Annotated in this window: 511 protein-coding genes, 7 tRNA genes, 1 other RNA gene and 2 pseudogenes (2 of these 521 cut by a window edge); 277 read left to right on the top strand and 244 right to left on the bottom strand. The window is 60.7% G+C overall.

The features are described from left to right. The 7 genes from LJF34_RS02405 to LJF34_RS02435 all read left to right on the top strand — a co-directional run. Nucleotides 1–314, top strand: partial view of a hypothetical protein gene (locus LJF34_RS02405; RefSeq protein ID WP_231183033.1) — the 3' end only. It extends 1057 nt beyond the left edge of the window; only the last 314 of its 1371 coding nucleotides appear in the window; its start codon lies off the left edge, out of view; it ends in the stop codon at nucleotides 312–314. Continuing rightward, the gene (locus tag LJF34_RS02410; protein WP_231183034.1) at nucleotides 311–580 is read left to right on the top strand and encodes a C2H2-type zinc finger protein; all 270 of its coding nucleotides are present in this window, start codon (nucleotides 311–313) and stop codon (nucleotides 578–580) included. Before LJF34_RS02405 ends, LJF34_RS02410 begins: the two co-directional genes overlap by 4 nt. A 64-nt stretch (nucleotides 581–644) precedes the next feature. Then, nucleotides 645–1130 (top strand): GNAT family N-acetyltransferase, encoded by a 486-nt coding sequence (locus LJF34_RS02415; RefSeq protein WP_231183035.1) that lies wholly within the window; start codon nucleotides 645–647, stop codon nucleotides 1128–1130. Nucleotides 1131–1199: 69 nt separating this feature from the next. Continuing rightward, nucleotides 1200–1574, top strand: coding sequence for a DUF555 domain-containing protein (locus LJF34_RS02420; RefSeq protein WP_231183036.1), 375 nt, complete (start codon nucleotides 1200–1202; stop codon nucleotides 1572–1574). 44 nt (nucleotides 1575–1618) lie between these two features. Further along, nucleotides 1619–2158: a CBS domain-containing protein gene (locus LJF34_RS02425; RefSeq protein ID WP_231183037.1), complete on the top strand. Its 540-nt coding sequence runs from the start codon at nucleotides 1619–1621 to the stop codon at nucleotides 2156–2158. A gap of 115 nt (nucleotides 2159–2273) precedes the next feature. Next, nucleotides 2274–3425: a low temperature requirement protein A gene (locus LJF34_RS02430; RefSeq protein ID WP_231183038.1), complete on the top strand. Its 1152-nt coding sequence runs from the start codon at nucleotides 2274–2276 to the stop codon at nucleotides 3423–3425. Nucleotides 3426–3481: 56 nt separating this feature from the next. Next, a complete protein-coding gene (locus tag LJF34_RS02435) occupies nucleotides 3482–3976 on the top strand; it encodes a GNAT family N-acetyltransferase (RefSeq protein WP_231183039.1) in 495 nt (164 codons plus the stop codon). A 20-nt stretch (nucleotides 3977–3996) separates the two neighbouring features. Here LJF34_RS02435 and LJF34_RS02440 read toward each other — a convergent pair whose 3' ends face one another. From LJF34_RS02440 to LJF34_RS02475, 8 genes are all read right to left on the bottom strand, one after another. Continuing rightward, the gene (locus tag LJF34_RS02440; RefSeq protein WP_231183040.1) at nucleotides 3997–4413 is read right to left on the bottom strand and encodes a hypothetical protein; all 417 of its coding nucleotides are present in this window, start codon (nucleotides 4411–4413) and stop codon (nucleotides 3997–3999) included. A gap of 53 nt (nucleotides 4414–4466) precedes the next feature. Continuing rightward, a complete protein-coding gene (locus LJF34_RS02445) occupies nucleotides 4467–4907 on the bottom strand; it encodes a cytidine deaminase (RefSeq protein WP_231183041.1) in 441 nt (146 codons plus the stop codon). Nucleotides 4908–4960: 53 nt separating this feature from the next. Next, a complete protein-coding gene (gene purM, locus LJF34_RS02450; protein ID WP_231183042.1) occupies nucleotides 4961–5935 on the bottom strand; it encodes a phosphoribosylformylglycinamidine cyclo-ligase in 975 nt (324 codons plus the stop codon). Nucleotides 5936–6994: 1059 nt separating this feature from the next. Then, nucleotides 6995–7612: a metalloprotease gene (locus LJF34_RS02455; protein ID WP_231183043.1), complete on the bottom strand. Its 618-nt coding sequence runs from the start codon at nucleotides 7610–7612 to the stop codon at nucleotides 6995–6997. Next, entirely contained in the window at nucleotides 7609–9327 is a 1719-nt protein-coding gene (locus tag LJF34_RS02460) for a TraB/GumN family protein (RefSeq protein WP_231183044.1), read from the bottom strand. Before LJF34_RS02460 ends, LJF34_RS02455 begins: the two co-directional genes overlap by 4 nt. Before the next feature lie 78 nt (nucleotides 9328–9405). Beyond that, entirely contained in the window at nucleotides 9406–9705 is a 300-nt protein-coding gene (locus tag LJF34_RS02465; protein WP_231183045.1) for a HalOD1 output domain-containing protein, read from the bottom strand. Between the two features lie 84 nt (nucleotides 9706–9789). Next, nucleotides 9790–10125: an ArsR family transcriptional regulator gene (locus tag LJF34_RS02470; RefSeq protein WP_231183046.1), complete on the bottom strand. Its 336-nt coding sequence runs from the start codon at nucleotides 10123–10125 to the stop codon at nucleotides 9790–9792. 46 nt (nucleotides 10126–10171) lie between these two features. Next, nucleotides 10172–11779: a bacterio-opsin activator domain-containing protein gene (locus LJF34_RS02475; protein ID WP_231183047.1), complete on the bottom strand. Its 1608-nt coding sequence runs from the start codon at nucleotides 11777–11779 to the stop codon at nucleotides 10172–10174. An 84-nt stretch (nucleotides 11780–11863) separates the two neighbouring features. On the opposite strand from LJF34_RS02475, the gene LJF34_RS02480 reads away from it, so the two are divergent. Next, nucleotides 11864–12343, top strand: a complete 480-nt coding sequence (locus LJF34_RS02480) for an acyl-CoA thioesterase (protein ID WP_231183048.1) — start codon at nucleotides 11864–11866, stop codon at nucleotides 12341–12343. Between the two features lie 37 nt (nucleotides 12344–12380). Here the strand turns inward: LJF34_RS02480 and LJF34_RS02485 are convergent, their stop codons facing one another. Next, nucleotides 12381–13499, bottom strand: coding sequence for a DUF4397 domain-containing protein (locus LJF34_RS02485; protein ID WP_231183049.1), 1119 nt, complete (start codon nucleotides 13497–13499; stop codon nucleotides 12381–12383). A 236-nt stretch (nucleotides 13500–13735) separates the two neighbouring features. On the opposite strand from LJF34_RS02485, the gene LJF34_RS02490 reads away from it, so the two are divergent. Further along, entirely contained in the window at nucleotides 13736–14194 is a 459-nt protein-coding gene (locus LJF34_RS02490) for a hypothetical protein (protein ID WP_231183050.1), read from the top strand. Here LJF34_RS02490 and LJF34_RS02495 read toward each other — a convergent pair. After that, a complete protein-coding gene (locus LJF34_RS02495; RefSeq protein ID WP_231183051.1) occupies nucleotides 14191–14577 on the bottom strand; it encodes a hotdog domain-containing protein in 387 nt (128 codons plus the stop codon). The genes LJF34_RS02490 and LJF34_RS02495 overlap by 4 nt on opposite strands. A gap of 110 nt (nucleotides 14578–14687) precedes the next feature. Between LJF34_RS02495 and LJF34_RS02500 the strand changes: the two genes are divergently transcribed. Next, nucleotides 14688–16322 carry a rhomboid family intramembrane serine protease gene (locus LJF34_RS02500; RefSeq protein WP_231183052.1) on the top strand — a complete coding sequence of 545 codons (1635 nt, stop codon included), beginning with the start codon at nucleotides 14688–14690 and terminating at the stop codon, nucleotides 16320–16322. Here the strand turns inward: LJF34_RS02500 and LJF34_RS02505 are convergent. Both LJF34_RS02505 and LJF34_RS02510 read right to left on the bottom strand, forming a co-directional pair. Next, a complete protein-coding gene (locus LJF34_RS02505) occupies nucleotides 16319–16939 on the bottom strand; it encodes an METTL5 family protein (protein ID WP_231183053.1) in 621 nt (206 codons plus the stop codon). The genes LJF34_RS02500 and LJF34_RS02505 overlap by 4 nt on opposite strands. A 63-nt stretch (nucleotides 16940–17002) precedes the next feature. Next, a complete protein-coding gene (locus LJF34_RS02510) occupies nucleotides 17003–17395 on the bottom strand; it encodes a hypothetical protein (protein WP_231183054.1) in 393 nt (130 codons plus the stop codon). A gap of 125 nt (nucleotides 17396–17520) precedes the next feature. Here LJF34_RS02510 and LJF34_RS02515 point away from each other — a divergent pair, with 125 nt between their 5' ends. Further along, nucleotides 17521–18477 carry a hypothetical protein gene (locus tag LJF34_RS02515; RefSeq protein WP_231183055.1) on the top strand — a complete coding sequence of 319 codons (957 nt, stop codon included), beginning with the start codon at nucleotides 17521–17523 and terminating at the stop codon, nucleotides 18475–18477. Nucleotides 18478–18563: 86 nt separating this feature from the next. Next, on the top strand, nucleotides 18564–19472 hold the full coding sequence (locus LJF34_RS02520; RefSeq protein ID WP_231183056.1) for a DUF726 domain-containing protein: 909 nt from the start codon (nucleotides 18564–18566) through the stop codon (nucleotides 19470–19472). A 112-nt stretch (nucleotides 19473–19584) separates the two neighbouring features. Here the strand turns inward: LJF34_RS02520 and dph2 are convergent, their stop codons facing one another. Next, nucleotides 19585–20622 carry a diphthamide biosynthesis enzyme Dph2 gene (gene dph2, locus LJF34_RS02525; RefSeq protein ID WP_231183057.1) on the bottom strand — a complete coding sequence of 346 codons (1038 nt, stop codon included), beginning with the start codon at nucleotides 20620–20622 and terminating at the stop codon, nucleotides 19585–19587. Nucleotides 20623–20733: 111 nt separating this feature from the next. Between dph2 and LJF34_RS02530 the strand changes: the two genes are divergently transcribed. Continuing rightward, nucleotides 20734–21132: a YlbF family regulator gene (locus LJF34_RS02530; RefSeq protein WP_231183058.1), complete on the top strand. Its 399-nt coding sequence runs from the start codon at nucleotides 20734–20736 to the stop codon at nucleotides 21130–21132. Between the two features lie 62 nt (nucleotides 21133–21194). Here the strand turns inward: LJF34_RS02530 and LJF34_RS02535 are convergent, their stop codons facing one another. The 3 genes and pseudogenes from LJF34_RS02535 to LJF34_RS02545 form a co-directional block, all read right to left on the bottom strand. Then, nucleotides 21195–21683 carry a TspO/MBR family protein gene (locus LJF34_RS02535; RefSeq protein WP_231183059.1) on the bottom strand — a complete coding sequence of 163 codons (489 nt, stop codon included), beginning with the start codon at nucleotides 21681–21683 and terminating at the stop codon, nucleotides 21195–21197. A gap of 55 nt (nucleotides 21684–21738) precedes the next feature. Further along, nucleotides 21739–22062 (bottom strand): EthD family reductase, encoded by a 324-nt coding sequence (locus LJF34_RS02540; protein WP_231185031.1) that lies wholly within the window; start codon nucleotides 22060–22062, stop codon nucleotides 21739–21741. Between the two features lie 60 nt (nucleotides 22063–22122). After that, nucleotides 22123–22512, bottom strand: a pseudogene (locus tag LJF34_RS02545) (YbhB/YbcL family Raf kinase inhibitor-like protein); the annotation flags it as partial. Nucleotides 22513–22716: 204 nt separating this feature from the next. Here LJF34_RS02545 and LJF34_RS02550 point away from each other — a divergent pair. The 4 genes from LJF34_RS02550 to LJF34_RS02565 all read left to right on the top strand — a co-directional run bounded on the left by LJF34_RS02550 (nucleotide 22717) and on the right by LJF34_RS02565 (nucleotide 25682). Beyond that, entirely contained in the window at nucleotides 22717–22881 is a 165-nt protein-coding gene (locus LJF34_RS02550; protein WP_231183060.1) for an HEWD family protein, read from the top strand. A 5-nt stretch (nucleotides 22882–22886) separates the two neighbouring features. After that, nucleotides 22887–23027 (top strand): hypothetical protein, encoded by a 141-nt coding sequence (locus tag LJF34_RS02555; protein WP_231183061.1) that lies wholly within the window; start codon nucleotides 22887–22889, stop codon nucleotides 23025–23027. Between the two features lie 104 nt (nucleotides 23028–23131). Beyond that, entirely contained in the window at nucleotides 23132–24091 is a 960-nt protein-coding gene (locus LJF34_RS02560; RefSeq protein ID WP_231183062.1) for an alpha/beta fold hydrolase, read from the top strand. Nucleotides 24092–24179: 88 nt separating this feature from the next. After that, nucleotides 24180–25682 (top strand): hypothetical protein, encoded by a 1503-nt coding sequence (locus LJF34_RS02565; protein WP_231183063.1) that lies wholly within the window; start codon nucleotides 24180–24182, stop codon nucleotides 25680–25682. Here LJF34_RS02565 and psmB read toward each other — a convergent pair. Further along, on the bottom strand, nucleotides 25679–26401 hold the full coding sequence (psmB, locus tag LJF34_RS02570) for an archaeal proteasome endopeptidase complex subunit beta (RefSeq protein WP_303646674.1): 723 nt from the start codon (nucleotides 26399–26401) through the stop codon (nucleotides 25679–25681). The two genes, LJF34_RS02565 and psmB, sit on opposite strands and share 4 nt — an antisense overlap. A 136-nt stretch (nucleotides 26402–26537) precedes the next feature. After that, on the bottom strand, nucleotides 26538–26711 hold the full coding sequence (locus LJF34_RS02575) for a hypothetical protein (RefSeq protein WP_231183065.1): 174 nt from the start codon (nucleotides 26709–26711) through the stop codon (nucleotides 26538–26540). A 199-nt stretch (nucleotides 26712–26910) separates the two neighbouring features. Here LJF34_RS02575 and LJF34_RS02580 point away from each other — a divergent pair, with 199 nt between their 5' ends. From LJF34_RS02580 to LJF34_RS02590, 3 genes are all read left to right on the top strand, one after another. After that, nucleotides 26911–27663 carry a helix-turn-helix domain-containing protein gene (locus LJF34_RS02580; protein WP_231183066.1) on the top strand — a complete coding sequence of 251 codons (753 nt, stop codon included), beginning with the start codon at nucleotides 26911–26913 and terminating at the stop codon, nucleotides 27661–27663. Nucleotides 27664–27768: 105 nt separating this feature from the next. Further along, nucleotides 27769–28047, top strand: coding sequence for a HalOD1 output domain-containing protein (locus LJF34_RS02585; RefSeq protein WP_231183067.1), 279 nt, complete (start codon nucleotides 27769–27771; stop codon nucleotides 28045–28047). Between the two features lie 59 nt (nucleotides 28048–28106). Then, the gene (locus LJF34_RS02590; protein ID WP_231183068.1) at nucleotides 28107–28349 is read left to right on the top strand and encodes a hypothetical protein; all 243 of its coding nucleotides are present in this window, start codon (nucleotides 28107–28109) and stop codon (nucleotides 28347–28349) included. A gap of 7 nt (nucleotides 28350–28356) precedes the next feature. On the opposite strand, the gene LJF34_RS02595 is transcribed toward LJF34_RS02590, so the two are convergent. Further along, nucleotides 28357–30075 carry an adenine deaminase C-terminal domain-containing protein gene (locus LJF34_RS02595; protein WP_231183069.1) on the bottom strand — a complete coding sequence of 573 codons (1719 nt, stop codon included), beginning with the start codon at nucleotides 30073–30075 and terminating at the stop codon, nucleotides 28357–28359. Continuing rightward, a complete protein-coding gene (locus LJF34_RS02600) occupies nucleotides 30072–31025 on the bottom strand; it encodes an MBL fold metallo-hydrolase (protein ID WP_231183070.1) in 954 nt (317 codons plus the stop codon). Before LJF34_RS02600 ends, LJF34_RS02595 begins: the two co-directional genes overlap by 4 nt. A 112-nt stretch (nucleotides 31026–31137) precedes the next feature. Between LJF34_RS02600 and LJF34_RS02605 the strand changes: the two genes are divergently transcribed. Beyond that, complete coding sequence (locus tag LJF34_RS02605; RefSeq protein WP_231183071.1) at nucleotides 31138–31383, top strand: hypothetical protein; 246 nt, start codon at nucleotides 31138–31140, stop codon at nucleotides 31381–31383. Here LJF34_RS02605 and LJF34_RS02610 read toward each other — a convergent pair. Beyond that, nucleotides 31380–32681 carry a hypothetical protein gene (locus tag LJF34_RS02610; protein ID WP_231183072.1) on the bottom strand — a complete coding sequence of 434 codons (1302 nt, stop codon included), beginning with the start codon at nucleotides 32679–32681 and terminating at the stop codon, nucleotides 31380–31382. The genes LJF34_RS02605 and LJF34_RS02610 overlap by 4 nt on opposite strands. Nucleotides 32682–32777: 96 nt before the next feature. On the opposite strand from LJF34_RS02610, the gene LJF34_RS02615 reads away from it, so the two are divergent. The 4 genes from LJF34_RS02615 to LJF34_RS02630 all read left to right on the top strand — a co-directional run bounded on the left by LJF34_RS02615 (nucleotide 32778) and on the right by LJF34_RS02630 (nucleotide 35724). After that, nucleotides 32778–32852 (top strand) — tRNA-Val (locus LJF34_RS02615). A 67-nt stretch (nucleotides 32853–32919) separates the two neighbouring features. Then, nucleotides 32920–33189, top strand: coding sequence for a hypothetical protein (locus tag LJF34_RS02620; protein WP_231183073.1), 270 nt, complete (start codon nucleotides 32920–32922; stop codon nucleotides 33187–33189). Nucleotides 33190–33298: 109 nt separating this feature from the next. Next, on the top strand, nucleotides 33299–33748 hold the full coding sequence (locus LJF34_RS02625; protein ID WP_231183074.1) for a hypothetical protein: 450 nt from the start codon (nucleotides 33299–33301) through the stop codon (nucleotides 33746–33748). Further along, nucleotides 33745–35724, top strand: coding sequence for a hypothetical protein (locus LJF34_RS02630; protein ID WP_231183075.1), 1980 nt, complete (start codon nucleotides 33745–33747; stop codon nucleotides 35722–35724). The genes LJF34_RS02625 and LJF34_RS02630 overlap by 4 nt, the downstream gene beginning before the upstream one ends. Nucleotides 35725–36105: 381 nt before the next feature. Here the strand turns inward: LJF34_RS02630 and LJF34_RS02635 are convergent, their stop codons facing one another. The 4 genes from LJF34_RS02635 to LJF34_RS02650 all read right to left on the bottom strand — a co-directional run bounded on the left by LJF34_RS02635 (nucleotide 36106) and on the right by LJF34_RS02650 (nucleotide 38025). After that, a complete protein-coding gene (locus LJF34_RS02635) occupies nucleotides 36106–36666 on the bottom strand; it encodes a hypothetical protein (protein ID WP_231183076.1) in 561 nt (186 codons plus the stop codon). Continuing rightward, complete coding sequence (locus LJF34_RS02640; protein WP_231183077.1) at nucleotides 36659–36859, bottom strand: AbrB/MazE/SpoVT family DNA-binding domain-containing protein; 201 nt, start codon at nucleotides 36857–36859, stop codon at nucleotides 36659–36661. Before LJF34_RS02640 ends, LJF34_RS02635 begins: the two co-directional genes overlap by 8 nt. A 481-nt stretch (nucleotides 36860–37340) precedes the next feature. After that, nucleotides 37341–37547, bottom strand: a complete 207-nt coding sequence (locus tag LJF34_RS02645) for a hypothetical protein (RefSeq protein ID WP_231183078.1) — start codon at nucleotides 37545–37547, stop codon at nucleotides 37341–37343. A 151-nt stretch (nucleotides 37548–37698) separates the two neighbouring features. Next, a complete protein-coding gene (locus LJF34_RS02650) occupies nucleotides 37699–38025 on the bottom strand; it encodes a hypothetical protein (RefSeq protein WP_231183079.1) in 327 nt (108 codons plus the stop codon). A 325-nt stretch (nucleotides 38026–38350) separates the two neighbouring features. Between LJF34_RS02650 and LJF34_RS02655 the strand changes: the two genes are divergently transcribed. Further along, nucleotides 38351–39229: a DUF4238 domain-containing protein gene (locus LJF34_RS02655; RefSeq protein WP_231183080.1), complete on the top strand. Its 879-nt coding sequence runs from the start codon at nucleotides 38351–38353 to the stop codon at nucleotides 39227–39229. A gap of 291 nt (nucleotides 39230–39520) precedes the next feature. Here LJF34_RS02655 and LJF34_RS02660 read toward each other — a convergent pair whose 3' ends face one another. Together LJF34_RS02660 and LJF34_RS02665 are read right to left on the bottom strand one after the other, a co-directional pair. Then, nucleotides 39521–40303, bottom strand: coding sequence for a hypothetical protein (locus LJF34_RS02660; RefSeq protein ID WP_231183081.1), 783 nt, complete (start codon nucleotides 40301–40303; stop codon nucleotides 39521–39523). Nucleotides 40304–40613: 310 nt separating this feature from the next. Beyond that, on the bottom strand, nucleotides 40614–41186 hold the full coding sequence (locus LJF34_RS02665) for a hypothetical protein (RefSeq protein WP_231183082.1): 573 nt from the start codon (nucleotides 41184–41186) through the stop codon (nucleotides 40614–40616). A gap of 144 nt (nucleotides 41187–41330) precedes the next feature. Here LJF34_RS02665 and LJF34_RS02670 point away from each other — a divergent pair, with 144 nt between their 5' ends. After that, complete coding sequence (locus LJF34_RS02670; RefSeq protein ID WP_231183083.1) at nucleotides 41331–41945, top strand: hypothetical protein; 615 nt, start codon at nucleotides 41331–41333, stop codon at nucleotides 41943–41945. Nucleotides 41946–42086: 141 nt separating this feature from the next. Here LJF34_RS02670 and LJF34_RS02675 read toward each other — a convergent pair whose 3' ends face one another. Further along, nucleotides 42087–44174, bottom strand: a complete 2088-nt coding sequence (locus tag LJF34_RS02675) for an AAA family ATPase (RefSeq protein ID WP_231183084.1) — start codon at nucleotides 44172–44174, stop codon at nucleotides 42087–42089. Between the two features lie 83 nt (nucleotides 44175–44257). Next, nucleotides 44258–45196 carry a TIGR02391 family protein gene (locus LJF34_RS02680; protein ID WP_231183085.1) on the bottom strand — a complete coding sequence of 313 codons (939 nt, stop codon included), beginning with the start codon at nucleotides 45194–45196 and terminating at the stop codon, nucleotides 44258–44260. A 150-nt stretch (nucleotides 45197–45346) separates the two neighbouring features. Here LJF34_RS02680 and LJF34_RS02685 point away from each other — a divergent pair, with 150 nt between their 5' ends. After that, nucleotides 45347–45814 carry a hypothetical protein gene (locus tag LJF34_RS02685; protein WP_231183086.1) on the top strand — a complete coding sequence of 156 codons (468 nt, stop codon included), beginning with the start codon at nucleotides 45347–45349 and terminating at the stop codon, nucleotides 45812–45814. A gap of 15 nt (nucleotides 45815–45829) precedes the next feature. On the opposite strand, the gene LJF34_RS02690 is transcribed toward LJF34_RS02685, so the two are convergent. From LJF34_RS02690 to LJF34_RS02705, 4 genes are all read right to left on the bottom strand, one after another. Beyond that, the gene (locus LJF34_RS02690) at nucleotides 45830–46759 is read right to left on the bottom strand and encodes a hypothetical protein (RefSeq protein ID WP_231183087.1); all 930 of its coding nucleotides are present in this window, start codon (nucleotides 46757–46759) and stop codon (nucleotides 45830–45832) included. 12 nt (nucleotides 46760–46771) lie between these two features. Continuing rightward, entirely contained in the window at nucleotides 46772–47854 is a 1083-nt protein-coding gene (locus LJF34_RS02695) for a hypothetical protein (RefSeq protein WP_231183088.1), read from the bottom strand. Between the two features lie 402 nt (nucleotides 47855–48256). Beyond that, nucleotides 48257–48643: a hypothetical protein gene (locus LJF34_RS02700; RefSeq protein WP_231183089.1), complete on the bottom strand. Its 387-nt coding sequence runs from the start codon at nucleotides 48641–48643 to the stop codon at nucleotides 48257–48259. 128 nt (nucleotides 48644–48771) lie between these two features. Beyond that, nucleotides 48772–49026: a winged helix-turn-helix domain-containing protein gene (locus LJF34_RS02705; RefSeq protein WP_231183090.1), complete on the bottom strand. Its 255-nt coding sequence runs from the start codon at nucleotides 49024–49026 to the stop codon at nucleotides 48772–48774. 1158 nt (nucleotides 49027–50184) lie between these two features. On the opposite strand from LJF34_RS02705, the gene LJF34_RS29220 reads away from it, so the two are divergent. From LJF34_RS29220 to LJF34_RS02750, 9 genes are all read left to right on the top strand, one after another. Next, the gene (locus LJF34_RS29220) at nucleotides 50185–50478 is read left to right on the top strand and encodes a helix-turn-helix transcriptional regulator (RefSeq protein WP_342765868.1); all 294 of its coding nucleotides are present in this window, start codon (nucleotides 50185–50187) and stop codon (nucleotides 50476–50478) included. Then, nucleotides 50478–50648, top strand: a complete 171-nt coding sequence (locus LJF34_RS02715; RefSeq protein WP_231183092.1) for a hypothetical protein — start codon at nucleotides 50478–50480, stop codon at nucleotides 50646–50648. Before LJF34_RS29220 ends, LJF34_RS02715 begins: the two co-directional genes overlap by 1 nt. After that, entirely contained in the window at nucleotides 50645–51109 is a 465-nt protein-coding gene (locus tag LJF34_RS02720; RefSeq protein ID WP_231183093.1) for a hypothetical protein, read from the top strand. The genes LJF34_RS02715 and LJF34_RS02720 overlap by 4 nt, the downstream gene beginning before the upstream one ends. Next, nucleotides 51106–51708, top strand: coding sequence for a J domain-containing protein (locus LJF34_RS02725; RefSeq protein ID WP_231183094.1), 603 nt, complete (start codon nucleotides 51106–51108; stop codon nucleotides 51706–51708). Before LJF34_RS02720 ends, LJF34_RS02725 begins: the two co-directional genes overlap by 4 nt. Then, nucleotides 51705–52742: a tyrosine-type recombinase/integrase gene (locus LJF34_RS02730; protein ID WP_231183095.1), complete on the top strand. Its 1038-nt coding sequence runs from the start codon at nucleotides 51705–51707 to the stop codon at nucleotides 52740–52742. The genes LJF34_RS02725 and LJF34_RS02730 overlap by 4 nt, the downstream gene beginning before the upstream one ends. Next, a complete protein-coding gene (locus tag LJF34_RS02735; RefSeq protein ID WP_231183096.1) occupies nucleotides 52739–53023 on the top strand; it encodes a hypothetical protein in 285 nt (94 codons plus the stop codon). The genes LJF34_RS02730 and LJF34_RS02735 overlap by 4 nt, the downstream gene beginning before the upstream one ends. Before the next feature lie 46 nt (nucleotides 53024–53069). Beyond that, on the top strand, nucleotides 53070–53336 hold the full coding sequence (locus tag LJF34_RS02740) for an AbrB/MazE/SpoVT family DNA-binding domain-containing protein (protein ID WP_231183097.1): 267 nt from the start codon (nucleotides 53070–53072) through the stop codon (nucleotides 53334–53336). A 3-nt stretch (nucleotides 53337–53339) separates the two neighbouring features. Beyond that, nucleotides 53340–53741, top strand: a complete 402-nt coding sequence (locus tag LJF34_RS02745) for a PIN domain-containing protein (RefSeq protein ID WP_231183098.1) — start codon at nucleotides 53340–53342, stop codon at nucleotides 53739–53741. Between the two features lie 457 nt (nucleotides 53742–54198). Continuing rightward, a complete protein-coding gene (locus LJF34_RS02750; protein WP_231183099.1) occupies nucleotides 54199–54348 on the top strand; it encodes a hypothetical protein in 150 nt (49 codons plus the stop codon). 615 nt (nucleotides 54349–54963) lie between these two features. On the opposite strand, the gene LJF34_RS02755 is transcribed toward LJF34_RS02750, so the two are convergent. Then, nucleotides 54964–55767, bottom strand: coding sequence for an alpha/beta hydrolase (locus LJF34_RS02755; RefSeq protein ID WP_255665583.1), 804 nt, complete (start codon nucleotides 55765–55767; stop codon nucleotides 54964–54966). A gap of 561 nt (nucleotides 55768–56328) precedes the next feature. Continuing rightward, nucleotides 56329–56970 (bottom strand): helix-turn-helix domain-containing protein, encoded by a 642-nt coding sequence (locus LJF34_RS02760; protein WP_231183101.1) that lies wholly within the window; start codon nucleotides 56968–56970, stop codon nucleotides 56329–56331. Between the two features lie 198 nt (nucleotides 56971–57168). Between LJF34_RS02760 and LJF34_RS02765 the strand changes: the two genes are divergently transcribed. From LJF34_RS02765 to moaC, 4 genes are all read left to right on the top strand, one after another. After that, a complete protein-coding gene (locus LJF34_RS02765; protein ID WP_231183102.1) occupies nucleotides 57169–57927 on the top strand; it encodes a class I SAM-dependent methyltransferase in 759 nt (252 codons plus the stop codon). A gap of 3 nt (nucleotides 57928–57930) precedes the next feature. Beyond that, nucleotides 57931–58158, top strand: a complete 228-nt coding sequence (locus tag LJF34_RS02770; protein ID WP_231183103.1) for a hypothetical protein — start codon at nucleotides 57931–57933, stop codon at nucleotides 58156–58158. Between the two features lie 101 nt (nucleotides 58159–58259). Continuing rightward, on the top strand, nucleotides 58260–59699 hold the full coding sequence (locus LJF34_RS02775) for an NAD(P)H-hydrate epimerase (RefSeq protein ID WP_231183104.1): 1440 nt from the start codon (nucleotides 58260–58262) through the stop codon (nucleotides 59697–59699). 58 nt (nucleotides 59700–59757) lie between these two features. Next, the gene (gene moaC / locus LJF34_RS02780; RefSeq protein ID WP_231185033.1) at nucleotides 59758–60243 is read left to right on the top strand and encodes a cyclic pyranopterin monophosphate synthase MoaC; all 486 of its coding nucleotides are present in this window, start codon (nucleotides 59758–59760) and stop codon (nucleotides 60241–60243) included. Here the strand turns inward: moaC and LJF34_RS02785 are convergent. Further along, nucleotides 60233–60607: a helix-turn-helix domain-containing protein gene (locus LJF34_RS02785; protein WP_231183105.1), complete on the bottom strand. Its 375-nt coding sequence runs from the start codon at nucleotides 60605–60607 to the stop codon at nucleotides 60233–60235. The two genes, moaC and LJF34_RS02785, sit on opposite strands and share 11 nt — an antisense overlap. 281 nt (nucleotides 60608–60888) lie before the next feature. Between LJF34_RS02785 and LJF34_RS02790 the strand changes: the two genes are divergently transcribed. Further along, a complete protein-coding gene (locus tag LJF34_RS02790) occupies nucleotides 60889–61053 on the top strand; it encodes a hypothetical protein (protein WP_231183106.1) in 165 nt (54 codons plus the stop codon). Here LJF34_RS02790 and hflX read toward each other — a convergent pair. Genes hflX through LJF34_RS28825 form a run of 3 tightly spaced genes read right to left on the bottom strand, consistent with a single transcriptional unit; the run spans nucleotide 61050 to nucleotide 62831 of the window. After that, on the bottom strand, nucleotides 61050–62345 hold the full coding sequence (hflX, locus tag LJF34_RS02795; RefSeq protein WP_231183107.1) for a GTPase HflX: 1296 nt from the start codon (nucleotides 62343–62345) through the stop codon (nucleotides 61050–61052). The two genes, LJF34_RS02790 and hflX, sit on opposite strands and share 4 nt — an antisense overlap. Beyond that, nucleotides 62342–62707 carry a DUF2209 family protein gene (locus LJF34_RS02800; protein ID WP_231183108.1) on the bottom strand — a complete coding sequence of 122 codons (366 nt, stop codon included), beginning with the start codon at nucleotides 62705–62707 and terminating at the stop codon, nucleotides 62342–62344. The genes hflX and LJF34_RS02800 overlap by 4 nt, the downstream gene beginning before the upstream one ends. Nucleotide 62708: 1 nt before the next feature. Further along, the gene (locus LJF34_RS28825) at nucleotides 62709–62831 is read right to left on the bottom strand and encodes a hypothetical protein (protein WP_255665584.1); all 123 of its coding nucleotides are present in this window, start codon (nucleotides 62829–62831) and stop codon (nucleotides 62709–62711) included. Between the two features lie 54 nt (nucleotides 62832–62885). Between LJF34_RS28825 and LJF34_RS02805 the strand changes: the two genes are divergently transcribed. From LJF34_RS02805 to LJF34_RS02820, 4 genes are all read left to right on the top strand, one after another. Beyond that, nucleotides 62886–64064 (top strand): thiolase domain-containing protein, encoded by a 1179-nt coding sequence (locus LJF34_RS02805; RefSeq protein ID WP_231183109.1) that lies wholly within the window; start codon nucleotides 62886–62888, stop codon nucleotides 64062–64064. Further along, on the top strand, nucleotides 64061–65521 hold the full coding sequence (locus LJF34_RS02810; RefSeq protein ID WP_231183110.1) for a zinc ribbon domain-containing protein: 1461 nt from the start codon (nucleotides 64061–64063) through the stop codon (nucleotides 65519–65521). Before LJF34_RS02805 ends, LJF34_RS02810 begins: the two co-directional genes overlap by 4 nt. 512 nt (nucleotides 65522–66033) lie before the next feature. Continuing rightward, entirely contained in the window at nucleotides 66034–66969 is a 936-nt protein-coding gene (locus tag LJF34_RS02815) for a 3-hydroxyacyl-CoA dehydrogenase family protein (RefSeq protein ID WP_231183111.1), read from the top strand. After that, complete coding sequence (locus tag LJF34_RS02820; RefSeq protein ID WP_231183112.1) at nucleotides 66966–67790, top strand: enoyl-CoA hydratase-related protein; 825 nt, start codon at nucleotides 66966–66968, stop codon at nucleotides 67788–67790. The genes LJF34_RS02815 and LJF34_RS02820 overlap by 4 nt, the downstream gene beginning before the upstream one ends. Here the strand turns inward: LJF34_RS02820 and LJF34_RS02825 are convergent. Next, entirely contained in the window at nucleotides 67787–68575 is a 789-nt protein-coding gene (locus tag LJF34_RS02825) for an HTH domain-containing protein (protein ID WP_231183113.1), read from the bottom strand. The genes LJF34_RS02820 and LJF34_RS02825 overlap by 4 nt on opposite strands. Nucleotides 68576–68807: 232 nt before the next feature. On the opposite strand from LJF34_RS02825, the gene LJF34_RS02830 reads away from it, so the two are divergent. Next, entirely contained in the window at nucleotides 68808–69158 is a 351-nt protein-coding gene (locus tag LJF34_RS02830; protein WP_231183114.1) for a hypothetical protein, read from the top strand. 233 nt (nucleotides 69159–69391) lie between these two features. Then, nucleotides 69392–70231, top strand: coding sequence for an MBL fold metallo-hydrolase (locus LJF34_RS02835; RefSeq protein ID WP_231183115.1), 840 nt, complete (start codon nucleotides 69392–69394; stop codon nucleotides 70229–70231). A gap of 90 nt (nucleotides 70232–70321) precedes the next feature. On the opposite strand, the gene LJF34_RS02840 is transcribed toward LJF34_RS02835, so the two are convergent. Beyond that, entirely contained in the window at nucleotides 70322–70621 is a 300-nt protein-coding gene (locus LJF34_RS02840; RefSeq protein ID WP_231183116.1) for a hypothetical protein, read from the bottom strand. 243 nt (nucleotides 70622–70864) lie between these two features. Between LJF34_RS02840 and LJF34_RS02845 the strand changes: the two genes are divergently transcribed. Further along, nucleotides 70865–72085: an inorganic phosphate transporter gene (locus tag LJF34_RS02845; RefSeq protein ID WP_231183117.1), complete on the top strand. Its 1221-nt coding sequence runs from the start codon at nucleotides 70865–70867 to the stop codon at nucleotides 72083–72085. A 10-nt stretch (nucleotides 72086–72095) separates the two neighbouring features. Here LJF34_RS02845 and LJF34_RS02850 read toward each other — a convergent pair whose 3' ends face one another. Together LJF34_RS02850 and trxB are read right to left on the bottom strand one after the other, a co-directional pair. Next, nucleotides 72096–72425 carry a hypothetical protein gene (locus LJF34_RS02850; protein WP_231183118.1) on the bottom strand — a complete coding sequence of 110 codons (330 nt, stop codon included), beginning with the start codon at nucleotides 72423–72425 and terminating at the stop codon, nucleotides 72096–72098. 71 nt (nucleotides 72426–72496) lie between these two features. Continuing rightward, nucleotides 72497–73825 (bottom strand): thioredoxin-disulfide reductase, encoded by a 1329-nt coding sequence (gene trxB, locus LJF34_RS02855; protein ID WP_231183119.1) that lies wholly within the window; start codon nucleotides 73823–73825, stop codon nucleotides 72497–72499. Between the two features lie 113 nt (nucleotides 73826–73938). Between trxB and LJF34_RS02860 the strand changes: the two genes are divergently transcribed. From LJF34_RS02860 to LJF34_RS02880, 5 genes are all read left to right on the top strand, one after another. Continuing rightward, a complete protein-coding gene (locus tag LJF34_RS02860) occupies nucleotides 73939–74223 on the top strand; it encodes a DUF357 domain-containing protein (protein ID WP_231183120.1) in 285 nt (94 codons plus the stop codon). Nucleotides 74224–74284: 61 nt separating this feature from the next. After that, nucleotides 74285–74560 carry a winged helix-turn-helix domain-containing protein gene (locus LJF34_RS02865; RefSeq protein WP_231185034.1) on the top strand — a complete coding sequence of 92 codons (276 nt, stop codon included), beginning with the start codon at nucleotides 74285–74287 and terminating at the stop codon, nucleotides 74558–74560. Nucleotides 74561–74618: 58 nt separating this feature from the next. After that, nucleotides 74619–74924, top strand: a complete 306-nt coding sequence (locus LJF34_RS02870; protein ID WP_231183121.1) for a hypothetical protein — start codon at nucleotides 74619–74621, stop codon at nucleotides 74922–74924. Nucleotides 74925–75068: 144 nt separating this feature from the next. Then, the gene (locus LJF34_RS02875) at nucleotides 75069–75350 is read left to right on the top strand and encodes a winged helix-turn-helix domain-containing protein (RefSeq protein ID WP_231183122.1); all 282 of its coding nucleotides are present in this window, start codon (nucleotides 75069–75071) and stop codon (nucleotides 75348–75350) included. 166 nt (nucleotides 75351–75516) lie between these two features. Next, a complete protein-coding gene (locus tag LJF34_RS02880; RefSeq protein WP_231183123.1) occupies nucleotides 75517–76245 on the top strand; it encodes a ferritin-like domain-containing protein in 729 nt (242 codons plus the stop codon). Nucleotides 76246–76272: 27 nt separating this feature from the next. Here the strand turns inward: LJF34_RS02880 and LJF34_RS28830 are convergent, their stop codons facing one another. The 3 genes from LJF34_RS28830 to LJF34_RS02890 form a co-directional block, all read right to left on the bottom strand. Then, the gene (locus LJF34_RS28830; protein ID WP_255665586.1) at nucleotides 76273–76407 is read right to left on the bottom strand and encodes a hypothetical protein; all 135 of its coding nucleotides are present in this window, start codon (nucleotides 76405–76407) and stop codon (nucleotides 76273–76275) included. Continuing rightward, on the bottom strand, nucleotides 76404–76673 hold the full coding sequence (locus tag LJF34_RS02885; RefSeq protein ID WP_231183124.1) for a hypothetical protein: 270 nt from the start codon (nucleotides 76671–76673) through the stop codon (nucleotides 76404–76406). The genes LJF34_RS28830 and LJF34_RS02885 overlap by 4 nt, the downstream gene beginning before the upstream one ends. 78 nt (nucleotides 76674–76751) lie before the next feature. Further along, nucleotides 76752–77954: a putative manganese transporter gene (locus LJF34_RS02890; protein WP_231183125.1), complete on the bottom strand. Its 1203-nt coding sequence runs from the start codon at nucleotides 77952–77954 to the stop codon at nucleotides 76752–76754. 180 nt (nucleotides 77955–78134) lie between these two features. Here LJF34_RS02890 and LJF34_RS02895 point away from each other — a divergent pair, with 180 nt between their 5' ends. The 4 genes from LJF34_RS02895 to LJF34_RS02910 all read left to right on the top strand — a co-directional run bounded on the left by LJF34_RS02895 (nucleotide 78135) and on the right by LJF34_RS02910 (nucleotide 79860). Continuing rightward, the gene (locus LJF34_RS02895) at nucleotides 78135–78329 is read left to right on the top strand and encodes a cold-shock protein (protein WP_066145339.1); all 195 of its coding nucleotides are present in this window, start codon (nucleotides 78135–78137) and stop codon (nucleotides 78327–78329) included. A gap of 91 nt (nucleotides 78330–78420) precedes the next feature. Continuing rightward, the gene (locus tag LJF34_RS02900) at nucleotides 78421–78600 is read left to right on the top strand and encodes a hypothetical protein (RefSeq protein ID WP_231183126.1); all 180 of its coding nucleotides are present in this window, start codon (nucleotides 78421–78423) and stop codon (nucleotides 78598–78600) included. A gap of 217 nt (nucleotides 78601–78817) precedes the next feature. After that, nucleotides 78818–79054 carry a UPF0058 family protein gene (locus tag LJF34_RS02905; protein ID WP_231183127.1) on the top strand — a complete coding sequence of 79 codons (237 nt, stop codon included), beginning with the start codon at nucleotides 78818–78820 and terminating at the stop codon, nucleotides 79052–79054. A gap of 206 nt (nucleotides 79055–79260) precedes the next feature. Continuing rightward, nucleotides 79261–79860 carry an archaellin/type IV pilin N-terminal domain-containing protein gene (locus LJF34_RS02910; RefSeq protein WP_231183128.1) on the top strand — a complete coding sequence of 200 codons (600 nt, stop codon included), beginning with the start codon at nucleotides 79261–79263 and terminating at the stop codon, nucleotides 79858–79860. 29 nt (nucleotides 79861–79889) lie between these two features. Here the strand turns inward: LJF34_RS02910 and LJF34_RS02915 are convergent, their stop codons facing one another. The 4 genes from LJF34_RS02915 to LJF34_RS02930 form a co-directional block, all read right to left on the bottom strand. Next, nucleotides 79890–80690 (bottom strand): carbon-nitrogen family hydrolase, encoded by an 801-nt coding sequence (locus tag LJF34_RS02915; protein ID WP_231183129.1) that lies wholly within the window; start codon nucleotides 80688–80690, stop codon nucleotides 79890–79892. After that, the gene (locus tag LJF34_RS02920) at nucleotides 80687–81118 is read right to left on the bottom strand and encodes an SRPBCC family protein (RefSeq protein WP_231183130.1); all 432 of its coding nucleotides are present in this window, start codon (nucleotides 81116–81118) and stop codon (nucleotides 80687–80689) included. The genes LJF34_RS02915 and LJF34_RS02920 overlap by 4 nt, the downstream gene beginning before the upstream one ends. A 38-nt stretch (nucleotides 81119–81156) precedes the next feature. Next, nucleotides 81157–81381: a hypothetical protein gene (locus LJF34_RS02925; RefSeq protein ID WP_007977383.1), complete on the bottom strand. Its 225-nt coding sequence runs from the start codon at nucleotides 81379–81381 to the stop codon at nucleotides 81157–81159. A gap of 67 nt (nucleotides 81382–81448) precedes the next feature. Beyond that, on the bottom strand, nucleotides 81449–81637 hold the full coding sequence (locus tag LJF34_RS02930; RefSeq protein WP_231183131.1) for a hypothetical protein: 189 nt from the start codon (nucleotides 81635–81637) through the stop codon (nucleotides 81449–81451). Between the two features lie 109 nt (nucleotides 81638–81746). Here LJF34_RS02930 and LJF34_RS02935 point away from each other — a divergent pair, with 109 nt between their 5' ends. Further along, nucleotides 81747–82949 (top strand): LEA type 2 family protein, encoded by a 1203-nt coding sequence (locus LJF34_RS02935; protein ID WP_231183132.1) that lies wholly within the window; start codon nucleotides 81747–81749, stop codon nucleotides 82947–82949. Between the two features lie 143 nt (nucleotides 82950–83092). Further along, entirely contained in the window at nucleotides 83093–83503 is a 411-nt protein-coding gene (locus tag LJF34_RS02940; RefSeq protein ID WP_231183133.1) for a hypothetical protein, read from the top strand. A 69-nt stretch (nucleotides 83504–83572) separates the two neighbouring features. Here LJF34_RS02940 and aspS read toward each other — a convergent pair whose 3' ends face one another. From aspS to tfe, 7 genes are all read right to left on the bottom strand, one after another. Further along, on the bottom strand, nucleotides 83573–84883 hold the full coding sequence (aspS, locus tag LJF34_RS02945; RefSeq protein ID WP_231183134.1) for an aspartate--tRNA(Asn) ligase: 1311 nt from the start codon (nucleotides 84881–84883) through the stop codon (nucleotides 83573–83575). Between the two features lie 104 nt (nucleotides 84884–84987). Then, nucleotides 84988–86016 (bottom strand): phosphate uptake regulator PhoU, encoded by a 1029-nt coding sequence (locus tag LJF34_RS02950; protein WP_231183135.1) that lies wholly within the window; start codon nucleotides 86014–86016, stop codon nucleotides 84988–84990. Nucleotides 86017–86069: 53 nt separating this feature from the next. Further along, a complete protein-coding gene (locus LJF34_RS02955; RefSeq protein ID WP_231183136.1) occupies nucleotides 86070–87134 on the bottom strand; it encodes an ATP-NAD kinase family protein in 1065 nt (354 codons plus the stop codon). A 228-nt stretch (nucleotides 87135–87362) separates the two neighbouring features. Continuing rightward, nucleotides 87363–88061 carry a molybdopterin-binding protein gene (locus LJF34_RS02960; protein ID WP_231183137.1) on the bottom strand — a complete coding sequence of 233 codons (699 nt, stop codon included), beginning with the start codon at nucleotides 88059–88061 and terminating at the stop codon, nucleotides 87363–87365. Nucleotides 88062–88095: 34 nt separating this feature from the next. After that, on the bottom strand, nucleotides 88096–88863 hold the full coding sequence (locus LJF34_RS02965; RefSeq protein WP_231183138.1) for a DUF5803 family protein: 768 nt from the start codon (nucleotides 88861–88863) through the stop codon (nucleotides 88096–88098). Continuing rightward, complete coding sequence (locus LJF34_RS02970) at nucleotides 88860–89531, bottom strand: DUF2110 family protein (RefSeq protein WP_231183139.1); 672 nt, start codon at nucleotides 89529–89531, stop codon at nucleotides 88860–88862. Before LJF34_RS02970 ends, LJF34_RS02965 begins: the two co-directional genes overlap by 4 nt. Continuing rightward, complete coding sequence (tfe, locus tag LJF34_RS02975; RefSeq protein WP_231183140.1) at nucleotides 89531–90058, bottom strand: transcription factor E; 528 nt, start codon at nucleotides 90056–90058, stop codon at nucleotides 89531–89533. The genes LJF34_RS02970 and tfe overlap by 1 nt, the downstream gene beginning before the upstream one ends. Nucleotides 90059–90261: 203 nt before the next feature. On the opposite strand from tfe, the gene LJF34_RS02980 reads away from it, so the two are divergent. Next, nucleotides 90262–90582 carry an FUN14 domain-containing protein gene (locus tag LJF34_RS02980; RefSeq protein ID WP_231183141.1) on the top strand — a complete coding sequence of 107 codons (321 nt, stop codon included), beginning with the start codon at nucleotides 90262–90264 and terminating at the stop codon, nucleotides 90580–90582. 1 nt (nucleotide 90583) lies between these two features. Here the strand turns inward: LJF34_RS02980 and gvpO (LJF34_RS29160) are convergent, their stop codons facing one another. After that, nucleotides 90584–91075: a gas vesicle protein GvpO, halophile-type gene (gene gvpO, locus LJF34_RS29160; protein ID WP_303646667.1), complete on the bottom strand. Its 492-nt coding sequence runs from the start codon at nucleotides 91073–91075 to the stop codon at nucleotides 90584–90586. A gap of 17 nt (nucleotides 91076–91092) precedes the next feature. Beyond that, the gene (gvpA, locus tag LJF34_RS02990) at nucleotides 91093–91356 is read right to left on the bottom strand and encodes a gas vesicle structural protein GvpA (RefSeq protein ID WP_231183142.1); all 264 of its coding nucleotides are present in this window, start codon (nucleotides 91354–91356) and stop codon (nucleotides 91093–91095) included. A gap of 198 nt (nucleotides 91357–91554) precedes the next feature. On the opposite strand from gvpA, the gene gvpO (LJF34_RS02995) reads away from it, so the two are divergent. The 11 genes from gvpO (LJF34_RS02995) (at nucleotide 91555) to LJF34_RS03045 (ending at nucleotide 96906) form a co-directional block, all read left to right on the top strand. Beyond that, nucleotides 91555–91998: a gas vesicle protein GvpO gene (gene gvpO / locus LJF34_RS02995; protein ID WP_231183143.1), complete on the top strand. Its 444-nt coding sequence runs from the start codon at nucleotides 91555–91557 to the stop codon at nucleotides 91996–91998. A gap of 12 nt (nucleotides 91999–92010) precedes the next feature. Then, a complete protein-coding gene (locus LJF34_RS03000) occupies nucleotides 92011–92649 on the top strand; it encodes a hypothetical protein (RefSeq protein WP_231183144.1) in 639 nt (212 codons plus the stop codon). Between the two features lie 163 nt (nucleotides 92650–92812). After that, nucleotides 92813–93439 carry a GvpL/GvpF family gas vesicle protein gene (locus tag LJF34_RS03005; RefSeq protein ID WP_231183145.1) on the top strand — a complete coding sequence of 209 codons (627 nt, stop codon included), beginning with the start codon at nucleotides 92813–92815 and terminating at the stop codon, nucleotides 93437–93439. Next, nucleotides 93436–93690, top strand: coding sequence for a gas vesicle protein GvpG (gene gvpG, locus LJF34_RS03010; protein ID WP_231183146.1), 255 nt, complete (start codon nucleotides 93436–93438; stop codon nucleotides 93688–93690). The genes LJF34_RS03005 and gvpG overlap by 4 nt, the downstream gene beginning before the upstream one ends. After that, the gene (gvpH, locus tag LJF34_RS03015) at nucleotides 93690–94112 is read left to right on the top strand and encodes a gas vesicle protein GvpH (RefSeq protein ID WP_231183147.1); all 423 of its coding nucleotides are present in this window, start codon (nucleotides 93690–93692) and stop codon (nucleotides 94110–94112) included. Before gvpG ends, gvpH begins: the two co-directional genes overlap by 1 nt. Next, on the top strand, nucleotides 94105–94866 hold the full coding sequence (locus LJF34_RS03020) for a hypothetical protein (protein WP_231183148.1): 762 nt from the start codon (nucleotides 94105–94107) through the stop codon (nucleotides 94864–94866). The genes gvpH and LJF34_RS03020 overlap by 8 nt, the downstream gene beginning before the upstream one ends. Continuing rightward, nucleotides 94859–95275 (top strand): gas vesicle protein, encoded by a 417-nt coding sequence (locus tag LJF34_RS03025; RefSeq protein ID WP_231183149.1) that lies wholly within the window; start codon nucleotides 94859–94861, stop codon nucleotides 95273–95275. Before LJF34_RS03020 ends, LJF34_RS03025 begins: the two co-directional genes overlap by 8 nt. Further along, entirely contained in the window at nucleotides 95262–95579 is a 318-nt protein-coding gene (locus LJF34_RS03030) for a gas vesicle protein K (protein ID WP_231183150.1), read from the top strand. Before LJF34_RS03025 ends, LJF34_RS03030 begins: the two co-directional genes overlap by 14 nt. Further along, the gene (gvpL, locus tag LJF34_RS03035) at nucleotides 95572–96357 is read left to right on the top strand and encodes a gas vesicle protein GvpL (protein ID WP_231183151.1); all 786 of its coding nucleotides are present in this window, start codon (nucleotides 95572–95574) and stop codon (nucleotides 96355–96357) included. The genes LJF34_RS03030 and gvpL overlap by 8 nt, the downstream gene beginning before the upstream one ends. Next, nucleotides 96354–96602: a gas vesicle protein gene (locus LJF34_RS03040; protein WP_231183152.1), complete on the top strand. Its 249-nt coding sequence runs from the start codon at nucleotides 96354–96356 to the stop codon at nucleotides 96600–96602. Before gvpL ends, LJF34_RS03040 begins: the two co-directional genes overlap by 4 nt. A 64-nt stretch (nucleotides 96603–96666) precedes the next feature. Then, complete coding sequence (locus LJF34_RS03045; protein ID WP_231183153.1) at nucleotides 96667–96906, top strand: PRC-barrel domain containing protein; 240 nt, start codon at nucleotides 96667–96669, stop codon at nucleotides 96904–96906. A 16-nt stretch (nucleotides 96907–96922) separates the two neighbouring features. Here the strand turns inward: LJF34_RS03045 and LJF34_RS03050 are convergent, their stop codons facing one another. From LJF34_RS03050 to LJF34_RS03065, 4 genes are all read right to left on the bottom strand, one after another. Beyond that, complete coding sequence (locus LJF34_RS03050; RefSeq protein WP_231183154.1) at nucleotides 96923–98020, bottom strand: AI-2E family transporter; 1098 nt, start codon at nucleotides 98018–98020, stop codon at nucleotides 96923–96925. A gap of 81 nt (nucleotides 98021–98101) precedes the next feature. Next, nucleotides 98102–98827, bottom strand: a complete 726-nt coding sequence (locus LJF34_RS03055; RefSeq protein ID WP_231183155.1) for a ribosome assembly factor SBDS — start codon at nucleotides 98825–98827, stop codon at nucleotides 98102–98104. A gap of 54 nt (nucleotides 98828–98881) precedes the next feature. Further along, entirely contained in the window at nucleotides 98882–99640 is a 759-nt protein-coding gene (gene psmA, locus LJF34_RS03060; RefSeq protein ID WP_231183156.1) for an archaeal proteasome endopeptidase complex subunit alpha, read from the bottom strand. 4 nt (nucleotides 99641–99644) lie between these two features. Next, the gene (locus tag LJF34_RS03065) at nucleotides 99645–100124 is read right to left on the bottom strand and encodes an Rpp14/Pop5 family protein (protein WP_231183157.1); all 480 of its coding nucleotides are present in this window, start codon (nucleotides 100122–100124) and stop codon (nucleotides 99645–99647) included. 238 nt (nucleotides 100125–100362) lie between these two features. On the opposite strand from LJF34_RS03065, the gene LJF34_RS03070 reads away from it, so the two are divergent. Continuing rightward, nucleotides 100363–100572, top strand: a complete 210-nt coding sequence (locus LJF34_RS03070; RefSeq protein ID WP_231183158.1) for a hypothetical protein — start codon at nucleotides 100363–100365, stop codon at nucleotides 100570–100572. Between the two features lie 179 nt (nucleotides 100573–100751). Here the strand turns inward: LJF34_RS03070 and LJF34_RS03075 are convergent, their stop codons facing one another. Both LJF34_RS03075 and LJF34_RS03080 read right to left on the bottom strand, forming a co-directional pair. Next, nucleotides 100752–101357, bottom strand: a complete 606-nt coding sequence (locus LJF34_RS03075; RefSeq protein WP_231183159.1) for a class I SAM-dependent methyltransferase — start codon at nucleotides 101355–101357, stop codon at nucleotides 100752–100754. Beyond that, a complete protein-coding gene (locus tag LJF34_RS03080; RefSeq protein WP_231183160.1) occupies nucleotides 101341–102045 on the bottom strand; it encodes an RNase P subunit p30 family protein in 705 nt (234 codons plus the stop codon). The genes LJF34_RS03075 and LJF34_RS03080 overlap by 17 nt, the downstream gene beginning before the upstream one ends. 170 nt (nucleotides 102046–102215) lie before the next feature. Here LJF34_RS03080 and LJF34_RS03085 point away from each other — a divergent pair, with 170 nt between their 5' ends. Further along, a complete protein-coding gene (locus LJF34_RS03085; protein WP_231183161.1) occupies nucleotides 102216–103289 on the top strand; it encodes a phytoene/squalene synthase family protein in 1074 nt (357 codons plus the stop codon). A 60-nt stretch (nucleotides 103290–103349) separates the two neighbouring features. Here LJF34_RS03085 and LJF34_RS03090 read toward each other — a convergent pair whose 3' ends face one another. Beyond that, entirely contained in the window at nucleotides 103350–104207 is an 858-nt protein-coding gene (locus LJF34_RS03090; RefSeq protein ID WP_231183162.1) for a 3-hydroxyacyl-CoA dehydrogenase NAD-binding domain-containing protein, read from the bottom strand. Between the two features lie 138 nt (nucleotides 104208–104345). Between LJF34_RS03090 and LJF34_RS03095 the strand changes: the two genes are divergently transcribed. The 3 genes from LJF34_RS03095 to LJF34_RS03105 all read left to right on the top strand — a co-directional run bounded on the left by LJF34_RS03095 (nucleotide 104346) and on the right by LJF34_RS03105 (nucleotide 106722). Next, a complete protein-coding gene (locus tag LJF34_RS03095) occupies nucleotides 104346–104924 on the top strand; it encodes a helix-hairpin-helix domain-containing protein (RefSeq protein ID WP_231183163.1) in 579 nt (192 codons plus the stop codon). 119 nt (nucleotides 104925–105043) lie between these two features. Further along, nucleotides 105044–105832 (top strand): class I fructose-bisphosphate aldolase, encoded by a 789-nt coding sequence (locus LJF34_RS03100; protein ID WP_231183164.1) that lies wholly within the window; start codon nucleotides 105044–105046, stop codon nucleotides 105830–105832. A gap of 2 nt (nucleotides 105833–105834) precedes the next feature. Next, on the top strand, nucleotides 105835–106722 hold the full coding sequence (locus LJF34_RS03105) for a class 1 fructose-bisphosphatase (protein ID WP_231183165.1): 888 nt from the start codon (nucleotides 105835–105837) through the stop codon (nucleotides 106720–106722). A gap of 64 nt (nucleotides 106723–106786) precedes the next feature. Here LJF34_RS03105 and LJF34_RS03110 read toward each other — a convergent pair whose 3' ends face one another. Further along, the gene (locus tag LJF34_RS03110) at nucleotides 106787–109195 is read right to left on the bottom strand and encodes a hypothetical protein (protein ID WP_231183166.1); all 2409 of its coding nucleotides are present in this window, start codon (nucleotides 109193–109195) and stop codon (nucleotides 106787–106789) included. Nucleotides 109196–109509: 314 nt separating this feature from the next. Between LJF34_RS03110 and LJF34_RS03115 the strand changes: the two genes are divergently transcribed. From LJF34_RS03115 to LJF34_RS03125, 3 genes are all read left to right on the top strand, one after another. After that, nucleotides 109510–109932, top strand: coding sequence for a hypothetical protein (locus LJF34_RS03115; RefSeq protein WP_231183167.1), 423 nt, complete (start codon nucleotides 109510–109512; stop codon nucleotides 109930–109932). Between the two features lie 156 nt (nucleotides 109933–110088). Further along, a complete protein-coding gene (locus tag LJF34_RS03120) occupies nucleotides 110089–111792 on the top strand; it encodes an acyl-CoA carboxylase subunit beta (protein WP_231183168.1) in 1704 nt (567 codons plus the stop codon). Nucleotides 111793–111905: 113 nt separating this feature from the next. Continuing rightward, nucleotides 111906–112250 (top strand): DUF5658 family protein, encoded by a 345-nt coding sequence (locus tag LJF34_RS03125; RefSeq protein WP_231183169.1) that lies wholly within the window; start codon nucleotides 111906–111908, stop codon nucleotides 112248–112250. On the opposite strand, the gene LJF34_RS03130 is transcribed toward LJF34_RS03125, so the two are convergent. Further along, nucleotides 112247–112702 (bottom strand): MaoC family dehydratase, encoded by a 456-nt coding sequence (locus tag LJF34_RS03130; RefSeq protein WP_231183170.1) that lies wholly within the window; start codon nucleotides 112700–112702, stop codon nucleotides 112247–112249. The two genes, LJF34_RS03125 and LJF34_RS03130, sit on opposite strands and share 4 nt — an antisense overlap. 165 nt (nucleotides 112703–112867) lie before the next feature. Here LJF34_RS03130 and LJF34_RS03135 point away from each other — a divergent pair, with 165 nt between their 5' ends. Both LJF34_RS03135 and gdhB read left to right on the top strand, forming a co-directional pair. After that, nucleotides 112868–114067: a PQQ-binding-like beta-propeller repeat protein gene (locus tag LJF34_RS03135; RefSeq protein WP_231183171.1), complete on the top strand. Its 1200-nt coding sequence runs from the start codon at nucleotides 112868–112870 to the stop codon at nucleotides 114065–114067. A gap of 284 nt (nucleotides 114068–114351) precedes the next feature. Then, nucleotides 114352–115626 (top strand): glutamate dehydrogenase GdhB, encoded by a 1275-nt coding sequence (gene gdhB, locus LJF34_RS03140; RefSeq protein ID WP_231183172.1) that lies wholly within the window; start codon nucleotides 114352–114354, stop codon nucleotides 115624–115626. A gap of 128 nt (nucleotides 115627–115754) precedes the next feature. Here the strand turns inward: gdhB and LJF34_RS03145 are convergent, their stop codons facing one another. Together LJF34_RS03145 and LJF34_RS03150 are read right to left on the bottom strand one after the other, a co-directional pair. Beyond that, nucleotides 115755–115940, bottom strand: coding sequence for a hypothetical protein (locus tag LJF34_RS03145; protein ID WP_231183173.1), 186 nt, complete (start codon nucleotides 115938–115940; stop codon nucleotides 115755–115757). Continuing rightward, entirely contained in the window at nucleotides 115937–116161 is a 225-nt protein-coding gene (locus LJF34_RS03150) for a hypothetical protein (RefSeq protein WP_231183174.1), read from the bottom strand. Before LJF34_RS03150 ends, LJF34_RS03145 begins: the two co-directional genes overlap by 4 nt. Nucleotides 116162–116266: 105 nt before the next feature. Between LJF34_RS03150 and LJF34_RS03155 the strand changes: the two genes are divergently transcribed. From LJF34_RS03155 to LJF34_RS03180, 6 genes are all read left to right on the top strand, one after another. Beyond that, a complete protein-coding gene (locus tag LJF34_RS03155) occupies nucleotides 116267–117112 on the top strand; it encodes a CoA ester lyase (RefSeq protein WP_231183175.1) in 846 nt (281 codons plus the stop codon). Nucleotides 117113–117196: 84 nt separating this feature from the next. Continuing rightward, on the top strand, nucleotides 117197–118453 hold the full coding sequence (locus tag LJF34_RS03160) for a Glu/Leu/Phe/Val dehydrogenase (RefSeq protein WP_231183176.1): 1257 nt from the start codon (nucleotides 117197–117199) through the stop codon (nucleotides 118451–118453). Nucleotides 118454–118587: 134 nt separating this feature from the next. Further along, the gene (locus LJF34_RS03165) at nucleotides 118588–119241 is read left to right on the top strand and encodes an HAD family hydrolase (protein WP_231183177.1); all 654 of its coding nucleotides are present in this window, start codon (nucleotides 118588–118590) and stop codon (nucleotides 119239–119241) included. 69 nt (nucleotides 119242–119310) lie between these two features. Next, nucleotides 119311–119982 carry a metal-dependent transcriptional regulator gene (locus LJF34_RS03170; RefSeq protein WP_231183178.1) on the top strand — a complete coding sequence of 224 codons (672 nt, stop codon included), beginning with the start codon at nucleotides 119311–119313 and terminating at the stop codon, nucleotides 119980–119982. Between the two features lies 1 nt (nucleotide 119983). Further along, on the top strand, nucleotides 119984–120697 hold the full coding sequence (locus LJF34_RS03175; protein ID WP_231183179.1) for a TMEM165/GDT1 family protein: 714 nt from the start codon (nucleotides 119984–119986) through the stop codon (nucleotides 120695–120697). Nucleotides 120698–120736: 39 nt separating this feature from the next. After that, a complete protein-coding gene (locus LJF34_RS03180) occupies nucleotides 120737–121393 on the top strand; it encodes a LysE family translocator (protein WP_231183180.1) in 657 nt (218 codons plus the stop codon). Between the two features lie 14 nt (nucleotides 121394–121407). Here the strand turns inward: LJF34_RS03180 and LJF34_RS03185 are convergent, their stop codons facing one another. Then, entirely contained in the window at nucleotides 121408–122115 is a 708-nt protein-coding gene (locus LJF34_RS03185; protein ID WP_231183181.1) for an HD domain-containing protein, read from the bottom strand. Between the two features lie 110 nt (nucleotides 122116–122225). Between LJF34_RS03185 and LJF34_RS03190 the strand changes: the two genes are divergently transcribed. Continuing rightward, entirely contained in the window at nucleotides 122226–122930 is a 705-nt protein-coding gene (locus LJF34_RS03190) for an alanyl-tRNA editing protein (RefSeq protein WP_231183182.1), read from the top strand. A 38-nt stretch (nucleotides 122931–122968) separates the two neighbouring features. Here LJF34_RS03190 and LJF34_RS03195 read toward each other — a convergent pair whose 3' ends face one another. Beyond that, nucleotides 122969–123994 carry a metallophosphoesterase gene (locus LJF34_RS03195; RefSeq protein WP_231183183.1) on the bottom strand — a complete coding sequence of 342 codons (1026 nt, stop codon included), beginning with the start codon at nucleotides 123992–123994 and terminating at the stop codon, nucleotides 122969–122971. A gap of 166 nt (nucleotides 123995–124160) precedes the next feature. On the opposite strand from LJF34_RS03195, the gene LJF34_RS03200 reads away from it, so the two are divergent. Then, the gene (locus tag LJF34_RS03200) at nucleotides 124161–124589 is read left to right on the top strand and encodes a hypothetical protein (protein WP_231183184.1); all 429 of its coding nucleotides are present in this window, start codon (nucleotides 124161–124163) and stop codon (nucleotides 124587–124589) included. A gap of 30 nt (nucleotides 124590–124619) precedes the next feature. Here the strand turns inward: LJF34_RS03200 and LJF34_RS03205 are convergent, their stop codons facing one another. Beyond that, a complete protein-coding gene (locus tag LJF34_RS03205; RefSeq protein ID WP_231183185.1) occupies nucleotides 124620–124835 on the bottom strand; it encodes a hypothetical protein in 216 nt (71 codons plus the stop codon). A 438-nt stretch (nucleotides 124836–125273) separates the two neighbouring features. Between LJF34_RS03205 and LJF34_RS03210 the strand changes: the two genes are divergently transcribed. The 5 genes from LJF34_RS03210 (at nucleotide 125274) to LJF34_RS03230 (ending at nucleotide 128881) form a co-directional block, all read left to right on the top strand. Then, the gene (locus tag LJF34_RS03210; protein WP_231183186.1) at nucleotides 125274–125921 is read left to right on the top strand and encodes a PEGA domain-containing protein; all 648 of its coding nucleotides are present in this window, start codon (nucleotides 125274–125276) and stop codon (nucleotides 125919–125921) included. A 202-nt stretch (nucleotides 125922–126123) separates the two neighbouring features. Beyond that, a complete protein-coding gene (locus LJF34_RS03215) occupies nucleotides 126124–127308 on the top strand; it encodes an outer membrane lipoprotein-sorting protein (protein ID WP_231183187.1) in 1185 nt (394 codons plus the stop codon). Nucleotides 127309–127608: 300 nt separating this feature from the next. Beyond that, complete coding sequence (locus tag LJF34_RS03220; RefSeq protein ID WP_231183188.1) at nucleotides 127609–127980, top strand: helix-turn-helix domain-containing protein; 372 nt, start codon at nucleotides 127609–127611, stop codon at nucleotides 127978–127980. 1 nt (nucleotide 127981) lies between these two features. After that, nucleotides 127982–128293, top strand: coding sequence for a hypothetical protein (locus tag LJF34_RS03225; RefSeq protein WP_231183189.1), 312 nt, complete (start codon nucleotides 127982–127984; stop codon nucleotides 128291–128293). A 375-nt stretch (nucleotides 128294–128668) separates the two neighbouring features. Continuing rightward, nucleotides 128669–128881, top strand: coding sequence for a hypothetical protein (locus tag LJF34_RS03230; RefSeq protein WP_231183190.1), 213 nt, complete (start codon nucleotides 128669–128671; stop codon nucleotides 128879–128881). A 213-nt stretch (nucleotides 128882–129094) separates the two neighbouring features. Here the strand turns inward: LJF34_RS03230 and LJF34_RS03235 are convergent, their stop codons facing one another. Beyond that, a complete protein-coding gene (locus LJF34_RS03235) occupies nucleotides 129095–129412 on the bottom strand; it encodes a hypothetical protein (RefSeq protein ID WP_231183191.1) in 318 nt (105 codons plus the stop codon). A gap of 117 nt (nucleotides 129413–129529) precedes the next feature. Here LJF34_RS03235 and LJF34_RS03240 point away from each other — a divergent pair, with 117 nt between their 5' ends. Then, nucleotides 129530–129892, top strand: a complete 363-nt coding sequence (locus LJF34_RS03240) for a winged helix-turn-helix domain-containing protein (RefSeq protein ID WP_231183192.1) — start codon at nucleotides 129530–129532, stop codon at nucleotides 129890–129892. A 126-nt stretch (nucleotides 129893–130018) separates the two neighbouring features. Here the strand turns inward: LJF34_RS03240 and LJF34_RS03245 are convergent. The 7 genes from LJF34_RS03245 to LJF34_RS03275 form a co-directional block, all read right to left on the bottom strand. Then, nucleotides 130019–130120 (bottom strand) — tRNA-Gln (locus LJF34_RS03245). A 346-nt stretch (nucleotides 130121–130466) separates the two neighbouring features. Next, a complete protein-coding gene (locus LJF34_RS03250) occupies nucleotides 130467–130895 on the bottom strand; it encodes a metal-dependent transcriptional regulator (protein WP_231183193.1) in 429 nt (142 codons plus the stop codon). Beyond that, complete coding sequence (locus LJF34_RS03255) at nucleotides 130892–131392, bottom strand: ferritin-like domain-containing protein (protein WP_231183194.1); 501 nt, start codon at nucleotides 131390–131392, stop codon at nucleotides 130892–130894. The genes LJF34_RS03250 and LJF34_RS03255 overlap by 4 nt, the downstream gene beginning before the upstream one ends. A gap of 90 nt (nucleotides 131393–131482) precedes the next feature. Continuing rightward, nucleotides 131483–132691, bottom strand: coding sequence for a Fe-S cluster assembly protein SufD (gene sufD, locus LJF34_RS03260; RefSeq protein WP_231183195.1), 1209 nt, complete (start codon nucleotides 132689–132691; stop codon nucleotides 131483–131485). Next, nucleotides 132688–134118 (bottom strand): Fe-S cluster assembly protein SufB, encoded by a 1431-nt coding sequence (gene sufB / locus LJF34_RS03265; RefSeq protein ID WP_231183196.1) that lies wholly within the window; start codon nucleotides 134116–134118, stop codon nucleotides 132688–132690. The genes sufD and sufB overlap by 4 nt, the downstream gene beginning before the upstream one ends. 9 nt (nucleotides 134119–134127) lie before the next feature. Then, nucleotides 134128–135033 (bottom strand): ABC transporter ATP-binding protein, encoded by a 906-nt coding sequence (locus LJF34_RS03270; RefSeq protein ID WP_231183197.1) that lies wholly within the window; start codon nucleotides 135031–135033, stop codon nucleotides 134128–134130. 160 nt (nucleotides 135034–135193) lie between these two features. Beyond that, nucleotides 135194–137875: a DNA-directed DNA polymerase gene (locus LJF34_RS03275; RefSeq protein ID WP_231183198.1), complete on the bottom strand. Its 2682-nt coding sequence runs from the start codon at nucleotides 137873–137875 to the stop codon at nucleotides 135194–135196. A 108-nt stretch (nucleotides 137876–137983) separates the two neighbouring features. On the opposite strand from LJF34_RS03275, the gene LJF34_RS03280 reads away from it, so the two are divergent. The 3 genes from LJF34_RS03280 to LJF34_RS03290 are packed head-to-tail and all read left to right on the top strand — an operon-like array spanning nucleotide 137984 to nucleotide 139012. Then, complete coding sequence (locus LJF34_RS03280; protein ID WP_231183199.1) at nucleotides 137984–138169, top strand: hypothetical protein; 186 nt, start codon at nucleotides 137984–137986, stop codon at nucleotides 138167–138169. A gap of 47 nt (nucleotides 138170–138216) precedes the next feature. After that, the gene (locus LJF34_RS03285) at nucleotides 138217–138552 is read left to right on the top strand and encodes a hypothetical protein (RefSeq protein WP_231183200.1); all 336 of its coding nucleotides are present in this window, start codon (nucleotides 138217–138219) and stop codon (nucleotides 138550–138552) included. A gap of 25 nt (nucleotides 138553–138577) precedes the next feature. Continuing rightward, entirely contained in the window at nucleotides 138578–139012 is a 435-nt protein-coding gene (locus LJF34_RS03290; RefSeq protein WP_231183201.1) for a hypothetical protein, read from the top strand. Here LJF34_RS03290 and rad50 read toward each other — a convergent pair. Continuing rightward, entirely contained in the window at nucleotides 138989–141655 is a 2667-nt protein-coding gene (rad50, locus tag LJF34_RS03295; protein ID WP_231183202.1) for a DNA double-strand break repair ATPase Rad50, read from the bottom strand. The two genes, LJF34_RS03290 and rad50, sit on opposite strands and share 24 nt — an antisense overlap. Next, nucleotides 141652–143109 carry a DNA double-strand break repair protein Mre11 gene (gene mre11 / locus LJF34_RS03300; RefSeq protein WP_231183203.1) on the bottom strand — a complete coding sequence of 486 codons (1458 nt, stop codon included), beginning with the start codon at nucleotides 143107–143109 and terminating at the stop codon, nucleotides 141652–141654. Before mre11 ends, rad50 begins: the two co-directional genes overlap by 4 nt. 61 nt (nucleotides 143110–143170) lie before the next feature. Here mre11 and LJF34_RS03305 point away from each other — a divergent pair, with 61 nt between their 5' ends. Together LJF34_RS03305 and LJF34_RS28840 are read left to right on the top strand one after the other, a co-directional pair. Further along, complete coding sequence (locus LJF34_RS03305; RefSeq protein WP_231183204.1) at nucleotides 143171–144733, top strand: succinic semialdehyde dehydrogenase; 1563 nt, start codon at nucleotides 143171–143173, stop codon at nucleotides 144731–144733. Beyond that, complete coding sequence (locus tag LJF34_RS28840) at nucleotides 144734–144862, top strand: hypothetical protein (protein WP_255665596.1); 129 nt, start codon at nucleotides 144734–144736, stop codon at nucleotides 144860–144862. Nucleotides 144863–145099: 237 nt separating this feature from the next. On the opposite strand, the gene LJF34_RS03310 is transcribed toward LJF34_RS28840, so the two are convergent. Further along, the gene (locus LJF34_RS03310) at nucleotides 145100–145372 is read right to left on the bottom strand and encodes a helix-turn-helix domain-containing protein (RefSeq protein ID WP_231183205.1); all 273 of its coding nucleotides are present in this window, start codon (nucleotides 145370–145372) and stop codon (nucleotides 145100–145102) included. A gap of 143 nt (nucleotides 145373–145515) precedes the next feature. Here LJF34_RS03310 and LJF34_RS03315 point away from each other — a divergent pair, with 143 nt between their 5' ends. Next, the gene (locus tag LJF34_RS03315; protein ID WP_231183206.1) at nucleotides 145516–146733 is read left to right on the top strand and encodes a proteasome-activating nucleotidase; all 1218 of its coding nucleotides are present in this window, start codon (nucleotides 145516–145518) and stop codon (nucleotides 146731–146733) included. A gap of 171 nt (nucleotides 146734–146904) precedes the next feature. On the opposite strand, the gene LJF34_RS03320 is transcribed toward LJF34_RS03315, so the two are convergent. Together LJF34_RS03320 and LJF34_RS03325 are read right to left on the bottom strand one after the other, a co-directional pair. Further along, nucleotides 146905–147042, bottom strand: a complete 138-nt coding sequence (locus tag LJF34_RS03320; protein ID WP_231183207.1) for a hypothetical protein — start codon at nucleotides 147040–147042, stop codon at nucleotides 146905–146907. Between the two features lie 48 nt (nucleotides 147043–147090). Continuing rightward, nucleotides 147091–147288 (bottom strand): DUF5800 family protein, encoded by a 198-nt coding sequence (locus LJF34_RS03325; RefSeq protein ID WP_066146401.1) that lies wholly within the window; start codon nucleotides 147286–147288, stop codon nucleotides 147091–147093. 189 nt (nucleotides 147289–147477) lie between these two features. Here LJF34_RS03325 and LJF34_RS03330 point away from each other — a divergent pair, with 189 nt between their 5' ends. From LJF34_RS03330 to LJF34_RS03350, 5 genes are all read left to right on the top strand, one after another. After that, on the top strand, nucleotides 147478–148431 hold the full coding sequence (locus tag LJF34_RS03330; RefSeq protein WP_231183208.1) for a polymer-forming cytoskeletal protein: 954 nt from the start codon (nucleotides 147478–147480) through the stop codon (nucleotides 148429–148431). A gap of 170 nt (nucleotides 148432–148601) precedes the next feature. Beyond that, nucleotides 148602–149450, top strand: a complete 849-nt coding sequence (locus tag LJF34_RS03335) for an electron transfer flavoprotein subunit beta/FixA family protein (RefSeq protein WP_231183209.1) — start codon at nucleotides 148602–148604, stop codon at nucleotides 149448–149450. A gap of 2 nt (nucleotides 149451–149452) precedes the next feature. Then, the gene (locus LJF34_RS03340; RefSeq protein WP_231183210.1) at nucleotides 149453–150913 is read left to right on the top strand and encodes an electron transfer flavoprotein subunit alpha/FixB family protein; all 1461 of its coding nucleotides are present in this window, start codon (nucleotides 149453–149455) and stop codon (nucleotides 150911–150913) included. A gap of 3 nt (nucleotides 150914–150916) precedes the next feature. Further along, entirely contained in the window at nucleotides 150917–152590 is a 1674-nt protein-coding gene (locus LJF34_RS03345; protein ID WP_231183211.1) for an FAD-dependent monooxygenase, read from the top strand. Further along, the gene (locus LJF34_RS03350) at nucleotides 152587–152955 is read left to right on the top strand and encodes a hypothetical protein (RefSeq protein WP_231183212.1); all 369 of its coding nucleotides are present in this window, start codon (nucleotides 152587–152589) and stop codon (nucleotides 152953–152955) included. Before LJF34_RS03345 ends, LJF34_RS03350 begins: the two co-directional genes overlap by 4 nt. A gap of 8 nt (nucleotides 152956–152963) precedes the next feature. Here the strand turns inward: LJF34_RS03350 and LJF34_RS03355 are convergent, their stop codons facing one another. Further along, nucleotides 152964–153359, bottom strand: a complete 396-nt coding sequence (locus LJF34_RS03355) for a DUF2267 domain-containing protein (RefSeq protein ID WP_231183213.1) — start codon at nucleotides 153357–153359, stop codon at nucleotides 152964–152966. Between the two features lie 147 nt (nucleotides 153360–153506). On the opposite strand from LJF34_RS03355, the gene LJF34_RS03360 reads away from it, so the two are divergent. Continuing rightward, nucleotides 153507–154238, top strand: a complete 732-nt coding sequence (locus LJF34_RS03360) for a bifunctional helix-turn-helix transcriptional regulator/GNAT family N-acetyltransferase (RefSeq protein WP_231183214.1) — start codon at nucleotides 153507–153509, stop codon at nucleotides 154236–154238. A gap of 117 nt (nucleotides 154239–154355) precedes the next feature. On the opposite strand, the gene LJF34_RS03365 is transcribed toward LJF34_RS03360, so the two are convergent. Next, nucleotides 154356–154598: a hypothetical protein gene (locus LJF34_RS03365; protein WP_231183215.1), complete on the bottom strand. Its 243-nt coding sequence runs from the start codon at nucleotides 154596–154598 to the stop codon at nucleotides 154356–154358. Between the two features lie 410 nt (nucleotides 154599–155008). Between LJF34_RS03365 and LJF34_RS03370 the strand changes: the two genes are divergently transcribed. Continuing rightward, entirely contained in the window at nucleotides 155009–155983 is a 975-nt protein-coding gene (locus LJF34_RS03370; RefSeq protein WP_231183216.1) for a deoxyhypusine synthase, read from the top strand. A gap of 19 nt (nucleotides 155984–156002) precedes the next feature. On the opposite strand, the gene LJF34_RS29225 is transcribed toward LJF34_RS03370, so the two are convergent. Then, entirely contained in the window at nucleotides 156003–156491 is a 489-nt protein-coding gene (locus tag LJF34_RS29225) for a dodecin family protein (protein WP_231183217.1), read from the bottom strand. Between the two features lie 323 nt (nucleotides 156492–156814). Between LJF34_RS29225 and LJF34_RS03380 the strand changes: the two genes are divergently transcribed. Both LJF34_RS03380 and LJF34_RS03385 read left to right on the top strand, forming a co-directional pair. Next, complete coding sequence (locus tag LJF34_RS03380) at nucleotides 156815–157996, top strand: redox-regulated ATPase YchF (RefSeq protein ID WP_231183218.1); 1182 nt, start codon at nucleotides 156815–156817, stop codon at nucleotides 157994–157996. Between the two features lie 132 nt (nucleotides 157997–158128). After that, the gene (locus LJF34_RS03385) at nucleotides 158129–158731 is read left to right on the top strand and encodes an NUDIX hydrolase N-terminal domain-containing protein (RefSeq protein ID WP_231183219.1); all 603 of its coding nucleotides are present in this window, start codon (nucleotides 158129–158131) and stop codon (nucleotides 158729–158731) included. Between the two features lie 6 nt (nucleotides 158732–158737). Here the strand turns inward: LJF34_RS03385 and LJF34_RS03390 are convergent, their stop codons facing one another. Together LJF34_RS03390 and LJF34_RS03395 are read right to left on the bottom strand one after the other, a co-directional pair. Next, entirely contained in the window at nucleotides 158738–159376 is a 639-nt protein-coding gene (locus tag LJF34_RS03390; RefSeq protein WP_231183220.1) for a type 1 glutamine amidotransferase, read from the bottom strand. A 40-nt stretch (nucleotides 159377–159416) separates the two neighbouring features. Further along, nucleotides 159417–160298 (bottom strand): alpha/beta hydrolase, encoded by an 882-nt coding sequence (locus LJF34_RS03395; RefSeq protein WP_231183221.1) that lies wholly within the window; start codon nucleotides 160296–160298, stop codon nucleotides 159417–159419. A gap of 45 nt (nucleotides 160299–160343) precedes the next feature. Between LJF34_RS03395 and LJF34_RS03400 the strand changes: the two genes are divergently transcribed. Further along, on the top strand, nucleotides 160344–160721 hold the full coding sequence (locus tag LJF34_RS03400) for a hypothetical protein (protein ID WP_231183222.1): 378 nt from the start codon (nucleotides 160344–160346) through the stop codon (nucleotides 160719–160721). A 41-nt stretch (nucleotides 160722–160762) separates the two neighbouring features. Here LJF34_RS03400 and LJF34_RS03405 read toward each other — a convergent pair whose 3' ends face one another. Genes LJF34_RS03405 through LJF34_RS03425 form a run of 5 tightly spaced genes read right to left on the bottom strand, consistent with a single transcriptional unit; the run spans nucleotide 160763 to nucleotide 163974 of the window. After that, nucleotides 160763–161194, bottom strand: a complete 432-nt coding sequence (locus LJF34_RS03405; RefSeq protein ID WP_231183223.1) for an NUDIX domain-containing protein — start codon at nucleotides 161192–161194, stop codon at nucleotides 160763–160765. Between the two features lie 58 nt (nucleotides 161195–161252). Then, a complete protein-coding gene (locus tag LJF34_RS03410) occupies nucleotides 161253–161687 on the bottom strand; it encodes a RidA family protein (protein ID WP_231183224.1) in 435 nt (144 codons plus the stop codon). Nucleotides 161688–161747: 60 nt separating this feature from the next. Further along, nucleotides 161748–162599 (bottom strand): UbiA family prenyltransferase, encoded by an 852-nt coding sequence (locus LJF34_RS03415; protein WP_231183225.1) that lies wholly within the window; start codon nucleotides 162597–162599, stop codon nucleotides 161748–161750. Between the two features lie 59 nt (nucleotides 162600–162658). Beyond that, nucleotides 162659–163780 carry a pyridoxal phosphate-dependent aminotransferase gene (locus LJF34_RS03420; protein ID WP_231183226.1) on the bottom strand — a complete coding sequence of 374 codons (1122 nt, stop codon included), beginning with the start codon at nucleotides 163778–163780 and terminating at the stop codon, nucleotides 162659–162661. 44 nt (nucleotides 163781–163824) lie between these two features. Next, nucleotides 163825–163974 (bottom strand): hypothetical protein, encoded by a 150-nt coding sequence (locus LJF34_RS03425; RefSeq protein WP_231183227.1) that lies wholly within the window; start codon nucleotides 163972–163974, stop codon nucleotides 163825–163827. 181 nt (nucleotides 163975–164155) lie between these two features. On the opposite strand from LJF34_RS03425, the gene LJF34_RS03430 reads away from it, so the two are divergent. Further along, entirely contained in the window at nucleotides 164156–164902 is a 747-nt protein-coding gene (locus LJF34_RS03430) for a M23 family metallopeptidase (RefSeq protein WP_231183228.1), read from the top strand. A gap of 99 nt (nucleotides 164903–165001) precedes the next feature. Here LJF34_RS03430 and LJF34_RS03435 read toward each other — a convergent pair whose 3' ends face one another. Beyond that, complete coding sequence (locus LJF34_RS03435; protein ID WP_231183229.1) at nucleotides 165002–165178, bottom strand: hypothetical protein; 177 nt, start codon at nucleotides 165176–165178, stop codon at nucleotides 165002–165004. 337 nt (nucleotides 165179–165515) lie between these two features. Beyond that, complete coding sequence (locus tag LJF34_RS03440) at nucleotides 165516–166262, bottom strand: proteasome assembly chaperone family protein (protein ID WP_231183230.1); 747 nt, start codon at nucleotides 166260–166262, stop codon at nucleotides 165516–165518. Nucleotides 166263–166356: 94 nt separating this feature from the next. On the opposite strand from LJF34_RS03440, the gene LJF34_RS03445 reads away from it, so the two are divergent. Together LJF34_RS03445 and LJF34_RS03450 are read left to right on the top strand one after the other, a co-directional pair. Continuing rightward, on the top strand, nucleotides 166357–167262 hold the full coding sequence (locus LJF34_RS03445; RefSeq protein ID WP_231183231.1) for an RsmB/NOP family class I SAM-dependent RNA methyltransferase: 906 nt from the start codon (nucleotides 166357–166359) through the stop codon (nucleotides 167260–167262). Continuing rightward, complete coding sequence (locus LJF34_RS03450) at nucleotides 167259–167789, top strand: hypothetical protein (protein WP_231183232.1); 531 nt, start codon at nucleotides 167259–167261, stop codon at nucleotides 167787–167789. The genes LJF34_RS03445 and LJF34_RS03450 overlap by 4 nt, the downstream gene beginning before the upstream one ends. A 14-nt stretch (nucleotides 167790–167803) precedes the next feature. On the opposite strand, the gene LJF34_RS03455 is transcribed toward LJF34_RS03450, so the two are convergent. Next, a complete protein-coding gene (locus LJF34_RS03455) occupies nucleotides 167804–169315 on the bottom strand; it encodes a DUF790 family protein (RefSeq protein WP_231183233.1) in 1512 nt (503 codons plus the stop codon). A 78-nt stretch (nucleotides 169316–169393) separates the two neighbouring features. Between LJF34_RS03455 and LJF34_RS03460 the strand changes: the two genes are divergently transcribed. Continuing rightward, the gene (locus tag LJF34_RS03460) at nucleotides 169394–169780 is read left to right on the top strand and encodes a hypothetical protein (RefSeq protein ID WP_231183234.1); all 387 of its coding nucleotides are present in this window, start codon (nucleotides 169394–169396) and stop codon (nucleotides 169778–169780) included. A 26-nt stretch (nucleotides 169781–169806) separates the two neighbouring features. Here LJF34_RS03460 and LJF34_RS03465 read toward each other — a convergent pair whose 3' ends face one another. The 3 genes from LJF34_RS03465 to LJF34_RS03475 form a co-directional block, all read right to left on the bottom strand. Next, nucleotides 169807–170328: a hypothetical protein gene (locus LJF34_RS03465; RefSeq protein WP_231183235.1), complete on the bottom strand. Its 522-nt coding sequence runs from the start codon at nucleotides 170326–170328 to the stop codon at nucleotides 169807–169809. Between the two features lie 253 nt (nucleotides 170329–170581). Beyond that, the gene (locus LJF34_RS03470; protein ID WP_231183236.1) at nucleotides 170582–171919 is read right to left on the bottom strand and encodes a DEAD/DEAH box helicase family protein; all 1338 of its coding nucleotides are present in this window, start codon (nucleotides 171917–171919) and stop codon (nucleotides 170582–170584) included. A 23-nt stretch (nucleotides 171920–171942) separates the two neighbouring features. After that, on the bottom strand, nucleotides 171943–172701 hold the full coding sequence (locus tag LJF34_RS03475) for a DUF2797 domain-containing protein (protein WP_231183237.1): 759 nt from the start codon (nucleotides 172699–172701) through the stop codon (nucleotides 171943–171945). Between the two features lie 160 nt (nucleotides 172702–172861). Between LJF34_RS03475 and LJF34_RS03480 the strand changes: the two genes are divergently transcribed. From LJF34_RS03480 to LJF34_RS03500, 5 genes are all read left to right on the top strand, one after another. Beyond that, nucleotides 172862–173089: a hypothetical protein gene (locus tag LJF34_RS03480; protein WP_231183238.1), complete on the top strand. Its 228-nt coding sequence runs from the start codon at nucleotides 172862–172864 to the stop codon at nucleotides 173087–173089. A gap of 295 nt (nucleotides 173090–173384) precedes the next feature. Continuing rightward, nucleotides 173385–174575, top strand: a complete 1191-nt coding sequence (locus LJF34_RS03485; protein ID WP_231183239.1) for a S8 family peptidase — start codon at nucleotides 173385–173387, stop codon at nucleotides 174573–174575. A gap of 152 nt (nucleotides 174576–174727) precedes the next feature. Further along, the gene (locus LJF34_RS03490; RefSeq protein ID WP_231183240.1) at nucleotides 174728–175864 is read left to right on the top strand and encodes a S8 family peptidase; all 1137 of its coding nucleotides are present in this window, start codon (nucleotides 174728–174730) and stop codon (nucleotides 175862–175864) included. A gap of 100 nt (nucleotides 175865–175964) precedes the next feature. After that, the gene (locus LJF34_RS03495; protein WP_231183241.1) at nucleotides 175965–177116 is read left to right on the top strand and encodes a S8 family peptidase; all 1152 of its coding nucleotides are present in this window, start codon (nucleotides 175965–175967) and stop codon (nucleotides 177114–177116) included. 52 nt (nucleotides 177117–177168) lie between these two features. Beyond that, a complete protein-coding gene (locus LJF34_RS03500; RefSeq protein WP_231183242.1) occupies nucleotides 177169–177498 on the top strand; it encodes a BsuPI-related putative proteinase inhibitor in 330 nt (109 codons plus the stop codon). A 12-nt stretch (nucleotides 177499–177510) separates the two neighbouring features. On the opposite strand, the gene LJF34_RS03505 is transcribed toward LJF34_RS03500, so the two are convergent. Continuing rightward, nucleotides 177511–178443: an NAD-dependent epimerase/dehydratase family protein gene (locus LJF34_RS03505; RefSeq protein WP_231183244.1), complete on the bottom strand. Its 933-nt coding sequence runs from the start codon at nucleotides 178441–178443 to the stop codon at nucleotides 177511–177513. A 148-nt stretch (nucleotides 178444–178591) separates the two neighbouring features. Here LJF34_RS03505 and LJF34_RS03510 point away from each other — a divergent pair, with 148 nt between their 5' ends. The 4 genes from LJF34_RS03510 (at nucleotide 178592) to LJF34_RS03525 (ending at nucleotide 181810) form a co-directional block, all read left to right on the top strand. Beyond that, nucleotides 178592–180160, top strand: a complete 1569-nt coding sequence (locus LJF34_RS03510; protein ID WP_231183246.1) for a Na+/H+ antiporter NhaC family protein — start codon at nucleotides 178592–178594, stop codon at nucleotides 180158–180160. A 41-nt stretch (nucleotides 180161–180201) separates the two neighbouring features. After that, on the top strand, nucleotides 180202–180747 hold the full coding sequence (locus tag LJF34_RS03515) for a tRNA (cytidine(56)-2'-O)-methyltransferase (RefSeq protein ID WP_231183248.1): 546 nt from the start codon (nucleotides 180202–180204) through the stop codon (nucleotides 180745–180747). 185 nt (nucleotides 180748–180932) lie between these two features. Continuing rightward, nucleotides 180933–181103 carry a hypothetical protein gene (locus LJF34_RS03520; RefSeq protein ID WP_231183250.1) on the top strand — a complete coding sequence of 57 codons (171 nt, stop codon included), beginning with the start codon at nucleotides 180933–180935 and terminating at the stop codon, nucleotides 181101–181103. A gap of 146 nt (nucleotides 181104–181249) precedes the next feature. Continuing rightward, the gene (locus tag LJF34_RS03525; RefSeq protein ID WP_231183252.1) at nucleotides 181250–181810 is read left to right on the top strand and encodes a metal-dependent hydrolase; all 561 of its coding nucleotides are present in this window, start codon (nucleotides 181250–181252) and stop codon (nucleotides 181808–181810) included. 129 nt (nucleotides 181811–181939) lie between these two features. On the opposite strand, the gene LJF34_RS03530 is transcribed toward LJF34_RS03525, so the two are convergent. After that, nucleotides 181940–182437 (bottom strand): twin-arginine translocation signal domain-containing protein, encoded by a 498-nt coding sequence (locus tag LJF34_RS03530; RefSeq protein WP_231183254.1) that lies wholly within the window; start codon nucleotides 182435–182437, stop codon nucleotides 181940–181942. Between the two features lie 368 nt (nucleotides 182438–182805). Continuing rightward, nucleotides 182806–183588: a heme-copper oxidase subunit III gene (locus tag LJF34_RS03535; protein WP_231183256.1), complete on the bottom strand. Its 783-nt coding sequence runs from the start codon at nucleotides 183586–183588 to the stop codon at nucleotides 182806–182808. 333 nt (nucleotides 183589–183921) lie between these two features. Between LJF34_RS03535 and LJF34_RS03540 the strand changes: the two genes are divergently transcribed. The 4 genes from LJF34_RS03540 (at nucleotide 183922) to LJF34_RS03555 (ending at nucleotide 189289) form a co-directional block, all read left to right on the top strand. Continuing rightward, entirely contained in the window at nucleotides 183922–184842 is a 921-nt protein-coding gene (locus LJF34_RS03540; RefSeq protein ID WP_231183258.1) for a 2Fe-2S iron-sulfur cluster-binding protein, read from the top strand. Then, a complete protein-coding gene (gene fdhF / locus LJF34_RS03545; protein WP_231183259.1) occupies nucleotides 184835–187177 on the top strand; it encodes a formate dehydrogenase subunit alpha in 2343 nt (780 codons plus the stop codon). The genes LJF34_RS03540 and fdhF overlap by 8 nt, the downstream gene beginning before the upstream one ends. A gap of 136 nt (nucleotides 187178–187313) precedes the next feature. After that, a complete protein-coding gene (locus LJF34_RS03550) occupies nucleotides 187314–187583 on the top strand; it encodes a hypothetical protein (protein WP_231183260.1) in 270 nt (89 codons plus the stop codon). After that, nucleotides 187580–189289, top strand: a complete 1710-nt coding sequence (locus LJF34_RS03555) for a molybdopterin-dependent oxidoreductase (protein ID WP_231183261.1) — start codon at nucleotides 187580–187582, stop codon at nucleotides 189287–189289. The genes LJF34_RS03550 and LJF34_RS03555 overlap by 4 nt, the downstream gene beginning before the upstream one ends. Nucleotides 189290–189397: 108 nt before the next feature. Here the strand turns inward: LJF34_RS03555 and LJF34_RS03560 are convergent, their stop codons facing one another. Further along, nucleotides 189398–189718: a hypothetical protein gene (locus LJF34_RS03560; protein ID WP_231183262.1), complete on the bottom strand. Its 321-nt coding sequence runs from the start codon at nucleotides 189716–189718 to the stop codon at nucleotides 189398–189400. 90 nt (nucleotides 189719–189808) lie between these two features. After that, entirely contained in the window at nucleotides 189809–190369 is a 561-nt protein-coding gene (locus LJF34_RS03565) for a GNAT family protein (RefSeq protein ID WP_231183263.1), read from the bottom strand. Nucleotides 190370–190564: 195 nt separating this feature from the next. Between LJF34_RS03565 and LJF34_RS28850 the strand changes: the two genes are divergently transcribed. The 7 genes from LJF34_RS28850 (at nucleotide 190565) to LJF34_RS03595 (ending at nucleotide 194469) form a co-directional block, all read left to right on the top strand. After that, the gene (locus tag LJF34_RS28850; RefSeq protein WP_255665633.1) at nucleotides 190565–190696 is read left to right on the top strand and encodes a hypothetical protein; all 132 of its coding nucleotides are present in this window, start codon (nucleotides 190565–190567) and stop codon (nucleotides 190694–190696) included. Continuing rightward, nucleotides 190690–191745, top strand: coding sequence for a putative sulfate exporter family transporter (locus LJF34_RS03570; protein ID WP_231183264.1), 1056 nt, complete (start codon nucleotides 190690–190692; stop codon nucleotides 191743–191745). The genes LJF34_RS28850 and LJF34_RS03570 overlap by 7 nt, the downstream gene beginning before the upstream one ends. A 54-nt stretch (nucleotides 191746–191799) precedes the next feature. Further along, nucleotides 191800–192537, top strand: a complete 738-nt coding sequence (locus tag LJF34_RS03575; RefSeq protein ID WP_231183265.1) for a helix-turn-helix domain-containing protein — start codon at nucleotides 191800–191802, stop codon at nucleotides 192535–192537. 51 nt (nucleotides 192538–192588) lie between these two features. Beyond that, nucleotides 192589–193464, top strand: coding sequence for a sulfurtransferase (locus LJF34_RS03580; RefSeq protein WP_231183266.1), 876 nt, complete (start codon nucleotides 192589–192591; stop codon nucleotides 193462–193464). A 76-nt stretch (nucleotides 193465–193540) separates the two neighbouring features. Then, a complete protein-coding gene (locus tag LJF34_RS03585) occupies nucleotides 193541–194101 on the top strand; it encodes a hypothetical protein (RefSeq protein WP_231185068.1) in 561 nt (186 codons plus the stop codon). Next, complete coding sequence (locus tag LJF34_RS29230) at nucleotides 194032–194193, top strand: helix-turn-helix domain-containing protein (protein ID WP_231185036.1); 162 nt, start codon at nucleotides 194032–194034, stop codon at nucleotides 194191–194193. Before LJF34_RS03585 ends, LJF34_RS29230 begins: the two co-directional genes overlap by 70 nt. A gap of 93 nt (nucleotides 194194–194286) precedes the next feature. Continuing rightward, the gene (locus tag LJF34_RS03595; protein ID WP_231183268.1) at nucleotides 194287–194469 is read left to right on the top strand and encodes a hypothetical protein; all 183 of its coding nucleotides are present in this window, start codon (nucleotides 194287–194289) and stop codon (nucleotides 194467–194469) included. 331 nt (nucleotides 194470–194800) lie between these two features. Here the strand turns inward: LJF34_RS03595 and LJF34_RS03600 are convergent, their stop codons facing one another. The 4 genes from LJF34_RS03600 to LJF34_RS03615 form a co-directional block, all read right to left on the bottom strand. Next, the gene (locus tag LJF34_RS03600; protein WP_231183270.1) at nucleotides 194801–195859 is read right to left on the bottom strand and encodes a tyrosine-type recombinase/integrase; all 1059 of its coding nucleotides are present in this window, start codon (nucleotides 195857–195859) and stop codon (nucleotides 194801–194803) included. Next, nucleotides 195846–196241 (bottom strand): DUF5805 domain-containing protein, encoded by a 396-nt coding sequence (locus LJF34_RS03605; RefSeq protein WP_231183271.1) that lies wholly within the window; start codon nucleotides 196239–196241, stop codon nucleotides 195846–195848. The genes LJF34_RS03600 and LJF34_RS03605 overlap by 14 nt, the downstream gene beginning before the upstream one ends. A gap of 676 nt (nucleotides 196242–196917) precedes the next feature. Next, nucleotides 196918–197445: an HAD-IA family hydrolase gene (locus LJF34_RS03610; RefSeq protein WP_231183273.1), complete on the bottom strand. Its 528-nt coding sequence runs from the start codon at nucleotides 197443–197445 to the stop codon at nucleotides 196918–196920. Nucleotides 197446–197535: 90 nt separating this feature from the next. Then, nucleotides 197536–197820: a winged helix-turn-helix domain-containing protein gene (locus LJF34_RS03615; RefSeq protein ID WP_231183275.1), complete on the bottom strand. Its 285-nt coding sequence runs from the start codon at nucleotides 197818–197820 to the stop codon at nucleotides 197536–197538. 96 nt (nucleotides 197821–197916) lie between these two features. Here LJF34_RS03615 and LJF34_RS03620 point away from each other — a divergent pair, with 96 nt between their 5' ends. Then, the gene (locus tag LJF34_RS03620; protein ID WP_231183277.1) at nucleotides 197917–198219 is read left to right on the top strand and encodes an amphi-Trp domain-containing protein; all 303 of its coding nucleotides are present in this window, start codon (nucleotides 197917–197919) and stop codon (nucleotides 198217–198219) included. A 161-nt stretch (nucleotides 198220–198380) separates the two neighbouring features. Here the strand turns inward: LJF34_RS03620 and LJF34_RS03625 are convergent, their stop codons facing one another. From LJF34_RS03625 to LJF34_RS03635, 3 genes are all read right to left on the bottom strand, one after another. Beyond that, nucleotides 198381–199703 carry an ABC transporter substrate-binding protein gene (locus LJF34_RS03625; protein WP_231183279.1) on the bottom strand — a complete coding sequence of 441 codons (1323 nt, stop codon included), beginning with the start codon at nucleotides 199701–199703 and terminating at the stop codon, nucleotides 198381–198383. Between the two features lie 70 nt (nucleotides 199704–199773). Then, nucleotides 199774–201396 carry an ABC transporter permease subunit gene (locus tag LJF34_RS03630; protein WP_231183281.1) on the bottom strand — a complete coding sequence of 541 codons (1623 nt, stop codon included), beginning with the start codon at nucleotides 201394–201396 and terminating at the stop codon, nucleotides 199774–199776. Between the two features lie 4 nt (nucleotides 201397–201400). After that, complete coding sequence (locus LJF34_RS03635; RefSeq protein ID WP_231183283.1) at nucleotides 201401–202462, bottom strand: ABC transporter substrate-binding protein; 1062 nt, start codon at nucleotides 202460–202462, stop codon at nucleotides 201401–201403. A 359-nt stretch (nucleotides 202463–202821) separates the two neighbouring features. On the opposite strand from LJF34_RS03635, the gene LJF34_RS03640 reads away from it, so the two are divergent. The 3 genes from LJF34_RS03640 to LJF34_RS03650 are packed head-to-tail and all read left to right on the top strand — an operon-like array spanning nucleotide 202822 to nucleotide 206747. Next, nucleotides 202822–203730 carry a hypothetical protein gene (locus LJF34_RS03640; RefSeq protein ID WP_231183285.1) on the top strand — a complete coding sequence of 303 codons (909 nt, stop codon included), beginning with the start codon at nucleotides 202822–202824 and terminating at the stop codon, nucleotides 203728–203730. Continuing rightward, nucleotides 203727–205436, top strand: a complete 1710-nt coding sequence (locus LJF34_RS03645; protein WP_231183287.1) for a PQQ-binding-like beta-propeller repeat protein — start codon at nucleotides 203727–203729, stop codon at nucleotides 205434–205436. Before LJF34_RS03640 ends, LJF34_RS03645 begins: the two co-directional genes overlap by 4 nt. A gap of 6 nt (nucleotides 205437–205442) precedes the next feature. After that, nucleotides 205443–206747 carry a plastocyanin/azurin family copper-binding protein gene (locus tag LJF34_RS03650; protein ID WP_231183289.1) on the top strand — a complete coding sequence of 435 codons (1305 nt, stop codon included), beginning with the start codon at nucleotides 205443–205445 and terminating at the stop codon, nucleotides 206745–206747. Between the two features lie 33 nt (nucleotides 206748–206780). Here the strand turns inward: LJF34_RS03650 and LJF34_RS03655 are convergent, their stop codons facing one another. From LJF34_RS03655 to LJF34_RS03665, 3 genes are all read right to left on the bottom strand, one after another. Further along, the gene (locus LJF34_RS03655) at nucleotides 206781–207563 is read right to left on the bottom strand and encodes a hypothetical protein (RefSeq protein ID WP_231183291.1); all 783 of its coding nucleotides are present in this window, start codon (nucleotides 207561–207563) and stop codon (nucleotides 206781–206783) included. A gap of 2 nt (nucleotides 207564–207565) precedes the next feature. Next, the gene (locus LJF34_RS03660; RefSeq protein ID WP_231183293.1) at nucleotides 207566–207985 is read right to left on the bottom strand and encodes a heme-binding protein; all 420 of its coding nucleotides are present in this window, start codon (nucleotides 207983–207985) and stop codon (nucleotides 207566–207568) included. Nucleotides 207986–208084: 99 nt separating this feature from the next. Continuing rightward, a complete protein-coding gene (locus LJF34_RS03665; protein WP_231183294.1) occupies nucleotides 208085–208996 on the bottom strand; it encodes an alpha/beta hydrolase in 912 nt (303 codons plus the stop codon). Nucleotides 208997–209049: 53 nt separating this feature from the next. Between LJF34_RS03665 and LJF34_RS03670 the strand changes: the two genes are divergently transcribed. The 3 genes from LJF34_RS03670 to LJF34_RS03680 all read left to right on the top strand — a co-directional run bounded on the left by LJF34_RS03670 (nucleotide 209050) and on the right by LJF34_RS03680 (nucleotide 211641). Further along, entirely contained in the window at nucleotides 209050–209586 is a 537-nt protein-coding gene (locus tag LJF34_RS03670) for an NUDIX domain-containing protein (protein WP_231183295.1), read from the top strand. Nucleotides 209587–209689: 103 nt separating this feature from the next. Next, nucleotides 209690–210940, top strand: coding sequence for a kynureninase (kynU, locus tag LJF34_RS03675; protein WP_231183296.1), 1251 nt, complete (start codon nucleotides 209690–209692; stop codon nucleotides 210938–210940). A gap of 38 nt (nucleotides 210941–210978) precedes the next feature. Then, a complete protein-coding gene (locus LJF34_RS03680) occupies nucleotides 210979–211641 on the top strand; it encodes a helix-turn-helix domain-containing protein (protein WP_231183297.1) in 663 nt (220 codons plus the stop codon). Here LJF34_RS03680 and LJF34_RS29235 read toward each other — a convergent pair whose 3' ends face one another. From LJF34_RS29235 to LJF34_RS03720, 8 genes are all read right to left on the bottom strand, one after another. After that, nucleotides 211642–211932, bottom strand: coding sequence for a hypothetical protein (locus LJF34_RS29235; RefSeq protein ID WP_342765856.1), 291 nt, complete (start codon nucleotides 211930–211932; stop codon nucleotides 211642–211644). After that, nucleotides 211929–212150 (bottom strand): hypothetical protein, encoded by a 222-nt coding sequence (locus LJF34_RS03690; protein WP_231183298.1) that lies wholly within the window; start codon nucleotides 212148–212150, stop codon nucleotides 211929–211931. The genes LJF34_RS29235 and LJF34_RS03690 overlap by 4 nt, the downstream gene beginning before the upstream one ends. Before the next feature lie 140 nt (nucleotides 212151–212290). Next, nucleotides 212291–213844: an AAA family ATPase gene (locus LJF34_RS03695; protein WP_231183299.1), complete on the bottom strand. Its 1554-nt coding sequence runs from the start codon at nucleotides 213842–213844 to the stop codon at nucleotides 212291–212293. 176 nt (nucleotides 213845–214020) lie between these two features. Then, complete coding sequence (locus tag LJF34_RS03700) at nucleotides 214021–214869, bottom strand: VOC family protein (RefSeq protein ID WP_231183300.1); 849 nt, start codon at nucleotides 214867–214869, stop codon at nucleotides 214021–214023. A 55-nt stretch (nucleotides 214870–214924) separates the two neighbouring features. Beyond that, nucleotides 214925–215575 carry a winged helix-turn-helix transcriptional regulator gene (locus LJF34_RS03705; protein ID WP_231183301.1) on the bottom strand — a complete coding sequence of 217 codons (651 nt, stop codon included), beginning with the start codon at nucleotides 215573–215575 and terminating at the stop codon, nucleotides 214925–214927. Between the two features lie 45 nt (nucleotides 215576–215620). Continuing rightward, complete coding sequence (locus tag LJF34_RS03710; RefSeq protein ID WP_231183303.1) at nucleotides 215621–216691, bottom strand: glutamate--cysteine ligase; 1071 nt, start codon at nucleotides 216689–216691, stop codon at nucleotides 215621–215623. Nucleotides 216692–216736: 45 nt separating this feature from the next. Further along, entirely contained in the window at nucleotides 216737–217372 is a 636-nt protein-coding gene (locus tag LJF34_RS03715; protein ID WP_231183305.1) for a fibrillarin-like rRNA/tRNA 2'-O-methyltransferase, read from the bottom strand. Next, nucleotides 217369–218229 carry an NOP5/NOP56 family protein gene (locus LJF34_RS03720; protein WP_231183307.1) on the bottom strand — a complete coding sequence of 287 codons (861 nt, stop codon included), beginning with the start codon at nucleotides 218227–218229 and terminating at the stop codon, nucleotides 217369–217371. The genes LJF34_RS03715 and LJF34_RS03720 overlap by 4 nt, the downstream gene beginning before the upstream one ends. Before the next feature lie 179 nt (nucleotides 218230–218408). On the opposite strand from LJF34_RS03720, the gene LJF34_RS03725 reads away from it, so the two are divergent. Together LJF34_RS03725 and LJF34_RS03730 are read left to right on the top strand one after the other, a co-directional pair. Beyond that, entirely contained in the window at nucleotides 218409–219179 is a 771-nt protein-coding gene (locus tag LJF34_RS03725; protein ID WP_231183309.1) for a class I SAM-dependent methyltransferase, read from the top strand. After that, on the top strand, nucleotides 219179–219568 hold the full coding sequence (locus LJF34_RS03730; protein ID WP_231183311.1) for a methylated-DNA--[protein]-cysteine S-methyltransferase: 390 nt from the start codon (nucleotides 219179–219181) through the stop codon (nucleotides 219566–219568). Before LJF34_RS03725 ends, LJF34_RS03730 begins: the two co-directional genes overlap by 1 nt. On the opposite strand, the gene LJF34_RS03735 is transcribed toward LJF34_RS03730, so the two are convergent. The 6 genes from LJF34_RS03735 to paaA form a co-directional block, all read right to left on the bottom strand. After that, a complete protein-coding gene (locus LJF34_RS03735) occupies nucleotides 219569–219781 on the bottom strand; it encodes a DUF2196 domain-containing protein (protein WP_231183313.1) in 213 nt (70 codons plus the stop codon). It lies immediately after the preceding gene. A gap of 164 nt (nucleotides 219782–219945) precedes the next feature. Then, nucleotides 219946–220113, bottom strand: coding sequence for a 1,2-phenylacetyl-CoA epoxidase subunit PaaE (gene paaE / locus LJF34_RS03740; RefSeq protein ID WP_231183315.1), 168 nt, complete (start codon nucleotides 220111–220113; stop codon nucleotides 219946–219948). Further along, nucleotides 220110–220577: a 1,2-phenylacetyl-CoA epoxidase subunit PaaD gene (gene paaD / locus LJF34_RS03745; RefSeq protein WP_231183317.1), complete on the bottom strand. Its 468-nt coding sequence runs from the start codon at nucleotides 220575–220577 to the stop codon at nucleotides 220110–220112. Before paaD ends, paaE begins: the two co-directional genes overlap by 4 nt. Continuing rightward, entirely contained in the window at nucleotides 220570–221415 is an 846-nt protein-coding gene (gene paaC, locus LJF34_RS03750) for a 1,2-phenylacetyl-CoA epoxidase subunit PaaC (protein ID WP_231183319.1), read from the bottom strand. The genes paaD and paaC overlap by 8 nt, the downstream gene beginning before the upstream one ends. Then, on the bottom strand, nucleotides 221415–221735 hold the full coding sequence (paaB, locus tag LJF34_RS03755) for a 1,2-phenylacetyl-CoA epoxidase subunit PaaB (RefSeq protein ID WP_231183321.1): 321 nt from the start codon (nucleotides 221733–221735) through the stop codon (nucleotides 221415–221417). The genes paaC and paaB overlap by 1 nt, the downstream gene beginning before the upstream one ends. Nucleotide 221736: 1 nt before the next feature. Continuing rightward, nucleotides 221737–222678 carry a 1,2-phenylacetyl-CoA epoxidase subunit PaaA gene (gene paaA, locus LJF34_RS03760; RefSeq protein WP_231183323.1) on the bottom strand — a complete coding sequence of 314 codons (942 nt, stop codon included), beginning with the start codon at nucleotides 222676–222678 and terminating at the stop codon, nucleotides 221737–221739. Nucleotides 222679–222762: 84 nt separating this feature from the next. Between paaA and LJF34_RS03765 the strand changes: the two genes are divergently transcribed. Together LJF34_RS03765 and LJF34_RS03770 are read left to right on the top strand one after the other, a co-directional pair. Continuing rightward, on the top strand, nucleotides 222763–223404 hold the full coding sequence (locus LJF34_RS03765) for a helix-turn-helix domain-containing protein (protein ID WP_231183325.1): 642 nt from the start codon (nucleotides 222763–222765) through the stop codon (nucleotides 223402–223404). Nucleotides 223405–223539: 135 nt separating this feature from the next. Continuing rightward, the gene (locus tag LJF34_RS03770; RefSeq protein WP_231183327.1) at nucleotides 223540–223737 is read left to right on the top strand and encodes a hypothetical protein; all 198 of its coding nucleotides are present in this window, start codon (nucleotides 223540–223542) and stop codon (nucleotides 223735–223737) included. Nucleotides 223738–223992: 255 nt separating this feature from the next. On the opposite strand, the gene LJF34_RS03775 is transcribed toward LJF34_RS03770, so the two are convergent. From LJF34_RS03775 to LJF34_RS03785, 3 genes are all read right to left on the bottom strand, one after another. Next, entirely contained in the window at nucleotides 223993–224610 is a 618-nt protein-coding gene (locus LJF34_RS03775) for a molybdenum cofactor guanylyltransferase (RefSeq protein ID WP_231183329.1), read from the bottom strand. Nucleotides 224611–224713: 103 nt separating this feature from the next. Next, the gene (locus LJF34_RS03780; protein ID WP_231183330.1) at nucleotides 224714–226267 is read right to left on the bottom strand and encodes an NADH-ubiquinone oxidoreductase-F iron-sulfur binding region domain-containing protein; all 1554 of its coding nucleotides are present in this window, start codon (nucleotides 226265–226267) and stop codon (nucleotides 224714–224716) included. A gap of 129 nt (nucleotides 226268–226396) precedes the next feature. Then, the gene (locus LJF34_RS03785) at nucleotides 226397–226780 is read right to left on the bottom strand and encodes a PaaI family thioesterase (protein WP_069450666.1); all 384 of its coding nucleotides are present in this window, start codon (nucleotides 226778–226780) and stop codon (nucleotides 226397–226399) included. 54 nt (nucleotides 226781–226834) lie between these two features. Here LJF34_RS03785 and LJF34_RS03790 point away from each other — a divergent pair, with 54 nt between their 5' ends. After that, nucleotides 226835–227599, top strand: a complete 765-nt coding sequence (locus LJF34_RS03790; protein ID WP_231183332.1) for an enoyl-CoA hydratase/isomerase family protein — start codon at nucleotides 226835–226837, stop codon at nucleotides 227597–227599. Between the two features lie 425 nt (nucleotides 227600–228024). Here LJF34_RS03790 and LJF34_RS03795 read toward each other — a convergent pair whose 3' ends face one another. Next, complete coding sequence (locus LJF34_RS03795) at nucleotides 228025–229170, bottom strand: hypothetical protein (protein WP_231183334.1); 1146 nt, start codon at nucleotides 229168–229170, stop codon at nucleotides 228025–228027. A 274-nt stretch (nucleotides 229171–229444) separates the two neighbouring features. Beyond that, nucleotides 229445–229882, bottom strand: coding sequence for a hypothetical protein (locus LJF34_RS03800; RefSeq protein WP_231183336.1), 438 nt, complete (start codon nucleotides 229880–229882; stop codon nucleotides 229445–229447). Nucleotides 229883–229926: 44 nt separating this feature from the next. Here LJF34_RS03800 and LJF34_RS03805 point away from each other — a divergent pair, with 44 nt between their 5' ends. After that, the gene (locus LJF34_RS03805; protein ID WP_231183338.1) at nucleotides 229927–230088 is read left to right on the top strand and encodes a hypothetical protein; all 162 of its coding nucleotides are present in this window, start codon (nucleotides 229927–229929) and stop codon (nucleotides 230086–230088) included. Nucleotides 230089–230128: 40 nt separating this feature from the next. Here the strand turns inward: LJF34_RS03805 and LJF34_RS03810 are convergent, their stop codons facing one another. Further along, the gene (locus LJF34_RS03810) at nucleotides 230129–232819 is read right to left on the bottom strand and encodes a PEP/pyruvate-binding domain-containing protein (RefSeq protein WP_231183340.1); all 2691 of its coding nucleotides are present in this window, start codon (nucleotides 232817–232819) and stop codon (nucleotides 230129–230131) included. 159 nt (nucleotides 232820–232978) lie between these two features. On the opposite strand from LJF34_RS03810, the gene LJF34_RS03815 reads away from it, so the two are divergent. Next, on the top strand, nucleotides 232979–233647 hold the full coding sequence (locus tag LJF34_RS03815; RefSeq protein WP_231183342.1) for a helix-turn-helix domain-containing protein: 669 nt from the start codon (nucleotides 232979–232981) through the stop codon (nucleotides 233645–233647). 108 nt (nucleotides 233648–233755) lie between these two features. On the opposite strand, the gene sod is transcribed toward LJF34_RS03815, so the two are convergent. After that, nucleotides 233756–234358, bottom strand: a complete 603-nt coding sequence (gene sod / locus LJF34_RS03820; RefSeq protein ID WP_231183344.1) for a superoxide dismutase — start codon at nucleotides 234356–234358, stop codon at nucleotides 233756–233758. Between the two features lie 188 nt (nucleotides 234359–234546). On the opposite strand from sod, the gene LJF34_RS03825 reads away from it, so the two are divergent. The 4 genes from LJF34_RS03825 to LJF34_RS03840 all read left to right on the top strand — a co-directional run bounded on the left by LJF34_RS03825 (nucleotide 234547) and on the right by LJF34_RS03840 (nucleotide 236796). Next, the gene (locus tag LJF34_RS03825; protein ID WP_231183346.1) at nucleotides 234547–235533 is read left to right on the top strand and encodes an alpha/beta hydrolase; all 987 of its coding nucleotides are present in this window, start codon (nucleotides 234547–234549) and stop codon (nucleotides 235531–235533) included. 6 nt (nucleotides 235534–235539) lie between these two features. Further along, nucleotides 235540–235701, top strand: coding sequence for a hypothetical protein (locus tag LJF34_RS03830; protein ID WP_231183348.1), 162 nt, complete (start codon nucleotides 235540–235542; stop codon nucleotides 235699–235701). Nucleotides 235702–235720: 19 nt separating this feature from the next. After that, a complete protein-coding gene (locus LJF34_RS03835) occupies nucleotides 235721–236395 on the top strand; it encodes a hypothetical protein (RefSeq protein WP_231183350.1) in 675 nt (224 codons plus the stop codon). 113 nt (nucleotides 236396–236508) lie between these two features. Further along, complete coding sequence (locus tag LJF34_RS03840) at nucleotides 236509–236796, top strand: hypothetical protein (RefSeq protein WP_231183351.1); 288 nt, start codon at nucleotides 236509–236511, stop codon at nucleotides 236794–236796. Between the two features lie 50 nt (nucleotides 236797–236846). On the opposite strand, the gene LJF34_RS03845 is transcribed toward LJF34_RS03840, so the two are convergent. From LJF34_RS03845 to LJF34_RS03865, 5 genes are all read right to left on the bottom strand, one after another. Continuing rightward, nucleotides 236847–238208 (bottom strand): dihydrolipoyl dehydrogenase, encoded by a 1362-nt coding sequence (locus LJF34_RS03845; protein WP_231183353.1) that lies wholly within the window; start codon nucleotides 238206–238208, stop codon nucleotides 236847–236849. Between the two features lie 61 nt (nucleotides 238209–238269). Further along, nucleotides 238270–238692: a twin-arginine translocation signal domain-containing protein gene (locus LJF34_RS03850; RefSeq protein WP_231183355.1), complete on the bottom strand. Its 423-nt coding sequence runs from the start codon at nucleotides 238690–238692 to the stop codon at nucleotides 238270–238272. Next, nucleotides 238689–239717, bottom strand: coding sequence for a hypothetical protein (locus LJF34_RS03855; protein ID WP_231183357.1), 1029 nt, complete (start codon nucleotides 239715–239717; stop codon nucleotides 238689–238691). The genes LJF34_RS03850 and LJF34_RS03855 overlap by 4 nt, the downstream gene beginning before the upstream one ends. Beyond that, nucleotides 239710–239925 carry a DUF4177 domain-containing protein gene (locus tag LJF34_RS03860; protein ID WP_231183359.1) on the bottom strand — a complete coding sequence of 72 codons (216 nt, stop codon included), beginning with the start codon at nucleotides 239923–239925 and terminating at the stop codon, nucleotides 239710–239712. The genes LJF34_RS03855 and LJF34_RS03860 overlap by 8 nt, the downstream gene beginning before the upstream one ends. A gap of 68 nt (nucleotides 239926–239993) precedes the next feature. After that, the gene (locus LJF34_RS03865) at nucleotides 239994–240866 is read right to left on the bottom strand and encodes an amidohydrolase family protein (RefSeq protein WP_231183361.1); all 873 of its coding nucleotides are present in this window, start codon (nucleotides 240864–240866) and stop codon (nucleotides 239994–239996) included. Nucleotides 240867–241009: 143 nt separating this feature from the next. Here LJF34_RS03865 and LJF34_RS03870 point away from each other — a divergent pair, with 143 nt between their 5' ends. Then, a complete protein-coding gene (locus LJF34_RS03870; RefSeq protein WP_231183363.1) occupies nucleotides 241010–243025 on the top strand; it encodes a hypothetical protein in 2016 nt (671 codons plus the stop codon). Nucleotides 243026–243044: 19 nt separating this feature from the next. Here LJF34_RS03870 and LJF34_RS03875 read toward each other — a convergent pair whose 3' ends face one another. The 3 genes from LJF34_RS03875 to LJF34_RS03885 form a co-directional block, all read right to left on the bottom strand. Next, entirely contained in the window at nucleotides 243045–244241 is a 1197-nt protein-coding gene (locus tag LJF34_RS03875) for an SLC13 family permease (RefSeq protein ID WP_231183365.1), read from the bottom strand. Nucleotides 244242–244326: 85 nt separating this feature from the next. Beyond that, nucleotides 244327–244890 (bottom strand): hypothetical protein, encoded by a 564-nt coding sequence (locus tag LJF34_RS03880; protein ID WP_231183368.1) that lies wholly within the window; start codon nucleotides 244888–244890, stop codon nucleotides 244327–244329. Nucleotides 244891–244941: 51 nt separating this feature from the next. Continuing rightward, nucleotides 244942–245403: a MaoC/PaaZ C-terminal domain-containing protein gene (locus tag LJF34_RS03885; protein ID WP_231183370.1), complete on the bottom strand. Its 462-nt coding sequence runs from the start codon at nucleotides 245401–245403 to the stop codon at nucleotides 244942–244944. 51 nt (nucleotides 245404–245454) lie between these two features. Between LJF34_RS03885 and LJF34_RS03890 the strand changes: the two genes are divergently transcribed. Together LJF34_RS03890 and LJF34_RS03895 are read left to right on the top strand one after the other, a co-directional pair. Beyond that, nucleotides 245455–245892 (top strand): hotdog fold thioesterase, encoded by a 438-nt coding sequence (locus LJF34_RS03890; RefSeq protein ID WP_231183372.1) that lies wholly within the window; start codon nucleotides 245455–245457, stop codon nucleotides 245890–245892. A gap of 281 nt (nucleotides 245893–246173) precedes the next feature. Continuing rightward, entirely contained in the window at nucleotides 246174–247076 is a 903-nt protein-coding gene (locus LJF34_RS03895; RefSeq protein ID WP_231183374.1) for a universal stress protein, read from the top strand. Nucleotides 247077–247104: 28 nt separating this feature from the next. Here the strand turns inward: LJF34_RS03895 and paaK are convergent, their stop codons facing one another. Then, entirely contained in the window at nucleotides 247105–248391 is a 1287-nt protein-coding gene (gene paaK, locus LJF34_RS03900; RefSeq protein WP_231183376.1) for a phenylacetate--CoA ligase PaaK, read from the bottom strand. Nucleotides 248392–248497: 106 nt separating this feature from the next. Here paaK and LJF34_RS03905 point away from each other — a divergent pair, with 106 nt between their 5' ends. Next, nucleotides 248498–248914, top strand: a complete 417-nt coding sequence (locus LJF34_RS03905; protein ID WP_231183378.1) for a hypothetical protein — start codon at nucleotides 248498–248500, stop codon at nucleotides 248912–248914. 161 nt (nucleotides 248915–249075) lie between these two features. Here LJF34_RS03905 and yciH read toward each other — a convergent pair whose 3' ends face one another. Continuing rightward, nucleotides 249076–249381, bottom strand: a complete 306-nt coding sequence (yciH, locus tag LJF34_RS03910; protein ID WP_231183379.1) for a stress response translation initiation inhibitor YciH — start codon at nucleotides 249379–249381, stop codon at nucleotides 249076–249078. Nucleotides 249382–249439: 58 nt separating this feature from the next. Between yciH and LJF34_RS03915 the strand changes: the two genes are divergently transcribed. Genes LJF34_RS03915 through LJF34_RS03925 form a run of 3 tightly spaced genes read left to right on the top strand, consistent with a single transcriptional unit; the run spans nucleotide 249440 to nucleotide 251351 of the window. Further along, complete coding sequence (locus tag LJF34_RS03915) at nucleotides 249440–249772, top strand: hypothetical protein (protein WP_231183380.1); 333 nt, start codon at nucleotides 249440–249442, stop codon at nucleotides 249770–249772. Between the two features lie 53 nt (nucleotides 249773–249825). Further along, nucleotides 249826–250977, top strand: a complete 1152-nt coding sequence (locus LJF34_RS03920; protein WP_231183381.1) for a thiolase family protein — start codon at nucleotides 249826–249828, stop codon at nucleotides 250975–250977. After that, nucleotides 250974–251351 (top strand): OB-fold domain-containing protein, encoded by a 378-nt coding sequence (locus LJF34_RS03925; RefSeq protein ID WP_231183382.1) that lies wholly within the window; start codon nucleotides 250974–250976, stop codon nucleotides 251349–251351. Before LJF34_RS03920 ends, LJF34_RS03925 begins: the two co-directional genes overlap by 4 nt. A gap of 64 nt (nucleotides 251352–251415) precedes the next feature. Here LJF34_RS03925 and LJF34_RS03930 read toward each other — a convergent pair whose 3' ends face one another. From LJF34_RS03930 to LJF34_RS03945, 4 genes are all read right to left on the bottom strand, one after another. Further along, nucleotides 251416–252111: a hypothetical protein gene (locus tag LJF34_RS03930; RefSeq protein WP_231183383.1), complete on the bottom strand. Its 696-nt coding sequence runs from the start codon at nucleotides 252109–252111 to the stop codon at nucleotides 251416–251418. 67 nt (nucleotides 252112–252178) lie between these two features. After that, on the bottom strand, nucleotides 252179–253357 hold the full coding sequence (locus LJF34_RS03935) for a GNAT family N-acetyltransferase (RefSeq protein WP_231183384.1): 1179 nt from the start codon (nucleotides 253355–253357) through the stop codon (nucleotides 252179–252181). A gap of 129 nt (nucleotides 253358–253486) precedes the next feature. Next, complete coding sequence (locus tag LJF34_RS03940) at nucleotides 253487–254269, bottom strand: SDR family oxidoreductase (RefSeq protein ID WP_231183386.1); 783 nt, start codon at nucleotides 254267–254269, stop codon at nucleotides 253487–253489. Nucleotides 254270–254377: 108 nt separating this feature from the next. Further along, entirely contained in the window at nucleotides 254378–254824 is a 447-nt protein-coding gene (locus LJF34_RS03945) for a universal stress protein (RefSeq protein ID WP_231183388.1), read from the bottom strand. 138 nt (nucleotides 254825–254962) lie between these two features. On the opposite strand from LJF34_RS03945, the gene LJF34_RS03950 reads away from it, so the two are divergent. The 3 genes from LJF34_RS03950 to LJF34_RS03960 all read left to right on the top strand — a co-directional run bounded on the left by LJF34_RS03950 (nucleotide 254963) and on the right by LJF34_RS03960 (nucleotide 257681). After that, the gene (locus LJF34_RS03950) at nucleotides 254963–256390 is read left to right on the top strand and encodes an SLC13 family permease (RefSeq protein WP_231183390.1); all 1428 of its coding nucleotides are present in this window, start codon (nucleotides 254963–254965) and stop codon (nucleotides 256388–256390) included. Between the two features lie 191 nt (nucleotides 256391–256581). Beyond that, nucleotides 256582–256758 (top strand): hypothetical protein, encoded by a 177-nt coding sequence (locus tag LJF34_RS03955; RefSeq protein ID WP_231183392.1) that lies wholly within the window; start codon nucleotides 256582–256584, stop codon nucleotides 256756–256758. Between the two features lie 155 nt (nucleotides 256759–256913). Further along, entirely contained in the window at nucleotides 256914–257681 is a 768-nt protein-coding gene (locus LJF34_RS03960; protein WP_231183394.1) for an MOSC N-terminal beta barrel domain-containing protein, read from the top strand. A 126-nt stretch (nucleotides 257682–257807) separates the two neighbouring features. On the opposite strand, the gene LJF34_RS03965 is transcribed toward LJF34_RS03960, so the two are convergent. From LJF34_RS03965 to LJF34_RS04005, 9 genes are all read right to left on the bottom strand, one after another. Next, nucleotides 257808–260447 carry an MMPL family transporter gene (locus LJF34_RS03965; protein WP_231183396.1) on the bottom strand — a complete coding sequence of 880 codons (2640 nt, stop codon included), beginning with the start codon at nucleotides 260445–260447 and terminating at the stop codon, nucleotides 257808–257810. A gap of 185 nt (nucleotides 260448–260632) precedes the next feature. Further along, nucleotides 260633–260908 (bottom strand): hypothetical protein, encoded by a 276-nt coding sequence (locus tag LJF34_RS03970; RefSeq protein ID WP_231185038.1) that lies wholly within the window; start codon nucleotides 260906–260908, stop codon nucleotides 260633–260635. Then, on the bottom strand, nucleotides 260908–261363 hold the full coding sequence (locus LJF34_RS03975; RefSeq protein WP_231183398.1) for a helix-turn-helix domain-containing protein: 456 nt from the start codon (nucleotides 261361–261363) through the stop codon (nucleotides 260908–260910). Before LJF34_RS03975 ends, LJF34_RS03970 begins: the two co-directional genes overlap by 1 nt. Before the next feature lie 226 nt (nucleotides 261364–261589). Next, nucleotides 261590–262324 carry an amino acid ABC transporter ATP-binding protein gene (locus tag LJF34_RS03980; RefSeq protein WP_231183400.1) on the bottom strand — a complete coding sequence of 245 codons (735 nt, stop codon included), beginning with the start codon at nucleotides 262322–262324 and terminating at the stop codon, nucleotides 261590–261592. Next, on the bottom strand, nucleotides 262321–263139 hold the full coding sequence (locus tag LJF34_RS03985; RefSeq protein ID WP_231183402.1) for an amino acid ABC transporter permease: 819 nt from the start codon (nucleotides 263137–263139) through the stop codon (nucleotides 262321–262323). The genes LJF34_RS03980 and LJF34_RS03985 overlap by 4 nt, the downstream gene beginning before the upstream one ends. Nucleotides 263140–263184: 45 nt before the next feature. Continuing rightward, nucleotides 263185–264066, bottom strand: coding sequence for a basic amino acid ABC transporter substrate-binding protein (locus tag LJF34_RS03990; protein WP_231183404.1), 882 nt, complete (start codon nucleotides 264064–264066; stop codon nucleotides 263185–263187). A gap of 282 nt (nucleotides 264067–264348) precedes the next feature. Then, nucleotides 264349–265077 carry a dolichyl-phosphate beta-glucosyltransferase gene (locus tag LJF34_RS03995; protein ID WP_342765857.1) on the bottom strand — a complete coding sequence of 243 codons (729 nt, stop codon included), beginning with the start codon at nucleotides 265075–265077 and terminating at the stop codon, nucleotides 264349–264351. Then, the gene (locus tag LJF34_RS04000; protein ID WP_231183406.1) at nucleotides 265074–266117 is read right to left on the bottom strand and encodes a lysylphosphatidylglycerol synthase transmembrane domain-containing protein; all 1044 of its coding nucleotides are present in this window, start codon (nucleotides 266115–266117) and stop codon (nucleotides 265074–265076) included. The genes LJF34_RS03995 and LJF34_RS04000 overlap by 4 nt, the downstream gene beginning before the upstream one ends. After that, entirely contained in the window at nucleotides 266117–268279 is a 2163-nt protein-coding gene (locus LJF34_RS04005; RefSeq protein WP_231183407.1) for a glycosyltransferase family 39 protein, read from the bottom strand. The genes LJF34_RS04000 and LJF34_RS04005 overlap by 1 nt, the downstream gene beginning before the upstream one ends. Before the next feature lie 600 nt (nucleotides 268280–268879). Here LJF34_RS04005 and LJF34_RS04010 point away from each other — a divergent pair. Continuing rightward, nucleotides 268880–269170 (top strand): winged helix-turn-helix domain-containing protein, encoded by a 291-nt coding sequence (locus tag LJF34_RS04010; RefSeq protein WP_231183408.1) that lies wholly within the window; start codon nucleotides 268880–268882, stop codon nucleotides 269168–269170. Next, nucleotides 269163–269582 carry a hypothetical protein gene (locus tag LJF34_RS04015; RefSeq protein WP_231183409.1) on the top strand — a complete coding sequence of 140 codons (420 nt, stop codon included), beginning with the start codon at nucleotides 269163–269165 and terminating at the stop codon, nucleotides 269580–269582. Before LJF34_RS04010 ends, LJF34_RS04015 begins: the two co-directional genes overlap by 8 nt. Nucleotides 269583–269733: 151 nt before the next feature. Here LJF34_RS04015 and LJF34_RS04020 read toward each other — a convergent pair whose 3' ends face one another. Beyond that, on the bottom strand, nucleotides 269734–269991 hold the full coding sequence (locus LJF34_RS04020) for a hypothetical protein (RefSeq protein WP_231183410.1): 258 nt from the start codon (nucleotides 269989–269991) through the stop codon (nucleotides 269734–269736). A 221-nt stretch (nucleotides 269992–270212) separates the two neighbouring features. Between LJF34_RS04020 and LJF34_RS04025 the strand changes: the two genes are divergently transcribed. Both LJF34_RS04025 and LJF34_RS04030 read left to right on the top strand, forming a co-directional pair. Next, entirely contained in the window at nucleotides 270213–271439 is a 1227-nt protein-coding gene (locus LJF34_RS04025) for a cytochrome P450 (protein WP_231183411.1), read from the top strand. A gap of 56 nt (nucleotides 271440–271495) precedes the next feature. Beyond that, the gene (locus LJF34_RS04030; RefSeq protein ID WP_231183412.1) at nucleotides 271496–271999 is read left to right on the top strand and encodes a hypothetical protein; all 504 of its coding nucleotides are present in this window, start codon (nucleotides 271496–271498) and stop codon (nucleotides 271997–271999) included. A 35-nt stretch (nucleotides 272000–272034) separates the two neighbouring features. On the opposite strand, the gene LJF34_RS04035 is transcribed toward LJF34_RS04030, so the two are convergent. Next, entirely contained in the window at nucleotides 272035–272631 is a 597-nt protein-coding gene (locus tag LJF34_RS04035; protein ID WP_231183414.1) for a nitroreductase/quinone reductase family protein, read from the bottom strand. Between the two features lie 135 nt (nucleotides 272632–272766). Next, entirely contained in the window at nucleotides 272767–273858 is a 1092-nt protein-coding gene (locus LJF34_RS04040; protein WP_231183416.1) for an NADH:flavin oxidoreductase/NADH oxidase, read from the bottom strand. 216 nt (nucleotides 273859–274074) lie between these two features. Between LJF34_RS04040 and LJF34_RS04045 the strand changes: the two genes are divergently transcribed. Next, nucleotides 274075–275505, top strand: coding sequence for an aldehyde dehydrogenase family protein (locus LJF34_RS04045; protein WP_231183418.1), 1431 nt, complete (start codon nucleotides 274075–274077; stop codon nucleotides 275503–275505). A gap of 586 nt (nucleotides 275506–276091) precedes the next feature. Here the strand turns inward: LJF34_RS04045 and LJF34_RS04050 are convergent. Continuing rightward, a complete protein-coding gene (locus tag LJF34_RS04050; protein ID WP_231183420.1) occupies nucleotides 276092–276394 on the bottom strand; it encodes a hypothetical protein in 303 nt (100 codons plus the stop codon). Between the two features lie 935 nt (nucleotides 276395–277329). On the opposite strand from LJF34_RS04050, the gene LJF34_RS04055 reads away from it, so the two are divergent. Then, nucleotides 277330–278544 (top strand): orc1/cdc6 family replication initiation protein, encoded by a 1215-nt coding sequence (locus LJF34_RS04055; RefSeq protein WP_231183422.1) that lies wholly within the window; start codon nucleotides 277330–277332, stop codon nucleotides 278542–278544. Between the two features lie 25 nt (nucleotides 278545–278569). On the opposite strand, the gene LJF34_RS04060 is transcribed toward LJF34_RS04055, so the two are convergent. Further along, on the bottom strand, nucleotides 278570–279898 hold the full coding sequence (locus LJF34_RS04060; protein WP_231183424.1) for an APC family permease: 1329 nt from the start codon (nucleotides 279896–279898) through the stop codon (nucleotides 278570–278572). Nucleotides 279899–280167: 269 nt separating this feature from the next. Between LJF34_RS04060 and LJF34_RS04065 the strand changes: the two genes are divergently transcribed. From LJF34_RS04065 to LJF34_RS04085, 5 genes are all read left to right on the top strand, one after another. After that, nucleotides 280168–280863, top strand: coding sequence for a hypothetical protein (locus LJF34_RS04065; RefSeq protein ID WP_231183426.1), 696 nt, complete (start codon nucleotides 280168–280170; stop codon nucleotides 280861–280863). A 74-nt stretch (nucleotides 280864–280937) separates the two neighbouring features. Next, entirely contained in the window at nucleotides 280938–281708 is a 771-nt protein-coding gene (locus tag LJF34_RS04070) for a sugar phosphate isomerase/epimerase family protein (protein WP_231183428.1), read from the top strand. 70 nt (nucleotides 281709–281778) lie between these two features. Beyond that, nucleotides 281779–282735: a carbohydrate kinase gene (locus LJF34_RS04075; RefSeq protein ID WP_231183430.1), complete on the top strand. Its 957-nt coding sequence runs from the start codon at nucleotides 281779–281781 to the stop codon at nucleotides 282733–282735. Nucleotides 282736–282807: 72 nt separating this feature from the next. Then, a complete protein-coding gene (locus LJF34_RS04080; RefSeq protein WP_231183431.1) occupies nucleotides 282808–284367 on the top strand; it encodes a solute carrier family 23 protein in 1560 nt (519 codons plus the stop codon). A gap of 87 nt (nucleotides 284368–284454) precedes the next feature. Continuing rightward, nucleotides 284455–284730: a hypothetical protein gene (locus LJF34_RS04085; RefSeq protein WP_231183432.1), complete on the top strand. Its 276-nt coding sequence runs from the start codon at nucleotides 284455–284457 to the stop codon at nucleotides 284728–284730. Here LJF34_RS04085 and LJF34_RS04090 read toward each other — a convergent pair. Next, nucleotides 284723–285097, bottom strand: coding sequence for a secondary thiamine-phosphate synthase enzyme YjbQ (locus tag LJF34_RS04090; protein ID WP_231183433.1), 375 nt, complete (start codon nucleotides 285095–285097; stop codon nucleotides 284723–284725). The two genes, LJF34_RS04085 and LJF34_RS04090, sit on opposite strands and share 8 nt — an antisense overlap. Nucleotides 285098–285304: 207 nt before the next feature. On the opposite strand from LJF34_RS04090, the gene LJF34_RS04095 reads away from it, so the two are divergent. From LJF34_RS04095 to LJF34_RS04130, 8 genes are all read left to right on the top strand, one after another. After that, the gene (locus LJF34_RS04095; RefSeq protein WP_231183434.1) at nucleotides 285305–286516 is read left to right on the top strand and encodes an ABC transporter substrate-binding protein; all 1212 of its coding nucleotides are present in this window, start codon (nucleotides 285305–285307) and stop codon (nucleotides 286514–286516) included. After that, nucleotides 286516–288945, top strand: coding sequence for a methyl-accepting chemotaxis protein (locus tag LJF34_RS04100; protein WP_231183435.1), 2430 nt, complete (start codon nucleotides 286516–286518; stop codon nucleotides 288943–288945). Before LJF34_RS04095 ends, LJF34_RS04100 begins: the two co-directional genes overlap by 1 nt. Nucleotides 288946–289011: 66 nt before the next feature. Continuing rightward, nucleotides 289012–289488 carry a YbaK/EbsC family protein gene (locus LJF34_RS04105; protein WP_231183436.1) on the top strand — a complete coding sequence of 159 codons (477 nt, stop codon included), beginning with the start codon at nucleotides 289012–289014 and terminating at the stop codon, nucleotides 289486–289488. 76 nt (nucleotides 289489–289564) lie between these two features. Beyond that, nucleotides 289565–289993, top strand: a complete 429-nt coding sequence (locus LJF34_RS04110; protein WP_231183437.1) for a DUF4149 domain-containing protein — start codon at nucleotides 289565–289567, stop codon at nucleotides 289991–289993. Next, complete coding sequence (locus tag LJF34_RS04115) at nucleotides 289990–290430, top strand: GIY-YIG nuclease family protein (RefSeq protein ID WP_231183438.1); 441 nt, start codon at nucleotides 289990–289992, stop codon at nucleotides 290428–290430. The genes LJF34_RS04110 and LJF34_RS04115 overlap by 4 nt, the downstream gene beginning before the upstream one ends. Nucleotides 290431–290463: 33 nt before the next feature. Continuing rightward, nucleotides 290464–292566 carry an acetate--CoA ligase gene (locus LJF34_RS04120; protein WP_231183440.1) on the top strand — a complete coding sequence of 701 codons (2103 nt, stop codon included), beginning with the start codon at nucleotides 290464–290466 and terminating at the stop codon, nucleotides 292564–292566. Further along, nucleotides 292563–293669 (top strand): phosphotransacetylase family protein, encoded by a 1107-nt coding sequence (locus LJF34_RS04125; protein WP_231183442.1) that lies wholly within the window; start codon nucleotides 292563–292565, stop codon nucleotides 293667–293669. The genes LJF34_RS04120 and LJF34_RS04125 overlap by 4 nt, the downstream gene beginning before the upstream one ends. A gap of 15 nt (nucleotides 293670–293684) precedes the next feature. Next, nucleotides 293685–294959, top strand: coding sequence for an FAD-dependent oxidoreductase (locus LJF34_RS04130; RefSeq protein WP_231183444.1), 1275 nt, complete (start codon nucleotides 293685–293687; stop codon nucleotides 294957–294959). A 350-nt stretch (nucleotides 294960–295309) separates the two neighbouring features. On the opposite strand, the gene LJF34_RS04135 is transcribed toward LJF34_RS04130, so the two are convergent. Both LJF34_RS04135 and LJF34_RS04140 read right to left on the bottom strand, forming a co-directional pair. Further along, nucleotides 295310–295615, bottom strand: a complete 306-nt coding sequence (locus LJF34_RS04135; RefSeq protein WP_231183446.1) for a hypothetical protein — start codon at nucleotides 295613–295615, stop codon at nucleotides 295310–295312. A gap of 229 nt (nucleotides 295616–295844) precedes the next feature. Further along, nucleotides 295845–296879, bottom strand: a complete 1035-nt coding sequence (locus tag LJF34_RS04140; RefSeq protein WP_231183447.1) for an NAD(P)-dependent alcohol dehydrogenase — start codon at nucleotides 296877–296879, stop codon at nucleotides 295845–295847. Nucleotides 296880–296966: 87 nt separating this feature from the next. Between LJF34_RS04140 and thiC the strand changes: the two genes are divergently transcribed. After that, nucleotides 296967–298406, top strand: a complete 1440-nt coding sequence (gene thiC, locus LJF34_RS04145) for a phosphomethylpyrimidine synthase ThiC (protein WP_231183448.1) — start codon at nucleotides 296967–296969, stop codon at nucleotides 298404–298406. A 23-nt stretch (nucleotides 298407–298429) separates the two neighbouring features. Here thiC and LJF34_RS04150 read toward each other — a convergent pair whose 3' ends face one another. Beyond that, nucleotides 298430–299380 carry a phytoene/squalene synthase family protein gene (locus tag LJF34_RS04150; protein WP_231183449.1) on the bottom strand — a complete coding sequence of 317 codons (951 nt, stop codon included), beginning with the start codon at nucleotides 299378–299380 and terminating at the stop codon, nucleotides 298430–298432. A 171-nt stretch (nucleotides 299381–299551) separates the two neighbouring features. On the opposite strand from LJF34_RS04150, the gene LJF34_RS04155 reads away from it, so the two are divergent. Then, entirely contained in the window at nucleotides 299552–300262 is a 711-nt protein-coding gene (locus LJF34_RS04155) for a rhodanese-like domain-containing protein (RefSeq protein WP_231183450.1), read from the top strand. Between the two features lie 78 nt (nucleotides 300263–300340). Beyond that, on the top strand, nucleotides 300341–300550 hold the full coding sequence (locus tag LJF34_RS04160) for a hypothetical protein (protein WP_231183451.1): 210 nt from the start codon (nucleotides 300341–300343) through the stop codon (nucleotides 300548–300550). 7 nt (nucleotides 300551–300557) lie between these two features. Here LJF34_RS04160 and LJF34_RS04165 read toward each other — a convergent pair whose 3' ends face one another. Continuing rightward, complete coding sequence (locus tag LJF34_RS04165) at nucleotides 300558–301646, bottom strand: hemolysin family protein (RefSeq protein WP_231183452.1); 1089 nt, start codon at nucleotides 301644–301646, stop codon at nucleotides 300558–300560. A 343-nt stretch (nucleotides 301647–301989) separates the two neighbouring features. On the opposite strand from LJF34_RS04165, the gene LJF34_RS04170 reads away from it, so the two are divergent. From LJF34_RS04170 to LJF34_RS04185, 4 genes are read left to right on the top strand one after another with little or no spacing between them, the layout of a single operon-like run. Then, nucleotides 301990–305031 (top strand): MMPL family transporter, encoded by a 3042-nt coding sequence (locus LJF34_RS04170; RefSeq protein WP_231183453.1) that lies wholly within the window; start codon nucleotides 301990–301992, stop codon nucleotides 305029–305031. Between the two features lies 1 nt (nucleotide 305032). Further along, nucleotides 305033–305770: a TrmB family transcriptional regulator gene (locus LJF34_RS04175; protein WP_231183455.1), complete on the top strand. Its 738-nt coding sequence runs from the start codon at nucleotides 305033–305035 to the stop codon at nucleotides 305768–305770. A gap of 38 nt (nucleotides 305771–305808) precedes the next feature. Then, nucleotides 305809–306219 (top strand): hypothetical protein, encoded by a 411-nt coding sequence (locus LJF34_RS04180; protein ID WP_231183457.1) that lies wholly within the window; start codon nucleotides 305809–305811, stop codon nucleotides 306217–306219. 30 nt (nucleotides 306220–306249) lie between these two features. Next, a complete protein-coding gene (locus tag LJF34_RS04185; protein WP_231183459.1) occupies nucleotides 306250–307320 on the top strand; it encodes a hypothetical protein in 1071 nt (356 codons plus the stop codon). On the opposite strand, the gene LJF34_RS04190 is transcribed toward LJF34_RS04185, so the two are convergent. The 3 genes from LJF34_RS04190 to LJF34_RS04200 form a co-directional block, all read right to left on the bottom strand. Then, entirely contained in the window at nucleotides 307317–307763 is a 447-nt protein-coding gene (locus LJF34_RS04190; RefSeq protein ID WP_231183461.1) for a hypothetical protein, read from the bottom strand. The two genes, LJF34_RS04185 and LJF34_RS04190, sit on opposite strands and share 4 nt — an antisense overlap. 49 nt (nucleotides 307764–307812) lie before the next feature. Continuing rightward, nucleotides 307813–310131: a DEAD/DEAH box helicase gene (locus LJF34_RS04195; RefSeq protein ID WP_231183462.1), complete on the bottom strand. Its 2319-nt coding sequence runs from the start codon at nucleotides 310129–310131 to the stop codon at nucleotides 307813–307815. Between the two features lie 69 nt (nucleotides 310132–310200). Continuing rightward, nucleotides 310201–310542 carry a hypothetical protein gene (locus LJF34_RS04200; RefSeq protein WP_231183463.1) on the bottom strand — a complete coding sequence of 114 codons (342 nt, stop codon included), beginning with the start codon at nucleotides 310540–310542 and terminating at the stop codon, nucleotides 310201–310203. 289 nt (nucleotides 310543–310831) lie between these two features. Between LJF34_RS04200 and LJF34_RS04205 the strand changes: the two genes are divergently transcribed. Beyond that, nucleotides 310832–311782, top strand: coding sequence for a HalOD1 output domain-containing protein (locus tag LJF34_RS04205; RefSeq protein ID WP_231183464.1), 951 nt, complete (start codon nucleotides 310832–310834; stop codon nucleotides 311780–311782). Nucleotides 311783–311866: 84 nt separating this feature from the next. Continuing rightward, complete coding sequence (locus LJF34_RS04210; protein WP_231183465.1) at nucleotides 311867–313939, top strand: hypothetical protein; 2073 nt, start codon at nucleotides 311867–311869, stop codon at nucleotides 313937–313939. Nucleotides 313940–313948: 9 nt separating this feature from the next. Here the strand turns inward: LJF34_RS04210 and LJF34_RS28855 are convergent, their stop codons facing one another. Beyond that, complete coding sequence (locus tag LJF34_RS28855) at nucleotides 313949–314083, bottom strand: hypothetical protein (protein WP_255665650.1); 135 nt, start codon at nucleotides 314081–314083, stop codon at nucleotides 313949–313951. 436 nt (nucleotides 314084–314519) lie between these two features. On the opposite strand from LJF34_RS28855, the gene dps reads away from it, so the two are divergent. The 5 genes from dps (at nucleotide 314520) to LJF34_RS04235 (ending at nucleotide 317567) form a co-directional block, all read left to right on the top strand. Further along, a complete protein-coding gene (gene dps / locus LJF34_RS04215) occupies nucleotides 314520–315146 on the top strand; it encodes a DNA protection during starvation protein (RefSeq protein ID WP_231183466.1) in 627 nt (208 codons plus the stop codon). A gap of 47 nt (nucleotides 315147–315193) precedes the next feature. Then, a complete protein-coding gene (locus tag LJF34_RS04220) occupies nucleotides 315194–315556 on the top strand; it encodes a 2Fe-2S iron-sulfur cluster-binding protein (RefSeq protein WP_231183467.1) in 363 nt (120 codons plus the stop codon). 59 nt (nucleotides 315557–315615) lie between these two features. Next, nucleotides 315616–316050: a DUF393 domain-containing protein gene (locus LJF34_RS04225; RefSeq protein WP_231183468.1), complete on the top strand. Its 435-nt coding sequence runs from the start codon at nucleotides 315616–315618 to the stop codon at nucleotides 316048–316050. A gap of 62 nt (nucleotides 316051–316112) precedes the next feature. Next, nucleotides 316113–317243, top strand: coding sequence for a pyridoxal phosphate-dependent aminotransferase (locus LJF34_RS04230; protein WP_231183469.1), 1131 nt, complete (start codon nucleotides 316113–316115; stop codon nucleotides 317241–317243). A 27-nt stretch (nucleotides 317244–317270) separates the two neighbouring features. Next, nucleotides 317271–317567 carry a PRC-barrel domain-containing protein gene (locus LJF34_RS04235; protein WP_231183471.1) on the top strand — a complete coding sequence of 99 codons (297 nt, stop codon included), beginning with the start codon at nucleotides 317271–317273 and terminating at the stop codon, nucleotides 317565–317567. Here LJF34_RS04235 and LJF34_RS04240 read toward each other — a convergent pair. After that, nucleotides 317564–319009, bottom strand: a complete 1446-nt coding sequence (locus tag LJF34_RS04240; RefSeq protein ID WP_231183473.1) for a DHH family phosphoesterase — start codon at nucleotides 319007–319009, stop codon at nucleotides 317564–317566. The genes LJF34_RS04235 and LJF34_RS04240 overlap by 4 nt on opposite strands. Nucleotides 319010–319380: 371 nt before the next feature. On the opposite strand from LJF34_RS04240, the gene LJF34_RS04245 reads away from it, so the two are divergent. Beyond that, nucleotides 319381–319454 (top strand) — tRNA-Lys (locus LJF34_RS04245). 622 nt (nucleotides 319455–320076) lie between these two features. Here the strand turns inward: LJF34_RS04245 and LJF34_RS04250 are convergent. Both LJF34_RS04250 and guaB read right to left on the bottom strand, forming a co-directional pair. Next, nucleotides 320077–320745: a DNA methyltransferase gene (locus tag LJF34_RS04250; protein WP_231183475.1), complete on the bottom strand. Its 669-nt coding sequence runs from the start codon at nucleotides 320743–320745 to the stop codon at nucleotides 320077–320079. 51 nt (nucleotides 320746–320796) lie between these two features. Beyond that, complete coding sequence (guaB, locus tag LJF34_RS04255; RefSeq protein ID WP_231183477.1) at nucleotides 320797–322290, bottom strand: IMP dehydrogenase; 1494 nt, start codon at nucleotides 322288–322290, stop codon at nucleotides 320797–320799. Between the two features lie 464 nt (nucleotides 322291–322754). Here guaB and LJF34_RS04260 point away from each other — a divergent pair, with 464 nt between their 5' ends. From LJF34_RS04260 to LJF34_RS04295, 8 genes are all read left to right on the top strand, one after another. After that, nucleotides 322755–323681 carry a DUF5794 domain-containing protein gene (locus LJF34_RS04260; RefSeq protein ID WP_231183479.1) on the top strand — a complete coding sequence of 309 codons (927 nt, stop codon included), beginning with the start codon at nucleotides 322755–322757 and terminating at the stop codon, nucleotides 323679–323681. A gap of 61 nt (nucleotides 323682–323742) precedes the next feature. Continuing rightward, on the top strand, nucleotides 323743–323967 hold the full coding sequence (locus LJF34_RS04265; RefSeq protein WP_231183481.1) for a DUF5795 family protein: 225 nt from the start codon (nucleotides 323743–323745) through the stop codon (nucleotides 323965–323967). Nucleotides 323968–324010: 43 nt separating this feature from the next. Then, a tRNA-Trp gene (locus LJF34_RS04270) sits at nucleotides 324011–324185 on the top strand. 358 nt (nucleotides 324186–324543) lie between these two features. Further along, on the top strand, nucleotides 324544–325299 hold the full coding sequence (locus tag LJF34_RS04275) for a DUF4326 domain-containing protein (RefSeq protein WP_231183482.1): 756 nt from the start codon (nucleotides 324544–324546) through the stop codon (nucleotides 325297–325299). Beyond that, on the top strand, nucleotides 325296–325766 hold the full coding sequence (locus LJF34_RS04280; protein WP_231183483.1) for a hypothetical protein: 471 nt from the start codon (nucleotides 325296–325298) through the stop codon (nucleotides 325764–325766). The genes LJF34_RS04275 and LJF34_RS04280 overlap by 4 nt, the downstream gene beginning before the upstream one ends. Next, nucleotides 325763–327430, top strand: coding sequence for a winged helix-turn-helix domain-containing protein (locus LJF34_RS04285; protein ID WP_231183484.1), 1668 nt, complete (start codon nucleotides 325763–325765; stop codon nucleotides 327428–327430). The genes LJF34_RS04280 and LJF34_RS04285 overlap by 4 nt, the downstream gene beginning before the upstream one ends. A gap of 613 nt (nucleotides 327431–328043) precedes the next feature. Continuing rightward, a complete protein-coding gene (locus LJF34_RS04290; protein WP_231183485.1) occupies nucleotides 328044–328328 on the top strand; it encodes a DUF6516 family protein in 285 nt (94 codons plus the stop codon). Nucleotides 328329–328352: 24 nt separating this feature from the next. Next, the gene (locus tag LJF34_RS04295) at nucleotides 328353–328721 is read left to right on the top strand and encodes a hypothetical protein (RefSeq protein ID WP_231183486.1); all 369 of its coding nucleotides are present in this window, start codon (nucleotides 328353–328355) and stop codon (nucleotides 328719–328721) included. A 126-nt stretch (nucleotides 328722–328847) separates the two neighbouring features. Here the strand turns inward: LJF34_RS04295 and LJF34_RS04300 are convergent, their stop codons facing one another. Then, nucleotides 328848–329144: a hypothetical protein gene (locus LJF34_RS04300; RefSeq protein WP_231183487.1), complete on the bottom strand. Its 297-nt coding sequence runs from the start codon at nucleotides 329142–329144 to the stop codon at nucleotides 328848–328850. Further along, nucleotides 329141–330379 (bottom strand): hypothetical protein, encoded by a 1239-nt coding sequence (locus LJF34_RS04305; protein ID WP_231183488.1) that lies wholly within the window; start codon nucleotides 330377–330379, stop codon nucleotides 329141–329143. Before LJF34_RS04305 ends, LJF34_RS04300 begins: the two co-directional genes overlap by 4 nt. A gap of 903 nt (nucleotides 330380–331282) precedes the next feature. On the opposite strand from LJF34_RS04305, the gene LJF34_RS04310 reads away from it, so the two are divergent. Further along, on the top strand, nucleotides 331283–331543 hold the full coding sequence (locus LJF34_RS04310; RefSeq protein ID WP_231183490.1) for a hypothetical protein: 261 nt from the start codon (nucleotides 331283–331285) through the stop codon (nucleotides 331541–331543). 355 nt (nucleotides 331544–331898) lie between these two features. On the opposite strand, the gene LJF34_RS04315 is transcribed toward LJF34_RS04310, so the two are convergent. The 10 genes from LJF34_RS04315 to LJF34_RS04360 form a co-directional block, all read right to left on the bottom strand. Continuing rightward, nucleotides 331899–333062, bottom strand: coding sequence for an ATP-binding protein (locus LJF34_RS04315; protein ID WP_231183492.1), 1164 nt, complete (start codon nucleotides 333060–333062; stop codon nucleotides 331899–331901). Beyond that, entirely contained in the window at nucleotides 333059–333961 is a 903-nt protein-coding gene (locus LJF34_RS04320) for a hypothetical protein (protein WP_231183493.1), read from the bottom strand. Before LJF34_RS04320 ends, LJF34_RS04315 begins: the two co-directional genes overlap by 4 nt. Next, nucleotides 333954–335609, bottom strand: coding sequence for a hypothetical protein (locus tag LJF34_RS04325; RefSeq protein ID WP_231183495.1), 1656 nt, complete (start codon nucleotides 335607–335609; stop codon nucleotides 333954–333956). The genes LJF34_RS04320 and LJF34_RS04325 overlap by 8 nt, the downstream gene beginning before the upstream one ends. After that, nucleotides 335610–336035: a hypothetical protein gene (locus LJF34_RS04330; RefSeq protein ID WP_231183497.1), complete on the bottom strand. Its 426-nt coding sequence runs from the start codon at nucleotides 336033–336035 to the stop codon at nucleotides 335610–335612. Next, nucleotides 336032–336475 (bottom strand): hypothetical protein, encoded by a 444-nt coding sequence (locus tag LJF34_RS04335; RefSeq protein ID WP_231183499.1) that lies wholly within the window; start codon nucleotides 336473–336475, stop codon nucleotides 336032–336034. Before LJF34_RS04335 ends, LJF34_RS04330 begins: the two co-directional genes overlap by 4 nt. 97 nt (nucleotides 336476–336572) lie before the next feature. Continuing rightward, nucleotides 336573–336875 (bottom strand): hypothetical protein, encoded by a 303-nt coding sequence (locus tag LJF34_RS04340; protein ID WP_231183500.1) that lies wholly within the window; start codon nucleotides 336873–336875, stop codon nucleotides 336573–336575. Beyond that, nucleotides 336875–337363 carry a hypothetical protein gene (locus tag LJF34_RS04345; RefSeq protein WP_231183502.1) on the bottom strand — a complete coding sequence of 163 codons (489 nt, stop codon included), beginning with the start codon at nucleotides 337361–337363 and terminating at the stop codon, nucleotides 336875–336877. The genes LJF34_RS04340 and LJF34_RS04345 overlap by 1 nt, the downstream gene beginning before the upstream one ends. Further along, on the bottom strand, nucleotides 337356–337709 hold the full coding sequence (locus tag LJF34_RS04350; protein WP_231183504.1) for a hypothetical protein: 354 nt from the start codon (nucleotides 337707–337709) through the stop codon (nucleotides 337356–337358). Before LJF34_RS04350 ends, LJF34_RS04345 begins: the two co-directional genes overlap by 8 nt. Nucleotides 337710–337769: 60 nt before the next feature. Then, nucleotides 337770–338198 carry a hypothetical protein gene (locus tag LJF34_RS04355; RefSeq protein WP_231183506.1) on the bottom strand — a complete coding sequence of 143 codons (429 nt, stop codon included), beginning with the start codon at nucleotides 338196–338198 and terminating at the stop codon, nucleotides 337770–337772. Between the two features lies 1 nt (nucleotide 338199). Further along, nucleotides 338200–339570: a hypothetical protein gene (locus LJF34_RS04360; protein WP_231183508.1), complete on the bottom strand. Its 1371-nt coding sequence runs from the start codon at nucleotides 339568–339570 to the stop codon at nucleotides 338200–338202. A 299-nt stretch (nucleotides 339571–339869) separates the two neighbouring features. Between LJF34_RS04360 and LJF34_RS04365 the strand changes: the two genes are divergently transcribed. Continuing rightward, nucleotides 339870–340049, top strand: coding sequence for an AbrB/MazE/SpoVT family DNA-binding domain-containing protein (locus LJF34_RS04365; protein WP_231183510.1), 180 nt, complete (start codon nucleotides 339870–339872; stop codon nucleotides 340047–340049). A gap of 56 nt (nucleotides 340050–340105) precedes the next feature. Here LJF34_RS04365 and LJF34_RS04370 read toward each other — a convergent pair whose 3' ends face one another. Then, entirely contained in the window at nucleotides 340106–340402 is a 297-nt protein-coding gene (locus LJF34_RS04370; protein WP_231183512.1) for a hypothetical protein, read from the bottom strand. Between the two features lie 486 nt (nucleotides 340403–340888). Between LJF34_RS04370 and LJF34_RS04375 the strand changes: the two genes are divergently transcribed. Further along, nucleotides 340889–342484 (top strand): twin-arginine translocation signal domain-containing protein, encoded by a 1596-nt coding sequence (locus LJF34_RS04375; RefSeq protein ID WP_231183514.1) that lies wholly within the window; start codon nucleotides 340889–340891, stop codon nucleotides 342482–342484. 102 nt (nucleotides 342485–342586) lie between these two features. Here the strand turns inward: LJF34_RS04375 and LJF34_RS04380 are convergent, their stop codons facing one another. Beyond that, entirely contained in the window at nucleotides 342587–342880 is a 294-nt protein-coding gene (locus LJF34_RS04380) for a hypothetical protein (protein ID WP_231183516.1), read from the bottom strand. A 327-nt stretch (nucleotides 342881–343207) separates the two neighbouring features. On the opposite strand from LJF34_RS04380, the gene LJF34_RS04385 reads away from it, so the two are divergent. From LJF34_RS04385 to LJF34_RS04410, 6 genes are all read left to right on the top strand, one after another. Next, nucleotides 343208–343417, top strand: a complete 210-nt coding sequence (locus tag LJF34_RS04385; RefSeq protein WP_231183518.1) for a hypothetical protein — start codon at nucleotides 343208–343210, stop codon at nucleotides 343415–343417. A gap of 155 nt (nucleotides 343418–343572) precedes the next feature. Next, nucleotides 343573–344355, top strand: coding sequence for a DNA adenine methylase (locus tag LJF34_RS04390; protein WP_231183520.1), 783 nt, complete (start codon nucleotides 343573–343575; stop codon nucleotides 344353–344355). A 208-nt stretch (nucleotides 344356–344563) separates the two neighbouring features. Continuing rightward, on the top strand, nucleotides 344564–344971 hold the full coding sequence (locus LJF34_RS04395) for a histone-like protein (protein ID WP_231183522.1): 408 nt from the start codon (nucleotides 344564–344566) through the stop codon (nucleotides 344969–344971). Continuing rightward, entirely contained in the window at nucleotides 344964–345662 is a 699-nt protein-coding gene (locus tag LJF34_RS04400; protein WP_231183523.1) for a hypothetical protein, read from the top strand. The genes LJF34_RS04395 and LJF34_RS04400 overlap by 8 nt, the downstream gene beginning before the upstream one ends. Further along, on the top strand, nucleotides 345655–346497 hold the full coding sequence (locus LJF34_RS04405; RefSeq protein WP_231183524.1) for a hypothetical protein: 843 nt from the start codon (nucleotides 345655–345657) through the stop codon (nucleotides 346495–346497). Before LJF34_RS04400 ends, LJF34_RS04405 begins: the two co-directional genes overlap by 8 nt. Continuing rightward, nucleotides 346481–347710: a hypothetical protein gene (locus tag LJF34_RS04410; protein ID WP_231183525.1), complete on the top strand. Its 1230-nt coding sequence runs from the start codon at nucleotides 346481–346483 to the stop codon at nucleotides 347708–347710. The genes LJF34_RS04405 and LJF34_RS04410 overlap by 17 nt, the downstream gene beginning before the upstream one ends. Nucleotides 347711–347927: 217 nt before the next feature. Here LJF34_RS04410 and LJF34_RS04415 read toward each other — a convergent pair whose 3' ends face one another. Continuing rightward, complete coding sequence (locus LJF34_RS04415) at nucleotides 347928–348266, bottom strand: hypothetical protein (protein ID WP_231183526.1); 339 nt, start codon at nucleotides 348264–348266, stop codon at nucleotides 347928–347930. Between the two features lie 8 nt (nucleotides 348267–348274). Continuing rightward, entirely contained in the window at nucleotides 348275–348946 is a 672-nt protein-coding gene (locus LJF34_RS04420) for a hypothetical protein (RefSeq protein WP_231183527.1), read from the bottom strand. Nucleotides 348947–349051: 105 nt separating this feature from the next. On the opposite strand from LJF34_RS04420, the gene LJF34_RS04425 reads away from it, so the two are divergent. Both LJF34_RS04425 and LJF34_RS04430 read left to right on the top strand, forming a co-directional pair. Then, nucleotides 349052–349717: a hypothetical protein gene (locus LJF34_RS04425; RefSeq protein ID WP_231183528.1), complete on the top strand. Its 666-nt coding sequence runs from the start codon at nucleotides 349052–349054 to the stop codon at nucleotides 349715–349717. Between the two features lie 369 nt (nucleotides 349718–350086). Continuing rightward, nucleotides 350087–350800 carry a hypothetical protein gene (locus LJF34_RS04430; protein WP_231183529.1) on the top strand — a complete coding sequence of 238 codons (714 nt, stop codon included), beginning with the start codon at nucleotides 350087–350089 and terminating at the stop codon, nucleotides 350798–350800. 468 nt (nucleotides 350801–351268) lie between these two features. On the opposite strand, the gene LJF34_RS04435 is transcribed toward LJF34_RS04430, so the two are convergent. Then, complete coding sequence (locus LJF34_RS04435; RefSeq protein WP_231183530.1) at nucleotides 351269–352018, bottom strand: hypothetical protein; 750 nt, start codon at nucleotides 352016–352018, stop codon at nucleotides 351269–351271. Further along, nucleotides 352015–352557: a hypothetical protein gene (locus tag LJF34_RS04440; RefSeq protein ID WP_231183532.1), complete on the bottom strand. Its 543-nt coding sequence runs from the start codon at nucleotides 352555–352557 to the stop codon at nucleotides 352015–352017. The genes LJF34_RS04435 and LJF34_RS04440 overlap by 4 nt, the downstream gene beginning before the upstream one ends. Before the next feature lie 339 nt (nucleotides 352558–352896). Here LJF34_RS04440 and LJF34_RS04445 point away from each other — a divergent pair, with 339 nt between their 5' ends. After that, complete coding sequence (locus tag LJF34_RS04445) at nucleotides 352897–353073, top strand: hypothetical protein (protein ID WP_231183533.1); 177 nt, start codon at nucleotides 352897–352899, stop codon at nucleotides 353071–353073. On the opposite strand, the gene LJF34_RS04450 is transcribed toward LJF34_RS04445, so the two are convergent. Continuing rightward, the gene (locus LJF34_RS04450) at nucleotides 353060–353266 is read right to left on the bottom strand and encodes a hypothetical protein (protein ID WP_231183535.1); all 207 of its coding nucleotides are present in this window, start codon (nucleotides 353264–353266) and stop codon (nucleotides 353060–353062) included. The genes LJF34_RS04445 and LJF34_RS04450 overlap by 14 nt on opposite strands. Before the next feature lie 203 nt (nucleotides 353267–353469). Between LJF34_RS04450 and LJF34_RS04455 the strand changes: the two genes are divergently transcribed. Both LJF34_RS04455 and LJF34_RS04460 read left to right on the top strand, forming a co-directional pair. Further along, nucleotides 353470–354258: a hypothetical protein gene (locus tag LJF34_RS04455; RefSeq protein WP_231183537.1), complete on the top strand. Its 789-nt coding sequence runs from the start codon at nucleotides 353470–353472 to the stop codon at nucleotides 354256–354258. Nucleotides 354259–354523: 265 nt separating this feature from the next. Next, nucleotides 354524–355321 carry a hypothetical protein gene (locus tag LJF34_RS04460; RefSeq protein ID WP_231183539.1) on the top strand — a complete coding sequence of 266 codons (798 nt, stop codon included), beginning with the start codon at nucleotides 354524–354526 and terminating at the stop codon, nucleotides 355319–355321. A gap of 127 nt (nucleotides 355322–355448) precedes the next feature. On the opposite strand, the gene LJF34_RS04465 is transcribed toward LJF34_RS04460, so the two are convergent. Both LJF34_RS04465 and LJF34_RS04470 read right to left on the bottom strand, forming a co-directional pair. Beyond that, nucleotides 355449–356414 (bottom strand): hypothetical protein, encoded by a 966-nt coding sequence (locus LJF34_RS04465; protein ID WP_231183541.1) that lies wholly within the window; start codon nucleotides 356412–356414, stop codon nucleotides 355449–355451. A gap of 97 nt (nucleotides 356415–356511) precedes the next feature. Next, complete coding sequence (locus LJF34_RS04470; protein ID WP_231183543.1) at nucleotides 356512–356751, bottom strand: MarR family transcriptional regulator; 240 nt, start codon at nucleotides 356749–356751, stop codon at nucleotides 356512–356514. A gap of 583 nt (nucleotides 356752–357334) precedes the next feature. On the opposite strand from LJF34_RS04470, the gene LJF34_RS04475 reads away from it, so the two are divergent. The 5 genes from LJF34_RS04475 to LJF34_RS04495 all read left to right on the top strand — a co-directional run bounded on the left by LJF34_RS04475 (nucleotide 357335) and on the right by LJF34_RS04495 (nucleotide 360409). Then, nucleotides 357335–357679, top strand: coding sequence for a helix-turn-helix transcriptional regulator (locus LJF34_RS04475; RefSeq protein WP_231183545.1), 345 nt, complete (start codon nucleotides 357335–357337; stop codon nucleotides 357677–357679). Then, nucleotides 357676–358140 (top strand): hypothetical protein, encoded by a 465-nt coding sequence (locus LJF34_RS04480; protein ID WP_231183547.1) that lies wholly within the window; start codon nucleotides 357676–357678, stop codon nucleotides 358138–358140. Before LJF34_RS04475 ends, LJF34_RS04480 begins: the two co-directional genes overlap by 4 nt. Beyond that, nucleotides 358137–358733 (top strand): J domain-containing protein, encoded by a 597-nt coding sequence (locus LJF34_RS04485; RefSeq protein ID WP_231183548.1) that lies wholly within the window; start codon nucleotides 358137–358139, stop codon nucleotides 358731–358733. Before LJF34_RS04480 ends, LJF34_RS04485 begins: the two co-directional genes overlap by 4 nt. After that, entirely contained in the window at nucleotides 358726–359778 is a 1053-nt protein-coding gene (locus LJF34_RS04490) for a site-specific integrase (protein WP_231183550.1), read from the top strand. Before LJF34_RS04485 ends, LJF34_RS04490 begins: the two co-directional genes overlap by 8 nt. A 451-nt stretch (nucleotides 359779–360229) precedes the next feature. Continuing rightward, entirely contained in the window at nucleotides 360230–360409 is a 180-nt protein-coding gene (locus LJF34_RS04495; RefSeq protein WP_231183552.1) for an AbrB/MazE/SpoVT family DNA-binding domain-containing protein, read from the top strand. 62 nt (nucleotides 360410–360471) lie between these two features. Here the strand turns inward: LJF34_RS04495 and LJF34_RS04500 are convergent, their stop codons facing one another. Both LJF34_RS04500 and LJF34_RS04505 read right to left on the bottom strand, forming a co-directional pair. Next, nucleotides 360472–360879 carry a hypothetical protein gene (locus LJF34_RS04500; RefSeq protein ID WP_231185039.1) on the bottom strand — a complete coding sequence of 136 codons (408 nt, stop codon included), beginning with the start codon at nucleotides 360877–360879 and terminating at the stop codon, nucleotides 360472–360474. A gap of 60 nt (nucleotides 360880–360939) precedes the next feature. Beyond that, nucleotides 360940–361194: pseudogene (locus LJF34_RS04505) on the bottom strand (DUF6516 family protein); the annotation flags it as partial. A 314-nt stretch (nucleotides 361195–361508) separates the two neighbouring features. Between LJF34_RS04505 and LJF34_RS04510 the strand changes: the two are divergent. Beyond that, nucleotides 361509–361790 (top strand): hypothetical protein, encoded by a 282-nt coding sequence (locus tag LJF34_RS04510; RefSeq protein WP_231183554.1) that lies wholly within the window; start codon nucleotides 361509–361511, stop codon nucleotides 361788–361790. A gap of 66 nt (nucleotides 361791–361856) precedes the next feature. On the opposite strand, the gene LJF34_RS04515 is transcribed toward LJF34_RS04510, so the two are convergent. Both LJF34_RS04515 and LJF34_RS04520 read right to left on the bottom strand, forming a co-directional pair. Then, the gene (locus tag LJF34_RS04515; RefSeq protein WP_231183556.1) at nucleotides 361857–362276 is read right to left on the bottom strand and encodes a hypothetical protein; all 420 of its coding nucleotides are present in this window, start codon (nucleotides 362274–362276) and stop codon (nucleotides 361857–361859) included. 31 nt (nucleotides 362277–362307) lie between these two features. Next, complete coding sequence (locus tag LJF34_RS04520; protein WP_231183558.1) at nucleotides 362308–363321, bottom strand: hypothetical protein; 1014 nt, start codon at nucleotides 363319–363321, stop codon at nucleotides 362308–362310. Nucleotides 363322–363965: 644 nt separating this feature from the next. Between LJF34_RS04520 and LJF34_RS04525 the strand changes: the two genes are divergently transcribed. Together LJF34_RS04525 and LJF34_RS04530 are read left to right on the top strand one after the other, a co-directional pair. Then, complete coding sequence (locus LJF34_RS04525; RefSeq protein ID WP_231183560.1) at nucleotides 363966–364307, top strand: hypothetical protein; 342 nt, start codon at nucleotides 363966–363968, stop codon at nucleotides 364305–364307. 281 nt (nucleotides 364308–364588) lie between these two features. Further along, a complete protein-coding gene (locus LJF34_RS04530) occupies nucleotides 364589–365926 on the top strand; it encodes a hypothetical protein (RefSeq protein ID WP_231183562.1) in 1338 nt (445 codons plus the stop codon). Nucleotides 365927–365990: 64 nt separating this feature from the next. Here LJF34_RS04530 and LJF34_RS04535 read toward each other — a convergent pair whose 3' ends face one another. The 3 genes from LJF34_RS04535 to LJF34_RS04545 all read right to left on the bottom strand — a co-directional run bounded on the left by LJF34_RS04535 (nucleotide 365991) and on the right by LJF34_RS04545 (nucleotide 367585). Continuing rightward, a complete protein-coding gene (locus LJF34_RS04535; RefSeq protein ID WP_231183564.1) occupies nucleotides 365991–366560 on the bottom strand; it encodes a metal-dependent hydrolase in 570 nt (189 codons plus the stop codon). A 243-nt stretch (nucleotides 366561–366803) separates the two neighbouring features. Continuing rightward, complete coding sequence (locus LJF34_RS04540; protein ID WP_231183565.1) at nucleotides 366804–367115, bottom strand: HalOD1 output domain-containing protein; 312 nt, start codon at nucleotides 367113–367115, stop codon at nucleotides 366804–366806. Nucleotides 367116–367270: 155 nt separating this feature from the next. Then, on the bottom strand, nucleotides 367271–367585 hold the full coding sequence (locus tag LJF34_RS04545; protein WP_231183566.1) for a HalOD1 output domain-containing protein: 315 nt from the start codon (nucleotides 367583–367585) through the stop codon (nucleotides 367271–367273). A 176-nt stretch (nucleotides 367586–367761) separates the two neighbouring features. On the opposite strand from LJF34_RS04545, the gene LJF34_RS04550 reads away from it, so the two are divergent. Both LJF34_RS04550 and LJF34_RS04555 read left to right on the top strand, forming a co-directional pair. Beyond that, complete coding sequence (locus LJF34_RS04550) at nucleotides 367762–369174, top strand: DNA polymerase IV (RefSeq protein ID WP_231183567.1); 1413 nt, start codon at nucleotides 367762–367764, stop codon at nucleotides 369172–369174. A 72-nt stretch (nucleotides 369175–369246) separates the two neighbouring features. After that, on the top strand, nucleotides 369247–369531 hold the full coding sequence (locus tag LJF34_RS04555) for a hypothetical protein (protein ID WP_231183568.1): 285 nt from the start codon (nucleotides 369247–369249) through the stop codon (nucleotides 369529–369531). Nucleotides 369532–369541: 10 nt separating this feature from the next. Here LJF34_RS04555 and tpiA read toward each other — a convergent pair whose 3' ends face one another. Beyond that, a complete protein-coding gene (tpiA, locus tag LJF34_RS04560) occupies nucleotides 369542–370186 on the bottom strand; it encodes a triose-phosphate isomerase (protein ID WP_231183569.1) in 645 nt (214 codons plus the stop codon). A 213-nt stretch (nucleotides 370187–370399) separates the two neighbouring features. On the opposite strand from tpiA, the gene LJF34_RS04565 reads away from it, so the two are divergent. Next, entirely contained in the window at nucleotides 370400–371389 is a 990-nt protein-coding gene (locus LJF34_RS04565; protein ID WP_231183570.1) for a DUF4349 domain-containing protein, read from the top strand. Nucleotides 371390–371484: 95 nt separating this feature from the next. Here LJF34_RS04565 and LJF34_RS04570 read toward each other — a convergent pair whose 3' ends face one another. Together LJF34_RS04570 and LJF34_RS04575 are read right to left on the bottom strand one after the other, a co-directional pair. Beyond that, nucleotides 371485–372438 (bottom strand): TIGR03557 family F420-dependent LLM class oxidoreductase, encoded by a 954-nt coding sequence (locus tag LJF34_RS04570; protein ID WP_231183571.1) that lies wholly within the window; start codon nucleotides 372436–372438, stop codon nucleotides 371485–371487. 96 nt (nucleotides 372439–372534) lie between these two features. Next, nucleotides 372535–373089: a hypothetical protein gene (locus tag LJF34_RS04575; RefSeq protein ID WP_231183573.1), complete on the bottom strand. Its 555-nt coding sequence runs from the start codon at nucleotides 373087–373089 to the stop codon at nucleotides 372535–372537. An 89-nt stretch (nucleotides 373090–373178) separates the two neighbouring features. On the opposite strand from LJF34_RS04575, the gene LJF34_RS04580 reads away from it, so the two are divergent. The 4 genes from LJF34_RS04580 to LJF34_RS04595 are packed head-to-tail and all read left to right on the top strand — an operon-like array spanning nucleotide 373179 to nucleotide 376035. Continuing rightward, nucleotides 373179–374348, top strand: coding sequence for an aminotransferase class I/II-fold pyridoxal phosphate-dependent enzyme (locus tag LJF34_RS04580; RefSeq protein ID WP_231183574.1), 1170 nt, complete (start codon nucleotides 373179–373181; stop codon nucleotides 374346–374348). Then, nucleotides 374345–374863, top strand: coding sequence for an AAA family ATPase (locus LJF34_RS04585; protein WP_231183575.1), 519 nt, complete (start codon nucleotides 374345–374347; stop codon nucleotides 374861–374863). The genes LJF34_RS04580 and LJF34_RS04585 overlap by 4 nt, the downstream gene beginning before the upstream one ends. After that, the gene (locus tag LJF34_RS04590) at nucleotides 374863–375465 is read left to right on the top strand and encodes a CDP-alcohol phosphatidyltransferase family protein (protein WP_231183576.1); all 603 of its coding nucleotides are present in this window, start codon (nucleotides 374863–374865) and stop codon (nucleotides 375463–375465) included. The genes LJF34_RS04585 and LJF34_RS04590 overlap by 1 nt, the downstream gene beginning before the upstream one ends. A gap of 42 nt (nucleotides 375466–375507) precedes the next feature. Further along, nucleotides 375508–376035, top strand: coding sequence for a multiprotein bridging factor aMBF1 (locus LJF34_RS04595; RefSeq protein ID WP_231183577.1), 528 nt, complete (start codon nucleotides 375508–375510; stop codon nucleotides 376033–376035). Nucleotides 376036–376188: 153 nt separating this feature from the next. Here LJF34_RS04595 and LJF34_RS04600 read toward each other — a convergent pair whose 3' ends face one another. The 3 genes from LJF34_RS04600 to LJF34_RS04610 all read right to left on the bottom strand — a co-directional run bounded on the left by LJF34_RS04600 (nucleotide 376189) and on the right by LJF34_RS04610 (nucleotide 378843). Beyond that, nucleotides 376189–376623: a hypothetical protein gene (locus tag LJF34_RS04600; RefSeq protein ID WP_231183578.1), complete on the bottom strand. Its 435-nt coding sequence runs from the start codon at nucleotides 376621–376623 to the stop codon at nucleotides 376189–376191. A 53-nt stretch (nucleotides 376624–376676) separates the two neighbouring features. Beyond that, nucleotides 376677–377417: an ATP-NAD kinase gene (locus tag LJF34_RS04605; protein WP_231183579.1), complete on the bottom strand. Its 741-nt coding sequence runs from the start codon at nucleotides 377415–377417 to the stop codon at nucleotides 376677–376679. A gap of 115 nt (nucleotides 377418–377532) precedes the next feature. Then, on the bottom strand, nucleotides 377533–378843 hold the full coding sequence (locus LJF34_RS04610) for a M28 family metallopeptidase (RefSeq protein WP_231183580.1): 1311 nt from the start codon (nucleotides 378841–378843) through the stop codon (nucleotides 377533–377535). A gap of 211 nt (nucleotides 378844–379054) precedes the next feature. Here LJF34_RS04610 and pdhA point away from each other — a divergent pair, with 211 nt between their 5' ends. Then, nucleotides 379055–380116, top strand: coding sequence for a pyruvate dehydrogenase (acetyl-transferring) E1 component subunit alpha (pdhA, locus tag LJF34_RS04615; protein WP_231183581.1), 1062 nt, complete (start codon nucleotides 379055–379057; stop codon nucleotides 380114–380116). Between the two features lie 98 nt (nucleotides 380117–380214). Next, nucleotides 380215–380448: a hypothetical protein gene (locus tag LJF34_RS04620; RefSeq protein WP_231183583.1), complete on the top strand. Its 234-nt coding sequence runs from the start codon at nucleotides 380215–380217 to the stop codon at nucleotides 380446–380448. Here LJF34_RS04620 and LJF34_RS04625 read toward each other — a convergent pair whose 3' ends face one another. Continuing rightward, a complete protein-coding gene (locus LJF34_RS04625; RefSeq protein WP_231183585.1) occupies nucleotides 380449–380706 on the bottom strand; it encodes an MTH865 family protein in 258 nt (85 codons plus the stop codon). It abuts the gene before it with no gap. A 112-nt stretch (nucleotides 380707–380818) separates the two neighbouring features. On the opposite strand from LJF34_RS04625, the gene LJF34_RS04630 reads away from it, so the two are divergent. Together LJF34_RS04630 and LJF34_RS04635 are read left to right on the top strand one after the other, a co-directional pair. Continuing rightward, a complete protein-coding gene (locus LJF34_RS04630; RefSeq protein WP_231183587.1) occupies nucleotides 380819–381868 on the top strand; it encodes a M42 family metallopeptidase in 1050 nt (349 codons plus the stop codon). A 575-nt stretch (nucleotides 381869–382443) separates the two neighbouring features. Beyond that, nucleotides 382444–383043 (top strand): plastocyanin/azurin family copper-binding protein, encoded by a 600-nt coding sequence (locus LJF34_RS04635; protein WP_231183589.1) that lies wholly within the window; start codon nucleotides 382444–382446, stop codon nucleotides 383041–383043. A 1-nt stretch (nucleotide 383044) separates the two neighbouring features. Here the strand turns inward: LJF34_RS04635 and LJF34_RS04640 are convergent, their stop codons facing one another. Together LJF34_RS04640 and LJF34_RS04645 are read right to left on the bottom strand one after the other, a co-directional pair. Further along, a complete protein-coding gene (locus tag LJF34_RS04640) occupies nucleotides 383045–383602 on the bottom strand; it encodes an NAD(P)/FAD-dependent oxidoreductase (RefSeq protein ID WP_231183591.1) in 558 nt (185 codons plus the stop codon). Between the two features lie 34 nt (nucleotides 383603–383636). Continuing rightward, a complete protein-coding gene (locus LJF34_RS04645) occupies nucleotides 383637–384113 on the bottom strand; it encodes an SRPBCC family protein (RefSeq protein ID WP_231183593.1) in 477 nt (158 codons plus the stop codon). An 86-nt stretch (nucleotides 384114–384199) separates the two neighbouring features. Between LJF34_RS04645 and LJF34_RS04650 the strand changes: the two genes are divergently transcribed. Continuing rightward, nucleotides 384200–384793: an arsinothricin resistance N-acetyltransferase ArsN1 family B gene (locus tag LJF34_RS04650; protein WP_231183595.1), complete on the top strand. Its 594-nt coding sequence runs from the start codon at nucleotides 384200–384202 to the stop codon at nucleotides 384791–384793. On the opposite strand, the gene lrpA1 is transcribed toward LJF34_RS04650, so the two are convergent. The 3 genes from lrpA1 to LJF34_RS04665 all read right to left on the bottom strand — a co-directional run bounded on the left by lrpA1 (nucleotide 384786) and on the right by LJF34_RS04665 (nucleotide 388146). Further along, a complete protein-coding gene (gene lrpA1 / locus LJF34_RS04655; protein WP_231183596.1) occupies nucleotides 384786–385214 on the bottom strand; it encodes an HTH-type transcriptional regulator LrpA1 in 429 nt (142 codons plus the stop codon). The genes LJF34_RS04650 and lrpA1 overlap by 8 nt on opposite strands. 104 nt (nucleotides 385215–385318) lie before the next feature. Beyond that, nucleotides 385319–386254 (bottom strand): thiamine pyrophosphate-dependent enzyme, encoded by a 936-nt coding sequence (locus LJF34_RS04660; RefSeq protein ID WP_231183597.1) that lies wholly within the window; start codon nucleotides 386252–386254, stop codon nucleotides 385319–385321. A gap of 2 nt (nucleotides 386255–386256) precedes the next feature. Beyond that, nucleotides 386257–388146 carry a 2-oxoacid:acceptor oxidoreductase subunit alpha gene (locus LJF34_RS04665; RefSeq protein ID WP_231183598.1) on the bottom strand — a complete coding sequence of 630 codons (1890 nt, stop codon included), beginning with the start codon at nucleotides 388144–388146 and terminating at the stop codon, nucleotides 386257–386259. A gap of 292 nt (nucleotides 388147–388438) precedes the next feature. Between LJF34_RS04665 and LJF34_RS04670 the strand changes: the two genes are divergently transcribed. Beyond that, on the top strand, nucleotides 388439–391819 hold the full coding sequence (locus LJF34_RS04670; protein ID WP_231183599.1) for a PKD domain-containing protein: 3381 nt from the start codon (nucleotides 388439–388441) through the stop codon (nucleotides 391817–391819). A gap of 222 nt (nucleotides 391820–392041) precedes the next feature. Beyond that, nucleotides 392042–392803, top strand: coding sequence for a hypothetical protein (locus LJF34_RS04675; protein ID WP_231183600.1), 762 nt, complete (start codon nucleotides 392042–392044; stop codon nucleotides 392801–392803). 30 nt (nucleotides 392804–392833) lie between these two features. Here LJF34_RS04675 and LJF34_RS04680 read toward each other — a convergent pair whose 3' ends face one another. Next, nucleotides 392834–393052: a hypothetical protein gene (locus LJF34_RS04680; RefSeq protein ID WP_231183601.1), complete on the bottom strand. Its 219-nt coding sequence runs from the start codon at nucleotides 393050–393052 to the stop codon at nucleotides 392834–392836. A 3-nt stretch (nucleotides 393053–393055) separates the two neighbouring features. Beyond that, nucleotides 393056–394096: an Mrp/NBP35 family ATP-binding protein gene (locus LJF34_RS04685; RefSeq protein WP_231183602.1), complete on the bottom strand. Its 1041-nt coding sequence runs from the start codon at nucleotides 394094–394096 to the stop codon at nucleotides 393056–393058. Between the two features lie 172 nt (nucleotides 394097–394268). On the opposite strand from LJF34_RS04685, the gene moaA reads away from it, so the two are divergent. The 16 genes from moaA to rpsB all read left to right on the top strand — a co-directional run bounded on the left by moaA (nucleotide 394269) and on the right by rpsB (nucleotide 402632). Then, entirely contained in the window at nucleotides 394269–395228 is a 960-nt protein-coding gene (gene moaA, locus LJF34_RS04690; RefSeq protein WP_231183603.1) for a GTP 3',8-cyclase MoaA, read from the top strand. A 130-nt stretch (nucleotides 395229–395358) separates the two neighbouring features. Continuing rightward, nucleotides 395359–396135, top strand: a complete 777-nt coding sequence (locus LJF34_RS04695; RefSeq protein ID WP_231183605.1) for a succinylglutamate desuccinylase/aspartoacylase family protein — start codon at nucleotides 395359–395361, stop codon at nucleotides 396133–396135. After that, entirely contained in the window at nucleotides 396132–396425 is a 294-nt protein-coding gene (locus LJF34_RS04700) for a hypothetical protein (RefSeq protein WP_231183606.1), read from the top strand. Before LJF34_RS04695 ends, LJF34_RS04700 begins: the two co-directional genes overlap by 4 nt. 82 nt (nucleotides 396426–396507) lie before the next feature. After that, a tRNA-Ser gene (locus LJF34_RS04705) sits at nucleotides 396508–396592 on the top strand. Nucleotides 396593–396608: 16 nt separating this feature from the next. Continuing rightward, nucleotides 396609–397115, top strand: coding sequence for a 30S ribosomal protein S13 (locus LJF34_RS04710; protein WP_231183607.1), 507 nt, complete (start codon nucleotides 396609–396611; stop codon nucleotides 397113–397115). Beyond that, entirely contained in the window at nucleotides 397115–397636 is a 522-nt protein-coding gene (locus LJF34_RS04715) for a 30S ribosomal protein S4 (protein ID WP_231183608.1), read from the top strand. The genes LJF34_RS04710 and LJF34_RS04715 overlap by 1 nt, the downstream gene beginning before the upstream one ends. Further along, nucleotides 397633–398019, top strand: a complete 387-nt coding sequence (locus LJF34_RS04720) for a 30S ribosomal protein S11 (RefSeq protein ID WP_007978883.1) — start codon at nucleotides 397633–397635, stop codon at nucleotides 398017–398019. The genes LJF34_RS04715 and LJF34_RS04720 overlap by 4 nt, the downstream gene beginning before the upstream one ends. A 3-nt stretch (nucleotides 398020–398022) precedes the next feature. Continuing rightward, nucleotides 398023–398769, top strand: coding sequence for a DNA-directed RNA polymerase subunit D (locus tag LJF34_RS04725; RefSeq protein ID WP_231183609.1), 747 nt, complete (start codon nucleotides 398023–398025; stop codon nucleotides 398767–398769). Nucleotides 398770–398961: 192 nt separating this feature from the next. Further along, nucleotides 398962–399046, top strand: a tRNA-Leu gene (locus tag LJF34_RS04730). 30 nt (nucleotides 399047–399076) lie between these two features. Next, complete coding sequence (locus LJF34_RS04735) at nucleotides 399077–399430, top strand: 50S ribosomal protein L18e (RefSeq protein ID WP_231183610.1); 354 nt, start codon at nucleotides 399077–399079, stop codon at nucleotides 399428–399430. Next, nucleotides 399427–399864, top strand: coding sequence for a 50S ribosomal protein L13 (locus LJF34_RS04740; protein ID WP_231183611.1), 438 nt, complete (start codon nucleotides 399427–399429; stop codon nucleotides 399862–399864). The genes LJF34_RS04735 and LJF34_RS04740 overlap by 4 nt, the downstream gene beginning before the upstream one ends. Beyond that, nucleotides 399858–400253 (top strand): 30S ribosomal protein S9, encoded by a 396-nt coding sequence (locus LJF34_RS04745; protein ID WP_231183612.1) that lies wholly within the window; start codon nucleotides 399858–399860, stop codon nucleotides 400251–400253. The genes LJF34_RS04740 and LJF34_RS04745 overlap by 7 nt, the downstream gene beginning before the upstream one ends. 12 nt (nucleotides 400254–400265) lie before the next feature. Further along, complete coding sequence (locus tag LJF34_RS04750; protein WP_231183614.1) at nucleotides 400266–400466, top strand: DNA-directed RNA polymerase subunit N; 201 nt, start codon at nucleotides 400266–400268, stop codon at nucleotides 400464–400466. Next, a complete protein-coding gene (locus LJF34_RS04755; RefSeq protein ID WP_231183616.1) occupies nucleotides 400466–400648 on the top strand; it encodes a DNA-directed RNA polymerase subunit K in 183 nt (60 codons plus the stop codon). Before LJF34_RS04750 ends, LJF34_RS04755 begins: the two co-directional genes overlap by 1 nt. Next, nucleotides 400645–401856: a phosphopyruvate hydratase gene (gene eno, locus LJF34_RS04760; protein ID WP_231183618.1), complete on the top strand. Its 1212-nt coding sequence runs from the start codon at nucleotides 400645–400647 to the stop codon at nucleotides 401854–401856. Before LJF34_RS04755 ends, eno begins: the two co-directional genes overlap by 4 nt. Beyond that, entirely contained in the window at nucleotides 401853–402632 is a 780-nt protein-coding gene (rpsB, locus tag LJF34_RS04765; RefSeq protein WP_231183620.1) for a 30S ribosomal protein S2, read from the top strand. The genes eno and rpsB overlap by 4 nt, the downstream gene beginning before the upstream one ends. Nucleotides 402633–402754: 122 nt before the next feature. Here rpsB and LJF34_RS04770 read toward each other — a convergent pair whose 3' ends face one another. Beyond that, a complete protein-coding gene (locus LJF34_RS04770; RefSeq protein WP_231183621.1) occupies nucleotides 402755–403549 on the bottom strand; it encodes a methyl-accepting chemotaxis protein in 795 nt (264 codons plus the stop codon). Between the two features lie 4 nt (nucleotides 403550–403553). Between LJF34_RS04770 and mvk the strand changes: the two genes are divergently transcribed. Together mvk and LJF34_RS04780 are read left to right on the top strand one after the other, a co-directional pair. Further along, nucleotides 403554–404537: a mevalonate kinase gene (gene mvk / locus LJF34_RS04775; protein WP_231183622.1), complete on the top strand. Its 984-nt coding sequence runs from the start codon at nucleotides 403554–403556 to the stop codon at nucleotides 404535–404537. Next, the gene (locus LJF34_RS04780) at nucleotides 404534–405274 is read left to right on the top strand and encodes an isopentenyl phosphate kinase (RefSeq protein WP_231183623.1); all 741 of its coding nucleotides are present in this window, start codon (nucleotides 404534–404536) and stop codon (nucleotides 405272–405274) included. The genes mvk and LJF34_RS04780 overlap by 4 nt, the downstream gene beginning before the upstream one ends. A 65-nt stretch (nucleotides 405275–405339) precedes the next feature. Here the strand turns inward: LJF34_RS04780 and LJF34_RS04785 are convergent, their stop codons facing one another. From LJF34_RS04785 to LJF34_RS04820, 8 genes are all read right to left on the bottom strand, one after another. Beyond that, nucleotides 405340–405594 (bottom strand): hypothetical protein, encoded by a 255-nt coding sequence (locus tag LJF34_RS04785; protein ID WP_231183624.1) that lies wholly within the window; start codon nucleotides 405592–405594, stop codon nucleotides 405340–405342. Continuing rightward, nucleotides 405587–405958 (bottom strand): hypothetical protein, encoded by a 372-nt coding sequence (locus LJF34_RS04790; RefSeq protein ID WP_231183625.1) that lies wholly within the window; start codon nucleotides 405956–405958, stop codon nucleotides 405587–405589. Before LJF34_RS04790 ends, LJF34_RS04785 begins: the two co-directional genes overlap by 8 nt. A gap of 22 nt (nucleotides 405959–405980) precedes the next feature. After that, nucleotides 405981–406745, bottom strand: coding sequence for a cytochrome bc complex cytochrome b subunit (locus LJF34_RS04795; RefSeq protein ID WP_231183626.1), 765 nt, complete (start codon nucleotides 406743–406745; stop codon nucleotides 405981–405983). Between the two features lie 4 nt (nucleotides 406746–406749). Next, complete coding sequence (locus tag LJF34_RS04800; RefSeq protein WP_231183627.1) at nucleotides 406750–407544, bottom strand: cytochrome bc complex cytochrome b subunit; 795 nt, start codon at nucleotides 407542–407544, stop codon at nucleotides 406750–406752. Nucleotide 407545: 1 nt separating this feature from the next. Beyond that, nucleotides 407546–408388 (bottom strand): Rieske 2Fe-2S domain-containing protein, encoded by an 843-nt coding sequence (locus LJF34_RS04805; RefSeq protein ID WP_231183628.1) that lies wholly within the window; start codon nucleotides 408386–408388, stop codon nucleotides 407546–407548. A 3-nt stretch (nucleotides 408389–408391) separates the two neighbouring features. Next, nucleotides 408392–408778 (bottom strand): hypothetical protein, encoded by a 387-nt coding sequence (locus LJF34_RS04810; RefSeq protein WP_231183630.1) that lies wholly within the window; start codon nucleotides 408776–408778, stop codon nucleotides 408392–408394. Beyond that, entirely contained in the window at nucleotides 408779–409477 is a 699-nt protein-coding gene (locus LJF34_RS04815; protein ID WP_231183632.1) for a plastocyanin/azurin family copper-binding protein, read from the bottom strand. Between the two features lie 88 nt (nucleotides 409478–409565). After that, nucleotides 409566–410351, bottom strand: coding sequence for a hypothetical protein (locus LJF34_RS04820; protein ID WP_231183634.1), 786 nt, complete (start codon nucleotides 410349–410351; stop codon nucleotides 409566–409568). A 90-nt stretch (nucleotides 410352–410441) separates the two neighbouring features. Here LJF34_RS04820 and LJF34_RS04825 point away from each other — a divergent pair, with 90 nt between their 5' ends. Further along, entirely contained in the window at nucleotides 410442–410930 is a 489-nt protein-coding gene (locus LJF34_RS04825; protein ID WP_231183635.1) for a hypothetical protein, read from the top strand. Nucleotides 410931–410944: 14 nt separating this feature from the next. Here the strand turns inward: LJF34_RS04825 and nth are convergent, their stop codons facing one another. Next, on the bottom strand, nucleotides 410945–411631 hold the full coding sequence (gene nth / locus LJF34_RS04830; protein WP_231183636.1) for an endonuclease III: 687 nt from the start codon (nucleotides 411629–411631) through the stop codon (nucleotides 410945–410947). Nucleotides 411632–411739: 108 nt separating this feature from the next. On the opposite strand from nth, the gene LJF34_RS04835 reads away from it, so the two are divergent. The 3 genes from LJF34_RS04835 to LJF34_RS04845 all read left to right on the top strand — a co-directional run bounded on the left by LJF34_RS04835 (nucleotide 411740) and on the right by LJF34_RS04845 (nucleotide 414164). Further along, nucleotides 411740–411937: a hypothetical protein gene (locus tag LJF34_RS04835; protein WP_231183637.1), complete on the top strand. Its 198-nt coding sequence runs from the start codon at nucleotides 411740–411742 to the stop codon at nucleotides 411935–411937. Between the two features lie 78 nt (nucleotides 411938–412015). Beyond that, nucleotides 412016–412990 (top strand): phosphomevalonate decarboxylase MvaD, encoded by a 975-nt coding sequence (gene mvaD, locus LJF34_RS04840; RefSeq protein WP_231183638.1) that lies wholly within the window; start codon nucleotides 412016–412018, stop codon nucleotides 412988–412990. Nucleotides 412991–413051: 61 nt separating this feature from the next. Further along, nucleotides 413052–414164, top strand: coding sequence for an FAD-dependent oxidoreductase (locus LJF34_RS04845; protein WP_231183639.1), 1113 nt, complete (start codon nucleotides 413052–413054; stop codon nucleotides 414162–414164). Here the strand turns inward: LJF34_RS04845 and LJF34_RS04850 are convergent. Next, the gene (locus LJF34_RS04850) at nucleotides 414161–414517 is read right to left on the bottom strand and encodes a hypothetical protein (RefSeq protein ID WP_231183640.1); all 357 of its coding nucleotides are present in this window, start codon (nucleotides 414515–414517) and stop codon (nucleotides 414161–414163) included. The two genes, LJF34_RS04845 and LJF34_RS04850, sit on opposite strands and share 4 nt — an antisense overlap. Before the next feature lie 130 nt (nucleotides 414518–414647). Here LJF34_RS04850 and LJF34_RS04855 point away from each other — a divergent pair, with 130 nt between their 5' ends. After that, complete coding sequence (locus LJF34_RS04855; protein ID WP_231183641.1) at nucleotides 414648–414869, top strand: hypothetical protein; 222 nt, start codon at nucleotides 414648–414650, stop codon at nucleotides 414867–414869. Between the two features lie 73 nt (nucleotides 414870–414942). On the opposite strand, the gene LJF34_RS04860 is transcribed toward LJF34_RS04855, so the two are convergent. Further along, nucleotides 414943–415296 (bottom strand): hypothetical protein, encoded by a 354-nt coding sequence (locus tag LJF34_RS04860; protein ID WP_231183642.1) that lies wholly within the window; start codon nucleotides 415294–415296, stop codon nucleotides 414943–414945. 440 nt (nucleotides 415297–415736) lie between these two features. On the opposite strand from LJF34_RS04860, the gene LJF34_RS04865 reads away from it, so the two are divergent. The 4 genes from LJF34_RS04865 to LJF34_RS04880 all read left to right on the top strand — a co-directional run bounded on the left by LJF34_RS04865 (nucleotide 415737) and on the right by LJF34_RS04880 (nucleotide 421498). Beyond that, nucleotides 415737–417650: an asparagine synthase-related protein gene (locus LJF34_RS04865; RefSeq protein WP_231183644.1), complete on the top strand. Its 1914-nt coding sequence runs from the start codon at nucleotides 415737–415739 to the stop codon at nucleotides 417648–417650. Then, nucleotides 417651–419327: an alkaline phosphatase family protein gene (locus tag LJF34_RS04870; protein ID WP_231183646.1), complete on the top strand. Its 1677-nt coding sequence runs from the start codon at nucleotides 417651–417653 to the stop codon at nucleotides 419325–419327. A 4-nt stretch (nucleotides 419328–419331) separates the two neighbouring features. Beyond that, entirely contained in the window at nucleotides 419332–420351 is a 1020-nt protein-coding gene (locus LJF34_RS04875) for a GNAT family N-acetyltransferase (protein ID WP_231183648.1), read from the top strand. A gap of 73 nt (nucleotides 420352–420424) precedes the next feature. Then, a complete protein-coding gene (locus LJF34_RS04880; protein ID WP_231183650.1) occupies nucleotides 420425–421498 on the top strand; it encodes a hypothetical protein in 1074 nt (357 codons plus the stop codon). A gap of 6 nt (nucleotides 421499–421504) precedes the next feature. Here the strand turns inward: LJF34_RS04880 and LJF34_RS04885 are convergent, their stop codons facing one another. From LJF34_RS04885 to LJF34_RS04905, 5 genes are all read right to left on the bottom strand, one after another. Then, nucleotides 421505–422608, bottom strand: a complete 1104-nt coding sequence (locus LJF34_RS04885) for a M23 family metallopeptidase (RefSeq protein ID WP_231183652.1) — start codon at nucleotides 422606–422608, stop codon at nucleotides 421505–421507. 68 nt (nucleotides 422609–422676) lie between these two features. Continuing rightward, the gene (locus LJF34_RS04890; protein WP_231183654.1) at nucleotides 422677–423546 is read right to left on the bottom strand and encodes a winged helix-turn-helix domain-containing protein; all 870 of its coding nucleotides are present in this window, start codon (nucleotides 423544–423546) and stop codon (nucleotides 422677–422679) included. A gap of 51 nt (nucleotides 423547–423597) precedes the next feature. Then, entirely contained in the window at nucleotides 423598–424014 is a 417-nt protein-coding gene (locus LJF34_RS04895) for an ester cyclase (protein ID WP_231183655.1), read from the bottom strand. A gap of 73 nt (nucleotides 424015–424087) precedes the next feature. Then, nucleotides 424088–424933 (bottom strand): 3-keto-5-aminohexanoate cleavage protein, encoded by an 846-nt coding sequence (locus LJF34_RS04900; RefSeq protein ID WP_231183656.1) that lies wholly within the window; start codon nucleotides 424931–424933, stop codon nucleotides 424088–424090. After that, complete coding sequence (locus LJF34_RS04905; protein WP_231183657.1) at nucleotides 424930–425151, bottom strand: hypothetical protein; 222 nt, start codon at nucleotides 425149–425151, stop codon at nucleotides 424930–424932. Before LJF34_RS04905 ends, LJF34_RS04900 begins: the two co-directional genes overlap by 4 nt. Nucleotides 425152–425345: 194 nt before the next feature. Between LJF34_RS04905 and LJF34_RS04910 the strand changes: the two genes are divergently transcribed. Further along, nucleotides 425346–426029, top strand: coding sequence for a lamin tail domain-containing protein (locus tag LJF34_RS04910; protein ID WP_231183658.1), 684 nt, complete (start codon nucleotides 425346–425348; stop codon nucleotides 426027–426029). A gap of 137 nt (nucleotides 426030–426166) precedes the next feature. Next, entirely contained in the window at nucleotides 426167–426760 is a 594-nt protein-coding gene (locus tag LJF34_RS04915; RefSeq protein ID WP_231183659.1) for a peroxidase-related enzyme, read from the top strand. A 63-nt stretch (nucleotides 426761–426823) separates the two neighbouring features. Here the strand turns inward: LJF34_RS04915 and LJF34_RS04920 are convergent, their stop codons facing one another. Both LJF34_RS04920 and LJF34_RS04925 read right to left on the bottom strand, forming a co-directional pair. Beyond that, a complete protein-coding gene (locus LJF34_RS04920) occupies nucleotides 426824–427843 on the bottom strand; it encodes a trypsin-like peptidase domain-containing protein (protein ID WP_231183660.1) in 1020 nt (339 codons plus the stop codon). 682 nt (nucleotides 427844–428525) lie between these two features. Beyond that, nucleotides 428526–428600 (bottom strand) — tRNA-Arg (locus LJF34_RS04925). A 101-nt stretch (nucleotides 428601–428701) separates the two neighbouring features. Between LJF34_RS04925 and LJF34_RS04930 the strand changes: the two genes are divergently transcribed. From LJF34_RS04930 to LJF34_RS04940, 3 genes are all read left to right on the top strand, one after another. Beyond that, nucleotides 428702–429583: a geranylgeranylglycerol-phosphate geranylgeranyltransferase gene (locus LJF34_RS04930; RefSeq protein WP_231183662.1), complete on the top strand. Its 882-nt coding sequence runs from the start codon at nucleotides 428702–428704 to the stop codon at nucleotides 429581–429583. Between the two features lie 158 nt (nucleotides 429584–429741). Then, nucleotides 429742–430377: a recombinase RecA gene (locus tag LJF34_RS04935; RefSeq protein ID WP_231183664.1), complete on the top strand. Its 636-nt coding sequence runs from the start codon at nucleotides 429742–429744 to the stop codon at nucleotides 430375–430377. A gap of 68 nt (nucleotides 430378–430445) precedes the next feature. Next, a complete protein-coding gene (locus LJF34_RS04940) occupies nucleotides 430446–430868 on the top strand; it encodes a CoA-binding protein (RefSeq protein ID WP_231183665.1) in 423 nt (140 codons plus the stop codon). A gap of 30 nt (nucleotides 430869–430898) precedes the next feature. On the opposite strand, the gene LJF34_RS04945 is transcribed toward LJF34_RS04940, so the two are convergent. The 4 genes from LJF34_RS04945 to LJF34_RS04960 all read right to left on the bottom strand — a co-directional run bounded on the left by LJF34_RS04945 (nucleotide 430899) and on the right by LJF34_RS04960 (nucleotide 435208). Beyond that, nucleotides 430899–432959 carry an alkaline phosphatase PhoX gene (locus LJF34_RS04945; protein WP_231183666.1) on the bottom strand — a complete coding sequence of 687 codons (2061 nt, stop codon included), beginning with the start codon at nucleotides 432957–432959 and terminating at the stop codon, nucleotides 430899–430901. 330 nt (nucleotides 432960–433289) lie between these two features. Next, a complete protein-coding gene (locus tag LJF34_RS04950) occupies nucleotides 433290–433709 on the bottom strand; it encodes a hypothetical protein (RefSeq protein WP_231183667.1) in 420 nt (139 codons plus the stop codon). Between the two features lie 164 nt (nucleotides 433710–433873). Next, nucleotides 433874–434854 (bottom strand): PLP-dependent cysteine synthase family protein, encoded by a 981-nt coding sequence (locus LJF34_RS04955; protein ID WP_231183668.1) that lies wholly within the window; start codon nucleotides 434852–434854, stop codon nucleotides 433874–433876. Nucleotides 434855–434911: 57 nt separating this feature from the next. Further along, nucleotides 434912–435208 (bottom strand): DUF5798 family protein, encoded by a 297-nt coding sequence (locus tag LJF34_RS04960; RefSeq protein WP_231183669.1) that lies wholly within the window; start codon nucleotides 435206–435208, stop codon nucleotides 434912–434914. Between the two features lie 81 nt (nucleotides 435209–435289). Here LJF34_RS04960 and LJF34_RS04965 point away from each other — a divergent pair, with 81 nt between their 5' ends. From LJF34_RS04965 to ffs, 3 genes are all read left to right on the top strand, one after another. Continuing rightward, on the top strand, nucleotides 435290–435688 hold the full coding sequence (locus LJF34_RS04965) for a hypothetical protein (protein ID WP_231183670.1): 399 nt from the start codon (nucleotides 435290–435292) through the stop codon (nucleotides 435686–435688). Between the two features lie 154 nt (nucleotides 435689–435842). Beyond that, complete coding sequence (locus tag LJF34_RS04970) at nucleotides 435843–436103, top strand: DUF5658 family protein (RefSeq protein WP_231183671.1); 261 nt, start codon at nucleotides 435843–435845, stop codon at nucleotides 436101–436103. A 73-nt stretch (nucleotides 436104–436176) separates the two neighbouring features. Then, nucleotides 436177–436488, top strand: an RNA gene (ffs, locus tag LJF34_RS04975) — signal recognition particle sRNA. Nucleotides 436489–436561: 73 nt separating this feature from the next. Here ffs and LJF34_RS04980 read toward each other — a convergent pair. Further along, nucleotides 436562–437041, bottom strand: the 3' portion of a protein-coding gene (locus tag LJF34_RS04980; RefSeq protein ID WP_231183672.1) for a succinylglutamate desuccinylase/aspartoacylase family protein. Its footprint extends 423 nt past the window's final position; the window shows 480 of its 903 coding nt (coding positions 424–903); its start codon lies off the right edge, out of view; it ends in the stop codon at nucleotides 436562–436564.

The following is a 437041-nucleotide window of genomic DNA, read 5'->3' on the forward strand; positions in this document are numbered from 1 at the left end:
TCGGCTACCACCTCGCTCACTACGTGAGCTACTTCCTCTCGCTCTCGCCGACCCTGCTGGGCGTGCTGTCGAGTCCGCTCGATCCGCCGCAGGCCGTCTATATCGTCCTACCGGCGTGGTTCGGCGGCCTCAACATGGCGTTCGTCCTGCTCGGCCACCTCCTCGCGGTTTGGGTGGCCCACGCCACGGCGTACGACGTGTTTCCGAATCGAATGCAGGCGATACGGAGCCAGTACCCGCTCGTCGCGGTGATGATTCTGTACACGATGACCAGTCTGTGGATCGTTTCGCAACCGACACTCACACCACCATGACCACGACAGACTACAGCGTTCCGACCGGCGAATCGCCCCACGTGTGTGCCTACTGCGGCGACCCGTTCCGCGAGGAGGAGTACCTCGTACTCCACCACGGGTTGGAACACGGCGACGAACTTTCCGAGGACGAGGTCGCGGCCTTTTACGACGCCTACGAGGTGGAAACGGAGGAGCTGAAACACTTCCGTCTGAAGGCGCTCGGAATCCTCGTCCTGCTGTACTTCGGGTTCCTGTTCATCTACGCCATCATCGGCATCTCGTAGTTCCGCCGATGACTGGCTCCGCCCCGCCGATACGGTTAGGGCTTCCTCCGTCGTCTCGAACTCCATGCCCTCGATTCGTCACGCGACGGAAGCCGACGCCGAGCCGATTCTCGACCTTCGGTGTGCGGCCATCCGCGTGTTCGGCGTGGAGCGATACCACGAAGAGCAGGTCGAACGCTGGGCGGCACAACCGCTCGGGAGCGCACCCTACGTGGAGTCGATACGGAGCGAAACGGAATCCGTCCTCGTGGCCGAGGTGAGCGGCGAGCTCGCGGGGTTCGGCCGCGTCGAACCGGATACCGGCGTGGTCTCGGCGGTGTACGTCCATCCCGACCACGCACGGAACAGGGTCGGGTCGGAACTGCTTTCGCACCTCGAATCGCGGGCGAGGAACGCGGGAGTCGATTCGGTAACGCTTCACGCCTCCCTGAACGCAGTCCCGTTCTACGAGGCACGCGGGTACGAGCGGATTTCCACGGTAATACACGAAGTGACCGGCGGCGGCGAACTGGCGTGCGTGGAGATGGCGCGGAACATATCGGTCGCCTGAAAGCAGCAGAACGTCGATTTCCGGCCCGCAAACCAAAAGACACGAAACCCTCCGGTGTCTGGGTCGAGTATGAGCAATTACCTCGTTGCGATGGAGGCGGCATGGTTGGTACGCGATGTCGGCGATATCGACGATGCGATAGGCGTTGCGGTCAGCGAAGCCGGGAAACGGCTGAACCAGAAGAACATGGACTACGTCGAAGTCGAAGTGGGCGCGACGGGGTGTCCGGCCTGCGGCGAACCGTTCGACTCGGCGTTCATCGCGGCCCACACCGCGCTCGTCGGCCTCGTCCTCGAAATGAAGGTGTTCAACGCCGAGAACGAAGAGCACGCCCAACGTATCGCCAAGAGCGAAGTCGGCGGCGCACTTCGCGACGTGCCGCTCTCGATCGTCGAAACCATCGAGTTCGACGAGGACGAGGAGATCGACTTCGGCGAGGCCTGAACGGTCCGAACAATTTATACCATAACCGTTGGTAATTTCTACGTATGGAACTTCCGACACCCCAAGACCTTCGGGAACACCGAACCGACTTGGGACTCACACAGAGCGAACTCGCGGAGCGGGCGGGCGTCTCACAGCCGCTCATCGCCCGAATCGAGGGCGACGACGTGGATCCCAGGCTTTCGACGCTCCGGCGAATCGTGAACGCGTTGGAGGAATCGGAAGGTGACATCGTGCGTGCGGGTGACCTCCTGCACGAATCGGTCGTCAGCGTCGCACCCACCGATACCGTGAGCGAAGCGGTACAGAACATGCAGGATGCGGGCTACTCCCAACTGCCGGTCATCAAACAGGGCGTTCCCGTCGGCTCGATAAGCGAGAGCGACCTCGTTCACGTCAGCGAAGACGCCCGCGACGAGGCGGTTCGCGAGTTCATGGACGAGAGCTTCCCGACAGTCTCGAAGTCGGCGACGCTCAACGAGATCAGCAACCTTCTCGACCACTACAAGGCCGTGATGGTGACGGAGGAGGGCGAAACCATCGGCATCGTCACGGAAGCGGACATCGCGGCTCGGCTGTCGTAACCGATTCGGGGTGTCGGCCCGGATTTTCACCAGTCCATTGATGGGGGAGGACGACAATGTCTTCTCGAATAGCGATCGATATGCCGGACAGCAAGCCGAAACGTCGTGAGTCCGAATGAGCGTGACCGATTCGTTCCCCATGGACACGGGCGAGGAGGAGTCGGAAGTGACTCCGTTAGAACTGTTTTTCGATCTCGTGTTCGTGTTCGCCATCACCCAAATCACGCGGTTTCTCACCACGCATCTGACGTGGGCGGGTGTCGTGCGCGGCATCGCACTGCTCGCGGTAGTGTGGTGGGCGTGGGTCGGGTATTCGTGGCTGACGAACGCCATTCCGGCGGAGGAGGTCCTCTTCCAGCGCTCGGTCATCCTACTGGCGATGGCGGCCATGTTGGTGGTCGCACTGGCGATTCCGCGGGCGTTCACCGCCGACGCGGTCGTCTTCGCCGCCGCGTACTTCGTCGTTCGTGGGTTGCACGTCGTCCTCTATGGGCTCGCCACGCCGCCGGAAACGCGGGACGCGGTCCTCCGCCTCGCGCCGGGATTCCTCGGCGCACCCGTCCTCCTCATCGCCTCCGGGTTCGTGGGTGAGACGCTCCAGAGCGCGTTTTGGATCGCCGCGATCGCGCTGGATTACGGCGTCGCGCGGGTTCGCGGCGTCGAGGGGTTTCACGTTCAAGCGAGCCACTTCGTCGAGCGTCACAGACTCATCGTCATCATCGCCCTCGGGGAGTCGATCGTCGCCATCGGCGTCGGCATGGCCGGACTCCCCCTCGGGAACCGTCTCCTTCTCGGCGTCCTCGCCGGGTTCGTCCTCATCGCGACGCTGTGGTGGCTCTACTTCGATTACGTCACGCTCGCCGCCGAACGACGACTCGTCCGGGCGTCCGACCGCGAACGGTCGGTGCTGGCCCGCGACTCCTACAGTTACATCCACCTCCTCGTCATCGGCGGCATCATCTTCGTCGCGCTCGGCATCGAACAGACGGTAGCGCACGTCGGAACGGCGCTCGGCGTGATTCCCGCCGTCGCGCTGTGTGGCGGCGGAACGCTCTACCTCTGCGGTCACAACGCCTACCGGTTCCGCGACCACGGCACCATCAGCGTCGCGCGAGCCGTCGTGTCGATCATCGCGGTCCTGTTGATTCCGGTCGCCGTCGTCGTCCCGTCAGTCGTCGCGCTCTTACTCCTCACCGCGTTGTTCGTCGCGCTGGCCGGATACGAGACGGTTCGCTCCGAGGACCGGCGGGTCGTTCGGTCGGAATGACCGCTCAAATCACAATTTCACGACATCTTTTTCACGTGCCCCGTCGACATTCGTTCATGGGAATCGGGATTCGTCCGGCGAGGCCGAGCGACACGGAGGCGATACGACACGTCGCCGAGCGGGCGTGGCACTCGGCTCACGCACCGATCATCGGCACGGAGGCGACGAACGACTTCCTCGAACAGTACTACGACGCCGAGACCTTCCGCTCGCTCATCGAAATCGGAGAATCCATCCTCGACGTCGCCGTCGATGACGACGCGGGGGTCGTGGGATTCGTCGGTGCGAATCCCGTCGAAGGGTCCGCGACGTTCGATTTGGGTCGCATCTACGTCCTCCCCGGTCGGTGGCGCGAGGGAATCGGCGGACGACTGCTCTCCCACGTCGAGCGAACCGTCGAACGACGCGGCGGCGAGCGAATCCAACTCGGCGTCATGACCGAGAACGAACGCGCCGTCGAGTTCTACGAGTCGGCGGGCTACCGACGCGACGAGGAGTTCTACGACGAGCGGATCCACACGTCCGGATACCTGTACGTGAAGGAGTTGTAGAGAATTTTGGCGAGGTGGAATCAACAGATCGCGTAGGTGATGCCGACCGACCCGTCCTTCTGTATCTGTATGTGGATATTTCCGTAACACTCGTTCGTCTCGACCGTCGTACACTGCTTGTACCCCGTGTCGCTCGAACTGGCGTGGAGGAGTTGCGCACAGACGCGGAACGTCTCCACCTCGGTCCCCTCCGATCGTTCGAGATTGTACAGCGCGGCCGTGTCTCCCGGCCCGACCGGCCGAGTGACCGTGAAGACCGTTTCGTCCGTCACCTTTCGAACGACCCAGACGTGAATCGTTCGCTCCTCATCGTACCCGTTTTCGAGCCAGATGGTGTGGTCCGAGTCGAACGAACTCGTCTTGGACTCGAAAACGCACCCCGCAACGGCGAACGTGCCGACGGAGCCGAGCAGGGCGCGACGAGTCAGACCGGACATGGCGAGAACACCACGCCCTATTTAAATAAGTATTCTGGAACGATGAGTGTGAGCTACCAACTCCGCGTCGGAAGCAGGGCGAGGGCACCTGCCTTCCGGAGTTCACCGTCGTACGGGACGATAATTTCCACGTCGGTGCCATAGTCCGCGAGCAATTCCCGGCAAACGCCGCAGGCCGGGACGACCTCGAAATCACGGTCCTCGTCTGGAAGCGGATGGCGAACCGCGACCGATGTGATAAACTCGGTTTTACCGTCCGCGATGGCGCTCCCGAGTGCGACCGGTTCGGCACACATCGAGACGCGACCGACGTTCGCGGGCATGCTAACTCCGGTGTACACCTCCCCGGACTCGGTTCGGAGTGCAGCACCGACGATGTGCGCACCACCCCACTTTTCGGCGTCAAAGGCGGTTTCAGTGACCTCTTTGGCGCGTTCGATGAGTCGCTCGTCGGCGTCGGTCAACGGGTGAGTTTCGATAGAGATGTCGTCCACAACGATACTACCGAAGTGTGCCACATGTGCGTTCGGGTGGAAAATACCGAACGTTAGTCCAAACTCAATCCGCGAATTCCCACGCTGTCGCCCTCCTCGACGGCGCCGATAACCCGTCCGTCCGTTTCCGAGACGAGCGTTTCGGCATCGCCCTCGGGGAGCGCGACGACGAACCCGGTTCCCATGTTGAACGTGCGGTGCATCTCCTCGTCGGAGACGTTACCGCCGACCTGCACGAAGTCGAACACCGGTTGTGCGTCGAACGGGTCGTCGATTTCGTAGCGGTGGTCGCCCATCCGAAGGAGGTTCGTCCACCCGCCGCCCGTCACGTGCGCCGCGGCGTGCACGTCCCGCTGGCGGAGCGCGGGAAGCAGGTAGGTGTAGAGGCGCGTCGGTTCGAGGAGCGCCTCGCCGACGGTCCCCTCGCCGAGCGGAAAGTCGTCGTCGTAGTCGTGATCCTTCGTCGCGGCCTTGCGGGCCAGCGTGAGGCCGTTCGAGTGAATTCCGTTCGATTCGAAGCCGACGAGAACGTCGCCCACCTCGGCCTCGCCGGGGAAGATGGCGTCCTTCGGCGCGAGCCCGGCGCAGGCACCCGCGAGGTCCAGGCCGGAGATGACTTCCGGCATCACCGCGGTTTCGCCGCCGACGAGGGCGACGCCCGCCTCTTCCGCACCCGCCGCGAGTCCCTCGCCCACCTGTTCGGAGAACTCCTCGGTGGGTTCGTCCACGGCGAGGTAGTCCACGAATGCGACGGGTTCGACGCCGCTCGCCACGAGGTCGTTCGCGTTCATGGCGATGCAGTCGATGCCGACCGTCGAGTAGTCGCCGAGGGCCTCCGCGACGAGCAGTTTCGTCCCCACGCCGTCCGTCGCCAGCGCGAGATACTGGTCGCCGATATCGAGCAGTCCGGCGTAGTCTGTCGTGTTGTCGATGTCCGAAACCGCGCCGACGAGGGCCGCCGTCGCCGCTTCGCTCGCGTCGATGTCTACCCCCGCGTCGGAATACGTCAGTTCCTCTTCCTCAGTCATGGTGAAACGCGTGTTCCGGGTGAGTAAAGGTTTGCCCATCTCATGTTCGACCGCATATTCGGTTTCGATAAATTGGTCGCTACGAGTTGCAGTTGCGAATGACTGAATCGTAACGACCGGAAACTAGCCCTCGAAAGCCCCCACCCGCTCGCGGCACCGGAAGACGTTCCAGCTCACTTCGTTCGCGGGCATGCGACTTCCGTGCTCACACTCACTGCGTTCGCGTGAACCGCTCGGCGACATCTCGGCTCGACTCACTTCGTTCGTCTTCACCGAGAGGGGGTCGTCGAGACGACTAAAATGAACGCGGGCGAGTGGCCCCTTTCAGTCCCACCACATACCACCACATACCGCCACCGAACCGCAACAACCACTCCCTCCCCAACCGATTGCGTTTCTCGCTCACATTCGTTCGCTGCGATACTCATCCCTCGCGCGAACTGAGGCGAGACGGCTCGGACGTGAAGTCCTCGCCGTCCCGTCAGCACGCGGCATAGGAATTCGATTTCGATTACACACACGACGAACTAGCCGCGCGGCGCGTGCGCCAGCAACCCGAGGATTTCACATCCGAGGGCTGCTGGCAAGCGCGAGGGACGACTGAGCGAATGCGAAGGAGTCGGTTGGGGAGGATGTGGCGCGGTGGCGGTTGCTGTGCGCAAGCGGTCCGGGTGGGACTGAAAGGGGCCGTCCGCTCGGGCTTGCGTGGTTGCTGTGCGGGCCACTATTCTGGCCAAACGTGGCGGAGAGGCCAGAATATCCTGCACAGCGACCGCGAGCGGGTGGGGGCTTTCAACGACTGCTCCCCTGTAACTGCAATCGCAAAACAATCAAAGTCACTTCGTAGCGAGCGGGTAGGGGCTTTCGAAACCGCCTTCCTGACGATCTCATTTCTATCTCTCCCCGATTTAGCTGGAACTCGTAGCGACCGTGAGCATGATGAGGGCTTTCGAAGAGTGCTTCGCAGTAACCGATTCCAAAAAACCGCTCTCACGAAGCAGACGTGGTGGTCCGTTCCGAAAAAATTTCGAAACCGAAATATCGCGCGTTCGCTCGGTTTTACAGCACCAACAGCGCGTACAGCGCGAGCAGCACGCACGGGACGAGCGTGGCGAGGAAGACGGTCATGCTCCACTGTTGGACCTTCTTGCCGTCCAGCGGCCCCCACGGGAGCATGTTGAATCCGGCGAGGAGGAAGTTTATCTGCGCGCCGCGGTAGCCGATCTCCGTGACGATCGACGGCCCGACGAAGATGAGCGGGAAGAACAGGACGCCGAGGACGACGTTCGTCATCGGCCCCGCCAGCGCGATGAGGCCGTTTTCCCGCTCCGTGATCATCCCGCGGTGATACACCGCGCCGGGTGCCGCGAAGAGGAATCCGGCGAGTCCGCCGGCGATGGCCAACAGCAACATGCCGTAGTCGGCGCGGAACTCGGCGAGTTGCCCGAAGCGAATCGCCACCACCTTGTGGGCCAATTCGTGGAGGAGAAAGCCGATACCCGCCGTGAACAGCGAGACGACCAGTGCTCCGACGAACGTCGTGGACGAAAATCCCATGCCGGGTTGGAGGAGCGCCTCTCCAAATCCCGGTTGGAGAAAGAGCGTGAAGGCGAGGCCGAGTGCGGCCCACGCGACCAGCAGGTCGCGGAGTTCGCGCGTGCTGAACCGGATGTTCACGTCAGCGCACCCCAGATGACGTCGGCGCTGTTGTGTGCGCCCTCGACCATCAGCCGCGTGATTTCGCCGACGCCGCCCACCTGTGGACCGAGGAACGGCAGGACGACGAAGGGGAACAGGAACGTCGCTATCATGCTCCCGATGTTCGTCATGGCGACGACGGCGATGAGTCGGAACAGCGGCACGTCGAGCATTCGGGACATGATGTCGGCGAGGGGGAGTTCCTCGTCGCTCATGATGTCGTTGAGTTTGGCGATATCGCCGATGTTGACCTGTGTGTACTTGAGTTCCATGTAGCCGGCGAACCACCCGGGCGCGAGCAGCGGGTTGATGCTCGTCAGCCACGCGATTGCGCCGCCGACGATGGCGCTTATCCAGTGTGCTCCGGCGAGTTTCGCCAGTCCGAAGGCGAAGATGCCGTTGAACAGGAACCACGCCGCGAACACCTGAACGAGGAACGTGTTTCTGACCCCGGCCATCGCCAACAGGATGAAGAAGGCGAAGAAGGCCACCGTGATGAAGTAGCCGAACAGTTTGAAAAACGAGAATCGGCTCCCCTTCTCGGTGCCGACCAGCGACTCCATCGGCGGAAGCGTACTCGGGTCGTCGAGATATCCTTCGATACCCGCGCGGTGGCCCGCGCCGACGACGGCGATAACGCTGTGGCCCGCTTCCCGAAGCGAGACGAGTTTGTGTGCGATGAACGCGTCACGCTCGTCGATGAGGGCCTCCGCGCCGCCGGGGGAAAAGCGCCGGAACTCCTCCATCATCGCCGTGATGACGTCGCCGTCGGTGAGGTCTTCGATGTCGAACTCCTCGTCCAGTTCCTCCTCCTCTACCGTCCCGCTTCCGAGGAAGAACCCGCCGAGGACGCCGAGCACCATGCCGACGCCGACGCCGATGACGAGCGAGGAGAGGATTCGGAGTACGACCGCGCCGATTCCGGCGAGCGTCCCCGCGTCCACGACGCCGATGGCTCCCGTACCGGCCGCGAGGCCGACGGCGATTCCGAGTACCAAGCCGCCGCCGAGCGCGACGTCGATGCGCCTCGTCAGACCGCCCGAAAGCACGAGGCTTCCGAGGGCGAGTCCGGCGAAGGCACCGCCCGCGAGGCCGCCGACGAGTTGGAAGGTTCCGGCACCCGCGCCGAGGGTAAGCGTCGCGTTCAACCCGAGAAGCGGCGAGAGGAAGATGCCGAATATCATCGCGAAGAAGACGCCGAAGAGAGCGCCGAAGAGGAGTCCTATCGTGAGCGGGTCGGTCACGCCGATGGCGAGACTGCCCACCATCCGTAACTTCTCGCGAAGGCTCATCCGCGCCCAGAATCGCTGGATCGTCATCTGGATGTCGCGGTCTACCAGCGCGATGCCGCTCCCGTGTCGTTCGGCGGCGTCGATCGCGGCTTTCATGTCCGCACCGGGTTGGATGTCGAACTCCTCGCCCATGCGTGTCTGCACGTACGACAGCATCCAATACGCCAAAAACTGAAAGACGGTGTTGCCGTGAAGGAGGTCGGACGGGTCGAGGTCGTCCGCCACTTCCCCTTGCATCTGCCGGAAACGCCCCTCGTCGAGTTCGACGGCGACGATTTCCGGATTGTCCTCCTCGATGGCTTCTTCGACTCGCTCGACGCTCGTTTCCGAGACGTGAGCGGTTCCCACGACTCGTACGTCTCCCTCGCCGCCACCGGATGACGGCGGGTGCTGGTCGGTCATCAGTGACGTTACTCTCCCTCCATTTTTACCAGTATCGATGACACGGCAAAATTTCTACCCGTTCGACGTGGAATTGAACTAATCGGCCCGATGGACGAGAACGCGGCCGTGGCTCTTGACGACGACTTCGTGATCCTGATAGTTGAACGACACTTCTCCGGTGACGGAACGGAGTTGCCCGTCGCATCGGGGGCCGAAGATGGACTCGAGGGCATCGACGTCCACGACGTGATGAAGCGGGGGAAGTTCTTCGGGGGCCAAACCGCTCGCAGACGAAAGCGTCTCGACGATGGTCTGGACGAGCGTCATCTCGCCTCCCCACGAGTACTGCGCCGAGGCGACCGGTTCGGAGGTTCTCTGTATTATGGGGTCACTCATTACCCGGTGGTACGGTTCGAACTCACATGCGATTGTGCGTTCAATAGTTGAGTCTTTAAATAGGGCCGGGAGCGGGTGGAATTTCTATCGAACCGATGCTTCGACGACGTCGAACAATCCGTCGTATTCGTCGGGAATACTGCCAAATTCGACCGAATCGCGTTCGGGGTCCCACTCCACGCTGCCCGTGTTGGCGAGCATCGGGAGGTGGACGTGAACGAGTGCGGTTCGCAACCGGTCAGTTTCGCCGTCGAGTCGGTCGGCGAGCGTCGTCACCGAAAGGGGGTTCCCCTCGTCACGGAGGAGAACCAACACCTCTCGGCGAATCGGTTCCGAGAACACCTTGAACATCGCGTTCAAGGAGGGCGGCGCGGTATCGTCCCACCGGGAACCGTCTTCCGGGAGTGTCTCGATCGTCATACCGGAAACCAGCCACCGAAACGCATTGAGTGGGAGGGCTAAAGGATTAGTCCCGATCCGCTTCGTCGAAGATGGCGCTTAGGACCTTTCGCTCGGCGAGACGGAGGTGCTTGTGGAGCGTCGGCGGGGCGATATCGAGCGATTCGGCGAGTTCTTCGCCCGTACTCCCACGCGGCCAATCGTAGTACCCGGCACGGTACGCCGTCATGAGGACGGTTCGTTGGCGCTCGGTGAGTCGATCATCGAGCGTATCGCGGAACCCTACGCGCGTTTCGGTCGGTCGTTCGACGGTCTGCCGGGAGACGAGTTCCGCATCCTCGAACACTCCGGACATGGCGTTGGCGACTTCGCGAACGTTTCCCGTTTCCGGCATGTCGATGGTGACTCTGGCAACCCCGTCCTCCGCCACCGCAGAGCGGATGATACCGCCGTGGTTCGAGAGCGTCGAAAACGCCATCGGTTCGCTGTAGCGGATTTCGAGCAGACATTCGTCGTCCCGCTTGTTAATGGCACGGAGATGCGAGACGTCGAACTCCCGGCAGAATTCGAGGACTCGATCGGGGTCGCTTCCACGCGTCGAGACGTACAACAGAAACGACCCATCGGGATGGAGTATCGCGTCCTCGAATCGGGCCGTACAGCCGACTTTCTCGGTGAGCGCCGTGAACAGGTACTCCTCGTCCGTGAACTCGAACGTCAGTTCGATGGCTCGCTCCGAAACGAGCGCTTGCCGGGTCTTGACCGCCGACAACGCGTATCCGACCATCTCCCCGAGTTCGTCCAACACCTCACGCTCCGGGCCCTCGAACGCGAACGCGCGGTCGGCGTAGACGCCGAGGACGCCGTAGGTGGTGTCGTTGTACCGGAGCGGGACGAACGCCATCGACCAGTGACCGGAGTCGTCCGTCTGAACTCCCCAGTCCTCATCGTCGCGCTCTACGTCTTGAACGACCTCTACCGTCCGACCGCGAATCGCGGCCGTGCCCGGTCCCGCGGCGACGTCGAAATCCGCCGCTAACTGCGTCGCGTGTCCCTCGTCGATGCCTGCCCACGTCTCGATGGTCAACGCGTTCAACTCCCGGTCGAAACGCGCCAAAAGAACGAATCGGTAGGGGTCGGCATCGGCGAGTCGGTCGCAGACGGTTTGTTCTATCCCTTCCGTCGTGTTCGCGCGAACGACCGCGCGGTCGATGCTCCGAACGACGGCGTTGATGTGACGCAACTGTTCGAGTTCGTCGCGTTGTGCCCGTAACGCCGCGTCTCGTTCCTTTTTCCCCGTGATATCGCGGGCGACGCCGACCGTTCCGTCGAATCGTCCCTCCGACCGCACCACCGAAAATCGGAGTTCGCACGGAATTCGTTCCCCGGCCTTGCTTCGCACGAGGACCTCCATCGCTCGAATTCCGTCCGGGTCGTTCTTCAGCAAGTCCTGTATCTCGGCACCGATTCGCTCCATGTCGAGATCGTCGAGGATGAGCGAGGCGTGTGCGCCGAGGAGTTCCTCACGATCGTATCCGGTCCCCTCGACGATGGCGTCGTTGACCGCGACGAAGTGGCCCTCGGGGTCGAGTTGATAGGTTCCGTCCCCGATGGCGGAGATGACTTTTTCGGTGGCCAGCAGCCGAGAATCCTGCTTCGCCCGCTCCTCGCTCATGTGACACTAGCGGTCAGCGACGACGATAACTCTGGCGCGCGCGAACCGCGGCGAACTAAATATGCCGCCCGAGAAGGGACGAACATGGCAGAGACGGCGACGTTGATGGATTCGTACACCGAGATGACCGAACTGCTCCTCCCGAACGACACGAACAACCTCGACAGGGCGCTCGGAGGCGTCGTTCTCCACTGGATGGACATCTGCGGGGCCGTCGCGGCGATGCGGTTCTGTGGCAATCAGTGCGTCACCGCGTCGATGGACCACGTGGATTTCATCTCGCCCATCGACAGGGGAGAGGTCGCCGTCGTGGAGGCGTTCGTCTTCGAAACCGGACGGACGAGCATCGACGTGAAGGTGAACGTTCGCGCCGAGGACCCGAAGAAGGGCGACCAGCGCGAGACGACCACCTCGTTTTTCACCTTCGTCGCGTTGGACGAGAGCGGCAAGCCGACGCCCGTCCCGGACCTCGACTGTCCGGACGAAAATCAGCGAGCGCTCCGCGATTCGGCCCGCGAAGAACGTATCGAACAACTCCAAAACGTGGTAGACCGAATCGACTGAGCGAAAAAAGTCGTCGTTCGAAAGGTCGACTGTCCGTCTATTTGTTGGTGGTGGTCTGATTCGCCGTCGTTGTCGTCATACTTTGAGACGTGCTCGTCATCTCCGCGGCGGTGGTTTCGGCCATCGTCTCGTTCATCGCCGCCGTCGCCGTTTCCGTACTCGTCACGTTTGCGGACGTGCTCGTCGTGGAAGTCGGCGCTTCGGTGGTCGTCGCGTTCATCGACGTGGTGGTCGCACCCGTCGAAGTCGCGTTCGCCGTCGTCGTTTCGTTCGCCGCGCCCGTCGCGTTACCCGACGCCACGAAGTCGGTCACGAGGATGAGGTCGAGCGGCCTGTCGGGGCTTCCGGCCGGAACGCTGCTCTGGTTGGCGTATCCCGCCGCGAACGCCGAGTAGGCCGTGCGGTCGTTCAGCGACACGTCGAACGTCTTGAGAACTTCGCCGGAATCGTTCGCCGTCGCGGGACGGACTTCGAGCGTGTAGTCGCCCGCCGGAACCTGCTCGTACGCCGTCGCCTGTCGGAACGAGACGTTGTCGAACAGCGTGGTGTTGCTGCCAGCAACCGTCACGTCGACCGGCCCCGCGTCGGGCGAGACGTGGACGAGTCGCACCGAGGCGTTGCCCTGTTCGGGCGCGGTGAAGTTGTCCTCGTAGACGACCGGTTCGAAGGCGGTATCGCCGCTCCCCGAAATCAGACCGGTCGCGGCGACGGTGTAGTTCGTATCGGCGTCGAACGTCTCGTTACCCGAGAAGACGACGGTGCTCGGGTCGCCCGCGGCCGTGATCGAAACCTCGTGTTCGCCCGCCGGAAGGCTCTCGTAGTCGGTGACGTTTCCGTAGGACAGGTTCGAGACGACCGTCTCGTTGTCCACGAGGACATCGACCGGCGGCGCGTCGGGTGACATGTGCGCGATGCGAACCTGTGCATCACCCGTCTCGTTCGCGGTCGTCGTCTCGTTCGCCGCGGCGGTCGTCGTTTCAGTTGCCGCCGTCGTCTCGTTCGTCGCGGCGGTCGTTTCGTTCGTCGTAGTCGATGTCTCGTTCACCGCCGCGGTCGTCGTTTCCTCCATCGCGGTCGTTTCGTTTACCGCGGTCGTTTGAGCCGGTCCGTCGGCCATCACCCCCATTCCCGCAAATCCGACGCTGAGTGTAACCATCAGTACTACCAATCCGACTCCGAGTGTACGTGTTGTTCTCCTCATTCCGATGCCATCATCGGCAAGGGCGAGGATAAACCATTTACACCGTCCATCCGCGTAATGGCGGTTTTCGCGGGCGGTAACTCCCGTTTCTGGTGGAATCGTCATGTCGAAATCGGCACCTAATGCGGGCAGCGTTCCCCTGACGCCGACCCGAAGGAACGCTTATCCGGAACCCCGTTCTAACCGAGTTCATGGGACTCGACGTATCCGCTCCGGACCCCCCGACGCTTCAGCCGGAGGCGGACGTGCAGGAGTACGACGACGTGTCGGTTTCCGGTGAGAACGATTACCACCGCGAGGAACTGGAGGCGTTCCTCCACGAGGGCGCGTGGGAGGAGTCGTTCGACCGGTGGGCCGAGGACACCGGGTTGGACGAGCGCGAGTTCGAAACCGCGCTCGATTTGGACCTGTTCGCGGAGTTCGACTTCTTCTGGGACGACTTCGCGGACAGAGTCGGCTACCACGCGCCGGGCATCCCCGAGGACTGGAAGGTCAGGGACATCCACCCGGATATCGACTCGTGGAACGCCGTCTCGTCCATCAACGCGTCGCTGACCGAACTCGGACAGGTGGTCTGTGACGTGCTCGAATCGGAGTACGTCGACTGGGAGGCGGAGTTCGAAGCGCCCGACGATTTACCCGATTTCTAACGCGCCGACCCGCGGAAAATCACGCCGTCGATGTCGCCGGCGAGGACGACGTCGTCCGACTCGTTCGTACAGGAAAAGGAGACGACCATCTCGTGGCGTTCCGGGTGCGAATCGATCGCTTCGACCGTGGTTTTACAGGTTATCTCCTCGCCGACGTACACCGGTCGGCGGAACTCGAACGTCATCGTTCGCGCGACGAAATCCATGTCGCCGCCGATTTTCGTCGGGAGCGTCGCCGTCAGCAGTCCGTGAACCATGGGGGTTTCCTCCTCGACGTGGTGGCTTCCCCGGTCTCCCGAGAGCTCGGCGAACGTCGCGACGTCCTCGGTCGTGAACGTCCGCGAGAAGGTCCGCGTATCGCCCTCCGTCGGCGTGTCTGTCATGCCTATTCGTTCACACGAACCCACCTAATCCTTTCTCCGGGCGTGCAGCGCGAGGGGCGGAAAAATCGAGACGTGTTCGTTTTATGGTATCGCGGTTACACACTTCCCACATGGTGTCGCCGCTCGCTGGGTGGCCGATGCGACTCGGGATGTCGCTCGGCCTGTTGGTATCCGTACTCGTCGTCTGGAAATTGGACCGTCCGCGGGGACGGTGGGGGACGGCCCTCAGAAAACGACTGTTGTTCGGCGTACCGTGGGGGACGCTCGTTTGCGTTACGGGCGTCGTCGCGGTGTACCTGTTCGTGCAGGACGGATGGAATCACTGGTACAACCCCGTCACGGTGGCGTTCGCGTCGTGGTCGTATCTCTATCCGCTCGGCATGATTGCGGGTCCGTTCTCGCACGTCGGACCGAACCACCTGCTGGGCAATATGACCAGCACGCTCGCCGTCGCGCCGCTAGCGGAGTACTACTTCGGCCACTTCCCCCCTGACAGGGGTGAAACCTCGTTTTCATCGTGGCGGACGAACCCGTGGGTCAGGGCCTTCGTCCTGTTCCCGTTGGGCGTCGTCGTCATCGCGCTCTGTACGGGATTGTTCTCGTGGGGGCCGGTCATCGGCTTTTCCGGTGTCGTCTTCGCCTTCGTTGGGTTCGCCCTCGTTCGCTACCCGCTCGGAACGGTCATCGCCCTCTCGGCCCGGGACGTGATTCAAACGCTGTACGTGGCGTTTCAAAATCCACAGACGGTCGGTGAAGCGACGACGCACTTCTCGCGTCCCTGGTGGTTCGGCATCGCGGTGCAGGGTCACACGCTGGGCTTTTTCCTCGGCGTGGTCGCGGGCGTCTATCTCCTCCGAACGCGTGACGTTCGGTCGAGCGCCCTTCGGACGTGGGCGGGCGGGTTCATCGTCCTCGTCTCCTCGTCCCTGTGGGCACTGTGGTGGTATCGAGGACTGGAGAAGTTCGTCCTCTTTCGGGGCCTCGGCGTCGTGTTCGTCCTCGCGCTGGCGACGCTGGTCGCTCTCGCTGTTCGCACCACCGACGAACGCTCGTTTTCGCCGAGCGCGCGTCAAATCGGGTCAGTCATGCTGTTGATCCCGGTCGTCGCCATGGCCGGCGTCGCCGTTCCCGTCAATCTCACGTCCGTCCAACAGGGGGGTCCGAACGCGCTCTCCGGCGTCTCGGTCCGCGATTACACGGTGACGTACGCCGAGAACGTGCCGAATCAAAAGGTATCCGTCGTCGACGTGTCCGTCGGCGGCGAGACGACGCAGGTGAACACGAGCGGCGTCATCGTCGTCAACCCGAGCAGGGAGATATGGTCGCGGGAAGTCTCGAAGGGGCAACTCGCGTACTCGGGACGTGCGACGGTCAGGGTCGGCGGCGTCGGGTGGCAAAGGGCGGTGACGGTACGCCGTACCGGGTGGACCGTCACCGGCGGCGGAACGGCGTATCAGGTGTGGCTTCACCCGCCGGACGGGAAGTGGAAACACGCCTTCTCGTCGCCGCCGGCAACCGCGGGACCCGTCCTCGCCGGAAACAACGTCTCCGTCGTCCCCCGGACGGGCCAGTTCGTCCTCCGCCTCTCGCGGAACAATTCCACGGTCGGCGTCGCGCCGATGCCGACGAAGAATTCGACGGTGACGATAGACGGCGTGCAGTTCACCCGCGAGAGACGCCGAATTTTCGCCTCTGTCAATAAGACTCGGGTTCAGGTCGCCGCGAAGGAGCAGTACGGCAACTAACGCCACTCGATTCTGAAGACCTCGGCGTCGAGAACCGTCCGTTCCCGTCGCTGAAACTCGAACTGCCGCGAGAGCGGCAACTCCGCGCGGAACGCGTGTGTCACCTCACCGCCCTCGTCCGCGGTGAACGACTCGACGAACGCCATGCTTCCCTCGTTGTGAATCGAGTAGGACACGCCCGCTACCGCGGCGGTCGTTTCGAGAAACGCCCTATCCGCGTGTTCGTTACCCCGTTGTGCGCCGAACGGTGGGTTCATCAGGACGGTCACGGGGTCGTCCGGGCAGAGAGGGACGTCGGTTCCGTCGCCGAGAACCCAATCGATGGAGTGCGCCGGGTCGACTCGCCGCTCGTTTTCCGTCGCTTGCCGCAACGCCGCCGAATCGCGGTCGAGTCCGACGACGCGTGACGGAGCGCGCGTCGCCGCGCCGATGGCGAGCACGCCCGTCCCCGTCCCGAGGTCGAGGACGGTCTTCCCCCCGATGTCTCCGTGAATGTCGGCGAGGTGGACGAGATGCGCCGCGAGGTCCGCCGGTGTCGGGTACTGTTCCAACTCGACCCGCGGCTCCTCGAACTCGGCGACGGCGGAGAGTCGTCGTTCCAAGGCGCGTTTCCCCATGGTCGAAGAAACGCGATAGGGCGACGTAAGAAGCGGGGTTTGGATTCGACCAGGAAGCGAGCGTTACAGTGCCAGCGGCCCGTCCAGTTCGAGCGTGACGCCTTCGCGACGGGCGCGCTCCTCGAGTGCGGCGAGGGACGGGCGCACTTTGGACTCGTCTTCGACCGTGTCGAACTCGACGGTGACGGTTCCCGCGCCGATGAACGCGGCGGTTCGGATGTACTCGCGGATGCGGTCGGCCTCGTCCTGCGTGGCGAACGAGCAATCGGCGTCGAAGCAGGCATCGACCGTCACGCCGGCGGGGACGAAATCCTTCGCGGCGAGTTCGGTCTGTAGGTCGCGCAGGCCGTCGCGTGAGGACGGAAGCGCGGCCGCATCGAGCGTCACGGGGGTTTTGTCGGTGGGTCGGCAGCGTTCGATGGCGGTTTCGATCGTCGAGGGACGAGTTACGCTCATGGCTATCACACAATACCTACTAGGAATACAAAAAGGTTTGTGTATGTCCAGTAGTAATCTCGTATGGTCAAACGGCCGTTTCACTCATCTGAAAGTACTTACCGAGTGGGAGTAAACGCGACTTCATGGACCGCCGACGCGCCCTCGCGTGTGTCGGTTCCGCCATCTTCGCCGGGTGTCTCTCCGAGTCGACGCCGGGCGGGTCGGGACCGTCATCGGACACGACGAACGGAACGAAGACGACGACAGAGACGAAGACCAGTATCGCCAACACCGCCACCGGAACCGAAACGCCCTCGCCGACGCTCGAAATCCCGAGCGAAAACCACTGTCCGGCGTTCGGCGACTCGCAAGTCGTCTGTTCCGTGGACGCCGACGACGGGACGGCGTTGCGGATGGTGCCCTCGAAAACGAGCGCGTCCCTGCCGAAAGCGAACCTCTCGTTCACCCTCCGAAACGAGACGGGTGTGACCTTCACGACGAACTACTACGACTGGTCGGTGTGGAAACGGGTGGACGGCGAGTGGTTCCACATCGCACCGCAGGTCGTCCCCGAACCCGCGATGATGCTCGAATCCGGGGGCTCTCACACGTGGAACCTGACCGTCGACAACACGGACCTCGATGCCGCCGGTGTTGGGGCAGAAGGAACGGAAGACGTTACACTCGCGGGACTGGGGGGTGGCACCTACGCCTTTGGAATCCGCGGCTGGTTCCGAGGGCAGAGCTACGAGAACGGAATCGCCGCCGCCGCCCGCTTCGAACTGTCGGGCGACCCGCTCGAACTGACGCCGACATCAGACCTCGAAGTAGTGAGTCGAAACGGCGACGAAAAACACGTTCGAGTCGGTGACGAGAAACGGAGGACGATGGTCGCAACTCGGGTCGAAACCCCGTCGACGGACGCGAAGCGAATGATTCCCGAACAGGTCGTCCGTTCCCCGCTTCGGAACCTGCTGGCGTCGTTCGAACCCGGCATCCGCCGCGTCACTCTCGACATAGATCGGACTGCGATCTACGTATCGGACCCGCAGGTCATCGAATACGAGGGACAGGTGTACCGAATCGAGAACTCAAGCTGAAGGGTGACACCGGCGAACCGACCGGCCCGAGTAACTATAATCATCTTTTCAATAGAATTAAATCCGTCTACAGAGATTGTGAATTCATGTCGAACGGCACCGACAAAAACGACGAAACGACCCGAACGACCCGCCGAAGCGTGCTGAAAGGAACCGCCACCGCCGCGGTCGGAGTGGCAGGATTCACCGGGAGCGTCGCCGGGTTCGAGGGCGACGACGGGGACATCGTCGGACCGGCGGACTTCCCCCGTGCGACGACTCGCGGTCACTTCGACATCAACTGGTTATACCAAGAGGAGTTGACCGACGGGCACACGAAGTGGGATTACGGGACCGTCGGTGATATACCGGGCTACGGAAGCGCGAATCCCGAGGAGGTCGTCATCTCGGTCCACGGGTGGTTGGTCGGCCCGGACGACGCGCCCGACCACTTCGAGACGGTCAAGACCTCGCTCCGGAACAACGGCTACACCCATCCCGTCATCGGGTTCAGCTACGATTCGGACACGCGCGTGGATCAGTGGTGGCCCGCGACGGACATCGCGGAGCGAAACGGCGCGAAACTCGCCACCTTCATCACCGACTATCGCGCTCGAACCGGTGCCGACGTGCACCTCATCGGCCACTCGCTCGGCGGGCGGGTCGTCCCATCGACCATCAAAGCCCTCGATTCACTCGGCTACAGCGATTACGTCGCGTCCGCCAGCCTGCTCGGCGGGGCTGCGGACAACGATTCGGTGGCGGTGGACGGCGAGTACGGCCCCGCAATCGCCAACGTCGTCGGCGAGTTCGACAACTTCTGGAAGTCGGACGACGACGTGCTGAACTGGGCGTACTCGACGGGGGAGTTCGATTCGGCAGTCGGCGAGGAGGGTTGTGAGGGGACGCCGCCCGCGAACTACGAGGACCACAACGTCGATTACGTCCCCGACCACTTCTCGTACCACGAACCCGGCGACGGGTGTATGGCGGAGGTTGTTGGGGAGTTCTCCTGAGCGTAGCGAAGGAGGGCACGGAAGACGCGGTTTGTCTTCCGGAGTTTTCGTGAACGAAGTGAACGAAAGCAAGTCAGAGCCGGAGAGTAACCGCAGGAAACTACCGGGAGAATCACCACGTGCCGTGGAAGGTGTCGAATTCGAGCGAGTCGAGGGGCTCGTTGCCGACGGCGATTTCGTACTCGCCGGGGGTGAGCATCGGTTTGTGGAACCGCGGGCCGTCGTCGGTGGTGATACGCGGGCAACCCGTGTTGACGAATGCGTCCATGTCGAAGTTGCGCAGTCGGTCGGGCGTCACCTCGTCCATCGTGATGAGGTAGGCGTTCTCGTTGCCGTCGAGGATGTCCTGTGCGACGTCCCAGCGACCCTGGCCGATTTTGGTGCAGAAGATGACGCCCCACTTCTCGGCGTCCATCGCGCGGTGGACCGCACCGTAGCGCTGTTTGAGGAACTTTTCGGTGTCCGCCACGGTGACGACGTTGTTGACGGGGTCGGCGATGACGACGGTCTTGTCGGGGTGTTCCATCGCCAAGCCGAGCGGGTGGAACTTCCCGCCGCCGACGTAGAGCACTTGGTCTGCGTCGATGTCCGCCGAGGCGTAGTTACAGCCGAGCACTTGGCCTTCGTGGGTCAGTCGGTCGTCGCCGCGCCGGGTGTGAACGTCGAAGCCACGCTCTTCCAACCATCCGCGCATCTTCTCGAAGTGGTTCATGTGCTGGGCCGTGGTGACGAGGCCGACGTCGCCGACGTCGAGTTCCTCCAAGGACTGTTCCATGATGGGGAAGACGTCGACGTTGGAGAACAGCGGGACGTAGATGACCTTGTCCGTGTTCTTCATCGGCGAGTGGCCGAAGTGGACGAACACGTCGGTTCGTTTCATCAGGTAGGTGTCCAAGTCGCAGGCGCCGTAGCACGGTTGGCCGGACAGGAGAATCGTCACGTCGTCGGGGAGCAGTTCGCGCAAGTCGTCGGCCACCTGTGGGCCGCGGCGTTTGAGACCTTCGGGGAACTGCAGGCCGACCTTTTCGGCGTCACGCTCCTCGACCGCGTCGATGATGCGGTCGAGTTCGTAGTCCCACTCCCGGTCGTGTTTGAGAGCCATTCCGGTGTTTCGGAGGTCTCCCTCGCTGTACTCGCTCTGTTCGCTCATTACTCCCTCATTGCGGGCGAGAACTTTTAACCCCGGCGTTCTCGGTTTTCGCGACGCACGTCGGTTTCGGGAGTCGGCAGGCCTAAAGTCCTTCGACCCGAATCGGGATACATGAGCGTCGATACCACGACGGAGACCACGGAGCAGGAAGACATCGACCGGCTGGCGACCGAACTCGGCGAGGCCATCGCCGAGACGCCGCTGTATCAGCGATTCGAAGAGGCGAAAGCGGCCGTCGAGGCGGACGAGGATGCCCAAGAGCAGATCAAGGAGTTCGAACAGCTCCGACAGGAGTTCATGCTCGCGCGGCAGACCGGCGAGGCGACCCAAGATGACGTGGCGAAAGTCCAGAAGGCCCAACAGGACCTCCACACGCTCCCGGTCATGAAGGAGTACCTCGACGTGCAGGACGAACTCACGGCGCGACTGGAGGAACTGAACCGCGCCGTCTCCGACCCGCTCGCCGTCGACTTCGGCCAGCAGGCCGGCGGTTGCTGTCAGGACGAGTAATCCGAATCCGTACTCAGCCTCGATTTCTTCGCTCTTTCACATCGACGGCGGCGAGTAGCGACTCAGTTCAGCCGCCAGAGTTCGTAGTTCAACAGGGTGGCGAACCCGACCCAACAGAGGTACGGCACGAGGAGGAGTGCGGCCCGCCGGTCGATCCGCGCGAAAGCAACCATCGTAGCCACGATGGCGACGAGGAGGGCGAGGATGACCGCGAGGCCGCCCGCGGGCCAGCGCATGCCGAAGAAGACGAGCGTCCATCCCGCGTTCAGGAGGAGTTGAACCGCGAAAACCGCCAACGCGAACCGGTTATCCCTGCGTCGCCAGACGAGATACAGCGCGATACCCATCAACAGGTAGAGCGTCGTCCAGACGGGACCGAACACCCAACTCGGCGGCGTGAAGCCGGGCTTCTGGAGCGTGGTGTACCACGTCGCGACGTCGTTCGCGGTCAGGAACGACGGAATGATGCCCGCCAGCTCGCAGACGACGATGCTGACGAGCAGTGCGAGCACGTCGCGGAGCGAGAACGACGGACGCTGTGCTGTCTCCATGGGGTCGCTACCACACCGAAAAGCGAGTTCCTTTTGCCGAACTATGTTGGCTCGGCTAGTCGAGGTCGTCCATCTGCACCGTCTCGTCGAGGATCAGCGTCGGTCCCTGCTCCATGTCGATGAACTCGGCGGCGTCCGCCATGACCTCTTTTCCCTTCTCGGAGTCGAACGCGGCCTTCATGTCCGCGGTCGAGTCGAAGTACAGTTCGAGGACGCCGTCGTAGCCCGCCTTCTCGGGGTCCTTCGAGACGGAGGTGACGTACTTCTTCAGGCCGGGCAGTTCCTTCGCGTGCGAGGAGTGTTCTTCGAGCCAGTACTCCTCGAACTCCTCGTGGGTCGTGCCGTCCTTGCGCACCAGCAGATCGACCATCTTCATCATGGTACCCGACATCGGCGGCCCGACGACTTCGGTGTATCGACTGTCGGTCGCTGTCGGAGGTCAGTTCCGCCCGAACTCCGCCGTGAACCGCGCCCGTCCGAGTCGAACGCCGTCCATCGCGCCGAACAGTGCGCTTCGCTTCGCCCCGGCGTCGAGTTCGAGGTCGCGTTCGAGGACGTACAGCGTGAATCGGTAGGTGTGCGGTCCGTCGCCCGTCGGCGGACAGGGACCACGGTAGCCGATTCCGCCGAAGTCGTTGGTTCCCTGCCGTGCGCCGCCGAGGGACCCGACCGTCCTCTCCTGCGGGACGGCTTTCGGCACCGTCGTCGTTCCCGGCGGGAGGTTCCGCAGCAACCAGTGGGTGAACGTCCCGCTCGGCGCGTCCGGGTCGTCCACGACGATCGCGAGCGAGTCCGCCTCGTCCGGTACCGACGCGATTTCGAGCGGCGGCGAAACGTCCTGCCGCTACAGGTGAACCGGGTCGGAACGATTTCGCCCTCCCCGAACGCCCGTACACCCCGACAGTGCGATTCCTCCCCCACTCAGTGCCACGAGGAAGGTTCGTCTTCGGAGCATCACACGGGGGTTCGTGACGTGCGGTAAAATGCCCTGTTGCCGTCGGTTTAAGTGCCTGCACGTCCTTCCCTCGGTTCGATGACGCAACTCAACCTACCCGACCGGCGGCAGTGTGTCGCCTGCGGACGAGAGGACACGTGGGACGAGGAGACCCACAACTGGCGAATCGCCGACGAGGAGGGAAGACCCTTTTGCATCCACGAGTGGGACATCAACGGCACGCACAATCCGATTCGGAAGTGAACGAGATGGATCGACGGACGAACGACCGACAAACGGGGCCGTGGATGCTCGCCCTCGGCGTATTGGCCATCGGCGTCGGCGCGTTGGCGAACGAAGTCCGGAAACGACGGCGCGAACGGGGAACGGCGTCGGAAACGGACGCGTGAGACGTGTCCGACGGGCGAGATAGACGAGGTCGTGGTTTGGACACAGACATTGCTGCGGCAGCGTTCGCACAGGACTTATCCATACAGAGCCTGATATATCATCAATGCACACAAATTCCGACGACCTGCGTCGATGGTTCGCCGGTACCGAGGAAAACGAATTCGACAACCGCTTGGACCACCGCCTCGACATCCTCGAACGGCGGTCGGACGACAACCGCTGGCGTCACGAGTTGCGGAACGCGCACGTCCGTCAGTTCAGCCTGCTCGGACCGCCGGCTTCCGATTTCGATGTCGAACTCGAAATTCCGACGTACGCGTTTATTCCCACCACTGAAAGCGACCGTCCCCGCCCCGCAATCGTCCTCGCCCACGGCGGCATCCACGACAACTTCTCCACGGACTACGTGAGCGTCGTCCGGGAACTCATCGAACGGGGATACGTCGTCGTGGCTCCCGAATATCGAGGAAGCACCGGCTACGGCCGTGAACACTACGAGGCCATCGACTACGGCGGCGACGAGATCGCGGACACGCTCGCCGCCCGGAACTGGGTCGCGGACAGAAGCGACGTGGACGAGGACCGAATCGGCGTCGTCGGGTGGAGCCACGGCGGCTTACACGCTCTGCTCTCCATCTTTCGGTATCCCGACTCCTTTGCCACCGCCTACGCTGGCGCACCCGTCTCGGACCTGTTGGAGCGCTGGAAGTACAAGGGGGAGGGGTATCGACGGCTCTACACCGCGAGTTACCACCTCGGTACGTCGCCGGTCGCTGACCCCCAACTGTACCGCGAGCGCTCGCCCGCCCACCAAGCCGTCGCCACCGACGTTCCGCTTCGAATCCACGCGGCGACAAACGACGGAGACGTTCACCGCCGCGAAATCGAATCGCTCGTGGAATCCTTACGCGATGCGGGTGCCGACTTCGAGTACGAACTCTACGACGACGCCCCCGGCGGCCATCGCTTCGAACTCACCGAGTCCCGATTCGCCCGCGAGTCACGGGAAATCGTGTACGACTTCTTGGCGAACCATCTGTCGCCGCCGCAGTCCGAGCGGTGAGGTGGAAACCGGCGATACCCGACGAAAACACGCCATTGCTGACCGTGAAGCCCGTGGATTGAAGCATCTGGCACGCTCACCCCCTCGCATGACTTCCGACCTTGCGTCGCAGGTACGGGACGTGTTGACGGTCGACCGGGAGGAGTTTCAGAGCCATGTCGAGGAGGACGCAGAGGTCATCAAGCGGGAACTCGCGGACGGAACGTTCGACAATCCCCAATCCATCGTCGGATTCGAATACGAGTTCTACGCGGTGGACGCGGAGACCAAAGCGCTCTCGCGGGTTCCGCGACGACTCCTTTCGCTCATCGGGTTCGAGAAGGAACTCGGCCTCCACAACGCCGAGATGTCAACGAGTCCGCAACCGCTGAACGAACACGGGTTGGCCGCACAGGAGGAGGAAGTGAAAGCCAGACTTTCGGCGGCGGAGGAGCGGACGGGGGCGGAGGGAATGCGCCTCGTCAGTGACGGCCTGTGGACGATTCCACCGACGGGGGAAACGGCCACCCGATACCTCACCGACGGCGTCGATGACGACGGGGTTCAAATCGCGTCGAACATGAGCAACTCGGTACGCTATCACGCGATGGCGAACACGGGGGAGTCCATCGGGATGGAACTCGACGCACCAAACGTCACGTTGTCCGCGAATACCGTGATGCCGGAGAGCCTGATAACGTCCATTCAACCCCACTACCAGGTGCCCCACGCCCGCGACCTGCCGACCTACTTCCAGTACGCGGTTCGAATCGCGGCCCCGCTGTTGGCGCTCGGCGTCAACTCGCCGTTCTTCCCGCCGGACCTGTACGACGACGCTCCGGCGGCGGAGATAGTGGACGACGCGTGGATGGAAAACCGCATCCACGTCTTCGAGTCGGTGTTGAACGCCGTCGACCCCGGAAAGGTGCGGTTCCCCGAGGACGTCGAATCCGCGGAAGCGGCCATCGACGACGTCGTGGCGGACCGAACCATCGTCCCGATGCCCGTCTCGCGGTCGGACCGCTTCGACGACGAGTTCGCTCACTTCCGGTTGAAACACGGTACCTACTGGCGCTGGGTTCGCCCGGTGTTCGGCGGTGCGACGCGCGCCGACGCGAACGCCCGCATCGAGTTCCGGCCCATCGCCGCCCAACCGACGGTTCGGGACTCCATCGCGTTTCAGGCCGCGTTCGCAGGGTTGCTGGAGAGCACCTTCCGCCGGGAGCATCCGGTTCACCATCTCGATTGGGTGGTCGCGCGCGACAACTTCTACGCCGCCATGCACGACGGACTCGACGCCGAACTGTACTGGATCACGAACGACGGCAAGGAGACGACCGAAGCGGACGAACTGTTCGCCGACCTCTTCGCACACGCGAAGGACGGCCTCCAAGCGCGCGGATTATCCGACGAACAGGCCGCGAAGTATCTCTACCCGCTGCGGCAACGCGCACGCCACGGCGTGACGCCCGCCGACTGGAAGAAGCGTGAGGTGCGCGACCGACTGGAAGCGGGCGAGACGCTGGCTGATGCGATTACGGGCATGCAACACGCCTACATCGACCAGCAAAAGGAGACGTTGCTCGACGGCAGTTTTACCGACTGGAATTAGAGTACGTCGTCGAAGTCCTTGTGACCGGTGATATCGACGCCTTCCTCGGTGATTTCGGCGAGGAACACGCCGTTACCGCTGCCGGTGTCGCGCTCGACTGCGCTCTTGATACCGCGGGCCGCGACGGCTTTCGCTTCCTCGTTCGAGAGGCCTTCCTCGTAATCCTGTTCGAGGACGCCGTATGCGAGTTGCATCCCGCTGCCCGTGACGGTGTAGTCGTCGGCCATGACGCCACCGGCGGGGTCGAGGCTGTAGATGTGCGAGCCTTCCTCGTCGATACCGCCGAGGATGGGAGAGACCATGAAGAACGGGCCGCCGCGAAGCATGTTGCCCGCGAGCGTCGAGAGCGCCTGCATGCTCATCTGTTCGCCGCGTCGGGATTCATAGAGGTTGGATTCGATGCGCATCGTTCGGATGAACGACTGTGCGCCGCCGACGGACCCGGCCATCGTCAGGGCGGCCGTCGGGTGAATCTGTTCGACCTTCTGGACGTTCTTGTTGGAGACGAAGCGGCCGGCGAGGCTGGCACGCATGTCCGTCGCCATGACGACGCCGTCCGCGGTCGTCATGCCGATGGTCGTCGTTCCGGTTTTGTTGATGTTTTTCATGTCCTCCTGTGAGAACTCGTTGTCGGGGAGCGAGCCGATCTCCGGCTCGTACGGATTGGCGTCGTTACCGCTCAGGCGCTCCTTGTTACGCGAGAAGTCGGAACCGTGCATTGGGCTACGCATTACCCGGACGTAGTCCATCAGCACTGATAAAACCAACCCTTCCGGGGTGTGATGAGGTGAAGCCCTCGGAGCCGAACCTCGGGGTATTCACCGTGAGATTACGCAAAACGAGCGTCGGTCGGGGTTATTCTTTCTTCGTCTTCTCGTAGGACGCCCCCAGGGATTCCACGATGCGGTGTACGGGAAACGGTACTCCGGCCCGCCGGGCGACGAGGGCGACCGGAAGCAGGCAGATTCCGGCCAGAACGCTGAGCTGGTACAGGGCAAACAGTGTCGCGCGTCGTATCGGTGCGAACATTGCAACTTCACCCGAGCCTGTGACACCACCCTATATATCGTTTGTTGCTAGTTCGATTTCATAACAATCTATACCACCGGAATCAGGTCGACGCACTCTTGCGATTCAACCGAGGTTGTACACTGTACAATTCGAGGTGATTTCGACGGCGAGGATCCCCATGGTCACGGCATTCCAACGCCGTCAATACGCGTAAGTTATGCGCATCATCATCGTCTCGTGCGCGACGAATCCCGCAAAAACGGCCAAAAGGGTTGACGCACGGCACGCCCTATGGACCGTCGTGAACGTCGTCGTCGAACTTCGGCTCCCACCTGACGAGTTCGCCCTCGGGGAGTTGTTTCCCTATCGCTCCGATATCCGAATCGAGTTGGAGCGTCTCGTCCCGACGCGGGAGTGTTCGATGCCGTTTATCTGGGTCGCCACGGCCGACCCGTCGTTTCTCGCCGACGTCTCGCTCGAATCCGCTTCGGTCGATTCCATCGCGGTCCTGAGCGAAACTACAACCGGTGCGCTGTGTGAGATCCGCTGGTCCAGCGCCACCGATGGAATCCAAGGCATACTAACGGAACAGGACGTGACGGTTCTCGACGCCATCGGAAACAGCGACGGATGGCAGTTCCGAATTCGATTCCCGGACCACGATTCGACCACTCGGTTCCGGGAGGCGTGTGACGAGCGATCCATCTCGTACGAAGTCCGGCGAATCTATTCCGTGGACGAGTTCCCCTCGAAAGAGTACGGGCTGACCGCCGAACAACGGGAGGCCCTTTCGACCGCGTTCGCCTCCGGGTATTTTCACGTCCCTCGCAAAACGTCGCTCTCCGAACTCGCCGAAACCCTCGACATCTCGCCACAGGCCGCGTCCGGCCGCCTTCGACGAGGATTGGAACGGATGCTTGAGACCACTCTCTTCCCCCGGAACGAACCGACCGAATCATCCGAGGGGTAATAAACGCATGAACCACTAAACCCCAAACATTCCATCCATGGTACGCCTCTGACGAAGCAATGCCGGCCACAGCGCTTTTCGTTCGACCCTCGGGAGGGATATAACGTGGTTCGAGAGTCGAGCGATAATCAGACGATTCTTCACGAAACGAGTCACGAGGGAGGACCGTTAGCCGAGACGGTTATCGACGCCATCGCCGAAGTTACCGACAGCAGTTCGACCGAGATTGAACCGCTCTACGAGAGTATCGACCCCGATGCCCTCGAAGACCTGTTCGGCCGTCAGTCCGAACAGCGGGTCCCGAGGCGGGTCGAATTCGTCCACAAAGGGTTCGCAGTCGTCGTCTTTCGGACGGGACGGGTCGTGATTTACGAGGCGGGATAGTCGCCGTCTCGAATACGACGGGCCAGTACGCTTTTCGCCGTGTTCGGCGTACTAGCCCCATGCCTGATAACGAGTACGACGTGTACCTCGTGCCGACTGGCAAACGGGGTGGAGAACAGAACATCGTGTCCCCGGTCGAAGGTGACGACCTGGAGTTCTACGAAACGGGGGTTTGGCTGCGACGGAAAGGCGGGAGAAACTTCTTCCCGTACGAGCAGATTCGGACGATTCGAGAACACGGACAGGACGTAGAGAGCAGCAAAGTAGCGGGGGAAGAGAGCGGCGAGTCTGCGGGCGATTAGACGCGCGCTATTCGGGCGTCAACCCGACGATTTCACGCGAGAAGATGTCGGCGTAGCCCGAGAACGACAGTTTTAGCGAGGGGACGCCGGGGAAGGTCAGCGTCTGGATTCCGATCATCGGTCGCTCGACGTCCGTTCCGAGGCTTCGGAACGCGCTCTCAATGGCGGTGTACAGTTTCGCCGTCTCCTCGACTTCGAGGTCCGAACAGACGCCGGCGACTCGCGTCGGGAGTTCCGCGACCACGTCGCCGTCCCTGACGACTGCCCACCCGCCGCCCATCTCGTTGACGTGGGCGACGGCCTCCCTGAGGTCCTCGCCGCTTCCGAGCGCCAACACGCCGGGCGTCTCCCAGACGAGGCTGGTCGCGACCGCTCCCTCAAGCGGGCCGAAACCGGTGACGAACCCGGTGAATCCGGTTCCGTCGCCGTCAGGGTGTCGGTCGAGAAGGGTGGCTTTCAGCAGGCCCTCTTCCGGCGCGGCGACGAGTTCGCCGCCTTCGATCGGCGGGCGAACTCGCGTTTCACCCGAGATGAGACCCTCGCGGTACTCGATGGCGCGCACCGTTCCGTCGGTCGCGACGTCGGCCGGGACGCTGAATCCGGCCGGGTCGGTACTGACGTTCACGCTGTCGTAGAAGTGGCTCGGATACTCGTAGGAACGCGGCGCGACGGTCGTCTCGTGGTTGTTGTAGACGACTTCGCCGCCGTTGATGACCGTGGTGACGTTGACGGTTTCCAGGTCGTCGATGAGGAGGATGTCCGCGACGTTGCCCGGTGCGAGCGACCCGAGGTTCGGCAGGTCGAAGTGACGGGCCGGGTTGAGCGTCGCCATGCGAATCGCGTCGGCGGGCGCGATGCCCTCCTCGATGGCCCGGCGGACCACCACGTCCATGTATCCCTCGCCGATGAGTTCGCGGGGCCACATGCCGTCGGTCGAGAGGGAGATTTCGGCCGCGCCGATCTCCTCGTACGCTTCGCCGACCGCGGCCATGTCGTCGCGAATCGACCCACAGCGGCCGACGGCGTGGATGCCGCTTTCGACGCGTTCGATGATGTCCTCGCCGGTAATCGACTCGTGGTCGTCATCGACGATTGTGGCGAACGCTTGGAGTTTCTCGCCGGAACAGCCAGCGCCGTGGCCCGTGACCGTCTTCCCTTCGAGGTGGGCGCGTTCGTACAGTTCCTCGGTGGGCGAGTCGCGGCCGACGGCGTGAATCCAGTCGGTTTCGCCGACCCCGATGACTCGGGCGTCGCCAAGGAGGTTCGTGAGCGATTCGGCGTCACCACGCGCCGGTTCGAACGTGTCGACGAGCGGTTGGGGCGGGACCGTGGCGAACACCCGAATCGGGAGGTAGGAGGTCGCGGCGAGCAACTGCTCGACGCCCTCCGCGCCGAAGGCCGGGCCGAACCCGGAAACCTCGGTCACGACGGTCGTCGTGCCCCCTTCGAGGGCGTAGTGATAGGCGTTCTCGAACGTCTGGTGGAGGTCGATGTGGGTGTGGGCGTCGATGAACCCGGGCGTGACGACCCGGTCGCTGGCGTTGATGACGTTCGTCTCGTCTCCGATGGAATCGCTACCGTCCTCCGGCAGCGCCGCGACGCGATTGTTCTTGACCACGACGTCGCGCGCCTGAAACTCGCAGGGTTCCGGCATGAGGACGCGACCGTTCCGAATCACGAGGTCGGCGGGTTCGTCGCCGAGCGTGACTGGTTGCAGTTCGTTCATTGAGTTACTCCTTCGTACACGACGACGCCACCTTGTTCGTGTCGGTTCACTTCCTCGCGCGCTTCGAGGACGTCGAGGTGGCCGACGGCCTCGCTCATCCCGGGGAAGTACTCGGTCGCGGGTAGATCCTCGAACAGTTCGCACATCACGTCGAACGCCGTCGTCGGCCGGTCCACGAGCGCACGCACGTTTTCGGTACGCTCCTCGTGGGCGGCGAGGATTTCGTCGATTCGGGCCGACGGGTCCGTTATCTCCTCACGGTGGCCCGGAAGGAGGAGATCGAAGTCGCGGTCCCGCAGTTCGGCGAGCGAGCGGTTGAACGAGGGGAGGACGCGCGGGCGAGGGCCGCCCTCCTCGGTCGGCGGTTGGAGGAACGGGTTCGGCGTGATGTCGCCGAGAACGTGGTCCCCGACGATGGCTTTCGATTTTCCGTCGTCTTCGAACGTGAACAGGGTTTCACCGGAGGAGTGGCCCAGCACCGTCTCCGCCGTCAGTTCGACACCCTCGACGGTGACCGATTCGCCGTCGTCGAGTTCGATATCGGTTTCGACGTCGGGGGCGACCGAGAGGTAGGCTTCCGGCAGGTTGGTGACGGTTTGGGCGGTGGTCTCCGCCATTCCACAGCGGTCGAAGAAGTCGGAGAAGTACTCCTGTTCGTACGCCAATCGATCGCCGAAGTCGCGAACGATGTCGGCCGCTTCCGCGCTGGTGGCGACGCTGGCACCCGATTCACGGAGCCGTTTTGCCAATCCGAAGTGGTCGGGGTGGGGGTGCGTGATGAGAACTCGTTCGATGTCCGACGGGGCGAGGTCCCGTTCGTCCAACTCTTCGAACAGGGCAGTCCATGCCTCTTCGCTTCCCGGACCCGGGTCGACCAGCGTCCGCCCCGAAAGGTAGGCGTTCACCGGACCGATTTGAAACGGCGTCGGAATCGAAAGCCGCGTAAACATACAGTTTCCCTTTCTTTGCCCGCCGTAAAACCGTTTTTGAACCGACGTTCTCGTCGAATACCGACGGAACGATTATATCTGACCCGTGCGTAAGGACATAATTGGGAGAACGATGAACACCCACTTCAAAGACGCGTGGTACCACCTCCGACATGCCGGGAGTCATCTCGGACGTGGTGTCCGCGAGGAACTCCGACCCGCCGAGCGAAAAGCCCGCGAGATGACCGGGAGGGAGCGACCGCCCGAGCCGTCACGACGGGAGAAGATGCGCGATAACCTTCGAGACGTCGAACACAAAGCGAAGAAACGGTCACGGACCGCGATGCGGGACGCGAAAAAGCGGATGCGAATGAGTTAACCGTCGAAGCCGATACGCTCGCAATCTGCGAAATCGCAGTCCTCGACGCGCGGTACCGACGCATTCTTTCTGTCCACGTCCACACGGCCACGGAACGTCGAGTTCCGAAACGTCGCGTCATCGGCCTTGACGAGTACCGTCGTCCCGTCGGCATCGTGTGTCGCCGTCACGCCGTCGAAGACGATTCGCGCTCCGAGGACGTTGATGCCGTTGCGATTCTCGTCTCCGTTTCGGAACGCGAACCGGCAGTTTCGAAGTTCGGTCCCGTCGCGCCACAGTTCGACGGCGTAGTTGTGTTTCGACCCGTCGCCCGAATCCGCGAGTTCGACGCTCTCCAGTACGACCGGTCCGTCGCCGTCGTTGATCTTGACGGGTCGTGCGGACGAAGTACATTCGATTGTCATGTCGCGCACGCGTGCGGAGCGGCTGGAAACGCGGAGGCCGTCGTTGTCGCAGTTCGGCAGGCGGAGTTCGCCGCCGAAGACGCGGCAGTCGCCCTCCTGTAACCACAGTCCGCACCCGGTGTAGGTCGTCTCGCCCATCTCGATTCGCACGTCTCGGGCCTCGTCGCCGTCGCCCAACCGGAGGTTCGAGTTCCCGTTGTCCTTCCACAAGCCGCCCGTCACGAGACACGGTCCATCCCCTCCGGCGAGGTAGCCGCCGTTGTTCACCCAGCCCTCGACGTGACAGTCCCGAAACGCCAACTCGCCGCGGTGGTCGTCGGAGACGTTGACCCCGATGGGATGGCTGGTCTGGGATTCCGTGGGCGACTGGTCGGGATAGCTCTCGGGTTCGAAAGCGCACCCGTCCGGGAGCGAAACGGTCACTACGCCCGACCCCTCGGGGTGCGTGACCGCCGCGTAAATCGCACCGAGGGCCTTCTTCCCCGCGGAGGCACATTCGCCCTCGACGCTCACGTTCTCGATTCGCAAATCGTGGCTTGCCCGCGCCGAGACAGCCTGCGCGCCGACGCCGTCCGCCGTCATGTCGAACGTGAGGTTCCGAATCTCGACCCTCGTCGCCGAGGCGTCCGGCGACGCGCCCCATCCACCGCCGACGTCGAGGCCGTACTGCTGGTCGGGGTCGGTCACGACCAGCGTGGCGTGCGGGTCGCCGACCACCGCAATCGCCTCGCAGTCGTTGCGTTCGAACCGCCCGTCGAGGTGGTAGCGTCCCTCGGGTACCACGAACTTCACCCGCGCGCCCGGGTGAGCCGACAGGGCCTCGTTCAGCGGGATTTCGCCGTCCAGAACGTCCGGGTTCGTCTCGGCGACGTTCACCACGGTCCAGTCGGTCATGGTCAGGGGTCGGCATCGGTCGAACTTGGTCGTAGTGGCCGTCCGCCCTCGAAAGCAAGTCTTAAGTCCGGTGCAGGAAAACGATGAACTGCGTACGGGTCGGTAGTCTAGTCCGGTTATGACAGCTCCTTCACACGGAGCAGATCGGCAGTTCGAATCTGCCCCGACCCACTCCGTATATATACTTTTTCCAGCATCCGCTGACACTTAGCGGCCGGTTTAGGGGGTGCTGGTTCTGATGGCGGTTCAACTGCCAGACCCCAACAGTGACCGCCAAACGTGCGGCTATTGCGAGGCCCACGTTACCCAAGAGTTCCGGCGCGTGTACGGTACCGACGACGGTCGCGTCCTGCGATGTCCCGAGTGCGACACGTGGGCACGCATAATGCGCGGGTCCGCCTGCGGACTCGATGTCACCGAGCGGCTGGACCCACAGGAGTATCCGAGTCGGAAGGGCGGTGTCGAACTCCGAAAGAGACGCATCACCGACGGCGGTGAGAACGCGTGAGGGAGTTTGTCCGAGCCAGCGAACTCTACGACGTCGAGACCAAAGTCTCCCTCCGACATCCCGCGGAACAGGCGGGTACCGACGTGACAGGTGAGCAGGAGGGATAAGGATGGTCTCGCCTGCTCGCGACGAAACCCCCGAGTGGCAACGTCGTCTTAAAGGGAAACTGGACGAGAATCCCGCGCGGTTTCTCGATCACGACCTCGTCGAACACGGGAGCAATCACACCGACCACACACTTCAGCGGTTGGTCACCGCCCGCATTCGCGGTATCGGCACCATCGAGGTCGTCAACGCCTGGATAGCGGTCGAGCGGAAAATCGACTACGGGCCTCGCGAGGGAGTGATTTCGCTCCTCGAGGAGCGGAAAGCGTTCCTCGAGGAATACGGTGAGTTTGACCCGCCGAGTCGGACTGCCGAACAACTGCGTGAACGGGCTACCGAGCAGGCGAAGGAAGCACGACGTCTGAAAGATGGCGGTAAAGAAGACGTCGAGAAACCACTCTCGGCGTCACAGAAAATCCACCGTCTCCGAAGCGATGGAGGTGGATCGCGGTGAGCCGCGAGTTCCACCACGCGGGTGCGAATCGTGACGAAGTCACGATGGCCGACGTCCACGCCGAGAGCAACGACGTCGCCGACGACGCGGTTCTTTCGGGCGACTATGCGGTTGAGGACAACCGAACGCAAGACGCCGACAGCGACCCGGACAGCACCCCGACGAACGTCGTTTGCTGTCGCTACTGTGAGCAGGAATTTCGACGCGTCTACGACTACGACCAGCACGAATACACCTGCGAACCGCTCCAGCACGCTGTTCGACGAGAGCAGTCAGAGGGAAACGAGGACTCGGTCGGAGATCTCGATAAGACGTACCTCATCCGGTCGCAGTGGCATGAGTTCAAGGCGTACGTCAAATACGACGTTGGCCTCGGAATTTACTACGGTCTCAACAGTCTCCAGAAGGAACACGACTTCCGCGGTGATGGCGCGCTCACGGTCGAATTCGGCGTTCCCGACGACATCGCCGAAACGACTGGTCGCGAGCAGTGGGAACTCGAATTTTCCTTTTCGGATAGCAAGCTAAAACCGTGGCGTGATTCGTCGTTCCGAATCGAGAACGTTCGCGAATACACCGTGAAGATGCATCCTTCGGGTGTCGAGAACCATCGGGACGCGCTTCGCAAAGCCTCGTTCAACATCAGACCGCGTTGGCCGAATCTCGAATCGGAGGACGGCTACAGCGACCCGAGCAATCCGCACGGGTTGCTCGGCGTCGACGTGGAATACACAGGGTCGAACATCGACCCGCGAGTGTACCCGAAGTTGTTCTATCAGGCGATGGGAATTCTCCACGGTCAACAGGGAAAGAAGTGGTCGAGTCCGACGTATATCCCGTACGACGACGTCCACCCGGAGAACATTCACCACTCGTCGAACATCACCGATGGCGAGCTGTACGTTCGTCTCGATAAGGATCTGACCGGACCACTGTACGCCATCGACGGTCCAATTCATCGAATCTCGATGCTGCTCGCCGACGAACGCCGTGGTTACGCGAAGAGTATCCGCGACGATCGCGAGTGCGAGGGCTACTATCACGTCGCGACCATCGATCACGAACGAGCTGGCGAATTGCTCGGTGGTCACGTCCTCGGGAAGGAGTTCAAGCACTACCACGTCAGGAACCCGGACGCGGTCGAGGGCGACGGTACGCTTGAGCATCCGAAGTTCGGCGTCGCGCTTCAGAATTCGGTGACCGACCGGACGGTCTACTGGGACGATCTTCGACGAGTGGAGAAGGAACTCGACGAAGCGCTGTTGAATGTTCTCGACTGGACGGATATCCCGATTCGCCCCGACGGGCAGGTGTACGTCGAAGACGACGTCTTCGAGGTGACGGGAGAACGGCGGTTTCGCAATCTCGTTCCGAATCGGCTCCCGAGCATCCAGCAGGAGCAGCACGACGACGTGATGCGCGTCGTTCCGAACCTCGCCCCGACCGACGTCGAAATCACTGAAGAGTTGCTGACCGACGGCGGGCAGGTCGCGCCGAAAAATCTGGCCGAAGATCTGGGTCGACACATCGATACGGTGTACACGTCGCTGAAGCGACTCGGCTCAATCGTCGTTCACGAGTACGGTGACGTTCGTCTTCGGTCGAAGAACGTCGCCCAGGAGATACTGAAGTATCTCCGCGGGGCGAAAGAGTCATTTCAGGTGTCGATGTCGGAAGCTGCCGACCGACTCGTCCAAGCCGAGAAAGTCGCGGACAGCGACTCGGCGTTTGCACGATGGCGTGAGACGTACGGCGTCGAGTTCGACGGTCGCGAGGGCGAGCCCGACGAGCTGACGATGAAGTACACGCCAGAGTCGAAGGATGAAGTTCGACGAATCCTCAGAGCCGGTGCTCATCGCTGGAGTCAACTCACCGGAAAGGCGGTGCGTCAGTTCGCCTTTGAAGTGAAACCGGTGGTCGAGCTCGCTGACGGGGCGGTATTTGCGCCGCAGTACTGGGTACGAAGCTTCGGCTGACCGCCCGACGGTCGAGTGGCGACACTTCCGTTCGAACCGACTTATTCCATCTCCACTTTCATTACCTTAACCTGAATACAAGTAAACTTGTTTTAGACTGATAGTGAAACGAGCGAGTAGCGGGGGTGGTCAGCGACGACCCGCGACATTTCGAGGGGGACCCCCGCATTTCCGCTTAGAATGTGTGGCTAAAGAGCCACGGGCCTAAAGTACGTCTCGCGCTTTCGCGCTCGACACCGGAAACAAAGGACACCGCGGTTGGTCGCTCAGTTGGTCGTCGAACTGGGAAGAAGATGTTTTCTCGGTAGAATCCTACGCCGATACGCACGAAATACTCACGATTGCGCCTATGGACTTCGGTTATCGAATGAATCTCGCGGTTCACTCCGGGAGGTTCTCGAAGCAGTCGCCACAGGGACGATACTGGCCGCCGAGGACGGAGGGCTCGACTATTCGATACTCACCGCGCTGTCTACACAGCGGCCCGTCCGTCGTCGGGGCGTGCATGATCTTCGACGACCCACTGGTGATCATGACTTCATCGGTAAGCGACGTAATCGATGGAATCAACGGTGTGGCGATGGGCTCGAAGACGTCCTCGTCGGACTGCTCCCGCGATTCACGACTGTCGAAGGTGTCCTCCGTTGAAACGCGTGCTTCGACCGGACTATCCGGTTGTTGGGCGAGGTATTCCAAAATCCCCTGAAAGCAGGACCGGCAGGGTCGCAGACCGCTCAGTCGGACCGTGTCCGGATCTGCGACGTGCCACTCCAGATTGCGCTTTCCGGCACTACACGCGGGGCGTTTTGAGTCCTCCACAGTCAGGTCGAGGCGGTGGAATACCGAACTGGTCGGTCTCGCTACGACTTGTTCAGGGAACGCCGCTCGGACGTTTCGGAAGCGCGAGAGCAGTCCGTCGCTGGATGTGATGTCGCTACTCATACTGTGGTCGGAACTGTTCGGCGGGACGAATCAGAATTCCCTCGTCGCCCTGCTGAACGCTGAAGAGGAGTTCATCGCCCGATTCGATGTCGAAGGCTTCGACGAGGTCCTTCGGAATCGTCACCATGTTACAGCCATCGCCTTGCTGGACGGTGCGCGTATCCGCGTACATCAACGGCGCGCCTTTGCTCATGCGTCGTCCTCCCGTTTGCAATGTGGCTCCTCCGGATCGCAGTTGTAGAATCGACAACGAGCACAGTAGTCGAGCCCGCCGTTGTCTCGGAGACATACCGAACAACCGCACTCGCGTCGGCTGTGCGAGGACGTGGACTGACTCATTGCGTTTCACTCCTTTCGGTTCGGTTAGATGTCGGTGTCTCGTTTCTGGTTTCATCAGGTGTTTTCTCCATTGTCGAGAAAGCGAGAAACTGCGGTCGCTATAAAGGTACTCCTTGTTTCTATGGAGCGTTTCAGAAGTCGCCACTCGACGAATCCGAAATTGGATTCGTTATGCTTCGAATCTCGTGTACTGTCCGCGCGCCCGGGGGGACCCTACCGCGCCTATCCGACACGCGCGCGTGCGTAGTCGGCGGCAAATCGCCTCGAGCTTGAACCACGGCTCAGCTTGATTTTCGAAACCAGTTGACCCACTACATTCGTCTTAGACTACTCCACTATTTTGTGTTCTTCTGGTCGTCGATAGAAAGCAACTCATCGACCGATTCGACGTTGTTGATCGTTTCATAATCGGATGACTCCTGAAAGTTCACATGGCGATGATGCTGACCGATGACTAAAACAGAATCTTCGGTCAGTACAAACGTGATGACAATCCGTTTTCGAGTGGTCGTGTGACCGTCGTAGCGGTCTTCCTTTGTCACGAGGTGATATCGGTCTCGACTTGGATTATACCAGAGGATACCGTCTAGCGCTCGGAGGCGTTCACGAATGATTGTCTCCGTGAAGAGTCGAAATTCCTTCTCACGGGAGGCGTCCGTTAACTCGATTCGTGGTCGTTTTTCATTGGGCATTTCATGCCTCATTTCCGACGGCCCACGTCGTTTCGGCTTGAACTGGAACCTCTTCCGTGGAGATTATTTCTGCAATCTCCTCTGGAGTGAGTGAGCCGCGCTCTGTTGCGGCCGTCATCAGTTCTTCCAAGAGACCCATATTCGGTGAGACGGCGTTGTGACCACGCATTTCAGCGGCGTAGACGCAGGCTTGAAGCACGGCTTCACTCTTGTTCGCGTCGAAGACGTTGCAAACGGCCGCTACCTTTGACTTCCGGGCCTTGCCGGTGGTGAGATTAATGCGAAGCGAGTCGCCCATCGCAGCTGGTGTGTCAGTTTTCCGTGACATGAGAATGAACATGACCTCCACAGATGGAATGATTTTCGCTTACTCACTTACAATCATATATAAAGAGCGGTCGGTTTACCCCCGATCCAACTGCATGGGATCTGGTTTGCGAACGCAGTCACTGATCAAAATGAACATCGTTTCACGAAACCCGTCGTCTCGATGTTCATTTTCGAGAGAGCGGTTTTCGCGACGTATGACCCCTTGGAGGGTGAGTGAAGGAAGGTGGAAAGTTGAATTTGTGTATGTGTGAAATTTTCTGGGGAAACGTAAGTTGGGACAAAACTATACCTATTCACTGATTAGTCGATCTCGATTAAGGACAATGGTGAAAGAGAAGAAGAAACAGCATTTTGTCCCTCGATTCTATCTGAACACGTTCTCTAGGGATGAAGAGGACCCGTACTACCTGCACTGTTATGACAAACCGGAAGACAAGATTTTCCCCTCTAATACGAAGAAAATTGCACAGAGAGAGTATTTTTATGATCTGTCGGACAAGCAGTTCGTAGAGAACAAGTTCGCAGATTTCGAAGGGCATTTCTCCCAAGCTTATTACAGTCTACTTGATTCTGCAGATGTTAACAGCCTAACCAGTGATGAGAGAAAGACGATATCGCTTTTTCTGTCTCATCTACATATTCGCACTCAGAAGTTCCGTGAGATAGTCAGGCAAGCTTCCGAGCATACTTTGGAGACTGTTGACGCTGATGTGGAGGATGATCCTGGCCGGGAAGCTGTGGGGGCTGGTACTACTGATCGAGGGGCAAAAGAGTGGCAGCTTCAGTTAATGGCAAACGCGCTTGAAGACTTCGCAGAGGTTCTGGAAGGGATGAACTGGTTCCTGTTTGTGAATGAGACGGAGTACCCTCTGTGGACATCGGACCATCCTATCGCCATTTTCAACACGGTCAACCCTAACCCGGTCTCCGAGAGGGGTGTGAAGAATCGAGGAACGAGAATCCATGTCCCATTGAGCGCGGATCTACTGCTGGGGATGTACGACCCGAAAGAGTATTTTTTTCCCCTGGAACAGTCGGAATTGACCGAGAAGGGGCACGTCGAATATCAGAATAGGCTTCAGGTAGAACATTCTCACCGACAAGTATATTCTCCCGTTGAGGACTTCGAGTTTGCCAAAGATCTCATCAAAGAAAATCCGGGATATGCCGAAATAGACTACGACTTCCCAGACCCAGATTAATCGATGTATAGGTACGGGTTCACTATCTACCCTTCTCCAACGACTCCAAGGTCCCACCTCTAAGGAAATCAGGCAGTCTACGTCATTATTGTTCCACTCACAGTTGGTTTGTTCGTTCTCATGATGGCCGTGTTGATTTGGGGCGTACAGGTATTGTTTGGTGTTTCCGCTGTTTATTAGCGGGAAGAATACGTTATCGGTCTTTGTAGATATTAATTTAATAAAAATTTAAAATAAGTTTTGATAAGGAAGAATTTTTAATAATCATAGTCTATTGAAACAGGCTATATTTCAGACTACGGTTCTTCTATCAGATATCTCTACGTCGGACAAGTTGAAACTCAAATCATCAGCCGAAATTTTTGGTTCGCCGATGATTTGGAGTCTGATCGGGACCTGGCCTGCTTCTTTGAACACTTGTTCGAATTTTCTGCGTTTCTCTATCGGTTCTGCTTCCAGCATAAAGACCGGAAAAATATGTTTCTCACCAAGTAAATCGCCATACCGAATGTAGTAAAATAGCCGGATGATATCTACATCTTCAGTATGGAGTTCATCCATCCCGGTTCTAAAGCCACACCGGTGGATTTGCCCGGAGTTCAACTCAAATCCAATTGAAGGAAGTGCTTCAAATGCAATTCTTCCTTCTCCTGGTTTCAGCGATTGACCCATTCGGTTTCGGTCAGGATCATCCGATTTCCTTGTGAGTCTATTCCTCATGGTTCCCGGCGAAAAGTACTCGGTGTCTTCGAATACGGAGAGAGAAACTAATTCAATATCTGTTGCAACTCCATTTCCGAAATTTGAAAGTTGGAATATGATCTTCTCGTCTTCTGTCCAATAGTCCTCTACCTCAATGACTGAGCGGTGATCAGCTTCCATCAGCTTCTGTTGCTCCTTCTGTGTCTGATATTGTATCAAATAAAGGAGAACCAACAAAAGAGATAGCACACCAGACACCGCTCCTGAATTTGAATTCATGAAACTCCGGGACTTTGGAATATACAGGATTCCACCCACGAGAATAAGGACAAGAATGCCAAGTAGATACCCTCTATGAATCTTCCATTTCATCTCTACTACTTGTTCTCATAATAATATCTTAAAACCTGAGGCATTGATGGAGTACCAGTCTTTACCCTTTCCTGCACGGATTTCTCTTTGTGAAACACAAGTACCAATGCCGAAAGCGGATGGATCACGTTTGCCGTTCCAGACGAAACATCACATAGTGATTTGGCTATTCGCTGGAGTCGGGAACACAGCAATGGTCGGTACGAAGAAGCAGCGAATCGGGATCATGGAGGATTGGGGGTGAATAGGTAGAGATACAGGAAACACTTTAGAGACTGAGGAATCAGCTTGTGACATCATAGAAGATTTTCTATCTCTTTGAATACGCAGGATCTTTCTTCCAAAACTCTTCTTCATCCGTGTATTTGCAATTCACGCACTCCGTTTGCTCTCCAATGAGGAGATCATCAGCACTCCCTTCAATCTTGTCTCGACCTATCTCTTCTTGCTTTTGACGTATTGAAAAAGCTTCACCACATTTCGGACACACTGAGTTTCTACGAAGTCCGATATAGGCAAGGCCAACACCGAAGAGAATAACGCCTGCCATGAAATAATTCGGCACACTGAACGCTTCTGTTCCGAAATTTGGATACATCTCAGCAAAGTATCCCCAGCCAATAGCAAGTCCTCCTGATGCCGCGAAGAGACCAAATACGAGATCCAAGACGCGTGTAGAGACGTATTTGACCAAAAATTGGAATATACGAGCTGCACCATTGAATTGTTGGTTTCCTTGTGTATTATGGGGTTTCGGAACACGGTGTTCCTGCATAGGAGAATTAATGTTTACGTTACTACCATCTGAGGCGTTGATATCTCCAGTGCTAATTGCGTCACCATCTTCTGCGTGTGTTTTGTTCTCTTGTGTAGAGGAAGCCATTATACTCCACATACCCCACAAATCTTATTGAATCTATCGGACATTAATAACGAGATTTTCTCAAATTAGAAGTTCATCCCCCAGATACTATATAGACATTCAACGGAGTGTTCAATAACTTGGAATTTAAAGACATTAATAGAAATGGATCTGATAGAATTGGCTGAAAAGTATAAAGACGAGCTCGGAGTTCTTATAATGGCGACGTTGGTCAGTTATTTATTGGCTCGGGGGATACACGACAATTACAATCTATTTGAGTACGCCTTTGTGATTCTATTGTTTGGTGTTCTCCACGAAGCTTGGTCAAGTATCCAAACGGACGAAAGTATACGAGCCTTCATAGAGATAGTTGGACTTGATTCTCGGACTGGTCAACAATTCACTTTTCTATTATTCATTGGCTCTACGGTCTTTATGTCAATCATGATGCAGAGATGGGTAGAGGAAGTCTTTGGACCGCTCTCTGTAGTCCAGCTTTTGGGGTTAATTGTCGTTCTGAGCCGTGCCTACGTGAACGTCTATATTGAAGAAAACCTAGCAGCACTAATAGATGGAAACCGAGATACATACTCTGCTTACATGGCAGGATTTCTCGCGTTTATCATCTCTTGGCAGCTTCGTGAATACTACCCAGTCCAAACTTTCGAGCATATCTTGATCACAGTCTGGGCTTCAATTATCATTCCGTTATCTCTTTTCTATCACTCTCAAACCGTGGACAACCGGCTAGGTCTCGGCAGCGGAGAACCCAACTGAGGCTCAACGTTTCATTATCTGTCGTATAGACAATCGCACGCTTCCCGAGAAAGCCAGATCGCCCTCGGTAAGAAACTTTAGAACAAGTCTGGTAGCGCTGTTTTCCCAATCTGTCCCTCTTGCCATCGTCAGTCACTCTATCTAATCGTCTGCTGTGACTTCTTCTACCTCTTCGTCTGTCTCGTTCTCCTCCGAATCGTCAAGCGAGGCGTCAATAGCCACGAGGAGTTCTTCGAAACGATCCAGCGTTTCCTGCTCGAAGAGCTCCTTACCTTCGACCGCGGCTCGGTTGTCGATTGTGCGAGCGATTTCGGCTTTGTCGAGTACCCACCCGACGGGATTGCCTAACTCTTGTTTGAGTCGTCCGTCGAGCTGCTTAGCAATCTCGCCGTGTTCCGGTGTCGCTCGCTCTTGGAACTCGGACTCTTCGACTTCGCTGTGGACGTCGGCAGCGACCTCGCAGAGCAAGTCCGGCGAGAGAAGATCCTCGATGGTCGTATCGGCGTTGAAATCGACATAGGTTCCGGTGTGGAAGATTGCCGTGTCGAGCTCGCCTTTCTCCACGCCGTCCTGTAGCTTCCGCTGTGCTTTCTGTCCCGCCTCGTCGTCATCAAGGAGGACAGCTACGTTGTAGTCCTCCGATTCGACGATACGAGCGAGATAGTCCGCTCTCGATGCACCACCGCAGACGACGAAGTTCACGTTGTTGTCGAGGAGAGGCTCGTCGTCGCCTAGCACCTCGGACATCAGTTTGAGATACGTTCGGTCGTCGGGACCTTCGACGAGAACCGTGTTCTTGCTGGCGAACAGCGAATCCGCGAACGTCGCCCCGAGTGCAGTGCGGACAGCGGCGAGACTGTCGTGGTCGGGATCGTTGATCCCGTTCAGTCGAGTGACGACCGTCCCGATTCGCTCTTCGTCCTCGTCGAACGGTTCTTGTCGGCCGACGTCTTCTACAGGCTTTGGATCGCGGAGCTGGCGAACCGTTCGAACACTGTTGAGGTTATCCTTGTCGATCATGTACGGCGAATGGGTCCCGTAGAGGACTTGATTGTCCTCGCCAAGTTGCTTGAGTGCCTTCTTCAGATTCTTGTGCCCTTCGGGGTGAAGGTACGCGCCCGGATCGTCGAGGAGAATCACTGAGTTCGAGATTTCACCTTGCTCGCGGGCGACGAGGTGGCAGAAGAACGAGAGAAACCATCGGAATCCTTGGCTTCGGTCGGAGGGAAGTGTTCTGATTTCCCTTTCCCCATCGTTGGTTTCTTCGTAGATTCGGAGAGTCACATCACCATCATTCCGTCTGAGAACAAAACGGACGTTCGCCTGTTTCCAGTTGTCGTCAAATCGCTGTGTGATCGTGTCGTTCGCCTCGTCCATTCGATCATGAATCTCATGACCAGTGGCTGATTCGAGCGATTCGCTATCTAGATCAACTGCATCTAAGAGTTCCCAGTAAGGATCGCCTTTCTCAAGTTCGTCGAAAACTCCTTTTCCAGAGATTGGAACAATATTATCGAAGAGTTGGAAATTTGGTATGATCGCCAACTCGTCTGGAGCAACCTCGCGTACATCATCCGACCAAGTGATTCCTCGTGCCATTGCTCGAATCGTATTTAGCTTGGAATAAGGCGATGGCTCTGGCAAAAAGTGCTTTGATTTTCCAGATAGAATATCATTTATTCCACCTATCAAATCTGGAATATCGGATTTATCCCCACCAAATTGATTCAATACAGAGGATATTTCGTCAGAGAATGCGATACTCTTTTTATACATATTTTCTTCTATTTCCTTATAGAGTTTTGGAAGAGTATACATATGATCTAATTGAACATCTGCTTGTTCCAAATTATCCTCTAGTTGTGCAAGAGAATATCGAACTGTCCCATCTGCGTATCGAGTTAATGCTCTTTTTCTCTTGTTCTGCAATCCCGAATCTCTTAATTTGAATATTATTCTAGATACATCTTCAAATAATGGATTTGGGACACTTGATATGATTAATGAAACAATTGGAATCTCACTTTTCTTTGTAGAGGATGATGAACGATAATTGGAAATCTCCGCTTCGGTTAGCTCTTCACCGTCTTTGAATCGGGAAAGTGCTTCGAGGAAATTCGTCTTGCCTGCTTCGTTCGCTCCGACGAGCGTCGTAACGTCCTCGATATCGACCCACTTCGTGTCCAAAATGGACTTGTAATTCTGAACGCGAACTTGTTCAATCTTCATAGATTCTGGATAGAAGTAAACAACAACGAGACAGTCAAATAGGTGTCGGACATCAAACCACATACGCTGAACCTGCCGAGGGACTATACTCTCGAGATCAGGAAATCAACGAAGTACAGGATGCTCCGAGCGTCATCCTCACTAAAGCTGTCCAAGTGCTTAGAACCTTCTGGATCAGGAGTTCGGTGCGAGAGTGGATTTCTGAGCGCTTGCATCGCACCGGCATAGAGGAACATGACTCCCTGTTCTTCGTTTGCGTTTTCGCCGAATGCGAGCGACCCATCGTCACTGCTGAACGCTTGCATCATGAGGTCTTTTCCGTAGAGATCGGCGAGGTCTTCATCGCCATTCGCTCGAACTCTTTCCTCAAGTACCTTCAGACTCGTACTTGCAGCATCAGCGTATTCGCCTCTCTCAAACTTACTGATACAGCGAGTAGAGAGTTCGGAGTCCGTAAGTTCGAATGAACTCGTTCCTGATTCATCTCTAGCTGAATTCTCACCTTCTTCGAGTAGTTCTATGAGACGAGTTGCAAATCTCTGAACACTCTTTAGGTTGTTCCGATCTTGAGGCGTGCTTCCCTGCTCTACCTCACAATATGGGATAACCTGATTTTCTCCGCCGAAAGTTTCGATGATGATTCGGTCAAAGTGAGCCTCGAATAGGAGATGACCAGGATTGACCTCTGTAGAATCTTTATTATTTCGCCGATACCGGCAGAGAACACGAGTCGGTTGCAGAGTGAACGTTGACGTTTCACCTTTTGATTCCGGCTTTGGAGTAGTGAAGAACTTCATTAACTCGATCAACTGTTGCTCGCTCAATTCAGCGTAGATATATGAATGAGTAACGTGCCGATTCAGAATTTCGTCTTTCTCCTGTCGGTATCTGAATTCGATAGTCGGCTCACTCAGGTCCACCTCGATGCTCAGAGAGGTATTTGTGTATGGGCTATGCGAGAAATCTTGGTGACCCGGTATAAACCGCTCCGAAAAAGCGGTCAATTTTTTGGTTTCGTTCATGAGTAGATGAGCTACTGACGGAGTGATGTCTCTCAGTTGGAATAAACTCATTGCTAAGAGAGAAACACTACCGATTTTCCGGTAGTTGGTTTCGGTAGGATTCTTATTCTAAAGGGAGTTCATCGTCCCGGACTGACATCTCTGTTCGATATGATCGCTCAATCGAGCAGGGGCTTCTCCGCGCTCGACGGCGCGTTCGTTGGACTACTCATGGTCGCGCTCGCGGACTACCTCAGAACGGCGAGCGGGCGCGAGAGTTCGCTCCTGCCGACTGTCGGGGTGTTGTTCTGCATTGGGCTGGCGGGTGCGTTCTGGAGTGTGTTCCAGTACACGACGACACCGCTGGCGTTCGTGTTGGTTCTGGTTCCTGTCTGCTACGCGTCGTGGTTGCTTCGAGATGTTGTGGTGACCTACGAGCTTCGTGGCTCACTGCGGGCCGATGGCTGGCTTCATGGGCGTCCTCTCACGGTTGGTCTGCTCGTGTTTGGGGCGTTCGTGTCGGTTTGGCACGTGCAGGTGTTGTTGGCGTTTCCGCCGTTTGTTGGTGGAACGAATACGTTATCGCATTTTGTGGGGCTCGTAGAAGGTCTCGGTGTTGGATATTTTGTTCTTTTTTGAAGCCGGTATCATTGACTACTGGCTATCATCTGAGTCAGAATCAGAATTAGTACTCCATGCATCGTGGTCTAGTCGAGCCTGCGGGAGCTCTTCCATTACTCGCTCCACGTAATATTCTGTTCGACTTCCTACTGCTTGAATCGTCTTAGACACTACTTTCCATTCTTGCCCATTTGTCCCAGCTATTTTATCCAAATATTGGTCGAGGCCTGCCCTTCGTAGTTCGAGAAATGTCCGCTCTACACGGTCATATATTTCCTTTTGCTTGTCATCTCCTATCTTATCCCAATATGGATGGGCCCGATTTAGAATGTCGTCAATATCAAATTCCCCTTCTTGGACAGCAAGTGACACAACGCTACTGAAAACCGAAGAAACCATTGCCTCTTTATCTGCCTCATATATGTCAAACGGATAATGTCCTGTTGGAAGTGGTTCGTCTGGCTTGACGTTGATGGGGAACGCGTTCGAAGCAGTGATTTCTGTTATCGGATGACCTTCAAGATTCCAAATTGAAAGCCCGCTACCAGAGCTATTTTTGAAATGAATTAGAGCGATGTCGTCTGGAATTTCGATTTCTGAGAGATTTTTGAAAGAGGAAAGGAGAACCTCAGCAGAAAGGTCTTCAGCAGTGATGCTATTGACTAATCCTTGCAACGCGATGTTTTCCTCGTTTCCTTCAACACGAAGATAACGTCGTATTTGGTCAGATTTCACCCCGAGTGATTTGCATTCTATAAGTAGTGCGTGCTCTGCGTTTTCTGACGAGAGTATCAAATCTGGATTGATAATATCCTCTCCGTCCTCATCAAGAATATAGAACTCGTCCTCGATTATGGTACACTCGTAACCGACTTCTCCAAGTGTACCTGAAAACGTTGGTTCAAAGCCAGAGAGAGCAATCCAGAGATTAATTTGATGAGTATGTGGATCCAACTCACGCATCATTAATTACACTTACTCATCCATTCTACTTCTATCTTGATAAATTAGTTCAGCAGCAGGATCGTAATGTTGCTGGAGGTTGGTGAAGAGCCTTAGTGCAGTATTTCCGCACGCCCCATCATATAAATAAAGGCGTATCCACTGTGGGGCCATCTCGATGGCAATTTTATCACCATTGTGCATATCAACACCATCGACTTTGTAGGCAGATGGGCCAACTTGGCGTATATTACCCCACAGCCGAAACGGATTTTTCGCGTTTACTACATAAGAGAGGAACGTCTCTACGTCGTGGACTTCTCTGCTAAATTTGATCACGACTGGTGCGCCTTGTGCTGATGCACCATGTTCACGACTAGTTGCTCCAATAAGATGATTGGCTTCAATCGATTCCAACATCTGTGCATATTGGTCTTTGATTTGCTCAACAGTAGATATATGTAAATTGATTTTTGAACCACCTCTGGTCGTGAGCATCCCTTCATTTGTGACTCTCTCACGAACAAAATCATCTCTAATCTCACGACGGATTTGTATTCGGGAAAGAGCTAGAAATTGGTCTATTTCGTCAGTCTGCTTCAATATGTCGTAGAGATGCTTTGAGCTGCTCCCACTTCCGTCAATATTAAGATCTGAGAATTGGAGATTGTCTTCAATGAATTCTTCCGGAAAAACATCATCTGCTCCATAGCTGATTTTGACACCCTCATACTCGCCCATCTCACCTATGTTTTCTATCTGGCCTGTTGGGAGCCAAAGACGGTCGAGTCCAGCACCTTCTCCTGAGATTAACTCATGAGTCGCATCACTGAAGAAGTGAGAGTCACCTAATGAGTAAACAATCCAAAAACGCTCATCGTGTGAATCCAAGAATAACCAGCCTTTACCACTGTTTCTGGTAGCCCATTCGAACATATGGAGATCGCTCTCGATCTCATATACTTCTTCAATCTCTTCTTTTCCTACTACCTCCCTCGGGGAGATGTTACTCTCGATAATTGCGGTCTTAAGCATATTCTCACCAGGAGAGAGCTCAGTGTCCTCCAGTAGGTCAGAATGGTTTTTTTGTAGCCGGTCATTAAATATGCTCAACATATCCCTCCGGCTATGTATAGGTTGGGTAGTGGACATTTTATGTTCTCTCTTATTTTGCTTATCCCGCTATTCTAATCCCCACTGGTATTGGCTTGATATTGAGATTGCAGTGTTCATATTGACTAAAATAATTGTTGTGATTTACATCCACTGGTATCATATCGAACCCGCCATGCTCCATCAAAGTTTGAGGATTGATTTTGTCCATCACTATGGGCACCTCCCAATCAATATGAAATACTAGAGATTCCCATAGATAAGTCTCCGGTGTGAACCGGTAGTAGTGTGTATCTATTTTTCCAACCGCTCTTCCCCTATCCCTTTTGTATCAAATTACCCATTGAATTACCTGCTCTCTATCAGGATTTCATAGAGAAGATTTTGTGGTTGTTCAATCCTCAATCAGTCTAAAAGGCGTAAGAAGGGCTTCCAACCACCGATAACCGCCCCAAGAACATTCAATATAGCTCCAAAAAGCAACAAATAGAAGCCGTTTTTCCCACCTGAAACCAATAAATTCGCTCCGCCAAGTTCCAAGGGAAATCCGATGAGTGCAAATGGTCCAGAAATTGTTAGAGTGATGACTAATCCCGCAAGAGTAACCCAGTCAGGGAATGAATGAAACGAGAAAATGATCAAATCTGTTGATAATTGAGAACTACCACTGTTCTGATTAACAGTCTCAGATGTCGTCTCAAGAACTGTCGAAAATGCTTTAGAAAGGATTGGTAGTATTGCTCCAAAAATAGCTTCTCGCATCCGGTTCCCTACTCGACCATTAAAGATCATGAGCTAACTTCAACAGCTAAATGACAAAAAGATTTCTATGATTTGAAAATGTACATACTATTCCATGATACACTCGTTAGTAGAAGTGGATATAGTTTCGGCAATCCACGATACATCCCAATTCATAGCTACTCTTCCAGCTCATCCGCATCAAGGTCCCCAGCGAGATACTGCCGCCCTTTCTCGGTAATCGCGTAGTAGCCCTCTTTCTCTCGGACTTTCTTGACAAGACCGTGTTCTTGGAGCTTCTTCAGCCGTCGCGAGATTGTTGAGTAGGAAATACCGACACCCTCCCGATCAAGATTGATTTCTAGTCCCGTTGGTGGAAGGACCACGTCATGCTCATGGAGATACTCTAGGATAGAATCGTCATTTCCAGTCATCCAGTCCACTCGCGGGCGCATTCTACACTTAGCATCTCTAAACCAGTTTTTAACCGCTCTGGTAAGCGAAGAGACGAATGTATATAGAGTCACTTTGATACCATATACTGCAAGATTTATTACCCCTCCCTGATTTGGCAGAAAGTAGGAAGCAACTCGCGGACCCGTCACTACTGGGTCCAATATCGAAAGTAAGCGGACCGATGCTTGGGACATCGGGTCCGCGGTAGCTTCCAAAACCTTGCAGGAAGCCATGTACGAAGAAAACTCGCGGGGTCTTGAAAGCCCCGACTGTACGGACGAATCGACTGCCAACTGCCCCCGCTGCGACACGCCGATCCTCGCGCTCGTCACGCGCGGCCCATCCGCGCACATTCTTAGCCCGTGCGGCTGTCCGGTCGGCTCACTGACTGCGCGCGACCTCGCCTCAAACCAGTCAAAACCACGAGACGAAACGACGAATTCGACCGATGGCGATTCCACTTTCACTTTCACTCCGCTGTCGAAAACCCATTTAATAGGGGGTCCGAGTACACCCGAGTTGATGACAAAGACGACCAAGTCGCGAGGTGAGTACCAATGACGACGACGGTGCTCTCCATCGACGACCTTTGCGACCAACTACGCACGCTCGAAGAGAGAAAACGAGAACAGGGCGAAACGCCCGCTGTCTTAGTCGGTGAACTTGTCGGCGAGTTCGACGTGTTCGCCCCCGACGAATCACCGTTCGACACCATGCAGGTCGGAGACGGCGCGTTCTCGCCCGACACCTTCGCCGACTCGGACGGTACCGCCGCACTCCGCCGCGCGGACCCGGCGCTGCTCCACACCATCATCGTCGATGAATCCGACCTCTCGGACGGCGCGAAGGCCATCCTGAACGACGAAGAACCACCGAGCGAGGAGATTCCGCCGCTCACCCAGTACGACGACCTCATCGCGGACAACGACCTCGACGCCTGCGACATCTGCCACAAGCACCGCGGCGTCGAGGAAGCCGACGTCCAAAACGAGGAGACGGGCGAGCTGACGACCGCATGGCTCTGCCCCGAATGCTACGACCGGCTGGTCCGGTACAACCACGGCGATGCCGACGCGTTCGAGGACGTCGAGGCCGACGACCGACTCGCCACCGACGGCGGTTACGCCTTCAGCGACCTGCACGCGTTCAAGCGCGACATCCTCTACGCAGTTCGTGACCTCGAACAGGACGAACCCCCGAAGGGCCTCGCCATCAAGCGCGTGCTCGAACGCGACTACGAGACAGTTCACCACTCGCGGCTCTACCAGAATCTCAGCCAGCTCGTCACCTCCGGCCTGCTCGAACAGGGCCGGAAGAACGGTCGGACAAACGAGTACGAAACGACCAACGCTACGCGTCGCATGCTCGAAGCCAGCACGCGGCAACGGGCCGAACAACTCGGAATCGCGGCCACCGGAGGTGACGCCTGATGCACCTCGTCGCCTGCCAGTACGGCTGTGACGAACCGGGCTGCGATTTCGGCGGTGACGCGAAGAACGGCATGGGAATCGCCGCACAGCATCAGCAGAAGTACGGCCACTCGACGTGGGTCGACGCGATTTACCACCATCAATACGGCGCGGGAGGTGAGCAGGCGTGAGCGACCACGAAGAAGACGTCTCCGCGAATGACGTACCGAGAACGAAAGCCGAACTGACCCGGCGTGTCACCCACGACGGCGAACTGTTCGCGCGCCCTCAACGCTGGACGTATCCGGACGGTCGGGAAATTCACGTTCTCCCCGATCTGCATAGCAGCGGTATCACGGACATTCTCGTCGCCAAGCGAACCGAGAACGGTTCGACGACGCTCCTCGCAACGAGAAGCGAGATTCACGCCGAGGACGACATGACCTGCGAGCTCATCGATGTGGAAGAATCGTGGTTCGACGAACTCGTCAATGCTCCCTGCTCGTCGCTCCCGCACGAGATGCAGTCCGCACGCGACATGCTGCTCCACGTCGTCGATGATTGGAACGAGATACCGGACGCCGGGAAGGCCAACGCGTTGGGTCACATCATCGACGATCTGGAAGTGGCCCGGAGGGAGGCGGCAGAATGACCGGTCTCGACTGGCCTGCGACCCTCAAGCGAACTGACCCCGCGGAGCGAACGCGAAACAACCGCTACGCGGCATCGCTCCGGGACTCCATCGACGACCTCGAAACGGAACTCGGACGCGTCGGCGTGGACGACTGGCGGCTCTCGACCGCGGCCCAACACCAGAAGCGGAACCCGCGGTATCCCTACGCGAACGCCTCGCCGACGGATCCCGGCGCGGTCGTCCGGTGGACGATGGAGGGCGACCAGTACGCCGTCGCCTGCGACGCCTACTCGCGTCTCCGGGATAACGTCCGCACGCTGTACCTCTACCTGCGCGAGAAGCGAAAAATGGAACAGCGGCCCGTAGAGACCGGCGAGAGCGAGTTCGCCAACGCTCGCCTCCCGCCCGCCGACGAAGGGGCCACACAGGGCGCGGTAGTCGCTCGCCAGCCACCGCACGTTCTTTTGGACGTCGCGCCGGACGCTCCGGCCAACGTCGTGAAGGCGGCGGCCCGGCAGAAGCTGAAGGAGCACCACCCAGACCGCGGCGGAGATCGGGAGATGTTCAAGCGCGTTCAGGATGCGAAAGAGGCCATGCTCTCCGAGGGGGACCAATGAGCCGGAAGCGACGACCGAACCCCGAGGATCTATCGCCCCGCGAAGTCGTCAAACGGTACCTCAAACGCAGGCGGGCGGACGCGACCGACGCCAGCGTCGATTCGTGGGAGTACCGCCTCAAGCTCTTCGTCGAGTGGTGCGAGGGTATCGGCATCGAGCGCGTCGGCGAGCTCCAAGCGTTCGACATCGACGAGTACTACGACATCCGCAGCGGCAAAATCCGGCCATCGACCCTCGAAGCGGAGATGTGGACGCTCAAGAAGTTCGTCGAGTACCTCGAACAACTCGGCGCGGTCGAGAACCTGACCGACGCCGTTCGCATTCCCGACGTCGACGAAGATGACCGCTCCGACGAGACGCTCCTCGAGGAGTCACCGGCGCTCAAACTGATCGACCACTATCGGAACGACGACCGACTTCGAGCCACCCGTAGGCACGCGTTTCTCGAAATCGCGTGGCACACGGGCGCTCGAATGGGCGGCATTCGTGCGCTGGACCTTCGAGATGCGAACCTCGACGAGAACTACCTCGAATTCCAGCATCGTCCCGGAACGGACACGCCGCTGAAGAACAAGCGACGCGGCGAGCGTCCCGTTGCCATCCCAAGCGAGGTTTCGGACGTCCTTCGGGAGTACATCCACGGTGATCGCCACGACGTCTACGACGATCACAACCGCCAACCGCTGCTCGCGAGCATGCGGGGCCGACCCGGAACCGACACCATCCGAACGTGGTCGTACCTCGCGACGCTGCCGTGTTACTACTGTCCGTGTCCACACGGACGGGAACGGGACGAGTGCAAGATGACGGAGTTCGCACACTCGAGCAAGTGTCCGTCGAGTCGGTCGCCCCACCAGATTCGTACGGGCTCGATTACGTGGCAGCTGAACATCGGCATCCCTCCCGAGGTCGTTTCGGAGCGGGTCAACGCTGGCCTCGACGTCATCGAGCGCCACTACGACAAGGAATCGCCACTGGAACGCATGGAGCGTCGTCGCCGCCAGTACGTCGAACGAATGGGGGTTGACCTATGACGAAAACCGCCAGCAGTGAATCGTATCGCCCGATGGTAATTTTCTGCAGAAATTTAGTTAGTTTTAGCTCCACACTGCCCCGACCCATTTCTGACGACGCTACACGACGAGCGGAGCGAGGAGTCGGCACCGCCGCACTCCGCCGTGCGGACCCGACACTGCTCCACACCATCATCGTCGATGAATCCGACCTCTTTGACGGCGTGAAGGCCATCCTGAACGACGAAGAACCACCGAGCGACGAGGTTCCGCCGCTCACCGAGTACGGGAAGATTTCCTAAAACACGGGAAGGATTTACGTTCTACACGCCCAATAGTACGGTAACGATGTCGAAATCGACAGACGAACGCGGCCGCATCTACCTCCCGAAAGACGTCCGGGAACGGTTCGGCGAGCAGTACCGAATCGTCGAACTGCCGAGCCACGTTGCGCTCTTTCCGGTCGATGATGACCCGCTCAAGGGGTTGCGCGACGCCGTCGGCGACGCCTTTGACGATGTGGACGAAAGCGAGCTCAAGGAGGAAGCACGCGAGGCGATTGCCGAGGAAGTTCGTGAAGAAACCGAACAACGGTCACAGGAGCGGGCGGAGTAACGCGTGTACGTCGAAACCGACTTTCTCATCGCGCTCGTCAAGAACGACGACTGGTTGCAGGAACCCGCACTCCGTGAACTCGAGGAGCGTGATGACATCCACACGTCGATTCTCGCGTACGCCGAAGTGCTCGTGCTATTCTATGACCGAGACGACTCGGAGTACAAGATCGACGCGTCGCGAGCAATCGCAAACCTCCTCGAGCTCGTTCCAATCGTCCCAGAAACACACGAGGACGCGGTTCTTGCGGCAGCGACGTTTCTCGATGAATACGAAATGACTCCGTTTGACGCGCTCCACGCGGGCGTCATTGCAACCGGTGAAGAAACGGTGCTATCGACCGAACAGGACTACGACAAGGTCGGACTCGACCGAGTGCCGTTGGAACCTCACAAAGGCGAGTGACGACATAGAACCGTTACTACTCCTCAGTGTTTATCGCCGGAATCTTTAGCTACGAACGTGAGCGATCCCGACCGGCTCATTCCGAGAGGTTCTCGAAGCAGTCGCCACAGGGACGATACTGGCCGCCGAGGACGGAGGGCTCGACTACTCGATACTCACCGCGCTGTCTTCAAAGTGGGCCGTTCGTTGTCGGGGCGTGCATGATCTTCGACGAACCACTGGTGATCATGACTTCATCGGTAAGTGATGTGATTGATGGGATCAACGGTGTACCGATAGGCTCGAAGATGTCCTCATCGGACGGTTGTTGAATAGACGACCGCTATTCTACACCATCTATAATACCACTGCGCCACAAGAGTAATGCACAGGTAGTACAATATCCACATTCCACATCAAAATCCCAGACGGCATGGGCGATGACCTCGACAAATGCGTCGAAGAAACCGGTCAATACATGAATAAGAGTGAAGTGGTTCGTGATGCGATTCGGACGCTCTTCCGCGAACATCCCATCAAACTCTCGGAACAGACGCTCCGAGACATCGAAATTAGCGAACGACAAATCGAGGAAGGCGAAACCGTCTCATTGGGCGACTTGGAGTGACCACAGGTGACTGACGTCGAACTGTCGACACGCCCCAGAGTAGCTGACGAGTCTCGAAACGAATGTCCAAGACCGAATCAAGAAGAAACTCCGAGAAGCGACCGAATGGACGGAACACTGCGTTGACCCACTGACAAATTATCGTACTATAAACTTCGTGCCGGAGACTACTGGCCATCATCGACTGGAACAAAGACGACTATGTGTTGTATGTGCTGGCGGTCGGCCATCGGCGGAATGTGTACGACCGAAATTTATAGATCACAGTCGTTTCTTGATAACTAATCCGTACCGAAGGACTACCGCTTAGCGACTCGTGAGTAGTACACCACACTGACCCGTGCGAGAGTGTTTTCGTGGTTCATCTGGGGGTTGTAGAGCGCGAGAAACGACCCCGCGAGATTGCACACATCCATCGCGGCCGTCGTGTGCAAATCGAGCCGGTTACGAGTGACTTGGCACTGGTTCGATGAGACTGATTGAACGGATTTCGGAGTTATTTATATATGGTCACTGCTTCAGTTACCTGGTGAGAGTAGGTTTCCAAGAGATGTGTGCAGAAATATCGGCCTCGGTGATAGAATACGACAGGGCTGATTTCGACACAACACCTGTCTATTTGCTGAATTCCGCCAATTCTCGGTTGAGCTTTCCTTTTTCCTCGTAGAAGAGCGCGTGACCACTCTCCTCGAAGCGAACGAGCTCTGTGTTTTCGATCCCTTCCTGGAGCTTCTCTGCCGTCAGTTCAAACGGACAGGCTTCGTCGTGCACACCGTGACAGATGAGTGTCGGAACGGAGATGTCCGCGAGATCGGACCGAAGATCCATCTCGCCGACCGCTTCGATCGAATCGGCCATGGCCTGTGGCGACGATTCCATGCTCATATTCTGGAGCCAATCTTTCAGCACAGGACTCGGTGCGGAGTGAAACATCGAGTCGGCGAAATCACTACTGACCTTCGCTCGGTCCTCATAGCATCCCGCAGCAAGTCCCGTAAACGCTGCTCCATCGACGCCTTCCGGAAAGTCCGGTTTTTTGGCTAGAACAGGGCTCGCAGCACCAAGCAGCGCCAATTTTGCCACGTGGTCTTCGTTATGGCGGCTCATATACCGGGTGACGACCCCACCGCCCATCGAAAACCCTGCGAGTGTCACATCATCGACGTCGAGTTCGTCGAGAACCGCCTTCAGATCGTCAGCGAACATATCAAAGTCGTACTCGCTCCACGGTTTACTCGACTGTCCGTAGCCACGGAGGTCGATACCGATACATCGGATATCCTCCCTGGGGAGCCGAATGTACTGATATTCGAACATCCGGTGGCTCAGCGGCCACCCGTGAACGAACACGATTGGAGTACCCGATCCCCAGTCCTGAACGAACAATTCCACCCCTTCCTCAACTTCGATTCGAGTCATACTGACCAATGGTTGGTCGACCGACGTGTATATATGCGATTTGGAAATGTTTCAAACCAATTGCTTCCTTATTTCTTCCCAAATCGCATATTAAGGTAATTTCTCAAGTTTCGAGTTTGCTCCGTTGATGAGCCATGCTCGTGAACACGACCCGAGTTTCCTCGTATTCTCTGGTCACTGAAACATCGCTTGAAAAGACGTGTGGCGAGCGGTGTAATCGGCGCGGTCGAGGAAGTGATCGTAGACACGAGCGCCAGAATATGAACACGAGTTGGGACCAGTTCGTGTTCATATCAGGGCAAGCTCGATTCGCTACGCGAAACCACTGGGGGAATCTTGGGTGGTAGCTAAGTAAGTAGGAAGAAGTTTTCCGAGGGAAATATCATGTTCTAATTTCGTAAGAGGAGATATTCCGGAATTTTCGTTCTTTTTCTGAAATTCCCGACTGTACGGACCGAATCAACCGTTAACTGTCCCCCCACTGTGACGAACCTGTGCTATTAGTGAACGTAAAAATACACGATTCACCCACGGCGAAACGACTATTTCATCGACCGAGATTCAAACGAGTTCCATGATGACTTTGATCTCGATTTTCCGAAGGTGTTCACTGACCGTTCCTGCGGAAATTTCCGCTCGCTCTGCGAGGTCGCGGAGGGTCGCACGCCGCGGTATCTCGTAATAGCCCTCGTCGATCGCCAGTTCCAACAGTTCTCGCTGGCGGTCGGTCAACAGCGACGCGAGTTGGCGCATATCCGGGCGATACTCGCCCATGCCTTCGAGCGTAATCCGAATTCCGTCGGGGAGTTCCCCGATCGCCTCTCTGATCCCTTCATCCTCTCCGAGCATGGTCACTCGAAGATCACCCCGGTCGGTGTACTCCATCGGCCAGTCCACGACGATTTCGTACCGCCTGAAGATACCGAGGAGGTCGGTCATGAGGGAGTTCGCTCGAAAATGGAGGTAGACGAGTCCGTCCGATGCTGCCGACTGTTCGCACGTCAACACGTCGGGGTTCGCCTCCAGTACTTCCGTGGCCCGTTCGAAGTCACCGCGGAGTTGATACAGCCCGACGCCGGTTCCGTCGTCCAGGAGATTGATGTAGTGAATCGCTTCACCTTCCACTGCCGAATCGCCGTCGCACTCGCCGTTAGGACAGCGTTCATCGTCGACCTGCGGAATGACGAACGTGATATATCTCATACTATCGACCAGCGCTTCGCGTCCAGAGCGCTCAGAACGACTGAATTCGGTCGGTCCGTGAAGTACCGAGTTGCTCGGGCCGTCTCCGTCGCTGCCGGTAACGCGTCAGAGGGAGGATATGCCGCAGATGCATTTAAACCCACCTCAGATGTGCGGCGGTATTCGCATGCATCGGTGAGCCGTCCATATCATCGACGCATGCCGACCAGAAAAACTGAAACGGGAACCACGAACCGGACGGAACGGAAGTTATCGACTCCCGGTCGATCGATCGTCGCTGCACTCTCCGAGCGCTTCGACCTCGCCGAGCATCGGCGGTATCTCGCACGGAATCTCGAAGGAACAGTACTCGATCTCGGCGCGGGGAGCGGTGCGATGGTTCCGTACCTACAAACGGCAGTCCGGCGTGAGCCGTCTCTCGACCTGCATGCGATCGAACCGAATCCCGACAGGCGGAGGCAAGCAAAGCGTACGGCCAGCGCACACGATCTGGATATCAACGTACGGTCGGGACGGGCCGAATCCCTGCCCTACGCGGACGACTCGTTCGACGTGGTCATCGCCTCCGCGGTGTTCTGTACGGTACAGGACCCCTTTTTAGCCCTCGGGGAGGTCCACCGCGTTCTGAAGCCGGATGGCGAGTTCCGCTTTCTCGAACACGTCCGGTCCGACGGTCCCCGTGGCTACGTCCAAGACGCCGTGACACCACTCTGGAAACGGATCGACGACGGTTGTCATCTCGACCGTCGAACGGACGAGTGGATCGCGGCCGGTCCGTTCGCTATCGACGATATCGAAACGCTACGTCTCGGCGTTAGCCCGTCCAGACCCTTCGTGCGCGGAACTGCCACGCCGAACGGCCGAACGGAGACCGACGGCCGAGGCGGTAGGTGTGAGTCCGGCGCTTCGACCACACCGAAATCCGCAAGCGATGACAGGTTGCAGGAGTCGGGGTGAATCGTGAACGCGAAAGCGACCGCATCGACGATCTTCGGTGTCGTCGTCGCGCTTCTCGGGACGTTATGGCTCGTCCAAGGTCTCGGACTCGTTCATATCGGTCCCGTTTTGTGCGTCGCAAACTGCGAACCGATCACCGGGAAATCAACACAATGGACGGTTACTGGCATTATTTCCCTGTTCGTGGGACTCGTCATCGTCTGGGCGGGACTGAGACGCGGAAACCGATGATTCCTATCGCCCACCACTCGAACGATCCCCAACACGTCCGCCGAACTTCCTCCGCGCCCTAGCCCACAACGTTAACCCGGAATCCGACCGAACGCCCGTGTATGATAACCGCAGAGCGGATGGCCGCCGTGGACGAGAACGCGGAGTATCTCGGCGTTCCACGCAAGCAGTTGATGGAATCGAGCGGGAACGCCATCGCCAGACAGGTCCGTGAAATGGTCCCGCCGGGCGCGCGAATCTGCATCGTCGCCGGACGGGGGAACAACGGCGGCGACGCCTTCGTCGCCGCGCGGTTTCTGGACGGGTACGACGTCTCGGTTCGCCTGCTCGGGCGGGCCGAAACCATCGGCACCGACATCGCGCGGGAGAACTGGGACGCGCTTCGATGCGCCGAGTACGACACGGCGGAGGTGAAGGACTCGCGCGCGTTCGAACTGCCGGACTGTGACCTCGTGATCGACGCCATGCTCGGAACCGGCGTGACGGGGGCGCTTCGGGAACCCGCCGCGACGGCGGCGCGGGCGATAAACGACGCCGACGCCGCCGTCCTCGCCGTGGATGTTCCCTCGGGTGTGAACGCCGACACGGGAGAAGTCGGAGGCGATGAGGGCGACGGCGTGGCCGTCGAAGCCGATTCGGTCGTCACGTTTCACGACATGAAACCCGGTCTCGCCGACTACGACGGGGACGTGACCGTCGCCGACATCGGCATCCCCGCCGCCGCGGAGCGATTCGTTGGGCCGGGCGACCTTCGCAGCGTTCGCGGGAGCGTCGGGGGACGAGTGTTCGTCATCGGCGGGGGTCCGTTCACCGGCGCGCCCGCGCTTGCCGCGCAGTCGGCACTGCGAGCGGGTGCCGAACTCTCCTTCGTCTCCGCGCCGAAGGCCGTCTCGGGGGAGATTCAGGGCTACGCGGAGGATCTCATCGTCCAACCCTACGACGGCGACCGGTTGACGCCCGAACAGGTGGACGGATTGGTCGAGACGGCCGAGTCGTACGACGACACGGTCGTCATCGGTCCGGGGCTCGGCAACGCCGACGAGACCATCGACGCGACGACGGACTTCCTCGAATCGTTCGACGGGCGGGCGGTCGTCGACGCCGACGCGCTCCCGGCGATTCCCGACCTCGACACGGACGCGACGCTGGTCTGTACGCCGAACCGCAAGGAGTTGGCCGAGATGGGCGGCCCGGACGTGGACGACCTCCGCGGGGTGACGGACGAAATCGAAGCCCTGGCGAGCGACATCGGCCACGTCGTGTTGGCGAAGGGGGCGACCGACGTGATTTCGGACGGCGAACGGACGCGCGTCGTTCGGACGGGCAACACGGGAATGAAAGTGGGCGGCACGGGGGACCTGCTGGCCGGAATCGTGGCGGGGCTGTTCGGCACGACGGACGCCTTCGACGCCGCCTGCGTCGGGTCGTTCGTCAACGGACGCGCGGGCGACTTGGTGTACGACGAGCGATACGAGGGCCTCCTCGCATCCGACATGCTCGAAACGATTCCGGCCGCGATATGGGGTGACGACGATGCCTGAGAGGGGCGCGAACGACGACGGAACAGGGGCGGCAGACGACGAAAAATCGGGCGACACGATGGACGACGAGGGGTTGACCCACACGGACGAGTCCGGCGAGGTACAGATGGTGAACATCGGCGAAAAGCCGGACACGGCCCGCCGTGCGGTTGCCGGCGGTGAAATTCGGCTGCAACCCTCTACCATCGAGGCGATTCGGGCGAACGACCTGAAGAAGGGCGACGTGCTGGCAACCGCTCGAATCGGGGCGGTTCAGGCAGTGAAACACACGTGGGAGACGATTCCGATGTGCCACCAGATACCCATCACGAACGTCGATACCGACTTCGACGTTCGTGACGACCGGGTACTCCTGTCCGTCGCCGTCGAGACGACGGGCAAGACCGGGTGCGAGATGGAGGCCTTGGAGGGCGTCACGACGGGCTTGAACGTCGTTTGGGACATGGTGAAAGCGGTCGAAAAGGACGATGACGGCGGGTATCCCGACACCGCGATTCGAAACGTTCGAGTGGTCGAAAAGGAAAAGCGAGAGCTTACACGGTAGCCGAGTCCGGGTCCTCGGCGGGGGAGATGTACTCGATGCCCCAATCGCGCATCGAGAGGATGACGGGTTCGAGCGACTCGCCGGTCGATGTCAGCGAATACTCCACTCGAACCGGTTTGTCGCTCACGATTTCGCGGTTCACCAGTTGCTTTTCGCCCAAGTCGTCCAAACTGTCCGACAGAACCTTGCTCGAAATGCCGTCCACTTCCTCCTTGAGCGCGTTGAAGCCGAGCGGACCGCTCACGAGCAGTCGGTGTACGATGACGGGATGCCACTTCTTCCCGACGAGCGTCGCCGTGGCGGTGATGGGACACCACTCCTCGCCCGAACACCACATGGTCAGCCGTTCCGGTTTCTCCGTCATGGAACGGAGTAGGGTTTCCGGCGGTAAAAAGTTACGTCACGAAATCAACTTACCGATAGTAACCGTTTGACGGCTTTTTCGCAGGGAAAAAGCGCTTGTGTGAGCGTCGGATATAGATTCCTCTCACACAACGGTTTCACAGATAGAATGTACGAATAATCGAAAGGTTCTCGTTCGCCCGTCGCCTATCGAACGGTGAGGAATCATGGTATTGGGTAACACTTATCAATTAGGGGTTGCTACCCGATAGTGGAGAGAAAGCCGACAACCAACCGAATCGCATGACTACGAGCACGCACGAAGCAGACGACTCCCGACGAAACCGGGACGACGACCGATACGCCGAACTCGAAGTGCAGGACGACGCAGTCCTCATTTACGACCTGAAGAACCACACCGCGTGGATACGTTCGAACGGGGCGGTATCGTTATATTCGATGCTTTAAGCCGACGGTGCGGCAGTCAAGTCGCTCGCTTTCGACCGCGACTGCTGGATGATGGCTGGGCGTGCTTCGAACTCGACGACCACCTCGTCGTCGATGTATGTCACGTCCTCCACGCGGGCGTGGTCGTGTACCCACGAAACCACGCTCATCGTTTCGTCCGTCATCGGCATCACCAACCGTTCGAACTCCCACTCCGGCAGTTCGATATCGATACGCCGTTTCAGTTCCTCGACGTTCAGATCCTCCTCGCCGCTGATAGCGACCGGGTTCGGCGCGAGCGCCGATAGTGCCGTTCGCTTTTCCTCGAGTTCCTCGTCGCTCACGGCGTCGATTTTGTTCAACACCGTGACGATGGGCGCTTGATTGCGTTCGTACAGCGTGTCGTGGCACGTGACGAGTTTCTCTCGGATGTCGTCTATCGGTTCGCTCACGTCCACGACCAACAGGACGAGGTCGGCGTAGTACACAGCGTCCAGCGTCGATTTGAACGATTCCACGAGCCAGTGCGGCAGGTCGCTGATGAACCCGACGGTATCCGTCAACAGCACGTCCCGCCGCTCGATGTCGGCCTTCCGCGTCGTGGTCCCGAGCGTCGTGAACAGACGGTCTTCGGCCTCCGCCGTCGGGTCCAAATCGGGGTGCAACTCGTCGTTCGCGCCGATTTCCAACTCCTCCGCGAGGCGCTGGAGGAGCGTCGACTTCCCCGCGTTCGTGTACCCCGCGAGCGCCACGAGGTCGAACCCCGACTCGCGCCGCTTCTGTCGCCGGTCCGCCTCCTTGTCGGCGATGGCGTCGAGTTCGTCCTTGATGCGGCTTATCTGGTCTTTGATGTCCTGTTCGTGGCTCTCGTCGTACTCACCCAGACCCATGAACCCCGGCCGCTCGTCGCGCTTCGCGAGACTCGTCTTCGCCTCGACGCGCGGCAGTTCGTAGCGCAGTTCCGCCAGTTCGACCTGCAACTGTGCCTTCCGCGTTTGAGCGCGCTGGCCGAAGATTTCGAGAATCAGCCTGAATCGGTCGATGACCTTCGTCCCGTCGGGCAGTCGCTGGCCCAGGTTGTACGTCTGATACGGCCCGAGTTGGTTGTCGAAGACGACCACCCCGGCGTCCCGTTCCGTGACGGCGGCCGTCAACTCGGTGACTTTCCCCTCGCCGAACTGGAACGCGGCGTCTTCCTCTCTGGATTGTGTGACCGTCGCGGCGACGTCGTAGCCCGCGGCGCGAGCCAACTCGGTCAGTTCGTCCATCGAGGCTGTTCCGTCGTCTACCCGTTTTGCAAGTATCGCTTTCATAGGAGTAGTTTTCGGGCGGCGTACGCGGCGTGGTGTGCGGCCTGCACGGTTTCACGTTCGGCTATGCTCTCGACGTACTTAAAATCAGGTTCGAGATACTGTTCTACCATCCACACCGGTTCCTCGTAGAATTCTCCCCGCTCGGCGACTATCGGTTTCGCGGACGGATCCGGGAGGTCACAGACCGCGTCGGCGACAATCTCCGTCGTCGCCGAAAGCGTCGGTTCGTCGTGACTGATCGCGAACCCCATCCCCTCGACGCTGTGAAGTCGTGTCGTCCCGACCATCGCGTGGATGGCGGCGGCGACCATCAGGTATTCGCCCTCCTCCTCGTGGCGACCGCTGATGTCGATACCCACCACGTCAGCCGCGCCGGCCCTTCACCTTGATTCGTGCCGCGTTTCCGTGCACGTCCGCCCGTAAGCCGCCGAGGTTCTTGAATCTCCCGCCGAGATTCACCGTCGATTCGGCGGCGAAAATTCCCATCCATCGCGTGGGAGCGACGGCAGTTATTTCTCCCCGCGAACGCCAGTTCGAGACATGCGAGATGCGTATCTGGTCGGCGCGGCCCAGACGAATTTCGGGTCGTTCCCCGACGAAAGCTATCGATCGCTGTTCCGCACCGCCTTCGAGGCGGCCTGCGACAGCGTTCCGGCGGGCATCGATCCGGGCGACGTGGACGAGGCAGTCGTCGGCACGCTCGGCGTCGGCGGTCGTCAACTCGGTCTGTCCGGTCCGGCGGTGACGGAACACGTCGGACTCGACGGAATCCCGTGTACCCGCGTCGAGAACGCCTGCGCAGCGAGCGGCTACGCTGTGCGGCAGGCCGTGCAAGCCGTGAAAAGCGGCATGGCGGACGTCGTGCTCGCGGGCGGCGTCGAAGTCATGACCGACACGTCGAGCGACGCGACGAAGTACTGGCTCGGCGTCTCCGGGGAAACCGAGTGGGAGCGACTGTCGGGAACCACCTTCGCGGGCGTCTACGCCCAGATGGCCGACGCGCACATGGAGCGGTACGGGACGACGGTCGAGGACCTCTCCCGCGTGGCCGTGAAAAACCACGCCAACGGCGCGAAAAACCCGCACGCACACCTCGGGTTCGAATGCACCTTGGAGGACGCGACCAACGCCCAAGTCGTCGCGGACCCCCTCACGCTCTATCACTGCTGTCCGACGACCGACGGCGCGGCGTGCGCCGTCGTCGTGAGCGAGGACGTGGTGGACGAGTACACCGACGACCCCATCCGTATCGCGGGCGTCGGCGCGGCGAGCGATCGGGTCGGACTCTTCCAGCGCGACACCTACACCTCCGTTCCGGCGTCGCGCGAGGCCGCCCAGTCCGCCTACGAGATGGCCGGTGTGACGGCCGAGGATATCGACTTCGCCGAGGTGCACGACTGTTTCGCCATCGCGGAACTGCTGGCCTACGAGGACCTCGGCTTCTGTGAACCCGGTGAAGCGGGCGAATTCATCGCGTCCGGCGCGACGGAACTCGGCGGCGAGCACCCAGTCAACACATCCGGCGGCCTCAAGTCGAAGGGCCACCCCATCGGCGCGACCGGGGCCGGACAGATGGTCGAAGCGTACAAACAACTCTCCGGAGCCGCGGGCGAGCGACAGGTCGAAGGCGCGACGCGCGGCCTGACCCACAACGTCGGCGGAAGCGGCGGTGCCGCGGTCGTCCACGTGCTGGAGCGGGAATCGGAGGTGGAGACATGACGGGAGACGGACGGACGACGAGGGACGAACGCACGCCGAACATTGCCGCCGTCGGTGCCTACGCCCCGCGATTCCGAATTTCGGCCGAGGAGTTCACCGAGGCGTGGGGGCAGTTCCACGCCGCCGGAGTGAACGAAAAGGCGGTTCCCGACGCCGACGAGGACACACTGACGATGGCCTACGAGGCCGCAACGCGGGCGCTCGACGCCGCCGGAACTCCCGACGTTTCCTTCCTCGCGTTCGCTTCGACCACCCCGCCGATGGCGGAAGAGGACGTGACCGCCCGACTCGGCGGGATGTTCGACGTCCCGGACGACGCGACGCGACACGTCTTCACCGGAAGCACCCGCGCCGGAACGCGGGCGCTCGTCGCCGGACTCGCGGCGGGGCCGTGGGACGACGGCGTCGGAGTAGTCGTCGCCGCCGACTGCCCGCGCGGTGAACCCGACTCCGCCGAGGATCACGCGGCGGGTGCTGGCGCGGCGGCGTTCGTCCTCGCCGACGACGGTCCAGCGAGCATCGACGGACAGGCCGAGTACGCGACCGAACTCCCGGGCACGCGATTCCGAGAAACGGGCGATGCGAACGTCGAGGGATTGGGCGTCACGAGCTACGATAGGGAAGCGTTCTCCGAGACGCTCGCCGGAGCGGTCGGGGGACTCGAAGCGGACGTCGAGGCGGTGGACGCCGCGGCGGTACAAGCACCCAACGGAAAACTGCCTTACCGGGCCGCGGGCGCGCTCGGCGTCGGTATCGACGAGATTCGTGCGGGTGCGCTCGTCCACAAACTCGGCGATACGGGCGCGGCGAGCGTCCCGTTGAGCCTCGCGAAAGCCCTCGCGGACGGCCACGAGCGAATCCTCGCCGCCTCGTTCGGAAGCGGGGCGGGCGCGGACGCCCTTCTTGTCTCCCGAAACGACGACGTTCCCGTCTCGCTGGAACTCGACGGCGACGAACCGGTTTCCTACGCCGAGTATCTCCGACTGCGCGGCGACCTCACGTCCGGGCCGCCGAGCGGCGGCGGAGCCTACGTCAGCGTGCCGTCGTGGCGGCGCACACTCGATCAGCGCCACCGACTCCTCGCCGGGAGGTGTCCGGACTGCGGCGCGCTGAACTTCCCCCCGGAGGGCGCGTGTAACGGCTGTAACTCCTTGGTCGAGTACGAGACGGTGAAACTCACCGGCGAGGGAACCGTCGAATCCGTGACGACCATCTCGCAGGGCGGAGCACCGCCGGAGTTCGCGGAACAACAGGCCAAGTCGGGCGACTTCGACGTGGCAGTCGTCTCCCTTTCCGGGCCAGACGGCGGCGAGGCGAGCGTTCCCGCACAGGTGGCGGGTACCGAACCCGGAGCCCTCGAAATCGGCGACGCGGTAGCGACGACGATGCGCCGAATCTACACGCAGGAGGGCGTGACGAGGTATGGATTTAAAGTTCGTTCGTCGAACGAACTTTAAATCATGCCAGCGCAACGATCTGGAAGTGGTTCAAAATTCAGCCGTCGGCTGAATTTTGAAGAAAGTCGGAACTACGTTCCGACGGTAGTTCGAACTCCGCCGATTCCGGGATTGTGACGGTGTGAAACGCTCCACTATCTACGGAGAGTCGGACTCGGCCGATAGAATGAAATTCAAACGGGGAAACACGTCTCCACCCGCTTTAGTGTGATCCGCACTGATGTGTGGCTAGCGCTACGTTTGTCACACTACTGACTTCGGAATCCCGTTTCTGCATTCCAAGCGCTCGTTCTACTCGTCCGTTGCTTCGAAAGAAATGCTGTCTCGTGTACCCCTACCCGAGACAATTAACCGATTTCGCGGGCACGATAAAAGCTTTCTGTAAACGGTCGGAACGAGGATATGTTTTCGGATCTGTCCGGCGTCGAACCAAATCGGCCCACCGCTGCGACGTTCCGATTCGAGGACGGAGAAAAACGCTTTTCGTGCGTCCGCACGCGGTTTCTCACGAGATGAAGGTAGGCGTACTCGGAGCAGGGACGATGGGGCACGGAATCGCACAGGTGACGGCGATGGCCGGCCACGACGTGACCCTGCGCGACATCGAACGGGAGTTCGTGGAGAACGGTATCGAGAGCATCGAGGCAAACCTCCAAGGCGGCGTCGAGCGCGACAAGGTTTCGGAGGCCGAAAAGACGGAGACGCTCGACCGGATTTCCGGCACGACCGACCTCGAAACCGCCGTCGGCGACGCCGACGTGGTGGTCGAGGCGGTTCCCGAGAAGATGGAGATCAAGCGCAGCACGTTCGAGGACGTGGAGAAGTTCGTTTCGGACGACGCCATCATCGCGTCCAACACTTCCTCGCTCTCACTCACCGAAATCGCCAGCGCGCTGGAGGACCCCACGCGGGCGATCGGACTGCACTTTTTCAACCCGGTTCACATCATGAAGCTGGTCGAAATCGTGATTCCCGAGCAAGCCAGCCGCGAGACGGTCGATTTCGCGGCGGAGTTCGTGGAGGGAATCGACAAAGTGGGTGTCGAGGTCGACGACTCGCCCGGCTTCGCCTCCTCGCGCCTGGGCGTCGCGCTCGGCGTCGAAGCGATTCGCATGCTACAGGAGGGCGTGGCGAGTCCGAGGGACATCGATACGGCGATGGAACTCGGCTACAACCACCCGATGGGTCCCATCGAACTCGGCGACGTGGTCGGACTGGACGTCCGTCTCGGCATCCTCGAACACCTCCGCGAGGAACTCGGGGAGCGGTTCCGCCCGCCGCAGATTCTCCGCCAGAAGGTACGCGCCGGAAAACTGGGCAAGAAGACCGGCGAAGGGTTCTACGTGTGGGAGGACGGCGAAATTGTGGGGGTTTCGGGTGAAGACCGAACGGCCCGTGGGTCCTCCAGCGACGACGTTTCGAACGAGAACAGCGAGGTCCCTCGATGAGCGACGACGAGACGCCCGGCAGCCCCGAACAGGTTGCCTGTGGGTGCGAGACGGTCGATTTCGATGTCGAGAAGTACGTTGGAACGATTACGCTGAACCGCCCCGACGCCCGCAACGCGCTGAACGCGCAACTGCGCGCCGAACTGAAGGACGTTCTCGACGCCGTCGAGGCGTCCTCGGACGTGCGCGTCGTCGTCCTCACGGGCGCGCCGGAGGCGAAGGCGTTCGTCGCCGGGGCCGATGTGAAGGAACTCCGGGAACGCGACGCGCTCGAACAGCGCGAAGCGAGCAAGCGACCGCGCGTGTACGAGTACGTGGACGACCTCGAAAAACCCGTCATCGCGGCCATCAACGGCCACGCGCTCGGCGGGGGATGCGAACTCGCACAGGGTTGTGACGTGCGCATCGCACACGAACGCGCGAAACTCGGGCAACCCGAAATCAACCTCGGTATCATGCCCGGCGGCGGCGGCACGCAACGCCTGACCCGATTGGTCGGCGAAGGACAGGCCATGCGGTTGATTCTCTCGGGTGAAATCATCGACGCCGAGGAGGCTCGCGACATCGGCCTCGTGGACCAAGTGTGTTCGGACGACGAGTTCGAGGACCGCGTGTACGAACTCGCGGGGCGCATGGCGGACAAAAGCCCGACGGCTCTCGAACTGGCGAAGAAGGCCGTCAAAGCGAGCAGTCGGACGGACCTCGAATCCGGAATCGAGTACGAAGCCGAACTGTTCGCCCTGCTGTTCGCCTCGGCGGACAAAAACGAGGGAATCGATGCGTTCCTCGAAGACCGCGACCCCGAATGGCAGGATCGCTAAGGACGCTTGCCGACGAGGGTTGAGCGCTCGTGGTACGCGTCGAACACGTCTTTCCCCCACGCCACCGCGGCGGGGGTATCGTTCGTGATGAGACCGCGGAGTTCGCCGCGGTCGTCGTAGACGACGACGACGACGCTATCGCCGCCGCCTTCGGCGACGATGAGTCCGAACGGCAGCGTGTCGTCGGATTCCCGGATCGAAACGCGGTCCGATGCCAACGCCTCGTCCAACTGCTGGCCGTAGTCGGTGACGAGATATTCGACGACGGGTCGTTCGAGCACCAGTTCCGCCGTCATCCCGTCGACGGTCGCGCGGTCGTGAAACAGTTCGACGTATTGTGGGAGTGCGACGGGTGATATGCCGTGAACCCGGTCCGCGTTTTCGACCAACTCCTCGAAATACTGGAGGGGGTGGTTCGGCGCGTGTCGTTCGGCGAAGACGACTGTGGCGTCCTCGATGAGCGCGGTGGATAGCTCGGACTCGGCGGGGAGAATCGAGAGGAGGGTACTGGTCTGACGAACGTCCTCGGCGACGGTTCGGAACGAGCGGTACTCGGATTCGAGTATCCGACCGGCGAGGGTGAGTGCGAGACCGTCCTCGGTCCGTTCGACGAGCTCGTACTCCTGGAGTTCCCGAACCGCCTTATAAACCGTCGAACGGGACACGCCGAGCTCGTCGCCGAGACGACGTTTGGGTATCGGCCCCGACGAGAGGGCGGCCAGTAATCCGGAACGCTTGACGACCGTGGAAATCAGGGCGTCCGGATGGTCTCCGGCGTCAGTCATACGCTAGCTGTCAATCTCTCCTCGCTCCTTATAAAGGTGTTTTAAAAAACAGCAACAGTTATGTATGTTGTTTCGTCTTCGAGACGGCGTTCCCGTTTCGAACGGCGTTCGGTTAACTAAAGTAATAATGCCGTGGTTCGACGGTACTCGTGTTCGGACTTCGTTCGAACGTCCCGCTACGCAGAGGCCCGACACTTTCCGCCCTGCGCCGACCAACTGTCAGAGGAGAAATATGGTTTCCAATTCATCCCCTATCGACGACGCCGACGATACGTGCGTACCGTCGCCTTTCAAACTGTTTTCGCTCCTCGAACAGCAGCATCGACGTCTCGCCCTCCAGTACCTCCTCGACCACAACTGTCCGGTTTCGTTGGACGCGATCGTCATGTATCTCATCGAACACGAATCCGTCTCGGCGAACGACCGACGTCGGTTGTCCGTCGAACTCCATCACAACCACCTGCCGCGCCTCGCCGACTACGGGTGTCTCAGGTACGACGTCGAAACGAACACCGTAGAGCAGGTGTTCGACGACGGCACGTTACGAAGCCTCTTCGAACGTGCCACCGATTCGAACGCGTGAATGTGAGGTGCGGCGGTAGAGGCCGCACCCGTCAGAGACACATTGCAGTACCGACTGCCTGCTGTGACAGTGAAACACCGTCCGCAGGCGTTCTCGGAATGTGACTGGTTGGACATATGTCTTTGGTTAATAATTCAGTGTCGTCGATTAATCTTGTTTCGATTTGAACATATCATCGCTCTCACGGCGGAAACGAACGCAAGGTTTACGCGCGCTTGCCGAACAGTGTTCGTATGGCGACTCACAGCGACTGGGGAGACTGGCTTCCACGTGCGATCGAAGACGCGACGCCGGAAGGCATCTCGCTCTGGTATCTCGGCTGTAACGGGTTCGCGTTGAAAGGGAGCGACGGAACGACGCTGTTCATCGACCCCTACCTCGGAACCGGCGACCCGCCGCGAACCGTCCGCATGGTTCCCGTTCCGTTCGACCCGGACGACGTGACGCAAGCGGACGCGGTGTTGGCGACCCACGAACACTCCGACCACGTCGACGGGGAGAGTCAGGCGCCGATTCTCGAATCGACGGGCGCGTCGTTTTACGCACCCGACGACAGCCTCGCCGTCGCGTACGACGACCAGCGATGGTTGGACGGGTGGGACGTGTCGGACGACCAACTCGTGGAGATAGAAGAGGGGGACACCTTCGATGTCGGCGAGTTCACGATTCATGTCGAACCCGCCCACGACGCCGATGCGACACACCCCGTCTCGTACGTCATCGAACACGGGTCGACCACGTTCTTCCACGGCGGCGACACCAAACCCGGCGACGAACTCGACACCATCGGAGAAAAGTACGACATCGACCTCGGCGTGTTGGCCTTCGGGTCGGACGGGTGGATTCCCGACAAGGAGACCGGTGAGCCGAAGTACACGAAGTGGTACAGCGACGAGAACGAAATCGTCGACGCGGCGGATTCCCTGCAACTGGACTGCCTACTGCCGACCCACTGGGACATGTGGAAGGGGCTGACGGCGGACCCGACCGCGCTCTTCGACCACACGCGGAGTTACGACTACCCCGAATCGCTCGAAATCGTGGAGATCGGCGACCGGATCGACCTGCCGTAAGCCGCCTTCGTTTCGACGTATCGTTTTCGAAGCTATCGCTCTTCCCTGTAGCGTGCGACAAAAACGGCGAACCGTCGAGTTCTCTATCGGTCAGTGCGAGTGTCCGGTCGCCTGCTCGAACGTGATCCCGATTCGCTCCTCGAACAGTTCCCGTGCCTTCTCCTCGATGGCGGCGACGTCATCGCTGGGTTCGCCCTGCGTGTGGTGAACCGCCGCGTGGGCCTGCTGGACGAACGAGACGATCGCCATGTCGCCGACGACGGTCTCTCGGGACTCGTCCTCTTCGCGGAGGAGGTCGATGAGTCCCGGCGGAAGTTCGATTTCGTCGTTGTTTCCGTCCGGTCCTTCGATGGTGTACGTTTCCGTTTCGACCGAGTCGGTATCTACCATACCCCTCGTTTTGACGTGAAGCGTTAAGGGTCTGTGGATGCCGACTGCGGGCGACCTCGGGTTCAAATTTGTGTCCGTATCGGTACAATCCATTCGTAACTTTTGTCGAACCAATTCGCGGGAATTCGTACCAAAGGCCACTTAACGCTGTAATCGGTAGGCAGTAGCGATGAATTCGAGCGAGAGAAATCACTGTATCAGGTTAGTGAAAAAACTGGCCGCTGAACCCACCCAACAGCCATAATGGCATCACTCATTCTCGTGGTCGCCGTCGCACTGACGGCGTCGCTGTTCATGTCGTGGACGGTCGGCGCGAACAGCAACTCGGCCCCCGTCGCACCGGCGGTCGGAGCGAACGCACTGTCGGTTCTCCGCGCCGCGCTTTTGGTGGGCCTCGTCGCCGGACTCGGTGCCATCGTCCAAGGGGGAAGCATCTCCGAAACCATCGGCAAGGACCTCGTGACCGGCGTGACGATAACGCCCGTCGCCGCGGCGGCGGCCCTGTTGACGGCCGCGACGCTCATCACCATCGGGAACACGCGCGGCTATCCGATTCCCTCGGCGTTCGCCGTCACCGGCGCGATGGTCGGCGCTGGAATCTCCCTCGGCGGCGGATTCGCGACGGACGAGTACGTCAGAATCCTCGCCTTCTGGTTCACGATTCCGGTCGCGAACGCCATCATCGCTTACAGCGTCGCTCGGACGCTCAGAAGCGAGTCGATGCCGGAATCCATCGGTATTCCCCTGTTGGCCGGGTTGGTCGGCTACGCCGTCGCCAACATCCAACTGACGGTGACGCCGAAAGCGAACGGCGCGCCGGGGTCCATCGCCCGCGCGCTCTCGACCGATTGGCACCTGCTTCCGGACCACGTCTTCGGGAGCTACACCCTCGGGATGGTCGTCATCAGCGTCGTGGTCGGATTGCTCTCGGTTCTCGTCACTAGATGGGCGCTCGTGGACGACGAGGAGAAGGGAATCAACCGATTTCTGGTCGTCCTCGGCCTCATGGTCGTGTTCACGAGCGGCGGGACGCAGGTCGGACTGGCGACCGGACCGCTCGAATCGATCTTCGAAACCGACCTCCACCTGTCGGCGGTGTACCTCCTCGCGCTCGGCGGCCTCGGAATCCTCGTCGGCGCGTGGACCCGCGCACCGCGCCTGATTCAGGCCGTCTCGCAGGAGTACGCGTCCCTCGGACCGCGCCGGTCCATCGCCGCGCTCATCCCCGCGTTCCTCATCGCCCAACTCGCCATCGTTCTCGGAATTCCCATCTCGTTCAACAAGGTGATGATCTCGAGCATCGTCGGTGCCGGGTTGGTGGTCCGTTCCTCGGGGTCCGGCGGCGGCGTTTCGGCGTCGAAAGCGGGCTACACGCTCGGCGCGTGGGTGTTCTCGATGGTCGGTGCCGGATTCATCAGTTTCGGTCTGTATCGCGTGCTGGCGATGATTCCCGGATTCACGTAACCGGTTTCGATCAAGAGTGCAGTTGGTCGAGTATCTCCGCCTGTGCGGCCCTCGTTTTCATCTCCTCCCACGTCTCGAACGCCGTCGTCTCCGCGACGTAGCCGTCGAGGCGTTCCTTCGGGAGTTCGTCCATGGAACTCGCCTCGTCGATGTTCCACGGACTCTCCCGGTAGAAGGCGCGAAACGAATCGAACTGCGTGTGACCCCGCATGAACTCCTCCGAAAAGAACTCGTCCGAGTCGACCCTCGTTCCTGCCTGTAGTTCGAACACCCGTTCCTGCGCTTTTTCGAGTCGTCCCCGAAACGGATCCAATTCTGAAACGCGAAGGTCGAAGTCCATGCGGGTCACTACTCGCGTCGATACACTAAGCGCTGTGGCTGCACTGCCGCTCGAAAAACGGAATGCCCTCGTCAGTCGTCGGAGGCCGCCGCGCCCTCGTGGACGGCGCTCGCTTCGCCGAGTTCGGCCGTCTCCAGATAGTCGTCCGCGTCGAGGGCGGCCTTACAACCCATCCCGGCGGCGGTCACGGCCTGCTGGTAGTGGAAATCCACCACGTCGCCCGCACCGAAGATGCCGGGCACGTCCGTCTTCGTCTGGCCGCCTCCCTTGCCGCCTTCCGTCCGGATGTACCCTTCCTCGTCCAGTTCGACGGCCGTGTCTTCGAGGTAGCCCGTGTTCGGCGTGTGGCCGATGGCGAGGAACACCGCACCCACGTCGAAGTGAGACTCCTCGGTTTCGGGATCGTCGAGTTTCTGGGACGGTTTCCCTTTCGGGTTCGACACCAACGTGACGTGGTCCACGCCCTCCTCCGGCGAACCGCGAATCTCGGTCACCTCGGTGTTTTTCATGATCTCGATGTCGCCGTCATCGACCTTCTCCTGCAGGCGGTCCTGCCAGTAGTCCTCCGCGCGAAACTCCTCGCGGCGATGGACGAGGTACACCTTCTTCGCGAACTTCGTCAGGAAGGTGGCCTCCTCGAAGGCGGCGTCGCCGCCGCCGATGACGATCATCTCCTCGTCGCGGAAGAACGCGCCGTCGCAGGTCGCACAGGTCGAGACGCCGTAGCCCATCAGTTCGTCCTCGCCCGGAATCGACAGCGTTCGAGCGCTCGCGCCGCTGGCCGCGATGAGCGCGTCGGTCGTGTACACGTCGCCGTTCGTGAGTTCGACGCGGAACGGACGCGAGGTGTCGTCGACGTCCTCGATGATTCCCGTCTTCACCTCGGCACCGAATCGCTCGGCCTGTTCCTGCATGTCGTTGATGAGTTCCGGCCCGCTGATGCCGTCGGGGAATCCGGGGTAGTTCTCCACGTCCGTCGTCAGCGTCAACTGTCCGCCGGGTTCGTCGCCCTGAAGGACGAGCGGGTCGTTGTTCGACCGCGCGGAGTAGATGGCGGCGGTCAGTCCCGCGATTCCGCTCCCCGAGACGATGAGTTTACGATGTTCCACGTCCGTTTCCCCGCCGTCGGCGACGGCCAATCCCAACTTCTCGTCAAGTTTTCCGTCCCGTTCGAGCGCGCTGGTTTCGTCCCACCCGCCGACGAGTTCGTCGTCGACGAACACTTCCGGTGCCGTCTTGCGCCCGTCGGCGCGCTCGACCATCTCGTCGAACAGTTCCTCGTCGCCCGTTACGTTGTACGTCTCGTACTCTACTCCCTTCTCGTCGAGGAGGTCTTTTGCCTTCTCGCAATACGAACAGTTCTCCTTTGTATACATCTCGACGCGAGGCTCTTCGCTCATGGTGCAATATCACTCGTCGTCGTGTATTTACCTTGCGCTGTCTCCCGTGCTTTCCGGTTTCGCGGACGGGATGGCTCGAAGCGCTTACCTCCGCTCCGCCACGATTCGACCGTATGCCCGCAGATTTGATCGAGAAGACGAACCGCTACGAACGCCTGTTGTCCGAGGCCCTCGACGCCGCCGAAATCGCCGCGCCGACCGACACGCCGATGGGCGAGGCGGCGGTGGACTGTCGGGAGATGGCTCAGTCGTACTTGGACGACGGGCGGCACTTCAAGGAGGAGGACGACTTCGTCAACGCGCTCGCCTCGTTTTCCTACGGTCACGCGTGGCTCGACGCCGGGGCGCGCATCGGCGTGTTCGACGTTCCCCGCGAGGGACATCTGTTCACGGTATAGCCCGTTCGTTGAATCAGTAGGGCGATGCGCTTACGTGGGCGGGGTGTTTCGGTTGGGGGTGATGGAGGGCGTCCTCTGGTACGTGCTCACCGGCACCCGTGGCGGAGCCAACCGCGTTCGGTTGGTTCGAGCCATCGACGAGCGACCACGGAACGCCAACCAACTCGCCGAGGAGTTGGACCTCGATTACAAGACGGTTCGGCATCACCTCGACGTTCTCATGGACAACGGTATCGTCGAAAACAGCGGCGACGATTACGGTGCGGTGTACTTGTTGACCGACCGAACGCGGCGACACTGGGAAACGGTCGAAGAAATCATCGAACAGGTGGAATGAGTATGGCCGAATCTGGGAAAGCATATATGCGAGAGCGATTACAAAGGAGGTACGACGGATGGGAATCTGGATAGACGTCGCGCGGGTTTCCACGGCGCTCAACGTGGTGTTACTCCTCGGCTTGAGCTACGTCTGGCTCGACAACTACCGCCAGTTCCAGTCCAAGCACACGCTCGGTCTGTCGGTGTTCTCCGTCCTGCTGCTCGCACAGAACGCGCTGGCGTTCTACGTCTACTCGTGGGACAACGTGCTGTCCGTTTGGTTCGCAACCAAGGTTCCCGCCCCCGCGTGGAAAGCGATGCTCGCGCTTCACGTCCTCGAACTCCTCGCGCTGGTGTTTCTCACGTGGGTGACGTGGGACTGATTTTCCCGATTTCGACCGTTTCCTCTCGGACGAACTGACCGTTTATCCGCGTTTAGCCACTCCATAGCAAGGGTCGTGGCGTCCGTATCGAACGTCCGTGACAGCTCGAACGCGTCAGTCCCCACGTGAAGCGGAGTATTCGCAATGACCGAGAGCGGAAAGCTGTGGTACGTCCTCTCGGGCAGTCGCGGTGGCGCTCGACGGGCGTCCCTGCTGGCGGAACTCGCCGAGGAACCGCGCAACCCGAACCAGTTGGCGACCGACCTCGGAATCGACTACAGCACCGTCAGACACCACCTCGACGTCCTCGTCAAACACGAACTGATCGAAATCGAGACGGAGGAGTACGGGTCGAGGTACGCCCCGTCAGCGGAGACGGAACGGAACTGGGAGGAAGTGGAGCGGATCATTCGAACGGTGTCGTGACGAGGGTGAGTCCATCGAGCACGAAATCGCTCGCCGGCCAATACGCGTATCCACGGGGAACGGGGCTCGAAAACGGATTTCAGATGAATTTGGGTGACAGTCCGGAAAATTTTCTTTAAATGCTCTCCCCTCGGTGAAAGCGTGCGTCGAAGCGCACGTTCCAACCATGCCAGATGATAGCCAAGACGCGGTCGGAAACATCGGTGAAACGGCGCGGGAACAACTCACGTCACGACGTGGGTTCCTCGCGGGGTCGGCGGCCGTCGGGGCGGTGGGGCTGACCGGGGCAGGTATCAGCGTCGTCGGCGCGGAAGACGGTGACAGCGACAAAGGAGATGATGATTCCATGAGCAACGGAGATGGCACGAAAGACGAGACGACCGACGTAGACATCCTGAACTACGCGCTCACCCTCGAACACCTCGAAGCGACGTTTTACGCGAAGGGGTTGGAGGACTTCTCGGACGAGGACTTCGTGAACGCGGACCTCGGCTGCGGCGTCTGTGACGACATCCGTATGAAGATTCCCGACCAGGTGAAGGTCGTCGGCGAACACGAAGCGGCACACGTCGACCAACTCACGAAGGTCATCGAGCAACTCGGCGGCGACCCCGTCGAAGCGGCCGAATACGACTTCGGCTACGAGACGCCCGCCGAGTTCCTCGGCATCGCGAAGGCGCTCGAAAACACGGGCGTCGCCGCCTACGCGGGTGCGGCCCCGTCCATTCGGAACGGCGACCTCCTGTCGGCGGCGCTCTCGATTCACAGCGTCGAAGCGCGCCACGCGGCGTCGTTCAACGCGCTCAACGGCGTTTCGCCGTACCCGAACGCCTTCGACGAGGCGAAGTCGATGGAGGAAGTGAAGGAGATCGCCGGTCAGTTCATCGTTCAGTAACCGACACGAATCATTCGGTTTTCCCCTCTATTTTTCGGCGAGCGTCACGACCGAGACGTAGAGTGCAGTCACCAGCACGAGCAGTATCGACCCCCAGACGAGGACGGCGAACGCCGTCGATTCGACGGTCAACGGGACGACGGGGGGTGTCGCGGGCGTCATCGTCGCTCACCGCCGTCACTCACGCGGTCGTCCAGTCGGCTGATACGCGTCGAGAGGTCGCGTAAATCGTACGACTCGTCGGAGAGTTCGGCGGCGCAGAGCGCCACGCCCGTCGAGACGAGCGCCGCGGTGCCGAAGGCGGCGAGGAACGACGGCTCGGGGAGGAACCCGAGCCGAAGGAGTCCGCGAATCGTCGGCATGAACGCCGCGCCGAGCGTCAGACCGGAGAGGCTCGCCGCGAGCGCTTGCGTCGTGGAAACCGTCATCTCTGCCTCCGATTCGAACCCATTCTATTACCTAGTGGTACCACAAACTCATAAAAAGATTCTGAATCGCCGAGCGCTTCACCCGAGGACGCCGAACCCGGTCATCGGTCCGAAGAGGACGTGGAGCAGGACGCCGACGATGAGTGCGGGTACCGTCGTGTAGATGGACGCGACGATTGCGGCTTTCTTGTCGATGGCGATGAGGGGAAAGAGCGCGTCGCCGTCCTGACTGATGGCGTTCGCGGTGAGCGCGGAGAACGGAATAGCACCCTCGGCGTACACGCTGGCAAGCACGATTTGCGGACCACAACCGGGAATCAGTCCGACGACGGCCCCTGCAATCGGTGCGAGGAGGCCCGCCGCCGTGGCGAGCGCACCGACGTCGATGCCGAAGACGAGGATACCGTACTCGTAGAGGAGGTACGCGGCGAGCACCCAGACGGTGACGAAACTGGTCTCCATCGCGGCGTGCGTGAGCGTCGCGTAGCCGTCGGCGAACGATTCGGGGGCGCGTCCGACGTGTCCGTCGCCGAGGTAGTGTCGCCCGACGAAGTAGAGGTAGAACGAGAGTATCGTTCCCGTCACGCCGACGACGGTGAACGCCCCGGCGAAGGTGGGACTCAGCGCGAGCGGGACGTCCGGTGCACTCGCGAGGAGGTACATGACTCCCAAGACGAGCGCGGCGGCTGCGGAAACCCACCACACGGCGTGGACCGCGTGACTCAGCGGCGTCAAAACGGACGAGGTTCGTGCGGTTCCGGTTTCACACCCGGCCTCGTAATCGTGTGACGGGTTGCCGCCTGGGTTTCCCGGGCCGTCCGCGGCGAACCCGCCGTCGGTCGCGGTTCGTCCGAAGGACGCAACGGCACGGTCGATTCGGCCCACACCCATTCCGAAGCGGTCGATGGCGTAGCCGGATAGGATAGCCGTGACGAACGCGACGGCGTAGGCGTACAGCCCCGCTTTCGGGGCGAGGGCGAGGATGACGAACGCCGAATCACCGGCGGTTGCGATGAGCGTCGCGACGACGGTGCCGAAGCTGACCGTGCCGCGGACGTACAACGGCATCATCACGATCGCACCGCCACAGCCCGGAGTGAGTCCCATGAGCGCGCCGAACAGCGGTTGGAGACGCTCGTTTTCGGAGAGCCGTTCGACGAGCGCGCCGTTCGTTCGGTACTGGACGAGGCTGAAGAGGAGAACCGTAACCGCGACGAACGCGCTCACTTGCACGTAGCCGTCCCGCACGGATGCGAGGAGTATCTCTATTATCTCGTTCATGGTTACTACGCTTTCACGACCGTAAATACAGACGTTTTAGACATCTCTAAATCAGAGTTTAGTCTATAACCCCATATATCTTTGCTCTAGCTAATTGTTGGGGGTTGGGACGGTCACGCGTGGTACACGATAGCAATAGCCGTAATTTTTATGCCCGTCACCCCGTTCTGTCTACCTGCAATGGCGAAAGGTACGGTAACCTTCTTTAACGACACCGGCGGCTACGGTTTCATCGAAACTGACGACGCGGACGACGACGTGTTCTTCCACATGGAAGATGTCGGCGGCCCGGACTTAGAGGAGGGACAGGAAGTCGAATTCGACATCGAACAGGCGGACAAAGGACCACGAGCGACGAATCTCGAACGGCTCTGAACGGGTTTCGCTCGACGAACCACGCATAGCGGAAGCTCTATTCACAGGGGGACCAACAAGATTTTTCTCCTATCCGACCGATATAGGGGGTATGGTGGAAACCTATGTTCGGTTGCTCTGTCCAGAATGCGGAAAACACTGGGAATCCAGCCCTGACGAGTTGCCGGAACCTCGGCGACAGTTCCACTGCCCGAACTGTCATGCGACCCGACGAACATCGGAGTTCACCCGGACCGAGCGCGACCTCCAGACGCTCAAACAACTCCAGTAAGCTTCGATTATACTCGGTCAAAGGCCGGTTTCGAACGACAAGCCGCTTTTACTCAGCTTCCCGCTTTCCCCGTAGTCGAGGATACGCCGTTCGGGGAGTGGACGGTGCCGGAGTCATTTTCGATACCGTTCGGAAACCACCGAATCACTGACTATACGCCGTGCTAACGGGACTCAAGATAATAATATAACCCTGCAACCGTTACGTTCGTGTGCTTATGAAGAAGCAGGAGCTCATCCACCTTCACGGCCTGCTTGCGGAAGTTGGCAATCATTTCGAAGTACAGGACGGAAAACAGATTTCGCTGGACGATTACGACTCTCTCGGTGTACGACCGACGTCCATTCATAAATCAAAAACAGACCACAAAGCGGCTGTTTTTGCGCTGTCCGAGGCTATCACGTCCGGCATGCGTGCGACCGAACGCGAAGCGGTCGCACCCCAAGCAGACTAAGCGACGAAGTGCCGGTTCTCGACGATAATTGAACTTCTAGTGGCGACGCTTTCTTCCCTTCCGACGTTCCGGACGAAAAGTGAAAAATTCCCAACTGTGTGGGGTTATCAAACATGATAACAGTCTGTGGGTTATAATAGCTTCCTGGCCGTACTCGTCCAGTAGTGGACTGACAAATATCAAACAAAAACCGAAAGACAACAAACATGACTAGTAAAAAGATAGATATCTTTCGTTCGGAACGAGGTCAAGTCGGCATCGGGACGCTCATCGTGTTCATCGCGATGGTGCTGGTCGCGGCTATCGCGGCCGGTGTCCTCATCAACACGGCAGGCTTCCTTCAGTCGAAATCCGAGCGAACAGGAACGCAGAGTACAGCACAGGTCACAAATCGTGTCCACGTGATCAGCACGACCGGGAACGTGACGTACAACTCCTCGATGGATCAACACGTAGTTGATTACGTCAATCTCACAGTGATGAAAGGGTCCGGTTCGGGCGACATCAACCTTTCAACGGCGACGATCGAATGGCTCGGACCGGACGACGGACTGATTTTGGTGAACGGAAGCACGCCGGACAAGAAGAATTTCACCATCGAAGCGATTCGCGACAACGACGACACGCTTCCCGTCCTCGTCAATCGGGCCGACCGGTTCCGAATCGTCCTCAACACTGGAAAGATGACCGACGGCCTCCAGGAACGCCAGGAGTTCACCCTCAAGATCGTCACGAACGCCGGCGCGGTGACGTACCACCACAGCATTCCCGAAACGCTGTCGGACAGTCACGCAATCGCGCTATAACCACACCCCTTTGTCATTTTTTCGCCCGGCTAGCGCCGCCTATCGTGCCACGCGGGGAACTCCTCGCGGACCCGCGTTACCCGCTCCGGATCGATGTCCCGGATCACGATTTCCGGTTCGTCGCCCGTTCCAGCGAGCAACGTCCCCCACGGATCGTACACCGACGATCGCCCGAGGAGGGTCGCATCCTCGTACGACCCGGACCCGTTGATCGCCGCGACGAAACACTGGTTCTCGATCGCACGCGCTTGCGTGAGTATCCGCCAGTGTTCGACGCGCGGATACGGCCACGCGCTCGGGACGAGTACCAGCGTCGCGCCGGCCTCGGCGATGGAGCGATAGAGTTCAGGGAATCGAAGGTCGTAGCAGGTCGTCATCCCGACGGTCACGTCTTCGAACTCGGCGATGCCGAGCGATTCGCCGGGGACGAGCATCTCCGCTTCGGCCGACTCGTAGCCGAACAAGTGGTGTTTTCGATACACGGCCGCTCGGTTTCCATCACGGTCGAAAAAGACGGAGGTGTTGGCGAGGCCCTCCTCAGCGGGCGTCTCGTCCGTCGTCTCGGAGAGATCCTCCACGATGCTTCCCGCGAGGACGCCGATATCGTGTTCGTCCGCGAGGTCGGAGATGCGCGTGAGCGTCGGCCCGTGGAGCGGTTCCGCGTTTCGCTGATACGTCTCGAAGGCGAAGTAGCCGACGTTGAATATCTCGGGGAGTGCGACGAGGTCCGCACCGCGTTCCGCCGCCGATTCGATGGCCTCGGTCGCGCGACGAACGTTCTCCGCCACGTCACCCCCTTCGATGGCGATCTGTGCGAGCGCGAGTTTCACGAGACGACACCGACCTCTTCGCGCAGCGCGGACTCCAAGTTCGTCAGCTCCTCGTCGAGATGCTTTTTGAAGTAGCGTTCGATGCCCGGTACGCTTCCCTCGACGACGAACCGGTTGTGAAGTTTGCACCCGGCTTCCGTCTCCTCTATCTTGTGTTCCCCCGTGACGCGCATCGCCGAGGAGCGACCGACGAACTTCACGTATCGCGGTTCCTCGCGGGTCACGTCCTCGGTCTCGACCGGAATCGTTCTGTTCACGAACGGAATCGGAAGCTCGATGTGCCACGTCGCCTTTCTCCCGCCGGCCTCGGCATCGTAGTCCGCAACCACGCTGATAGCCTCGGCTCGGCGTTTTGGGTCGGCGATGAACTCCCACACTTCTTCCGGCGGAACCGGAAGGTCGAAGGTCCGCTCTACCCGGACAGTCATACGACTAGATTAGGCTGTAGCGGTAAAAAGCCAGCCACTTAACTCGGACTTACTTTCCACGTCGTCGAACGGGCGCGACCCCACTTCTCGATATCCACGTCTTCGGACTTTTCCGCCAATCGAGGGAGCCGAGACCCGACCTGCTTCGATGAGAGTCCGAGGTGCTTGGCGATGTTCTTTGCGCGGAAGTAGCGCTCACCACCTGCCACGCTCTCGCGCAGGAACTCGAGGATACGCTGCTCCTCGTTGCTGAACTCTGTCATCCTCAGCCCCACTACGCGCCTGACGGCCTTAACCATTATCCTCCGCCGAACAAGTGTCGATTGCGGATCAGTTCTGATAGAGGTGACTCGCCGCCACTGCGAGGACACCCGAAACTATCGCTGTTGCAAAGCCCCACGCGGCCGTTTCCGTTCCCGGTGTAACAAACATTACCGCTGCGCCGACGAATGCGAGGAGGACGAACAGCACGGAAAGTCCCATTCCCATATCCGTCGTCACCGTCTGTGTTCCTGCCATACGTTCCATTTTCTAGAGCGATGACTTAGTTCATTCTACTCACTACGATGGCCACCCCGTTACGCCGCCGATTCGGGAGCTTTTTGACCCCGCTCTCTAGGAACGGCGTATGGGTCTGGGAAACAGTAAGGTACTCTTACGTCTCGGAAAGCGAGGATTTCTCGTCATCGTACTCGTCGTCGCGCTCGTCGGTACAGGCGTCCTGTACGGCGTTCTAGGCGTTCCGAGCGTCGCGGGTGTCGACAACGAGTTTGCCAGCGTAACAGATCAAACGACTGGCATCGAAACCGCGCTCGTGGTCGACAACCCGAACCCCATCGGCATCAGCGCGGGCAACACGTCGGTGGAGTACACGGTCCGGATGAACGACGTGACGATGGCGAACGGGAGCAGGGGGAACCTCGCCCTCGGCAAGGGCAACACGACGCTTCGGTTCTCGACGCGGATGCGAAACGACAAGATACCCGAGTGGTGGGTAACACACATCCGTAACGGCGAGAAGACCACACTTCGGCTTCAATCGACGGTTCACTCCTCGCTGGTGGGCAGGTCGGTTCGCGTCCCGTACAGTCAGCCGATAGAGACGGACATCATCGGCGAGTTCAACTCCACGGAGACGCGCCCCGTGAACGCGAGCGTACCGCTCGTTTCCGACCCCGTTCTCTACGTGAACGAGACGAGCGCGAACTGGGGGGCCGTAACGAGCGAGGAGACGCCGATTCGGATGCGGATGCGAGTGTACAACCCGAAATCGACGGCGTACACGGTGAGCGAAATCGGATACGACATGACGATGAACGGGATCGCCGTCGGCAACGGAACGACCGACCGACCGTACACGATTCCCGGAAAATCGGAGAAGACGCTCCGGATGCGGACGATCATTCGGAACGACCGTCTCGACGACTGGTGGGTCAGTCACCTGGAAAACGGGCAGAAGACGGACCTGAAAATCTCGTTTTACGCGAACATCGAACTCCCGAACGGCGATACGATTCGCGTCCCGCTTCGGCAACTCACTTACGAAAAGCGAATAGAGACCCACATCTTCGAGAACGACTCGGCCGAAGGAGCGCTCGAAGCGACCGGAAACGCGTCGGCGGGTCCCGTCGGCGACGAAACGTCGACGCCGATGACGACCACCGCAGGGAAGACCGAGACGTCCGCGGCGGACGACGATACGACTACGGCGACCGCGACGAGTACCGACGCGGAATCCGCGACGACGACCGATTCGACCGCGACCGGCACGACCACGGACGACGGCGGTATACTCGGCGACGTCCTCGCCATCGGGAACCGCTTCGACTGACGTAGAAATCACCACCACCGATAGAGTTTTTATTCCAGCGCGAGCAGATGGGTGTATGACACGGAGTACTCACTCTCCTGGTCGAGTTCTTCTCCCGTGATGAGAATACCGTAACCGCAACGCGGGACGGTGAATCGATTCGAGTGGACATCGATGGCGAAACCTTCGAGCTATCGCGCGAAACCGCCACTGACCTGCAGGACGCGGTCGGCGACGCGCTGACTGAGCGCCGCGAGTTCTTCCGCACTGCGGGGACGTTCCGCGAGGACGGCAGCTACGAGGTCTCCCGGCGGAGCGCCGACTCCGCGGGCAACGCCAAGGTGTTCCGAACGTTCGACGCGATGGCCCGCCTTTTCGCTCGCCTCCCCGAGACGTTCACCGCGGAGGACGTGGGTCGGACCGGAATCACCGGGTCGCGTCGGCACCTGCTCGTCAGACACTTCGGGGAACACCCCGACTTCCCGTGCCGAATCTCCTCGCGGAACCCGCTGACCGCGGAGAAAGAGGAGGAAACGGCCGTCGCCATGGACAAAACGGAGGTCGGTGCCGACTGACGGCGACGGCGCGGTACGTCTCGAACGGTGTAAAATGCGCACGAAAAGCGGAAACGACGCGGGTCCCGTCTACGGCGTCACGCGGTCGGGGTCGCGCGGGAAGAGGATGGCTTCCTTGATGTTGTCCAGTTCGCCGACCTTCTGGACGAGTCGGTCGATTCCGAGACCGTAGCCACCGTGTGGCGGGATGCCGAACCGGAACGCTTCCAGATAGAAGTGGAAGTTCTCGGGGTCGGCCCCTTGTTCTTCCATGTACTCGCTCATCGTCTCGATGTCGTGTTCACGCTGCCCGCCCGAGGAGAGTTCCTGACCCTTGTAGATGAGGTCGAACTTCCGGGAGGCGATGTCGTCCGCTGGAACGTCCTGTTTGTAGTAGAACTTCTCGTCCGGGTAGCCGACGACGAAGAAGGCGGGATGGCCCTGTTCCTCGAAGTACTCGCCGAGCAGTTTCTCACCCTTCGTGTCGAGGTCGGTTTCGTCCTCCGGGACGTGGTCGAACTCGGCGGCGAGGATGTCACGGGCCTCCTCGAACGTGACGCGGGGGAACGGGTCGGTCGGGACGGTGAGTTCGACGCCCAGCGTCTCCAGTTCGTCCGCAGCGTTCTCGTTGACCCGTTCGAGCGTATGGCGAAGCGACTCCTCCTGAACGTCCATTACGTCGTGATGGTCGTCGATGTACGCCAACTCGACGTCGAACATCGAGATTTCGGAGACGTGACGGGAGGTGGCGAACGCTTCCGCGCGAAACGCGGTTCCGGTCTCGTAGATTTTGTCGAACCCGGCCGCCATGAGCATCTGCTTGTACAGTTGCGGGCTCTGGGAGAGGAACACTTCCTCGCCGTAGTAGACGACGGGGAACAGTTCCGCGCCGCCTTCCGCACCTTCCTGCGAGAGGAGGGGCGTATCGACGTTGCGGAATCCCTCGCCGTCGAACCACTCCTCCATCGCGTTGACGAGTTTCGAGCGGAGCGAGAACACCGCGTACGTTTCGGACGTGCGGAGGTCGATGCTCCGGTTGTCGAGTCGCGTCGAGAGGTCCGACTCGATGTCCTTCGCCACTTCCATCGGAAGCGGGGAGTCGGCCTCGCTGATGACCTCCAGCGCGGACGGCATGAGTTCGACGCCGCCGGGCGCTTGGTCGCTCGCCTTCACCGACCCGGTAATGCGCACGACGTCCTCCTTGCCGAGGTCGTTCGACGCCTCGAAGAGGTCCTCGTCGTCCCCCTCCTTGAACACGACCTGCGTCTGTCCTTCCCGGTCCCGGACGATGACGAAGGAGAGTCCACCGAGGTCCCGAATGTCGTGGACGTGTCCCGCAATCGATACCGTCTCGCTGTCCTGTTCTTCCGTGATGTCGTCAGAATACGTTCGCTCTATCATTATCTCGACTACGCTCTATCGTGTTCCCACCGAGTCTGTCGCGGATATTGATTCTTCCGACTACGGGTCGAAAATGGGAGAAATAATCGGGATAGTCGGGTGGATCAGTTGATGGTCGTGTGCTCGCTCTCCTCGTTGAGCGCCAGATTCGCCGCGATTTCAGCGTTTCGCATCGCGTACTGGGCGGTGTGTTGGAGACTGACGAGTACGTCACGGACTTCGAGAAGGTCGTCGTTCGACATCTCTGGCAGGTCGGACAGGATATCGGATTCCCGGTCGCCGAGTTCGTGGAACTTGTGTCTCACTTCGAGCGTCAGGTCGTAGTCCCGTTCAACGCCCGCCTGCACCGCCAACGCGGTCATCTCGTCCACTTGATCCGTGAATTCACGGATTCGACGCATGGTCGAACTATCGACTTCGAGCGAGTGTCCGTCCGCTTCGAGGACGATATCCGCGATGTCCTCCGCGTTGTCCGCCGTGAGTTCGAGGTTCTTCGCGATGGAACGGTAGCCGATGAGCGGGAAACCGCTGTCCAACCCGATGGCGCGGGCGATAGCGGGGTTTTCGTGTGCCGTGAAGATGAGGCGGAGGAGGAGGACGAAGATTTTGTTCGCCTGTCGTTCCCGGTTGAGTGCCCGCTGTGCGAGGTCCGGGTTCCCGTGGGCGAGCGCCTTCACGGCCTCGCCGCGCATGGTGCTGCCCGTGTTTTCCAACCGTTCGAGCAGGTTGTCCAAGTCGAAGTCCTCGGGGTCCACCGAGCATCGAATGGCGATGCTCTCCGGCGTCTCCTCGATGACGCCGAGACCCATCAACTGCGTCTCGGCGTTGTAGACGGCGTTGATGTGGCTGCTTTCGAGCGTCTCGTCGCTCACGACGTGAATGACGCGCCGTCCCAAAACGTACTGGGCGACGATGGCGCGTTCGACCGCGTCCGCGTCCAACTGCTCGGTGTGAATCGTCGCCTCCGACTCCTCGTCGTGGGCCGACTCGGGGAGGACGGTGAGCGTCCCCTTGCCGCTGATGCGAAGCGACACCTCGTCACCCTTCTCCACCCCATGTTGTTGTGCCCACTCCGCCGGGAGGGTCATCGCCAACGTCGATGGCCCTAATCGTTGTACCTTCCGTGTTTCCATATCCTTTCATCCGCGTCAGAAGCCTTAAACTTCACCGTATGCCACTAAATGCCTCACGATAGTTTCAACATTCTTCGTTCGAACCGTCCGACGCGTACTTTCCGCCATCCGCGGAGGGACTCGTCCACGTCCTCGTCCCCGGTGTCAGTTCGAAGCACGCCGATCCCGTCCAGTTTCGTCTTCGAGGCGACGATTTGCACGTCCGAGCGGCGAATCACATCCGGCGAAATCTGGTGGTTTCCCCGCCCGAAGACGAACCCCTGTCCGCCGATGGGCGAGACGACGATGACGTTCTCGTCGCCGAGTGCGGCGAGGAGTTCATCCTCGTTCGCGTCGCGGGCGACCACCTCCCCGTCGCGCCACACGTCCACCCCGAGCGGCGACCCGTCGAATCCCAACTCGGACTTGATGGCCCCGACGGTGCTTCCCGGCCCGAGAACGTAGGTGACGCCCGGTTTCACGTCGTCCGCGACGCCGGCCGCGAGGCTTTCGACGGTCCCGCCCCCGAGTTGCTTGCTCGACTGGAGCGACTCCGCTATCGGAACGCTGGCGATGGCTTTCAGTTCGGCACGCACCTCGCCCGCACGGTAGGCCTCCTCGTCGATGTCGTTCACCTCGCGCTCCTCCACGCGGTCGAACGACGCCGCGACCCGTCCCGCCGCCTTCGGCGTCACCGCGAACACCGAGGAGTAGATCTTCACCCCGGCGGGGACGCCGAGCATCGGGACGTCCTCCTCGGACTCGGCAATCGTCTCTGCCACGTCCACGGCGGTTCCGTCCCCGCCGACGAACAAAATCAGGTCGACCTCTTCTGCGACCAGTTTGCGAACGGCCTCGCGGGTGTCCGCCGCGCTCGTGTCCCCTTTTCCGGGTTCGCCGACGATTTCTGGGTCGAATCCCGTGGCGCGTGCCTCTTCTGCCCCCATCTCACCGCCGTAGGTCAACAGTTCGACGTCCGGCGACCGGTCATACAGCGCCGACAGGGCGTCCACGGCCCGCTCGGGTGCGCGTTGCTCCGCTCCGCGGTCCCGCGCCTCCGCTACTTTTCCGTCGGTACCCTTCAGGCCGACTCGCCCGCCCATCCCCGCGATTGGGTTGACGACCACGCCGATTCGCATGACCGGGTCTTGGCGTGCGCGGAGGAAAGGCGTGTGGGTATCGACAGGGTAGGTGACGTTATCCCATCAGACACCAGTCCACTGGGTGTAGTTCTCAAACCTTAAGAGAGAGCGCAGACAACCGCCGGGTATGACCCCACTCGAAACCGTTCCAGCAAACGCGGCAGGTATCGTCGTTCTCGTCGTCGGACTCGCGTTCACCGTGGCGTGGCTCGCCTACTTCTACCGTTAGGCGTCCTCGTCCGGCGCTTCGACCCGCTCGCCTAGCCATTCGACCGCCTCTCGGACGGTTTCCTCGTCCGTCCCCTCGATTTTGACGCGCACGTAATCTCCCGGATAGCTCCCGACTTTCACGTCGAACCGCTCGCGGAGCGTCTCGAATCGGTCGAGGAGCGCGCTCTCGGGTTCGCCTGCCGAAACGGTCCCCGTGTAGTACGGGTCGCCGTCGAACTCGTCGGCGATGCGGTCGAACATGGCGTGCATCTCGCTCGGCACGCCCGGCAGGACGTAGATGTCCTCGATTTCCGCGCCGGGGGCGACGCCCACCTCGTTCGGAAGCATGCGCGACCCCTTCGGGAGGTGGGTCGTCCCGCTCGTCAGGTCGGCGTGCGAGTAGTCCGAATGCTCCTCTATCCACTCGACGGCTTCCTCGTGTTCCTCGACGGGGACCCCGACGGCCGCCGCGATTCCCTCCATCGTCAAATCGTCGTGCGTCGGGCCGAGGCCGCCGGTGACGAGGACGGCGTCATACTCGGCGCGGGCCTCGTTCACGACGCGGGCGATGTCGGCTATTCGGTCCGGGACGACGAACACCCGTTCCACGGCCACACCTCGTTCGGTCAGTCGCTCGCCCAACCACGCGGCGTTCGTGTTGACGGTATCCCCGGAGAGAATCTCGTCTCCGACTGTTACCAGCGCAACGTTCATACGAACCCGTTGGCCGCGATAAAGAAAAGTACTCTCACATTCCGGGCGGCGGCCCGTCGCCCATGTCGTCGTCGGAGATGTCCATGTTCAGGCCCATCTCCTCCCGTTCGCGTTCGAGTTGCCGAATCTGGTAGCGGTAGTACGCCAACCCGATGACCCCGATGATGAGCGCCAGTCCCACGATGCCCGCGAATATCCACTTATCGCGGCCGAGGTAGTAGCGGACCGAGATGCCGTCCGACGATACCGGGGACGACCAGATTATGTGTTCCCGACCGTCTTCCATCGTCGTATCGTAGCTACCGGGTCGAACGTCGCTCAGCAGGAACGTATCGACGCGCATACCGCGGGGGATGGTGACCTCGTACGTCTTGTCCTTCAGGTAGGTCGGGACGTAGAACGTCTTCCCCTGTCTCGATGCCGTGTACGCGAGCGTTCCTTCCCCTTGTGGCGGCTTGATGATGGTCGATGACTTCGTCTTCTTCACCGTGATTTGGTCGGCCCCGACGACCGTTCCGTTGGGATACCGGAACTGCACGGCCGAAATATCGACGGGTGCCTCCTCGCCGAAGGACTCCTCTTGGTGGATTTCGAGGGTTCCCTTCTTGTTCAGTTCGTATATCGCCTGATACTGGTGGCTCGTGACGTTGTACGTCACGTTCTGTGACGTGTCCCAGTCGTACGTCGCGTTCTTCGAGAGTTGCTGTTGGCTGATTTCGCCCGGCCCGAACATCGAGGTACAACCGGCGCTGGCCGCGAGGAGGAAGAGCAGACCGATCGCGAGGGCGAACCGTTTCCTCATGGAATTACACAACGAATTTCCGCCGGGATGTAGCCGCCGATGCTGGCGAGCAGTCCCGGTGGATCGGTGTTCTCCGTGCAGACGATGCTCTGTTCCAACACGCCGAGTCGCTCGACGGTCACGATGTCCTGTGCGTGTCCGGCGCGGTTGACCGTTGCCCGGACCTCACCCCGCGTCGCGCTGTTGACGTTCACGCGGCCGTTTCCGCGCGTCCAGTCGAACAAGCGGTCGCGCTCGTCGTCCGAGAGGCGCGACGAACCGCCCTCGTCGTAGACGAACTCCATCGCCAAGTGCTGAACGAGACCGAACCGCTCGACCACCTGTTCCGGTTTGCCCGGACCGAGACCGAGTTCGGCCGCCGGAATCCGAACCTCCCGTCCGGCGTCGAGGACGAATCCGTCGTCGTCCCACGATTCGAGCGTTCCGACGTAGGGTTCGCCGTCCCGGAGAGTCGGCGTGATTTCGCCCCACTCCTCGGAGAGGAGGTTCCGGGCGATGACCTCGTCCTCGCCTTCGACCGTCACCGAGACGAAGTCGTCGTGACGGACGCCGATGTCGTATTCGACGTCGAGGTCGCCGAGCGTGTTGTGGATGAGCGATCGGAGGCCGTCGAGTGCGCGTCGTTTTGCGTCGCCACGGACGTACACTTTGGTTGCGAGAACGACCATTATGCACCGAGCGTCTCGACGTTGAGTTCGTCTTCGAGGCCGTCGATCCGGTCCTCCATGGATTCGACGAGCATCGAGTTTTCCATGGATTCGAGCGGGGACCCGCATTCGGGACATTCGAAACCGAAGTCCATCGCTTCGCCGAACTCGAAGCGAAGCGAGCAGATCTCACAGAGGTAAAACTCGTGGTTTCGTTCGTACTCTTGGCGCTGTTTCAGCGCGTCGAGCAGGCGATACATCTCGTCCTCCAAGTTCTCCGGTATCTTGTCGTACTCGAAGGTCCAGAGGTAGGTGAGCCAGCCCGAATCCTCGTCACGGAGGCGTCGATACGTCGCCAAGTCGTTCTCGTACAGGATGAACAGCGCCCGTCGAACGTCGTTGAGTTCGAGGTCGAGTTCTTCGGCGAGTTCCTCGTCGGTCACTTCGCCGTCCGGCGGCGCGGCGGCCACCGGCATTCCCTTCGGCCCGACCAGTTCGTGAAGATATTTCTGAATCACCGGGTCGCTTAACAGGTCCTCGAAAGCCATTGATATGTTATATCGGGTCGTTCATCTGTTTAAAACCATCGGGAGCGGGTTGCGGGATGTCGTTTCGTTGGAACTGTCCCGGAACAGTTGATTTCCTGTTACAACAGTCATGCCCGACGCGAGCCGCTCTTTCTATCGATTCCCCGCTTGGAATTGGGCGAAGACCACAAGAAACTTAACCTATCAGCGTTCTGAGTGTGACGATGCAAGTCGGGATAGACCCTCAACAACTCGGACTCCAACTGGGAAGCGGTGCCGTCATCGGCGGTATCATCGGGTTCGCCGCGAAGAAAATCGCGAAGCTCATCGCGGTCATCGTCGGCCTCGAACTCGCCCTGTTCAAGTTCCTCGAATCGCGCGGAATACTGTCGGTAGACTGGGAGAAACTCTCAGCCGGTATGCTGAAAACCGGTCAAGCGGCCGGAAACGGTACGCCGCCGTCGTGGATCACGACGCTCCTTTCGACGCTCTCGGTGAGCGCCGGATTCGTCGGCGGTTTCATGATCGGATTCCGAAAGGGATAGCTCACCACTCCTGACTGTCGCCCCGGCGGTAGCGCTCCCGGAGACGGTAGCCGGTTACGTCACCCGACTCGGAGAGCGAAATTTCGTACTGTCCGAGGATGTCCTGGGTGTCCGGAATCGCGCTCCGTTCTACCATTTCGACCACGACTTCCCAGCCGTCGCCGTCGTCCATTATTTCGATGATACCGTCGAGCGGATGCCCGACCAAATCGTCGGCGACGCTCTCGACGGTCTCACGGACGTCCATCACGTCGAATTCACCGTTCTCCGCGGGATTTTCTTCGTCGTCCTCTTGGTGTTCGGTTTCGTTTTCGCTCACGTTCTCCTCCTGACTACTCTCATCGTCGTTTTCCGAGTCGTTCCCGTCCTCGGGAGCATCGTCTATCGTCTCGTTATCCGGACCGTGCTGGTGGCAAAAACCGTCGTTCCGTGCCGGGCGGGAGCATCGCTCTCCGTCCTCCGTGAGCGCCCGGCACTGTTCTGCTTCGGACATGCTTTCTCAGTCGGTGCTTATGACGTACTGGCCTCGGGCGACGCGACTTCGACCTGCTCGAAGTCGACCTCGTCGTCCGAGGAGGCTCGTTCTAACTTCGCCATCTCCTTTGCGTAGTGGAGGAACGTGTCGACCGACGCGACTACGACGCGCGCCTCGACGGTCAGCACTTCGATACCCACGACGGAGATACGCGCCCATACGTCGATGACCACGCCTTTGTCGAGGATGCGGTCGAGTACGTCCGCGAGACTGGATGAGTTTGGGTCTGCTTGTACCATGGTTGTTCACGGGAACCGAATCCCTAGGATGGAAAGTGCAGGTGGACGATATTTCACGCTTAGGGCCGACACTGCAAGTTACTTTTAACCGGCAACGAATCGGCTAGCGGTTTTCGCCGGGAACGGCACCGAACCGGAAGCCGGGTTTGCAGGCACACGTATTATGGCACTCGGTCCCGATTCGCTTTCGGGGGAACGATGACCGAACAAACGAGCGGTTCCGAAACGGGCGAGTTAGACGACGTACTCGGTCGCCTATCTGCGGCGGTAGAAGGGCAGGAGGAGGACGGCTCGAGGGACGACGAAGGGTCGGAGGAATCGGTCGACGTAGATGAGATCACCGATTCGGAGGGCGAGATCGACCTCTACGATGCGAGGGACGTCGGACGAGCCGTCGCCGGGGACCTCATCGGGTCCCCGCTCGACAACGTCGTCGAAGTCGAGGAACAGGACGAAGACGGGTGGCGGGTCGTCGCCGAAGTCGTCGAGCGAAACTCGATTCCGGACACCCAGGACATCCTCGGACGGTACGTCATCAGCCTCGGACCGGATGGCTCCGTCCGAGGCTACGGCCGCGCCGGTCGATACCGACGCGGCCGCGTCGAAACGCAGAACGAGATCTTCGACGTCGAAGAGCGGTAACTGGGGGACGATATGACCGAAGAAGAATCAGGAACGGTACGAAAGCTGGTGGAACAGAACGTGGGCGAAGAACTGACAGCCGAGCAGTTGGTGGACGAACTCACCGAGATGAAAACGGAGAACGGGGAAACCGTCGGTCGGGACCTCGGTCGTCTCGTCGGCTGCGGGCTCGGAATGCTCGTCGGTCGGAAGGTCGGCGAGTCGCTCGGGAACCGTCTCGAAGCCCGATTGGAGGCCGAGCGAGAGGTCGAGGAAGGCGAGGAAACGGGCGACGAAGAGGGGGAGAAAACCCGCGAACAACTCGTCCGCGAACGGGTCCAAGACGCCTTCGAAGTGAGCAAGGAGGAGGCAAAGGAGATGATCGCCACTGCGAGCAGCATCGGTGGAGGCGAACACGAAGACGAGGATGAAGCGGAACAGTCCGCTGACGGCGGTGAAGACGAAAACGAGCAGTCGTCCGAAGACGAAGAATCCGAAAGCGAACAGTCGGAAAGCGAAACCGAAGACGAGTCGGAAGAGTCGGAAAGCGAGGCCGAAGACGAGGGGGAGACGGACTCCGAAATCGATCTCGACCAACTCTCGAACGAGGACCTCGAAGCGTTGGCGAACGACCTGATGGACGAACTGGACCAACGAAAAGCCGCACAGTGACGAAACTCCGACGTCTCTCGTGGAGTCGCCGGGGGGACGAGAAGAGTCGGAAACGACCACCGATACGCCGCTTTCGCGGCGTTTGCTTGCACTCTCCGCCACACGACTTATTAACGCACGTCACGTCGATTTCCAGTCGTAGGAGCACCGTCTCCATGAAACGATGAGTTCGAATCGATACGTCTACGGGGTCGTCGAAAAGAACGATTTCGAGTTCGACACGGACACCGTTGGTGACGCGGACGAGGTGTACACGGTAACGTACCGGTCGCTCTCCGCCGTCGTCTCGGATATCGACACGACGGACCCCGAACGAACCGACGAGGATAGCAAGACGCACGACGAGGTACTTCGGGAGGTCCTCGAACGCGACGACGTCGACGCCGTGGTTCCGATGCAGTTCGGCATGGCGTTCAAGGACAACAGAACCCTGAAGACCGTCCTCAGGAGCGCCCGCCGCGCGTTCACGAAGGCGCTCAACGAAGTGGAGGGCCACGTCGAACTCGGCGTCAAGATAGTGGCCGGTGAGGACGACGAACTGCCGCGCGAGGAGATTCGGGAGGACGTCGGCGAGCGACTGGCGGCCGTCGCCGAGAGCGAGACGGACGACGACCTGTTCAGCGACAGACTCGTCCTCAACCGGTCGTATCTCGTGGCGACCGAGGATCGCGAGACGTTCGCGGACGTGGTGGGGGAGATACGCGACGAGTACGACGAGGTGACCGTCCAGTTTACGGGACCGTGGGCACCGTACAACTTCGTGGACATCCACATCGGGGCCCAGCGATGATCATCGTCGACGACCTGCTGTTCAAACCGCTGGTGTCGATGGTGGACGTGCTTCACTCGCTGGCGGTGGAGGAGATGTACGACATCGCGGGCATACAGGACGAACTCAAGGAGACGCACATGCTGTACGAACTCGGAGAGTTGTCGGACGAGGAGTACGAGGAGCGAAAGACGACCCTCGAAACACGGCTCGACGTCGCGGAGACGGCCCACGAACGGCTGCGAAGCGGGAAAGTCGAGGTGAAACGATAATGGGACTCATCGAACGATTGGTCAGACTGGCGAACGAACTCTCGGACGACGACGCGAAGCGAACGTACGCCGGCGACCACGAGACGCCACGAAGCAGAATCAACTACGGGGTTTCCGTCGGCCCCATCGACTCGGGTCGACCGAAAGAACAACGGAGTCAATCGCGTCAACGTCGGCAGGAATACCTGACGAACACCCGGACGGAGGAGGATGAACTAGTCGTCACGGTCGACCTCCTCGGCGTTTCGAAGGAGGACATCGGGGTCACGTTCGACGCAGAAACGGGGACGGTCGAGATCCGGGACGGAGAGCGGCCGATAAAACGACTCGGACTCGAATGGGAGGATGCGACCGTCACGAACGCATCGTACAACAACCATGTGCTCGAACTACGCATCGAACGGGAGTTGCCGGATGAATAGTGACCGAGTCAAATCGTTCACGGAGGAGGTGCAATCGGGACTCGACGGACTCACGGAAGCGCTCGAATCGGCCGAGTCGTTCGATGACGTCTCGGGGGAAGCCGAGAAGCTCTGGAACGTGCTGGACGAGGGCGAGGACGTGCTCGACGAACTCGACCTCGCCGACGTTCCCAAGGTCGTCGACCTCTCCGAACTCCCCGACATCATCGAGTTGGAGGACACCCCCGATGCGGTGGACGAAGGCGACCCCGGCGAACTCATCGACGTTCGAAGCCTGATACGCGCCATCGAGTTCCGCGAACTGTGGTCGTCCACGGACGTCCGAAGCCTGTGGAACGAGAGCGACGAGTTCACCGACGCCCTCGAAGAAACCAGTATGGTCGCTTCGGACGAGGACGGGGACGACGGGGACGGCGACGGCGTGATGCGGAGCGACCTCAAAAACGAGGTGCAGTCCGAACTGTACGAGTCGAAGCTACAAGCTCAGCTACAGGAGAGCGTCGACGAGTTCCGCGATTCGCTCATGGACACCAGAAACGACCTGAAGGAGGTCAAGGAGGAAAACGAGTCGATGGGCGGTGCGGGACAACCGTCGTCCGACAACCCGTCGGCGTACTCCACGGCGGCGGGGTCGCGGTCGGACATGGGAGGTGTCGGCCGACACTCGACGATTCCGAAGAGCGGGTGGCACTCGTCGGGTGGCGGTTCCAAACGAATCTACGGCGACCGATTCGAGGAGGAAGAGGATGGGTGAAACCGGCCCCACCCGAAGTCAGTCCGACCTCGCCGAGATGTTGGAACTCCTCCTCGACAAGGGCGTCGTCATCAACGCCGACATCGTGGTGACGGTCGGCGAGACGGAACTCCTCGGCGTGAAACTCCGGGCCGCCCTCGCGTCGTTCGAGACGGCCGCACAGTACGGCTTGGAGTTCCCGGAGGGGACCGACATGAAGCGCGTCCAAGAGGCGGCCGGCGTCGAGGAACTCCCGGAGTCGGAAACCGTGGCCGTCGGCGTCGAAGCCGAAGAAGGGAACGAGGAAGAAGAATCCGAAGCGGAATCGGCCGACGACGAAGCGGCCGAGTCGGAGGCCGAGGAGGACGCCCAGACGGCGGAGGCCGAGGAGGACGCCCAGACGGCGGAGGCCGAACATGACGGCGATTGAAGTCGACGGCGACGACGCCGGAAAGGGACTCGTCGCCCTCGTCATCACGGTGGTCGAACTGCTCGTCGAGGCCATGGAGCGCGAGGCGATTCGACGGATGGAAAGCGGTAACCTGTCCCCCGACGAAATCGAGCGACTCGGGGCGCAATTGGCGGCCATCGAGGACGAGTTGGAGCGCCTGAAGGAGTCCGAGGGAATAGAGGAGGGCGTCGAAAACCTTCGCGGCGATTTGGACGACCTGATATCGGACGCGTTGGTCGATATGTCCGACCGCGAACCCGGCGTGGAGGGCTTCGATGGGTGACCCGACCTTCGAGGAGGGACGGTACCTCTACTGCGTCGTGGAAAACGAAGACGACGCGGAGCTAGCGGAGAACGGCATCGACGGTGAACCGATTTCCGTCCTCGTACGGAACGGCCTCGGTGCGGTCGTCCAACCCTGCGATTCGCCCTACGATTCCGACGACCTCGAAACGGTTCGCGAGTGGTTGGTGACCCATCAGTCGGTCATCGACGCCGCGGGGGAAGCGTTCGGGACCCCGCTTCCGTTCCGCTTCGATACGATTCTGAAGGGGGACGACGACGCGGTTCGCGAGTGGCTCGCGGACCAGTCGGAGATGCTCGACTCCCATTTGGACCAGTTGGCGGGCCACTGGGAGTACCGCGTCGGCGTGACGTGGGACGAAGAACGCGTTCGGGACGAACTGCGGGCCGAAGACGAGGAGTTGGCCGACCTCCGCGAACGGATCGACGACGCGAGCGAAGGAACCGCCTTCCTGCTGGAGAAACAGTACGACAATCGACTCCGCGACCTCAGGAAAGCGCGGAAGGACGAATTGACGACGCGCCTTCGGAACGAACTGGACCCGCTCGTTGCCGAATTCGACGTGGTCGATTCGAAGGGAGGCGTCCTCGAATCGAACGAAACCGAGGAGGTCGTACAGGTGTCGTTTCTCGCACACGAGGACCGCGAGGAGGAAATCGGGCGCGTATTGGACGACGTGGCGGCGGAACCGGGTATCGAAATCAGGTTTACGGGGCCGTGGCCGCCCTACTCGTTCGCACCGGAGTTGGACGCATGAAACCGACGAAGGACGACCACGCCGTCGTGGACCTGCTCGACGTGATTCTCAGGGACGGCGTCATCCTACAGGCGGACGTCATAATCACCATCGCGGACGTCCCGCTCGTCGGACTGAGCCTCAGGGCCGCCCTCGCAGGTATGTCCACGATGACCGACTACGGCTACTTCGAGGAGTGGGACGCCGCACAGCGGCAACTCGCTCGCGCGCCGGACGACCATCCGTTGCTTCCCAACGACGAGTAACCGATAAAGTCCCTGCATGGGCAACCACCGGCGGTACCCGTGGGACCGACGAGGTACGAACGCGATGGCAACAACACAGATCACGGAAGACGACGAGGGGAAGAAAGTCGTGGACGAATCGGGTGACGAGGTCGGTATCGTCTCGGACGTGGACCACGGCACCGCGCACATCGACCCGAACCCGGGCGTCACCGACAAGGTGAAATCGAAACTCGGGTGGGGAGACAGGGACGAGGACACCTACCCGCTCCAAGAGGAGATGGTTTCCTCCATCACCGACGACGAAATCCGACTGCAAGCGTAGTTCGCTTTCGACGAAGTCACTTTTCTTCCGGCGGATTCGACCCGATGGAGAGCGAGGAGGTCGGCGTGACGCGTTTTCCGTGCACCAAGTCGCCGAACACGATGCCGGCGAACTGCACGACGAGAACGAGGACCAACGGTCCGAGAAAGATGCCGTACCAGCCGAAGAGGACGCCGCCGAGGATGTAGGCGAACATCACCAACCCAGTGTGCGTCGTTCGGCCCGAAATGTAGGGCCTGATGACGGTCTGTGGCAGGAGATCCAACAACAGCAGCGAGACGACGAAGAAGGCCACCGGGAACCAGAGAAGCCGGGTTCGAACCTGGAGCGCCTGCCAGCCGAAGTATATCGTGAGCGGAACGTACACCAATTTTCCGACGACGAGGGGGACGAACGTCGCAAGCCCGGTCAACAGGGCGAAGACGGTGGGCAGTGGAAACGCCACTCCCGCGGGGGCGATTGCGGCGAACCCGTTGTACAGAATCGTCGCCGCCACGCCGACGAGCAGGATGGTGAGTACGTTTCCGAAGTACACGATTGAGAGGTCCTCGTCCACCGCCGAGAGGTAGGCCACGACGGCGCTCTCCTCGCCCATCTCGCCGCGGAACCACGACGCCAAGCGGTCCCCATCGCGGAGCGCAAAGAAAGCGAACGAAATGGAAAGGAACAGCGTGAGAAGGCTTCTGGAGAGGATTCCGAGCGATTTGAGCGCGGTCATGAACTCCCCCCACGCGGTTCCCAAGTCGGACCCGACGAGCCGTTGTGGATGCGAGAGCATCCCCGGAACGTCCGTCGAACCGGGAATCAACCGCGAGTAGTAGGCCTCGATGCCCGTTCCCGTGAACGCGCTGAGTTCCCGGACCCCGACGGCGACGGTGTAGCCGACGAGGAACAGCGCCGGAAGGGAGAGCAAAAACAGCGTGCCCGCCGCCGAGAGCGTCTTCGATTCGATCTGCCCGGCCACCCGCCGGTACACGGGGCGCGACCCGTAGTAGACGAACAACCCGAGGACGAGCGTGCCGACGAAGGCGTAGGCGACGAACGCGAGCGCCAACGCCAACGCGATTGCGAGTGCCCACCATCCCAGCCGTGACCGCCGTTCGGAACTCCCCATCGTCTTCGATACACGACCGGTCCCCAAAAGGATGTGTCCGTCGGACCGTCCGTACCTTCGAAAAAGCGACCGTAACGTTCGTTACCGCGTCTGAAGGTCGTCTTCGTCCTTGACGATACGGGTCTCCGCCTCGCCGCTCGTGTGCTCGTTCACGAGGTCGTAAAACTCGTTTTGCATCCCGGCGGGAAACGTCATGACGCCGACCCACGAGCCGTCGTTTTGCCACTCCTCGCGCTCCAAATCGCCGAACTGTCGAATCCGCGATTGTGCGCTTCCGGCGTAGTTCGCGGGCACCTGCACCGCGATCGTCACTTCCTCGAATCGAATCGGAATGACGGGGCGGAGGGCCTCGAGCGCGTCGTCCACCTGTTGGTCAACGGGTTCCATCGGGTCCACGGAAAAGCCCGCCTGTTCCAGCGCGTTTTCGATGCGCTCCGGCGGATGGGGCGCGTTGTCCATCTGCGGGTTGACCGCGTTGCGCGTGATGCGGTTGACCAACTGCTTGTGCTTTTGGTCCTGCATTTCCTTGCGCTGTTCGGCCGTTATCTGTATCTCCCCGCGCTCGATGACCTCGGGGATGATTTCGAGCGGGTCCGTCGTCTCGAAGACGTTCTCCAGATCTTCCTCGGCCGGTCTGTCCCCGCGGCTCGCGTTCTCGAACACGTCCTCGGCGGCGATGACGTCCTCGATGTCGCCGTCGAAGTCGCCGCGTTTCATGGCAAGCGCCGCGTCCGGGTCCACGAGTACCTCGAATCGAGCACCGTGCGATTCGAGACGCGCCGTCACCGCCTCGTCCAGTGATATCATACCCGATGGTAAACGCGCCCACCTAAAAGATGTTTCCCGAGAAAGGCGTCGAGATTACTCTTCCGGCTCTTCGTCGTCCTCGGATTCGAGGAGGTCGAGTTCGTCGAGGTATCCCTCCACCTCGTCGTCGTCGAGCATACGGAACTGTTCGGTTTCGACGTCGACGGTGGCGAGACCGACGCCGCCCGCCGAAAGCTGGTCGTCGTTGACCGTGCCGAGCGCGCTCAGGGCGAGGTCGATGCCGCCGTCCAAGTCCATCTCCTCGCTGTAGTTCGATTCGAGGTAATCCTGAATCTCGCCGCGGTCAGCACCGACCGCGAGCGCCTTCCACTCGTACGGCGTCCCGGACGGGTCCGTCTCGTAGAGGCGCGGTTCGCCCTTCTCGATGCCGCCGATGATGAGCGCGACGCCGAAGGGTCGTGCGCCGCCGACCTGCGTGTACTGTTGGATGTGGTCGGTGACTTCCTTCGTCAGCGTCTCGACGCCGATGGGTTCGCCGTAGCGCAATCGGTTGATCTGGGACTGGCGGCGCGCGAAGTCGATGAGTTGGCGGGCGTCGGCGACATGGCCCGCACTGGCGATACCGATGTGGTCGTCCGTCTTGTGGAGCTTTTCGACGCTGGTCTGCTCCATGAGCGGCGACCGCGTGTGTTTGTCCACCGCGAGGACGACGCCGCCTTCGGTTCGGACACCGATGCTGGCGCTACCTCGTTTGACGGCCTCTCGTGCGTATTCGACTTGATAGAGACGGCCGTCCGGGGAGAAGATGGTAATCCCGCGGTCGTACGCCTGCTGTTGGGCTTGTCCCTGCATAGTATCACTCGAAATCGAGTTCCGTCGCGCCTACGAACGAGTCATCGACCTGAATGTCGAATACGCCGTCACGGATGACGGCGGGACGATTTTCGTCCGCGAACACGACGCTTCTCTCGCCCAAAACTTCCCTTTGGCGACCTAAATACTTTTCTTCACAACCTCGCACCGTCCCGCTTACACCGCGGACGAACACGCCGACGGAATCGCCATCCACGTCGTCGATGCAGGCCAGCACCGCTCGGGCCTCGTCGGTGTGTCCCCGACGAACCCGAACCAGCGCCTCACCTGTCCCCTCCTCGAACTCGAAGGAAAACACCGTCAGGTCCGCGTCCGCGCTTCCGGCGTCCCCGAGGAAGTTCTGTGCCGCGAACCAGATACTTCGTTGGAACGACCGACGGTCGATGTCCGCGTCGGGCCACGTCTCGAGTCCGACCGCGAGATACCGCCAGTGGGGCCTGATGTGCTTCGGGAGGTGCTTCATTCGGAGCTCTGGTGTCGATTGGGTGGCGATGGGTTTGAATGGCTTGCTCTCGCGTCGGGAGGACGGGAAGCGGTTTGGCCGCTATTCGACGGACGAGCGCGTTCTTCTCGGATTTCGAAACACACCGAACCAATAGAATTAACTCCTCGCAATATGATATGTCGGACGAAGCAACAGGGCTTTCGCCGAAAGGCAGGTGTCAAAGCACCTACCCTGCTTGCTTCGAGGCTATCGAAGCATGTCCGACAACGAACCTTCTCAAGAAAAGAGTATCGCCATCAAACAGGTCGGCCTCCGCTTCCGCGGCATCGACGCAGACGACGTGGACAAGGAACTTCTCGGCGCGATTCACGCCGTGCTGGACGAGCAGGAGTTGCCCGTCAGCAGCATCCCCGTCGAACCGCGCAAGCCGTACGTTCCCCAGCAGTCGGGTCCGCATCGACCCTGAGCGGAACACGAACCGCTCGGGGATGACCGTTATTTTCGTGTCGTTCGCGGCTCGGAGCGGACACGATTGCGACGTGACGAGCGGACGGTATCGAAACTGCGGAACTTCGTCGGTATCGGCTGGATTCAGCTATTTCGACGGAGTTCGGCGATATCGGTCAGCCGAAACCGTCGACGTACTCACGCCCGTTCCGCGACCAGCACGCCGACTTGGTCGTGAACCCGCTCCACGGCGGTCAACGAGAACCCGTTGTCGGTCAGCACGTCGGCCAGATGTCCAACTGTGGACGGGTCGTCCACTTCCGGGCTGTAGAACGGTTCGTCGGGGTCGGGCAGGTCGAAGAACATCACGTCGCCGAGGACGAATTTCCGCGGGCCGAGTTCCGCAATGGCCTCGATTGCTTCGCGCTTTTCGTCATCGGAGAGGTGGTGCATGGCGAAGTTCGAGACGACGATGTCGATCTCCTCGTCCACGTTCGGGTCCCGGAACTTCCCTTCGCCGAACACGACGTTCTCGATGCCGTTCGCCTCTGCCTTCGTTCGCGCTTCGTCCATCATCCCCTCGCTGATGTCGCGACCGATGACGCGCTTCGCATGAGGGGCGAGCGCGAGGGCGATCGCGCCCGTTCCGGTCCCCAAATCGAGGACGGTATCGTCATCGTCCGGGTCAGCGTGGTCCACGACGAGCGAGACGCAGGCGCGGTACTCCTCGCTGTCCTGTGAATCGTCGTAGTCGCCCGCGATGTCGGAAAAGCGGTCGGCGTGTTCCTCAATCGTCTTCTTCATACCGCCCACGTTTCACGCCGGGGGCTATGAAATCGTCGGAGCGAATCGTTCGATTTCGCTCGGCGAGACGACCCCATTCCCGGAGTCCGTCCTCGATTTGCTCGGGGGAAAAGCCGATGACCTCGCCCACTGCTTTCAGTTCGCGCGGGCCTCGCAGGTGGAGGTGAGAGGAGGGGTCGCCGCTGACGACGAACGGCGCGTCGTACTGGACCACCAGTTCGCGGAGTTTACGGAGATCCTGTATCGCCTGCACCCGCGGGCCGCCGTCGGCGCGAAGGATACGCGACAGGTTGAACTCGACCCGGACGCCGTGTTCGGCGGCGGCCTTCGCCAGCACGTGATTGAAATCGCCGCGGCCGCGCATCGGGTGGGCCAACACGTCGATTCGTTCCTCCTCGACGGCGAAGCGATTGAGTTTGACCGTTCCCCCGTGAAACAGGAGTATCGTCGTCTTCGGGCGGAAGTTTCCGACGTGACCGCTCGCCTGCGAGGGGTTGTCCGCGCGGATTTCGAGGCCATCCACCACGTCCAGTCCGTAGGCGTCGCTGATTCGCTCCGCGTCGAAGTCGGCGCGGGAGTCGCCGTGGTTACGGACGACGATGCCGTCGTATCCGTAGTCGGCGGCGGTGGCGGCGAACCGTGCGACGGTGCCCTCCCCATCGGGAACGGCGTGAACGCCCTCGTACATTGCTCGTTTTCGGGTGTGCGGCCGCGAGACTTGGCGCTTGCGACTCGCGGTTCGGGCGACGGCGGTCCCGACCGGAGTCGGAACTGATTAGCCGTTCCAGTGACACCGGAGAGGTAAGCCCAAGCGGTTTTCCCGTCTCAACACCTAGGGCCGAAAGGTTCAGTAACAGAATGGACAGCCACCCACCGACCTCCCCGACCTCCGACGACCCCTCCGAGGATGACCTCGAATGGTGCCATCAGGCCGTTCAGGGAGTTTCCCGAACGTTTGCCATCACCATCGATCTCCTCGATGCGCCGATGGCCGATGCCATCTGCGTCGGATACCTCCTCTGTCGTGTCGCCGACACCATCGAGGATGCGGGCCACATTCCGCCCGCCGAACAAACGAGTCTCCTCTATCAGTACGACGCCGTCCTCGACCCGACCGATTCGACGACGATAGACGAGTTCCGGGAGGCGGTAGACCAGTGGATACCGGACGACGAGGGCGACGACGATGCCGACTGGTCCGTGGTCGCGAACGCACCTCGAATCGTCAAAACGTTCGACGCCTGTTCGCCGTCCGTCCGCGAGGCGATTCGACCGCCCGTCCGCGAACTCGTCGGCGGCATGGCGATGTTCGTCGAACGACACGCGGACGAGGGCGGCCTTCGAATCGGAACGCGGGCCGAACTGGAGGAGTACTGCTACTACGTCGCCGGAACCGTCGGCGAACTCATCACGAACCTCGTCTGTCGGGACGCGGACTCGGCGCAAGCGAACCGCCTCCGCGAAACGTCCGAGTCGTTCGCACTCCTCCTGCAACTCGTCAACGTCACCAAGGACGTGTACGTCGATTACCACGACGAGAACAACGTCTACCTCCCCGAGACATGGCTCGAAGACGCCGACGTACCACAGGACGACCTCTGTGATCCCGAACACAGCGACGACGTCGCGGACGTCGTCGCCCGAACAGCGGACCACGCCCACAGTTTCACCGACGACGCCCAAACGTATCTGGAGAGCATGCCGCGCGAACGCGGCAATCGCCTCGTCGCGTGGACGATTCCCTACCTCCTCGCCGTCGGCACGCTTCGTGAAGTGCGAAAACGGCCGGAAGACGCGCTTCGCCGCGCCGGAGTCAAGGTGTCCCGCGAGGAAGTCCACGCCCTCATCACCTCGCTCGCGGGCGGCGTCGAACGCGAAACACTGGGCGAGTTGCGGCGCACGATTTCTGAACGGCCGTTCCACCTGTCCTGATTTTCGGTTGGTCGCTGTTCTCGATTCGTCTACGATATCGGTACCGTCGACAGTCGTGGCTCAGTATTCGTAAAAGCCCCTACCGGTTTTCTTGCCGAGGTCGCCCGCGTCCACCTTGCGCTTCAACAGATAGGCGGGTTTGTATCGGTCGCCGAGTTCCTCGAACAGCGTCTGACTGGCGTCGAGACAGATGTCCAGTCCGATGTGGTCCGCGAGCGTGAGCGGACCCATGGGGACGTTCGTTCCGAGCGTCATTCCCTTGTCGATGTCCTCCTTGTCCGCGACGCCCTCGTCGTAGGCGCGGATGCCCTCGTTGATCCACGGCATGAGGATGCGGTTGGTGACGAATCCGGGTTTGTCGTCGGACTCCCACGTCTCCTTGCCGAGTTCCTCCGCGAGGTCGTGGGCGAGGGTGACGACGGCCTCGTCCGTCTTCTCGCCGACGACCAACTCGACGCCCTTCATGATGGGGACGGGGTTCATGAAGTGCAGGCCGACGATTTTCTCTTCGCGGTCGGTGACGCTGGCGATGGTCGTTATCGAGAGCGTGCTGGTGTTCGTGGCGAGGACGACGTCCTCGGGAAGCACGTCGTCCAACTCCGCGAAGATGTCCTGTTTGATGTCCATGTTCTCGACGGCGGCCTCGACGACGAAGTCACAGTCCGCGAGGTCGTCGAGTTTGGTCGTACCCGTAATATTCGAGAGCGCCTCGTCGGCCTCTTCCCGACTCATCTTGTCCTTTCCGACGAACCGGTCGAGACTGCTCTCGATGGTGTCGAACCCGTTTTCCACGAACTCCGTCTCGATGTCGCGCATGACCACGTCGAACCCGTTCGTCGCGGCGACTTGCGCGATGCCGCTGCCCATGGTGCCTGCCCCGATCACGCCGATGCTGTCGATGTCGGAAAGCGTCCGCATGGTGGCGACTGCTCCGGGAGCGGTTGTAAGGATAGCGGAACGCGAGCGGGAGGACAAAATCTGTTGACACAGTAACTATCCGGACAGGTCGGATGGCGAAACATTCAATATGAGTGAGTGGGAGAAAGAAACGAATCGGTGAGGGCAGTGAGGGAACACGAGACAGGCGAAGATGACGTGACCGAACCGACGGACGTGAAATACGTCGGACCAGCGACGGCGGCGGTTCTCGAAGGCGTGTCGTTCGGCGTCGAGGACATCCGGAACCGAACCGTCTCCTACGAGATGCTCCGCGGAGCGGGCGTCAATCCGGGCGTTGCGGGGCGTCTACGGCGCGAACACTCCCTTTCGTGGTCGTTCGAGTCGGGCAACGACCTCCGAGGACGGTCCACGCAGGTCCGCGGTCTTCGAGACGAAGAGCGCGCGTGGATCGCGGCCAGTTCCGGCGACTGGGAACGTGAGACACCCGAAACGGCCACGACCGACGGGAGCGGGGACGCGAAGGCGGAGGAAGCGGCGTGGCGCGACCGGAGCAGTCCCGACCCCGTGACCGACGTGCCGGAAATCGACGAGCGACTGGCCGAGGAACTCGCGGAGGCGGGTATCACCTCGGTTCGGAGTCTCGCCATCGCCAACCCGGAACGAGTCGCAGACTCGCTCGCGTTCGACCAAGATCGAGTTGTCGAATGGCGCGATTCCGCCCACGAACTGCTGTGAATTTACTACTATCGTAGTTTTCTATTCGCACAATAGAGCTATTGAGAAGGCTGAAATCAATCGTTTAGGTTCGGGCGCTACCAGTACACTCTTATATATCGTCGGCGCAGTTCGGAATGATGATTCCGCTGACTGACTCGCAAGTCACGCGAGACGGCAAAGCACTCATTCTCGCTCACGACCACGGGCTGGAACACGGACCGTCAGCCGACTTCGGCTCCGTTCCGGAGACGCTTGACCCCGAGAAGGTGTTCGAAACCGCGACCCACGACGCGGTCACGTGCCTCGCTGTCCAGAAAGGCCTCGCGGAGACGTACTACCCCTCCTACGAGGACGACGTGAACCTGCTCGCCAAACTCAACGGGACGAGCAACCTCTGGATGGGCGAACCGTACTCGCCCCAGAACTGGACGGTCGATTACGCCGCCGAACTCGGCGCGGACGCCGTCGGGTACACCGTTTACTCCGGTTCGAACCACGAGTGTAACATGTACGAGGACTTCCGCGACGTGCAGGAGCGGGCACACCGCGAATACGACATGCCCATCGTCATGTGGTCGTACCCGCGCGGACAGGGCCTCAAGAACGACACCAAGGAGAGCACCATCGCCTACGCGACCCGAATCGCGCTCGAAATCGGCGCTGACATGGCGAAGGTCAAATATCCCGGCTCCCGCGAATCCATGGAGTGGGCGGTCAAGTCCGCCGCGGACATGCCCGTCGTCATGAGCGGCGGTTCGAAGACCAGCGACTACGACTTCCTCTCCAGCGTCGAAGCCGTGATGGACGCCGGTGGTTCCGGACTCGCGGTCGGTCGCAACGTCTGGCAGCGCGACGACCCCGAGCGAATCCTCGACGCGCTCGAAAAGGTCATCTTCGAGGGCGCAACCGCCGACGAAGCGCTCTAACGATGGATACGGTTGAAAAAATCATCGCGACCGTCGCCGCCGCCGCGCCCGAAATCCGCGGCGGTCTCACCGGCCGCCGTCGGAAGGCGGACGAGGAGAACCCAAGCGGGGAAATCCAGATGGCGGCGGACGTGTGGGCCGACGAGCACCTCGAAGCCGAGTTGACCGCCATCGACGGGGTCGGCGAGTTCGCGAGCGAGGAACGGGAACACGTCGTCGAGTGTGGCGAGGGTCTGTCGGTCGCCGTCGACCCGCTCGACGGGTCGTCGAACCTCAAATCGAACAACTCGATGGGAACCGTCGTCGGCGTCTACGACGCGCCGCTCCCGGCGAAGGGAACCGACCTCGTCGCGGCGGCGTTCGTCCTCTTCGGCCCCATCACGACGATGATGGTCGCCCGCGACGGGTCGGTGACGGAGTACGTCGTGGAGGACACCGCGGTGCAAGGCACCGCGGAAGAGTCGAGCGGCGAAGCGCCGCGAGACGGCGAACGACGAGTCGTCACCGAGGACGTCTCGCTTCCGGACGACCCCACCGTCTACGGGTTCGGTGGCCGCGTTCCGGACTGGCCCGAGGCGTTCACGGCCTACGCACGCGAGGTCGAGAACGAACTCAAACTACGCTACGGCGGTTCGATGATCGGGGATGTGAATCAAGTACTGACCTACGGCGGCGTGTTCGCCTACCCCGGACTGGAATCGCGCCCGGAGGGAAAGCTCCGTCTCCAGTTCGAGGCCAACCCGATGGCGTACATCATCGAGTCCGCGGGCGGCCGGTCCTCCGACGGCGAGACGTCGATTCTCGACGTGACGCCCGAGGGGCTTCACCAGCGAGTGCCGCTGCACATCGGCAACGAGGACCTCATCGAGCGTCTCGAATCGACGCTATAGCGCTTCGGACCGTTCGTTTTTCTTTCGGGGTTGTGGACGGGTTTCCCGGCCGTTAGGCGACGGATCACGTTTCGAGCGACTGGTTCGTTCCTCCCGTCGTGGTTCCGGGAGTCGCCGGTGTCGTTTGCGGTCCGGCCGTCGTCGCAACCGTCGTGGGGCCAGCGGTCGCGGTCGGGCCGCCGACGGTCGTTTGTGGTACGGTGGTCTGGCTGGGACCGCCGACTTGGCGGATACACGCCTGCAGGTCGCTCTGCTGTGTCGTCGCGACTTGCTGGCCGTTCGAGTCGAATATCGTCGCGTTGACGAAGACGTACCCGTCGGCATCCAAGTCAGCGGTCGTGTTCGTCCACGACACCGTCCCGTTCGGCTGCTGTACGAAGTCCGCCGCCGAGACGTTCCGTGTCACCAGCACGCCCGACTGCGGGTTCGAGGCGTTCACCAACACCGCCTGCATCCGATAGTCGGCCGGTTGCGCCGCGTTCACCGTGATTCGCGTACAGGTCAGATTCACGCTCGCCGGTGCGATAGGTGGTCCGGTCGTCGCCGTCGTGGTGTTCGTCGTAGTTGTCGGCGGCGCAACGGTGGTCGTCGTCCCGTTCGGCGTCGTTGTCGTCGGAGTCGTCGTGGCGTTCGTCGCGGTGGTCGTAACCGGATTCGGTGTGGTGGTCGCCGGTGCGGTCGTTATGGTAGCTGGCGGTGCCGCGGTCGTCGGGTTCTGAGCGGTGGTCGACGGAGTCGATGTCGCCGGTTGCGTCGTCTGCGTCGGCTGTGCCGTCGGTTGCGCTCCGCCGCTCGCCTCGTTCTGGGCTACCGACCGAAGCGTTTCGGGCGGAACGGTCGTTCCCGGTTGTAACTCATCCGACGCCTGTGACGTCCCCGAGAGGGCTGCCTGTCGGATCTGATCCCCGTCGGTTACGCTTCCCGCGGTCGCTCCCTGCGTCGCGCCGGCGGCCGCGCCGAACGATATCGCCTGCACTTGCCGGACGGTCGCCTGCTGCACTTGCGTGATTCCGCCGAGCGCCGCCCCGCGCGAGGCCGCCTGCAACTGCGTCACCGACGCTTGCTGGCTCTGTGAGATAGCTCCACTCGATGCTCCCTGCGTTGCCGCCTGTACCTGTTTAACGGAGGCTTGCTGGCGTTGGCTCGCCACGACGCCACCCGCACACGCCCCTCGGGCGGCAGCCTGTACTTGCGTGACGCTCACCTGCTGACTCTGCGTGATGGCACCCGACGCCGCCCCGACGCAGGCCGACTGAATCTGTGTGATACGGACGGTCTGAACCTGCGTGATGCCTCCCTGTGACGCCCCTTTCGCGGCGGCTTGAATCTGTTCGACGTTCACGACCTGCTTCTGGACGGCTCCCTGCACCGCGCCCTGTGCCGACCCCTGTGCGACGACCTGAATCTGGACGATGTTCACGACTTGAATCTGCGTGACGCTCAACGCGCCGGCGGCCGCGCCGCGGCAGGCCGCCTGAATTTGCTTGACCGTCGCTTGCTGGACCTGCGTGAGTCCACCCGTCACGGCACCCTGTGCCGCCACCTGAATCTGCGTTACGGACACCTGCTGAACCTGCGAGACGGCACCCGCCGCGGCACCGCGACACGCCGCTTGCACCTGCTGGACGGTCGCCTGCTGAACTTGCGTGACGCCGCCGCGCGCCGCACCTATCGCGGCACCTTGCACCTGTTTCGCGTTCGCGCGCTGGGCTTGGACCGCGCCGCTCGCGGCCCCTTGCGTCGCGGCCTGTATCTGTTTCACCGAGACGCTCTGTCTCTGATCGAGTGCGCCGAACGCGGCCCCCTGTCCTGCCTCCTGAATCTGTGAGACGCTCGCTTGCTGGTTCTGCGTCGCGCCGGTTGCCGCGCCCTGTGCACCACCCTTCGCTGCGGCCTGCACCTGCGAGACGGTCGCTCGTTGGCTCCCGGCCGTCGCACCGTGTGCTGCGCCGAACGCGGCGGCCTGTATCTGCGTCACCGTGGCCCGCTGGACCTGCGTGGTCGCACCGGCGGTCGCACCCTGTGTCGCCGTCTGAATCTGCGTGACGTTCGCGTCCTGACTCTGGAGGAGGGTCCCGTGTGCCGCGCCGCGCGCCGCCGCCTGAATCTGCGTGACGTTCGCCTGCTGGTTCTGGGAGACGGACTGCACTGCACCCTGCACGGCGGCTTGACGCTGCTGTTGGGTGATCGTGACTCCTTGTCTCTGTGCCAACGACGCACCCTGCACGGCACCGAGCGTGGCGGCCCGTTCACGGGCCGACTGATTTGTCGCCGTCCGTTGGAGGAGAGCGCTGTTTCCCTCGCTCGCCGGTAACAGCGGAAGCGTGGCTGTCGATGCCGACGGTGCTGGCGGCGTGGCGGACGTTGCTGAAGCCGATTCGGGCGATTTCGAAAGCGAAACGACGCCGATGCTTGCGGTGCTGACGAGGAGTACGAGGAAGAGGGCGAGTGCGGCCCGTGCGAATCGAGTCATCGGATACGACTCACACGGCAATGGCGCACGTTAACTACGGGCATCGTTAATTCCGTTCTCCGAATCACCGGCCAATATCGGTCTTGATTGCCGAATCCGAAACCACCAATACCGGAAGTAGTGAAAGATAATCGACAGGGTAATACACGTTTCGAGCGACCGTGGCTGTTCGCACACGGACCCGAATATAATCGGTGTTCCATTTATACGAAATAAAACTCTTGGGGCCGATGATTTCACTTTCGTTGCCAGTTTTCTAGGTGTCTAGATTCACCCTTCTTTATCCATGCTGGTCAACTGCTGTTGAGCGTCGCATGAGCAACGAGTCACCATACCGTGATGACACGGGGAACCGCCCATCGGGACAACCCTCCCACGTACTTCGCGCCGAACCGGCAGTGAGCAGACCATCGTTCGATGACATCTTCGAACTGTTGTCGAACAAGCAACGGAGATACGCCATCCACTATCTCTCGACGACGGCGGACGGCGTAGCGACGCTTTCCGACCTCGTCGATCAGGTCGTCACGTGGGAGACCGAAACGTCGGCCGACGATGTTCCGGACGATTACCGACGGCGTGTCGAAGCATCGCTTCACCACACGCATCTCCCGAAACTCGCGGACGCGAACATCATCGATTACGATCCACGGAGCGAATCACTTCGGTACTGGGGTCAACCCGTTCTCGAAGAGTACGCGGAGCACGTCGCGGCGATGGAACTCCCCGACCAGTAGTCCGTCTCGATTCGTTCCGCACTGCTCTCCCCCCCGCAGACGTTTCTAACCCTCCCCCTCTCGTTTCCTTTTTCCGCCACTTCACCCACTCGCCGAGAAAATGTTGCCGCGATGGAAAGGGAAAACGGTTTGAAATCGCCTCACGGATTCACATTCATGAAAGTTCGTATCGGAACGGAGGCGACCGAGGAGGAAGCCTCGGCGATCGCCAGCGCGCTCGCAAAACACGTCGGAAGCGAGGTGGAGGTGTTCGTCGGCGACGCGGACGAACCGACGGCCACGTGGAGCGACCCCGGCGAACCGCCGGAAGACGACCTCGGACCGACGGAACGGGAAGAACTCCTCTGGGGGGAAATCGAGGACATCGAGTCGGGCGGGAAGGAAAAATACAAAGAACGCCTCTCGGAGAAGGGCAAACTGTTCGTCCGTGATAGACTCGACCTGTGGTTCGGAGAGGAAGGACTGAAGTTCGAGGACGGCCGGTTCGCCGAGTTCGACGCGGACGACCGACTGCCCGCCGACGGCCTCATTACCGGCGCGGCGGAGTTCGAGGACCGTGACCTACACTTCATGGCGAACGACTTCACCGTCAAAGCCGGAAGCATGGCCGCGAAGGGCGTCGAGAAGTTCCTCCGCATGCAACAGCGTGCGCTCCAGAACGGGAAACCCGTCCTCTACCTGATGGACTCCTCGGGTGGCCGCATCGACCAGCAGTCCGGGTTCTTCGCCAACCGTGAGGGCATCGGGAAGTACTACTACAACCACTCGATGCTCTCGGGACGCGTGCCACAGATTTGCGTCCTCTACGGGCCGTGCATCGCCGGGGCCGCCTACACCCCGGTCTTCGCGGACTTCACCATCATGGTCGAGGGAATGTCGGCGATGGCCATCGCCTCCCCGCGGATGGTACAGATGGTCACGGGCGAGGACATCAGCATGCAGGACCTCGGGGGCGCACACATGCACGCCGAACACTCGGGAAGCGCGGACCTCGTGGCCCGCGACGAGGAACACGCCCGCGAACTCGTCGCAGACCTCATCACGTACCTGCCCGATAAGGCACACGAGAAACCGCCGCGAAGCGAGCCGAAAGCGCCCGAACGGTCCCCGGAGGGCATCGACGGCGTCATCCCGAACAGTCCGAACCGGGCCTACGACATGACCGACCTGATAGAGCGCGTGGTCGATGCCGACTCCTACTTCGAACTCAGGCCGGACTTCGGCGGGGAAATCATCACCGCCTTCGCGCGAATCGACGGGCGACCCGTCGGTATCGTCGCCAACCAACCGGCACAGCGCTCCGGGGCCATCTTCCCGGACGCCGCCGAAAAGGCCGCCGAGTTCATCTGGAAGTGCGACGCGTTCGAGATTCCGCTCCTCTACCTCTGTGACACGCCGGGCTTCATGGCCGGGTCGCAGGTCGAGAAGGACGCGATTCTGGAGAAGGGGAAGAAGATGATTTACGCAACGTCCTCCTCCACCGTCCCGAAACTCTCCGTCGTCGTGCGGAAGGCCTACGGCGCGGGTATCTACGCCATGTCCGGTCCGGCCTACGACCCACAGAGTATCATCGCACTTCCGTCGGGTGAAATCGGTATCATGGGACCGGAGGCGGCCATCAACGCCGTCTACGCGAACAAGCTGAACGACATCGAAGACGAGGAGGAACGCGCTCAACGCGAGCGGGAACTCCGCGAGGAGTACCGCGAGGACATCGACGTCCACCGCATGGCGAGCGAGATGGTCATCGACGACATCGTTCCGCCGAGTACCCTCCGCGAGGAACTCGTCCAGCGATACGACTTCTACGCCGGTCTGGAGAAGGACCTGCCGGACAAGAAACACGGCACGATTCTGTAGAGGGACGGAGATCGGTCGATTTAGACCCCGTTTAAGCCGCATAATCCGGTTCATAATAAAGCCCCGTTCGGGTGTGCCTGCGGATGTACGTGGAATACCCCGCGCCAGCATCCATGAGTCACCAACCCCTTTCGTTTCGATATCAGCGCACGGATTGGCTCGATTTCGGTACCATCGAGCGACTGCTCTGGGCCGTCGTCCTTCTCGCGCTCGTGGGTGATTTGCTCACGACGTACGTCGGGTTGCGGGCGGGGCTCGTCGAATCGAATCCGGTCGCACGCCACGCGCTCGGCCGATTCGGCTTCCTCTCGCTGGTCGGACTGAAGGCGTTCGCGCTCGCCGTCGGATTCGTGGGCCGGACCCTCGTTCCGCGGGAGTACGCCGCGTTCGTTCCGGTCGGCCTCGCCGCCCCGTGGGTGTTCGCCGTCGTCGTCAACCTCTCGCTGTTCCTGCCTTAAGGTTTCTTCAACGAGAGAACCGTTCGCTCGAACTCACACACGAGCGTCTCGTCGTCGCCATCGACTGTGAAGACCTCGACCTTCATCGTGACGACGCCGCGTTCGCCGTCGCTCGTCTCGCGCTTGTCCGTGACCGTGGACTGGGCGCGAATCGTATCTCCGTGAAACACCGGTTCCGGGTGGGAGACGTCGTCGTAGGAGAGGTTGGCGACGATGGTTCCGTCCGTGGTGTCGGGAATCGACACCCCCACGGCGACGCTCATGGTGTACAGTCCGTTGACCAACCGCTCGCCGAACTGGGTGTCCGCCGCGAAGTCGGCGTCCAGATGGAGCGGCTGTTGATTCATCGTCATATCGCAGAACCGCTGATTGTCGCTTTCGCTGATGGTACGTCGCTTTTCGTGTTCGATGGTTTCACCGACCTCGAACTCCTCGTAATACAGCCCCGTCATGCGAACGTCTGCGTCGAGCGAGGGAAAAATCCTGTCGGTCTGGGGGCGATTGTTGCAACCGCTCCCAATCGTTGCGCGTTCGATAGCCCCCCGTAAGCAGCCCATAACAAAGAGGCTAGTATTCGAACGGGGTGATGCTCAGGCCAAAGTCAGGTCAGGACAAATATGAAAGAACGAAACACGCGACAGGCGAGGGAGAAGCGTCGTGAGGGAACGGAGCGGACACGAGGTGACGGTGTCGGTTCGAACACGACTGACGTGTTCGATCGAGCGGTGACGCCCGACGACGCCACGTTCATCGCCGACGGCGGTATCGATTCCGGGCCGAACGTCCGAATCGGTGCCCCCGAACCCGGCGTCGAAGGGGAACCGACCACCCTGACGATGCCAACGGGCGAGGGCAGACGTGCTCACGCACGGTGGTGCGCTCACGTCGGCGGGCCGGTCGAAACCGCCCCCATCATCAGGAATCGGTCGGTGTACGTCGGAACGGAGAACGGATTCGTCTGCAGCATCGACCGGTTGGACGGCGTCAGCAATTGGCTGTTTCAAGCACCGAACGCGGTCGGTTCGCCGGTTCCGGGTGCGGAGTTCACCTACGTCGGCGACCGGAGCGGAAACCTGTTCGCGCTGGACGGGGCGACGGGAACGCGGGAGTGGACCTTTCGAACCGATGCGGGCGTCGAGGAGTCGCCGATACTCCTCGGCGATTCGCTCTACGTCGCGGCGCGAAACGGACGGGTGTCCACGCTCGACGCCGAAACCGGGGCGGAAACGTCGTCGTTCAGAAGTCCGGCACGGGCGCTCACGTCGATGCAGATCGCCGGAGACACCCTCTATGCGACCGGCCTCGACGGCGGTCTGTTCGCCCACCGACTGTCCGACGGCGACGAACGATTCCGCTTTGCGCCCTCGCTCGCCATCGCGGGTACGCCCGCAGTCGTCGGCGATACGGTGTACGTCGGAACCGTGGACGGGGACCGAATCTACGCGCTCGACGCCGAAACGGGCGAGACGGAGTGGCGATACGAGGCCGACGCCGGGATTTGGTCGTCTCCCACTTTCGTCGGCGGGACCGTCTACGTCGGCTGTGCGAACGGGGACGTTCTAGCGCTCGACGCGGCGGACGGAACCGAACGCTGGCGCGTCGAAACCGGTGCGCACGTGTGGGGGTCGCTCGCCGTCACGGACGAACTGGTGTACGTCTGCAACGACGACGGACTGCTCGTCGCACTCGACCGCGCCGACGGCGGCGTCAGGTGGTATTTCCACGCACGGGATTCGCTGGTCGGGTCGCCGGCCGTCGGCAGCGACGCCGTTTACGTCGGTGACGTGGCCGGAACGGTGTACTCACTTCCCCTGTAATCCGCTCCTGAAGCGTCTCCCGGTCCTGCTTTCCTCTCTCCGTCCTTCTCCTCTTCACTTCCTTCGTCCTTTTCCGTTCCCTTCGTTTCCTCGTCTCTCCCTTCGCTCGGTTACTTTCGTCGCTCGCGCGGTCCACACCCGCCCTCTCGTTTCACCCTCCCGATGATCGTGTTCTTTCGCGACCGTCGTGCCGTGGTATTGCATGGCGACGCGGTGACGGATGGTAAGGTCTTTCTCGCGGCGCTCCCGACTAAACGGGCAAGCCTGTCGGAGGCGTCCACACCATGGCATCTACTGGGAAGCAGACCACGGACGAACCGGAAACGGCGGTAGAAACGGCACGACGACAACTCGAACGCGCCGCGGCGCACCTCGACGTCGACCCCGGCGTCATCGCGCGCCTGCAACACCCCGACCAAGTGCACCGCGTCTCGGTTCCGCTGAAGCGGGACGACGGCGACACGGAGATATTCACGGGCTACCGCGCACAGCACGACAGCGTGCGCGGGCCGTTCAAGGGCGGTATGCGCTACCACCCCGGCGTCACCGAGGAGGAGTGTATCGGTCTCTCGATGTGGATGACGTGGAAGTGCGCCGTCATGGACCTCCCGTTCGGGGGAGCGAAAGGCGGCATCGTCGTCAACCCGAAGGAACTCAGCAACGAGGAGAAAGAACGGCTCACCCGCCGGTTCGCCGAGGAACTGCGCGACTTCATCGGACCGATGCGCGACATTCCCGCCCCCGACATGGGAACCGACGCGCAGGCGATGGCGTGGTTCATGGACGCCTACTCGATGCAGGAGGGCGAAACCCAACCCGGCGTCGTCACCGGCAAACCGCCGGTCATCGGCGGTTCGTACGGCCGCGAGGAGTCGCCCGGTCGCTCGGTGGCCATCATCGCCCGCGAGGCGTGTGAGTACTACGATTACCCCCTCGAAGACACGTCGATAGCCATTCAAGGGTTCGGGAGCGTCGGCGCGAACGCGGCGCTCTCGCTTCACGAATGGGGCGCGAACATCGTCGCCGTCTCCGACGTGAACGGCGCGATTTACGACGAGGACGGCCTCGACATCGACCGCATTCCGACCCACGAGGAGAAGCCGGAAGCCGTCACGACGTTCGACGGCCACGACCCGATTCCCAACGAGGACCTCCTCGAACTCGACGTGGACGTCCTCATCCCCGCCGCAATCGGCAACGTCCTCACCAAGGCGAACGCCCGCGACGTGCAGGCGGACATCATCGTAGAGGGTGCGAACGGCCCGACGACGACCACCGCGGACGAGATATTCGAGAAGCGCGACATCCACGTCATCCCCGACATACTCGCCAACGCGGGCGGCGTCACGGTCTCGTACTTCGAATGGTTGCAGGACATCAACCGCCGTCAGTGGTCGCTCGAACGCGTCAACGAGGAACTCGAATCCGAGATGTTGAACGCGTGGGACAACGTGCGCAGCGAGGTCGAGGAGCGCGGCGTGACGTGGCGTGACGCCGCGTACATCGTCGGCCTCTCCCGCATCGCGAAAGCGCATCAGGCCCGGGGACTCTGGCCCTAACTCGGGTTCAGTGGTCGACCTGTGTGGAATACGGACGAAACGAACGAAACGGACGGTCCTTTTTCCTATCGAAAAGAGGCGTTCAACTGACGCGTGGATGGACAGCGATCATTCGAAAGCAGCGACGGTTACCTGTTGGACAGCCCCGCTCCGACTGCAACGCCGATTGCCATTCCGATTCCCACACCGAGCGCGATGTTGTCCAGTGCGACGCCGAGTGCGGCACCGAGAGCGACACCGAGACCGATACCCATTCCCATGTTGGAGTCCGAATCGGTTTCCGAGTCCGCGTCTACCTCTTTCGTTCGAGTCATGACGATACACTGGTCGAAGAGGTGATAAACCTATCTCGTCGGTGGCCGGACCCGACGCAGCGCACCGCTTCGACGACGAGTTTGGCGACTTCGAAGGCGACACCGATGCCGAACCCGAGCGGAACGTTTCCGATCGGGACGCCCACGGAGAGGGTGAGGCTCGCGACCAACAGGAGTGCGATCCCCAACTGCTTTCGTTCGATAGTTCCGACTTCCACCATACTACTATCCATATTTCGGATGGTATAACTATTCCGTCAGGAATGGGGAGACCATCCGGATACCCCTTCGGTGGCTTAAAATCGACACCACGCGTCGCCTCCTCTATGCCACGACGAAGCGTCATGTTCACGCCGGGCGACCGACCCGAGATGATGCGGAAGGCTCCCGGAGCGGGGGCCGACGTGATAGTGTTCGACTTGGAGGACGCCGTTTCTCCCGAGCGGAAGGGAGAGGCACGAACCGCGGTTCGTGAGGTACTCACGGATCCGGCGTTCGACCCGGATTGCGAGGTGTGCGTTCGCGTCAACCCGACGGGGATCGCGGCGGACGACGACCTCCGCGGAATCGCGGACGGCGCGAAAGCGGTCGATTGCGTCATGCTTCCGAAGACGGAGTCGGCTACCGACGCGGAAACGTTGGCCCGACTCCTCGACGAACACGACTGTCGGGCGCCTATCCTCGCACTGATCGAAACCGCGAGCGGCGTCCTCAACGCCGCCGAAATCGCCGCCGTGGACGAGACGGACGCGCTCGTGTTCGGGGCAGAAGACCTCTCCGCCGACATCGGGGCGACGCGGACGGACGAGGGGACGGAGGTCCTCTACGCGCGGGAACACGTCGTCATCGCGGCGAGCGCGGAGGGCGTGAACGCCATCGACACGGTGTACACCGATATCGGAGACACGGACGGATTGGCCGAGGAGACGGAGTTCGCGATTCGCCTCGGCTTCGACGGGAAGATGGCGATTCATCCCGCACAGGTAGCTCCCATCAACGAGGCGTTCACGCCCGACCCGGAACGGATCGAGTGGGCGGAGTCGGTACTCGAAGCCAAAGCGGAAGCCGACGAGGAGGGACGGGGGGTGTTCAGGGTCGACGGCGAGATGATAGATGCGCCGCTCATCGCGCAAGCCGAGCGGGTGATGGAGTACGCTCGCGCTGACAACTGACTCGTGCCATTATATCACATTTAGGGGTATTAGCTCATCCTTATTTCGTCATGCTTAACAGTGGGTGGGTGGCATTGACAGACGATGTCCGAACAAGCCAATCCGTTCGAGAGCTTACAGGAACAGATCGACGACGCGGCGGAGTATCTCGACGCGTCCCCCGATGTCCTCGAACGGCTCAAGCACCCCCAGCGGATACTCGAAACGAACCTCTCCGTCGAGATGGACGACGGTTCGATCGAGACGTTCAAAGCCTTCCGGTCGCAGTTCAACGGCGACCGCGGCCCGTACAAAGGAGGCATCCGCTACCACCCCAACGTCAGCCGCGATGAAGTGAAGGCCCTCTCAGGATGGATGGTGTACAAGACCGCCGTGGTGGACATCCCCTACGGCGGCGGGAAAGGCGGCATCATCATCGACCCCGACGAGTACAGCGAAGCGGAACTGGAGCGCGTCACGCGTTCGTTCGCGAAGGAACTCAGACCGTTCATCGGCGTGGACCAGGACATCCCCGCACCCGACGTCAACACGGGCCAGCGCGAGATGAACTGGATTAAGGACACCTACGAGAAGCTCGAAAACACCACCGAACCGGGCGTCATCACCGGCAAAGCGCTCGAAAGCGGCGGCAGCGAGGGTCGCGTCGAGGCGACGGGTCGCTCGACCATGCTCACCGCCCGCGAGGCGTTCGACTACCTCGGCAAGGAGATGGAGGGCGCGACCGTCGCCGTGCAGGGCTACGGGAACGCCGGATGGATTTCCGCGAAACTCCTCGAAAACCTCGGCGCGAAAATTGTCGCCGTGTCGGACTCCAGCGGCGGTATCTACAACTCCGACGGACTCCACGCCCGCGACGTGAAAGACCACAAAAACGAGACGGGAAGCGTCGTCGGCTACGCGGGTACAGAAGAGGAGATCAGCAACGAAGACCTCCTCACGCTGGATGTGGACCTCCTCGTTCCCGCCGCGCTCGAAAACGCGATCGACGGCGACCTCGCACGGGACGTGCAGGCCGACGTCATCGTCGAAGCCGCAAACGGGCCGCTCACGCCCGATGCGGACGACGTCCTCACGGAACGCGACGTGCACGTCTTCCCCGACATCCTCGCCAACGCGGGCGGCGTCACCGTCTCGTACTTCGAATGGGTACAGAACCGCCAGCGCTTCTACTGGTCCGAAGAGCGCGTCAACGAGGAACTCGAAGACATCGTCGTCTCCGCGTTCGACGACCTCACGAGCGCCTACGAGGAACACGACCTGCCGAGTTTCCGAACCGCGGCCTACGTCGTCTCCCTCCAGCGCGTCATCGACGCCTACACCGAGAGCGGCAACTGGCCCTGAACGCGGAACCGACCTCTCGCGAATTGGCTTTCGTACCCGGCAATCGTCTGTTCGAACGGTCGTTACGGGCGGAAAACCGCCGACCGAAATCGCCGACCGAAGCATACTTTTCACTCGAATCGACACCGTTACTAATGACGACTGCGGTTTATTTCGACCTCGACAACACCCTCCTCGAATACACCGAGCCGTTCGGCGAGATCGCTGCTCGGTCGTTTCCCGTAGAACCGACCGAAGAGATGCTGGTGACGTACTCGGATGCGGTGTTGGAAGGAATTACCGAACTGCGGGAGAAACCGTACGAACGCGCTTTCGCCGCGGTCTGCGAGAGGTACGAACTCGATGCGGACCCGGTTGCGCTGGCGACCACACACATCGAAAACGAGGCCGAAGCCACGCGCGTTCGCCCGTCCGTTCGGCGACTGATCGAAGCCGTCTCCGCTCGGTGTCCGACCGGCATCCTCACGAACGGGGACGGACGGGCACAGCGTCGGAAAATCGACGCACACGGCCTCGAATCCCTCGTGGACACCGTCATCATCTCGAACGAAGTCGGGGCACGGAAACCCGACCCCGCGATATTCGAGGAAGCGAAACGACGGCTCGACGCGGACGAGTTCATTTACATCGGCGACACGTTCGAGGAGGACATCGTCCCCGCTCGTGAACAGGGGTTCGGGACGGTGTACGTCGGCGACGAGGCCCGACCGGATGCCCCCGTTTCGGCCGTCGATATGACGGAACTCGCGGCCGTACTCCTCCCGTTGGTGGAGTCCGACCGACGATAGATTCGGTCGACGAACGGGCATAAGCACACGACAAATTGAAGGTTTAGAAGTGTCTAATTCCGACCAGTGATGCTAAGCGACGTGATGGAAGACTACTTGAAAGCCATCTATACGCTTCAGAAGGAGGATGGGGGGCCGGTTGCGACCTCCGAAATCGCGGAGTATCTCGGGGTGACGCCGCCCACGGTCACCAGCATGGTGGAGAAGCTAACGGATCGCGGACTTCTCGACCGCGAGAAGTACAAGGGCGTGGAACTCACGCCCGAGGGCGAGACGGTCGCCCTCGAAGTGCTTCGACACCATCGACTGCTCGAATCCTATCTGACCGAACACCTGGACTACTCGTGGAGCGAAGTCCACGAGGAGGCCGACCGTCTGGAACACCACATCAGCGAGGAGTTCGAACAACGCGTGGCCGACGCGCTCGGGAACCCCACGGTCGACCCGCACGGCGATCCCATCCCCGACGCGAGCCTCTCGCCCATCGACGATGACGACACGACGCGCCTGAGCGAACACGAGGAGGGACAGCGTGTCGTCGTCGCGCGCGTCAGTGACCGCGACGACGAGGAGTTGCGCTATCTGGCCGACGCGGGTATCACGCCCGGCACGGAGATGGAGATCGTGGACGTGGCCCCGTTCGGGATGGTGACGGTCGCGGTGAACGAGGGGGAACAGAGCCTTCCGGAAACCATCGCCCGGTCGATTCGCGTCCGGGCGGTCGTCGAAGAACTCGCGTGAGATGGTGGGAACAGCGACCCCGTTAGCGACCGGTCTACAGCACGTCATCCATCGGTACGAGGGCTACGGGCCGGTGGCGGCCGCGTTCCTCGCCAACCTCCTCGCCACGTTCGGGGACAAGGGACAGCTCGTCGTCGTCACGCTGGCTTCGCGCTACGACGCAAAGCGGGTGTTCGTCGGCGCGATGGCCGCGTTTACCCTCTGGAGTACCGTCGAAATCGCGTTCGGTCACGTCATCGTTTCCGTCCTGCCCGGAACCGTCATCACGGTCCTGACCGGCGGCCTGTTCGTCGTCTTCGGCCTCTGGACGCTACGGAGTGCAGTTTCGAAGTTCACCGAGGAGTCCGACGACCGACCGCTGTTGACCGCCGGTGGGATGGACGTGGGCGTGACCGGCACGGTGATTCCCGACGGTCTGCTGACCCGAATGGGGGCCTACGGCGGCGTCCTGACGACGTTCGTGTTCATCCTGTTCGCGGAGTTCGGGGACAAGACCCAACTGCTGACCATCAACCTCGCGACGACGTTTCCGAACTCGCCGCTCTCGATATTCGTCGGCGTCATCGCGGCGCTCGGACTCAGAACCGGCCTCGACGCCGTCATCGGCGAACGGTTCGAGCGCATTTTGCCGACGAAGTGGCTCGAACTCGTCGCCGCGTTCGTCTTCCTCGCCTTCGGCGCGCTGGTGTTCGCCGAGTGGCAGGGTTTCCTCTAACCGCGCTCTTTTACTCGTTCCGGGCAAAACGGACGGCAGATGCTTGAGGTTCTCGTCTCGGCGCTCGCGGGCGTCGTCCTCGGTCTCTCGCTCGCCGCGCCTCCCGGACCGATGAACGCCGTCATCGCCGAGGAGAGCGTTCTCCGCGGCTGGCGGTCGGGGTTCTTCGCCGGACTCGGTGCGATGACGGCGGACGCCTGTTTTTTCGTCCTCGCGCTCGCGGGCGTCGTCGCCATCGTCAGGGAAGCGCCGGCCGTGCGCGGCCTCATGGTCGGCGTCGGCGGCCTGTTGATGCTGTACTTCGCCTACGGAGCGGCACAGGATGCCACGTCGACGTTCACCGATGACACGGTGGACGAGGGGGCGAGAGGGTTCAGAAAGGCGTTCGCGCTCGCCATCACGAACCCGTATCAGATAATCTGGTGGCTCACCGCGGGCGTCGGCCTGCTCGACCCCGGAAAATTGGACGTCCTCTCCGGACTGCCGGGAAACCTCACGATCACGACCGGCGGGCCGATAATAATCGTCGGATTCTTCGCGGGAATCGCCTGCTGGATAACCGGTTTTCCGGCGGCGCTGTCGGCGGCCGGAAAGCGCGTCGATTCGTTCGCTCCCGCCGTCGCGTACGTGAGCGCGGGCGTCCTCGCGCTCGCCGGGATCTCCTTCGTCTACGACGCCGCGACGACGTTCCTATAATCTACATCCGTCGGTCAGCGTCCGCCGCCGCGCGGCGACCCCGACGGTTCGGCGTCCATCTCCGGGACCTCCTCTTCGAGCCATTCGCGGAACCATTTCACGCGTTTGAGCCGACGGTGGGCGATGTCCTGTGCCGTCTCGCTCTGGACGCGGGACGACGCGTCCTTTCCGCGTTGCAACACCCGGTCCACCATCTCTGCGGCGGCCATGTGCGTCCGCGCCTCGTAGCCCATCCGAAGCAACATCAGGGCGGTTCCGTTCGCACCGACCTTGTCCAGCATGTCCGCCTCGATGAGGCTCTGTGCCTCCTTCGAGAGGCGCGACAGGTCGCCCTGATACGAGTGGTCTTCGACGGCTTTGCACACTTGGTCCACGAACGATTCGGGGAACTCGCCGTGCGATTCCAGATACTCGCGGGCGACGCGCGCGCCCTCCTCGGCGTGGACTTCCTGGTCCGCGTCGAGTTTGGCGATATCGTGGAACAGCGCGGCGACGCGAGCGACGTCCACGTCGGCACCTTCCCGTTCCGCGATGGTCTCGGCGAGGTTCACGACGTTGAGAATGTGATTGAACCGGTAGTCGGCGGAGTGCCACGGGTACCACCGCATGCGTCCCCCGCTTTCCTCGTTCTTTACGCTTGCCGCGAGATACTCGTACACAAACGTCTTCATGTCCTCGAATTCCGATTCGGAGACGGGTGACCCCTTAATCTCGACACCCACAGAACTCCCTCCATTGTTCGGCGTTCGTACTCATTACTGATACAAACGCACGATTCGCTCTTTAGCGTTACGACGAGGTCATTAAGTGACGGGTGCTCTTCTCCCCGTGTATGACCGAGGCGCTGTATCTCGACGCGACGGACGAGCGGGAGTTCGAGGCCACGGTCGAACGCGTCGCGGGCGACCGCGTCGTACTCGACCGAACCCTGTTCTATCCCGAAGGCGGCGGCCAACCGTACGACACCGGGGTTCTCGAATTCGAGGACGAGACGTGGAACGTCACGGACGTGCAGAAGAAAGACACCGTCTACCACGCGCTCGACGGGACGCCGCCCGAGGAGGGAACGACCGTCACCGGACGAATCGACTGGGACCGACGCTACGCCCATATGCGATATCACACGGCCCAACACCTCCTCTCGGCGGTGCTGTTGGAGGAGTACGACGCGGAGACGACGGGCAATCAGTTGTACGCCGACCGCGCGCGAATCGACTGTGGCTACGAGCGGTTCACCGACGAGGAGTTCGGTCACATCGAGTCGGCCATGAACGACCGCATCGACGCGGGACTGGCGGTCAGTTGGTACGAGATGGACCGCGACAATGCCGAGTCCTCCCTCGATCCGGAACGGACCCGAATTCACCTCCTTCCCGAAAGCATCCGCGAAATCCGCATCGTGGAAATCGAGGGGACCGATAGAACCGCCTGTGCGGGTACCCACGTCGAACGAACCGACGAACTCGGCGAGTTCCGAATCACCGGCCGGGAGACGAAGGGAAGCGACGAGGAGCGCCTGAAGTTCGTTCTCGAATAAAGCCGAGCGGACGGAACGAGCGACCCGGACGATTCTCACTAGGCGGGTCGGTTCGGAACGAGTAATCGCTCGTCTTCGAGCGGGAAGGAGTCCATCCTGTCGAGCGTCATCTCCGCGAGCGCATCGCTCCGGGCGGAGTCCTTTTTCGCGTGCATGTACGCTTCCATCGTCCCCGCTTCGTCGGCCGTCGGAACGAATCGAACGGCGGTTCCGAGCGGCCCGGTTTCGAACAGGAGGTAGGCCTGCGGGAACGAACACAGCGACGGTGCGATCAGTTCGCGCACGCCCATCGTTTCCGCGACTGCGGGGACGTGCAGGTGGCCGGAGACGTGCAACGGAACGTCGTGACCGGAGAAAACGTCCGCCAGTTCCGTCGCGTTGCGCATCGGGAACGACGAGCGCCACGAGTGGGGGTCTTTTCCATCGGACTGTCCCGGAAGGTTGTGATGTGAGACAACGATTGGTGCGTCCGTCTTCGGAAGCGTTCGGTCGAGCCACGCGAGTTGGTCGTCGGAGATACGGCCATCGTGGCAGTCCGAAAGCGTTCCGTCGGGCGTCGAGGCGCTGTTCAGACCGATAACGTCCACACCGCCGACGCGCTCGTGAAACGGGAATCCATCCGGGGTGAACTCCGACTCGAACGACGAGAGCGGCGGCGTCTCGTGGCTGTCGAAGGACTTCGGAACGTCGTGGTTTCCGGGGACGGCGACGTACGGTACGTCGAGGTCGGCCAGAAGCGAGCGAACGGTTTCGAAGTCCTCGACCGAACCGTCCTCAGTAAGGTCGCCCGCGAACACGACCGCGTCCACGTCGCGGGTATTCGCGTCCGCGATCACGGTACGGAGTCGTTCACGGGTTCGGTGAAACACCTTCCACGTGCCACGTTTTTCGGTCGAAACGTGGGTGTCGGAGACGACGGCGATCGTCGTTCGTGTCTCGCTCCGCGGATGGGAGAACCGAGCGAAAAGGGGGCCCGCAGTGGCGTTCTCGGTCGGTGGTTCGCTGACGGCCTCGATGGGGCGGGACTCGTTCTGAAATTCCGCCGGTATCCCGTCTTCGATCATCACGTGTGTAAACTTCGGCAACGGCTATAAGTCTAACCACGGATGTATATATTTGATGCCATAGTCTATATAGTTCTCCCGGAACGGTGTTATTTCAGTCACGTCACGTCCAATACACGTGTCTGACTGACTTTCATTACGTCGCACGTCGAAACGATGGACGAGGATGAGTACGAGAAGCCTCCAAGGAATCGGAACAACAACGACGGCGACGGGTTCGTCGTCATTCTCCTATCTCAATAGGGGATTGCAACTAGTGGGACTGTTTTTCTTCATCAACGGCATTTACGTGGCGTTCTTTTCGTCGAGTATACTGACCACGTTCGGTTACTACTCGGTCGTTATCGCCGCCATTTGCGTAGTGCTGTCGCGACTGATTTCGCCCGACGATCCGCTCATCTCGCTCGAAACCCAACGAAAGATGAAGCGATTGGTGAGTCGTTCGGGATCAGCCCGCTCGCGTTCCCGCGGACGTCGAACGAACCGGAAATCGGGGTTCGACATTCGTCGGTACCGCCAGTCGGTCGCACGAGCGGTTCAGCGAATCGACGTGACCCGCTTCACCTCTCGCGGTAACGGCCGCGACCGCCTCTGATTTTTGTCGTTCTTACCCTCCTATCCGTTTTTATCGCCGAGAGCGGCCGTACAGCGTCGGCGTCCCGTTCTCCTGAAAATCCCCGTTGTCGTACACGCTGAGTTTGACGTAACCCCTCGTGAGCAACCTGTCGAGGGGCGGTAACCCACGTGGTCCGAAACGAAGCGACAGACATAACGATCCATCCTCCTCGAAGTGTGCATCCGTTACGGACATGTCGTACCGGCCTTCTTGCTCGTACTTCATGATGTCCTTCATCTGATAGTAGATATTACAAATGTGGCGGGATGGTATCTGTCTTGTTTCCATTCGTCATTTCATAAGACGATATAAACATACCGTCTCGCGGCGTAGTATGTTTTCTCCGTTTTACGTCACTGATACTAAATGCGGAACCTCGTGAAGCGATTCGAACGGTTTCGTCTGGATGACGTCCTGCCCTCGGAATGGTCCGATTTCTCGACGACAGGTTCTTCCACGGACGGGGTTATCACCGAATTCGGAGCGTTCTCGAATATATCGATGGATCTCGGAACGTCGGCAAAAATACCTCGTGGGCTCGACCATTCGTGGTAGTATTCCAGCGTTACCCTCAATGTGGAACGGCTTGATACGAGGAAATAGGGTCTTGAAACCGGCAAAAGATTATTTATGGTCTCTCGCGCCAACAGTAACGTACTACGTATGAATCGCCATCGATCCATCGCAGTCGTCCTCGTTCTCTCCGTTCTCCTCGCCGGTTGCGCCGGACTTGGTGGGACGGATACGACCACGACGACAACGACCACGGACGCACCCACGGCAACGAGCACGTCGGCAGCGACAACGACGTCGTCGAACGGTGGAACGACGACCACCACGGAGACGACTACGACGGCCGCTTCGACCACGGAGACCACTACCACGACAGTGGAATCTTGGTCGCCGCCGAAGTCCCCGAACACGCCGCTCGACGACAAGCGAAACGGCGGTAAAATGGGTCGCCTGAAGAAGGTCACGCTCGTGGACAAGGTCAAAGCCAAGAACGGAAACGGCTACTCCAACTTCAACGTCGAAGTCGTGGCCAACACCAGCCTGCCCAACGTCGACCCCGAACCGCTGGTGGACGGTGACCCGTACTTCCTCGTCCGGATCAACGGCAAGAACGTCGGGCGTACCGGCGTCCGCTTCCAGCACGACGAGGGAACCTACTCCGTCGAAATCGAGGAGGGTGCCTTCGAGCAGTTCAACGACGGCACGCTCAAAGTGACCGTCTACATGCTCGACGAGGACCACCAGCACGACGACATCTACGGCAAGTGGACCGGGACGATCACGTACAGTTCGAAGTGACGACGGTTGCCCGTCGATGTCGTGATACTCCGTCCATCATGCAGCAGTAAATTCCATCAAGTATATTAGTTTCCACTTATTATTTTGAGGATACATACCATCAATTCGGATATCGACTGCGAGTTAGATGTCGGGTGACTAGACACGTTTCCCCGCCGGTTTTCCGATACGCAATTAAACCTTCACTCAGCTTGCTACTAGTATGAGCCGTTCACGATTCCGATTCAACCGACGTACACTCGTTGTACTCTTACTTCTCGGCATCGTGCTTCCTGCGATCCTCTGGGCCGCGGGAGGTACGATAGGAGACGCGAGTCCCTCGGTCAATGCCAACGTGACCGAACGCTACCGCTCCATCGACGCGTTCACCGGAACGCAGTCGGTCACGATGCGAACCAACGGTACCGTCACGTCCCGAAACGTCGCCACCGTCACGCTCGTTCCGGGTACTAACCGGAAACGGATCCGCTTTCAGAACGCATCGGATCGGCGGTACGAACTACAGGTCTCGAACGGCTCGACGCTCTGGCTCCACGATATCGACCAAAACGCCGTGACCGCCGTCGAGTTGACGGGACCACCGACCGATTCGCAAACGGCCACCCGACTCCAACTGCTCGTCTCGGCCGCGGGGTTGACCGACGACGCGGGCCGGCCCAAATCCGTCGGTATATCGCCGTTACCCGTCTTGTCGCGACACACCGGCACCGCCCCACAAATGGACGCGAACCGTAGTTACGCCGTCGAGTTCGTCGAGACCGATACCGTCGGTGGGCGGGATGCGTACGTGCTCGATATTACCCCCACGACCAACCAGAGCGGAGCTCACTACAGACAACGGCTGTGGGTCGACTCCGAACGGTTCTATCCGCTACGCAAGCAGACGGCATGGACCGCCGATGGCACCCAGCGTTCGGTGACGACGACGTACACGAACATGACGTTCGACGTGCAAGTACCGGCGGACGCGTTCCGACCCGACATAGACGCCGACACGAAAGTACGGCGACCGGACACCCCTCGGACGGAGTGGTACCGAAGCAGAGCGGACCTGGAAGCACGGAGTTCGATTTCAGTGCCGAAACCGACCGTGCCGCCCGCGTTCGAACTGGTCTACGCCACACGAACGAACGGCCGTATCAACGGGGTTGGACTCCGCTACGCCGCCGACGGACGCGAACTCACGGTTGCGAAGTTCAACTACACCCTCGACATCGACTCCGACGAACGTGACGTGACGATCAACGGTCATCCGGCGACCATCGACCACGGACCGACCACGTCGCTCTCGTGGGACTGCAACGGCTACGGCTACACCGTCCGGGGAACCGGCGTCAAAATTGAGCGTTTAATCGAAGTCGGCCGTTCAGTGGTTTGTCCAGCCTGAAACCCCACGAATTTCTGGGTCAGAAACTCGCCCCCCTTTTATATTATCTAACGGTCCCTTCGTTAAAATGCGATGGGCTCCGATAAACTGACAACGTGCTCCCACACCGGAAGTATGGTGATGTGGCCTCTGACAGCACGGTGTCCCCCATCGCGTTCACCGCTGACGCAGCAGTCCCTCCACAGTAACGCTGTACAGCTTCGACAGCCCACATCATACTCCCGGAATCGGTCGCCGCAACCCCTCCGCGCTCAAAACCCATGAGCCTATTAATCCGACCGATAGTCATTCGACTGAAACGTGAGTGAGGATCCAGCACTGGGTGAGCTTCTCGACGTCCTCAGCGACGAGTACGCCCGGAAAATCCTCGCAGCAACGAGTATCAAACCAATGTCCGCAAAACAGCTTGCCGACGAATGCGAAATGTCCCAGCCGACGGTCTATCGCCGAGTGGAACGATTACAAGCGCACGGACTCCTCGAAGAGCAGACCAAGATTCGGACCAGCAACAACCACTACAGCGTTTATACGGCCACGCTGTCGGAAGTTTCTATCGAGTTGGACACCGGGTCCTTCGAGGCGGCCGTGACGCGCACCGACGACGAATCGTTCCCCGGAGAAGGTGAGAGCGACACCGCCGACCGCTTCAAAAAGATGTGGGAGGACCTCTGAAATGCCATCCATTGCCACCGTCATCGACTGGGTTATCGTCGTCCTCGCCCTCGGGTCCACCCTCGTCGGTGGCTACGTGGGATATCAGGCCTACCGCGGGTATCGCCGCCACGACAGTCGAACGATGCAAGCGCTCTCCATGGGCCTGTTTTTCCTCACGGCCGTCGCGTTCGGCATCGCCTTCGTTGGCTCGCTGCTCCTCCGCGAGGGCTACATCGGTTTGCAGTATCAACAACCGCTCACGCTCGTCACGCGACTGTTTCAGTTCCTCGGCGTTCTGCTCATCGCCTACTCGTTGCATTCGCGAGGGTAGTCCGCTCGCTTATCGTTTCTCCTCTTTTCTCGCTGCGCGGACATTCGGCTTATGCAGTATGACCTCCACCAAGGGAGACGTCGCTGTGTCTTGGGAGAATTTCCGATAGTCCCGGGCGGCGTTCGACATTCGATGTTCGCATCTTGAGCGTTGAGGGCACTGATTTCGACGTTTTGTCGCTTCTCGACCTGCCTGTTCGGATTATTGGTTTGAACCCATATCAAGCGGATCATGCTTCCCTCTCTGATTCACTACTTACCAGTCCGAGTCGGGGTTGTCTCATTACTTTTGACTCTCTCAACTCGAAACAGCACAGTACAGAATCGGCGATGGGCACTAGCCCGACATTCTTCGAACACGCAACTCGCCGAACGGATGGAGCGGGTCGAGGAGAAGCTAGACCATACGACCAACGTCCTCGAACGTATAGACACGTCGTTGAACGAGGAGGTGGATGATATCGAGTCACGGGTCGAGGAGATCGAGCCGTGGTCGGTTCGTTTTCGTTTCCTCTATCGTGGTGGGAAGTGTGTAGGCGGATTGCTGGCAGGTGGTGGAGTAGTTGGGAAAACAATCGGTATATTCTAGAGTAATCTGTTTGAAATTGTGTGAAAAGGATACCTTGCTAAGAACTCTCCAACTGTCGTGTGATTGGTAGTTGTTTGATGCAGGTTAGCTATCTAGCACGATTCTTCTAACTTTTAGATACCACAGCCACTTTTACCGTTCAGCGGATGTGCCAACAAAAAATCAGCGCCGATCGGGGCGACAGGCAGTCCGGACATCCAAACGGTCGCTGCGTCAATCCCAGTCGATTTCTTCCCACCCTTCGAAGTGTTTGATTCGGAGTTTCAATTCAAATTCGTCCCATCCACAGTTGTCATAGAGGAATTGGACCAGTGAACCGAATTCGCCGTTATCGAGCATGATTCCCCGGTTCCCGTGGTCGATAATAAATGATTGTCGTCGGACGATTTCGAGGGCTTTCTTCGCGTCACCACCTTTGTGCGGGGGATAAGACGCTTTATTGAGAACCACGTCAGCGGGAAGTGGTTTCCCATATCCGTGGTTAGTAACGAGGACACGAATAATAGAACAAACTAGTTCTGTGTCTTTCATGTAAATTACATGGGAGTAAGAGTTAATAAACATTGCTACTTTAAAGTAGTGATATGAATACTTTGAGCGGTGTCTAGTATGCCAATATTTATGTTCTAGCCTTACTTTGGTGTAGTTATGAGCAAACCAGGTATGGATGCTAAAACCGCGAATGACATGACCACAAAAGAGCAACGCCTAGCCTATCCGTCCGGCTGGTTGTATCTCTGTCAGCATGAGAGTGTTCACTTGATGCTTGATGCACTCCTCCAGGTTGATCCCAGAAAGGAGTTCAACAAGACTGAGTTAGCAGAATTCGCGGGTGTCAGTACCCAGAGTGTCCGACGGCACATAGGAAGACTTGTCGAGCTAGGTATTGTTGAGGAGACAGCTAACGGTCGCAGATACCACTATAATCTTGAGAGCAAGACTGGCCAGCTCGTGGCTGAATTGAATGCAGAGATCAACGCAATTGGTGCAGGTCGAGCGGATGAAGAATAGACAGGTGGTCTTCGATAACTGAACAATCCTATCTTCTTGCCGCACCGCGGACAGGTGCGACTCATGCAGCACCACCTCTGCGAGAGAAGCCACTATGTTTCGGGAGGACTAATGTAAAATTCCAGATAGTCCCGGGCGGATTCGAACCGCCGTCAATGGCTGTCTTCCGCGACTGGAACACCAGTCACGTCCAAAGGCCATTATGATTGGCCGCTACACCACGGGACTTCGCTCACTTCGTTCGTTCGTCCCGTGTACCTCGCAAATCCGATGGATTTGCTCACCACCACGGGACTGCTCATCCCGTGAGATTCACAGTTTCTTCGAAACTGCTCACCACCGGGAGCCGACAAGTCGGCTCCCGAGCCTCGCCTCACTTGGTTCGGCGAGACACCACGGGACTTTGTTCGTTTCACTCACGGAGTCCCGTGTACCTCGCAAATCCGATGGATTTGCTCACCACCCCGGGACTTCGTTCGCTTGCCCTCCCTTAGGAAGGCTACGTCGTCACGTAATTCGGGCGGCTACTTGAACGTAACGCAACTGTCTCGCCGGGAAATCCGATAGCCCCGAGTCAGTCCGCGTGTCCGTCCTCGACCAAGTACGTGCACATGTCCTCGTTGGCGTGGAAGCAATCGGGACACTGTGGCTCCCGGTCGATGATGGTGTCGAGTCGGGCCGCCACCGTCTCGTCGATGACGCTTTCGAGCTGTTTCGCCTCGGTCCGGAACTCGTCCACTTCGAGGACGTTGGCGAGGAAGCGCTCCAGGATACAGTAGGTCTGAAGGGCGTCGCTGGCACGCGTTTCCCCTTCCTCGGTGAGCGTCGCGCCGCGATACTTCTCGTGTTCGACCAACCCGCGCTCTTGGAGTTTACCGACCATCTCGTTGACGCTGGCTGGACTCACGCCGAGTTGATCCGCGAGGGCACCGGTTGCCGCCGGGCCGTCGTTGATGCGCTGGACGAGGTAAATCGCCTTCAGATATTGGTCTGCTGTGTTCATTTGCTGGCCTCCATCAGGTTCGCGACTTCTTCGACTCCCGTCGCCTCCTCCGCTCGAATCGAAGAAAGGGTTTCGAGCAGTCGGTCGTGGTTGACTCCGAACTCCGTCTCGCTCGCTTCGATGGCGACGATGAGGTCGTCGTAGAACTTATACGCCGTCTCCTCGCCGTGCAGTTGGTCGTAGAGCACGCCGTCGAAATCGTCGGGCGCGGTCTGGGCGTACTGCTCGCCCACCAGCAACTCTATCTCCTCGAACGGAATCGTTTCGGCATCGAGCTCGTCGATGAGCGATTCGAGACGTTTTCGGTGTTCTGCTGATTCCTCGCGCGCTTCTTCGAGCAGTTCGCGCACATCCTCGTGGAGCTCGTCCCGCTCCTCGGAGGGCAGGGTTTCGAAATGGCGCGCGGCCCGTGCTTCGACGACTTCTTCCAACACGACGCCGATCTGGAGCAAGCGCGCGAGTTGGCGGTCCGACGAGACGCGCTGACTCACACTCATGGCTGGGGAAAGGAGGTGGGGAAACTTAACACTCCCTGATGTGACCGCGCGAAAAAGACCGAAAGCGAGTTCGAGCGAAAAGGACCGTCGTCAGTAGTCGAGTCGTTCGACGATTTTCGCGTCGAGGTCCTCGCGGAGTTCCTCGACTTCGACTTCGTCCAAGACGGGGACGAAGAACCCTTCCACGAGCATGTTCTTCGCCAGCGAGTCCGGCACGCCGCGCGAGGTCATGTAGAACAGGTCCTCCTCGTCGACCTGTCCGACGGTCGCGGAGTGGCTGGCCTCGGTGTCGTGGTTGTTGATGATGAGCTTCGGCGAGGCGTCGGCTTCGCTCTGATCCGAGAGCATCAGCGTGTTCTCACGCTGGTAGGAACTCGTGTCCCATGCGTCCTTGCCGACGTCCTGCACACCCTCGTAGACGGAGCGCGCTTCGTCGTCGAGGACGCCGCGCGTCACGAGGTCGGCCGTCGTGTGCTCGTTCTTGTGCCAGACGCGAGCGGCGACGTCGAAGTGCTGGTCGTCGTGTCCGAAGAACGCGCCGACGGTCTTCGTCTCGGAGCCCTCGCCGTCGAGGGTCGTTTCGACGGAGGACTTGGTGAGACGCGACCCGATGTTCCCCTCGATCCAGTTGACGGACGCGTGGTCCGCGGCGGTGCCGCGTTTCAGCGTGTAGGTGTACGTCTCCTCGTCGACGTCCTGCAGGGAGCCGTACTGGACGTGGCTGTTCTCGCCGGCCGCGATTTCGACCAGACCGCTGTAGTAGCGCTCACCGTCCAGTTCCTCGCTCTCCTGGCGCTCCAGAATCGTCACCGAACTCGATTTCTCGGTGACGACGAGCGTGTAGTTGAAGAGCGACTGGCTCTGCATCGTCGTCCGAATCGTCACGTCCTCCGCGTCGACGCCCTCGGGGACGTAGACGAGCGTGCCGGACGTGAACAGCGCCGCCGAGAGCGCCGTCAGGTAGTTCTCCTGCGGGTCGATGACCGAGCCGAAGTACTCCTCGACGATCTCTTCGTGTTCGTCCAGCGCGTCGGACAGCGAGAGGACGGAGACGCCCTCGGGTTCGACGCGCTCTTTCTCCTCTGCCGCCGACAACGGGTCGACGAAGCTGTCGTAGTCGAGCGCGTCGAGGTTCGTCCAGTCGCGCCCCGGCGTGCGGATGACGTCGGGCATGTCGAGTTCCGAAAGCGCATCGAGCGCTTCGAGACGCGTTTCGAGCAGCCAGTCGGGTTCGTCGAGGTCGTCCGAGATTTCGCGGACGGTCTCCTCCGAGAGGGTGCTGTGAACCTGCGTGCTCATCCGAGACTGCCCTCCATTTCGAGTTCGATGAGGCGGTTGAGTTCGACCGCGTACTCGATGGGGAGTTCCTCGGTGATGGGTTCGATGAACCCGCTCACGATCATCTGTTTCGCGTCGTCGTCGTCGAGACCGCGGCTCTGGAGGTAGAAGACGTCCTCGTCGCCGATCTTCCCGACGGTCGCCTCGTGGGCGACGTTGACGCGGTTCTCGTTGATCTCCATGTACGGCATGGTGTCCGACGTGGACTCGTTGTCGAACATCAGCGCGTCACACTCGACGGACGTGGACGAGTCCACCGCGCCTTCGCTGATGTGGACGAGGCCGCGGTAGTTCGTGCGGCCGCCGTCCTTGCTGATGGACTTCGACTCGATGGTCGAGTTGGTGTTCGGCGCGTTGTGGTAGACCTTCGCGCCGGTGTCGATGTTCTGTCCCTCGCCCGCGAAGGCGATGGAAATCTGGTTCGCGGACGCGCCGCGACCCTTGAGGATCGAACACGGGTAGAGCATGGTGGATTTCGACCCCATGCTTCCCGAGACCCACTCCATGCGGCCACCGGCTTCGACGATGGCGCGCTTCGTGTTGAGGTTGTACGTGTTCTTCGACCAGTTCTGCACGGTCGAGTACTGCACGTGAGCGTCGTCGCCGACGAACACCTCGACGCCGCCGGAGTGGAGGTTGAACGCGGAGTATTTGGGAGCGGAACAGCCCTCGATGTAGTGGACTTCGCTGCCCTCTTCCGCGATGATGAGCGTGTGCTCGAACTGCCCCATCCCCTCGGAGTTCATGCGGAAGTACGCCTGCACCGGCATCTGCACGGTGACGTCCTCCGGGACGTAGACGAACGACCCGCCGGACCAGACCGCACCGTGGAGCGCCGCGAACTTGTTGTCGCTCGGCGGCACGCACTTCGTCATGAAGTACTCTCGGACGAGGTCCTCGTGCTCCTGGACCGCCTGGTCCATGTTGCAGAAGACGACGCCCTTTTCCTCCCACTGTTCCTGCATGTTCTGGTAGACGACTTCGGACTCGTACTGGGCACCGACGCCGGAGAGCGCGTTTCGCTCCGCCTCCGGGATACCGAGTTTGTCGAAGGTGTCCTTGATGTCGTCCGGGAGGTCGTCCCAGTCGTCCGCGCCGCCGCGTTTGTCCACGTCGGGGCGGATGTAGGGAACGATTTCCTCGACGTCCAGTCCCGAGAGGTCGGGCTGGCCGGGCCAGTCCGTCGGCATGGGCATGTTCTGGTAGTGTTCCAGTGCGCGGAGACGCCGCTGGAGCATCCATTCGGGTTCGTCCTTGTCCTCGCTGATGAGGCGGACGACCTCTTCGGTCAGCCCCTTGTCGGACTTGACCGCGGCCCGCTGTTCTTTCTTGAACTCGAACCGTTCTTCCGTATCTGTCTCTTTCAAGTGGTCCTGATCTGAACTCATACTAACACCTTATGCGGTCTCGTAGACCTGGTCGCGGACCCAGTCGTATCCCTTGTCTTCGAGTTCTTCGGCGAGTTCCGGGCCGCCTTCCTTGACGATTTCGCCGTCGAGCATGATGTGGACCGTGTCGGGTTCCACGTAGTCGAGGATACGCTGGTAGTGGGTAATCTGGAGGATGCCAGTTCCCTGCTCGTCGCGGAGCGCGTTGATTCCGTTCGATACGTCCTGCAGTCGGTCGATGTCCAGCCCGGAGTCGATCTCGTCCAGCACCGCGATGGACGGTTCGAGGATGGCGGCCTGCAACACTTCGTTCTGCTTCTTCTCACCGCCGGAGAACCCGGCGTTGAGGTAGCGCATCGCGAACTTCTCGTCCATGTCGAGAAGCTCCATCTTCTCCTTGAGGAGTTGCTGGAACTCGGCGACGCCGACTTCGCCCTCGTCCGCCGGGCCTTCCATCGGACTCGTGTCGTAGCCCGACTCTTCTTCCTCGTCCTCAGTTTCGTCCTCCTCACTGAAGAGGTCTTCGCGCTCTTCGAGCTTCGCGTTGAGCGCCGTGCGGAGGAAGTTGGACATCGTGACGCCCTCGATTTCGGCGGGGTACTGGAACGCGAGGAAGACGCCGAGCGCCGCGCGCTCGTTCGGTTCCAGTTCGAGGAGGTTCCACGTGCGCATGTCCTCGGGAATCTCGATGTCGCCGAACTCACCCTCTTCGAGGTGTAACAGTACCTCTCCCTCGGTGACTTCGTACGCGGGATGTCCCGCGATAACTTTCGATGTCGTCGATTTGCCGCTGCCGTTCGGTCCCATCAACGCGTGAATCTCGCCGGATTCGACTTCGAGATCGACGCCGTTGAGGATCTTTTCGCCTTCTTCCACGACCTCTGCGTGGAGATTTTTCAGTTCGAGCGTTGCCATTGTTAGGGTCACCTAAGTCATATGGAGCAAGGGTAGGTCGTCCCATAACCGTTTCGCATTCCTGTGCAATCGGTTTCCGGAAAGAAAAAAATTGTTTTCCAGTGTGAAAGCACATCGATTACTTTCGTAGATCTGAGTTGGGGAAAAAGATATCTGTCGTTCACATGAAACTGCTGAGGCCGGTCTGTTGCTGGCCCGTCTTCACTTCCTCCCAGGAGATGTCGAGCGCTTCCAACACCCGTTCGATGGGACCTTTGAGCGTCTTATCGAGCATCTTGTCCCAGTCCACTTCGAACTCCTCGGGAATCTGGTCCGCGTACTCGAAGCAGATGACGTCCTGTTCGTGTTTGAACTCGCCGTACAGCGTGTCCGGACGCGCGTCGAAATCCCCTTCTCTCTCGATTTTCTCGAAGTACGACGGATGGACCTTCTTCAGGTAGAGGCGTTTGGGCTTGCTCCCGCGCTGGAAGTTGGTTCCGAGGAGGAGGTTCGCGTACTTCGCACCGCGCACCTGTGCCGTGTCGGTGTCGTAGTTGTCGAGTCGTTTCCCGATGCCGCCCGGAATGGCGACTTCGTTCAAATCGACGTTCCCGTCCTGAAAGTTCACGATGATGTCGTGGACGTACTCCTTTACGTCGTCCAAGTCCTCTCCCGTGACGATCATCTCGATGACTTCCCGCTGGACTTCCTTCGTGATGGGCGCGATGTCCGAGCGCTTGTACTCGAAGCCCGTGATGTCGATGTCGTCTACGTCCTTGCCCTCCTTCCAGACGATGTAGCCGGCGTAGCGCTTCTTCTTGCCCGCTTGGAAGAAGCGACGGTACAGTTTCTCGAACTCGATTTGGAAGCGGTGTTCGTTCGCGTTCAACTCCTCGCGCGCGAACTCGTCGTAGCGGGCGTTGATGTGGTCCTCGATTTCGAAGGACTGGTCGATGGCGTCGTCCTTCGCGATGTCTCCGCCGAGTTCGAGCATGACCGAGTCCGTGTCACCATATGCCACTTTGTAGTCGATTTCGTTCGCCGCGGTCTCCGTGAACTCGATGACCTCCCGCCCGGTGGCGGTGATGGCCGCACCCATCTCCTTGTCGTAGAGACGGAACCGCTCCCATCCCAGCACGCCGTAGAGCGAGTTCATGATGACCTTCACTGCTTGTTGCTGTTGGTCGTAAATCTCGTACTCGGCGCTGTTCGGGTCGTGTTCGTTCCGGAGCGCCTTCTTTTCCTCGCGCTCGCTTAACGTCTCGTTGATAATCTCCCGAACGATTCCGTCCGGTTCCTTCCGGAAGTGACTCCCGTTCGGCGCGACGTACGTGTCACCCTCGTACACGTCGGGGTTTACCGACGTTTCCGGCGATAGATTCAGCGTCACCATACACATCGGGTACAGCGACTTCAGGTCGAGCACCGTGACGTTCTCCTTGACGCCGGTAATCGGTTCGAACACCGCGCCACCCTCGTAATCCTCTGCCTCGAACTGCCCCTTCGACGGAAGCGCGAACTGACCGTGGGCCTTATGGAGGACGTACACGTCCACCGCGTCGCCGGGCGTCGTCGCGTCTTCGAGTTTACACCCGACGAACGACGCGACTTCCCGCCAGAAGGAGACGATGTCCTGTTTTCTATCGAGTTCGACACAGAGTTCCACGTCGCGAACGTTGTACTCCAACAGTCGCACCGGGTTCTGCTCCCAGAGGTCCCCGATGTCTCCCGCATAGCGCTCCTTCCCGACGCCGAGTTCGACTTCTCCGACCGCGTCGAGGCGGTACGAATCGAGTTCGCTGAACTGGGTCCGTTTGTACGCATAGAGCAGGTCGAAGACGACCCGGCCTTTCACCGTCGGGCCGCCCCAGTCGCTCCGCCAGACCTCGTTCACGCGCGAAAGTCGGTTGTAGTTGAGGTCGTAGTCGTGGTGCGGTCCCTCCAACCGTTCGAGCCTGTCGAGGAAGTACGGCGCGTCGAAGTCCTCGAAGTTCCACCCCGTGAGCACGTCCGGGTCGGTTTCGTCGATGTAGTCGAGGAACGCCGACAGCATCGCTTCCTCTTCTTCGAACGCTCGAACCTCGATGGTCGGTTCCTCCCGGAGGGGTTCGTAGTCGGGGAGGTCGGTCGGTGGGGTGCTATCCCCGTCAGGCGCGTCGAACACCCACGCGACGTACTCGTCGAGATAGGAGTCGTGGCTGGTGAGACAGATGATCGGTTCCTCCCCATCCTCGGGGAATCCGGAGCGGTCGTCGACCTCTATGTCGAAGGTGTGGACGCGGAGGTTCGCCTGCACGTCGGCCGCTTCGACTTCGCTCTCCTGCACGACGATCGCCCCGTCCTCGCGGCGGCGCTCGGGAAGCCGAATCCCGCTTTTGATGTCCTTGTCGATGAGGAAGCGGTTGGGAAAGAGGATGTCCGCTTCGAAGTGGTCGAACTCGTCGCGGATGTTCCCCACGTCACGCGGCGTCCGACCGAATATTTTCGTCAACCGCTCGCCGCGGATGCTCTCGTAGCCTTCCTCTGACCCCGTGATTCGCCCGTCGTTCAGTTTCCCGTCGTTCAACGTCTCCGTCGGCGCGTAGAAGTACGGCCGAAACCCGACGACTCGAACGTGCTGCTGTTCGTCGTCCGACGTTCGCCCGAACACGTGGATGATGGGCTCTTCCTCGTCACCACTGCCGTCGATGGTGTAATCGACCTGCGTCACCGCTAGCTCGATGGTTCCCTGTGATTCGGGGAGCCAATCCTTGTCGGCGTCCACGACGTTCGCCGTCGTCGATTCGTTCCCCGCAACGGCGTGGGCTTCTGCCGCGGGACGCTTTTCTCCACCCGCGAAGTCACCAAGCCCAGATTGAGTCATGTCGATTGTTTTTGGTGCTTCTCGGTAAAAACCCTCCCGTTTGGGCCAGTCGGATGTAGGGAAAGAGATTTAATGTGTTAACTCATAGCACAGGATGAGGTCAAGCCAATGTCTGACCGTGCAACAGAAGACGGAACGCTGGACCGCGCAGAAACCGAACTTCCGGTTCCCGACGAACCGATGAGTTCGATCGAAGCCTATGAGACGGAAGACGGCGTCGTATTCTACGACGCTAACAACCCCCTTGGATGGCTGAAGGCGTCCAGCACGGTCACGTTAGAAAAACACGTCTGAATCGACTCCGAACGCTTTTCCCTTTTACAGACGAACGACGAGCCACGGTGTTCGACAGATTCGGTCACGACGACGAGGGGTCCGAAGACCCGGGTGACGCCCCGGAAGCTGACATGATTCCGACGGTCGAGGACCCATCGGAACGGCTTCGCGTCGAAGGCCCGTCCGTTCGTGACTACAGCGAGGTGGACGCCGACCCGGAACTCCAAAAGGAGTTCTGGGCGCAAGTTCTCCTCTTCAACATCGCCCTCTTCTGTCTCAGCCTCGGCATCATGCTCGTCGTGTTTCGGGGACAATGGACGTTCGGCGGCGGCCTCCTCGCTATCGGCCTGTTCGCGTTCGGACGCGGCTACCGCCGATACCGTTCCGTCCAGAAGGACTAACCGTTCGCCAGCGCTACTCCGAGCCATGCGAACCGTCCGCGACGAATCGGGACGCCGGTATCTGCTCGTCAAGCAGTCGGACGAATCGAGCCTCGTCCGTGACCCGCGGACGGGGGACGAACGCTACCTCGAAAACGACCGCCTCGATTCGGTCTCCGGAGAGTCGCCGCTCGAAACGTCGGCACGACGGGTTTCGTCGCCGGTCAGACGAATCCTCACTGCCGTCCCGAACGACCGGGCACTCGGCCTGTTGATCGAGTTCTACGACCGCGGCCCCGTTCCGGCGCGGTCGATAGTCTCGGCATACGACCTCTGTGAAAGCGACCTGCACGGATTGCTCGCCGAATTCCGCGCGGCGGGACTCATCGAAGAGCGAAAAATCGCGGGCGAACGCGGCTACGGCTTGACCGATATCGGAACGGACGGAGTAGCGTCGTTAGTCGGCGACACCGAGGAGTGATTCCCTGTCCTCGACGTGCGACCGGTTGGTCGTCGAATCTTTCTCCACGCGCACGAGGTTGTCAGCGCCGCCGACCAACTCGTCGTCGTGGCTGACCACGATTATCTGCTCGACGCCCAACTCGCGCATGGATTCGACGAGTTCCACCAACTGCGAGACGTGCCCCGAATCGAGGAACACCGTCGGTTCATCCAGAATGAGCGGCGGCATGGGTGCGCTTCCCTCGATTCCCTCCGCGAGCAGGCGATAAATCGCACATCGTAAACTCAAATTGAACAGCGCCCGTTCCCCGCCCGAGAGCTGTTCCGGTTCGAGCGGTTCGCCGTCCTTCTGGTAAATCGTGAGTCGGTACTCGCCGTCGAGCGCGATGCGCGCGTACGAGTCGTTCTGGTAGACGAGGTCGAACACCTCGTTCAACATCCGCTCCAAACTCACGACGTTTCGTTGGCGGAGTTCCGCCCTGAGGTCGCCGTACATCGACTGCAAGTCGGCGGCTTCGTCGTACACCGATTCGAGCGCTGAAACCCGTTCTTCGATATCGTCACGACGGTCACGAAGCTCCTCCAACTCCTCGATTTCGCCGCGAACGCCGCCGATTCGGTCGATGAGGTCGTCCCGTCGTTCACGCAGCGAGGAGAGTTCGTCCGTCACCCGTTCGAGGTAGTTCTCCGCCCGCTCCTTGTCGTTTCGCGCCTGTTCGACCGCCGACTCATCGTAGGCGTCGCGGAGTTCCGACTGACGTGCGCGTTTGTCCGAGAGGGTCTCCCGGCGCTGGTCGTTGAGTTCTTCCAAATGACTTCGTTTTTCGGCGAGGCGGTCGAGTTCGGACTCCGCGTCCGCTTTCTTCCCCCGTATCGTCCGTATCCGTTCGACTCGGGTTCGACGGTCGGCCACCGCTTCTCGTTCCCCTTCCAAGCGTTCGACCTCCTCGCGCTGCGTTTCGGCTTTCGCTTTCAGTTCCGCCGCCGATTCCTTGCGCTCCGCCGCGTCGGATCGGAGCATCTTCGCTTCCTCCCGGAGTTGTTCGGCCTCCTCTCGTTTCTCCCGAATCGCGTTCTCCCTGTCCTCGACCAGTTGCTCGACGTTCTCCCGGTTGTTTCGACGCTCTCGAACGCGGTTTTCCGCCGTGAGGAGTTCCTCCCCTTCCTCGATTCGCGCTTCGAGACGCGTCCGTTTCTCACGAAGCGTTTCGACTTCGTCCCGCAGTTCCGACACTCGTTCCCGGTCCTCGTCTATCGTATCGACGTGTGGGGACTCCTCGACGGGTTGTCCACATTCCGGGCACTTTCCGGCATCCAAGAGACGCTCCGCCTCCTCGACTCCTTCTTTCGCTGTCCGAAGGTTCGCACGGGCGTTCGTCTCCGCCTCGCGGCAGTCCGCGAGGTCCGAGCGGAGCGATTCGAGGTGCTCTTCGGCCGCCCCGAACTCGACCGGCGCGTCCGCGAAGCGTTCGCGGTACGATTCGATTTCGTCGTCGATTTCGGTCAGTTTTTCGCGGCGGTTTTCGAGTTCCGACGTCGCCTCCTCGACATCGTCGTCGAGTCGGTTCGCCCGCTCTCGCGTCTCCGTCGCCCGCGATTCGAGGTCTGCCACGCGCTCGCCGAGGTTCGACGCTTGATTGTCGAACATCTGGGCTTTCATGCGATGATCTTCGAGTTCTTCCGCGAGCGACTCGTCCTCGTCGTCGAGTGCTTCGAGTCGTGAATCGAGGGCCTCCTCGTCGGCGGTTTCGAGGTCCGTTTCGCCGAGGAGTTCTTCGACATTCGATTCCAGTTCCGCGATGGTCTCCCGTACGTCGCTCGCCCGCTTGCGGCAGTTTTCGCGTTCGTTCTCCGTCTCGGTTATCCCGTCCTGAAGCGACTCGATGTCCGTTTCGAGGGAAGCCAATTCTTCCCGCTTTTCCGCGGACGTTTCGAGGACGGTTTCGGCGTTTTCGAGCGTTTCGCGCGCATTGTCACGGTTCCCTTCGTACCGTTCTATTTCCGATTCCGTCTCGTTTCGCTTCGATTCGAGGTCGTTCAACAGGCCGTGGAGGTTCTTTTCCTCCTTCTTCTCGATTTGTGATTCGAGTTCGGAGTAGCTTCCCCGCCGGTCGTCGAGGACGCTTTTGACGCCGAGTCGGGCGTCGCTCGCGCGTTCACGGTACTCCTCCAGTTTGCCGAGTTGGAGGAGGTCGTCTATCATGTCTTGGCGCTGTGACGGGGTGGCGTTGATGAGTTTGTTCACCTCGCCCTGTCGGACGTATGCGCAGTTGACGAACGCCTCCGCGTCCATGCGAAACAGGTTGACGATGTGGGCACGCACGTCGCGGGCACCGTCGAGGGTTCCGTCGGGCGTTTCGAGGACGCACTTTGCGGTTTGAGCCGAGTCGCCCGTCGCACGGATCCGGCGGTGAACGTGGTAATTTCCGCCCGCGTGCGCGAACCAGAGTTCGACCTCCGCGTCCTCCGCGCCGATGGTGACGACGTCTTCGAGCGTCCTGTCGAGCGCTCGTGCTCCGTACAGCGCGAAAAAGCACGCTTCGAGGAGCGAGGATTTCCCGCTCCCGTTGAGTCCGTGGATGACGGTGACTCCCGAATCGAGGGAGAGGTCCGCATCCTCGTAACATTTGAAGTTGGACAGCCGAACGCGTTCGAACTTCACAGGTAGTCCTCCATGGATATCTGTCCGTCAATCTCGGCGTCGTCGGTGTCCGCCGTGTCGGCCTCCTCGTCGGTAGCGCTGGCCGAGTCGTCCACCGCGGCACTACCCTCCTCGGAAGCCGTCTCCGAATCCGCGACGGCCTCCGCGGGCGGGGTTTCTTGGGGTGACGGCTCTTTCGCGGGAACGTTTTCGGACGACGACTCCTTCGATTCGTCCTCGTTGTCCGTGTCGCCCGTCTCATCACCGTCCGAGCGCACCGAAACCGAGAGGGTTTCCGTGTTCGTCTTCCCTGCTTCGCCGTCACCCGCGTCCGATTCTGCTGCGTCGGGGTCGTCCCCTTCCGCGGGTTCGAACGCCGCGAGGGTTTCGGAGATCTGGGTCGAAACGTGTTCTTCGACCGCGTCCCGAACGTTCGCGTCCGCGACCTTGCTCGCGCGGACGATCTCGTCCACCGCGTGGGCCGTCTCGCTGAGTCCCATCTCGCGGACGCGCTCGCGAACCGCGTCGTCCGGGTCGGCGAACGAAACCGAGAGGTCTTCGGTTTCGGATTCGATTTCGCGCCGGTCGGTCACGCGGGCGACGAGCGCGCCTTCGTTCGTGGCGAACTCCTCGACCCGCGCGGGAGTCACGTCGGTTCCTTCGCCCTCGATGGAGACGAGAACGACGGCGTCGTCCACGTCGTGTTCACGAATCGCCTCCCGGACGAAGTCGATGCCGTCCTCCTCGGCGAGGCTGACGGAGACGTATTCGAAATCGCGTGTCGGAATGCCGCGCCGGGTGATGGTCACGTCCTCCTCGAAGTGGACTATGTTGTACCCCCGGTCGTCGCGCTCGCTCGCGCTCGCGCGCTCGGTCGAACCGCAGTAGGTCACCCACGCGTCGGCGACCCGCTCCTTCTCGGATTGGTGGTTGTCGCCGAGCAACATCGCGTCGAAATCGACCGACGCCTCGGTCAGGACGCGTTCGGCGTCCCAGTCACCGAAGTCGAACGGCTGAAAGAGGCCGTGTGCGACGAGCGCCGCGGCGTCCGCGTCGTGTGCCTCGAACTCGTAGTCGAGGTCGTCGCGTTTCGAGACCGGAACGTGATCCAATCCGTAGAAGGCGGTGTCGCCGACGAGAACCGGGGACGGTCCGAGTCGCGTCGCGAGCCCCAGGGTCTCGAAGAGGTCGAGCCACTGTTGGCCGTGCGTACTCTCGTGGTTCCCGACGATCGCGAGAAACGGGATGTCCGCCCGACGAAGTTTCCGGAGGACCGAAATCGTCCCGTGGAGGTCCACCAGTCCGGGTCTGCGGTCGTGGAACAGGTCGCCGGCGTGGACGACCGCATCCATTTCGTCCTCGATGGCGTCCTCGACGACCCGGTCGAACGCGGCAAGAAAATCGTCCCGTCGCTCGGGCGAATGATACTGACGATACCCGATGTGAGTGTCGCCCGTGTGAACCACCCGTGTCATTGATTCAGCGATACGTTCCAGCCTCATAAATTGTTTCCGTGACTGTCCCGTTTACATCCGCATGACGTTTCAGACGGCTCACATTCTTCCCGGTACGTTGGACGACCTCGCTGGCGAAGTTTCCGCCGACGAAAGCGACGAGTCGATTCCGGTGGATGCGCCGTTCACGGGGGAGCGAATCGGCGACGTCCCTGCCTGCGCTCCATCGGACGTGACCGCGGCGGTTGCGCGCGCTCGAACCGCACAGGGCGAGTGGTCGTCGTGGTCGGTGAACCGCCGGGCGGACGTCCTCCTGCGGTGTCACGACCTCGTGTTGGACCGACAGGACGAACTCCTCGACGTGATGGGTCTGGAAAGCGGAAAGGTCCGGCAGGACGGCTACGAGGAGGTCCTCGACGTGGCGACCAACGCCCGGTACTACGCCACGCGCGCGGAAGAACTGCTCCGGCCGCGACGGCGCGACGGGGCGATTCCGCTCGCCACGAAGACGATAGAATATCGGAAGCCCGTAGGCGTCGTCGGCGTCATCGCACCGTGGAACTACCCGCTCACGCTCGCCGTCTCGGACGCGATTCCCGCGCTCCTCGCCGGAAACGCGGTGGTGCTGAAACCCGCCGAGGAGACGCCGTTCTCCGCGTTGCTGGTCGCGAAACTGCTGCGGGAAGCGGGACTGCCGGCGGACGCCTTTCGGGTCGTCACCGGGCGAGGCGACGAGGTCGGTCCGGCGCTGATCGACGCCGTGGATTTCGTGAGTTTCACCGGCAGCACCGAGACGGGGCGAACCGTCGCGGAACGCGCGGGCGAAAATCTCGTGAAGTGCTCGCTCGAACTCGGGGGGAAGAACCCGATGGTCGTGCTGGACGACGCGGACGTGGCTGCTGCCGTCGAAGGGGCGATTCGGGGCTGTTTCACCAACGCCGGACAGCTCTGTCTCTCGTTCGAACGGTTGTACGTCCAAGACGGCGTGTACGATGAGTTCCGGCGGACGTTCGCGGAACGGACCCGCGAACTCTCGATGGCACCGTCGCTCGATTACGACGTGGAAGTCGGGTCGCTCGTCTCGGAACGGCAGTTCGAGAAGGTTCGGGAACACGTGGCGGACGCGGTGGACGAGGGAGCAACGGTCGTCGCCGGTGGAAACGCGCGCCCCGATGTCGGGCCGTACTTCTTCGAACCGACGATTCTGACGGACGTGACGGAGGAGATGACGCTGGCACGCGAGGAGACGTTCGGCCCGGTCGTTTCCCTGTCCGGGTTTTCCGAGGAGGAGGAGGGAATCGCGCTCGCCAACGACTCCGACCGGGGATTGAACGCGAGCGTCTGGACGACGGACACGGACAGAGGGTGGAGAATAGCCCGCGGAATCGACTGCGGAACGGTGGGAATCAACGACCCGTATCACGCGACGTGGGCGTCCGTCGATGCGCCGATGGGCGGGATGAAGGACTCGGGAATCGGCCGTCGTCACGGCCGGGAGGGAATGCGGAAGTACACCGAATCGCAAACGGTCGCCGAACAGCGAGTAGCCTCGCTCGCACCACCGCGGCGGGTCCCGACGAAATGGTACGCTCGTGCGATGTCGGGCGTGATGCGACTGTACAAGCGAATCGAGGAGGCTCGGTAGATGGACGTCTTCCTCGCCAAATTCCCCGGATTTCTCGACTCCGCGCTGACGAAGCGGTCGCTCGCTCGCGGGCGGATCATCGCCCGTCTCGTCCAACCGAAAAATCGACGGACGGCCGAGAGCGAGTAATCGAAGGAGAGCACGCCACCGTTCTCCGTCGGGAACACGGTGGTCTTCGGGCGTGACCGCCGGGTGGTCACGCCCGACGCGATACGTTGGCCGCGGTGGAAGGGAGCAGAACGGACAGCGAAGGAAGGTACGGAGTGATGGGACGGTGTGGAGGAGCGAACACTGCGAAACGTGAGAGTGGGAAACGACCACGGTTGGCCGTCGTTGGCCGCGGCATGAGATATAAACGCTCGGAATTCAGAGGTCGAGCGTGTAGAGGCGTTTTCGCGCGTCGGAGAAGGAAAATCGCGAGTCGACGAGGTCTTCCTCTTCGAGACGCGTCAGAGCGTAGCGAACGGTTCGCGGCGGCAACAGCGTTTCTTCGGCGAGTTGGCTTTGGGTCATCGTCTCGTTGTACTCCAACACCTTTGCGACTAGCTTCGCGCTCGGCGGCAAGTCGCGGATGGTCGCGGTCGAATCCACGTCTTGGAGCCGATTTTCGGTCGTTCGTGAAAGCTCTGGGGCGCTCATCACTTCCCCATTTTGAATACAGCATAATAATATTTCCCATTCTTTCATATTACCACTGGGAATTAAATACACGGCATATTTGATCGTACCAACAGGTCGGGCACCCGAAGCCTCTTAAGATGCAGGCCCTTATCCCCGAGTTGATGACCGATACTGTGGATGACGTAGAACTCCCCTACGACGAGGAGAGTACGTCACAACAGGAACAGATAGAAGCTCTCCAAGAGCGTCTCGATGTCCTCGAATCCCAGAACGAGGAGATGCGGGACAAACTTCTCGATGCGAACGCGGAGAACAACAAATATCAGCAGAAACTCGAACGACTCACCCACGAGAACAAGAAGCTGAAACAGTCGCCGCTGTTCGTCGCCACGGTTCAGGAGATAACCGAGGAAGGCGTCATCATCAAACAGCACGGCAACAATCAGGAGGCGGTTACGGAAGTGACCGAGGAGATGCGTGACGAACTCGACCCCGACGCGCGCGTCGCCGTGAACAACTCCCTCTCTATCGTGAAAACGCTGGACGACGAAACCGACGTTCGCGCTCGCGTGATGCAAGTCACGAAGAGCCCCGAAGTCACCTACTCGGACATCGGTGGCTTGGAGGAACAGATGAACGAGGTCCGCGAGACGGTCGAGATGCCGCTCGAAAACCCCGGCATGTTCGAACAGGTCGGTATCGAACCGCCGAGCGGCGTTCTCCTCTACGGCCCGCCGGGAACCGGGAAGACGATGCTGGCCAAGGCCGTCGCGAACCAGACCGACGCGACGTTCATCAAGATGGCCGGCTCCGAACTCGTCCACAAGTTCATCGGCGAAGGTGCGAAACTCGTCCGCGACCTGTTCGAGGTCGCACGCCAGCACGAACCCGCCGTCCTCTTCATCGACGAAATCGACGCCATCGCATCGAAGCGCACCGACTCGAAGACGTCGGGCGACGCCGAAGTGCAGCGGACGATGATGCAACTGCTCTCGGAGATGGACGGGTTCGAGGACCGCGGCGAAATCCGCATCATCGCGGCGACCAACCGCTTCGACATGCTCGACCGCGCCATCCTTCGACCGGGTCGCTTCGACCGCCTCATCGAAGTCCCGAACCCCGGCGAGGAAGGCCGCGAACAGATCTTCCGCATCCACACCCGCGACATGAACATCGCGGACGACGTGGACTACGAGCACCTCGCCGTCGAAGCGGGCGACGCGAGCGGTGCGGACATCAAGGCCATCTGTACCGAAGCCGGGATGTTCGCCATCCGCGACGACCGCACCGAAATCGCGATGCAGGACTTCGTCGACGCCCAGGAGAAGATAGAGCAGGAAGAAGAGGAGAACGACGAGGTTTCGAAGACGTTCGCCTGATTCGTTCGGGTTTCAACCTCGAACTCGGTGCGGTTCCTGTGAACCACCACGGTTCGGTTTTTTTTCGTTCGTCTGTTCTCGTTCAACGCGTAGTCGTGGCAGTGAGCGGCGACGCCGCTACTCGATTCTCGACGGGCAAAAATTCGGTCGCCGTTCGGTCGAATCTGTGGCTTATGCTAGTGCGGTGAAAATCACGTAGGGAACGCCGAACAGTAGGACGGTCATCGCCACGAGGATGAGGAGGTACGAGCCAATCGTACTCGCCGCGGTCATCCATGCGGGGTGTTCGAAATTGGCAGGGAGATTCATACCTCACGTTTTTTCTCCCCCGTCTAAACCCTACCGGAGTTTCGGCCGTTATCGGAGAATGTCGCCGATTCGCCGCGCCTGCCCGCCCGTCGCAGGGTCCTTCTCCACGATGTGCAGGACTTGGTGGTCGGTCACGTCGTAGTAGGACTTTCCCGTCGCCTCCTCGATGAGGTCCTTCGAGAGACGAAATTCGGTTCCTTCGTAAACGACATCGACACCGTCGTCATCGAACGAGAGCGTAGTCATACCACGGCGTTCGCCGCGGGTAGGTAAAAAAGCTACAGAACACGACGAGGAGAAATCCATGAGTTCGACGCACGTGATTCGTTCCGTGTCCGATCTCGTCCGGATTTTTCGCCGGAAATCCGAAACGTGACAGACGAACGTCTGACGGTCTCGGGAGGTTTTATTACGAGCGACTTGCTGGTAGGATGTGTGCCGCTCCGTTCCGACCCACTCGATGAACTCTCGATTCCCGACGGGACCACCGTCGAAGAACACGACCTCGTCACCGACGGGGACATCATCGTCGGTGCACAGAGTACCGTCGAGTTCGGCGTCCGCGGGAACAACGTAATTGCGGGCGAACGGGCGACTTTCGGCGGTCACATCGAGGCCGAATCGGACTGCCGCCTCGACCTCTGGTGTGACGTGGACGGCGACGTACTCGTCGGACAGGACGCGTACCTGGGCGAGCGCGTCCACGTGACGGGGCAACTGATGGTCAGCGGCGACCTCGACATCGGCGACGACGTTCAGATCGACGAAGGATTCGAGGCCAACGGCTGGATCGTCATCCGCAACCCCATGCCGACCGTCGTGTTCCTGTTCGTCTATCTGTCACAACTCCTCAGACTCGGCGAGGAGGAGGCCGCCCAAGGCATCATCGACGAAATGGTGGACGAGAGCGAGGCGGATCCGGTGACGATTCCGCGGAGCGCTCACGTCAGCGACGACGCGTGGCGCGTTTCGACGCCAGCAACCGTGGGCGACGGCTGTCGGCTCCACGGCAACATCCGCGCGGAGGAGATAGTCGTCGGCGCGGACGACGAGTTGTTCGGAAGCCTCCGTGCGCGCGGCGACATCGTGGTCGGCGAACGAACGCGGATTCACGGCGACGTAACGACGCGCAACGGTACCGTCGTCCTCGAAGACGATGCGGAGGTTCTCGGCGACGTTTCCTGTACCGACCTCGAATTTCACGAGAACGCCACCGCCGACGGAACCATGCGCGCCCGCGGCGAGATGACGATGGTACGTGCTGACGCTCGGAAACCGACCGATGAAGAGACGTACGAAGACGAAAGCGACGACGAGAACGCCTCGGAGGCCGTCGAGACGGCCCATCGGGACCGAAGCGGATCCGACGGCCCCGCCCCACAAGCCTGAGTAATGATACCTTTTCGCGGAAATAACCGTCGAGCGATAGCCATCAACAGTCGATTGAATCGAGGTAGTATGTCAGATAATTGTTAGACCTCCGACAGTATAATAACGACAGGCGGTATTGGTAACGATTGACGTATGCAAACTAAACGCACTCACGCGAGGAGGTACCGATGCACTCGGTCGTGTTGACCAAGGGCGTCCCGGACTTCCGCGAGGGGCAGGTGTCCTTCGACGAAGACGGCCACCTCGAACGTGGGAGAACCCCGACGGTGATGAACCCGAACGACCGGTTCGCACTGAACGCCGCCCTCCAGACGAAGGTGAAACACGGCGGGCAGGTGAGCGCGATGAGCATGGGACCGCCCGGCTACGCCGACGTGCTGGGCGAGGCGATGGAGACGTACGCCGACGATCTCTACCTACTCTCAGACCGCGAGATGGCCGCCGCCGACACGTGGGCGACGGCGATCACCCTCTCCGCCGGTATCGAGAAGATCGGCCAACCGGATCTCGTGCTCGCGGGATTCAAAACGGCGGACGGCGAGACGGGCCAAACCGGTCCGCAGACGGCGTGGTGTCTCGATTATCCCATCATCACGCACGTCATCGCCATGGAAGTTGACGAGGACGAGGGCACGGTCCGCGCCAAGCGACTGGTGGAGGGCGATGTGGACGAAATCGAAACGGTCGAGTCCCCGCTCCCGGCGTTCATCGTCACCGACCCCGAGTACGAAGCGAGTTATCGGAAGGCCACGCACCGACTCCGGAAAAAGCAACTGCACGCGGAAACGGAAGAGCGCGCCGAGGAGTACGAGGAGTACTTGACGACATGGGACCACGAGGACCTGAACCTCGACTCCGAGTACATCGGACTGGACGGATCGCCGACCATCGTCTCCTCCGTGGACCCGATTCCGAAGGCACCGGCCGAGCGCGAAGCCACGATGGCGACGTTGGACGACGAGGAAGCCATGTCCGAGGTGCTCGAAACGATGCAACCGTTCGCGGCGGGTGATTGACCATGACGGACACGAATCCCGGCGACCGAACCGTCGAGGAGATAGAGGACGACGTGCGGACCATCGAGGACCCCGGCGAACTGTCCGACCTCCTCTCGGCGGAGGAGGAAGGAAAGGACCGAAAAACGGCCAAGGAAGTGATTCAGGCCCGTATCGACGAGGTAGCCGAAGACACCGACGTCGGCGAAGCGCCCGACGACACCGAAACCGAAGGCGAATACGAGGCGACGGCGGAGGACGTCGAAAGTCCCGACGAAGGGGAGGCGACCGCCGACAAGAAGCACGTCCGGGCGCTCGAAAACGGCGTCTACCGCGACATGTGGGTGTACTGCGAGACGCAGGGCGGCGAACTCCTCGACGTATCGAAGGAGATGCTCGGCAAGGCCCGCGAGTTGATGGACGGCTACGCCGAGGACTACGGAGATGACGAGCGCGTCGTCGCGGTCCTCGTCGGCGACGACATGGAAGAACTCGCCGAGGAGTGCATCACCCTCGGCGCGGATGTGGCGGTCTATCACGACGACGGCCGACTGGAGCGGTTCCGCCACAAGCCGTATACGGAAATAGTGGCGGACATGGCGCGAACGAATGCCGACTGGAAGGACTACGACAAACCGCGATACTTCCTGTTCCCGGCGACGAACAACGGACGTGACCTTTCGGCGCAGGTACAGGGGGAACTCGACTCGGGGCTGGCGAGCGACTGTTCCGGCCTGACCATCACGGACGAACTCATCTCGAATCCGGTGAAAACCGGCGAACCCGGCGAGAAAATCGAGTTCGAGCGCATCCTGCACATGCAACGCCCCGACTTCTCCGGGTTCGAATACTCGACCATCCTCTGTATCGACAACCCCGACCGGGAGTTCCACCCGCAGGGTTGTTCGGTGATTCCGGGGAGTTTCGACGCGATGGAACCCGACGGAGACCGCGAAGGCGAAGTCGTCTCCCACGACATCGACCTCCCGAACGATTGGTTCCGCGTGGAAGTCACCGAGTGGGACACGCTCGACACCGGCGTCGATTTGACCGGGAGGGAGGTCATCGTCGCGATCGGGCGCGGCATCGGCGACGACCCGACGGAGGGAATCGAACTCGCGTTGGACCTCGTGGACGCCTTCGAGGACGCCGACCTCGGGTTGTCCCGGGGCGTGGTGACGGCCTCCTACAGCGTCGAAGGCCACGTCGAGCGGTACGTCTCCGAGGAACGTCAGATCGGCGAGACGGGACAGGTGGTCGCACCACCGCTGTACATCGCGGCGGGCATCAGCGGCGCGATTCAGCACAAGGTGGGGATGGACGAGTCGGACACCATCATCGCCATCAACACCGACACGGACGCGGACATCCGTGACTTCAGCGACTTCTTCATCGAAGGGGACATGTTCGACGTGCTCCCCCGTCTGACGGACGCGGTACAGGCGGGCGAACTGGATGCGGTCGTAGCGGAGGACGATGACTGAACGATGAGCGAGGAATACGAACACTACGAAGCCGTCGTGGTCGGTGCCGGCCCCGGTGGGGCCGCCGCCGCCGCGACGCTCGCACGCAACGGAATCGAAACGCTCGTCCTCGAACGCGGTGTCGAGGCCGGGTCGAAAAACGTCTCCGGCGGCCTCCTCTACGCCGAGGAGTCGTCACCCTACACCATCGACTCGTTGTTCCCCGACTTCCGCGAGGAGGCGACGGAACGGCCGATCACGGACTACAACATCCACAACGTGGCGGGCGACAAGGTGAAATCGTTCGACATCACCCGACTCCACGACCACGACACGGAGTGGTGTGATGCGGTTCTCCGACGCGAGATGGACTCGTGGCTGGCCGAGCAGGTCCACGAGATGACCCACGAGACGGGCGGCGGCCTGCTGACCGGCGTTCGGGTGAACGGCCTGCTCCGCGAACGCGGAAAGATCGTCGGCGTCACCTGCGACGAACTCGACCCGATCAAAGCCGACTTCATCGTCGCGGCGGACGGAGTGAACAGCGAACTCGCGCGCCAAGCCGGACTGATGGACTGGGACGAACCGGAGGAGTGGTTCCAAGGCGTCAAGGCCGTCATCGACATGCCCGAAGACGTCATCGACGAGCGGTTCGACGTCGGCCCCGACACGGGCGCGGCACACCTCTTTTCGGGTGACCTGTTCGACGGCGTCCGCGGCGGCGGGTTCCTCTACACGAACGAGGGAACGCTCTCCATCGGGTCCGTTTTCCACCTCGACAGCCTCGTCGCGGAGGAGGCGGAACCGCACGAACTGCTCGACAACCTGCTCACCCATCCGCTTCTCGCCCAGTGGTTGAACGGCCACTACGACGAAATCGAGTACTCCGCGAAACTCGTCCCCGACTCGAAGAAGGTGGCACATCCAGCACCGCACCGTGGGCGACTCGTCCTCGTCGGCGATGCGGGTGGACAGATGCAGGCGCAAGGTCCCATCATCAAGGGGATGAACCACGCCGTGACCGCCGGGGCGCTCGCCGCCGAAGCCTTCGCGGAGGCGCGGATGCGCGGCGACCCCGAGAAGGCCGGACGGCTCTACGAGCAGAAACTCAAAGACGAGGGCGTCATGAGCAAACTTCGTCCCAATCAGTACCGCGCGACCCGCGGCATCGCCGAGAACGGCCGGATGAGCGAACTCGTGGACAACGTCCTCTCCTCGTCGCTCGGGCGGGCAGTACTGAGTTCTAGCGTGATGTCGGGCCAACTCGAACGCCTGTACGGGTCGCCGTACCTCTCCTCGATGATTCCCGACACGCGGACGCCGTACGTCACGCTGCCGACGGTCATCGCGGAGGAGTTGGGAACCGAAATCACGGACGAAAACGAGGTCGAACCCAAGAGCCTCGCCGACCGAATCGGCGACCTGACCTACGACACCGACGTGGGCAACCCGCACATCAGGCTGCGCGACAACTCCTACGAGGCCAGCGGCGCGGCGGTGACCGCCTGTCCGGTCAGCGCGAAGGACTTCGGCGGCGGTTGTTACCGCGAGGAGACGGTACAGGAGAACAGCCACGAGGAGAAAATCGTCAGCCTCGACACGCAACCCTGCGTCGAGTGCGGGACGTGTGCGCTCGTCGCCGACACGGAGTGGGAGCACCCACGCGGCGGCAAGGGAGTCGAGTTCCGCGAGGGATGAGCGAGTACCGCGAGCGAATCGCGTCGCTCGCCACGCGGGCGCGGGACGAGCGCGAATCGTTCGACGCGCCCGCCGACCCGCCGGACGAGGTGATGGCGGTGTCGTACCTCCGTGAGGGGGTCGGGGACGTCGTTTCCGTGTACATCGACGGGCGAAGCGGCGAGTTCGTGCGGTTCGACGCGGACGAGATGGAACGGATGGAGCGGGCGCTCAACGACTGGTTGGCGCTGTACGCGCGCTGTTACGGCTACGAAATCGAGACGGATTTCACGGTGCGGGAAGTCGCGGAACTCGTCATAAAGACCCACGACCTGCATGACACCGCGCAGTTGCTGACGCGCGTTCCCGACCGGAAAACGGGGTAAGTGCGGCCTTAGTCGAACGCGTCCTCGTTTCCGACGAGTTCGAAGAGCGGGTCGTACTCCTCGGGGAGTTGGCCGCGTATCTGTTCCAACTCGCCTTCCGGGACGACTTCGGCGACGAGCGACAGCACGCCTTTCGCGTGGAAGAGTGCGTCGCCCTCGTCGATACTCTCCCGCTCGGCGACGCGGGAGACGAACTCGTCGAAGTGAAAGCGCTGGCCCGAGTCGGCCTGTAGGAGATACCAGTCGACTTCCATCGGGAGTGGACCCGCGAGGTCCTTCGCTTCGCCTTCCTGCAACCGCTCGGCGAGCGTGGTCAGCGTCGCGCGAATCGCTCGAACCGCCTGTCCCTGTTTTCCCAATTGGAGTCGGTGCTGTACCTGTCCGATGAAATCGCTGTAGTCCATGATTCTCCCCCAACGGTATCACGACACCGTGCTACAAGAATCGCGCGGCGGGTTCGGTGTGGCGGTTCGACGGGCAGCGTCGGAAACTCCCAGCGGGGCGTCAGATCCATCGTTAATAATAAGTATAGATAGATGGTAACAGAGTGCATGGAGTTCTCCGAGAAACTGGAGTTCGGCCACGACGACCGCCGCCGAATCTACGAGTACGTCGAGCGCCATGGAACAGCGAACGTGAACGATGTGCAGGACTCGCTCCGCATCGACCCCAGCGGGTTCCGCCATCACGTCGCCATCCTCCGCCGGGATGGCTACCTTTCGGAGGACGAGGAAACGCTCTCCGTCGCCCTCGAAACGGGTGCGGAAGAGGAGTTCGACGTCGACGACGTGGAGTTCATCATCCGACCCGCGCGTCAGGAAGACCTCTCGGGGATCATCGGCGCGATTCGGCAAGTCGCCCAAGAGGGGTCGTACATCGTCGCGGAAACCGTCGCCGACGAAATCGACCATCAGGACGCCCTGCTCCGCCACAACGAACTCGAATCGCGAATGTTCTTCGTCGCGACCGTCGGCGACGAGGTGGTCGGGTGGGTCCACCTCAACGCGCCCGAACTCGACAAACTCAGCCACACGGCCGAGTTGACCGTCGGCGTGCTGGACGAGTATCAGGGCCACGGAATCGGCAGCCACCTCCTCGAACGCGGATTGGAGTGGGCGGGTGCCAACGGCTACGAAAAGGTGTACCAGAGCGCCCCCTCGACCAACGAGAACGCCATCGACTTCCTCGAAGCCCACGGGTGGGAAACCGAGGCCGTGCGGAAGAACCACTACAAGATAGACGGCGAGTCCGTGGACGAAGTGATGATGGCCGTCAAGTTGTAGCTGAGTTTAATCGGCAGTGATTGATTCCGTTTTTTGGCCCCATTGAAACTCTCAGAGAGTCACAAGTTAGAGCGGCAGTTTGCGTGCCGTTCGGAACTGAGCGCACGTCTAACAGCGTTATCGATCGTCGGTACCAAAGTACCATCTCCAGAAATCGATTCCTGTCCAAGCGGTGTACACGATTGAGAGCGGAACGAGCAGATAAAACGGGTCGATACTGAACACGACCAAATCGAGGGAGTAGTTCCCTGGCGAGGCGTACAAGAGTGTAGCAATGAATACAGCGACACCAACACCGACATTGCTTAGATGCCAGAAGAATTCGTCTGCACGCACGATTTTCCTCCCAAGTCCATCCATATGATTGATTACGTTCACTTGTAATTATGAGTTCCGCCGATGAAGTGTCTGGTCGAGTATCGGTACGCTCGTACACCACTCCCCAGATGTTTCACTTCCGATAGCGTCTAATCGATAGTATTTCGGCAGAGCCGTTTTTGTTTTTCTGAATCTCATGAGTAACTACAGCGTAAACAACGACCGAGAGGCACTGAAACCGCACCGCACCTCATCCTCCCCAACCTCCTCGGTCGCTTGCTCGCGGATAAACCGCGAGCATGAGAGCCACTGCGTGGCTCTCACCGCATCCTCGTCCCTCGCGCGTTTCTCGCGCGCCGGAAAGTCATCGTTCCGGGTACCGTTCTGCTTCCTCGCCAACACGCCGCCGCCAAATCTGAAGACTCATTTTCGCTCGGTGATGAGAACGGACCATGAGTGACGAAAGCCACGACCACGTCGTTCCCGGGAGCGAGGACGAACTCGATTCCGAGGACGTTTCCGGCTACGACTTCAGGGGCGACTTCGACTTCTTCGACATGCTGTCGTCGTACGAGACGACCGGGTTTCAGGCGACCCACCTCTACGAAGCGGTCGAACTGATTCGCGCGATGCGCGAGGAGGGCGCGGAAATCTACCTCACCTTCACCTCGAACATCGTTTCTTCGGGGCTTCGGGAGACGCTCGCCTACCTCGCCCGCGAGAACCTCGTCGACGTGATGATAACCACCTCCGGGTCGATAACCGAGGACGTCATCAAGACCGAAAGGCCGTTCAAGATGGGCGAATGGGACGTGGACGAGGCCGAGATGCGCGAACGGGGCATCAACCGCCTCGGCAACATCTTCGTTCCCTCCGATCGCTACGTCTGGTTGGAGTCCTACCTGAACGACTTCTTCGAGGACTTCTTCGCCGAGGAGAAGGTCCGCACCCCGATGGAGTTTTCCCGCGAACTCGGCGAGACGCTGGACGACGAGGATTCCATCCTCTCCAACGCCGCGGACAACGACATCCCCGTCTTCTGTCCCGCGCTGACCGACGCGGAGGTCGGCAACTTCCTTTATTACTATCGACAGGGCTACGACTCGGACATCGGCATCGAAATCGTGGACGACTACGACACCCTCATAGAGCAAGGTCTGCTGGCGGACAAGACGGGCCTCATCGTCCTCGGCGGCGGCGTCCCCAAGCACCACGCCATCATGACCAACCTCTTCCGCGGCGGCGCGGACTACGCCGTCTACGTCTCGACCGGAATGGAGGGCGACGGCTCCTTGTCCGGTGCCCCGCCGCACGAGGCCGTCTCGTGGGGGAAAATCAAGCAGGAGACGAAAAACTACGTGCAGGTCGAAGCCGAAGCGACGTTGGTCGTTCCGATGCTGGTCGCGGGCGGGTTTAAAGTAGAGTAGCCGCTTTCCTCTCCTCCTTCTATTCCATCCCGTGAACCGGGAACGCCATCTCCACCGTCGCGTGGTACTCCTTGATTTCACCGTCCTCGACGTTCGCCGTCCAGCTTTCGACTTCGATTCCCGAGATGTCCTCGACCGTCTCGCTCGCCTTCTCGAATGCCTCTTTGGCCGCCTCTTCCCACGATTCCTCCGAGATCCCGAGCACTTTGATGACTTTCACTGCTGGCATGGCACGCGCCCTACGCCGCGGTCGATATAGCCAGTTGCGGCCGGATGGAATGGAGAGTCGGATTTCCGTCGGAGAGGTTCCGATGTTCGTGCGTTCGTCTTGCCGAACTGGAATCCCTGGGGCGTTTCCACGGGCGATTGCTGGCGGCGCACGATCGCACCGTCCACACCCTCCCCATCCGATTCCCTCCCCCGCTTCGCTCCTCCGGTCATCCCTCGCACGCTTCGACGGGGCGACGCGACCGATCGCTGGCCGCGTCGCCCCGTCAGCGCGCGCCACGGCTGAAAGTCGGTCTAATCGAAATGGGCCATACGTCCTCGGCGCGTGCGTCAGCAGGCCCGAGGCCGTCATGCCGAGGGACTGTTTGGCTATCACGCGAGGGATGAGCGAAGCGAATCGGGTGGGGAGGGAGTGGCTTGCGAGGTTGCGCAGCAACCTCGAATACGAGCGGCAACGCCGCGAGCACGCGGTACGGTGCGGTGGCGGTCGGGTGGGGGCTTTCGAAATCGTCTTCTCGGCAATTGAAATCACAAAACCACCGAATACGTATCGTCGCCGCAAAAATCGAAAAACAGTTCCGACCCTCTGTGGTACCACAAAGCATGATTTCTATCGCGCTGGCGGGCAAACCGAACGCCGGGAAGTCCACCTTCTACAAGGCCGCCACGATGGCCGACGTTGACGTGGCGAACTACCCGTTCACGACCATCGACGCCAATCGCGGCGTGAGTTACGTCCGAACCGACTGCCCCTGTCTCGAACGCGACGAGCGCTGCGGGAGCGACAACTGTCACGACGGGAAGCGCTACGTCGCCATCGAACTGCTGGACGTGGCCGGGCTCGTGCCGGGGGCACACGAGGGCCGCGGATTGGGCAACCAGTTCCTCGACGCGCTGACCAACGCCGACGCCATCCTCAACGTCGTGGACGCCTCCGGCGGGACGAACGAGGAGGGTGAACCCGTCGAAGTCGGGAGCTACGACCCGGTGGAGGAGGTGGATTTCATCGAGGAGGAGATGGACCAGTGGCTGACCGGCATCATCGACCGGAACTGGGAGAGCGTGGTGCGCCAGTCACGCTCGCCGGGGTTCGACATCGATGAAGCACTGGCGGACATGCTGACGGGGTTCGGCGCGACGGAACACGACGTGACGACGAGTCTCCGCGGCTTGGAGTACCCCAGCGATCCGCAGAAATGGACGGACGAGAACCGCGAGGAGTTGGCCCGCGACATCCGCGCCCGGACGAAGCCCATCATCCTCGTGGCGAACAAGGCCGACGTCGCGCCCGAGGAGAACATCGAGCGACTCCGCGGGACGGGGAAGATGGTCATTCCCGCGACCGCGGAGGGGGAACTCGCACTCCGACAGGGCGTCGAGGCGGGCGTCGTGAACTACGACCCCGGCGACGACGACTTCGAGGTGGTCGGCGACCTGAGCGACCAACAGCGGGCCGGACTGGAGCGAATACGGGACGTAATGGGGGAATGGGGCGGCACGGGCGTGCAGGGAAGCCTCGACGCCGCCGTCTACGACCTTCTGGACCGCATCACCGCCTATCCAGTCCAGAACGAATCGAAGTGGACGGACGGACAGGGAAACGTCCTCCCGGACGCCTTCCTCCTCCAGCGCGGTTCCACGCCGCGTGATCTCGCCTACGCGGTCCACAGCGATATCGGCGACGGCTACCTCCACGCCGTGAACGCCAAGACGAAGCGCGACATCAGCGACGATTACGAACTCGAAGAGGGCGACGTGATAAAGATCGTCAGCACCGCGAAGTGAGCCGTCGTTAGCGCGGTTTTCTCGCGTCCCCGCTCCGGTTTCGACCACGCTCGCCACCCATTGATTGATATCGGTTCGGTTTCTTTCATACGATAGTTATGGCACGAAATCGCGCTCGCGCCGGAGGGGCCGATGTCTAACGCCGCTGAAGACGACTTCACTGCCTTCCTCGACGAACTCCGAATCATGGCACAGGTCGGCCTCGAATACGTCGACGACCCGTACGACGAGGAGCGCTACGAGCGAATCCTGACCCTCGCGAGCGAGTGGTACGGCCGGTCGTACGACCTGCCGGAAAAAGACGTTCGGGAACGCTTCGCGGAGGAAGTCGGCTACGTCACGCCGAAGGTGTGTGCCGAGGCCGTGGTCTTCGATTCCGACGGACGACTCCTGCTCCAGAAACGAACCGACGACGGGACGTGGTGTTTTCCGTGCGGATACACCGACCCCAACGAATCCCCGGCGGAAACCGCGGTGCGGGAAACTCGGGAGGAGACGGGGCTCACGGTCGAGGTGGACGAATTGGCCGGGATCTACACGAGAATGCCCGGGGAATACGGCCCGCACTGTCTGGTTCGTCACTCCTACCTCTGTTCAGTCACGGGCGGCGAACTCCGGGTGTCCCACGAGGGCGAGGACGTTCGGTACTGGGACATCAACGACGTCCCGGTATGGCACAAGGACCACGAACCGGCGGCGCGCGCGGCGGCCAGAAAGCGGCGGGAGTCGGAATAACGCTCGTCACGACCCGTCCACGAGTTCGACGAAGTTCTCGAAAACCCGCTCCCCGTTCACGTCTGCGAACGACAATCCGTTCTCTTCCCACCCGAAGTCCGCAGCGATTTTCGGATGGAGTTCGTCCGTGAATTCGGGATGGAACTGCGTCGTCCACAGCGGAACGTCCCGATGTCGGGTGGCGAAATACTCGTTGTACTCGGTCGAACCGATGGGTTCCATCCCGTCGCCGAGTTCGACCACGTGGTCGCCGTGGACCGCCGGAACGACCGATGAAACGCCGTCGAAGAGCGGGTCGTCCGCCAAGTCGGCGCGGACGAGTTCGTTCGTCAAGCCGCGATGCTCGACGGAACCGCCGAGCGCGTCGTTGACCAACTGGTGCCCGAAACAGACGCCCAGCGTCGGAACCTCCCGCTCGACGAGTTCGCGAACGAGCGCCGCCTCCTCGTCCATCCACGGGTTTTCGTCCCGCTCGTACACGCCCGCCGTGCTTCCGGCGACGATGACGCCGTCGACGTTCGAGAGGGACGGCGATTCGTCCGCCGCGACGTAATCGTACACCTCGTGGTCCGGGAGAAACGACTCCATCGAGCGGACGAAATACCGATAATCCGGGTTCACCTCGTTTTCCAGTACGAGCAGCATCGGCGGTGTATCGGTCCGATGATGGTAAAAAGCTACGTGCTTACTCGGCGAGGAACTCGGTCAGCAGTTCGTTCACCCGTCCCGGTCTATCGTTTTGTACCCAGTGGCTGGCGTCGGATAGCCGTTCGATTCGAAGGTCGGGGATCCACCGGTCCATCCCCTCGGTCAGTTCGTTGTCGAGCGCGAAATCCTCCGTTCCCCAGATTAACATGGTCGGGACGGTCACGTCGAGGGATCCTCTCTCCTTACCGAGGAGCGACCGAAGCTCCGCCGGGACGTTCTCCCGGAACAGCGCCCGGTAGTAGTTGATGGAAGCGGTCAGCGCGCCGGGTTGTGCGGCCGCCTCGACGTAGCGGCGGACGTCCTCCTCGTCGAACGCCTCCGGATTCTTCGCGCTGTCCCTGAAGATGTTCTCGATGGACTCGTACCCGCGGGCGGAGAGGAACCGTTCCGGAAGCCACGGCAGTTGGAAGAAGAACATGTACCACGAGCGCTTGAGTTGCGACGGCGTTCGGAGTCCCTCCCGGAATCGCGCCGGATGCGGTGCGTTCAGGACTGCGAGTTTATCGACGGGTTCCGGGCGCTCGATTCCGACCTGCCACGCGACGGCACCGCCCCAGTCGTGGCCGACGACGTGGGCGCTCTCCTCGCCGAAGTGGTCGATGAGGCCGGTCACGTCGGCGATCAACTCGTCGGTTCGGTAGGCGTCGACGCCGTGTGGTTTCTCGGAGGCGTTGTAGCCGCGCATGTCGGGTGCGACGACGTGATACCCCGCCGACGCGAGTGCGGGAATCTGTTCCCGCCACGAGTACCAGAACTCCGGAAAACCGTGAAGGAGGAGGACGAGCGGGCCATCCCCGCTTTCGACGTAGTGGAGACGGACCCCGTTGACGACGGCTTCGTCGTGAGTCAGTTCGGGCATGGTTTCATCCACGGTATTTTCGTGGATAAGCGTTGACGTATATCCGTGACGGAACCCTTCACCCTCCCGCAGACCGCCGCCCAGCCCAGTCAGTTGTATCTCAACGGGTCGAAACTCTCGCTCGTGACGGGGTGGTTCGACTTCGACGCGCCGAACTACGACCCGCTTCCGGTGCGGAAATTCGACGGCAGATGGACGCTCACGGACGGACACACGCGTGCCTTCGTCGCCCACCTCTCCGGCGCGGAAGAACTCCGCGTCGTCCGCGATACGGACGACATTCCGGTGTCGAAATACGAACGATGCGTCTCGTGGTGTCGAGACGAGGGTATCACGGACATCTCCGACCTCGCGGGGCGCGTCGTCACGGGCGATACCTTCGAAACACGGTGGGTTGATCGGTGCCGGTCGCCCGACTCTTGAGTATGTCAGTATTCGTCGGTTCGGTCTACGATTCGGCCGAATCAGTCGGAAATCCGCTCGATGTAGTCGTCCATGTCCCGCGCGAGCGAACACGACCCGGGTCGAACCCAAAAGTAGCGGTAGATGACGCCGTTGTCCTCGCCGTTTCCCGTGACCCTGTGTCGCCACTCGTCCCGCGTTTCGTCGGCGACGAGGTGGAAGAAGTGACGACGATACGCCTTCGGCTTCTCGTGATGGTTCCACACGTCCGTCGAGAGCGGACGGATGGAATCGAACTCTGTCAAGCCGCTTTCCTCCCGCACTTCGCGGACGACTGCCTCGCGAGGGATTTCACCGTCCTCGATAGTACCTTTCGGAACCTGCACGCCAGCGTCCTCGTTGGCGTGCTCGAAGACGAGCAACTGGTGGGTCTGGGCGGCCTTGCGGGTGATGTACGCATAGGCTTTTTCTTCAGTTACAGGTTGGTCTATCACGGATACAATTACAAAACGAGGGGCGGGGGCGTAAGCGTTATTTCAACCACCTGTCCTATCAATCAACGACTTCGGCGCTCCACTCGTCGTCCGGAATCTCGGCTTCGGCTTCGATTTCTACGAGCATATCGTCGCCGAGGAGGTCCGCGACGCCAAGCATCGTACTTGCAGGGTATTCCGGATAGTCGAAGAAGTCGGCTCGCACTTCGTGGATCCGAGCCTGAGTCTCTCGCGACAAGATGTTCGACCGGACGTAAAATCGAGTCATCACGATATCGTCCATCGACCCACCGAGGTCTACGAGCGTTTCCTCGACGTATCCGAGAATTTCCCGCGTTTGCTCCTGTACGTCACCCTCGGGCCACCCGCCGCCGGACAGGCAGACCCGACGGTGGTTCGAATGTTCGGTGACGACACCCCACGAGAAGACGGCATGATCCACGATTTCAGAGTCGAGGTCGCCGAATCCGGGTTCGATGACGGTTTTCTCCATGAAATTCGCCACACAGACCACGGACAAGTATATTTTCATCTGACAAATTTGTCGCCACATTCACGAAAGCGGCCGGAACCACACCGCCGTCAGCAACAGCGCGAGGAAGACGTAGGACCCGCGAATGAGCAACATGGTGGCGAGTTCCGGCCCGCTTCGGTACGCGATGACGGCGACGACGCCGAACGCCAGAACCGCGACGACGGAACTCGGCGGAAACACCTGCGCCACCGAAAATCCGAGGACGCAGAGGAGCGCGGTCAGAATGAGTCCATAGGCAGTCGTTCGGGCGCGGGATTGCCCGAGCGCGACGGCGACGGTCCGCTTCGAGATGGAACGGTCGTAGTCGTAGTCCTGTGCGTCGTCGATGACTTTCACACCCGAGAGGAGGACGAGGAAGACGAACGCGAACGCGAGCGAGACGAGCGAGAGGGTTCCCGTCTGGACGTAGTAACCGCCGAGGATGGAGAGCGCGATACCGAGCGGATAGCCAGTGGTTGTGCTGACGGGGTTCGTATCGAGTTGCGGTGCGTGCAGGTAGCCGATGAACCACGTCGGGAGCGTGATGAGGACCGCGCCGATACCGACGGTGAGCCACAGTCCCGCGAGGCAGGCCGCGAAGAGTACGGCAGCGGCGACGAGCAGGAGTTTACATCCGCGTTCGGTGAGCGGATGGTCGTCGTCCTCACCTCGGAGATAGAAATCGACGTACCCGTCCTTGACGTGGGCCGTGTATACGGCGGCGAAGATGGCGACCATATGGAGTAGCCCCGTCACGAGCGAGAAGCGTCCGGACAACATGCTCCCGAACCACGAGGCGGCGACGGGAGGGAGCATGAACACCGGATGTACCTGCGATATGACTGCGCGTGCTGCGGGGACCACGCCGGAACCGCGGCGTGAGATGGGCATCGAATCGACCCACAACGTCGCCAATGATAAAGTCTCAGGCCGCGAAAAATCGGAAAAATTCAGCGAACCGCGTCGGCCGCCTCGCCCATGATTTCGAGCGCCGCTTCGAGTTCCTCCACGTTCGTCGCGTAGGAGATACGAGCGTAGCCCGCGCCGTGCTCGCCGAAGGCCTCACCGGGGACGACGACGACGCCGCGTTCGATGGCCTCGTCCACGAACCCTTCGGGGACCTTGGGCATGGCGTAGAACGCACCCTGCGGCGTCGGCGTTTCGAGTCCGATGTCCGCGAGGCCGTCGAGAAGCACGTCGCGGCGCTCTTCGAACGATTCGACCATCTCGTCCACCGGGTCCTGTGAGCCGGAGAGGGCACCCAACGCGGCGAACTGCGCTGGCGCGCTCGCACAGGCCTGTACGTACTGGTGAACGCGGAGCATGCGCTCGATTCTGCGCTCGCTACCGGCGACCCAGCCGAGTCGCCATCCGGTCATCGAGTACGTCTTCGAGCAGGCGTTGACGACGACCACGTTGTCCGTCTCGGCGAACTGCATCGGCGAGTAGTGTTCACCGTCGAAGACGATGTGTTCGTACACCTCGTCGGAGATGCAGAGCACGTCGTGTTCGTCCGCGATACGGGCGAACTCGCGCACGTCCTCCTCGCTCGACACCGCGCCGGTCGGGTTCCCGGGGCTGTTGACGACGAAGGCGGCGGTGTCATCGGTGATGTTCTCCTCGATGATCGCGGGGTCGATGGTCAAATCTTCCCGCACGGGAACGGGTTTCGGCGTCCCGCCCGCGAGGTGCGTCAGGGCGTCGTAGGCGACGAAGCCGGGGTCGGGAAAGATGACCTCCTCGCCCGCGTTGACGTGCGCTTCGAGGGCGATGTGGAGGGCCTCGCTCCCGCCCGCCGTGGCGATGATGTTCTCCGGCGGGACCACGAGGTCGTTGTCCCGGTCGTGCTTCGCGCTGATGGCCTCACGGAGTTGCGAAATCCCCTTGTTCGACGTATAGGCGTCCGTCGCACCCGATTCGATGGCTTCGAGCGCCGCCTCCCGAGCGTGGTCCGGTGTCGGGAAGTCCGGTTGCCCGAGTCCGAGATTGATAGCGTCCTCACCTGCGGCTTCGAACACTTTCCGAATGCCGCTTATCGATACGTGTTCGACCCTGTCCGAAAAGCCGGTCATACGCCCGAAAGCACGCAACGGGGGAGGATAATTCTTCGCTTCGATTACTCGACCTGTGACCGAAGCGCTTCGAGGTGGTCGTCGATGACCGAGAGCGCCGCGTCGGCGTCCATGTAGCCGTTGTCGTACTCCGAGTACACCTTGTCCACGTCGCGGAAGAATTGGTCCAAATCAACGTTATCCGTGTCGCTCATGGTTGGGGAAAGACGGTTGGCACCCAAAAGCGTCGTGGTTGCATTTCACACCGGGCGAACCGAGCGACGGAGGCGGTGACAGCGGTTCCAAAGCTCGAATGCACGAACTCAATAGAGCACCATATTATTCTTATAGAAATTAGTAAAATTTAATTTGCTGTGCGGAATTACTAGGATTGCTATGTCACGAAAATTCGGACGGCGATCGGTTCTGAAATCCCTCGGCACCACCGCGACGGTTCTCACCGGAACGGCGGCGCTGAGCGGGTCGGCGAGCGCGTTCACCGACGGCGAACGGGTCGCGGCGACCACGGCGCTGAACACGCGCGAACAACCAGGAACCGACCAACCCATCGTCGCCACGGTGAACGACGGCGAAGTCGGGGAGATCATGAACGGTCCGACGAACAAGGGTGGGTACACGTGGTGGGGCGTCCACTGGCTCGACCGGAACGTCTGGGGCTGGTCGGTCGAACGGTACCTCCAATCCACGTCCGGCGGCGGCGGTTCGGACTTCGTGTGGCCGATTACGGGGTACATCACGTCGCCCTACGGCCCACGCGACGGCGGCTACCACTACGGTGTGGACATCGGGGCCAACGGCAACATCGGCGAACCGATTTACGCCGCCCATGGCGGGACGGCCTACACCGCCGAGGACCCCGGCGGCTACGGAACGTACATCTACATCAACCACGGCGGCGGCTACCAGTCCGAGTACGGCCACCTCAACAGCACCGCCGTCTCGGACGGCCAGTCGGTGAGTCAGGGCGACTACATCGGCGGCATGGGCGAGGACGGCAACTCGACCGGCCCGCACCTCCACTTCGAAATCGAGACCGGTAGCGGCCACGCGTCGATTCCCGGTGCCGACGGCGAGAACGTCACCGCCGGAACCGCGATTCCGAAGGATTACGGCGGAATCTGAACGACTCCGCCGGTCCACCATCGACGAATTTTTGCCCGGAATTAACCGGCGTCAACGACGATACCGAAAACGAAAGAAGTGAAAAATCGCCAGCGGTGTCTACGCCGCTTGTATCGTCCGGACGCCGAGAACAACCAACAGGAGACAGACCAATCCAGCGCCCCACGTCGCAAATTTGGTCGGATTGATTGTCAACACCATCAACGCGAATCCGACTCCCACGACGCCCGCAAACAGGGCCGCGTGACCGTACAACCGCAGGATTACGTTGCTCATTCGAATCGCGTATTTTGTTTGTTATCTTCGACGGAATATAACTCTGCAGTTATATCTGCCAGCGACACAACCACCCAAAACCGAATTTACACGACCGTCGGAAATCAGCAACCGTCACAACCGCCAGTCGCTAGCAATCCGCCCGGAAAATCGGAGATTTTCCGGGCCGACGACCGAGCGGAGCGAGGCGCGAAGCGCCTCGGAAAACGAACGGCGAACGGTAGTGAGCCGTGAGTCGAAGCGAGGGAGGAGGCTTTTGATGAACCTTTTACAGGGAAGCTGTCAGCGGTCGCGTGCTACGGCACGCGACCGCTGACTTCTGACCGTCGTAAAAGGTTCATTGGAACATCCGGAGCGGTTTTGCCTGCGAACTCTCCGCTTCTTCGGTTTCCTGCATCCGCTGGGCGAACTGCTCTTTCTGCTCGCGGATTTCCTCGGCGCTCTCGACCAGTTCGTCGGTGTTCACGTCGATACCGGCGATGGGGTTGATGCCGTCTTCGAGGAGGACTTTGGCCGCGGCGGGGTCGGGAAACTGCGGGTCGGACTGAACGATGAGGCCGATTGCGCCGACGCCGCTCCTGCTGGCGCGGTGGAGGAGCGCGCCGGTCGGGCCGCTGACCGCCCCGGTTTCCGTGGGCGAGCCGATGTCGGACTCGTCGAGCAGTTGTCCCAAGTCGCCCGTGGCGGTGCCGTAGAGTTCGGGGACCGTCCCGGCCTGTTTCTGGTGAGGAAGGCCGCTGAGGTAGAGCGGCGTCGCGTCGGTCGATTCGACCCACGCGGTGACGCAGTTCGCGAACTGGGGTGCGGCGTCCGCCGAGATGGGAACGTCGCTTCGCAACGCCAGCAGGTCGCGCCCCTCGTCGGCGTACAACCGAACCGGCGGAAGCAAATCGCGGTCGCCGTCCTCGTACACCGCGATTTGTGGGATGCCCTCGCAGTCCACCGCCCCGTAGTAGGTCATGTCGAACCGCTCGATGAGGTGGTCGGTGGCGATTTTGCCGACCAATCCGAGTCCGGGAAGTCCTTCGACCAGCGTCGGTGCGTCGAGTTCGATGTCGTCCGCGACCACGGCGATGTCGGTCATACCATCGCTTTCGGACGGATACGTCTTAAAAACGAGGGCGAACCGCGGCGGCGCTCCGAAACCCACAAACACCTCTCGCCCGCATAGCCGAGCAATGGACGCACTGGAGCGTTACGAACCCATCCTCGACGATTTCGAGGCGTTTCTCGCGGCGTGCGAGCGCCCGCTTCCCTCGGTCGTCAGGGTGAACCGCATCAAAGCGACCCGAGAGCAGGTGACGCGGGCGTTCGACGAGGAGACCGTCGAGTGGACGCCGCGCGAGTGGAACGAGAACGTGTTGGAAATCGAGGGAAAACCCGGCAACACGTGGCCCTCGTTTCACGGGTGGACGCACGGACAGGAGGAGGTCTCCTCGATTCCGGCGTTCGTCCTCGATCCGGAACCGGGCGAACGCGTGTTGGACGCCTGTGCCGCTCCGGGGAGCAAGACGACCCAACTCGCGGCGCTGATGGACGACACGGGACTCGTCGCGGCGAACGACAGCAACCTCGGTCGCCTCTCGGCGCTCCGATTCAACACGGAACGTCTGGGCGTCACCTGCGCCGCGGTGACGAATCAGGACGCCCGGAACTTCTCGCTCAAACCGTTCGGCCTCTCGGCGTTCGACGCGGCGCTCGTGGACGTGCCGTGCTCCTGCGAGGGGACGATTCGGAAGAACCCGACCGCGCTGGACGATTGGGGCTTGGACCACATCGAGGGCGTCGCCGGCGTCCAGAAGGGGATCCTGCGCCGTGCGGTACAGGCCACGCGAGAGGGTGGAACCGTGGTGTACTCCACCTGCACGTTCGCGCCGGAGGAGAATGAAGCGGTCCTCGATTACGTTCTCTCCCGCGAGGACTGCCGACTGGTCGAATACGACATCGGCCTACAGTCGGAACCGGGACTCACCGAATGGAAGGGCGACGAGTTCGACGGGAGCGTTCGAAAAGCGAAGCGATTCTATCCACACCACAACGACACGGGCGGGTTCTTCTGTGCGAAACTGGAGGTGGGTCGATGAACGATGATGGCGACGGGGACGAACTGGCGACGAACGACGGCCAGCGGTTCGACCGCCTGCCGGACACCGAAGACGACCGCGAGGTGTCGGGTCGTGCGAGCAGACGGAAAGTGCTCGACTGGTGGGAAGACCGGTTCGGCATCCCACCGGAGACGTTCGAAGGAGCGTCCTTCTGGGAGAAGGGGAAAGGTAAAATCTGGATACTGGACGGCGATTTGGAGTCGCCCGTCCACATCGAGGCGCTCGGGATGACGTTCCTCCGCACGCGACAGCGACACTGGAAACCGACGACGAACGCGGCCCAGCGTGTCGGTCGGCACGCGACGAAGAACGTCGTCGAACTCGACGACGAACAGGCCCGGCGGTTCGCCCGCGGAGAGGATCAAGAGATCGAGTGGGAGGGCGATTGGGGCTACCTCATCGCCGCACACGAAATCGCGGGAGGGGTCGAACCGCTCGGCGTCGGTCTGTTCCTCCACGGCGAACTCCAATCGGTCGTGCCGCAGGGACGACAGCGGGATCTCTGAAACGGCCGAACTCTCTATTCTCCGTCCCGTGTCCGAATCACGCCGCCGCTCAACCCCTCCCACTCGACGGCGTAACCCAGTTCCGAGAGGAGGGCGCTGTCGTCCTCGATACCGCGTTCTTCGAGGGCTGACTTCGCCGCCGAGTAGGCCATTTCGTCCTCGATTTCGTCGCGGAGCACGTCGAGGAGAGCGGGTCGAATCACCGTTCTCCCAACTCGCCGATGTGCGGGGAAGGACACACCTTCCAGCGCGTCCTCGCTCACGCCGTGTGCGGCGGCGAGGTCGGCCACCGAAATCGCGTCCGCGTCCGGGACGAGTTCGTCGGGCAGCGCTGCAACGCTTTCCGCGACGAGTTCCTCCTCGTACCGTCGAAGGGCGTCCCGAACGTCCTTGAGTCGAATCGACCCGGAGTACGGAATCGCGCGGTGGTCGCGGGCGGTTATCTCCTCGCCGACGCCGAGGCTTTCGTCGACGGCGACGAGCAGTTGTACGTCGGAGACGGCGTCAAGTTGGGAGAGCTTCTTTTCGACGTACTCGGGCGTCCAGAAGCCCATGATTTCGAAGAACACCCGGAAGTCGGCGTGCCGATAGTCGAAGGCGAAGTCGGGTATCATCACTCGCGCGCCCGCCGCCAAGGGTGCGGGTTCGCGCACGAGGTCCCAGTCCAAATCGAGGGCCTCGAACCGGGTCGCGAACGACCGCTCCACCTCGCTGTCGAACGACACGTCCGCGATGGGTTCGGTTCCCGGCGGTCGAATCGGGTCGTCGTCGGAGAGGACCAACTCGCGTTCGGTCCCGCGGTCGTCGATGGTGGCGACGAGTCGCCAATCGTCGGCTTTGATGACGGTTCGGAGCAGTCTCGCAAAGCGCGTCCCGTACCGTCGCGTCGATCGAAACAGCGCGTCCGGGCCGGTGACGACGACTTCACGCCCGGCGTCCGTCTCGTGGATTTCGTACATCAGTCGAAGTCGCTTGACGGCCGAGACGAGCGCCCGCGGGTCGGAACTCCGAACGCGGAGTTCCGTCGCGTCGAACAGAGCCGTTTGGGCGAGCGACAGGTTGTACTGGGAGACGAGTTCGTCCGGGTCCCACCGAGAGTCGAAGGAGACGAGGGGTTGTCGCTCTTCGAGGTCGGCGTACAGCGACTCCGCGACGTCGTCCGGCGTCGAACCGATGGAGTCTGCTGCCCGCTGGAGGGCGGTCTTCCGTTCCGATTCGGTGGCGACGCCGACCGCTTCGGCCGCCTCGAAGGCGGCAGTTCGTGCGCGGTTCGGCGGGATGGCGGCCTCCGTTTCGAACGTCGCTTCGCGGTCGAGGAGTTTGGCGAACCCGCGGACGAGTTTGAAGTCAGGCGCGTCCGTTTCGAGTTCGGAGAGGGCGGACTGAAGGTGTCCGAACGGTTCGCCGACGTGACCCTGATACGTTCCGAGGACGCGCGCCGCGAGCGGTCGCTGGGAACGGTCGGCGAACTGCGGATGGTACCCTCCTCCGGCGCGGGACACCCGGAGCAGGTCTTTCGTAAGCACACCTGACACTACACGTGCAGTGTACAAAAGCCGACGGAATGAGAAGATTCATTCCGACCGCTCGAATCGGTACGGAGTATGCGAAGACGCGATGCCCTCCAACAGTTCGGCCTCGTTGCCACTTTCGCGGCTACGAGCGGTTGTGCCGCCATCCTCGGTGGGCGCGGCGGGAACTCTGACGACGGAGACAGAAGTCGTGCAGGTAATTTGAAAAGTGTCAAGATACGTCCCACGGAGGGAAACGACGGCAAACTCGTCGTCGTCGTCACCATCCGAAACGAGGGAGACAAAGAGGAGTCAGCGGACCTCAAAGTGTCGGCAACGATCGACGACGGGGTTCACGAAACGGAACCCACGGTGTCCGTACCCGGAAAGAAAACGAAGGACGTGAAAGTACCACTTCCGGTGACATATAAGAAGTACGACGAGGCGAATAGCACTTCCATCGATATCGACCTGCAGTAACGGCGGCACGAAACCACGAAAACGTCCTACAGCACCATCGCGACGAGGACGGCGACTATCAGCAGTTTTTTCACGATGATAACGCCGATGACGAGCTGTTTCGTGGAGAGGGATTTGACCCACGCGACGAACCGGCCGAGGGAACCCGGTGTTCGAGCGGTCTCCCGACCGGACAGGTCGAGTTCCGTTCGGAACGTCTCCGAGGTGGAGCCTTCTCCCTCGGTGTGCGCGAGGGACGTCGTCGGAACCCATCCCTGACTCGTGTATCGAACGGGGACTGAAAGACCTTCGAGGTGGCCGACCTGTGCGAACTCGAAGCCGTGATCGTCGGCCAACGCTTCGAGTTCGCGCACGTCCCGCCCGTCGTCCAAATCGTACACGAGTCGGGTCGAGTCGGCCGTCCAGTCGAAGCTGAGCGAGAGGTTGATCTGCGTTCGGGTCACACGAACGTCCTGTACGGTCGCCGTCTCCGTATTTCCCCGTCGCTCTTTCTGTTTCGCGGTCAGTAGCTCGTACTCCTCGGTCGAAGTGGTGGATAGGTCGGTCATCGTCGGCCTCCTAGCGGAACGGTCGAAATGGGGACCGCCCCCAAGAGCCATGTCAGAGGGAAGTAGGGCGTCCCCGTTCGGGTGAAGGTGAACGGGTGTATTGAGTACTACCACTATACTATCAAAAACATAGATACAGTAGATAGTATGAAAATAGAGTATACTATCATGAATGCCGGAGAAACGGTATCGATAGACCGGTGAGAAAGCAGCGTCTCGCGAACGATGAAACGAACCGACGAGCGGTCGAAGGCTACCGGCGTCGATTTGCGACGCGGACTTCCGCCGTCTCCTCGGTGACGACCTCGTAGAGGAGCGCGCGTCCGCCGTCGTCTTTCGCCCGGAGGATTCGCCCGAGGCGCTGGGTGAACTCGCGTTCGCTCCCGCTCCCGGAGAGGACGATAGCGACGTTGGCGTCGGGAACGTCTACCCCTTCGTCCAAGACGTTCGAGGTGATGACGCGGGAGTACTCGCCGCGGCGGAACCGGTCCAGAATCTCCCGTCGCTCGGGTGCCGACGTTCGGTGGGTGATGGCCGGGATGAGAAACCGTTCGGAGAGGCGGTAGACGAGGTCGTTGTGCGCGGTGAAGACGATTATCCGGTCGTCACGGTGAGCGTCGAGGAGGTCCGCGAGGAGCGTCACTTTCCCCTCGCTGTTCATCATGATGTCACGCGCGCGCTGTTTCGCGAGCAGGGCTTCGCGGGCCTTCGGATCGCTTCCCGAACGTTTGACGAGTTCCTGATAATCGCTGCCGCTCCGCATCCGAATGGAAGAGCGGGCGAGATAGTCCGTGAACACGCCTTGGGCCTCCTCGTATCGTTCTCGCTCCTCGGGCGTGAGTTCGACGGTCATTCGCTTCACGTCGTAGGGGGCGAGGTGGGTTCCCGCGAGTTCGTCCACGTGAACGTCGAAGACCTTCTCCCCGACGAGTTCGCTCACGACCTCGTGGGCACCGTCCGGTCGCTCGAACGTCGCGGTCAGTCCCATCCTCGCGGGGGCCGCGAGGAGTCGAGCGATTTCGCGGTAGCCCTCGCCGCCGAGGTGGTGAACCTCGTCGAAAATCGCGAGACCGAACCGGTCGCCGATGTCGTCGGCCCGGAGATACGCGGAGTCGTACGTCGAGACGGTCAACCCTTCGACGGTCTGCTCGCCGCCGCCGAGTTGGCCGATGGGCACGTCGAACTCGGTTTCGAGGACCCGTCGCCACTGTTCGAGCAGGTCGATGGTCGGGACGACGACGAGGGTCGCCGCCTGACAGCGTTCGATGGCCTTCACGCCGATGACCGTCTTTCCGCTCCCCGTGGGGAGTTCGAGGACGCCGCGCCGCCCCGCGGTTTCCCACGCGTCGAGCGCGTCCCGCTGGTACTCCCGGAGTTCGTACGCGGAGTAAAGCGGGGGGAGGTCCGGAACGTCGAGGACGCTATCGGCCATCGAAAGCCCGCGTTCGGCACAGAAGTCACGGATGGCGGCGTAGCGGTAGGCGGGGGCACGGAGGGTCTTCGAGCGTGGGTCGGGTTCGGCGAACGGGACGTCGCGCTCGCTCTCGACGCGGAGGGTTCCGTTCTCGTACGAGAGGGTCACGTCTGCCACACCGAAAGTGGGAAGTCTCCGGCCTAAAAGGTGCCGAGGCTGGCCTGTAAGCTACGGTCGGTCGCGCCGCGTTCGAGTTCGTAGCCGACGAGATCGCGCATGTCGGTGGCGTAGGTCGTCCCGCCGCGTTCGAGGACGAGGACGCGGCCTTGCGTCCCGAGGACGGTTCCGCTGGCGAGGGTTTCGTGGACGGGTGCCGACGCCAGTTCGAATCCGTAATCGAACTCGAAGGTATCGAGCGGGTCGAACCGGGACAGTGCGTCCTGCCACGCCGCGTCGTCCACGGGTTGGTCGAGCGTTCGAATCTTGGTCGGGACGCGAACGCGGTCGGTGAACGTCTCCGCGATTTCCGCCTCCAGTTCGCGGGCGATTCGGCCGTTTTTCACGGTGTTGAGGTGTGCGGCGCGGTCGGCACCCTGCTCCCGAAGTCGGGTGTGAAGTCGCCAGTCGCGCGTGACGCCGACCTTGAACGTCCGCGGCGCGAATGCCGCGAGGTAGATGGCGTGGTCCTCGTGGCAGTCCATCTCGTCCTTGAGACACGTGCCGGTACAGCGGGCGCACACCCACGTATGGGTGTGGACGTCGCAGTACGGTGCGTCGGGACGAGGGCACGCGATGTGCGTCGACCCGTCGAACGTTCCCGCACAGTGTCTGTCGCCGAGCGTGTATTCGAGTTCGTCGCCGCGTCGAAGCGTCTCGCGCGAGACGGAAGCGCCATCGTCCACCAGCAGCGCTGGTCGTTCCTCCGCTCCTGCACCGGTCTCGTACCCGACGATTTGCACGGCTATAGTTGGGTATTGCCGGGTAAAAGTCGTGTCGTTCGGAGGGACGGGTCGGCGTGTTCGGATTTCGATCAGTCAAATGTGCGTATCGATTTTCGTTTTAAATAGTCGATGTAAGTGTGAGAAAAGCTTTACTACGATTCCAACGTTGTTCAACACTGTGTCGAACGATAACACGGACGACGGCGGGGAAGACGTTATCGAAGTGAACGTCGGATACGACGGCGGAGACGGGAAGAAAGCGGCGTTGGAAGCCGCGGTAGACGTCGTTCGAGAGTTCGCATCACTTGACGTTGTTACGGTTCGAATCCCACAGGCGAGGAGGGAAGAACTCGACGGGCATCCGGGGATACGGTACGTCGAGAAGAACGGGCGCTCCGGGGCGTAACGGGACGGGATAGTGAAAATTACACGGAGAGTGTAGCTGTTCCCGCGCGCTATTTTCATTCATTGTGAAAAAGATATTTTAACACTACGTATAACAGTACACATTAGCGGATAGGGATGACGACGGCATAGTTCGGTGGGGTGAGTCCGGAAGCGCCATCACAGCTTACGAACAGCATCCTCGTGACAGATTTCTGTTCTTTGTTCCCCATAATAAATTAATTACTGATTGAATACTATTCATATAAGCCCGGATAGATAATTTTTTAACCTAGTATTGGTATCTAACAATCGGTATGGCAAGGAAAGCCAATGGCGTATCACGACGAAATATTCTCAAACTAACCGGCGGTTCACTGGCAACGGCCAGTGCCACCGGTCTGGCCTCGGCGGCACCGACGGACAAAGTGGAGGTGAACGTCGGATTCAACAGCGCACGTGGTCGTGCGATGACTCGGAGCAGTGCGGACGACGTCGTCCGCGAGTTCAACTCCATCGATGCGATGACGATTCGCGTTCCGAAGCGTGCGGCGACGGCACTGGAAAAGAACCCGAACATCCGCTACGTGGAGGAGAACGGGACGATGGAAGCGCTCGCCCAGACGACGCCGTGGGGCGTCGACCGCGTGGATGCCGACGTCGCACACGACAACGGTGACACGGGTGCGGGTGCCGACATCGCCATCATCGACACGGGCATCGACGACGACCACCCGGACCTGCAGTCGAACGTCGGCGCAGGAAAATCGTTCGTCTCTTGCGGGAGCGGCGGGTTCACCGGGAACTGTCTCTTCTACGGCAACGACAACTCCTGCAACGATTCGTGGTCCGACGACAACAACCACGGCACCCACTGCGCCGGTATCGCGAACGGCGTGGACAACGATCAGGGCGTCGTCGGCGTCTCGACGCAAGCGACGCTCCACGCGGTAAAGGTTCTCGACTGCGCCGGCAGCGGAACGTTCTCCGACATCGCGGCCGGCGTCGAATACGTCGCCGACCAAGGCTGGGACGTCGCCAGCATGAGCCTCGGCGGGTCATCCGGTTCGCAGGCGCTTCACGACGCGATTCAGTACGCCTACGACGCGGGCGTCGTCCTCGTGGCGGCGGCGGGGAACGACGGCCAGTGTACCGACTGCGTCGGCTACCCGGCGGCGTACGAGGAGACCGTTACGGTCGCGTCCTCGAACAGCGACGACGAGCAGTCCTCGTTCTCCAGTCAGGGTCCCGAGGTCAACATCATCGCACCCGGTACGGACATCTATTCGACCGTTCCCGGTGGCTACGACACCTACTCCGGCACGTCGATGGCGACGCCGCACGTCGCCGGTGCCGCCGGTCAACTCATCGCGCAGGGCTACTCGGCCCGCGACGCGGAGAGCCGACTCCTCGATACGGCCGAGGACCTCGGCCTCCCGAGCAACGAACAGGGCAGCGGCCTCCTCGACGTCGCCGCGGCGCTCGGCCTCGACTCCAGCGACAACTGAGAAATCGACGTCGAACGAGGTGCAGACGACGGTACATTCGCCTTTTTCAACGCCACACGGAGAGATGCTCCCGATCTTGTTCCGACGTGAACCAATATAATTTTAAGATATAACTAGAAAATATTATACAGGGGTATTTTCTATATATGGTGATGGCGAAAGAAATGCGGAATACGACGCGACGAAGCGTGTTGAAAACGACCGGCGCATCCATCGTCGGGGTCGGTGCGAGCGGCGTCGCCGCCGGAACGGGCGAACTCCGGGAAGTGAACGTCGGATTCGAAAACCACGTCGGTCGGCGGATGGCTCTCGAATCGGCGAACCACGTGGTTCGGGAGTTTTCGGGAATCGACGCGGCGACGATTCGCGTACCGGCGGCGGCGATTCCCGCGCTCGAATCCGCGGCCGGAGTGGCATACGTCGAGGAGAACGGAAGGATGCGCGCACTCCTTCAGGACGTTCCCCACGGTATCGACCGCATCGATGCCGACGTGGCGATAGAACACGGCGACACGGGCACTGGCGCGGACGTGGCCGTCGTCGATACCGGCATCGACGCCGACCACCCCGACCTGCAGGCGAACCTCGGAACCGGGAAGGCGGTCGTCGGCAGTTCGTGGAGCGACGACAACGGTCACGGTACGCACGTCGCCGGCATCATCGGGGCGGTGAACGACACGCGAGGCGTCGTCGGCGTCGCTCCCGAAGCGACGCTTCACGCCGTGAAAGTGTTGAACGGCTACGGGTCGGGGTCCTACTCCGACATCGCGGCCGGTATCGAGTGGGCGGCCGACCAAGGTTGCGACGTCATCAACCTGAGCCTCGGCGGGTCGTCTCGCTCCTCGACGGTCGACGCCGCGGTCCAATACGCGTACAACAACGGTTGTCTCCTCGTTGGTGCAGCGGGCGGTTCCGGGCCGTGCGGAGAAGACGGCTGTGTCGGCTATCCGGCCTCCGCGTCTGAAGTCATCGCGGTCAGTGCGACGAACGAAAACGACGGCCTTGCCAGTTTTTCGAGTACGGGCCCCGAAATCGAACTCGCCGCACCCGGCGTGGAAGTCGAATCGACGTACTGGGACGACACGTACGAGACGCTCTCCGGGACGTCGATGGCCACCGCACACGTTTCCGGCGCGGCAGCGCAGGTGATGGCCGCGGGATATTCGAACACGAGCGGACGCCAACGGCTGCGAGACACCGCGGAAGACCTCGGCTTGGCCGTCGACGAACAGGGGTACGGCCTCGTCGACGCGGCTGCGGCGCTCGGTCTCGATTCCAGCGACAACTGAGAAGTACGGACGCCGACGATTTATCCACCCTATAGGGACATATTATTATTTAATGCTAGTAAAAAAATTTAAGGTGTGCTGTGGTATTTTTCCACAAGCAATGCGACTCAACGAAAGTGGCGTGTCACGACGTAACGTACTCAAGGCAACCGGCGGAGCGACGGCGGGTCTCGCGGTCTCGGGACTGGCCTCGGCGGCACCGACGGACAAAGTGGAGGTGAACGTGGGGTTCAGCAGCGAGCGCGGCCGGGCGATGGCCCGTGACGCCGCCGAGGATGTGATTCGGGAGTTCGAGTTCGACGCGATGACGATGCGCGTCCGAAAGCGTGCGGCGACGGCGCTCGAAAAGAACCCGAACATCCGCTACGTGGAGGAGAACGGGACGATGCACGCGCTCGCCGAAGACCTCCCGTGGGGAATCGACCGCGTGGACGCCGAGGTGGCACATTCGAACGGCTACCTCGGCGCTGGGGCGGACGTGGCGATAATCGATACCGGTATCGACTCCGATCATCCCGACCTACAGGACTATCTCGGGGCGGGTGCGTATGCGGTTTCGTGTTCGTCCGGCGAGTGTCAACAGGGCTGGGACGACGACAACGGCCACGGCACCCACTGCGCCGGTATCGCGGCGGCGAACGACAACGCTCAGGGCGTCGTCGGCGTCGGCCCGAACATCACGCTTCACGCCGTGAAAGTCCTCAACTCGCAGGGAGGGGGGTCCATGTCCGACATCGCGGCGGGCGTCGAGTACGTCGCCGACCAAGGCTGGGACGTCGCCAGCATGAGCCTCGGCGGGTCGACCGGTTCGGCGACGCTCCGAGACGCGTGCCAGTACGCCGTGAACAACGGCGTGTTGGTCGTCGCCGCGGCGGGTAACTCGGGGCCGTGTACCGACTGCGTGGGCTACCCGGCGGCCTACCCCGAAGTCATGGCGGTCGGGTCGACGAACAGCTCCGACGGCCTCTCGTACTTCTCGAGCACCGGCCCGGAAGTCGAAATCGCCGCGCCCGGCAGCAGCATCTACTCCACCTATCCCGACGAGGCATACGACACGCACTCGGGGACGTCGATGGCCTGTCCGCACGTCGCGGGTGCCGCGGGACAGTTGATGGCACAAGGGTACTCGAACTCCGGTGCCCGTAGTCAGTTGACGAACACGGCGGAGGACATCGGTCTGGCGAGCAACGAGAGCGGGTCGGGTCTTCTCGACGTCGCCGCGGCGCTCGGTCTCAACTCCACCGACAACTGATCGCCACGGGCGGGGGACAACCTTTTCGAGACAGGACGGAGAAGGAAAAACAATGACGCTCGAAAGCGACGTGACGGCGACGACGGACGGCACGGTCGAGTTCGAACTGACGGTTCGAAACCCGGATACCGATTCGAGAAACGTGACGTTCAGGAGCGGACTCAAGGCGGATTTCGCCGTCCTCGAAGACGATGCCGAAATCTGGCGCGCGAGCGACGGGCGAATGTACACGCAGGCGCTGCAGTCCGAATCGTTCGACCCAGACGTGGGTAAGACATTCAAGGGAGCGTGGCCGGACCCGCGTCCGGGCCAGTACACCGTCGTCGCGACGCTCGAAATCGTGGAAGAGGACGTGGAAGCGAGAACGGATTTCAGCGTTTGATCGCTTTTCGAGTCAGTTCGCCAGTTCGTCGTACAACTGTTCGGCCGCTGCCCGAACCGCTTCGTCGCTGCTCTGGGTAGGGTTCCACCCGAGCGCTGACAGCTTTTCGATGGAGAGGCGCATCTTCGGGACGTCACCGGTCCACCCGCGGTCGCCGCCGGTGTACTCGTACTCGGGGTCGAGGTCCATCACGTCGGCCACGATGTCGGCGATGACGTTGACCGAGGTGGTCGTCCGCGTGCCGAGGTTGTAGGTGTTCAACTCGTCGTCCGCGTTCTCGACGATGTGGCACATCGCGTCGATACACTCATCCACGTGTAAGTAGGATTTTTCCTGTCGTCCGTCGCCGAGGATGGTCAACGACTCGGGGTCTTCGAGTAGTTTCTCGATGAAATCGGGGATGACGTTGCCCCGTTGGTGTGGTCCGACGATGTTGGCGAATCGATACATCCACACGTCGAAGTCATAGGAGTGGGCGTAGGTCGAGATGATGCCCTCGTCCGCGAGTTTGCTCGCACCGTAGATGCTGATGGGTTCGAGCGGCGCGTAATCTTCGGGTGTCGGCATCGGTGCCTCGCCGTACACAGTCGAGGACGACGTGAACGCGAAGTTCGTGACGCCCACCTCGTGCATTCGTTCGAGGATGTTGTACGTCATTTCGCCGTTCTCCTCGAACAGTCGACGCGGACGCGAGTAGTTCGTGTCCGTGTACGCCGCGAAGTGAAACACCATGTCGAGTTCGTCGGTGACGACGTCCGCTACGTCGCCCTCGTCGGTCATGTCCGCTTGGACGAACCGGACCCCGTCGGGAACACGCTCTCGGTTTCCCTTCGAGAGGTCGTCGACAACCGTTACCTCGTTCGATTCGGAGAGACGCTTAGCGAGGTGGGAACCGACCAAACCGGCACCGCCGGTTACGAGAACTCGTTTACCGGAGAGTTGCATGCACCAATCTGTGCGGGTTTCCGGCAAGTGTGTTCCGGTCCTCCTCAGGGAGAACGAAATTCGACCGAAAGGCGGTTAGTGAAACCTTTCTTTATTTTTCACCCATATCCAATAATACTTATGCGCTTCTATTGGCGTGTTTATCAGTATGCCAGCTGAGACGTACGGTCCGATAAGTTTGTTACCTGCACTGATAGCAATCGTGTTGACGCTCGTCTCACGACAAGCGTTGCTCTCGTTGTTCGCGGGTATCTGGCTCGGCGCAACGATTCTCGTCGGATGGAACCCGGTGGCCGGTGCCGCTCGAAGTTTGCAATTCGTGGTGACGAACGTCACCTCGACGTTCAACGTCAAACTCCTGTTGTTCACCTTCCTCATCGGCGCGATGCTGGGAATGATATTCCTCTCGGGCGGGATGGGGTCGGTGGCCGACGCCATCGTCAAGCGGGTGAAAACGAGCCGTCAGGCCCAACTCGGGACCTCGGTGCTCGGGATGCTCATCTTCTTCGACTCCTACGCCAGCACCATGATCTCCGGTTCGGTGATGCGCCCCGTGACCGACCGCTTCGATGTCAGCCGAGAGAAGTTGGCCTACATCCTCGATTCCACGACCGCTCCGACCGCGAGCATCGCGGTGGTCTCGACGTGGCTCGGCTACGAGGTCGGTCTCATCAAACAGCAGTTCGACGCGCTCGGAATCGACAGGAGTCCGTTCGTCGTATTCGTGCAGTCCATCCCGTTCCGCTTCTACAGCCTCTTCGCGCTGGTGTTGGTGTTCGTCATCGTCCTCACCGACTGGGACTTCGGTCCGATGCGGGCCGCCGAACGCCGCGCACGGAACACCGGGAAGGTCCTCGGTGACGACGCCAACCCGCTGATGGAGACGCAGGCGAGCGACATCGAGACGCCCGACAGCGTCGATCCGCGCTGGTGGTACTTCGTCTCACCCATCCTCGTTCTCATCGCCGTCACCGTGTTCAGCCTCTGGTTCACGGGCGGTGGAATGGTCGGTCGGTCGTTCAGCGACGCGCTGAAGAACGCCGACACCGCCAGCGCCATCCTCTGGGCGGCGTTCGCCGGGTGCGGGACCATCCTCGCCATCCTCGTCGGACACGCCCGCATCGAACTCGACGAGATAAGCGACTCGATATTCGAGGGATTCAAGATGGTGATGTTTCCCGTCGCCATCCTCTCGTTGGCGTGGAGCATCGGGTCCGTCAGCCAGAAACTGCAGGTCGGTGACTACGTCGTCAGCGTTTCGAGGGGACTGATCACACCCGAACTGCTGCCCGCGGTCATCTTCATCAGCGCCGCCATCATCAGCTTCTGCATCGGCACCTCGTGGGGAACGATGGGGATCCTGTTCCCCGTCGCCGTGCCGCTGGCCCACACGCTCGGTTCTCCCCTCGTGATGGCCATCGGTGCCATCCTGACGGGGTCGCTCTTCGGCGATCACTGTTCGCCCATCAGCGACACCACCGTCATGTCGAGCATGTTCGCCGCAAGCGACCACGTCGACCACGTCAACACACAGATACCGTACGCCGTACTGGCCGCCGTGATAGCGACCGCCGCCTTTCTCGTCAGCGGCTACACCGGCATTCCGGTGGGGGTCACGCTCGCCCTCGGCGTCGCGCTGTTGGTCGGAACGACCTACTTCCTCTCCGAGTTCGTCGGCGTAACCGACGAACTGGGCGTCGCACAGACGTTCGAGTGAGATTCGAAACCTCCTAACCCGCTCGAACACCAGTTTCGGCCATGCACGACGAACCGTCGGTCACGGTCGTTCGTCTCGGCCATCGACCCGGACGCGACGAACGGATGACCACACACGTCGGACTCACGGCCCGTGCGCTCGGCGCGGACCGCGTCGTCCTTCCCGACAACGCGGGCCAGTCACGGGAGACCATCCGCGACATCACCGACCGCTTCGGCGGCCCGTTCGAGGTCGAACTGTCCGGCAGTCAGAAGGCGCTCATCCGAAACTGGGAGGGAACCGTCGTCCACCTCACGATGTACGGCGAGCGCGTGCAGGACGTGGAAGGGGACGTTCGAGAGGCGCACGACGATGAACCGCTCCTCGTCGTCGTCGGCGCGGAGAAGGTCACGTTCGACGTGTACGAGGCGGCGGACTGGAACGTCGGCGTTACCAATCAACCCCACTCCGAGGTCGCCGGACTCGCCGTCTTCCTCGACCGGTTGTTCGACGGCCGGGAACTCGACAGGGGGTGGGAGGACGCCCAACAGCGCGTCATCCCCAAAGAGACCGGAAAGCAGGTGGAACCGGTCGAAGACGGGAAGTGATCGGTGACGATCCCCGGCGAGTCGCGCTCGCCGGATTCGAATCGTGCCCGGTTTCGACGCTCGGTCCCGTGACCACCCGGAACGACGAGCGGTGGTAGGAGGCGTGCGTTTCGGACGAGAACCGACCGTATTTTTCGAACGTTCGTGAGAAATTATATGCCCGCGGGCGACATACCGCGAACCGAATGGATTTCGCACCGAAGATCACCGTTCTCGCCGTTATTCTCGCGGTCGTCTCCGCCATTCTCGCGAATCGAGTGTTTCACAACCGACCGCTCTCGGTGCTCGTCCTGTTGGTCGTCGGGTTCTTCCTCCCGTTAGTCCTCGGCGAACGGTACAAACGGATGCGTAACTAGCCCGATTTTCCACAGCCGTCGTCGCTGTGCCCCACGAAACGCGGGCCTAACCCTCTCCTTCGTCGGCTTGCCAGCGAGCGTAGCACACGTTTCGGACGTGTTTCTCGGCAAGAACGTATAAGCGGCCGACCACCCGTTGTGTGGGTATGGTCGACGTCAGCGGACATTTGGCGATGGCGCTGTTGTTCGCCGCTCCCGCGTGGCTGCTGTGGGGACGGCGGGGAAGTCTCGCGTTCGCGGCGTTCACCCTCGTGACCGCGATGCTACCCGATACGGACCTCGTGCTTCGACACCTGATTCCGGCCGTTCACCACCACGGCGTGACGCACACGGTGTTGTTCGTCACCGTCGCCAGCGTCGCGGGCGGTGCACTCACGGCGAGCCTCCTCACCTCACGCTTCGAAGCGAGCCGGTGGGTGCGGAGCGACAGGATCGACGAGGAAACCGTGTTCGTGTTCGCCACCGCCGGATTCCTGATCGGCAGCATGAGCCACCTGTTCGCCGACCTCCTCTCGGCACCCGACATCGCCCCGCCGTTGTCGCCGCTCTGGCCGGTGTACACCGAGCCGATAATTATCGACGTCATCTACTACGATTCGCCGATATGGAACTTCGGCCTCTTCGGGGTCGCGCTCGCGGTTCACTTCGCGCTCTTCCGCTCCGAACGTTCGCCGATCGAGACGCGCTACAGAATCGGCGACACGTAGCGCCGCGGCGTCGTTCGGCACCGGCCGATGGAGTTCGGAGGACTCGTCCCGTTGGACGTGTTTACAAAAATTCTCGAGGCGTCATTTTTCGATTCTCTCGTACTAAAAACGATGTTGTGGGATGGGGGATTACGCCGACGAGTTGCCGCTGCTGGTCGTCGTTCCGCCACCATTTCCGCTCCCGATGCTGGTGCTCAGCAGGTTGAGTTCGCTGCTGAAGATGGACGCATCGCCGCTGAACTGCCGCGTGTCGCCTTGGCTCAGGGTCTGGCCACCTTGTTTGAACATGAAGGTGGTTATCTGGCCCTGTCCGCCGTTGCTCCCGCCGAGCAAGTAGCGGATGATGTAGCCGTTGTAGTTGTCCGGCTGGCTGATTTCCGGCACGTTGCCCCCACCGGGTCGTTCGAGGAGTCGAACCGTCGTGGCCGCTTCCAACGTGTTGACAACCCGGAACTCGACGCTCGGGTGGTAGTCGTAGGTGTAGACCAATACGTTGCTGCTCTGCGCCGAAGCGCTCCCTGCGCTCCCCAATCCCAGTGCGAGCGCACCCGTCGCGAGTGCGCCTTTCTTCATGAACGAGCGTCGGTCTTTCGATTCGACGTGTTCTTGTGTGTCACTTTCGGTCATTGCTACCTCGCCTCCGTTCTATGCCGGACTCGCTGATAAAGGGCATAGACGTTTCAGTTTCCCAATCATATCCTACCGACGGTTCATCCGGAACGTTCTACGTTACACCGGCGATATTGGCGATTACGAGGAGTTTCGAGGAGCCTGAACCACCTTTGTTCGGGTCGGCGGCCATGCGGACGCAGGACGGTTCCTTCCTGCGTCCGCGACCCTTCGGCGGGTGGACCGTTCCTCATCGGGGTGTCGCTTTCGCCTTCCGTCGGCGATCCTTCGGTACCGGTCCCTCTCGATGTCGAACCGAGACAACCACCGAGGCGGCCGCTGCCGGTGGCCGCGAGGGGCGACGGTGGGGGAGGGGGTTGGCCGGTCTACGGCATATCGAGCGAGGCACCGATGTACAGAGCGGTGACGAGGACGAGCCAAACGCCGTCCACGAAGTGCCAGTACATCGAGACGGTGCTTATCGAGGTCATTTTGTCCGCGGAATACTGGTTCAGGAACAGTCCGCGAACGAGGACGATGGTCAGCAACAGGACGCCGAGCGTGACGTGAAGACCGTGCAGTCCCGTCAGTCCGAAAAAGCCGCTCGCGAAGATACCGCTCGAAATCGTGTATCCCTTCTCGACGATGAAGTCGTGGTACTCGTACACCTGTCCCGCGAGGAACGTCGCCCCGAGGAGGACCGTGATGCCGAGCAGTCGAACGAACCGCTCGTGACGGTCCTGCTGAATCGCCCGGTGGGCGTAATGCATCGTCACGCTGCTCGTCACGAGGAGCACCGTGTTGATGACGAGAATCGGACTCAACAGTTCGGGAACCGTCCCCCGCGGCCACGGATGAGCGCGGACGTAGAAGTAGTAGGTAAACCCGCCGCCGAAGGTGCCGACTTCGGTCAGAAGGAACAGTACCATCGCCGTCCGGAGCGTCATGGTGTCGTGGCGGTCGGTTCCGCGGAACCAGTATCGGTAGATGAACCCCTGATACACCCAGCCGAAGAGTCCGGTCACGAACCCACCCATTCCGGCGAAAAAGAGTATCAAGCCGGGCCAGCGCGGGAGCAGTTGGTCGCTCCCGAACGTCAGCACGATGATGGACGCGCCGAGGTACATCGTTCCGACGCCCGATGCGCAGACGAACGGCCAGACGCTCATCTCCTCGACGTCGTAGGCCAGTCGAACACGCCCGGGTCCTCCTCCATCTTCTCTCGTTCCACGGACCGCGGACCGGTGCCGGTCGACTCGTCGGTCATCCGTCCACACCTCCCGCTGGAACCGGGTATCGGATGACAGGCATGGATTACGAACTCAACCTTCTGGGATATAACGTCGTTGCCCGTTCGGTGCGGTGATAACGGTAGTATGACCGGAGTAGCCAGCAGGACTAAGTAAAATCTCGTGATACGCGTATGCGGTGTGTTATTCAATGTGCCGTCGCACGATATGTCATAAGAAAACGGCCATAGCAGGCCCCAAACCGAGGCAGACATGAGTTCCGATCCGATTTGGGAGAGTTCACGAGACGAAGGTGGCCCCGACCTTCCGCTGAACGAGTACATCGACGCGGGGACGGCGAACGACCCCGACGTGGGGTCGACCGACCGCGCCGCCGTCACAGTCGATGGGGAGACGGTGTCGGTGGAGAAAGAAGCGACGCTCCTCGACGCGGTCGAACAGGTTGAGACGGACGGCTACGTTCCGGCGCTCTGTTCGTACGACGAGGACGAGCGAATCGGTCCCCGAAGCGAGTGCCGGACGTGCATGGTTGAAACCGAGGAACACGGTATCGTCCCGTCGTGTAGTTTCCCGGCGGAGGACGGGATGACGATCAGTACGGACGCCGAGGAGGCCGCGAACGCTCGGGACGTGAACTTGGACCTCCTCCTCTCGGACCACAACCTCAGGTGTACGACCTGCGGGAAGAACGGTCGCTGTGACCTACAGGACGTCTCCATCGAAAACGACGTGGTGGAACCGCGATACGGCGTGTTCGACGACCGGGACGAGTACGAACCCATCGACGAGTCCTCGCCGTTCATCCAGATAGACCGCAACAAGTGCATCCTCTGCAACCGTTGCGTGGAGGCCTGCAACGACGTCCAAGTCGAGGGGGTCCTGCGTATGGAAGGCAACGCGGGCGAGACGCGTATCGGCTTCCAGAACGGCGCGGAGACGATGATGGAATCGACCTGCGTCTCCTGCGGTCACTGCGCGACGGTGTGTCCGACCGGGGCGCTCGTCGAACAGAACATGACCGACATCGCCACGATTCCGGTGCCCGGATTCAACCAACACAACAGCATCGGCAAGGCGATCGGCGAGGACTACGAGCATCAACCTCGGCAGATGACGCCGATGAAAGAGCACCGAAAAGGTCGCAAAGGGGGTGCCGAATCCGACGATGACTGACGAAACACCGGGAACGAAGGGTTCGGAGGACGGCAGCGAGAAGGAGGGGGTTGCGGGGTTCATGCAGCGGGCGAAGAAGCAGGCCCAAACCGCGGGCGAGAAAGTCGGGGAGAGCAACGCGTTCGAACCCGTCGAACACGTCGCCGAAAGTTTCGCCGCGAACACCATGTCCGAGGGCCGCCTGTTCGACATGGCGGACGCCTTGAGCGATTACCGACTCAGCGAGGTTGACGTCACCGACACGACGTGTGGCTACTGTGCGGTCGGGTGCCGGTTCGACATCTACTCGAAGGACGGCGAAATCCTCGGCGTGCGACCCAACCCCGAGAAAGCACCGATAAACGGCATCTCGACGTGTGTAAAGGGGAAGTTCGGCTACAAGTACGCGGACAGCGACGACAGGCTTACGCAACCGCTCATCAAGGAGGACGGCGAATTCAGGGAAGCGTCGTGGGACGAAGCACTCGACCGAGTCGCGGAGGGTCTCTCCGAAATCAAAGACGAACACGGTCCGAGCGGATTGGGACTGGTCTCTTCGTCCAAGACGACGAACGAGGCGAACTACCTGATGCAGAAGTTCGCCCGGCAGGCCCTCCGGACGAACAACATCGACAACTGCAACCGGCTTTGTCACTCCCCGACCGTCTCGGGACTGTCCCAAACGGTCGGCTTCGGTGCCGGTTCGGTCGGCACCGACGCCCTCGAAAACACGGACTGTTATCTCATCACGGGGTCGAACACCACGGAGGCCCACCCCGTACTGGCGACCCGCATCAAACAGAACGTCAAGGACAACGACGCGGACATGTTCGTCTTCGACCCGCGGAAGGTTCAGATCGCGCAGTTCGCCACGCAATATTCCCGAATCGAACCGGGATACGACACGGTGTGGATAAACGGGCTGATCCACCACATCCTCGAAAACGACCTGCACGACGAGGAGTTCATCGAGGAACGGACCGTCGGGTTCGAGGACGTAAAGGAGTGTGTCAAGGACTTCACGCCCGAGTTCGTCGAGGAGAAGACGGGCGTCCCGCCCGAAGAAATCAAGCACGCAGCGGAGACCATCGCTGAGGCGGATTCGTGTACGTTCTGCTGGACGCTGGGCCTGACCGAACACAGCCACGGAACGGAGAACATCATCTCGATGGCGAACCTCGCGCTCGTGACCGGTCACGTCGGAACCGAAAAATCCGGTCTGGCGCCGTTCCGCGGCCAGAACAACGTGCAAGGCGGCGGCGGCGACATGGGGCCGGTTCCCGGGAACTTCCCCGGCTATCAGAAGGTGACGAACGACGACGCGCGCGAGAAGTTCGAGGAGGCCTACGGCGTGGACCACCTCCCGGACGAGGAGGGGCACACCATCACCGAACAGTTCCTCGCCGCCGACCGCGGCGAGATTCGGGGCATGTTCATTCAAGGCGAGAACGTGGTGTACTCCGAACCGAACGTCAGCCACGCCGAGGAAATCGTCGACGAGTTGGAGTTCCTCGCGGTCCAAGACATCTTCCTCACCGAATCCGCGAAGTACGCCGACGTCGTCCTGCCCGCGAACGCCCCCGTCGAGACGAACGGGACGTTCACGAGTTCGACGCGCCACGTCCAACTCGTCAAGCGTGCCATCGACCCGCCCGGAGAGGCGAAACCCGACTGGGTCATCACGCAGGAACTCGCAAAGCGGTTCGGCTACGACTGGGGCTTCCGAAACCCGAGCGAGATAATGGACGAGATCAACGACCTCACGCCGATTTACGGCGGCATCACCCACGAGCGCCTCGAAACCGAGGGGAGCATCCCGTGGCCGTGTTGGGACGAGGACCACCCGGGGACGCCTCACCTCTACGAGGAGGAGTTCAACACGGACGACGGGAAGGCCCACATGTTCCCGACCACCGCCTCCGGACCGGTCGAAGCCGACATGGACGACGAGGACTTCCCGCTGGTGATGACGACCGGTCGCGTCCTCTACCAGTATCACACGGGGACGATGACCAACCGGGAACCCGGCATCCGCTCGTACACGGACGAGTTGTTCGTCGAAATCCATCCCGACACCGCCGAGGAACTCGGCATCATCGACGAACAGGAGGTCGAAATCACGTCCCGGAAGAACTCGATCACGGCCATCGCACAGATCACCGAGCGACCGGGGCGGGAGGACGTCTTCGTTCCGATGCACTACTTGGGAGGGGACGTCGCCAACAAACTCACGGACGAGGAACACCTCGACCCGCAGGCGCACGTTCCCGAGTACAAAGTCACGGACGTTCGGGTGTCCCCCGCCGGGGACGGCGAACGGAGCGAGGAACAGAAAGTCGCCGCAGACGACGACTGAGCGAAATCCCATCACAATTTAGCACCATGCCAGACAATCCAACCGCGACCGACCACGAGTGTCAGTTCTGTCACGAATCGTTCGACACGGAGGACGAACTCCGCGACCACATCAGCGAACAACACATGGGATCGGTATGAACCGTTCGTACACCGTCAAGCGGCTCCTCGGCATCGACGACGGTCTCGTCGGCGTCCAAAACGACCGCGAACACGACGTGCACGAGTGTACCGTCTGCGGGGCGCAGTTCGAGACGATGAGCATCACCTGCCCGGAGTGTGGAAGCCACCTCTTCCGGACGAAAACGGTCGTTCCAAACGCGTTGTTCACCCTACTCGTCATCATGGCGCTCGCCGGATTGGGCGTCGCATATAACGTCCTCGAAGGTGACGTTCCAAAGGGATGAGCCGGAGAGAAGCGGCGGACGACCCCGTCGAAAGCGTTTGTCCACGCTGTTCGGTGGGCTGCCGGCTTCGGTACAGCGAGCGACGCGACGGAGCGGTCGGGTGTGACGGCGCGCCCGTCAACACCGAGGGACGGCTCTGTCGAAACGGAATTCAGGCGTTCGACGGGTTGGACGCCGAAAATCGCCTGACCAAACCGTTGATTCGAGAGGACGGCGACCTCGTGGCCGCGACGTGGGACGAAGCGTTCTCCCGCATCGACGACGAGTTCGAGCGAATCCTCGACCGACACGGATCGGACGCGCTCTCGTTTCTCGGCGCGCCGCGCTGTACCAACGAGGAGAACTACCTCCTCCAGAAACTCGCGCGCGTCCTCGGAACGAACAACGTCGATAACCGCGCCCGGATCTGTCACGGGTCGGTCGTCAGGGCGATGGTCGAGCGCTTGGGTTCGCCGGGGATGACGAACACGCTTTCCGACCTTCCCGAGGCGGACGCCTTCTTCGTCGTCGGTGCAGACCCGGCCAAACGCCAGCCCATCGCCTTCAACTCGTACGTTCGCCCGGCGGTCAACGACGGCGCGACGCTGATTCAGATCGATCCGGGGGAGAACGAGACCACGCGACTCGCCGACGTCCACGTCGCGCCGAACCCCGGCACCGACGCGCTGTTCGTGAGGGCCGTCGTCGCCGAACTCCTCGACATGGAACTGATCGACGGGACGTTCGTGGCCGAACGGACGGCGGATTTCGATGCGTTCGCGGAATCGCTCGAAGGCCTTTCCGCCGAGGCGTGTGCCGACCGAACCGGCGTCGATGCCGAAACGGTTCGCGGCGTCGCCGAAGCGTTCGGCCGCGCCGACCGCGCCGCCATCATCGCCGGGACGGGGGCCGAGGAGGACGACCATCGGGGAACAGCGACGGCGGACGCGCTCATCGACCTCCTCCTCGTGACGGGGAACATCGGCAAACGGGGAACCGGGATGAACCTCCTCCGCGGCCTCACCAACGAACAGGGGGCGAACGACGTCGGCTGTCGTCCGTCGACGCTTCCGGGCTTTCGTCCCGTTTCGGACCCCGACGCGCGCGCAACCGTCGCCGAGGAGTGGGGAATCGACCCACCATCGAGCCCCGGCCTCTCGGAACTCGACGCAGTTCGCGCGTTCGGCGACTCGATTCACGGCGCGTACGTCATCGGCGAGAACCCCGCCGTGAGCAAGCGGGAGACGCAGGCCGTCGCCCGGTCGCTCGAAGCGCTCGACTTCCTGCTCGTTCAGGAGGCGTTCCCGACCGAAACGGTCGAACACGCCGACGTGGTGCTTCCCGTGAGCCTGTGGGCCGAAAAGAACGGCACGGTGACGAACCTCGACCGGCAGGTCCAGCGAATGCGTCCGATAACGACGCCGCCGGACGGGGTCCGACACGACCACGATATCCTCGTGGAAATCGGTCGCCGCCTCACCGACGCTCGATTCGAGTACGACCGGCCGAGCGACGTCTTCGACGAACTCACGCGCGTCAACCCGCTGTACGCGGGGATGTCGTACGACGGAATCGGCCACGGCAGTCAGCGCTGGCCGTTTCCCGCGGGTGCGGAGAAGGGAACCGAAATTCTGCACACGGAGCGGTTTCGAACCGGTCGGAAACGAACCGCGTTCGAACCGGTCGATGGCTTTTGGCGGCGTGAACGGTCGCCCGAGGCCGAGTGATGGCAGTTGCGGAGTGGACCACCAAGTGATCGGCCTATCGTTTCCGACTCGTCCGATTCTATTTCAAACCGACTTATATGAGATAACGAATGGGCGGTCGTTACGCTCTCAGGACAGATATCGCCGACCGCTCGATAGGACGAATCCGAGCATCGATAGCCACCAGATTACGACACCGACGGTGCGGAGAGCGCCGAGGCTCGCAACACCGTTGAACAGTAGTGTTGCGAAGTCGTCCGACAGAAGCAGGGAGACGGCAATAAAGGCAAAAATAGCAGTGATGAAAACCACCCTGTCTTTGTCTTTCGGTTCGTACCGCAACAGCGTGTATCCGGTGATTGAACTACTGAACACAGCAAAAACGATCCAACCGACCGTCGAAGTACCCCATTCCATAATCGTTGCTTTTTCAATCAGGTATTCTATCATTTTAAAACTGCCGCGCGATATCAGTGCAATCAAATTCGTTTGTGACTCGCCTCAGATAAGACAGCAATAAACGCCGACGACAAATTCGTCTTATGCGCGTTCTTCCGTTCGCCACTCCTCGCGGAGCAGGCCGTACTGAACGATGCCGCGGTGTTTCCCATCGATGAACATGAACTTGCGTCGGCGGCCTTCCTCGGTAAAACCGAGCGATTCCAGTAAGCCGCGGGACGCGTCGTTGAACGCGAAGGCTCCGGCACCGATGGCCGGGGCGTCGTACGTCCGAAACGCGTAGTCGATGACCAGCGAGACGGCCGCTTTGCCGTAGCCGTTTCCGTGTTCCTCGGGAATCAGCCAGTAGACGAGTTCGGGACGCTTCCACGCCGCGTCCTCCACGCTGACGCACCCGATTCGCCGCACGTCTTCCTCCTCCGGGGAACCCGGACCGGCATCGTCCCCGTCGAGGCAGACGAGAAAGCGGTCCGCGTTTTCCTCTTTCAGATATTCCTCGACGTCCCTACGGGTCCTGAGTGGTTTTCCCATCGGGTAGCGGATTTCCGGGTTCGTCGCCTCGCGCTGGACGAACGAGACGTCTTCCTCTTCCACAGTCCTGAGCGTGATTCGTTCGTCGCCGTCGATGCGTGCGCCGGGCATTGGACCACTGTTTCGGAAGCCCCGTAATATGTTTTCCGTGATGAATTTTCGCGGCGGACGAATCCGGACGGCCGACGTTCGCCGCTCGTCCGTTCCGAAATAGCGGACGATTTTCGCTCCTGAAGTTGTCGTACGCTAAAGTTGTCGTACGACAACCGAATTCGTATCTCGGTTCCGACCGGAGTATCGACCACAGTGAGCGAAACCGTTCCTCCCTCCGAAGCCATGCTGCGATGGTGGACGAACCTCGAAAACGACTGGCAGGCGGTCTGTCTCGGACTGTTACTCCTGCTCGCCGTCTCGCTCGGCGTCTCGATTCCGTGGTGACGATGCGACGGACGCTCGTTCCGGGACTCGCGGTCCTCCTCGGGGTTGGCCTCCTCGCTCGACTCGTCGCGTCGACCGCGGGACTCAACTACCTCATCGTGACGATACTCCTCGGGTTGCTCATCGGGAACGCCTACGGGGTTCCGGACTGGGCGCGTCCCGGCGTCGAGACCCACAAGGTCTGGCTCGAAGCCGGAATCGTCGTCATGGGCGCGAGCGTCGCCTTGGACCGCGTTATCGCCGCCGGGCCGACGATCCTGCTCCTCGTCGTCGCGACGGTCACGATGACGATTCTGGTGGTCGAACTCCTCGCTCGTGTCGTCTTCTCGATCCACGAGGAGACCGGGTCCCTGTTGGCCGCCGGGTCGGGTATCTGTGGCGTGTCCGCCGTCGTCGCCATCGCCGAGAGCATCGACGTGGACGAGACGCACGTCGCGTACGCCGCGGCGACGGTCCTTCTCTTCGACTCGACCACCCTCTTCGTCTACCCGCTCGTGGGTCACGCGTTGGGACTTTCGAACACCGTCTTCGGGATTTGGGCCGGACTGACCATGTTCAGCACCGGACCCGTGACCGCCGCCGGGTTCACGTTCTCCAAGACCGCCGGGGAGTGGGCACTTCTCGTGAAGCTCACCCGAAACTCGATGATCGGACTCGCCGCCATCGCCTACGCCGTGTACTACGCCCGCCGTTCCGGCGAACCGCCACGAAACGCTGGAGCCGACAAAATCGTCGAAACCGACGGAGGCGATGGAACCACTACGGAAGCGCCCGGCGATTGGCGGTTCCTCTGGAGCACGTTTCCGAAGTTCGTTCTCGGATTTCTGGCCGTCCTCCTCGTCGCCAACCTCGGCCTCCTCTCGGAGGCACAGAGAATCTCCCTGTCGAACGCCTCCGACTGGGCGTTCCTCCTCGCGTTCGCCGGGTTGGGTCTGGAGACGCGACTCGACGAACTCCGTTCGACGGGATACAAACCGATCCTCGTCGTCCTCCTCGCCCTCCTCGTCGTGGCCACGACGATGCTGGTGGTCGTACAGGCGCTGTTCTGAACCCGGCCTTCCAATGGCAGTCTTTTTGCCCGAGGGCCGACCTCATCGGGGTGAATGCGGGAGTTCACGTTTGCCATCGAATACGAGGAGGGGGCGGACCCCATCACGGACGTCTTCATCGACCACCCGTCCGCCGTCGCCCACTCGCTCGATGGGTTCGTGACCGAAGACAGGTTCTGGCGAATCGAGCGCGTTTCCGGCCCCCAGTCCGCCCTCGACCGCATCGAGTCGGTCCGCTTCGACGATTCGTGTTGCGGCGAGTCGATAACCGGGCGAAACTGCGATGCCACCCGTTACCACGACGTCCTCGAACGGTCCTCGAACGAACTCGTCCTCTACACCTATCTGACGGACATTCGAGGCTGTGAATCGGTCCACACGCTCGCGGGAAAACACCTCCCGGCGGGGTTGATATTCGAAACCCGCCGTCGGGAATCCGCCCACTGGTGGCGCGTCCTGATGCGCTCGGACGAGCACGTCGGCGTGTTCTACGACGACCTCGGGGCGCGACTCGGGACCGGCCTCACGTTTCGGATGGGACACCTCCGCGACGCGAGCGGGTGGCGACAGGACTCGATAGCGACCGTCGCCATGCCGGAAGAACAGGAGGCGGCGCTCCGCGCGTCCATCGAAGCGGGCTACTACGAGACGCCGCGCGAAGCGACGCTGGACGAAATCGCCGCTGACCTCGACGTTCCGCGATCGACGCTCTCCTATCGGCTTCGACAGGCCGAGGCCCAACTCGCTCGCCGTTACGTCGGTGGAAACGAGGGCAACCGATGGCTCGAATGAACGGTCGGGGACGGCATGGGATTAATGCGGTTCCCACCACAACGTAGCACGATGACCAACGAAACCACCGACGCGCTGGTTTCCGTCGGCTGGGTGGTCGACCGGCTCGACGAGTTTCGACGCGACGACCCCTCGTTTCGGCTCTTGGAGGTCGATATCGACCCGAGCAACTACGACGACGGCCACGTTCCGGGTGCGACGAAAGTGGACTGGAAGACCGAACTACAGGACTCCACGACGTTCGACGTGCCGACGAAGGGAGACTTCGAGGCGTTGCTCGGCGGGCACGGCATCGACGAAGATACCACCGTCGTCCTCTACGGGGACATGATGAACTGGTTCGCCGCCTACGCCTATTGGCTTCTCACGTACTACGGGCACGACGACGTGCGATTGCTGAACGGGGGGCGCGAAAGCTGGTTGGGTCGCGACGTGCCTGTGACGGACGAGGTACCGCAGTTCACGGACCGGTCGTACGACGCGGCGGAGCCTGACGCGAGCATCCGCGCCGACCAACCGGACGTGCTGGACGCGATACCGAAAGACGCAGCGCTCATCGACGTTCGAACGCCGGAGGAGTACCGCGGTGAAATCCTCGCGCCACCCGGATGGAACGAAGGGGTCCAACGCGGCGGCCACATCCCCGGCGCGGTCAACATCCCGTGGAGCCAAGTCGTCGATGACGAGGGTCGTTTCAGATCCGAAGCTGAGCTCAGAACCATCTACGAGGGGGATGGCATCGACGGAACCGAGGAAGTGATCACCTACTGCCGTATCGGGGAGCGCTCCGCCCTGACGTGGTTCGTCCTCCACGAACTGCTCGGCTACGACGCCGTGCGCAACTACTACGGGTCGTGGGTCGAGTGGGGCAACACGGTCGGTGCGCCGATAGAGAAGGGCCAACGAGCGGAAATTCGACAGCAATAGCTCCGGGAGAACCGTCGCTTTTCGCTCGAACATGTTCGTAGCCACATCGATATGCGTCGACAACGAAGGGGACGGCATGCCGCGCGCGCGAGTGAAGTTCAAGCCGCCGACGAGCGTGCCCGGCGGACCGTTCAAACACTCGGTCGAACATCCGGAGGACGACCTTCGAATCCTCAGCGCGTATCCGGGGGAGGACGGGTTGGTCGTCGTGTTGGAGGCCACGACGACGGACCCGGAGAAAATCGTCCACCTCTTCGACGACGTTCCGGTCGAGATGTTCTCCGAGGTGATACACCGCGACGAACGCACCGTCCTGCTCCAGTTTCAGTTGCCGTTCGTTCCGTCGGCGTACCGCGCCGTCTTCGCTTCCAAGAACCTGCCGCAGTTCCCCTACGTCCTCGAAGACGGCTGGATGGTCTGCGAACTCACGACCACACACGAGCGCCTCCCCGGTTCAAGGACGAACTCGAACGCAGCGGATTCACCTTCGTCGTCGACTGGATTCGGCAGTCGGCCGACCCCGAGGACCTTCTCACCGATCGCCAGCATCGCTTCATCACCCGAGCTATCGAGAAAGGGTACTACGACACGCCGAGGCGGTGTTCTCTCACGGAGTTGGCCGGCGAGTTGGACGTGAGCAAATCGACGCTGAGCGTCGTTCTCCACCGCGCCAAGGGAAACGGTGATAACGGAGTTCTTCGCCGAATCCGACTGACTTCTCGCGTGTGAGCGTACCGAATCAACCGACGAACTCCCCCGATTTCACACCATGATGAACATGTTCGAACGAATCTTGAGGGAAACGACCCGTTTGTTTACTCGATGGCTCGAACATCATGCCCCATTCAGTCGAAGTTAAATGGCACCGAATGTGGTGGAACATCGGGAGAACAGTACGAACAGCAACCGCGGCGGGGACCACCTCGCTTCGTCGTCCTCGGCCTCGGTATCGCCCTCGGTATGGTCGCCTCGCGGAAGTTCGAATTCGGTTCCGAGGACGAGTAAGCACCTTTCACGGGGACTGTTTTTGCGGAAAACACGGACGTGAGAATTCCCCACTGGGAACACCCGTTCGGAAAATAGACCTCCGGAATTGCGGAGATACCGCCGCAGTTCTATATAGCGAAATGGAATTCATAAATTCGAAACGGGACAACCCAAACAACATACATAACTGAAAAGCTACCATTATTGTCGCTCAATCCGGTCGGAATACCCGACCATCGAGACGACACCACGACAGGAGAGCGTAGTTCCAAGCTCCCGTGAGAAAACCGCCGTTCGAGAAGCGTTCCCGGCACAACCACCACCGCTTCCTGCCGGTAAACGCTTCAGTTCACAACAGCGAGTAGATGTTCTCCTCGTACACTTCCCGCACCCTGTCGCCCCAGTTGTGCGTGTAAGTGTCGATGATGTCGCTCGCCACGTCGCCTCGGAGGTATTTCACGATACCGCGGTCCCCGGTCCGGTCGCGGAGGTGCGTCGTGAAGAAGTGCCGGAAATAGTGGGGTGTGACGTTCTCCTCCGCGCCGCCGCCGGTTCGATACCATCCCGCGTCGCGAGCGTGGCGCTCGACCGCGTTTCGAATCATCTTCGGCGTAAGTCGTTGCCCCCAATCGCCGCTCGTGCTGACGAACAACGGTTCCGCGGGGGAAGGGGAATCCGGTCGAATCGCCAACCACCGAACGAGTACCCGTCGGAGTTCGTCGTCCACCGGAACGACGGTGTCGCGCTTTCGCTTGTTCGAGGCGGTGCGTTCCTCGCCGTTTATGACCTGCCCACGAACCGCGTCGGTGGCGACGAAGATGGAATCCGGTCGGCCGTCGAGACGCGGGCGCGTTCCGAGGGTGTACGCCGACCGAACGTCCTCGTCGGCGAGGTTCACGTCCCGCAAATCGAGGTTGCTCACCTCGCCGACACGCATCCCCGTCTTCAACAGCGTGCAAACGACGGCGCGCTCCAGCGGGTGGGTGACTCCCCCGACGAACCCGCGCATGTCCTCGATGGAAATTTCGCGGCGGGTCGGGTCCTTGTCGACGGATTCGTGCATCTCCTCGACGACGAGCGCCATCGGGTTGGATTCGAACGCGCCGACCTGCGTCATGTACGCGTAAAATCGGTGGAGGTACGAGGCGTAGGTGGCGATCGTGCTCTCGGTGTTGTCGCCGCGAAGCGTGTGAATCCACGCCATGCAATCCCGTTGGGTCGCCTCTCCAGGCGTGACGCTTCGACCCGACGGGTTTCGATCGGGGTCGGAGAGGAACCCCTCGAACCGCCGCAGCACGCGTTCGTAGGCGCCGCGAGTGCGTTCGCTCTTCCCATGATAGAGCAGGTCCTGCAGGAAGTACCCCACCGGGTCGTCCGGGTTCGGATTGGCGGGGCTACTCGTCGCCATCGACACCTCCGACGAGGACGTATCCGCCGTGGCGTCCGCTGTACTGAACCCGGTTCTTCGATTGGAGGTCGTTCAGCACGTCGTCCAACCGGTCCTCGAAGTTCCCGGCGAGTCGCTCGACCAGTTCGTCCCACGACAGAGTGTCCTCACGAGCGAGGATTTCGAGCAACCGCCTTTCGAGGTCGTTCCCCCCAGGGTTCGACCCCCTAGAATGGTCTTCCACGGGGTTCGTCTCGAACCCCCGTCGGCCAGCCTGTACCATCGCCCTGACGAACTCGCTCTGGCTCATATCGAGTTCGTCGGCGTGGGCCTGCCACTCGTCCTTCTGGAATTTCGGAATGTACGTTTTGACTACCGTTCGTTCCGTTCCCTCGTCGGCCATAGTTTTCCGTCACACTCCGAGTACATTAACTTGTCCCACAAGGAGTGATAAGGGACTTTATCTGTGAATATAGCACCGTAGAACACGGCCAACTAACACAATATCTCTCTTGATGGTACTGTATTGCTGCCCGATGTAGTCATGCAGAAGACGATATTCTTCTAAGGAGGCAGTAGACGGAGTGGTTATCTTTCCAACAAGAAGTGCAAAACGACCAGTATCTACACTAATTTGTTCACTTCATCCGTCACGATTGCTGGTGGCTTACGGCCGAATCTCACTGGAGACGACAACAGTTCCCGGCAGAAGCGAGTGGATTTCGGGGCGGACTCCTTTCCGAGGGAATCGAGAATCGTAGTCGATTCTCGGGACTTCCTCGGATGGCAGGGAAAGAGTTCCGAACAGTCATGTCACCCGTTTCGTCCAGCCCTGTAGTATCAACCGAGCCTCACCAAACGCTCCGAACGAAACCGGTTATTCTTCGCTTTCACCGTCGAAGGGCGTCTCCGGTGTCCCGAACGCTGCAACGGTCGGACGTGTGCGGTCGAGTTCGAGAACGGGCCGCGTCGACCAGCGGAGACGTATATCCCATGTCGCGATATCATCACGGACGCTACGGTGGGGCGGAGGCGAACTTCCGAAGTCGGGGGAGAACCAGTTCCGTGTGTGGTCGCTGTTATACTCGGCGAAACGCGGTTCCGGCCCTCTCCGCTGTGACGGCGTCACTGTCCGAATCGCCGACAAAGAGGGTGCGTTCGGGTGTCACATCGAGTTCCCGGACGGCAGCGAGCAGCGGTTGTGGATGCGGTTTTCGCTCCTCGACGGAATCCCTGCCGACGATGACGTCCGTCGCGTTCGGAACATCGTGGGCGTCCAGCGCGAGGCGACACGCATCCTCACAGTTGAGCGAACAGATGCCGACGGGTAGGTCGGCGTCGGCGAACTCGTCCAACAGCGGCAGTCGCTCGGACTCCCGGGCACCCGCGCGTTCGGCCGCCGCGAGGTGCGGCTCTATCTTCCCCTCGACACCGAGCGACTCCGCGACGGGCAGTAGGTCGAGGGCGTCGTCCGCATCAGCGTCCGTACCGGCCCCGTGGTCACGAAGTATCGGTTTGATGGGTTCCACGGCGGCGGCCCAGTCCACGGCGAGTCGAACCAGCGTTCCGTCGAGGTCGTACACGACGGCGTCGTATTCGTCGGTCACTTCGTACCATGCGACGCTCGGGTAGATATAATCTCGCTCTCGATCCGCACAATTCGCCTCCTGTGAGGTGAACGAATCGCGCGACGGTGGCTACGCCGTCCCGTCGTCGATGTCGGTGGCTTGAACGATGAACGTCCGCTCGGGCTGCGGCGCGGCACGGAGGGTCACGACCTTGGTCAGTCGGTAGTACTTGCGGTTTCCCCGCCGGTACGGTTCGATGAGGTCCGCTTCCTCCAGTGCCGTCAAGTGATGGACGGCCGTCTTTCCGTCCATCCCGACCTCCTCGGCGAGTTCGGAGACGTACATCGGTTCCCGCGAGAGACGGCGAAGGATTTCGAGACGCGGCTTGCTCCCGAGCATGTCGAGCAGTGACATCACACGAGATACGACAGCGGTCGTCAAAGAAGTACGCCACGGGGGCGCGTCGTGTCGGGCACGATGACTTAATGACCTGCCCGTTGAGGATGGCGTATGGGCGACGATGTCGAACTTCCCACGAGCAGTAGTTCGGAACGGTCGAGGGTGACGGACGGGTTTTTCGAGCGGGAAGTCCAACTGTCCCGCGAACAGACCGCGGCGTTCCTCCACGAACTCGCGGATCAAATCGCGGACGACACGAGCCTCACCGTCTCGACGAGCGAGTGGGAAATCCCCTTCGAGTTCGACGAACCCATCGAAGTGGAGGTGGAGTTCACCGGGGGACGGGAGAGCGAACTCGAAATCGAAGTGGAATTCACCGAAGCGAAATCGGGCGGCGACCTTTCCGTCCGCTGAGGGCGACCGGTCGTGAAGCGACCGTCGGCCTTTCGGAGGAGAATCGTCTTGGCGTACCCGAACGGTCCGATGACGGTGACGAACTCGCTCCTCGACGTGCGAGTCGTTTCCCGATAACGCGTCGATGGCCCCGAACGGGACGGACACGTCCATCAGGCCGATCACCGTTCGACCTCGTCGGGCGAGAGGAGACCCACCTGTTCGAGTGCGGTTTTCAGACGGTCCCACGCCTCCATACGGTTACGACCCCATCCGCCTTTTCGAACCGTGTCGGTGACGCCGAACTCCGAGACGGCCTCTTCGAAGGTGTGTCGTTCGCGGTCGGCGCGACGTTCGACCCCGTCGCCCTCGACGTCCCTCGCTTTTACCTTCCGCTCTTCGATAGCATCACGGACGCGCGTCGGATTCGTCCTCGCTGCCGTCCACCCTTCCGTCGTTCCGGCGAGGAAAGCGACGAGTTCCGATTCGCGTTCGGAGAGGTTCCGGGCCGTCGTGACCAGCGCGGGACCGGGAAGCGGGAACTGTTCTGCGACCAGTATCGATTCGACCGGGATGCCGTCCGAACGCAGTTGGCGTGGATCGGAAAACGACCCCGTGACGACGTCCACGGTGCCGGACAACAGGGCGTCACGCTCCTCGCCGCGGAGTTCGACGAGTTCGACGTCCGTCAACACGTCCGCCTGCGAGAGAAACAATCGGCCGAGGAGGTCCGTCTCCGAGGTCGGTGGCGTACCGATTCGTAAGCCCCGCAGTTGGTCGACCCGTTCGAACGGGCCGTCGAACGCCGATTCGAGTCCGTAGAGTGCCGTCATGGCGTGTTGAAACAACAACGCGACTGGGACGACCGGTTCCCCGTTCGCCCTCGCCCGGAGGACCGTCGCCGCACCGCTGACGGCGATGTCGGCATCGTCCGAACGGAGAGCATCCAATGCGTCCCGTGACCCCCGATTGGCGTCGAATCGAAGCGAGAGGCCGCGTTCCTCGTACGCGCCGCGTTCCTCGGCGACGAACAGCGGCGCGTGAAGCCCGTTGGGTCGCCAGTTCAGCGCCAACGAGACGTCGGCGTTCGTCGGGTACTCCGAGGCGACGGCAGCGGCGGACGTGGACATGTCCGAATCAGTAAAGCGCCGTGCTCGGCTAACCAAGCCGCGAGCGTGTCCCTCGTACACCGATTCGACCGTGTCCTGTCGGTCGCGGGGCGTCCGCCACACCGTCGGCGGGCGGCCGGGCGTCTCGTCGCGAACCGTGGTCGTCTCGACCAGTTCCCGATCTTCAAGTCTCGAAAGCGCGTCCCGAACGGCCTTGCGGTTCAGGCCGGTTCCAACCCGGATTGCGAGCAAGGACGCCGCTTCGGCCGAGAATTCCTCGTTCCGGAGCAGTAGATACGAGAGTACCGTCGCCGACGTCTCACCGAGCCCGCCGGCCAGTCGGTCGATGACCGGTCGGTCGTCCTCGCCCAGCACCGGAAACGCCTGAACCCGCATCCACAAAAAGTGCAATGACCGACGGTAAAACTCTGTCCCCCGTTCCCGTCCGTCGCCGTCCATCGGCACGTCACCACGAGACGTATCGCTGGAGGAGGGCCGCGATACCGAAGACGATGCCACCCATGGCGAACAGACAGGTCGCCGCCGCGAAGGTCAGTTCGGGCGCGAAATCCGACATCCCCTGAAGGACGAGGACGCCCAACCCGCGCTCGGCGACGAACCACTCCGCGATGACCGTGCCGACGAGCGCCGTGACGACCGAGAGTTTGACGCCCGCGAACAGGGACGGCACGGCGTGTCTGAACCGGACGAACAGCACCTCGCGCCAGCGGGGCGCATCGACCGACCGGAGGAGTTCGACGTGTTCGTTTGGCGTGGCGGCGAGTCCGTCCACGGTTCCGACGGCGAGCGGGAAAAACGTCGAGAGCGCGATCATGACGGCCGCCGCTTCGAACGAGACGCCGAACCAGACGAGCAGGAGCGGCGCGAGCGCGATCTGGGGCATCACCCGAAGGCCGACCAGATACGGGTACAGGACGGTTCGAAGCCCCGGCACGAGACGGATACAGACGCCGAGTGCGATGCCGACCCCCGCGCCGAGAAGCCATCCGACGAGCAGTTTTTTCCCGGTCGCGTACCCGGCGGCGACGAACAGGCCGGGTGACGCGACGAGCGTCGTGCCCACGTCTATCGGCGGGGGCAGGAACACCGACGCGTTCGGGATGACCGCCGCCGCGAGCTGCCATACGACGAGAACCCCGAGCAGCGCGACGAACGCGCCGGGAAGGGCTTCCCGACCGAGTTCGCCGACGGGACGGCCAGTGACGAAGGATTCACCGAGCGAACCCGTCTCCTCGGTCGATGTGACCGACCGTTCTCCCGCCACGACCGCACCGAACAGCACGAGCGCCCCGAGGACGAGAACCGCCAAGTACGCGAACAGGAGCGGCGTCCGAAGCAGGCGGCTCGTCTCCAGCAGTTCGAATCCGACGCCGCGCGTCGCGGCCAGAAATTCGGCGATGAGGACGCCCTCGACGGCGAGCGGCGTAGCGATTTTTATCCCCGTGAACAGTTCCGGAAGCGCGTGCGGAAGGCGGACGGAAACCAACGACCGCCACCGCGACGCACCGACGAGACGACCGAGGTCGAGGTGCATTTTCGGCACCGAGCGGAGTCCGTCGAGGGCGGCGACCGTCACGGGGAAGAACGTCAGCAGGGCCGCGATGCCGACGCGCGTGGCGAAGGTCGCGCCGAAGGCGAGGATGAGCAACGGCGCGAACACCACCAGCGGGACGATTCGAACCGCGAGGAGCGTCGGGTAGAGGACGGCGCGTAGTCGCGCGGATGACGCCATCATCGCGGCGAGAAGGATGCCGCTCCCGACGCCGACGGTCCACCCCGCCAGTGCTTCCATGCCGGTGTAGACGAAGTGCGGGTACATCGAACCGACGTTGGCGACGGCACTGACCCAGATTTCGCTCGGGGCCGGGAGGAGGACCGTCGGAACGTCCAACACGGTGACTGCGACCTGCCACGTGACGAGTACGAGGAGGACGCTTCCCGCGAGTGCGAACGGGAGACGGAAACGACGCCGAAGCGGGAGGTTGGCGGCGATTCCCGCTCGCTCGGCGTCGGAGTCGGCGTTCGGGTTCGGGTCCGACTCGGACTCTACGGTTCGATTGAACTCCATCGAGTTATCGGTTCGTCACGACTTGACCGGCGTAGTCGCCGACGTATCTGTAGTCAGTGTCGAGGAACCGGTTCGTCCACGCCGCCCCCACGTCGGTTTTCGGCACGACGCCCGTCTCGAACAGCGCGTTGCTGACCGTGCGCCACGATTTGGGACGTTGCCAACCCCAGCGCGTCCGCTTTCCGGCCGCGATGAGGTTGTCCGTCGTGTACTTGATTTTGAACACGCCCATCCCTCGTTCCTGTTTCAGACTCGGTTTCGCCGCGACCATCACGTCCATCGCCTTCTCGGGGTTGTTGGCGGCCCACGCCCACCCCTTCGCCGTCGCCCGGAGGAATCCGCGGACGGTTTCGGGGTTTTGCCGGGCGAATTTTGGGCGCGAGACGACCGTTCGCCCGACGGTCGGTATGTGGTCGGCGAGGCGAATGGCCGAGGCGTCGTAGCCCTTCCGTTTGAGCCCGGTCGGCGAGTCGAATATCGCCACCGCGGCGTCGGCGTTGCCCGACAGCAACATCGGCGTCTGTTGTTCGGGCGCGACGCCGAGGAACTCCACGCTGCCGAGGACGCCGGCGCGTTTCAATACGGCCTTGGTCAGCGTGGTCATCGGCGAGTCCTTGGGAACCGCGATGGTCCTCCCCTTCAGTTGTTTGGGTCGGTTCAGCGTTCCGCCGAAGGCCTTTTTGACGGTGTAGACGACGCCGTCGCTTCGCTGTTGGCTGGTGCCGAACGAACGGACGGGCAGACCCTTCCCTCGCGCCGTGAGGACTGATGCGGCGTCGCTCAGGCCGAACGCGTGACGTTTCAACCCGACCTGTTTGGCCGCGAACGTTCCTCCCTGTCCCGGAACGAACTCCCGAACCGTCACCCCCTGTTCGTCGTAGAATCCCCGTCGTTTGGCGACGAAGTAGCCCGCTTGGGTCGCGTTGGTCTTCCAGTTCAGCATGACACGGACGGCGCTCCGCTTCTTTCCTCCCTTTCCGCTCACCGTTCCGGAAACGCCGAGACCCAGTCCGGTCGCCATCAGTCGCATCGCTTCTCGTCGTCTCGCTTTTTTCTCCCCCACCATGTGGGACGGAACCGACGACGGTCAGTTTCATAAGAGTTTTCCACTTCCATTATAAGTCAAATATATATCATGGCGACGTGCATCGAATCATGGGACGACGGCCGATAGTTTTCCACCGGTCGGCAATGGAACGCGCCCGGACGGAACGCATATAAAGGATTCACGAAATCATTTTTATCACCGACCTTCGAGATACGGTTTTCGGGATAACGTCTCCGTTTTTGGAGTTGGTATTCCCGGTCGCGGATTCACATCTTACTGACCCATCTCGCGATTTTCATCCAAGTATTAACAAATCACCCGACCGATTTTTGATCTCGGGACTGGGGGCAGTCGTCCCGGATGGGGGAGAACACGAGATGACAAACTATGCACCGGAGATAGACGACGAGGAGCGACGACAGTTTTTACGGGTGTTGGGGCTCACCAGCGCCGCCGCCGTGGGGAGCGAACTCACGCTCGACGGGATTCGAGAGGAGTTACACGAAAACCCGACCGAGGAACTGTCCACGATGGGGCACTCGATCCGTGCGGACGTGACCGGCGAACTCGATGCCGACCTGTTGGGGAGCGAACTCGGCGGTATCGGCGCGGCGATGGAGCGCCTCGAAGACGTTCGCGCGGCGGGGATTCCCGGCGAGAACGAGCGTCTCTATCGGGAACTCGCGGCACCAGCGTGGACGGCCAACGACCATCTCGTCGACGTCGGCTTTTACGAGAGCGTCGAGTCACACCTCCCGGCGTTCAGCGAGAACCACATCGAGAACGTCGCGAGCGAACTGATCCAGACGGAGTTGCTTTCGAACACGCTGTCCGACCTCGGGTTCAGCGAGCGTGAGAAAACCGCGCTGACGATGAACGTGGTGAACAACACGGGGCGGTTGGCGCTGTGGATGCCGACGAAGAACATCCCCGAAGGCGTCGAGTTCAACGTCGAACACGTCGCACCGTTGCATCACCGCGCCGCGGAGGGGTCGCTGCTGTGGATAGACGACATGGACACGCACCTCTGGCAGAACGAGGTCCTCCTCACGGACGAGATGCTGGACGACGGCATCTGGAACGTGAAGACGATGCTCGGCGGGTTCCACCTGCTCACGACCGCCGCCCACGGCGTGACCGACGGGAGCGTGACCGACAGCCAGTTGACGGCGGCGCTGACGGCCGGGACGGCCGCGATGATCGTCGGACAGGAGGATTTGAACAACGAGGTGTTCCGCATCACCGAGGAGATGCGCGCACCGCACTCGTGGGAGGCGGCACGATGACACGGATAGAGAACGACGACGCCGTGAAAGCGGCACAGAATCACGAACTGAACGAAGTCGAGGAGGGGTATCAACTGCAAGGGACGCCGAGCCAGTCCATCACACAGCAGTACGACGTGGACCAAATCCCGAAAAAGCAGGTCACACAGGAGATGCTGAACGGGACGACGACCGACCAGACCAGTTGGTTGACCTACGGGGGTGGGTACGAACAACAGCGCCACTCCAACGCGAACGTCATCACGCCTGACAACGTGCAGAATCTGGAGATCGAGTATCTGGTCGAGACGGGCGTCGCCGACAGCATGGAAGGGACGCCGTTGATCGTTCCGGGCGACCCGCCCATCATGTACCAGACGAACGGGCCGGACCACGGGAAGGCCATCAACGCCCGCACGGGGAAGGTGTTGTGGAGTTACACCTACGCGAACCCCGACGGACTCATCCTCTGCTGTGACACGAACAACCGCGGGTTCGGCATCTTGGGCGACACGCTGTTCATGACCACGCTCGACTCGGGCGTCGTGGCGTTGGACCGCTACACCGGCGAGCAGAAGTGGTACACTTCAACGGGCAAATGGCAGGACGGCTACTCCGCGACGTGGGCACCGACTCCGTACAAGGGGAAGGTAATCACGGGAAGCGCGGGCGGAGAGTACGGCGTTCGCGGATTCGTCACCGCGCTCGACGCCAAAACCGGGAAACAGGTCTGGAAAACCGAAACGCGGCCGAAGGACCAGTGGGTCGGCGACAGTTGGAAACAGGGGGCGACGACGACGTGGATGTCCCGGACCATCGACACCGAAAACGACGTGATTTTCTCACCGGTCGGCAACCCCGGCCCGGACTTCGACGGCGCGGTGCGTCCCGGCCCGAACCGTTTCAGCGTCGGGACGTTGGCGCTCGACGCCAACGACGGGAAGCCGAAGTGGAACTATCAGGAGAGTCCCCACGATACGTGGGACTACGACTCCTCTTCGCCGAAGATCCTCATCCGGGACCAACAGGTCGAGGGGAAAAAGCACGACATCGTCGTCAGCCCCGGCAAGACGGGGTGGGTGCAGACGCTCGACGCCTCGAACGGCAAACTGCTGAAGCGGAGCGAGCCGACGGTTCAGCACATAAATACGTTCGAACAGGTTCCTCACGTGGGCGAGCAGGGGACGTCGTTCGTCCCCGGCGCACAGGGAGGCAACGACTGGCAGCCGCCGTCCTACAGCCCGAAGACCGGCCTCGTGTACATGAAACAACAGAACACGCCGCAGGAAATCTGGTGGCAACATCAGGAGTACAGCCCCGGCGGCGGCTACTTCGGCGGTACGTTCCACGACTGGCCGAACGTGGAGGAACCCGACGGCTGGAACGGCAAGACGAGCGCCGTCGTCGCGGTGAATCCACGGACGGGCAAACGCGTCTGGCGTGAGTGGATAGAGGACGACAACTACATCTGGGGCGGATCGATGACGACGGCAAGCGGATTGACCTTCCTCGGGACGCAGAAGGGGAACTTCGTCGCGTACGACGGAAAGTCGGGCGACCGACTCTGGCAGATGCAGTTGGGTGCGCCCATCTGCTCCTCGCCGAGCGGCTGGTACGACCCGGGAACGAAAAAACAGTATATCGCCGTGCAGGTCGGCGGAAGCGGGTGGCTCCGTCACGGTCGCCGTGGCAGCACGGTTGCCGTGTTCGCGATGAAGGGGGAGTGAGTTCGGATGGGATTTACCTCGAACAACGAGAACGCACGAACGCGACGGACGGACAGTCGATCGGGCGGGACCGACGCGGTGTCGCGTCGGTCCGTCCTCAAACGAACCGTGGCGGGCGGGACGCTCGTCGGACTCACCGGCACGCTCGCGCAGGGCGGCGGGACGACGATTCGTCTCGGCGGAAAAGTGTCCGGATGGCAAGGTCGGGCACCGAACTCCATCAAAGGGCAGAAGAACCCGACGCTGCCGCTCAAGCCGGGGAAGAAGTACACCGTCGTCTGGAAGAACCTCGACGGCCAGCCACACGACTTCGTGATTCGGGACAAGGGCGGGAAACAGTTGGTCAAGACGAAGATAATGAACACACGGGGGAAGACGCAGTCGGTCACGTTCACGGCGAAGAAGAACATGGCGACGTACATCTGCACCGTCCATCCGACCACGATGAAGGGCCAAGTGAGCACGAGCGGTAACGGTGGCGGTGGTGGCGGCGGTACCGGTACCACGAACACCACGTCGGGGAACACGACGACACAGTCGCAGGGTGGCGGGTCGCAGAAACCCGCGAAACAGTTCAAGCTCGGGGGGCTATCGACGGGGTGGAAGGGCCTCGAACCCGAGTCGATAAAGGGGAAATGGAACCCGACCTTGAACCTGCAAGCCGGGAAGACGTACGAAGTCATCTGGCAGAACTGGGACGGCTTCGACCACAACTTCCTCGCGATAAGCGCGGATGGAAACCCGGAGACGGGCGACTACGGGAGCACCGTGGTTCGCTCGTCCATCATGAGCCAACAGGGGGCAACCCAAATCGTTCGGTTCACGCCGAACAAGGACACGAACGAGTACTACTGTGAGGTTCACCCCGTCGAGATGCGCGGCGGTATCAGCATGGGCGGGAGCGGAACGACCCAATCCAGTACGACGCAGACGACCCAAGGGAGTCCGTCGAAGACGTTCCGACTCGCCTTCCGAAACGGGAAGTGGAAGGGTCAATCCTCGGGCATCAAGGGCAAAACCAACCCGACGTTGAACCTCCAGCAGGGCCAGCGGTACGCCATCAAGTGGACGAACATGGGGTCCTACTCGCGGGCGGCGAACCGTCCGAACCTCGTCCTCACGTCGAACTATCCGAACGGTCCGGCGATACAGCGTTCGGACTTCCTGTTGAAGAAGAACACCTCGCAGACGGTGACGTTCACCGCGACGAAGAACATGTCCGCGTACTTCGCCGAGAACTACTCGTCGGCGAAGGGGAACATCGTCGTCAAAGGCGGCGGTGGCGGCACGACCACCAACACGACGAGCTAAACACTCTCGGCGTCGTTTCGCCATCCCGTCGGATTACTCCGTTTTCGGAACTTCGAGTTCGACGAGATGGGCATCACAATGGTCACAGACCGAAGAGAAGACGGTTTGAGACGGCTGGCAACAGGAATCGACTTCCTCCGTTCCCCGCGAAAGTGGTTCCCCGCACGCCGGACACCGGGATAGGAAGGCTCGCAACCGCGTGAGCGTCTCCTCACGGCGTTCGGGCGACAGGTGCCGCCACGCCTCGCTTCGGTCCTCCAACACCGTTCCTGCTGCAACGTCGGCGACGAGCGCCGCCGTCGAGGGCCAGCGGACGAGGAGCGAACCGGTGACGACGGCATGTTCGCCGAGGGACGACACGGAATCGGCCTCGACGCCTAAGAGGTCCGCGATGTCCGCCCGTTCGACGTCTTCCGGACGGGTCGAGTCGACGCGTTCGCGCCACGCCGTCCGAAAGTCCGCGTCGAGACACGCCGCTTCGTCGGGAGCTTTCTCGTCGCACGGGACTACTATTTCCATGGCGGTCAACTGGCCGCTCTCTTTCAGTTGGAATCCCGACGATGAACGAGGTTCCTTGCCGAACAGTCGAAGCGCTTCGTCCGGGAGATATCTCGCCGTCAGCCTCGGCGTTCCGGGAACGAGATAGCCGCGAAGGTAGATGACGGCGATGGACGCCAAAAGCACCGCCGCTCCGAGGAGCAACGACCCGAACGCCGCGAGCAACGAACTGACGGCGACCGCGATAACGAGGTTGAGAACGGTACAGGGAACACACCGGTTTTCGCCGGTGTACTCCGGTTGCCGTATCGACCGCACGATCAGTGGACGAGCGTCTGGAACTGCTCGATACCCGCCCGCGCGACGGCCATGTCCTCGTCCACTTGGCCGCCGCTCGACGCTATCGTCCCGACGATTTCGCCGTCGCGTTCGAGCGGGAACCCGCCGCCGAACACCACGATTCTGTTGTCGTCGGTGGTCTGGAGGCCGTACAACGAGTTTCCGGGTTGTGACGGTTCGGCGAGTTCGTGCGTCGGCATTTCGAGCGCGGCGGACGTGTACGCCTTGTTCCGCGAGATGTTGACGCTCGCCAGCCACGCGTCGTCCATCCGGTGCTGTGCGATGAGGTTTCCGTCCGGATTGGCGACGGTGATGACGGATGGAACGCCGATTTCGTCGGCCTTCTGTTCCGCAGCGTCTATCAACTGTTTCGCCGTTTCTAACGAGATATTCTCGGTCATAGTTCCTCCTCAGCGTCCTCGGTAGGGAGTCGCCTAAGCGTTGTGGCGGACGCTCCGTCTTGCTTTTTTGCCTGCTGACGCTCCCGAACGACGGCCCTCTCACATCGTCCGGAGCGACTCGGCGACCGCGTCCATCGCGTCGTCCGCCGTCGTCACGTCGCCGGTGAGGCTGAGAAAGCCGTGTGCCATCCCGGGATAGTGGTCGTGTTCGACCGCAACGTCGGCGTTGGCGAGTCGCTCGGCGTACGCGATACCTTCGTCCCGAAGCGGGTCGTGACCGCACGTGACGACCGTCGCCGGCGGGAGGTCGGCGAGGTCCCGCGCACGAAGCGGCGACGCGAAGGGATTTTCGCCGTCAACCGGGCTTCGAAGGTAGTGGTTCCAGAACCACTCCATGTCCGCCCGCGAGAGAAGCGGGCCGTCGCCGTTCTCCTCGTACGATTCGGTATCGAAGGCGTGGTCGGTGACGGGATACAGGAGGCTCTGGTGGGAGAGTTCCGGCCCATCGAAGTCGCGTGCGTAAAGTGCGGTGACGGCGGCGAGGTTCCCACCGGCGCTCGTACCCGCCACACCGAGACGGCTCGGGTCGCCGCCGAACGTGGCCGCGTTCTCGGCGACCCATTCGAGCGCGGCGACGGCGTCGTCCACCCCCGCGGGAAACGGGTGTTCCGGCGCGAGTCGATAGTCCACTGAGACGACGACGCAGTCGGCGCGGTTCGCCAGTTCCCGGCACACGCCGTCGATGGAGTCGAGGGTGCCGAGGGTCCAACCGCCGCCGTGGTAGAACACCACGACTGGCGCATCCTGCACGTCGGGACGGTACACCCGAATCGGGATTTCCCCGCGCGGGCCGGGAACCGAGAGGTCGCGCACGAACTCGACGGCCGCGCGGTTTTCGGCGGTGAACACTTCGTCTTCGACGCGTCGCGCGCTCTCGACGGACAGGGCGTGCCACGGCGGAACGCCCATCGCCTCGATTCGGGCAACTGCCTCGGCCATCTCGTCTTCCATACCGACTTCTGCCCGGCAGGGGAGTTATAGTTTCAGCCCGCGAACGTCGAATCATGTCGCTCGAAGCGCGAACCCGCGAGACCACGACGGATAGCCTCCGTCGGCTTCGAAACGCATACGGGATGTTTCCCGTCCACGACGAACGAGTCGAAAACGATCCCAAATATTTCGAACGCGGACGACGAAAGGCCGAGAACGGATGGCTCGGGTCCGCCGCCGTCTGGACGTCCGACTCGAAGGACCGAGTGGTGATGATTCGCCATCCGAACGCACCCGACGCGTGGGGCGTCCCCGGCGGCGGTCACGAACCCGGCGAGACGCTCTCCGAGACGGCCCGCCGCGAGGTACGGGAAGAGACGGGGCTCCGCTGTCGGTTGACCGACGTACTGGGCGTTCGACGACGGGAGATTTTCCTCGAAACGAACCCCGACGAGCGGTTGTTCTCCCTCTCGGTCCTCTTCTCGGGCGTCTGCGTCGGCGGCGAGTTGGCCGCCGGAGACGACGTACTGGACGCCCGCTGGTTCGAGTCGCCGCCCGAGAATCTCCTCGATTTCGTGGCGAAACACGCGGAACGGTGGTTCGAGACGTGACTCAAATCGGCCATCGCTTTCGCTGCTTCGACGCTCGGTTCACCGCTCCCGAACGCCTGACCGGGGAGCGTACAGTGAAGTAGCCGTATCCGAAACGGGAGGTATGGATACGGGCGCGGACGACGCGAGACGACGTGACGAGGGCGACCCGCTCGCCGCCGTCGGGGACCGGTTTTCGGTTCCGGAGGGCGAACTGTACATGGACGGCAACTCGCTCGGCGTGTCTTCGACGGACGCGGAACGGGCGCTGTCGGACGCCGTCGAGGAGTGGAAGGAACTCGGAATCCGCGGCTGGACCGACGCCGACCCGGACTGGTTCCACTACGGGGAACGACTCGGGGACCGACTCGCGCCGTTGGTCGGGGCCGACGGGTCGGAAGTCGTCGTCGGCAACTCCACGACGGTCAACATCCACGCCCTCTTTTCGACGTTTTACGACGGCGGCGACGTGGTCGTGAACGAACTCGACTTCCCGACGGACCACTACGCCATCCGCGCACAGATGCGGAACTCGGGAATCGACCCGGAAGAACGCCTCGTCGTGGTCGAGAGTCGCGACGGTCGGACCATCGAAGAGGGTGACGTCATCGACGCGCTCTCGGACGACACCGCGATTTTGTTCATGCCGTCGGTCCTCTACCGGAGCGGGCAGTTGTTCGACCTGAAGCGACTGACCGAGGCCGCACACGACCACGGCGCGCTTGCCGGGTTCGACCTCGCTCACTCCATCGGCGCTGTTCCACACCGACTCTCCGAGTGGGACGTGGATTTCGCCGTTTGGTGTAGCTACAAATACCTGAACGCCGGACCGGGTGCGGTCGCGGGGTTGTACGTCAACGAGCGTCACTTCGGGACCGAACCCGGACTCGCCGGATGGTGGGGGCACGACAAGGAAACGCAGTTCGAGATGGCGACGACGTTCACGCCCGCCGAGGACGCGGGAGCGTGGCAGGTCGGGACGATTCCCGTGTTCAGCGCTGCTCCCCTGTGGGGGTCGCTCAAACCGTTCGAAGCGGTCGGTATCGACGCCGTTCGGGAGAAATCGCTGGCGCTCACGGAGTACCTCATCGAGGTGATAGACGACCTGCCGGAGTATCGCGTCGGCACGCCACGCGACCCCGAACGACGGGGCGGGCACGTCGCCGTCGAACACGAGGAGGCGTACCGAATCGGCGAGGCGCTGAAGGAACGGGGCGTCGTCGTCGATTTCCGCCCGCCGAACGTGGTCAGAGTGTGCCCCGCACCGCTGTACGTGGGCTTTCGCGACGTGTGGCGAGTCGGGGAACACCTGCGCGAAATCGCCGAGACGAACGAATACGAATCGTTCGACCGCCGCGGTGGCGGGGTGACGTAGCCATAGAACGTAATACAGTCGCTGGCATTCGTTTTCGTATGAGTACCATCGCGGAAATAGAACTCCCTGCGAAGGAGTTCGCGCTCAGGACGGCCTTGGAGCGTGTACCGGAAGCCGAATTCGACGTCGTTCGCGTGGCGGCACACGACGCGGACCACGTCATGCCCTACTTGTGGGTGTCGGCAGACGATTTGGAGGAACTGGATGCGGCACTTCGGGAGGACAACAGCATCGACGAGTTGGCGCTCATCGAGGACCTCGACGACGAGCGACTATATCGAATGCACTGGGTCGAGCAAATTCACGTCGTCATCCACGTCCTCGTCGAGGAGGAAGCGACCATCCTGAACCTCCACGGCAAGGACGACCGGTGGCGACTTCGAATCCTCTTTCCCGACCGTGACTCGCTGTCGGCGACGTACGACTTCTGTCAGGACACGGGACTCTCGGTGGACGTGCGCAACATCTACGAGATAAGCGACACGCGCCACGGTCTGTACGGACTGACCGAAGAACAGCACGAGACGCTGATGATGGCGCTCGAATCGGGCTACTACGACGTTCCGCGGGACTCCACGGCGGACGATCTCGCCGGGGACCTCAGCATCTCCCATCAGGCGGTCTCCGAGCGACTTCGCCGCGGCCATCGGAGCCTCGTGAAAAACGCACTCGCACTCTCCCCGAACGACGGACGCGAATAATCAGGCGTCGTTCATCCGACGGATCGTCTCCTCGCCGCACTCCATGCAGACGCTCACACGGTACGGTTCGCGCGAGAACGAACTGTGTTCTGCCTGTTCGTTCTCGGTTTTGATCTCGATGCGTACTTCGTGGGGTGTTTCGGCCACGCAGGCGTCACACTCCTCTATTCTGTCCGCGTTTTCCATCCCCGCTGCATCTCGATGTGCCTCCCGCTCGTTCCGCTCTTCGTTCCCGTGCTCGTTTCGCGGTTCTTCCTTCTTCGTTCGATTTCGTCGTGGTGTTGCGGTCATTGGAATTCGACCTCTTCTTCGACGTTCTTTCGGAAAGCGAGACAGTCGAGCCAAAACCGTTGGAGGTCGCTCTTCGGCCCTCTCCCCTCGTGTTGTGGTTTCCCGTACAGTCGCTCCGGGTCGGTACCGCCACCGACCTCGTGCTGTGGGTCGCCGTACAGACGACGTTCGTTGTCCGAGTTTTCGGAGTCGGACGATGTGGAACCCACTCGTATCATGGTCATGAATCCTCTCTCTACCAAAAACAAACGTCCACGGACGCAGGTGGCTCTTGCCTGCAACCGCAAGTGGATGAAAAGGGTTCGGCAGACGTTGCGAGCGGGAAAGCTACACAACGAAGAAAAGACGGGGACGGCGGTCAGTTTCCGCCGAACACCGAACCGAGTTGGTCGCGCCACTCGTTCACTTCCTTCAGTTCGCTTTCGATGTTCTCGATGTCCGCTCGAAGGGTTTCGACCTTCTCGTCCATGCGCGTCTCCGTGGCCGCGACGGAGTCGGAAAGTTCGGAGACGTCGTCCGAAACCTCACCGATCATTCCTTCGAGCGAACCGAGCGTCTCGAAGTCATCCCTGAGGTCTTCGAGTTCGTCGTCCAACGCCGACGCTTCTTGCGTGTTCGTCGCGACGAGGTCCTCCAAGTCGTCCAGTTGCGATTCGAGTCCGTCGAGGGTGGAATCGAGTTCGCCCAGTTCGTCCATGTCGTCCTCGATGGCTTCGATGTCGCGTTCGAGACCAGTTTCGAGGCTCTCGACGGTCGTCTCGAAGTCGGCGACGCGGGCGCGCGCCTGCGCACTCTCGTCCTTCGCGCTCTCGATTTCGTCGTCCATCTCGTCGAGTTCGGTGCGAACCGACTCGACCTCGGTTTCGAACCCGTCGATGAGGGTTTTCGCCGTTCCGTTGTCGTCGATGAACTCCTCCAGCGCCTCGGTGTACGCCGCGAGGTCGTCCACCCGCGACTGGAGGTGACGGATACGAACGTTCGTGCTCTCCGGCGTGTCCAAATCGAGTTCCTGTTGAATGAGTTTAAGGTCGTCACCGTTCACTTCCCCGGCGCGAATCTCGTCAGCGAGGGCGGCTGCGACGCTTCCGGGACGTGGCGGTGACACAGGTGGTTCGTCCGTCATCTCGTCGGATGCTTCGATGATGTCGTCGCTCTCCTCGAAGTCGCCGGCCACGGCATCAGGCTCGTTCACCGGTTCGTCGAACGGACTGTCGGTCTCATTTTCGAGGTCGTCGTCATCGTCGAGGGGAGACTCCTCGAAGTCGTCTTCGAGTTTGGCTTCGGTTTCGGTCGAATTGTCCGCTTTCGCGGCTGAAGCGAGCGGGTCGGCAAGCGGGTCGTCTTCGTCATCGCCGAGCGGGTCGTTTCCGTCATCGGCGAGTGGGTCCGCCGCATCGTCGTTCGCTTCGGACTCGTCGAGGCCGGGAAGCCCGCTGTCGCCCGTGATGACGTCGCGAACGACCTGACTGCTGTCCTCGGAGACGATGTCGGTAATGGTGTGTTCCTCCATGCGCTCTTCGCCCTGTCCTTTCGCGTCGCCCGTGACCGGAGTCACCTCTTCGAGTTCCGGTTCGATGAGGAACTTCTCGGCGTCCGACCAGTTGGACAGTCGAATCCCGTACACCGTCGTCAGCGATTCGTTGGGTTCGAGCGTTCGTTCGAACTGCACTCGGTGGTCCTTGTAGGCCGTCCAGTTCTCGTTTTCGTATTCCGGGTGAAACCCCACGTTGTCCATCGGAAAGTCGTCCGGGATTCGGTCGGTGAGACGAACCGTCACCGCGTCATCGTGGTCGGACTGCAGTTCGAAGCGAATCGCCGGGACCGCGAACTCCTCTCCATCGAACGATTTTTCTATTGTAACCCCGCCCTCGGAACCCGAAATCACTTCGTTCCCGCTGCTGAAATCACTCATACTGTTCACATCCGAGAATGGATATATAAATCATGCGCCAAGAAAAGTGACTGTTTCCAGTTTGTATCGGAACACATCCGTTTCGATAACAGATACGACGCGTCACTACCGCTCGAAACGCTACCGGTAGGCACAGGGTCGCCAGATTTCTACCGTACCAAAGATTCCCATCAGAATCAATCTCTGACTAGAATATTTACTTTTATACCGTCGGAATCTGTTACTTCGATTCCGGTTTCCCCCGGTGTGACGTCGATACCGCTCGCAGTGAACCGCTCCCGAATCCGGTCGAGTGCTGAGTCGTCGGGAACGACGAGTTCGAACCACAGCAACCCGCACCCTTCGACCGGTTCCGTTCGGTCGTTCCACGTGTTCAGACCGATGTGGTGATGATAGTCGTCGGCCGCGAGAAAGAGCGCCGACGGGCCGAATCGCTGTCGAACCCGCATTCCCAACGTTTCGACGTAGAACTCCCGCGCGGCCGCGAGGGACGACACTTCGAGGTGGACGTGTCCGACGACGGTTCCGGGTGGGACGTTTTTCGCCCCCGTCGCGTGACTCCGGAGTTCGTCGATGTCGAGCGGCAGCGTTCCCATTTGCACCAGTCCGTCCTCGGAGAGCGGCCACTCCGCCCGCGGACGGTCGCGATACATCTCGACGCCATTCCCCTCCGGGTCCGTGAAATAGAGCGCTTCGCTCACGCGATGGTCGGACGCACCGGACAACTCCCACCCGTCCTCGATACGGACGAGCGCGTCCGCCAACGCGCTCCGTGACGGGACGAGAAACGCGGTATGGAACAGCCCCGCTTCCTGCCGCTTTCGTTCGGAGGCGTCCGCATCCACGACCAGTTCCAGCAACGGGACGCCGCCAGCGCCGAGAACGGCGGTTCCGTCGTTTTTCCGCAGGCGTTCGAGTCCGACGACGGTTTCGTAAAACCGACTCATCCGGTCGAGCGCGTTCACTCGCAGGGCGACGCGGCCGACGGTCGTTTCGGGGGATATCCCCGACTCCATGTCGGTCATTATCGTGTGAATAGTCGAGTGAGAAGACCGTATAGCTTTCCACGCGACAGGGGGATTACTCCTCGTCCGATTCGGTGGCGTCCGGTTCGGTATCGTCGTCACCGGTATCGCTCACGTCGGCCACGTCGCTTGCGTCTTCTCCCCCCGTTTCTACATCGTCCGAGATGTCCTCGACTTCGATACTGACGGGTTCCGTCTCGGACACCTCGTCGTTCAGGTGGCTGTCGAGGTTGAACACCGTGTTGAGTTCCTGTTGGACCTGATCAACGATGCCGCCGACGAGTTCGCTCGGCGCGATAGCGGTGTACTCGTAGGGGTTGTTTCCGGCACCCGAACTCTCGCGCTTCTCGCGCGAGACGTTTTCCTCCTCGTGAAGTTCGGCGAGCGATTCGCGAACCGTACTCGGATACAGACCCGTCCCTTCCGCGATTTCCTCGCTCGTGCTTCCCGGATTCTGCCGGAGATAGACGTAGATTCGCGCGCGCGTCTCCGTGTCGAGTACCCACGAAAGCAGGTCCACGATACCTTGGTCGAACCCTTCGACCGCACGGTCCGCCTCCTCTCCGATGCGTTTTCGGCCGCGTGAAAACGGCTTTTCTTCCTCCGTCGCTCCCTCGTCCAGTTCGTCTCCGCCCGTATCCACGGGTATCTCGTCGCCCGTCTCCTCGGCATCGTTTCGGTCGTTATCGGCATCGTCCCCAGTCATGTCGTCATCAGAAGGACAAAAGTCGGTGCCGGGTAAAAAACTTGCCTACAGCAAAAGGGACTCACACAGCGTCTCGAAGCCCTCTTGCTCGTTGAGTCGCCGCTGACACGCCGCGCCGCTCCCCCCGTCGTAGATGTCGCCGATGCCCGTAACGCCGAGGCGGTCACACTCGCGGTCGACCACGTCGCCGAGCGAGATTTCGCCGTCGCAGTTCCGGTCGATGAACGAGGCATCGTGGCCGTAGCGCAGTGCTCGCCACTTGTTCTCGTCCAGCAGTTCGCGGCGGTGACAGTAGCCGGATTCGCCGTCCTCGTATCGTTCCACGAGGTCCGTCACGAGCGCGTGGGTGTACTCCACGAAGGCGAGTACGCGCTCCGGGTCAGCCTGTCCGTCGGGGGTTCTGACTTCGACCGTTCCGTGCCCCGAGTGGGGGCGCACGTCGTACCAGAGTTCGCCGCGATCGTTTATCGACTCCGTTTCGACCATCGTCCGTTCGAACTGCGAGAACGCCTCGTAATCCTCGAAGTAGGTCGGCATACCGGTGTTCGGCAGCGCTTCGAATATCTTGGCTCGCGCGGACTGCAAACCGGTGTCGTAACCGTTCCAGTACGGCGAGTTGGCCGATAGGGCCAGCATGACGGGGAGATACCAACGGATTTCGTTCGCCACCCAGACGGCGGCGTCCGCGTCGTCCACGCCGACGTGAACGTGAAGTCCGGCAGTCGTATTGCGGTGTTGTGGGTACTGAATTCGGTCGAGTTGCGCACGATAGCGCGGTTTGTCGGCGTGGTCGAGTTCCCGCCACTTCGCGCCGGGATGAAGGCCCGCCGCCGCGATACCGAACCCCTGTGACCCGGCGTGTTCCACGAGGGCCTCACGAACGCGTCGGACGTCATCGTCCACGTCCGAAAGCGTCGTTTTCGGCGTTTGCGTCTCGATGACGCATTTGAACAGTTCGTGGTCCAGTCGACCGTCGAGAAGTTCCGGTGGGTCGGTCCCATAGACGAGTTCGTCAGTGCCAGCAGTTGGGACGCCTCGTTCGTCGACGACGTAGAACTCCTCTTCGACGCCGAGCGTCCCCATATCGGTGAAATTCTCGGCCGAACCCAAATCCATTTTTCGAAATTTAGCCACGGGACACGTAAATACTTCCGGTGACGGTTACACCTTCCGGGGAATCGCGACGACGCCGAGGTGGTCCACGTGGAACGGTTCCAGCCGTCGGGTTTCGAGGATTTCGTACCCCTCCCGCAGCGTGTCGAGCGCGCCTTCGAACACGATCTCGGGGTCGCTCGCAACGTCCTCGCTTCGAGCCTTGATGGCGAGGAGCAATCGGCCGTCCTCCCTGAGGAATCGTGCGTTTTCACGGGCGACGCGCGCCTGCCCTCGCGTCGCCACGTCCTGAACCAGCACGTCCACGTCCGATTCGACGACGTGTGCGTAGGTCTCGGGTTTTCGAGCGTCCTTCAGCAGGGGAAAGAGGTTTTCACGCGTTTCCACCGCGTCGAGGAGGTCCCGCGTCGGACGCGGTGCGAACTCGACTGCGTACGTCGCCCCCGAAAAATCGGCGACGTGGCTCACCGTCGTACCGCTCGCGGCACCGAGATAGAGGACCGTCTCGTCGCCCTCCAATCCGGTGTCCATGCCGTGTTCCAGCATCGCAGCCAACTTCGAACGCCGTGCGTCCCAACAGCGCCAGTCGCCGTCGGTCGGTTCGCCGTAAACCGGCAGTCCCTCGGTCGCCAGTCGGTCGTCGCCGCCGAACTCTCGCCGTTCAACGCCATTCGGGAGCGTCATTCCTCACCCCGCGACTGAATCGCGTCCATCCGACGGTCGAGTTCCTCCTTCAGGTCCGGATTGTGTTCGCCCGAATAGTGGTCGATTCGTGCGGCGATGACGAGTTTGCCGGACAGCGTGCGTGCCGCGGACCCGCGCTGGTCCGGCGGAGCGGCCCGAACCGCTTCGTGCGTATAGATGATGCCGTGTTTCGGCGATGAGGCGTGCCCGCGGAGGTGGGCGAACAGCGCGTTTTCGGCCCCGAGCACCTGTACCGTCCCGCCCGGCATCTTCGCCAGCGGTTCGAGGCCACCTGCCAGCGCGATGAGTCGCGCGGCGAGCACCGGGTCGGCGAGCGTCGCGAGGTTCGGTGCGACTGCCGGTGCCTGTCGTTCGACGAACGACCTGAGTTCGTCGCGTTCCGCGGCGAGGTCCGCGACGCGCTCAGCAAGTGAATTAACGCGCTCTTCGACCGGCGTTTCGGGGTCGCTTTCGGCCAATTCGCTGGCGTATTCCACGCCCGTTCCGGCGTCGGGATACAGCGTTCCCGCCCACTCCGCGACGCGCTCCGCGAGTTCGTTCGCCTCCGACTCGCAGTCGTCCATCGCTCGCACCGCGTGAACGAGTTGCTTGTCGTCCGCCCGTTCGCGCTCCGTCACCGCCTCTCGCGTCGCACGGATGGTCGCCTCCCGAAGCATCGCGTAATAGTCCGCTTCGTCCTCCGCGAATCCGGTTTCGACGGCCCGTTCCGGCCAATCCGCCGGTTCGTCGGCACGTCCCTCTCGGATGGAGCGCGCCCCGGCATCCACGTCGTCCGATTCGACGCCCGTGAACCACCCCGTTTCGCCACCCGTCTCCTCGGCGTCCGATTCGGTCATGGCTGTGGCTTGTGCGCCTTCTCGTTTAAACCTACGTTTACGGCCGCTGTGGTCGGCGTTCGACTCGGTATGGAGCAATCGAATCCGCTTCGTCGAGAAAAACGAAGGCGTTCGACCGTTCACTCAACCCTTTTCGTCCTGATACGAGTAGTTAAGACCCGTCACCAGAGTTGGAACCTATGGCCGGTCTCTACGCGAATCCTGACTACTACGAGATTGCGTTCGATTTCCGCGATGTGGCGGCCGAAGTCGACTTCTTCGAAGCCTGTATCGACCGATTCGGAGAGCGCTCGAACCGAGCGGATTCCGTCCTCGAAATCGCCTGTGGACCGTCCCCGTACCTCCTCGAATTCGACGCCCGAGGCTACGAGTTCACCGGGTTGGACAACTCATCGGAGATGATCGCACACTCCATCGAGAAGGCCCGCGAGAACGACATCGAAGCGACGTTCCTCCGACGGGATATGGCGGAGTTCATCCTCCCGAGCGACGTCGATTTCGCGTTCTGTGCGCTCGGGTCGCTGTACCTCGACTCGAACGAGGCGCTGCTGTCGCACCTCGATTCGATGGCCGACGCGCTGACGCCGGGGTCGCTCTACTGTATCGACGGGTCCATCGACTTCGCCGGCGGAATCTCCTCCCAGAGCGAGTGGGAAACGACGAAAGGCGAGACGACGGTTCGGTTCGGCATCGAACACGAACCGATACACACGACCGAACAGTTGGTTCGCCAGACGCTGACGACGCGGGTCGAAACGCCAGACGACACTCGTCGCTTCCGAGAGGAGTACATCGTAAAGACGTTCGCCCCCCAAGAGCTCCGCATGCTCCTCGAACGAACCGAGTTCGACCACGTGGGATGGTTCGATAGCTTCGACCTCTCGGCCCCGGTCGAAGATTGCGAACCGGGAACGCTTCATCGACCCGTGACGGTCCTCAGGAGGCGCTGATGTTCGTGTCCGTGTGGGACTGGGAGATGGAGATCGACGACGCGCTCGTCGCCGAAAGTCCCGGCGAAATCCGGAAGCAAGTGGACGAGTACGTCACGGGCGAACGGGACGCGTTCGACCTTTCCGTCACGTATCCCGACTCCTTCACCGGGCGGGTCATGGCCGCGATGGCCGACGTACCGCGTGGCGAGACACGGACCTACGGCGATATCGCCGACGTTCTCGATACCGCACCGATAGCGGTCGGACAGGCCTGTGGCCGCAATCCGGTTCCGTTGGTCGTCCCGTGCCACCGCATCGTCGGTGCAAGCGGTTTGGGCGGTTTTTCGGGCGGCGAGGAGAATCGACTCGGATTGAAAGAGCGGTTGCTGTCCCTCGAATCTCGGTAGCTACTCGTCGGGTGCGATGCGTTTGACGCGGCCCGTAATCCCGGACTCCAACTCCACTTTCACGCCACCGGGTTCGCTGTGTTCCTCGGAGAGGATTTCGGCGATGTCGCCGCGAAGCGGCTCGGCATCGTCCGCGTTCTCGGCGTTCGTCTGCTCGATTTCGACGGTCATCCCGCGGCGCAATTCCTCCCGTGTCGGTGTCTCTGCGGACATACGACGGACTGCAACGGACGGCGGAAAAAACGTGGTGGCCACTCCCCTCTATACGTCCGTTTTGGGGACCTTTCTTCGGACTGCGAAAAGAGTTATGTTAACTCCGTTCATACCCCGGGATGCGTACCCATCAACACGTCCCGTCGTCGGGACGAACAAAACCCCTACTCGAACTTCTCGAACGGCTGCTCACAGCCGTTACAGTAATGCATCGACCGACAGAGCGACGGCCCTTTCGGGTGTTCCCTGTGCGTATCCGTCGAACCACAGTAGGGACACTCCGCGCCCTCGTCTTCGCCGCTCGTCGTGACGCTGGGGTCGAGTCGTCTCATATGCTCAGTCCGAACTCCCTGAGGTCGTCTTTGCCCTGTTCGGTCACCATCTCGATGGACCACGGCGGGTTCCAGACGAGTTCGAGATCCGCGTCGGCGACGCCCTCGACGGCCGCCACTTCGTCCACGATTTCCTCCGTCAGCATCTTGCGAGCGGGACAGCCGGTGTACGTCAGCGTCATGATGACGGCGACATTCGTTCCGGCGGCGTTGCCATCTTCGTCACGGGACTCTTCCGGAGTCTCGCACTCCACCCCGTAAATCAGCCCCAAATCAACGATGCTGATGGGCATCTCGGGGTCCTCGATGTCGTACAGCGCGTTCCAGACGCGCCGTTCGAGACCGGTCGCCCCCTCGCCCGTGGCGGGCAAGTCTTCGGGGGAGCGGCCGGTTTCCGAGTAATCGGTGTACGTGCACGCGGTCGGTTCGGAGTCGATATCGAACTCCTGTGGGTCACTACTCATTGTCCGGGTCCGGCATGATTCGGTGGGCTTCGGTTCGCCCGAGTTCTCGGTACGTCCGCGTCATCTCGTCGTGAAGGTCGGCCCAGTCGTCGGTATGGCTTCCGTCTCGTCCGATGTCCTCGGGGAGCAGTTCGTCGATGTCGCCGTCCTCGACTTCGGCGGGGAGGTCCACGCCGAGCGACGCGAGGAACGGGACCACGATGTCGAGCCACTGGTCACGCATCGAGTCGAGCGACTCGGTTCGGATTCCGAGTTCGTCGATTTCCTCGCTCGAATCGCCCGCCTCGAACAGCGTCAACGCGTACGGGAACAGTCGGTCGACGGCCGACTGGATGCGTTCCGTTCCCTCGTCGTCGCTCGTCAACCGTTCGAGCCAGTTCTGTGCGTGTTCGCGGTGGTAGTTCTCCTCGCTGAGAACCTTCGCCACGCGGTCAGCGATTCGCGGGTAGGACGTGTCTTCGAGGGCTTCGAGGCGCAGCTTTTCCGCGACGTCGTAGAAGTACCCGCGCACGACGGCGTCCGCCCAGTCGCCGGTTTCGAACGGCCCTTCCACGAGCGTCGAATGGCGGAAATCCGCGGGGTCGCGCTCGAAGATGAGTTCGGCCTCCGTGTAGCCGAAGTCCTGTAACAGGTCGTACCAGAGTCGAGCGTGACCGAGTTCGTCCTGTGCGATGTTCGAGATGGCGAGGTCGGATTCCAACGTCGGGGATCGAACCTGCCATTCAGTGTAGCGCTCGGCGAGGACGAGTTCGTCGTCCGCGAGTCGGCGAAGCAGATCCTCGACGGCCGCTCGCTCCTCGTCGCTCAGTTCGTCAGGTCCCGCGAGCTGTGCCGACATTATGCCTCACTCCGTCGTCGGTCCGCGTCCTCCTGTTCGCTCTCGGAGTCCTCGATTTCCTGTGCGAAACTGGAGTCGATCCGGTTGTACGCCATCACCCAGCGGTAGGATTTGTCCGTCGTCCCGCCGAAGGCGGTTTCGTCGGCATCGACCTCGCCGATTTCGTCCTTCGGGACGACCCAGAGGCTGTTGGTCGGCTTGCGCCGCCCGTGTTGGATTTGGGCGAACATGAGCGCCATGTCTCGGTCCGGCGCGTGAACGTTTCCGCAGTGGGTGTGATACTTCCCCGCTTCTTCCTGTCGGAACACTTCCCAGATCATGTTAATCGGCCGCCACCGGCGTGTTCGAACCGCTCGATTCCCAGTCGTCCAGTACCGTACGGACCCATTCCGCCGCGTCCTGTGCGTTCTTGCGGCCGTTTATCTGGCCGACGCCGGGTTCGTAGCTGTTCTTCGCGATTTTGAAGAACTCGTCCCAGTCGAGGTCGTCTTCGCGCACCTTGTACGTGCCCGTCTCCTCGTCGCGCTCGATGCGCGGTTCGTCGGGGATTTCCAGTCCGTACTTCTTCGCCTTCGGGATGTAGGCGTTGAGGAACGCGTTGCGGAGGTCGTCGTTCGACATCGTCTTCAATCCGACATCGGCGGAGAAGTCGTGGTGCGTGCTCTTGTCGTTAGTCGGCCCGAAGAACTGGATGATGCGCGGCCACCACTTCTCGAAGGCCTCCTGCATGAGTTCCTGTTCCTTCTTCGACCCCATAGAGAGTTCGCGCATGATGTCCTCGCCGTGCTTGACGTGGAAGCCCTCCTCGAAGCACACCTTGTCCATGGCGTGCGCGTAGGGTTCCCAGCTCGTACGCTTCAGCGTCGCCTGTCGGCGCATCGCCGCGCCGTCCACGAAGAAGGCGATCATCGGGGTCTCCCACCAGTTCTCCATCGGGTAGTGGAAGCAGTTCAGGAACTTCCCCTCCCCGTTCGCCAACTCGTCGAGCATCTCGTCGCGGGTCTTGATGCCGAGCGATTCGGCGGCCCGGTAGAGGAGTTGCCCGTGGCCGATTTCGTCCTGTACCTTCGCGCTGCAGGCGAGTTTTCGGTCGAGGCTCGGCGCTTGTCGGATGAAGGGGCGTTCGAGATACGCGCCCATGATTTCGGAGTTCGCGTGGAACTGTATCATCCGGGTCGCCGCCTTCCGGTACTCCTCCGGCATGTCGTCCTTCGGACTGAACTGCCGGGGTCCGGCCCGTTCCTTGACTGTCTCGATGTCCATGGTCGTTAATTATCGACCCCGACCCATACCAATTCGCCCGCCCATGTACGGGGTTTAAATATGGATGGCTCCTATAATCGCGGCATGATTGACGAGTGTCTCGTCGTCGAATTCGCCGTGACGGGCGATGACTGTCCGCTCGCCGAGGCATCACGCAAGACGGGGACGCGAATCGATTGTCAACCACCGCAACACCGCGACGACGGCTACACGCTCCTCCGATTTAGCGCCCCCACAGAAAACGGGGGTCTCATCGACGTCCTCGACGAAGACGATCGAATCCGATACCTTCACGTCTCCACGACGGACGGACGGCAGAACTTTCGCTGTCTTTCGAAACACGCCTGCGTCGTCCACCAACTGACCAACGTCGGGTTCATGGCAGAATCGGTTCGCTATCACGACGGCAATGCGAAGTTTACGGGTGCGGTCGTCGGCCACGACGTCCTCCAAGGGGTCCTCGCCGCCGCCGGTGAGACGGTCGGCATGCGACTGGAACGCGTCCACCAACTCGGCTCCGAGGACGAGAAGGTCGTAGCCCAGCAGTGGGACGTGACACCGGCACAGGAACGCGCTCTCAGAACCGCATTGGAAGCGGGTTACTTCAGCGTCCCGCGCGAAACGACCGCGAGCGAGGTGGCCGACGAATTGGGAATCAGCAAATCGGCGTTCTTAGAGCGACTTCATCGCGCCGAGCGGTCGATGTTCTCACAGATATTCGCGTGAACCGATCACTCACGGTTCGGATGGTCTCGAAAGCCGAGAGTTAGAACGAGAAGGAAGGACGGCAGCCGTGTGGTACTTTCGGATATCTATGAACGCGTCATAAGATTCATACTTCGTTCTCTGAAACTTATATCCGTGTCCCTCCCAGATATTCCCTCCCGGCCGGAGATCATCCTCCTCGCCCTCGGCTATCTCTCCATCTCGCAAGCAGAGCATCTCCCGGACGGGGCAGAGATTATCGGATATATTACGGGCTTTTTCCTGCTCGTGTTGATTCCGCTGCTCATTTTGGACGACACCGAGTCCCACTCGGAAGCTAACAGTTTGAAGTAGCATTCATTCGGTTTCGCCGGACGGACCTCGTTTTGGTACCCGCAAAGCGTCCAGTACCTCCGCAACGGTAGAGCGAGAGTGGTAAAGCGGTAGGAGCAGTTGGGTAGAAACCGACGCTGTAGACGCTGACAGGACCTCCAAATGGGGCGAACAGACGGCACGATCGTTCGTGAAGCGGTGTGCCGTACTCCCGCGGATCGCTTCACGGCGCTCGGCAGCGGATAGAGGGTCTGGCCTCCATCTCGTATATAAACTTCAGGTCCGTTCGAGTCGGGTTTCGGCGCGTTCGAACTCTTCTCGGGTGTTGACGTTCTCGAACGAGGAGAGCGACCCGCGTTCGGGGAGGTCGTCCGCTCCGACGACGGCATAATCGAGTTCGAACAGCGGGTCCACGACTCGCCGCTCGCCACGGGCGAGGGCGGCGTCGCACGCCTCGACCATCGGGTCCCGTCGGTACACCGCGTGTGTCGTCTGAAACCAACCGTCGTCGAGTCTGGGAACGACGGCGTCGTGACCGGTAGCGTGGTCGAACAGGGACGACACGATTTTCGGGTCCACGAAGGGCATGTCGCAAGCGAGGACGACGGCGACGTCGTGGTCACAGGCCGCGAGTCCGGTCCGGATTCCGGCCATTGGCCCTGTGCCCGGGTCGGTATCGACGGCAAAACGAGATGGGAGCGAGTAGCCGGACAGCGCATCGGCGATAGCCGCACGCTGGTCTTCCCGGCAGTTGACGATCAGTTCGTCGACGGCTTCGTCGACCCGGTCGGCGACGCGGCGAATCATCGGCACACCCGCCAGCGGAGCGACCGCTTTGTCCGGTTTTCCGAACCGGGTCGAGCGTCCGCCGGCGACGATGACTCCCGCGGGCATGCTTTCTCGTACGGGACGAGCGAGTAAGTTTCTGTGGCCGCTTCTTCGTTGAAACCACCCCGCGATTGTATCGCAACATGCGATATATTTCGGTGGGTCTTACCTACTGGATTTCCTCGCACGTACCGCTCGGACAACGGCCCTCGGCGTGCGCGTGGAACTCCGGTTCGAATTCGTCCATCGCGGTCGTTACGGGCCGGGATGCGGTTCTCCCGAAGTGACAGATGCTCGTATCGCGCATCGTCCGCGCCAGTTCGCGGAGCATGTCGTCCTTGAACTCGCCCGAATACACGTCCCGGAGCAGGTTCGTCAACTGCTTCGAACCCTCACGGCAGGGAACACAGCGTCCGCAGTTTTCCTCTTCGGCGAACCGCGCGCGAGTCCCTGCGGTCGCCACGGGACACCGCGATTGGTCGAACAGTTCGACGACGCCGTCGGTTCCGAGGTGTGCACCGGTCAGCGCCGGAGCGCTCGGCGTCTGGTCGAGCGAGCGCGTGACGCCGCCGAACTGCCCGCCGATGCAGGCCATCTTGAACTGGCTGTCGAGCGAGACCGCTTCTCGAACCGTTTCCAGACTGCCGCCGGTCGGCAGTTCGATGGTCGCGGGTGCCGTAACGTCGCCCGTCACGGTCACGAGTCGAGTTCCGGGGTCGGCGTCCTCCGAGTCGAACGCGTCCGGGGAACGGAGGATTCGCCGAACCTGTGCGAACGTCCGCGGCGTGTGGATGACGGTCGGCCGGCCGTAGAGGCCGTGTTCGCCGGGTGACGGAGGACGAAGGCGGGCCTCCAGTCGGTCGTTACCCTCAAGCGCTTCGAGGGCCATCGTCGGTTCCGCCGCCATGTACATGTCCGGGCCGGTTGCCGTCCGGATCGTAACGTCAGCCGCGGCGTCCGTGTCCATGAACGCGTTCATCGCCTCTCGAACCCGTTCACGCGTTCCGACGGCCGATTCGGGGAAGTAGGCGATGATGTCTTCTGCACCGACGGCTTTGGCGACCGCCGTTGCCCCGTCGAGGACGGCTATCGGGTCGGCGTCCAACAACGTCCTGTCCGTGTCGTTCGTGTTGTCGATTTCCCCGACGTTCACGACAACTACGGGTTCGCCGTCGGTGTCGCGGGCGGTTCGCCACTCCTCGGCGACCGGTTCGTCCATTCGTGCATCGCCGCGTCCGCGCCCCAACAGGCCGATCGTCTCGACCTGCGAGATGACGGCTTCGGGAGCGTCGGTGGCCTCCGTCGCGACGAACTCCTCGTATCCCGCCGCCGTCGTCGGGTCCACCCACCCGCATCGTTCGAGGACGTCCCGTCGGCCGACGGACAGCGGACCGTCTTCGGGCGTCGGCAACGTCGTTTGCCCCTCGCCGTGGCTCACGACGGCGTGAGCGTCCTCCTCCACGACGGTTCCGTCCGAAAGGGATTCGGCGAGGGTCCGGGCGTGCTCGGGGGTACAGTTCGCGTGAAACGCGGTCGTTCCGTCGTCGGTGACTGCGACAAGGGGGGTCAACCCCTCTATTCCGACCGGCCCGACATCGACGACTGCCACCGTTTCCGCTACGTCGCGTGCACCATCGAGTACTGCTTCCGCGTCCTCGCGCCCCGTCCCGGCCGAAACGCGAAGGATCGGTGCATCGAGTGCAGGCGAATCAGAAGTTCCCATTCCCCACCTACTGACACCGCCAATGGATAAAAGATTATGACCGATTTACCGACACGAGCGGAGAAACGAACCCGACGACGTCAGAACGCCGGTTCGATATCGGTTCATCGTGCACCCCGTCTCATCGTGTCACCCCGTCTTGTAGACGCCGCGCGCTTCTGCAACGTGTTCGTCGTCCTCGTCGTAGACGCTCACGTCGACGGTTCCCACGTCGCTCCCGTTACGCACTACGTCGGCCTCAGCATAGAGGTCGCCCGTTCCGGCGCTGAGGTAGTCGATTCGCATATCGATGGTCGGAACCGGTTGGTCGTTCAGTGAGACGAGCGCCGCGCCGCCGACGGTGTCCGCGAGCGTGAACGTGACGCCGCCGTGGGCCATGAGTCGGTCCTGATTCCACGACAGTTCCTCGCGCATTTCGAGTCGCCCCTCGGCATGTCCGTCCGCCGCCTCCGTCACTTCGACGCCGAGCAGGTCCGCAAACGGCATTCCCTCGAAGAACGCTTCGATATCCATACCACGACTGTACACGGGAAGTAATTAAATGTGCATGGGGCGACCCACTCAAGTATGCACGTTTCCGACGACGACGGCATCCGGACGATAACGTTCGACCGCCCCGAGGTTCGAAACGCCTTCACGCCCGAGGCAGCGGGCGAACTCGCCGAAATCCTCGCGGAGAGCGACCCGAACGTCCACGACGCCGTGGTGTTGACCGGCGAGGGCAAGGCGTTCAGCGCGGGCGGCGATATCGAGTCGATGGCCGAACGCGAGGAAAACGTCAGGGATGCCTACGAACGCGTCACCGACACGCTCTCGCGCGTGGTGGCGGAGGTGCTCTCCGCGCCGGTTCCGGTCGTGGCCAAGGTCAACGGCGACGCGGTCGGTGCAGGGATGGCGCTCGTCACGGCGTCGGATTTCGCGTACGCCACCGAAACCGCTCGGTTCGCGGCGTCGTTCATCAACGTCGGCCTCATTCCCGATATGGGCGGGACGTTCATCCTCCCGCGGCTCGTCGGCCTGCGGAAGGCGAAGGAACTCGCGTTCACCGGGGAGCTGATTTCGGCCGACGAAGCGGTCGAATTGGACATCGTGAACGAAGCCGTCCCCGACGAACAACTCGACATCCGAGTCACCGAACTCACTGATACGCTGGCCGAACAGCCGACTCACACCATCGCACTCGGGAAGCAAGCTCTCCACGAGAATTTAGGAAAGGACTGGCGCGAAGCGCTTGATTACGAGACGATGATTCAGTCGCAAGCGTACGACATGCCCGCCCACTTGGAGGGCGTCTCGGCGTTTTTGGAAGGTAGAGAACCGGACTTTCAGTGAGGCGTCGCGGGACTGCATTTCTCCCGAACCGCGACTTTCGAGCGAATTCGTGTTCACATACTGCAATGTTCCTGCACCGAGGCTGTCGAATCTCGAACTCATGAATCATATATCGCTCTATAGAATTGCCGTCACATGGTTCGAACCGTAGCCCATCGTAATTTGTCGGATTTTCCCGGAGAGAGGACAGGAACCGGCGATACCGCTCGAACGTCTTCGCCGCACCATCCGCCTCGAGCTGTTTACCGTCAGCAATTTTTCGCCTTCGCGTGTCCAGTGGTTAGTCAATCGTCAAAGGGCCACGGACCGTGTACGAAGGTTACTTTCACACGGGGGTTCGGCCTCGTCGCACGGGAGGACGGCTGCTTTAATCGGGTGCAGCCTGTTCACACCGCGGCGACGCCGGTAGTGGAATCCCCTCCCGCTTAGGCGGGGTACAGCGTGGGGCCGTACCACGAGTACAATCGCTTGAAGTGATCCTCGCCGTTGTCGAACCGGGCGGAGACCTCCTGTTTGGTGATCTGTTTTTCGCCCATCGACGGGTCCCAGTTGTCTATCGTGACTAGACTGGACGGTTTGAAGCCGACGAAGTTGGTACGCGTATCGTCGCCCCAATCGGCGTTTATCTTCAACTGCCACTGGTTGTACTCGTTGTACGCGGAGGATTCGTCCACCACTTCGACGTTCGGTTGGGTGTAGGTCCACGAGAATCCGGCCGTGACGTAGCCCGTCTGGTACCCGATGCTCACGCTTATCGAGTACCCTTTCGACGTGGACCCGCTCTTGGTTCCGTACGGTTCCCACTGCCCGTAATCGACGTCCGCGTTCATCTCGCCCTCGTCCCACCGGTGTTGCACGCGGCCCCAATCGTTCTCGTAGTCGGAGTCGAACGCGCTGGTCCCCGGTTCGAACCCGGCAGGGGTGTGGAACGCGTGTGCTTCCTTTTCGTCCTGCTTCGTGCTCGTGTACCAGTAGTTCGTCATTCCGGCCACACCGTAGGGGTCCGATGCGTACTCCAACCGGTGTTTGGCGAACTGCGACATGTTCTGTGTGTTGGTAATCGTCTGGTTGGACTCCGTGGTCGCCCGTTGTTCCGAAACAGCGATGTCCGAGGCGAGTTCCGCGGTTCGCCGGGTAAACCGGTCGTGAATCAGCGCTTCGGCACGTCCCGATTGCGCTTCCAGGTGCGTGGTCTCTTCGTCGGCGAGTCCGACGTACTCGTGGGCACTCCCGTTTGCATCGAAACCGAAGGCGTACGCCACGACCGCTCCCGGCGAATCTTCGTGCGTCCCCGCTGGAATCGCGTCCAACGAGCGGCCGTTTTTCCGCTCGTAGTCGCGAACGGCACGCTTCCGGAGTTCGTGGCGCTGCTTCTCGGAAACCGACTTCCCGTTCACCGCCGTTGCGGCGTGGACGTTACTTCCGCGAGGCGCTGTGCCGGACGGGGAAATTTCGGCACTGGCGAATCCGGACCCGGAAATGAGACCCGTCACCCCGATTGCTCCGGCCTTGAGAACTGTTCGTCTGTCGGTGCGTTTGCTGCTGTGTTCCGCGGATGGATCGTCTTTCATACTCCAGCACAGACTATATTTTGACTATTAAAATAGTTAATTGAATATACTAGAAATTAATTCAATAATGGATCATTTGTATAATTAGGGTATCGTAGCTCTCCGTTCGATCGTTTTTCTCTTCGGAGGAACACGGATCGCTCCCATCGAACACCATCCTCGATGCGGTGTCGAGTTGCGCCGAGATACCGTCGAACGTAATTACCAACCGAACGTTTGGTTGATGAATGAGCAAAAACGAACGAAGCCCGATTGGAACGACCACCCGCGGCGCTCAGCACCGAGGACGCACCATCGAGGAGAGTACGTCGTCGCGTGGATCGGTTCCGCCAACCGCGACGACCGAAAGTTCGATTCGCCGGATACGTTCGATCCGACCCGTCGGCCGAACAGTCATCTCGCGGATGATTCCCTCCTCGACCGCTTCCTCGATGTCCGAGGCGAGTTGGTCCTCGAACATGCGGTCGATCCGACCTATTCGGTCCCTGTACTCCGCGCCGTGTATCGCTTGTGCTCGGATGTCGATAAGCGCCGTGAGCGGCAGTGATATCGGCGAAGTGAGTTCGCTGTACAGCTTCGGACGGGACCTCGGCGGCGCGCTCGGGGTCTCCGAGTTCAGTATCGTCTTCGACCGAAAACTGATCAACGAACTGGCAGACGTGCTTCCGAAAGGCGTCGATGCGAACGTCGTCTCACAGAGCCCCCGGACCATTCACCAGCTTTCGCCACAGCTTCAAGGGAAATATCCAGGCACTCGTGGACGCCTTTCACGTCGTCTTCCTCGTCGGTGTCGTCGTCCTCGGGATGAGTCTGATCGTCTCGCTCGCACTGTCAAATGACGAGCTGAAAGAACTGTCCGGCGCCGAGATGCGTGCCACAGCGGACGGCGGTGTAGTCGATGGCACCGACGAGAACTAATCACGACCCGTTTCTCTATCGCTTTCCGGCATCCGTATTTTCACAACCGTTCGACGGTTCCGTTTTTGCCGTCGACTCGAATCCGGTCGCCGGTTCGAATCTCGGCGGTCGCATTCGAGACGGAGGCTACCGCCGGAATTCCGTATTCCCGAGCGACGAGCGCCCCGTGCGTCATCCGCCCGCCGACTTCCATGACGAGTCCCGCCGCGTTCAGGAACAGCGGCGTCCAACCGGGGTCGGTGGATGGCGCGACGAGGATTTCACCGGGTTCGAGGCTTCCTTTGGACGGGTCCCGGACGACGCGGGCCGTCCCTTCGACCACGCCCGCGGAGACGGCCGTCCCGACGAGCATCTCCCCGTCGACGTCCCGATTATGCGCGGCCGTCGGATGTTCGCCTTCGCCGGTCAGCAACGGCGGCGCGGTCTGGTTCGCGTATCGTTCGTGGGTCCGTCGCCGCCATTCGATGTCCACGTCCACCGGGGTCCCGCCCAGCAAGGCAAGGAGTTCGTCGCGCCGAAGGAACCAAACGTCGTCCGGGCGCTCGACGCGCCCGCTCTCGGCCAGCGTTTCCCCGGCCTCGGCACAAATCTCGTGGACCGTCGCGAACACGTGAGCCATCCCCTGTTTCGGGAATTCGCGGAACGGCATCGCTTTTCGGTAGCTTCGAATCAAGTGGCGAACGACGCGTTTTCGAATCGGTCCCAACGCACCGTGATTCGCTCGCGCTTCCAGTCGGTGCTGGGCCGTCGTCGCACGGCGTTGCAGTTCGTCTATATGTTCTCCGGTTTCGCGTTCCGTACCGTGGGAAACGTTGCTCCGAATCGTCGAGAGGAGCATCGACGGGTCGTCCCGCCACCGCGGCCGACGGAGGTCGATTTCACCCGTCGCTCGATGCCCGAATCGATCGATGAACGACTCGAACGCCTCCGCGAACTCCTCGCCGCCCGAACGAGTTCGAATCTTGTCCAGCGATGCGCCCGAATCGAGCGCCGCCTTCACTTCAGGGGCGTTCCCGGCGAGCGCCGCCAACTCCCCGAGTTCGCCGTTCATTCGAGTGACGACTTCGTCCGGAAATCCCTTTCCGATGGCGTCCATTTCGTCCGTGGCATCGGGGAAGACCTTCCCGAGCAGGCACCCTGCAACGACGCCCGGAAGTATCGACGCGCCTTTCGGTGCGATATGTCCCAAGAAGGCGATGATATCGACCCCCTCGAAGACCGCTCGAACGCGTCCTTCCGTCGTTTGCGGTGCGCGGAGTTTGCTCGCCTCTTTGTTTCCCCACGCGTCGCTCCACGCCCACAGTTCGTCGAGTTCGGGAAGACCGAACACGAGCGAGCGAACGAACCGGGACAGCGCCTCGGACACGATGGGCCGGAGCGATGGCCCGCCGCGTCGGATCGCTCGGAGTACCCGCACCCACGCTGCTATTCGTCCGCGTTCCGAGATGTCGTGTCCTCGGTCCCGCAACACTTCCCGGAGTCCGTCGGATGCCGGTTCGCTGAGGAACGACAACGCGTTCGGCACCCGCCGTCGGAACGGCGCGAGTCGAACGAGCGGCGTCAAATCGACGTACACTCGATTCCCGGCTTCCGCGGACAATCCTCCCGACTCCGGTGGTCGAAAGCGTTCGGCCCCGCCGTCGATGAACGACCGCCAGAAGTCCACGACGAGGGGCGGCAACGCCTCCGGCATGGCCTGCTGGTGTCCGAAACTCATGTACACGTGCAACAGGCCGTCGTCCGCGTCCGGCGAGACGAGCGGAAAGAGGGATGTGATGGGACGGGACTGGAGGACGAACAACCGGCCGTCGTGGAAGGCCCATTCGATATCCTGTGGCCCGCCGAACAGTTCCTCGATTTCCTCGCCGCACTCTACGAGTCGAAGCACCTGCTCCCCCGAGAGCGCACGCCGTCCCCGGAAATCGTCGGGAACGGTCCCGCGTTCGACACCGCTTTCGTCCCCCGATCGCACCCGAACCGCTTTCCGACCGATATCGTACGATAGAACGGTATCACGCTCCCGGTCGAAGCGAATCGTATCGGCGGACACTTCCCCGGCGACGATTGATTCGCCGAGTCCGTAGTTCGCTTCGATGACGGCCACGCGTCTGTTCTCCGTAATCGGGTCCGCGGTGAAGAGCACTCCCGCCGTGTCCGCATCGACCATCGTTTGTACGACGACTGCCAGCGCGACGTCCGAACTCGGAACGTCGTTTCGAAGCCGATACGTGACCGCTCTGTCGGTGTACAGGCTCGCCATGCAATCGCGTACCCTGTCGAGGACGTCGTCGGAGGGGACGTTGAGATACGTCTCGTGTTGCCCGGCGAACGAGGCGGTCGGGAGGTCCTCCGCGGTCGCACTCGACCGAACGGAGACGGTATCCGCGTCGAGTTCTCCCAGCGCGGTTTCGATAGCGTCCCGGACGTCGGTCGAAAACGAAGCGTTTCGAATGCGTTCCCGTATCGTCGCGCCCAGTTCGCCGATACGGTCCGCGTCCGTCGGGTCGAGTTCGTCAACCGCTTCGATCGCTCGACGGGTTTCCGGATCGGTGACGAGGGTCCGATACGCGTCCGTCGTCACGCAAAACCCCGTCGGGACGGCGATACCCGCGTCGACGAGACGGGCGAGGTTCGCACCCTTCCCGCCGGTGACACACGGGTCAGTCGCGCTCTCGTCTCCGAACGCGAGGGTGAAGGCTGCATCGTGGAAATCCGCTCGTGAGTAGTCCATTGTCTTTCTGGCTCGTGAGTCGGTAACGGCGTCCGGGACAGTTCTCCCTGTAACGGACGCCGCTACCGGATATCTAGGAGACGATTGGAGTTATGAGCCGTAAATCGTTATCCCGGGTATGGTCGGCTAGTATATAAGTAAGCGAATATAGCGTCCCGTATGAAGTACGCTCGGCTCACCGGCACGCCCGACCCGAAGCGAACGCCGGAGATCTTCGATCTGCTCGCGCGGTCGTCGTTCGTCGACGAGGCGCGGTTGTACGACTGGAACCTCTCCGACGACGCCGTAACTGCCCTCTTGGAAGTCGACGGAGAGAGGGAGCGATTTCGGGACCAAGCGGTCAGCGTGACCGGGATACGGTCGGTGGATACGACGCGGGTATCCGAGGGCCGATTCACGCTTCTCGCCGTACTCGAACCCGATGCCGTTCCGCTGTTGAAGAGGATGGTCGCAACCATAACGCAGGAGGGGTTGGTGGTCGAAAAACCGTTGCTCTACCGTGACGGGCAGGTTCACACCCGTCTCGTGGGAAGCACGGCAGTGCTTCAGAACGCGGTCGACGGGTTTCCTCCGGAGATCAACCTCGAAATCAGCGCTATCGGGGAGTTCGACCGGAGTCGTAAAACCCCGCTCTCCGATCTCAGCGACCGGCAACGGGAGACGCTGCTCGCGGCCTTCGACCTCGGGTACTACGAGCATCCGCGACGCGCGACACACGAGGACGTGGCCGCTCGACTCGACTGTGCCCCGAACACGGTTTCGGAACACCTCCAGAAGGCGGAGTTGAAACTTATCACCGAACTCCTCCGATCGGAGTTCGTACGCTGAGACGACGGGAGTTTCACGATGGGTCACGACGGTATCTCCGGTCTCGGACGACGGAGGCCGTGTCACCGGCGAAAATGGTGGTACTCCGATAGTTGTGGTCGCGTCGCGTTACTCGAACAGTTCGACGGCCTGCTCGTAGCGGTCGGCGGGTTCCTCCCAATCGACGACCTCGAAGAAGTTGTCGACGAAGTCACCGCGGTCCGGCCCGTAATCGTAGTAGTAGGAGTGTTCCCATACGTCGAGGGCGAGAATGGGGTGACTGCCCCAGAGCGCACCCTGGTCGTGTTTGTCCACGACGAGGTTCCGAAGTCGGTTGCTGAAGGAGTCGTAGACGAGAAGCGCCCAGCCGCCGGCGGCGCTCGCGGCGGCCTCGAACTCGCCCTTCCACGCCTCGTAGCTACCGAAATCCTCCTCGATACGGTCGGCCAGCGCGCCCTCGGGAGCGTCGCCGCCGTCGGGACCCATCGATTGCCAGAACAGGTCGTGCAGGACGTGGCCGCTGCCGTTGTGGGTGACGTTCCGAATGGCACCCGCCGAGGACGAGAAGTCGCCTTCGTCGCGGTTCGCCGCGAGGGTTTCCTCGGCACCGTTCCATCCGTTGACGTAGCCTTGATGGTGCGTGTCGTGGTGCCACGTCAGCACCTGCTCGGAGATGTGCGGTTCTAGTGCGTCGTAGTCGTACGGGAGCGGCGGTAGTTCGTATTCGATCATCGATATCACCGAATTCGGATACGTCCGGCGATACCATGAGGATTTCCTGTAACGAATTCAAGTAGGATCGCTGTCGTTTTGTGCGGAGGGAGCGATGGAGGACGAGTACGTTCGAAGACAGGTCTGACATCCAACGCACCTGTTGGTTGGCCAACGAGATTATGCACCTCGGTAGCATATGGCGTTCGATGAGTACAGTAACCGACGAGCGACGGGCTCACGAACTCGACTCCGACGCACAGGCACTGTTGGACACACTGGTCGAGGAGGATGCACCCGACCTTTCGCACCTCTCGCCGGAACAGGCCCGCGCGCTGTTGGGCGGGCTTTTCACCCCGGATGTCGAACCCGAATCGGTCGCCTCGGTCGAGGAGCGGAAAATCCCGGCGTACGCGCGGGACATCCGCGTTCGAATCTACGACCCGTCCCCCGGCGAATCGCTTCCCGTGGCCGTCTACTTCCACGGCGGCGGTTGGGTCGTCGGCGACCTCGACACCCACGACGGCGTCGCACGGTCGCTCGCCAACGAGGGTAACTGCGTCGTCGTCTCCGTGGACTATCGGTGCGGCCCGGAACACCCGTTCCCGGGTGCCGTCGAGGACGCCTATCTCGCGACGAAGTGGGCCGCCGACAACGCCGACGAAATCGGGGCGGGCGAGGGCCTAGCCGTCGTCGGCGAAAGCGCGGGCGGCAACCTGGCGACGGTCGTCGCACAGATGGCTGTCGAAAAGGGAGTCGATGCACCCGAAATCGAGCATCAAGTGTTGCTCTATCCTGTGACGGACCACTCCTACGACACTAAATCGTACGAGGAGAACGCGGATGGGTACTTCCTGACCGCACGAGGAATGGTCTGGTTCTGGAACCACTACCTGCGCGACGACATCGACGGAGCCAACCCGCGCGCGTCTCCGCTTCGCGCACCGGAAGAGACGCTCGCCCAACTACCCCCGACGACGTTGGTTACGTGCGGATACGGCCCGCTTCGGGACGAGGGGTACGCCTACGCCGAAGCGCTCTCCGATGCGGGCGTCCGCGTGGACCACACCAACTACGACGGCATGATTCACGACTTCGCCAACATGCGCCGACTCGCCGACCCGTTCCCGGGCGTCGAGGCCGCGGAGGACGTGCGCCGACGCGCCGGCGAGGCGCTTCGAAGGACGTTCGAATGAGGACTCATGGCCCGGACTGAAACGATTCGACGCGAACGGGCCGACTTCGAGAGCGACGGAACGCGCTGTGCGGCGTGGCTGTATCGGCCGATCGAATCGGCGTCGAAAGTAAGGGAGAAAAGCGCCGGGAAATCGGAGTTGTTGTCAAAAATCCACCGAACGATTTAACGGAACCGGGACCTAGGATATGACACACGAAATGGTCCCTGATCCCTTCACGACCGCCGTCGTTGTGTTCGCAGTCGGTATCGGACTCGCGTTCACCTACTTCGGCTACTCCTTCGTAACACAACTCACGTCGCTCGTCGGCGGTCTCGGCGGTGCCCTATTCGGGAGCTTCGCCGCGCGAACCCTCGCCCCGTCGTTCGGAATCGCATCGCCGGACCTCCTGGTAGTGTCGCTCGTCGGTGTCCTCATCGGTGGGTTCATCGGGAGTCGAATCGCGTACTCCGCCCAACGGTTCGTCATCATCGGAGTGACCGTCATCACCGCCGCGTCGGTGGCCTACTCCTCGTTCGGCTCGGGCGGAATGGAATCGATAGCCATCCCGATGCTCAACGGGGCCGTGGACCCCGTCGTCGGGTCGCTGGCCGCCGCCGCCGTCGTCGGTATTCTCGTCTGGCGGTTCTACCTCCCGTTCCTGACGATCGTGACGAGCCTCTTCGGCGCGACCATCCTCCAACGACTCGCGCGCCAGTGGGGAACCGTCCTGCCGGTGTTTCACGCCGACGTGTGGACGACGCTCGGAACGAACGAGGTCCTCTGGTTGATCCTCGTCGGATCGGGTATCGTGATTCAGTATCGGCGCTATCGCCGGACGAAATCACGCGTCGGATTGCGGCGTTTAGCCCCCGGCCGCTGACTGGTCCGTATTTTTATACCACCCATTTTTCTACTGGTCTGTTTTCATACCAATACCTTGTCCAATACCACAAAGCTTTCACCCACGCTGTCAAAAGCTACTGTTGAAACCACATGTCCGTCTGGTTGGTCACCTACACGTACAGAGACGGAAGCGTCGTCCGCCGCACCCTCGACGCCCCCACGATAGACGACGCCTACGAGGCGTCTACCCTCCCGAAAACTGTCGGCGGTCGCGTCCTCGATACAATCACTGTCGAGGAGCGGGCGCGGCACTCCGACGTGCATCACACGTCCATCGAGTTCGGAGAGGAGCAACGCTGTACCGAACCCACTCCGCAGACGCGGATGGTGGAGTCCGGAAAACGGGCACCGAAAGTCGCCCAGAGCGACACGCCGTAAGTCACATCGCAATCGGACACACTCCGGCCGACGCACTGACGAGCCGTCGTCTACTCGACGTCCTCGAAGGCCTTGAGGATGACTTTGCTCAACGACGGATGGATGTGAATCGTCCCAGTGACGTCGCCGACCGTCCCGGACCCGCTCGCCAACGCGAGGAGGACTTCGTGAATCAGCGTCGAAGCGTCGGTACCGATGATGTGACAGCCGAGGATTTCCCCGTCGGGGTCCGCGAGGACCTTGACGAATCCGTCCCTGTCCTTGAGCGTGTTCCCCATCACCGTCTCGCCGTAAGCACATCGTCCGACGAGGTACTCCCGTCCGTCGTCCCGCAGTTCCTCCTCGGTCCGTCCGGTTCCGGCAACCTGCGGTGACGTGAAAATCGCGTGGCCCATACCGGTGTAATCGACCGCCTCATCCTCGCCGTCGAGGGCGTTTTTCACGACGTACTCCACCTCGTGATCGGCGGCGTGCTTGAACTGGTAAGTCCCGATAACGTCGCCGTGTGCCCAGACGTTTTCCGCGCTCGTTTCGAGGTACTCGTCCGTCTCGATGTACCCCCCGTCGTCGAGTTCGATGCCCGCCGCTTCCGGGTCGAGGCGGTCGGTGTTCGGTCGTCTGCCCGTCGCGACGAGTACCTCGTCGGCCGTGACCGCGATCGGTTCGCCCTCGTCCGCTGTCGCCGTCACCGTCACCCGTCCGTCCTCCTGCGTCACGGCGGTGGCTTCGTAGCCGACGTGAACCGTGTGGCGACGACGGGCGACTTCCGTGAACGTCTCCGCGATTTCGCGATCCTCGGTCGGGACGAGGACGTCGTTCCTCCCGATGATGGTGACGGCGGTCCCGAGCGCTTCGTAGAAGTAACCGAGTTCGGCGGCGATGTAGCCGCCGCCGATGACGACCAGTCGGTCGGGCCGTCTGTCGAGACGAAGCGCATCGGTGCTCGTGAGGTAATCCACGTCCTCGATACCGTCGATGGGTGGAATAGCGGGCCGCGCGCCGACCGCAACGACGACTTTCTCACCCCGAATCCGCTCGTCGCCGACTTCGAGGGTCCGCTCCCCGACGAACCGCGCATCGTCGCGGAACAGCGTGACGTTTTCGCGCTCCCTGACGGCGCGTTCCATCCGGTCCGATTTGACCGCCATCGCGTCGGTCACTTCGTGGACGATACGCGGAAAGTCGATTCGATCCAGTTCGGCGTCGAGTCCGAACTCGCCAGCACCGCGCACGGTTTCCGCGACGTCGGCGCGATGAATCAGCGTCTTCGACGGGTTACACCCGCGATTGACGCACGTTCCGCCGATCGGTCCGCGTTCGACGAGCGCCGCGTCCAACCCTCGGTCGGCGGCCGCGAGCGCCACTTTGTTTCCGGTTCCCCCGCCGATGACGACCACATCGAATTCCTCCATTCCAATCTCCCCGCTCCCATACGACGGGGACAGTGAAGAATCTCACCGCGGAAACCCCGACCTACAGAATCCGGTTGCCGCTGACGTTCACGGACACCGTATCGACCGTCTTGCCGTCAAAATCGACCGCCGAAAGCGTGGACTTGCCGACCGGCACGAACACCTTCTTCGACGTTTGGCCGCTCTGGACGGTACCGGTGTCGAACTCGCTCCCGCTCGAACTGATGACGACGAGTTTTCTGACGCCGTATCTCGTCGTCGCGTCCGATGTGAGACTGACGCTCGCGCTCACCCGACCGCTGGCCCACGGTTCGCTGACCGAAACCTTCTCGAACACCTCCGAGTCGTCGATTCCCGAGACGCTCGCCTTCGGGTCGAGGGTCAGACAACCGCTCGTGCCGACGAGTCCGGCCGCGGCGGCCGCACCGAGGAACGCTCGGCGTGAGCGTCCGTTCTCCCCCTGATTCGCGTCCTTCCCCGTCATCGCTGTGAATCCCTCAGGATGAGCGGTCCGATGGCGAGCGTTCGTTTCGCGACCGTCGCGATGCGCAGGATGTAGGAGACGAGCAGCATGAACGGAATCAGCGTCACGCTGAACGCCGCGCCGACGACCAACAGAATGTCGGAAAACCCGAGGGTCGTCCCCGTGAACGTTCCGCTTCCGACGAAGGCGAGCATCGCACCCGCCACGAACAGCGCGGGAATCGCGGCGTACAGTATCATCTGCGAGAGGTCGATGAGCGACCACTGGAAGTAGAGCGTCTTGATGTGTTCGCGTGCAGGGCCGAACATCGACAGCGATGTTTTCAACTGTTCGAAGAGCCGATACTGCTCGTCCGATAACTCGTCCCGATACTCGTCGCGCATCCGCTCGACGTGGAAAATCTTCCACGAGTAGTTGAAATCGAGCGCCGCGGATAGCACGTCGAACGTGCCGAACTTCGCGCCGTCGAGTTTCTCCTTGACCGTGTCCGCGTTGCCGGTGAGGCTTTCGATGAACTCGTCGAGTTCGTCGCACAACTCCTCGTTTCCTTCCTCATCGACCGAATCCCGAAGTTCGTTCGCTCGGCGTTCGGTCGTGTCGACTATCTCGCTCAGGAACGCGGACGGGTCGGACGGCGTGGTGTGGCCCAGCATCTCGCCGACGAAGTTCCGGAAGTCCATCGCGTCGCTCATCCGCCCGCGCTGGTCGCCGAGCGGACCGTTCTCCTGCGAGATGACCAACTGGGTGATGGTGACGACGAGCGTGGTCGCGGTGATGTTCGCGCCCAACAGGGTCGAGAACATCGTTTCGATAGTGTCCGTTTTCGCGACTTCGGACTTCAGCGGCGGGTAGAGGAACGTCCCGGCGAGGACGAACGCGATGAAAAAGAGTAGAATTATCACGCCGGTCACGACTAACCGTCTCGCGCCGAGAACGATCCACAGCTTCGCTCGGCTTTCACCCGCCCGCTCACGCATCGTGTTGGCGGTGCTGATCTGGTCGCCGTTGTCGTCGCTCTCACTCATCCGAATCGTCGTCGTCCCTCCATGCCGGTCGCTTGAAGACGAGATACTTCGTCCCCCCACCGACGTACTCGATGGTCGACACCAACTCCCAACCGTCTTCGCCGAGATCGTTCAGATCGTTTACGGGGTCGATGGACTCCTTTTTCGTGCTCCCCCGCGGCGGCCTGATGGTGTGGTATTCCCACTGCTCGGTCGCTCGTTTCGCCATGAATTGTTCGTTCGGCAACGAGAATGAATAGAATTGTGGCCCCGAAATGTCGTATACCCCGGTTCCGACTACAGGTCGAGGAACTCCTCGGCGTTCTCCCAGAGGATCTTTCGCTGGACCGCTTCGGGGAAGTCGAGGTCCTCGAACTGATCCAACCACTGTCCCGGCCGAATCATCGGGTAGTCCGTCCCGAACATCACCTTGTCCTGCAGGAGCGTCTTCGCGTAGTGGAGGACTTGGTCGTCGATGTACTTCGGCAGCCATCCGGAGAGGTCCATGTAGACGTTCCCCTTCTGCTGGCAGATGGCGAGTTGCTCCTGTTCCCACGGGAACGCGGGGTGGGCGAGGAGGATTTGCAGGTCGGGGTGTTCCGCCGCCACGTCGTCGATGAGCATCGGGTTTCCGTACTTGATTTTGAGGCCACGCCCTCCGGGTGCGCCCGCACCGAGCGTGGAGTTACCGCCGTGGAAGACGACGGGGACCCCGAGGTCCTCGATGGTCGAGAACAGTTCCTCGTGTTCAGGGGCGCTCGGGTCGAAACCCTGTGCGATCTGCTGAAATTTGAATCCGGAGAGGTCGAGGTCGTTGACGACGCGTTCCGCCTCCTCCACGCAGTCGTCCTTCAGCGGGTCCACGCTGCCGAAACCGATGAAGAAGTCGTCGTACTCGTCGCGGACTTCGGCGACGTAATCGTTCGGCACCGGCGGGTTGCCGGTGTTCGTCTCCGCGTCCCACCCGAGGAGAATCGTTCGCCCGATACCGGCCTCGTGGTACTCCTCGACGAACGATTCGTAGGTGTCCGTCTCCATCTTCGCGCCGAACTTGCTCGCCGCGTCCTCCATCATCTGCCCGCCTGCGCCCTCCAGAAATTCCTTCGTGGGCTGATGGGCGTGCGTGTCGATGATTCGAGTCTCCTCCCCTTCGAGTACGTCGAGGGTCATACGCGGTAGTTCGCCGGAGAGGTGAAAAAGATGGCCGAACCGGCGTCGTGCAGTCACGCCACCGATCCTGTCGTCATGAACGATAATTTTAGTAATTAAATAACGTATTGATTTTATGGATTATACGTACGTCTCTGTCGAAGATGTCCGAGAAATCCGATACACGAGACGATCGAACGGCGATGCTCGACCGGCGGTCGTATCTGAAAATCGCAAGCGGTGCGGTGGTTGCAGGGGGGACCGCCGCCGGAATCGCCCCGACGATGGCGTCGTCGGCAGGCACGAACGGGACGATATCGGACCAAACGACGGCACCGAACGACGTTCCGGACCCGGACGACTTCCAGTACGACGACGTGTACGACGTCGTGGACGACCTCGGGATGGACCCGACCGGCGAGGAACCGATAGACGACGTCCTCCGCGACAACTTGACGAGCAACACGAAACTGGAGTTCCCTGCGGGAACCTTCCGCGTCACCGAGTTGGTGTACGACTACGGGGAAGGACTCCACGACTTCGGGATGGTTGGCGTCGAAACGGGCGCGACCATCGTTCTCGACACGCCGGATAGCGCCACCCAGAATCCCGGTGCATCGTGGCTGTCCCTCGGCGGAAGGGAGTCGTACAACATCCAGTACGAGGGGCTTCGACACGACGTCGGAAGTGCGCCCGAAGCGCCACGGATGCAGATCAACGTGGACGACGGGTTGCTCGTTCGGGACGTTCTCCATCGGGGTGTTCACGACGGTTCGCTGGGACCGTTCGTCTTCGGCCTCTTCAGCGAGGACGGAACCGGACTCATCGAGGAACTGCGCGCCCCAGACGGCGCGCCCGACGGGAGCGGCGCGGTGGGTCTGTTCGTCCACCAGTACATGAAGGGAAGCCTCGAACTCAGGAACTGCTGGATAGAGGGGTTCCCGAACAACGGACTGTACGAGTCGAGCAAGAGCACCGGCACCGTGACGGTGAACGGCGGCCTGTACAAGAACAACAACATCGCCAACGTCCGCCTCGCCGGGTCCGGCGGCACGGTTCGGGACTGCTGTGTCGTCGTCAACCGCGCGCATTCCGACCCGGACTTCCCGACGAACATGCGCGGCATCTGGCTGTTCGCCGACGACGCGACCGTCGAGAACTGCGACGTGGTGCAAGTCGCCGACGCGCCGAGCGACGGGGGAATCGTCGCCGCCGGGAGCGGGACGACCGAAATACGGGACACCCGAATTCGAATCGGTACGGACGACACGGCGGCGATGTACGCCGTGAAACCGGAATCGACGCCCGCACCGGTCGTCTGTTCCAAGGTCGAGGTGAAAGGCGACGCGGACCACACGGGCAACGGGACTCCCGGCAGCGCCGCCCTCCGCGCCTTCGGCCGTCCGAACTCCGTCTTCTGGTCCTGTTGTGTGAAACAGACCGGCAACGACCGGGACGGCCTCCTCCTTCAGTACTGCGACGAAAGCAGGGTGAAGGGCGGTTCGTTCGACGTGACCGGGGACGCCATCGTCCTCGATCATTCGAGCGACGTGATACGAAAGAACAACTCGGTCGGAACCGCGGAGTGCGCGAATTCGACCTGTCCTGACGACTTGAACACGACGGTCGATCGGTTCAAGGACGACACGCTGTCGAATTACTCGTTCGACCGCGGCGAATCCGGAGCGAGCGTCGTTTCGTCGCCCAAACGAACCGGAAAGAGCGCGCTCTCGATCACCGACACGGCCACGGAGATGACGAGTACGGACGGCCTCCCGACGTATCCCTCGGCGGGCGGAACGGTCAGTTACTGGCTTCGCGGCGACGGCGGCGCGGCGGACGTCAACCTCTCCTACGGCGTGCAGGACGCCGACAACCGATACTTCGTTCGCGTGGACTTCGCCAACGCCGACCTCATGCTGTTCCGCTACGAGGACGGGACGGCACGCCGACTCGATTCGGACTCGTCCGGCTACACCCTCTCGCAGAAAGCGTGGTACGAACTCGTCGTGGATTGGAGCGAGGAGGGCAACCACATGGCGACGCTTCGAGACGCCGACGGCAATCGCGTCGCGAGGGTTTCCGGGAGCGACGGGACGTGGTCGTCCGGCGGCATCGGCTACGACGCGTATCTCGACTGCGGACAACGGGTCGTCATCGACGACGTGACGCTGAAGTAGTGCGGGTCCCGTCAGACCGTCAGAGTTCTGCGCCGAGCATGAGGACGGCGACGGCGCTGGTGACGACTGCGACGGGGACACCCACCGACAGCAACCGCCAGATTGAGATGTCCACCCCTCTGCGGGCGGCCTGCTGCAACGCGATGAGCGTGGCCGCGCTGGCGATGGGCGTGGCGTTTCCGGCGAGCGTGCTGACCGCCGAGAGGACCAGCCACCCGGATTGACTCGTGACGCCCGAGGAGAGGAGGACGACGGCCGGAACGTTGCTGATGAGGTTCGACAGGACGAACGTCAGTCCTGCGAACCGCCACCCGGCGCCGAATCCGGAGACGAGTTCCATCAGCGACGTCTCCTCCAAACTCCCGACGAGGACGAAGATGCCGACGAACAGGACGATGATGCTCCAGTCCATCCCGTGCAGTATCTCCTCGCCGGGAACCCGACGGAACAACTGGAGCCACGTGATGTGGAGAATTCCCATGGATGCCGCGATGATGCCGGGGTCGGAGTCCGGAAAAACGATGAGGAGGGCAAAAGTGGCGAGGAGGAACGCGACGCTCGACAGCGCCCATCGCTCGTCGATGTCGGGGACGGGAATCTCGGGAAGCGTCGTCCCGGCGGCCGTAATCGGTGCGAGGACGACCGCCGCGATGAGGAGGCAGACGAGCGCAACCGGCGCGAGGTGGGCGACGAACTCGACGGAGGTCAACCCGCTCCGGTTCAGGATGTAGGCGTTCTGCGGGTTGCCGAGCGGCGTCGCCGCGCTCCCGATGTTCGCGCCGAGGACGACGGCGATGAGCGGCGGCACGGGGTCGATGTCGGCGTTGCGAATCACCTGCACGAGGATTGGCGTCAACAGCAGGACCGTCGCATCGTTGAGCGCGACGGAACTGAAGGCGGCGGCGACGACGAGCGTTCCCACGGTCAGCCGTCTCGCCGTCCCGGTGAAATCCACGAGGTACGACCCCGCCCACCCGTAAAAGCCGCTCCGGGAGAGCGCCTCGACGTGGGCGAGCATACCGAACAACAAGAGGAGCGTGCTCGTATCGACGCTGGCGAGCGCCTCGTCGGGTGAAATCGCTCCGAGCGCGAGGACGACGACGGCACCCGTCGCGCTCGTCAGCGACCGGCTGAGGGGGTAGACGCGAATCTGGTTGAAAAACAGCAGGCCGAAAGTACAGAAGACGACGGCGATGACGAGCGCGTCGGAGACCATGTTGGTTTCATCATTCGGGGGAGATATAGGATGTTCGGACGGGGAGGGTTCACACAGCGGACGACCGATGCTGCCGAAATCGGCGTCAGTCGCTACGAAACGTTCCGATTCGCCGATTTGCGTGGATGGAGTCGTACACGTCGATGCGGACGTCGTTCGGGGCAGGAAGCGAATCGCGGTCCACGACGGTCACGCTCGAATACACGAGCGAACTCGTTTCGGTCGCATCGGTGCGTTCGGTCGGTTCGCGCATCATCGCCGCACGGATCGACCAAACGCCGCTTCGAGCGACTCCACCGGGAATGGGGGAGACGAGGAACGGATTCTCCGCCGTGGTTCGCAACTCCGAGACGAGCAGGAACCGGTCGTCGAAGTTCGTTGCCATCAGGTCCGACATCCCCTCGCCGACCGTTTCGGCGTTCAACCGTTTGGCACCGAGTTCGCTCGTCAGCACCGCCGCGAAGTACTGCGTTTTGGGATTCGAATCGCTCAACCCCCCTTCGATGAACGTGTCGTTGCTGTCGTGCAGTTTGCCGTACCCCCAGTCCATAGTGAGGTCGTGATGGAGGAAGTCGCGGCCGAGGAACCCGCCGGTAACGGCGGCGATGCCGAGTCCGGTGCTGGCGCCGAGGAACGTACGGCGTTTCATACTACCCATCACTTGTTAGAAGACTAAAAACAATCCGGTCGTTCCGAACGTTCAGTCACGACGCTTGATGAGGAACTTCATGTCGCCCTCGAAGACGACGGTGTCCTCCTGATCGGTCATCGTGGTGTCGATGACGACGAGTCCGGCGTCGTCGCGACTGGAGAGTTCCTTCGTCTCGACGACTTCCATATCGAGCGAGATGGTGTCGTCCATGTGGACGGGGGCGGGGATGTCCATGTAGTTCATGCCGAGGAACGCGAGAACGGTGCGCTCCAAGAAGCCACAGCGGTAGACGAACCCGGTCGCCAGCGAAAACGTCATCGGTCCGTGGGCGACGCGCTCGCCGAAGTACTCGTCCTCGGCGTAGTGTTTGTTCGTGTGGAGTTCCGTCCAATCGCCCGTAAAGGCAGAATGCATTACGAAGTCGTACTCGGTGACCGTCCGGCCGACGCTCTCGAACGTCTGGCCCTCCTCGAAGTCCTCGAAGTAGTGCGGTTCGTAGCTGTAAGCCATGTCGAACCCCACTCGGGAAGAATATAAGTAACTACTGTGCGGAACCGCCACATGGCGAATATCCCCGACGAGAGATACGACGAAATCGCAAGCGACCCCTTCTGTGCTACGCTCGGAATCGAACTCACGAACCTCGAATCGGGAACGGCGCGAACGGAACTCACGGTTCGGGAGGAACTCCTGAACTTCCACGGGACGCCCCACGGCGGGGCCGTCTACTCGCTTGCGGATGCGGCGTTCGCGGCCGCGTCGAACGCGGACGGCGACACGGTCCTCGCGCTGGAGACGAACATCTCCTATCTCTCGGCGGCGGCGGTGGGTGAGACGCTCGTTGCGGTCGCAGAACGCGAGGACGAAACTCGACGTACCGGGTCGTATCGGGTCGGGATTCGTGTCGAAGGGGAGGAAAGTGACGAAGAAGGAGGGGACGAGAAAAGCGAGAGGGGCGCGGAAATCGCCATCTTCCGCGGCAGGGTGTACAAACCCTGACCGACTGGAATACCCATTTTCCAGGCCGAGCGTGTCGACAGGGAAGACGGAATTCCACTACCGGTTTCCGTTACATCCGACCCCCGTTCCGTGAGTCTCCAATAGTGATATTCGAAGCCTATTTTTATCGAAGTGACAGTTACATCGAGAACTACGAGCGGTAAACGCCTTTGAAAAGATATCCTGAAAGAAATGAGAATTTTATCGTAATTTCGGCCTTAAATTCTAAATTCGGTCGGATAATGGTGTGATTTATGCTGTTTGGGAAAATGGAATGATATATGAACACGAGTCGCATGGCGTGGACTCCATCGCTGCTTTACGCACCGAGTGGAGTGGGGTCCCCTCGACGGAACGTCGTCGTTCTGTCGGACGGGACCGGTACCGAACGAACCGTTTCGTTCGCGGCGACGTTGGCCAACGCCCGGGGCGGCGAGTTGATACTCGTCAGTGCGGCCGTCAGGTCGTCCGGAACGCCGCTCTCGCTCGCCAACGGTATGTTGGACGAGCGCCGAGAGATGGCCCGTCGAAGCCTGACAACGGTGGATTCGTCGCTGAATCTGCAAACTCGTGCGGCGGCCCGCGTCGGCCGGAATTACTCGACCATCGCACGGGAGGCGAGCGAGGAGTTCTCCGCCGGGGTCGTCGTCGTCGACGAGTCGGAGTCGATGACGACGACGGCGTTCGGTCGAAGCGTCGCGACGCGCGTCGGGGGCCGCGTCGATTGTGACGTTATCTCCGTCGGCGGGAACCATCTCTCATCCGACGTGTCCTCGATTCTCGTCCCCGTCGCCGGCGGGCCGCATTCGGGGTTGGCCGTGGACATGGCGCGATACATCGCCGAGAAATACGGTGCCTGGATCGAACTCCTCCACGTCGTCCCCTGTTCCGAGGACGAACGCGCTCACGCCGACGCGAACCGATACATCACCGCGGCGAGCGAGCGTCTGGGCGAGTTCTCCGCCGTGGATGAATGGATTCTCGAAGCCGACGACGCCACCGACGCTATCGTCGACCAATCGCAGTACTACGACGTTACCGTCCTCGGCGCACCGCAGAAGAACAGGCTTCGGGAGTTCGTCTTCGGTTCGACCACGGCGGACGTGCGGTCCTCCGCGTACAGCACCGTCGTCAGCGTCGAACGCCCGGACCGGCGAGACTCGCTGTTGGAGAACTGGCTCTGACAGAAGTCGAGGGCCGTCGATGACGGCGTCAGCGGTGGTCGTAGACGCGCTTTACCTTCCCGACTTCGGTTCGTTCGATGGCGCCGGGTTCGACCACTTCGAGTTTGTCGGGTCTGACGTCCAGAATCTCCTGCAGTCGGGCGTGGATTCGCTCGCGGAGTTCAGCGGGCGAATCCTCGAAGCTCTCGTGGTACTCGACGGTTATCTCCATCTTGTCGAGTTGGCCGTCCCGCCGCAGGTCGATGCGGTAGTGGGGTGCGACGGAGTCCAAATCGACCATCACCTCCTCGATCTGGCTCGGGTACACGTTCACGCCGCGAACGATGAGCAGGTCGTCGGCGCGGCCGGTGACGTTGCCCATCCGGACCATCGTTCGGCCGCAGTCACACCGCTCGTAGTTCAGCGTCGTCATGTCGCCGGTGCGGTAGCGCAGGACGGGCAGGGCCTCCTTCGTCAGACTCGTGATGACGAGTTCCCCCTCCTCGCCTTCGGGGAGCGGTTCGCCCGTGTTCGGGTCGACGACCTCGGGATAGAAGTGGTCCTCCCAGACGTGCTGGCCGTCCTGCGCCTCGGCGCACTCGATGGAGACGCCCGGCCCGATGATTTCGGACAGTCCGTACACGTCCACCGCGGTCACGCCGAGGGCATCCTCTATCTCCTCGCGCATCGGGTCCGTGAACGGTTCCGCGCCGATGATGACGGTCGAAAGCGGGAGGTCGTGCGGGTCGATACCGCGCGCTTCCATCGCCTCCGCGATGTAGAGGCAGTAGGAGGGCGTACAGGAGAGGACGTCGCTTTCCAAGTCCTGCAGCATGTCGATTTGCCGGGCGGTGTTGCCGCCGCCGACGGGGATGACGCAGGCACCGAGTTCCTCCACGCCGTCGTGGAACCCGAGTCCTCCCGTGAACAGCCCGTAGCCGTAGGCGTTCTGGACGACGTGTTCGGGTTCGACGCCCGCGGCGGCGAGCGAACGGGCCATCACCTCGCGCCAGACGCCGAGGTCCGATTCGGTGTAGCCGACGATTTTCGGCTTCCCCGTCGTTCCCGAGGAGGCGTGAATCCGCCGTAGTTCTCCGCGCGGAACCGCGAACATCCCGTCGGGGTAGTTGTCGCGGAAATCCTCTTTCGTCGTGAACGGCAGTTCCGACACGTCTTCGACGCTCTCGATGTCGTCCGGCGAGATATCCGCGTCGTCGAGGGCCTCCCGGTAGAACGGGACGTTTTCGTAGGCGTGAGCGACCGTTTCGGCGAGTCGCTCGTCCTGCAGCGCACGCAGCTCCTCCCGAGATGACGTCTCGGTGTCACTGTATGTCATGCTTATTCGTGATTCGAAGCGCCACGGGAAAACTGTTTCTCGATCCCGGTCGAAAGATGGCATATCGGATGAACGTTTATTTTCCTCGCCGTTGCACGCCGAGTGGATGACAACTGTTTCGGAACTCTGGGGGCGGTCGGGGGAGCGTACGCAACACTGGTGGGTTTTCGTCGGGGGGTACGCCCTCGTCGTCTTCGCCCTTCTCGTCGTCGCGGCGCTCGGCGAGGGATCGGGGCCCACGGACACGTTTCTGCTCCCCGCCGTGCTGTTTTACGCGCCTCCCTTCGTCTCCGCCGTGAGCGCGTTTCGCGGCGGCGGTTTCCCCGCCAGCCTCGCCGTCGGTCTCGCACCCGGCGTCCTGTTCGCCCTCGTCCTCGGCGGTCTCGACCTCGTGGGTCACACCGCTCCGGGAGAGGCCCCGATTTGGGCGCTGGCCGTCGGATTCGGCCTCCTCGGCGTCGTCGGCGCGTTGCTCGGATTCGGAGTCAGCAAAGGCGTGCGTCGGTTCGTGAAAGCCCGATAGAAACGTCCGCGCCTGAAAATCGAGACTCCACCGTACGCGTGACTACAACGGCTACGACAACGGATCGTTTCGCGGTGGGACGGTCGAAACTATCGGATCGGAAAATACGGTGTATCGAACACCGAGACCTGACGGTGTGAAGTTCGGGACCGGTCGCCTCTCTACTCGACCGCGTACCCCTTGTCCTGTAGGACGTCCGTGACACGCTTACGGTGGTCGCCCTGTAGTTCTATCGCCCCCTCGTGTACCGTCCCCCCGGTGGCCATCTTCCGCTTGAGTTCGGAGGCGAGGTCTTTTACGTCGACCTCGCTCGCGTCGAACCCCTCGACGATGGTTACCGGCTTGTCGTAGCGTCGTTTCTCGGTCCGGATGACGAGGCGCTGTTCGGTTCGCCCCAAGTCTTCGTCGATGCCGAGTTCTTCCGGGAGTCCCGTTATGGAACTCAGATCGTCTTTGTCGTTTGCCACGGCACGGAGAGCTAGGCCGCGAAGGACCTTGGTTCTGTCTCACGTCATCCATCGTCACGTGGCCGCGTGCGTCAGCAACTCGGACGGTGACGTCGTACCGTCCCGGTTTTCCCCAATCACCGGAGATGGCGGCGTTTCCTTCGCGGTTCTCGTCATCCGCACCGTCGACCCGCTTCGAAAGGGTGGCGACGGTCGTTCCGTATCGCTCGATTTCGACGTGGAAGACGAGCGGGTCCGTATCTTCGTTGATGAGCGCGAGGTTGCCGATGCTCGCGGAGGGGGAGTCGAGGACGTGGAGGCATCCCGCGGTCGAACCCGCAGAAAGGCCGGTCAGACCGGCGAGAAGCGCCCGTCGTTTCATGTCACCGAGCGAAGCAATCCACCAGCATAGGTTTTCTGCCGCGAAACTCAAGCTTCTAAACCCATCCCCTCGTTGTTGTGATTATGGAACGAGTCGCAATTATCGGCGCGTCGATGACCCGGTTCGGGCAGCGTGACGCGTGGATACGCGAACTGTTGGCGGAGGCGGGGTCTGCCTGCCTCGACGATGCGGACGTCTCGCCGTTGGACGTGGAACACCTCTACGTCTCGAACATGGCGAGCGGCGAGTTCGAGGGCCAGACCGGCGTGCCGAACGCGCTGGCACACGACCTCGGCGCGCTTCCGGCGTACGCGCAACGAATCGACCAGACGAGTTCGAGCGGCGGGGCCGGAATCTACGCCGCGTGGCAGTCGGTCGCCTCGGGGGCGAGCGACCTGACCCTCCTCGTCGGCGGCGAGAAGATGACCCACAAATCGACCGCCGAGGCGACGGACGTCATCGCCTCGCTCACGCATCCCGTCGAGTACAAACACGGCCTCACGTTGCCGAGTTTCGCGGGGTTGACCGCCCGGCGCTACCTCCACGAGTACGACGCGCCGCGCGAGAGTTTGGCCAAGGTTGCCGTCAAGAACCACCGGAACGGCGTGGACAACCCGCACGCGCAGTTCAGAAAGGAAGTCGATCTGGAGACGGTGATGGAGTCGCCGATCGTCGCCGACCCGCTTCGCCTCTACGACTTCTGTCCCATCACGGACGGGAGCGCCGCGCTGTTGTTCTGCCCCGAATCCGAGGCGAAGCAGTACACCGACGAGTACACCGTCGTTTCGGGCATCGGCGGCGCGACCGACACGCACGTCGTTCACGAACGCGACGACCCGACGGTGATGGGCGCGGCCGTCGAGAGCAGCGAACTCGCCTACGAGATGGCCGACCGAACGCCGGGCGACATCGACGTGGCGGAACTCCACGACATGTTCACCATCCTCGAATTCCTGCAGAGCGAGGCCGTCGGCTTCTTCGAGCAGGGAGAGGGCTGGAAAGCCGTCGAAGAGGGAATCACCGACCGCGACGGCGACCTGCCGATCAACACCTCCGGCGGCTTGAAATCGAAGGGCCACCCGCTCGGCGCGAGCGGCGTCGCACAAGCGTACGAACTCCACCAGCAGTTACTCGGCGACGCCGGGGAACGGCAGGTCGATGCCGAAGTCGGCCTCGCGTGCAACGTCGGCGGATTCGGCAACTGCGTCATCACCACCATCATGGAGCAAGCATGAACGGAAACGGAACGTTCGACGCGCATCGCTGTCCGAACGGCCACCTCTCGTATCCGGGCCACCCGCGCTGCCCGACGTGTGCCGAACCGCAGGACGAGACGGTAGACCTGAGCGACAGGACCGCCGAGGTCGTGACGTGGACGACCAGCACGGCCACGCCGTCCGGCGTCCGACAACCGAACCACATCGCCATCGTCGAGTTCGACGTGGACGGCGAGTCGGTGCGGGCCATCGGGCAACTGACGACCGATGGCGTAGAAATCGGCGACGAAGTGCGACCCGTCTACGCCGACGACCTCCGCGACCCCGACGCCGGGATCCGAGAGAAGGCGAGTCAGGAGTGGGACGGCTATCGGTTCGAACCGGCCGACTGAACGACGGCGGCCGTTTCTCTGACCGACGAGAACGAGCGAGAGAGTACGACCGGGAGAAGGCGATTTACACGTCGTTTTCGTCGTCCGAATCGTCCGTACTCCCCGAGGTCGACCCATCGTCCGCCGAGTCGTCGTCTTCTCCGTGTCCGTTGCCCCGAACGTCCAACTCGTCGCGAATGGAGCGCAGTTCGGCGTCCACGTCGACTTGCGGTTGTTCCTCCTCCTCTTCCTCCATCTCTTCGTCCGCCGCGTCCGCGAGTTCGCGTCCCTCGTCGGCCCGTTCGCTTCCGGTGGCGATTTCGTCACCGATGTCCTCGCTGAGGCGGCGGGCGTCTTCGAGGATGCGACGGGCGCGCGGTTCCTCGGGCAGGCCGCCTTCGGTGAGAGCACCTTCGACGTCGTTCAGCGTATCCTGCAACCGATCGAGGGTGGCCCGACTCGCCCGTCCGGCGCGTGCGCTGAGGTCGGAGCGAGCTTTTTCGGTGGGGTCGTACTCGGGATCCACGAGGCGGATGATCTGCTGGAGGGCTTTGAGCGCGCGGACGTTCGCCTCCAGCATGGAGATGAGCGTCGGGATGGCGTACTCGCCGGTAAACGAGAGCACCTCGCGGGGCGTCGGCGGACGCGGTAGTCCCATCGGCCCGCGCGGTGGTCGGCCGAGTTCCGTTTGGAGGCCGCGCAGGGTGGTTTCCAACTCCTCGATTCGGTCTTCGAGGTCCGCTCGGTCGTCCCGGTCGGGGTCGTCCCGGTCGTTCGACATGGACGGACGTTCGCACCGCAGAACAAAAGTATTGGTCGGTCGGAACGTGCGGGTCGAAACGTGCGACTCAGAACCCTTCCGTGAGGAACACGTCCTCCTCGGGGAACAGGTCGGCGAGGAGGGAACGAGCGTCGTCGGATTCGACGGTCAACTCCCCGAACCGCTCGGCATCCTCGACGGCGCAATATCCCGCGACTAGCTGCGAGAGCGTGTTCACGTCGGTCGCCACGTCCGGGTCGGCGTCGGTACGTCCGCAGCGGACGACGTCGCCCGCGTCGAGTTCGAACGTCCCCTCGTTCCACTCGGCCAACGGGTCGGTGACGCGGAAGACGAGCGTTCCGTCCGCGTCGTAGGAGATGCTTTCGAGGGCGCGCGGAACGTCGACGAGTCGGAACATCGGTCCCCCCTCGATTTTGCAGTTCACGTCGCGGGGGTTCGCCACGATGTCGAGGAGGTCCGTGTTCTCGGGGACGTAGGTGAACTCGACCGTTTCGACCTGCGAATCGTGGTACTGCACGAACCGGAGGAGGTGGCGGTGTGCCTCGTCGTCCGCGGCCGTGAGTTCCCACACCTTGAGTCGTTTGCCGTCGTCTTCCTCTTGCATCGTGTAGACGACGTAGCCGCGCGCGTCGCCGTCCCGTATCCACGCGTACACGTAGGGGTCTTTCTTCCAGCCTTTGAACACCCGCTCCCGCCACCAGTCCTCGGTTCGGTCGGTACTGAGGGCGTATCCCTCGGTCATCGCGTCGTACGCGGGAACGAGGAGTTCCCAGTCGTCGGCGTCGAGTCGGCGGAACTCGCCCGTCGGTTCGACCCCCAAATCGAGCGCGTCGGGAGTCGTCTCGTACTCGGTGGACTTGTTCACCATCGCCCACCCGTACTTGCGGTAAAACTCGTAGGAGAAGGGCCAGAGGGCCGAAAAGTACACTTCGTTCTCGCGGTACTCCGCGAGCGATTCGGCGAGCATGTCGCGGACCAGCCCACGGCGGCGGCTCTCCGGCGGCGACGCGACGGCGGACAGGCCGGCCATCTCGTGCCACTCGCCGCGGATTCGCGCGGTGAACCAGTGGTGTTTACACACGCAGAGCAAATCGTCGCCGTCGAAGAATCCGCGGCGGTCCCCGAGGTCCGGTGAATCGTCATCGTCCTCTTCGATGTCGGGACCGTCCTCGGGTCGGAACGCGTAGTACAAAAATCGCCGATACTCGTCCTCGTATTTCGCGGGAATCGGCCGATAGTCGGGCATGATTGGGGATTGACTGGAAGCGAGAAATAGGTTCGTGTCGGGTGGCTGAACCGCATCTCGCTATATGAAAAAAGGGTGTTTTCGGCCGGATTTGTCTGGTTGGTAGAAAAATACGGGACAGAACGGTTCTTACGACTTGCTTCCCCAACCGAACGAGAGCCATCCACCGTCGGGGTGAAGGATTTCGCCGGTCATGAAGTGTTCACCTTCCGCGAGGAACGCGGCGCAGTTGGCGACTTCCTCGGGCGTACCGAACCGTCCGAGCGGCGTGCGGTCGATGACGTCCTGTTCGTCGAAACCGATCTGGTCCTGTGCGTCGTCCACCATCTCAGTTCGGATGTAGCCGGGGGAGATGGCGTTGACGTGGATGTCGTGTTCGGCCCACTCGACGGCCAGACAGCGGGTGAGGTTGTTGACGCCGCCCTTCGACGTGTTGTACGGCGTCCGGCCGGTCTGACCCTGTTCGCCCATCATGCTGGAGATGTTGATGATGCTTCCGCCGGTTCCCTGCTCTATCATCTGCCGTCCGGCGAGTTGCGCCCCGGAGAACGCGCCGGTCAGGTTCACGTCGATGACCTGCTGCCAGTCGGAGAGCGACATCTCCTCGGCCGGACCGCGGATGTTGATGCCCGCGTTGTTCACCCAGACGTCGAGGGAGCCGAACCGCTCGACGACGTCCTCGACGAGCGATTCGAGCGAGTCGGCATCGGTCACGTCGGCTTCGATGGGGACGACGGACTCGGAACCGGTTTCGTCCGCGATCTCCTCGGCGGCCTCGGCCGCTCGCTCCTGTGAGCGCGAGTTGACGACGACGTTCGCCCCCCGGGACGCGAACTCCTGTGCGATTGCGAACCCGATACCGCTACTCGACCCCGTTACGACGGCGGTCTGGTCGTGCAATGTACTGGTCACAGTTGTGCGCTATCGCGCTGCCGTTTTATTATTCCGGTTGTTTCGTCGCTATTTGCAAACGAACTCGTGTGAAACCGGACGCCTGTTGGATAAATAGTGAAGAATCGGTCAGCCGGTTACGACGGTGACAGGTCCGTCGAAGTCGAGGATGACCTCCTGCGTCGCGTCGCCGAAAAGGGCCTTCCCCGTCGGCGAGCGTTGTCGCCCCGTGATGAACACGTGGTCGCAGTCGTACTCCTCGGCGGCGTCGAGGATTTTCTCCGACTTGTTCCCGAGATAGCCCGTCACGTCGTACTCCACGTCGAGTTCGGAGAGGACTTCGTCACCGATGTCGCGGGCGAACTGCGTCGCACCCTCCTCTGCCTCGCCGACGGTGTAACTCGCCGAACTGCTCATGAGTGATTCCATCGCGTCCCGCCGAGCGCCGTACTCCTGTTCGGTGGTGATATGCGTTAGAATCAAATCGGCGTCCAATCCCTCGGCGATGATACCTGCTTCGCGGACGAGTTCCTTGGCCGCCTCCGTGGGTTCGACGACGGCGAGTATACGATCCATAAATACCGCAAATAAACGAGAAATAATAAAACCAGCGTTCGTTTACATAGTGAAAAAATAGTACAATCTATTTCAAACATACTGTTTGTTTATTACTCATCTTTATTAAATTACCGCTATTAAAGGAAAATGTTTTCAATGAACATCAATGACATGGATGCGCAATCCATGGCAATCGAATTCGCACAGAGTCCGCTGTTGACGTTCGCAGCCGGGCTGATTTTAGTCATCCTCCTCCTCGTCGTCTGGGACCTCCCGGCGTTCGTCGGGCTAGCTATCTCCGCATTTGGTGTCGGATTACTCAACGCGGTGTTCGTCGCCGACTTCACCTTCGGTGATGCGGCAGCACGAACGGCGACGGAGTTCGGAAACGGGATGGCAGGTATCGGTATTCCAATTCTGATGGCATCGGTTATCGGAAAGTCGATGCTCGAGAGCGGTTCCGCCCAGCGTATCGTTCGGGCGTTCCAATCGGTCGTCGGGAAGGAAAATTCGGACATCGCGCTGTGGGGCAGCAGTACCGTGCTCGCGATTCCGGTGTTCTTCGACAGCGTGTTCTACCTCCTCGCGCCGCTCGCACGTTCGATGCGTGCACGCGTGGGGAAGAATTACGCGCTGTATCTGATAGCCGTCGGGGCGGGTGCCTCGGTGGCGCACGTGTTCATCCCGCCGACGCCGGGACCGCTGGCAGTCTCCGACCAACTCGGCATCGCCAACCTCGGGCTGACCATTCTGGTCGGCATCGTCGTCGCCATTCCCTCGGCGATCATGGGCGGCCTCGTTTACGGCCGCTGGATAAACAAGCGGATGAACATCCCCCTTCGGGACGCGATGGGGACGACGACGGAGGAACTCGAAGAGCGTGCAAACCGGGACAACAAGAACCTCCCCGGCGTTCTCGAATCGGCCATCCCCATCATCCTCGCCATCGGGTTGGTCGCCTCGTACACCATCGTCGACACGTTCAAGGACCCGTATCCGGCGCTCGCGAACCTGCAACCGGTAGTCGCGTTCATCGGGGACAAGAACGTCGCGCTGACGATCGCCGCCATCGCGGCGGCGTACACCTACCTCCGCTGGTCCGACCTCTCGCGATCGCTCTGGGAGGAGGAACTCACGGAGGCGCTGAAGAGCGGCGGGAACATCGCCGCCATCACCGCGATGGGTGGCGCGTTCGGCGCGCTCTTGGCCGCGTCCGGAATCGGGTCGTACATCGCGGGGCACCTCAAGGGCATCGGCATCGGCCTGCTCGTGACCGCGTGGCTCATCGCCGCCATCGTCCGCGTCGCACAGGGGTCGGCGACGGCCGCCATGCTCACCGCCGCGGGAATCATGGCACCGCTGACCGCGCAACTCTCGGTCAGCCCGGTGTACATGGTGATGGCCATCGGAGCAGGCGGCAACATCTGCTCGTGGTACAACGACTCCGGGTTCTGGCTCGTCAAGGAGATCGGCGGACTCACGCAGACGGAGACGCTAAAGACGTGGACCGTGCTCACGACGATCATCTCCATCACGGGCCTCGTGACGGTACTCGTTATTTCGACGGTCTTCCCGTTAGTGTAGTCCGATTTCCTCAATTCCCCGCTTTTTTCGAAGCCGTCGCTTAGCAGTGGAAAAGCCACCTGACCCCCACGGAAACGGTGGCAGTAACCATATCGTGTCGGATGGCGGAATGGAATCGTAACCAAGCGACGAACGCGTGCCCTGTTCGAATTCGGTGTCGCCGCGATAACGTTGGTCGTCCAGATACGCCTTTGGCGGGCGCTGCCCGACGACGATTCCTGCCACAAACGGGAGCGTTCAGGGACGACTTCGGCGTCGTCATCATCGTCGGCTTGGAGGCCGTTTTCCGGCTCGAACGCGTATCGCAAAAACCGCCGATACTCGTCCTCGTATGTGGCCGGTATCGGCCGATAGTCGGGTATGATTAGAGATTGATGAGAAGCGAGAAATATGTTCGCATCGGCAAGATGTATCGTATAACGACATATAAAATCGAGAGTGCGAGCGGGAGTATCGTTCGTCGGAAAATCGGCGAGCCGGCCCGAAAGTCAACTATATGGTCGTCGCGGAGCCATTGCCACCGATGAAACTCGGACGGATACGGGTGTATCCAATAAAAGGGCTCGACGGCATCGAAGTCGATTCGACCGACATCGTACCGGGAGGCACGGTGGCCTACGATAGGGAATTTGCGCTCTTCGACGCCGCGGGCAACGCCGTCAACGGGAAGCAAACGGATATGTTTCAACGGCTGTCGACGGATTTCGACCCCGCTTCGGGTGAACTGACGATAGAAACGCCGGACGGCGGGACACGCCTCTTCGACCTTCCCGAGCAACGCGAACGGGCCGAACGGTGGTTCAGCGAACTCTTCGAGATGGACCTGACGCTGCGTCGGGACACGGAGAACGGGTTCGTCGACCGGCGAAAGCGGGGGCCGTCGGTTATCAGCACGGCCTCGTTGCGTGCCATCGCGTCGTGGTTCGACGGGATGACGGTCGAAAGCGCGCGGAGACGACTCCGCGCCAACGTCGAAATCGAAGGCGTTCCCCCGTTTTGGGAGGACCGATTCATCGGTGACGGGTCTCCCGACTTCGAAGTTGGCGGTGTCCGATTCGAGGGCGTCGAGGCGTGCAATCGGTGCGTCATCCCACAGCGCGACCCGGACACGGGCGAATCCCTGCCCGAATTCCGCACGCGATTCATCCGAAAACGACGGGAAACGCTCCCGGAATGGGTTGACGAGAGCGCACTCGACCATCACTACGCGACGATGCTCATCTCCCAGATACCCGAGTCGGACCGCAATCAAACGCTCCGCGTCGGCGATACCGTCGAAGTAATCGAATAGGCCCGGAAGGATTCGACAGCACGGCACGGGACCACCGATTCTCGAACCACGACGGCACGGGAAACGATGTATGGTTGGAGTAGAAGGGTTGTCCGACGTGGAATACCGTGGAAGGGAGCGGCGTTTTCAGTTCGCCGCTTCCCCGGATTCGACGTTCGTCCGTCGTCCCAGAAGTCGCTCGCGGATTACGAGGAGGCACGGAAGCACCGTGACGCACGCGACGAGGGCGTAAACGATGCTCAATCCCGTCACCGTCCCGAACCGCCGGAGCGGAGGCGAGAGCGCCAACGCGAGCACGCCGAACCCGGCGGCCGTCGTCACCGCGCTTCCGAGGAGCGCGCCACCGGTCCCGACGACGGCGGCCGAGAGCGCCTCTCCGAGCGTGTCGTGGCGAGCGCGTTCGTCCACGACGCGTTCGCCGAGGTGAATGCTGTAGTCCACGCCGAGTCCGATGGCCAGACTGGTGATGATGACGGTTTCGCTGTTGAACGGAATGTCGAGCAACGCCATCGTTCCGAGCAGCCACGCGAGCGCGATGAGGACGGGAACGAGGAGCACCACGCCGAGTTCGGGTGCACGGTATCGCCACCAGTACAATCCGATGAGGAACACGAGGATGACGCCGAGCGTGATGGAGAACCCCTCGACGAGCGTCTCGAACAGCGCGCTCTGGACGACGGCGGTAACGACCGGCTGACCGGTCGCAATCGCCGTGACGGGGGCACCTCGTTCGACCGCGGTGGCGACGGCGCGGGCATCGCTCGCGCTCGACTGCGCCGAGGCGTCGCCCGCGATTCCGACGATGACGCGTGCGGACGCGTACGACCCGTTCGCGTCCCGGTAGAGGACCGTCGTTGCACGTTCGGGGGCCGCGTCGTACAACCGGTTGTAGACCGCCGCGACGTCTTCGTCCGGGAGTCCGTCGCCGTCACGGTCGCGGTCGTCGATTGCCGCGGCCACCGTCTCGTTCGTGGCGGCCACGTCGCGCAGAACCGACGCAGGGCTTTCGACGGCGGCCGACCCGTCCGGCCGCAAGACGACGGTGCCGTTCTGCCCGCCGCGTTCCGCCGCGGTCGTCGTCGCCGCATCGAGCGTCGCGAGCGATTTCGGGTCGGTGACGTTCCCATGGACGAGTATCTGCGCCTCCGACCCTTCACCGCGCTGCCGGAAGTTATCGCTCAGGTACGCGAGGTTCGCGCTGACATCGTACTGGTCGGGCGCGAACGGTTCGGGGAGCGAGTGCATCCACGCGGGGGCGTCCTGCGGGATGAAATCGGCCTGATTGAACTCCGTATCGATGCCCGTCGCGCCGTAGACGCCGGACGACGCGAGGAGGACGGCGACGACGAGGACGACGACGGGTGCCCGTCGGGCGAGATTCGCGGTACCCGAGAGCGCGCGCCGAACCGGCCCGTCACCGACGCCGAACGCCGAACGCAAGCGGGGACGACCGCGGCGGTCGAAAAAGCGTTCGACTTCGAGTTTGACCGCCGGGACGAGCGCGGCGAAAACGACCAGCATGGCGATGATGCCGGTGCCGCTCAGGAGCGCGAAGTCGCGGATGGACGCCAGCGGACTGACGTAGTTCGAGAAGAACCCGATAGCGGTCGTAAACGCCGCGATGGCCAGCGCGAGGATGACCCCGGAGAGTCCCGACCGCATCGCCATCGCCGGAGACCGCCGGTCGGTATCCGAATCGTCGGTATCGAGGGCACCGGTCCGCGCCTCGCGGTACCGCATGACGACGTGCAGCGAGTAGTCGAGACTCAACCCGATGAGGAGGAACGGAACCGCGATGAGGAGCGAACTCGACGGAATTCCGAGCCACGCCTGCGCGCCGCTGAGCCACACCATCACGACGCCGACGCCGAAGACGCTGATGAGCACGTCCACGAGGTCGCGGTAGGCGAGGGTGAGCGCGATGAGCAACAGGACGAGGGCGACCGGCGTGATGATGATGAAACTGTCGCCGATGGCCCGCGACGAGGCGTCATCGACGATTCCCTGCCCGAAGACGAACGCGTCGTCGAAGCGCGAATCGACCAGCGACTCGATGGCCACCTGCGCGTCGTACGCAGCTTGAGTCGCGGCTTCCGAGTCGTCCGTTCCTCGCTGGAAGACGAACGTAATCCGTGCGTCGGCGCTCGTCGTCCCCGGTTCGTAGTTCGAGGAGAGGAACTCCGTCGGGTCGGTTCCCGGAGCGGCCGCGTCGGAATCGAGCACCGTTCCGACGAGGGACCGGACGTCGGCGGGAGAGCGCGTTTCGAGCGCGCGTATCTGCTGGTCCACCGTCGCCGACGGTGGACGGGTCGCCGGAGCACCGGCGTTCGTCCCGGACCCGTTCTTCGACGAGTTGGCCCGTTGCCGTCGCACGTCCTCGGCGTACGCGGCGGTTGCGACGACGTTCTCGATGCCGACGAGTCCGCGGTCGGCGCGGAGCGTCCCGTTGATGGAGTCGTCGTTACGTACCTCGCGTTGGAGACGGAGACTTCGTAGCAAGGACTCGCGGGAGAGGACGTTTCCGTCCTCGTTTCTCACGACGACTTGGCTTACTATCGCGTCGTTCGTCCCGTACGTCGCCCCGATTTCGTCGAGGGCTTTCTGTTCCTGCGACGTGGTTCCGGCTTGGCCGATGGGCGCGTCGCCCGTTTCGCCGATGACCGCGCCCGCACCCACGACCACCGAGACGAGAAGCAAGAGCGCGATGACGAGCCGACTCCGCTCGACGATGGTGTCCGCGAACCGTTCCGCTACCGTCCGCTTCATCGGTCACCACGCGGTCCCGAAACGGGTCGTCGGTGCGGCACGTCGAACGTGAGGGTACCTTCAGTCGTGACTCTCATTACGATAGTGTCCACAGGCATCGAACAAGAACCGATGGTGGGGTCCCACAACGTGGGACAACCTCGAAACGAGGAGGGAAACCGGCGTGTGAACGGACGAAAACGCCGCTATTGTCCGTACAGTCCGACGACCATGACGCCGAATCCGACGCAGATGATGGAGCTTTCGAGGAGCATCCCTATCGTGAGTTGGACGTGGAGGAAGTGGTGGAAGACGCCGACCAGTACCGTCCCGACGGTGATGATGAACAACCCGATGGCGAAGTAGCGAAGCCCCGCGAACTGCGTGCGCTCGTAGGCGCGGTAGGCGAGTAGAGTGACGACCCCGCCGAGTCCGAGCGCGGCGAACTTCACGATGACGAGGAGCCACGTTATCGCGTCCATCATGATTCTTTTTTCATCTCCGTCCAGAAAGTCGCCATCCGGTCCGTGGCGTCCCGGTCCGGCCGTTCGATTGAAACCGTAAACTCGTCGTTCTCGTCGATACCGATGGAGATATCCGTGAAATCACGCTCGTAGAGGGTGGCGTTCGGTCCGTCGCGTCGAACCTCGGTGTACTCCCGCACGAGTCCGGCCTCGCCGAGTCGTTCGAGTTTCCGATACACGGTCGAGCGGGGCATGTCGCACTCGGTGCGGAGCGCGGTCGCGGACGTGGGTTCGCGCAACGCCGTGAGAAGCGTTCGACACTTGTCGTCTTCGAGCGAGCGCAGGACCACCGACGGCGGCGGGGACGTCCGGTCGTCCGACGATTCTCTGTTCATGTCTGTAGACGGCTCGGTCGTCTCCGCCTGCTCGGGAACCAGTAACAACCGGCTCCAGTCGACGTTGTGTTCGCTCATTCGGGTCGCCGGGACCGCTCGATGCGACGTGCGGAATCGGTCCCGTATCTACCCGTCATTTCCGAGCAGGTGTAAAAGAGACATCGACTCGTCCCAGAAGCTTGGAATTGGGTTCCGTCTCACGGAAACGATGGGGAGTACAGGATAGTCGGGAGAAACGCAGGTCGGTCGAGAGGAATTCGACGGGACAGTCGAGACGGGCGTTACGGGAGCGTTGCCAAAACCGCTACAGCACCATCGAGAGGAACTGCTTCGCCCGGTCGGTGCTCGGGTTCTCGAAGAACTCCTCGGGCGGTGCGGTTTCGATGACGCGCCCGTCGGCCATGAGGACGATTCGGTCGCCGACTTCGCGGGCGAAGCCCATCTCGTGGGTGACGACCATCATCGTCATGCCGCCCTCCGCGAGTTCGCGCATGACGCCCAACACCTCGCCGACGAGTTCGGGGTCCAGCGCGCTCGTCACCTCGTCGAACAGCATGACGTGCGGGTCCATCGCCAACGCGCGGGCGATGGCGACGCGCTGTTGTTGCCCGCCCGAAAGCTGGTTCGGGTAGGAGTCGGCTTGGTCCGCGAGACCGACATCGGCGAGGAGTTCCTGACTCCGTTCGTCGGCTTCCGCACGCGAGAATCCCTTCACGTCCATCGGCGCGAGCGCGACGTTCTCCAGTGCGGTCTTGTGCGGGAAGAGGTTGAAGCTCTGGAACACCATCCCGATGCGCTGGCGGAGGAAGTTGATGTCCACCGTCGGGTTGGTGATGGACTGCCCTTCGATGCGGATCTCCCCGCCCTGAATCTCCTCCAAGCGGTTCGTGCAGCGCAACAGCGTCGATTTACCGCTCCCGCTCGGACCGATGACGACGACCACTTCGCCGTCCTCGATTTCGAGGTCGACATCCTTCAGGACGTGTGCTTCGCCGAAGTATTTGTCAACGCCGTCGAACTCGATTTTCGGGGTACTCATCGCTGTTCACCCCACTCGGCGCGCTCTTCCAACATACGCACGAGTTTACCCAATGGAAGCGTGATGGCGAGATACGCTATCGCGACGAGGACGAGCGGCGTCCACGCGTCGAACTGGTTGCTGTTGACGTTCCGGAAGAGGCTGATGAGCTCGCTGACGGCGATAACCGACAGCAACGACGTGTCCTTGACGAGGATGATCTGGTCGTTCCCGACGGCGGCAAGGGCGTTTCGGAACGCCTGCGGGAGGACGACTTTTCGCATCGCGCTGATGTAGGACATGCCGAGCGACCTCGCAGCCTCCATCTGTCCGTCCGGAATGGAGTTGATACCGCCCTTTATGGCTTCGCCGGAGTACGCCGCGTGATTCAGCGAGAGGCCGATGATACCGGCATACCAACCCCACTGGGAGAAATTACCGATACCGAACCTCGGAAGACCGATGTACAGGACGAACAGTTGGAAGAGGAGCGGAGTTCCGCGGAAGAACTCGACGTAGCACGTGGCGACGGCGCGAGTAAACTTCGTCTTCGAAACGCGACCCAAGCCGATGAAGACGCCGCCGATGAGCGAGAGGACGCTCGAAACGACAACGATCACGAGAACGTCGATGTACGTACCGATGAATCGCGGAAAGATTGCCCTCAACAGTTCATAATCGACGAAATCCGAGAGGATACGGAAGATGATGAACGCGATGAGAAGCGTGAATCCTCCAGCGACGGCGATGCCGAACCATTTGAGTCGGGTGTCAGTCAGTAGGCCGTCGCCTGCGCGGTGTTCGGCGGCAGCGTCTTCGTGGTATGTCTCTGCCATATTATATCAAATTATAGTCATTTGATGAAGGCGACGTTCGTGGAATCAGCCCTCGAAATACTCGCCGTATATCTCGTCGTACGTGCCGTCGTCCTTGATGGTCTTGATGGCCTCGTTCACCTTCTTCCGGAAGTCATCGTCGTCCTTGCGGAATGCGATTCCGTACTCCTCGACGGTCAGCGTGAGATAGTCGGGAGCATTCTTCCCCTGCTTCGCGGCTTCTCCTTCGCCTTCGAGGAAGACGACGCTGTCCATCTTGTTCACGAACTCCGCGTTAACGGTGTTGTCGTTGATGACCGCGACCGCCTGCTGGTTTCGCAACGCGTTGAACGCACCCGAGATCTGGTCGTAGCTGTGAATCGTGAGGCTGCCACCGAAGTCCTCTTTCACTTTCTCCGCCGCGCTCTCGCCGGTCGTTCCCTTCTGAACGGCGACGGTCTTGCCTTTCAAGTCATCGAGCTTCTCGATGCCGCTCTCTTTTCGGATCGCGACGGTTTGGTACGCCGTGAAGTACGGGTCGGAGAAATCTACCTTCTCGGCGCGCTCGTCGGTGATGGTCATCGCGCTCATGATGAGGCGGAAGTTCTCGTTTTTCAGACTGTCGATGATGGTGTCGAAGCCGGCCTTCTTGAACTCGTACTCCCGGTTGAGTTGTCCCTCGAAGATGGCTTTCGCGATTGCGGGGTCGAACCCTGTGAGCGACCCGTCGACCTTCTTGTATTCAAACGGTTTGTACGGATAATCGGACCCGACGATTATCTTGCCGGTATCCGGCTTCTCCGTACCCTTCGAACTGGTCTTCTCGCCGTCACCGCTTTCTGAAGTTTCGTCGTCGCTGCCACTGCCACTAGAATCACCGAGACAACCTGCAAGCGCCAACGCAGCGAATGCGCCGGAACTCGCCTTGAGGTAGTTACGTCTATCCATGCTATGAAGGCATTTACCACAATTATATTAGCCTTCCGTCTCAGTTCCATGCGGATTGAAACCCGGGCAAAGTAGCGTCGTTTAACCGCGAATACTGTCCACATCGGTCGTAATAGTACCCTATTGTCCGCAAAGTATCCGATAGCACAGTTGGTTTGTCATTAAAATAGTCGGCAGATGGAGATGAAATGGGAAGCGCTCCGATGACGCGGACCGACGAGTAGACGTTTGCCTGCCGGACTGCCGAATCCGTCGAGCGTTCGGATACGGGACGGGCGAATCCTACCGCGTCCGTCCGATTTGCCACCAGAGTCGGAGGATTCGATATCCCATGAGTCCGCCGTCCCGAACGACGTCGACGGTCGTGTCCCGTCCGGGATTCCAGACGACCGGAAACTCGTGTATCCGGTAGCCCGCTCGCTGGGCGCGTATCAGGAGTTCGGTGTCCCAGAACCAGTGTCGGTCCTCGACTCTGGGGAGGAGTTCGACGAGAGCGTTCCTGTCGAACGCCTTGAATCCGCACTGGTGGTCACGAACCGACGTCGTGAAACACGTTCTGACGAGCGAGTTGTAGATTCGACTGGCGCTGTCGCGTTTCAGCGAGCGGGCCGCCCGGCTGTCGGGGAGAAGGCGCGAACCGGTCGCCAGGTCGTACGGCCCCACTCGAACGCTTTCGATTAGCTCTTCGAGGTGGTCCATATCGGTCGCGAGGTCGGTGTCGATGTACCCGACGACGTCGCTTTCGACGGTTCGGAAGGTCCTCGTGAGCGCCGCACCCCGCCCGGCACGGTCGTCGCTGTGTAGGTGGCTGATACGGTCGTGGTCGCGGGCGAGTTTCGCGGCGATTTCGGGCGTGTCGTCGGTACACCCGTCCTCGGCGATGAGCACCTCGAACGAATCGGCCGGGAGGAACCTTTCCAGCGCGGTGATGGTCGCCTCGACCGCGCTCCCGATGGTCGAGGCTTCGTTGTAGGCGGGGAGAACGATGCTGACTTCGGGCGGTGCACTCACGGCCCCACCTCGACTCCGACGACGGACCCGTCGCGAGCGGTCGTCGCGGACAGGGAGATCGGAAACCGAAGTCCGATTCCGTACACCAACAGGCCGATGCCCACGACGCTCCAATAGCTTATCAACCGATTGAGGACCGTGACGGCTGCGACCGCCGTCGCATCCAGACCGACCCAGCCGAGGACGAACGCGATTCCGGCTTCCGTGACGCCCAAACCGCCGGGTGTCACCGGTATCGTCGACAGCAGAACGGCGACGAGAGCGGCCACGAACGCACTTGCCAGCGACAGCGACACGCCGATAGCCATCGCGACGGCGTACATCGTCACCCCTTCGATGATCCACCCGATGGCCGTGTAGCCGACGAGCGCAGGGAGACGGTCGAACGAATTGAGGGTCCCGTGACGGAGTTGAGCGAAGTACCGCCGAACCCGGCTCGGAACCAGTCGTTCGATTCGCTTGCCCGAGTGCTGGAGCACCAACACGCCAGCGATACCGAAGACCGAAAGCGCGGTCCCGGCGAGCATCGCCGTCGTAACCAACGACGGGAGGCCGCCCCGGAAGGCGACGAGAGTCGCCACGCCGAGAACGAGGAGGAGGATGGAGAGGTCGACGATTCGCTCCGTCAGGACCGTTCCGACAGCGACACTGAAATCGACGTCCGCCGACCGCTGTAGCAACGAACAACGATACACGTCGCCGAGTCGAGCCACCGTGATGCAGTTGGCGAACCAACCGAGGTAGACGATGCGTGTCAGTTCGACGATGACACCGAACGGACCGGTCGCGGTCAGTTCGTATCCGACGTTCCGCAGCAGCGTCCGCCACCGGAGGGACCGGACAAGCGAAAGTCCGTGAAACGTGACGAGGGCGAAGAGGAACGACACCGGGTTCATCTCGACGAGATAGCCCAGTACGGCGCTCCAATCGACGCCGGCCATGGACCACGCTGTGAGCGCGACGACCCCTCCCGCGAAGAGGAACGACAACGCGTTTTCCGGCGTGCCGACGCGGCGAGCGATGGCCGCTCCGTCAACCATCAGTTCCCCACTGCCGCGGTACAGTTGTAGAGCGTGCCCGTGCCGGCCGAGCCGTCGGTATCGGACGGCTGCCATTGATCGGACGAAACGATGCGGCAGTTGCTCTGCACCCAGTCGGTCGTCTCGCTTCCTTGGTTCCCGCCGAAGCCGCCCTGTCCGGAGCCAGCGTTTCCGCCTGAGTCGGGTGATGAGGGGGCGGTTTGGTTTCCGTAGGTACCGTCGGCACCCGAAGGGGCAGTACCGGTCGTTCCGCCACCCATTCCACCGCCGACGAGGACGTAGCGCAGGTCGCCGCTCCGAACGAGCGACGCGAGTTCGTCGACGTCCATCACCGGGTCGCCACCGCTGAATCCGCCGAGCGAGATGATGGGTTCGTCGGTCCGAAGCATCAGGGGGGCGATGGAGTTCGCGCCCGAATCCGCGGCCACCAGATAGGTCGCATCACCCTGATGGGCCTTCAGATAGGACAACAGAGCCGAGTTCGATTCGCTGTCACCGATTTCCGACTGGGAACCGAACCTGCCACGACCCGGATTCGCGGACGCGTTCGTGGGCATTTGGGCACGACTGCTACCCGTCGTTCCGTTCGCTGTCGGGGCGACGCTACCGTTGAAACCAGCAGGTGGCGACCCGCCGCCGATCTGGCCGCCGCCGAACATACCGGTGGACGGTCCGGCGGAGGGGATGGCGACGTTCGTCCCCGACGTTATCGACATGGCTCCCCAAGTCGTCGGCGCGACCAGCAGGACGAGCAACCCGAGAACCGTCGCGGTTCTCATCACCGGCCGTCGGCCGTGGTCGCTCGTCCGTCGAACGCGGCCGACGACGAGCGCCGCCGCGACGAGAAGCGTCCCACCCACGACGAGCGGCGTCAGGGTACTGCTGTAGGACGGGTAATCCGCGAGGATGTAGGCTTGAACGCCGGCGGTTCCGAGCAGGGTCGCGGGGAGGAGCCAGCCCCGAGGGTCGTCCTCCCAGTAGTCCTCCCACATCGTGACGATGCCGATGCCGACGAGGGCGGCCACGGGCGGTGCCAGCATGACGAGGTAGTAGAGGTGGAAGAACCCGGCGACGCTGAAGAACGTCGCCGCCGTGAGAAACCACATTCCCCACAGGGTCAGCGAGCGACCACGGCCAGCGAGCGGCCAGCGATTTCGGTTCCGATAGGCGATCAGGGCGAGCGTGACCACCGCTATCGGGAGGAGCCAGCCGATCTGTCCGGCGAGTTCCCCATTGAAGAGTCGCAGCGGGCCGATGGCACCGTGACTGAAACCGCCACCGCCGCCCATACCTCCGCTCCCGCCTCCACCGCCGCCTATTCCGCCGCCACCCATTCCCGTCAGGCGCTCGACGCCGTTGTAACCGAATATCAGGCTGAAGATGGAGTTGTCGTCGGTCGACCCGACGTAGGGTCGTTGACTGGCGGGAGTCAACGCGACGACCGTCGCCCACGCGAACGAGACGACGGCCAGTACGACCGTGGCGAGACCGAGGTCGGTGAGACGCCGTCGTATCGAAACCTCCGCGCCGAGCAGATACACGAGATAGAACGCGGGGAGGACGAGATAGGCCTCCATCATCTTGATGTTGAAACCGAGGCCCACCGCGACCATACAGCCGAGCAGCCATCGACGGCGGCCCGTTTCCGCCGCGCGAAGCACGAACCACGCCCCGACGAGCACGGCGAGCACGACGAGCATGTCGGCGGTGTTGTTCCGACTCGTCGGAACGACCACGGGCGTTACCGCGAGCGTCAGCGCGGCGATCAGCCCAGCGTGCGAACCGAACGTCCGACCGACCAGCCGATACAACAGTGCGACCGACAGCACGCACGCGATGGCCTGTGGAAGGATCAGGCTCCAACCATGGAACCCGAACAGCCACGCGCTGGCGGCCTGAATCCACAGCCCGAGCGGCGGTTTGTCCACGGTGACGAATCCCGCGTCGAACGAGACGAAGAAGAACTCGTGCCAGCCCGTGAGCATGTTCTTGACCGCCGCCGCGTAGTACACGTTGGCGTATCCCTCGGCAGAAACCCGGTAGAGGGTAAGAAACGCCGATAGACAGAGGATACAGACGAGCGTGAGTTTCTCCATCGGCGACTCGTCACTGTACGACTGGAGTCGGTCGGAAAGCGACGATACGGCCGCCTCTCCGATCATGGACGGTCGAGCCTCCACGCGACCGAAAAGGGGCGACTGAACGTTCCTCCAGTTCGGGTGTGGCGGGATCGGTTCGCAAACCGTTCGCCGGATGATGTTCGGATCATAGCTGTCTTCGGAGGCGTCTGCTCTCCGCAGGACTATATTCGATTGCCGAACTCTCGGATATTTCCCTCGGAAATGAGGCACAAATTCGGCACAGAACGCCGTTCCGGTCGATGCCATCGAGTGTTCGGGAACGGATGCCGAACGGATGGTAACGGAGAGCAGTCGTCGGTGTCGGCATCCATCGAATCGAATTTGGGTCCGATTTTCCCCTCACTTGTGAGCGATCTTCCCGCGATATCGGCGAACGCTTATGCGCCATCTCTCCGGTAACTACGAGTAGATATAGCGACGCGATTCCGCTAGTCGCGCCCGAAAGTACGTCCGACGGCCGCTTCGGGACCGGTGGTCGGTGTGGAAACGAGTCCCGACGTGGGCAACGTCTAGCCGAGTAGAAAGATGGAAGTAAACGACAGCGCGAGATTATATCGAATTTCGGAATCCGCTACCGATGCAACGCATGAGTACCACAGGAGTCGGCAGACGAACGAATCGATGAGGCAGTTACTGTGGTGGCTCATCGGCGGCACACAGGGTGGGAAAAACCGACTTCGTATCGTTCGAGCCCTGAACCGACGGCCGATGAACACGAACCAACTCTCGAACGAACTGGACCTGAACTACAAAACCGTTCAACACCACCTCGAAATGCTCGAAGAAAACGACGTGCTGACGACGACGGGCGACGAGTACGGAAAGATGTACTTTCTCACCGACCGAATGGATTCGAACCTCGACCTGCTGGACGAAATCGCCGAACAGGCATCCCTCGACGACGATGAATAACGATCACGCGCTCGTTCGAACGGCGATACTCGCGCTCGGCTCCCTCGCCGTCGCAGCGCTCGCCGCAGTGCTCCTCCCGAACTACATCTTCCACCGTCCACCGCCGGGGAGAGGTCCTCCACCCTTGGCAGAGCTCTTGCAGGTGAAGGTGTTCTTCTCCACGTTCACGAGCGTCCTGCTGCTCGTCCTCCTCACGACGTACGCCCGCATCTACCGGAATCTGCCGAACCGGTTCACGATGAGCCTCCTCCTGTTCACCGTCTCGTTGACGCTGTACGCGCTCACGGCGAACCCGCTAATCGCGCTCCTGTTCGGCTTCAATCCGCCCGGTGGACTCGGTCCGTTCACGTTCCTCCCGGACATGTTCGCCAGCGTCTCGGTGATAATTCTCCTCTATCAGAGCTACAAGTGACGGCCGGTAGAGGTTTGTGACGGTCGGCGACAGTCAGTAACTGTCGGCGACGGTCGGTAACGGTAGGCGACAGATGACGGTCGTTACACGCCGTTCTCGGCGTCGGATGCGAAAAAGGAGTCAGTAGCCGCAACGTCGTCCGTATTCGAGCTCATCCAAGCGAATCGGCGACGAGTGGATTGGAGGCGCGGAATCCCGTATCGAACGGGAACCATCCGGGACAGTACGGAAGATGAACGGGTAGCGACGGTGCAACGTCGGGTACCGTGACGAACGGGGTTCGGGTCGTGCATCGGTCCGACGCTCGGTACTGTCGGCAGGCATGGTTCGGTACTACGAGGATGTTCGAAGTGGATTCCACCCGGAACGACAGGAACGACATAGGTGGCGGGTTTGCGACGATAACCATCGGGATTCGACCATCGTTTCGGGTATGCCTCCGAATTCATCGATGGGTGGGCACCGTAAATCGATTGTCCGAGATTGCACGGGATTGTACGGGATATCGGACACGAATCGGTACGGATCGGACCCAAATTCGGTTTCTTACCGATTTCTGCATCATTTTGAACCGGTTTTCCGATCCGAGAGGGAAAACGCTGATGCGTACGTGCCCATCAGTTTATAGGGATGAGTTCCTCCAACCCACAGGGATTGCAGGCGTTCCCCGACGAACTGTCCGAACGAAAGGCGTGGCTGGAACCGTTCGACTGGTACCGGGAGATGCGCGAGCAGGCACCGGTTCGGTACGACCCGACGCGGGGGGTGTGGGACGTGTTCCGATACGACGACGTGAAGGAGATGTTGGACGACGACGAGCGCTTTTCCGTGAGTCCGCGGAACGCGGACGGATTTCAGGAACCGGAAGGCGAGGAGGCGGGCGTCATGCTCGATACGATGCTCATGCAGGACCCGCCGCGACACGACGAACTCCGAGGTGTCGTAGACGAGGAGTTCAGTCCCCGTACGATTCGGGAACTGGAGCCACGTATCCGCGAGTTGACGACGGAGCTGTTGGACGACATCCTCGACAACGGGGGCGAAATCGACCTCGTGGAGGAGTTCGCGTACCCGCTTCCCGTCATCGTCATCGCCGAACTGTTGGGCGTCCCGCCGGAGGACCGCGAGCAGTTCAAGCAGTGGTCGGACGCCATCGTCTCCGCCGCGAGCGAGGACGAGAACACGGAGGAGTTCTACGAACGGCAGGACGAGATGCGCCAGGAGATGGCGTTCTACTTCGTCCAACTGATGGAAGACCGGCGCGAGAACCCTCGGGACGACCTGATTTCCACGCTCGTTACCGCCGAAATCGACGGCGAACCCCTCGACCATCGCGAAATCCTCGGGACGTGCATCCTCCTGCTCGTCGCCGGGAACATCACGACGACGAACCTCATCACGAACGCGATGCGCTGTTTCGACGAGGACGACGCCTTCGAGGAACTGGCGGGAGATGACCGGGCGCTCACCACCGCAATCGAGGAGGTGCTTCGCTACCGCTCGCCCGTGCAGGCGATGACCCGGGTCGCGATGGAGGACGTGACGATTCACGGCGAGACCATCGAGGAGGGCGACCGAATCGTCGTTTGGCTCGGCTCCGGGAACCGCGACGAACGGCAGTTCGACGACGCGGACGAGTTCCGCGCCGACCGCACCCCGAATCAGCATTTCGGCTTCGGCTACGGAACCCACTACTGTTTGGGCGCGCCGCTGGCCCGCCTCGAAGCCAAAGTCGCGCTCTCGGAACTCCTCTCGCGCGTGTCGAACGTGACGATTCCCGAGACGACGCTCGAACCGACGCGGAGTTCGTTCATCTACGGCGTCGATTCGCTCCCGATTCGGTTCGACCGCGAGTGAGACGGGGCCTCTTCGGGGCTACAGAGCTTATTCTCGTGCGACGCGTCTCTAGCTGTATGAGCCTCGATGTGGACATTCCCGCCGCGCCGACGATCTACGAGGAGACGCGGGACGACCAGTACGAATCCGACGTCGACAAGCGGGCCGACTTACAGACCTATTTGGACGGCGTGGAGAACGCGTGGGAGGAGGGGTTCGAGACGTGGGCGGACGAAACCGCGCTCTCGGACGACGCGTATCGCGTCGCCCTCGACCTCGGACTCATCGAGGAGTTCGATTTCTACTGGAACCCGGAGATGGAGGAAGTCGAATACGAAGCGCCGGAGATTCCGGACGACTGGGAGGAGCGTCGCCGCTACGCGGACCTCGACTCGTGGTCCACTGTCTCGGCAATCAACGAGGAGATGGACGACCTCGGGGAGACGGTGGCGGGTATCCTCGACGACTACTACGTCGAATGGGGGACCGAGCGCGACGTCGTGGAGACGTTCGGCGACCAGTACAACGGCCGTGACGACGAGATACCCGAGAACATCCGGGAGGATAGCCGTTACGAGTGATCGAGGGGCGATCGAAGGATTCGAGGAACGTCGAACTACGACGGCAACTCGGTGCCGAAGCGGTTCGAGAACTCCTCTTCTTTGATGTGGAGCGGCTGAAACACCGGTTCGAGGTCGTCGACCGAGAACCGAACGACGACGAGTTCGTCCGCGACCGTTTCGAGTTCCTCGACGGACGGCGGGTCCTCGCCCTCGACGTTCAATCCGAGCCACCGCGCCCGTTCGACGCCGTAGCGGACGAGGGAACTTCGCACGAACTCCGCGATTTCGCGCGCGTTCGTCGTGGCGAGCCCGGTCGTTTTTCTGCGAACGCCTCGCAGCCAGACGGTCGCCGGATGTTCCTCGCGGAAGTTCTTCCACCAGTTGCTGTGATGACGGAGCGTAGTGGCGACGAGGACGTCCTCGCGCCGGTCGTAGGCGACGGGTGTCGCGTACCGCGTCCCCGACCGTCGTCCGACGTAGGACAGGAGCATGAGTCGGTTGCTCACGAGCCAGTGGAGCTTCGAGCGCAGGAGCCGCCGCAGGACGGGGTTGGCCACGTACTTCTCGGCGATGAAAAACGGTGCCGGCATGGTCCTGATTTCGACCGACGACCCGCGGCCGTCCCGGTCGGTCGCATCGTCAGTCGGCATGGTCGTTTTCCCTCCCTCCTCGGACGCCGTGCGTGCGACTGAGTGCCATACTGATAGATGGACAAGAAACGGCATAAATGGACCGTCAGACGGAGGTGTCGATGGACAGTCAGACGGAGATGTCGAAGCCCTATGTCACTGGACCGCGCGGCGATACTGTATCGGCCATTCGATGCGCTCTTCCGCGTCGAGTTCCGCGGCGGCGTGGAGCGTGAAGTACGGGTCGCGGAGGTGTTCGCGGCCGATGATCGCGAGGTCGGCGCGTCCGTTGCGGATGAGTGCGTCGGCCTGCGCCGGTTCCGTGATGCCGCCGACCGCGCCGACGCGCGCATCGGTCTCCTCACGGATTCGCTCCGCGAACGGGACTTGGTAGTTCGGTCCCGGGTTCGGAATCCGCTGGTCGGGGTGAAGTCCACCGGCGCTCACGTCGATGAGGTCGGCACCGGCGTCGGCGAGTTGGTCGGCGAGAATCACCGAATCGTCGACGGTCCACGACTCGCGGTCGGGAAGCCAATCGGTGGCGGAGATGCGAACGAAGACCGGTTTGTCGTCGGGCCACACCTCGCGGACCGCCTCGGTTACTTCTCGAACGATTCGGGTTCGGTTCTCCAGACTGCCACCGTACTCGTCCTCGCGGTCGTTCGTTACGGGGGAGAGGAATTCGTGGAGGAGATAGCCGTGTGCGGCGTGGACTTCGGCGATTTCGAACCCGGCGTCGAGCGAGCGCTCGGCCGCCGCCGCGAAGTCGTCAACTAACGCGGCGATGTCGTCTTTGGTCATCTCGCGGAGTTCGGGCGGCGTTTCGTCGTAGGGCCACGGGTTCGCGCTCGGGGCAATGACCTCCCATCCGCGTTCGTCGGGTTGGAGCGGTCGGTTGCCGTCCCAGGGACTGGTCTTGCTGGCCTTTCGACCCGCGTGGGCGAGTTGGATCGCGGGGAGCGCGCCGCGGTCCCTGATGAACCGGGTGATCGGAGCGAGCGCGTCCGCGTGTTCGTCGCTCCAGATGCCGAGGTCGTCAGGTGAGATTCGGCCTCGCGGTTCGACGGCGGTCGCTTCGGCCATCACGATGCCAGCGCCGCCGGTGGCACGGCTTCCGAGGTGAACCCGATGCCACTCGGTTGCTACTCCGTCGCCGTCACAGGAGTACTGGCACATCGGCGAGACCATCACGCGGTTCCGCGCCGTCGACTCCCGAAACGAGATACTACTGAACAGGTCGTCGGTCATCGTCCTTCGTTGGGATTCGACGCCAAAAACAGCTACAAACGCCGCCGGATTTGCCGATTCTTTCGGACGGACGATATCTGATCGGTTTGATACCATTTCCCGCGGTAACGGCGATCATTGCCGATACTGTTCGGCCCAGAGCGTGGTAAAAGACAACATATGTCATTAATCCGGTTGTGAGTAAATAATTTACCTACTGAGTCCCAAGGTAGAACCATGTCACAGAAACCGATCCATCGACGGGAACAACTCTACATCGATGGCGAGTGGCTAGACACCGACGGCACGCTCGACGTGACCGACCTCGCCGACGGTGGCGTCTTCGCCGAAGTCGCCGCCGCGGATGCCGAACAGGCGGACAACGCACTCGCTGCGACGGAGCGAGCGGAGTCAGCCATGCGCGAGACGACCATCCCCCAGCGCGCCCAGTGGATGGAAGACATCGCGGACGGACTCCTCGAACGCAAAGAGGAGTTGGCCGAGGTCATCGTTCGGGAGGCCGGAAAGCCGATTTCGAGCGCGCGCGGCGAAGTCGAAAGCGCATCCGAGCGGTTCCGCCGCGCGGCCGAGGAGGCCCACGAACTGCAGGGCGAGTTCCGCCAAGGGACGACGAGCGGCCACGAGGGATGGGAGGCCATCCTCAAGCCCGAACCCGTGGGAACCATTCTGGCGATTACGCCGTACAACTACCCCCTCGCGACGACCGCGCTGGAGGTCGCTCCGGCGCTCGCGGCGGGTAACTGCGTCATCCTCAAACCAGCCAGCAAGACGCCGGTGAGTGCGGCTATCCTCGCCGAGGTGATTTCCGAGGTCGGACTCCCGAAAGGGGCGTTCAACTTCACGCCGGGTCGCGGCAGCGAAATCGGGGATCTGCTCGTCGGCGACGACCGCATCAACATGATAACCATGACCGGCAGCAGCGCGGCCGGGAAACACGTCGCGCACAAGAGCGGCATGGTCAATCTGCACATGGAACTCGGCGGCAACGCGCCCGCCGTCATCTTCCCGGACGCGGACCTCTCGGAGGTCGCCGGTGCCTGCACGAAAGGCTCGTTCAAATACGCCGGTCAGCGGTGTTCCGCCGTCAGCAGGGTACTCGCCCACGGGAGCGTCCACGACGAAGTCGTCGACCGAATCGACGCCGCCATGGACGACTGGACCGTCGGCGACCTCTTCGACGAGGACACGCAGATGGGTCCCCTCATCAGTGAAGACCAAGCCGAATGGGTCGAGGAACTCGTCGAAGACGCGGTGGAGAAGGGTGCCGACTTGGTTCGCGGCGGCGACCGCGACGGGCAGTTCTTCGAACCGACGCTGTTGGCGAACGTCCCGCACGACGCCCGAATCATTCACGAGGAACAGTTCGGCCCTGTCGCGGCGGTGACGACCTTCGAAACCGAGGAGGAAGCCCTCGAAATCTCGAACGGCGGCGATTTGGCGCTCGACGCCGCCGTCTTCACGGACGACTACGACCGCGCACGCCGGATGGCCGACAAACTCGACGCCGGCGCGGTTCGCATCAACGGCGCGCCGAGCCACGGACTGGGAGACATCCCGTTCGGCGGCAACAAGGGCTCGGGAATCGGTCGGCAGGGTCTCCACCTGACCATCGAGGAGATGGTTCGGCAGAAGAGCATCATCCTGTAAGTCGAACTCTTTCCAACTTTTGTCGTCCGATTCGTCAGCAGTGGATCCGTTCAGGTTGGTTTTTCATCGCTCCGTCATGGTTTCTGTCTCGTGGTTCCTGTCTCGTGGTTTCTGTCCCATGATCTCTGTCTCGTGGTTTCTGTCCCATGATCTCTGTCTCGTGGTTTCTGTCCCATGATCTCTGTCTCGTGGTTTCTGTCCCATGATCTCTGTCTCGTGGTTTCTGTCCCATGATCTCTGTCTCGTGGTTTCTGTCCCATGATCTCTGTCTCGTGGTTTCTGTCCCATGATCTCTGTCTCGTGGTTTCTGTCCCATGATCTCTGTCTCGTGGTTTCTGTCCCATGGTTTCTGTCCCATGGTTTCTATCACACGGTTCCATACCGACGTACCCCGTCGTTCCTCTGTGTCTGACGGGCCGGACGGTCGAGAAGTGGTCTGCGGTTTCGCCGAGTCGTGATCGGTACGAACTCCTTTTTCACGCTACGATGCCGGTTTATTACGTGTTTGGGATTTTCGGGACGGGGACCCGTTCTTCGTTCGAACCCCGCCGTTCCGCTGTCTTTCAGTACGTCGGATCCGCGGGGTTTACTCACCACCGTCGTTCCGCTGTTTCTTGTTCTTTTCGAGAAAAAATCCGATTTCATGATGGAACGTACATCTTCGAGAGAGGACGTCGATATCTTCGAACGACGAAGGACGACCCGCCGAATTCACGACCGTGGGGTGATCGCTCGCGACCACAACCGAGTGGTAGAGTTCTGCCGGTCGTGAAACGACGTCGATCGTGAAACCCGTCACCCGCGGGACCCCGCCGTTCCGCTGTTCGCATCGGTCGCCGGATTCCTCGCAGGGGACGTGCGTGCCGCCGGAGCGGTCAAACCACCCCATCGTTCCGCTGTTTTTGGTATTCCCGTGGGTAATCGAGTAGGATGAAAACTTTTGAAAGGTGGTGAGTTTGTTTCAGTACCCCGTCGTTCCTCTGTTATTATGATAGTCGTCGTTAGTTACACTCCGTCGAAAGGAATCCACGAATGAATGCGGAACGCCGGTCGGTGTGAGATATCGATCAGTGTGAAATGTCGGTCGGTATGGAATGCCGGTCGGTACGCTCGGGAACCGTTGTCCGAATACTCCACGTGGCTCACACGGGGTGAATGCACGCTTCGTCCCACGCCACTGATTGACATAGGACATACACCGCCGTTCCGCTGTCTTTTGTTCGAAATGGCTCGCTTGCTCCGCGCATTACCGACTCGAACGGTAGTTCTTCCCCGCCTTACCGTTCCCCTGTTCTCTATAGTCGTGTGGAGTCGGTTGGCGTGGTGGCGTTTCCGTTGTTTCCGATGTCCAGTTTGATTTATGATGACCCCCACCCCTCTGTTCCGCTGTATCCGCGCTCAAAGGTCGGTGGTAGAAAACACGATCGGTTGGAAAGCCGAACGGTGGGGAATATTACGGCGACTATTTCGTCGAAATAGTCTTTTTTGACCGGTTTGCGGGTATCGTTGTGTTGGCCGTCTCTTGAACGTTTCCTTTCTAGAAATCGCTTCCACCCCCCACCCACCCATTTCCCACCAACTCAGCGGAATCGAGGGGTGGGGGTAGTATTTAAACAATCGAGACAGAAGAAACAGAGGAATCAGAGGAACTCTCGGTGTCGCCGCCCAGATCGTGACTCCCGGTCGGTTCAAATTCGCAGCTACGGCGTGAAACCGACGGTCTCGAACACTCTTGCGGGATACCCCCGATACAGATGAAACTCAGGAATCACAGGAACGGGTGGTTCGGAAGCGTTATGGTACTCCTCCGTTTGCGAAAAAACAATGGGTACATTCGAGTTCGTTCGCGAACATTCTCCGTACAAAAATCGCGAGGCGCTGCTGGACGATTATACGCCCGATACGTTGGTGGGCCGTGATTCCGAGTTGGAGGAGTACCACGGGGCGCTTCAACCCGCGATTTACGGAGAACAACCGGACAACATCTTCCTCTACGGGAAGGCCGGTGTGGGGAAAACCGCGGCGACGCGATTTCTGCTCGACAAACTGGAGAACAACGCCGACGACTACGACGACCTCGACATCTTCACCGAACTGGTCAACTGCGACGGCCTCAACTCCAGTTACCGCGTGGCGAGCCATCTGGTGAACACGCTTCGTGACCCCGCCAACCGCATCAGCGAAACCGGCTATTCGCGCTCGCAGGTGTACGAGTTGATGTGGGACGAACTCGACAGCCACGGCGGCATCATCCTCCTCGTACTGGACGAAATCGACCACCTCAAGGACGACAGCATCCTGTATCAACTTTCGCGCGCACGCGAGAACGGCAACTTGACGGAAGCCAGAATCGGCCTCATCGGTATCAGCAACGACCTCACCTTTCGCGACGGTCTCTCACCGAAAGTTCGTTCCTCCCTCTGTGAACGTTCCATCTCCTTTTCGACCTACGACGCCAACGAACTCCGCGCCGTCCTCGACCAGCGGCGGGAAGTCGCGTTCAAAAACGACGTGCTGACCGAGGACGTGATTCCCCTCTGTGCCGCGTTCGGCGCGCAGGAGTCCGGCGACGCGCGAAAAGCCCTCGACTTGCTCCTCAAGGCGGGGGACCTCGCACGCGAGGAGAACGCGGAACGGGTGTCCGAAGAACACGTCCGCCGGGGCCGTGACCTCCTCGAACGCGAGCAGGTGGCCCGCGGCATCGCGGACCTGAACGACCACGAGCGACTGGTCGTCTACGCCCTCGCGACGCTCGAAGCGGAAGGCGAGACGCCCGCCCGGTCGCGCGAAATCTACTCCCGATACAAAGCGCTCTCGGTGACGGCCCAGCGCGAAGCCCTGACCGCTCGATGGCTTCGGGAACATCTGGACGACCTCGCCATGCTCGGCATCCTCTCGGTGTCCGAAATAAACGAGGGGTCGGCCGGTGGAAAGTATCGGGAGTACGCGCTCCAACAGGACCTCGCCGTGGTCCTCGACGCGCTCGAAGAGACGCTCGAAGCCATGGGGGTTCACACGAGCGTCAAGGGCTACGTCTGAGTTCGCGTTCGACGGATACGACCTCTCACACGATGTCTTCGAGTTCCGATTCCATCGAAGACACCCCGTTCTCTATCGATTTTCGTTCGAAGTAGAGCACCTCGGCGGCGACGACGGCAACTGTGATGCCAGCGACCGTCCAGAAAACCGGGTTTTCGCTCGTGTAGAGATGCCAGAGGAGTGCCGCGATGGTCGCTATCGCGCCGACCGTTCCGACCGCGGGGACGACGCTCGTTTTTACGTCGTCGCCGCTCCGATTTCTGAACGCCAAATAGCTCGCGGCGCCGAAGATGGTGATGAACGCGAGCGAGGCGAACGAGGAGATCCCGTCCAAACTCCCGAGAACGGTGAACGCCGCCGTCAGGGTACCGAGGATCACCAACGCACGGACGGGTTCGCCGTCCCCGTTGCCGCCCACCTGTGCGGGAAGGTAGTCCTCGGACACCATCTTGTTTAGCAGTCGGGAGGAACTGAACAGCGTCGCGTTGATCGCGCTCCCGGTGGAAAACAGCGCGGCGATGGAGATGAGGACGAATCCGGCCTCCCCGAGGAACGGTCTCGCGGCGACGGCCAACGCGGTTTCCGCGTTCTGCTGGATGACCTGTGGCGAGACGAGGTCGGTCGTCACGACGGCGACGATGATGTACAGGCCGGTGACGCCGACGATTGAAATGTAGATGGCCTTCCGTATCGTCTCGGCGGGATTTTTGATGCTGTCGCGGTCGAACAACAGGAGTTCCCAGCCCTCGAACGCGACGAACGAGAGGGCTGCTGCGATGACGGGACCGACGCCGAACTGGGCCAATCCGGAGCGAAGTTTTCCGTGTTTGAATCCGTAGTAAATGCCGCCGAAACCGAACACGAGGAGAATGGCCACTTTCAACCCGACGAGCACGTCTTCGGTTCGGCCCGACGCGTGTGCGCCGAGGACGTTGAGACCGACGAACAGGACGATGACGAGCGCCGAGATGAACGGACGGGCGGGAACGCCGCCGACCGTCCTGACGCCGAGGAGTTCGGTGAAGTAGCCGCCGAACGCGAAGGCGTACATCGCCATCGTTCCGATGTACCCGACGACGAACGTCCACCCGGTCATTCCCGCCAATTTCGTACTCCCGGTGAACCGCTCGATGTAGGTGAGCGGTCCATCGTCGTCATCCTTCGAGAGGTCTCCGAGCCGGATGAACGAGTACCCCGCCGCCAGTGCGATGATTCCCGCGACGATGAACGCGAGCCACGCGAGCGTGTCCGCAGCGGACGCGACGACGCCCAGAACGGCGAAAATACCGCCGCCGACCATCCCACCGACCGCCATCGATATCGACTCGGTCAACCCGATCTTTTCGGACGCCATAAATTACCTATCGTATTCCACTGTCTCAATAGTACCGCCCGAGTATCAGAACGCATACGATATCGACGACCCGCGAGTCGGTCGGATAAACGTACGGAACGGGCGGTTCCCGAAACGAGGGAACGACCGGGTAACGAGCGCCTTCCCGGTTGGAAATCGAGTTGTCTGGGTTACTACCGAAAGTAGGCGGTTCATTCCCGGCCTTCGCGACGTTCAAGCGGTGAACGATGGCCGTCGTTTATCGGCCTTCTCGGCAAGGCCTTTTCGGGATGAGAGACGACCAACAGACACAGGCGCATTCGCGACGACGGTTTCTGACAGTGACTGGCGGAACGCTCGTCGGTATGACGGCCATCGGGTCCGCCCGGCAGAAGGGATCGCAGTCCGAATCGTTCCAACTCGGCGGGCGCGTGCAGGGCTGGCAAGGGCAAGCGCCGAACTCCATCGAGGGGAAGAAGAACCCCACGCTCTCGCTACAGACCGGACAGACGTATCAGGTGACGTGGAAGAACCTCGACGGGCAACCGCACGACTTCGCCCTCCAAAACTCGGACGGAAAGAACCTGAAGGTCATCTACCCGAACGTTCAGACGAACACGAACGGCAGCGGAAACATGGGCGGCGGTGGCAACATGGGCGGCGGGAACGGTGGCGGCAACACGAGTCCGCCCAACAACGCCATCGCGAAGACGAAAATCGTCAGCAAAAAGGGCGCGACCCAGACGCTCCGGTTCGTCGCCACGGAGGACGTCGAACACTACATCTGTACGGTCCATCCGACGACGATGAAAGGGAAGGTGGAGACGAGCGGCAAAGGAGGGTCCAACGGTGGAAGCGGCGACCACATGGGCGGAAACGGTAACCACAGTGGAAATGGTGACCACATGGGCGGAAACGGTAACCACAGTGGAAACGGCGACCACAGTGGGGACAACGGTGACCACGGTGGAAACGACGGTAACTGACCGCAAGTAGCGACCTCCTCGTTTTCCGCGGAAGCGGCAACTAGAACTAACCGACGGCCGATCTAACTGGAGGTATGAACGCGAAGACGGGGTTCGTCACGCAGGTGGGAATGGAGTACGAGGAAGCGTTCGAGGTGGCGGGGGACCTCGGGTTCGACTACGTGGAGTTGATGATGGACGGCGCGAACGAGCGTACCCGCGTGGACCCCGACGCGATGCGAGCGCGGGCGGAAGAATGTGGTCTCTCCCTCGCGGTCCACCTGCCGTTCGCGTTGGATATCGGGTCCCCATTCGAACACGTCCGCGAGGGCGCGGTTCGGGAAGTACAGGCGGCAATCGAGACGGCGCGTTCGTTCGGCGCGATGAAAGGGGTCGTCCACGCGAGTTCCAAGGCGTGGAGACCCGCCTATGACGAGGAGGAGATACAAGAAAACATCGTCCAGTCCGTGACGACGCTCGACGAGTTCGCCGACGAACGCGGGTTCGAACTCTGCGTCGAGAACATCCCGGACGGGTGGATTTCGACCCACGAATTCGATCGCCTGTTCGCGGAGACGGACGCGTCAATGACGCTCGATACGGGTCACGCACGAATCGACGGATTGGACTCCGACGGCATCGCCGCGTTCGTCGGGCGACACGGCGACCGAATCTCCCACTTCCACCTGAACGATACCCGCGGACCGTCGGACGAACATCTCCCGTTCGGCGCGGGAACGCTCGATTTTCGTGCCATCTTCGAAGCGCTCCCCGACGACTGGGAGGGGACGCTCTCGCTCGAAGTGTTCACCCTCGATTACGGCTACATCGAGACGAGCAAGGCGTATCTTGACGAACTGCTGTGACGCACGGCGATGACCCACGAACCGAACCGCGGAGGCAAATCCTTTCCTGCTCGCCCTCCCACGGAAAATCATGACGCAATCGACACCGCGGATTCTCGTTTCGGGCGAGACGCTGATAGATTTCCTGCCGGAGCGACCCGGGCCGCTCTCGGAGGTGCCGACGTTCGAGCGCCGTCCCGGCGGCGCGCCCGCGAACGTCGCCGTGGCGCTCTCCCGACTGGACGAGACGCCGTGGTTCTGGACCCGAATCGCGCGCGACCCGTTCGGCGATTTCCTAGCCGAGACGCTCGATGCCGATTTGCCGGACCGATTCGTCGAGCGCGACGCGGACGCGAAGACGACGCTGGCGTTCGTGACCCACGACGAGGCGAACGACCGGGCGTTTACCTTCTACCGCGACAGGACAGCGGACACGCGACTGGAACCCGGCGGCGTCCCGGACGAGGCGCTCGCGGAACTCGAATGGGTGTACGTGGGCGGCGTGATGTTGGCGAGCGACCCGGCGCGGACCGCGACGTTCGACCTCGTGGAACGCGCCCGCGCGGCCGACTGTTCCGTCGTCTTCGACCCGAACGCGCGACCGGAACTCTGGCCGGAGGACGGGTTCGCGGAGGCGGTGGACGAGATGTTCGGCTTCGTCGACGTGGTGAAAGCGACGCCCGAGGACCTCGAAATGGCCGGTTTCGACGCGGAGGAGACGACGCGACTCGCGGCGAGCGTGTGCGAGACCGGGCCGCACACCTGCCTGCTAACGATGGGAGAAGAGGGAGCGTACGCACACGCGACGGACGAGGCCCCGTGGAATGCGGGTTCGGCGAGCCATTCCGGGTACGACGTGTCCGTCGTGGACACGACCGGTGCGGGCGATGCCTTCACCGCGGGTGCGTTGGCGGCGTTGGCCGACGGGAAGTCCCTGGACTCCGTCCTCGGATTCGCCAACGCCGTTGCCGCCCTGACGACAACCGAACCGGGTGCGATGACGGCGCTCCCCGACCGAGATGCGGTCGACGAATTACGAGATACGTAACTTTCACTTCGGGATTCGTAACGCCACTTTTAAGCCTTTAACGTGGAATCGAAGAACAGAGAATCACCGAGAATGAGTGAGAGCACAGGCGGTACGGACGGGGACGCGGCGCTGGAGGAGGCGTCGTTCGTGGAGTACGGTATCGAAGACAAACCACCGGTCAGCGAATCGGTCCTGCTGGGCTTTCAGCACTACCTGACGATGATCGGCGCGAACATCGCGGTGCCGTTGGCGTTGGCGGGCGCGATGAAGATGCCGCCGGCGCAGACGGCCCAGTTCATCGGGACGTTTTTCGTCGTCTCCGGGGTCTCGACGCTGGCACAAACGACGTTCGGCAACCGCTACCCCATCGTACAGGGAGCGACGTTCTCGATGCTCGCGCCCGCGCTGGCCATCATCGGCGTCATCGGTGCCGGGTGGCGCGTGACCTTGCTCGAACTGCAAGGCGCGGTCATCGCGGCCAGCGCCGTCGAGGTGTTGGTCGGCTATCTCGGGTTGATGGGGAGGCTGAAAAAGCACCTCTCGCCCGTCGTCATCGCGCCGACCATCGCGCTCATCGGCCTCTCGCTGTTCAGCGTTCCACAGATAACGGCCGCCGATCAGAACTGGTGGCTCGTCGGTCTCACGCTCGGTCTCATCGTCCTCTTTTCGCAGTACCTCGACAACCATCGCGCTTTCCGCCTCTTTCCGGTTCTCCTCGGCGTCGTGACGGCGTGGGCCATCGCGTTCGTGTTGTCCTACGCCGGTTTCTACACGCCCGCGAATCCCGGCTACGTCGATTACATGAGCGTCGTCAACGCGAACCTCTTCCAACCGGTCATGCCGCTCCAGTGGGGAATGCCGCGGTTCACGCTCCCGTACATCATCGGCATGTTCGCGGGCGTCATCGCCTCGATGGTAGAGAGCTTCGGTGACTATCACGCGGTGGCGCGCCTCTCCGGCGTCGGTGCCCCGAGCAGAAAGCGCATCGACCACGGCATCGGAATGGAGGGCCTCGCCAGCGTCTTCGCCGGACTCATGGGAACCGGCAACGGTTCCACCTCCTACTCCGAGAACATCGGAGCCATCGGCCTGACCGGCGTCGCCTCGCGCTACGTCGTCCAAATCGGCGCGGTGGTCATGCTCGTCGTCGGGTTCGTCGGCTACTTCGGCCAACTCGTGGCGACGATTCCGAGTCCCATCGTCGGCGGCCTGTTCATCGCCATGTTCGGCCAAATCGCCGCCGTCGGCCTGTCGAACTTGAAGTACGTGGATTTGGACTCCTCGCGCAACCTGTTCATCGTCGGCCTCGCCACGTTCTCCGGCCTCGCCATCCCGGCGTACATCGGGAACCTCGGTGCCGGTGTGGAGCAAAGCGGTGCCGAACTGTTCCAACAGGGAATGCACAGCGTGGCCGTCGTCGGCCCGGTTCTCGGCTCCGACATCGTCTCGAACACGCTGTACGTCGTCCTCGGAACCGGGATGGCCGTCGGCGGCCTCGTGGCGTTCGTCCTCGACAATACCATCGAGGGAACCCGCGAGGAACGCGGCCTCGAAGCGTGGGAGACGATTACGGAGGACGAAGGCGACTTCCAGAGCGCCCTCGAACGCTTCGGGTCGGAGAACCGTCCGGACCCCACGAAGGCGGACTAACCCGAAACGTACACGAAAAACCGCCCACAACCTTTTGTTCCCCGCCGTCGTGAAGAACGATAGCACATCGCATGTGTTGATTCCCCCATGACGACGAATGAATCGGAGTCCACGACGGAATCGTCCCCTCACGAAGCGTCTTACCGATCGGAAGTGGAACGGCTCCGTGAGGAACTCGAAGAAACCAGGGAGCGACTGCAAACGGTCGAGAAGAACCTCAAGTGGATGGCCCAGCATCAGGCCGTCGAAACCGGAAAGAGCGTCTGTCCGGACTGCAACTCGAACGGGTCGCTCGGCGTCGAGCGAACCGCCACCGGAAAGAAGAAGGTCGAATGTTCCAACTGCGGTGCGCGCCTCATCTGACCACGACTCGGCGCGTTCGCGGCCCGTCGCAGTCCACGAAGAGGACGGACTGCCACGTTCCGAGCGCCAGTTCGCCGTCCTCGACGGGAACGATGACGTGTTCGCCGAGTATCATCGCACGGAGGTGCGCGTCGGCGTTGCCATCTAGTTGGTCGTGTCCGTAGTCGTCCCCCCGCGGAACGAGGCGCGACAGGAGGGTTTTGAAGTCCGAGCGCAGCAGGCGTTCGTTTTCGTTGACGACGACCCCGGCCGTCGTGTGGGGAACGAAGACGGTGCATGTGTCGGCGGAGTCGGAAACGGCTTCGCTCACCGTGTCCGTTATATCCACGATAGCAACGCGATTCGAGGTTTCCACTTCGAACTCCATGGTCTCGCTTCGACGGCAGAGAACTAAGTTCCCCGTGGAACATAACCGGAATATAATTGCGAGGAGCGGATAGTTTACGTGAATTCCTACAGGTGTACGTCAATATTTTGCCCCAATTATCAGATTTGGTGCGTGGACCGAAACTCCTATGCGTGTTTTCACTATCCACAATAACATATGAACGATTACCTATCTAGGAGAGAATATATGTGTCTCTCCGGTGGTTCTCTCGCCGCAACCAGTGCCATCGCGGGATGTCTCGGTGGGGAAATCGAGACGAAACCGATTCACATCGGTGCCCTCCTACCGCTTTCGGCGTCCGGCTTCCTCAAAACGGTGGCGGACCACCATCAGCGCGCCATCGAGCAAGCAATCACGGACATCAACGACGCCGGGGGTCCGCTCGGCCGCGAACTGGAACTCACGGTGGAGGACACCGCGCTCGACCCGGAGGTGGCGAAGAGGGCGTTCGCCTCCCTCGTCGATTTGGGCGTCGTCGGCCTCGTCGGCCCGGTGGTCACGGACATCTCGATGGCGATTACGGACGGACTCGCCAAACGGGAGGTCATCGGAGTGAGTCCATCGAGCACGCACCCGGCACTCGCGTCGGCGGGAATGAAAGACGGGACGAAGTACTTCGCTCGGACCGCCGCAAACGACATTCAGCAAGCGCTCGTGATGGCGAAGATACTCAACAGCGACCGATACGTGGGGGCTGAAACCGTCGCCATCGTCCACGTGGACAACAGTTTCGGCACGGGGTTGGCGGAGATAATCGACGAGAACGCCATCGGAACGACGGTCGAAACCATCCCGTTTCCGACCGGGCGGGAGACGTACCCCGGGCGCGTAAACAGGGTGGTACAGTCCGATCCGGACGCGGTGGCGTTCGTGACCGAACCCGGAAACGCGAAAATCCTCGAACGACTCGCGAAGAGTTCGTACGACGGCGACTTCGTGTTGAGCGAAGGCGTCATTCCGGCCGAGATTCCCTCGCATATGGATGCAATGTACAGCGCCTCGGTGGCGGCCGAACAAACCACGGGTGCCATCGAACTCCGACAGAAACTGGACGATATCACGCCGCTCGCACCGTACACCCAGCACGCCTACGACGCGATGTTTCTGCTGGGACTCGCGATACAACAGGCAGGTAACGCGACCGGGACCGCCATCAGCGAGAACCTCGTCTCCGTTTCTGGCGGGACGGGTCAGACGATTTCCGTCGGCGAGTTCGCACGCGCGAGGACGATTCTCGACGCTGACCGTACGATGAACTATCAGGGCGCATCGAGTTCGGTCGATTTGAGCGAGAACCTCGAACCCCTCAACGCGTACATCATCGAACGTGTCGACGGCGGCGGGATGACCCAACTGGAACTGCTTCGTGCGTCCTTCTTCCGAGGGGTGGTGGCGTAATGACCGACGGAAGTACCTCCTTGCGTTCACGGGTCAGCGCACGTCTCGCGCGGTTCGTTCCGAGTAGAATCAGACGGAGCTACGCGGCGAAATTCGGCACCGTGTTGCTCGCCATCCTCGTCCTCATCGGCGGTGTCGGGGCGTTCATCCACTTCGACACGAAGGGACTCGTCGAACGGAACACGAGCGAGGAGTTACAAAGCGCCGCGAACATCGAAGCGGAATCCCTCCACGAGTGGGTGAACCAGAAGCGGTCGACGACGCAGTTCCTCTCCTCGTCGCTCGAAGGAAACGAGTCGAACGACGAACGGCAGGCGTTCCTTGAACGTCAGTTGATCAACATGCCGAACGACGTGCAGGCGATCCATTACGCGGACCGACGGAGCGGAATCGTCCTCGCAAGCACGTCCGATTCGATGGTCGGCGGGGCACCGGCCGGCGCGGCGTGGGAGAACGATTCGCTCTCGCTCTCGTCCGGCAGGGTTACGATAACGTCGCCGTACGAAACGAACGGCGTCCCCGTCGCCGCGTTCGTCACGCCGACCGAGGACGACCATCTGGTCGTCGTTACGGCGTCCCTCGCCGAACATTCCCACGTCCTTTCGTCGCCGACCACGACCGGTGACGTCACGGTTATCGACGGCGACGGAACCGTCGTCCTCGACAACCGAAACGTCGGACTGATGAGCACCTACTCGAACGGCGTGGGAACGACCGTCGAACGCGTACTGTCCGGCGAGAGCGATGTCAAACAAGTGTCCGGGGCAAACGGGACGACGATGATGGCCTACACCCCGGTCGTCGGTACGGACTGGGTGTTGCTGTACAACGTTCCCCACGAGACTGCGTTCGCGCTGCAGACGAACGTCACGCGGAACATCGCGATTCTCGTATCGATGGCGGTTCTCGCGCTCGCGGCCGTCGGCCTGACCATCGGTCGCGGAACCGCGAAATCCCTTTCCTCGGTTTCCGGCACGGCCGACCGAATCGCGGCCGGTGAACTCGACACCGAACTGCCGGAAACGGGTCGGCAGGACGAGATGGGCGAACTGTACGGGTCGTTCGAGTCCATGCACGGATACCTGAACACGGTCGCCGACCAAGCCGACGCCCTCGCGCGACAGGAGTTCGACGCACCGGTGTTCGACGAATCCGTTCCGGGGTCGTTCGGTCAGGCCCTCGAACAGATGCGCGACGACCTTCAGGTGATGGTCGAAGACGTCCAACAGGCCCGCGCCGAAGCGGAGGAGGCACAGGCGGACGCCGAGATGGCACAAGACGAGGCGGAAGCGGCGCAGGCGGAAGCGGAGGAACTCAACGCGGCGTTGGAGCGGAAGGCCGCGGAGTTCAGCGTCGTGATGGAGGAAGCGGCGGACGGCGACCTCACCCGGCGCATGGCGACCGATAGCCCGACGGAATCAATGACGGAAATCGCGCGCGGATTCAACGAGATGATCGCCGAACTCGAAGCGACGATACGCGACGTGAACGAGTTCGCGGAGCACGTCGCGGCCGCGAGTCAGGAAGTCACCGCGAGTACCGCCGAAATCGAGCGGGCGAGCGAGCAAGTGACCGAATCGACGCAGGTGATGTCGTCCGGGACGGTGGAACAGTCCGAACGCCTCGAAGAGACCGCCGGGGAGATGAGCGAACTCTCGGCGACCATCGAGGAAGTCGCCGCCGCCGCGGACCAAGTTGCGGATGCGGCCCACGACACGGAAGCACTCGGACAGGACGGCCGGGAGGCGGCGTCGGACGCCATCGAGAAGATGGACGCCATCGAATCGGGGACGGACGAGACGGTCGAACAGGTGACGGACTTGGCCGACGAAATCGACCGCATCGGCGACGTCGTCGAACTCATCCGTTCAATCGCGGACCAAACGAACATGCTCGCGCTGAATGCGAGCATCGAGGCGGCCAGTGCGGACGGGTCCACGGAAGGGTTCGAAGTCGTCGCGGACGAGGTCAAGGAACTGGCGAACGAGACGAAAGAAGCGGTGGTCGACATCGAGCGTCGCATCGACACGGTGAAAGGACAGGCAGACGTGACCGTCTCGGACGTCCGGGAGACACACGAAGCGGTCATCGAGGGGTCCGAAACGGTGCGCGACGCACAGGAATCGCTCCAAGCCATCGTTTCGAACGTCGAGGAGACGACGAGCGGTATCGAGGAGATAAACGACGTGACCGCGGAGCAGGCGACCACGACGGAGGAAGTCGTCACCGCGGTGGACGAGGTGAGTAGAATCAGCGACGAGACGGCCGAGGAGGCCGAAGACGTGGCCGCTGCGGCCGAAGAACAGACCGCTTCGGTCAGCGAAGTCGCTCGGAGCGCCGATGCGCTCGCCGAACAGGCCGAATCGCTGGCCGCCGCCGTGGACGATTTCACGGTCAGCCATCGCGACGGTTCGAAGGACGGACGCTGACTTCGGTTCGGTTTCAGCATTGTCGCCACCACCATCGATTTATCCCGTCGAGGAGACGTGACCACCATGCACGAGCGAGCGAAGGAGTTCGAAACCCGCGCCGCGGATAGGTACGACTTCGACGTGGACGTTCACGAGTTCCCGGAGGGAACGAAAACCGCCGCCGCCGCCGCGAACGCCATCGGTTGTGAGGTCGCACAGATCGCCAGCAGTCTCGTTTTCCGCGCGGACGACGACCTCGTGGTCGTCGTGACCAGCGGGGCGAACCGCGTGAGCGAGGCGGAACTGGCCGAACTGCGCGACGCGTCCCCGTCCGCGGTCGGCATGGCCGACGCCGACGAGATTCGGGAGACCCTCGGGTGGTCCATCGGCGGCGTCCCGCCCTTCTGCCACGAGAGCGACCTGCCCGTCTATCTGGACGAGACGCTGGCCGAGTTCGAAACGGTCTGGGCCGCCGCCGGGACGCCGAAAGCCGTCTTCCCGATTTCGCCCGCCGAACTCGCGGAGTACGCGGACGCGACGCCCGCCCACGTGAGCGAGTGAGTAGGAGCAGAAGTCAGTGGGAGAGCCGAAATCTGTGTCGGAAAGAGTAATTATCCGATGAATCTTCTTTTCCGTCATGACTCTCCTCGGAACGGCGCTGTTGGTGGTGCTGGACGTGACCCTCGGCATGTGGCTCGGCGGAATGGTGTTCTTCTCCTTCGTCGGCGCGCCGACCACGTTCGACGTGTTGGGTGACGGCGCTGGGCAGGTGGTCAACGCCATTTTCCCGAAATACTACGAGTTCGGGAGCATCCTCGGATTCACCGCGGTCAGTGCGGCTATCCTCACGTGGAATCAAGAGGTACTCGACCCGACGGCCACGCTGTTCATCCAACCGCTCATTCTGATCGCGCTGGCGGCGACCATTTACGCGCAGGCACGACTCCTTCCGAAGATGGAAGCGGCGGGCGACGACGGCTTCGCGCGGTACCACAAACAGTCGGTCGTGCTGAACGGCGTCGCGATGCTCGCGGTCGCGGGTGCGCTGGTGCTTTCACACATATGAAGGGAACCTACACGCTCCTCGTCTCGCTCGCATCCGCCGCGGAAATCGAGTTCGGCGCGAAGGGAACCAGAACGCTCGATTCGGGGTGGTACGCCTACACGGGAAGCGCGTTCGGACGTGGTGGCTTCTCACGAATCACACGCCACGCGCGAGTCGCGTCGGGCGAGAACGACGCTCGCCACTGGCACGTCGATTACCTGCTCGGTCATCCCGACACGGAACTCGCGGACGACGTGCGAACCGAGAACGAGGACGTGGAATGTGCGGTTGCCGAGCAACTCGACGGGGAAATCGAGCCAGTTCACGGAATCGGCGCGTCGGACTGTGACTGCGGCACGCATCTCCACTTCGCGGCGGAACGGGAACACCTCCAAACGGCGGTTCGGCGGGCGCACGAATCGTCGGCCGATTCTCCCTCACCGGAAACGGGACACTAGTTTTAATCCCGCGCTCGCCCAATCTCCGAAACGATGGGTGACACCGTACTTACTGACCTTTTCGCGCCGTCTCGTGTCGCCGTCGTGGGAGCCACGGAGAACGAGGGCTCCATCGGTCGCGCCATCGTGACCAACCTCCGCGACGAGTTCGACGGCGAGACGGTGCCCGTGAACCCGAACTACGACGAGGTGTTCGGACTGCACTGCTACCCCGACCTCGCGTCCGCGCCGGACATCGACCTCGCCGTGGTCGTCGTTCCGCCCCGCATCGCCGTGGACGTTGTTCGCGGGGCGGGCGAAGCGGGCGTCCGGAACGTCGTCGTCATCACCGCCGGGTTCGGCGAGACGGGGAGCGAAGGTGCGGAGCGCGAACGAGAACTGCAGGACATCGCGGCCGAGTACGACCTGAACCTCGTTGGCCCCAACAGCCTCGGGGTGATGAGCACGCCGGTCGGCATGAACGCGACGTTCGGCCCGGAGAGCGCCCTGCCGGGGTCGATGTCGTTCATGAGCCAATCGGGGGCGTTCATCACGGCCGTCCTCGACTGGGCCAACGACGAAGGACTCGGGTTCAAGGACGTGGTGTCGCTCGGGAACAAGGCCGTGCTGGACGAGACGGATTTCGTCCGCGCGTGGGGCAAAGACCCCGACACGGACGTCATCCTCGGCTACCTCGAAGGCGTCGAGGACGGCGCGACGTTCATCGACACGGCCCGCGAGGTGACCGACGATACGCCTATCGTGATGGTGAAATCCGGGCGCACCGACGCCGGGGCGCAGGCCGTCTCCTCGCACACCGGAACCCTCGCGGGGAGCGACCGGGCGTACGAGGCGGGCCTCGAACAGGCAGGCGTGCTGCGCGTCGATTCCGTCCAAGAACTGTTCGACTTCGCCCAGATTCTTGCGGGACAACCCCTGCCCGACCGGGACGACGTGGCAATCGTCACGAACGCGGGCGGTCCGGGCGTGATGACCACCGACGCCGTGGGGGATTCGACGCTCTCGCTGGCCTCCTTCTCCGAGGGGACGCTCTCGGAACTGGCCGAGGCCCTGCCGGAGGAGGCGAACATCTACAACCCGATAGACACCATCGGGGACGCCGACATCGCTCGGTTCCGCGACGCCATCGACATCGCGCTCGCGGACGAGAACGTCGGAACCGCCGTCGTGTTGGCCGCGCCGACGGCCGTCATCGACTACGACGACCTCGCCGAGGTGGTCGTGGAACTCCAGGCGAAACACGGGAAGCCGGTTGCCGCGGCGATGATGGGCGGCGAACGGACCGCGGCGGCGGCGGACCGCCTCCGCGAGGGCGGGATTCCGAACTACTTCGACCCGGCCCGCGCGGTGCGGAGTCTGGACGCGCTCACGACGTACCGCGACATCAGCCAGCGCGAGTACGAGGAACCGACCGAATTCGACGTCGACAGGGAGCGAGCATCGGAAATCCTCTCCCGTGCGAAGGAGCGCGGGGACAACCGCCTCGGCGTGGAGGCGATGGACCTCCTTTCGGCGTACGGGATTCCGACGCCGGAAAGCGCCATCGCCGAAACGCCCGAGGACGCCGTCGCCGCCGCGCAGGACATCGACGGGAACGTCGTGATGAAAATCGTCAGCCCGGACATCCTGCACAAGTCCGACATCGGCGGCGTCAAAGTCGGCGTCGAAAACGAGGAGGTGTACGACGCGTACGAGGACCTCGTGACGCGAGCCAGAAACTACCAACCCGACGCGACGATTCTCGGCGTGCAGGTACAGGAGATGGTGGACCTCGATTCGGGCACCGAAACCATCATCGGGATGAACCGCGACCCCCAGTTCGGTCCGCTCCTCCTGTTCGGACTGGGCGGCATCTTCGTGGAGATCATCGAGGACACCACATTTCGCGTCGCGCCGATAAGCGAGCGCGAGGCGAGCGAGATGGTGAACGACATCGAGGCGGCACCCCTGCTCCGCGGGGCGAGGGGCCGCGAACCCGCCGACATCGACGGCGTAATAGAGAGCCTACAACGCCTCTCGCAACTCGTGACCGACTTTCCCGCGATTCTCGAACTGGACGTGAACCCGCTCGTCGCCACCCCGGACGGCGTGCGAGCGATAGACATCCGACTGACCGTGGACACGGACGAACTATGAACACGATACTCGTCACCGCAACCGAAGAAAGTACAGGCAAAACCGCCGTCGCCCTCGCGCTGGCGCGACTCGCACAGGAGCGCGGGCTGTCGGTGGGTTACATGAAACCGAAGGGAACCCGACTCCAGAGCAACGTCGGCAAGACGCTGGACGAGGACCCGATGTTAGCTCGCGAACTGCTCGGTCTGGACGCCGAGATGCACGAAATGGAACCCGTCGTCTACTCGCCGACGTTCATCGAGCAGGCGATTCGAGGCCGCGAAGACCCGGAGGAACTCCGCGAGCAGATCCGGGCGAGTTTCGACTCGCTGTCGGCGGACCACGATCTGATGATAATCGAGGGCGGCGGCGACCTCACGACCGGCGGTATCGTCGGCCTGACGGACCCGGAGGTCGCCGAACTGTTGGACGCGGAGGTCCTTCTCCTCTCGGGCTACGAGACGGCGGGCGACGTCGATGGCCTCCTCGCCGCCGTGGACGACATCGGCGACCGACTGTCCGGCGTGCTGTTCAACGCTGTCTCGAACACGAACTTCGACCCGCTCGATACGGACGTGGTGCCGTTCCTCGAAGGCGAAGGCATCCCCGTTCTCGGCGTCATCCCGCGACAGAAAGACCTCGCGGGAATCAGTGTCGGCGACCTCGCGGCGGAACTCAACGCCGAACTCCTCACGAATGCGGATACCGACGAGTTCGTCGAACGCTTCCTCGTCGGCGCGATGAGCGGCGACAAGGCGCTTCGCTACCTCCGCCGGACGCGGGATGCCGCCCTCGTCACGGGTGGCGACCGGCCCGACCTTCAGACCGTCGCGCTGGAAGCGCCCGGCGTGAAGTGTCTGATCCTGACGGGCGGGTTCCGCCCGCCGGGTGCAGTCATCGGCAAGGCTGAGGGGAAGGGCGTTCCCGTCCTCCTCGTGCAGGCGGACACGCTGACGACCATCGAACGCGCCGAGGACGTGGTGCGAAGCGGTCGAACCCGCGACGAGGCCACCGTCTCCCGGATGGGCGAACTCCTCCACGACCACGCGGACGTGGACGCGCTCCTCGGCGAAGGGGAGACGGACTCCGATACCGATTCCGACACCGACACGGACGAGGAGTAACGGGAGGAATTCAGCATGCCCGACAGCCGGGGGTCTCCGACGACCCGCGGAACGGCCGTCGCGATCGTCGGTGCCGGGCCGGGCGGGTGCGTGTTGAGCTACCTCCTCGCCAGAAGCGGCGTCGATACCGTCCTGCTGGAACGGCACGCGAACCTGGACCGCGAGTTTCGCGGCTACTTCTTCCAACCGCTCGCGGTCAGGTTGTTCGCGGAGATGGGGGTGCTCGACGACGTTTTGACCCTCGACCACGACGAAGTACAGCGGCCCGAAGTGACGGCCTTCGGGCGTTCCTACGAGGTGGTGGACTTCTCCGAACTGCCGAACCCGTACGACTACGGCCTGTTGATGGAACAACCGCCGTTGCTTCGCCTGCTCATCGACCGCGCCGACGAGTTCGAGAACTTCGAGTTCCGCCCGGCGACGACCGTTTCGGACCTCGTTCGCGAGGGTGGCCGCGTCGTCGGCGTGCGGGCGACGGACCGGGAGCGCGACGAGGACCTCGAACTTCGAAGCCGTCTCGTCGTCGGCGCGGACGGTCGCTTCTCGACGGTTCGGAAGGCGGCGGGACTCGACGCCGGTCTGTTCGACTCCGGGGTCGAACTGTTGTGGTTCAAACTCCCGTCCGACGCCGTTCACTCGCCCGCACAGGGTCGTATCGAGGGCGATGGAATCCTCCTCTATTTCGGCCTCGGAAGGGAGGAGGCACAGGCCGGATGGTTCATCGAGAAGGGGACGTATCCCGAGGTCAGAAAACGCGGCATCGAGCGTTTTCGCCGGGAAATCGCCGCGGTGGACCCGGGAATCGCCCGCCGTCTGAAGAGCTTCGACCAGTGTTCGCTGCTCCATATCGAACCCGGACTGACGGAAAAGTGGGTGGACGACGGCCTCCTCCTGCTCGGCGACGCGGCCCACGTCGCCTCGCCGGTCGGCGGGCAGGGCAACGGACTCGCGATTCAGGACGCCGTGGTCGCCCATTCGACGGTCGTGAGCGCCCTCGAAGCGACGACCGACCCGCTCCCCGCGGGTCGTCTCCACCGATTCGAGTCGGTTCGCAGGCCCGCCGTCGAGGAGGTCCTTCGCCTCCAACGGCGCGGCGAGCGTGTCATCACGTGGTACGTGCGAAACGGCGAATCGGCCCCCGATTGGGTGATCACCCCGGCGGTGAAGGGACTGTTTACGGTCGCGCCGAAGTTACCGTTCGTCAGACGAACGTGGCGGACGTTCGCCCTCGGTCCGAACCCGATTTCGGTGGATACGGCGGCGTTCACGCCGGAGTCTTCGTCTCGATAGCACCGTCGAGGGAGTCAGATCCCTCCCCGATCCGCGTTATCGAGCGATTTTCTCGTACGCTCACACACCGATTCCACGCACACCCGCGAGTAGATCGGGCAGTTACGACGACGTCACGGACTGGATGCAAATCGACGTGCCGGGCGTCCGGCAGGCGCAGGACGTTGACCACCACATCCGTCAGAGAACTACTACCAAGTGCGACGGGCACGACCCCCAACTCGACGACAAACCGAAGTCCCACGACGCGTCGCGCTTCTGGAAACGGCCCGTTTCGGGCGTCGAAAATCGAGAAACGGTTCGTTCCGTTTTGGCGGAGGTGTGTCGGTTCCCCCGCGGCGTTTCGCCGGTCAGTCCGCGTATTGGGTCGGAACGTACTTCGAGAACGTCGTTTCGTGTTCGTCGTCAGATTCGGTTCCGAGCGGGTTCGGGGACCGAAGCGCCGCGATGAGGCTCCACATGATCCCCGTGAGCAGGGAACCGGTGGCGGAAAGGCTCATCCCGAGCGTGAGGAAGGCGGTTCCGTAGACGATACCGATAACGGCCGATGGGAGGGACGTTCCGAGCGGGACGTTCGCCATCGAATCGCGGAGGGTCGGCACGAGAACGACGAGGGAGAAGACGCTTCCACAGAGGAATACGATGTCTTGCCACATTATCGTTCGACCTCCACTGTGTTTGCTTCGTTGGTTATTTCGTTCATCGACGCAGCGTAGTTGACCGCTGTTGATATAGTTTACTCATCACCGAGTAAATATTTCGACAGAGTGTACCACGGCAATCTCTCCCTAAGAATAGTGCTACCGCTGAACTCGTCATAACTTACCATACACGGGATGTTGTCATCGAAAAACGAGAGTGCGGTCGGTCGTTTTTCGGGACCGCTCACTCGGGAACCGAAATCATCCCTTTCACGGTTCCGGACTCCTTCGCCCGTTCGAAGGCCGCATCGACATCGGTCAGTGTCATCTCGAAATCCACGATTCCTTCGACGTCGACCGCACCGTCGGCCAGCAGTTGGATTGCCGCAGGGTACGTGTTCTGGTAGCGAAACGACCCATGGAAGTCGAGTTCGTTGTCGATGATGTCGCCCGTATCCAGCGGGATTTCCGCGTCCTGTGCGAGGCCGACGAGGACGACGGTTCCGCCGCGCCGAACCGCGTCGATGGTCGTTCGAATCGCGGGAACGGCACCGGACGCTTCGATGACCACGTCCACGCCCGCTCCGTCGGTGCGGTCGGAGACGGCCCCCGCGAGGTCCGTTTCGCTCACGTCGATGGTCGCATCCGCGCCCCGTTCCTCGGCTAAGGCGAGTTTTTCGGGGACGACGTCCGAGATGAACACTTCCGTCGCACCGGCGGCCTTCGCGGCCTCCATCGCCAGCAGGCCGATGGGACCGCACCCGCTGACGAGGACGGAGTCACCGACGCCGACGTCCCCGCGCCGGGCGGCGTGGATGCCGACGCTCAACGGTTCACACAGCGCGCCCTCGCGGGTCGAAACGGAGTCGGGGAGTCGGTACGCGAAGTCGGCGGGCCACGCGACGAACTCCGCGAACGCGCCGTCGTCCGGCGGCGTCGCCATGAACGTCACGTCGGGACAGAGGTTGTACTCGCCGCGCTTGCAGTGGGCACACCGCCGACAGGGGACGCCCGGTTCGAGCGTCACGCGGTCGCCGACGTCGAAATCGCCTTCGGCGTTTTCGCCAACCGAGACGACTTCGCCCGCGCTCTCGTGCCCGAGGATGAGCGGCGATTCGACCACGTAGTCGCCGATGCGGCCGTGTTCGTAGTAGTGGACGTCGGACCCGCAGATGCCGACCTGGCCGATTTCGACGACTACCTCGTCCGAACCGGGGGCTGGTTTGTCACGCTCTTCGACGACGAAGGAACCGGGTTCTTCGAGGACTGCAACTCGCATACGCCACGTTCGTGCCGGGCGATGGTGAACGTTGGTGTCGGTTTCGCTCGGCAAGAATTATTACCTAGTAATATGACTGAGTAATTGATGTCGGAAACACAACTCCACCGCGCTCGTTCCGGCGAACTGACCGCGGCGATGAAACGGGTGGCGGAGCGGGAGAGCAGGGACCCAGAGACGATTCGGCGCGCGATCGCCGAGGGACAGGCGGTCATCCCGAACAACCACGAACACGACGTGCTCGACCCGATGATAATCGGGCGAGAGTTCGCCACGAAGGTCAACGCGAACATCGGCAACAGCGAGACGACGAGCAACCCCGAGGAAGAACTCCGAAAGCTCCACGCGGCGGTTCACTACGGCGCGGACACCGTGATGGACTTGAGCACCGGTGCGAACCTCGATTCGATTCGTGAGACGAACGTCGAACACTCCCCGGTTCCGGTCGGAACCGTTCCGATTTACGAGGCGGTCACGCGCGTCGACGACGTCGCCGACCTCACGCCCGAGTTACTGCTCGATGTCATCGAGAAACAGGCCCGGCAGGGCGTCGATTACATGACCGTCCACGCGGGCGTGTTGCTGGAACACGTCCCGCTCACCAACGGTCGGAAGACCGGCATCGTCTCGCGCGGCGGGTCGATTCTCGCCAAGTGGATGGAGGAGAACGAGGCCCAAAACCCGCTGTACACGCACTTCGAGCGAATTTGTGCGATTTTCGCCGAGTACGACGTGACGTTCAGCCTCGGCGACGGCCTTCGGCCCGGTTGCCTCGCCGACGCGTGCGACGACGCGCAGTTCGCCGAACTGGAGACGTTGGGCGAACTGACCCGAACGGCACGGGACCACGGCGTACAGGTGATGGTCGAAGGGCCGGGCCACGTCCCGATGAACGATATCGAAACGAACGTCGAACGCCAGCAGGAGGTCTGTGACGGCGCTCCGTTCTACGTCCTCGGCCCGTTGGTGACCGACATCGCGCCCGGGTACGACCACATCACGAGCGCCATCGGTGCCACCGAGGCCGCCCGGGCCGGAGCGGCCATGCTGTGTTACGTGACGCCGAAAGAGCACCTCGGACTCCCCGAGGAGGAGGACGTTCGAGACGGCCTCGCGGCGTACCGAATCGCGGCCCACGCGGCGGACGTCGCAACCGGCCAACCGGGTGCCCGCGACTGGGACGACGCGCTCTCGGAGGCCCGCTACGAGTTCGACTGGTCACGACAGTTCGAACTCGCCCTCGACCCGGAACGGGCACGAGCGTACCACGACCAGTCTCTCCCCGGCGATAACTACAAGAAAGCGCGCTACTGCTCGATGTGCGGTGTGGAGTTCTGTTCGATGCGCATCGACCAGGACGCGCGGGACGGCGACGGCGACATGGAATCGATAGACGGAGAGACGGACCTGACGGACTCGTCCGCGGCGGCGGCGAACCTGCCGCCGACGGGGACACACGACACGCGTTCGGTTCCGGACCTACCGTCGTTCGCGGAGCACGCCAGCGAAGGCCACGGCGACGATTGAAGCGGGGCGAGGAGCGTAGAGAGCTAGCGAGTCGGAAGCGTATCCCGACGCTCCACGTCCGAGCCACGGTGTTCCGGCGTCCCGACCGGACTCACGGCCCGGAAGACGGTCTCGGGGTCGCGGGTCTTCCGCCAGTGCCACCGCGTCTTCGCGAGGAGTACGAGTTTTCGAACCGTTCCCAGCGACGGTTCTCGGGAGAGAACGTCGTAGCCCTGCGCTCGAATCTCGCGGTGGTACTCCGCGTAGAGCACCGCCGCGAGCAACACCGCGAACTGGCAGTCCTCGGGGAGGTAGCGGATTCCGGCGACGCCCTCCCGATACAGGGCTTCGGCGCGTCGGAGCTCGTCCTGCATGACTTCGGCGAATCCGTCGTCGAATTCGAGGCGTCGTATCTGTTCGTCGCTTACGCCGTACCGCGAGCGGGTCGTTCGCGGCAGGTAGATTCGATTCCTGTCCACGATGTCCTCGCGCACGTCCCGGAGGAAGTTCGTGAGCTGGAATGCCTCGCCGAGCGACGTCGCGTGGGGACGTGCTCGCTCCGGATTGGCGGGGTTCATCACCGACGTCATCATCTGTCCGACGGCGGCGGCGGACCCTCGCATGTACGTCTCCAGTTCCTCGTAGGTCTCGTAGCGCGACGTCTCGATGTCCGACGCCATCGCGTCGATGAAGACGATGACCTCCTCGTCCTCGATGCCGTGTGATTCACAGAGGTCGTGAAACGCCTCCAGAACCGGGTCTTCGGGGGGCTCTTCTCCGAGCGCCTGTTTTCGAAGCGATTCCAACCGCTCGGCTTGCTCGTCGGGCGGGACGTCGGCGGCGTCGTCCACCACCTCGTCGCAGATTCGAAAGAAGCCGTACAACACATACGTCGGGTGGCGCACTCGCTCGGGCAACAGCCGAGTCGCGAGATGGAACGTTTTCCCGGTCTGCTGCTGTATCGCCTTCCCCGCCTCTATGTGTGTGTCCTTCATGGCGTCGAACCCCGAGAATACCAGTTGGTACGCTGTCATTCTGAAAAAAGACGATGCCAAACCTGTTAGGCACTCTCCGAAACAACCTATCTACTTTCGATAATTTTTCGGATGATGAATGTCCACCGATAATAAAATTGATAGTCGGGTAGTCGCTAGGGGGGAATAACAATGAACAGACGTGCCTTTCTCGCGGCGGGTGCGGTTTCAGCCGTGGGATTAAGCGGATGTCTCGGATTGGGGGGCGGTTCCGGCGGTTCGAAACACAAGTCCGAGGAGGGGTACGATACGAAGGAACAGGACGGCGTGTACGTCCCGCTTGCCCCGCTTTCGGACACCCACGAGTGGTACAAAAACGACTCCGCGAAATTCGCGGACGCACGGGGGAGAAAGCAGTACACGACGTCGCACATCAAGGGAGCGGCACTGAGTACGGCACCCGACGGCCTGTCCAAGGATGACCCCGTCGCTTCGTGGTCCAAGGACCAGAAAATCGTCTGTTACTGTGGCTGTCCCCACCACCTCTCGTCGATGCGCGCCGCAACTCTGCTCAACAACGGGTATACGAACGTCTACGTCATCGACGAAGGATTCTGGGCGTGGCACGAGAAGGGCTATCCGGTGAGCGGCGAGAACACGTCGTACACACCTCCGACGTACGAAATCAACGGACTCGACGCCGCGTCAATCGGCGGGACGGCGTGGGCGCGTCACCTCGAATCGGGACAGATGGAGGCGACGGATATCAAAGAAGACGGTTCCTATTCGCTCCATCTCACGTTCTACGACGTGACCCCGGAATCGGAGATCCGGATTCGAACGCCCGACTACGAGGTGTCGGGGACGCTCTCCCAACTGTCCTCGCGGGTCGTCAAAGGGTAACGCTCGTCGTATCAACACGGAATCACGGCGGACGCGTTTCTCAAGGCTTATATCCCTCGTCGCGAGTGACGACACTCAATGATTCGGTGCAGTCAGGACGGGTGCGGATGGGTCGCCATCGCGCCGTCGGAGCGGGCCGCGTGGAAACAGTACGAATCGCATCTCCTCGGAACGCACGTCGAGACGGTCGAAACGGAGGTTCCCGACGGGCACGTGCAGGTGCGAACCGAGAACGGCGAGTGGAAGACGATGACGCGCGAGCAGGCGCGGGAGTTCCACGAGGAGTAGGCGAAGGTTAGGCATGCAGTTCCCTGTCCGTCGGGTCCTCCAAATCACCGAGGACGACTTCGAAGGCGTCCGTCACCGTCAGCAACCCGATGACGTCGCTTCCGTCCAACACCAGCGCGAGTTCCTGATTTTGGGCCTGAAAGAGGTCGATAGCGTCGGCCACAGTCGTATCACCCGCGACCGTCATCGGGTCGTGTGCGATGTCGGTCAGCGAAACGTCGCCCGACATGAGGCCGTCGTACCGTCCGATGACCGTCGGCGTGTAGACGATTCCCCGAAATTCGTCGAGCGACCCGTCGATGAGCGGGAACCGGACGACCGGGTTCTCCCGCATCCGTTCGATGTTCTCCTCGATGGAGTCCTCGGTCGAGAGGGCGATGATGTCCTCCCGCGGAATCATGACGTCACGAACCGGGACGCGCTCGATTTTGAGCGCGGACAGGATTTCCTCTTCGCGCTCCTCCGGGAGGTCTTCGACCTCGCCGAGAACGTCGCCCATCTCGCGATGGAGGTCCGCTCGACTGGCTATCTGCCGCTCACCGTCCTCGCCGTCCTCGGCCTCCGTCCACGAGCGTTCGATTTCGACGCCGAACAGGGAGAGGAGGCTCTTTGCGATCTTGTCCGCGAGGATGATGACGGGGGACATGAGTTTCGTCCACCAGTAGAGGATTCCCGACCCGTACCGCGCCGCGAACTTCGTCCGTTCGATGCCGAAGTAGGTCGGTGCCTGTTCGCCGACGATGACGTGGAGGAGGTTGATGAGGGCGAGTGCAAAAATCACGGAAAGGGCTTCGGTGGACCCATTACCGAGGCCGATGGCGTTGATGACCGGGTGGAACAGCGCCACGACTGCGGGTTCGGCGACCACACCCAATCCGACGCTGGCGATAGTGATGCCGACCTGGCACCCGGAGAGATAGATTTCGAGGCGGTCGGTCATGTCCCACGCGCGTTGCAGTCCCTTCGAATTCTCGAACTCGGATTTGTCGAACTGCCGTACCCGCGTCATGGCGAACTCCGTGACGACGAAGTAGGCGTTCATCAACAGGAGAAACACTCCACCGAGCAGGCGAAGTACAGTGAGGAGATCAACCATCAGGTGCCTCTCCATCGGGCAGGGTGGTAACGTTGATGGCAAGCCGATGAAAATTCCCTCTATCATCGAGCAGAATAAAAAATATCGAGCGACACGTCTCGAAGAAACCGTCCATCCCCGTTTCGGGACGCACCGCATTCGGTCGGACGCTACTTTCGTCCCGCGTAAACCGCCGGAAGGAGCAGAACACGCCCTGTGTGGATCGTTTCTCCGTTGCGACGGGAGATGTGCTAGTGAACTTATGTCATACTAGAAACCGAAACCTCCATCTTTTTGGTGGGTCTGTCAGTAGTATTCTAACAACAGCTATGGCAATACAGCTTCATAGCCGTGGAGGGCGTCCGTGACGCTCCTCGACCGGCTTTTCGAAAACGTAACCAAGCACAGTCGGGCAATCATCGCCGTGCTCGTCGTCCTGACGGTTCTCGTCGGGGCCGGTGCGCCGATGATAGAGCAATCCTCGTCGCTCGACCAGTTCCAAAGCGACAGCCCGGCCGCGAAGAAACTGAACTACATCAACTCGAACTTCACGACGGGCAACGAGAACACGACCACTGTACAGGTCATCGTGAAAGGCGACAACGTCCTGTCGAAGGAGGCGATGGTCAACTCGTTAGAGTTCCAACAGCGCCTTCGGGACAACCAAACCATCAACGGCACGTTGGCGGAGGACACCGCCACCAGCGGCGTCGCAAACGTCATCGCCATCTCCGCGATTCAACAGGGAAAGGTCGCGGAGCTCAAGGCGTCGGGTGCGGAACTCCAGCGGCGGAGCCAGCAACTCAACCGGACGGCAGCCGGGCTGAGCGACGCGCTCAATCGGACGCGTGCGTTGCAGGTGAAGTACGACAAGTTGAACGCCTCCTACCAGTCGGGCGAGGTGGACAACGAGTCCTACCGGACGCAGTCGGCGACGCTCGAAACCCAACTCGCACGGGTGCGGGCGTCGGCGACGGCGAACCTCTCGACGGAGCAGTCCGCGACGTTCAACAAATCCGCACAGCAGGCACGCGGCCTGCAGGCCAAACTCGACGGGCTGAACGCCTCCTACCGGTCGGGCGAAATCAACCAATCGACCTACGAGCAGCGGGCAGGCGAAATCCAGCCCCAGTTCGGCAAGGTGTACAAACTCGGTACACAAGGCGTGCTGGCGGACGAGTACGAGAAACTCGGCGAGCGGAGCGAAAAACTGCAGCAAAAGCGGAACGCGCTCCAAAACGGCTCGATGCCGACCATCGCCGAGCAACTCGACCAGTTGCGCTCGATGAACCAGTCGCAGATAGACTCGATGACGTCGGCCGTTCTCTCCGGTGACGGGGGCGGTTCGGGCGGCATGTCGAGTCAGGCACTGGCGTTCATGCCGACGTCCTACGACACCGGTTCCACCGAGGCGAACGCGACGATGTTGGTCATCTTCCAGAAACAGGAGAGCCAGTCGTCGATGGAGGGCCAAGCCTCCGACACGCTCGTCACCACCCAAAAGGGAATCAAAACGATCGCGAACGAGGAGTTCGACGAAGCCCTCGTCTTCGGGAGCGGCATCATCAGCGAGGAGATCAACCAGTCGATGGCCGACAGCCTCGCCATCGTCGGGCCGCTGGCGCTGTTGTTCGTCGTCCTGACGCTCATCGTCGCCTACCGCGACCTCCTCGACATCCTGCTCGGCGTCCTCGGTATCGTCTTCGTCCTCGTCTGGACGTTCGGCTTCATGGGCTGGGCCGGAATCACGTTCAACCAGATGTTCATCGCGGTTCCCGTCCTCCTCATCGGGCTAGCCATCGACTACGCGATTCACGTCTTCATGCGGCACCGCGAGGAACGGGAGACGAACCCCGACGAGGACGTTCGGGGGTCGATGCGCGTCGCGCTCGTCAGCGTCGGTGCGGCCCTGACGTGGGTGACCGCGACGACTGTCATCGGCTTCCTCTCGAATCTGGTCAGCCCCCTCCCGCCGATTCAGGACTTCGGTATCGTGAGTTCGGTCGGTATCATCGCGGCGCTGATAATCTTCGGCGGGTTGATTCCCGCCCTCAAACTGGAACTCGATGCGCTCCTCGAATCGCGGGGATACAACCGCAAGAAGCGCGCGTTCGGGACCGGCGGCGGTGCTATCGGTCGCCTCTTGACGGTCGGCGCAACCGCGGCGCGGAAAGCGCCGCTCGCGGTCATCGTCCTCACCCTCCTCGTCAGCGCGGCGGGCGGCTACGGGGCGACGAAAGTGGACACGAGCTTCTCGCAGGAGGACTTCCTCGCGGACAGTCCGCCACACTGGACGAAACAGCTCCCGGAACCGTTCAAGCCCGGCGAGTACTCCGCGAAGCAGAACCTCGATTACGTAAACGACAACTTCGTCAGGCAGGACTCACAGGCCCAACTACTGATACAGGGCGATATCACCCGCGATGATACGCTCGAACAGGTGCATCGGGCACGGGAGCAAGCGGCGGAAAAGGACGTCACGCTCACCCTCTCGAACGGCGAACCACAGGTACAGGGGCCGCTAACGGTGATGAACCAAGTCGCCGCACAGAACCAAACGTTCAATCAGACGTTCACCGCGGCGGACACGGACGGTGACGGCGTCCCCGACAAGGACCTGAAGAAGGTCTACGACGGGTTGTTCGCCGCCGCCCCCGACCAAGCCGCGGGCGTGATTCACCGCGATGACGGCGACTACGACGCGCTCCGTGTCGCCATCTCGTTGAAAGGCGGCGCGTCGAGTTCGGCGGTCACGACGCAGATGCGCGACGTGGCCGACTCCTTCGAGGGTCTCACCGCGACGGCGACGGGACAGTCCATCGTCTTCGAAATCGTGCAGGACGACCTGCTCAACACGGTCATCGAGAGCCTCGTCATCACGATGGTCGCCGTGTTCGCGTTCCTGATGCTCATCTACCGCATCACGGAAGGCAGCGCGACCCTCGGGGCGGTCACCCTGCTCCCGGTCGTGTTCAGCGTGGCGTGGATTCTGGGGACGATGTACCTCCTCGGAATGCCGTTCAACATCCTGACCGGCATGATTACGAGCCTCACGGTCGGGTTGGGCGTCGCGTACAGCATCCACCTCTCCGAGCGGTACAACGTGGAACTCGAACGACAGGGCTCGGTGTGGGACGCGCTCCACGTCAGCCTCACCGGAACCGGTGGTGCGCTGCTGGGCAGTGCAGCGACGACGGTGGGTGGTTTCGGCGTCCTCTCCTTCGCCATCCTGCCCGCGCTCCAGCAGTTCGGGATCATCACCGGACTGACCATCATCTACGCGTTCGTCGCCAGCGTGCTGGTCCTCCCGAGTTTGCTCGTCATCTGGACGCGCTACTTCGGACCGGGTGCGCGCGGAACCATCGAAACTAAGTCCGAAACGACCGCAACCCCGAGTGAGGACTGAAATGGACGAAGCTGACGCCATCGACGCGCTGACCGACCTCGGCCTCTCGAACTACGAGGCCAAGGTGTTCGTTGCACTCCAGAAGTTGGGCACCGGCACCGCGCGGGATATCCATGGCGTCACCGACGTGCCGCGGTCACAGGTGTACGGCGCGGCCGAAGACCTCCAAGAACGCGGTTTGGTGGAGGTAAAACAGTCGAAACCGATTCAGTACCGACCGGTGAGTTTGGAGGCGGCGAAATCGCTACTCCGGGACCAGTTCGAGCGCACGCAGGAACAGGCGTTCGACTACCTCGAAACGGCGAAAAACGAGTTCGTCGACGACGAAGCGGAACGCGAAGACGTGTGGTCTATCGATGGCAGCGACGCGATCACCAGTCGAATCGAGCAGTTGATAGCGGAAGCGGAGTCGCGAATCCTCTTCGGCGTTCACGACGAGTCGGTGTTCGTCGAATCGGTCATCGAGAAATTGGAAGAGCGGGCGAACGCGGGCGTGGACATCCTCATCATCGCGCCACACCCCGTCCTCGAAGACCGTTTGAGCGAACTGAACGTCGTCATCCCCCCGAGCGAGAAGCAGGAAGGCCCCGCGGGACGCCTCCTCATCGTGGACGACGACACCGTGCTCATCAGCATTCTCGGCGAACACGAGAGCGCCATCTGGAGTTCCCAAACCGGGTTCGCGGAAATCCTGTGTCAAACCGTCAGTTCGCACATCCAGGACGAGATCGGCGAATAACCCGACACGCCTTTCTTTCCGTCCACTGTACGTCTGGTATGAACCCGAGACGACGGCTCGCCAGAAACCTGCTCTCGGAGTCACGGGCGTACGGTTACACGCTTTCGATTTGGGGGGGCGGCGGACTTCTGTTGACGCGATTCGGCACGCCCACAGCGATCGATGTGTTTGCGTACGTCGGCGGTGCAATCGCGGCGTTCGCGCTCCTCGCGCTCTTCACGTTCGGCGACTTCGTGGTCGAACCCGACATGACGAGGGAGATACGGGCGACGTCGTTCGTCCACGTCGTCGCGACCCTCGGAAACCTCATCGTTAGCTACCTCCTGACGTTCGTGCTTCACGGATTCGTCGCGTTCCTCGTCGTTGGAGTACAGACCACGTTCACTTACAACGTCCTCCTCCTTCCCGAGGAGTACGTGGCCCACCTGATCGGCGGGTCTGTCCGGTAACTTAACTAGCAGGACGAACAACGGTTTCCCATGGCATGGTACGCTGTCGAGGCGTTGGAGGACGCCATCGAGGGAACGCGGGAGTTTCTCTTTCCGCCGGATGTGGGTACGTGGCTTCGACTCGCAGTCGTTGTATTCTTCCTCGGGGGGTTCGGCACGGCGTCTCCGTTCCAAGGCGGCACGCAGTTCTCGACCGGTTCGGACCAACCGGTTCCGTCACCGCCGAGTAACGTCTCGGTTCCCGTCGATATCCTGACGCTGGTGGCCGTCCTCATCGTCGTCGCCGTCTCTATAGCGATACTGTTCCTCCTCGTCGGGTCGGTGATGGAGTTCGTCTTCATCGAGTCGCTTCGAACGCGGGAGGTTCACGTCAGGAGATATGCAGGGGAGTATTTCGGGCAGGGACTTCGCCTGTTCGCGTTTCGACTGGTTCTCTTTCTCGTCGTCTTTCTGCCGGTCCTCGGCCTCGTCTTATTCGCCCTTTCGGCGTTCTCGTCCGGACCGTCGACGATCACGTTCGGAACGCTGCTGGTTTTCCTTCCCATCTTCGCCATCCTCGTCTTCTTCGTCGCGCTCGTCAATGGATTGACGACTGACTTCGTCGTTCCCGTGATGGTCGCTCGCGAACACAGCGAACCGACGGGAAGGCAGGACTCGTGGCTTCGCGAGCACGGGGTGATAGCCGGATGGCGAGCGTTCTGGCCGACGCTCCGTCGCGAGTGGAAACAGTTCGGTATCTACCTCGTCCTCAAGTTCTTCCTCGCCATCGCGGTGGGATTTCTCGTCTCCATCGCGGCGGGCATCCTCGCGGTTCTCCTGTTGATTCCGTTCGTCGTCATCGGCCTCCTCGTGGTCGTCGCGTTCGGCGGATTATCCGCCGTCGGGACGACGCTCGCGAACCCGCTGGCGCTGGCTCTGTTCGGTCTGCTCGTCCTCGCGTACGTCGTCTGCCTCCTCGTGACGCTCGCCGTCGTCCGCGTACCGATTCGGACGTATCTCGGTTACTTCTCGCTGTTCGTGCTGGGAGACACGGAGGACAAGTTCGACCTCATCCCGGCGCTTCGGGAGAAAATCCGCGACAGTGACTCGACTCGGCCTTAGAGTTTCGCGTCGAGTTGCCGACCCACGGCGTCGTCGCCGACCGGTCCGCAGTCCCGAGCGAGGTGAACGAGCGGGGCGTTTTCCATCCGTAGCCACGCGCCGTCACGGTCGCTGGTGACGGTGACGGAGCGTTGGGTTCGCGGGAGACCGTTCGCCCGAACGCCGTCGGTTCGCTCGCGGACGCCGACCATCTGGAGGTGTTCGCTGGGAAGTTCGGTGACGACGAACCGGTACGTCGGTAGATCGGGGTCGTGCTCACGGAGGGCGTTTCGGTACTCGCGCGCGAGGTCGGCGGCGCGCATCGCGTCGTCGTGGGATTCGAAGCGAGTGCCGGTTATCGGCGTGGGGCATTCGCCGGATTCGGCGGCGACGACGGAGAAGGGACCGGACTCGACCGCTAACTCTTCGATTTCGCGTCGGGTTCGGCTGAGGATGTCGTCCATGTTTAGGCTAACCTAATTTAGGTTTAGGATAGCCTAAAAGCGTTGCGACTCACTCCGTGAGGTCGGCGAGGAGGTGCTCGGCGAGGCGTTTGTCGAGCGGGTCGTTCGCGTTGCCGCATTGTGGGGACTGTACGCAGGAGGGACACCCCGACTCGCAGTCGCAGGCGCGAAGCATCTCCCGCGTGTTCGCCATGAGCGATTCGACGGTTTCGTACCCGTTGCGCGTCAGGCCGACGCCGCCGGGATAGCCGTCGTAGATGAAAATCGTGCTCGTGCCCGTGTGCGGATGCAGCGGCGTGGAGAGGCCGCCGATATCGCCGCGGTCACAGAGGAGTTCGAGCGGGAAGAGCGAAATCATCCCGTGTTCGGCGGCGTGAATCGCGCCGTTGAAATCGCCGTCCATCGCCCGCAACTCGCGCTCCAGATCGTCGGGAATCGTGAAGTAGAGCGCCTTGGTCCGAAGGGTGAGTTCCGGGAGGGAGAGCGATTCCTGTCCGAGCGTCTCACCTCGTTTTGCATCACGCCGTTCGAATCCGGTGATTCGCTTTCGCATGGTCACGTCGGCGAAGCGGACGAGACAGTCCCCACGGGTCGAGAGCGCCTTTTCGGACAAATCCTCCTCGACGGTGATCTCCTTGTCGGTCAGCGTCTTGGTGTGATAGTCCGCCCACGTCGGGGAGAGTTCGGCCACGTCCCGCGACAGGTCGAGGTCGACCACCTCGTAGGACTGACCCTGCTGGTGGTATATCGCGCCGGGGTGGGCGTCGTTCAGCGCGTCGCTGAACGGAAGCGAGGCGATGACCTCGCCGCGCGACCTGTCGAGGAGGTCGATTTCGCGGTCGTCGATGGTGCGAAGGCTCATCTCGTGCTGGGGACTGCCGTTGCCGTCGTACACCCAGCGGACCCCGCCGTTCGTTTGCCGTCGTTCGAGCTCTCCCCGTGCTTCGAGTTCGGTGACGAGTCCGGGGAACGTCGGGCCGAAGTACCTCTCGTCCTCCGGGGAAAGCCACGTCTCGCGCGCGGCGGAGGTGACGTGCGATGGCAGTAACTCCTCGTTTTCGGGGTTGACGACCGCCCGTTCGGGGTCGCCCGAGAAGAACTCGTCCGGGTTCGCCATGAGGTACTGGTCCAACTGGTCCTCGCCCGCGACGAGCGCGACGAGGCTGGGGTCCGTGCCGCGTCCCGCCCGCCCGGCCTGTTGGAACGCCGCCATTCGCGTGCCGGGATAGCCGTCGAGCAGGACGGCGTCGAGGCCGCCGATATCGACGCCGAGTTCCAGCGCGTTCGTGCTCCACGCGCCGCGAACTGCCCCGGAGTGCAAGCCTTCTTCGAGTTCCCGGCGGCGGTCGTTGCGTAGGGCCGCCTGATACGCCGCGATATCGTCGGCGAGCGAACGCTCGCCGCGCCGCCTGAGTTCGTCCGCGCTCTCCATCGCGTACTGTTCGGCGGCCTGCCGGGCGCGGGTGAAGGCCAACGTCTGGTAGTCGTTTCCCACGAGGTCGGCGAAGAGCCGCTTCGTCTCGCCGTGGTTCGACTTCCGACGTTTCGCGCCGCCGTAGCGGTCGTCCTCGTACTCCGGCGGGTTCCAGAGGAGCCAGTGGGTCGGTCCGGTGCGACTCGTGTTCTCGTCCACGAGGGCGAAGGACGATTCCGGCTGATCCGTCACGGCGCTCGCGTGTTCGACGGGGTTGCCGATGGTCGCGGAACAGCAGACGAACTGCGGGGAAGAGTCGAATCGGTCGCAAATTCGCGCGAGTCTGCGGAGGACGAGCGCGACGTGGCTGCCGAAGACGCCGCGATACTCGTGCACTTCGTCGATGACGACCGTCTCCAACCCCTTGAAAAACCAGTCCCAGAGGCGGTGGGCGTACGGGAGCAGGGCGTAGTGGAGCATGTCGGGCGTCGTGAGGACGACGGTCGGCCGTCGGTCGCGGACGGCCCGCTTTTCGTTCTTGTCGAGTCGTCCGGTGTACTGGGCCACCGAGACGCGACTGCCGAACCCCAAGTCGCGGGCGAGATCGGAGAGCGTCTCCTCCTGGTCGTTGATGAGGGCGTTCTGCGGCGCGACGTAGAGGGTCCGCCCGCCGTGGTCCATGGCGCGTTCGAACGCCGGAATCGTGTACGCGAGGCTCTTCCCGCTCGCGGTTTGCGTGGCGACGACGGCGTTCTCGCCGCCGCGAATCGCTTCGACGGTTTCGACTTGGTGCCGGTAGAGTCGCTCGATGCCGCGCCCTTCGAGGGCCGATGCCAGCCGCGATTCGAGCGAGAGGTCGCGAAACTCGCCGTCGTTCCCCGCAACCGTCTCGTGACGGGCGATTTGGCCCTCGTAGTACGGTCGCCCGCGAAGCCAGTCGATGGTGTCCTGCACTGTGCGGGGGTTGGGTTCGGGTGACCTAACCGGTTTCGTCCGTGGCAGGTGTCGGGAAAATCACGGGAACTACCCCTCGTCGGAGTACAATACCGACGGAATGGGTTCCACGACGTCCTCCCCGTACGACCACGAGATGATTCCGTAGTCGGCCAGTCGCGGCAGGTGTTCCTGTTCGAGCCGAAAGCGTACTCGCTCCTGTTCGGACTGCGATACGTTCGTCACGGGCGTCCCGTCACATCGGCTCGCCACGTCCGCCGCCACCCGCGAGATCGGCGTCTCGGCTTCCTGCTCGCTGAGGTACAGGACGAGGTGCCGTCGTTGTTCGTTCTTGAGCAACTCGTAGACCCAATCCGACGTTGCGGTGAGTGACTCGGCACCGACCGTATCCAAGAATCGCAGCAACTCCATGAGTTCCCCCTCTCCACAGTTCGACCCATCACCCATACCCGTTCTAGTACACTGACGGGTATGAATCACCCGATGGTGGCGATATGTCCTACGGTTGCCCGTCCTCCCCCGTCACCGGTCGGCGAAGGCCGCCCTGTGGAGGACGACGATATCGTCATGAACGGTGATTCGAGCCGACTCCCCCTCGAAATCGGAGTTATCATCGGGGTTCATCTCGATACCGTTAGCTGATATAACGAAAAACCGGTACAAGGGCTTTTGACCGTGCGGAGACTACCGCTACGAGACTATGGGCACGACGCAGGATGGTTCTACCTTGCCGTTCATGTGCGGCGTAGAGGAACCGACGCGGTTGCAGTACGACTGGGGGAGCGAGGAACCGTTAGGTACGTACATCGTCCAACGGATGGCCGAGCGTGCGCAGGTTGATTCCACCGGCGTCCCGGAATCGCTGTACGGGTGCATCGACCCCGATGCGCTGGAGGACTTGTTCCGACCGCTCGTCGACGGAACCCCCCGACGGAACGGTGAAGTAACGTTCACGTTCGCGGGCCACTACGTTACCGCGAACAGCGACGGAACGATAGAAATCGAGTCCGAACTCGGGCGATTGAAGCGAACCGGCGGAAACATACTACTCACCGGCGACGTACCGGTGGACGTTTTCGAGGAGTTGAGCGTGCAGTTCTTGGGAGAACCGGACTACGACAGAACGCATCTGTTCGCGCTTTACGGACGTGATACGGGCGTGGCCCGGACGCGACTCGAACGGGCGAACGCGAACCTCGACAACGCACGGGTCCTCTCCCACGAAGCGGCGGTGCGTTCGGCGACGGAAGTGCGAACGGAGAGCCAACCGACCAGACCGGCCGTATCGCCGGTAGCGGGGTCAATCGACGACTTCCAAACCGAGATTCTGGACGAGATATTCGAACTACAGTACCACCGAAAGGGGCTCGACCCGGGGCAGTTACGGTTCTGTATGGACTCGCTACAGTTCATTTCGGACGAGGAAGAAGCGGACGCGGTGGAGGAGTTCGTGCGAAACGTTACGGAAACCGTCGAGGAGGTGGCCGGACTGGGCCAGTACGTCTTCCCGGGGGCGTACGACTCCGCTCAGGTCCAAGCGGTCGAACCGCTGTTCGACGTAACTATCGAGCTGAAAATCGACGAGGGCGGGCCGACGCAGCGATGGCACCTTCACGACACTGAATACACGACCACGTGGTTCCCGCTCTGACGATTTCCGCGCTCGGTTTCCGACTGACCGATCTCACCGCGGCGGTTACGGAACGCCCTCGACGAGCCAGCCCACAGAATTGAAATGAAGCCGATATTTCGTCCCAGTTCCGAGTTCGACGGGATTACCGTCGTCGACCCGATTCATCGACGGCAGTTCCCGATTCGAACGTCGGACGCAGTCGACCCGCGTCCGTCCGATGTCGATCAGTTTTACTTTCCGGTCGACAACGCGACCGAGTTCACGACGGACACCCTCGTACTCCCCTACGTCGTCATCACGCACGTCCGCACCGTGGACGGGACGTTCCTGACGAAGGCCGAGGATTTTTCGTACGAACAGTTCCCCGAAGGGGAGTACCTCCTCGAACTGAACGCGCCCATTCGGATTTACCTGCGCGTTAGCGGTGCGTTGACCCTCGCTTCGTCGGCCGAACACATGGCGTTCGACTTCGATACGGAAACGCGGGTTCGTATGGGGGCGCGCTCCTATCACGAACAACCAGCAGCGACGGTGACGACGACGTCGTCGCCACGCGACGTGATGGCCGCCGTCTCGACGTTCGGGTCGGCACTGAAGACGCTGAGCTGTGAGCGGTCGCTTCCGTCGCTCAGGGGCCATCCTCCTCGAATCGAACTCGGGGACGAACTGCACGTTCCCGCCGAAATCGCGCCGCCGGAAACGGGCGTTCGAATCGAGCTTCCGCCGGAACTCCCGATGATATACTCGGCAAGTACCCTCGCGTACTATCTCGGTGGGACCCTAGTTCCGGGCGACGACCCGAGGCTGGTGACTGACCGTGGGTTCGTCCACCCTCTCGATCACCCCGAACGCGGATATGAGGGCGAAATCGAACGAATACTCCGCCAATCGTTGCTGTTCGACTGTGTAACGCGAACTGAAGGGCTGTATCAGATACCGCTCCACGAGCGGCGCGCGATCGAACCCCTTCTCGACATCCCGCTCGACGAGTTGTACGAGCTGGACCTCGCGGAGCAGGTCGAAACGTATCTCGACGTGCCGTTCGACGCCGTTCGGGAACACGTCCCGACGTGGCTGTTGTCGACGACGGTCACGGACGATATCACCAACGTCGGGGCGATTCCGTATCTGGCGAACAACCTCTCGCTCGTCACGACGCCGAGGGAGCACAACCGTCACGAACCGGTGCCGGAAACTCCCGATCCGATCGACAGTTTTCTTCGTGGTGCGGAGGTGCGAAGGGGCGAACAACGGGCGGAATCCGACCCGTACGTCGCGCCGACCGTGACGGATTCGCTGGAACACGCGTGGCTCGGTCGGGGGATGCCCATCGGCGCGAACAAACTGATCGAACGCGCGTTCGAGAACAGGTTGGAGCGCTCCTCCTCGACCGAGGGTATCGACATCACGGTGGTGTGTAACGAACCGGAGATGAGTCCGGAGTACGACGCGGGTGACGCGCTCTACGGGAAACGGGACGAACTCGCGTTCGACATCGACGTTCATCGGAACCTCTCGGTGGACGAACTCGCGTCGGTCCTCACCACGCCCACCGACTTCCTTCACTACATCGGTCACATCGAGGACGGGCATTTCATCTGTCGGGACGGGAAACTCGACGTCGAATCCATCGACGACGTCGCGGTCGATACCTTCCTATTGAACGGGTGTCGGTCGTACGAACAGGGAATCGCGCTCGTCGACTCCGGAAGTATCGGCGGCGTCGTCACCTACAGCGAAATCACGAACAAGAGCGCGATAGAGATCGGTCGGACCATCGCGCATCTCCTGAACCGGGGGTTCTCACTTCGATCCGCGCTCACCGTCGTTCGGGAGCAACAGATGGTCGGCAATCAGTACATCACCGTCGGCGATGGCAGCATAGAGATCGCCCAAAGCGAAAGCGGAACCCCGTTCGTCTGTCATCTGGGGCGGGCGGGTGACGGGCGCTACGAGTTGGGGATAACGACGTACCCGACCATCGAATCCGGGATGGGTGCCCTGTTTACCCCGTTCATCAGCGATATCGAGACGTACTTCCTGAGCGGTGGAGAAGTGAGCACGTTCTCGGTGGACGAGGAGACGCTGATCCGGTTCCTCCGTCTCGAACGGATCCCGGTAATCGTCGATGGCGACCTCTCGTGGTCGACAGAAGTAAATCCGGAACTGCTGTAAAAACGTCGGTTATCGAATCGTTCCGCCCGCCGCCGCCGCTACGTTACCCGTCTGGGTGAGCAGCAGGCAGATGGCGAACAGCACGCCGATCATTCGTGGGTTCTCTTCGAGGTACGTCGCCAAGGTGTCATTACTTTCGGACATCGCATCCGTTCCGTGGTACCGCTGGAGAATAGCTTTTTCTAAATGATGATTAGAGGAAATAAATTGGAATTTCTCTTTTTCTCCCAAGAGAAAGCAGACGGTATGGAGACGTTGCCTCCAAAGTGGTCCCAGAACGGGCGGGTTATTCGCGTCAACGTATCGTTCCCGTGGAAGTACGTCGTTCAATGTGGGCTATCCCCTTGAGTAATCACCGGTTACGAGCCCGTATGCTATCGTCTACCGTTCGACTCGAACGCGTTCAACACGAGCAATTCGCTGTTCCACACCGCGCTACCGCTCGGAAACGTCCGAGGAGTGATATCCAGCCAAAACACCTATCACACAACGAATTTTTGGGCACTTGAAAACACCAGCCAAAAATGCGAAGAAAATTTTAAGGAAACGCAAATCATGTGCCGTAAAGAGGTCAGAAACTATGTCAGACGACAAAAAACACGGCTCTGGAAACGTTTCACCGGGGGACACGAGCCAACGAGTGGGGATGGAAGCCGTCCGGCGACGTGGTGGAGAACCCGAGGAAATAAAGGAGACGCTCATCGACGCCATCGGCGCGGAGTTCACGACGTACTACTACTACACGAATCTCCGCTGCTGGTTGGCGGGCGAGGAGGACTACAAGGAGATAACGGAGGACGCCCGTCTCGAAGACCGCGCACACTTCGAACTCGTGATGCCGCGCGTCTACGAACTCGGCGGACAGCTCCCGAACGACATCCGGGCCTTCGCCGACCGTGCGTCCTGCCCGGACGCCGAACTGCCCGAGGACCCGACGCCGGAGAACATCCTCGAAACGCTCCTCGAAGCGGAACGCTGTGCCATCCGAACGTGGGCCGAAGTGTGCGACATGACCCGCGACTGTGATCCGCGCACCTACGACTTGGCGTCGCGCATCTACAACGAGGAAGTGGATCACGAAGCGTGGTTCATCGAACTCCTCTCGCGCGAACGCGACGACGAAGCCAACCCGGCGGGCCACTTCGTCCGGGGCGAACCCGGCGACGCGCCGTACTCCAAGAACCACGACTTCAACGAATCCGCGTAACGGATTCCGGCCAACAGTCTCATTTCTTCGTGGTCATTACGACGCCCGTGAGTCCCCACACCGTCGAGATAGAGGTCCCCGAAGAGTGCGACATCGAACAGGCGGGCGAGACGGTCGAGATGGACGTTCCCGAGGACGAGTACCTCCTCGCCGCCGCGCGGGACCGCGGAGTATGGCTCCCCGCCGACTGCCAGCAGGGGTGGTGTACGACCTGCGCCGCCGAACTCCTCTCCGGCGATGTCGATCAGTCGGATTCGCGGCGGTACTACGAGGAGGACAGGGAAGCGGACATGATTCTTCCCTGCACCGCGAAACCCCGTTCGGACGTCACGTTCGAGGCCTGCCAGTACGAGGAGATGCTGGACCTCCGGGCGGAACACGACCAGCCGCCCGGACGTTCGAAGCGATAGACGGACGTTTCCGCACTCTGCGAGAACACTTTTCCGCGAAAATCGCGTACGACAAGCGTATGAGCGAGTATCACGCGGTCCTCGTCTTCGACGGCGACTGCCCGTTTTGCTCGGCCGCCGCGTCCGCCCTTCGCCGGGTACGCGGCGTGGGCGCGATTCCGTGGGGTGACGACGCCGCCCAGTCGTTCCTCGACGCGCAGTTCGACGGGACGCCGTTCGCGTTGGTGTTCGCCGAGCGCGAGGAAGGACGGGTGTACGTCGGGCGGGACGCGGCCCGCGAACTCTGTGAGCGGGCCGGGATGCCGACGTTGGTCGGCGATATCGTCGGCGACAACTACGAATCCATCGCGGACGCCGTTCGAACGGTCACGGGGGTCGCCGAGGACCCGGACCGGTACCACGGCGTCTATCCGATGGCCGAAGCGGCCCGCGAGCGGTTCGATTCGCTCGCCGCGGACGCGGGGTCGATGCCGCTCGCGATGTCGAAGGACTGAGCCGTCCGACGCGCTTTGCACCCTTCCCGAACGTTAAAAGCCTCGTTCTCGTAGCCTCCGTCATGTTCTCAACTATCGACTATCTCGATTGGATCACCGGACGGCCCGACGCCGCGACCCACGACCTGGGGTCGAGCGACCTTCGTCGGGCGGTGCCGGAACCGGACGGCATCGTCCCGCCGGACCTCGGCGACCTGCCGTCCCCGCCGGACGACCTCGACCTCGAAACCATCATCGCCGACGCGTACGACGTGGGGACGGAGAACGTCCTCGTCACTGCCGGAGCGACGCACGCGAACTTCGTCGCGATGGCCGCCGCGATCGGCGCGGCGGAATCCGATAATGAGGACGATGAGGACGACGGGAACGGAACTCCCCGCGTATTGGTCGAAAAGCCCGGCTACGAACCGCTGGTTGCGACGCCCGACGGACTCGGTGCCACTGTGGACCGGTTTCGCCGACCGAAGGAGGCGGGCTACGAACTCGACCCGGCACGAATCGAGGGGGCGCTGAGCGACGAAACGTGCTGCGTGGTCGTGACGAACCGCCACAACCCGAGCGGGAGCAGAGCGAGTCGTGAGACGCTCGCGGAGGTCAGTCGCACTGTCGCCGACAACGACGCGACCCTCCTCGTGGACGAGGTGTACGCGCCCTTCTGTACCGATGACGAAGCCAGCGTGTTCGGCGGTCCGACCGCCGTGAACCTCCCCAACACCGTCATCACCAACTCCGTGACCAAGTTCCTCGGGTTCGGACCGATTCGGGTGGGATGGCTGGTCGCCGACGCGGAGTTCGTCTCACGAGCGCAGTCGGTCATGTTTCACGTGCCAGCGGTTTCGGGTCCCGCAATGGCGCTGACCCGCCGTGCGCTGTACGACGAGTCGGATCTCGCCGACGGGTCGCGCGACCGAATCGAGGCGAACCGGGACCTGCTCGCGGCGTTCGTCGCCGAACGCGACGACCTCTCGGGGTCTGTCGCCCCGGGTTGTACCTACGGCTTTTTCTCCCACGAGTCGGCCGACGGCGACGAGATTTCGGAAGCAGCGTGGGAGGAAGGTATCCTCGTCGTTCCGGGCCGGTTCTTCGACGACGACGAGCGATTCCGCCTGAGTTTAGGTCTCGACACCGAGACTGTTCGGGAGGGATTGGACGCGTTCGGAACTGTCCTCGATTCGGTATCTGCCAAGAGTTAAGGCCCGCGCATACCATCACTCGTGCATATGGACGGAAGCCCAGCGGAAATTACAACGCTCGTCGGTCGCGAGGTTTACTCTAACAACGGTGTCTTCGTCGGCGAGGTTGACGACCTGCGACTCGATTTGAACGAAATCGCCGTGACGGGCCTCGCGCTCGGCGGTATCAACGACGAACTGTTCGGCAACCGAATCTCGGCGGGACGCGGCGTCATCATCCCCTACCGGTGGGTTCGTGCTGTCGGCGACGTCATCCTCGTCAACGACGTGGTGGAACGACTGAAGCAATCGGAAGAGAGCGGAGAAGAAGAAGCGGTCGTCTAGTTTCCGTTCGTCTCTCCATCGACGCCCATCGCGTCGAACAGTTTCTTCTTGACGGCTTCCTCGGTGAGCGACAGGAGCGTATCGCGATTGTCCTCGTTCGTCTCGATGCCGGTGAAGATGCCGAGCGGGATTTCGGCGCTGGCCTGCGTGGAGTGGCCCGCCGCCTCGCCGATGGTGTCGAAGGCGTCCTGCAGGACGTTGCCGATGTTCATCCTGATGTCCTTCGAGCGAGCGGCGAGGTAGATGGTGTCGTCCGCGATGCCGAAAACGGCAGAAGTAGTGATTCCTTCCAGGTTGAGGAGATGTTGTGCCGCCTGTGTCAGCGCGTCGCGGTCACGGATGAAGCCCGCGTTGCTGACGAGGTGACTGCCCTGCACTTCCCGGTTCGTGATGGCCTCCGCGAGCACGTCCAACGTTTCGGGCGACATCGACGGCGACTCGACCTGTTCGAGCGTGTCGTGATTGGCGAACGGGTACAGATACGCCGCCGCGGTGAGGTCGGCGGGCGTCGTGTCGCGCTTGAAGTCGAGCGTTTCCGCGCGGATTCCGTACAGGAGCGCCGTCGCGACTTCCTCGCTGAGGTTGATATCGAACTCCTGTACGTACTTCGTCATGATGGTCGAGGTGGAACTGACGTTCGGTCGAACGTCCGAGAACTCCGCCTCGTACTCCGAATCCGGTTCGTAATGGTCGATGAGGATGTCGACCGGGTGGTCGAGTTCCGGTTGGGTCGCCCGCATGTGGTCCACGAGGGCGAACGTGTCGTAGGTCTCGATGTCCACCTCGTCGCGCTGGAGGAGTTCGATGCCCAGCAGGTTGACGAACGCGCGGTTTTCCTGATGGCCGATTTCGCCGTGATAGAGGATGTCCGCTTCGATGCCGAGGCTTTCCGCGATGGTCTGGAGCGCGGCGGCGCTGGCGATCGAGTCGGGGTCGGGGTTGTCGTGGGTGAGAACCGCGAGTTTGCCCGACGTGTCCTCGATGACGCCGGACAGTTGCCGGGCCTTGTACTCCAACTCGCCCGCTTCGAGCGAGCGAAGCGCGGAGTTGGCGATGACCGTCGAGGGGTTGATGACCACGTCCGCTCCCATCTCGGTGAGCTCGTCCGCCGACACCGGGTCGCTCGCTCGGACGACGGTGAACCGCTCGCCCCCACCGGACTGAAGGTTCGAGACGGCTTCCTTGTTCGCCGCGACGTCCGAAGAGAGGATGAGCACGACGTCCCGGTCGGAGACTTCGTCCGCCACCGATTCCTCTCGGATATCGCCCCCCTGCGCGTTCAGGTCCTGATCACGGAGCGCCTCAACGCGGTCGCTGTCCCGGTCGACGATGAGAACCTCCTTCCCCTGTGCGACGAGTTCTTCGGCGACAGCGTAGCCGACGCTCCCACAACCGAGAATTGCGTACGAAGACATCGAAGAGATAGTTATCCCGGCGCTCATTACTACTGGGGCGTTACCCCGGCCGGTACTTAATCCTCCCGGAGCGACGCTGAAACCAGCCCAACGGACCGTTTTACTCACGCAAACGCGGACTCGTATTCGTCCAAAATAGTCCAAAAAGAATGTCACAACGAGCCGATGTGAACGTCAAACGTCCGCGGAGTGAACGAGCATCCTACGCCCTTCTTCGACTACTTCGATCACGGGAGAAAGAAGCGTCCAGTGAAAATAACCTGATATTTGTGCGGTTTTTCGACGGAGAATCAGCCCGTTTTCGACCCGCATTTTCCCTCCCGTTTCCCGGCAAACCGGCTGACCGCAATCCGAAAGGAAACGTATTTACGTCACACCCGACTTCTTCAGAATGCGTTGGGCCGGTAGCTCAGTTAGGCAGAGCGTCTGACTCTTAATCAGACGGTCGCGTGTTCAAATCGCGCCCGGCCCGTTTTTGCCACGAACTACTTCGTGAGTGGCAAAACGGCACCAGTTATTTGAATCGCAGGGAGGTCGCGCGCAGCGAAGCGAGCACGTCCGACCGTGTGTTCAAATCGCGCCCGGCCCGCTTTTGCGAGGAATGAACTCGTGAGTTGCGGCTGTCTCGATGATTTGGGGATGACGGGATGGAATCGTGGTAGAACGTGTTGATTTTGATTCGGGTTCTGATTTTGTCGTGATTGCAGTTACCGAAACGACTACTTCGAAAGCCCCCGCCCGTTCGCTACGGATCACACTTGGGTGTCTTGTGATTGCAGTCACCGAGAAGCAGACCTCGAAAGCCCTCGTCCGCTCGCGGCTGCTGTGCGGGATATTCTGGCCGCTCCGCAACGCACGGCCAGAATAGTGGCCCGCACAGCAACCACGCAGGCGCGACCGGACGGCCCCTTTCAGTCCCACCCGCGACCGCACCGCCACCACACCACGCCCTCCCCAACCGACTCTTCACTCCGTTCAGTCGTCCCTCGCGCGCCGCCCGACTGGGTCATATCGTACGCCCCGTCCTTCCGAATGGCGCGCTGACGAGGTGGTTCGGTTGGCGCTGCCCGACTACACAGTACGAGCGCTATCCGTTATTTCTCGTTTCGAAACACGAGACAGTAGTTGTGGTCGTAGCCGTAGTCGTAATTTCCGTCCCTTTCTCCCGTATCGGATGCGTCCCACCCGATCACGATTTCTCCCTCAAAGTGGAATTGGTCCGAGAGAATTCTCCCGGCGTCCCACACCAACGTCGTTACGTTCCCGTCGTTTTTCAAGTTAGAAATGTCAACCAGGAGGTGAGAGTCGCTTGCCAGGCACTCCTTGATGGTAGCGAAAGCGCGGTGGAAATCCGCCAGATACCCCTCGTAACTACCCTCACCAGTGTAGTTCTGAAACGGGTTGGTCTCCCCTTCTTCGGCCATATACGGCGGTGAGGTGAGACAGAGATCGGCGGTCGGTAAGTCGTAGGCGGGAAGGTCGAAAACGGTGCCATGGACGACGTTCTCCCCGTGTTCGATGCGATCACGGATGAATGAAACCCTGTCTTCCTCGTATTCGACGCCGTAGGGAATTCGGTCCAACTCTTCGGCGACCTTCATCGTCGTTCCGAACCCGGCGAAGGGGTCGAGAACGGTGTCACCTTCCTTCGAAAACTCCGTGACGAACACCTCCACGAACGATTCGGGTGTTCGAATGTCGTGCCCGAATTCGGACGGGAGTTCGTCGGGTTTCTCGTATTGTAATCGAAGAAACGTCTGCATAGATGCCATTTTCGAACAGATGCGATAAAAATTGACGTGTAAACGACTCGCTTATTCGCCGGGACTGTAGTTCGGCGCTTCGTCGGTGATCATCACGTCGTGGGCGTGGCTCTCCTGCTGTCCGGCGGAGGAGAGGCGAACGAACTCCGAGCGCTCCTTGAACACCGGAATCGTCTCCGCGCCGACGTATCCCATACCGGACTGCATGCCGCCGACGAGTTGGTGGAGTTCGCTTTCGAGGGTTCCCTTGTACGGTTTGGCCGCTTCGACGCCTTCGGGGACGTACTCCTCTTCGTCCTGCGGGTCGTCCTTGAGGTAGCGGCTTCCGTCGCCGCTCTTCATCGCGCCGACACTGCCCATGCCGCGGTACTGCTTGTACTTCTTGCCCTCGATGGTGATGACGCGCCCCGGAGCCTCGTCCGTCCCCGCGAAGTACGACCCGAGCATCACCGCGTCAGCGCCCGCCGCGATGGACTTGATGGCGTCGCCGGAGTAGCGGATGCCGCCGTCCGCGATGACGGGAACGTCGTGTCGGGTCGCCACGTCGGCCACCTGCGAGATGGCGGTGATTTGGGGCATGCCGGACCCGCTGACGACGCGGGTCGTACAGATGCTTCCGGGGCCGATACCGACCTTCAGACCGTCGGCGAAGTCCACGATGTCCTCGGCCGCTTCCTCCGTCCCGATGTTTCCGACGACGACGTCGGCATCGACCGACTCCTTGATTTCCCGCGCGCCGTCGATGACGTTCAGGTTGTGCGCGTGCGCACAATCGATGAACAGCACGTCGGCACCCGCCTCGTCGGCGGCGATTGCACGGTCGGTTTCGAACGGTCCGACGGCGGCCCCGACGCGGAGGTGGCCGTCGTCGTCGCGGACCGCCTCGCCGTACTCACGGCGCTGGAGGACGCCCTGCATGGTGACGAGGCCGGTGAGGTGGTTCTCCTCGTCCACGATGGGGACGCGCTCGATTTTGTGTTCGTACATCAGTTCGAGCGCCTCGCGGGCGGTGACTTCCTCCATCGCGGTGATGACCTCGTCCGTCATCGCCTCCTGCACTTCGTCCTTATCGCCGACTTCGAGGTACGGGCGGATGTCGGTGCCGGAGATAATGCCGAGAACTTCGTCGTCCTCGTCCACGACGGGTGCGCCGCTGACTCCTTTCCGCGCCATCATCGTGTCCACCTCTCGAACGGTCTGTTCGGGGCTCGCGGTGACGACGTCACGAATGATGAGTTCGTCCGCGTGTTTGACGCGTTCGATCTCTTCGACCATCGCCTCGACGTCCATGTTTCGATGGAGAACACCCAGTCCACCCTGTCGCGCCATCTCTATCGCCATCTCGCTCTCCGTGACGGTGTCCATCGCCGCGGACAGGACCGGCACGTTGAGTTCGACGTTCTTCGAAACGCGAGACTTCACGTCGGCGTCGTCCGGTTCGACGCGGCTTTCCTTCGGACGCAGGAGTACGTCGTCGAAGGTAAGTGCCTCAGGTACCCGGAGTTTCTCGGAAAACGGCCCGTCGTTGTGAGAATCGTTCGCCATGTAATCCGAACGAAGCGGCCACTGAAAAACGTTGCGAGATTGTGCTTGACTGACGTGGTAATCGTTGGATTGTATACACACATATGCGTATCCCACCGATTCATGCCGAAAGAGGTAAATATTGCCACTGAAAGACAGTCGGTGAACGACTCTATTCGGCGAAAAACAGCAGGTATGATTCCGGTTTTCACATCCATTTCACGTCGCATGGGGTCATCTCTCACGCAACACTTAAGCAATAATCGACAATATTTGTGGGTATGGACTCTACCAGTCTCATGGCACAGTGTATTGCAGGTCGGACGAGCGGCGACTCTTTCGCTCCGATTGCAATTTTTGCAAAACTGTGCACAACACTGGTAGGAAAAGGATTTGCGGGAAATCTTCGACCGAAGGTAGGACGTCGGTCGCACCACAGATACCATCACCCCTCGCCCACGGGTCAGGGTCATAGTCACTAGTCGATGAGCAGTTCCCAACACCCAGTCGCCTACCGCTTAGAGCGACAAGTAGGTGGCGCAACGAAACTGCTCGCGACCGTCATGGGACTTCCCCTCGTGGACGGTATCTTCCCGGCGATGGTTCTCGCCGGAGCGTTGAGTTCTCCGGTCGGAATCATCCAAGTCGGCCTGCTCGTCTTCGGCGGAAGCGCAACCGTCGCGGTTATCCTCGCCGAGATGGACGGAACGCCCGTCGAACAGGCGACGAGCGTTCTCGCGGTCGGCGTCGGTATCATCGCGCTCGCGGCGGTGGAAGCGGCGTTCGCGCCGACCATCGAGAGTGCGCTGAACATGGAGATATTCGAGCGCTTCGCCGCGTTGGTCATCGCCGCCATCGCCGCGAAGACCGCGAGTGCTCGCATCGGTGAGTACCTTCCCAGCCCCGGAATCATCATCGGACTGGGGATGCTCGCCAGCCTGCAACCGTCCGGCTTCGAACTGAAGACGACGATAGACGCGGCCCACGTCCTCCCGGCCGTCGCGGCGGCCGGAACCGGCGTCGGCTTCGCGCTCATCGTCGCCCTCACCGCGCCGTGGCTCCGCGGCGTCGTCGACATCGACCGTTTCCGCTTCGGCAGCGCGGTCGCACTGGGCGTCCTGCCCCTGTCGATACTTCAGCTCGCACCGGGCCGCGCCCCGTTGGCCGTCCTCGCGGTCACGTGCCTGCTGGCGCTCGAACCCGGCGACCACATGGAATCGGCCGTCGAAGCGGCCGAACAGTCCGTTGCCAACCCGGAACCGGTCGAAGAATCCCACCCTCGACCTGCCGACAGCAACACCGCGGTGACGGACGGCGGCGAGAACTCCGACCTCACCGAGGGCGAGGACTCCTCGGCCGCCTACGGCTACCCCGGCGAGGAGGACGGCGACGAACGCCGCCCGTGGCTGTAAGGTCGGCCCACTTCGACTTGCGGCTGTAACGTTTTTCCCTTCTCCTCTCCGTGGTTTTCACATGCCGGATAATCGCGTCGTACAAGGACGGATGGTGACGCCGAAGCGACTAGCGGAACTGATAGAGGACGACACCGTGATGGAAGCCGACCGAATCGAGGACGCCGAACGCGAGTGCCCCGACTGCGGCGGCGACGTGCTTAAAGTCGGGTACATGCCGAGCGTGACGGCCTTCGTTACAGGGTATAAATGCCAAGACTGCGAATGGGGGACGCGAGAGGAGTAGAAATCGAAACCCCTTTAGGTCGTTTCGACCAATCACAGTTCGCGGGGTCGTGGCCAAGCCAGGGATGGCGACTGACTCCAGAGGCTATGCGCCCGGGACGAAACTCCAGCTGATATACCGAGCGAGTGACTGATCATCGCTCGCGTTGACGACCCTCTGGAGTTCCGAGGCGCACCGGAGATATCAGTCGATCGGGGGTTCAAATCCCTCCGACCCCATGCTGTAAAAAAGTCTTACTAAGCTTTTTAGAACCACTAACTACAGGTAAACCCGTTAGTGGTAGGCCCCGATATTCGGAGGTGTCGGTTGGATGGTAGTCCGACTCCCGTCCACAGCACCCTCCGAGCGGACTACCTGCGATTACTGCGACGCTCACGTAACCGCTGACTTCCGCCGAACCTACGGTACCGAAGAAAGCCGGGCGAAGCGGTGCCCTGAGTGTGATTCGTGGGCCCGCATAATGCGCGGTTCTGCGAGCGGGAAAGATGTCGAACATCCCGACCCACAGGTCCACGCCGCACGGCGAGGTGGAAAACAGCTCCGCGAAAGAGTTGCGGACAGCGGGAGGGGATCCACGTGACCTCTCTCGAAGAGTTCGGTGTCCGTAGTTGGCCGCCGCTCCGGGAAATCGTTCGCGACGATCGCGGTACCGTCATCTGTCCTGTCGATGGCACTCCTATCGATTATTCCTATGGCAGAATCGACGTACCCGTAGTTCGACTCGTCGACGAAGAGCTTCGCGACGCGTTCGACGACGATGTCGAGACGGTTCGGTCGATCGGCTACCGAAGTCCGTTGGATATCCTGATTCCGGAAACAGTCAACGGACCCGATGCGTTGGGCTATACGTACCATTGGGTCGGGGCTCGCGCAGAGTACACAACCGGCGAACACTGGATTCCCGTTCGTAAAGCGGACCTTCCGGCGATAGAACGTACTCCCGATTCCGGCACCGACGACGAACAGCGAACAGAGGTCGCGAACTGGGTCGAGGACGACTGCGACGTCTACATCGGTCGTGCTAGTGGCGAAGACGGTAGCGAGATTCACCTCTTGAACGCGGACATCGGGCAACGAGGGTGGCTCGGAAATCCGTATCCGGCCGAGCAGTACGGACGAGACGAGGCCATCGGGATGTTCACGAACGCGCTGCTGCTCGAACTGGAGCAGCGTCCGGCGCTTCGAACCGCTCTCGTCGAGCGCTGTCGCGGGAAGACGTTGGGGTGTCTGTGTGGTTGTGCGAACTCCGACGAAAAACGCTGCCACGGCGATGTAATCGTCCGCGTCGTCGATGACCTACTCGTCCGCCTCGAGGACGGTGGTCGCGAATGAGCGTCGTCCGTAACTCGGACTGGGGTGAGACGGGCGTCAATGCGACGATCACTCGATGGCCTGCCCGGTCGGTCGATGACGACGAGTGCCTCTGGCACGACGCTCGGACAGTCGATCCGATAGTGACCGAGAATCGGTCCCTCACGGTCGTCGAATCGGACGTCCCGATCGAGGTGAAGGTTGCCGCCTATCGCGTTGCCGATGGCGATTCATCGCGACGAGGGCGCTTCAAAATCTGTCGCCGGAACCACGAGCCACTTCTGAACGCTCAGGGCGAGTACGCCTTCGGCGTTTACGACAAGGACGGCGAAGCGGGAGATTCCGACGCCATCATCCGACTGTCACTCGTTCCGGCGTTCGTCGTCGATTCGTTGATCGACGGCGTTTGGTCGCGCTGTGCGGACGGGATCGACGCGGCAACGTTGCCGTGGTCGTCGGTGTTCGATCCGCAGGAGGTGAATCGATGAGCGTCGATAACACCCGTCCGGACGACCCACGGCACTCACTCAATACGGAGTACGCCGAGCTAACGTGGCCCGCTCCCGTCGAGCACGGTGGCGGCGGACAGTTCCTCCTGGACGACGTCGCGAACAGCGCCGTCGATACGTCGTTGTACGACCGTCTCCGAGAGCTGTGGTACGACGTCGTCGACTCACCGGAGGACGAACCCGTACACGTCGGTACGATTTCCCAGGATGACGGTCAGGACGACCTCGCCGTCCTCTTCCGCTCGTCCAAGTGGCGGGCGGGCGAAGGAACGGGCGACGCATACAAGCCGTTCTTCAAGTATCATCTGACGCTCCGCCCGATCGGGCCAACCGGCGAGATAGAACACGGCCGGACGCCACTTCGGGCGTGCTCGCTGACGATCATGCCGTATCTGAAGGGACTGGTTCAACCCGACGGCGAACCGCTTCCGCTCCAGTACGGTCCCGGAACGATGATTCACGTCAATTCGACGTGGGTCGCGGAACACGGCCAACTCGTCGACCGTGCGGCCGACGTTATCGATGCAACACTCGACGACTATCGGTTCGACCGCGAATTGATCGTCGAGGACAGCCAACGCGGGTGGAAAGTCGAGGACCACCACCGCTTCGACGAACGATACATCGAGGACGTCGTCGAAACGCTCCGGCGCAGCGAGGACCTGATCGCGCTGGAGAACGGCGAGCTATCCGCGCTCGACGGCGAACGCGGGAAACACGGCTGGAGCGAGTACAAGTTCTCGACGAGCCGGTTCGATCTGCTCGGAGTCAAAGACGCAGCCGACGTCCTTCCGCCGAAGGCGGAGATACTGCTGAAGTGCTACCTCCCGGATCACCCGGAACGCCTCGAGTATCCGATGGACCAACCCAAACTGGAGGCGGCGCTCATCACGAAACAGGGCGAGCGAAAGCCCCACTTCGACGAAATCCCGGCGATTCACCACGTGCTGAAATCGGTCGTCCTCTCTCACTTCATCTGGGCTGGCGTCCCGAAGGACGCGATTCTCGCCGACGACATGTCGCTCGGACCCGACGCGGAGCCCTACGAATGGGAGCATCCGCAGAACCGTCGCGAACAACTCCAGCAGTGGTACAAATCGAAGATTCCGGATTTGTACGCCGAGGCCACGCGCACGTATCGCGACCGGGCCGGCCTGACCTACGACATCCTCCAGATCCTCGTCGAAACGGCCGGCGCGACGTACAAGGAACTCGTCGAACGGACGGGTGCACGGTATTCCACGGTTCAGCGACAAGCACGTCGACTGGAGGATTTGGGACTGTGCGAACGACTCTCCGGACAGCAAACGCTGTTGACCTGGTCGGCTCCCACGATGGGCGAGCACGCGGCGGACGTCCTCGAGGACGTCAACTCCGGCGACACACCAGCGGATCGGCGGAAGCGAGCCGACGAGCGTCGCGACGAACTCGAAGAGTGGCACGACGCCCACGAAACGGACGATGAAGAAGGAATCGAGGAACCAGAGAACGGTAACGAGAGCCATCGCGAGCAGCGGCGCTTCGCCGGACTCGACGAGCTGAATCGGATATCCGTGGAGCATCTTCCACCGCTTGTCGATGCCGATCGGTTAGGACTCGACGAGATTCGAATCCACGTCGACGCGGATCCCGCAATCTCGTAGCGGAGACCGCGTTCGGCGTTCTCTTCTCGATAGCGACAGCTACGCTCGAACAGCCGCATTTTCGCGGTCGTGAATCCTTACTTGTATTATTGTCCCACAGTGTATGATGTGCTGTCATCAATTTCACTTTCACCCGGCTGTTGACGGTGAAATGGTCGAGCTATTCTACTCGAATTATGCTGTATTCCGTCCTAGTCCCGATCGCGAAACACCCGATATCCGTTCGTAGCACCGCCACGAGAGCCGTTCTGCTTCCGGGTGGTCCGAAGCTGGGTTGCTAGACCCCCTCAGCGCTATGTGCCCCTAAGGGGGCAGGACAATAACGCGGCGCGCAGAACGCGCGCCGCTACCGCCACCGCACCGGAACACACGAGAGAGTCGCCACGCTCGCCGCACACGGACGGTATCCCGGTAGTAAAGAGTGGCAACGGTGGTTACGAAAATCGCTTAGGAGAGTCCGAAGCGAGCCACATAACCATACACGCGGTTCGTCAGCGAACCGTGGGAGGAACTTGTCAAGTGTGGCGATTCGATAGATAACCACATGAGGAGAAGGAATGTTGGTATTCACCCCAACATCTTATTATGATGGGCCGCATACCAACAAACGGAGATGGCAGATGATGACCTGGAAATGCGTCGGACACGAGAATTCGACGGCTACGTTGAATCCATCCTCATTCGAGACGCCCCAAACCACCCTCAATATCCCTGCGGGTGGAAATACCGACTCCACTTCGGGACGCTCGACGGCGAAACCATCGTCCGCTTCGATAACGCGCATGAAACATCGAAAGGCCATGAACGACATACGGGGGATGAAGTCGAAATCATCGACTTCCCGGGTATGGCCGACCTGTATCGACGGTTCGTCCGCGAAGTCAACGAGTACCGCTAATCAACACGCGACAAAGGCAAGGATATGAGCGCAACACTACACATACAGATCGAATCGACCGACGACTTCCACGAGGATACGCTGGACGCAATCGAAGCGATGGAACGAGGAGAAGAGCCGGAACACCGCCACGTGTTGAGTCTCCAAGACGAGGCGGACCTCCAGCGACTGTTCAGCGACAAGAACCTCGAACTTCTCCGCACGATCCGTCAACAAGAACCATCAAGCATGCGCGAGGCAGCGCGTTTGGTCGATCGAGATATCAAGGACGTGAGCCGGAACTTGAACGAGCTAGCAGAGCTCAATGTCATCGAGTTCGTGCAGGAAGGGAGATCGAAGCGGCCGGTCGTCAACTACGACGAGTTCGACATCCACGTGCGGCTCGCCGCCTAATCCCCCGTGCTACAAGGAGGATCGTTCAGGGCTTTTCGTCCCGATTCGATGTCCTTTCCAATCGTTTTGGCCGTTCTGGACAATCACGCAGAGCGCGTTTTACGCGCCCAGACGGAAGTACCCTGCCTACAACGATCCGGCATCGAGAAACCGCGTGATACCCTCAACGAGCCCGAACGCAGCGTCGAGGTTGATATCGACGACATTGCTCGCGAGCAGCACGGCGATCAGGACGGCAAAGACTGAGCCCATACGAATCCAGCTTGCCATGAATGCGCCCGCATGTAAGGCGTGACGGGAGTAGTAAGCGACGCTGACGAGCGTGACCACGAGTGCGACCGGGACACCCGCCGCGCCGACGATGTCGAGGGCTGCGCGGACGACTCCCTTGACCAACAGCGGTGCGAGGACGACGTCGATCATTTGAGACGCTCGCCCCCGATCTCGACGATAGTCGTATAGCCTCGGATAAATCGGACGTAGAAGTAGTACGCGAGCGTCCCAGTCGTTATCAGCAGTACGACAGGGATCACACGCCCGACGTTCTCACCGATCGGCCCGAGCAGCACACCCGGACTGATTCCTTCGCCCGCAATGACGAGCGCAACGAGCGCGGTCGCTGCCGTCCCGCCGAGGACGATCTCGTTGCTTTTGAATTTCCGCGAGAGCAGCAGCGCGACGCCAGCGATCGCGAGGACTGCGACGCCGATCACGACTGGAATGCTGTCGAGCAGTCCGCCGCTCGACGAGATCGGGACCACGGCGGCGTTACTCCCACTGAAACTCCCACCACTCGACGACGAACCACTCTCGTCGAGCATGATCCGCAGTGTTTCCTCGCTGTCGTCGTCAAGCAGCTCGACCGTCCCGTCAGCGGATTGTGCATCGCGGACGACGTCGTTCGTGTTGGAATAGAGGACGTAATCCTCGCCCGTCGTCGCGTCCAGCCAGCGATACGCGACGCTGTCGCCCGCCGTGTCACCGGGGTGAACGTGAAAAGCGTTCGTGTCGGGATCCGTCACGTCGATCAGGACGTCGCCCTGTGGAGATACCTCCAGCGGCAGCGTTTTCACGCGCGCTGTCGAGCCATTCCCGGCGTTCGGCGTATAGATCCACTGTGCGCCGTTCTCCAGGTGTTCGGTGTACGGCGCTGCTCCCTGCCAGCTCTCGTTTGTGAGATAGTGGAGCCGCTGGCCGTCCGCCGTTCCGCCGACGTCGATCGCGAAACCGGGCTCCCGGTCCGTGATCTTGATTTTGCTGTTGAGTGCGTCGCCGGGCGCTGTCGGCACCAATACGCGAATCGCGCCGTTGTCAACGTCGACTTTCGATCCATTCACCCGGACATTGAGCGTCGTCTCGGCGCCGACGTCGTCCGGATGGATATGGAGTGACCCCTCGTTGAAACCCCAACTCGGTTCGTTCCACATCGATCCGTTTCGCTGGACGCTGACGTTTCGAATACGGACCACATTCGACTGAAACGGAATCTCGATATCGAGATCTGTACGCGCGCTTGCGTACGTTTTGCTAATATTGTAGCGTTCCGTCCATTTCTCCGCGATGTAGTCGGTTGTTTGTTGATCCAGCGCCATATGTCGATAGGACAGCCCTACCTTGCTGCCGGGGGCATCGCTCGATAGCGACGATCCGACCGTCACATTTACTCGATTCGAACCAGCACGGAGCCAAGACACATTTGTCGAGAGAACCGCAGTCTCGCCATCGGGAAGTTGTCCCGGATAACTCGTCATATGTCCGTTCACTTCGACCGTTGGATCTTCGGTCACTGTTCGCTCTCTCATAGCGAGATCAATGTCGATCGTCCCACTACCGTCGAACGACGCTGTCAGTTGGCTCGCGGATGTCGTGAGGTCGAGCGCCGCGCTCCTCGTATCTCCGTCCGACAGGTCCCCAACATCGACTGACGTGCCATCGTCGGCAGATATGGTGAGATTTTCTGGGAACCCAGAGGAAATCGTTGCCGTTCCAAACCCGTCGTTCGAGTCTCCTCCCTCGAAGCGTATCACAACGTCATTGCCGTTTGTCGGGATCGACATGCTCGTGTTCTCCCCATTATAATTGACTGTCCCGTCCGCATCGTAAATCTCTCCAGACCCGACATGATATGTGTCTGATCCAACGTCGAGATAAACATCGTAGGCATAGGGGCCATTTTCCGGGGTTCCTGTGGATGAATCTTCAACGCGCCAGGACACTTCACTGATAGTCGATGGTGGAGAGGAGAATGTATAGCTCGAATGACGGTAATTGTCATCTGGCTTATTACGCGATATTTGTTCCCCAGTGACGTTAACAACCGGATCTCCGGATAGCCCTGTTGGGTCCATATTCCCGCCAACAGAGATTAACATGGAGTCTCCATCCGACAGCCCAATCGCACTTTCATTGTCCCATTCGTTCGATGCTGTCCCCGTCACACTGATGTTGAAATCGCTCGCCGCGTCCAGATCCGCCAACTCATATGAGTAGCTGCTCCCGTTGTTTGCGGGTTGGGCGTCAATCTCGACCCGCCCACTGAACGTCACGGTATTCGTCGAGAAATGCGGGACGTAGAACTTAACGAGCGAGCCTGCGCGCTCGATATTCGCGCTCCACCGCTCGCCGCTGGAGTGTCGCCCCGTCACGCGCTCGGGGATTTCTCCATACGTCCGGAGGAACAGACTGCGTGGGATCGCGATCTCTCGCCCTCCGTGATTCACGTCGTCGCTAATCTGGACGACCAACTCGTCTGGGGCGGCGATTTGTTCGCCGTTTGTGTCCCTGACCTGCGCGCCCGTCAGCAGGACGATTTCCGTCGTTGATGCATGGCTCGAGGCCATGAACGACGAGCGATCGATCACCGTACTGCTCGCGTTCGGACGCTGATCGTTGACGTTGCTCGACGGCAGCGTGACGAGCGTCCCGCCCGTCGACGCGGCGCTCGCGATCGGTGCAACACTACTGACGAGCAACAGCACGACCAGCAGCGTTGAGAGTCCCCCGCGCCAGCTCGATTGCGCTCGCATTATGCGCCACCTCGCTTGCCTTCTCGCGCACACGGGGGGACCCTACCGCGCCCATCCGATACGCGCGCGTGCGTAAACGTCGGTTTTTCCGCGACTCCATGCGACCCGTCCCATCTCGGTTTTCTCCGTTCGCTTTTCAAAAATTCGCGACTCATCGTCCCACCTTGATCATCAGCTTGTAGTCGTGTGGTGTCGGCATGTCCCGCCACGCGAAGGGCTCGAAGTTCGTTTCCGTGTACATCAGCCCCTCGCCGACGGACATGCGACTCGTCATGTCGGTGTTCATCGGAACTGTTCGAAATCCGACGACGTCGCTCGCCTTCGTCGGGTTGGCTTGCCCCGGCATCTGAATTCGCCAGCGCAGTTTGTGACGGATCATCTGGTGGATGTCCGTCTCTCCGTGCCCGAAGGCGTTGATCGTCAGCCCGAACTTGCGGGCGTCAACCCAGACGTCTTTGAGCAGCTCGATCTTCTGGTACGTGGCGAACGTGTCCTTCTGCGCCGACTGTGGCGCGATATCGCCGATCTCGTCGGCAGTCCACGTCGTCCAGTGGTGCGGACCGTGCTCGACGCGTGCGAGAACCCACGCGAACCACCAGTGACCTGCTGGGTCTTCCGGCGCGAACAGTCCGCGTCCGGACGGCGTATCGTACGTCTTCTCGTCCGATTCCTCGTAGATCTCCTGACAGCCGCGCATCTTCGGATCCGGATAGACGACGTTGATTTGCGCTGGTTTGAGGATATCCTGATTCAGCTCCAGCGGATCCCGATAACGGACGACCTCGCGGACGATCCGGTCAAGGTCTCCGACGTCCAGTTCGATGGCAGGCTGTGTCGGATCCTTACTGACGAGCCGCGCCGTGATCGGGACGCCCGCCGGAAGACACAGCCTCGTCCACGGTGCGAGTGCGAGCCACTCACTGCGGCTCGACGAACCGCGCCAGACGACCGTGCTGCCGTTCGCTTCGATATCGCGTAGCGCCAGATAACAGGCGAGCGTCGATTTCCCGGTACCGGGTTTTCCCGTCGCGAGAACGTCCGTCCCACCCGCTTTCTCGTCGGCCGGCGGGTCCCACGACTTTTCGAGGTAATTCGGGATCACGGTCGGGTAGGAGAACGCACTTCGGTCCCACGGCGCGAGCCCGAAGTATCGTCGCATGCTGTCGGCGTCCGTGTGACGACGCGCGTCTCCCGTTATCTGTCGGGTGTTTCGACGCGGCTCGTCGAACTGTGCGAGCGCGTGCGATTTATCACGCGCGTCCGTGCTCGTTCGAGTCGACTCCGATAGCCGCTCTTGGATATTCGTAGAACTCATAGTTGTGTCGGTGTCTGGCGTTTGCGTTTGGCGTCCGCGACCTCGCCTGCTCGTCCGGCAAGGACACGCACCCCGCGATTCATGGCTGGTAAGAGATGGACGGCGGCGAAGAGTTCGCGAGCAGACTCACCGTCGTCGGAGAGCAACAGCGCCCGTGTGAACCGTTCGGTGACACAGCGCTCGACGAGGTCTCGGTCAGTTCCCGACGTCCTCGAGCGCGCCGCGCGGATCCACTCCGGCGGCTCGATTTCATCGACCTCGCCCCACGTCGCCAGTTCGACGTAGCGTCCCCACGACAGGATATCCTGCGTATCGTCGAATCCGGCGAGCAACTGCGCGAGCGCCGTCTGTTGCCACTGCTCCAGTTCGGCGAGTCCGGGACGCATTGCCGGGTGTCGCTGTCGTGCTGGCGCGTGGGCGTCTTCGTCGACGTCCGCGTCGTCGATATACTCCGTCGCGTCCTTCCGGAGTTCACGAAACGCCCGATGATACGCCGGGCGGAGCTGTGTCGCGATAAAGCGTCCCCGAAGTTCAGTAACGGTGTCCTCCGGGAGCGAGCGCTCGCGAACGGCGGGCGTCAGTAGCGCTGCCAGCAGTACTCCTTGGCGTTGGTCGTCCCGAACGTCCAATACGAACTGCCGCGCGAGCTCCCAAAAGACGCGCTGTGGAAGCTCGCCGAGCGTTCGAATCGCGAGGCGTTGGAGCCATTCAAGAACCCTTCGCCGCGAGTCAAAGCCCAATTCCAACTCGCGCTGGAGCGCCTCGATGTCGTTCGTGAGCTTGATCAGCGCCGGGCGATAGCTCTCGGGTTCTTCGACGATGTCGTCCGAATAATCGCCGTCTCGCTCCCCGACAACCGCGTCGAGCACGTTTCCCGACGGGAGAATCGCGTCAGTCATCGGCAGGCGCTCCCGAGCCGGACGGCCCGTCGTCGCTGTCGTCGGGGTTGATTCCGGCGGAGATGTCGAGCCCGAGCATCTCGCGGATCAGCGTGTCGTCCCGGAGTTCGACGACGTCCTCGACGTCTTTGCTCGACTTGGCGCGCTCTTTGTACGTCTCTTTGCGAGCGTCGTCGAGCGTCGCCGCGTCGTCCATCTCCTTGCTCGTCAACATCGTCGTGACGTGAGCACTCCGCTGATGGGCGCTCGCGGGCTCGATTTTCGCGTGTCCGCTGCGGACGTCCAAACTCATGACCGCCACGAAGGCGAGTCCGAGCCATCCGAGCCACTTCAACGCCGGAACGTGCAGCCAGCCCGCATTGACGACGAGCAGCCCGAGTGCGACACCCCCGAGTTGGAGGACGAGCGACGCCGGTCGTTGGAGTGAGAGGGATTCGGGGCTGTAATCGACGATATCGTCGACGTTCGGATCGATCCAAACCACGCGGTCGTGGCGCGTCGTTCCGTCCGCCCGAACTTCCGTCTGTGCCATATCGCGCGCGCCTTGGAGCGGTGCGGAGCCGCCCAACACCCGCGCGAGGAACTTGAACGGTCCCGATTTCACGATCGACAGCGTCCCGTCGGAGAGTTCCGCGACCGTGTGTTCCGCCAGTTCCAGGTAAACGGCGTCTTTCGCCGAGTCTCCCGACGCGCTGACCGCATCGGTCACGACCGGACGGACGAACAGGAATTTCTGGAGACGGTCATCCTGTCCTTCGATCCACGGAATCGTGAGTAACGCGACCGTCACGGCGGCGAGGATCTTCGGCCCCTGAACGAAGAGCGTCGATACCCCCTCATAGTTCCACAGCAGCGCCAGAAAGCCACCGACTCCGATCAGAAACGCCCACGTTCCGAGCCCTAAGCCCGGACCGCGTCCGGCACGTTTGACCGCCCATAATGCGAACGCCGCGCCGACAAGTCCGAAGAGGATTATCCAGACCACGTAGTTCTTGACGAGCCACCAGAGGCGCTCTCCGGCGGTTTGTGTCGTCACGGTTTGCGCCGTCGCGAGCGATTTGTGCGTGAACGTCCAGCGCGCCGTGTTGCGGTTGTCCGCGATCCACATCGTCACGCGGACGGGACGTTCGTAGTGGCCGCGCAGTTCGACCGTAGCCGTATCAAATGCGCTCGCGAAGGTGACTTCTTTCCGCTCGACGGTCTGATTCAGCGCGGCGGGTTCCGTGACGGTCGTCCCGTTTCGTGCGACCTCTTGTTCGCCGGGCGTCCAGTACACGACGACGAGTTCGTACGTCCGCTCGTCGGCGCTTCGTGGACCCTGATAGTGGAGTCGAACCTCGTTCGTGTTGACCGTCTCGCCGGAGCGTAGCAGTTTCTCGACGCGCCAGTCCTCGCTGCCACCGTCGCGCAGCGGGTTGGTGTGTTCGCGGTCAACGTAGACGGCGGCGTCGTCCCCGAGCCACCGGAGCGACGGCGCTGCGCCCGAGACGTGTGTCCCGCCGTTACGGAGTTCGCCGAGCCCGTACGTCGCGTTCGTCTTCGTGTTGTCAGCAGCGCCGTCCGCCGAAACGACGAGCGCGCTCCCGACGAAGGACGTGACGAGCAGCAGAACGACGAGCGTCCGAGCGACGCCACTGACGCCACGCATTTAGAGACCCTCCGGTCGATGCGGATCTGGTGACTCCGTCGGCGCGGGATCCTCGTCGATGTCCGGGAGCGTCGGCCCGGCGTACCAGCGCTCCGACGCTTCGCGACAGTGTGGACACTCGTAGTCCCGGTCTGTCGCACAGCGGAGCCGTATCACGCCCTCGTACACGACTTTCAGCGTGAAGAGCCAACACGCTCCCGTGAGCCCGACGCCGACGATGTCGAGCGGTCCGGTGAGCTGCTGGACGGTTATATAGCCCATCGCGAGCGCCATGACGCCGCCCAGCAGGGTCATGACCAGATCGCCTTTGAGTTGCTCGTCATCGACGATTGCATGCAGTCGGTCAGCGGGCGGATCATCGACGGCGTCGAGCGTCGTCCACATCTCCTCGACGCGGTCCGCTGGCGTTCCCAGTTCGACTTTCATGTCTGGCGCTCCCTCCAGATCGTTCCGACGATCAGAAACAGCGCGACGATTCCGAGCAGCTGGAGCGTCGAGAGCGAAACGAATCCCGCGTTCGAGACGACGCCCGTCAGTCCCGTCGCGACGCCGCCGGAGAGAACCGGATCGGTCGCGATCAGTTCGACGATACGCCCACCGGACATGGCGAGCTGCTGGCCAATGGTCGTGAGTAGTGCGATCAGGACCAAGGCGAGCGAGCCCGCCGCCCCGATGAGGCCGCCCGTGGCGGTCGTCGAACGTTCGCCGACTTTCTCGACGGTGTCCGCCCACGTGTCGGTTTGATCCCGCTCGTCGAACGTCCAGTACGCGAGCAGGAACACGGCGAGAAACCCGACGATGTAGGCGAGCATCCCATCGAGAACGTCGAGCCCGAGCGACGAGCCCAAAATCCCGAGTAGGATCATCGCCGTCCCCCGTGTATGCGCACGGTCCCTTCGGGACGACGCGCGTGGCGCTTTTGTACCGATGCTCCTTCCGCTAATCGTGTCTGTGAATCGTGAATCATGATAAGTTCGTGAAGATGGATTTCAGTGCGCGATACAGCTTCGAGCCGCCGTAGAGTACGGCGAGAACTATCGCGACGGGCTCCAACCACGCCGCGAGTTCCGGGGAAACCTTCGGTGCGACCGTGAACGCAAACACCGATACGCCGCCGAACAGCGCTCCCGACTGTGCGACGAGCGCCGTCCATAGCGAAGCCAGCAGCGGGAGATGGAGTACGCCACCGGCGACACCGGTGATGGTCGTCGCGAGCGTGGCGGGGTGTCGAAAGATTTCGCGGAGGGAGAGCGACGAGTCCGCCATCACTTGCCCTCCAGCAGCGTTTGGATTCCCGAGAGAACGGGAACGCTGTCCGACAGCGCTCGTGCTACTCGCCACGCCAGTGCGGCGATGAGGACCGTTGCACCGAGATAGACGAGCGGACCCAGCGGGCCTGCAATGTCAGCAGTCTCCGCGAGGACGTCGAACCCGTCCGATGCGAGCCCGGTCAGCGTCGTCCCGACGCTCCCGAAAGCGGTGGTCGTTTCGTTCCCGGCGTAGGTCAGGCCGTCCGTGACGGCGGTGATTCCGTCGTTGATCTGATCGGCGATTCCGACGGTCGTTCCGACAGCAGCGCCGAGCAGGAACTCGGTGATTCGTCCGAAGACCCACTTCCGCGGTCCGCCCGCTTCGGCGATCTGTGAGCCGAGCGCCGCGAGTCCGCCACCGTCGCCGTCGTCGGAATTCGAGCCGGAATTTCCGCCGCCCGACGATGTCGTCGAGTTGCTCGAGCGCGTCGCGGGATTAACCACTCCAATCCCTCCCTTTGACGAGAAGGTACGCGAGCGCGAGGATGAACAGTACGGCGACCCAGTACGCGAAGGGGCCGAAATTCCGAAGGAACGAGTTCAGCGCGCTCCAGACGCCACGCTCGACATCCCCGAGCCCGGTGGTGACTGTCGTCGTCAGTGACCGGATAAACCCCGATACGCCCTGTAAAGGCGAGATCAGGAACGCCTGAAAGAGCCCCTCGATCAGATTCGCCATGCCGTCGCCGAACGCTGTCGCAATAATCCCCGTAACGAGCGCGGCGAGCCGATCGAGACGGATACTCGTACCGTCGTCGTTGGTCAGCAACTCCATCAGTGTCTCCGCCATCGTTACCCCCGTAACTGCGGATTCGCCGATGGTCGCGCCGTAAAACGTGCCTCGTGCATCTCAGTCGTCCTCGTTGTTGCCGATGATCGGAACGTCGAACGGGATTCCCGGCACGAGGTTGCCCGTCTCCTCTTCGGCGGTGTAGCGAGCTACGACGAACGCGCCACCGACGACCACGCCGACGGCGATGATGTACGTGAACGGGCCGAACTGTGCCCATACGCCGTTCTGTAACGTATACGCGCTTTGCTGACCGCCTGCCGAGAGGATCTTTCCCGGTGGCTCCAGAAACCCGCCGATCAGGATTCCCGCGCCTTCGGCGAAGCTATCGAAGATCGCGATCGGGACGTCGACGAACGCGCCGACGAGGTCCGCGATGCTGTAGAAGACCGCGATCACGGGCAACAGCAGCGCTTTCGGGACGACGTTTTCGAGCGTCCCGCCGTCCACGTCGGCGATGTTGTTCAACTTCTGGATCCAGCGACCCATCTCAGTTTCCTCGCATTCGGAAGAACCCGAAGACGGTCGCGACGGCCGCCGTGACCCACGTCCAGATGGACGACAGGATTCCGCCGCTCGTCCCGACCGGACCCGAACCGGAGCCGCTCGTGTCCTTGAGCTTTCGAACGTCGTCCGACTGAAGGAGAATCGTCGCGTGGAACACGTAGCCCGAGCCGGGCGAAATCGTCGCGTCGAGCTCGTGCGTTTCGCTGACGGCGTTGTAGTTGTTCGTGACGTCGCTGTACTTGCTTTCCGAGACGTTCGACAGCTTCGTGTCGTCCGCCACGCCTTCGGCGAGTTTGACGCCCACGTAGCGCTGGTTAACGTACTTCTGTTCGGCGTTCAGCGTCAGCCCTTGATGGGTGAGGTCGATCGCCGCCGGTATCTCGAGCCGGACGTGCATGTCGAGTTTCGTCGGGTAGCTCGCGTAGTTGTCCGCGTTCGAAAACTCGACGCTGACGTCGTCGTTTTTGGCGTCTTCGGCGGAATAGATCACGCCGTTGATCTCCAAATCGTGAACGACCGCGTCGGCGCTCCAGTCGCCCATGCTGTCCAGCGTGGTCAGCTCAACGACGCCGCCGTCGGTTTCGTAGCGCGTGACGGATTCCGTTTCGTCGTCGCTGTCGTTTTCCTGCAGGGTCGTTCCGAGGACGAGCTTGCTCTTGCGTTCGGCGTCGAGCCCGACGAGGGAGACGTCGGCGCTGCCGTTCTGGGTCGCGACGACGAGCTTGGTGATCGTGTCGAGCGAGCCGTCGCCGGAGCCCGCAATCGACGCACCGGCGAGCTTCTGTTGCGTGACGATTCCCGAGCCAGTCTGGTTCCACGTCACGGCCTTGTAGTCGCCGTCCGCGTCGACCGCGCGGAACTGCACGCTCGCACCCGCGTCGATGCTGTTGACGTTTCCGACGACGAGCAAGACGCGCTTGTTCGCGTCGTCGAGCGAGAGGTCGGAGTACGTCGCCGTTCCGCTGGAGCCCGCGAAGTTGATTCCCTCGACGTCCGTGTTCGTTTCGCTGACGGTCAGCCCGGACGTCGTCCAGTCGCCCTGATCGAGGACGGCGGATTTGTTCGTGTCGCGGGGGAACTCGGTCAGCGCGTCGTCGCTGACTTTGTCGAACCGAACGCCGAACTGACTCTCGACGGAGCTGTTCAGATGGGCGGGCAGCGCGACGATATCGCCGTCGTCGTTGCTGTAGTCGAGCGCGCCCATGTTGCTCATGTTGTGGGTCGCTTTGGTGAGCATCTGCTCTTCGATGAAGGGATTCGGCCCGGCGTCGTAGTTGATCGCCGTGTTGCCGACGGCGCCGACGACCGTCGAGCTCGCGAGCAGCACGATCAGGAGAACGCCCAGTCGTTTCATCGCTCACCTCCGTCGGATGGCTGAGACGAATCGGAACAATGCTCGTTCTGACTCTGGTAATTTTTCCAGTCGGTCCACCGTATTCGTGCCTCCGAAAAGGAGGTTGTTGGGCGCACTCGCCCGTTTTCCCGTGTCATGGGTTATTCACTCGACCGGTGCGACCGGTCGTGAATCGGCTATTGACCACTCTATTGATAAATAGTAAATTCATAGAGAGTTTCTGCGATGAGTCTTCCAAGATCCGGGCAAATACCTCACCTTTATTACATAGACGGTTCGCAGAACTCACCAGAGTTCCGATGGGAATTATAAAACAATTTGCAGACACTCGGAAGGCACAGGAAGGAGACGGTTCGATCCAACTCACTATCCCCGCGAACGTCGTTGATGAACTCGGTATCGAAGGTTCTGATGACGTGCTGTGGACGGCGATGGAAGGTGAGGGCTACGCGAAAATTCATGCGCCGAACCGGCACTGACTGTTCTTCTGCATTTCTATTGAGTTAGATCTCAGTTAATAAAACAAGGTAGTAACTCACCGCGTCGTTGGCAGGGAAAAGAGGTTGGGGTTTCGTTGGGACTTAACCCAATTGACGACCTTCTCACCCAGGTTGGCCGCGTTTTCTTTAATACTATACTCTTTATCCAGACACTTCCAAACATTTTTTGCCATTTTCTTAATTACGTATAGAATCACCTTATCCAGACCGCCTGTAAATGCCACTCCGCCAAGTTCCAACAGTATACCTTCTGCCAACTGGACGTAGTGTCCAAACCTCTTCAGGGACTCGAACCCTGTCCATTGGACTGGCTTTGTGATCACTGCGGCCATTCCCCGATAATATCTACTGAGATATGTATTTTTGGGGTGAATTTATCTCACACATTACAAAATACTAATTGGTGGAAATCAACCCCCACTAAACCCGACATGGGCGCGACTCCTTGGGGTTGTAGAACGCGAGAAACGAATCTGCGAAATTGCACACATCCATCGCGAGCGTCGTGTGCAAATCGAGTCGATCACGAGTGACTCGGCACTGCTCCGATTGGACAGATCAAACAGGTCTTGAACTTCTTTATATAAGGCCACTGTTTCAGTTACCCGAGAAAACTAGGTCTGCAGGGAACGTGTGCAAAAATATACGTCTCTGAATAACCGATTCATGATATTGAATTTTGAATCGGAAGTCTACATACAACTATTGATAAGTTTGATTGCCAAAATATATCACTATTTACAATACCATTGTGGAAATAATATTCTGTAATAAACTACAGAAAAGATATAAACTATGGATTGGAACTAACCTATTGCATGTCGAAAGATAACGCAAAGGACCGCGCAGATTTCCCGCGACGACGTTTCCTCAAACTTACAGGAGCAACCGCTGGCGCAGCAGCACTCCCAATAAGCCAGGTGGATGCGGCGTCTTCCGATTCTATAACAACCCAGAGTATCTCGAATCCTGATTCGAGTAGCACATACTATGTCGGTTCCCCTTCTGCCAAACCAGGTAGTGCAGGCGCAGGTGAGATTTATTTTGACCGCTATACGGGCGCGAAATGGTACTACGATGGTGGTTGGAAGCAAATCAACAGTGTCACTAACGGTCACGAAATCAACGTCATCACAGAAGGTGCTGACCCTGGTGGAAGCAACTCATTTATAGATACGTTAGAGTCAATCGTCCAGGATGAGCCAAATCCTCAGATTTTCGTTCCAGAAGGGAATTACCGCATCGACCGAGCATTCAATTATACAGACTTCGATCATTTCTCCCTCGTGGGAGAACCCGGAACTCGATTCGTAGTCGACTCCGGATACACTGGAACCGTGTTTAATCTCGGGTCAACGAATGGCGGAAAGGTTCTCCGCCTCAGTGACTTTGTAATTGACGTCAGCGCATCGAACTGCGGTCCTCGCCCGCTGGCAGCGTTTGCACAAGAACACCTCGAACTGCGAAATATCACGCTCGAGGGTCGGCTCGATGCAGATCCGGACAGTAACAACATCATCTATCCTGCCGTGACTACGGAGCGGGGATATGGCCGCATCGAAAACCTCCGTATGCCCGACGGGTCACAGAAATTCGCTAGTAGTTTGACAAACAATCCGACGGCTATTTCCATCGAGGGGAGCCACGTCGGGACTCTCGAAATCGTAGGATCATACATCGCGAGATTCCCGAATAATGGCATCTACGCGAAACGAAACGCGACACGGAAAGGCCAAGTCAATATCCACGATTGTTTCCTACGGAACGTCGGTCTGACCAGTCTTCGTCTCAACGACGAGGATACCGCAACGAATTGCCGTATCCTCTACGACGACAATATCGCCGAGAGTTGGTCGTCGCAGGCTCTCTGGCCACAGAAAGGTGGTACGTTCCGTAACATCGAGATCACGAACAATTACAGTAACAACAGTATGATCCGTGGAACTGAAAGCGAGGAGGGTGCCGAGCTCTATAATATCACGGTGAACATCGGCTCGGGAGTAACGTCCCCGGCTATTCTCCAGCGTGATGGAATCGATACTGGACCCCTCTATATCAACGGACTCGTCGTTCGTGACGATGTGTCGGATGGGTCATTCGTGATTACATTCAACCACAGTCGCGTGACCATCGTAAACAGTGAAATCGATACCAACCGGCGTGGTATTTACGTCGCCTCGGCGGCAGACGATTTCAAGATGGAAAACGTCTCGATTGATGGCGATGCAACCACCGTGGTCGGTCTCAACGGTGATCGCTCTACCATCCTCAATAACACTGTTCGAGGTGGAAGGATAGCGGTCAACGGTGTTGCTCACACCCAAGTGGAGTGGAACGACGCGGACGTTGACGACAATTCGACTCCGTCGTCGACGCGAGTCGCTCACAACTACACTTCAGGAGCCAGTCTCTAACCAACCAGCAATTGATTTTTGCGATACTGAATAATGGAGCTGAACGACTGCTCATTTCTTGAAACCAGTCTAACGTTAGCCACTATCGTGGTCGATATTTTGTCACGGGGATTTCACCACATCGACGGAACGCGCGACCTCGAATTCAACCGCTCGGGTATGATCGTTGATCGTCTCGGCAATCTCGCGAACTTGCTTGGCGGTCAGGTCGTCACGAGCGAGGATGTCTTCAATTGCTTCGACGAAACCGACGATGTCGTCACAGGCGAACGCTGCGGCGTTGCTCTTGTTCACTTCGTAGTAGTCTGCAGCGCCCTGAATGGCGTCGTAGCGCCACTCGTTGCCTTCCCCCGTACGAATTCGGATGGACTTCGGCATCTCCGATCGGTGAGCCATACTCGTGAACACGACCCGAATTTCCTAGTATTTTCCGGTTACTGAAACGTCGATAGCTTATATAAGATGCATAATGAGCGGTGTGATCGGCGCGGCCGAGGGAGTGATCGTGACCACGAGGGGCGAAATATGAACACGAGTTAGGACTGGTTCGTGTTCATATCGGGACGAGCTGGTTTCGCTACGTGATTCCCCGTGTGTGTGTTTGCACAGCAACAAGCTAGACCGCGAAAGATATCTTTCAGAAGTCTGAACTCAAGGTTGCTGTTCACTTTCACCGTGCTGTCGAGAACCCTTTATTACCAGTATTATGGTACACCCATCTGCATGCCAGTTGCAAAAGTGAAGATTGCGAAGCAGTCCCAGAAGTGGCGGTATCGGTGTCCGAACGGACACACGACCTGGGAGCCGACGAACAATCACCTCTGGTGTCGTGCTTGTGCACGGCAGCTCGACGTCGACCCGGAGTTCTGGGAACTCTACGATTCAAAGACTCACGAGGCGATTCCGCGGGAACGACTCGTACTCGACGTATAGCGAATCGAGGACAGACGGACTACTTTCACTTTCAGTGCGCTGTCGAAAACCATTGAAGTAGGCTACGGCTCGCTCGAAGAGTGGGATGAGACGACAGCGCCCAGAAGAAGGATGTATCGAAACCCGAACGATCTGTGGTTCGGCGGTGATTCTCCGTGGTTGAGACGGTGTTCCCGTACCCCGGCGGGAAGTCGCGGCTCGCCTCGTGGATCCTTGACTACGTTCCTGAACACACGTGCTTCGTCGAGGTCTTCGGCGGCGCGGCTGGCGTCCTGGTGAACAAGGACCCGGACGTGAGTACCGTCGAGGTGTACAACGACCGCGACGGCGATCTCGTGCACTTCTTCGAAGTGTTGCGCGACCGCGCGGACGAGCTGGTCGAGTGGCTGGAGACGGTTCCGTACTCGCGGGCGGTTCATTCGAAGTGGGCCGACGCCTTCTACGGTGGGTATCGACCCGGCGACGAAATCGTTCGTGCTGGGCAGTTCTTCTATCTGCGCTACTCGCAGTGGGGTGGAGCGTACGATAGTTCGAGTGGCTTCGGGACGAGCAAAGTATCGAGTCGGGCGAAGAGCTACGCGAACAAGATCGAGCGGTTGCAGGAGTTCGGGGGGCGGTTCGACGACGTCGTGCTGGAGAACCTCGATTGGCAGGAGGTGTTCGAGAAGTACGATAGCGAGGAGACCGTGTTCTACTGCGACCCGCCCTACGTCGGGAAGGAGTCGTACTATCCGGTGAGCGATATCGACCACTCGGCGTTCGTCGGAGCGCTTCGGGAGTTGGAGGGGAAGTGGATCGTGTCGTACTCGGAGCTTCCGGACGGGTTGGAAGAGTTTCGAGTTGTAGGACGAGGTGAGTCGAATTTTATGGGGAACGGGAAATCAGAGAGTGCGAAGAAGACGCAGGAGCGTCTAGTGATGAATTCCTGTTATAGATGACCTACTAAGCAGAATCTTTCTACCACGCTCCTCAGTTTGGATCGACTAGTAAAACCTGATGAAGTGAAACGGTTAGATACGTTTTAAAACCGGGAAGATAGCCTGATCCAACTACAACCAGACTGAATTGCGTAATACCCGTCACAGGACCAAATTATCAAATTGATAACTAGTGAGATATTTATGTCTATAATATAATTCAAAATCAATGGGTAAAAGCGAGTCTGTATCGAGTAATACTGAAGATCGTACGGAGGAGGCGGACGCAGGTTCATCTGAATCAGATGAAAATGAGTATCAGGTTATCAGACCTACGAAGATAGAACGCCTTCTTCGAGATCAAACGGAATTGCAGGTTAGTCCCGAAGCAGACGAGGTTATGGTTGAGGCTCTGAATGAAGTCGCAGCGGTTATCGCGGCAGAAGCTATAAAAGTGGCCGAGCGGAAAAGCGGAGGTTCGACGGTAAAACCCCATCACGTTGAAACCGCGTATGACCAAATTAAGAAGCCGCACAATACTATTTTTAGAGCTATAAATCAAATCAATGAGGCGAGAGATCAAGTGCGAGCAGCAGCAGAGGCATCACCCTTCTCCGATGTGAAAATCAATGACTAAGAATAAATTTTTTCTCAGAGATAAATATACTCTGGAGGAAAAAATAGATCGAGTAACTGCAGATAAATTCACGATGAACAATGAAGAGGTCTTTACTGTTATTGAAAAAACTCGCATTAGCCCGAAACAGGTTTCTCAGGAAGGTAAACAATGGTTATTGAACAATCTTCGAGATGAACTTTCATGGGATGAATATACTAACTTTATTGATGTCTTATTCCAGAAGCATGGGAAGAAAGGGAGTGTATTCAACCAGCAGCTAGTTCACTTCCCCAGAAATCTCGAAACGGATGGGTTGTTTGAAAAGCTTAAAAAGTATGAGGAAGATCCATTGACCGGGCCGTTTGGAGCAATCCTGACTCAGCCGTTATTCATAAACCAACTTCAAAAGAAGGATGACAAAATCGATGTGTCATTCTATACTGCGGTTAAATTCGAAGAATATGAGTCCACAGAGGATATTCCCATACAGGTTCACAACGAAGAAGGTGAAAAAATCAACGAACTGAGGCCTGAACAGAGTGTCCGGGTACCAATGAGACGACGGGTAGAACTTCGTATTTATACGGATCGCAAAATAATGTCCATCTCAAACTCAAAGATACCAAATAGGTTGCAAAAAGAGATATATAATGTGGTGGTCGCCCTAGCTCGGGATAGTCCCGTGATTGGAGGTGAAGATAATGACTGACACAATCGAGGCTCTTGAAGAGATGGATCCAATAGACCTCTCGATTCAGCTCAAGGGAACAGAGCTCCTGACGATTCAATATCTTTTAGAGGGGCAGAATTCAAGGTACGGTTTTAAGTTCGATTTGCTCAGCCTTGATAAAGCAGACTTTTCGGGGTCAAGGGATGAGGAAATGCTTAAGAATAAATTAGTTAGAGACGCAGAGCAAACGGGAGATCTGCGTAAGGTGACCTTCTACGTTCCTATTGGTGAATCCTCTGAGATGCGTGCTGTCCAGCTCAACTTCTATGAAGATGGCCATACTACGTCTTCTGCAGAAGTCACTCCGCATGAATATGATCAATTTGTAGATGCGATTCATACCGCAGAGAAATATTCTGATTACATGAAATCACTAGATGAAATACTGGATGAGTACGTTCAGGATGTGACACTGACTGAGGAAAAGAAGCTAAAAAAGAAAGATGTCGTTAGAAGGTTTACCGAGATATCTACTTCGAAGCTAGGTGTGTCGGATGATGATGTCCTCGGTAGATATATGCATAATATGGTGTTAGCCAATATCGGTATCGAGATTTACCAAATTGTAGCCAACGAAGAGGAATCAAATTCAGATCACAAAATTTCGGAAACGTGGGGAGGAAATATTGAGAACTTCTTTAAGAGATATGCACAATACAATATCCCTCATGCTGCGGATCGAGATTACCAGATTGTGGCATCAAATATAAATCGCCTTATCGCTAAATGGCAAGGCAGCGAAGGCTACCAAAACTCAGCGAGCGCAATTGCTTTGCTGGAGTACTTCGTGGAAGATTATGATCTCCAACTCTGAAAAAGAGGTACTTCGTAAGTGTCTCTCGGAATGTCCGCTACCGGTTGGAGTCGATAGTAAATACTTCACAAAAGAGGAAATTTGCACGAATGCAGGAGAAGAGTCCGGATTTAAATATACCACGTTCAAGCGGTTCCTGACGACTAAGACGAAACCGTTCTGCGAGCAGTGTAATGAACCATTCTCTTCGAACTGCAAGGAAGTATACAGAACCAAAAAAACGGTATACACGCTTGACCCAGTAGGAATATCAGAAGGTGTGATACGGACAGCTTCAGAGGCAGGACCATTAGAATTTGTAGAAGATGTTTCTCCTGTAGATGGACAATACAGAGCAAGGTGCAGATTTGGTGAACATAATATAACCTTCGAATTTTTTAGTGAGAGAGATGCGTTCTTACAAAGCAAAATCGATCCTTTCGATATGGAGTTTCCAGTTCTACTCCGGAGTATGAACACTGAAAACCACCAACGACACCGGTTTCGGTGGGAAGAACTTCTCTCTGAGCAGTTTAGCAACCGGCTTTCGTCGATTATCACCGATGTACGAAATAAGGTAACCGCGGTTTTTGCAGAGTACACAGAGGAGTTTGTAGAAAATCATAGAACAGAGATTAAAAGATCACTGAGGGATTACTTTACCCGGTCTGGTTATTCCGTACATTCAGAAGTCGCCGAACACTGTCCTGAATTGGAGGAATACGGTATCGAAGTCGAGACTGCAGATTACGTCTGCATTGGAGACAACGAGAAAATACTCGTTACACACGGAAAGACAAGAGACGGGTGGTATATGCAGCGGTTTGTTGAGGGTAAATTGACTTCTGTTGAGAATGAGCCGATTTTTAGTGATTTTCACGAACAAATTGATGAGAAAATCAGGCGATATAAACGGATCTCTAAACAACTTAGTTCGGCTTCTCAAGTGATGCGTGGCCTTGGTGGTATCATAGCTGTAGTGACTATCATATTAGCGGCACTCAGTACGAACGAAATTGAGCAATTTGTACAGTCATTGCCAATAGTCTCTACGTATAGCTCAGAATTAACAGTAGGAATTATATTTTTCAATATTTTTGTGATGATCATATTCATCATAATGCTACTATTCCCGTATCTAAAAGAGAAAGCTTTCTCTTGGAAGACGTATCCATGCGGAGCAAGCCGGTCTCGCGTGAAGATCATTCGCCACATGAAATACGGATTAGATTGATCTCGTATCTTATCTTGTTGGGTCATCTTTACAAGCAACAACAAACGAGCAAATAACGATCTACTCTAACTCATTCTCGGTATCTCTAACGTCAGATCCATTTGGAGAAAGATAAGCAATAGGAGGCTTGACGATAGAAGAAAATGCAGTTGTTATCTTGTATCCGACCTTTCGATTGGATTCTGTAGTTGACACATTAATCAACTAAATAGGGTACTCAATCCTCTTCGAGTTCGGGATTTCCGTATTCGCTTGGTGCATGTTCTTTTATATATACATCTAGTAACTCCCGAAGGCGCCAGGCAGTTCTCCAGGTCATTACTGCCTCGGTCTCTAATTTATACCCAGTACCCACTTCGTCACCATCTAATTCAATATCCTTGTCTCTACTCGACCAAAATCCCACTTGTAGAGTATCCGGATCATCTTCCGAGACGCTAAGGAGTGACCCTCTCGCAAACACCCTGTCGAAGTTAGGTTCGTAGGCAGTGAGAATCTTAGTATCTTCACCATCAAGTGGAATATCGTCCGTCGATATCTGGTTTTTCTTGCTCATGCTATTTATCACGCGTATTGTCTTCTGTTATATGGGTTTTCTGTATAGCTTGATTCGGATTTCCTTTGGTTGAACTGCCTCTCACCTGCAGTAACATCTATGCGTTCCATTCTGGTGGGTGGTGAAGGGTAGGATGACCCAGCTGGATCTATAACAGCACGGATTTCTCCTTTGTTCCGATCTACTTTAAGAACATCCTTGCTTCTTTGACCATCCTGGATGGAAGAGTAGATAGGTCCTGCAATTTGGACACCTAGGGAAGTAAGCTGGACAGATTCTCCTGTCATTTCTATCCAGCCTAAACTCTCCATCTTTTCCAATATTTCCGTATCCAGAGTATTTCCATGTTCGGAAAATTTTAACTGCTCTAGGGGGCTTCCCTTTTGCTGGGCATGGACAAATAGGTATACTGCCAGAGCAGGAGCTGGGTCGGAAAGTAAGTCATCCATTGATTCTGTCCGCCTCCCAACTTTGATACCTTCTTTGTCTGTTGAAATTTGCGGAGCTAACTGTTGGATTGTCTCAATAGCCTTCGTGTATTTTTGGACCGTAGCCCACGCAAGTCCTGTTGCTTTCGCTACTCGGTTCAGTGGAAGAGTTTCCCCCGAGTGGTAGTTCAGGTACCACGAAACTCTTTCCAAGGCTTCAATTGGATCGGTCCTCGCTGGCATGAATCTCATTATAGTGAGAACCCCCGGTTCAACATAAGTATTGGGTTCTTTCTATCTACTTTCACCTGACAAACAACACGTTTATTTGACCTTAGATCATTCACCTCTTTAAGTGTGGCCTGGAACAAGGACGACGTAGAAAGTATTATTCAACGCTTTGGGCCCGTCGCAACTCTATGGTTAAAAGCTCTGATCAAGAAAAACGTTGGGAGGGGAAAAGCTCATAACTATACTGTATTTCCCGGCAAGATAAAATCTATTGCTAAGAAATATGATATGGATCTTCCTGGTGACGACGAAATATCTACTGCTTTTGATGACTTGAAGAGAAAACAACTACGAACTCCCGACGGGAGGACAGGCACAGTCCTATTGGACGGTAAACCGGAGTATGTAAAGCTTACAGATCATGGGCTCACACTCGTCACACTGATAGATAGTAAACCAGAAATAGAACAGAAAGTAGACGAATTCCTGGGTGGGGAGCCCCAAGAAGTAGAGGACTGGTTCCCTGCAAAGGCTCCAGACGATGCTCCTATCCAAATGAAAGCCGTTTCTGAGAAACCTGCAGAAGGTGAAGAAAGCTATGAGGTCGATGCGATAGCAGAATTTGAATGCTTATATCCAGACTGTGATGGCGAGATTGAGAACACCTACTCATTTATTCACCCAAATGAAACGTGGACCGAAAAAATATCGGCAGAGTGCCCCGTGTGTGGCGAAGTTTGGGTATACGTCGCAGGGAATGCATTCAGGGATCCGAACAAACAGGATGTATGAATGCCGTGCATAGAGGAGTGCAGTTGTAACTTTCTAGTATCGCCCAACATTACTGCTCCGTGACTCTTCGATCATTAATCATAATACCGGACACCTATGTCATTACATATCGAAAACGCCGAAAAGCAACCACGAGGGTCGCTTCGACGCTGAACAAATGAATCGGTCGTTTCCGACCATTGAATTCTGATAACTCCAGAAATGTAAATGTTGGTCCGAGCACACTGTTTCGGGTCCGTCAGTCTACCAGTCGCCTCGACGATTCCAGCGACGATAGTTTCCCTACGAGTGCGAAATACCGACTCGTCCACGAACAAAAATCCCACCATCAGGAAGATATTTGATATCTGATACACTGATTGGAGACAGATGGTGAGTCTCACAGATACGTATGACCGAGAACAACCGACTTCTCGTGCGAACCCGTCCCTCCCGTCTCCGACGGGCTTCGCGTTCGACCTCTTCGCCTTCGCGGCGGTCGCGATCATTCTCGCCCTCGTCATGCAGACATCTGCGTCCTTCCAAGACCAGCTCGTGCTTCATTACGGCGAGCCGACGCTCCACGCCCTCTACACGACGCACTTCGTCCACAACTCGATGGCTCACCTGCGGGGGAACCTGACCGCCTACGGCGTGATCGTCCCACTGACGTACCTGCTCTGCCTTCGAGCAGATCGTCACAAGGAATTCCGGGTTGGATTTCTGGCTGTTCTCTTCGTTCTGCCGCCGATCATCTCGGTGGTGAGTCTGGTCGGGTTGGACGTCGCGGTCGAGTTCATTATCGGAGTTCGTCCGCACGTCCAGTCGAGCAGGGGCTTCTCCGCGCTCGACGGCGCGTTCGTTGGACTGCTCATGGTCGCCTCGCGGACTACCTCAGAACGGCGAGCGGGCGCGAGAGTTCGCTCCTGCCGACTGTCGGGGTGTTGTTCTGCATCGGACTGGCGGGAGCGTTCTGGAGCGTGTTCCAGTACACGACGACGCCGCTGGCGTTCGTGTTGTTTGCAGTGCCGGTCTGTTAGCGTCGTGGTTGCTTTGGGATGTCGTAGTGACTTACGAACTTCATGGCTCACTGTGTGTCGATAGTTGTCATCAGGGATGTCTTTTTACAGTTAGTCAGGATCTCATGCACGAACGGTCTCATCAAGTTAGAAAACTGTTCGGCAGGCTGGTCAACGTTCACTGGGAGTTGGGGCGTCGGGTTGGGATATATCGGTCAGGACTTCCCAGCGTCTGTCTCAGTTGGGGACAGACTGGCGATGGTCGCTGGTATGTCGGGCGTGCTTGTCGGTCACGCTTCTGTATGTGACGGTGACTTCAAGGAGTGGTGGCTGACTGGCGCATGTGTGGTCGCTGGGTTCGACCACTTTGGTCGAACCCAGCGACCGGCTCCAATACAACGTGGACGATGACGGACGACTCGTCGCTGAAGCCGTTGCGGAGTGCTACAGGGTTCTTGCTGAGCTTGAACCAATTGATATGGGTAAGACAGATGCGGGTGATAAATCTCACTTCAGATATAATTGATATAAACGGAGGAAGCACAGAAATAGGCTATAATGGAGATGGAATCCCCCTCTCAGTCAACATTATTTGAATATAATTTTTAATCGTCCCTTCCTGATAATCCGGGATAATTTCGATACGCTCTGCACAAATAGTTGGATCTTGATCGGAATCTGTTTTGAGATTCAGCGCCCACTTTGACCCTTTTATTGGCATCGGTCGAGCTGCCAAATCAATCTCGGAGCTCTCCCAATCTATATCACAAAACTGAGAACAATCCAGATAATTACTTTCATATACTAATGTGGGTGCAGATCCATCGTCGCCTTCGGGAGTTAGTTTGAATGCGGGTTTTTGAAATTCAGATGAATTACTTGTTGGGATAGATACTCGACTACCATCCCCGTCATTAGTGACTTCTAATAATCCAACGAATCTATCTCGATCTCTTGTTACCGATGTCTCATTTTCTGTAATACTAGCGTCGCATTCGGCTGTGATCTGTCCAGTGAATGGAGAATCACTTGACGATAGACTTCCTTGACCAACTAATTTCATATGTGGAGTCAATTCTGAAGGTCTCGTGCGAGAATTGATAACTCTGCCTAGCCATCGCCGTTTTTGTTGACCTCCTTCACTTTCTTCCTGTATCATTTCCGGCACGAATTCCAACTTTGGCGGATAGAGGAAATATAAAAGGAACAATATGACACCAATAAGAAGGACAAATATTTCCCAGCTTTTTAACATCGTATCGATGACTGAAGCGAGTGGTGAAAGAGTTAGGAGATCAATCATTCTAATCGCCTCTCGGTTAAATACCGCCTTCCTTCATCTGTGATTGCAGCGTTGTAAAGAAAGGATTGAGAACCACCAAACCGTGTATTTGCAGCAACGTAACCTAGAGAATTCAGTTGATAAACTTTTGAATTTAGTTCGTCAATGTCAATGCCATGATTACTAGCCCTGGTCTCTAGATCAGAGACGTCCATCCAAGAATCACTTGGATCTTCCTCATATTCTTCTTCAAGAACAGTCAATATTGCTTGGTCATCCTCCGGAATATCCTCATCATCTTCATGAAGGATATACTTCATACCATCGGATGACAGCTTAATTGTATCACGATCTCCATTATCTGAGGATCGTATTATATATGGTCCCTCTCCATTCGTCTCTTCTTCTAGGAATTCTAAGTCGCTACGGACCTCACTTTCTGTCCTGTCTGTCTCATTAACAATATTTTCTACAAGAGCGTCCACAATCAACAGGCTCCATGGTACCTCCTTACTTTGGTCATAGAGTATTTGCAATATTGATTCTTGTTCGGGTGTCATTCTCACTCCCCCAACCAAATCTACTACACAAGAGATAATAATCAAATATTCTGAAATTGCCGATATCAATTGTGACAGAAAGAATACCATAGGAACCCAACTATATTCGTCGTCTTTTTGAAGATCAGCAATATGAGTAGTTATAACTTCTATTATGAATAGTCGTTCTTAAAAATTCATAAGCGCTCATTCCATCAGTCACCTCATCATTCCCAACTATGGTAATCTATGTCTGGATGTAATTATAATCTAACCGCCTACGGTATTATCGTCCCATTGATGTACCTGCACTGCCTTCGAGCAGGTCGTCACCGCGAGTTCCGGGTTGGATTTCTGGCTGTGCCCTTCGTGCTTCTGCCGACCATCTCGGTGGTGAGTCTGTTCAGCCTCGACTTTGCGGTCCACTCCCTGCTCGGAGTCGATCCGCACGTTCAGTCGAGTCGCGGATTCTCCGCGCTCGACGGCACATTCGTTGGACTGCTCATGGTCGCGGTCATCTACATCAGTCGTCGGTAAGAGCCTTAACAATCTTGTCGCGCATTTCGATGGACCTAGTGGGTGCGTTTGGGTACTTTGCCCGGTAGTCGCCGACATCAGAGATTTGTCCGGTGCAGTTCTGGCTCTCCAGATGACCCTTCTCGATTGTTTCAAATTCTTCGCCGCATTCTCGGCATTTGATGGGGCTGGGAGCATATTTGGTATCGGACATAGGTCTCTCCGTCAATTATTATCTATTGGTTATATAATTTTGTTGGCTGGAAAGAAGAGTGCCAATATTCACCATAGATGACAATCTTGGATCTTATTAGATATTTCACAGCCTATGTGCTGCAGTTAGGGGACTAAAAAGGGACTTCTCTCTTGAAAGCTCTTCCAAAGACCAATATATGATAAATGATATTTTTGATCCATATGAAAGACAAGGTATCGGGATTATTGGGGTCGATATCGCTAAGGGACGCAATTGTCGGTGCTTTAGTGGGTATGCTAATTACAACTGCATTCCAGCCGTTTCTGGTGAGTACGATGACTGACTTTTACGTTCATACTGGAGTGTACGACAAACCCGATGTCGATATCGAATTCTCCGAAATGGATATGACCTACCCTGCCGGAACAGAGGTCCCTGATTTTGATAACCTGAAATGGAGAAACAAATATTCCGTATACCGGATGGCGATCACAAACTCTGGTCAAAAGACGATACAGGATTTGGAGGTCACAACTCCACTACCCGGCTGTGCAGTCTTCGTCAACACCGACGGTCCATCAGTGGATGGTGACTACGAAGTAGATGATGTACTGTCAATGAGATTTTCAAACGGAACCGAGAACCAAACCGGTATTACAAGTTATCAATGTAGCAAGAAGGTTTCAACTGACTTTCTTGATCCCAAAGACACGCTCGTCGTCGAGTTCGTCGTCAAAAGGGATTTCAAATCCTGTGATATGTTGCTCGGTGTTTTTGAGAATCCAGATATTATCGCTGAATATCGGTGGGAAGTGGCTGGTCACTTTTACTCTGAATCAAAAATATCCCAGAAGAGAACTCTTTGGAACGGGTTTGCAGAATTTTCTCATTCGAATCCCGGGAAGGGATTCTTTATCGACGAAATCAACGGCCGTCACTATGGACCCTTTATTCGTACGAATCGCAGTTCTTTCCGTGATGGTGTACAGCAGTGTGGTGTCAATTGGTAATGAATGACACACTTTACAAAAACGCTGAAAAACAACCACGAGGGTCGCTTCGACGTTGAGTTAATGATCGATCGTTTCTGACCATTGAATACTGATAACTCCAAAATATAAATATAGAGTATAATGTCTCAATGAGGTGGAGATGTCTATCTCATTGGTTTAACAATCACGGAGACTATTGATCGGAGCAGAACAATATGTTTCAAACTTGTATAAATCCATGAATCAGTGAATTTTTATTTGGGAAGAAATACTATCCAGAAATATGGTAGAACAATCAACGCTTTCGCTTATTATCCAATTTGTCGGGCTTATTACACCTGCGTTAGCAATATTGATTGAACTTCTAGTTCGGTTTCATGGGGGAATGGATGAATTAACATCAGAGAGAGATATCCCTTTTGAAATACAGCTGCTTTTCTTTAGCTTTTGTACTTTATTGCTTGGTGGGATGGTTATTGGTGTTCAATTTGGATTGATGTTAGATAATCGTGTGACACAGACCGCAACTATGCTCATATTCGGATCACTCCCATTTCTAGCACTCACGGTGATCATAATGAATGTAAGAGTTTCTAGCGTTGCTGACTCTGATTCGAACTTATTTGAAAGAACAATGGCAAGCTTTAGATATGTGTCTTCAATAGTGCTTCCACTATCTCTCACGATAATACTGTATTTCAGTCCAATATACTATATGTCATACAAGGTTGATTCCACTCTAAATTGGTGGATTTTCCATAGTACGATAGAGCCTAGTTTGTACTTTTATCTTATAGCCTTTGCTTTAACATACAAGTTTATGTACTCTCTTTGGAGCCATGGCATAATACCGGGTAACAACTTTGAAAATATAATTGGGCAATGGTTTGTTGTGTCTTTTACCATTTTGGTGTTTTACTTGGTGCTTACTGGTATTGTATTTGCAATATATTCGGGACTAATAGTGCTTCGTATCCCATTTTTCACTCGTACCTCACCTATCTCTGCAATCCCGTACATATGGGGGTCTATCGTGCTACTGGTGACTGTCTATATGGAAATCGATCCAGATGAGGATTGAAGAATATCAATCAAATCGTGATTTGATGGCTACTCTTCGAGTTCGTCGGCATCAAGATCGCCAGCGAGATACTGCCGACCTTTCTCCATGATTCGGTAGTAGATCTTGCTCTCGTCCGGGTTTTCGATTAGTGCACCTGTTCCCTCGCTTCTTCTATCGTCATTTCAGCCCCAGTTAGAGGATAGAAGTAAATGGGGGGTGCCCAAGATCGACCATTCTCTTTGATCAACAGCCTTCTAGCGATTGACCCAAGTTTGTTAGACCGAATTCGCTCATAAGTAGTCTCATCTATTGTTCCCCATACCAGCATGCAGCATAGTGTAACAACACATGCAGAAAATCGCCCGCCCGCCCCATCACCATGTAGCATCGCATTTCTCACCTCACGTAGTACATCAAAGAACCCACTTAGTTTCGAGTTCATATTTTTAATGTAATCTGGTGCCTTCTGCTGAAGAGCCTCTCGATATGAAGGAAGTGGGTCTGTTGGCCGGTGAAGCATATCGACCTCTAAATACGCTAGCTCTGCCGGGCCAGTTAAGGTATCCACTGTTCGTAAATGCTCTCCGTAATCGCGTCTTCCTGGTCCTAATTCATCAGCAAGTCCTTCGAGGACTGCGAATGCCATGTAGCTAGTAGCGCGCCTCGAATCTCCCAACCAATATGATAGTTCATATGGAGAAAACTGAGAATATTTCATCATTAGCGTACCTTTTGCATCTTCAAGTGCAAATCGAAGCAAAGTCTCTACATGGTTGAGTAGTTTAGATATTGGCAATTCTCTCTCTTGCATCTCATATTCAGTCTTGATCATATCTAAACAAGCCCCGGTCCATCCCCAATACATGTACATGTCAATAACTCGCTTGTAGCTATTCGGACAGATAGCAAGGTCACAAAAATATTGAGGTATATATTGAAGTATTTCAAGATCTACTGTGTGTGGATACTCACCTTTCGGAAACAAGACAGGAGTTTGTTGGATATATCCTGCGTCAATAATATTTCCAGAGTCAACTTCAGGATTTGGCATTGCTAATGTATTCCGATTGTATAGCATTTGGAGAAGGATTTCTTCATTTTCAATGGTCATGATACTCTATTGTATTCTTGGTTAATAAAATGATTGAGGGAGAGCATTTCCGAGAGAGACACATTAGATCAAACTGCGAGTAAAGAGATCGGCAATATTACTCTTCGAGCTCGTCAGCATCAAGCTCGCCAGCGAGATACTGCCGACCTGTCTCCGTGATTTCGTAGTACCCCTTGCTCTCTTCGACTTTCTCTACCAAATCGTGTTTCAGTAGTTTGGGAAGACGTCGTCTCACTGTTGGATGAGAGACGGCAATATTATAGGAAATGACTGCTGGAGGAATTGCAATACCTGTCTCTGCAAGTAGCTCAAGAATTGCATCGTCCGACTTCGTCATCCATGGAACAACCGGACGCATTTGAGAAACGATTAGTGGCATCGAATTTATTCACACCGAAAACATCACTGCTGATACAATATTGGATTGGTTCTGATACTATATTGTATCAAGATTTATTACCCCTTCCTGATTTGGCAGATAGTAGGAAGCAACTTGCGGACCCGTCGCTGTTGGGTCCACTGTCGAAAGTAAGCGGACCGATGCTGATGACATCGGGTCCGCGGTAGCTTCCAAAACCAGAGCAGGAAGCCATGTACGAAGAAAACTCGCGGGGTCTTGAAAGCCCCGACTGTACGGACGAATCGATTGCCAACTGCCCCCACTGCGACACGCCGATCCTCGCGGTCGTCACGCGCGGTCCCTCGATGCACATTCTGGACCCGTGCGGCTGTCCGGTCGGCCCGCTGACCGCGCGCGACCTCGCCACAAACCAGTCAGAATCAAGAAACGAAACAGCTAATTCGACCGACTGCGATTCCACTTTCACTTTCACTCCGCTGTCGAAAACCCATTTAATAGGGGGTCCGAGTACTCCCGAGTTGATGACAAAGACGACGACTATGCAGGACGGTGAGAGCCGATGAACGACAGCGACGAACGAGCGTTCACCGATCTTCACGCGTTCAAGCGCGACCTCCTCTACGCGATTCGCGCGCTCGAACGGGACGAACCCCCGAAGGGACTCACCGTCAAGCGCGTGCTGGAGGCCGACTACAGCACGGATATCAATCACTCGCGGCTCTACCAGAACCTCGACCAGCTCGTTGACGCTGGCCTCCTCGAAAAGGGCCACAAGGACGAGCGTACCAACGAGTACGAAACGACTGACGCCACGCGCCGGATGCTCGAAGCGAGAGCGAAACGCCGCGTCGAAGAAGCCGGGCTCGGCGAACCCGCGCTTTCCGCGGGAGGTGAGCAGGCGTGAGCGAACACGAAGACGACGCCTCCACGAATGACGTACCGAGAACGGAAGCCGAACTGACCCGGCGCGTCACCCAAGACGGCGAACTGCTCGTGCGTCCCCAACGCTGGACGTACCCGGACGGTCGGGAAATTCACGTTCTCCCTGATCTCCGTAGCGGCGGTATCACGGACATTCTCGTCGCCGAGCGAGCCGAGAACGGTTCGACGACGTTCCTCGTGACGAAGACCCAAATTCACGCCGAAGACGACATGACCTGCGAGTTCATCGACGTGGAGGAGTCGTGGTTTGACGGATTCCTCGACGCCATCTGCACGTCGCTCCCACACGAGATGCAATCCGCACGCGACATGCTCCTCCACGTCGTCGATGATTGGAACGAGATACCGGACGCGGGGAAGGCCAACGCGTTGGATCACATCATCGACGATTTGGAAGTGGCCCGCAGGGAGGTGGCAGAATGAGCGACGCCACGCTCGACTGGCCCGCGACGTTCGAACAAACGGACCCTACGGAGCGAACGCGGAACAACCGCTACGAGGCGTCGCTTCGTACGTCCATCGACGACGTGGCCGCGGAACTCAAACGGGTTGGTGTGGACGATTGGCGGCTTTCGACTGCCGCACGCCATCAGAAACAGAACCCACGATATCCCTACGCGAACGCCTCCCCCACGGACCCGAGCGCGGTCGTCCGCTGGACGATGGATGGCGAGCAGTACGCGGTCGCATGCGACGCCTACTCGAGGCTCCGCGACAACGTGCGAACGCTGTATCTCTACCTCCGCGAGAAGCGCAAGATGGAACAGCGCCCCGTTGTAACCGGCGAGAGCGAGTTCGCCAACGCTCGCCTCCCACCGGCCGACGAATCCGCTGTCGCGGCTCCTGCACCCGCTGACGAGCCCCACGAAATTCTCGGTGTTGCGCCGGACGCCCCAGACGCCGTCGTCCGGGGTGCGTTCCGGGAACTCGTGAAGGAACGCCACCCCGACCACGGCGGGAGCGAACGCGAGTTCACTCGCCTCAAGCGGGCTCGGGAGGTGATGCTCGATGACTGACGCCAAGAATCGGAAACAGCGCGACCTCTCGCCGGTCGAAGCGGCTGAGCGGTTCGTCGCCCGTCGCGAGAACAGAAACAGCTACAAGACGGTTCGGAGCTACCGGAACCGGCTCACCACCTTCGTCAACTGGGCCGACGAGAACGACCTCGAGGTGATGCGAGAAATGGACGGCTGGTGGATCGACGAGTACCAGCGGCATTTGGAGTCACAGGACTACTCCCCCGTGACGGTTCAGGGGAAGATGTCCGCGCTCGACCAGCTGCTCCAGTACTGTGTCACCATCGAGGTCGTCGACGAGAATCTCCCGAACAAGCTGGAAGTGCCGAAGCTCACGAAGGAAGAAGAGACGAGCGACAAACTGCTCGAACCCAGCGAAGCTGAGAAGTACCTCTCGTTCTTCCGGAACTCGGTGAGACACCGCGGGACGATCCAGCACGTTCTGCTGGAACTCATCTGGCACGTCGGCGGGCGTATCAGCTGTTTCCGCGCCCTTGACCTCGGCGATTGGGTTCCGGAAGAGCGGAAGTTGATGTTCCGGCATCGACCACCGACCCGGCTGAAAGGCGAGAAGGATCACGAGCGCAACGTCCTCGTCTCGAAGGAGGTTGCGGACGTGCTGAACTTCTGGATCGAACGCGAACGACCGAACAAACGTGACGACAACGGACGCACTCCGTTGCTGACGACGAACCACGGTCGAGCGTCGGAGAGTTCGGTTCGCTGCTGGTCGTACATGGCTACACAGCCGTGTCTCTACACCGGCTGTCCGCACAACAAGCAGCGCGATTCGTGCAAGTTCACGGAACGCCAGTACTCCAGTCGGTGTCCGTCGAGTCGCGGTCCCCACGCGATTCGAACCGGGAGCATCACGTGGCAACTCAACAGGGGCCTGTCGTACGTCAAGGTCGCAAAGCGCGTTGCCGCATCGCCCGAGACGATTCGACGATACTACGACAAGCCGGACTTGGAGGACGAACTCGAGCGCCGACGTCCGGACACCGAGAACATGGACATTTTGAGCAGCGTGAGCGACGATGTGTGATGCAATTCCTTCGTTCGGGAAATCACAAGAGGGCGGTCGGTTCATCGCAAGAATTGGTGCCCCTCCGACCCCATTCTTATTTCGACGCAAAACGACGAGCGGAGCGTGGAGTTCGCGAGCAGCACGATCAGGAGAACGCCCAGTCGTTTCATCGCTCACCTCCGTCAGCTGTCTGAGACGAATCGGAACGATCCTCGTTCTTACTCTGATAATTTTTCCAGTCGGTCCACCGTATTCGTGCCTCCGAAAAGGAGGTTGCTGGGCGCCGTTGCCCGTTTTCCCGTGTCATGGGTTATTCACTCGACCGGCGCGACCGGTCGATGCGGACCTTTCAAGTACCTCGCTGTTAAGTCATAATTTTCTTGAGGTGTCCTGATTTATTACTATGAAGTCGCATCGAAGAGCCTCAATCTTTATTAGAAAGACGGTTCGCAGGTGGAGCAGAGTTGCTATGGAAATTCAACGACAATTCGCGGACACGCGGAAAGCACAGCAGGGCGACGGTTGCATCCAGATTACAGTTCCTTCCGATGTCGTCGAGGAGTTCGGGATTGAGGGCGGGGACGACGTCCTTTGGACCGGAAAAGAGGGCGAGGATACGGCTGTGATTCACTCGCCGCACAGAAACTGAGAACGTCAGCAGGAAAGCAACTTATTCTGGGAGTCGACTGACCACTTCGCTGAAAAACGGACTTACGCAGGACTCACACCACGCCTCCCTGAACCGGGCGAGACGTCGATGTATATCTCGATGTCGTCGTAGCGAACGACTGGTCGTCGTGACTGTCCTTCCTCCACGAACTCGATCACGTGTAGCGCCTCCAGTTCAGTCAGATTCCGGTGAACGTCCCTGTAATCTCGATCGACCAGTTCAGCGACTTGCCGTATACTCTCCGGTTCGTGTTCGTTGATCGTTCGGAGCAGTTTGAGGTTCGTCTCACTTACTAGCCGTGCGAGGTCAGCCTCGTTCTCGAAGGTCAACGTGTGTCGACTCTCGACTTCTTCGCCGCGTTCAAGCGCTTCGATAGCTTCTCGGGTTTCGTCAAATGCCTCTTCTGCGTCCGCGACTCGAATTCGGAGCGTTCTATCTTCAGTGGTCATGGTTTGGGGTGTCAGAGGGGGATACCAGACGATTTTAGTCAGTTTCGTGATTTCTTCTTGGAATCGGTCGTATAACGCCATCATTCCGGGGAATTCGATTTCTTCGACGCCGTCAGCAGTATGCCGGTCATGGCCATGCGTCCGTTCGTGAGCATTGTCGTAACGAAGGAGTGTTTCCCCTTCGAGAGTCCCGAAATGGAGGGTATACTTCCACCCACATGGGTATTTGTCTTTGGTCGTTTTCCGCACTCGGATATGGGTGATGTAGCCATCTTCTTTGACTGTATCATCGATAACCGTCTCAACGTCTGCCATCCCTATTCTATGGGACGTATCCCATCACCAAAGGACTATGGGAGGACGCCCATATGTAATGAGTTCATCATTTCGATTGCACTCTGACTTGTGAACACCGGTTTGGCGTAGCTTCTGGGGGTTGTAGAAGACGAGAAACGAATCCGCGAAATTGCACACATCCATCGTGAGCATCGTGTGCAAATCGAGTCGATCGCGAGTGACTCGGCGTTGGTTCAACCGAGTTGATCGAACGGTTCTCGGCGTTCTTTATATCTGGTCAGTGTTTCAGCTACCCGACAAAGCTAGATTTCTAGGGGGACGTGTGCAATAATATGCGCCTTCGAATGACCGACTCACGGGAACTGCGAATGGAATACCTCCTCAAGGCTACCGGCGAGGAGACCAAGAGCAAGGCGCTCGATCGCGCCGCCGAGTTCTATCTCCAGATGCGAGGGGACACTGCTGCCGTCCCGAACGGGGCTTTCGTTGAGTTGATGGAGAAAGCAGAGCGGCAGGGGAGCGTGACTCCTACAGAGATCGCAGAGGTACTGAATACAGACGAGCTTCCCGTCGAAGCTCAGACGAGTTGGTCGGTCGGACGAACAGATATGTAATCGTTATCTCGAATCTGATTCTGTTACGAAATCCATGATCCAATAAGAGTGAATTGGATATAGTAATCATTCAGAAGTGGAGCAGGGGGATTGAAGCACCCCGAGCTTTCCATTTGCATCAATCATATACCTGATATTAAAACATTTTCCTTGGTCTGCAAGTTCTGCCCCCACTTTGATCCACTCATCTTTTTCTTCTAATTTCGCATGCAACTCATACGACGCTGGTTTTGTTGGCCATGTTTGGTCAAAATTGTGACCTCCTGGGTCTCCGTTTCTTGCAGGTTTGACCCGCTCGCTTGTACGAAAAACAGTTTTCCCATCTTCTATCATACGAACGGTGAGTTCATGTGGCTGCTCAGTTTTGTTAAATACTCCAATAGATTCGAATTTCAACTTCGGGTCGTCTTTTAATTGACTAATACAACCAGCAGAGAGGATGAGTCCACTCCCTATAGCAGAAAGAACGGAACGACGAGAGCGCATTTACGAATACACCTAATACAGACTATGGTGATTATTCTTTCGGTGTGAATGAAACGGGATAAACAACTTTCTTCACATAACCATCATCATCTGCGATATCCCGTAATGGCGAGTTAGCTGAGAAATTTTCTCGTGGAATTCGGAATGCTGGATGATCTTCTTCTGTTTGGAATACTTCTTCGTTGTTTGCCGCGTGACTGCTCATTCCTTGGAGAGTCCTCTGAGTATTCAACTGATTCACAATAACACCACCATTATCAACATCACAGCGAAGCTGGGTTGTTAGTGAGTCTTGATTCGTAGCGTCTGTTCCGTTTACCTCTTGAGAGATGGTGACGGCTCCCTTTTTTGTGGCATCACTAACCAGTATTCGCATGAAGTTGCTCGTGTCGGGTACACCACTCACAACAGAACTGCCATGCTCCCATTTCACACTAGCTGTGTTACCGCCTTCTGGCTGATTGCCGGGGTTAACAAATGCACTTATTATGTCCGCTGCATAGTTGGCATATGAATAATAATTGCTCACTTCGGAAAGGACGAGATTCATCGCGGTCTTTGCAGCTGTCTCATAGTCTGCATCACTACCGCCAGGGTCCGGCGCCACACCAAGATAGCCTCCAGAAGAGGTGACAGGACGGTAGAAACTACTCGAATTATGATTTTCAATCCCTACTTTTTGATAGAACAACGAATCATCGTCTTCCCATTCGCCTTTTTTCCGACGTGCCCCACCATGACCACTGATATTGAAATCATGGAAATATGGTGTCCCATCGTTTCGATTGTTATTATCTTCGAATGTTCCGTAATACGAGATATTGACGCCAATCTCTTGCGCAATTCTTACTGCACTAACGTATTTTGATGCTCCATTGGAATTCTGTTGTGAAATCGGATATCCTCCACCACCGGGGATATCTTCGGGTTCTACTGCAGAACCACTGGTTGTCGTTCCAGCCAGTACACCAAGGTTGGTTGCAGTAAGGCCCGCTGATTTGATGATCTTTCGTTTCGAGACTTGAAAGCTATTTTTATCTGTCATTATTCTAATAATAGATAGAATTCTTTTATACTTATCTTAATTATATTTATATGTATATTTGTGAGTCATCTCGGAGCCTCAACGATCAATGAATGTATCTCCGGATTTGTGCCAGCACTCCGGCAGTTCTCAATGGTGCGTTCGTCGAGCTGATGGAGAAAGCGGAGCGGCAAGGGAGCGTGACGGCGGAGGAAATCGCGGAGCTGCTCCACACGGATGAATTGCCTGTCGAAGTCCAAACGAGCTGGTCAGTCGGAATCGAGTAAATCGAATAGATTCTCACAGTGTGTGGTTTTGCTGGAGAATGCGAATGAGTGCGATTCCAAAAAGGATGCTTATGCCGAGGAATATCATTTGGAGGCCTGAACCAGGGGCTTCACGAGTTGCAAGCTTAAAAGAGAAGGCTAGACCGATGCAAACTCTCGCTATTTTCAGCGGTGTCGAAATCATTAGTACACGATTACGTTTATCGGATTTACATCTTCTGTCAAACAGTAGTACTGGAACGAGCATGAACCGAATACGGAATATCGCTGCGGCTTTGCTGGTTCCACCAGTCAACGTATCGATCATTATTATCTTCATTCAGCGTATAGTACATCCAATAGACGGTTATTTTTATCAAACCGGTCGAAGAAACGCTCATGCAAGTGAAAAGCTATACCGCCACAGGTCCACAATTTTCGGAGCTCAAAGCAGCACTCACCGAGCGGTTTACTCCGGAAGAATCCCACACTGGAGACGGATTCGCGGTGCTGATGATTGAGGAGTATGAATTTTGGCGAACGAACTCAAATATGCAAGTCACCATAATTCTCGAATCTACTTCTGAGAACTCTTGTCTGGTAAAGCTAACCGTGGGGGGCGGGGCGAGCGGGATCTTCAACTGGACGTATGGATCGGAAGAAAAAGCACTGCAAAAGATCACACGAGAAATCGAGGAGGTATTTGATGAGTTCGGGATGACGGCCGAAGGCGATAGTTAGTGACTACATCAACGCCATTTGCTGCTATTGCCCGTCGCCGACACGCGAAGCGGCTGTCGCGACGATGAATGCTATGAGGCCGCTCAGAAGGCTCTTTTTCAGGACCATGTGACCGCAATCTCAGGTAGGCAAAAGGGTCCATCGGTGGGAACAGGACAAATAACCCGTAAACGGAAACACGTCGAAGTTGGTCGGCCGAAGGAGACCGCATCGGGGGTTCGTTTTCGTTTCAGACGGACCATAACAAAGAACGCAGTCGCCGACGTCGAGAGTGATTCACGATGATACCAACCGACGATTCATGGACGCGCCGTCGGATGCTTCGGCAGTTCGGTACGCTGCTCGCGGGTTCGTCGCTCGCCGGGTGCGCCCAAGTGAAAGACGAATCTCGTGAGCGCCAATCCACGACGACAACGACTTCGTCGACGGACTACGACCCCAGTGACGTATCGCTGCGAAAACTGGGCCAAACGTACCTCTCGGCGGGTCCTCCCCCGGGTGGGGGTTTTTCAGAGGTTTCGGTTCGGGAGGACGGCAAGTACGCCGTCGTCGGCACCAAGTGGGGGACGAGCGGGACCTTCCTCGTCGATCTCGGCAACAGGAACGCGCCGAAGCGGGTACACTTTTTGGGGAACTCGGACAATGCGCCGAATCTGGATGTGAAGTTCGACGCCCGAGACGGATTGTATCACCGGGCGATAGAGGAGACGTGGCCGGGGAACTTCGAGGTCGTCGATTACGGCCACTCCGCCGGAACGCCGACGAACCCCACCGTCGTCGGCACCGTTTCGGACGGCAAGTCACACAACGTGAAACCGCACCCCACGGAACCGGTTCTTTACACGATGAACTACGGGCTGGAGACGAACGGGTTCGACGTGTACGACGTCTCGGACCCGACGTCTCCCCGGAAAATCGGTTCGCACGGTCCGCAGGGAGCGGGACACGACATCAACGTGGATTCGAAACGGGAGTTGCTCTGTTGTGCGTACCAGTCGGGGCAGTTCATCGGATTCATCATCTACGATGTGAGCGAACCGCGACATCCGGAGGAAATCGGTCGGTTCGACTACGAGAAGCAAAAGCCGTACGACGACGCACAGCTCGGCGAGGAGGCGTTCGGGGCGGCACACCACGGCCATTTCGACCCGCAGCGCGAGTTGCTCGTGTTCGGTGACGAACGCCCGCAGGGGATCCCGGGCGGCAAACACGTCTTCGATATCGGATGGAAAGACGGTTCACCGGAAAACCCGATTCCGGTCGGGTTTACCGTCTCGCCGAACGCACAGCACATGACCGGCGACTACGCGAGCCGCTTCGATTGGACGGGTCACCACTTCGATATCGTTTCCGGCGAAGGGGCGACGCTGGTGGTTGCCGCGGATTGGCACGAGGGGACCGTAGTGTACGACATCACCGATCCGACGAACCCGCACCCCGTGGATCGGTATCCCACTGACGATGGCGTGAACGACATCGCGCTCAACGGCGAAGTCAAACAACTCGGGTCGCCGCCGATGGCGTGGAAGGCCGTTTACAACGACGCACGAAACCTCGTCGTCGTGAGCGACGTCTTCACCGGCCTCTACACGTTCGAACTGACGCCAGCGTTGAAATAGATCGCCCGGAAGGTGTACTAGCCGCGAGAAAGTGACCGACGTCTCCGTTTTCGGTCGACGGGAGTTATCGCCCGACGACGGCCCTTTTCAGTTCCGCGACGACCGGCGCGCCGTCGATCAGCCACAGGAGGAACACGCAGAAGTACGGCGCGAGGTAGATGCCGATTATCATCAGCTGTTTTTCCGTCGAGAGCGAGTGGAAGAACGCGCCGATGATGTGGAACGCGCGGTCAAACAGCGACACTTCGTGGCCGTAGGGCGGAAGGGTCACGACGGGCCACAGTACGCGGTCGAACGGCGACCGATGGTGCTCTATCATGGCCATGAGGATGTCGCCGACGAGGTGGGACCAGTAGCCGACGGCGAAGGCGGCGGCGACGGCGGCGCGGTTTTTGTACAGGCCGACGGCGAGTACTAACAGTCCGATCGGAATCGCCACGAACACCGAGTGGGCGACGGAGTACCCCTGCGGGAACAGGTGGAGTCCCCACGAGAGGGGTTTATCCACGAGGTCGGGCAACTGGGTTCCGAAGAGGAGGGCGAGCACTGCCTGTGCGGACGGCGGTGCGCGCGTCCACACGCGGTGGCCGAGCGAATACAGGGTGTACCCGAACGCGGCGTGTCCCCACGGCATCATCGGGATCTCACCGCCTGACGGGCGCGGACGCGACGGAACGGACGGGACGAACCGGACGTTCGTATCGGCTCCCTGTCTGAATATCTCATCACCCTGTAGGTAGTAAGTCGAGGGTTAAAAAGTTCGGAGAACTAGCTGTCCGTTCGTCGAACTGCCGATGAACGAGGGGGATACCGATGCGTCAGGAAAACTCGATGACTGTCGCTGTCGGCGGGATGACCCGTGTGAGATGAAGGCCGTCTACTCTTTCACGACGACTTTGCCGTTCGCGTCGACGGTCACTTCGTACACGTCGTAGTGGAAGGTGATGGAGACGTTGTCCCGTGCATCCCCGTAACGGCGGGTTCGGAACAGCGCGTCGATGGCGTCGCAGTTGACGACGGCGTGGAGCGGTTGCATCCGGTTCGGTTCCGCATCCATGACTGTTGCGAGGGCGCGGACGAGACCGGCGCACGTGTGTCCGTTCGCCATCTCGCGTTCGATGTTGAAGACGTAGGTCGAAGACGTTTCGGCGGGGTTGTCGTCGTTTACGTTCTCTATTTCGATCTCCATACGATCATCACTGGGTGTATTGACCACAGGTATACTACTTCACTCTCAGAGGTGAGGCGGTAATATAGCTATCGGCGGTTCCCGAAATAGAGAAAACGGTTAGCAACCGTCATGTCGAACCGTTGGAGGGTCGCGTGGGGGGGACGTTGTCGGCGTCAGTTGTCTCCCGATGCGGTTTCGGACGTCGAAGAGAAGGATTGGGAATCCCGAACGTGCTCGATCTCGATCCGTCCGTCACTGTGGACTGTCACTTTGTGGGGACCGTACTGAAACTCGACGTTCCCGTTCGCTCGGGCCTCCCCGCGATACGTCGCGGAGAAGAGCGAGTCGAGCGCATCAGGGTCGATGATATCGTACAGTACGGGCCTGATCTCCGTGGGGGTCGTCCCCTCGTGTTCGGCGATTGCATTGATTACCCGGATACTCAGTCGGTCATCGGCATTCGAACGTCCTTCGTGGGGCGCGACCATCGTACGAACCGTTACCACATATCGGTGTATAAACATAGCGAAATCTCATGTAGATGGCTCGAAAAACGTATTAATCGCCAGTGGCTGTAAAAACTGTCAGTGTATGTTTCGCATCAGTTTTCACTTTCGGCGCGGTTTGCACACCTTCATTCCGATCGCCCACCAACTCCCTCACAATGTCGAACCGCGGCGGTTCACGCTTGCCCGGCGTCGGAGAGGAACGCGAGGAGCGTATCGTCCTTCACGTCGATATGGACTGTTTCTACGCGTCCTGCGAGCGACTCCGTGAACCGGCGCTTCGCGGCGAACCGGTCGTCGTCGGGATGGGATACGAGGAGGGCGAAGAACACGGTGCCGTCGCTACCGCGAGTTACGAGGCGCGGGAACACGGCGTAGAGAGCGCCCAAGCGATAGGGAAGGCCCTCGAACGACTGCCACGGAGGGCGGAGGGCGATTCACCCGATACTGACGGTGACGACAGTGATGGTGGGGAAAAGGACGCCGGCGACGGGGGAAACGACGCTGACAAGCGGGACGAAGGGGACGTAGTGGGTTATTACCGCCCTGTCGATATCGAGTTCTACAAATCGGTCAGCGCGGACGTTCGCGCCATCCTCCACGACTGCGCGGCCACCGTGCGCGAAGTGAGCATCGACGAGGCCTACCTCGACGTCACGGACCGAACCGCGTGGGACGTCGCGGAGGGGTTCGCCCGCCACGTCAAAAACCGAATCGAGCGCGAAGTCGGCGTCACGGCGAGCGTCGGCGTCGCGCCGAACATGAGCGCGGCGAAGATAGCGAGCGACCACGATAAACCGGACGGCTTGGTCGTCGTCGAACCGGGAACGGTGAGCGAATTCCTCGCCCCGCTCGACGTTGCCGAGATACACGGCATCGGGCCGGTGACGGCGCGAACGCTCCGCGAGATGGGTATCGAGACGGCGGGGGACCTCGCGGACGCCGACCCGCGCGTCCTCGCGGACCGGTTCGGCGAACGCGGCCGGGAACTCTACCATCGAGCACGCGGCGACGACGACAGGCGGGTGACGCCGACCGGCCGACCGAAGAGTCTCTCGCGCGAATCGGCGTTTACCGACCCGACGACCGACTCCGCGGAGAAACGGGAACGCGTCAGTACCCTCGCGGAGGCCGTCGCCGAACGCGCCCGCGACCGGAACGCGATGTATCGGACCATCGGTGTGAAGGTCGTGACCCCGCCGTTCGACGTTCACACCCGCGCACGATCGCTTTCGGGGCCGGTTGACGACCCCGGACTGGTCGAGGAGGTGGCCCTCGACTTGCTCACCGAGTTCGACGACGACACGGTTCGAAAGGTCGGCGTGCGCGTGTCGAACCTCCAGTTCACGGAGAGCGACCAGACGAGCCTCGACGGGTTCGACGCGCCGGAACCGACGGAGAATCGACCACGGCCATCGCAGTCGGGGGATGAAGGGGAATCGTCCGAAAAATCGACGGTCGGCGCCGATTCCGGTTCGACGGCGGAGACCGAACCGCCGGACGAACCGGACGAGGAGAACGACGGTGAGACGCGTTCCCGCGACGGACAGGTGTCGCTCACCGACTTCTGACGTTCGGTCCTCCGAGTTTCTAACGTCGCTTCCTCCGGACCGCTGATTACCCTCGCCTGTGTACACCGGTACATGAACAAGTTGGCCGCGGCGGGCGAAGCGGACGGTCGTTGGCGTCTCCCGCAACACGCCCACATCATCGTTTACGAGGCGGAGGGCGGCGACGAACTCCTCACCATCTACGACTGCGGCGCGGCCCAAAAACCGCCGTCTGCCCAGCTAATCGGCAATCTCGTTCGCGTCCGGGCGGACCACGAACTGGAGCGGACGATCACGGGCTACATCGTCAGCATGCGTGAGGAATCAGTGTTAGAGCGACAGGAGAAGGACCACTTCGTCATCGTTTCAGACGAATAGTTCGATCCGATTAGAGCGGTTCGACGAGGTTTTCCAGCGCGGCTATCGGGTCGTCGGCCTTCGCGACGCCGCTCGCCAGCAGGACGCCCTCCGCGCCGAGGTCACGGGCCGCCACGAGGTCCTCGCCGGTGCTGATGCCCGCACCACAGTAGACGCTCACGCTCTCATCGACCGCTTCTGCGGCCGCCACCGCGTCGGTGACGATGTCCGGGTCGGCCTTGCTGACGGGGGTTCCACTTCCGATGAGTTCCGGCGGTTCGACGGCCACGGCGTCGGGGCCGAGGGCGGCGACGGCACCGATTTGCTCGGGGTTGTTCGCACAGACAGTAGTGTCGAAGCCGACGCGCTCCGCGGCGTCCAACCCGGCGTCGATGTCTGCGAGTTTCAGTCTGCACTCGGAGTGATTGAGCATGGTTCCGGTCGCACCCGCGTCGGCGACGGCCTCCGCGAGGGCGCTTCCGGTGTGGCTTCCGTGTTCGACCGGGCTGACGTGTTGCCCCCACGTCTCGACGCCCGTGTCGGCGACGCGCGAGAGGTGGGCGGTCTGCGGTGCCACGGCGATATCGACGCCGTATTCGTCGCTCACGTCGCGGGCCGCCTCCGCGATTTCTACCGGGTCGCAGGGGTAGGCTTTCAGGTTGACGAGTACGAACATATCCGAAGCGACTGTCGGCGGCCCCAAATAGGTTGCGTCATTCGAAAGTGAGAGACGGAGATGGAGAGAACGGGGACGAGAACGACGGAAACCGGGACGAAAGCGGATCGAGGAACGATCCCCTGAAACGACGGGGGAACGGACGAACGGATGAGTGAAACGCCTCTTTCACTCTTCCCAATAGTTTTGTTTGTAGGTTTACCAGTACCTTCCATGACAACACGGGTTCGAAAACTGGCCGTCCTTTCGCTCGTCCTCCTCGTCGCGCTCGCCGGCTGCTCCGGCATGGGCGGGAACGACGCTGCGAAGGAGAACGGGAACTACGATACCGGCCGTTCCGACGGCGGCGGTTCGGGCGGCGGCAACGCGGGAGACGGACAAGCCGACGAAGGGTCGCCGACACAGTCCGCGCTGGTCGTCCAGCAACGGATGCTCATCCGAACAGGCGACCTCTCGCTGTCGGTGGAGAGTTTCGAGAACACGAGCCGGGTGCTGACCGAGTTTGCCAGCGAACGCGGCGGATTCGTCAGCGACTCCTCCCAGCGCGTCCATCGACGCGGCAACGACACGTGGACCACCGGAAAAGTCGTCTTCCGTATCCCGAAGGACGACTTCTTGGCGTTCTTCGAACGGGCCAAGCAGGCGGGGGAAGTCCAGGAGTCGAACACGGGGACCGAGGACGTGACCGACCAGTTGGTCGATTTGAAGGCTCGCCTCGATAACCTCCAATCACAACGCGACAAACTCCGGGCGCTCTACGAGAACGCGAGCGACACGGAGGACGTTCTCGCCGTCCAAAAGCGCCTCTCCGCCGTCCAGTCCGACATCGAGCGACTGGAAGCGAAACAGCAATCGCTCGAAGGACGGGTCGCCTACTCGACGGTGACGGTGCGGATGCAGGAACCGCAACCGGATTCCGAGGCGGAAACCCCCGCCGAGAAATCGTGGTACGACACGGGTGTCGTCTCCGCGTTCCTCGATTCGGTCGATGGCGTCGTCGTCATGCTCAGGGCGTTCGTCGTCGGCATCGCGTACCTTCTCCCGTACCTGGCCGTCCTCGGGATTCCTGTCGGAGCGGTACTGCTCGTGCGCCGTCGGTCGAAGTCGAACGCGTCGTCGGTCACGCATGTGACGGAAGCGGATGAGAACGAAGCGGCGGACGTGGACGAAGAGGCGAACGTGGACGAAGAGACCGACGAGTGAGCGTACGGGCGGCGCAAGTGGTCGACGGAAACAGTCCCGATCCCATCCTCTCGACACCGTACGGCGTTTCGAGTTTTCGGCGTTCCTTCCGCCGTTCACTGCACGTCCGGCAACACTTCCTCCTCGTAGAATCGGAAGAAGGAGTCTTGGTCGGGGCCGATCTGGTGGACGTAGACGTGGTCGTACCCCGCGTCGGCGAACTGCTCTAAATTCTCGATGTGCGTCTCCGGGTCCGGGTCGGTCACGATGCTTCCCTCCGCGATGTCCTCGCGGGTGACCATCTGGCAGGCCTGCTCGAAGTGCGTCGGCGTCGGCAGTTGCGAGTTGAGTTCGCCGGCGAGGGCGCTGTTCGGCCACCACTCGTGGGCCGTGTCGATGGCTTCCTCCTCGTCCTCCGCGTAACAGACGGTCATTTGGCTGTACCGCGGTCCCTCGCCGCCGGCTTCCTCCCACGTCTCCACGGTGTCCTGCGGGCCGACGCTCCAGAACCCGTCTCCGAGTTCCGCGGCGGCCTGCGCCGCCCGCTTCCCGTAGGCGGAGACGATGATGTCGGGTGGTTCCTCGGGAAGCGTGTAGAGACGCGCGTTCTCGACGGTGAAGTGGTCGCCGTAGTAGCTCTGCTGTCCGCCTTGCCACAGTTTGCGCATTATCTCTATCGCCTCTTCGAGCATCTTGGTCCGAACCGCGTGTTCCGGCCAGTGTTCGCCGGTGACGTGTTCGTTCAGCCGCTCGCCCGTCCCGACGCCGAGGAAGAACTTCCCCTCGAACATCGTCGCGGCGGTGGCGGCGGCCTGTGCGACGACGGCCGGATGGATTCGCATGATGGGGCAGTTTACCCCGATTCCGACCGGCAAATCGTCCGTCGCCCGTGCGACCCCACCCAGCGTGGACCAGACGAACGGCGCGTTCCCCTGCTGGCTTATCCACGGGTGGTAGTGGTCCGAGATGGACGCGAACTCGAAGCCCACCTCCTCGGCACGGACGGCGTGGTCTACCAGTTCGTTCGGCCCGTGCTCCTCGCTCGAAATGGTGTAGCCGATCTGTGTCATTGTGCTCCCTCGTCGGCGGACGAATCGAATGTCATGCCATCAGCGCTACATCGTTCCCCCGCATGAGGTCTCTGGCTGAAAACGCAAGGACGGCTATTAGCGTTGAAGACGCTCGAACCGCCTCGGACTGGGTTCGTGCGAACGTTGCTGCTTGCGTCGTTGTCGCTGCTGTCGGTGCTGTTGCTGCCATCGCCGTTCCGGTTCGCGTTCTTGCTGGTGTCGTTGCTGCGGGCGATGGTCGCCGCGTTGCCGTCGTTTCCCGTATCGCCGTTCCCGCTGTAGGCGTTCCTGCCGTTGCTTTCGCTCCTGTCTGCCGCCACGAATCACGGTTCGCTCGACGTCGCTCAGGTCCCGTTCGGACCCGCCCCGCCGTTCGCTCTGTCGATGACGACCGTAGCGTTTCCGCTCTTGCTGTCGCTGCCGGTGTTCGTGTCGCTGTCCTCGTTCGTTGCCGCCTCGACGATGGCCAGCTTTCGATCCGTATCGCCGTTGCTGGTTCGTTCGTTTTCGCCGCTCCCCTCGTCCCTGTCTCGTCTGTCCCCCGTTCCCCACCCGTCGCTCCTGTCCTTGCTCCCGCGGGCCGCCGTACCGTTGCGTCTCGGATTCGCCCTCCTGATTGCGTCGGCTCTCGCGATGCAGATGGTGTGTCATTGTACCTCACGGCTGAGTCGGTCGGAAATCGCTTAGTCGTGCCGGCCGCGGGTGGCCACGCTTAAGACCGGTCGGTGACACCTCCCGACATGGAACCACGAGACCTCTCCGCGCACGTCGCGTATCAGGCCGGACGGGGCATCGAGGAGGTCGCTCGGGAACTCGGAATCGACCCCGACGACCTCGTGAAACTCGCATCCAACGAGAACCCCTTCGGCCCGAGTCCGGCGGCCGTCGAAGCCATTCGAGACGCCGCCGGAAACGCAAGTACGTACCCGAAAGCGTCGCACACCGACCTCACCGCCCGCCTCGCCGACCGCTGGAACGTCTCGGACGAGCAGGTCTGGCTGGCGAACGGCGGCGACGGCGCGCTGGATTACCTCGCGCGCGCCATGCTCGACCCGGGCGACTCCGTCCTCGTCCCCACCCCCGGATTCGCTTACTACGGGATGAGCGCTCGTTACCATCACGGCGAGGTGAACGAGTATCACCTCTCCCCGGAGGACGGTTTTTCGCTGACCGCCGACACCGTACTCTCGGGGTACGACGGCGAGCGAATCGTCTACCTGACCAGTCCGCACAATCCCTCTGGCGGCCGGTTCTCGCTCGACGCCGTGACCGAAATCGCCGAGGAAACCGACGAGGAGACGCTCGTCGTCGTGGACGAAGCCTACGGCGAGTACGCCGACGCGCCGAGCGCGATTTCCCTGTTGTCGGAGCGCGATGACAACGACACGCCAGAGGGCGTGTCTGGCAATCACGCGACGCGCGATGACAGCGACGCACCTGTCGGCGCGCCTGGCAATCACGCAACGCGCGATGACGTCGCCGTCCTGCGTACCTTCTCCAAGGCGTACGGATTGGCGGGGATCCGTCTCGGCTACGCCGTCGTCCCCGAGGAGTGGGCCGACGCGTACGCACGCGTGAACACGCCCTTCGCGGCCAGCGAACTCGCCTGCCGGGGCGGCCTCGCGGCGCTCACGGACGACGACCACGTCGAGAAGTCCGTCGAGACGGCCCGGTGGGCGCGAGAGTACATCTACGAGAACCTCGACGCGCCGACGTGGGAGAGCCACGGAAACTTCGTCCTCGCGGATGTCGGGGACGCGAACAGGGTCGCGGAGGCGGTCCAAGAGCGCGGCGTCATCCTTCGGGACTGCACGAGTTTCGGGCTTCCCGACTGCGTGCGCATCACCTGCGGGACGGAGGAGGAAACGCGCCGTGCGGTGCGCGAACTCAACGGGGTGCTGTCCACGTGAGGGTCGCCGCCACCGGGACGCCGGGCACGGGGAAGACGACGGCGACCGAACTGGTCGAATCCGACCTCGAAACCGTCCACCTGAACGACGCAATTCGTGAAGAAGAACTCCACGACGGGACGGACGAGGAGCGCGGAAGCCTCTATGCGAACTTCGACGCGATCCGGAAGTGGTTGGACGAACGGGGCGACGGCGGCGACGGGTTGCTCCTCGACTCGCACCTCGCACACCACTTCGACGCGGAGAAGGTCGTCGTGCTGCGCTGCCACCCCGAGGAGTTGCGCGAGCGACTGCTCGAACGCGGCGAAACGGCGGCGAAAGCCGATGAGAACGCCGAGAGCGAAGCCCTCGACGTGATTCTGTCCGAATCCGTCGCGGAACACGGCGCGGAGTCGGTTTACGAAATCGACACGACCGACCGAACGCCCGAGGCCGTCGCGTCGGATATCGAGGCGGTTATTCGCGGCGAGAGAGAACCGTCCGCCGGAACAGTCGATTATCTGGAGTACCTCTAATGCTCGACCAACTTCGTCCCGTCGCGAACCGCGCGCTTCGACCGTTCGTCTCGGCGTCGAGAACCCTCGGATTGACGCCCAACGCGGTGAGTATCGTCGCGTTCGTCCTCGCGGGTGGTGCCGGGGTGGCGTTCTACGTTGCCCCGGACGACCCCGTCTGGTATCTCGTCGGCGGCGTTCTCGTCTTCCTGAACGGGTGGCTCGACATCTTGGACGGCGCGCTCGCTCGCGAACTCGGCACCGACTCGCCCGCGGGCGACCTGCTCGACCACGTCCTCGACCGGTACGCCGACATCATCCTCATCGTCGGGTTCGCGGCGGGAATCGGCGAGTACGCCCTCGGGTTAGCGGCTATAACTGGCGTGCTGATGACATCGTACCTCGGCACGCAGGCACAGGCGGTCGGGTTGGATCGCGTCTACGGCGGCCTCCTCGGCCGTGCCGACCGGTTGGCACTTATCGGGGTCGTCGGTGCGCTGGCCGCGTTCGTCCAATCCGTCGGCGGCTATTCCGTCGTGGCGCTCCTCCTCGTCCTGTTCGCCGTCGTCGGCCACTTCACGGCGCTCCAGCGCTTTTATTATTCGTGGCGCGCCTTGGCCTGACGTGGCGTGCCATTTATGAGTCGAGACGGTAAAGAGCAACGTATGGTTCAGTGTGAGATGTGCGGTGCCGAAACGGCGTCTCCCAAGACTATCAAAGTCGAAGGCGCGGAGCTTGACGTGTGCGACAACTGCGCCGACTTCGGGACCGAGGTGAAGACACAGCAGTCCTCTTCCACCTCGACCAAGTATTCGACGTCCTCGTCTTCGGGTAACTCGAACACCAGCACTGGCAGTTCAGGGTCGTCCGGCGGGTCGCGTTCGCGCCGGAAGGACATGTTCGACGATATGGAGGAGATAGCGCAGGATTACGACGACAGAATCCGAAACGCGCGCGAATCGACCGGTCTGAGTCAGGAGGACCTCGCCAAGGACCTCAACGAGAAGGCGAGCCTCATCCGCAAACTCGAACACGGCGACATCCTTCCCAGCGACAGCGTGCAGAAGAAACTGGAGAAGAAACTCGACATCAGCCTCACCGTCGGTAGCGCCGGGGCCGACGACGAGGAGTGGAGCGGCGGCAGTTCGACCGGCAGTTACACGCTGGGCGACGTCGTGAAGCGAAAGGACTGAATCCGAGGACCCGATTTTCGTCTTTCTCGATTCTCCGGACGTGGTGAGTCGCGAGTGCGAGAGTCCGCGCTCGAAGCCAAGCGTCCATCAAAAATCGAAACCCCACGACTCGGGAATCGGAGACGAGAAGAAAACGGGAGCGACGGGACCGTTTCAGATAACGGCGTCCCAGAGCGGTTTGATGATGAAGAAGACCGTCTCGTAGCCGATGTACATGAGGACGAGTACGGACGCCAGCACGGCGGCTTTTGGCTTTTCGAGCGGGAGTCCACGGCGCAGTTCGACGGAACGGGCTTCGATTTCGAAGAAGTCCGTGATGATGAGACCGAGGACGAGCGTCGAGAGGACGATACCGCCGTGGTGGTGCAGCGTCAGGAAGTAGAACGCCGAGAGGACCAGCAGAACGTTGCTGACCTCGTGCGGAATCCAGCGGCTCAGCGTCTCCGTGTCGTCGTCTTTCGCCTGTTTCTCGTAGTTACGCGACGCAAGAATGCGCGTCAGCATGTTGACCAACACGAGTCCGAAAACGACGAAACCCGCGTAAGGTTCGAGCACGTCGATGGGCCCGAGTAATGATAGGGGTTGCATGCTCGAAACTCTGTGCGACAGCGTATTATATTCTTTCCAATTGGGTCGCTCCGTCACTCGGCGAAAAACCGCCGGCTCGATTCCACGCTGACGAGTTCCAGCACGCCGTCGAACGTGATTTCGACCGGTTCGTGCGGTTCGACGGGACGGACCGATTGGTCGTCGGCGAGGAGTTCCACCGCGTCTTCGTCCCGTTCGACGGCCAGCGTCACCGGGCCGCGGAGTATCCAGTCGTCCACGTGGATGGCGAACGGCGCGACGGGGACCACCGAGACGACGCCCGCGCCCTGTTCGACCACCGGTCCGCCCGCGTCGCGTGCGTACCCTAAACTCCCGGTCGGAGTGGCGACGACCACGGCGTCCGCCCTGAACTGGGACACCCGTTCGTCCTCGACGTTGACGCTGTACTCGGAGATTCGTGCGGGTTCGCTCGTGACGAGTGTCATTTCGAACAGCGCATCGGCCACGTACTCGCCGTCGACCGTCGCCGAGAGGAGGGGGCGACCCGTCGTCGTCCACTTCCCGGCGAGGAGGTCCGCGATTGCGGGTTCGATGTCGGTCGGCGGGACGCTTTCGAGACCCGGTCCCGCATCGACCGGGAGAATGGGAACCGACGCATCGGCACGCACGAGGTCCGTGACCGCCCGCTCGCCCACCGCAACGACGACGGTCGGGTTCGCATCGAGAACGGTCCTCGCGTCCTCGCTCACCGTCCGCTCGGCGTCGTCGCCGAGTGCGGCGTCGATTTTCTCGATGGAATCGCCGTCCGCGCTCGGTACGACACCTACACGCATTCTGGCCTCCGTTCGTGGTGGTCGCGTGGTTCGGTCATTACCTGAACAGTCTCACCCCGACCTGAAAAGGATACCGCGCTTCGAGTAAACTCGTGGCGTAAAAACGCGTGACGGGTTACTCGTCGTACGGCCAGTCGCCGATGATTTTCATCCCCGCCGCTTGGTCCTCGGCTTCGAGCGCGTCGGCGATTTCCGCGGGCGCCTTGTGTTCGACCTCGAACTCGTCGCTCGCGAGGTGAACCGCGAGTTCGGTGAGGAGGATGGCCTGTTCGCGGAGATTACGTACTTCCACCTTGTCCAACGTGTCGGCGAAGGTGTGGCCCCACCCTCGGCCCTCGTCGCCCGTTTCGCTCATGACGTGGTAGCCCGGAACGCCCCACTGGACGAAGGGCCAGTGGTCGCTGTGCGGTCCCTGCTCGGGAATCGTCGAGACGGGGTGGCCGTACCGGTCCGCGATTTCGTGGGCCGCGTCGTCCAGTTCGTCGAACCCGTGCGTGGTGAACGTGAGGGTTCGTCCTCGGGCCACGCCGTCGTTGTTCAGGATGGCCTTGATGCCGTCGAAGTCGGTGACGCTCGCCATGTGCGACGAACCGTCGAGTCCGACCTCCTCGGCACCGAAGGCGACGAAGTGAACCTTCGTGTCGAGTTCGTCCTCGCGCTCCGCGAGCGCGTTTGCCATCTCGACGACCATGGCCGTCCCCGCGCCGTTGTCCATCGCACCTTCGGCGATATCGTGGGCGTCGATGTGGCTGGTGACGAGTACTTCCTGATCGGTGTCCGGGCCGAGTTCGGCGTGGACGTTCTGGCTGGTCGCGTCGTACGCGTCGGCGTCGACGGTCACCGTCACGTCGTCGCCCTCCCAACGCCGGGAGAGTCGTGCGCCGACTTCCTTCGAGACGCCGACAGCAGGGATGTCGCCGATGGGGTCCGCTTCGGTGCCGACGCTGCCGGTCGGTGGGAGACAGCCCTCGACATGGTTTCGGAAGACGAAGGCGGCCGCACCGCCGTCGACGGCGTAGTAGTACTTCTCACGTCGGTGGATGAACCGGTCGAAATAGCTCGGGACGTTCGAGGCGACCATCACGACTTTTCCCTCGATGTCGTGTTTCTCGAAGTCGCCCGGGAGTCCGTAGCCGAGGTCGACCAACTCACCGTCGACGCTTCCGGCGGGACTGCGCGGGAGCGCGATGCTGTCCTGCGTCGTCTCGCCGACCTCGATGGAACTGGATCCCCGTGTCCAGCCCTGTACCTCGAACTCCGCCAATCGTGCGTTCCGTGCGCCGACGTCGGCGAGCGCGTCGCGGGTAACTTCCGCGGCCGCTCGTTCGCCGTCGCTTCCCGTCATACGGTTCCCGATATCGACTATCGTTTCGAGGAAATCCCATCCCGCGTCGCTCCTGAACGTCCGCCCGATCCACTGTGACATACGCCTACACATCTCTCAGCCCCGGCCTAAATGTTTCGAAACGTAATATCCTGACAAATCGTCGGTTATTCCGTCACTTTCGGGATAATCTCCGACGATTTATAATTCGGATACTTAAACCACCTCCCGATTGTTCCCAATATACTGTTCAAGCCGATGCTTTATAACGAGCGATGGCGTTTGACCGATAGACAGTCGGTGATTCCAAGATATGGCTTCACAAGCACCCGATATGGCGCGCGTGGTCGGACTCGATGGGAATGTCGAAGGGGACGTGAATCTCTCCTCGGCGGACGTGAAAAAGATGTACCGATTACAGGTACTCGCCCGCACATTCGACGAGAAAGCCGTTTCGCTCCACCGACAGGGGCGAATCGGGACCTACGCGCCCTTGCAGGGACAGGAAGCAGCACAAGTCGGTGCGGCGTACGCGCTTTCGCCGGACGACTTCTGCTTCCCGACCTACCGCGACCACGGGATATACATCACCCGCGGACACGCGATTCGGGACATCCTGCTCCACCTCTCGGGGGCTGGAAACTACGTGGACCGCGAGGAAGCGGAGGGACTGCGAACCTTCCCGCCGACGATACCCATCGCCACCCAGTTGCCCCACGCCGTCGGTGTCGGCATGGGCGCGAACTACAAGGCCGACGATTGTGCCGTTCTCGCGAGCTTCGGCGACGGGGCGACGAGCGAGGGCGACTTCCACGAGGCGATGAACTTCGCGGGGGTGTTCGAGACGCCGACGGTGTTCTTCTGTCAGAACAACCAGTGGGCGATTTCGGTGCCGCGGGAGCGCCAAACCGCGAGCGCCACCATCGCCCAGAAGGCACAGGCCTACGGCTTCGAAGGCGTTCGAGTGGACGGAAACGACGTGCTCGCCGTCTACCGAACCGTGTCCGACGCCCTCGAACGCGCGAAGGACGGCGAACCCATACTCGTCGAAGCGGTCACGTATCGACAGGGTGCCCACACGACGACCGACGACCCGACGAAGTACCGCGACGACGCCGAAGTCGATGCGTGGGCCGAGAAGGACCCGCTCGACCGGACTCGGGAGTACCTCGAAACCGAACACGGCTGGACCGACGAGGACGACGCCGCGCTTCGCGAGGAGGCAAAGGAGCAGGTGGCGGAAGCCGTGAATGCTGCCGAAGCACACGACGGCTACGACGTGGACGCCATTTTCGACCACGTGTACGCGAACGGACACCCGCGCCATCCGGACCAGCGCGCCGCGGTCCCTGAAAACCCAGACGTGGACCGCTGACGCCGGAACGCCGATGTTTTTCGGTCACTTCGTCCCTCGGTTTGAGCGTCGCCAGCACAGTTATGTGCAGTGCTGTGGTATCCGGCACGGGGTCTACGATGGAACGTCACGAACGAGAGATGGGTGAGTACGGGGCGGAGACCGAACGAACCGCGGACATCGCGGAAATAGAAATCACGGAGCCAACCCTGACGTGGCTCGAAGTCTCACAGCCACAACAGCCGATTCCACTCGGAGAAAACGACAGGATACTCGACAGTCGGTTCAACGAGCAACACGACATGTGGGAGGTACTGCTCCTCGCACTCCCGGACAAGGAAGAAGAATCGTAGTTACAGCATGTCCTTCTGTTTCAGCCCCTCGATGAGGTCATCGACGAGGGCGTCGACGTCGGCGTAGGGAAAATCCTGTGCATCGTTCATCTTCGTCGCCAGTTCCATCGCGGTAAAACTGGTGTCGCCCGCTTCGAACCGCGTTCCGGGACCGTTCGGCAGCGCCGGAACGAGTTCCATCGGGTTGCTGACGGGGTAGTCTGCGCCTTCGAATGCGTCGTGAAACTGCTGTCGGAATTCCGCTTCTTTGTCAGCCATGTCCGCCATTGTGTGAGTAAACGGCAAAAACGTTCCGGAACCACGATACACTTGTTGTAAGTTTACTCTCCGGTTCAGAGAGGTTTATACGGGGATAGGAAGGAGGTTCGGTATGGCATTCGATTTCGATTTCGAACTCTTATGTGAACTGACCGAAACGAACGGTGCGGCGGGGTACGAGGACCGAATCCGTGACATGGTTCGACGCGAGTTGGAGGGGGAAGTCGACGAACTCCACACCGACGCGATGGGGAACGTCATCGGGACGATAGAGGGGTCGGCGGACTACGACGTCGCAGTCGCTGCCCACATGGACGAGATCGGGTTCATGGTTCGGCACGTGAACGACGACGGGTTCGTCTCGCTCGACGCGCTTGGCGGATGGGACCCACGCGTGCTGCGGGCACAGCGCGTCGTCGTCCACACCGAGGACGACGACCTCCGGGGCGTCATCGGGTCGGTCCCGCCGCACCTGCTCGACGGCGACGAGGGGGAAGAGGACGTCGAGGACGTTTACGTCGACCTCGGCCTTCCGGCTGACGAGGCGAACGAGCGCGTCTCCGTCGGCGATATCGTCACGATGGAACAGACGACGGTGCAGGTGGGCCAGAACGTCTCCGGCAAGGCGCTCGACGACCGGATCTGTCTCTTCGCCATGCTGGAGGCGGCAAAGCGGATCGAAAACCCTGACGCGACGATTCACTTCTGTGCCACTGTACAGGAGGAAGTCGGTCTCCGCGGTGCCACCGCGTTAGGGGTCGACGTGGATCCCGACCTCGCGGTCGCCCTCGACGTGACCGTCGCCAACGACTTCCCGGCCGTGAGCAAGGAGCGGGACTACGTGACCAGCCTCGGCGACGGAACCGCGATAAAACTCAAGGACGGAAGCGTCGTGACGACGCCGAAGGTCCACCGCCGGATGCGCTCGGTGGCCGAGGAACGCGACATACCGTACCAACTCGAAGTCCTTCCCTCGGGCGGCACCGACACCGCCGGATTCCAGAACACCTACGGCGCGAAACCGGTCGGCGCGATTTCGATTCCGACGCGCTACCTCCACACCGTCACCGAGAGCGCCAACGGCGACGACGTGTCGGCGACCATCGACCTCCTCACCGCCTTCCTCGAAACCGAGGACGGCGGGTACGATTACGCATTATAAACCCCACCTTTCAGCCACCACCTTTTACGACGGTCGAAATGCGAGACCAGCGCAATTGCGCTGGTCTCGCTCGTCTCCCTGTAAAAGCTGGACCAAAAGCACCACGTCACCCTACTTCAGTCGCTCCTTTCAGTCGCTCCGTCGGGGGTTCCTTGGCCCGTTCGCTCGCTTCGCTCGCTCACGGAGAAAATCCTCGCATCAAAAAAGGACGGGCCAGCCTATCGTTCTCTTCAGTCGTTGGACTACGGTTACTGACCGAAGGGAGCTAAGCCGGTGACACGACCGCTAGAATCGGTTGTCGGCATAACGATTGGGATATGAAAGCGACACAATCACTGGAATCTGCCGACGACACGGCCGCTCGTCGCTAGCATCCTCACCGGAAAATCTCCGATTTTCCGGGCCGACGACCGAGCGGAACGTAGTGGAGCAAGGGAGGAGTGCTTTTGGTCCAGATTTTGCCAGGGAGGCAACCGAATCTGGCGCGAACCGCGCCGGATTCGGCTCCCGACCGCAGCAAAAGGTGGTGGTTCCAAACCAAAGTATTCAGTACCCACCGGTACTAACCCCCGGCCATGACAGATGGGGAAGCGGACGAATCGGTTACTCGACGTGGATTTCTCCTCGGTTCTGCGGGTGTCGTCACGGCGGGTGCAGCCGGAACGGCGGCTGCGCAGGAAAGCGGGACGACGACCTCCGGCGGGGAAGGAAGTTCGAACAGTAGCTCCGGCGGCGGCGGTGGAGCGACGAAGACGGTGAAGGTCGGCCCTGGTGGCGACCTCACGTTCGACCCGGACAAGCTGCCGATAACCCCCGGCACGACCGTGAAGTTCGTCTGGGAGTCGAACGGCCACAACGTCGTGCCCGAAAGCCAACCCGAAGGCGCCGGCTGGGAAGGATCCGGCAGTGCGAGCGAGTTGTTCGACTCGGGTCACACCTACTCGCACACGTTCAGTACGCCCGGCGAGTACGCGTATGTATGTTCGCCGCACAAGAGCGCCGGCATGACCGGCACCATCACCGTCGGTGCTGCCGGCGGGGGTTCGTCGGAACCGGCGATTCCGGGCAACGCGAAGACGCTCGGCCTCGCCACCTCGGGTGCGTTGGCGTTCACCCTCTCGCTGGGCTACTTCTTCCTGAAGTTCGGCGGGGACTACGGCGAGTCCATCGAGTAGCCTACTCCGCGTCCTCCGGCGTGTCGAAGTCGTGGAAGGCACGTCCCTTTTCCGTGCTCAGGATGTCCAAGCCAGCGGCCGCACCGCCGCCGACGGAGATCGCCGCCTGAATCTTATCGGAGCGGGCCGACCATCCGGCGGCGTAGGCGTTCTCGACCGTCGTTTCGTTGTCCATGTCCGTCTTCACCGTGCCGTCGTCGTTCAGTTCACAGCCGAGGTCCTCGGCCATGTCGCGTGACCGCCCGGTGGCGAAGATGACGTAGGCGGCGTCGTACTCGCCGTCGTCCGTCGTAACGGTAAATCCGTCCTCCGACCGTTCGACGCCCGTTACCTCCTCGCCCTGCTTTCGTTCGACACCCTGTTCGTCCACCTGCTCGCGGGCGGTTTCCATGAACTCGCCGCCGTCGATGCTCTTGATTCCGAGGTAGTTGAACAGGTGGGCCGCGTGCATCGCGGTGTCATCCGTATCGAAAACGACCGTGTCGAGACCGTTTTTCGCGGTGAACAGTGCCCCACTCAATCCGGCTGGGCCGCCGCCGATAACAGCTACGTCTGACATACGGTGACAGCTACCACCCTAACGGGGATAAAGCTCATCGCTCCAGCAAGTCCTTCGTCTTTCGATGTCGATATGCGAACATGGGTTCGAAGCCCACCTTCGCGAGCGGACTTCCCGTTTCGCCGAGCGCCGGGAATCGGTAGTCCACCACGTCTCGAACCAGCGTTTTCCCGTCCCCGGCGTAGAACTGGTGGGTGTGTTGCCACTCGGGAAACGGTCCCCCGTCCATCTCGTCTCGAAACATCGCGGCCCCGTCCTCCTCCGTCCGCTGGACGATTGTCGAGATCCATCGCTGGTGCGGCCCCGTTCCGAACGGTCGGAGCGACATTCGGATTTCCGTTCCCGCTTCCAGCACGTCCGGGTCAGTGTCCCCGTCCGGTCCGCGGACCTCCTCCACGCGGAGGTTCATCCACTCGGGTGTCAACGCTTCCAAGCCGTCCACGGTCGAGTAGAACCGCCAGACCTCATCGAACGGCGCATCGACCCACACTTCGCGCTGATACGTGGCCATCGTTTCGGATTCCGTCCCTCGGCTTAAACGTCTTATGCGCAACCAGTCCGACGGCGATTTATTTCGGTCCGCGTTCTACTCCCTGCATGCTCAGCCTTCGACTCGCCGAAATCGCCGATGCCGCCGAAATCGCGGCCATCTACGCACCCATCGTCCGCGAGACGGTCATCTCGTTCGAGACGACGCCACCGGATTCCGAGGAGATAGCGGACCGGATCCGAGCGACACTCCCGACCTATCCGTGGCTCGTCTGTGAACAGGACGGGGACCTCCTCGGATACGCCTACGCCGGGTCCCATCGCTCGCGCGAGGCGTATCGGTGGTCGGTGGACGTTTCCGTGTACGTCCACTTCGAGTATCGCCGGTCGGGGGTCGGAGAGGGACTCTATCGGGCGTTGTTCTCGCTTCTCGAAGCGCAGGGATTCTACAACGCGTACGCAGGAATCGCGCTCCCGAACGCGGCCAGCGTCGGCCTGCACGAATCGCTCGGCTTCGAACACGTCGGAACGTACGAGGACGTGGGGTACAAAAACGGCGCGTGGCGGAGCGTCGGCTGGTGGCAGCGGACGCTGCAATCCCACGAGAAAACTCCCGAGCCACCGCGTCCCGTTACGGAACTCCCGGAGGAAGTCGTGACTGATGCGTCGAACGACGGTCGAGAACCGATACGAGTTACTTGAGGCGCTCTTGAAGGAACGACGGATGGGCCGCGGTCACGCCATCGATGGTGAGAATTTCGTCGCTGATGACGCTCCCGACGGCGCCGCCGTTCGGCGCACGCACTTCGGCCATCAGCATGTGGTCGCCGCTGCAGGTGTAGAGCGTGTCGATGTCCGCCAACTCCTGTAGCGCTCGGGTCGCCTCGACGTAGCGTTCGCTTTCGACGTCGATACCGACGAGCGCGATGCTCTGGCTGGACAGCTTTTTGGGGTCGATCTCCGCGGAATAGCCGACGATGACGCCCTCGTCTTCGAGCTTCTCGATGTATTTTCGAACGGTCGGTTTCGAAACACCGGCCCGATCCGCTATCTCCGAGTACGACGCCTGTGCATCGTCCTCTAACACGCGGAGAATCCGGTCTTCGGTCGATTCCGTGCTCATGTTACCGGTATGTTTCCCGCACAGGAAAAAATACCTTGCGAAGTGAAAAACACATTGACGGCCACGAAAACCTTGTTCGAAACGTCGAGAACGGTGAAACGAGATTACTTGTGCCGGTCGAGCAGGTCGTAGCTACGCTCCCACTCGTAATCGTCGTCGAAGTACCGCTCGGCGAGCGGCGTTTCCGGCATGTCGCCCGTCGACTGTTTCTCCTGCTGGTAGGAGGGGCGCTCGTCGTCCACGTAGAAGCGACCGGTAAGGACCTTGCCCTCGTAGAGCGCGTCCTCGGCGTCGTGCATCGCTTCCATCGCCTCACGGCGGTCGTGGATGTCGAAGTCGTAGTCGTCGCTGTCCTGCACGTCGATGTACGGGACGTACTGCTTTGCGTCCTTGTTCCACGTCGGGCACTGCGTGAGGAAGTCCACGTGTGCGAACCCGTCGTGTTCCATGGCCTCGGCGAGGATTTCCTTCGCCTGATTCGGGTTGACGGCCGCCGTTCGCGCGACGTACGTCGCACCCGAGGTCAGCGAGAGCGAGAGCGGTCGAATCGGGCTCTTCGCGTTTCCGCGCGGTTGGGTCTTCGACTTGTGACCTTTCGGCGACGTGGGCGACGTCTGCCCCTTCGTCAATCCGAAGATCTCGTTGTCGAAGACGATGTAGGTCATGTCGTGGTTCTCACGAGCCGTGTGCATGAAGTGGTTCCCGCCGATTCCGTAGCCGTCTCCGTCACCGCCGGCGGCGATGACTTCGAGGTCGGGGTTGGCGAGTTTGGCCGCGCGTGCAACCGGCAGGGACCGCCCGTGGATGGAGTGGAAGCCGTAGCTCTGAAAGTAGCTCGAAAGCTTCCCGGAACAGCCGATACCCGTGACGAGGAGCGTTTCGTCCGGCGTTCGGCCCACCTCGGGCATCGCCTGTTTCAGCGCCTTGAGGACGCCGAAGTCACCACAGCCCGGACACCACGTCGCCTGCGGTTCGAGGCTGGGCGTGAACTCGTTCACGTCGATTTCTCGTTCTTCTTCGATTGCGTTGAATACACTCATTTTCAGTCACCCGTTGCGGATTCGATGCGCGTGTTGTGCGCTGGCTCGGCACTGCCGTCGAGTCGTGCTTCGAAGCCGTCTACGATGTCAGTCGGCTCGAACGGGTTGCCGTCGTATTTCAGCAGGCTGTACAGTTTGTCGCCGTGCTTGCCGGTCGCCGCCTGAATGTGGCGGCGGAACTGTGCCGTGGCGTTCATCTCGACGACGAGTGCCTCGTCGACGTCTTCGAGGAACGCGTTGACCTCGTTCTTCGGGAACGGCACCATGTCGCTGACGTTCATGGCCTTGACCGAGTGGCCGTCCTCGTTCAACATGTCGACTGCCTCTTCGACGGCACCCTTCGTGCTACCGAAGTTGAGGATGGCGTAGTCGGCGTCGTCCTCGCCGTAAGCGGTCTGGTGGGACTCATCCATCGAGTCGAGATCATCGCGGATCGCGGTGAGCTTCTCCATCCGTCGGTCCATCTGCGTGACGCGGTTGTCCGCATCCTCGCTGATGTGACCGGCCTCGTTGTGTTCGTTACCGGACGCGAGGAAGTTGCCGCCCTTCTGTCCCGGCAGGGACCGCGGGCTGACGCCGTTCTCGCCGTCGTAGCGGTAGCGCTTGAACCGACCGGCGAGGCGCTCGCCTTGCTCGATTTCCTCCTCGGTTACGACTTCGCCGATGTCCGGATTCGGCTCGCGGTCGAACGTGGATTCCGGAACCGTCTCGTGACCGCCGGAGAGTTTCTGGTCGTAGAGGATGATGCTCGGAATCTGGTAGTTGTACGCGAGTTCGAACGCCTTTCGCGTCTGAATGTACGATTCACGCGCGTCACCCGGCGCGAAGACGACGCGGTTCGAGTCGCCTTGACTCGTGTACAGGACGTGTTCGAGGTCGCCCTGTTCCGGCTTCGTCGGCATCCCCGTGGAGGGGCCCGCGCGCATCGATTCGACCAACACGATGGGCGTCTCAGTGATTTCTGCGAGTCCGAGCGGTTCGGACATCAGCGCGAATCCGCCACCGGACGACCCGCTCATCGCCTTTGCGCCCGCGTGGCTCGCACCGATTGCGAGCGAGGCGGCGGCGATTTCGTCCTCGACCTGTTCGGAGATTCCGCCGAGGTCGGGGAGGTGCTGGGTCATGATTGTGAACACGTCGGTCCACGGCGTCATGGGATATCCGGCGATGAACCGGCATCCTTCGTCGATGGCACCGTAGGCGATACCGTGACTGCCGGAGACCAGAACTTGGTCGTCGTCGTAGTCGCTCTCGGGGACCGTGACGCCGACGTCCGTGTCGTAGTTCTCCTGGAGGTCCTCGTACGACGCGCGGAGAACCTCGAGGTTCGGCTCGAGGATCTTCTCCGGCATGGCTTCGCTCATCAGCTCTTCCACGATATCGAGGTCGAGACCGATGATGGCGCACGTCGCGCCGATACCAGCCGTGTTCCGCATGATTTCGCGGCCGTACTCCTTGGCGAGTCCGCGAAGGTCCAAGTCGAAGACGTGCCAGTTGTTCTCCTCGACACGTTCTTCGAAGTCCGGGACGTCGTCCGTGTCGAGCAGTCCCGAATCGTAGATGATAACGCCGCCTTCGCGGAGTTCGTCCAAGTTCTCCGTCAGGGGTTTTATCTCTTCGTTGCCGTAGTAGGCTTCTTCCTGTGGATTCCGCGCGAAGCTGTCTCCGAGCGCGAGGAGGAAGTTGTAGTTGTCCCCGCGCGATTTGACTTCGTGGTCTCCCGCGCGAATCTCCACGTAGGTGTGGCCGCCGCGAATACGCGACGGATAGTGCCGGTGCGTGAATACGTGTAACCCTGCTCGCATGAGGGCTTTTGCAAAGTTCTGACTCGTCGAGTCGATTCCGTCCCCGGAACCGCCTGCGATTCGCCAGATGAGTTCGTCATCCGTCATAATTGAAGCTCCTGGCCTCCCGGCCTGGTGGATAAGAGTTGAGTCGCTAGGTGGTAAAGCCTTTGCCATAGATTAGCAAGGAACTATTGTGATAGATGCCCCGTAGCGGCTGATTTCGGGCGTTTTGCGTGAAAAAACTTCCCATTTATTAATGGACAATTGGACGTCAATTAGGGGACCATTGCGGATAACTTACTCGTTGCATTGTTCTCTCTTTCTACTACTTCAACATATAGAAGAAGATAAATCAAATAACTTTTTAAAGTAAAGGGATACAAAATCCGTCGAACGAATGAATCGAGTCGTTTCAAGCACCCTCGTGCTACTACTTCTCGCCACGTCGGTTCTCCCGTCAGTAACGACGGCAAACGAACCGCCCCTCGCGGACGCTGGACTCGACCAGCACGTCTCGCGCGGAAGCACAGTTCTCCTCGACGCAACCGGCTCTCACGACCCGGACGGGACTATCGAGCGATACGACTGGTCGATAGAAACCCGCGGCGGGCGAACCATCACACCGAATTGCCCGAATTGCTCTCGAACCCGATTCCGACCGAACGCCGTCGGGACGTACATCGTTTCCGTGACGGTTACCGACGATGACGGTGCGAAACGCCGAGACACACTCTACGTCACCGTTTCTCCGGGAGCGGGCCCAGAGGTGGATGTCTCGGGTCCGGAAACTCCTCGAGTAGGAGAGCAAGCCATCTACTCCGCAACCGTCGATGCCGGTTCCGCTCCGCTCGACCACATCGTTTGGTCGCTCGACGGGACGACGATCGCAACCGATTCGCTTTCGGAAGCAAACGATGTCGACACCATCACGAGATCGTTTCCGAACACCGGTACACGAACCATTACCGCCACCGTGTACGATTCGGACGGGCAAACCGATACCGAATCGTTCGACCTGTCTATTCGACGGAGTCGAAACCAACCTCAACCGACGCCCGATTCTCCCTCACCTACCCCAATCGCTGAGGGATACCTGCCGACGATTACCGGCGACAAGGAAGTTACAGGGACACGGCCGCTTCGAGGGTCCTACAGTGTGCAATCCGCACCCAGTTCGAGCCACGTTCGTTCTATCAGTTGGTTCGGGGACGGCGCTCGACTTGGAAGCGGGAGATCGCTCACGACCGATTGGGAACCAGGGGACCATTCCTTGTATGCGATGGTCACATATTCGGATGGATCCAACGACATCGCCCGCTTTTCAGACGGGTCAACGACCGTTGTCGCCGACCCCAAACCCAGCGTCGAGTTGCCATCGCTGGACAGTTACGGTGCAGTTTCCGGCCGCGCCACTGCGTCGGATTCGTACGATAACCTTCGGTCGGTACACGTCCGACTCGGCGGAACGGAGATCGGCCATACCAAGATGGATGCTACTTCTCCCGGGAGAATGCAGCACTACCGGACGGTGTCGTTCGACTCCCAAAAGTTCGAAGCAGGGAAGCAGTACACGCTCACCGTGACCGCCGTCGACACACGAGGGCAAACGAGTACGCTTGAACGAACGCTAACTCCCGCAAAAATGCCGGAGATCATCCAGTCAGGCTTCGTGAAAAACAATGTTGACTCGTACGACGAGCGGATCGATCCGAAGCGGTACACTGCACATCACGTCACGAAGATAGATCTGAATGGAGTTGATCCGGAGGATGTTGAAATTCGATTTGGTGGAAAGAAAAAGGGCGTGATGAAAATGTCTAAAAAAGTGGAAAAAAATCAAGATGCCATAATTGTCGACTCATATTGGTGTGGTGAGAATCCAAATGAATACAAAATATTAGAAAAAATCTCTGTGAAAAACCCTTGGCATGATAATACAGAATGGTCTACTGAGATAGAGAATATTCTCCATGTACAACCTAGCCCCCCCGAAATCCGACTTACAGTCATCAACGATGGAACAACCGGCTATAACCCATCGAATTGGGGGATGGTTGTTGATGCGAGCGACTCTTTTGACCCGGATGGATCTGATTTGAAGTTCACTTGGAAAAAAGGTGCTGAGCCAATTAAACCCGATAACATGACTGCGAAATTTCGATCGGTCGAGTTTGCTGAGCTAGAAGTTGAGGATGAATATGGCCTCACCTCTCGTCGCCAGTATAACTTCCTCGATGACTACGTACCGAACGTCCAAGACGTTACTGTCCTATCGGAAGGACCCTACAAACCGAACGACACCGTGCGTTTGCGAATTACTACGAATCCGTATCAATTCAGTAAAAACAGCTACCATCTGTACTACAATCTGGGGGTGTCTATCGAAGGTGCCACGGGGACTGTTGCTGAATGGCAGAAAAGATTTATATCTCCGGATGAATATAACGCTAGCGATCCACGGTTCTACACAGGTGTCGTGGAAATCCCCGCGTCTGAGCTTTTCGATCCGAGCGAGCGTCCGAAACTCCGAGTCTATAATCAAGACAAGCCGGAGACGAATAAAGAGGTCGAAATTCCGGAGGTCGAGGTGTTACGGACATACGGAACGGTCTGGCAGAATCCTCGAATAAAGAGTACGGAGTATCTGGTCAAACGACCGACTTATAAGTGGAAACTCGCAACGTCGCCCTCGAAACGCGACAACTACCTTTCGAAGGGGTACACGATTGACTCGAAGAGTCGTGACGGCTTCGAATATACTCTTGAAGAGCGCAAAAAAGTGAAGGATGCGAAATACGAGGATGTGGACCGCTCGTTCTCGAATGAACTACAGCAGTCCGCATTCCTACAAGGACATCCGGACTGGTGGTCCACGGGTCGTGAAGCGGAAAAACACACTTACACGACCACCGAACACGAATGGCGCGATTCGAAATCGGGTAGAGGAACATTCACTGGAAGAACGCGCCGGGTGCAAACGCACCCACCCGAGTATCGAACGTTGAAGGAATATGCTCACGAGTACAGAGTGGAGAAAACGGGAACGAGAACGGTCAGGAAGACAAGACAAGTCGAAGTGACGAAAACGGACACGAAGTACGTGATGCAGTGCAGTCCGTACGGAATCTGCCTCGAAGTCCCGGAGGAGTACACGTACACGACGACGGTCACGAGAACCTACACGACGACAAAGGAGTACACGTATACGGTGTCCAGGACGAGCACCTACTGGTCGTACCAAAAGTTCCACTTCGATGATTGGGCCACGGGGAATCGAAAACGAGTGAAGGTCGAGGACGCCGAATACAAGACGCAGTATCGATTCGAGTATTCGGAACGGCATACCCGCGTCGACTACACCTACGGTGTACAAACTCGAGAAAAGGTTCGAGATGCTCAGTACGAGTGGCAACAAAAGTCCACCACAGCGAAGCGGGATGTCGCGATGTCGCTCACTCAAGCGGACAACTGGCGTATCGGAAGCTATCGTCCAAAAATAACATGGAGTCTGAAGAAATCAACCGGTACTAAAACTGCAACTGTTGACCATCATCTGGAAAAGGATACCGTCGTGATGACCTATGTGACTGCAAAAGTCGATGTCGTTCATCAGTATGTGACTCAGGATGGAAAGATTCAGAATGATACGGTAGGAGACAAGATCATTGATGAGTCCTATCAGAATTTCCTGACTCAGCCTCAGATCCGTAGCCGACTTAGACGCTCCAAGAAAAAAGATGAGAACAAATGCACTGGGAGGGACCCTTGTATAGAATAGTTCACCAATCTTAAATAATAAAAGGGAAAATACAGATATATGAAGGGAAAAGTACACTCGTTAATCATTCTTTTGTTAGTTATAGCTAGTGTTAGTATTCCAATAGTGAATGCTGACATTGCCAAACCGTCTTCAAATTGTCCTGCCCCAAAGCAAGACGAAATAAGGATTATTCAGTCATTTAATCATCTCTGTGTCAAATCTCATCTCTCAGGAGAAGAAATGGTTATCAACGTAAAAAATCCATCTGGAGAGTATGTTGGGAAATCTGGTATCGTTATACAAGTTGATGGAACCGATTACTATGAGAACTCATTTTCAATTCGGTCTGGAGAAGAGCTGAATTATAATATTAACATAACTGACGGATTGGATGTACTTGAGAACAAACACACTACTACTGTTTCTACATACGGTAATTACACCACCTACAACTTCACCAAGAAAATCAACGCTTCGGCAACAGAGGAAATCCCGACTCCATACATCGAAAACGTCACCGTAGCTGATGGAACGATTGACGGGGAACCATCCGCTGTCGCCTACGTGACACTAGTTAACCCATCTATTCGCCGGTATCCTACGAAGTTGTTCGTCCACACTATTGGAACGGACGGCAGTTACTATACACCGTCACCACAACCCAACAATTCGACGACAGTGAAGGTCGAGTTGCTCGACAAACGTGGTGCGAAGATCGCGGGTGAAGTTCGTCTGTACACCGGCAACCTCACGAACAAGCAGGGTGGACTCGACCAGGTCGGATTCGTCGGGAAAGCGGGGGAGGGGACGAAACAGTGGAACGAATCGTTCCAGCCGGTTCGTCCGACGTGGATGAACAACCACTACGAGTACGAAAACGACACGTACTCCCAAAGTCTCGGTGAAAAGCTAAGCGCGAACCATAAAGTCGGTGGCATTCCGGTGTTCTACCTCGGGATGGTCGTCCTCGTCGGTGTGTTTTTCATTCGACGCTGGCGATAGAACCTCCGGAGTGGGTTATCGACTGGTCTATCAATCGGTCTCTTCTTTCGTCCGAATGATTTGGCGCATGTTGAGGAAGATGTCACGCGGCGTCGTCTCCTCGTCGGGATCGAACAGGTCGCTGACCCGGTAGAGCATCGCGGCGACTAATTTGCTCTCGCTCGACTCGCCGCGGATGTCGTCGCCGATGTCCCGCAGCGTCTGCATTCTCTCCTCATCGGGGTCGAACGATTCCGTCTCGTGTGCCATGGTTCACTCCTGTTGCTGTCGGCGGCGGTTGATGATACCGACGTTGTTGGCGACGTTTTCGGTCAGGGTGCGGAACGCACCTCCGGTGTCGCTGTCGTCGTCGAGGACGATGGGTGTTCCTTCGTCGCCGCCGCTTCGAACGGAGGGGTCGAGCGGAATCGAACCGAGGAAGGGCATGTCGTGGTCCTCGGCGAACTCGACTCCGCCGCCGTGACCGAAGATGTCGTGTTCGCTGCCGCAGTCCGGGCATTTGAAGGTACTCATGTTCTCGGCGATTCCGAGAACGGGGGTGTCGTGCTTTCCGAACATTTGCAGCCCCTTGTTCGCGTCGTCGAGCGCGACCTGTTGGGGTGTCGTGACGATGACGGCGCCGGTGACGGGGACGCTCTGAAGGAGCGTTAGCTGTGTATCGCCGGTCCCGGGCGGCAAGTCGACGACCATGTAGTCTAACTGGCCCCATTCGACATCTTCCCAGAGTTGGGTGAGGACTTTGTGAACCATGGGGCCGCGCCAAATCACGGGGTCGTCCTTCCCGGTGAGGAACGCCATACTCATCAGTTTCACACCGAACTTCACCGGCGGGACGAGTTGTTGTTCCTCGGTGGCTCGTGGTCGTTCGTTGGCATCGACCATTCGAGGAACGTTGGGACCGTACACGTCGGCGTCGAACAGACCGACGCGAGCGCCGAGGTTGGCGAGTCCCGCGGCGAGGTTGACCGCGACGGTGCTTTTACCGACGCCACCCTTTCCGGATGCGACCGCGATGATGTTTTTGACGCCGGGAAGCACTTGCTCTTCCGGCGAGAGTTGGGTATCGACGCGCGCCGAGAGTTCGGTATCGATCCCCTCGTCGCCGAGCGCTTCGCGGACGCGACTGGCGATCTCGGATTCGTGGGGTGCGTACGGCGCACCGAGCGCGAGTGAAATCCGTGCTGTCCCCTCTTCGACCGTCACGTCGTTTACGAGGCCGAGAGAGACGATATCTTCGCCGAGGTCGGGGTCTTCGACCGTCCGAAGAACCGTTCGAACGTCAGTTTCATCCATGTGATGACGTTACGGTTCGATTTGTCGATAAGGCTTGTGAAGGCGAAGGACGTGACTCTCCGAATAATGGGATCGGTTTCCACTAGCTGTGGGGCAATCCGTAATCGAATTCGGTTACATTCGGGGCGCTTTCGCCCACGACTTTAAGAATCAGTGGGAATAAATTGGGATGATGCTCGAAGATTCGTTCGGGCGCGAAGTTACGGGGGTACGCGTTTCGCTGACCGACCGGTGTAATTTCGACTGCGTCTACTGCCACAACGAGGGGTTGGGAGACACGCGGGGACCGATGGAACCGGGTGACGACGAGATGGGTACCGACGACGTTGTTAGGTTTCTGGAAGTCGCCCGCGAGTTCGACGTCGGAAAGGTGAAATTTACCGGCGGCGAGCCGATGCTCCGCGAGGATTTGGAGGAGATAATCCGTCGGACGCCGGATGGCATGGAAACGTCTCTGACGACAAACGGGACGTTCCTCCCGGGACGGGCGGAGGAACTTCGGGAAGCGGGTCTCTCCAGAGTAAACGTCTCACAGGACGCACTCGACCCGAAAGAGTTCGCGGAGGTGACGAAGAGCGGTGCATACGACAAGGTACTCGAAGGCGTCGAGGCGGCGCTCGATGCGGGGCTCGATCCGGTAAAGCTCAACATGGTCGTCTTCGAGGCGACGGCGGGGTACGTTCCCAAGATGGTCGACCACGTCGCGGAGAACGATGGCTTGCAGTTGCAACTCATCGAGTACATGCCCGAGTTGACCGGTAACCCCGAGTGGGCCATCGACATCCAGCGAGTTCACGATTGGCTCGAAGAACAGGCGGACGAGATAGAAATCCGCGAGATGCACGGGCGAAAGCGATACTGGGTCGGAGACGGAATGGTAGAAATCGTCGATCCGGTGGAGAACCCGAGTTTTTGTTCGAACTGCCATCGCGTGCGCGTCACGCACGAAGGATTTCTCAAGGGATGTCTCAACCGCAACGACGACTTGCGGCCGATGGGCGAAATGACGAAACCCGAAATCCGGTCGGCGTTCCATGAGACGGTGGCGAATCGGGTCCCGTACTACGGTGAGTACATGGTCCGAAACGACGACGGGGAGTGGGAGATAAACGACCAGTACATCGACGCCTGAAGGCGTTTTCGTCCGTTCCTGTTCCGTTCTCGTTCCGTTCTCGTTCCGGTTTCCTTCGCTATCGATGTTCAGACTCGCCACGCACGCGAGGGCGACAAGGTTGATAGTACTCGCCTGCGGGGATTTTCGTATGCGACGCCGCTCACTGCTTTCGAAGGCGGGCGTATTTCTCGCCGGAAGTACGGCGATGTCCGTCGCCGGAAGTGGACTGGAGAGTCCCGAACCGTCGTATCGAATCCTCCCGGAGACGAAGTACGAAACAGGTGTATTCGTTCGGGAGGGGGCCGACGACGGCCCGACGGCTATGGTCGTCGGAGGGATACACGGGGACGAACAGTGTGGCTATCGTGCCGCGAACGATATCGCGGGGTGGCAAATCGACCGAGGGAAGTTAGTGGTGCTACCGAAGGCGAATCGGGTGGCGATTCGGAAAAACCGACGCGAGGGCGAACACGGTGACTTGAACCGCCAGTTTCCGACCGGCGAGGAACCGGAGACGGAGTTGGCCCGTGCCATCTGGAACGTGGTCGAGCGACACGACCCGGATGTGGTCCTCGATTTACACCGGTCGGTCGGCATCTACGGCTATCACGAGTCGTCGGTCGGGCAGGTGATTTGGCCGACTGACGCCGGAAACGCGAGCGAGTACGCGAACCGGACGACGAAGGAGTTGAACGGGAGCGTCGTCCCGTGGTACATGCCGTTTCACGAGTATCGTCGCGGCGGCGAACTCGACGGGTCGAGACCGATGTTGGTGCACAAGGTGGCGGGCGAACTCGACCGCCCCGGGTACATCGTGGAGACGACGGAGTTCTTCCTCGATGCCGACACGCGCGTTCGATGGGAGCGTGCGGCGGCGACCGACCTCCTCTCTCGTCACGGTATCGAACAGCGAGGGGACTCATGAGTGGAACCGTGAACGTGCGTCGATTGTTCGGCGGGCGGGCCGTCTGGGGATGGTATCTCCTGTTGGTCGGTCCGGTCGCCCTCGGCGCGTTCGACACTCGATTGATGACGCCACTCGCCCTGCCGGGGTACGTCGCGCTCACCATCGGAAGTGCGTTCGGGAGTCGCCTGTTTCCGACGCTCGAACTGTGGGTGTTCTGGGGGCCGCTTCTCGTCGGTGCCTATTTCGTGTCCGTGGCGCTTGCGGCGGCCTCTCATGCGGTTCGGGAGACATTCGTTGCGTTTAAATAGTAACCACCGGTAGATTGCAGTGCAGACACCTGTAGGGGCACGCGTCCCGAGTCCGGAAGGGCGAACATACACGAACGAGTGTGTCGAGGTAGCCTAGTCTGGCCCACGGCGCAGGGTTGCTAACTCTGTGGCGTCAAGCCTCGAGGGTTCGAATCCCTCCCTCGACGCTCCAAACTATCAACTATGAGTAGCGAACAACCACAGGACGAAGACGACGACCTTCGGTACTTCGTCCGCATCGGGCAAACTGACCTCGATGGGACGAAGACCGTAGAGCGGTCCCTCTCCGGAATGAACGGGATCGGTCGTCGAACGGCCCGAATCGTCGCCGAGGAGGCGGACGTCGACCGAACGGCGACGTTCGGCCGACTCGACGAGGACGACATCGAGCGTGTCGTCGAGGCCGTCGAAAATTACGCCGACGAAGTTCCTGAGTGGCTCACGAACCACCGAAAGGAATACTTCTCCGGCGAGACGACCCACGAGACTGGTAACGACCTGTCGATGTCCCGACGTCGGGACCTCAACAGGATGCAGATGATCGACTCCTACAAAGGCGTCCGACACAAGCGTGGACAGAAAGTTCGCGGTCAGCGAACCAAGTCCACGGGTCGTACCGAGGGTACGATCGGTGTCAACGTCGAGGAGATCAAAGAGGCCGCGGCGGCCGAGGAAGAGGGTGACGAATAATGTCCCTTCCCGGTGAGAACACCAAGTTCTACGAGACGCCGAATCACCCGTTCCAGGGCGAGCGCATCGCCGAGGAACACGGTCTGATGGACCGATACGGCTTGAAGAACAAGGAAGAGCTCTGGCGAACCCAGAGTGAACTTCGCAACTACCGCCGCGAGGCACGGTCCCTTCTCGGGGACATCTCCGGCGACGAAGAGAGCGAAAGCGACGAGTTCCTGTCGCGTTTGAAGCGACTCGGCATCCTCGGCGATGGCGACGAACTCGGCGACGTTCTGCTCCTCGACATCACCGACGTGCTGGAGCGCCGTCTCCAGACCGTCGCGTACCGAAAGGGCCTCGCCCACACGCCGAAACAGGCGCGTCAGTTCATCACCCACGGTCACGTGACGGTGAACGGTCAGCGCGTGTCGGTTCCGTCGTACAAGGTCGAGATCGACGAGGAGGCCGACATCTCCTTCGACGAGCACAGCCCGCTTGCGGACGAACTGCACCCCGAACGGTCGGAGGGTAACGAATGAGCGACAACGACGAAACCTGGGGCATCGCCCACGTACACGCATCGTTCAACAACACCATCATCACCATCACGGACCTCACGGGTGCCGAGACGGTCGCGAAGTCGTCCGGTGGCTCGGTCGTGAAGCAGAACCGTGATGAGTCCTCGCCGTACGCGGCCATGCAGATGGCCGAAACGGTCGCCGAAGAGGTCAAAGCGGCTGGCATCGACGGCCTGCACATTCGCGTGCGCGGCCCCGGTGGCAACCTGCAGCAGAATCCCGGTCCCGGTGCGCAGGCGACGATTCGAGCGCTCGCCCGTGCCGGCATCGAAATCGGTCGTATCGAGGACGTAACACCGATCCCGCACGACGGTACCCGCGCACCGAAAGGTAGTGGATTCTAACCCATGACCGAAGACTTCGACGTAGAGTTCATCGACCGCGGCGAACGCAAGGCGCGATTCCTCGTCCGCAACGTCACTCCGGCGTTCGCGAACGGGATTCGCCGAGCGATGATAGCGGACGTTCCGACGCTGTCCATCGACACGCTCCGAGTCATCGAGAACTCCTCGGTGATGTTCGACGAGCAGATCGGACTGCGTCTCGGACTCGTTCCGCTGACGACGCCGCCCGGAGAGTTCGAGGAGGGCGACACGGTAACGCTCAGCCTCGACGTTTCCGGGCCGGGAACCGCGTTCTCGGGCGACCTCATCAGCTCGGACGAGATGGTGCATCCCGCCGACGATAACGTTCCGATCATCGACCTGAAAGAGGGTCAGCGTCTCGAACTCGAAGCCGACGCGATTCTCGGTTCGGGGAAGGACCACGCCAAACACCAAGGTGGCGTCGCGGTCGGCTATCGGCACCTGCAGCGCGTCGAAGTCGTCGGCGACCGGGACGAGTTCGGGGAAGAGGAACCCCAAATCCTTCGCGGAACCATCGAAAACGATGGCGAACTCGTCCCGACGGAGACGTTCGACCACGACCTCACTCAGCGGTTCCCCGGTAAGGAAGTCGAGGTTCACGACGTTCCGAACGCCTTCGTGTTCGACGTGGAAAGCGACGGCTCGTTCACCGTCGAAGAGCTGGTGACGCAGGCCGTCGATTCGCTCACCGAACGTGCGGACGAACTCGAACAGGCAATTCAACTATAACCATGACCGGCCCTTACAACCTCCCTGACGAGTCCGCCGATTCGACGGAGAGTTTCGACTCCCGGAATCGCCGGACCCGCGGACGATGGACGTTCGCGGAAGTCGAGGCGTCCGCCTCGGCAATCGAAAGTGGTTTTAAGGGCCACGGACAACACTGTGTTGCCCGCGAGGGTGCGCACGTGTTCTCAGCGTGCAGGGATAGCCAAGTCTGGCCAACGGCGCAGCGTTCAGGGCGCTGTCTCGTAGGAGTCCGCAGGTTCAAATCCTGCTCCCTGCACTTCAGTTCTCAGTACTTGGAGGAAGTAGCATGAGTAAAACTAACCCGAGGCTCAGTAGTCTCATCGCCGAACTCAAGTCGGTGTCCCGTGATTCGGACGCCGACGTGTGGACCGACGTTGCAGCACGCCTCGAGAAACCACGGAGTACGCACGCGGAGGTCAACCTGGGCCGCATCGAGCGGTATGCACAGGAAGACGAGACCGTCATCGTACCCGGCAAGGTTCTCGGTAGCGGCGTCCTGCAGAAGAACGTCACTGTTGCTGCGGTCGACTTCTCGTCGACTGCGGAGACGAAGATCCAGCAGGCAAACGGCGAACCGATCCAACTCGAACAGGCAATCGAACAAAATCCCAGCGGTTCCGACGTGCGGGTGATTCGATGAGCATCGCAGAATTCGACGCAGATGTCGTCGTCGACGCGCGCGACTGTATTCTCGGTCGCGTCGCAAGCAAGGTTGCACAGCGTGCGATGGACGGCGAGACGATCGCCGTCGTCAACGCCGAGCAAGCTATCATCACGGGCGGCAAACAGGACGTATTGAACAAATTCGAGACGCGCTTCAATCTCAGCTCCGATCAGGGGCCGTACTATCCGAAGCGCCCGGACATGCTCGCAAAGCGCTCGATTCGGGGAATGGTCCCGTACAAGAAGCCACGGGGGCGCGAAGCCTTCGAGAACGTGCGTGTCTACGTCGGCAACCCGTACGACGAGGACGGCGAAATCCTCGACGGAACGTCGCTGGACCGACTCTCGAACATCCGCTTCGTCCAGCTGGGCGAAGTCAGCGAATACCTAGGTGCTAACGTCACATGGTAACGAACACGAGCGGAAAGAAGAAGACGGCCATCGCTCGCGCCACGGTTACGGACGGCGAGGGTCGCGTACGGATCAACTCGAAGCCAGTCGAACTGGTGGAGCCGGAGATGGCTCGCCTCAAGATGCTCGAACCGTTCCGCATCGCGGACGACGAGCGAGAGGAAGTCGACGTTGAAGTGAGCGTTTCGGGTGGCGGAACCACCGGACAGGCAGACGCCGTCCGCACCGCCATCGCGCGCGGTCTCGTCCAGTACATGGGTGACGCCGAACTCCGTGATGCGTTCATGGAGTTCGACCGTTCCCTGTTGGTCAACGACGTCCGCCAGTCCGAACCGAAGAAGTGGGGCGGCCCCGGTGCCCGCGCCCGCTACCAGAAGTCCTACCGTTAAGGTGATTACCCCATGATGATCCCAGTCCGGTGTTTCACGTGTGGCAACGTAGTGAGCGAACACTGGCAGGAGTACAAGGCGCGCGCCGAGACACAGATGGGCAACGAAGACCCCGGTAAGGTCCTCGACGACCTCGGTGTCGAACGCCACTGCTGCCGGCGGATGATCGTCGCTCACAAAGACCTCGTGGACATCGTCGCACCCTACCAGTAATGGCTCAACAACGATACTCCCGATACGAAAAAGCACGAATCCTCGGTGCACGCGCACTGCAGGTTTCGTATGGCGCACCCGTCCTCATCGAGACGGACGAGTCCCAGCCGATACTCATCGCGGCGGAGGAGTACGACGCTGGCGCACTGCCGTTCTCCGTTCGGCGTGGGGAGGCGGAATGACGCGCATCGAAGCCGTTCGTCTGCGCGAGATACTCGACTCCCGTGGCAACACGACCGTCGAGGCGGACGTGCTGACCGAGAGCGGCGGATTCGGCCGTGCTGCCGCGCCGAGCGGCGCGAGCACGGGCGAGTACGAAGCTATCGAACTCGACACGAACGAGGCGATCGCGTCCGCCCGTGAACTCGCGGTTCCGCGACTCGAAGGGAGCGTCTACGTCGGCGACCAGCGCGACGTGGACCGGACCCTGCGTGCCGCGGACGGAACGGACAACTTCTCCGAAATCGGCGCGAACAGCGCCGTCGCCATCAGCATGGCCGCTGCGAAGGCCGCGGCGGACGTACTCGGTGCACCACTCTACCAGCACCTCGGCGGTGCGTTCCGCGGCGACAACTTCCCGATTCCGTTCGGGAACGTTATCGGGGGTGGCGAACACGCCGCCGACGCCACGGCGATTCAGGAGTTCCTCTCCGCGCCGGTCGGCGCACCGAGCGTCCAAGACGCGGTGTTCGCCAACGCCGCCGTCCATCAGGAAGTCGCGGACATCCTCGATGAACGCGGTATTCCCTCGGCGAAGGGCGACGAAGGCGCGTGGGCACCGTCCATCGACGACGACGATGCGTTCGAAGTCATGCAGGAAGCCGTCTCGACCGTCTCCGACGAATTCGGATTCGAGATTCGATTCGGTCTCGACGTGGCCGCGGCCGAGATGTACGATGCCGACGCCGACGAGTATCAGTACCGCGACCGGACGCGCTCGACCGACGAACAGATCGAGTACATCGCCGACCTCGTGAACGAGTACGACCTCGCATACGTCGAGGACCCGTTGGACGAGAACGACTACGAGGGATTCGCGAAACTCACCGACAAGGTGGGTAACGGGACCCTCATCTGTGGTGACGACCTGTTCGTCACCAACGTCGAGCGACTCTCCGATGGCATCGAGAAGGGTGCCGGAAACAGCATCCTCATCAAGCCGAATCAGATCGGTACGCTTTCGGACGCGTTCGACGCCGTCGAACTCGCGGTCGAGAACGGGTACGACCCGGTCATCTCGCATCGAAGCGGGGAGACCGAGGATACGACGATTGCACACCTCGCCGTAGCGACCGACGCGCCGTTCATCAAGACGGGTGCGGTCGGTGGCGAGCGAACCGCCAAACTCAACGAACTCATCCGAATCGAGCAGAACGTATCACGATTATGAGCGATAACGATTCCGAACAGGTAGAAGAAGAAACGGACGGTCTCGACGCCGCGGAAGAGGAGATCGACGCGGAACCGACCGGCGAGTCCGGTGCGGAACCCGAAGTCGACCCTGACGAAGACGTCGCCGCACAGGCGGACGAGACCGAAGAAGAAGACGAACCACAGTTCGACGAGGACGTTCTCGGCGACGAGGAGGCAGACCTCCTCATCCCCGTCGAGGACTACCTCGGCGCCGGTGTCCACATCGGTACGCAGCAGAAGACCGAGGACATGGAACGGTTCATCCACCGCGTTCGAACGGACGGCCTGTACGTCCTCGACGTGAGCAAGACGGACCAGCGAATCCGCACGGCGGCGAACTTCCTCGCCGACTACAACCCCGAGCAGATTCTGGTCACGTCCTCGCGCCAGTACGGGCGCTTCCCGGCCGAGAAGTTCGCCGACGCGGTCGGCGCTCGCGCTCGCACGGGTCGATTCATCCCGGGCACGCTGACGAACCCGAAGTACGACGGCTACATCGAACCCGACGTCGTCGTCGTCACCGACCCCATCGGAGACGCACAGGCGGTCAAGGAGGCCATCACGGTCGGCATCCCCGTCATCGCCATGTGTGACTCCAACAACAGCACGAGCAACGTCGACCTCGTCGTCCCGACGAACAACAAAGGTCGCAAAGCGCTGTCGGTCGTCTACTGGCTGCTCGCCAACGAGACGCTCGACCGCCGCGGTGCCGAACCCGCCTACTCGCTCGACGACTTCGAGAGCGAGATTTAATCGTCGAGTTTTCGATCCGAACCGCGCCGTTTTCCGATTCGCTCGCCGGATAGCGACCGCTTCCGGTCGTGATACGATTTTGAACCCTCCGAATGATGACCTAAAAACGGATTCCTCGCGTCTCAGTCGAGCGACTTCTGCATTTCCGCTTTGGCGGCCCGGATGCTGGCTTCGAGTTTCGCGACGAGTTCCGTCTGGTGTTCGTTGGCGTCGGCGATGTTTTCGACCGAACCCGCCACCCGTTCGCTTCGGCGAACGCTGTCGTCGACGATGCTCGCGATCTCCTCCGCGCTCGCGGCCTGTTCGTCCGTCGCGTCCGCGATTTCCGTGATTCCCACGTCGGTTTCCTGAACGGCGGTGACGATGGACTGTTGGTTTTCGACGACGGTCTCTATCTCTTCGGTGGCAGCAACGATGCCGTCGTTGGTGGCTTCGACGCTCTCGACCGTGTTCAGTGCGGTGTCCCTGATGTCGTCCACGATGGTTTCTATCTGTTCGACGCGTTTTTTGGACTGCTCGGCGAGATCCTTGATCTCGTTCGCCACGACGGCGAAACCGTCGCCTTCCGCCCCGGCGCGTGCCGCTTCGATGTTCGCGTTCAGCGCGAGGAGGTTGGTCTGTTTGGCGATGTTGTCGATGACCTCCACGATTTCGTCGATTTCGTCGATACGATTTTCGAGTTCGTTCGCGTCGGTGACGACTTCCCCGGTGCTCTCGGATACGTCATCGACGGTGGCGAGCGTCCCGACCGCGGCGTCGGCGGACGTTTCCGCGAGGGTTTTCGTCTCCGTACTCTGACTGCTGACTTCCTCCGCGCTGGAGGCGATCTCCTCGATGGTCGCGCTGAACGTTGCGACCGGTTCGACGCCGAGCGGACCGCAGTCCGAAAACCCTGTTACGTCCCGGTGCGGAGCCACGAACATGACCGTTTCCAGCGCCCCGGGGAAAGTGTATCTTTTCGGGGAACACGCCGTCGTGTACGGCGAACCCGCCGTTCCGTGCGCCATCGAACGCCGAGCGACAGTGACCGTCGAATCGCGCGACGACGACCGCCTTCGCGTCAATGCGGAGGATTTGAGCCTCGACGGGTTTACCATCGAGTACGGTCGTGGTACCGACGAAACCCCGGACGTGGACGTATCGGAATCGCTCGTTCGCGCGGCGACGGGGTACATCGACGCGTCCGTCGAGCAAGTCCGCGAAGCAACCGGGATTCCGGATGCGGGGTTCGATATCACCGTCGAGAGCGACATCCCGCTCGGAGCGGGACTCGGCTCTTCCGCCGCCGTCACCGTCGCGGCGATCGACGCCGCGACCCGCGAACTCGGCGTCTCACTGTCGAGCGACGAACTCGCCGACAGGGCGTATCAGGCCGAACTCGCGGTACAGGACGGCGAAGCGTCGCGCGCCGATACCTTCTGCTGTGCGACCGGCGGCGCGGTTCGCGTCGAGGGCGACGATTGCCGAAAGATCGAGGCCCCCGACCTTCCCATCGTCGTCGGCTTCGACGGCGGTGCGGGCGACACCGGAAAGCTCGTCGCGGGCGTCCGGGCGTTACGCGAGGAGTACGATTTCGCCGCAGAGACCGTGGAAAGCATCGGTGATATCGTTCGACGGGGTGAACAGGTACTCGCCGAAGGCGACGTCGAGAAGCTCGGGATGCTGATGAACTTCAATCACGGCCTGTTGGAGGCACTCGGCGTCTCCTCGCGCTCGCTGGACAACATGGTCTGGGCGGCCCGCGATGCGGGTGCGCTCGGGGCGAAACTGACGGGTGCCGGTGGCGGCGGCTGTATCGTCGCCCTCGACCCGACGGACGAGACGGAGACGGCGCTTCGATTCACGCCCGGATGTGAGGACGCCTTTCGTGCGGAACTCGACACCGAGGGGGTGCGCGTCGAATGAGCCTGACCGTTCTCAAACTCGGCGGAAGCGTCATCACGGACAAGGACCGTCCCGATACGTTGGACGGTAAACGATTGGACTTCCTCGCGGATGCGGTGGCCGACGCGCGAACGGACGACCTCGTACTCGTCCACGGTGCCGGTAGTTTCGGCCACCATCACGCGAGCCAGCACGGCGTGTCGAAGACGGTCGGAAGCGGCGATGTCGATGCGGTAATCGACATCCATGGCGCGATGGAGACGCTCAACCGGTTCGTTCTCGGTCGCCTTCACGAACGCGGCGTTCCCGCCGTTCCCGTCCACCCCTTCTCCGTCGCGTCGCGCGATTCGAACGCGACCCTCTCGCTCCCCGTTCAACAAATCGCCACGATGCTCGGCGAGGGATTCGTTCCGGTGCTGTACGGCGACGTCGTCGTTCACGAGGGCGAGGGAGTCACCATCGTCAGCGGCGACGAACTCGTCACGTCGGTCGCCCGCCAGCTCGGCGCGGACCGCGTCGGCTTCTGTTCGACCGTCCCCGGCGTCCTCGACGAAGACGACGCCGTGATTCCCGAAATCACGTCATACGATGCCGTCGAACACGTTCTCGGCGAAAGCGAATCGACCGATGTGACCGGTGGCATGGCCGGAAAGGTGAACGCACTGCTCGAACTCGGCGCACCCGCGTCGATTTTCGGCCCGGACGACGTGACGGCGTTCCTCGGCGGGGAGAATCCGGGGACGAAAATAGACGGGTAGGAAGAACAGGGTAAGCAAGTCGAGAGGAGAATAGAGAGAGCGAAAACAGCGGAACGGAACTCGTTTTACGCTCGGGACTGGCGAATCTGGCGCACGGCCGGGATGACCACCCAGAAGAACACCATTCCGAAGATGGCGAGCCAGAACGTCGCCTCGCGAAGGATGAGAGCGAGGTTCCCGTACATGTCCAATCCGGTGGGAACCTCCCCGATGAGTTGCGTTTCCTCGAAGCCGGGGGTAGTGTACCACCCCGAGAGAGTCATCCATGCAAGCCCCGCGGTGGCCGCGATACCGAGTCCCTTTGCGAATTCGTCAGCCATTGTTAGACGGTTCGTCGGAGTCGTCTTTAGACTTTCCCATTCCCTCGGTACGGAACCGGGTCGAAAAGGCGTACACCACGGCACCGGTGGCGATGAGGAACAGGCCGAAGATGGCGAGCGGGAAGTCCACCTGCGGGAGCGGTGCGGTCGCTCGATCGGTTGCCGAATCGAGAAGGATGAAGCCGAAGACGACGCCGAAGACGGCGAACATCGTCGAGAAGACGGTGACCGCTTTGTACACCCGAAGCGGGACGACGACGTCGCGCGACCGGATTCCACCGGAATCGTCCGTCGTGTCGTCCTCCGATTCGTCGGCGGTGGTCGAGTAACGCCGCTCTTCGTCGTCGTCCCGAGATGAAGACATGGAAATATAGTGGGTGAGTGGATTACTTCGGCGGCCGAAGTCGGTAGTACCGGCGGTTCAGGCTGAACATGTACCCCTCGCGCATCGACTTCAGCACCGTGTAGGTGATGGTCGCCGCGATAACGGGCACGAAGAACGCCAAGTCGAACGTCAGGTGCGCCGAGATGGGCAGCAGGTTCTTGATGGACAGCGCGCTGATGGTGGTGGCGAACGTGACGCCGCCGACGCCGACCGCGGACCAGAACGGTTGTTCGACCGGCCGTCGTGCGCTCCCCTTGTTGAGGAACGGAACGATAGCGATGAAGCCGACCACCACGACGTTGGCGACGACACCGTACGTCCGGTCCGCCATCAGCTTCTGTCCGCCGAGGATGGCGAGTTCGGGGTTGAGCGGTCCGAGCTTCAGCAGGCCGAACGACCAGTAGAGATACCAGTCGGGAAGAATGATTGCCGGCGTCGAACTCGGGTCCGCCGGTGGACCGAGGTGCGGCGGGAGCGCCGCCGAGAGGAAGAGAATCATCCCGATGAAGAAGCTCCCGATGGAGAGGTTTCGAATCATCTCGTGGGGCCACGTCGGGAACGCCAGCACGTCACGTTCGACGTAACTGGACTCCTGTCGGAGGTCTTGGTCCTCGCGTCGAGAGCGTTCGAAGTATTCGTACGTCAGCCGGGAGAGCCCTTGCGTTCGCTGTTTCCGTTCGAGCCACGTCGGGGTCTCGTCGTCCGGCGGGACGATGCCGGTACCACTTCCGTCGGTTCGGGGTTGGGATTCGTTTTCGTCGGTCATTGTATCAGTGTGGTTCCGCGATGCCCTGCATCCAGACGATGCCGATGTGGACAGCGATGAGCGTGGTCACGACGAACGGGAGCAAGAACACGTGCAGGATGTACATGCGCTGCAGCGTCGATTGGCTCAGACTGAATCCACCGAACAGGAGGTTCGCAACCCATTCGCCTATCAGTGGCACGGACAGACTCATCTCGACGCCGATCTGTCCCGCCCAGAACGCGAGCTGGTCCCACGGGAGCAGGTAGCCGGTGTACCCGAACACCAGCGTCAGGCTGATGAGGATGATACCGAGAATCCAGTTGACTTCGCGCGGTTCCTTGTACGCACCCGTGAAGTACACGCGGAGCATGTGGAGGAACACTGCCGCGACCATCACCTGTGCCGACCACCGGTGAATCGACCGGAGCATGAACCCGAAGTTCAGGTCGGTCATGATGAACGCGAGCTGGTTGTACGCGGCCGACGGGTCGCCGGCGGTCGAGGGAGAGTAGTAGAATCCGAGCAACGCGCCGCTCAGCGCGGCGACGACGTACGCGAGGGTGGAGAAACTTCCCAGCGCGTACAGCGGATACCAGTACCAGAACTTGTTGTCGAGGCCGTACTGTTCGGTGTGGCTTTTCGGCATCTGGAGGTTGACGCGGTAGTACAACGTCTCCAGAATTTCGAGGTAGTCCACGATGCGGAAGCGCTTGTCCATCCACATCAACGTCGTGAGAAACGTACTCTCGATGGGAGTGAGGTCCTTCTCGCGGAGCCACTCGCCGTGGTCGTAGTCGTCTTTTGGTTCGAGACTCATCCTAGCTGTCCCCCTCCGGGCGTGGTAGCGCCACGAAGGATTTCTTTACGAGGCTGAACGGGTCGTACACCGACTGATGGCACGGACAGTAGATATCGTCCTGCGCGTTAAACTTTGCCGACCCGGCGATTCCCTTGAATTTGGGAACGCAACAGAAGTGGGTACACTTGTTGAGCCACGCGACGAACCCTTTGTCCGTACTGGCGTTGACCCACTGGTTGTCCTTCTTCTCGATGAGCGGGCTTCGCAGGACCTGTACCGTCAGGGTCTGTGAGCTGTCCACGTCCTGTGAACGCCACGTGACCGTCCCGGGTTTGCCGAGACCGGACTTTCCGATTCCGTTGCCCCACGTCTCGTAGTCGTCGAAATCGTCGACGTGGACCTTTCCTCCCGCCTCGACGTCCGCCTGCCACTCGTAGCTCGCCCCTTCCTTGTATCGGAAGTAGTTGTCCTGGTCCGATTCGGGGTCGACGCCCTTGTACGTCTGGACACCACAGTACTGGAACCACTCGGGCGAGTACGTCATGCCGCCGATCTTCATCTCGGCGACGACGACTTCCTCGCCGTTCTTTGTGACCTTCTTCGCCTCGGGGAACTGCCCCTTGAGGTACCCTTCGCTGTCGATTTTGATGGGTATCTGTGGCATTCCCCGCGGGGCGGGTCCTGCGGTGTTCTCGACGGCCATGTACTGCGTGGTACCGCCACCCTCACCGGATGGGGAAGTAGCAGTCTTCAACGCGGCACCGGCACCGACACCGACGCCGCTGAGCGTTGCACTGCCGACCACGCCTTTGACGAAGCGGCGGCGACCTGTGCTTTCCGGATATTTGTCGTCTCCTGCCATTGTTTATCGTTTGTAGTAAGGGTACACTGCTCGTTTGAACTGGTCCCACGCGTTGCCGAACGACTCGATGCCCTCCTCTTGGTCCTCGCGCACATAGAGGTCTTCCCATTTGCGACGACGCTTCTTGACGATCATCACGTCGGGGAGGAACTCCTTGCGGTACAGCATGAGGACGAACGCGAGGTCGATGAAAATTATCGCGAGGATGCCGCCGAGGAACATGTTGCCGGTCTCCGCGAGGCCCCATCCGTTGAGGAGGCCGTACGTGAACATACCGACGAACACGACTTCGATAACCGTCAACAGGACGATTGCGATGGCGGCAGTCGTACTTTCGCGTGCTGGTTCGTACCGGTGAATGTCACCGTAGGTGCTTCCTGATGAGGACATCTATCTGTTCCCTCCGCTGGTGTGTGCCGACTCGCCGTACTTCAGGAAGAAGAACGTGTAGAGCAGCGACATCATGACCATCAGAATCGTCGCGATACCGACGTAGTGTGCCTGGAACGGAACGCCCATTTCCTCGGGGTCCGCTTCCGCCGCTGCACCGCCACCGCCAGCGCTTCCGACGGTGATGGTGCCGGTCATGCCGGCGCTCTTGTGCGGCGAACATACGTACGCGTACTCGCCGGGCGTACTGAACGTGTGCGAGTAGGTGTGACCCGAGTCGAACAACTCGCTCGCACTGCCGGATCCTTCCCAGCCGGCGCCTTCGGGTTGGCTTTCGGGCACGACGTTGTGGCCGTTCGACTCCCACACCCACTTCACCGTCGTGCCGGGGGTTATTGGCAGCTTGTCCGGATCGAACACGAGGTCGCCGCCCGGCCCGACGATTACCTGTTTCGTCGGACCGCCGCCGCCCCCACCGCCTTGTGATTGGTTTCCGCTCGATTGGTTCCCGCTGGACTGGTTTCCACTCGACTGGTTGCCAGCACCCGCCGCCGTCGTTTGGCCTCCACTAGTCCCGTTCCCACCGGACTCGTTTCCGCCTCCTGACGTCGTCGTTTGTTGCGCACCAGCGGGTGCCGCAGCCGCGGCAGTTCCGCCAGCAACACCGCTGGCCGCCAGTAGAAAGTCCCGCCTCTTCATACATGTGTTGGTCAGGATGGGACTTGCTTAAACCCACCGATGACGATGGATTGTCGCCATCGATAGTTTGGGGCCGTCTCGGCCGCGTTCAGTCGTCCTGCTCGTTCTCATCGAGGGGGAGAAAGTCGGGGCGCGACTCGGATTCGACGCCCGCCGAACGCAGTCTGTTTCGGTACTCCTCCGACCGAAATCTGTCGGAAAGCCGGGCGTTCGCGACGATGAGAAGGACGAACAGTCCGAACACGAAGAAGGCACCGCCGACGAGTGCTAGAAGGGGTGCTCCCTCCCGAACCGATTCGGGGACGGAGAGGACGCCGAGGACGATGAGAAGCCACGCCAACGACATGCCGACGCCGCCGAGGACGTGAATCGCGCCGATTATTTGCATCAGCTTGTTGCCGAGTTCGCCGCTCCCTTCGGTGACCTCGTCCGGTTGGGGCAGTTGGTCGCCCTCCGGCATCTCGGGAACGTCGTACTCCTCCATCGACGCCAGCGCGACGGTGGGCTTCACGTCGCGGAGAACCGTTCCCCGCCCTTCGACGCTTCCGTCGGGGTAGACGATGGCGTATCCTTCGTCCGAATACGCTGCTAACTGTGGTTCGCCGTCACGGGTGATGCGTTCCACGACGGCGAACACTTCCCTGATGGCGATTCGGTGTTTCAGGTCGGCCTCCACGCGGTCGAGGAGTTCCGTTCCGGTGATCCACGAGTCGGGGTCGAAAGCGACTTCCCACTCGTCGAGCGTCATCTCGGCCATGTCCTCGGGGCCGAAGTCCTCGAAATCGTACTTCTCGTCGACCTCGCGGCGGAGTTCCTCGCGGGATTTCTCTGGTGTCTCGTCCACACCCTCCGTCCCACTGTCGGAGTCAGCCATTACCCGAACCTTACACTTCGACGGCTAAAACGTCTTCTGACCTGCCCGGCGTTTCGGACGGTTTAACGCTCCCCGGTCTAACCATCCAGTATGGTATCCGACGCGACGATTGCGACCGTGGTCGCGCTAGTCGTGACGGCGAGTTTTCCGTTCTATCTGTACGGCGCGTGGATCATCATCGAATCGGACCCGGTGACGTGGGCGGTACTCACCCGCCACCTGAAGTTCATCGTCGTCGGACTGCTGTTGACCACGGTACCCTTCCTCACGTGGATGCTTCCCCAGTTCATCGACCACTTCGGTGGCGGACTCGCGGCGGTTCACGCGTTCCTCGGACTGCAAGCCTACGCGATGCTGATACTGGCGCTCACCGGCATCGTCAGGATATTTCAGGTCAAACGCGCCCACGATCTGTACGGCACGCCGAACCCCGAGATGGACATCAGCGAACTTCACGAAAACATGGACGCGTGGCGGTGGCGTCTGCGCGCCGGTGTCGCCGGCTATATCATCTTCTGGCTGCTCGCGTGGACGCTCGGCGTCGCACGCTTTTTCGTTCTGCACACGGACTATCTCTGATTCGGATCCTCGATTCAGCTCCACGCCTCGCCGCTGGCGAGGTCGATTTCGGTGTCGAGTTTCGAGGACGGACAGATGTCTTCGAGGATGCAGTCCGCACAGTCGGGATTCCGAGCGGTGCAGGTCGCCCGACCGTGACTGATGAACAGGTGGGTCAACCACTGCCAGTCCTCCTCCGGGACGAACGTCATCAGGTCGGACTCGATTTTTTGTGGCGTCTTCTCCTCCGTCAGTCCCAACCGTCGGGAGAGCCGTTGGACGTGCGTGTCCACGACGATACCTTCCACCACGTCGTGGCCGTGTTGCAACACGACGTTGGCGGTTTTCCGCCCGACGCCCGTGAGGTCGGTCAGTTCGCTCATCGTGTCGGGAACCTCGCCGTCGTGTTTCTCGATGATGGTCGCACAGGCGCTGTTGATCCACTTCGCCTTGTTGTTGTAGTACGTGATGGAGTTCAAGTCCTCGGCCAACTCGTCCACGTCGGCGTTCGCGTAGTCCTCCGGCGACCGGTACTTTTCGAACAGGTGTTCCGTCTCCTTGTTCACGCGCTCGTCGGTACACTGGGCCGAGAGCATGACTGCGATGAGGAGTTCGAGGCGGTTCGAGAAGTTCAGCGAGATGGTCGCGTCGGGATACTCGTCGTACAGTCGGTCCACGATTTCGTCCAGTTGTTCCTCCCGCGTGTCGAGTGGGACGCCCATGTCACAGTTCTCGGAGAGCGTCGGTTTGAGTGATTCGATGTTTCGGGAGAGAAGGGAACTAGTCAGCGTGGAAAAAGAATCTTACACCCGGTGTTCGTAGGGGCGAACATGTCCCTCGATGGTCACTCGGCTTCGTGGACGGATCCGGACTACGTCTCGACGGTCGTCGGCGTTCTCGCCGCCGCCGCGCTCTACTTCTACAGCGCGTGGGCGAATTGGGGACCGACGACGGTCGAGATAACGGTCGTCTTGCTCGCGGTCCTGCTCCCGATGACGGTGGCCTACGAACTCGCTCGGCGATTCTAAGACGGCCGACCCGAGACCCGTCCACCGTCCGACTCGTATTCCAGAGAGTTTAAACGCCCGTCACGCACCCATCTCCGTATGAAAGCGACCGCGAAGGCCCACCCCATTCAGGGGCTGGTCAAGTACCACGGGATGCGCGACGAGGAACAGCGATACCCGTACCACGACAGCATCAGCGTCTGTACCGCGCCGAGCAACACCACGACGACCGTCGAGTTCGACGAGTCGTTCGAATCGGACACCTTCACCGTCGACGGCGAGAAACTGACGGGCCACGCGGCCGACCGCGTTCGCAAAGTCGTCTCGCGCGTTCGAGAACTGGCGGAAATCGACACCCGCGTCCGACTGGAGAGCGAGAACAGTTTCCCCTCGAACGTCGGCCTCGGGTCGTCGTCGTCCGGGTTCGCCGCCGCCGCGACGGCCGCCGTGGACGCCGCCGGACTCGACCTGTCGCACTCGGACATCTCGACCATCGCGCGCCTCGGGTCCTCGTCCGCCGCTCGCGCCGTGACGGGCGGCTTTTCGGACCTGCACATGGGCCTGAACGACCACGACTGCCGTTCGGAGCGCCTCGAATCGCCGCTCGAAGACGACGTGCGGATCGTTGCGGGACTCGTCCCGGCCTACAAGGAAACCGAGGAAGCACACCGCGAGGCCGCCGACAGCCACATGTTCGACGCCCGGTTGGCGCACATCCACGACCAACTCGTGGAGATGCGCGACGCCCTCCGCGTCGGCGACTTCGACCGCGTGTTCGAGACAGCCGAACACGACTCCCTCTCGCTCGCCGCGACGACGATGACCGGCCCGGCGGGGTGGGTGTACTGGAAGCCCGAAACGCTCGAAATCTTCGACGCGGTTCGGTCGCTCCGCGAGGACGAGGGAATCCCGGTCTACTACTCCACCGACACGGGAGCGAGCGTGTACGTCAACACGACGGCGGAACACGCCGATTACGTCGAGGAAGTCGTCGCCGACTGCGGCGTCGAGACGATGCGTTGGAGGGTCGGCGGTCCGGCCGAACTCCTCCCCGAAGACGACGCACTGTTCTGAGGTCCCGAATCCCTGTTTAAGCGGGGAGTAGGCCTTTAGCCCCTCCGTCCGTTGTTCTCCCATGGACATCGCAGTGCTCGGCGCTGGCTATGCCGGTCTGTCCCTCGCCCGAAAACTCGAAACGGAACTGTCCGCGGACGAGAACGTCGTCGTGGTCGAGGAGACGGGCGAACACCTCGTTCAACACGAACTCCACCGCGTCATTCGTCGGCCCTCGCTCGCGGACCAAATCTCGATTCCGCTGACCGACGTCCTCGACTGCGAGGTTCGGGAAACCCGCGTCGAATCCGTGGACCCGGGCGAAAAGCGCGTTTTCCTCGAAGACGGCGAACTGGAATACGACTACGCGGCCGTCTGTCTCGGTGCCGAAACCGCCTTCTACGACCTCCCCGGCGTCGAGGAACACGCGCTTCCCCTGAAACGACTCGAACACGCCCGCGAGATTCGGGAGGGCTTTCTTTCGGCCGACGGGGGGCGCGTCGTGGTCGGCGGCGCGGGACTCTCGGGGGTGCAAGTCGCCGGGGAACTGGCCGCCCTCGCGGACGAGGAGGAGATGCACGTCGAAATCGTTCTACTCGAACAGTTCGACCGCGTGGCACCCGCGTTTCCTGAAAACTTTCAGGACGCGGTTCGGGACCAACTCGAAAAACGGGACATCGAGATTCGCACCGGAACGGCCGTGTCCAGCACGGACGACGAGGTGATCACGCTGGAAAGCGGCGAAACCCTCGCCTACGACGAGTTCGTCTGGACGGGCGGCATTCGCGGCCCCGACGCGATGGGGGGCGACCGGCCCACCGTCGATAGCACGCTCCGACTCGGCGACGGAACCTTCGTCGTCGGGGACGCCGCACGAGTGGTCGACGGCGACGGCGAGGCGGTCCCGGCGAGCGCACAGTCCGCCATCCGGGAAGCCCGCGTCGTGGCGAAAAACATCGCCCGATCGGTCGAGGGCGGCGAGGACGTGTTCGACCCCCGCCTCGACCAGTTCACTTTCGACTCGCCGGGATGGCTCGTTTCGGTGGGCGACGGTGCAGTGGCACAAATCGGGCCGACCGTCCTCACGGGGACGGCGGCAAAGGCGCTCAAAGCGACGGTCGGCGCCGGTTATCTCTCGTCGGTCGGCGCCGTCAGAAACGCGGTCGATTTGATCGGAGAAGAGTTGGGCGATTAGATCGCCGGGATACCGAGCGCGGTGGACGTCAGGACGCCGAGGAAGACCAACGCGTAGGTGATGACGACCACCGAGAGCCATGCGATGAGGCCGATTCCGATGGCGTTGCCCCATCCGCCGGGGTAGCGCCAGTTGATGACCCAAATCCACGCGACGAGGACGATGAGCCATCCGAACAACCATCCGACGAGTACTGCGACGATTCCACCGATGACTGTACCGACTATTGCCGTGATGAGTGCGTAGCCGTAGTCGTCCGTTCCCGTGACGACCCGCGCACCGATGTAGATGCCGAGGGCACCGATGAGCAGGTTCACGATGAAGCCGACGACGGAACCCGTGAGGGATAACATCGTGAATATCCCTACGACGAACCTGTTTTTATAAGAACCGCTTGCGACCCGTCCAAACGTGTCGGCCGAAATGGTTATCGGAACCGAACTCGGCATCAACTTTAAGGCACTGGCCCATCCTTGGCTCACCATGGCACGCGAACCCACACTGGACACGATACTGATCGGCGCGGTCGGGGCCGGTGCGGCGGCGATGATCGGCACGCGGGCATTCGAATACTATCGAGAGCGTCAGCGTCGTTCGACGCCACACGTCGTTTGCACCGACTGTGGCGAGGCGATGCCGATAGGTGACGTTCTCGACCCGACAGTCACCTGCGCGTGTGCGACGAGCAACATCAGAACTGACTGAGGAGAACTTCAGAACCGACTGCGGAGAACTGCGTGCCACGACGTTCACGTTTTCACAAAAAGAGCCGGGATCGTTAGATGTGGCGCAACTTGCCACGAAGTCCCCGCTCCGCTACTCCGATGAGGAGTAGGGCGAAGAAGGCCACGACGAGCCATCGCCCCGTCCGGGAACTGATCGCGTCAGCGAACAGTCCCAGCAGGTCGAAACCGACTGCTTGGCCGAGTGCGAACAGCAACAACACGAATCCGATGGCAATCAGGCCGGTCATGAGACCGGTCCGCGCGAGCCAACTCGACGTCCGTGCGTCGTTCGTCCGACGACCGGTCTCGGTTCGCTGGTCCGCACCGTTCCGTTCGGTCGTTTTCTTCCGTTCGGTTCGGTGACGTTCGTCGTTTCGGTCATCTCCGCTGTGTTGTGGTTGGGGCATGGTGTTTCCCCGCCCGTTCGAACACGACTGACACGTATAGCTATAGACCGATTAAACGTCTCGTTACCGACCGTTTAGCGTCTGCATATCGTTCGATTTGGCGGTGAATGACGACCCCTAAGAGTCCCCCTACCACACGAGTAGGTTCCGTTTTCTCCTCGGTCCGTCGGGGCTACTCGAACGGTCGGACCGAACACTCCCGTGCAGGCCGCGAATAACAATGGTTCGGCGTCGCCAGTTGCATTTCAGTGAGAACGGATGAAGGAAAGTCCTCGCCGAATCGAGTTAGGCCGCCGTTCCGGTAAACGGGTCGCCCATCCGCCGCCGTCGAACGGTCGGGCTACCGACGGCTACGCGAGTGTTGTCGGAGAGAACGGAGTCCGGTGTGAGCCGGGAGGCACTGACACGTGATCGGGTTGCTCGGTGCCTTCGGCGACCGTATGGCAGGCTTAGACGCGTTTCCGAGCGTATACGGAGGTGACGGCGAACGAACCGAGTCGTTCGCCGACGAGACCGTCGCGGTGAACGCCGGGTTTCATCCGGCGCTGGCGGACGAACAGCCGGTCGAAACCGTCACGAACGACGCGCTGGTGTGGGTTCTCGGCGAGGTGTACGGCTTCGAGCGAAACGGCGCATATCAGCCCCGACCGGCGGGAATCGACACCCCGACGTACTGTGCGAACCTGTACGAATCGGACGGCATCGACTTCGTCCACGGGCTAAACGGTGATTTTGCCGGCGTGATATACGACCGGGAGGAGCGAACCGTCTTCCTGATCACCGACAGATTGGGATCGTATCCGGTCTTCCACGCGCGCACGGACGACACGCTACTGTGTTCGACCGATATACAGGCGCTCGCCCGATGTCCCGGCGTCGAACCGGAGTTCGACCGCGACTACCTCGCCGAATTTCTCGCGTTCAAACGGTCCTTCGGCGTGACGACGCCGCTTTCGGGCATCGAACGGCTTCCGCCCGCGAGCGTCACGGCCATCGACCTCGACGGGCTATCGACGGAGTCACGGCGATATTGGTGTCCCCGATACAGGCCGAAGGACGAACCGTTCGAGTACTTCGTCGAGGAGTTCGTCGAACGGTTCCGGCGGGTGCTCTCCGAGTGGGTACGCGACGACCGGAAGTACGGCCTGTTGTTGAGCGGGGGAAGCGATTCGCGGCTTCTCATGGCCGCGATGGACCGTCCGGTCGTCGGCTTTCACATGAACGATTGGCCGAACCGCGAGGCGCGAGTCGCGAAGGAGGTCGCCACCGCCGCCGGGAGCGAGTTCCACCCCCTTCACCGGGACGAGGAGTATCGACGACGCTCGCTCGCGGAAAACCCCTCCCTCTCGAACTTCGACGGGTGGTACAAACAGGGCTACCCGACGGCGTTCGCCGACGAAATCACGGGATCGGTGGACACCCTCATGTCCGGACTGTACGCGGACACGCTGTTCAAGGGTCACTCGATTCCGTCGCCGAAACTGTCGCTCGGTTCGCTGGGGAAGGTGACGCTGCCGTTCGAAACGCCGATACGGACGATAGACGAGTTCATCGAACGACGAGCGGCCGAAGCACCGGAGTATCTCGTCGGAGAGGTCGACCTCGAATCCGTCCTCCGGGAGAACATCTCCGCGACTGCGGACGGCGAAATCGACCACCACGGTGTTCGATATCCGTCGATTCGGGAACTCGTCCTCTGTAGCGACTACTACCCGCTGTCGAACGACACCGAACTCATCTACACGAACAGCCTCAGACAGCTCGGTCCGTACCGAACGCCGTTCCTCGACAACCGGCTCATCGACCTGCATCTCTCGATGCCGGTCAAATACCAACTCCGGCGCAACATCGTTCACCGGGCGATCGAGCGACTCGATCCGAGCCTCGCCGAGGTTCCCCATTCGGAATCCGGCGTTCCGACGAACCGCTCGTTCCCGGTCGAGTACCTCGGGAGGCACCTGAACGCGCTCCGGTGGAAGCATCTCGATTCGGAGACGCCGCCGACGCCGTGGTGTACGCACGGCCCGTGGCCGAACGACGAGGAGTTCGTCCGGAGCAACGGGTTCGTTCGGGACGCGCTCGTCGAAAACCGCGAACTCATCGACTCCCATCCGCACCTCGATTGGGACGGCGTGCGGCGAAGCTACCGCGACCATCTGGACGGCGAGGACAACACCGTCGAACTCTACACGCTGTTGACCCTGCTGGAGATGCCGGTCACGAAGCGACTGTGCGACGTCACGGAAACCGACGGTCAGGAATCCGACGGTCAGGAATCCGACGGGCCTCCCGCGCAGTCGTCGGACGACCCGCTCATCAAGCTCCCGTCGACCGAAAACGGGGGTGACGACTGAATGAGCGACGACGGCGACGGCCTGCGGACGCTGGTGTTCGGTCTGGACGGTGCCTGTCTGCCGATCCTCGACCCGCTGTTTTCGGCGGGGAGACTGCCGAATCTCCGCTCGATTTTCGACGACGGATTTTCCGGGCCGTTGGAGTCGCAACTCCCGCCGTGGACGCCGAGCGCGTGGCCGTCGCTGTTCACGGGCGTCAACCCCGGCAAGCACGGCGTGTTCAGCTTTCTGGACTACGACGGCTACGACTGGAGCGTCGTCGACGGGTCGGACGTTCGCGCCGTGCCGGTTTGGGAACACCTCTCCCGACAGGGACTCACGAGCGTCGTCGTCAACGTCCCGGTCACGCATCCGCCACGGGAGTTCGACGGCGCGCTCGTGCCGGGGTACATGGCTCCCGACGCTCCGCGATGTCACCCGCCGGACTTGCTCTCCGACCTCCGGGAGGAGATGGGAGAGTATCGGGTGTACCCCGAAACGACGGACGCTTCGCCCGAGGAGGCCGCGGACGAGTATCGCGACGTGGTGGAGATGCGCGGAGAGGCCTTCTGCTTGCTCGCGGACCGGTACGACCCCGACTTCGGGTTCCTCCAGTTCCAGCAGACCGACACCGTGTTCCACGAGTTCCCCGACGAACGGGGGACGGTTCGGGCGGTGTACGAAGCGGTGGACGAACAGGTCGGACGCGTCCTCGACGCGACGGACCCGGACACCGTTCTCGTCGTCAGCGATCACGGAATGGGCGAGATGACGGGCACCGGCTTCTACGTCAACGAGTTCCTCGCGGAGCACGGTTACGCGGCGGTGACGCAGGGCGGCGACGGGATGCCTTCGTGGGTTCCGACGCGAGAATCGCGGCTTCGCGACGGGTCGGACGCGGACGACGAAGGCGCGAAAAACCGAAGCCTGCTCCGCCGTCTGACCGCCGTCGCCGCCGACTACGGCATCACGACCAGTCGGGCGGGGAGACTGTTGTCGGCGGTCGGACTTCGGGAGTTCGCCTCCGAACACGTTCCCTCGGGCGTCGTCCGGGCCAGCGGCAGGCAGGTTGACTTCCCGGCCTCGGAGGCGTACATGCGGGCCAGAATCGAGTGCGGCGTCCGCATCAATTTGGAAGGCCGCGACCCGGACGGCGTGGTCCCGCCGGAGCGATACGAATCACTTCGGACGGACCTCATCTCCCTCCTCGAAGGCGTCGAGACGCCGGACGGGGAACCGCTGTTCGAGGACGTCGCCCGCCGGGAAGCGTACTTCGACGGGCCGGAGGAAGACCGCGCGGTCGATATCGTGACCGTTCCTGCCGACTTCGACCACTTCCTCTCGGCGGAGCTTTCGGGGGACGAGTTCGCCGAACCGGGCCAACCGTGGAACCACAAGCGAGACGGCGTCGTCGCGATGGCGGGCGACGGCGTCGGTGGCCCCCTCGAAAACGCCCACATCTTCGACGTGACGCCGACCCTCCTCGCCCTGTTCGGCGTCCCGATGAGCACCGAGATGGACGGCGAGGTGTTGTCGCCCGTCGAGTTCGTCGGGAAGCGGTCGTACTCGACGCGGCGGCAGGAAGCGGGGGACTCCGAACGCGCGACCGAATCGACCCGCGCGACCGAACCGGACGAATCGACCACATCCGAGGAACGGATGGAGAACCGACTCGCGGCACTCGGCTACTTGGAATGAAAACATGACGATAGACGTAACGGAAGCGGACGACAGCACGCTCGAACGATGGAACTCGTTCGTGGACAGATCGGACGAAACGACCCCGTTTCACCGACGCGAGGCGCTCACGCACCTCGCGGAAACGGCGAACGCGGAGTTACGGCTCCTCGTCGGCTACAAGGGACAGGAACCGGTCGGCATCTTCCCGCTCTTCGAGACGACGAAGGGGCCGTTTCGGATGGTGTACTCGCCGCCGCCGCACCTCGAAGTGTACTACCTCGGCCCGGCCCTGCTCAACTTCTCGAAGCTGAAACAGCGGAAGGCGGAACGACGACACCGGTCGTTCATCGACGGCTGTCTGTCGTGGATAGACGACGAAATCGACCCGCATTACGTGGACGTTCGGACCGTGGACGGCTACACCGACCTCCGCCCGTTCTCGTGGAACGGGTTCGACGTCTCGCCGTCGTACACCTACATCCTCGATTTGACGGAGGAGGACCTGCTGATGGGGTTCAGCCGGGACGCCAGGAGCAACGTCAGGAATCGCGACGACGACTGCACCATTCGCGAGGCGGGCGTCGAAGGAATCGAGGCGATCATCGGCCAGATTCAGGACCGCCACGCGGCACAGGGAAAGGAGTACCGCATCGATTCCGCGTTCGTGACCGAACTCTACGAGCGACTGCCGGAGGGGTGCGTCCGCCCCTACGTCTGCGAGCGCGACGGGGAAATCCTCGGCGGCATGGTCACGCTCGAAGGCGGGGACACCATCTACCGGTGGCAGGGCGGCGCGAAACACGACCTCGACGTACCCATCAACGACCTGCTCGACTGGCACATCATTCGGGATGCACGGGATCGAGGGCTGTCCCGGTACGACCTCGTCGGCGCGAACTTGCCCCGCCTCTGCCGGTACAAATCGAAGTTCGGTCCGGAACCGGTCGCCTACCACACGGTTCAGCGGAAGGCCGCCCGCATGCAGGCCGTGACCGGGGTGTACCGGCGGCTTCCGTCCGCCCTCAGGGTGGTGTCGGAATGACGGCGCACTCGGCATCCCCCTCGGACTTGCCCGCCCGTCATCCCTTCCCGACGAAGACGACCCGTCACGCAGCATGACAGAACCGACACGGGACGGACTCGACCGGCGGACGTTCCTCCTCGCAACCACCGGCGTCGTCGGAGCGGGAAGCGCAATCGGCACGGTAGGCGCAACCAGCGACGCTTCGACGGGAAGCGAAGCGGACCGCGATTGGTCCTTCTCGAACGGGTTCATCCGCCCTTCGGAGTTCGTCCTCGAACAGGGCGACACCTGCGTTCCGCTCGGGATAGTCACGTCCGACACTCCGGTCGAGGAGTTCTACGATTACCGCTCGTCGGACACCGACCTCGAAGGCTGGTACAGCGCGTACGGTCCCGCGACCACATTCGAACGGGCGAAAAGCAGCGTCCTCTATCTCTACCGCGGTCGGCAGGGGACGAGCCTCGTCTTCATGCACGGAAAGCGCGGCAGCGAGGACGGCGGAGCCGTCACGTTTCGGTTCTCGGGACTTCCGGAGGACGGGACGTGGGCGGTAACGGACGACCAGTACGACGCTTCGACCAACTACGACACCTTCGTGGAATCGGACGGCGGATGGCAGGTCGATTGGACGTGGGCGGGCGATTCCTATCACGGCGGCGGTGCGGACGGCGGCGCGTTCCGGGGACTCACCCGGGACGACGTGGTGACAATCGACCCCGCGTTCAACGAGGCAGCGCGGTTGTACGGACAGCACGTGAACCGAAACTACGTCGGGCCGGTCGAGGGATGGTACGCCCTCGCCGCCGATTCGTCGGGACATCGCTGGCAGTCGCTCGATATGGAACGACCGGTCGTCATTCGGACGGGTCGCTGTGACGGCTCAGGTGGAACGGAAACGACGGCACGAAAAACGACGGAAACGGCCGGTACGCGGACGACGACCGACCCACGAACGACCGAAACCACGGTAACTACATCAAGTCCGAAAAAGACGACGGGCACGACGAGCGAAACGACCCGCGATACGACGACCGAATCGGGGGCGAACGGCGCGGGAATGCAAACCACGTCGCCCGCCGGACAGGACGGGTTAGGAGTGTTCACGGCCGTTTCGGGCTTCGTCGGAGCGGGATTGTCCCTCTATCGATTCCGTGAGGAGGAGTGACCGTTCTCACTCCGAGTCCGAAACCACCCGCTGTCCGGCGGAGATGTATCTCGTTTCCACTGCTTCTTCCTCGTTCGTCCTCGGACCGCCTCCAGTCGCCGCCCCGTCTTCCGTCGTCGTGCGAACCTCGTCGAACCGAATCGGCAGCCCCATACCGAGATAGAAGTTCGGGCGGTCTTGGACGTGGAAGTGAAGGTGGGGTTCCGTCGAATTGCCGGAGTGGCCACAGCGACCGACCCGCTGTCCGCGCTCTACGCGATCGCCCTCCGTGACCGCGACGCTCCCGCGCTGGAGGTGTGCCGAGACGCTGTACTCGCCGTCAGCGTGTTCGATGGTGACGTGGTTACCGAGGATGTTGCGCTGACGCAGGTCGAGCCAGCCGCCGGCGCGAGGTCCGTCTCGATGGCCGTCGTGCGCCTCGACGACGACACCGTCCGCGGGTGCGAGTATCGGTTCGCCGTAGCAGTAGTACTGCTCCGGATGCGATCCGTCACCGACGTGAGTGCGTCCCTCATCGTCCGTTATCACGAAGTCGTAGGCGTATCGCTGGGTGAGGATGCTCCACGAGTGGGAGTGCTCTCGGGTGGGACTTCCGTTGACGACCGCCCACGTTCCACCGTTCGTCGCGGTCATTCCGTCGTCAATGGACCCGCCCCGCACCGGGGCATCGCCGAACGGCAATCGATAGGACCCCGACTGCTCGAACCGGTCGGGGTTCGGCAACCGACCGCGGTATCTGAGGAGTATCGGGACGTGTCCGGCGAACTGGAGCACGCCCTGTACGAACACGAACGGATTCAATTGTAACATGAGGAGGGACAACCGTGAGCGTCGAGTGTACGATTTTCCGCCGATGGCGATCCAGTCGGTCGGGTCTTCCTCGTCTCCGCCGAACGAGGGCAGGACGCCGCGAACGAACGGCCACATTCCGAAGAGGAAGAACAGGGCGAACCGTTGGAGGGGCCGAAGCGAGGGGAACAGATAGCCGGGAATCGAGATGAAACCGAGGAGGAAGAGGTTCGTCGGGTCGGGAAGACGCGCGAGGATTCCCTCGCGTCGATTCGACTCGTCTCCGTCACCGGACTCGGCCAGACTGCGTGTGCCGGACATCGGGGATAGATGGGTCGGTCAGTCGTTTCAGTGTTTGGCGAACGATTCTTCGATTGGAAATCCGACACTTACTCCACCGTTCGACGAGTCGTTTCCGCGACGTGGGCGGTGTCGTCAATGGCGACGGACAGTTCCTCGTCGTCGAGTCGGAAGGACAGCACGTATCTTCCGTCATCCTCCTCCGAGACGAGGGACGCGTCGTTCCCCGCGAATTCGAGTTCCCACAGGTAGGCCGTCTCCACCGCCCGCCCGTGACGGCGGTAAAACGCGTTCACGTCCGTTTGACCGAGCAGGCAGAAGCCGAGCGGACCGAGAATCAGACACCCGCACGTCCCGCAGGTCGCACGAAACCGCGGGGCGAGGTGTTCGGGTTCGACGGGTTCGGCGACCGTCGTCATCGCGTCGTAACACTTCGGACACGTCCCGACCAGCGACAGTTCGACGGCGTGAAAGAGGAGCGTCGTCGCCAGTTCGACCAGCTGTTCGACCGTCACGTCCGCGGCGGCGTTGGGCGGCAGACCCCACTGAAACAGTGCGTGGTCGTTCTCGCAGGAGACGGTGAGGATTCCGTCCTCGTACCGGCCGCTGGCGGGTTCATCACAGTCGATGCACGTGCTGTCGAGTTCGACCGGGCCGAGCGTTTCGCGCTCGGTGTAGGTTCCGGCGAGGATGGACGCGGCCATCTCGCTGCCGGCGTAGTTGAGCCGATACCCCTCCTCGGTCTTCTCGATGAAGTGGCCGCGGAGTTTCTTCAGGTGATACAGAAATCGCCCGGAATCACGGACGCCGACGCCCTTTCGCAACTCCGCGAACGAGAGGGCCGGACTGCCCGGTTGCTCCCGCTGGCGGGTCGAGAGTTCCCGAACGATTTCCACCCGTGTCGGGTCGCTCAGCGTGCCGAAGGCCGTCGCCGCGTCGGACGTGTCGTCGGACCCCATTGTCGATACCCGAAAAAACGGGGTGTGGGTGTGTAAGTTCTTTCTCCGAACTCAGACCGCATCGAGTTGCTCCAGCAGCGAGAGCATGTCGCTCTGCGTCCACGTTTCGGCGAGGAGGCCGCCCTCGAATCGATTGATTTCGATGGCACGAAGCGTCACCCGCTTTCCGGTCGGTTCGACGCCGACCATCGCGCCCTCCTGCGTGCCGACCATCGTCCAGCGAACTGCCACCTCGTCGCCCGCGGCGAACGAGTCCTCGATGGCGAACTCCATGTCCGGAAATATCTCCCGGGTCGAATCCGCGAGCGCCTTGTACAACTCCGGGCCGCGGAGTTCCTCGGCGAGTTCCCGGTCGTGGATGACGTACTCGGGATGGACGAGTTCGTCGGCGATTTCCGGTTCGTTCCCGTTCCACACCCCGTCGTAGAGGCGATGAATTCGCGTTTCGTGTTCTTCGGGCGTCGTCATTGTCGATGGAACGTTCGCGTCCTCGGTGCGTCACTCTACCGGCGAATTCCGAGTCGATTCGCCCGTTCGGCTTTCAGTGCAGGCCGAGAATCTCGCGCGCCTCCGACGGCGTCGCGACCGGCCGTTGGAGTTCGTCCGCGAGACGGACGACCCGCCGGACGAGTTGCGCGTTGCTTTCGGCGAGTTCGCCGCGACGATAGTACACGTTGTCCTCCAATCCGACGCGCACGTGGCCGCCGAACAGGATGCCCATCGTCGCGAACGGCAACTGATGTCGGCCGAACCCGAGCGTGTTGAACAACACGCCGTCGGGCAAATCCTCGATGGCGTTTCGGAAGTTTTGCGGCGTCGGGCGCGTGAGGGTTCCCGGCCCGAAGATGAGCGTCGCGTACACCGGTTCGGCGAGATCCCGCCGGTCGAGGAGGCCGTACACCTCGTTTCGGTGGCCGTCGTTGAACACCTCTAATTCCGGTTTGATTCCCCGTTCCCGCATCTCCTCGTGGAGCGAATCGACCATCGCTCGGGTGTTCTCGCTCGTGAGGTGGTCGTACCGGTTCAGCGGTCCCATGTCGAGTGACGCCATTTCCGGCGGCGGGTCGGTTCGCAGCGGAAGGTGACGGTCCGTAGCGGGTGCGGCGGTGCCGCCCGTCGAGTGTTGGATGATAAGGTCGTCCGTTCGTTCCCTGATGGCGTCGTCTATCGCCTGAAACCGCTCCGTTTCGAACGACCGCTCGCCGTTTTCGGTGCGAGCGTGGACGTGGACGACGGCGGCACCCGCCTCCTCGACGGCGGCCGCCGCGCGACCGATTTCCTCCGGTGTTTCCGGCAGGTTCGGGTTCGCCTCCTTTCCGTGGACGCCGCCCGTCAGCGCCGCCGTGACGATGACCGGGTCGCCCGCGAGGTAATTCGCATAGCTCATTCGTCTTCCCCGCCCGCATCGTGTCCCCGGTATATCTCGCAGTGGCGGTCGTGTTCCAGTCCGTATCGGTCGTTGCAGATGTCGGCACGCATCGGTTGGACGAACTCCCCGGCGACGGTGCAGAACGCTCGCGGTTCGTCGAAGACCCGTTCCGTGGCGTTCGCCTGGTCGGTCGGTTCGTTCCCCCCATTCCGATAGTCGAGATACGGACAAACCATACTACGATGGATGCGAACGAGAATCATAATCGTTCGCTATCATCGATGTCACTCGGTCGGGGTCTTCGACAGCTCGCCGGAAATATCTATCCGAACATTCGTTACTGTAAAAAATACACCACAATACGTTACCAGACATGACCGTATTATTTAACTGCGTTTCTTGGCGTTCGAACGTATCTACCGTTCTGTACATGGATACTACACGACGCTCGGTACTGGGTGCAGTCGCAACGCTCGCAACCGTCGGCGCAGGTTCGAGTCAGGTCATCGCACAGGAGAGTCTCCCCATCGAAGTCACGCAAGTCGCGTCCGAGGAGGAGTACGTCGTGTTCGAGAACACGGAGATGGACGACGTGGACGTTTCGGGCTACGTCGTCGCGTTCGAATACGGCAACTCGGGCACCGACCAACGAAGGAAACTGCCCGAGGGAACGGTCATCGGCGGCGGCCAATCCCTCATCGTCGCGACCGGCGCGAAGGAAGTCCCGATAGCGGACGTGAAACTCGATTACGAGGGTGAAGTGTTGAACAACGACGAGAAGGATGTCGTCGCCCTCCTCACGCCTGACGAGTCGACCGTCATCGCCAAGGGCGACGGGTCGTCGGACTCGACGACGACCACGACCACCGAGGACGAGGGGTCCGACGACGGTGGCGAAGAATCCGACGGCGGTGATGGGACGACGTCGACCGAGACGGAGGACCGATCGGACGATACGAACGAAGAATCGACTGGCGATGATGAGTCCGGTGACGACAGCGAGTCCAGCGATAGCGGTTCGTCGGACGGGACGAGCGGCGAGGAATCGGGAAGCGAAGACGAATCGAACGATTCCGAATCGAGCGACGACGACGACTCCGAAGAGGACTGTTAAATCGACACCGGTCCCTTCGGGTTCGCCTCGGGAACGATCCCCCCGCAGTGACGCCGTGAACGTCCGGAGGATACCGGTTAGCGTTCACTTTCGCTTCGGAGAGCCTCGTTAAGTGGCGGCACGCCGAATTCGGCGTCATGCCCGAACCGACCCTCTCCGACGAGGCACAGCGACGATTTCCGGTCCCCGATTACGAGGCAATTCCCGACGACCTCCGCGAGCGCATCGACGAGGAGACGGAGCGCGCCGGGTTCACGCCGAACGTGTTCGCGGCGCTCGCGTACAAGCCCTCGCACTTCCGCGCGTTCATGGCGTTTCACGACGCCCTCGTGGACGACACGTCGCTCGACCGCGAGGAGGTGGAGATGATAGTGGTCGCCGTCTCCGGCGTCAACCACTGTTATTACTGTAACGTCGCCCACGGCGCGCTCGTTCGAATCTACGCGAAACACCCCACCCTCGCCGACCAGTTGGTAGCGAACTACCGACAGGCCGACGTGAGCGAGAAACGGATGGCCATGCTCGACGTGGCGGTGAAACTCACCGAACGGCCGACGGAGGTGTCCGAGGACGACCTTCAACTGCTGTCCGACGTCGGCTACAGCGACGAGGAGATATGGGACATCGGGAGCGTGACGGCCTTCTTCAACCTCTCGAACCGGATGGCGCTGTTCGCCGACTGGCGGCCAAACGACGAGTTCCACACCATGGGCAGGGAACGACGGGAGTAGTCACCGACCGGCGTTCGCTTCTATCGACCTAAAAAACTCGATGAACGATATTTCCGCCCACTGTCATCTGCGGCCACTCATCGTTTCAGTAGAAGACAACGCCGTCGTAGATTGTGTCATCGTCGTTTCGGAGAAAGTCGCTCGTGTTGTCGTCGATGTTTGCGGTGGCCGCACCGGATATTCACCGACAGTTACCCGTTCTCTTTGCCGCTCTCCGTTACGGAGAACGGTGAACGTCACCGTTTCGTTCGGACGGGTTTCCAAGTAGAGATACGTGTAGAGATCCGCCGTATCTTCGACGGGGACGCCATCGACGGCGAGGATAACGTCGCCGCCGACGGGAATCGCATACTGCCGGATCCCCTTCGAAACAGCGGTGGCCGGTCGTAGCTTGTTCCGTGCCGGACTATTCGCGGTCAGATTGGCCACCATCACTCCTCGCGTAGTGTCGATGTCGTTCACTTCGGCGACGGTCGCGTCTACATCGATCGTTCCAGCGCCGATGTACGAGAGCGGGTAGGATCCGTCGGCGATGATGGCTGGAACGATCACGCGAAGTGCCCTCGACGAGATTCCGAAGTTCGTTACGGAAGTGGGACCGGCAACGGTCATGCCGACGACTTCACCTTGACAGTTCACCCACGGGCCGCCGCTGCTCCCGAATTCGATACTCGCGTCCGTCTGTATCATCGGTGCCGTCGGAACCGTGACGTCGTCCGCGTTCTGGTACGTCAGTGATCGGTTGACGCCGCTCACAATGCCCCCTGTAACCGTCTCCTCGTAAAATAACGGCGAACCGAAGACGGCTATCTCTTGCCCTCGTTCGATCGAATCTCGGCTGACCGGTACCGTAGTGGCTGATTCGGGGACGTTCTCTACTCGAATCACGGCGATGTCAGTGGGTTCGTTCGCCCCGACAACGGTCGCCTCCGCCCATCGACCGCCTTCGAATCCGACGTCGATATCCGTCGGATCGTCCAATTCAGCCACGTGCCAGTTTGTGACGATGTACGCGCCCGAGTCGTTTATTTCGTATATCCATCCCGAAGCCTCCCACGCGGAAACCTTATTGTGAGCTGCCACTTCCACGACTCCGGTCGAAACACTGCTGGACAGCCCCGTATAGTTGCACTCGGTGACTTGAGGACGGTCCGTAACACGCTCGTCGCTTCCGACTGCCGCAGTCGAAGATGTCGTTTGCACGTCTTGGCGCACTGCTGCTCCGGAACCCCCTGCGATGACGAGCATGAGAACGAATACTCCGATAAACAAGCGTCCGGCAGTGTCGTGGGGCATCTCACCAGCCAGACGGGACACCGAATCTTTGTTAATCGGTGCGTTCTCGCTCGCAGTCACCGAGCAACGCCGATTATCGGCCCCGTCGTCGGCAGTTACCGCTCTCCACGGTTCGCAACGGAGTACCTCGCAGAAACATGGGCGCTGCAGGATTGTGAACTTCGTCTGGTCTACTTCAAATCCTTTGACCAGTTTCGACTCCTCACTTCGTTCCTCGCAGAACCATGGGCGTTGCAGGATTTGAACCAAAGTCAGACGTTCCAGGCATGCGGCGCTTCGCGCCGGTCCGGGCTGCGGCTGACAGGATTCAAATCCTTCGCAGACATCATCCGCTCGTCACGTCCGTTCCTCGCAGAATGATGGGCGCTGCAGGATTTGAACCACGGTCGTTCCGCTTCGCTTCACTCTCTGATTCAAATCCTTCGCGCGTCACGTTGCTCCCGCTCACGAAGTTGTTCGCGGAAGCAAGTGGGCGCTGCAGGATTTGAACCCGCGGCAACTTGGTCCGAAGCCAAGCACTCTGTCCAGACTGAGCTAAGCGCCCGTACTCAACGATACTGGCCCCTTCTTTTTAAACGTCGTGGTTTCGTCTCGTGGAAATCGCATTCCGACCATTTATACGGCGTGGCCCGAGTACGTCGCCGTATGAGTACAGACGGACGTGCGAAGGGGTTGTTCGAACTCACACGTCCGGGAAACACCTTCGCGGCGGGCGTGCTCACGTTCATCGGGGCGTTCGTCGCGGGTGGCGTCTTCACCGACTCACAGCCGGTTCAGGTCGCGGCGGCCGTGATGGCTACGTGGCTGGCGACGGGGGCGGGCAACGCCATCAACGACTACTTCGACCGCGAAATAGACCGCATCAACGCGCCGAACCGACCCATACCGCGCGGCGCGGTCTCACCGAGAGGCGGGCTGATTTTCAGCGTCGTGCTGTTCGTCGGTGCCATCGTCGCTGCGCTCGCACTGCCCGTATTCGCGATCGCCATCGCGGCGCTCAACCTCATCGCGCTGGTGGCCTATACGAGGCTGTTCAAGGGACTGCCGGGGGTGGGGAACGCCGTGGTCGCCTACCTCGGCGGCAGCACGTTTCTGTTCGGGAGTGCCGCGGTCGCGGCCGACGCCGGAAGCCACGCCGTTCCGGTCGAGGGAATTCGAACGGCGGGTATCCTCTTTCTCCTCGCCGCGCTCTCGACGTTCACGCGCGAAATCATCAAAGATGTCGAGGACATGGCGGGTGATCGTGAGGAGGGACTGAACACGCTTCCGCTGGCCATCGGTGCCCGCCCCGCAACCGCGTTCGGGGTGGTGCTGCTTCTCATCGCGATAGCGGCGAGCCCGCTCCCGTTTCTGTGGGGTGTGTTCGGAGGTGCCTATCTCGCGGTCGTCCTCCCGGCGGATGCCATCATGCTTTATGCAGCCGCCGAGAGTTTCGACGATCCGACAGCTGGACAAAACCACTTAAAATATGGTATGTTCTTGGCTGCGATCGCGTTCGTAATCGGTCGCATAGCCGTTCTCATTTGAGTGTCTTCGGATGAATAGATAGCAATCAAAAAGAATATAAGCGGTTCCCAAGATATTAATCCCAGATGAGAAAGGGGGAGAAAACTGGCACTTCGTCGGCTCTCTCCCGGGCTCAGTATCGAACAATGCGGTGCGACCGTGCGCGGTGATGAGGTATCATGTACAGTATAGGTGAGCCGTTTCCCGAGACGGAACTCAACCCGGGAACGAATCTGCTCGTTGCGGGACCGCCGATGACGGGAAAGCGGCGGCTCGCGTTCGACGTGCTCGCACACGGTGATGGCGACGGGATAATCATCGTAACGACGAAAAGCACGGGTGAGCAGGTGCTCTCGGACTACGAATCCCGGCTCGACGGTCGGGACTCCTTCATCGGGGTGGTCGACTGCGTTTCGAAACAGCAGGGGATGAGTCCACAGCGGGTCGAAAGCGTCGAATTCGCCTCTTCGCCGGTGGACATGACCGGAATCGGTATCAAGCTCTCCGAGTTCCTCCAGCGGTTTTACGATTCGGGCGTCCGTTCCAATCGAATCGCCTTCGACTCGCTCTCGACGCTTCTCATGTACTCGAACCTCCAGACCGTGTTTCGGTTCCTTCACGTTTTCACCGGTCGAGTACAGAGCGCGGAAGCCTTCGGTTTGTTCGTCATCGACTCGTCGGCCCACGATGCCCAGACGATGAGTACGCTTAGGCAGCTGTTCGACGGCGAGATAGAGGTTCGCGAAGCGGAAGACGGCGGGTCCGAGGTTCGGTTGAAGGGCGTCGGCCCGACGACCGATTGGCAACTGCTCTGACCCGATACTATCGACGCCTTGTGCCCGGAGGGCCAACGCTTTTGCGCGCTCGTAGCGTTCGTTCCGGCATGCCAATCGAAGGAGACGAGGAACTTCGAGACGTTCTCGAACTCGATACGATCGCGGTCGTTGGCTGCTCTTCGACGCCCGGAAAGGACGCCCACGAGATACCGAAATATCTCCGGGATCACGGCTACGAGGTCATCCCGGTCAACCCCTTCGCGGACGAAATCTTCGGACGGGAGGCCGCCGATTCCCTCGACGACGTGGACGAGGAGATAGACATCGTGGACGTGTTTCGGCCGAGCGAGGAGGTGTCCGAAATCGTCGATGCCGTCCTCGAACGCGACGACGTGGACGTGGTGTGGATGCAGTTGGGAATCCGTGACGACGATGCAGCGAAACGGGCGGAGGACGCCGGAAAGCGCGTAGTGCAGGACCGCTGTATGAAGGTCGAACACGGTCGGCTGATGGGGCAATCTCCTCGCTAACCGTCGAAAAATGCGACGTGTCGGTCGTTTCTACTCTTCGGGTTCGTAGACGTACAGGCAGTCGTTGCTGTACGACCGACCGAACTTGTCGGCGTCCTCACAGCAGAGGACGCGGCCGTCGTCCATCACGTAGATGTTGTCGACGTTGATGAGCGCGTCGTCCGCGATGTCCGCTGGGTCGCTCGCGTCGGGGCCGACGATAACCGGTTCGAGCGTCGAGACGTTGTAGTCGTCCTCGAGTTCGGCGCGGTAGACGACGCCGCCGTCCACGCGGTCGAGTCGAATGTCACCGAGCGTGTCGGCCAGCGCGTCGTTCAGTGCCGAGATGGCGAAGTAGACGTAATCGCCGGGTCCAGCACCGTCGACGCTGTCCACGCCTTCGGCCTTGTTGAACTCGATGGTCGCGCCGATTTCCTTGGCGGCCGCGCGGGTTTCGAGGAAGGGGACCTTCCTGAGTTCCTCGTCGACGCCGTCCGGACCGTCATTCTCGTACTGCTCGGCCCACTCGACGATTTCCTCGTTGGTGATGTAGTTCCGGTTGCCGTTTTCGACGATTTCCTTGTCGGCTTCTTCGAGTGCCGTTTCGAGGTCGTCCTCCCAGTCGGCGTCGGCGTGGGTTTCGAGGTAATCGACCTGCGTGACGTCATCGTATTCCGAAATCCACTTTTCGACCTCGTCGTTCGCGGCGTGGCCCAGTTCCAACCACTCGAATTCGAGGTTCACGTCGGCGGGCGGGTTCTTCTTCGCCGCTTCCTCGTTGGTCACTTTCGGCGCGTAGAGCGTCCCCGCGACGTTCATCGGGTCGCAGTAGCCGTCGATTTCCTCGTCGGCGACGAACTTGTAAATGCCCTTGCTGTCGCCGTCGGAACAGCCGTACACGGTTCGTTTGTCGCTCTGTATGTCGGGCGACTCCCACGACGCCCGGCCCATCACGTAGTACTTGATGGGTTGTGGCGTCTCCGCCATCGGGTCGCGGAAATCGACGAAGTAGCCGTAGCGGTACGGGTTCGGGTAGACGTCCCCTATCGGTTTCGTCGTGTTGCTCGCGTCATCGGAGGACTGGTCGACTGGCAACGACGTCTGGTCGACCCGTTCGGCACCGAGGTAGTACGCGAGGAATTCGAGGCCCGTGAGCGCCCAGTAGCCCTGGACGCCCCACGATTCGTCGCCGTAATAGCCGTCGATGGCCTCCTGAATTCCGTTCGGATTCGGTCGGTTCCAGAACTGACAGCCGCCGATGAGGTCCTTCCCGGTCCCCTGCTCGACGATATCGCTCACCGTTGCGGTCAGGGAGACGCGGGGCTGTGCGTAGTTCTCCTCGGCGGATATCATCGTGTTCCACGGGGAGAGGTCGCCGTAGCAGTTGATCCGCGTCCCGCCCAACTCGCGCATCGGCTCGGTGTTCGCGAGGTTGACGGCGTTCTCCAAATCGGCGGTCCAGCCGCCTTCCCCATCCTGACTGATGGGGATTCGGGAAACGTTTCCGGGGCTGTTCTCCCAGTTGGTGAAGAGGTATCCTTCGGACCCCTCCTCGTTCGTCGGGACGAACTGGTTGCAGTCGGGATTGGAAGCGGGGTCGCCGTACTGCGTTCCGGCGAAGTTGTCGGGCGTGATGTTCCACCCGTCCGGCGTCTGGGTGACGCCGAGTCGTTCGGTGCCGCCGTTGATGCGGTCCTCTTCCTGCGCGATGAACGTGAAATCGCCGCTCGCGCTCCGTATCATTCCCTTCTCCTCGTTCGTCTGCGGCGTCGAAAGCCCGGAGAAATCGTCGTTGCTTCCGTCCATGGAGAACTGGAAGCCCTCGAAATAGCCGATACCGGACGTGTTGTACGGTGCAGGGTTGTCGCGGCTCGGGTGCTGAAGGCTGTACAGGGGCGTTCCGTCCTCGAAGACGAACGGTCCCGTCACTTCCGCGCCGAACGCGGTGGACGAAAAGCGCTTGAGGCTTCCCTTCACGTAGGGGGCATTCGGAGTATCGTCGTCCTCCGGCGGTTCGGTACTCTCGATTCCGATGACGTTCGTGGAAACGCTCGCACCGAGGGTGGCGGCGATCGATGTGGCCATCAGTTTGCGTCGGGTGAACTCGACCATGCGAACGATGATTTACAGGAGTACAATATGTAAATTTATAATATCTATATGGGGTATCTTGGTTCGATACGACGTCTATGTACCGGTTTTACCGACAGTGTCCGAGGATTTGAATATCGGAGAACGTCACCGAGAGAACGGCTTTCTTGTGGGAATGAAGGGGCGTCGTCCGTCCGTTTCTCTCTCCCCCTATCTATGGTCCGTTTTCGAATATCCTATCCGATACTTTCGGAGTGTAACGAGATGCCGCTCGGGACGAACTTTCGCGGAGCTATGTGCCGAGTATCGACGAGAAACCGAATCCTATTTCGAGCACCGAGCGAACCGCCCCTACTCCATCCCCATCTTTTCCGCGCCGGAGCGAATCTCCTTGGCCCGCTTCCGAACCGTCGCGACGTATCGCTCTATCTCCGGGGGTGTTTTGCCGTAAAACGATGCGACCCAGTTGAGGTCCGTGTACGGTTGGGTAAGGAAGTACGCCGAAAGCGTATCCCGACCCGCCTGTATTATTTCCGGCGGGACGCCGCGTTCGCCCGTTCCCGCCTCCTCGAACCCGTTCACGTCGAAGTACACGTCCGCGTACAGTTCCGCCAACTCGGGATCCTCGAAACGGACCCCCTCGTGATTCGGCGCTTCGAATCGGTAGCGGGCGCTTCCATCCTCCGTTGGTATCGTGACGATTCGGACTCCCAGTATGTACTCCCTGTACACCGCCTTTGCGGGAGCGGTATTTCGGTCGGTCTGTGACATGGATAGTTGCCCGTGGCAGTGCAACCGCCACCGAAACCGGCGGTCGTCAGCCTCGGATGTAGAGGCCCTTGCGGAGCGTCGATTAGTAGTTTGATAATTTCACTATATATCGCTCCGTACTATCGGTACGCACCGCCGGTACTTCGGAGAAAGAGTTCGCGCGGCTATCCGTCCCACTCCGCGAACGAACGATAGATTCCCTTGGAGAGGTAGCGCTCGCTGGAGTCGGGGAAGACGGTGACGACCGCATTGCCCGGTGCGTCTATCTCGCCGTTTCGAATCTGTTCCGCGACCTGTCGGGCCGCGATGCTCGCCGCACCGGCCGAGGAACCGACGAGGTGCCCTTCCTCGCGTGCGAGGCGTTTGAGTTCGTCGTGAGCGGTTTCGTCCGGTACTTGGATGATTTCGTCCACGAGGTCCGGTTCGAACAGTTCGTTGGTCGTGGGGTCGTGCGTCCCGATTCCTTCGATTTTATACTCCTCTTCGGGCACGTCGGCCCCCTTCGTCGTGGAGTAGAGCGACCCTTCCGGTTCGACGGCGGCGACGTAGGTGTCCGAGTGCTGGTCGCGGGCGTACTTCGCCATCCCCATCAGGGTGCCCGCGGTGCCACATCCCGCAACGACCGCGCCGATGTCGCCGTCCAACGCCTCGTAGAGTTCCGGTCCCGTCGTTTCGTAATGTGCCTCGACGTTCAGCGGGTTGGCGAACTGCTGTGGCACGACCGCGTTCTCCGTCTCCTCCGCGAGTCGGTGAGCGCGTTCGATCGCGCCGCCCATCCCGTCCGACGTGGGCGTGTTGATGACTTCCGCGCCGAGCGCGGCCATGAGCTGTTGTTTCTCCTTGCTGAACCGCTCGGGGACGACGAACACGGCGTTCACGTTGAGTTGTCCCGCCGCGACGGCGAAGCCGATACCCGTGTTTCCGGCGGTCGGTTCGATGACCGTCCCGCCGGGACGGAGTTCGCCGCTGTCGAGCATCGCCTCTATCATGTACTTCCCGATGCGGTCCTTCACGCTCGCGCCGGGATTGAACGACTCCAACTTCGCATACACTGGAACGTCGTCGGGCGCGGCTTGAACACGGACGAGCGGGGTTTGCCCCACCGTGTCGAGGACCGAGTCGAGCGGTTCCCGATGTGTCGTCATGTCGCAAAAATTGACGGGAGGGCTGTTAGTCGTTGTTATGTCTTCCGACTCGGTGACTCACGAACTCGCTTCGACCGTCTCGTCGGTCGTTTCGTCGGAATCGCCGGCCGTCTCGTCGGATTCAACGTCGGCGAGCACTTCGTCGATGTCGATTCCTTCCTCGCGCGCCAGCGCCTCGATGAGCGCCTTCTGGTGTGCGTTTTCGGCTTCCAGTCGTTCGACGCGCTCGTTCGTCGTCTCCAGCGTGTCGCGCATTTCGACCAACTGTTCGCGCATCTCGTTCAGTTTAGCGTACAGTTTCTCCGCGGTGTCGGCCACTTTCTGAATCTTCTTTGCCGTGCTTCCAAGTCCCATACACCCCCGTTCGTTCCCGAGTAATGTGGGTTTTCCGACTCAAGCGGGACGCTTAACTCGGCTGCGTGGCTGGATACGCGCATGAGCAAGGCGCTAAAAGCAGGTATGGTGTCGTGTCTGGCCGTCGTCGCCCTCGTTTCCCTCCCCTATTTCCTCGCCCCAGCGGTCGCAGTGAGCGTCTACTACGACACCATTCCGGTCCCCGTCGAACTGATCGACGTTCTCCTCTCGCTCGTCGCGTTCATCGCGTTCGGATCCGCGCTTCGAGGGCGATCGGACCCCGCGACGATTGCGGGCGTTACCGTCGTTCTCGGTGGCTTTCTGGTCGGTATCACGCTCTGGTGGGCGCTCGTAACACCGGCTTCGACGTTGGTCGAGGCCGCACGCATGGATTCGTTGAACGGCTACCAGTGGGTGTTGTTCCTTGTGACGATTGGCGTCCCCACAAGCGCGGGTTGGTACGCCCGAACCGTCCTATAGTCTCTTCCTTGGTACTCACAGCGAAGTGTTACTCCGTGACAGTGAGCCTATAACAAAGTGACATGGCGGTGCAGATGGTCTCGTGTCGTCGAACGCTTTCCCCCGACTATGGTCGCACGTCTCTCCGCCGTTACTGGTAGCCGTGCTAGGGGTGATGCTCGGCGACGTGATAACGACCGGCATCGGCCTCGAACTCGGACTGAACGAGGGGAACCCGTTCGTTGCCCACCTCCTCGCCGAGATGGGTATCGTGGGGTTGCTTCTTCTCAAAGGGGCCACCGTCGTCCTCCTCGTCGTCCTCTCGGGGTGGACACAGCGGTCCCGTCGGACGTTTCGGCTCGGGAGCATCGTCTATCTCGTCGTCGGCCTGCTCGTCGTCGCCTCGAACGTGATGGCTATCGCCACGGTCGGGTGAACGTCGAACGGAAATCGAACCCGCGATGCGATTACGAACCCGAAAGGCCCTTAAGTCGGAGTGGAGTAGAAGGAAGTGGACTAGGTTGGGCAGTTAGGCCCTGCTCCCCGCCCGCGCTATGGTCTTGAGCGGGAACCAAACTCCGGGCACGTCCGGTCAGACCGGGTCGGGCCCCGAAAGCCAACGCAGAAGCCTCGTCCGACGGGGCCAGCGGTCTGTGGCGAACACTCGCAGGAGTGTGCCGTCGCAGTTAGTCGGTGGCAATCCGTCAGGCACGGAAGTGAGCAGCGGACCGCCGAACAGCTGACGCTCGTCGGATCGCGGGGTGGAGGAGGCAACCGGGATTCCCCGACCCGGAACGCCGGGCAACCCCGGACGTCCACATTCATACCGCATTCTCATCGTCGAGTCGAAACGCCGTCTCGAATCGAGCGGCCGCATCGGCCCGACACCGAACCTCACCCGTCCAGCCGTGACGACCGGATGTTCCACGAGTCGAGCATGCTATCGACGAACACCCGCGTCCATTGGGCGCGTTTTTCGGGTTTCACGTCGTCCTGCGTGACCTCGAAGAGACACGACGGCACGTCGCGGTCCACTCGCATCTTGTTGACGAGCATGGGTTCGGCGGCGTACTTCGTCTCGCTGACCGGCGTGTGAACGAAGTCGTAGATCGGGTCGTAGCCGGTGACGTATCCGTCGTTCAGTCGCTCGACCGCCGTCTCCACGGTCCGGACGATTTCGTCGTGCTTCGAGCGAAACACGTTCTGTCCGACGCCCTCGTCCCCCTCCCGTCGCAGAATTCCCTTCGAACTGTGGAGGTCGATGAACACGTCCGGGTCGTACTCGCCGATGGCGTTCCAGATGGCGGTCGCGAGCGCGTTTTTCGGTGGTTCGCCGATGGGAAACTGCCTGTTCAGATCCATCCCGGGCGGCCA

It is taken from the genome of Haladaptatus sp. DYF46, from assembly GCF_021083305.1.
Classification (GTDB): Archaea; Halobacteriota; Halobacteria; order Halobacteriales; family Haladaptataceae; genus Haladaptatus.

Coding starts and splice junctions, on each gene's coding strand:
- LJF34_RS03240 (WP_231183192.1), top strand. CDS start 129,530: ATGAGCAAACCAGGTATGGATGCTAAAACCGCGAATGACATGACCACA.
- LJF34_RS02860 (WP_231183120.1), top strand. CDS start 73,939: ATGCCCGCAGATTTGATCGAGAAGACGAACCGCTACGAACGCCTGTTG.
- gvpG (WP_231183146.1), top strand. CDS start 93,436: ATGATCATCGTCGACGACCTGCTGTTCAAACCGCTGGTGTCGATGGTG.
- LJF34_RS03150 (WP_231183174.1), bottom strand. CDS start 116,161: ATGGTGGAAGTCGGAACTATCGAACGAAAGCAGTTGGGGATCGCACTC.
- LJF34_RS03615 (WP_231183275.1), bottom strand. CDS start 197,820: ATGTCACTGCTCGACATGCTCGGGAGCAAGCCGCGTCTCGAAATCCTT.
- LJF34_RS02495 (WP_231183051.1), bottom strand. CDS start 14,577: ATGACAGACACGCCGACGGAGGGCGATACGCGGACCTTCTCGCGGACG.
- LJF34_RS04050 (WP_231183420.1), bottom strand. CDS start 276,394: ATGGGGTGGTTTGACCGCTCCGGCGGCACGCACGTCCCCTGCGAGGAA.
- LJF34_RS04440 (WP_231183532.1), bottom strand. CDS start 352,557: ATGACACCCGAACAAGAATCAATATTGCAAATACTCTATGACCAAAGT.
- LJF34_RS04715 (WP_231183608.1), top strand. CDS start 397,115: ATGTCCCTTCCCGGTGAGAACACCAAGTTCTACGAGACGCCGAATCAC.
- LJF34_RS04880 (WP_231183650.1), top strand. CDS start 420,425: ATGACAGAACCGACACGGGACGGACTCGACCGGCGGACGTTCCTCCTC.
- LJF34_RS02430 (WP_231183038.1), top strand. CDS start 2,274: ATGAGCGTGACCGATTCGTTCCCCATGGACACGGGCGAGGAGGAGTCG.
- LJF34_RS02785 (WP_231183105.1), bottom strand. CDS start 60,607: ATGACGGAGAAACCGGAACGGCTGACCATGTGGTGTTCGGGCGAGGAG.
- LJF34_RS04670 (WP_231183599.1), top strand. CDS start 388,439: ATGAATCGAGTCGTTTCAAGCACCCTCGTGCTACTACTTCTCGCCACG.
- LJF34_RS02560 (WP_231183062.1), top strand. CDS start 23,132: ATGCACACAAATTCCGACGACCTGCGTCGATGGTTCGCCGGTACCGAG.
- LJF34_RS02685 (WP_231183086.1), top strand. CDS start 45,347: ATGATCGCTCAATCGAGCAGGGGCTTCTCCGCGCTCGACGGCGCGTTC.
- LJF34_RS02790 (WP_231183106.1), top strand. CDS start 60,889: ATGACTACGAGCACGCACGAAGCAGACGACTCCCGACGAAACCGGGAC.
- LJF34_RS03115 (WP_231183167.1), top strand. CDS start 109,510: ATGAGCAACGAGTCACCATACCGTGATGACACGGGGAACCGCCCATCG.
- LJF34_RS04355 (WP_231183506.1), bottom strand. CDS start 338,198: ATGGGTCGCTGGATCCAGAAGTTGAACAACATCGCCGACGTGGACGGC.
- LJF34_RS04335 (WP_231183499.1), bottom strand. CDS start 336,475: ATGATCCTACTCGGGATTTTGGGCTCGTCGCTCGGGCTCGACGTTCTC.
- LJF34_RS03630 (WP_231183281.1), bottom strand. CDS start 201,396: ATGGAGTTCAATCGAACCGTAGAGTCCGAGTCGGACCCGAACCCGAAC.
- LJF34_RS02835 (WP_231183115.1), top strand. CDS start 69,392: ATGGCGACTCACAGCGACTGGGGAGACTGGCTTCCACGTGCGATCGAA.
- LJF34_RS04090 (WP_231183433.1), bottom strand. CDS start 285,097: ATGGAGTTCGAAGTGGAAACCTCGAATCGCGTTGCTATCGTGGATATA.
- LJF34_RS04590 (WP_231183576.1), top strand. CDS start 374,863: ATGCTCGACCAACTTCGTCCCGTCGCGAACCGCGCGCTTCGACCGTTC.
- LJF34_RS03950 (WP_231183390.1), top strand. CDS start 254,963: ATGAACATCAATGACATGGATGCGCAATCCATGGCAATCGAATTCGCA.
- LJF34_RS03830 (WP_231183348.1), top strand. CDS start 235,540: ATGGCCCGGACTGAAACGATTCGACGCGAACGGGCCGACTTCGAGAGC.
- LJF34_RS02820 (WP_231183112.1), top strand. CDS start 66,966: ATGAGCGACGACGAGACGCCCGGCAGCCCCGAACAGGTTGCCTGTGGG.
- LJF34_RS04290 (WP_231183485.1), top strand. CDS start 328,044: ATGGCAGATGATGACCTGGAAATGCGTCGGACACGAGAATTCGACGGC.
- gdhB (WP_231183172.1), top strand. CDS start 114,352: ATGGCATCTACTGGGAAGCAGACCACGGACGAACCGGAAACGGCGGTA.
- LJF34_RS04460 (WP_231183539.1), top strand. CDS start 354,524: ATGGTAGAACAATCAACGCTTTCGCTTATTATCCAATTTGTCGGGCTT.
- LJF34_RS04695 (WP_231183605.1), top strand. CDS start 395,359: ATGCGACGCCGCTCACTGCTTTCGAAGGCGGGCGTATTTCTCGCCGGA.
- LJF34_RS04055 (WP_231183422.1), top strand. CDS start 277,330: ATGGGTACATTCGAGTTCGTTCGCGAACATTCTCCGTACAAAAATCGC.
- LJF34_RS03725 (WP_231183309.1), top strand. CDS start 218,409: ATGGCCGGTCTCTACGCGAATCCTGACTACTACGAGATTGCGTTCGAT.
- LJF34_RS04190 (WP_231183461.1), bottom strand. CDS start 307,763: ATGGACGACATCCTCAGCCGAACCCGACGCGAAATCGAAGAGTTAGCG.
- LJF34_RS04540 (WP_231183565.1), bottom strand. CDS start 367,115: ATGGAGATCGAAATAGAGAACGTAAACGACGACAACCCCGCCGAAACG.
- LJF34_RS03130 (WP_231183170.1), bottom strand. CDS start 112,702: ATGACGGGGCTGTATTACGAGGAGTTCGAGGTCGGTGAAACCATCGAA.
- LJF34_RS02875 (WP_231183122.1), top strand. CDS start 75,069: ATGACCGAGAGCGGAAAGCTGTGGTACGTCCTCTCGGGCAGTCGCGGT.
- LJF34_RS04610 (WP_231183580.1), bottom strand. CDS start 378,843: ATGTCACAGTGGATCGGGCGGACGTTCAGGAGCGACGCGGGATGGGAT.
- LJF34_RS03920 (WP_231183381.1), top strand. CDS start 249,826: ATGGAACGAGTCGCAATTATCGGCGCGTCGATGACCCGGTTCGGGCAG.
- LJF34_RS04890 (WP_231183654.1), bottom strand. CDS start 423,546: ATGGGGTCCGACGACACGTCCGACGCGGCGACGGCCTTCGGCACGCTG.
- LJF34_RS04665 (WP_231183598.1), bottom strand. CDS start 388,146: ATGACGGATGACGAACTCATCTGGCGAATCGCAGGCGGTTCCGGGGAC.
- LJF34_RS04600 (WP_231183578.1), bottom strand. CDS start 376,623: ATGCAACCCCTATCATTACTCGGGCCCATCGACGTGCTCGAACCTTAC.
- LJF34_RS04465 (WP_231183541.1), bottom strand. CDS start 356,414: ATGACCATTGAAAATGAAGAAATCCTTCTCCAAATGCTATACAATCGG.
- LJF34_RS28855 (WP_255665650.1), bottom strand. CDS start 314,083: ATGTCCGAAAGTAATGACACCTTGGCGACGTACCTCGAAGAGAACCCA.
- LJF34_RS03360 (WP_231183214.1), top strand. CDS start 153,507: ATGGAGTTCTCCGAGAAACTGGAGTTCGGCCACGACGACCGCCGCCGA.
- LJF34_RS03520 (WP_231183250.1), top strand. CDS start 180,933: ATGGATTTCGCACCGAAGATCACCGTTCTCGCCGTTATTCTCGCGGTC.
- psmA (WP_231183156.1), bottom strand. CDS start 99,640: ATGCAGGGACAAGCCCAACAGCAGGCGTACGACCGCGGGATTACCATC.
- LJF34_RS04740 (WP_231183611.1), top strand. CDS start 399,427: ATGAGCATCGCAGAATTCGACGCAGATGTCGTCGTCGACGCGCGCGAC.
- LJF34_RS04080 (WP_231183431.1), top strand. CDS start 282,808: ATGAGTGAGAGCACAGGCGGTACGGACGGGGACGCGGCGCTGGAGGAG.
- LJF34_RS02700 (WP_231183089.1), bottom strand. CDS start 48,643: ATGATCTTTAATGGTCGAGTAGGGAACCGGATGCGAGAAGCTATTTTT.
- LJF34_RS03490 (WP_231183240.1), top strand. CDS start 174,728: ATGGCGAAAGAAATGCGGAATACGACGCGACGAAGCGTGTTGAAAACG.
- LJF34_RS03180 (WP_231183180.1), top strand. CDS start 120,737: ATGCTTGAGGTTCTCGTCTCGGCGCTCGCGGGCGTCGTCCTCGGTCTC.
- LJF34_RS04450 (WP_231183535.1), bottom strand. CDS start 353,266: ATGTCCGATACCAAATATGCTCCCAGCCCCATCAAATGCCGAGAATGC.
- LJF34_RS03350 (WP_231183212.1), top strand. CDS start 152,587: ATGAGCGAGTACCGCGAGCGAATCGCGTCGCTCGCCACGCGGGCGCGG.
- LJF34_RS04630 (WP_231183587.1), top strand. CDS start 380,819: ATGGCATTCGATTTCGATTTCGAACTCTTATGTGAACTGACCGAAACG.
- LJF34_RS02420 (WP_231183036.1), top strand. CDS start 1,200: ATGAGCAATTACCTCGTTGCGATGGAGGCGGCATGGTTGGTACGCGAT.
- LJF34_RS03160 (WP_231183176.1), top strand. CDS start 117,197: ATGTCCGAACAAGCCAATCCGTTCGAGAGCTTACAGGAACAGATCGAC.
- LJF34_RS04100 (WP_231183435.1), top strand. CDS start 286,516: ATGACCGACGGAAGTACCTCCTTGCGTTCACGGGTCAGCGCACGTCTC.
- LJF34_RS03775 (WP_231183329.1), bottom strand. CDS start 224,610: ATGCCCGCGGGAGTCATCGTCGCCGGCGGACGCTCGACCCGGTTCGGA.
- LJF34_RS04040 (WP_231183416.1), bottom strand. CDS start 273,858: ATGACCGACGACCTGTTCAGTAGTATCTCGTTTCGGGAGTCGACGGCG.
- LJF34_RS04175 (WP_231183455.1), top strand. CDS start 305,033: ATGGACGAAGCTGACGCCATCGACGCGCTGACCGACCTCGGCCTCTCG.
- LJF34_RS02510 (WP_231183054.1), bottom strand. CDS start 17,395: ATGAGCGTAACTCGTCCCTCGACGATCGAAACCGCCATCGAACGCTGC.
- guaB (WP_231183477.1), bottom strand. CDS start 322,290: ATGGCGAACGATTCTCACAACGACGGGCCGTTTTCCGAGAAACTCCGG.
- LJF34_RS02815 (WP_231183111.1), top strand. CDS start 66,034: ATGAAGGTAGGCGTACTCGGAGCAGGGACGATGGGGCACGGAATCGCA.
- sod (WP_231183344.1), bottom strand. CDS start 234,358: ATGATCGAATACGAACTACCGCCGCTCCCGTACGACTACGACGCACTA.
- LJF34_RS04950 (WP_231183667.1), bottom strand. CDS start 433,709: ATGTCACAGACCGACCGAAATACCGCTCCCGCAAAGGCGGTGTACAGG.
- LJF34_RS03870 (WP_231183363.1), top strand. CDS start 241,010: ATGTCCGAGAAATCCGATACACGAGACGATCGAACGGCGATGCTCGAC.
- LJF34_RS04350 (WP_231183504.1), bottom strand. CDS start 337,709: ATGGCGGAGACACTGATGGAGTTGCTGACCAACGACGACGGTACGAGT.
- LJF34_RS03510 (WP_231183246.1), top strand. CDS start 178,592: ATGCCAGCTGAGACGTACGGTCCGATAAGTTTGTTACCTGCACTGATA.
- LJF34_RS04555 (WP_231183568.1), top strand. CDS start 369,247: ATGAACAAGTTGGCCGCGGCGGGCGAAGCGGACGGTCGTTGGCGTCTC.
- LJF34_RS02760 (WP_231183101.1), bottom strand. CDS start 56,970: ATGAGATATATCACGTTCGTCATTCCGCAGGTCGACGATGAACGCTGT.
- LJF34_RS03380 (WP_231183218.1), top strand. CDS start 156,815: ATGATTTCTATCGCGCTGGCGGGCAAACCGAACGCCGGGAAGTCCACC.
- LJF34_RS04650 (WP_231183595.1), top strand. CDS start 384,200: ATGCTCAGCCTTCGACTCGCCGAAATCGCCGATGCCGCCGAAATCGCG.
- LJF34_RS02810 (WP_231183110.1), top strand. CDS start 64,061: ATGACGGGAGACGGACGGACGACGAGGGACGAACGCACGCCGAACATT.
- LJF34_RS03320 (WP_231183207.1), bottom strand. CDS start 147,042: ATGAATCTCCCTGCCAATTTCGAACACCCCGCATGGATGACCGCGGCG.
- LJF34_RS02475 (WP_231183047.1), bottom strand. CDS start 11,779: ATGAGCGAGGAGCGGGCGAAGCAGGATTCTCGGCTGCTGGCCACCGAA.
- trxB (WP_231183119.1), bottom strand. CDS start 73,825: ATGAGCGAAGAGCCTCGCGTCGAGATGTATACAAAGGAGAACTGTTCG.
- LJF34_RS02970 (WP_231183139.1), bottom strand. CDS start 89,531: ATGGTCGTTCTCGCAACCAAAGTGTACGTCCGTGGCGACGCAAAACGA.
- LJF34_RS03030 (WP_231183150.1), top strand. CDS start 95,262: ATGACGGCGATTGAAGTCGACGGCGACGACGCCGGAAAGGGACTCGTC.
- LJF34_RS03585 (WP_231185068.1), top strand. CDS start 193,541: ATGCCGCGCGCGCGAGTGAAGTTCAAGCCGCCGACGAGCGTGCCCGGC.
- LJF34_RS29235 (WP_342765856.1), bottom strand. CDS start 211,932: ATGACCGCAACACCACGACGAAATCGAACGAAGAAGGAAGAACCGCGA.
- LJF34_RS02480 (WP_231183048.1), top strand. CDS start 11,864: ATGGCAGAGACGGCGACGTTGATGGATTCGTACACCGAGATGACCGAA.
- LJF34_RS02465 (WP_231183045.1), bottom strand. CDS start 9,705: ATGAGTGACCCCATAATACAGAGAACCTCCGAACCGGTCGCCTCGGCG.
- LJF34_RS02415 (WP_231183035.1), top strand. CDS start 645: ATGCCCTCGATTCGTCACGCGACGGAAGCCGACGCCGAGCCGATTCTC.
- LJF34_RS02920 (WP_231183130.1), bottom strand. CDS start 81,118: ATGACTGTCCGGGTAGAGCGGACCTTCGACCTTCCGGTTCCGCCGGAA.
- LJF34_RS04015 (WP_231183409.1), top strand. CDS start 269,163: ATGAATAACGATCACGCGCTCGTTCGAACGGCGATACTCGCGCTCGGC.
- LJF34_RS03670 (WP_231183295.1), top strand. CDS start 209,050: ATGTCGCTCGAAGCGCGAACCCGCGAGACCACGACGGATAGCCTCCGT.
- LJF34_RS03040 (WP_231183152.1), top strand. CDS start 96,354: ATGAAACCGACGAAGGACGACCACGCCGTCGTGGACCTGCTCGACGTG.
- LJF34_RS03605 (WP_231183271.1), bottom strand. CDS start 196,241: ATGGCCGACGAGGGAACGGAACGAACGGTAGTCAAAACGTACATTCCG.
- LJF34_RS03840 (WP_231183351.1), top strand. CDS start 236,509: ATGTCCGTCTGGTTGGTCACCTACACGTACAGAGACGGAAGCGTCGTC.
- LJF34_RS03340 (WP_231183210.1), top strand. CDS start 149,453: ATGACGGACACGAATCCCGGCGACCGAACCGTCGAGGAGATAGAGGAC.
- LJF34_RS04565 (WP_231183570.1), top strand. CDS start 370,400: ATGACAACACGGGTTCGAAAACTGGCCGTCCTTTCGCTCGTCCTCCTC.
- LJF34_RS03205 (WP_231183185.1), bottom strand. CDS start 124,835: ATGAAGTACGAGCAAGAAGGCCGGTACGACATGTCCGTAACGGATGCA.
- dph2 (WP_231183057.1), bottom strand. CDS start 20,622: ATGAGCGAACAGAGCGAGTACAGCGAGGGAGACCTCCGAAACACCGGA.
- LJF34_RS04000 (WP_231183406.1), bottom strand. CDS start 266,117: ATGGTTGACGGAGCGGCCATCGCTCGCCGCGTCGGCACGCCGGAAAAC.
- LJF34_RS03450 (WP_231183232.1), top strand. CDS start 167,259: ATGAACGATGATGGCGACGGGGACGAACTGGCGACGAACGACGGCCAG.
- LJF34_RS04130 (WP_231183444.1), top strand. CDS start 293,685: ATGCCCGACAGCCGGGGGTCTCCGACGACCCGCGGAACGGCCGTCGCG.
- LJF34_RS03280 (WP_231183199.1), top strand. CDS start 137,984: ATGTCTGACCGTGCAACAGAAGACGGAACGCTGGACCGCGCAGAAACC.
- LJF34_RS04180 (WP_231183457.1), top strand. CDS start 305,809: ATGAACCCGAGACGACGGCTCGCCAGAAACCTGCTCTCGGAGTCACGG.
- LJF34_RS03875 (WP_231183365.1), bottom strand. CDS start 244,241: ATGGTCTCCGACGCGCTCGTCATCGCCGTCGTCTTCTGTACTTTCGGC.
- LJF34_RS03780 (WP_231183330.1), bottom strand. CDS start 226,267: ATGGGAACTTCTGATTCGCCTGCACTCGATGCACCGATCCTTCGCGTT.
- fdhF (WP_231183259.1), top strand. CDS start 184,835: ATGACTGACGAAACACCGGGAACGAAGGGTTCGGAGGACGGCAGCGAG.
- LJF34_RS04865 (WP_231183644.1), top strand. CDS start 415,737: ATGGCAGGCTTAGACGCGTTTCCGAGCGTATACGGAGGTGACGGCGAA.
- LJF34_RS02410 (WP_231183034.1), top strand. CDS start 311: ATGACCACGACAGACTACAGCGTTCCGACCGGCGAATCGCCCCACGTG.
- LJF34_RS03620 (WP_231183277.1), top strand. CDS start 197,917: ATGGGCGACGATGTCGAACTTCCCACGAGCAGTAGTTCGGAACGGTCG.
- LJF34_RS03070 (WP_231183158.1), top strand. CDS start 100,363: ATGTCCGACAACGAACCTTCTCAAGAAAAGAGTATCGCCATCAAACAG.
- LJF34_RS03945 (WP_231183388.1), bottom strand. CDS start 254,824: ATGGATCGTATACTCGCCGTCGTCGAACCCACGGAGGCGGCCAAGGAA.
- LJF34_RS04755 (WP_231183616.1), top strand. CDS start 400,466: ATGGCTCAACAACGATACTCCCGATACGAAAAAGCACGAATCCTCGGT.
- LJF34_RS03895 (WP_231183374.1), top strand. CDS start 246,174: ATGAACACGAGTCGCATGGCGTGGACTCCATCGCTGCTTTACGCACCG.
- LJF34_RS04575 (WP_231183573.1), bottom strand. CDS start 373,089: ATGACACACCATCTGCATCGCGAGAGCCGACGCAATCAGGAGGGCGAA.
- LJF34_RS02665 (WP_231183082.1), bottom strand. CDS start 41,186: ATGGCTTCCTCTACACAAGAGAACAAAACACACGCAGAAGATGGTGAC.
- LJF34_RS04680 (WP_231183601.1), bottom strand. CDS start 393,052: ATGGCACACGAGACGGAATCGTTCGACCCCGATGAGGAGAGAATGCAG.
- LJF34_RS04200 (WP_231183463.1), bottom strand. CDS start 310,542: ATGGAGTTGCTGCGATTCTTGGATACGGTCGGTGCCGAGTCACTCACC.
- LJF34_RS04435 (WP_231183530.1), bottom strand. CDS start 352,018: ATGATTGATCTCCTAACTCTTTCACCACTCGCTTCAGTCATCGATACG.
- LJF34_RS03355 (WP_231183213.1), bottom strand. CDS start 153,359: ATGGACTACAGCGATTTCATCGGACAGGTACAGCACCGACTCCAATTG.
- LJF34_RS02905 (WP_231183127.1), top strand. CDS start 78,818: ATGAAGAAGCAGGAGCTCATCCACCTTCACGGCCTGCTTGCGGAAGTT.
- LJF34_RS02535 (WP_231183059.1), bottom strand. CDS start 21,683: ATGGAGACAGCACAGCGTCCGTCGTTCTCGCTCCGCGACGTGCTCGCA.
- LJF34_RS02640 (WP_231183077.1), bottom strand. CDS start 36,859: ATGAGCAAAGGCGCGCCGTTGATGTACGCGGATACGCGCACCGTCCAG.
- LJF34_RS03665 (WP_231183294.1), bottom strand. CDS start 208,996: ATGGAAGACGAGATGGCCGAGGCAGTTGCCCGAATCGAGGCGATGGGC.
- LJF34_RS04010 (WP_231183408.1), top strand. CDS start 268,880: ATGAGGCAGTTACTGTGGTGGCTCATCGGCGGCACACAGGGTGGGAAA.
- LJF34_RS03600 (WP_231183270.1), bottom strand. CDS start 195,859: ATGGCGACGAGTAGCCCCGCCAATCCGAACCCGGACGACCCGGTGGGG.
- LJF34_RS03495 (WP_231183241.1), top strand. CDS start 175,965: ATGCGACTCAACGAAAGTGGCGTGTCACGACGTAACGTACTCAAGGCA.
- LJF34_RS02845 (WP_231183117.1), top strand. CDS start 70,865: ATGGCATCACTCATTCTCGTGGTCGCCGTCGCACTGACGGCGTCGCTG.
- LJF34_RS04605 (WP_231183579.1), bottom strand. CDS start 377,417: ATGCGTGTAGGTGTCGTACCGAGCGCGGACGGCGATTCCATCGAGAAA.
- hflX (WP_231183107.1), bottom strand. CDS start 62,345: ATGAAAGCGATACTTGCAAAACGGGTAGACGACGGAACAGCCTCGATG.
- LJF34_RS03650 (WP_231183289.1), top strand. CDS start 205,443: ATGGGATTTACCTCGAACAACGAGAACGCACGAACGCGACGGACGGAC.
- LJF34_RS04905 (WP_231183657.1), bottom strand. CDS start 425,151: ATGGTTTGTCCGTATCTCGACTATCGGAATGGGGGGAACGAACCGACC.
- LJF34_RS02425 (WP_231183037.1), top strand. CDS start 1,619: ATGGAACTTCCGACACCCCAAGACCTTCGGGAACACCGAACCGACTTG.
- LJF34_RS04885 (WP_231183652.1), bottom strand. CDS start 422,608: ATGTCCGGCACACGCAGTCTGGCCGAGTCCGGTGACGGAGACGAGTCG.
- LJF34_RS04625 (WP_231183585.1), bottom strand. CDS start 380,706: ATGGCTGACAAAGAAGCGGAATTCCGACAGCAGTTTCACGACGCATTC.
- LJF34_RS03145 (WP_231183173.1), bottom strand. CDS start 115,940: ATGACTCGAACGAAAGAGGTAGACGCGGACTCGGAAACCGATTCGGAC.
- LJF34_RS04065 (WP_231183426.1), top strand. CDS start 280,168: ATGAGAGACGACCAACAGACACAGGCGCATTCGCGACGACGGTTTCTG.
- LJF34_RS04500 (WP_231185039.1), bottom strand. CDS start 360,879: ATGACCACTGAAGATAGAACGCTCCGAATTCGAGTCGCGGACGCAGAA.
- LJF34_RS02670 (WP_231183083.1), top strand. CDS start 41,331: ATGGATCTGATAGAATTGGCTGAAAAGTATAAAGACGAGCTCGGAGTT.
- LJF34_RS04485 (WP_231183548.1), top strand. CDS start 358,137: ATGAGCGACGCCACGCTCGACTGGCCCGCGACGTTCGAACAAACGGAC.
- LJF34_RS02605 (WP_231183071.1), top strand. CDS start 31,138: ATGAACACCCACTTCAAAGACGCGTGGTACCACCTCCGACATGCCGGG.
- LJF34_RS03625 (WP_231183279.1), bottom strand. CDS start 199,703: ATGCGGGTTCAGGCGTTTCCGGTGCTGGGCGAGGACGACCGACCGGTC.
- mvk (WP_231183622.1), top strand. CDS start 403,554: ATGACCGTTTCCAGCGCCCCGGGGAAAGTGTATCTTTTCGGGGAACAC.
- LJF34_RS04060 (WP_231183424.1), bottom strand. CDS start 279,898: ATGGCGTCCGAAAAGATCGGGTTGACCGAGTCGATATCGATGGCGGTC.
- LJF34_RS04075 (WP_231183430.1), top strand. CDS start 281,779: ATGACGCAATCGACACCGCGGATTCTCGTTTCGGGCGAGACGCTGATA.
- LJF34_RS02930 (WP_231183131.1), bottom strand. CDS start 81,637: ATGGCAGGAACACAGACGGTGACGACGGATATGGGAATGGGACTTTCC.
- LJF34_RS04595 (WP_231183577.1), top strand. CDS start 375,508: ATGGTTCAGTGTGAGATGTGCGGTGCCGAAACGGCGTCTCCCAAGACT.
- LJF34_RS28825 (WP_255665584.1), bottom strand. CDS start 62,831: ATGGGAATTTTCGCCGCCGAATCGACGGTGAATCTCGGCGGGAGATTC.
- LJF34_RS02440 (WP_231183040.1), bottom strand. CDS start 4,413: ATGTCCGGTCTGACTCGTCGCGCCCTGCTCGGCTCCGTCGGCACGTTC.
- LJF34_RS04780 (WP_231183623.1), top strand. CDS start 404,534: ATGAGCCTGACCGTTCTCAAACTCGGCGGAAGCGTCATCACGGACAAG.
- LJF34_RS03175 (WP_231183179.1), top strand. CDS start 119,984: ATGGTGGGAACAGCGACCCCGTTAGCGACCGGTCTACAGCACGTCATC.
- LJF34_RS04470 (WP_231183543.1), bottom strand. CDS start 356,751: ATGACGAAGTCGGACGATGCAATTCTTGAGCTACTTGCAGAGACAGGT.
- LJF34_RS03890 (WP_231183372.1), top strand. CDS start 245,455: ATGGCGAATATCCCCGACGAGAGATACGACGAAATCGCAAGCGACCCC.
- LJF34_RS04785 (WP_231183624.1), bottom strand. CDS start 405,594: ATGGCTGACGAATTCGCAAAGGGACTCGGTATCGCGGCCACCGCGGGG.
- LJF34_RS04020 (WP_231183410.1), bottom strand. CDS start 269,991: ATGGTTATCGTCGCAAACCCGCCACCTATGTCGTTCCTGTCGTTCCGG.
- LJF34_RS02650 (WP_231183079.1), bottom strand. CDS start 38,025: ATGTCACGGAAAACTGACACACCAGCTGCGATGGGCGACTCGCTTCGC.
- LJF34_RS03135 (WP_231183171.1), top strand. CDS start 112,868: ATGAAAGAACGAAACACGCGACAGGCGAGGGAGAAGCGTCGTGAGGGA.
- LJF34_RS03800 (WP_231183336.1), bottom strand. CDS start 229,882: ATGGTCCGGGGGCTCTGTGAGACGACGTTCGCATCGACGCCTTTCGGA.
- LJF34_RS04620 (WP_231183583.1), top strand. CDS start 380,215: ATGGAACGTCACGAACGAGAGATGGGTGAGTACGGGGCGGAGACCGAA.
- LJF34_RS04330 (WP_231183497.1), bottom strand. CDS start 336,035: ATGAAAGTCGAACTGGGAACGCCAGCGGACCGCGTCGAGGAGATGTGG.
- LJF34_RS03990 (WP_231183404.1), bottom strand. CDS start 264,066: ATGGATAGACGTAACTACCTCAAGGCGAGTTCCGGCGCATTCGCTGCG.
- LJF34_RS04710 (WP_231183607.1), top strand. CDS start 396,609: ATGAGTAGCGAACAACCACAGGACGAAGACGACGACCTTCGGTACTTC.
- LJF34_RS04070 (WP_231183428.1), top strand. CDS start 280,938: ATGAACGCGAAGACGGGGTTCGTCACGCAGGTGGGAATGGAGTACGAG.
- LJF34_RS03390 (WP_231183220.1), bottom strand. CDS start 159,376: ATGCTGCTCGTACTGGAAAACGAGGTGAACCCGGATTATCGGTATTTC.
- LJF34_RS04580 (WP_231183574.1), top strand. CDS start 373,179: ATGGAACCACGAGACCTCTCCGCGCACGTCGCGTATCAGGCCGGACGG.
- LJF34_RS03210 (WP_231183186.1), top strand. CDS start 125,274: ATGAATCGCCATCGATCCATCGCAGTCGTCCTCGTTCTCTCCGTTCTC.
- LJF34_RS02750 (WP_231183099.1), top strand. CDS start 54,199: ATGAATAAGAGTGAAGTGGTTCGTGATGCGATTCGGACGCTCTTCCGC.
- LJF34_RS03925 (WP_231183382.1), top strand. CDS start 250,974: ATGAACGGAAACGGAACGTTCGACGCGCATCGCTGTCCGAACGGCCAC.
- LJF34_RS03085 (WP_231183161.1), top strand. CDS start 102,216: ATGGACAGCCACCCACCGACCTCCCCGACCTCCGACGACCCCTCCGAG.
- LJF34_RS04135 (WP_231183446.1), bottom strand. CDS start 295,615: ATGTGGCAAGACATCGTATTCCTCTGTGGAAGCGTCTTCTCCCTCGTC.
- LJF34_RS02680 (WP_231183085.1), bottom strand. CDS start 45,196: ATGAACGAAACCAAAAAATTGACCGCTTTTTCGGAGCGGTTTATACCG.
- LJF34_RS04115 (WP_231183438.1), top strand. CDS start 289,990: ATGAAGGGAACCTACACGCTCCTCGTCTCGCTCGCATCCGCCGCGGAA.
- LJF34_RS03645 (WP_231183287.1), top strand. CDS start 203,727: ATGACACGGATAGAGAACGACGACGCCGTGAAAGCGGCACAGAATCAC.
- LJF34_RS04325 (WP_231183495.1), bottom strand. CDS start 335,609: ATGCGTGGCGTCAGTGGCGTCGCTCGGACGCTCGTCGTTCTGCTGCTC.
- LJF34_RS02690 (WP_231183087.1), bottom strand. CDS start 46,759: ATGCGTGAGTTGGATCCACATACTCATCAAATTAATCTCTGGATTGCT.
- LJF34_RS03555 (WP_231183261.1), top strand. CDS start 187,580: ATGAGCCGGAGAGAAGCGGCGGACGACCCCGTCGAAAGCGTTTGTCCA.
- gvpO (WP_231183143.1), top strand. CDS start 91,555: ATGACCGAACAAACGAGCGGTTCCGAAACGGGCGAGTTAGACGACGTA.
- LJF34_RS02655 (WP_231183080.1), top strand. CDS start 38,351: ATGGTGAAAGAGAAGAAGAAACAGCATTTTGTCCCTCGATTCTATCTG.
- LJF34_RS03880 (WP_231183368.1), bottom strand. CDS start 244,890: ATGAAACGCCGTACGTTCCTCGGCGCCAGCACCGGACTCGGCATCGCC.
- LJF34_RS02620 (WP_231183073.1), top strand. CDS start 32,920: ATGGCGGTTCAACTGCCAGACCCCAACAGTGACCGCCAAACGTGCGGC.
- LJF34_RS03250 (WP_231183193.1), bottom strand. CDS start 130,895: ATGAACACAGCAGACCAATATCTGAAGGCGATTTACCTCGTCCAGCGC.
- LJF34_RS04235 (WP_231183471.1), top strand. CDS start 317,271: ATGGACGGAAGCCCAGCGGAAATTACAACGCTCGTCGGTCGCGAGGTT.
- LJF34_RS03595 (WP_231183268.1), top strand. CDS start 194,287: ATGGCTCGAACATCATGCCCCATTCAGTCGAAGTTAAATGGCACCGAA.
- LJF34_RS02870 (WP_231183121.1), top strand. CDS start 74,619: ATGGGAATCTGGATAGACGTCGCGCGGGTTTCCACGGCGCTCAACGTG.
- LJF34_RS03125 (WP_231183169.1), top strand. CDS start 111,906: ATGAGTCACCAACCCCTTTCGTTTCGATATCAGCGCACGGATTGGCTC.
- LJF34_RS03025 (WP_231183149.1), top strand. CDS start 94,859: ATGGGTGAAACCGGCCCCACCCGAAGTCAGTCCGACCTCGCCGAGATG.
- LJF34_RS02660 (WP_231183081.1), bottom strand. CDS start 40,303: ATGAAATGGAAGATTCATAGAGGGTATCTACTTGGCATTCTTGTCCTT.
- LJF34_RS02880 (WP_231183123.1), top strand. CDS start 75,517: ATGCCAGATGATAGCCAAGACGCGGTCGGAAACATCGGTGAAACGGCG.
- purM (WP_231183042.1), bottom strand. CDS start 5,935: ATGACTGAGGAAGAGGAACTGACGTATTCCGACGCGGGGGTAGACATC.
- nth (WP_231183636.1), bottom strand. CDS start 411,631: ATGGGCGTCCCACTCGACACGCGGGAGGAACAACTGGACGAAATCGTG.
- LJF34_RS02830 (WP_231183114.1), top strand. CDS start 68,808: ATGGTTTCCAATTCATCCCCTATCGACGACGCCGACGATACGTGCGTA.
- LJF34_RS03395 (WP_231183221.1), bottom strand. CDS start 160,298: ATGCCCGAACTGACTCACGACGAAGCCGTCGTCAACGGGGTCCGTCTC.
- LJF34_RS03500 (WP_231183242.1), top strand. CDS start 177,169: ATGACGCTCGAAAGCGACGTGACGGCGACGACGGACGGCACGGTCGAG.
- LJF34_RS04675 (WP_231183600.1), top strand. CDS start 392,042: ATGGTTATCAACGTAAAAAATCCATCTGGAGAGTATGTTGGGAAATCT.
- thiC (WP_231183448.1), top strand. CDS start 296,967: ATGTCGGAAACACAACTCCACCGCGCTCGTTCCGGCGAACTGACCGCG.
- LJF34_RS04110 (WP_231183437.1), top strand. CDS start 289,565: ATGACTCTCCTCGGAACGGCGCTGTTGGTGGTGCTGGACGTGACCCTC.
- LJF34_RS03385 (WP_231183219.1), top strand. CDS start 158,129: ATGTCTAACGCCGCTGAAGACGACTTCACTGCCTTCCTCGACGAACTC.
- LJF34_RS03515 (WP_231183248.1), top strand. CDS start 180,202: ATGCACGACGAACCGTCGGTCACGGTCGTTCGTCTCGGCCATCGACCC.
- LJF34_RS04165 (WP_231183452.1), bottom strand. CDS start 301,646: ATGGTTGATCTCCTCACTGTACTTCGCCTGCTCGGTGGAGTGTTTCTC.
- LJF34_RS04700 (WP_231183606.1), top strand. CDS start 396,132: ATGAGTGGAACCGTGAACGTGCGTCGATTGTTCGGCGGGCGGGCCGTC.
- LJF34_RS04155 (WP_231183450.1), top strand. CDS start 299,552: ATGAACAGACGTGCCTTTCTCGCGGCGGGTGCGGTTTCAGCCGTGGGA.
- LJF34_RS02435 (WP_231183039.1), top strand. CDS start 3,482: ATGGGAATCGGGATTCGTCCGGCGAGGCCGAGCGACACGGAGGCGATA.
- tfe (WP_231183140.1), bottom strand. CDS start 90,058: ATGGCTTTCGAGGACCTGTTAAGCGACCCGGTGATTCAGAAATATCTT.
- LJF34_RS02850 (WP_231183118.1), bottom strand. CDS start 72,425: ATGGACTTCGACCTTCGCGTTTCAGAATTGGATCCGTTTCGGGGACGA.
- LJF34_RS03045 (WP_231183153.1), top strand. CDS start 96,667: ATGGCAACAACACAGATCACGGAAGACGACGAGGGGAAGAAAGTCGTG.
- LJF34_RS02825 (WP_231183113.1), bottom strand. CDS start 68,575: ATGACTGACGCCGGAGACCATCCGGACGCCCTGATTTCCACGGTCGTC.
- LJF34_RS03790 (WP_231183332.1), top strand. CDS start 226,835: ATGCACGTTTCCGACGACGACGGCATCCGGACGATAACGTTCGACCGC.
- gvpA (WP_231183142.1), bottom strand. CDS start 91,356: ATGGTACAAGCAGACCCAAACTCATCCAGTCTCGCGGACGTACTCGAC.
- LJF34_RS04140 (WP_231183447.1), bottom strand. CDS start 296,879: ATGCGAGTTGCAGTCCTCGAAGAACCCGGTTCCTTCGTCGTCGAAGAG.
- LJF34_RS02520 (WP_231183056.1), top strand. CDS start 18,564: ATGTCGAACGGCACCGACAAAAACGACGAAACGACCCGAACGACCCGC.
- LJF34_RS03530 (WP_231183254.1), bottom strand. CDS start 182,437: ATGACCGAAAGTGACACACAAGAACACGTCGAATCGAAAGACCGACGC.
- LJF34_RS02925 (WP_007977383.1), bottom strand. CDS start 81,381: ATGACAGAGTTCAGCAACGAGGAGCAGCGTATCCTCGAGTTCCTGCGC.
- LJF34_RS02490 (WP_231183050.1), top strand. CDS start 13,736: ATGGGACTCGACGTATCCGCTCCGGACCCCCCGACGCTTCAGCCGGAG.
- LJF34_RS03430 (WP_231183228.1), top strand. CDS start 164,156: ATGTCACGAAAATTCGGACGGCGATCGGTTCTGAAATCCCTCGGCACC.
- LJF34_RS02910 (WP_231183128.1), top strand. CDS start 79,261: ATGACTAGTAAAAAGATAGATATCTTTCGTTCGGAACGAGGTCAAGTC.
- LJF34_RS03370 (WP_231183216.1), top strand. CDS start 155,009: ATGAGTGACGAAAGCCACGACCACGTCGTTCCCGGGAGCGAGGACGAA.
- aspS (WP_231183134.1), bottom strand. CDS start 84,883: ATGATAGAGCGAACGTATTCTGACGACATCACGGAAGAACAGGACAGC.
- LJF34_RS02470 (WP_231183046.1), bottom strand. CDS start 10,125: ATGACGATCGAGACACTCCCGGAAGACGGTTCCCGGTGGGACGATACC.
- LJF34_RS02530 (WP_231183058.1), top strand. CDS start 20,734: ATGAGCGTCGATACCACGACGGAGACCACGGAGCAGGAAGACATCGAC.
- LJF34_RS04430 (WP_231183529.1), top strand. CDS start 350,087: ATGGTGAGTCTCACAGATACGTATGACCGAGAACAACCGACTTCTCGT.
- LJF34_RS02635 (WP_231183076.1), bottom strand. CDS start 36,666: ATGAGTAGCGACATCACATCCAGCGACGGACTGCTCTCGCGCTTCCGA.
- LJF34_RS03785 (WP_069450666.1), bottom strand. CDS start 226,780: ATGGATATCGAAGCGTTCTTCGAGGGAATGCCGTTTGCGGACCTGCTC.
- mvaD (WP_231183638.1), top strand. CDS start 412,016: ATGAAAGCGACCGCGAAGGCCCACCCCATTCAGGGGCTGGTCAAGTAC.
- lrpA1 (WP_231183596.1), bottom strand. CDS start 385,214: ATGAGCACGGAATCGACCGAAGACCGGATTCTCCGCGTGTTAGAGGAC.
- LJF34_RS03055 (WP_231183155.1), bottom strand. CDS start 98,827: ATGATATCACTGGACGAGGCGGTGACGGCGCGTCTCGAATCGCACGGT.
- moaC (WP_231185033.1), top strand. CDS start 59,758: ATGGACGACGAGGGGTTGACCCACACGGACGAGTCCGGCGAGGTACAG.
- LJF34_RS03230 (WP_231183190.1), top strand. CDS start 128,669: ATGGAGCGGGTCGAGGAGAAGCTAGACCATACGACCAACGTCCTCGAA.
- LJF34_RS04525 (WP_231183560.1), top strand. CDS start 363,966: ATGCAAGTGAAAAGCTATACCGCCACAGGTCCACAATTTTCGGAGCTC.
- LJF34_RS02590 (WP_231183068.1), top strand. CDS start 28,107: ATGCCTGATAACGAGTACGACGTGTACCTCGTGCCGACTGGCAAACGG.
- LJF34_RS03420 (WP_231183226.1), bottom strand. CDS start 163,780: ATGACCGGCTTTTCGGACAGGGTCGAACACGTATCGATAAGCGGCATT.
- LJF34_RS04260 (WP_231183479.1), top strand. CDS start 322,755: ATGAGCAGTTCCCAACACCCAGTCGCCTACCGCTTAGAGCGACAAGTA.
- LJF34_RS03980 (WP_231183400.1), bottom strand. CDS start 262,324: ATGAGTACCCCGAAAATCGAGTTCGACGGCGTTGACAAATACTTCGGC.
- LJF34_RS03165 (WP_231183177.1), top strand. CDS start 118,588: ATGACGACTGCGGTTTATTTCGACCTCGACAACACCCTCCTCGAATAC.
- LJF34_RS02595 (WP_231183069.1), bottom strand. CDS start 30,075: ATGAACGAACTGCAACCAGTCACGCTCGGCGACGAACCCGCCGACCTC.
- LJF34_RS03305 (WP_231183204.1), top strand. CDS start 143,171: ATGACGTTTCAGACGGCTCACATTCTTCCCGGTACGTTGGACGACCTC.
- LJF34_RS03435 (WP_231183229.1), bottom strand. CDS start 165,178: ATGAGCAACGTAATCCTGCGGTTGTACGGTCACGCGGCCCTGTTTGCG.
- LJF34_RS04930 (WP_231183662.1), top strand. CDS start 428,702: ATGAGTACAGACGGACGTGCGAAGGGGTTGTTCGAACTCACACGTCCG.
- LJF34_RS02730 (WP_231183095.1), top strand. CDS start 51,705: ATGAGCCGGAAGCGACGACCGAACCCCGAGGATCTATCGCCCCGCGAA.
- LJF34_RS04860 (WP_231183642.1), bottom strand. CDS start 415,296: ATGCCCCAACCACAACACAGCGGAGATGACCGAAACGACGAACGTCAC.
- LJF34_RS03120 (WP_231183168.1), top strand. CDS start 110,089: ATGAAAGTTCGTATCGGAACGGAGGCGACCGAGGAGGAAGCCTCGGCG.
- LJF34_RS02805 (WP_231183109.1), top strand. CDS start 62,886: ATGCGAGATGCGTATCTGGTCGGCGCGGCCCAGACGAATTTCGGGTCG.
- LJF34_RS03080 (WP_231183160.1), bottom strand. CDS start 102,045: ATGTACGAGGGCGTTCACGCCGTTCCCGATGGGGAGGGCACCGTCGCA.
- LJF34_RS04295 (WP_231183486.1), top strand. CDS start 328,353: ATGAGCGCAACACTACACATACAGATCGAATCGACCGACGACTTCCAC.
- LJF34_RS04250 (WP_231183475.1), bottom strand. CDS start 320,745: ATGCAGACGTTTCTTCGATTACAATACGAGAAACCCGACGAACTCCCG.
- LJF34_RS04490 (WP_231183550.1), top strand. CDS start 358,726: ATGACTGACGCCAAGAATCGGAAACAGCGCGACCTCTCGCCGGTCGAA.
- paaE (WP_231183315.1), bottom strand. CDS start 220,113: ATGAGACGACTCGACCCCAGCGTCACGACGAGCGGCGAAGACGAGGGC.
- LJF34_RS02540 (WP_231185031.1), bottom strand. CDS start 22,062: ATGATGAAGATGGTCGATCTGCTGGTGCGCAAGGACGGCACGACCCAC.
- LJF34_RS04125 (WP_231183442.1), top strand. CDS start 292,563: ATGAACACGATACTCGTCACCGCAACCGAAGAAAGTACAGGCAAAACC.
- LJF34_RS03415 (WP_231183225.1), bottom strand. CDS start 162,599: ATGCCCATCTCACGCCGCGGTTCCGGCGTGGTCCCCGCAGCACGCGCA.
- LJF34_RS04635 (WP_231183589.1), top strand. CDS start 382,444: ATGACAGATGGGGAAGCGGACGAATCGGTTACTCGACGTGGATTTCTC.
- LJF34_RS04795 (WP_231183626.1), bottom strand. CDS start 406,745: ATGACCGACGAAAACGAATCCCAACCCCGAACCGACGGAAGTGGTACC.
- dps (WP_231183466.1), top strand. CDS start 314,520: ATGTCAGACGACAAAAAACACGGCTCTGGAAACGTTTCACCGGGGGAC.
- LJF34_RS02965 (WP_231183138.1), bottom strand. CDS start 88,863: ATGAGGAAACGGTTCGCCCTCGCGATCGGTCTGCTCTTCCTCCTCGCG.
- LJF34_RS03005 (WP_231183145.1), top strand. CDS start 92,813: ATGAGTTCGAATCGATACGTCTACGGGGTCGTCGAAAAGAACGATTTC.
- LJF34_RS04385 (WP_231183518.1), top strand. CDS start 343,208: ATGCCAGTTGCAAAAGTGAAGATTGCGAAGCAGTCCCAGAAGTGGCGG.
- LJF34_RS04150 (WP_231183449.1), bottom strand. CDS start 299,380: ATGAAGGACACACACATAGAGGCGGGGAAGGCGATACAGCAGCAGACC.
- LJF34_RS04320 (WP_231183493.1), bottom strand. CDS start 333,961: ATGACTGACGCGATTCTCCCGTCGGGAAACGTGCTCGACGCGGTTGTC.
- LJF34_RS04035 (WP_231183414.1), bottom strand. CDS start 272,631: ATGCCGACTGACGATGCGACCGACCGGGACGGCCGCGGGTCGTCGGTC.
- LJF34_RS03440 (WP_231183230.1), bottom strand. CDS start 166,262: ATGACCGACATCGCCGTGGTCGCGGACGACATCGAACTCGACGCACCG.
- LJF34_RS02555 (WP_231183061.1), top strand. CDS start 22,887: ATGGATCGACGGACGAACGACCGACAAACGGGGCCGTGGATGCTCGCC.
- LJF34_RS03865 (WP_231183361.1), bottom strand. CDS start 240,866: ATGACCCTCGACGTACTCGAAGGGGAGGAGACTCGAATCATCGACACG.
- LJF34_RS04895 (WP_231183655.1), bottom strand. CDS start 424,014: ATGACGACGCCCGAAGAACACGAAACGCGAATTCATCGCCTCTACGAC.
- LJF34_RS04820 (WP_231183634.1), bottom strand. CDS start 410,351: ATGGCTGACTCCGACAGTGGGACGGAGGGTGTGGACGAGACACCAGAG.
- LJF34_RS02580 (WP_231183066.1), top strand. CDS start 26,911: ATGCGCATCATCATCGTCTCGTGCGCGACGAATCCCGCAAAAACGGCC.
- LJF34_RS04340 (WP_231183500.1), bottom strand. CDS start 336,875: ATGGCGGACTCGTCGCTCTCCCTCCGCGAAATCTTTCGACACCCCGCC.
- LJF34_RS03660 (WP_231183293.1), bottom strand. CDS start 207,985: ATGACCGAGAATATCTCGTTAGAAACGGCGAAACAGTTGATAGACGCT.
- LJF34_RS02960 (WP_231183137.1), bottom strand. CDS start 88,061: ATGAACGTTGCGCTGGTAACAGTCGGAGACGAGATTCTCTCCGGGGAT.
- sufB (WP_231183196.1), bottom strand. CDS start 134,118: ATGAGTTCAGATCAGGACCACTTGAAAGAGACAGATACGGAAGAACGG.
- LJF34_RS04535 (WP_231183564.1), bottom strand. CDS start 366,560: ATGCCGTGGGGACACGCCGCGTTCGGGTACACCCTGTATTCGCTCGGC.
- LJF34_RS04810 (WP_231183630.1), bottom strand. CDS start 408,778: ATGTCCTCATCAGGAAGCACCTACGGTGACATTCACCGGTACGAACCA.
- LJF34_RS02775 (WP_231183104.1), top strand. CDS start 58,260: ATGATAACCGCAGAGCGGATGGCCGCCGTGGACGAGAACGCGGAGTAT.
- LJF34_RS04735 (WP_231183610.1), top strand. CDS start 399,077: ATGAGTAAAACTAACCCGAGGCTCAGTAGTCTCATCGCCGAACTCAAG.
- paaC (WP_231183319.1), bottom strand. CDS start 221,415: ATGTCGGCACAGCTCGCGGGACCTGACGAACTGAGCGACGAGGAGCGA.
- LJF34_RS03460 (WP_231183234.1), top strand. CDS start 169,394: ATGCGAAGACGCGATGCCCTCCAACAGTTCGGCCTCGTTGCCACTTTC.
- LJF34_RS04265 (WP_231183481.1), top strand. CDS start 323,743: ATGCCGGATAATCGCGTCGTACAAGGACGGATGGTGACGCCGAAGCGA.
- LJF34_RS03560 (WP_231183262.1), bottom strand. CDS start 189,718: ATGATAGAATACCTGATTGAAAAAGCAACGATTATGGAATGGGGTACT.
- LJF34_RS03905 (WP_231183378.1), top strand. CDS start 248,498: ATGACAACTGTTTCGGAACTCTGGGGGCGGTCGGGGGAGCGTACGCAA.
- LJF34_RS03825 (WP_231183346.1), top strand. CDS start 234,547: ATGAGTACAGTAACCGACGAGCGACGGGCTCACGAACTCGACTCCGAC.
- LJF34_RS02460 (WP_231183044.1), bottom strand. CDS start 9,327: ATGACCGACCAGCACCCGCCGTCATCCGGTGGCGGCGAGGGAGACGTA.
- LJF34_RS04815 (WP_231183632.1), bottom strand. CDS start 409,477: ATGAAGAGGCGGGACTTTCTACTGGCGGCCAGCGGTGTTGCTGGCGGA.
- LJF34_RS03290 (WP_231183201.1), top strand. CDS start 138,578: ATGCGAACCGTCCGCGACGAATCGGGACGCCGGTATCTGCTCGTCAAG.
- LJF34_RS04900 (WP_231183656.1), bottom strand. CDS start 424,933: ATGAGCTATGCGAATTACCTCGCGGGCGACCCGGTCATCGTCACGGCG.
- LJF34_RS04365 (WP_231183510.1), top strand. CDS start 339,870: ATGGGAATTATAAAACAATTTGCAGACACTCGGAAGGCACAGGAAGGA.
- LJF34_RS03575 (WP_231183265.1), top strand. CDS start 191,800: ATGCGGGAGTTCACGTTTGCCATCGAATACGAGGAGGGGGCGGACCCC.
- LJF34_RS04420 (WP_231183527.1), bottom strand. CDS start 348,946: ATGAGATTCATGCCAGCGAGGACCGATCCAATTGAAGCCTTGGAAAGA.
- LJF34_RS04205 (WP_231183464.1), top strand. CDS start 310,832: ATGGGCACGACGCAGGATGGTTCTACCTTGCCGTTCATGTGCGGCGTA.
- LJF34_RS02895 (WP_066145339.1), top strand. CDS start 78,135: ATGGCGAAAGGTACGGTAACCTTCTTTAACGACACCGGCGGCTACGGT.
- LJF34_RS02890 (WP_231183125.1), bottom strand. CDS start 77,954: ATGAACGAGATAATAGAGATACTCCTCGCATCCGTGCGGGACGGCTAC.
- LJF34_RS04855 (WP_231183641.1), top strand. CDS start 414,648: ATGGCACGCGAACCCACACTGGACACGATACTGATCGGCGCGGTCGGG.
- LJF34_RS02935 (WP_231183132.1), top strand. CDS start 81,747: ATGGGTCTGGGAAACAGTAAGGTACTCTTACGTCTCGGAAAGCGAGGA.
- kynU (WP_231183296.1), top strand. CDS start 209,690: ATGGATACGGGCGCGGACGACGCGAGACGACGTGACGAGGGCGACCCG.
- LJF34_RS04410 (WP_231183525.1), top strand. CDS start 346,481: ATGATCTCCAACTCTGAAAAAGAGGTACTTCGTAAGTGTCTCTCGGAA.
- LJF34_RS04720 (WP_007978883.1), top strand. CDS start 397,633: ATGAGCGACAACGACGAAACCTGGGGCATCGCCCACGTACACGCATCG.
- LJF34_RS04945 (WP_231183666.1), bottom strand. CDS start 432,959: ATGGTCGAGTTCACCCGACGCAAACTGATGGCCACATCGATCGCCGCC.
- LJF34_RS03170 (WP_231183178.1), top strand. CDS start 119,311: ATGCTAAGCGACGTGATGGAAGACTACTTGAAAGCCATCTATACGCTT.
- LJF34_RS03930 (WP_231183383.1), bottom strand. CDS start 252,111: ATGTCGAACGACCGGGACGACCCCGACCGGGACGACCGAGCGGACCTC.
- LJF34_RS03020 (WP_231183148.1), top strand. CDS start 94,105: ATGAATAGTGACCGAGTCAAATCGTTCACGGAGGAGGTGCAATCGGGA.
- LJF34_RS04400 (WP_231183523.1), top strand. CDS start 344,964: ATGACTAAGAATAAATTTTTTCTCAGAGATAAATATACTCTGGAGGAA.
- pdhA (WP_231183581.1), top strand. CDS start 379,055: ATGGCTTCACAAGCACCCGATATGGCGCGCGTGGTCGGACTCGATGGG.
- LJF34_RS02755 (WP_255665583.1), bottom strand. CDS start 55,767: ATGACTCGAATCGAAGTTGAGGAAGGGGTGGAATTGTTCGTTCAGGAC.
- LJF34_RS03190 (WP_231183182.1), top strand. CDS start 122,226: ATGACCGAGGCGCTGTATCTCGACGCGACGGACGAGCGGGAGTTCGAG.
- LJF34_RS04835 (WP_231183637.1), top strand. CDS start 411,740: ATGTCCCTCGATGGTCACTCGGCTTCGTGGACGGATCCGGACTACGTC.
- LJF34_RS02885 (WP_231183124.1), bottom strand. CDS start 76,673: ATGACGGTTTCCACGACGCAAGCGCTCGCGGCGAGCCTCTCCGGTCTG.
- LJF34_RS03310 (WP_231183205.1), bottom strand. CDS start 145,372: ATGAGCGCCCCAGAGCTTTCACGAACGACCGAAAATCGGCTCCAAGAC.
- LJF34_RS03540 (WP_231183258.1), top strand. CDS start 183,922: ATGAGTTCCGATCCGATTTGGGAGAGTTCACGAGACGAAGGTGGCCCC.
- LJF34_RS03700 (WP_231183300.1), bottom strand. CDS start 214,869: ATGACCGACATGGAGTCGGGGATATCCCCCGAAACGACCGTCGGCCGC.
- LJF34_RS03100 (WP_231183164.1), top strand. CDS start 105,044: ATGATTCCGCTGACTGACTCGCAAGTCACGCGAGACGGCAAAGCACTC.
- LJF34_RS03425 (WP_231183227.1), bottom strand. CDS start 163,974: ATGAGCGACACGGATAACGTTGATTTGGACCAATTCTTCCGCGACGTG.
- LJF34_RS03275 (WP_231183198.1), bottom strand. CDS start 137,875: ATGACTCAATCTGGGCTTGGTGACTTCGCGGGTGGAGAAAAGCGTCCC.
- LJF34_RS04160 (WP_231183451.1), top strand. CDS start 300,341: ATGATTCGGTGCAGTCAGGACGGGTGCGGATGGGTCGCCATCGCGCCG.
- LJF34_RS02610 (WP_231183072.1), bottom strand. CDS start 32,681: ATGACCGACTGGACCGTGGTGAACGTCGCCGAGACGAACCCGGACGTT.
- LJF34_RS28830 (WP_255665586.1), bottom strand. CDS start 76,407: ATGACGCCCGCGACACCCCCCGTCGTCCCGTTGACCGTCGAATCGACG.
- LJF34_RS04285 (WP_231183484.1), top strand. CDS start 325,763: ATGAGCGTCGATAACACCCGTCCGGACGACCCACGGCACTCACTCAAT.
- LJF34_RS03315 (WP_231183206.1), top strand. CDS start 145,516: ATGACCGATACTGTGGATGACGTAGAACTCCCCTACGACGAGGAGAGT.
- LJF34_RS03065 (WP_231183157.1), bottom strand. CDS start 100,124: ATGAAGCACCTCCCGAAGCACATCAGGCCCCACTGGCGGTATCTCGCG.
- LJF34_RS03485 (WP_231183239.1), top strand. CDS start 173,385: ATGGCAAGGAAAGCCAATGGCGTATCACGACGAAATATTCTCAAACTA.
- LJF34_RS04380 (WP_231183516.1), bottom strand. CDS start 342,880: ATGGCTCACCGATCGGAGATGCCGAAGTCCATCCGAATTCGTACGGGG.
- LJF34_RS04405 (WP_231183524.1), top strand. CDS start 345,655: ATGACTGACACAATCGAGGCTCTTGAAGAGATGGATCCAATAGACCTC.
- LJF34_RS03695 (WP_231183299.1), bottom strand. CDS start 213,844: ATGAGTGATTTCAGCAGCGGGAACGAAGTGATTTCGGGTTCCGAGGGC.
- psmB (WP_303646674.1), bottom strand. CDS start 26,401: ATGCACGGTTCCGACTTCTCGCGTAACAAGGAGCGCCTGAGCGGTAAC.
- LJF34_RS03000 (WP_231183144.1), top strand. CDS start 92,011: ATGACCGAAGAAGAATCAGGAACGGTACGAAAGCTGGTGGAACAGAAC.
- LJF34_RS03465 (WP_231183235.1), bottom strand. CDS start 170,328: ATGACCGACCTATCCACCACTTCGACCGAGGAGTACGAGCTACTGACC.
- LJF34_RS04370 (WP_231183512.1), bottom strand. CDS start 340,402: ATGGCCGCAGTGATCACAAAGCCAGTCCAATGGACAGGGTTCGAGTCC.
- LJF34_RS03075 (WP_231183159.1), bottom strand. CDS start 101,357: ATGAAGAAGACGATTGAGGAACACGCCGACCGCTTTTCCGACATCGCG.
- LJF34_RS03970 (WP_231185038.1), bottom strand. CDS start 260,908: ATGGACGCGATAACGTGGCTCCTCGTCATCGTGAAGTTCGCCGCGCTC.
- LJF34_RS04415 (WP_231183526.1), bottom strand. CDS start 348,266: ATGAGCAAGAAAAACCAGATATCGACGGACGATATTCCACTTGATGGT.
- LJF34_RS03885 (WP_231183370.1), bottom strand. CDS start 245,403: ATGGCTTACAGCTACGAACCGCACTACTTCGAGGACTTCGAGGAGGGC.
- LJF34_RS04955 (WP_231183668.1), bottom strand. CDS start 434,854: ATGACGACACATCGGGAACCGCTCGACTCGGTCCTCGACACGGTGGGG.
- LJF34_RS03550 (WP_231183260.1), top strand. CDS start 187,314: ATGAACCGTTCGTACACCGTCAAGCGGCTCCTCGGCATCGACGACGGT.
- LJF34_RS02485 (WP_231183049.1), bottom strand. CDS start 13,499: ATGGTTACACTCAGCGTCGGATTTGCGGGAATGGGGGTGATGGCCGAC.
- LJF34_RS04805 (WP_231183628.1), bottom strand. CDS start 408,388: ATGGCAGGAGACGACAAATATCCGGAAAGCACAGGTCGCCGCCGCTTC.
- LJF34_RS03735 (WP_231183313.1), bottom strand. CDS start 219,781: ATGTCCGCAGAGACACCGACACGGGAGGAATTGCGCCGCGGGATGACC.
- LJF34_RS02625 (WP_231183074.1), top strand. CDS start 33,299: ATGGTCTCGCCTGCTCGCGACGAAACCCCCGAGTGGCAACGTCGTCTT.
- LJF34_RS02900 (WP_231183126.1), top strand. CDS start 78,421: ATGGTGGAAACCTATGTTCGGTTGCTCTGTCCAGAATGCGGAAAACAC.
- LJF34_RS04870 (WP_231183646.1), top strand. CDS start 417,651: ATGAGCGACGACGGCGACGGCCTGCGGACGCTGGTGTTCGGTCTGGAC.
- LJF34_RS03765 (WP_231183325.1), top strand. CDS start 222,763: ATGATTGACGAGTGTCTCGTCGTCGAATTCGCCGTGACGGGCGATGAC.
- LJF34_RS04120 (WP_231183440.1), top strand. CDS start 290,464: ATGGGTGACACCGTACTTACTGACCTTTTCGCGCCGTCTCGTGTCGCC.
- LJF34_RS04455 (WP_231183537.1), top strand. CDS start 353,470: ATGAAAGACAAGGTATCGGGATTATTGGGGTCGATATCGCTAAGGGAC.
- LJF34_RS03580 (WP_231183266.1), top strand. CDS start 192,589: ATGACCAACGAAACCACCGACGCGCTGGTTTCCGTCGGCTGGGTGGTC.
- LJF34_RS02565 (WP_231183063.1), top strand. CDS start 24,180: ATGACTTCCGACCTTGCGTCGCAGGTACGGGACGTGTTGACGGTCGAC.
- LJF34_RS04515 (WP_231183556.1), bottom strand. CDS start 362,276: ATGCGCTCTCGTCGTTCCGTTCTTTCTGCTATAGGGAGTGGACTCATC.
- paaK (WP_231183376.1), bottom strand. CDS start 248,391: ATGACATACAGTGACACCGAGACGTCATCTCGGGAGGAGCTGCGTGCG.
- LJF34_RS04725 (WP_231183609.1), top strand. CDS start 398,023: ATGACCGAAGACTTCGACGTAGAGTTCATCGACCGCGGCGAACGCAAG.
- LJF34_RS03255 (WP_231183194.1), bottom strand. CDS start 131,392: ATGAGTGTGAGTCAGCGCGTCTCGTCGGACCGCCAACTCGCGCGCTTG.
- LJF34_RS04395 (WP_231183522.1), top strand. CDS start 344,564: ATGGGTAAAAGCGAGTCTGTATCGAGTAATACTGAAGATCGTACGGAG.
- LJF34_RS02980 (WP_231183141.1), top strand. CDS start 90,262: ATGCAAGTCGGGATAGACCCTCAACAACTCGGACTCCAACTGGGAAGC.
- LJF34_RS03050 (WP_231183154.1), bottom strand. CDS start 98,020: ATGGGGAGTTCCGAACGGCGGTCACGGCTGGGATGGTGGGCACTCGCA.
- LJF34_RS04915 (WP_231183659.1), top strand. CDS start 426,167: ATGCCCGAACCGACCCTCTCCGACGAGGCACAGCGACGATTTCCGGTC.
- LJF34_RS02705 (WP_231183090.1), bottom strand. CDS start 49,026: ATGACTGGAAATGACGATTCTATCCTAGAGTATCTCCATGAGCATGAC.
- LJF34_RS03325 (WP_066146401.1), bottom strand. CDS start 147,288: ATGACTACGCTCTCGTTCGATGACGACGGTGTCGATGTCGTTTACGAA.
- LJF34_RS04360 (WP_231183508.1), bottom strand. CDS start 339,570: ATGAAACGACTGGGCGTTCTCCTGATCGTGCTGCTCGCGAGCTCGACG.
- LJF34_RS04510 (WP_231183554.1), top strand. CDS start 361,509: ATGCGCCTTCGAATGACCGACTCACGGGAACTGCGAATGGAATACCTC.
- LJF34_RS04685 (WP_231183602.1), bottom strand. CDS start 394,096: ATGGATGAAACTGACGTTCGAACGGTTCTTCGGACGGTCGAAGACCCC.
- LJF34_RS04645 (WP_231183593.1), bottom strand. CDS start 384,113: ATGGCCACGTATCAGCGCGAAGTGTGGGTCGATGCGCCGTTCGATGAG.
- gvpL (WP_231183151.1), top strand. CDS start 95,572: ATGGGTGACCCGACCTTCGAGGAGGGACGGTACCTCTACTGCGTCGTG.
- LJF34_RS04640 (WP_231183591.1), bottom strand. CDS start 383,602: ATGTCAGACGTAGCTGTTATCGGCGGCGGCCCAGCCGGATTGAGTGGG.
- LJF34_RS02600 (WP_231183070.1), bottom strand. CDS start 31,025: ATGTTTACGCGGCTTTCGATTCCGACGCCGTTTCAAATCGGTCCGGTG.
- LJF34_RS03090 (WP_231183162.1), bottom strand. CDS start 104,207: ATGCGGACGCTTTCCGACATCGACAGCATCGGCGTGATCGGGGCAGGC.
- LJF34_RS04025 (WP_231183411.1), top strand. CDS start 270,213: ATGAGTTCCTCCAACCCACAGGGATTGCAGGCGTTCCCCGACGAACTG.
- LJF34_RS04210 (WP_231183465.1), top strand. CDS start 311,867: ATGAAGCCGATATTTCGTCCCAGTTCCGAGTTCGACGGGATTACCGTC.
- LJF34_RS03235 (WP_231183191.1), bottom strand. CDS start 129,412: ATGAAAGACACAGAACTAGTTTGTTCTATTATTCGTGTCCTCGTTACT.
- eno (WP_231183618.1), top strand. CDS start 400,645: ATGACGCGCATCGAAGCCGTTCGTCTGCGCGAGATACTCGACTCCCGT.
- LJF34_RS02715 (WP_231183092.1), top strand. CDS start 50,478: ATGCACCTCGTCGCCTGCCAGTACGGCTGTGACGAACCGGGCTGCGAT.
- LJF34_RS03965 (WP_231183396.1), bottom strand. CDS start 260,447: ATGAAGCGGACGGTAGCGGAACGGTTCGCGGACACCATCGTCGAGCGG.
- LJF34_RS03535 (WP_231183256.1), bottom strand. CDS start 183,588: ATGAGCGTCTGGCCGTTCGTCTGCGCATCGGGCGTCGGAACGATGTAC.
- LJF34_RS04185 (WP_231183459.1), top strand. CDS start 306,250: ATGGCATGGTACGCTGTCGAGGCGTTGGAGGACGCCATCGAGGGAACG.
- LJF34_RS04940 (WP_231183665.1), top strand. CDS start 430,446: ATGCCAATCGAAGGAGACGAGGAACTTCGAGACGTTCTCGAACTCGAT.
- LJF34_RS04105 (WP_231183436.1), top strand. CDS start 289,012: ATGCACGAGCGAGCGAAGGAGTTCGAAACCCGCGCCGCGGATAGGTAC.
- LJF34_RS03270 (WP_231183197.1), bottom strand. CDS start 135,033: ATGGCAACGCTCGAACTGAAAAATCTCCACGCAGAGGTCGTGGAAGAA.
- LJF34_RS04230 (WP_231183469.1), top strand. CDS start 316,113: ATGTTCTCAACTATCGACTATCTCGATTGGATCACCGGACGGCCCGAC.
- LJF34_RS04825 (WP_231183635.1), top strand. CDS start 410,442: ATGGTATCCGACGCGACGATTGCGACCGTGGTCGCGCTAGTCGTGACG.
- LJF34_RS03200 (WP_231183184.1), top strand. CDS start 124,161: ATGAGTACGAGAAGCCTCCAAGGAATCGGAACAACAACGACGGCGACG.
- LJF34_RS03225 (WP_231183189.1), top strand. CDS start 127,982: ATGCCATCCATTGCCACCGTCATCGACTGGGTTATCGTCGTCCTCGCC.
- LJF34_RS03935 (WP_231183384.1), bottom strand. CDS start 253,357: ATGCCCGACTATCGGCCGATTCCCGCGAAATACGAGGACGAGTATCGG.
- LJF34_RS03850 (WP_231183355.1), bottom strand. CDS start 238,692: ATGACGGGGAAGGACGCGAATCAGGGGGAGAACGGACGCTCACGCCGA.
- LJF34_RS02950 (WP_231183135.1), bottom strand. CDS start 86,016: ATGGAAACACGGAAGGTACAACGATTAGGGCCATCGACGTTGGCGATG.
- LJF34_RS03105 (WP_231183165.1), top strand. CDS start 105,835: ATGGATACGGTTGAAAAAATCATCGCGACCGTCGCCGCCGCCGCGCCC.
- LJF34_RS03855 (WP_231183357.1), bottom strand. CDS start 239,717: ATGAGTGAGAGCGACGACAACGGCGACCAGATCAGCACCGCCAACACG.
- LJF34_RS03690 (WP_231183298.1), bottom strand. CDS start 212,150: ATGATACGAGTGGGTTCCACATCGTCCGACTCCGAAAACTCGGACAAC.
- LJF34_RS02765 (WP_231183102.1), top strand. CDS start 57,169: ATGCCGACCAGAAAAACTGAAACGGGAACCACGAACCGGACGGAACGG.
- LJF34_RS04790 (WP_231183625.1), bottom strand. CDS start 405,958: ATGTCTTCATCTCGGGACGACGACGAAGAGCGGCGTTACTCGACCACC.
- LJF34_RS03680 (WP_231183297.1), top strand. CDS start 210,979: ATGAGTACCATCGCGGAAATAGAACTCCCTGCGAAGGAGTTCGCGCTC.
- LJF34_RS03720 (WP_231183307.1), bottom strand. CDS start 218,229: ATGACCGAATCGGACGCCGAGGAGACGGGTGGCGAAACGGGGTGGTTC.
- sufD (WP_231183195.1), bottom strand. CDS start 132,691: ATGAGCACGCAGGTTCACAGCACCCTCTCGGAGGAGACCGTCCGCGAA.
- LJF34_RS02695 (WP_231183088.1), bottom strand. CDS start 47,854: ATGTTGAGCATATTTAATGACCGGCTACAAAAAAACCATTCTGACCTA.
- LJF34_RS04225 (WP_231183468.1), top strand. CDS start 315,616: ATGAGCGAGTATCACGCGGTCCTCGTCTTCGACGGCGACTGCCCGTTT.
- LJF34_RS03525 (WP_231183252.1), top strand. CDS start 181,250: ATGGTCGACGTCAGCGGACATTTGGCGATGGCGCTGTTGTTCGCCGCT.
- moaA (WP_231183603.1), top strand. CDS start 394,269: ATGCTCGAAGATTCGTTCGGGCGCGAAGTTACGGGGGTACGCGTTTCG.
- LJF34_RS04910 (WP_231183658.1), top strand. CDS start 425,346: ATGGATACTACACGACGCTCGGTACTGGGTGCAGTCGCAACGCTCGCA.
- rpsB (WP_231183620.1), top strand. CDS start 401,853: ATGAGCGATAACGATTCCGAACAGGTAGAAGAAGAAACGGACGGTCTC.
- LJF34_RS02735 (WP_231183096.1), top strand. CDS start 52,739: ATGACGAAAACCGCCAGCAGTGAATCGTATCGCCCGATGGTAATTTTC.
- LJF34_RS04935 (WP_231183664.1), top strand. CDS start 429,742: ATGTACAGTATAGGTGAGCCGTTTCCCGAGACGGAACTCAACCCGGGA.
- LJF34_RS02575 (WP_231183065.1), bottom strand. CDS start 26,711: ATGTTCGCACCGATACGACGCGCGACACTGTTTGCCCTGTACCAGCTC.
- paaD (WP_231183317.1), bottom strand. CDS start 220,577: ATGAGTAGTGACCCACAGGAGTTCGATATCGACTCCGAACCGACCGCG.
- LJF34_RS04750 (WP_231183614.1), top strand. CDS start 400,266: ATGATGATCCCAGTCCGGTGTTTCACGTGTGGCAACGTAGTGAGCGAA.
- tpiA (WP_231183569.1), bottom strand. CDS start 370,186: ATGTTCGTACTCGTCAACCTGAAAGCCTACCCCTGCGACCCGGTAGAA.
- LJF34_RS03715 (WP_231183305.1), bottom strand. CDS start 217,372: ATGACGCTCCCGAATGGCGTTGAACGGCGAGAGTTCGGCGGCGACGAC.
- LJF34_RS04845 (WP_231183639.1), top strand. CDS start 413,052: ATGGACATCGCAGTGCTCGGCGCTGGCTATGCCGGTCTGTCCCTCGCC.
- LJF34_RS03565 (WP_231183263.1), bottom strand. CDS start 190,369: ATGCCCGGCGCACGCATCGACGGCGACGAACGAATCACGCTCAGGACT.
- LJF34_RS03710 (WP_231183303.1), bottom strand. CDS start 216,691: ATGGATTTGGGTTCGGCCGAGAATTTCACCGATATGGGGACGCTCGGC.
- LJF34_RS28840 (WP_255665596.1), top strand. CDS start 144,734: ATGGACGTCTTCCTCGCCAAATTCCCCGGATTTCTCGACTCCGCGCTG.
- LJF34_RS03960 (WP_231183394.1), top strand. CDS start 256,914: ATGAAACTCGGACGGATACGGGTGTATCCAATAAAAGGGCTCGACGGC.
- LJF34_RS04965 (WP_231183670.1), top strand. CDS start 435,290: ATGAGCAAGGCGCTAAAAGCAGGTATGGTGTCGTGTCTGGCCGTCGTC.
- LJF34_RS03445 (WP_231183231.1), top strand. CDS start 166,357: ATGGACGCACTGGAGCGTTACGAACCCATCCTCGACGATTTCGAGGCG.
- LJF34_RS02725 (WP_231183094.1), top strand. CDS start 51,106: ATGACCGGTCTCGACTGGCCTGCGACCCTCAAGCGAACTGACCCCGCG.
- paaA (WP_231183323.1), bottom strand. CDS start 222,678: ATGGACATCGAGACAGTCAAGGAACGGGCCGGACCCCGGCAGTTCAGT.
- gvpO (WP_303646667.1), bottom strand. CDS start 91,075: ATGTCCGAAGCAGAACAGTGCCGGGCGCTCACGGAGGACGGAGAGCGA.
- LJF34_RS03345 (WP_231183211.1), top strand. CDS start 150,917: ATGAGCGAGGAATACGAACACTACGAAGCCGTCGTGGTCGGTGCCGGC.
- LJF34_RS03155 (WP_231183175.1), top strand. CDS start 116,267: ATGCCACGACGAAGCGTCATGTTCACGCCGGGCGACCGACCCGAGATG.
- LJF34_RS04280 (WP_231183483.1), top strand. CDS start 325,296: ATGAGCGTCGTCCGTAACTCGGACTGGGGTGAGACGGGCGTCAATGCG.
- LJF34_RS02865 (WP_231185034.1), top strand. CDS start 74,285: ATGGAGGGCGTCCTCTGGTACGTGCTCACCGGCACCCGTGGCGGAGCC.
- LJF34_RS04550 (WP_231183567.1), top strand. CDS start 367,762: ATGTCGAACCGCGGCGGTTCACGCTTGCCCGGCGTCGGAGAGGAACGC.
- LJF34_RS03410 (WP_231183224.1), bottom strand. CDS start 161,687: ATGGAGAAAACCGTCATCGAACCCGGATTCGGCGACCTCGACTCTGAA.
- LJF34_RS03845 (WP_231183353.1), bottom strand. CDS start 238,208: ATGGAGGAATTCGATGTGGTCGTCATCGGCGGGGGAACCGGAAACAAA.
- LJF34_RS03860 (WP_231183359.1), bottom strand. CDS start 239,925: ATGGCGAAACGAGCGACCGAGCAGTGGGAATACCACACCATCAGGCCG.
- LJF34_RS02505 (WP_231183053.1), bottom strand. CDS start 16,939: ATGGGGAAACGCGCCTTGGAACGACGACTCTCCGCCGTCGCCGAGTTC.
- LJF34_RS04030 (WP_231183412.1), top strand. CDS start 271,496: ATGAGCCTCGATGTGGACATTCCCGCCGCGCCGACGATCTACGAGGAG.
- LJF34_RS02740 (WP_231183097.1), top strand. CDS start 53,070: ATGTCGAAATCGACAGACGAACGCGGCCGCATCTACCTCCCGAAAGAC.
- LJF34_RS04095 (WP_231183434.1), top strand. CDS start 285,305: ATGTGTCTCTCCGGTGGTTCTCTCGCCGCAACCAGTGCCATCGCGGGA.
- LJF34_RS04005 (WP_231183407.1), bottom strand. CDS start 268,279: ATGATCGGAGAGGCGGCCGTATCGTCGCTTTCCGACCGACTCCAGTCG.
- LJF34_RS04570 (WP_231183571.1), bottom strand. CDS start 372,438: ATGACACAGATCGGCTACACCATTTCGAGCGAGGAGCACGGGCCGAAC.
- LJF34_RS04310 (WP_231183490.1), top strand. CDS start 331,283: ATGCGGGACGTAGAACTTAACGAGCGAGCCTGCGCGCTCGATATTCGC.
- LJF34_RS04960 (WP_231183669.1), bottom strand. CDS start 435,208: ATGGGACTTGGAAGCACGGCAAAGAAGATTCAGAAAGTGGCCGACACC.
- LJF34_RS04800 (WP_231183627.1), bottom strand. CDS start 407,544: ATGAGTCTCGAACCAAAAGACGACTACGACCACGGCGAGTGGCTCCGC.
- LJF34_RS03985 (WP_231183402.1), bottom strand. CDS start 263,139: ATGGCAGAGACATACCACGAAGACGCTGCCGCCGAACACCGCGCAGGC.
- paaB (WP_231183321.1), bottom strand. CDS start 221,735: ATGATCTGGGAAGTGTTCCGACAGGAAGAAGCGGGGAAGTATCACACC.
- LJF34_RS04375 (WP_231183514.1), top strand. CDS start 340,889: ATGTCGAAAGATAACGCAAAGGACCGCGCAGATTTCCCGCGACGACGT.
- LJF34_RS03335 (WP_231183209.1), top strand. CDS start 148,602: ATGCACTCGGTCGTGTTGACCAAGGGCGTCCCGGACTTCCGCGAGGGG.
- gvpH (WP_231183147.1), top strand. CDS start 93,690: ATGGGACTCATCGAACGATTGGTCAGACTGGCGAACGAACTCTCGGAC.
- LJF34_RS03640 (WP_231183285.1), top strand. CDS start 202,822: ATGACAAACTATGCACCGGAGATAGACGACGAGGAGCGACGACAGTTT.
- LJF34_RS04530 (WP_231183562.1), top strand. CDS start 364,589: ATGATACCAACCGACGATTCATGGACGCGCCGTCGGATGCTTCGGCAG.
- LJF34_RS03215 (WP_231183187.1), top strand. CDS start 126,124: ATGAGCCGTTCACGATTCCGATTCAACCGACGTACACTCGTTGTACTC.
- LJF34_RS04240 (WP_231183473.1), bottom strand. CDS start 319,009: ATGAGCGCCGGGATAACTATCTCTTCGATGTCTTCGTACGCAATTCTC.
- LJF34_RS04085 (WP_231183432.1), top strand. CDS start 284,455: ATGACGACGAATGAATCGGAGTCCACGACGGAATCGTCCCCTCACGAA.
- LJF34_RS04970 (WP_231183671.1), top strand. CDS start 435,843: ATGCTCGGCGACGTGATAACGACCGGCATCGGCCTCGAACTCGGACTG.
- LJF34_RS03835 (WP_231183350.1), top strand. CDS start 235,721: ATGACACACGAAATGGTCCCTGATCCCTTCACGACCGCCGTCGTTGTG.
- LJF34_RS03365 (WP_231183215.1), bottom strand. CDS start 154,598: ATGGATGGACTTGGGAGGAAAATCGTGCGTGCAGACGAATTCTTCTGG.
- LJF34_RS03505 (WP_231183244.1), bottom strand. CDS start 178,443: ATGCAACTCTCCGGTAAACGAGTTCTCGTAACCGGCGGTGCCGGTTTG.
- LJF34_RS03705 (WP_231183301.1), bottom strand. CDS start 215,575: ATGACTGGGGACGATGCCGATAACGACCGAAACGATGCCGAGGAGACG.
- LJF34_RS04745 (WP_231183612.1), top strand. CDS start 399,858: ATGGTAACGAACACGAGCGGAAAGAAGAAGACGGCCATCGCTCGCGCC.
- LJF34_RS04045 (WP_231183418.1), top strand. CDS start 274,075: ATGTCACAGAAACCGATCCATCGACGGGAACAACTCTACATCGATGGC.
- LJF34_RS03635 (WP_231183283.1), bottom strand. CDS start 202,462: ATGGTGGGGGAGAAAAAAGCGAGACGACGAGAAGCGATGCGACTGATG.
- LJF34_RS02955 (WP_231183136.1), bottom strand. CDS start 87,134: ATGCGAATCGGCGTGGTCGTCAACCCAATCGCGGGGATGGGCGGGCGA.
- LJF34_RS03815 (WP_231183342.1), top strand. CDS start 232,979: ATGAAGTACGCTCGGCTCACCGGCACGCCCGACCCGAAGCGAACGCCG.
- LJF34_RS04850 (WP_231183640.1), bottom strand. CDS start 414,517: ATGTTATCCCTCACGGGTTCCGTCGTCGGCTTCATCGTGAACCTGCTC.
- LJF34_RS03730 (WP_231183311.1), top strand. CDS start 219,179: ATGTTCGTGTCCGTGTGGGACTGGGAGATGGAGATCGACGACGCGCTC.
- LJF34_RS03110 (WP_231183166.1), bottom strand. CDS start 109,195: ATGACTCGATTCGCACGGGCCGCACTCGCCCTCTTCCTCGTACTCCTC.
- LJF34_RS04495 (WP_231183552.1), top strand. CDS start 360,230: ATGGAAATTCAACGACAATTCGCGGACACGCGGAAAGCACAGCAGGGC.
- LJF34_RS03195 (WP_231183183.1), bottom strand. CDS start 123,994: ATGATCGAAGACGGGATACCGGCGGAATTTCAGAACGAGTCCCGCCCC.
- LJF34_RS04475 (WP_231183545.1), top strand. CDS start 357,335: ATGAACGACAGCGACGAACGAGCGTTCACCGATCTTCACGCGTTCAAG.
- LJF34_RS02550 (WP_231183060.1), top strand. CDS start 22,717: ATGACGCAACTCAACCTACCCGACCGGCGGCAGTGTGTCGCCTGCGGA.
- LJF34_RS03975 (WP_231183398.1), bottom strand. CDS start 261,363: ATGAGCGAACACAACGTCGACTGGAGCCGGTTGTTACTGGTTCCCGAG.
- LJF34_RS02675 (WP_231183084.1), bottom strand. CDS start 44,174: ATGAAGATTGAACAAGTTCGCGTTCAGAATTACAAGTCCATTTTGGAC.
- LJF34_RS03810 (WP_231183340.1), bottom strand. CDS start 232,819: ATGGACTACTCACGAGCGGATTTCCACGATGCAGCCTTCACCCTCGCG.
- LJF34_RS04315 (WP_231183492.1), bottom strand. CDS start 333,062: ATGAGTTCTACGAATATCCAAGAGCGGCTATCGGAGTCGACTCGAACG.
- LJF34_RS04300 (WP_231183487.1), bottom strand. CDS start 329,144: ATGATCGACGTCGTCCTCGCACCGCTGTTGGTCAAGGGAGTCGTCCGC.
- LJF34_RS03795 (WP_231183334.1), bottom strand. CDS start 229,170: ATGAAAGACGATCCATCCGCGGAACACAGCAGCAAACGCACCGACAGA.
- LJF34_RS02515 (WP_231183055.1), top strand. CDS start 17,521: ATGGACCGCCGACGCGCCCTCGCGTGTGTCGGTTCCGCCATCTTCGCC.
- LJF34_RS04875 (WP_231183648.1), top strand. CDS start 419,332: ATGACGATAGACGTAACGGAAGCGGACGACAGCACGCTCGAACGATGG.
- LJF34_RS04660 (WP_231183597.1), bottom strand. CDS start 386,254: ATGAGTGTATTCAACGCAATCGAAGAAGAACGAGAAATCGACGTGAAC.
- LJF34_RS02500 (WP_231183052.1), top strand. CDS start 14,688: ATGGTGTCGCCGCTCGCTGGGTGGCCGATGCGACTCGGGATGTCGCTC.
- LJF34_RS02840 (WP_231183116.1), bottom strand. CDS start 70,621: ATGGTAGATACCGACTCGGTCGAAACGGAAACGTACACCATCGAAGGA.
- LJF34_RS04545 (WP_231183566.1), bottom strand. CDS start 367,585: ATGGTCGCGCCCCACGAAGGACGTTCGAATGCCGATGACCGACTGAGT.
- mre11 (WP_231183203.1), bottom strand. CDS start 143,109: ATGACACGGGTGGTTCACACGGGCGACACTCACATCGGGTATCGTCAG.
- LJF34_RS04520 (WP_231183558.1), bottom strand. CDS start 363,321: ATGACAGATAAAAATAGCTTTCAAGTCTCGAAACGAAAGATCATCAAA.